This window comes from Afipia sp. GW822-FHT04G07, from assembly GCF_058800765.1.
This window is the reverse complement of record NZ_JBXAMP010000001.1, coordinates 3,208,796-3,660,471: the sequence shown is the minus strand read 5'-3', so window position 1 is coordinate 3,660,471 and position 451,676 is coordinate 3,208,796. Positions and strand designations below refer to the sequence as shown.

Sequence of the window (451,676 nt, the reverse complement as noted above, 5' to 3'; positions counted from 1 at the left end):
CCGTGGACACCGTCGGCCCCCCGTGACGAAACTCTCGCTGGCAACAGAGCAGGCGGCGCCATGGACGCTCTCGGCAATTCGATGTCGGATGGTAGCTTTGGAAATGTCGCCGGCACCGCTGGCGGGCCGGGCCTTTCACGTTTCCCGTCCGGCGTGCCTTCGGTCCGCACCCTCCCCGGGGCCGGGGGCGGCGGTATCGGCATGGTCAACGGTGCCAGCGGCAACGCGCCTGTCACCAAAGGGAAATCGCAAAATTCCGGCGGAAGCGGCGGCATCGGTATGGTCAACGGCGCCAGCGGCAATGCGCCTGTTACCAAGGGAAAATCGCAGAACAGCGGCAATGCGGCATCACGGTTCGACAACGAGCCCATCGACTATGGCGGCTGCGCCGGCTGCGGCAAACCGAAGAGACTTGACGTGCGCTGACAAAAACGCGGACGGGATGAGATGATCCTTCCCACCGGCCACGCCGGGCTGGTGAAAACATTGTATCCACCGAGGCGGATTCCGATGTTGTAAAGGCGGACAGGCTCATCCCGCTCGAAATCTGCTCAGTCGCGGTTGATGATCGGTTGAAGGTTCTTGAGCAGCGACACCAGATGACTCTGCCGCTTGGTGCCTGTCTTCTGAAATATGTTGTGCAAATAGAAGCGCGCGGTGCCGAGCGTAATGTTTTCGCGCGCCGCGATATCCTTCAATTGTAGGCCGCCGGCCAGCGCGGCTGCGATCGCCGCCTCTTTCGGCACCAGGGCAAACGCCTGCCTGATGTGATTCACGAAGCGTTGCGGCGGCTGCGCCGGCAGCAAGTCACGTACAAAGATGACGGCGCAGGGCGCCGCCGGCAGGCCATACGTTGAAGGATGCATGAAGGGTCCGATCGACAGAACGAGATCGTTGCCGCCTTCCGGCGCCTTGACGACAAGATCGCTCCCGAGACCCGGCAATATCCCGTCCGTCAGCGTGCAGACTTTCGCCACGGCCTGCTCCAGGATATGGGGACGCGCCACAACATGGGTCGAAAGCCGTCCGTTTTTTGCGGTCAAGGCGCAGCCGGAACGGGTCATGATAGCATCCGCTCTCGCATTCATGCTGAGAATGTTCATCGTGCCGTCAACGAACATCACTCCGAACGGCAGATAGGAGAACGCCGAGGCAAGAGCGTGCGTCGTCTGCAATTGCCGGCTCAGTTCACCGGCGCGCTTCAGATGGGGCACGATGTGTTGTAAATATTGCGCTTCGGCAGCATCGAAGCCGGGCTGGCGAGAACCGCGCTGAATGTCGAAAAAGCAGAAGACATCATCCGCCAGACGCAGTTTGCAGCCGATGCCGCCGTACATGTCTTGCGGCGCCATCCATTCGTTCCAGAGCCTGCTGGCACGGAAGCGCCCGTCTCCCATCAAGGCGTGGTCGCTGTACACGACGCTCGCCGGAATCTCCATGACACGCTTCGCGAGTTCGTTATCCGCAAACTGCTCAAGATAGAGCGTCGTCCAGCGCGGATCGGAATCAGGCGCGATGACGCCATCGACCGGCGGAAGATTCGGCCCCAGACGCCCAAGGCAGGCTTTCGAGCCATGGAAAGCATCGCGCAGCCGTGTCACGACAGTTGGCCATTGTGTGGGGTCGTAAGCTGCCTCGTATATGCAGCTCACAACATCCGATATCGCTTCCGGCGAAGGAAGAGAACTCATGTGGTGACCTCCACGCTGGGCTGCATTCCTCTACGGCAACGGGCGATCTGGGAGCGTGATGCGTTCAGGTTTACTTATCCCCGCCGTGATTGCAAGCTAGCGGATTAAGCTTGGCAGCGAGATGACAGGCTCCCCGGTACTCACCGTCAGTTCATATCCGGCACAAACTCCCGGTGAAATTAGCGCCCTATTGAATTCATTGGCTCGCCAGCAATGTCGTGGCCGAAGATCCTCATCAACACCATCATGCCATGGAGACAATCGTCCGGGATAAGGTTTCTCGCCATTCTGGCCAGCACTCAGTGCTATCGAACCCGTCTCTGGCCTACGTCCTCGGAAAACGGGAATATTTTGTGAGACGGCTGGAGAATACCGGCCGATTTCAGTCGGGTTAGCGGAAAACCGGTCACTGCAGAGAATGCTCTCGCGTAAAAAGCGCGCCGTTGGCGGGCCTTTTTCGCAACTAACAGAGAAATTCTCGAAATCACACACTGGATGGCTGGCGATACAGTGTTGATCGCGCTGGTCTCTTCGAGATTTCCCTGCCAACAGGGAATTTTACAGGGAAAATTGCAATCCCAAGGCCCCAAAGGGCGATTTCCTGGAGAGAAACCGCAGTGCCGCAGCGACTTATCGCGCCATTCCCTAAAAAAATTTGCAGGGAAATCCTTCCGAAGAACAGGGAGTTTATATGCGCAAGCAGTGAATTTTCTCCGCAAATATCGTCGGATAATGTTCTCGGTATGCACAACTATTTTATGCTCGAAAGCTGCGTGACCGGACGACGCGATGAAAAGCTTCCCGGGGAATGTTGGCTCAATGCAGCGAACAGAATCAATTCGGCCAGGATGGAGCCGTAAAGAACGATCGACTTGAATCTCTATCGTCTGGCAATTCGCTCTTCCTTGCCTCAGCGAAAAGCTCGCGACAACGTTTGCGCAATGGCGCTCAATACAGCCCCCTGCTTCGTGATCATTCAAGAAGGTGCCGGATCAGTTGCCCCCTGGACGGACAGGGAAGACGAATGTCATGTCATGAAATTCCTCCACCGGAAGGTTCTGCTGCGTTTGAGAGAAGAGCACGTTTCTTTTGGATCGCGAGTCTAGTTCGGTAGACGGGGTAGAGAAGGACGTCACCTTCAGACCGACCCCGAGCAAGATAAGGGTGGCCACAACAATGTGATGCGCGCGCATAACGACTCCCTTGATGAGAACTGTCCCCTCGCAAGGGGTGGCCGTTCGGCGTCACTCGAGCTTCGACCGAACGGCCACGAGGAGTGGGGACATAACAGTGTCTGAGGATAGCCAGCCGGGCGCCGTCGCCGCGTCATCGGAACCAATGATGTGGTAGACATTGCAAGTGATGTCGACATGTCTGCGGGTCGAGCATCGGCCTCAGTGCCATCAACGCGGCCGGACGATATTCGTCAGAAAACACCAAAATGCGCTTCCCGCGCTCCGTGCACACTTTGGCGCTAAACTCTTCATCTCACGGCTGCGCTTGCTGCGCGGCCGTGTCAGCTAATGCAACTGACCGATCAATGTTCGGCAGTGCAAGGCTGCGATTGTTCCGACTCTTTCGCATGAAGCTTATCGATTTGAGGCCATCGTCACTCAATGGTGAAAGGTCCTCTCTCGGCGATGCGCCGAATGCGTCTGTCGCGGGCAGCGCTTCGCGCGGCGCGCCATCTGGCGAAGAACCGAAGCACCCTTGGCTTCCAGCGACCTGAGATGCCGATCATTATCTTCCTCCCAACGCAGCGCCTGATTGAAGCGATCGATTCGTCTTACGACCTGCCGAACGTTTGTTGCCGGTGGTACGCGCCCCACGACGGAGATCGTCCGTTGCAGACGTGCTGGCATTCCACTTCTGCACCGCGACGACGGCGAGAAATTGAGCGACGACGATGCCGGTGAGTCCGAGAGCTCCAAGAACATTGTCCATCGCATTCTCCTTTAACTCGCGCGCGCAGCGCATTGCTTGGATGATTCAGTGCTTAGCGAAACGGAATTCCCGCCGCGCCGTCTGCCGGCGACGACGCAGCCAGCGCCGCAAGGCCTTGAAGTCCGGGCATAGATGCTGGGTGCGCGCGTTCCCGAGTACCGCTGCAAAATGGCGACGCGCGCAGATGTTCTTCCAGTCTGGCGGACGGTGATGCCATCGCTTGTACGTCGTGAACATGACGATGGCGGCACAGCCGATTGCGTTCACCCCGAACACCGCCGCCACGATGAGATCTCCGAGTGCTGCAAGGGCATAGATCACCGTCGCAACGTTGGCCGCGGTGAATACGATCCATGTCCATAGTGATACCGCGTTCGCGTATCCCGGATCGCGGTAAACGCTCACGATCCGGACCTGTTACGCACCGCACGGGCGACGTTCAAGACCACGAAGATCGAGCAGCGCGTGACCGACAAGGCCCTGGTCCTCAATTTGGGTCCGACCGTTCGGACACGTGAGGGTTTTGGCATATGCCAGACGCCGCCGCGTCATCGGAACCGATGATGCTCCTCACGAATAAAGAGCCGGCTATTGGGTCTGCCGGACCGGCGGCGGCGTATCCTGGAAGAGACGGAGCAGGTCGGACTGCCGCACGGTATCGGTCTTGCGATTATTGTACTGCAAATGGATGCGAATGGTTGGATCGCTAATGCGGAGATGTCGGCCGCTTCCTTTCCGCCACGCCTCTGCGCGAGCGCCGGCAGCACGCCAAGCCCGCAGACAGGCGCACCTACTTTACTTCTGCGCCGCGCAACAAAAGGCAGGCGAGAGATCCAACAATAGCTATCGGTGCCAGTACGAACGTCGCAGATAGCCACCCGAAATGCGCCGCGAGCGCGCCTACCATCATTGGCCCGGCGAATTGACCCAGATTGCTCGCTTGCTGAAGAAAGCCGATCGTCGTTGGGATGTCGTCAGCGGTCGGCGCTATCTGCGGCGCGCTCGCATAGAGCGCTCCGGGAGCGAGACCGCCTACGCCGAGCGAGATTGCAGCGAGAATGACCACGGCCGACGCGGGAAGAGCTTCGCTGTAAATGCATATGCTGAGGGCAGAGAATGTAAGCAACGCAACTGCGCCACAAACCCATATCCTAAGTCCCGCCCTCAACAGATAACCGGAGGCAATGTGCCCCACTACAGACACAGCGAGGATGAATCCACTGAGCAACCCCGCAGTTCCTATTGAGATCGCATATGTCGATGTCAAAAACTGCGGAAGCGCAAACGACATCGAGAACATCTGACAAGAAAATGCGAAAAAGGCGAACGCGGCGGCGAGACACCGTTCTTCGCCGAGTATATCAATGACGTGCTTCACCGAGGCACCGAGACGCTTATTTTTGCTCGCGTCTTCGGCCGTCAAACCCACCGCAACGCTCACACGCCAGAACACCACGAGGGCGACGGCCATGGCGCTGTTGGCGAGCCACAGATTTCGCCATCCGATGGCAGGCAAGGCCGGGCCAGAGAACAACATCAACATGATTCCGGCAGGCAGATAGGCGCTCCAGATCGCCATCATAAAATTGCGTTTGGCGCCTTGCAACAAGCCTGCCAGCAGGCTCGGCACCGACAAGATCACACCAAAGAATCCGATGCCTTCCATGACGCGCGCGACGAGCAGCGTCTCGGCATCCGGAGCATAAGAGCCGAGCAGGTTTCCGGCGGCGATCGCTGATAGGCCGCCGATAAGCGACCGGTGGAGACCGATGCGTGCAACGATGGCGCCGGCACCGACGCCGCCGATGGCTCCGAGCGTCGCAAATACGCCAACGATCAACCCTGCGACATCGAGGCCGAGTTGCATCTCCGCGCGAATAATCGGCATGCAGATGATGGCTTTGCCAACTTGCGTGGCGGCGAACATTCCCGTGAGAATGAGAGACGCGATCAGAACCGTGGATTGCTCCGGCTCTGGCGCGCGCGCAAAAGTGGCTTCGGGGGTTCTGTCCAGAAATTTCGTAATGATCGCCGGCGACTCCATGCGTAATGTTGGCGCGCCATCGCCGCAGGAGCGTCATCTGAATAGTTGATGCGGTTGATTTAATTGTGCCGGAGCGTTGTCGCGCGCCGCCGTGATCCCACCTTGCCGGCGGTTCGCACATGGGGTGTACCCGGCGAGAACTTGCGTCCGGCACCTATCGATCGCGCAGGTCAACCCGGGACAAACTCTGTGCTTCCAACGGGCGGGAGAGCTGTTGAACTGCATGCTGGATCGGGGCGGTCGCATTTTGCAACAAGCGCAGCACGTCCGCTTGCCTGGTTGTGTCCGTCTTTGAAAAAATGCGCTGCAGATGGGTCCGAGCCGTCGCTTCGCTGATGCCGAGCATGTTCGCCGACTCCTTTGCACTCATCCCTTGGGCAAGAGCCAGCAATACGCGCAGTTCCCCCCCTGTCAGTCCGTAAAGCCTGGCAAAGGCCTCACCCGGCATCAGAGGCGCCTCGATCGGGTTCTTCGTGAATAGGGCGACCGATGCCGCGAACGGGGCGACAATGTCGTGGCGCTTGCCGTGCGACACCGGAAGGAGCGTTGCGACATAACCGGGACCGCCATCGACATCAGGGATCGCCAGGGAATGTTCGCGCAAATTCTTGTCGATGTCGTCACGCGCCGCATCGTCAATGGCTTTCGACAACACAGCCCGCGTCGCGGGATCCGTGGGAGAAATCCGGTTGTTCACGATTCGAATGGACTTGCCGGTTTTGACCTGCCGCTCGGCAGCCGCGTTCATGTAGACGACGCGGCCATCGCGTGCTGTGAGGTAAACGCCCGAGACGAGCCCATCGAGCGTCCTTTCAAGCAACTCCGAATGGATCGCCTTGATATCGAGCACATCGGAGATGGCCAGAACGCGGCAGACATGCGGGGACAAAAACTTGAACAGGTTGATCTCGCGATCACGGTACTGCGGTGCCTTCTCGTCCCGGGAAGCGTGCATGGAGGCCATGCGTCCACCGGTCCGCAACGCCGGAAACCAAATGATGTCCTGCAGTCCGAACGGCTTCAGCACGTCGCGAAAGAACCGGCTTTCATGCAAGTCGGTATTCTCGATGGAGAGAGCTTTGACGTCGCCGACATTTGCAACAACATCTGATGCCGCCATCGGGCTTTCTGCGTAGTTTTTTCCAAGCTTTTCCAGAAGTTGCTGCCTGTATCCAAACACAAATAACTGGTCGTTTTGCGTGTGCCGCAAATCGTGAACGCAAATTCCACCCGCCGTACTTTCACACAGATTTGCGACTTTTCGGCAAGCGTCCGGCCACCGATTCGGATCGAGCGCGCAGTCATAGATCGCGCCGATCGTGTCGGCCAGCGTCTGGGCTGGGAATTCATTCAACCCGTTCACGTTCAGCCCTTTCCAATCCAAAGGGGCATATCTTGCCGGCCATAAAGCATTGGTTCGGCCCAGCAAACGCGGCACCGCAGATGTAAACGGACATTTTTTCCGAGATACAAGTGTAATTGACGCTGCCGGAAAAGATTGGCACGCTGGGTCAAAAAAATGATCTCCAGCGTCAAATCACTCGGGATACGCCATGCGTAGCAGGCCATGATGGACGCGTTCTGCGGGGTAGGACAGGGCTATGGCCAGGATCAGCGCCAATGATTTGCCACCGGATGCCGTTGCGCAGCCGCCGGTGACGGAGGAGAGATCGTCGCCCAAACTGCAAGGGTTGGATGACAATCCGCAAGGCGCATTTGGTCCGCAGTTCTGGCCGGTGTTTCGCGACGCAGTCGCACATATTTACGCGGTGTCGCTACCGGACTCGTCCGAGGAAGCACGTTTCACCGTCTCCACCCGCAGCTACCATACGCCCCGCGCGATCCTGATGCGCTCCCAGGGCACGGCTTTCATCATGACGCGGGGGCCCGCTCTGGTCACGCGCAGCCCCGACCAGTTGCTGATCTATCTCGAGCTCGAAGGCTCGTGTGAGAATGATTGGGCGGGACGGCGCGGCCGCGTCGAGGCGGGCGATGTGCAGATCGTCGATTATGCGCGGCCATTTCACAGTGTGACGACCGATTACGCGAGTCTGATGGTCATTGTCGCGCGAGAGAGTGCGCCTGCGGCGCTGCTGGCCGTGGAGCCGCACGGCCTGGTCTTTCGGCGCGGGAGCGGCGCGGCGCGTCTGATCGGCGCGGCGATGCAGGAGCTTTATGCCCAGGCCGGGGATCTGACGGTGAGCGAAGCCGATGCGGCGATCGAGGGCATTATAGCGCTGACGACGGCTTACGCGCGCGCAAGGCTGGCAAGCGATGAAGCGGATCACGTGAAGTCGAGGAGAAAGGCCGCGCTCGATTTCATCGACACACATCTTGCGAACGCGCAGCTCTCTCCCGACGAGATCGCCGATGCGGTCCACCTCTCGCGGGCGTCGCTCTACAGGCTCCTGGCGGCGGAAGGCGGCATTCGCGCCGTGTTGTTGCAGCGCCGGCTCGAGCAGGCCTTGCGGCTTCTGCTCGCCGATAACAAGGACGAGCACGCGCTGACGGACGTCGCCAAGCGCTGCGGCTTTGCCGGCACGAGCCAGTTCAGCCGGGCGTTCCGCGCCCGCTTCGGCTTGCCGCCGCGGCAGTACCGCGGGCTCGTCCGCCAGCAGGACCGCGACTGGCACGAAGCGCGGCTCAGGGCCGACGGCTTCGACGGGATTCCTTGTTTTGGCGGCACCGGGGATTGACCGGTTCGAAACAATCCAGTGCCCTCCCGACTATCGGTTTCGACCTGCTTTACGCTTTCATCATAGTGCGGCTGGATCGCAGAGAACTGGTCTGGATCAGCGTCACAGCACATCCGACCGCGGAGTGAGTTGCGCGCCAGATCACCGAAGCATTCCCGTGGAATGAAGTCCCGCGCTACATGATCCGCGACCGGGATCGCATCTTTGGCACCATCGTCACACGCCGATTGCGCGCGATGGGGATCCGGGACACGCCCACTGAACCAGCCTCACCCTGGCAGAACGGCTTCGCCGAACGGCTGATCGGATCGATCCGGCGTGAGTGTGTGGACCACATCATTGTCTTGGGCGAGGCGCATCTGCGCCGGATTCTGAAATCCTATGCTGATTATTACAACAGCGTCAGAACGCATCGATCGTTGAACAAAGATACGTCGATCTCTCCAAATTCAGCGGACCGGAACATCAAATCACACGCCATCCTTGGCGGACTTCAACATCACTACGTCCGGGTTTAGGTTTTCGGTACACACAACGGTCGGATCGTCGGTCAGCGCCGTGGGACGCAGCGATACACCACCATTGTCCGTGCTGATGAAGATGTGCTGACGAGCGATTCTCACGCCAGTGGGATCTCAGCCCCAGCAGTCGGGCACAGACGGATAGACAGACACGACGCCAATCCCTCGTAGAACTGAGACAGATTGCGACGCTAGGCAGGCAACCTACAATCGAGTTCCAGTTGCCTCGTCGAACAGGTGCACTTTGTCGAGCAAAGGTTGGAGGTAAAGAATATCTCCTGGTCTCGCCGAAACACGCTCCCGGCATACGACCGATATATCCACCCGATCCACGCGCACAATCACTTGAGTCTCGGATCCCGTTGGCTCGACGACAGCCACCTTTGCCCGGATTCCTTCATTGGCCAGCGTGATGTCTTCCGGTCGTATTCCATACACAACCCGGCGGCCGTTCCAGGCAGAATACTCCCCGCCAATATCCAGCGCGGGACCATTGTCAGCGACAAACTGCTTCCCGTTGATGCGACCCTTGATCTGGTTCATCGCGGGCGAGCCGATAAAGCCCGCAACAAACATATTCGCAGGCCGGTCGTACACCTCAAGCGGCGGGCCGTACTGTTCGACCACTCCCCCCTGCATCACAACGATCTTGTCCGCCATGGTCATCGCTTCAATCTGATCGTGGGTGACGTAGATGATCGTCGTTTTGAGCCGCTGATGAAGCTCCTTCAACTCGGTCCGCATTGCGACACGGAGCTTGGCATCAAGATTTGAGAGCGGTTCGTCAAAAAGGAATACCTTTGGATCCCGAACGATCGCTCGTCCCATCGCCACGCGCTGCCGCTGTCCGCCCGACAATTCGCGCGGGTAACGAGCGAGATAAGGCTCCAAGCCTAGAATGTTTGCGGCGCGCTTCACCCTCTGCTCAATTTCGTCAGGCGATGTGTTTCGAAGCTTCAGCGAAAACGCCATATTGGCGCGCACCGACATATGCGGATACAGAGCGTAATTCTGGAACACCATCGCGATGTCGCGGTCCTTGGGCGGAACGTCGTTGATCACCCGATCGCCAATCCGGATTTGGCCGCCCGTAATTCCTTCCAGGCCGGCCACCATCCGCAACAGTGTCGACTTTCCGCATCCCGACGGGCCGACGAGAACAACGAATTCACCTTCGTTGATGTCGATGGACGCTCCATGGATGACTTCCAGAGAGCCGTACGCCTTCCGCACGGCTTCGATTGCGACAGATGCCATAAACAAGTCTCCAGATGCCGCGCCGCCGCGGTGTTAGAATTGGTCCGATGGAAACAGAAAGAAACTGCTCGTCACATCAGGCTGACGAACTTTCGATTGAGATAGCCCTCAATCCCCTCAATGCCGCCCTCATAGCCTTGCCCGCTGTCCTTCACGCCCCCCATTGGCGTTTCAGTCAGCGTCATCGAGAGGCTGTTCACGGCAACCATCCCCGATTCAATCTCGTTGGATGCCGCGAGCGCGGTCTTTGTCGAGGATGTAAACACATACGCTGCCAGTCCGTAGGGCAGCGCATTGGCTTTCGACATCGCGTCATCGAAGTCACTGAAGGCACAAATTGGCGCGACTGGGCCGAAAGGTTCTTCACGCATCAATCTCGAATTTTCAGATAGATTGTGAACCACGGTCGGCTCAAAGAAATAGCCGCGATTTCCAATCCGCGAACCGCCAAGCAAGAGTTCGCCGCCGCGCGACGGATCGTTGATAAAGCTCTCCATAGCGTCAAGCCGCCGCGGATTGGCCATTGGCCCCATCGTACTCGACGGCTCGGTTCCGTCTCCGAGCTTCAGCTTCTTCGTCTCTGCGACAAAAGCTGAAACAAAGGCGTCTTCGATATTCTTCTGAACGTAGAATCGGCTCGGCGCGATACAGACCTGACCCGCATTACGATACTTGCCGCCGACCAGAACTTTCGCTGCCTGTACCGGATCAGCGTCGCCGAAAACAAGCGCAGGGGAATGCCCGCCGAGTTCCATTGTCACCCGCTTCATGCCATCGGCAGCGAGACGCGTGAGATGCTTGCCGACCGGCACGGAGCCGGTAAACGAGATCTTGCGGATCACCGGGCTGGCGATGAGCGTTTCCGACACATGGGCCGGCTTACCGAACACGAGGTTGAGTACGCCCGATGGTACACCCGCATCCTCGAATGCCCGCACGATCTCGACACATGTTCCGGGCGTTTCTTCCGCGGCTTTGATGATAATCGGACATCCCGCTGCAAGTGCGGTCGCAATCTTTCGCGCCGGAGTGGTTGCCGGGAAATTCCAGGGCGTAAAGGCAGCGGCTGGCCCGACCGGCTCCGGCACGATCAGCTGCCGAATGTCGGATGTCCGCCCGGCGACAACCCGGCCGTAAGTACGCCTGCCCTCGTCGGCGGCCCACTCGATGATATCGATCGCGGCATCGACCTCGCCACGCGATTCAGCAAGAATCTTTCCCTGCTCCAGAGTTAGCGTAAGAGCGATGTCGTCGCGTCGGCTGCGGAGAAGGTCGGCGGCCTTGCGCAAGATCCGCGCGCGTTCGTAAGGCGAGACTTTCCGCCATGAAGGGAACGATCGCTTCGCGGCAGCGAGCGCACGCGCCAGATCGTCGTCCGATGCATGCCATAGCTCAGCGATGGGTTGCTCCGTTGCAGGATTGATGACGGGTTCCGAAGCCCGGCCGCCTGCACGAAGCCACTCGCCGTCAATATAAAGTCCAAGTTTCGGATACATGATACGCTTTCCGCCTTCGCCTTCAGGCCGTTTTTGAATTAAGCAGGGACGCGGCGCGAAGCACGAGGTCCGCGCCCATTTCACCGATCATGATTGACGGCGCATTGGTGTTGCCCGAGATCAATGTCGGCATGATCGACGCATCGATCACGCGCAGGCCGACGAGGCCGTGAACCCTCAATTCGTCATCGACGACCGCGTTCTCGTCTTGCCCCATGCGACACGTGCCAATCGGGTGATATACGGACATCGCCTTCGCACGCAGGAACGCCAGCAACTCCTCATCAGTCCGGGCTACTGTGCCCGGTTCCTTCTCCGACTTGATCATCGCGGCCAGCGGCTGCGCAGACACGACCTTGCGGGCGGCATTCATTCCGGCCGCCAAGACCTTCGCGTCTCGAGGATCACTCAGGTAATTCGGTGAAATAGCGGGCGGCACGAGGGGATCGGCACTCTTGAGCCGAACAAACCCACGCGAATAGGGGCGCAACTGGCATACCGTCAATGTAAACGCAGAGAACGGGTGAAGAATCGGCCGATCCTTCCGATCAGTACTGAATGGATAGAGATGGAATTGAACGTCGGGCCGGTCGAGTTCCGGACGTGTCTTGATGAACGCGCCGGCAATTCCCGCCCACCAGCCAAGTGGACCACGGCGTCGGAGAATGTAGTTGATACCCATCCAGATCTGGCGAAGCGGATTTGCCATATCGTCGTTGAGGGTGATCTTCTTTTTTGTTTCCAGAACGAACCGCGCCTGAACGTGATCCTGCAAATTCTCTCCAACCCCGGGAAGCGCCTTCACAACCGGAATGCCATATTGACGCAGTAGCCCTTCAGGGCCGACTCCCGACAATTGCAGAATGTGCGGCGACTGGATCGCTCCCGCGGAAAGAATGATTTCGCGGCGAGCCGAAACCTGAACGGCGTTGCCCTTGTGCACGAACGCAACTCCGCTGGCGCGCACACCATCGAACAAGATGCGCGTGACCTGGGCATGGGTGACGAGATCAAGGTTGGGTCGCTTCAGCGCGCGACGCAGAAACGCCTTGGCCGCGCTGTAGCGCAGACCGCGCTTCGCCGTCGCCTGAAATAGGCCTATCCCTTCCTGCCGCTCTCCATTGAAGTCCTGATTTTGAGGAATCCCGACTTGTACGCCGGCGGCAATGAAGGCTTCAGCGATCGGGTGCTTCTCGGGAAGATCCGTGACCGGCAACGGACCGCCGGTCCCGTGCCATGGTCCGCTCCCACGTTGCTGATCTTCGCTGCGCTTGAACATCGGGAGCACATCATTGTAGCCCCAACCCTTGTTTCCGAGATCGCGCCACCCGTCGTAATCTTCCCGCTGACCGCGCACATAAAGCAAGCCGTTGATCGAACTCGATCCGCCGAGTCCCTTTCCGCGAGGCTGCGCGATGCGACGCCCGTCAAGTCCGGCCTGCGGCTCGGTCTCGAACATCCAGTTGACGGTCCGATTGAAGAACGTGCGCCCATAGCCAAGAGGAATGTGAATCCAGATGTTGCGGTCTGGCCCTCCCGCCTCGAGCAGAAGCACCGAGTGTTCGCCACTCGCCGACAGGCGGTCCGCCATCACGGAGCCAGCCGATCCTGCGCCGATGACAATATAATCGTAAGCAGTCTTTTGCATGATTTTGCAGACTCTCAGTTTGCAAGGCCACTGGTCTGGAAGCCGCGCACGAGATACTTGCGGCCGAACAGCACCAGCAACAGACCGGGCAACGCGAGAAGGAAGTTCGCAGCCTGGATAACAGCCCAGTTCAATTCCATCTGTTGCACGAACAGACTCATCGCGATGGGCAATGTGAATTTTTGGTCGTCGCGTATCAGCATCAGACCGAGCACGAAGTCATTCCACGATGCAGCGAATGCAAAGATGAACACCGCGGTCAGTGCCGGGATCGAAAGCGGGACCATGACGAGCAGAAACGTCTGGAACTTGCTTGCACCGTCCATTTCAGCGGCCTCTTCATACGACTTGGGCAGCGCCTGGTAAAACTGCCACATCAACCAGAGTCCGAACGGCAGGCTCAACGTGACGTGCGCGATCGCCAATCCCCAGATCGAGTTGAGCATTCCCAGCTTCTGAAACAGCGCGAAGAACGGGATTCCCAACAGAACTTCAGGAAACATGTACGAGAACAGCACGATCTGCGCGATCAGAGCTTTGCGCGGAATATCCGTTCTTGCCAGCGCGTAGCCGCCAAGGCCGCTGCAAACCACAACGATCGTGCTGCTGACCAGCGCGGCCTGCAAACTGTTCGAGGCTGTCACGAGAAAGTTAGTCGTACTCAGCAGCGTGCTGAAGTTCTCCATCGTGAAGCTGCCGAGCCAGAGGCGCGGCTTGTACACATCGGCTGGCGTCTCCAGCGCGGACTTGAGCATCCAGTAGAAGGGGAACAAAGTCGGAATCAGATAGATCCCGATCAGAACCTTCGGTAAAATCGATCTACGTTCAGCCACGGGCCACCTCCCGCTCCGGATGGAAGGTGCGAATGTAGATGACGCCGAAAACCAGCAGGATCATGAAGATCACGGTCGAAGCAGCACCACCGATGCCGTAGTCGTTGTTGCCGAACGCCTGGACGTAAGCATAGAGGGGCAGTGTCGTGGTGCCGCCTATCGGCCCTCCAGATGTGAGCAGCCAGATAATGTCAAACCGGTTGAACATCCATATCCCCCGCAACAGAATGACGAGGAGGATCGGCGCGCGCAGCATGGGTATCGTGATGTAAATCAGCTCCTGCCACCAGTTCACTCCGTCGACGCGCGCCGCCTCGTAGACGCTTGGCGAGATAGTGCCAAGATTGGCCAGTACGACGAGCACTACGAACGGCGTGAACTGCCAGACGCTCGCGGCCGTCACCAGCGACATCGCAAGCACACCGGAACTGGTGAACTCGACCGCTGAACTGATCAATCCGGACTGCACCATCAACTGGTTAAAGATGCCGTTGAGACTGTCCGTCATCCAGCGCCAGACCAGCGCCGTGGTGACGGTCGGAATCATGTAAGGCATCAAGACGAAGCTGGTGACGAACGGGCTGCCGTGACGAAATACGAGGATCGCGATCCCGACGCCCAGCACCACTTCAAGAATCGTGGATATCGTCGCGTAAATCAGGCCGATCACGAGCGCGCGCCAAAACGCTGGATCGCCGAAAATCTCGCGATAATTGTCTAGCCCGGCGAACGTCATGCCGGCCTGAAACGGGCCGCTTTTAGTAAAGCCGAGCACGATCGCCCACGTGACGGGAACAATCATCACCGCGATGAACAGAATCGCTACGAGCAGCAATGCTATGCCCGAGAAATCGAGTCTGCGAAGAATATTATTTCCCGTCACGACAGGCGTCCGTTCTATCAGGCGTTCTTGATGAGTGAACGCGCAGCCTTCGCAGCCAGGTCGATCGCGCTTGACGGATCCGCACCGCCCTGCACGACGCTTGCCAGCATCTTGTTGTAGACCGTGCTGGTGTAAATCCTCGCGCGCTGCCAGCTCGGCTTCTTCCCGTTCAGGTCATAAACCGGATTCCGCGCCTGATCCCAAACGGCATCGATTACCTTCGAGATGTCCTGATGGCTCTTCACGAAGTCGTTCTGCTGATAGCCCCCAAGGAAGTCCTCCTTGGTCGTCGGCAGGACGTGCAACGGGATCGACCAGAGATAGTCGAAGTAGCGCTGGCCTTCACGCAGGTAGGTAATGATCGACTTGGCGACTTCCTTGTTCTTCGAATCCTTGAAGACCATGAAACCCTCGGCCGACAGACGGTTGGCCGCGGCCTTTCCATAGGGCTGAACCATCGGCTTCGTCACGCTGGCCAGCTGCGGATTGTTCTGGGTCGTCACTGCATAAAGACGCGAGCCTATATAATCGGCCATGGCGACCTTGCCCGAGGCGAACGAGTTGATGATCTCGCCCCAGCCGAAGTTGGTGCCACTTGGCGAGAACTTCGACATCCGCGTGATAAACGCCAGCGTTTCGGCAAGGGCGACTTTGTTCTGGCCTTGATCGAACGTCACGTTTCCTTCGTCGTCGACGAAGTTCACGCCGTTGGAAAATGCATAGCTGAACAGCGAGGAAACCGGATTGTCACCGGTCTCATTGGAGCTGACGACGTAGCCGTACTGACCGTCACCAGTCAGCTTCTTCGCGGCAGCCTCGAATTCAGCCCACGTCTTCGGCGGCTGAAGATTCGCCTTTTCAAACAGATCCGAACGATACCAGCTGTAAGTAAACTTCACTCCCATCGGAACGAAGAAATCCTGACCATCGATGCGCGCACGCCAGCGATCCGGAAGATTCTTGATGCTGTTGACGATGTCGGACACCGGCTCAAGCAAGTTGGATTTCGAATAAAGCGTCGCATCTTCAATATCGAGATTGACGATATCCGGCGCCGTTCCGCTCTGAAGCATGGATGCAACCTGCTTGCGCACGGCTTCAGGTGACGTGAACAGCGGATTGATCTTCAGGCCAGGGTTGGCCGCTTCCAGCGCGGCTATCAGATCGCCGGTGACTTTCTTCGTGGTGGGCAACGACTCGTATGTGAGATAGCTGATGGTTCCGGTGAGACCGGCCGCGAATGCCTTGAGAGGAGCGCCGAGAGCTGCACCAGCTCCCGCACCGAGCGCCAGCTTCAGGAATTCAGCACGTGTCATACTCATAATCCACTCCCTTTTCTCTATTTGAATTAGACAGACGCCTTGAAGAGGCGGCTTCTTGCTCTTGATGATCGCAATGACGGGCTCAGGTCAGATCGCGTTCCTAGGCTTAAGTGTTCCGCCCTGCGTCAAAGGTTGAACGCGATCCTGATAAAGTGCGAGCCAGCCGGTCTTTTCGGCATTGACGAAGGGCGCGAGCGCCGCCCGACGGATCTCGAATTCATTGTCGGACAGTTCGAGATCGATACGACGCGCATCGACGTCGATCGATACCTCGTCACCATCGCGAACGAGCGCGATCGGGCCGCCGTCAGCGGCTTCCGGCATCACCTGCCCGATCGTGAAACCGCGATTGAGCCCCGATAATTGACCGTCCGTGATCACTGCAATCTCTTCGCCCAAACGCGCGCCGTTGACCGCCGCTACAAACCACGAAGCTGACGCAACGCCCGGGCCGCCACGTGCGCCGAGGCCACGAAGTACAATAACTTCGCCGCCCTTGATCTCACCGCGCGCGAGTGCCTCCATCGCTGCTTCCTGGGATTCAAAGACCCGGCACTTGCCGCGGAAACGTGACGCCTTGCCGGTGCCGAGTTTCATGATGGAGCCTTGCGGCGCAAGCGACCCCTGCAAGATCACGACCGACGGTCCGGGACCTACCGGCTGTTCGAGACTACCAATGACGTTGCCTTCAACTGCGATATCCCGCAGATTTTCGCCGAGCGTACGACCCGAAACCGTCATCACGCCGACATCGAGCAGCGGCTCAAGCTGCTTCATCACTCCGCGCGCGCCACCGGCCGCCTCGAGCTCCTCGATGCGCCCGCTGCCGTTTGGCTTGATGGCACAAAGCAAAGGCACCTTCCGGCCCAGCGTATGAATAAGTTCGTAGACATTCGCGTCGATCCCGCCCTCCGAGGCGACCGCCTGCAAATGACGAAGCATGTTAATTGAGCCGCTGACCGCCAATCCAACTGCCATTGCATTCGAAAAAGATGCAGGCGTCATGATATCGCGCGGCCGCAGATCTTCATTGACCAGTGAAACGATACGCTTGCCGGCCTCGCGCGCGAAGTCACGCATACGCTGGCCGGACGCGGCGACCGGCGCACTGCCCGGAAGCGTCATGCCGAGCGCTTCAGCCATGATGTGCATGGTGTTGGCAGTGCCCATGCCGGCGCAAACGCCGGGACTGAGCACGGCGATCTCGCACATCTCCTCGATTTCCTTCGTGGTGATGTGTCCCGTCGCCAGTTCGCCGACGGATTCGAACACGTCCTCGATATCGACCGGCTTGTTGTTAAGACGGCCGCATGCCTGATAGCCGCCGATCACAAGAATGCTGGGAATATTGAGTCGTGCGGCGGCCATGAGATGGGCCGGCGCGGTCTTGTCGCAGCTCGACAGACACACCATGCCATCCAGAACGGCGCCCTCGACCGCCACCTCGATATCATTCACCAGCAGATCGCGGGACGGCATCAAATAACGGCCGCCACGTCCCGCCCCAGTGATAAAATCGCTGGGTGCAGTCGTCTTGATTTCAAATGGCAATCCACCCGCTTCGCGGATGCCGTCTTTCACGATTTTCGCAACTTCATCGAGATGACTGAAGCAGATCGAGATTTCTGAAGACGAATTGATGACCGCGATCTTGGGCTTCTGCATGTCTTCGTCGGTCAACCCGAGCGCGCGCCATTGCGCACGGCGAATCGCCCACCGCGTCGTGCCGGGTTCAAAATTTGAGCGGTAATCGCGCTTGGTCATACGTGTGTCACTCGTTCGAATTTCTGTTGCTGTGAAGCATTTGGAAGCGGACCGACGATTGCGCCCTGCTTTTCGAGCTGCTTGCGAAGGCCACCCACGTCGAGCTTGCGGATGTCGCTGGAGCCGGCCTGCGCCGCGGCCACACCGGCAGCTTCACCGAGAGCCATACACACAGCGGCTATACGCATCGACGCATGGGCATCGTGAGAAGCAGAAGCACAGCGCCCGGCCACCAGCAGACCATCAAGACCTACTGGCAACAGCATGCGGAACGGAAGTTCGTAGAACGTACCCGGTTTCAGGAAGACCCACTTTGTCGCCCGCCCGGCGCCGTGCTCCTCAACAGGCCATGCGCCGCAAGCAATCGAGTCATCGAAGCGGGCCTCATTCAGCACGTCGTCGAGGGTCAGCCAGTAATCACCCTTGACCCGGCGGCTTTCGCGCACGCCGATCTCCGAGCCGATATCCCCAATGAAGGCATTTTCATAACCTGGAACGAAACGCCGGAAAGCCTCCAGATACAACTTCAGCTGCCGGCGCCCATCGATTTCGGCTGCCGATACTTCCTCAGTGTTCAGTGGATCTGGCGAACGCCCATCGCGCAGCACGCGCGTGATGTTCAAGTGCATCGCGCCTTCGCGAAAACTGAACATGCCACCGGCCGTGCGCGGCAACTGCAACCCCGATGCAACCGCCCGCTCGAGGTGATTGCGCACATCATCGCGCGTCATCGCCGTCGCGCGTTCCGTGTCCACGCCGCCAAAGCGAAACATCGTGGTGGGAGCCTGGATCACCGCCGTATCGTGCTCAAAAGCAGCGCCACCCAATGACGCAACGTTCGCGTCGCCAGTGCAGTCGATAACTGTGTTCGCCAGGCAGGCCCAGCGGCCATCGCGACCTTCAAAAATGACGCCCTTGATACGCGCACCATCCTTGATGACCGCGACGGCAAGATTGTGGAACGCGACGTGCACACCGGCTTCAGTGACCATGTCATCGGCGACCAGCTTGATCGCGGTCGGATCGTAGAGCAGCGATGCGGTTTCCAGCCATCGCATAGGGCCCTTGATGCCGCCGGCACGATCCATGCGATCGATGAGCTCGCCCGCGAATCCTTTGACCACCGGAATGACATCCGCCTCGGTGACGGTGTAAAGGCCGCAAATGCTGCCAAGCGTGACCATCGCAAGCGTGCCGCCCAAGTAGCCGTTTTTTTCCGCCAGCAACACATCTGCGCCAAGTCGTGCGGCAGACACTGCAGCCGCAAGCCCAGCGGAGCCGCCTCCGATGACAAGAACGTCAACTGTTCGTCGGACCGACGTCTGGCGGGTCTCTTCCGTGATGGTTTGCATAACTCCGGCTCCCATTTACTTCTCCATCCGATAGCCGCCTGAAGATCCACGAATTACCAATTCGTTCGGAAGGCAGATCGTCGTGTGCGGATCGCCAGTGCCAGCTATCCGGGCGCGCAAAAGCGCAACCGCCTCCTGCGCCATCTGCTTCAGAGGCTGACGAACGGTGGTGAGATCAAACGCAGGCCAAGCTGCCATCTCGATGTCGTCGTATCCGATAATCCATAGCTTGCCAGGAACATCGATACCCCGCGCGCGCGCGGCGTCGCGAGCGCCGAGTGCAATCACGTCGTTCACGCAAAACAGCACATCTGGCGGTTGCGCGAGATCCAGCAGGTAGGACGCCGCGTCGAAGCCTGTCTTATGAGAGAAGGAATCTACTCGTATTGACAGTGACTGATCGAGCGGACGCTTGAGTTCGTCCAGCCTTGTTCGAAATGCCGTCTGGCGAGCGCGAATGGTACTCGCGAGCGGCAATCCCTCGATCAATCCTATCCGCCTTCGATTACCCTGAACCACATAGTCAGCGACGGTTGCCGCACCCTTCGCGTTGTCACTCGTCACCTGATCACAGGGCCACCCATCGACCACGCGATGAATAAGCACCACCGGCGCATTGAGCATCACCGCCTCGTAAAGCGGCGTGGAAAGCGCGGTGGCCGTCGTCATAATCACACCGTCAACAAGACTTTCCCGCACCGCGGACGCTGCTGCACCCTCGTCTGTCTCGTCGGTATTCCAAACCATCATCCGCAAACCGGCTTCAGTCAGCCGCTGTCCGAGAATTTGCAACATCTCCGGGTAGAGCGGATTGCCGAGACGAGAAACAACGACGCCGATGTTTCCAGTCCGATTTGTACGCATGGCACGCGCCATGCCGTTCGGCCGATAATTCATCTGGCGCATGATCGCCAGGACGCGCTCGCGCTTCTCTGCCTGGACGTTGGGATTTCCCGACAGAACGCGGGACACCGTCGCCTGCGACACATTTGCCGCTCGCGCTATGTCCTTGCTCGTAATCGGAAAATTCTGTGAAATCGTATTCATAATCCAGAACATGCCAGAGAAATTCAAGCTTCCGCTGGCTCATAAATCATGAATACGAATTCATGGCAACTCAATATTGTCGCTGAAGCTCCTCGCTTGTGTCTGTCGCAAATCAAATCCGGACATATTTATGATGCAGCCCGCCGAGGGTGGGACGTCAAAGAATACGCCCTGCTCTCTCAACGGTCCGCGATAGCGGCACATCCTTATCCAAGGACAGGTGCGTGCGCGTCTCATTAGAGTAATTAATATACGACTGCAGCACATGACGAAGATGCCGCTCGCCGAACACAACAACGTAGTCAAGGCGTTCCCGTCAGATCGAACCGATCAGTCGTTCAGCATAGTCTGTCTGAACGGGAGGAGATCTCTCGTTGGCTCAGCATGCGCCGTTCCTTGCGGTCGATCGCGCGTCATTTGGGACGATCTGCTTCAGCCATCAGCCGTGAAGTCCAACGCAATGGTGGGGCGGATCGTTATCGGGCAACCCGGTCCGATCAGGCCGCTTGGGATCGATCGCGGCGACCCAAGCTCTGCAAGCTGGCTTGTCGTCCGTTCTTGAGGCGGACAGTATCGACCTTGTTGGAGAGACAATGGTCGCCGGAACAGATTGCCGGCTGGCTGAAGCGCACGCACCCGGCGGAGCCCGAAAAGCAGGTGTCACACGAGACGATCTATCGCAGTCTGTTCATCCAGGCGCGCGGCGTCCTGAAAAGGAACTTCTTGAGCATCTGAGAGCAAAGCGTACGGTTCGTCGCTCCAGGCATGCGAGCATGAAACGGAACGGACTCGGCCAGATCAGAACGCCGTATCCATCAGTGAACGACCGCCTTCCGTCGATGATCGTGCGGTCCCTGGCCATTGGGAAGGCGATCTGATCGGCGGATCGAGGAATAGCTATATCGCAACGCTTGTTGAACGGCATTCGCGTTATGTGATGCTGATCAAGGTCGCGAACAAGGACACCGAAAGCGTCGTCTCGGCGTTGATCAAGCAATCGCGGCGGTTGCCCAGCGAACTTTACAGGTCCCTGACCTGGGATAGAGGCAAGGAGCTCGCCAACCATCAGCGACTGGCATTGGCCACCGACATCGACATCTATTTTTGTGACCCTCGCTCCCCATGGCTGCGCGGATCAAACGAAAACACCAACAGATTGCTGCGCCAATATCTTCCGCGGGGCACCGATCTGTCCTTGCACAGCCAGGCCAAGCTCAGCGCCATTGCAAGGCAGCTCAATGAGCGTCCACGGAAAACATTACTTTATCAGACGCCGGCCGAGAGGTTTGCCGAATGTGCTGCAGCGATCGGTTGAACTCACCGCCATGAGCAGACATTGGCTTGCCTCATCGTGATCTGTGTTCGCTTGGCGTGCATCAGCTATGTATTAACATCAACGACCACCCGCCCCTTGACCCGACCGGCAAGAATGTCAGCTCCCAAAGCTGGCAGATCGCGCAAGGTCGCCGGCACCACCATCGCCTCAAGAAGGCTGGCCGGCAAAAGGTCTGCGATCCGCGACCAAGCCTTCACCCGTTGCTCGTAGGGCTTCATCACCGAGTCGATACCAAGCAGATTGACGCCGCGAAGGAGAAAGGGAACGACGGTATGGGTCAATTGCGCGCCGCCTGCGAGGCCCACTGCTGCAACGGAGCCGCCATACTTCATTTGCGCAAGGACACGGCCGAGCATCTCGCCACCAACGGCATCCACCGCACCGGCCCAGGTTTCGGATTCGAGCGGCCGTTTGCTTGGTGACGTCAGATCCGCGCGCGGCACGATACGCGACGCGCCGAGCGACTTGAGATAATCCGCAGCTTCCGGCCGTCCGGTCACTGCAGCGACCTGATAGCCAAGCCGGGACAGCACTGCCGTCGCGACCGAGCCGACGCCGCCGGCGGCACCGGTCACAAGCAGTTCGCCCTTGTCCGGCGTAAGGCCGTGCTCCTCCAGGGCATTGATCGCCAGCATCGCGGTCAGCCCGGCCGTACCGATCGCCATGGCGGAGCGCGCGCTCATGCCCTTCGGAAGCGAAACAAGCCAGTCGCCGGGCACCCGAGCCTTCTGTGCGTAACCACCCCAGCGCGTCTCACCGACGCGCCATCCCGTGAGAATGACGTCATCCCCGGGCGCGTAACGCGAATCTTGCGAGTTTTCGACCGTGCCCGCGAAGTCGATCCCAGGAACATGCGGATAGTTTCGGACGAGTCCGCCTCCACCCGTCAGGCACAGTCCATCCTTGTAGTTCAGCGTCGAAAAGGCGACGCGGACCGTGACGTCGCCTTCAGGGAGACGCGATTCGTCGAGGGTCGTGATCGTCTGCCGGATGCTGCCGTCTTCATTCTTGTCGACGACCAAAGCTGAGAACATCGTGAACTCCATCACCGATTTCAAAGGTGTAACCAGGTATCTGGGTGGTCGCGCCTAGCCGCGAGAATGTCTGCGCTTATGATGTGACGGCCACCGTATCCGCAGCCATCGCATCTACAGCCATGGCTTTCAATTTCAGCCGCTGTATCTTCTCACCATTCGGCCCTTGCGAGACCGGAAAGGTTGCCACCGAGATGAAGCGGACCGGCACCTTGAAGTCGGCCATGACAGCCTTCAGCCGTTCGCGCATTTTAGCTTCCTCAAGCGTGTGATCCGCGCGCAGTTTAACGAAAGCAACGGGCTTGTTACCGCGCGCCGTAGCCACTTCGACCACGACTGCGGTCTCGATTGCCGGCTCCTGCTGGAGAATCTGTTCGATCTCAAGCGGGTTGACCAGGAAGCCGCCAAGGCGAAGAAAGTCGCCCGCACGGCCGAGAAAACGGAATGTGCCGTCCTCGCGCGTAAAGCCCAGATCACCGGTGCGGAAAAAACCATCCGGCCCAAAGGCATCCCGCGTCGCTTCTGGATTGCGGAAATAGCTGCTGAAAAGCGTATCGGATCGAATCTCCAGTTCTCCGACTTCGCCGAATGGAAGCAGTTCGCCGGTCTCGCGGCTACGAGTCCGCAATTGTGCGTTCGGATTGACCGTAAGTCCGCCCGAAGCTGCACGAACGTCCAGTAGCGCATCAAACGGCTGAACCGAAAAAAACGAGAATATCTCCGTCATGCCGAAGGCACCAAGAAGGTGGAGGCCTCGCCGTTCAGCTTCCGCGGGAAAATCAGCCAACGTCGGATTGAAGGCCGCATAGACACAACTGCGCAGCGACGGATAAGGCCGCTCTTCGGCCGGATACACGTCGAGCAATCGTTTCAGGAGATCGTCGGGACCATTGACATGGTGGATGCCACGCTCCCGGATCAATCGGCCGGCCTCGAGGGGATCGAATACGTCGAGCAGCGTCATCGACGCGGCGGCAGCCACGGTTGCGATCATCTGGCTGAATCCGAATATCCCGCAGAACGGAATCGCCTGCATCAGGTGCGTGCCGGCCCGGTCATATCCACATGCAAAAGCAGTCTGTTCGGCGTGGCGTGCAACCGCGCCCTGGCGATGAATAGCAAACTTCGGCGCGCTGGTGGTCCCCGATGTCGAGAAGATCGCGCAATCGAGATGTGGCGTGGCGATGCTCGCCAGCAGCGCTTCAGAAGAAAAATTTTCGTAAGGCACGACAGTTTTCGCGATCGGAACATCCGGCGGCCAGCCGCCATGGCAGACAACGACGCTCTCCAGGGACTGCAACGAGGATTGATCCATCGCGGCGAGGAGCTGAGCGAAGGGAATGTCCTTGAACTGAGGCCAGACGACGAGCGCCTTCGCTTCGGTCCGCGACAGGATTGACTGAGCCTCCGCGCTTCGGAAACGCGTGTTCACCGCAATCGAGATCGCTCCGATATGCTGGCAGGCGAAAAAGAGTTCGAGATAGGCGTGGCAGTTCGGCAGCCAGAAGGCAACGCGATCCCCCTTGCCTATGCCGAGACGGGCGAGCCCGCTGGCGCAGCGCAGACTGCGTTCAAGCAGCTCCGCATAACCATAGCTCGCCTCGCCCCAGTGGAGACGGGCGTCGGGCGCCCGTTCCACCGCTCGCTTAAGCTGATCAACCGGTGTCATCATAGGCAGTAAACCCATCGACTTTCCGCGCACATCGATCGCCGAGATCAGCGATCGCTCCATTTCTTCAGCGGCACCGACACCATCTCGGCGCCGGCAACATCCTTCGGCCAGACGACTTGCAGCTTGCCGTTCTGCCACTGCATCAGCGTCGGAAGCGCACGTGTGTTCTGTCCCTGATCCGGATCGCCGAGCGGCTTCAGCTTGACGCCGGCACCGGTCAGCAGGCTCCCTGCGGGCAGGTCGAGGGCGTAAGCCGCCTTGCGCATAGCATCGAGATTGGTAGATCCGGCTTTTGGAATCACCTCGGTGAACAAGGTCCAGAAGCCGCCGAACGAAATCAAAGCCAGGGGGCCCGGATCGCGCTTGGTCTTGGCGCGAAATCGCTCAAGAAACTCCGCATAGGTCTTCTGGGTTGCAGGTGGCAAAGCAGCGACATTCGGCGTGCTCGGAGCATCGACATCGAAAATGCCTTCGGCGTTCTTGCCGGTCGCCGTCAAAAAATCCGGCAACGCATATCCGGTCCCAACGCCGATCATCGCGTCGACATTAAGATCGAGTTCACGGGCCTGACGCCAGAACAGGACCCCATCGTTCAGATACGACGTCGCGATCATCACGTCCGGCTCGGTCGACTTCAGCTTCAACACGAGCGAGGACAGATCGGTTACAGTGCGGCTGTAGCGCTCGTTGGCAACGAGATTCAGGCCGAGAGTCTTGACGCGCGCGGCTGCGGCATCACCGACCGACTGACCGAATTCGGAGTCCTCGGAAATGACGGCGATACGGAGCGCCTTTGGCTCCTTGCCGAGCTTGGCGGCCAATTCCTTGGCGAAGTCCGCTGCGGTCTCACCCATCATCGACGCATTGAATGTGGTGCGCACAATGTTCTGATAATTGCGCCGCGTGATCTTGTCGGCAACCGCGACGGTCTCCCAGTAAAGGACTCCTTCGCGTTCTGCGACCTCGCTGGCCGCGAGGCTCAGCGAGCTTGCATAGCTTCCCGCGATCAGCGGAACCTTCTCACGAATGATGAGACGGGTCGCTTCCGCATTGGCAGACTTCGGATCCGGCGCGTCAGCCACGGCGAATTCGACCTTGCGGCCAAGAACGCCGCCACGCTCGTTGATGATGTCGCGAGCGACCTCAGCCGCCTGATAAGCCTCGTTGCCAATCAGCGCCATCGGCCCGCTCAGGGGAAATAGAACGCCGATCTTCAATGGGTCGGCAGCCTGCGCGGAACCCGCCGCAAACAACGCGGAAAACACCGCGCCTGCAAATTTGTAACGCCACGTCATCATATTCCTCCGCCTTTCTGTTTTCTAACTTCGTATCCGGGCGCTTCACCCGCCGAGATAGGCTTCCTTGAGCCGCGCGTCCTGAAGCAGCTCGCTCGCGACGCCCTGGAGTACGACGCGACCGTTCTCCAACACGTAGCCGCGATCCGACAGCGCCAGCGCGTGCTTGGCATTCTGCTCGACGAGCAGGATCGTCACGCCGGTCTTCTTGATTTCGCGAACGAGCTTGAAAACGGTGTCAACCATGATCGGCGCGAGACCGAGAGTCGGTTCGTCGAACATGATCGCGCGCGGCATTGCCATCAGCGCCCGTCCGATCGCACACATTTGCTGTTCACCGCCGCTGAGCGAACCGGCCAGCTGGGTCGAGCGTTCGGCAAGCTTGGGCATCAGCGCATAGATTTTCTCGAGATTCTCGGCCGCGTGAGCACGGGCATGCGGCGCGAATGATCCGAGGTCAAGATTCTCCCGGACCGACATGAAGGGAAACAGCCTACGGCCCTCCGGGACCTGCACCAGCCGACGCCGCGAGATCTCGTGAGGCTCACAGCCGGTGATGTCCTCGCCGTCGAAGCGAATTACGCCGTCGCGTTCAATCACGCCGCTGATCGCGTTAATCAGGGTCGTCTTGCCCGCTGCATTGGCGCCGATCACGGCGACCACTTCGCCCTGCGCTACATTCAGCGAGACGCCGTGAAGAGCCTCGACTTCTCCGTACCAGGCATAAAGATCGACGACCTCAAGCACTATACTCTTCCCCCAAGTAAGCCTTGATGACCACCGGATTCTTGACGATGTCGTCGGGCAGCCCTTCGGCCAGCTTCTGACCGTGATGCATCACGACGATGCGGTCGGACACGGAAAGGATCACCCGCATCAGATGCTCGATCACCAGAAGGCTGATACCGCTGTCCCTGATGCGGCGGATCAGCATGATCGCCTGCTCGACCTCGGTCGGATTGAGCCCGGCCATGACTTCGTCCAGCAGCAGCACCTTCGGGCCGGTTGCAAGTGCGCGCGAAATCTCAAGACGCTTGCGCCCGGGAAGCGGAAGAGACGCCGCCTGGTCAAGCGCGCGATGCGCAAGGCCCGTAAGTTCGAGGGTCTCCTCGGCGATCTGGCGCGCCTTTTTCATGTCGCCGGTCTGATTGAGAGCGCCCACGATCACATTATCGAGGACGCTCAGCCCACCGAACGGCTTGACGATCTGGTGCGTGCGCGCAAGGCCCGCGCGACATACGCCGTGCGCGCTCAAGCCGGTCAGGTCATGATCGCGCAGCTCGATCTGACCTGACGACGGTGGAAATGCACCCGCGATACAGTTGAACAGCGTGGTTTTTCCGGCGCCGTTCGGCCCGATCAATCCGACGATCTCACCCTCTGCAATCGAGAGGCTGATGTTGTCGACGGCCTTGAGGCCACCGAAATTCTTGCTGATGCCCCGGATCTCAAGCATCGCCACGCTCCATGGCCGGACGCCTTGCACGACGGCGCCCCCCTATCACACCGCGCAGACGCTTCAGTGTCGCGCGCGGATTCTGGAACGCGCTCACGAAGCCGAGCGGCATGAAAATCACCATGACAATCAGCAACGCGCCGTAGACCAGGAGATAAAGCCCCTGAAGGCCGCCGGCGAACTCCGCGCGTAGATACTCGCTGAGCGGAACGATGAGGATGGCTCCGATCAGCGGCCCGAACGCGGTGCCCATGCCGCCGATGATGCAGATCAACGCGATTTCAACGGAAAGTCCGGTCGAGAGAATCGAATCCGGATCAATCAGCAAAATGTACTGCGCGTAGAACACGCCTGCGAGCGCGGTCAGGAAAGCGGACAACGCGATCGACTGCACTTTGAGACGTTTCGTATCGATGCCAAGCGACTCAGCGGCTTCTTCATCCTCACGCATGGCCGCGAGCCGATAGCCGAACGGTGATCGCTCGAGCGCAGATGTCAGAATGAAAACAACAGCGACAGCCGCGAGCACAATGAGGACCGAGGAAGCACGGCTTGTGAACATCATGTTCTCAAGCCCCGGCGTGAAGCGGATCGAGATTCCCTCCGAGCCACCGGTCAGCGAGCGCCAGTTGACAACCACGATACGGACGACTTCGGCAAAAGCAATGGAAGCGAGCGCAAAGAACGGCCCCTTCAGGCGCAACGTCAGCATTGCGAGCAGCGTCGCGAAGACCGCAGCGAGCAATCCGCCAACAATCATGCCGATCCACGGGGTCAGACCCAGGTGCTGATTAAGCAGCGTCGAGGTATAGGCGCCAATTCCGAAGAATGCGGCATGGCCGAGCGAAAATTGTCCGGCATAGCCGCCGCCGATGTTCCAGGCCGCGGCGACCAGCGCCCAGAACAGTATCTTCCAGAGGAAGTGCAGCGAATAGGCGTCACCGAGGTTCAGCGTCAGGATCAGGAGTGGACCAAATATGGCGACAAAGACCGCAATGCCGCGGGGTGTCGGCATGTAACCTGGGGATGCCGATTTTTGCAGCGTCATGATTCAGGCCCCCAGCTTTTCTGAGCCACGCTGGCCAAACAGGCCGGCCGGCCGCAGCAGCAGCACCAGCAGGAACACGATGAAATAGGCGATCTGTCGCATCTCCGAGCCGATGAAGAAGCCACTGAGCGTTTCGATCAGACCTATCGACAGGCCGCCGATCAGCGCGCCGCCAATACTGCCGAGGCCGCCGAGCACGACGACGACAAATGCAATGAGGACCAGGTTGACCCCGATGGTCGGGAATACCGGAAACATCGGAGCCAGCAGTGCACCGGCAAGTCCGGCGCAAGCGGTGCCAAGGCCGAAAGTCAGCATGTCGACGCGCCGAACATCGATGCCCATCAAGGAGGCGGACCGGCGATCCTGGGCAACGGCGCGAATCGCCTTGCCCATCATTGATGTCTGCAAGAAGAGAGCCAGACAGGCGATCACAGCCAGCGCAACGACGAATGCAACAGTGAGCGAGGCCGGCAGCGATATTCCCCAGAAGCGCAACACGGAGCCGGAGAAAACCGATGTGGTGGTGCGGAAGTCCGCACCGAAGATCGCCAAGGCGGCGTTCTGAAGGACGAGGCCGAGGCCGACAGTTGCGAAAATCTGGGCGAACTGCGGCGCCCCCTGAATCGAACGAATGATGACGACCGAGATCACGACACCGAGCCCGAACATCAATGGCACAGCCAACAGCATGGCGAGATATGCGTCGAGACCAAGCCACGCATTCAGAGCATAGGCGGCGTACATCCCAACCATGACGAGGTCGCCCTGAGCAAAATTCTTGATCCGCGACACGCCAAAGATGAGCGTGAGGCCAACAGAGATCAGGGCGTAAATGCCGCCGACAAGAAGGCCAGATATAAACAGCTGGACGATGATCGCGGTCATCGGCCCCTCTGCCCTGGAGCGTGATCGCTTACCCAACGAACCATGAGATCGGCTGTTGGTTTGCCGTTTTCATCGCGGCTCTGTGCCGCGACCAAACGCCCATCGCTATCGCGCGCGGACCATAAGCTGGCCGGAGAGTCCCAGAAGACAGGGCGCATGTAGCGGATGTCGACATCAAAACTCATCGGCATCGCGTCGCGATAGAGTGTCGACAGTAGCCAAGTGGCCGACATGACACCCTGAGCTAAGGGTGCCCGGAAACCGTGCTGACGAGCAAACTCTTCGTCGAAATGAATGATGTTTCCAACATCCTCGGAAAAATCTCTCACTTTCTGCGGCGTTAGGACCTTTTCCTGAACAGGTTGCCACACCGGAGCAGCGACAGCGTCACGCTTGACCAACCGCGCATCGACATCTCCCGCCGCGAGGCGAGCGGTCTCATCGACCAAAAAGCCCGTCAATTCGGATTCCCAGCACACCGCCCCGCTCGCATTGCTCACGCGAAAAACGTCAACAACGCATACTCCACCGCGCACAGGTCTGCATTCGCGTACATGCCCCGATAGAATAACGTCCTCACCCAGCCTGATGGGACAGATTTGCCTGCACGTCTGTCCGACGAACACATAGCCATCGATGTCGTGACCGGCGGCGACCATTGCCGAAAAGCAGTCAAGGCCGAACAGTCCTGGCTCGCACCAATCGCCAAAGAACTTGGGATCGACGTCGGCAGCGCCAAGTCGCAACGCCTGATAGGCGGCATCATGGACGATCTTCATCGGCTGATAGAGACTGCCTGCTGCGGACCATCGCGCAGCAACAGCGTCGAACGGCACGGCCTTGATTTCTTGCATTGCCTACCCTCAGGACGCGGAATTAGCCACCCGCAGCAAACTTAGATTCCATGGACATCATTCTGACTTTAAAGTCAATTAACAAACCATCAGGTCATATTTAGGGTGGACAAACACCGACCGCGAGTTGCAGAAATTGACTATGGCGGGGCAAGCGACCCAGCGAGCGTGGGATTCTAACGCTCGCAGCGGTACGATCGACAGTGGAGAAACCAAGGTGAGAACGAGCAAGACACACTTGTGCGGACAGCTGGCCATCCAGCGCGACCGATCATGTCTTCAATGACGAAGTGGAATAAAGCGGTCCCAAATGCTCAGCAGCAACGCGAGTTGAAGCGGGACAGCCTGTATCGTGAAGCGGCCGCAGCGTTTCGCCGCAACGGCTATCACGGCACATCGCTCACCGACGTGGCCGACCAGCTCGGCGTTTCGAAGGCCACCGTCTACAACTACGCCGAGAATAAACAGGAACTGTTTTTCCAGTGCCATCTGGCCGCGGCTCAGCAGGCGATTGATTCAGTATGTCGCGACCACAGCTTGCCAGGCATTGAGCGCCTGCGCCGAAGCATCAGCGATTACATCGCTTCCATCATCGGTGCAGACAGCCTCAGCGTCGTCATTCTCGAAGAGCGGTCGCTGAGTGAGGAACAACTGCAACGGGTGATCGAGAAGCGAGATGAGTTCGAACGCGACCTCAGGAATGTGGTCGCGAATGGTATTGCGGATGGAACAATCAACAACTGCGATCCAAAATTTGCGGTCTTCTGCATCACCGGCGCGGCCAACTGGGTCACCAAATGGTACAGATCCGATGGATCGTGGACTGTCGATCAAGTTGCACGTGGCACGGCCGATCTTCTGATCGGTGGCTTGGGCAAGAATGCGGCTCTGCCCGCGGGCGTAACGCCCCTCTTCCGGTGATCCGCGACTGCGGCGCGGAGATGACGGCCAAGGTGGTTCGCAACTGGCTTGAAAAACTCGGCGTGACGATCATGCGTCTGGCGGATTTCTTTATGCCAGGAAAAAGTCGGATGAATGAAGAATTCATCGTCCTCGTGTTCACTGATGATCACGAAACGGTCATCCATAGGCGTACCCATGGCTTCATGAAGAGCTAAATTTAATGCATCCGCCAAAGCCCTCTTCTCTTCGCTAGAGAACTTTTGAGCTGGAATGTGAGCGTGAAAGGTTGGCATGAGTGCTTCCTCGGATGTGTTGTTCAACCCAGGCAAGGCGATGAAGTTGGCTATTTTCCGGGCTTAACTAAAGAAGTCCTGCCCGAGTGCTCCTTCGAGTCGCTCGCCGGGCTATCAGCGGGCCCTCGAGGAATCGCGCAAGCGCTACCGGAAATCGTATAGCGAGCCCTATGTGGGCTCGCCCGGGGTTCACCCGCGCAAGAAGTGGCCGCATCGCGGCCGGCGTAACTGAAGTCTGGCGGCCTTATTGCTCCATTGGCGCAGAAATCCTTTCTTACCGCTTTGGACCAAGGCGGAATCGCCCATTTGCGATCAGTGCGGCATCCCAACGCCTGCGCCGATTGATCCGCCCACGCGGATGCAACTATCCGACCTCGGCATGCGCACAAAGCCCGCGCCGAATTCAGAACAGGACGTGGCGATGTGCGGACGTGCGACTGGTTGCGGCTTGGCCGTCTGCTGCAGAGGCGTGGTGTGTGAACGTTGCCGCTTCACTTTCGGATCGCTCTGTTGCGCGGAGGCGGCCGATATGAGCGAACCAGTGCCTGGTGCGTAGTTCGGCCGTCCAGGATGCGTCAGTTGACCTGACATCTAACCATCCGTCGTGTACAAGTGGACCTCGACCGACATGGCCGAACCGGGGCTCACAATCCCTGCGATGGAGACTTCCATGAACGCCAACAGCTCGCCTGATCCGGCGCTGCGCAATCTCGGCGCCCTACTTCCCGAACTGGCCAACCTGTACAAGGATGTGCACTCCCATCCCGAACTATCGATGCAGGAGACGCGTACCGCGAAGTTGGCGGCCGATCGGCTTACCTCGGCTGGCTTCGAAGTGACGTCCGGAGTCGGCAAGACGGGGGTGGTGGGGCTCCTTCGCAACGGCGAAGGGCCGACCGTCATGCTGCGCGCCGACATGGACGCGTTGCCCGTTCAGGAAGCGACCGGGCTCCCCTACGCGAGCAAGGCGACCGCAACCGATCGCGACGGCAATACAGTCCCCGTGTCGCACATGTGCGGCCACGACATGCACGTCACCTGGCTTGCGGGAGCCGCCAAGCTGATGGCGGACGCCAAGAGCTCATGGCGGGGCACGCTCATGGCGGTCTTTCAGCCGGCGGAAGAGACGGCCGAAGGCGCACAGGCGATGATCGATGACGGTCTGTTCAAGCGCTTTCCCAAACCCGACGTCATACTCGGTCAGCACGTCATGGTGGGACCAGCGGGAACCGTTGCAGGTCGCGCCGGCGCGATCACTTCGGCAGCGGACAGTCTGCAGATCCGTCTGTTCGGACGCGGTGCGCACGGTTCGATGCCGCAGGCCAGCATCGACCCCGTCGTCATGGCCGCTTCGACCGTGCTGCGGCTGCAGACCATCGTCTCACGCGAAGTGGCTGCCGCCGAAGCCGCCGTTCTGACCGTGGGAGTCCTACAGGCCGGTACGAAGGAAAATGTCATTCCGGATGAGGCGATCATCAAGCTGAACGTCCGGACCTTCGACGCCGGAGTGCGCACGCGCGTCCTGGCCGCGATCGAACGGATCGCCAACGCCGAAGCGGCCGCTTCGGGAGCGCCGCGACCGCCGGAGATCACGACCCTCGACCACTACCCTCTGAACGTGAACAATCAGGAGGCTACCAGCCGGGTCGTGGACGCGTTCCGAGGGCACTTCGGTGCCGAGCGTGTGCGGGCGACGGGGCCGGCTCCGGCCAGCGAGGACTTCGGATCGTTCGGGGCTGAATGGCACGTTCCTTCCGTTTTCTGGTTCGTCGGCGGCACCGATCCAGATATCTATGCGAAGGCCAAAGTGGCCAACAGGCTTAACGAGCTGCCGGTTAACCATAGCCCGAAGTTCGCGCCCGTTCTCCATCCGACACTGGAGACCGGGGTTGAAGCGCTGGTGGTGGCGGCCCGCGCCTGGTTGCCGGCCTAGGGGCAGGAAGCCGAGTTATGGACAAGCTGCCTATCGCACTCGATCTGGCCGGCACTTTCGTGTTCGCGCTCAGTGGGGCGCTGGCGGGAACCAAGCGCGGGCTGGACCTGTTCGGCGTCCTAGTCTTGTCCTTCGCGGCGGGCAATTCGGGAGGCATTACCCGCGATCTCCTGATCGGCTCGGTGCCGCCCGGGGCGGTCGGCGACTGGCGCTATCTCGGCGTTTCGCTGCTCGCCGGCCTCATCACCTTCTACTTCTCTCCCCTGATCGTGCGGGTATCGAATGCGGTGCTGGTGTTCGATGCGGCGGGACTCGCGCTCTTCGCCGTCGCAGGCTCGTCAAAGGCTCTGTCGTTCGGGCTCAATCCGGTGATGGCGACGGTGCTCGGGGTGGTCACCGGGATCGGCGGGGGCATGGCGCGCGACCTCCTGCTCGCCGAAATTCCCACCGTGCTCCGGGCCGACCTTTATGCGGTCGCGGCGCTGGTGGCGGCGGCCATCGTAGTGATCGGTCATGTGCTGTCGCTGCCCGTCGGTCCCGTGACGGCGGTGGCGCTGATTTCATGCTTCCTGCTTCGTGGCATGGCCATCATACGCGGTTGGCGCCTTCCGGTCGCGAAAGGAGCCGAACGACAGGATCCCGGCAAGGAGGACCCGAAGACCGGCGGGAGGCGCTAGGCTACACCGCCTCGGGATTCATGCTCAAGTCGGCTCGTCCGGCGAACGCGGTGCCCACCGCGAGCTTCACCACGCAGGAGGACACGGTTTCCACCTCGTCGACCACGACAGGCGTGCCCAGCTACGGCTCGACCTCTGTGTTCGCAATGATCCAGCCGCTAACTGGCCGCGAAATGCGCCGGCCTGAATTTGCAAATTGTCTTGCGACGATCGAGCCACGGCCGGATCAATGCGTCATTGGACGCTCATTTACCGTCAACAGAGTGGCTGACTCGCCACACCGTGTTCCCGACATCGTCAGCAACGACCAGAGCACCGGTCCGGTCAAGCGCCACGCCGACCGGCCGCCCGTGAACCGTTTTTTTATCCGGTGCAAGGAAGTTCGTCACCACCGGGGTGGGCATCCCGCTCGGCCGTCCATTCACGAAGGGAACGAAGATCACCTGGTAGCCGTTCAGCGGGTCGCGGTTCCAGCTGCCATGCTGGCCCACAAACGCGCCATCGGCGAATGCCGGTGACAGCGTTTCTCCTTGACTGAATGCGAGGCCGAGTGCCGCAACATGGGAGCTGAGGCCGTAGTCCGGCTTGATCGCCTTCGCCACCATCGCAGGATCCTGCGGATGGACGCGTTCGTCCAAGTGCTGTCCCCAATAGCTATAGGGCCAGCCGTAGAAACCGCCGTCCTTGATGGACGATAGATAATCCGGAACCAGATCCGGCCCGATCTCGTCCCGCTCGTTGACTACAGCGAACAATTGCCCCGTTCCAGGCTGGATGGCGAGGTTGGTCGGATTGCGTGTTCCGGTCGCGAAAAGGCGCTTGGCCCCCGTCAGGCGATCGACCTCGTAGATGGCCGCGCGCCCTTCTTCGATGTCTATCCCATTCTCGGTGATGTTGCTGTTAGAGCCGACCCCGACATAGAGCTTTGACCCATCGGGGCTGGCCACCATAGACTTGGTCCAGTGGTGGTTGATCGGGCCTGCGGGCAAATCGGCAAGCTTTGTGCCGGGCGCCGTAATCTCCGTCTGTCCCGGTGTAAACGGAAAGGCGATGATCGCGTCGGTGTTGGCGACATACAAGGTGTCCGCCACCCATGCGACGCCGTACGGCGAGTGCAGGTGGTCGACCAGAACAGTCTCCATCTCCGGAACGCCGTCGCCATTGGCGTCACGCAACAAAGTGATGCGATTGCCGCCCTTGTCGGACGCACCGGCGCGCGCCTTAACTTTTCCTGAGATGTAATCCTTGGGGCGGAATGGCTTGGTGCCGGGACCGTTAGCTTCAACGACGAGAATATCGCCGTTGGGCAATGGGTAAACGATGCGCGGATGCATCAGTCCGGTCGCCATCGCCTGGATGCGCATGCCAGCCGGGACAGTGGGCGTTTCCCCGTCCTTCCAGCCAACCGCCTGCGGTACGCTCATGGGCGGCACCAGATACTGGTGAGCTTCAGGAAGGTCGGGATTCGGTCCATATTGTTTTGATGGATCGCCACCTTGGTCACTACAGGCGGAGACCAGCGCGGAAAGCATCAGTCCCGAAACCGTTCGAACTCGATTCGCGATCATTTGCTTTCTCCTTAGCCCGCAGTCTTGACGGCGGTAACACGCCAGCCTCGAAGACCGGCGGCAAGCAACAGGATCGTAACGATGATTGATAGGGTAATGCCGGTCGGGACAACCGAGGTCCACGCATCTCGCGTATGAACGAAGACGTTGACCAGCGAAAGAATTGCGGCAGCCCCGACCAAACCAAAATCGAACCAACGGATCGGCCCGGCTCTCCCGAGCGCGAAGTCAATTACCAGGAAAATCGTGGCGATCAGCGCCAGCACGAGACCCCCAGTGATCAGCCAAACAGAAAAGTTGGCCCACTGCATCAGCGAGTTGCTCGTGTACATATAATCGGTGAACAGAGCGGCCATGAGCAACGCGCCACCCAGTCCAACGAAAAACGGGTGCAGCGGCTTATGCATGTGGCTCGTGCCAATTGGCTGCGCCATGTCTTCCTCCCGTTTACTTCGACCAATTAAGTGCGATTTTTGCACGGAAGCCGGGCGACGACAACCGTCTTCCGTTTTCGTGCGGAGCGGAGGTGTCTTTCGGCTCGCGCGATACGCGTCAGGGACCGCCAAAAAGGTAATGCTAGCTGGAGAAGGAAAGCTGCTCTTCACCGCTGCTCAAAGCCGTTGCCGAGGTGCAGGATGCTTGGAAGTCGAGCGACGCCTTTCTCATGATCGGCGAACTAATCGGTCGGATCCGGCGGAGGCTGCGCCGCCTTCATCCCGTGGCGGACAAATACGCCTTGTTGGCAAGTGAACGAGTTACGTCAAGCTGAAACGTGAAATACGCGAGTGCTACCGGTGAGGGAAGGCGCTCCACCGATTCATTTCATAACGCGTCATTACGCGAATGGTCGTTGTAGCAGCAAAGCTAAAATGTCAGCACTGAGCAAAGTTCAAATGTCAGCTTCCATCGATCGCACGCAGATCGGCGTCCCAGCACACGCCGACCCAATCCAGTTCCAGTCTGTGTGTACCGAAAACCTAAACTCGGATGTAGCGGTGATGAAGTCCGCCGAGGAGTGCAATTGATCTAATGCTTCCCGTGCGCTGAACCGAGTGAGAGACCGGCGTATCCTTATTGAGCGATCGATGGGTCCTCAGTTCGTTATAGTACGCAGCATATTTCTTCAGAATTCGGAGCAAATGCGCTTCATTCAAAACGATGATATGGTCGATGCACTCGCGTCGGATCGATCCAATCAACCGTTCGGCAAAGCCATTCTGGCAGGGCGAGGCTGGTGCGGTAGGCCTGTCCCGGATGCCCATGGCGCATAATCGCCGTGTGACAACAGCACCATAGACCCGGTCCCGATCGCGGATCATGTAGTGCGGAGCCTCATCCCAAACGAATCTCTCCTTGCTCAATAATTTCTGCAGCTCGTTTAGCGAAGACAGGAGCCAGACTTCCGACCGTTGCGGCATTGTCAGAGCTTGCATTTCCAGCCAGTGCGCGCGCCGCGATTCCTTCGAAGATCACCGCGTTTCGAAATAATGCCAACACAAGATGAAAAACGCACAGCCGCTCCGTGCTATCAGAGAGAGAATAGTACGTCCGACAGAATTCATTCATATCGGGCAGCCCCTTGGCAGCCAGATCGAGCCCAAGGACTCCGCCATACTCTTCCGGGCGTATGTACCAGCTATAGACGCACGTATGCGCAAGATCGATCATTGGATGCCCGAGAGTGGACATCTCCCAATCGAGCACACCTACAACGACGGGCTCACTCGGATGGAAGATGAGATTGCCGATACGGAAATCTCCATGAACAATAGTTGTTCGCGTATCGCGTGGACAATTCGTCCGAAGCCATTCGGCAAGGAATCCGATCTCCGATATCTCCCTTGTCTTGGATAGCGACCATTGTCGCGTCCACCGCGCAATCTGACGCGCAAAGAAATCGCCCTGTTTGCCAAACGTCGAAAGTCCGGCTGACTCATAGTCGACACTGTGAATGGCCGACAGAGTTCTGGCGGCAGAACCATACATTTCCTTGCGATGTGTCGGCGGAGCCGCAGCAAGTTCGCTGTCGCTGAATATACGGCCTTCAATACGCTCCATAACGTAGAATGGCGAACCGACCACGTCATCGTACTTATGAAACAGCAGGACTTGAGGAACAGGCAAGCCAACCCGAATGAGAGCATCGAGAACACGATACTCCCGGTCAATGGCATGCGCGGAGGGTAACACCACCCCATCGGGCTTTTTTCTGAGCACCAGCCTTCTGTTTCCATAAGTTACAAAGAAGGTGGGATTGGATTGTCCGCCTGAGACCGGCTCGCATGACATTTCGCCGGTCAAATCGGAAATTCGCGACCGGATAAACGCATCGAGTTTGGGGAAACGAGTCATCTACCGGCTATCTCCGTTCGTTGATCAGATTGTCGCCGGGTCTCATCCAATCGACGCATAGCCGTTGTCGACTACGACTTGATCGCCGACAAACGCCTGAAAGCTGATGCGGCTTTCATCCCTCCACAGCTTGATCGTCAGTTCATCGTCGGGCACGACGACAGAACTAAAACGGCAATCCATGCATGTCAGTCGCTTTTGACCGTTGGCTCCGTAAGCCATGTCGATCACGCGACCGATATGGCCGTATGTGGAAAGTCCGTGCAGAATCGGTCTGGCGAAGCCGGCTTTCTTCGCGAAATCCGGATCGATATGCAATGGATTGTAGTCGCCGCTCAGGCGATAGATTTGCGTAGCCCGGCGATCGATGCATGCCATAACAACACGGTCCGGCGACCGTCCGGGAATAAGATGCGGTGCTGGCGGCGGCAGCAGCGGCCCACCCATACCGCCATCTCCCCTGCAAAATGCCGTTTGGGTAACCGTTGCCAAGGGTACCCCGGACTCTTTTTCCTGAATTGTGCGCTCGCTGACGATCAGTGCGCCCCGCCCCGGCCCCTTGTCATAAATTGCGGTGATACGAGGCCGGGCCAGAACAGTCGCCGCAGGGGGCAAAGCGTGATGAATTTCAAACCGCTCCGACGCATGAACCGTCCTCACGAAATCGAGGCCAGGATTGAGATCGCGGTACCAGAAGCCGGGATATGCAAGCATCACCGCCATCGAGGGCAAGACCCGCAAACCTTCCTCATAGACGTACGGGAGCTCACTGGAATCCCGGCCCGCTCCCACACCGAGCGCATAAATAATTGTGTCGCGAACTTGATAGGTGTGTTCGACCTCCGGAAACTGGAAGCCCAGAAGATCATCGTAACGAGACATATGCCGGGTTTTTCATGTTATGAGCGTCGCTGCGATCTCGCCAACGTGACACTCTGAAACTTTCTTGCCTTTGAACATGTCTTATGGTTCATCCGGCCCAAACAGGTCTTGATCGTCGAACCCCAGATACAGTTTTCGGACGAGGTCGCTGTTGATGAGTTCTTCCGGTCGGTCGGCGGTAAGCGCGATCTCTCCGTGAACCATTACATATCCGCGGTTTGCGATGCGAATTGTCTGCTCGAAGTTTTGCTCAGCCATCAGGACCGTGAGACCCAGCCTTTCCTTGAGACCGCCAATCATCTCGATCGTCCGCATAACAAGCGCAGGTGAGAGTCCAACAGACGGCTCATCAACGATCAGGATCGTCGGGCAAGTCATCAACGCGCGGCCAATAGCCAGCATCTGCTGTTCGCCGCCGCTCATGCTGCCGGCGAGTTGCTGCCGCCGCTCAAGCAGCCTTGGAAACGTCTCATAGCAGAAGGCAAGGCTGTCCGGCTGTCGGCGTCTGGCTTCCGGCCGATAGGCTCCCAGCAGAAGGTTCTCCTCGACGGTCAGTTTTGGAAACAGCCTGCGCCCTTCCGGAACGAGTGCGATTCCAAGATCCACAACTTCCTCGGCGGCCAGGCCGCTGAGTTCGACTGATTGCGACCCGAATTGCGCCGTAACGGATCCCGACGTGGGTCGCAACTGCCCGGTGATGCACTTGATCAGCGTGCTCTTGCCATTTCCATTTGTGCCGAGCAGCGCCACGGTCTCTCCGTTTCTTACCTCCATCGAGACGTTCGACAGTATCTTCACGGAGCCATAGCCGGCCGACAGGTTTTTGACGCTGATGCTACTTCCCAAGATATGCTCCCACCACTTCGGGATGACGCATGACCAATCTAGGCTCACCATCCGCGATTTTCTTGCCCGCCACGAGCACTGCGATACGGTGGGAGAACTTGATCACCGCCCTCATGATGTGTTCGATCATCAGAACCGCTATCCCCGATGCGTTCAGGCGGACGAGCAATTCCAGAATTTCGTCGATCTCGGCGTCCGACAGGCCCGCCATCACCTCGTCAGCGATCAGAATACGCGGGCTGCAAGCCAGGGCGCGGGCAAGCTCCAGCTTGCGAAGTTCGACCTGGGTCAGTGATGTCGGCGAATGCCGGGATTTGGAGCCAAGACCAACACTGTCTAGCGCGGCTTGCGCATCCCACCCAGCGTCGTTCAGACCTTCCCTTTTTCGGGAGAACATCAGCGGGATTTCCACATTTTCCTGAACCGTCAATCCCCGAAACGGGCGCGGTATCTGAAAACTGCGCGCGATGCCGAGCCGGGCACGTTGCCAACTGGCCAGTTCGGATATTTCCTCATCCAGAAAACGGACCGACCCACTCGAAGCCGAAAATGTACCGGCAATGCAGTTCACGAACGTGCTCTTGCCGGATCCGTTCGGTCCGATAAGCGCAAGCCGTTCTCCGGCGCCGATTTTGAGATCGACGTTGTCTAATGCGACAAAACCGCCAAACTTTTTTGTAATGCCAGTTGCCTCAAGCACGAGATCCCCCTTTCCAGTGGCGGCGGACCAGACTCACAATTCCACCGGGAGCGACCGCGACAAAAATCACGAGAAGCAAGCCGACAACGAGAAGGTTCGCGGCAGATGAGATCGTGACCGTCAAGATCTGCTGCACGCTTCCGAGCAGTATTGCGCCTATCACCGGCCCCCACCAGGCGGCCATGCCTCCGATAAGAGGCATTGCGATCGTGTTGATGGCAATGACCAGACTGAACGCCGATGTCGGCTCGACGTATGTGACGAAGTATGGGTAGGGAGCACCCGCGATTCCCATCAAGGCTCCACTCAACGTCGTCGCGAGAAGCTTCATGCGAAGGCTTGGGACACCATTCGCTTCGGCCGCCAGTTCGTCATCACGGATCGCTGCGAGCCCCTTACCAATCCATGAATTTTCGATCATCCACGCCATCAGAATGCCGAACAGCGCCAACGACGCCATGATCACCAGCAGCGCCTGAGAATAGATGATGAATCCTGCGGGTGGTTCAGGGCGCAGGATAAACACACCTCTGGCTCCGCCAACCAGCGACCAATGAACGATCAGCGTCTGCAGGACAACTGCGAGAGCAAGGGTCGCGATGGAGAAAAACACGCCGCGCAAACGCAACGTCAGATATCCGGTTCCCAATCCAATCAGACCGCAGACAAACGCTGCGACCGGTATCGTGACATAGAGAGGCGCGTCGTACAGTTCATGCAGCGCCACGGTGGTATAGCATCCCAGCGCAAAGAAGCCTGCCGATCCGAAATTCACATAGCCCGCATAACCGCCGAGAATATTCCAGGCTGTCGCGAGCAGGATGTATTGCAGCACCGTGTATCCCGCGAGATAGGCGTACTCATGATGGGGTTGCCCCGTCGCTATTACGGATACGACAAGAACGACATAGATCACGCAGACAGCTATCAAGCCACGTGGCCATCTCATCCCGGCTTTTCGATCGGCGACCATGGTCATATTCATATCTCCGTCATCGGCCGAACAGCCCAGCGGGGCGAAATGCCAGAGTCAGCAGCAGGACACCGAAGGCCACCGCCGGCGACCACGATGGGCCGAAGTAAGTCGATGTGATGGCTTCGACCACGCCGAGGACGATCGCAGCTATCAGCGTTCCCCAAACACTGGTCATTCCACCAAGAACGCAGATTGCAAAACTGCGTCCGATGAACTCACGGCCAATTGACGGCTCAACCGGCTGAATCATGATCAGGAGAACGCCGGCGACCATCCCCGTCGCGATCGCCAGTCCGAATGCGATTTCCTTGATCCTCGTGGGATTGGCTCCCACGAGGCGAACCGCTTGCACGTCCTGAGATACCGCGAGAATGACGCGTCCAATGTATGTCCGTTTGAGAAACACCTGCATCGCAACGACCATCGCGACGCCGATGACAAACGGAATGATCATGCGCCAAGGAAGCGAGACGAACCCGAATTCCACCACCGGTCCGACGTAAGGCGCGCTCACCTGACGGTAATCCACGCCGAACATCAAAAGCAGGCTGACTTCAATGATAAACAGCGCGCCGAAGAAGAAAGCCAGGCCTTGCAGGGCTTCCTCACCGCGCCGTTCAAAACAATAGTAGTAGATACGGTAAAAAGCACAGCCGATGAGAAAGCCGATCGGGAGCAGCGCAACCGCCGAGACGAAGGGATCGATGCCGTATGTCGACCAGCCGAGATAGGCAAGGAACGCACCCAGGATAATAAATCCTGGGTGCGCGATATTGACGATGTCGAGCATGCCAAATGAAATGGTCACGCCGATCGCGAGCGCGGCATAAAAGCCGCCTAGCAGAATTCCCGCCAAGATGGCATTGACCAGCAGATCCATGCTCTTCTCTTTCTAGGTCAGCGACAGATTTTGCGTCGTGAGGTTAGGGATTTCCGGCCGTGAATGGCGAAACCGCATTTCCTGACTTGAATTTCGGCGGATAGAGAATGGCCTGCTTCCCCGCCTCCTTGAACTGGTCGACGTTGTTGCCGGTGACACCCTGGTACTGAACAAGCAAGGCTCGTGGCTCTGCCCATTCACCCATGCCGTCAAACTTGATTTCGCCTGCAATCGTTTGAAATGTCGTTTTCCGCACGTAGTCGATAAGTTTGGCGTCTTCGACGGATCCGACCGCCTTGATGGCCTGTTCCAGGATCTGAATCTCTGCATAGGCGAGCGGAACGATGTAGAATCCGAGAGGGTCGAGACCTTCGCTTTGCGCGCGTGCCTGATACTTGGCCAATACTTCCTTCAGGCCCGGGAAGTCCATCGTTGGCTCCGGAACATAAAGATCATAGGAGACAACGCCGTTGAGCAATGGACCGAGTTGGGTCTTGAGCGCAGCCGACCCCAGACCAATCATGCCGCCCCCGAACAGTCTTGCGGACAGGCCGACTTCATGAGCCGCCCGGATCAACCCCGCGCTATCCGGAGGATATGAGCCGACGTAAATCAGATCTGGTTTTGTTGCCTTGACCGAGCGAATGATCGAACTGAATTCGATCGCATTCGGCGGATAGGTCCGCTCGAAAACGATGTCGATTCCCAACTCCTTCGCGTTTTCGCGTGCGCCTTCGAATGCCGTTTTGACAAACTCGACGTCGGCTCCGACGAGAGCAAGGGTTTTCGGCTTCGGTGTCAGTGTCATCGCCGTTTGCAGGAAGCCACGGGAAAATTCGTACTTGGCCTTCGAACCATTCGGCTGCATCTGGAAAAAGCCGGGATACTTGAACCGTTCGTTTCCGTTCAAGGAGAAAAGCGCCATGAAGATTTTCTTGCGCTGAATGATCGTTGGCATCGCCGCGCCAATCTGCGTGGTTGCATAGCCGGAAATCACGAGATCGACTTTGTCGATATCAAGCAACTTGGCGTAGATCGCCGGCACGGTCGCGGGACTGCTTTGATCGTCATAGAAGACGAACTCGACCTTGCGGCCCAGGATGCCGCCCTTGCTGTTCACCTCTTCCGCCCAGATTTGCCAGGTCAGAAGTGCGATTTTGCCAAAAACTGCCAGACCGCCCGATAACGCAATACCGAATCCGATCCGGAGCGGCGGAAGAGACTGCGCCTCTGCGGGTCTTGCTGCGAGATAGAGCGCGCCAACGCCGGAGCCAAGTACACTGCGTCGCGTCAGATTGAGCTTATCAGCCATGAAACAACTCCCCATGATATTTTCTAAGTTCATCTGCGCTGTTTGCTGAGCGCGATGTTTCGCCTTCGCACACAAAAATGGACCGTCTTTGGCTATGCTTTTCCCGCTCTGGCTATTGCCCTTCCCGTCTAGTTTGAAACCAAAGACCTCAGCTCCGCCTTCATCACCTTCCCGTTCGCGTTTCGCGGCAACGGCTGCGCAAGAAACGTGATGATCTCAGGAACTTTGTAGTCAGAAAGTCTCTCGGCGCAGAACGCGCGCAGTTCGTCAGAACTGGGATGGGGATCGGAAGGAACGACCAGAGCCCTTACCCGCTCTCCGAGAACCGGATCGGGTACACCCACGATTGCGCATTCGATGACACCGGGGTGGTAGGCCAGGACGTTCTCGACCTCGATGCAATAGATCTTGAAGCCCGCCCTGTTGATCATGTCCTTCTTTCGATCGAAGATGCGCACATATCCCTTCGCATCAATCGAACCGATGTCACCCGACCGCCAGTAACCGCCGACGAATCCCGAACGGTTCCCCTCCGGATTGTCCCAATAGCCGGGCACGGTCATCGCCCCGGCGATCCAGAGTTCTCCGCTTTCACCCGGCGCAACCTCGCGGCCCTCGTTATCGACGACCACAATCTCCGCACAGTGAAGCACCTTGCCGACTGAATCGGCGCGTGTCGCCGCATCGCCGGCTGGAAGTATCGTCACAGGCGACGTGGTTTCGGTCGAGCCGTAGCAATTCATGAGTATGAGTTGCGGCAACCGCTCAGCCAGCGCCCCGATTGTTGCCTGCGGCATCGGAGCTCCTCCGAATCCGCCAACCCGCCAGTTCGAGAGATCAAAGCTGCCGAATTCAGAATCGAGCAGGCACAGGTTGTACATCGCTGGAACGATCAGACTGTGGGTCATTCCCTCCCGCGCGGCGATTTCCAGAAACAGCCGCGCCTTGAATGTTGGCATCAGAACGGTCGTGCCACCCACGCGGATCATCGTGAGAATATTCGCAACCAGCCCTGTGACATGCGAACCTGGAACGGCAAGCACTGATACTTCGGTGCCAAGCCGCAGGTTCATGCCGTACTGGAAGTGCAGCGCAGAGTGAACCATGCCGAAATGGGTCAGCATCGCGCCTTTTGGCTGCCCGGTCGTACCCGACGTATAGAGGAGGCAAAATATGTCCTCCTCTTCAATTGTGACGGCCGGCGCGATCCCTTCGCCATTGGCGGCCTCATCAAAATCGAGGTCGTTTGTCGCTCCGATCGAACACGCGACACGCAACGTCGGCGTCGATGCGCGTGCGGGCAAATTCACACCGAATTCGGCTTCATAGATGAGCCCTGCTGCGGCACACTGGTTCAAGACGAATTCAATCTCCGGCGCCCGCTGCCGTATATTCAGAGGAACAGAAATAATTCCGGCGCGCGACGCCGCGAGAACGGCCACAACGAATTCGGTTCGATTTCCGATAAGCAACGCAAGACGATCGCCCTTCACCAAACCGCGCTCCGTGAGGCCACCCGCAAGCGCTTCCACCCGCCGATCAAGGTCGACATAGCTCAAGCGCTCATCCTCAAGAACGAGTGCAGTCCTATCCGGAAACTTCGCCACGGCCTCGCGGAACATCGCATCGACGTTCGACGGACGCTCCGCGAAACAACGCACAACACGATCGCCGTAATGCAATTCGCGAATGACCTTGGGCGTTTCCATCGCGGACCTCAGCGCGAGACTCTGGGCGGGCGCCCGAGAAGAAAGCCTCCGTCCACGGTAATCAGCTGTCCGGTCACCAGCGCCGCGCCTTCGATCAGCCAGACAATGGCATCGGCGATATCCTCCGGCTTGCAGGTCTTCTCGAGGGCGGACGAGTTTGAGAAGCCTTCGCGAACCGTCTTGTAGACGTCCTGCCCCAGACCGTTTTGCAGCCAGCGGCTCTCTATCAATCCGGGCATGACGCAATTCACCCGAATGGAAGGAGATAACGCACGCGCAAGCGAAAGCGTTAGCGTGTTCAACGCAGCTTTGGACGTAACGTAGGCAAAGGAGCTTCCATTTCCGGTCAATGCGCTGATGGACGATACGTTGACGACCGCACCGCCGCCGCTTGCCTTCATCGATGCGGCCGCGGCTCTGGTCATCTGGTATGTACCGATGACATTCACCGCATAGACTTCCTGGAAATCCTCGGCATTCTGCCGATCGAGTTCGTCCATCGGCACGAACTTTGTCGTGCCGGCGCTATTCACCACCGCATCGATACGACCAAACGCCTTGACGGCTGCCGCCACCACCTGCTTGCAATCGTCGTCTTTTGCGACGTCCCCGCGCACGGCAATCGCCTTCGGACCGAGTTTTCTGCATCGCGCGGAGGTTTCTTCCGCTTCGGCTGAGCTTCGGCTGTAGTTGATCACGGTATGCCATCCCCGCTCGGCGAGCATCAGGGCAGTTGCTGCCCCGACACCCGTTGCTCCGCCGGTGATCACCGCAACGCGGTTCTTGTCCATGTTATTTCCTCGCCGCTGAACCAGGCTCTACTTGATGGCCTGAGGATTGATCGGCGAGCCGGTGCCCCCCGTAATCACGAGCGGTGGGCCGCAGAAGAAAAACTCATAGATTCCGTCGGCAGCGCAGTCTTCCGCCAGTTCCTTGAGATAAAACATCTCACCCATGGTGAGACCCATTGCCGGGATCACGACCCAATGCCAAGGTTGCGCTGCCTCGTCCGTTTCGTTCGGACGAACCTCCACACCCCACGTATCGGTGCAGATTGCCGCGATGCTTTTCTCGTGAGACCAATAGCAGTTCTCGAACTTGACGCCGGGTGCGCTGCCGCCGGCATATGTCCCCCAGTCGCCCTGCTTCAGGACTCGCTCCATATGGCCGGTGCGGATTATGACAAAGTCGCCCTTGCGGATTTCAACGCCCTGCTTTTTCGCGGTGGCTTCGAGGTCTTCGTTGGAAATTCCATAGCCATCATCGAGACTATCGACGCCCTTGGCGCGCGCGACGTCGAGTAACACTCCACGCCCGACCATCTTGTCGCGCGTGTGCTCAATCCCGTTCTTGTGGACGCCCTGAGAATCCACCAATGTCGCGGGGAAGCCGTTGTACATGGTGTCGTTGTAGAAGACGTGTCCCAGCGAATCCCAATGGGTCGCCGACTGAACAGGCATGTTGATCGCGTCATCCGCGTAGCGAATCTTGGGCTTTTCGTCGTAAAGTCCGGCGACGGCGTCTGTCCCAGTCGCCAACATGGTGTGAATGGGATTCCAGCGGGGCGGACCATCGAAGGCGCCGCGCTGCGGTCCATTTTTGTTCAGAGGGATGCCGAGACCGAAGGACTTCCCCTTTTTAACAAGCCTGGCCGCCGCGACGATATCTTGAGACGTCACATGATTGAGCGTTCCGATCTCGTCTTGCTTTCCCCAGCGGCCCCAGTTTGAAAGTTTCTGGGAAGCCTCATGGATTTTTGCCTTGTTAACTGGCCCGCTCATGTTGGTCTCCATTTGTTGTTCTTGGCGAATATCTGAATCGGTCTCGATGGCTTTCGAAGATCGCCGCTCCGGCGTTCGACGAACAAACTCGATCGGTTGCACGATGCCGATAAAGTTGCGCAACTCCTGTCGAGAGAGCGCACGAGTCCTACCTCGCACTCGATAGCCGAGCCCGAAGAATCGCTTTACCGGTTCGAAGTCTTTCGAAGCTACGTAACTGCGCTGATGGTGGTCATGGTCGGTCTGCTCCCTGTCGGCATCGCCTTTTGGCTTGTGCCGTTATTGTTTGCGTTTCTCGCAATAGTCAGGTCAAAACGCTTATTAACCAGATGATCAATAACTCAGAGAAGTGTCAAGAGGCCGTTTAGAAAAAGCAGGCAAGACAAGAACGGTGCTACGAATTATCGCATGGGTATGAAAATGACACGGACGACATCATGAGCAGGCCTACCAAGGTCGCGCGAACGCGCCTGAACCCCGATCAACGCAAGGAACTGATCTTGCGGGGGGCTGTCACCTTTTTCGCGGATTACGGATTCAATGCGCAAATGCGCGAGCTGGCGAAAGCGCTTGGCGTCTCGCCGGCGTTGATCTTTGCGTATTTCAAGAACAAGGAAATTCTGCTGGAAGCTGTGTACGATGAAGTGTTCGGCTCGCGTTGGAACGATGATTGGGCCGCCCTCATCAGCGATGCCAAGATTCCTCTTCCCGAGCGCCTGATCAAATTCTATCGCTCATATCTGGCGGTAGTCGACGACCGCAATTGGATCAGAATATCGATGCGCGCCAGCCTGGAGGGCGAGGACCTGGTTCACCGCTATCTATCGGAACACCTTGACGGCTTGCTTCGATTGATAGCGATACAGGTGAGAAAGTTTGCGGGAGAGAAAAACCTCCGGAGCGCACCTTCGCAGATCGAGATCGAAGGAGTCTGGCAACTTCACTCCGCCGCTGTCTATTATCTCGTCCGGAAGCACATTCACCACAGCGCCGTGCTCGAAGACCGCGACTTGTTTGTGAGCTTTATCGTCGATGGCTTTATTTTCGGACTCAAACGCACGCAAAAAGCCACGTAACATCGCGGCCTCGAGCAGGCACCCTCCCCTTCAGCCGGAAAAGCTGCCGTTGGCAGATTCCGGCGTGTCGGAGAGGGCTTATGCTCGCTTCTTCCTCAGATCATCTTGTGGCCGATGAGCGGCGCGATATCACGGGTTTCCGGCCTTGAACGGCGTTATCACATTGCCCGACTTGTATTTGGGAGGATAGAGGATGACCTGTTTCCCCGCCTCCTTGAATTGCTCGATATTGTTGCCGACGACACCTTGATACTGAATGAGCAATGCCCTTGGCTCAGCCCACTCGCCAATGCTGTCGAACTTGATCTCACCGCCGACGGTCTTGAAGGTGTTGCGATGAACGTAGTCAATCAGCTTGGCATCATCGACCGAGTTGGTGGCCTTGATGGCCTGCTCCAGAATCTGGATTTCGGCGTAAGCAAGCGGTGCGATGTAGAATCCAAGCGGATCGAGACCTTCGCTTTGGGCACGCGCCTGATATTTCGCTAGCATCTCCTTGAGACCGGGAAAGTCCATCGTCGGCTCCGGCACGTAGAGATCATAGGAGACGATGCCATTCAGCAGCGGCCCCAGTTGGGTCTTGAGGGTCGCCGACTGCAAGCCGATCATGCCGCCACCGAACAATCTCGCGGACAGGCCAACTTCATGGGCAGCCCGAACCAGCCCCGCGCTGTCCGGCGGATAAGATCCGACGTAGATCAGCTCCGGCTTGGCGGCCTTGACCGTTCGAATGATCGAGCTGAATTCGATTGTGTTCGGCGGATAGGTCCGCTCATACACGATGTCGATTCCAAGTTCCTTGGCATTTTCGTGCGCGCCTTCGAAAGCCGTCTTGACGAATTCGATATCCGCGCCGAGCAACGCCAGCGTTTTAGGCTTGGGATCAAGTGTCTTGGCTATCTGAAAAAAGCCGCGTGAGAATTCATACCTTGCTTTTGAGCCATTTGGCTGCATCTGAAAGAAACCGGGATACTTGAAGCGCTCATTCCCGTTCAACGAAAAAAGCGCCATCAGTATCTTCTTGCGTTGAATAACCGTAGGCATCGCGGCCCCGATCTGGGTGGTTCCATAGCCCGATAGAACCAGATCAACCTTATCGATATCCAGCAGTTTTGCGTAAATGCCGGGAACGGTCGCAGGGTTGCTTTGATCGTCGTAGAACACGAACTCAACTTTGCGGCCAAGAAGTCCGCCGCGCGCGTTCACCTCCTCAGCCCAGATTTGCCAGGTCAGAAGCGCGATCTTCCCAAGGGCTGCAAGCCCGCCCGAAAGGGCGAGGCCGAATCCAATTCGCAGCGGCGGCGCATTTTGCGCCATCGCTGGCATTGCTGCGAGAGAAAGTGCTCCTACGCCGGAGCCGAGTACACTGCGCCGTGTCAGACCAAATTTTTCATCCATGAAACGTCTCCCCGTTATTATTTTTTGAACTTCATCGCGCTCCGAGATATTGTCTCGAATTGCTCGCCAATCCGGCGAGTCCGCTCCAAACGCGGGCCGCCGGGCATCCGGTTCAGTTTTAGGAAGCCAGCCGACTGGCTAAACACCATCCTTTTCGCGGAAAGAGAATCCGATGGTTTCCAGCCGCTCCGCGACCTGGCCGCCAAACGCTTTCTTGAATTTTTCGGATTCGCTGGGAGCGAATCCGATGTCGTTGTAATCTCGCTCCTCTCCCCCCGTAATCATCACGAGAAGATAGGCGGTCTCGGACGTGATGTTGGTAAAGTCGCGATACACCGCCTTGGGAACGGCGATCATGTCGTACGGTTCTAGTATCGTTTCGTGCTGGCCTTCGTTGCCCCATCTAATCTTGAACCGACCCTTGAGGCAGAAGAGTAGTGGTGCGAATCCGGTCTCTGTAGAGACTCCGAAAGCCTGAAAAGCCCGCTGTTTGCGGGCCTTTCTGCCTCTAAAAAATAATATTCTCCAAAACCCGGACTGGATGGCTGGGGCGGGAGGATTCGAACCTCCGCATGGGGGAATCAAAATCCGGCCGGACCGTGAACAATATCAATGTTCATTCTGAATAGAGCGCAGAATCTGCCCCTAGATCTATCAATAGGTTAGCTGGGATTTCAGAACGACTCCCACGTGCAAGAGCCTGAGAATTTCTCTTGATACGATATGGATTGCTGGCTCGAATTACTTGGAATAAGGGCGATCCTAATCAGACGCTGGATGCGCACCCGAAACAGCTAGAACAAAAGCCCAGAGTTCTCGTGCGAGGATACTCTTGCGAGGGACCGTTTTTCGAGCCAGCGCATGAACAATGGCCTGCCGAAGGCCTCCCAGAATCATCGCTGCTGCAAGACCTGGATCGATGGAATCCGATATGTCACCATCGCGCTGTCCTTTAGCAATGTTCCTGGCGCCTTTGGCGACATGTGCTGAAAGCCATCGAGCCTCGACCTGGGCGACGACGGGATCGCGACTTAGCTGTGAAAGAATGATTGGCGCTAACGGATCACTGTAGTGATACTCAACGATCATACGCACACGCCTTTCTTCTCGATCGGCCCAGTGCTCCCCGTCGAGCTCCGCATTCATTACTGACGCGTCGTACCGTTCATAAAAATCATCAACGACCGCTGCTATCAATTCGCTCTTTGAGCCGAAGTGGTGATATGGCGTTCCAACGGAAACGCCAGCACGCTTTGTTACATCCCCAATCTCAAGCGTGCCCTTGTTTGCAACGAGCTCCTGCACTGCGCTGTTGAGGAGAAGCTCCCTCGTTTCGGCTTTGGCCGTTTTGCGCTTGGGAATGACACGGGGCGTTTTCATAAAGTGACTTCAATTCTTATGTTATTAGAGATATTGCGCTATTTTAGTGTCGGGATGTCGTAAAACACTAGCTCAAAACATCCGAAATATGGCGGTTGCTGTGAGCAATAGCGTTTCAGAAGATTTGGCTTCGGCATCAAGGAAGGCGAGCGTCTTCGAGAGTTTGCGAACTCGCACCCGCGCTTCGATCCACGAACCTGAAGCAATCGCTGTCACAAACTGGCTGTCGAGCGCAACGGTTGAGCATCGACGGCCCGTCGCAGTCAGCACGGTATGACCAAGTACGGTGTCAACGAAGGTGACGGTTGCCCCGCCATGCATAACGCCGTACGGGTTGTTGTGGCGTTCGTCGCTTTGAAAGCCATAAATATGACCGCCGTCAACATCCTTCGACCAGAAATAGGGGCCGCTAAATCCGGCATAGCCGTTCAATTCGGGGAGCATGCTGTAACCGGGTGGCACGGTTGAAACGATCCTCACGATGAAAATCCCAAAGAGTTATCCTGCGATTGCACCCGCCTGCACGAAAGCAGCTTCTTCTGTGCCTTCCAAATCCCAAGGTGGAGATTCCCAGCGGTATGTGTACCGCCGGGAATTGTCATTACTTCTTCAACAAGGGGCAAGTGCTCTTATCGATTGGTGTGAAGGCCTGATCCGCAGGAATGGTAGAGACCACTTTGTAATAGTCCCAAGGTTCCTTTGATTCAGATGCAGTCTTCACCTCGAAAAGATAGGCCGGATGGATCTTGCGGCCGTTAGGTTCGATTTTTCCCTTTCCGAAGAGCGGATCGTCAGTCGGCATCGCCTTCATTGCGCTGACGATCTTGGCGCCGTCGCGTGAATTCCCGCCCTCGTTCTCCAGAACCTTCAGGTAGTGGAGAGTCGACGAATAGACTCCCGCCTGAACCATGCTGGGCATCGCACGGTTCTTCATGCGCGCGGAAAAGCGCTTTGAAAAAGAGCGAGTGCCGTCATTGAGGTCCCAATAGAATGTCGCTGTCAGGTTGAGGCCGGCGGCCGCCTTTAAGCCCAGCGAGTGGACGTCCGTTATGAACAACAATAGCCCAGCAAGCTTTTGGCCACCGCTAATGATGCCGAACTCGGATGCCTGCTTGATGGCATTGATGGTGTCGCCGCCAGCGTTCCCCAGTCCGATAACCTTTGCCTTGGAGGATTGTGCCTGCAGCAGGAATGACGAGAAATCGGCCGTGTTGAGCGGGTGACGAACACTACCTACGACTTTTCCTCCAAGTGACGTGATTGCTTCGGTCGTGTCCCGTTCAAGCGCGGAGCCAAAGGCATAGTCAGCGATGAGAAAGAACCACGTATTGTCTCCGCCCTTGGTGAGCGCCGAGCCCGTCCCATGCGCGAGCATATAGGTGTCGTAGGACCAATGAACTGTATTTGGAGTGCACGCCTTGTTTGTCAGATCTGACGAGCCACCACCTGAGTTCAGGAGGACGATGTTTTTGTCTTTGACCAGATTGTTGACCGCCAGCGCAACCGACGATGTCGGTACGTCCGCGATCACGTCGACCTTCTCAACATCGATCCATTGACGCGCAATATTTGCACCAATGTCGGGCTTGTTGTGGTGGTCTCCAGCGATAACTTCAACCTTCCAGCCTCTGTTCGTCAATCCAGAGTCTTCAATGGCCATTTGTGCAGCGAGTACGGATCCCGCGCCGCTAATATCCGCATAAAGTCCAGACTGATCGGTCAACACTCCGATCTTCACGTTTTTATCCTGCGCAGTCGCCGCAGAAGACACGCCAAGCACAAGAGATGTGCCAAGCATCAGTGCCGAAATCATCTTAGTCATGTCATCTCCACTAGATTCTACTTGATCTCAGTTTTTCTTGTTGATGAAGCAATGCCCGACTTCAGCGCATGATCGATGATCACCTCGGATTCGAGCGCATGTTCCATTGCTTTCTTTCAGAGTCGGTTGGATCCACCCTCGACGACCGCGCTGTCCTCGGCCCGATTGCTTGACCCTGGCGCGCTGCGGCTTGGCATCCAACCAAGAACGCCGCCCGAGCTGACTACGCGACCCTTAATGCAATAAGGGGTTAGCCGGACTTGGCCATGGAGCCGATCGCTGCAGTCTGAGCTCTAACGCTTTCCGAACTAGCACTGCTTCATCCGCTCGATCATCGTATCGCGCATAACAAATTTCTGAATCTTGCCGGTAGCCGTCATCGGGAAGCTGTCTACAAAGACAACAAGCTTCGGAATTTTGTAATGCGCTATTTGCCCCTTACAAAAATCTCTCATTTCCTCTTCGGAAGACGTTTGTCCGGCCTTCAGGCTTATCCATGCGCAGAGTTCTTCTCCGTACTTTTGATCGGGTACACCAAAAACCTGCACGGTCTCGATCTTGGGATTCCTGTAAAGGAATCCTTCGATTTCAGCCGGATAAATGTTCTCACCGCCACGAATAACCATATCCTTGATGCGGCCTACGATCTGAAAGTATCCATCGTCATCCATGACGGCCAGATCACCGGTATGCATCCAGTCTGCAGCGTCGATTGCCATGCTTGTCTGAGCGTCATCATTCCAGTAGCCGCGCATAACATTGTATCCTCGAGCAAGAAGCTCTCCGGACTGCCCGGCCGGAACAACACGTCCCGCGTTATCCACGATCTTGATCTCCACATGGGGAGCAACGCGTCCGACTGTGCCAACCCGTCGCTCGATCGGATCGTCTTTATCCGTCTGAGTGACCGTTGGACTTGTTTCAGTCATGCCGAAACCAATGGTAATTTCCGTCAGCCCCATTTCGGTGGTTACGCGCTGCATCAGTTCGAGTGGGCAAGGGGCCCCAGCCATCATTCCCGTTCGAAGGCTGGACAGGTCGAATTCTCGAAATCTGGGATGCTCAAGCTCGGCGATAAACATCGTCGGGACACCGTGCAGTGCCGTGCATTTCTCCGACTCAACAACTCGAAGCACTTCGAGCGGATCAAACAGCTCTCCTGGGAGCACGACCGTCGCCCCGTGTGTTACACATGCGAGAACACCAAGGACCATTCCAAACGTATGAAACAGCGGAAGCGGGATGCAGAGCCGATCCCGCTCGGTGAATCCCATTCTTTCGCCTACAAAGAATCCGCTGTTCAGTATTCCATGATGTGTCAGCGTGGCGCCTTTCGGCAGGCCGGTTGTTCCACTCGTGAACTGAACATTTATCGGGTCATCAAACTGAAGATCGTCGCACTGCTTTCGTAAGGAAATCAGATCATCGTCATTGGCTGTTCGAGCGACATCGTGGAATGGGACTCCCGCTCTGTTGCATCGATCGCCACCAATGACAATTAAGAACTCCAACAGCGGTAATCGAGAAGCTTTTTCGTTTGAATCTTGATTGAACAGCTGGGGTGCAAGGCCCTCCAGCATCTCCATGAAATTTGTTGTCTTGAGTGACGGTGTCGCAATTATCGCTCGGCAGCCCGATTTACTCAGGACATGCTCCAGTTCGGAGAGGCGGTAGGAGGGGTTGACTGTGATGAGGATCAAGCCCGCTATCGCCGTGCCGAATTGGGCGATCACCCATTCTGCATTGTTCTGAGAGAGGATGGCAATGCGGTCCCCCGGTTGCAGTCCCATCTTCTTGAGACCAGCGGCGAACCGTTCGGCATCACGATATAGCTCGCGGTATGTTATGCGAACATTCTGGAACGGAACTATGAGCGCCTCGCGATCTCCGTGTTTTTGGCTGATAGTCGAAAGAAAGGATCCGATCGTCTGCCCGATCAAAGGTGCGGATGACGCGCCATGCCTATAGCTTTGCTTGAGATCCATGATAGCCACCAAGAAAATGAAAAGTCTGCGGAAAGCTCGGAAGCAACCTCTGACATCAGCCAGAGGTTGCTTCGAACCAGACGGTCGGGAAAGTTAGCTCAAATATCCGAAGTCACCGTGCCGTCCGGTGCCTCCCACAAATCGCGTCGCGCCTGCGATGCCCTCGCCTTGAAGAGGCTTCTCTCCGTTCACCCATTCGACAGCCAGCGCATCCCTCACCTGGAGACCGTATGTTTCATAGACCGATTTGCGGTCTGCTTTCACACACTCAGGCGGAAACCGCCCGATCTCGTGAGCAAGCGCTTCGGCCGCCTGCCGTACCGTTCCAGCCGGAGCGACTCTCTCGCAGAGTCCGATCCGAAGCGCTTCCTCGGCACGCACGGCGCGTCCGGTCATGATAATTTCGAGAGCCCGGCCCTGACCGACGAGTCTAGGTAGCCGCACAGTGCCTCCGTCCAACAGCGGCACGCCCCAACGCCTGCAATATACGCCGAAGTAGCCGCTTTCTGCATCGACAACCCGGAGGTCGCACCAAAGCGACAATTCCATTCCTCCAGCAACTGCGGGACCATCGACCGCAGCGATTGTCGGCTTGGTTGTCGAAAGCCGGGTCGGCCCAAGAGGACCTCTCGGCATTGGCTGCCCCGCAGGCACCGGCAACTTAAGGCTGGTCAATTCCAGATGAGCAGCTCCTGCACTTGCGTGCTTGAGATCCCAGCCGGCGCAGAACGCTCCGCCGCTGCCAAAAAGCACTGCAACCCTGGCGCTATCGTCATTCTCAAATTTCTGAATCTCCGCAACAAGCAAATCTGCTGTTTCTGGGTTCATTGCGTTACGTGCTTCCGGCCTGTCGATAATGATCGTGGTGACAAAGCCGCTTTTCTCGACGCGAACTGTCATTCTAGCTTCCTCTCAATTTCATCGCTGGCACCCGTGAAGCCCTCACGAGGTCGTCGGTATCAGGTCAAGGTAAAATGAATTGAAGTCAATTCAATTGTTGCTGTCAAGCTCGACATTTGCGAAAGTGTGACTATTCACTGCATTATGACCAACCGTTGGGCATCTTACGCGGGCAGCGAGACTGGCCTGCGCTCCCGCAGCTTGGCGCTGTAACAATACATGAAACGCGCGTGAAGCTGACCAAACCCGCCGTCACCCGTGAACAGGTCTACAAGTTCGCACACGGTTGCATCAAAGGCGGCGAACCGGAGTGCGGCGCTGCTGCCGTGATCTGCTTTGAATGGTTGCAGCGACCGGAGAATGTCATCGCGGGCCACATCAGATGGTCCGGTTATCGCACGGGGCCGGCGCCGACCATTCAGATTGAGCACCACAAGACCGGTGCCGTCATCGAACATCCGCTCGAGGAAAATCTCGACGATGGGACAATCGTCAGATTTTACGAAGACGCCGAAGCGGTGCTGTCGCATCTCAAGCGGCGCGGCACTCCCATGATTTTGCGCGAAGTCGAAAAGGGCAAATCGAAGCCGTACTCGTTCTCCGGAATGCAGAAGATCGTACAGCGGATGCGCAAGGACATCGGCCTGCCCGTCGAGTTCACCCTGGACGCATGTCGCCACGGCGGCATGACGGAATTGGAAGAGGCGGAGCTGACGGACGGTCAGGGCCGCGCCCTGTCTGCCCATAGGACCAAGGAGAGCTATGCCGGCTACGCCAAGCGGACAGCCCCGCGCGTGCTTTCTGCCACACGAAAACGGCACGCTCACTGGCTGGCGAACCAAACGGCAACATCTATTCAGAATGAGGCAGGTGAGCCCGTTCAGAATGAAAACCTGCAAAACGAGAAAAGTGCCTGAGCCGCAGGGCTTTTAGCTGGCTGGGGCGGGAGGATTCGAACCTCCGCATGGGGGAATCAAAATCCCCTGCCTTACCACTTGGCGACGCCCCAATAGCGCCGAACGGTTTTGCGGCGGGGTCGAACCCGGCCGCTGCGCGCCGCTCGTTGTCGAAAAAGGTGCGGCGGATTTGCGGCTGGAAGCCATGAACCGCGCCGATTCACCGTGGCAGCGCAGGTCTTAGAGCATTTTCCGGCAAAGTGGAAACCCGGTTTTCAGCGGTAAACAGGCTGCCAAACCATGGGAATTCATGCGGATTCCCGCCGCAACGGCAGCAGGCGGCGTCTGCGAAACAGGGTGCATGGCGCTCGCCGCGGTTGACGCCCCGAGGCCGAAGTTCCGCATGGCGAATGGGTCCCTTGCGGCCCCGAAATCGGCCTGCGCGGCAGTTGAGGGCGCGCCTTTTTCATGGGAAGACAAGAGACGCTCAAACGGCCGCGACAAGAGCCGGGGCGCGAGGAAAAACACCGCAGAACAACGACTTATTGCAACACAACGTGCGCGCGTATCTTGCCCGGCCAGCCGGCCGTCTTGTGAGACCAGCGCCACCGAGGCCCCGCCCGAACAGCGAGATCATGCTCATGACCTACCGCGCGCCGATCACCGACATGCTCCTATCCCTCAACCACGGCGCGGGCCTTTTGGCCGCCGTCGAGGCGGGACATTATAATGGCTACGAAGCGGAGTTCTCAGCTGCGGTCATCGAGGAAGCCGGCAAGTTCGCGACCGACGTTCTGGAGCCGCTCAACCAGGTGGGCGACCGCGAGGGCATCAAGCTCACCGACAAGGGCGTAATCACCGCGACAGGCTGGCCCGATGCCTACAAGCGCTGGTGCGACGGCGGTTGGAACGCGGTGTCGGGCTCCGAGGATTTCGGCGGACAGGGTTTGCCGCTCGCAGTGCATTCCGCCGTCAATGAAATCTGGAGCGCGTCGAACCTGGCGTTCGGCCTGTGTCCGCTGCTGACGCTGAGCGCGATTGATGCGCTCGATGCCCACGGCAGCGAGGACCTGAAAAAAATCTATCTCGAAAAACTCATCTCCGGCGTGTGGCCCGGCACCATGCAGCTCACCGAGCCGCAGGCCGGCACCGACGTCGGCGCGCTGCGCACGCGCGCGGAAAAGAAGGACGACGGCAGCTACCGGCTGTTCGGCACCAAGATCTTCATCACCTACGGCGACCACGACATGAGCGACAACATCGTTCATTTCATTCTGGCGCGCCTGCCCGGTTCGCCTCCCGGCACCAAGGGCATCACGCTGTTTCTTGCGCCGAAATATCTGGTCAACGCCGACGGCTCGCTCGGCGCGCGCAACGATATTTACGCCAGCGGCATCGAGCACAAGCTCGGCATTCATGCCTCGCCCACCTGCACCATGACCATGGGCGACAAGGGCGGCGCGGTCGCCTATGTCGTCGGCAAGGAAAACGGCGGCATGCAGGCGATGTTCACCATGATGAATCAGGCGCGGCTCGGCGTCGGCCTGCAGGGCGTCGGCATCGCCGACCGCGCCTATCAGCGCGCGCTGGCCTATGCGCAGGAGCGCAAGCAGGGCAAGGCGCTCGGCCACAAGGGCGACGGCTCCGATCCGATCATCATGTATCCCGACGTGAAGCGGAATTTGATGCTGATGCGCGGCCTGACTGCCGCGGCGCGGACCATCTGCTACGCCACGGCGGTCGCCATCGATGTGTCGCATCGCGCGACCGACCCGAAGGTGCGCGAGAAGGCTGCCGCGCGCGGAGCGCTGCTGACGCCGATGGCGAAGGCATTCTCCACCGACATCGGCAACGAGGTCGCGGCCATCGGCGTGCAGATCCACGGCGGCATGGGCTTCATGGAAGAAACCGGTGCTGCGCAATACGTCCGCGACGCGCGCATTCTCACCATCTATGAAGGCACCAACGGCATTCAGGCCAACGACCTGCTGATGCGCAAACTGCAAATGTCCGGCGGCGAAGCGGTGTGGGATCTGCTGGGCGAACTCTCCGCCATCGTCTCCAAGGTGGAGGCCTCGAACGATCCGGCCTTCGGCACCACGGGCGCAAAGCTGCGCGACGCCGTGGCGTCCGTGGAGCGCACCAGCAAGTGGCTCCTGGAAAAGATCGCGACATCGCCGGCTGAAGCACTGGCGGGCGCGTCACCTTACTTGCGGATGTTCTCGACCACGCTCGGCGGCTGCGCGCTGGCGAACGAGGCGCTCGCCGCGCGCAACGACGACAACATTCAGGGTGACACCAGCCGTTATGTCACGCTGGCGCGGTTTTTCGCGGAGAACATCACCGTGCAGTCCGGCGCGCTCGAGCGCGCGGTGATGGACAGCGCGACGTCGGTCACCGACTCGGACGCCGTGCTGGCGGAGTAAGCTTTCCCTTGCGGGAAACAGAAAACCCGCATCACGCCAGAAAAGCAGGTCCGCGCCGCAACAGGTTTTCCGCCTGCGCGACCATCCCGTTCAGGATGTCCGCGGCCGGTTGCTGCGCATGGACGAGATCCACCGCCTCCCCCGCAATGACGGCCGCGACGCTTACATCGCCGACGTCACGCGCGGCGGCGTAATGTGCTTTCTGCCGCTCCAGGTCATGCTGCAATCCGTCGCTGTCGGATTCCCAGCGGCGCGAAAAATCATTGACCAGTGTGCGGATGTTCCATGGCTTGGGCCAGTCGTATCCGCGGATCGTGTCGAAGACCTTGCCACGCGCCGTCGAGTCACCTGATGCAGAGACCACCGCGCCCTTGACGCTCGGATGGGCCAGGGCTTCATCGGCCGCCAGAAACGCGGTGCCGCACAGCACGCCGGACGCCCCGAGCATGAGCGCCGCAGCGAGCCCCCGGCCATCGGCAATTCCTCCCGCCGCAACCACGGGCACGTCGCCGACCGCGTCCACCACCGCCGGCACCAAAGGCAGAGTCGAACGCACGCTGCCATGGCCGCCGGCTTCCGTTCCTTGTGCAACGATAATGTCTGCGCCTTCTTCGACTGCAATACGGGCCTGCTCGACCGACTGGATCTGCGCGATCAACGGGAGACCAGCCTGCTTGACGAGCGCAACGAAACTCCCGAGTTGCCCGAATGACAGGAAAATCGCCTTCGGCCTTTGCTCGATTACGATATTCAGCAGATAGGGATTTCGCTCCAGCGCCCATGTAATGAATCCGACACCGACCTGGATATTACCCGCTTCCTTGATTTCCTTCCTGACCCATTCGCTGTCGCAGTAACCACCACCGATCATGCCTAACCCTCCGGCGCTGGTGACGGCAGCGGCAAGTTTGCCGCCGCTCACCATGCCCATCGGAGCCAGCAGGACGGGCGCGGAAATCCCGAGCTTCGCGGTCAGAGTTGTTTCGATGGCCATATACGCTCCCCGTTCTGCGCGGCTGATACTGGCGCAGCACCCCACGTCTTTCCAGCGCTCATTCGCGACTATCGCGATCACACCAGCGGCTTCAGCCCCGCCTCGATCTCCTTGCGGCGCGCTTCGAGAAACGGCGGCAGCGCAAGTTTTTCGCCGAGCGTCTCCATTGCTTCGTCGGTGGCAAAACCGGGGCCGTCGGTGGCGATTTCGAACAGGATGCCGTTCGGTTCGCGGAAGTAGAGACTGCGGAAATAGAAGCGATCGATCTCTCCGCTCGAGTGGACGGCGAATTCGGCAAGCCGCGCGGTCCACGCATGATACTGCGTCTCGTCCGGCGTGCGGAACGCGACGTGGTGCACACCGCCCGCGCCCTGACGCGCGTCCGGCAAATCCTTCTGTCCCAGCACATGCAGCTCCGCGGCGGGACCACCCTCGCCCATCGAAAACACATCGATGCGGTGTTCGCCGTCAGGCGATGCGTAATCGCGGACGCGCGTCATGTTCATCACGTCGGTCAATATCCGCGCGGTGCGCGAGAGGTCGGGCACGGTCAGCACGATCGGCCCGAGCCCGCGAATCTGATGTTCCGCCGGCACCGGGCTCTTCTCCCACGGATGCGCGTCACCCCGGCCGCCATCATCCACCAGCACAAGCCGTTGACCCTCGGGGTCCTCGAACGGAAGGGTCAGCCGGCTGTCGATCTCTGTCACCTTGCCGACATGCGCGCCGAGCTTGATCAGCCGGTCCTGCCAGAAGGCGAGCGTCTTCTCGCCATTGACCCGCAGGCCGGTGCGGGACACGCTGCGGGTGCCGCGCTGCTCCCGCGCCGCCGGCCAGTCGAAGAAGGTGAGATCGGTCCCCGGATTGGCCTTCCCGTCGGCATAAAACAGGTGATATGCGCTGACATCGTCCTGATTGACCGTCTTTTTGACCAGCCGCATGCCCAGCACGCCGGTATAAAATGCCAGATTTCCCTTGGCGTTCGCGGAAATCGCCGTCAGATGATGGATACCGGTGAGTTGCATGGCAGTTTCCCTTCACGAACGAGTGCGGAAATCGATTGGCCACTCTTGCCGTTCTGGCCAATGATGTAGGATGAACTCACAAACGGCGCCAGTCACCTCAATGTTCCAGCGCCCTCTCGCATTCAGAAAACACCCGGGAAACGCCTATGACCGACCACGTGATTGTCACCGATGAAGACGCGGCGCGCATCATCACCATGCGGCGGCCGGACAAGAAAAACGCGCTGACGCAGAGCATGTATCTCGCGATGGCCGAGGCCATCAAATCCGCGCAGTCCGATCCGGACATCCGCAGCATCGTGATTTCCGGCGGCTCAGGCGTCTTCACGGCCGGCAACGATCTTGAGGATTTCGCGAAGGCGAATACCGCGCACGACGACAGCGCCCGGCCGCTCGCGGCGACCCAGTTCCTCAAGGCGCTTGCCTATAACGAGAAGCCGCTGATCGGCGCGGTGGATGGCATCGCCGTCGGCGTCGGCACCACCATGCTGTTTCATTGCGACTACGTTCTCGCCAGCACCACGGCGACGTTCTCGACGCCGTTCATCCATCTGGGTCTGGTTCCGGAGGCCGCGTCCAGCCTGCTCGCGCCGCGCACCATGGGACATCACCGCGCCTTCTCGATGCTGGTCATGGGCCGCACTGTCAGCGCGGAGGAAGCGCGCGAGGCCGGTTTCGTCAACGTTGTGGTCGCGCCCGGACACACCGAGGTCGAGGCGCGCAAGGTCGCGCGCGAAATCGGCGCGCTGCCGAAGGACGCGGTCGCGCTGACCCGCAAGCTGCTCAAGCCGCCGCGCGAGGACGTGCTGCGCAGGATGGACGAGGAGTCGCATCATTTCGGCGAGCGGCTGAAATCCGACGAGGCGCGGAACGCATTCAGCGCATTTTTCGCGCGCAAAAAGAAAGCCTGATCTGATATATCCATATCAGACACAGGAAGATCGGGTTTGAAATGCCGACACTTTACTATCACACCTCTGCTGGCCTGAATCATGTAACCGCCCCCGGCCATCCCGAACGGCCGGATCGCCTGCGCGCCATCGCGGAAGGTCTCGCGAACGAGAAGTTCGATGCACTGGTCCGGCATGAAGCCCCCCTGGCCGACCTCGACACTGTCGCGCTGTGCCATAGCAACGAGTACATCGACGAACTGCGGCACATCTCGCCGAAAGAGGGAATGATCTATCTCGACGGCGATACCTCAATGTCGCCGGGCACGCTGGAAGCCGCGTTGCGCGCCACCGGCGGCGCTGTCGCCGCCGTCGATGCCGTGATGACCAACACCCGCACCAACGCCTTTGTCGGCACGCGCCCGCCGGGACACCATGCCGAAACATCGAAGCCGATGGGCTTCTGTTTCTTCGACAGCGCCGCGATCGCCGCGCGCTACGCGCAGCGCAAGTACGGCATCTCACGCGCGGCGGTGGTGGATTTCGACGTCCATCACGGCAACGGCAGCCAGGAAATCTTCTGGTCGGACCCGAGTGTCATGTATGCCTCGACGCATCAGATGCCGCTGTTTCCGGGCACCGGTGCCACACAGGAGCGCGGCGAGGACGACAATGTCGTCAACGCGCCGCTGCGCGCCGGCAACGGCGGGCGCGAATTCCGCGAAGCGTTCGATCTCGCGATCCTGCCGCGGCTGGAAGCCTTCGCGCCCGAACTGATCGTGATCTCCGCCGGCTTCGATGCGCACTGGCGCGATCCGCTCGGCAGCCTCGAACTGCGTGAGGAAGACTATGCGTGGGTGACGCGCAAACTAATGGAAATCGCCGACACATCGGCGCAGGGACGCATCGTCTCCGTGCTGGAAGGCGGCTACGATCTGCAAGGCTTGCGGGATTCGGTTGCGGTTCACGTCGCGGCGCTGATGAACAACTAACATTTCATTTCGTCATTGCGGGGAGCTCTTGCGACAAAGCAATCCAGCTTTTCCTTCCTCAGACTGGATTGCTTCGCTTCGCTCGCAATGACGGCAGAATCTCTTCCCCCACCGCAATAAATCGCGCTACATTGCCGCCACATTGCGCCCGCAAATCGTTTCTAGATTCCGCGGGCTCTGTCAATTTCAGGACTCGTAACTCGGAAACCGACCATGGCCGAAACCGCACACGCCGACGTCAAGAAGCTGAGTTTCGAACGCGCGATCGAGGAACTGGAATCGATCGTGAAGCGCCTCGAGGACGGCAAGGTGCCGCTCGAAGAGTCCGTCGCGATCTATGAGCGCGGCGAGAGCCTGAAGCGGCGCTGCGAGGAACTGCTGCGTCAGGCGGAATCCCGCGTCGACAAGATCACCACCGACGCATCCGGCCACGCCGCCGGCACCGAGCCGCTCGACGTCCAGTAAACCTGCGCAACCGGCAGCATCGCTTCGGACAATCTCACTTCAGCGGTTCCCGCGCAGATATGGCGGATGTGGAACCATCGGCCGCTCAATTTCGAGCCCTAACAGCCATTTTCCGGCCTCCAATGCCCAAAAGGTGAGGCTCATCGCCACCCCCTAACGGATTGGCATTGTTCTGGAATTGGTATAAGCCACGGGACCGCTTCGGACCTTTCATGGCGCTTTTTGTGCCGGCCGGGCGCTCCCAAACTCATTGCGGATCATTGACGTGTCAAATTCGAGCAAGACTCCTCTCCTCGACGCTGCGCCGACGCCGGACCTGCTCCGCAAGCTCAAACCCGAGCAGCTGCGCCAGTTCGCGGACGAATTGCGGATCGAGACCATCGACACGGTGTCGGTGACCGGCGGCCATTTCGGCGCGGGCCTTGGCGTTGTCGAACTGACCACCGCGCTTCACTACGTGTTCAATACGCCGGACGACCGTATCATCTGGGACGTCGGCCATCAGGCCTATCCGCACAAGATTCTCACCGGCCGCCGCGACCGCATCCGCACGCTGCGTACCGCCAACGGATTGTCCGGCTTCACCAAGCGCGCCGAGAGCGAATACGATCCGTTCGGCGCGGCGCATTCCTCGACATCGATCTCGGCAGGCCTCGGCATGGCCGTCGCACGCGACCTCACCGGCGGCAAGAACAACGTCATCGCCGTGATCGGCGACGGTTCGATGTCCGCCGGCATGGCCTATGAGGCGATGAACAACGCCGGCGCGATGCATTCGCGGCTGATCGTGATCCTCAACGACAACGACATGTCGATCGCGACGCCGGTCGGCGCAATGTCGGCCTATCTCGCGCGCCTGCTTTCCGGAAAGACCTATGGGTCGGCCCGCGAGGCGCTGAAGAACCTCGCACACAAGCTGCCGAAATTCTTCGAGGACCGTGCGCTGCGCGCCGAGGAATACGCGCGCGGCATGGTGACGGGCGGCACGCTGTTTGAAGAACTCGGCTTCTTCTATGTCGGCCCGATCGACGGTCACAACCTCGATCACCTGCTGCCGGTGCTCACGAACGTGCGCGACGCCGCGACCGGCCCGGTCCTGATTCATGTCGTGACGCAGAAGGGCAAGGGCTACGCGCCCGCCGAAGCGGCTGCCGACAAATATCACGCCGTTGCGAAATTCGATGTCGCCACCGGCGCGCAGGCCAAGGCGAAATCCAACGCGCCGTCCTATACGGCCGTGTTCGGCCAGAGCCTCGTCAAGGAAGCGCAGAAGGACGACAAGATCGTTGCCATCACCGCAGCGATGCCCGGCGGTACAGGCGTCGATATCTTCGCCAAGGCATTTCCGGCGCGCACCTTCGATGTCGGCATCGCCGAACAACACGCGGTGACGTTCGCAGCGGGCCTCGCCACCGAAGGCTTCAAGCCGTTCTGCGCGATCTATTCGACATTCCTGCAGCGCGGCTACGACCAGGTCGTGCATGACGTCGCGATCCAGCGCCTTCCGGTGCGCTTTGCCATCGACCGCGCCGGTCTCGTCGGCCAGGACGGCCCGACCCACGCCGGTTCGTTCGACAATGTCTATCTGGGCGTGCTTCCCGGCTTCGTCATCATGGCGGCGGCCGATGAGGCCGATCTCGTTCACATGGTCGCGACGCAGGTCGCCATCGACGACGCGCCGAGCGCATTGCGTTATCCGCGCGGCGAAGGCCGCGGCGTCGAAATGCCGGAAGTTGGCGTGCCGCTTCCGATCGGCAAGGGCCGCATCATGCGCGAAGCTGCCGGGAAAAAATCGAAGGTTGCGCTGCTGTCGTTCGGCGCGCGGCTCGGCGAATGCCTGAAGGCCGCCGACGAACTCGAAACGCTTGGCTTGCCCACCACCGTCGCCGACGCCCGCTTCATGAAGCCGCTCGATCTCAACATGGTTCTCAAACTTGCACGCGAGAACGATGTGCTGATCACCGTGGAGGAAGGCGCTATCGGCGGTTTCGGTACCCATGTGCTGCAGGCGCTGGCCGACAACGGCGCGCTCGACGGCCATGTCCGTGTGCGAAACATGGTGCTGCCGGACACGTTCATCGATCACGATTCACCGGCCGCGATGTACGCGCAGGCGGGTCTCGACGCCAAGGGCATCGTCGCCAAGGTGTACGAGGCGCTCGGCAAGGACATGAAGTCCGAGACGGTGAAGCTGGCCTGAGGGGCAAGGCATATGGCCGAACGCAAGCGCGCGGACCTTTTGCTGGTTGAGCGCGGCTTGTTCGAAAGCCGTGCCCGCGCGCAGGCGGCAATCGAAGCCGGCGGCGTCATCGCCAACGGCAAGCAGATCCTGAAGCCTTCGGAAACCGTTCCTGTGGATGCCGAGATCGCAGCCGAACCCGCGCATCCCTGGGTGTCGCGCGGCGGCGTCAAACTCAGCGGCGCGCTGGAGCAGTATCCCATCGACGTCGAAGATCATGTCTGCGTCGATGTCGGCGCATCGACCGGCGGGTTCACCGAAGTGCTGCTCGCCAACGGCGCGAGCCTTGTCTATGCCATCGATGTCGGGCGCGGCCAGTTGCATCCAAGCCTGCACGGCAATCCGAAAATCGTTTCGATGGAGGAGACCGACATTCGCTCGCTGGCCGGCAAGCGTCTGGAGATCCGGCCCGATGTCGTGGTGATCGATGTCAGCTTCATTTCACTGAAACTCGTGCTGCCGGCGGTGCTGCCGCTGGCGGCCGCGCCGACCCATCTGCTGGCGCTGATCAAGCCGCAGTTCGAGGCCGAGCGGAAGCATTCCAAAAAGGGCATCATCCGCGATGCAACCGTGCATCAGGCCGTGTGCGATGATATTGCCGCCTTCGCGGAGCAGTTGGGCTGCACAAACATCAAGATATTCCCCTCGTCCATCGCAGGCGGTGACGGCAACGCGGAATTCTTTCTCGGCGCACGGCGCGGCTGACGAAGATGACCGAACGCCTCACCATCGATCATGTCGGCCATTTCGGCGATGGCGTTGCCATCGCGAACGGCGCGAGCATCTACGTGCCCTATGCGCTCGGCGGCGAGACCGTCGATGTTCTCCCCTCGCCCGGACACCCGGACCGGCGCGCACTCGCGCATGTCGTGACTGCAAGCCCGGAACGGATCGATCCGTTCTGCCCGCATTTCGGCGCCTGCGGCGGCTGTGCCATCCAGCACTGGCAGCCGAACGCTTACCGGGCGTGGAAGCGGCAGCTTGTGGTCGAGACGCTCGATCACGCCGGCATCTCCTGCGAGGTCGAAGAGTTGATCGACGCGCATGGCACCGGCCGCCGCCGCATGACGCTGCACGCGCGGCAGAGCCAGCAGGATATTTTGCGCGTCGGATTCGCGGCCGCCGGGCGGCACGAAATCATCGCCATCGACCGCTGCCCGATCCTCGACCCGGCCATGAACGGCGCCATCGAGGCGGCGAACGAGATCGCGGAATTGCTGAAGCCCGTCAGCAAGCCGCTCGATATTCAGGTGACGGCGGCGGATAACGGCCTCGACGTCGATGTGCGCGGTTCGGGTCCGCTCAACACTGCAATGCTGTCGGCGCTGTCGAAACTCGCCGAGAGGCACAATCTCGCGCGGCTGACGCGGCACGGCGAGTTGGTCATCATGCGTGCGCCGCCGGTGGTGCGCGTGGGCAAGGCGCAGGTCACGTTGCCGCCGGGCTCGTTCATGCAGCCGACGGCGGCAGGCGAGGAAACGCTGGCCGCGCTGGCCTTCGCGCGAGCCAAGGGCGCCAAACATGTGGCGGATCTGTTTTGCGGATTCGGCCCGTTCGCGTTCCGGCTTGCGGAGAAGTTCAAGGTGTCGGCCTTCGACAGCGATGCGGTCGCGGTGACGGCGCTGCAAAACGCCGTGAAACTCACGCAAGGTCTCAAGCCGATCAGGGCCGAGGCGCGCGACCTGTTCCGCCGGCCGCTGATGCCGCAAGAGCTGCGCGACTACGATGCCGTGGTGTTCGATCCGCCGCGTCAGGGCGCACAGGCGCAATCGCAGCAACTCGCGGCCAGCAAGATCGCGCTGGTGGTCGCGGTGTCGTGCAATCCGGCGACCTTCGCGCGCGATGCGCGGATTCTGATCGACGGCGGCTTCAAGCTCGACAGCGTCGCGCCGGTGGACCAGTTCCGCCACACGCCGCATGTGGAGCTGGTGGCGCGGTTCCGGCGCTGACTACCTTCCCCACCGCTCCTGCCAGATTTTCTCGCCGACCAGACACGACACCCGCGGCTCGCGGGTCGCGGCTGGAACGACGGACAATTCGGGCACGCGATGCGCGACTTCCATCACCAGCTTGGTGCGGATCGCCTCCTTGAACTTTTCCCGCGTCTTGATCGGCACCACGAACGATCCCGCGCCGCCGATCACGCAGTCCTCGTAATAGATATCGAGATTTTCGATATCCATGGTGGCGTAATTGGTTTCCTTCGACATGATCGGCAGGCCGTTGATGGTGACGCCCTTGGCGAGCGCCGCGTCGCGCGCAATCGTGACCGGCTCGCCGTTGTTGTTCGGCCCGTCGCCCGAAATATCGATCACCCGGCGGATGCCGCGATAATCGTTGGCCTCGAACAGCGGCATGGCGAAATTGATCGCGCCGGATATCGAGGTGCGCGAGGCGCGGCGCAGCGGCGCCTTCAGGATTTCGTCGGCGACGGCTCCTGCCGATTCCGGACCGTCGATCACGCGCCACGGGATCACGATCTTCTGGTCGGTGGACGCGGCCCACTCGAAATAGGTCACCGCGACCTTGCCGGTCGGGCCGGTCTTCAGCGCCTGCAAAAATTCTTTCGAGGTGAGGGCGAGCGCGTAGCCTTCGCGCTGCAAGGCCAGTTCGTCCATATCCATGGAATAGGAGACGTCGACCGCGAGGATCAGTTCGACATCGACCCGCTTGGCCTCGTCGGCCTGCGTGGGCAAAGACGGTGTGGCCGGCGCAGCGAGGCCGGGGACATCCCCGCCGGCGATCACCCCTGCCGCAATCACGGCTCCGATCGAGACACACCAGCGCATGGCGAACCTCCCGTCGTCCAGATCAGGATGGTGACACGCCCCGCCCAGCCCCGAAAGCCGGAACCCGAGCCCGCATCGCTTCGTACACAGCAACCGGAATTCCGGTCCTTTTTCGGGCGGACTGCCTCATGGGGAGGCATTTACCAACATTTCACGGAATTTGTTTACGTTTAGCGGTGCGGACGTCCTCCCAACGCCGGGAATGACCCTCCGACTGGAAATTGCCACACAGTGCCAAGCCTTCCCGGGCGTCGAACTTGCGTTCGACCGTCAGGTCCTCCTGTCGCCCAAAGGCATCGTTGATCGCAGACCGGGGGTCAGAAGACCCTAAAGGACATTTCAATGCTCTCCAGGTTCTCCATTCGCACCAAACTCGTTGCCCTCGTTTCATTCCTGCTGATTTCCCTCACCGCCATGGGCGCCTTCGCGATCATCGAGATGCGCGCCATCAATGCGTCCGCGCAGGACATCAAGACAAGCTGGCTGCCAAGCGTTCGCCTGGTCGGCGAATTGCGCACCCAGTCGGCGCGCTACCGCGCCGTGCTGCGCGACTATCTGACCGAACCGGACGAGGCCTTCATGGCCGATATCCAGCGCAATCTCGATGCGCGCGCCAAGGACTACGACACCGCGAACAAGGCCTATGAGCCGCTGATCTCCTCCCCGCAGGAAGCGGCTCTTTACAAGGAACTGTCAGCGACCTGGAAAACCTTCCGCGAGGCCTCCGACGAGGTGATCGCCCACGCCCGCAAGCGCGAAACGGCGCAGGCCCGCGCCGTCAACGCCCAGCGCGCGACGGTGGCCGGCCGCAGCATGGACGCGGTGCTGACCAAGCTGGTCGATCTGAACGACAAGGGCGCAGCCGCATCCGGGCTGAAAGCCGAGAAAGACTACGAAACTGCATTCGCGATCGTCCTAGGCGCGCTGGCCGCGATGGCGCTGGCCGGGTTGACCGCGGCCATCCTCATCGTCCGCGACATCGCCCGCGGCATCGGTTCGGTACTGACCCCGATGCGCGCCCTCGCCGCCGGAAACCTCGACGCCCAGGTCCCGCATCAGGGCGAGAACACCGAGGTCGGCCAGATCGCCGATACGGTGCAGGTGTTCAAGGACGCCATGATCGCCAAGAAAGCCGCCGACGAAGCCGCTGCGGTCGAGGCCGGCGTCAAGATGCGCCGGGCGGAAACGCTGGACAAGGTCACGCGCGATTTCGAAGGCATGATCGGCGAACTGATCGGCTCACTGTCGTCGGCCTCCACCGAAATGGAAGCAACCGCCAGCACCCTGACCAACGCCGCCGACGTCACACGGCAGCTCTCCAGCGAAGCCGCCAATACCTCGCGCGACGTTTCGGAAAGCATCCAGTCCACCGCCACGGCGACCGAGGAGATCACCTCCTCGGTGAACGAGATCGGCCGTCAGGTGCTGGAGTCCAGCCGTGTCGCCCAGGTCGCGGTCAAGCAGGCTGAAAAAACCGATGCCAGCATCACCGAATTGTCGAAGGCCGCGGCCCGCATCGGCGACGTGGTGAAGCTCATTACCGCAATTGCCGAGCAGACCAACCTGCTGGCGCTGAACGCCACCATCGAGGCGGCCCGTGCCGGTGAGGCCGGACGCGGCTTCGCGGTGGTCGCGTCCGAGGTCAAGGCGCTGGCCTCGCAAACCGCGAAGGCCACCGACGAAATCACCACGCAGATCGCGGGAATGCAGGCGGCAACCGGCGACTCGGTCGCGACCATCAAGGAGATCAGCACCACCATCGACCTGATGTCCGAGATTTCCTCGACCATCGCGGCCGCCGTGGAAGAACAGGGTGCCGCGACCCAGGAAATCGCCCGCAACGTGCAGCAGGCGGCCGAACTCTCGGCGCGCGTGGCCGCGAACATCTCGGATGTCGACCGCGGCAACAGCGAAACCGGCGCCGCTTCGGCGCAGGTGCTCTCGGCGGCGCAATCGCTGTCGAAGGAAAGCAACCACCTGCAAACGGAAGTGCAGAACTTCCTCTCGACGATCCGCGCCGCATAACCCGATTCGCCTGGCGAACGATTCAAAACGGCAGCTCTCGGGCTGCCGTTTGTCTATGCATCGGATTGCAAAACCGATTCATGCGTTTGGCGCATTGGGCCTCAGCGCAAATGCCGCACGAAATGGAGTGCTTTCGTGGCTGGCGCGCCGATGCCTTTACGAACATTTCACCCAACATCGCGAAAGTCGAAATCGCGAATCTGGTCCTGAAAGCGGCCCGGATTCGGCCAATCATCTCATCTCCGCACTCTTCCGGCGATGCCAACGCCCACCAACGGGTCAGAAAGACCCAAGGACCCCATCATGCTGTCCAGGCTTTCCATTCGTACCAAGCTCACCGCCGTCATCGCCTTCCTGCTCATCGCCATGACCGCGATGGGACTTCTGGCCATCAGGCAGATGCAGGACATCAACACCAGCGCCTCCGAAATCCAGAAGAGCTGGCTGCCCAGCGTCCGGGTGCTCGGTGAATTGCGCGCCGGCGTCATCACCTACCGCAACGTGATCCGCGAACACATGCTGTCGGAGCTTCTCGATGAAAAGCTGGCCCAGGAAAAAACGCTGGATCTGGTCGTCGAAGGCAACACGAAAATCCGCCAGACCTACGAGACGCTGATTACGTCACCGGAAGAACGGGCGCTGTACAACGAATGGGCCGCGGTCTGGGAAGAGTACAAGAAGGGCGCTGCAGCGGTGATGAAGCTATCGCGTGAAAGCGCGGGCAAGAAACCAACCGAAGCGCATGACCTGAATACGATCACCGTCAACCTGATCGGGATCAAGGCCGACGGCATTCTGAAAAAGAGCATCGAACTCAACAACAAGGGCGCCGATGCGGCTGGCCTGGAAGCCAGCAACAGTTATGCGACGGCGTTCAAGATGGTCGTCGGGGCGCTCGCTTTCGCGATCATCTCGGGCATCGCGATCGGCTTCTACCTGATCCGCGACGTCTCGCGCGGCATCACCTCGATCGTGACGCCGATGAAGGCGCTTGGAAGCGGTGATCTCACGGCCATGGTGCCGCATCAGGGCGAAAAGACCGAAATCGGAACGATGGCGGACACCCTGCAGGTCTTCAAGCAGGCGCTGATCGACAAGAAGGCCGCCGACGAGACCGCGGCGATCGAGGCCGATGCCAAGATCCAGCGCGGCCAGCGGGTCGATGCCATCACGCGGGATTTCGAATCGCTGATCGGCGAACTGGTCGAGTCGCTGTCGTCGTCCTCGACCGAACTGGAAGCAGCGGCCAATACGCTGACCAGCACCGCCGAGACCACCGGCAAGACCTCGGGTGCTGCCGCCAGCGCCTCGCAGGAAGTGTCGAGCAACGTGCAATCCGTCGCGGTGGCGACCGAGGAAATCACCTCATCGGTCGGCGAGATCGGCCGCCAGGTGCAGGAATCCAGCCGCATTGCCAACGAGGCCGTGCGTCAGGCGCAGAAGACCGACACCAGCATCACCGAACTCTCGCAGGCTGCAAACCGCATCGGCGACGTGGTGAAACTGATCACGGCTGTCGCCGAACAGACCAACCTGCTCGCGCTCAACGCCACCATCGAGGCCGCCCGCGCCGGCGATGCCGGCCGCGGCTTCGCCGTGGTCGCCTCCGAGGTCAAGGCGCTCGCCGCGCAGACCGCCAAGGCGACCGATGAAATCAGCGCGCAGATCGCCAACATGCAGACGGCGACGCGGGAGTCGGTGACCACGATCAAGGAAATCGGCACGACCATCACCCTGATCTCCGAAATTTCCGCGGCGATTGCCGCGGCGGTGGAAGAACAGGGCGCCGCGACCCAGGAAATTTCCCGCAGCGTTCAGCAGGCGGCGGAATTGAGCGGCGAAGTCGCCAACAGCATCACCGATGTCAGCCGGGGTGCGGGCGAAACCGGTGCCGCATCCGGCCAGGTGTTGTCGTCGGCGCAGATGCTGTCGAGCGACAGCGCCCGCCTGAAGATGGAAGTGCAGAAATTCCTCACCACGGTTCGCGCGGCGTAAGCTTCGTCGCATCGCCCGAGAGCAAAACGGCGGCCTTAAAGGCCGCCGTTTTTATTTGGCCTGGTCCGCGTCTGTGGGGGGCATGTCGTCCGGCAAGCCGTAGACGCGCTGCGGGGCGGCAAATCCCGCCACCGAGAACAGGCCGAGATCGGTCCAGTCCGCATCAGCATGGCCTGCGAACTCGGTGGAGGCGAGGACCGTGCGGTTGAGCCGCCCGGTCATCTTCTCGATGCGCGCGGCGAGATTGACCGCCGGGCCGATGCAGGTGAAATCGAGCCGGTCGCCGCCGCCGATATTGCCGTAGAGCACCTTGCCGACATGCAGCGCCAGACCGAAGCGGAAGTTGGCGAGCGTCTCGCCGCCATCGTCATAGGTCATCGCCGCGACGCTGGCGCGACAGGCCCGGGCCGCGTCCAGAACGCGCTGACACACGGCCTTTTCGTCGCCCTCGGTTTCGCTGATCGGAAACACCGCCAGCAACCCGTCGCCCATGAATTTCAGGACTTCGCCGCCGTGATCGAGAATCGACGGCACCTGACAGTCGAAGTAACGGTTGAGAATATCGACCACCGCTTCGGACGACAGACGGTCCGACAGCGGCGTGAAACCGCGCAGATCGGACAGCCAGATCGCGGCATGCATGGATTCGGTGTGGCCGCGGCGGATTTGCCCCGCAAGGATTCTGGCGCCCGCGCGCCCGCCGACATAGTTGTTCAGCAGCCCGGCGGCGGTGCGCCGCAGCAGCCAAATCTCGATCATGCGCGTCAGGGACGGCATCAGCGCATTCAGGCCGTCGATCTGCGCGTCCGTGAAGCCGCCCGGCTCTTGCGTGATCCAACTCGAGGCGTGGACTTCGCCATCGGACATGACGAGAGGGAGCGCGAGATAGTCCGTCGCGCCCTCGGCGCGCATCTCGGCAAAGAACGGCGAGTTGCCGATGTTGCTGTCGGACAGCCGCCGCCGCACCTCCCGCCCCTGTTCGAACACCGTCGCCAGCGGACTTGAGAGATAGTCGTCCTGCAATTCCGAACCATAGGCCATGGTGCCCAGGGTCACGCCGGAGCCGCGCCGCCAGACAAAGCTGCGGCCGATCAGGCTCGGGTGAAGCATGCTGACGAAGATGCCGACGCGCCACAGCGGAAGACCGCCCGCGACCAGCCGCTCGCACGCTTCGGCTGCAAACAGTTCAACCTGCGGCGCCGACTGCGCGCCGTTCGCCAGCCAGTTCGCAACGCTCTCAAGGTTTACAGCCTGCATGGTTCCGTTTTGCGACGACAGGCGGCATCGGGTCAAGACCGGTGGCCGGGTGCGCTCACCACAGATCGCGATAGTTCGGGAATTTCTTCAGCATCGCGTCATAACGGACCGGCTGCAGCCACCTCAGGGCCACCTTCATGACCGGATTCAGCATCGGCGAGACGTGACGCACGTAGAGATCGATCGGGTCAAGGCGATGTCCGAGATGCAGCTTCGGTTCGTAATTGAGGCCGCTGCTGCGAATCCACTTGAATCCGCGCCCGATCGCCCAGGTCGTCATGTCCCGCACGATGTAGTGATAGAGGTGCAGATCGAGTGCGATGGCATAATCGAAGCCCACATATTCGAAGAACAACTCGTCGCCCTGAATCATGAACATGCCGAAGGCGGCCAGCCTGTTGCCCCTGTGCCAGAGCAGGAAAAAAACCTTGTCCTTCATTCGCACGCTTAACTGGCGGAAGTAGTCCTTGGTGAGTTTCTCAAAATGAAGCTTCGAGCGTTCGTAGACTTGCAGATAGAGCGGGTAGATTTCATCGATCAGACCGGTGATGTCACCGGTGGCGCTCATGCGAATGCGCTCGTCCGCCGTCGCCTTGAGATTCTTGCGGAAGTGCCTGCGCGCGTTGCCGCTCATCGCCCTGGAAATGTACGTGTCGAAGCTGTCATAATCGATGTTGAGCTTTGTCATCGGCATGCTCGGGACGCGGGAGAATCCGGCTTTCACAAAGCACGCGAGAGCGTCACGGTACCGCGCCGGAAATTCCTTCAGGACGATGAGATCCGCACCGAGCATTCGTGCATGTTTGACGATATCGCGCGACAGCAATTCCGCGATGGCGGTGGCCGGCAGATCGTCGGCGCAGGCCAGATGTCCTTCGCCTGCGGAACAGCCGACCATCAGGGTTCGCAACTTGAGAAAGCGCGGGTTCACGCGGCGCACGGACGCAACCCAGCGCACATAGGCAGGTTTGACGCCTTCGACGATATCCTGATCGAGCAGGAAGAACGGCTGGACCGCCCGGATACGGCCGGCATCGTCGCGGACCGCAAAATAGCGATACTCGAAATTGTCCGGAAGCGTATCTTCGATGATCTCGTAGTAGCGATAGTCCTTCCTCTCTCCGGCGAACATCGATCGCCAGGCCGCGCAGGAGTCCAGCTCGGCGCGAGTCACGACCTCAACCGAGAACGAAACTTGCGACGAGCCGGTTCTGCCCGCAGCGTGTCCGGATTCAGACCCGGTCACTGTCGGCGTCAGCCGCAGACATACACTTGCCGCCAGCGCCATCCGTAGCGGGTAGGAACCCGCATGGTCTGGTAGCAGTCGTCATACGGATAACCGGCGTAATAGTAGTCGTTGTAATAGTAGGGCACGCCGAATCCGATCGCGAACGGAGCGAAATTCCGGAAGTGCCGGTGATGACGGAAGTGCCCGCCGTGACCGAATCCCACGCCGCTCACGTTGGCAAAGCGGGCACCGCCTGACGGCACGGCAAAGCGGGATCCGCTGAATCCACCACCGTGCATGGCAAAACTGCCGCTCCGAAATCCGCCGCCGGATATCGCTGCGCCGCGGAATCCGCCGCCGCCACCACCGTGGAAGCCGCCGCCGCCGTGACCGCCTCCTCCGTGACCGCCGCGTGCGAACGCGTCAACTGGCGAGTACGCAGCGATTGCCGCAACCGTGGCAACGCCGATCATGAGTTTTCTGAACATGGCTCACCTCCAACCGAGATGTGGCCCCTAAATCATAACGCGGCGTGCGAGATTATATTTCCGCGCCTCGTCAAATTTAATTGAGATGAACGCTTCATAACAGCGATCAGCCGCCAGCCGGCTCTCGGTGGCCGCGCGCTGACACTGCGGAATTCATGTCCCGACCTGCCCGCGATGGCGCAGCAGATGATCCGCGATCACGCAGGCCATCATGGCTTCACCGACCGGAACGGCGCGAATGCCGACGCAAGGGTCATGGCGGCCCTTGGTCATGATGTCGGTGTCCGCGCCGGATTTGTCGATGGTGCGCCGTGGCGTCAGGATCGAGGACGTCGGCTTCACCGCAAAGCGCGCAACGACGGCCTGCCCGGTCGAGATGCCGCCGAGAATGCCGCCGGCGTGATTCGACAGGAACGTCGGGCCGTTATTGCCCATGCGCATTTCGTCGGCGTTTTCCTCGCCGTGCAGTTCGGCGGCGCCGAAGCCCGCGCCGATCTCGACGCCCTTCACCGCATTGATGCTCATCAGCGCGGCGGCAAGATCGCCGTCGAGCTTGCCGTAAATGGGCGCGCCCAATCCAGCGGGCACACCTTCGGCGACAACCTCGATCACGGCACCGATGGACGAACCCTTCTTGCGGATGTCATCGAGATATTCCGCGAAGAACGCGGCCTTGGCCTTGTCCGGGCAGAAGAACGGATTGCGGGCGACCTCGTCCCAGTCCCATGCCGCCCGGTCGATCTTGTGCGGACCCATCTGGACCAATGCGCCGCGCACGCGCACGTCCGGAATGATCTTGCGCGCGACAGCACCCGCAGCGACACGCGCGGCGGTTTCGCGCGCGCTTGAGCGCCCGCCGCCGCGGTAATCGCGCAGGCCGTATTTCGCCTCATAGGTGAAGTCGGCGTGACCGGGACGAAACTTGTCCTTGATCTCGGAATAGTCCTTCGAGCGCTGGTCGGTGTTCTCGATCATCAGCGCGATCGGCGTGCCGGTGGTGACCTGCCCCTTGTCCGTGTCCATCACGCCGGACAGGATTTTCACCTGATCGGCTTCCTGCCGCTGCGTCGTGAAACGCGATTGCCCCGGACGGCGGCGGTCGAGATCGAGCTGGATCTCCTCCACGGTCAGCGGGATTTGCGGCGGGCAGCCATCGACCACGCAGCCGAGCGCCGGCCCGTGGCTCTCGCCGAAGGTCGTGACGCGAAACATATGGCCGAAGGTGTTGAAGGACATGGTTCGTACCGGCGACTATGCAAAATGCGTACTTAGTTCGTAACGCCACGAGCCGTCAGGGTCAAATACGCGAGCGCATAAAGCGTCCGCCTTAACTATGTTTCGTGACCTGCCCGTCGGCAAAGACGTAAACCACGCCCTGCTCCACCGTGAGATCCGACGCGCCGACCGGCGTTTCGACATCCAGCGCCACCAGCAACGCGCGCATCGAGCCGCCATGCGACACCGCGACGGTGTCCTGCAGCAGCGAGTCGTACCAGTCGCGCATGCGGATGGTGACGGAGGCATAGCTCTCGCCGCCCGGCGGCGGCACGCCCCACTTGTCGATCTGACGTTCGGCGAAAATCTCGGGATGCGACAATTCCATCTGGGGCAAGGTCGATCCTTCCCAGTGACCGTAGCCGATCTCGCGCAGCCGGTCGTCGAGCTGATAGTCGTGCGGCGGCACGCCGAGCACTCCGCGCAGCAACTCCATGGTGTTGCGCGCGCGTCCGAGCGGCGACGACACGAACGGCAGCTTCGCGGGGTTGTGTTCGTCGCGCGCCAGAATATCGACCAGCAATTCGCCGGAGCGGATCGCCTGTTCCTTGCCGATGTCGTTCAGCGGAATGTCCTGCGTGCCCTGAAAGCGGCCCGCGGCATTCCATTCGGTCTGGCCGTGGCGGATGAAGTAAACGGTGGGAGATGGCATGGAATTACTCGGTTTTTCTCTTGGTCGTCATCCTGAGGTGCAAGCCGCTCTTGCGGCGAGCCTCGAAGGATGGCGTGACAAAGAAGACGGACATGCCATCCTTCGAGGCTCGCGACAAACGTCGCTTGCACCTCAGGATGACGCTGCGCGTCTTGAGTGACGCTTATTCTTTCCCGCCCAGCGAGATGTCCGGCGCGTGCGGATTCTTCATGCCGGTGACGTGATAACCGGAATCGACGTGATGCACTTCGCCGGTGACGCCGCGTGACAGGTCCGACAGCAGATACATCGCGCTGTCGCCGACCTCTTCCTGCGTGACGTTGCGGCGGAGCGGTGCATTCAGTTCGTTCCACCGGAGGATATAACGGAAATCGCCGATGCCGCTCGCCGCCAGCGTCTTGATCGGTCCCGCCGAGATCGCGTTGACACGGATGTTCTTCTCGCCCAGATCGGCCGCGAGATAGCGCACGCTGGCTTCAAGCGCCGCCTTCGCCACGCCCATCACGTTGTAATGCGGCATCCACTTTTCCGCGCCGTAATAGGTCAGCGTCAGGATCGAGCCGCCCTCGGTCATCAGATGTTCGGCGCGCTGGGTGATCGCGGTCAGCGAATAGCACGAGATCAGCATCGACTTGGTGAAGTTGTCCTGCGTGGTCTCGAGGTAGCGGCCGTCGAGTTCGTCCTTGTCGGAAAACGCGATGGCGTGCACGACAAAGTCGATCTTGCCCCACTGCTTCTTCAGTTCGGCGAACACCGCGTCGATGGTCGCCGGATCGGTGACATCGCAATGGCCGAGCGTGATCGCGCCGAGTTCCTTCGCCAGCGGCTCGACGCGCTTTTTCAGCGCATCGCCCTGCCAGGTGAACGCGAGTTCCGCGCCCTGGTCGCGGCACGATTTCGCGATCCCGTAGGCGATGGAGCGGTTGTTCGCCACGCCCAGGATCACGCCCCGCTTGCCGCGCATCAGGCCCACATTTTCAGCCATGAATTCACATCCAGATTGCCGGATAATAAGGACGCCCCTCATGACATAGGCGCCAAAGCGGTTCAAGCCGACAAGGGGCGCAGACCCCTAACCTTAATGGCCGAAACCGCCGGAATACGTGGCCATTGGCGGTGTTTTATCGATAGAACGGCAGATGTGCCGCCAGACCACGACGACCTTCGCGGGCCATTGATGAGCAACGACTTCCGCCACAACGTCGAGACCATGATCCCGGCCCTGCGGCGCTATGCGCGGGCGCTGGCTCGGGACTCTGACATCGCGGACGATCTGGTGCAGGACACGCTGGTGCGGGCGCTGCGTTCGGAGAAGCTGTTTCTCGGCGGCGACCTGCGCGCCTGGCTCTATACGATCTTGACCAACCTCAACCGCAACCGCCGACGCTCGCTGGCGCGGCAGCCGACGTTGATGGAACTGCACGACACCACGGCGGACGCCTCGGGCACCGAAGCCGAAGGCCGCGACATCTCCCGCGCGCTTGCCACGCTCGCGGACGACCAGCGCGCGGTGCTGTTGCTGGTGGTGCTGGAAGGCCTGAGCTACCGCGATGTCGCCGACATTCAGGGCGTGCCGATCGGCACGGTGATGTCACGCCTCGCCCGCGCGCGGGCGCATGTGAAGGCGACGCTTGAGGGGGAACGTCCCGCCCTGCGGCGGGTGAAGTGAGACACGACAAGGAACGATGCGAGATGGAATCGATGCGCGACAAATGGGGAGATCCGCTTTCTTCTCCCTCTCCTTCGTGGAGAGGGTGGCGCGCTGAAAGCCATGCGATTGGCGCGCGGGGTGGAGGTGTTTGTACCTTGCGTAACCTCCACCCCACCTGTGCGAGCGGCGGGGTGCCGCGATTGCGACGAAACGACACTGGATCTGAGAGACAATGCCGATGACCGACACCAACATTCCCGTCACCGAGGACGAACTCCACGCCTACGTGGACAACGAACTCCCCGCAGAGCGGCGGGCCGCGGTCGAGGCATGGCTCGCGACCCACGCCGACGACGCCGAGCGGGTAACGTCATGGCGCGCGATGAGCGACGCGCTCCATGCCAAATACGACACGGTGATGGACGAGCCGGTGCCGGCGCGGCTGTCGGTCGACCAGTTGTCGCGTGCGCCGCGCCGCTGGATGATGGGCGCTATCGCGGCCTCCCTGCTGGCGTTCGCGGCGGGCGGCGGCGCCGGATGGATGGCGCATGGCGCCAGCGCGAAGCCGTCGATGTTCGCGAATTTCACCGGCGACGCGCTCGACGCGCACAAGCTTTACGTGGTCGAGGTGCGCCATCCGGTCGAAGTCGCAGGCAATGAGAAGGCGCACCTTCAGCAGTGGCTGACCAAGCGCTGCGGTTGGCAGGTTCGTGCGCCCGAACTCGACGCCACCGGGTTGAAACTCGTCGGCGGCCGGTTGCTGCCCGGCCCCAACGGCCCTGCGTCGTTCCTGATGTACGAGACGACATCCGGCGAGCGCTTCACGATCTACGCGTCGCGCGCAACCACCGACACGACACAGATGCGCTACGCGGCGAGCGGCAGCAACGGCGCAATGTTCTGGGCCGACCGCGGCGTGGGCTATGTCGTGAGCGGCGGCGCGGACCGCGACCGCCTCACGCAAGTCGCGCGGCTGATCTACGACCAGAACGAGAAGGCCGGACTGTAAGCCCGGCTTTTCTCCTTACTCCTTGCTCGCCAGCACCTTGTCGATGCGGCGTCCGTCGAGGTCCATGATCTCGAACCGCCAGCCATCCGCGTTGATGACTTGCCCGACCGCGGGAATTGCACCGAACTTCTCGAGCAGAAAGCCGGCAAAGGTCTGGTAAGGGCGCGATGCAGGCAGTTCGATGCCGAGCAGTTGCGCGAACTCGATCGCGGGCATCCAGCCAGCGATGAGCAACGATCCGTCATCGCGCCTGACGAAGGCCGGCTCCGCCGGACCTTCCTCGGTGTGAAAACTGCCGACGATGGATTCCAGAATATCCGCGCTGGTGACGACGCCCTGAAACGTCCCGTATTCGTCGTGAACAAGCCCCATGTGAACCGGCGAGTCGCGCAGGATGGCGACCACGTCGCGCGCGTCGACGGTTTCGGGAATGACCGGCGCTTCGCGGATCAGGTCGCGGATGTTGGGCACCTTGCCCGAGAGATACGCATCCAGCATGTCCTTTGCCTGCACGATGCCGAGCGTTTCCTCGCCGTCGAACACCGGCAGGCGGGAATGCGAACTGTCCCTGAACGCGAAGCGGATCGCCTCCGGCGGCTCCGACAGATTGATCATGCTGACTTCATGACGCGGCGTCATGACCGCGCCCACCGGAAGATCGCCGAGCCGCATCACGCCGGCGATCATTTCCTTTTCGCCGGGCTCGAGCACGCCCGCGTTTTCCGCTTCCACGACAAGCGTGCGGATTTCGTCTTCGCTGATTTTTTCCTCGGCATCGCCGCGCTGGCCGAGCAGCCAGAGCAGGCCCTTGCCCGAGCGATCGAGCAGCCAGACCAGCGGCGATGAGACTTTCGCCAGCATCACCATCGCCGGTGCGACCTTTACCGCGACCGCTTCGGGATCGCGCAACGCGATCTGCTTCGGCACCAATTCACCGATGATCAGCGAGGCGTAGGTGATCACCGTAACCACAATGCCGACACCCGCCGCATCGGCGACGCCCGGCGACAATCCAACACTTCCCAGCCACGCGCCGAGGCGCGCGCCGAGCGTAGCGCCGGAAAACGCGCCCGACAGCACGCCGACCAGCGTAATGCCGATCTGCACGGTGGACAGAAATTTTCCGGGATCGGATGCCAGGGCGAGCGCGCGACGCGAACCGCTCACTCCCTTTTCAACAAGTCCCATCAGCCGCGCGGGCCTGCTTGAGACGATGGCAAGCTCCGACATGGCGAGCAAGCCGTTGATCACGATGAGAACCGTGACGATTCCAAGTTCGAGGGATAACAAGGTGTGCCTTTTATGACGAAACGCTCTGCCGTCGATCCCGAATACTATCGGCGTTTACAGGGTGAGGATAGGCGGCGCACCCGCGCACCTTACTCCGTGGAACCGGATCTGCGCCGACGGCGGGCGCGATTAAATCGCGCGTGATTTCAAATCTGAAATGCTGAAAAATTATCTCTCTGAAAGCGGCGGTATGCTCAGGCGCCGCTGCGAGGGCGCGGCATCACGCCTCGCCGACCGCCTCCGGTTCGGCAACTTCCACGAGCTTTTTCTTCGGCGCGGCCTTCTTCTTTTTCGGCTCGACCGGCGGCGGATTCAGTGCCTCTTCCGCTTCCTTCGCGAGACGCAGCGCGCGCAGGCGCTCCATGTTCTTGCGGACGTCGATCGACTGCTTGTCCACCTGGGCAAGCGCCGCCGCGCCCTCGATGCGGGCCACACGCTGCTTTTCGAGGCGGGCGAGTTGTTCGGGCGTCTGAATCTTGGGGGCTTTGCTTGTCATCATCAATATATGGGTATTGGAACCCCATTCCGCCACCGCTTGAGTGCAAATCGCAGCAGCGGCGGAACCGCAGGCGAGGCGTTGACAAAATCCGGATATATGATTATATTCCTATGATCTTGTTCGTGAGGGGCGCTTCTCGAGGGCGCTTTGAAGCGGAGCAGGATGTGGCGCCTGCACGTGTGTTTCGCAAACACACGCTCGGGAGGCTGGGGTCACCGTCCGGGCTCACTATGGGGCTCTGCCGTTCGCGGCTGGACGCGGACAGGATGAAGGCGGAGAAATCCCGCCGGATCAGAACGCGCCGCGTTCGTCCTGTCCCGGAAGTACGGTCCTCTCGCCCAAAATCGCCGCAGTGGAGCGCCGTGAGGCGATGCGCTTCCGGAGACACATCGCTTCGCACGCGGTGCCGGCAGCGAAACAAACACAAGGTGCGCCTCGCGGCGCTCCATGCCCCTCGCTGTTTTGAGCGGGCAGAACCAAAAGCCCAACTCGCGCATGGCGCGAGAATAATCACGCGTGGCTGTTTGAAAACTGGCTGTTTGAAAACTGAATCGGAAATGCGTGAGCGCGACGCAGCAACATATCCGATGTCGTCCCCGCGCAGGCGGGGACCCATGCTCACTGAACTTGCGGAGAGCGGATCGCCGTCATCAATAATGTTTCGAGGATTAATGGGTCCCCGCTTTCGCGGGGACGACGTGAAGAGAGATCAGGGACGGCGCGAAGAAAAATTGCGCGCGATGTTACACCACCCGCGATCGTCATCACCGGGCTTGACCCGGTGATCCACGCCTTGCGAACGTTAGGATAAGTCGTGGATGGCCGGGTCAAGCCCGGCCATGACGAACTTTAAGTCAGGCGAGTTCTGTGCCGCACTTGGGACGTCGCCTCGGGGACGGCGTGGAAAGATTACTCAAAATCCGTGCGCGGATTGGTCGGATGGTGGTCACGCCATTTCTCCATCAGCGCTTCCAGCTCCGCATCGTTGCCGTCGGGCAGCACGATCCGCGTGGTTGCAAACAGATCGCCAAAAGCGTCGGCCCCCTGCGCGCCCTTGATCGGCATCCCCTTGCCCTTCAGGCGAAACGTGCGCCCGCTCGACGTGTTCTTCGGGATCGAGAGCTGCACCGCACCGTCGAGCGTCGGCACGCGGACGCGCCCGCCGAGCACGGCTTCATACAGCGTGATCGGCAGGTCGAGGCGCAGGTCGTTGCCGTCGACCTTGAAGTAGGGATGCGGCGCGATGTTCACGGTGATCAGCACGTCGCCCGGGCGATGGCCGGGCGCAGTCTCCCCCTGCCCCTTGAGGCGGATCTGCTGACCCGCGGTGACGCCCGCCGGAATCTTGACGTTGAGTTCCTTGCCGGTCGGCAGCCGCACGCGGCGCGTCGCGCCGTTCACCGCTTCCTCGAGCGCGACGGTCATGGTGACGGAGACATCGAGATCGGTCGCGAACGGCGTGTCGTATTCGAACGTGCCTGCACCGCCGCGCGGACCGCCGCCGCCCATGGGACCGGCGCCGGCCTGACCGCCAAACATGCTCTTGAGAATGTCCTCGAACGCGCCGCCGCCGCCAGCGCCGGCAAATCCGCCCGCGCCCGGCGCACCGCCGGTGCGGAACGAATACTCGAAGCCGCCCGGCCCCGCGCGGCGCGCGCCGCCGCCGCCGGGAAAGCCAGCGCCTTCAAAATTCTGGAACTTCGGTTTGCCCTCGGCATCGATCTCGCCGCGATCGAACTGCTTGCGCTTGTCCTCGTCACCGAGGATTTCATTCGCAGAGTTCAATTCGGCAAAGCGATCGGCCGCTTTCGGGTCGCCCTTGTTGGCATCGGGGTGGTGCTTCTTGGCGAGCTTGCGAAAAGCGCTCTTGATCGCCGCCGCACTGGCACCCCGCTGCACCCCCAGGACCTCATAGGGGTCGCGCATCCGTCAGGTCTCCTTGGAATTCAGGTGAGGACCGAGTGGCCCTTTGCCCTGATGTGGGGTTTTCGTGACAATCCCGCAACGGGTTTACCCGCGAAACTGCGATGGCCGCGGCGGTTCTGGCCACGTGTTCGATTTGTTAACCGCGCCTCAACCCTAGCTTCTTTTCCAGGGCTTCAGATTGCGGATCTCCCAAGAGCCCTTGTCCTGCTGACAGGCGGCGCCCTGCAGCCACCCTTCATTACTGCCGCGCACATAGCTGGCAAGGAAATCCCGGCAGGTCCGGCCTTCCGCGGTGTAGGTCGAGGCCAATGGCGTGACCGAGCCGCGCGCGCCGGTCTCGGGATTCTCCCAGGGCTGGCTGACATCCTTCTGGCCGCGGCTCAGCACGTCGGAGGCGGCGTTGCGGGCGAGCGCGAGGTCGGCGTCGGTGAGATTGGTGTCGTCGTGGGAGCGGATCACCGGCGTGATCGAGCCGGTCACGTCGGACGCATCGTCCTTCCGGAGGTCCTTGCCGAACATGGTCCCCATGCTGCACCCGCCGGCGGAGCAACCCACCGCAACCAGCGCCACCGCCGTGACAAGCCGCCCGATCGGCGATAGGCCACGGCCCCCACGTACCCTATATAGGGAACGCTCGAGAACAGACTTGGCACTGAGCGCCGCCAGGATACGCAACCGGATACTCCAGACATGAACGGTCCAGGATCCATCAAAACCCCAAGTGAGTTAATTTCAGGTGATTTCACTGCCGCGGACGAGCCTTTTGGGCTTTTTGCGGTGTGGTTTGCCGAGGCCGTGAAGTCCGAGCCGAACGATCCAAACGCCATGGCCCTGGCGACCGTGGACGGCGACGGGCTGCCCGACGTGCGCATGGTGCTGCTCAAGGGCTTCGATGCCGACGGGTTCGTGTTTTACAGCCACATCGACAGCGCCAAGGGCCGCGAACTGGCCGCGACCCCCAAGGCCGCCCTGTTGTTTCACTGGAAGTCCCTGCGCCGGCAGGTCCGGATTCGCGGGGCCGTCAGCCGGGTCACCGACGCCGAGGCTGACGCTTATTTCGCCACCCGGCCGAAGCAGGCCCAGATCGGCGCGTGGGCCAGCAAGCAGTCGCAGCCGCTGGAAAGCCGCATGGCGTTCGAGAAAGCCATCGCGCTCAACGCCGCGAAATATGCCATCGGCGACGTCCCCCGCCCCCCCGGCTGGAGCGGCTGGCGCATCACGCCGCAGGCCATGGAATTCTGGCATGACCGCCCCTTCCGCCTGCACGACCGCATCGAATTCCGCCGCGCCGCGCCGGATGCGCCGTGGGCCAAGGTGCGACTCTATCCATGAACGTTATTTTTTGAATGCGAACGCCGAAGGCGAGACCTCAATCCATGCCGACTTCAACTCCTCCCGATTCCAACGCGCCAAAACGCACGCTGCTGCTGACCGGCGCAAGCCGCGGCATCGGCCACGCCACCGTGATCCGCTTTTCCAGCGCAGGCTGGCGCGTCATCACCTGCTCGCGGCACCCGTTTCCCGAACAGTGCCCATGGGACGCCGGACCGGAAGACCACATCCAGGTCGATCTCGCCGACCACAAGGACACGGCGCGCGCCATCGATGAAATCCGCGAACGACTCGACGGCGGCGCGCTTCATGCGCTGGTCAACAACGCGGCGATTTCACCCAAAGGAAAAGGCGGCGCGCGGATGGGCTCCATCGACACCGACGTCGATGTCTGGAGCCATGTGTTTCGCGTGAATTTCTTTGCGCCGGTGATGCTCGCGCGCGGACTGATCGAGGAACTGAAAGCCGCGAAGGGATCGGTGGTGAACGTGACGTCCATCGCGGGTTCGCGCGTGCACCCGTTTGCCGGCGCAGCTTACGCGACATCGAAGGCGGCACTCGCATCGCTGACGCGGGAAATGGCGGCAGATTTCGGCCGTGTCGGCGTGCGCGTCAATGCAATTGCACCGGGCGAAATCGATACGTCAATCCTGTCGCCGGGAACCGACAAGATCGTCCACGAGCAGATTCCCATGAACCGTCTCGGCACACCGGACGAAGTCGCAAAGATCATCTACGTGCTCTGCACGGAGACCAGTTCCTACGTGAACGGCGCGGAAATCCACATCAACGGCGGCCAGCACGTTTAACGCACTTCAAACGAAAAACGGCGAGGCCAAAGCCTCGCCGGTCGTTGGGAGTGAGCGTCAGCAATCAGACGACGGTGATCTTCACGTCGAGGTTGTTGCGCGTGGCATTGGAATACGGGCAGACCTGATGTGCAGTGGCGACCAGCTTCTCGGCGTCGGCGCGGTCGAGACCCGGCAGCGACACCTTCAGCGCGACATCGAGACCGAAACCACCTTCCGAGCGCGGTCCAATGCCCACGTCAGCGGTGACGGTCGCATCCGCCGGAACCTTGATCCCGACCGTACCGGAGACAGCCTTCATCGCGCCGATGAAGCAGGCCGAATAGCCAGCCGCGAAAAGCTGCTCGGGATTGTTGCCCGGCCCACCGCCACCGCCCAATTCCTTCGGGGTCGACAGATTGACCTGAAACGTGCCGTCCGTGGTGGAGGCTTTGCCGTCGCGGCCGCCGGTTGCAGTGGCCTGGGTGCGGTAGAGAACTTTCGTGGGCATGGCTTTCTCCTTGGGTTTGAAAACCTGGGCTTGGAGCAAACAGCCTTTGGGCCGGCCCCGCCAGTATGGCTGAACGAGTGCTTTATATCGTGCACGATCTAATCGTGCAACAAATATTTTGGATGACAGGCCTGCAAAAATGCGTTGTGCGATTCAATCGTGCGCGCCTTAAATAACCGGCACGGGCGCAATGAGCGCCGGAAGGACAAGCCGATGGCAACCCGACCAACATCCGACGACCTTTTGAAGGTCGACAATTTCATCTGCTTTGCACTGTATTCGGCGGGACATGCTTTCACGCGGCTGTACAAGCCTCTGCTCGATCCGCTCGGACTGACCTATCCGCAATACCTCGTCATGGCGGTGCTTTGGGAAAAGAACGGCCGGACGGTTGGCGAGATCGGCGAGAAGCTACTGCTGGAGTCGAGCACGCTCACACCATTGCTCAAGCGGCTCGAGACGGCGGGTCTGCTCAAGCGAACCCGCGATCGGGATGACGAGCGTGTTGTGCGTATCCAGCTCACGGCCGAGGGCGCAGCGCTGAAAGCGAAAGCGGTGGAAATTCCGGCGGCAATCGGTTGCGCCACCAACATCACTGTCCCCGAGGTGATGAAACTCACCGCCGAGATCAAGGCGCTACGCAAGAAGCTACTCGACGCGCAGGCCGCTTGAAGCTTTAGCTTCCGGGAGCCTAGCCGGCCTTGCGAGCCCGCGCGGTCGACCGAGCCGCTTTCTTGGCGGTTCGGGGTGCGGTACGTGACGCCCGCGCCGGGCGCTGCGCAGGCGCCTTGCCCTTCAGGCTCTGCTTCAGGGCATCCATCAGACTGATGACGTTGTCAGGCTTCGCGGGACGTTCCACGGACTTGATCGTTTTGCCCGCTGCCTTTTCCTGAACCAGCTTTTTCAGGGCGTTTTCGTATTCGTCCTCGAATTTCGAGGCGTCGAAATGAGCTGCCTTGGTATCGAGAATATGCGAGGCCAGTTCGATCATGTCCTTCGAGATTTTCGGCGTCTTGATGTCCTCGAAGAAATCCTTCTCGTCGCGCACCTCGTAAGCGTAGCGCAGCGTGGTGGCGAGCAACCCCTTGCCCAGCGGTTCGATGGCGACGATGCGTTCACGGTTCGACAGCACAATGCGGGCCAGCGCCACGCGATCCTGATCCTTCATCGCATCGCGTATCACAGCGAAGGCATCGGCGCCGGTCTTGCCGTCCGGCACGAGATAGTAAGGACTGTCGAGATAGCGGCGGTCGATCTCGTCACGCGGCACAAAATTATCGATGTCGATGGTGTGATTGCTTTCGATCTGAACGGATTCCAGCTCTTCCTTTTCGATCGGGACATACTCGCCCTTGGCGACTTCGTAACCGCGACCCTTCTGCTCTTTCTCGACCACTTCGCCGGTTTCCGAATCCACCATCTGCTGCTTCAGGCGGTTGCCCGTCTCGGTGTTGATCATGTGAAACCGGGTCCGCTCAGCGCTGGTGGAGGCGGGATAAAGCGCCACGGGACAGGTGACGAGCGACAGCTTCAGCGAACCCTTCCAATACGCACGCGGCAACATCGGTAAACCTCCACTCAACACTTACATGACGAAGGAACTTCAACGAGGGTTTCAGGTTTTTGTTCCTGCCGCCCTGCCCTATGGCGCATGATACAATTATTCCGGATTTATTGCACCGTTGGGGTTTCGCTCCGTGGCCCAAAAGAAACTTAAGGTTTACCGAACAAAACGTGATTTCACGAAGACGTCGGAGCCAAGCGGCAAGGTCGCCGTGGGAACGTCGAAGGTGCGGCGCTTCGTCATCCAGAAGCATGACGCCAGCCGGCTCCACTACGACCTCCGGCTTGAGTACGGGGGCGTGTTCAAATCCTGGGCGGTGACGCGGGGACCGTCCCTCGATCCCAAGGACAAACGGCTGGCGGTCGAGGTCGAGGATCATCCGCTCGACTATGGCGATTTTGAAGGCACCATCCCCAAAGGACAGTACGGCGGCGGCACCGTCATGGTCTGGGATCGCGGCTACTGGTTGTCCGACGATCCAGAGCGCGGCTTTAAGAAAGGCGATCTCAAATTCGCGCTGGAGGGTGACAAACTCCACGGCGAATGGGTGTTGGTTCGCATGAAGAACGACCGCAACGGCGGCAAGCGCACCAACTGGCTGCTGATCAAACATCGCGACGCGTACTCACGCGAAGGCAAAAAGAACGATGTCCTCGACGACGAAAAATCCGCTGCGTCCGGCCGATCGATGGCGCAGATCGCGGCGGGCAAGGGCCGCGCGCCGAAGCCGTTCATGCTGAAGACATCGACCAAGGCAAAAGCCGATCAGGTATGGGATTCGAGCAAGGGACTTGCCGCTGTCGAACGTGAAAAGAAAAGCACGCCGGGATCGGCCCCGGCCAAGGAAGCAACCGTCGCGCAGCTGAGAAGCAAGACCGCAGCCAAGAGCACCGTGGCGAAAGCCGCCAGCAGCCGGCGCGCAGCAGAGCTTCCGGACTTCATTGCGCCACAGCTTTGCACGTCGGTCGAACGGCCGCCGGCAGGTAACGGCTGGGCGCACGAAATCAAGTTCGACGGCTATCGCGTTCAAATGCGGATCGAGGATGGTGAAGTCACGCTCAGGACTCGCAAGGGACTCGACTGGACGGAGAAATTCCCCGCCCTCGCAAAAAAAGGAGGCAACCTTCCGGACGCGATCATCGACGGCGAGATCGTTGCGCTCGATCACGAAGGCCATCCCAGTTTTGCCTCGTTGCAGGCGGCGCTGTCCGACGAGAAGACGGATGACCTGATCTTCTTCGCGTTCGATCTCCTCTTTGCAGATGGAGAAGACCTGCGGCCGTTGCCGTTGTCCGAGCGCAAGGCGCGGCTCCGGGTGCTGCTCGACGGCAAGCGAAAGCGCGATGAGGGAACCATCCGCTACGTGGAGCATTTCGAGTCCAACGGCAACGCCATCATGGAATCCGCCCGCGCGTTGTCACTCGAGGGCATCGTGTCCAAAAAACTCACAGCCCCCTATCGTTCAGGACGCTCGGAAAGCTGGACCAAGGCAAAGGTCCGCGCCGGGCACGAGGTCGTTATCGGCGGCTGGAAAAGCAACGCAGGCAAATTCCGCTCGCTGATGGTCGGCGTGCCGCACGGCGATCATCTCGCCTATGTCGGCGTGGTCGGCACCGGATACGGTCAGGCCGTCGTCAAGCGCATCATGCCCGAGTTGAAGGCTAACGCCGCCGCCAAAAACCCCTTCGGTGGCGAGAACGCACCGAAGAAAACCGCGGAAGTGCACTGGCTGAAGCCGGAACTGGTCGCTGAAATCGAATTCGCAGGCTGGACCGGCGATAACATGGTCCGGCAGGCAGCCTTCAAGGGCCTGCGCAAGGACAAGTCGGCAAGCGACGTGACAGCCGATAAACCCGCCAAGACCCATGTTGCGGCGTTGTCCGCGAAGACGAACGGCAAGTCCCCGTCAACACGCGCAGCTTCCCACAATAGCAATGTTGTCATGGGCGTCACGATCTCCAATCCAGACAAGGCGCTGTGGCCCGACAGCGGAGACGGCGAGCCCGTCACCAAGCTCGATCTGGCGCACTACATGGAGCAGGTCGGCGACTGGCTGATCGCGCATATCAAGGGCCGGCCCTGCTCGATCATCCGTGCGCCGGACGGCATCGGTGGCGAAACCTTTTTCCAGCGTCATGCCATGGCCGGCGTGTCGAAGCTGTTCGACCTCGTAAAGGTTTCGGGCGACCGCAAACCGTATGTGCAGATCGATCGCGTCGAAGGTCTCGTCGCAGCAGCCCAGATCGGCGGGCTCGAACTGCATCCGTGGAATTGCGCACCGAATGAACCCGACGTGCCGGGACGGCTGGTGTTCGACCTCGATCCCTCACCTGACGTTGCATTCTCCGCAGTGGTCGACGCCGCCCGCGAGATGCGTGAACGGCTGACGGATTTGGGGCTGGAAAGTTTTTGCAAAACAACCGGCGGCAAGGGACTTCATGTCGTCACGCCGTTGAAGGACGCGAAGAAAGACAAGATCGACTGGAAAACCGCGAAGGCATTCGCGCAGGCCGTGTGCCAGCAGATGGCAGAGGACAGCCCCGAACACTATCTCCTCAACATGTCGAAGAAGCAGCGCGAGGGAAAAATCTTCCTCGACTATCTGCGCAACGATCGAACATCGACGGCCGTCGCGCCGCTATCGCCCCGTGCGCGCGACGGTGCGCCGGTATCCATGCCAATGACATGGGCGCAGGTCCGCAGCGATCTCGATCCGATGAAATATACGTTGCGATCGGTGCCCGCGCTGCTCGCAAAAACGAAGGCTTGGGCCGATTACGATGCTGCCGCGCGATCGATCAAGGCCGCAATCGCGAAGCTCGCGAAATAATTACAGCCACCGCTTCCACTTGAAAAACATGTACGGCCCCGCCGCCGCGAGCAGCATCGCGAGCAGCGCCAGCGGATAACCCCACGGATGCTCCAGCTCGGGCATCATCTTGAAGTTCATGCCGTAGATCGAGGCGATCAGCGTCGGCGGCATCAATACAACGGCCATCACCGAGAACAGCTTGATGATGTTGTTCTGCTCGAGGTTGACCACGCCGAGCATCGCGTCCAGCACGAAGGTGATTTTGTTCGACAGATAAGACGCGTGATCGGTCAGTGATGACACGTCGCGCTGCTGGGTCTTGAACTGCGCTTTCTGTTCCTTGCTCCAGCGTCCCGTATCGGTCTCGACGAGAACGAACGAGATCAGACGCCCGATCGAGACCAGACTCTCACGCACCTTCGAGGTCAGGTCGCCCTTCTTGCCGATGGTCAGCAGGATTTGGGAATAGGTCCGTGCGTGACCGCGTTCGGCGGACGGCTCGAAGATTTGCGACGACACGCTGTCGACGTCCGCGCCGGCTCGTTCGAGGATGTCGGCGCAGCGGTCGATCACGCCATCGAGCAGTTCGAGCAGAATGCCGTCGCCAGTGATGTTCGCTGGACAGGAGCGCGCGAGCTTCGCGGCAATCAATGTGAACGGCTTCGGTTCATCATAGCGGACTGTCACGAGGCGATGGTCGGTGAGGATGAATGTCACCGGAGTGGTGCGCGGCGCCTGCGAGTCCGCGGCGCACATCAGGGTCGCGGTCATGTAGCGCGCGCCATTTTCGACGTAGAGGCGGCTGGACGCCTCGATTTCCTGCATGTCTTCGCGGGTCGGAATTTCGATACCGACCAGCCTTTCGACGGCCTTGTCCTCGCCGGGCGACGGCGTCTTCAGATCAATCCAGATCGCATCCGGGGGCAACGATTCAACGTCAATGTCGTCGATTTTCTTAAGGACAGAGGCGCTGGGAACGAAGACCGACAACATGGAGAACTCCCGGAATTTCTTTCGCGGACAACCTGTGATCCATCCGCTCTCAAAGCGCAAATGTTCTCGATTCCCGCAAGCCTTTCACGGACCGCCGCACGACATTCAACTGTCATGAAGGACGCGCCGACCATCCCGAACGATGGCATGCCGCCCGCCCGATAAGCGGGAAGCGCCCTGCCGGTGCGACGCCAAAGCCACAGTTGCGGGACCATCGCACGGGATCACAAGGGTATGACCCGAATGGCGTCCGCCCCGGCGGTTATGGGCTGGCGCTAAACAGAAGCTCGACGTAAATACCATGTGACCGAGCGACGCGCACCACGCACTGATCGGAAACCGTCGATGCCCTCTCCTGCCTCGAATCTTGCCTCTAAACTGGTTGTGCTGGCCGCCGGATTGATGCTCGCCGGCTGCATGCAAACCACCACCTACGAGGCCGCCTCGGACACGACCCTGAAGCCCCGCGACCGGGAGCTTCTCGCCAAGGTCAGTTACGACAAGGTGCCCGTTTCGACCCCGTTCCGGCGGGCGATCGTGGATTACCACCGCAAGGAAACGCCGGGATCGATCATGGTCGATTCCGACAATCACTATCTTTATTACGTTCTCGAGGGCGGCAAGGCGATCCGCTACGGCATCACCGTCGGCGAGGAGGCGATGGCCTGGTCGGGCATCGCCAAGGTCGGTGCGATGACCGAATGGCCGGACTGGCATCCGACCAAAAGCGAGATTTCCCGGCTCGGCGTCCCGACGTTCGTGAAGGGCGGTCCGGACAATCCCATGGGGTCGCGGGCGATCTACCTCTACTCCGGCGGCAAGGATACGCTGTTCCGGATTCACGGCACCAACCAGCCGGAATATATCGGCGCGTCAATTTCCTCGGGCTGCATCCGCATGACCAACGAGGACGTGATCGATCTGTATAGCCGGGTCAAAATGGGAGCGGTGGTGGTCGTGCTCGATCCCAAGCAGGGGGATTCCCCGTTCAATTCCAAGATGGCGCTACAGGGCGGCAGCGGGTCATTTTAGCGCCCGAGACCCGGCATCCGCCGGTCATTTGGGCAGCCGGTGGCGTTGAGGACGAGTCCTGAGGCGCAAATGCCACAGGTAGGATGCTGCATGGCAAAATCAGCATCGAAATGCTGGAAATACGGCACGTTTCGGCGCAGATAGAAGGTAACGGAATCGGAAGCATCTTCCGGCTAGATTCGGCGTGGAGACACGCCCAGCGCCCATTGGAACTTCGGAATGTCCTCGTTCGGCTCAAAAATTATCTTGCTCTTCGCAGGTCTTGCGCTTGCGGGCTGTATGCAGACCTCCACCAGCTTTGAGAAGGCTCCGGAAGCGAGCCTCAAGCCGCGTGACAAGGAACTGCTGGCCAAGGCCAAGTACGAAAAGGTCGCCGTCGCCGAGCCGTTCCGGCGGGCGATCGTCAACTATCATCGCAAGGAAACGCCGGGCTCCATCGTGGTGGATTCCGACAATCACTATCTTTACTACGTCCTCGAGGGCGGCAAGGCGATCCGCTACGGCATCACCGTCGGCGAAGAAGCGCTGGCGTTCTCCGGCATCGCCCGCGTCGGCAACATGCAGGAATGGCCGAAATGGACCCCGACCGCGGACATCCACAAGCGCATCGAAGGCCTGCCGCAATCGGTGCCAGGCGGCCCGGACAATCCGCTCGGCGCGCGTGCGCTGTATCTCTATCAGGGCAATCGCGACACGCTGTTCCGCATTCACGGCACCAACCAGCCGGAATATATCGGCGCGTCGATTTCCTCGGGCTGCATCCGCATGACCAATGAGGACGTGATCGATCTTTACAGCCGCGCTAAGCAGGGCAGCGTCGTTGTGGTGCTCGATCCCAAGCAGGGTGACTCGCCTTACAATTCGAAAATGGCGCTGCAAGGCGGCGGCGGCGGAACAGCGCCGTTCTGAACGCTCGCCTCAATCGAGTTTGATTCCAAAAGCGCCGGTCGATCCGGCGCTTTTTATTTTGTGCCAGTCTGTCGAGACATCCTGCGGCGCGGCTTGGCAGGCGCTGCTGGTTTGTCACCCTCTTCCGTCGGGGTCGCCTGCGGTGCTTCCTCGCTGGATTTCGCCGGCGCAGCCTTTTCCTCTGCGGTCTGGCGTGGCGGCGCTTCCTCAGGGCGTTCCAACGGCATCAGCGGCGCAACGGCGGGCAGCGGGTCGTAGACGCCCCATTGGCACAGTTTGTAGTTGTTGCGGCGCTGGGCGAGGTCGAGATGGATATGGTCCTCATGATACCAGTCAGAGCCCGGACCCAGCACGGTGGTGAACCGCGTGCAGACGGAGGCCAGCACCTTCTCGCGGGTCTCACGCGACACCGTGCGGTCGGTGAGCGACAGCGTGTTGCCGTTCGCGAACTTCATGCCCCGGATGTCGAGCGCATTGGCGAGACCATGTTCGGATAGTTTCGCGTCCTTGACGCGGTTACGGCCACGGCATTCAAATGAATCGAAATTATCGAGTTCACTGATGGTCGTGCCAAGGCCCGCCGCCAGCGGCGCCATATCGGTACGAACCCATTCCGCCACGGCGGTTGCCATCGCGCAGCGCAAGATGGCGGCGGGTTTCAGCACCACACGCTGGGTCGGAGACAGCACGACTGCCTCCAGCCGCACGAGGTCTTCTCCGCCGCATCCGCCGGGGCCCTTGATCGACGGGATCGAGGGCGCGATCGCAATGCTCTCCGTCAACGCAAGGCGACATGCCGAAAGCTCGGGAGGCTTGGATTCCGAAGGTTTGGATTCCGGCGTCGGCTCCGCGGGCTGATCGGCTGCGCCGCCCTGCTCCGGCTGCGGACGGTAGGCAGCCGGCGCTTCTGCGGGCCGAGCCTGCGGCAGCGGCACTTTTGCGCTTGCCTCGATCGAAGCCGCACAGGTAAGGACCAGCCCGGCGGCCACAATGACGCGGGCCGGCAGCCCGCTCCTGGCATGCCAACCAGAAGGCCATTTGCTGGCCGCGTCGTCCGCGCTAGAGTTCATGCAGGTCCTTCGGGGCACACCAATCATAAAGACACAAAGTCACTTTCAGGAGGAAACAACGAATGCTCGGATTGATGCAAAATTGGCCCTTGTTGTGTCAGCGGATTATCGATCACGCAGCGGAGATTCACGGCAAGCAGGAAGTCGTGACGCGATCGGTCGAGGGACCCATTCATCGCACCAATTACGCCGAAATTCGTGCACGCGCGCTGAAAGTCGGCCAGCAACTCGACAAGCACGGTATCAAGATCGGCGACCGCGTCGCCACCATTGCCTGGAACACATGGCGTCATCTTGAAGCCTGGTACGGCATCATGGGCATCGGCGCCGTCTGCCATACCGTCAATCCCCGGCTGTTCCCCGATCAGATCGTCTGGATCGTCAATCATGCGCAGGACCGCATCATGATGACGGACCTCACCTTCGTGCCGCTGCTGGAAAAGATCGCGGACAAGATGCCTTCCGTGGAACGCTACGTCGTGTTCACGGATAAGGCGCATATGCCGCAGACCGCGCTGAAGAACGCGATCTCCTATGAAGAATGGATCGCGGAAGTCGACGGCGATTTCCAGTGGAAGGAATTCGACGAAAATACCGCAGCCGCGATGTGCTACACCTCGGGCACCACGGGCGATCCGAAGGGCGTGCTCTATTCCCACCGCTCCAATGTGCTCCATGCGCTGATGGCCAACAATACGGACGCGCTCGGCACCCGAGCCAGCGACACCATGTTGCCGGTGGTGCCGTTGTTCCACGCCAACAGCTGGGGCATCGCATTCTCGGCGCCCACCATGGGAACCAAGCTGGTGATGCCCGGCGCCAAACTTGACGGCGCATCGGTCTATGAATTGCTCTCGACCGAGAAGGTCACCTACACCGCCGGCGTGCCGACGGTGTGGCTGATGCTGCTGCAATACATGGCCGCCGAGAAGAAAACGCTGCCCGATCTGAAGGTCCTGATCTGCGGCGGCTCGGCGATGCCGCGCTCCATGATCAAGGCTTTCGTCGATCAGGGCGTCGAGGTTCGCCATGCCTGGGGCATGACGGAAATGAGCCCAATCGGCACCGTCGGCGCGCTGAAGCCTCCGTTCGCCAATCTCACCGGCGAGGCGCGGCTCGATATTCTGCAGACGCAGGGTTATCCGCCGTTCGGCGTCCAGATGAAGATCACCGATGACGCGGGCAAGAAGCTGCCGTGGGACGGCAAGACCTTCGGCCGCCTCAAGGTCAGCGGCCCCTCGGTGTCCAAAGGCTACTTCCGCATCGACACCAACATCCTCGACGACAACGGCTTCTTCGACACCGGCGATGTCGCGACCATCGATGCCGACGCCTACATGCGGATCACCGACCGCTCAAAGGACGTTATCAAGTCCGGCGGCGAATGGATTTCGTCGATCGATCTCGAGAACCTCGCCGTCGGTCACCCGAAGGTGCTGGAAGCCGCGGTCATCGGCGTCCATCATCCGAAGTGGGACGAGCGGCCGCTGCTGATCGTGCAGCTCAAGCCCGAGCAGAAGGCAAGCCGTGACGAAATCCTGCAATACATGGACGGCAAGATCGCAAAATGGTGGATGCCGGACGACGTGCAATTCGTGGACGCCATTCCGCACACCGCAACCGGCAAGATCCTGAAAACCGCGCTGCGGGATCAATTCAAGGATTACAAATTCCCGGTCGCGGCGGCCTGACGCCGCCCAGTTCATCATTCATCGAAATGCCCGGCTTGTACCGGGCATTTTTTTGCCCGTTCACCGGGTGATATTCCGCCTCGAACTGCTTCACAGCGGCCCCGGAAATGCGCTAGTTGACCGGCGCGCCCTTTCGCCCGGCGCCAGAACGGATTGACAAGGCATGGCCCGCCGGATCGCAGCCGCTTATCAGATGGAGCCCCTTTCGGCTCTTGCGTCGTGGACGCGCCGTCTTGCGGTGTTCTCACTGATCGCGACGATCGTTTCGGTCATTATCGTCCGTTTCGGATTTCTCGATTTCAAGCCCGCACTGGCGACATTCTTCGGCGCGCTCGCCTGCGCCGGACTGTCGATCCTCGTCGGCCTCGCTGCCTTTGCGGCGATCTGGCAAAACGGCTCGCGCGGCATGAGCCGCATCCTGCTGGCGTTCCTGATTGATGCCGCGATCCTCGCTTATCCGGCCTATCTCGCCTACCAGTACAACACACTGCCGGCCATTCACGATATCACCACCGATCCGATCGATCCGCCGCGCTTCGAAGCGCTGGCGCGGCTTCGAACAGGCGACGGCGCAAACCCCGCAGTCTATGCCGGTCTCTATTCGGCCGAGCAGCAGCGCACCGCTTATCCGGACATCGAGCCGATCAGCATCGACGTGCCGGTTCAAAAGGCCTACGAGTTGGCCCGGGCGCTGGTTGGACGGTACAAGTGGCTGGTCATCGACGAGCGTGCGCCACAACCGCCGCAGCGTATCGGCCGCATCGAGGCGGTGGCCCGAACGCCCATCATGGGTTTTCGAGAAGACATCGCGATCCGCATCATGCCGGATGGTGACGCCGCGCGCGTCGATCTTCGCTCGTCATCGCGTTACTTCGAGCACGATCTCGGCACCAACGCCGCGCGCATTGCCAAATTCGCCGAGCAGTTGAACGAGGCCGTGGACAACGCAAGGCCGGTGAAAAAGCTGATCACGCCGGCCAAGCCTCAGGCCAAGGGCACGACCAAACGATAATTGCCGTCGATGGTCGGATCGCCGTCGGTCGCCACGACATCGCGCGCGACGAGATCCTCGAGATGCGCGAGCACCGAATAGCCCGCTGCGCCCACCAGCCGGGGATCGATCCCGATATAACTTGCCCGCACGATGGTCGGAATGTCGGCCTCACCCTTGGCGAGACGATGCAGGATCGACGCTTCCCGCGCCTTGCGATGGCGAATGAGAAATTTCACGAACCGTACGGCGTCGGGAATCTCTGGACCGTGACCGGAGAAATAGAGCTGCTCGTCGCGCCGGGTCAGTCTTTCAAGCGATGCCATGTAATCGACCATCGATCCGTCGGGAGGCGCGACGATGGACGTCGACCAGCCCATGACGTGATCGCCGACAAACATCAGCTTGCGCTCCGGCCAGGCGAAAGCGATGTGGTTGGCCGTGTGTCCCGGCGTCGCGACGACTTCAAGCCGCCAGCCATCACCTTCCACGACATCGCCGTCCTTCAGCATCACGTCAGGACGGAAGTCCCAGTCGCCGCCGGACTCGGTGGCACGGGTCTCGCTGGCGTAAGCCGGACGCGACGCGCGATGCGGCCCTTCCGCATAGACCGTCGCGCCGGTCGCCGCCTTGATGCGAGCGACGCCGGGCGAGTGATCGTTGTGCGTGTGAGTGACAAGGATGTGTGAGACGGTTTCGCCGCGTACCGCGTCGAGCAGAGCCTGCGCATGGGCCTCGTTGACCGGGCCTGGATCGATGATGGCGACGTTGCCGCGGCCGACGATATAGCTCACCGTTCCGGTGAACGTGAACGGACTGGGGTTGTTGCACAACACCCGCCGCACGCCGGGGACAACTTCCTCCACGACACCGGGCGCGAGTGGAAAATCCCGGTTGAACGGAATGTCGTCGTTATCGCTCAAAGCCAGACCCTCAACCGGACAGATGCGCCTTACGAAAACGCCTGAATGCCGGTAATGGCGCGGCCGAGAATGAGTGCGTGGACGTCGTGCGTCCCTTCATAGGTGTTCACGGTCTCGAGGTTCTGCGCGTGGCGCATCACCTGATACTCGCTCGAAATGCCGTTGCCGCCGTGCATGTCGCGGGCGACGCGGGCGATGTCGAGCGCCTTGCCGCAATTGTTGCGCTTCATGATCGAGATCATCTCGGGCGCCATCTTGCCCTCGTCCATCAGGCGGCCGACGCGCAACGAACCTTGCAGGCCGAGCACGATTTCGGTCTCCATATCGGCGAGCTTTTTCTGCACAAGCTGGGTCGCGGCCAGCGGCCGGCCGAACTGCTTGCGGTCGAGCGTGTACTGCCGGGCGCGCTGGAAACAATCTTCCGCAGCCCCCATGACGCCCCATGAAATGCCGTAGCGGGCGCGGTTGAGACAGCCGAACGGACCGGCCAGACCGGACACGTTGGGCAGCAGCGCGCTCTCGGGCACCACGACGCCATCCATCACGATTTCACCGGTGATCGAGGCGCGCAGCGAGAGCTTGCCGCCGATCTTCGGCGCGCTCAGGCCCTTCATGCCCTTCTCGAGAATGAAACCGCGCACCTTGTTGTCGTGCGCGGCGGACTTCGCCCACACCACGAACACGTCGGCGATCGGCGCGTTGGAAATCCACATCTTGCTGCCGGTCAGGCGATAGCCGTCAGCGACCTTCTCCGCGCGGGTTTTCATGCCCTCGGGATCGGAACCGGCATCCGGTTCCGTCAGACCGAAACAGCCAACCCATTCGCCGGTGGCGAGCTTGGGCAGGTACTTCTTGCGCTGGGTCTCGTCGCCATAAGCGTAGATCGGATACATCACCAGCGACGACTGCACGCTGTTCATGGAGCGATAGCCGGAATCGACGCGCTCGATCTCGCGCGCGATCAGGCCATAGGCAACATAGCTCGCGTTGGCGCAGCCATATTCCTCAGGCAGCGTCACGCCGATCAATCCGAGTTCGCCCATCTCACGGAAAATCTCGCGATCGGTTTTCTCTTCGAGATAAGCCTGCGTCACGCGCGGCTGCAGCTTGTCCTGGGCATAGGCGCGCGCCGTGTCGCGGATCATGCGCTCGTCTTCGGTCAACTGATCGTCGAGCAGGAACGGATCGTCCCACTGGAACGTCACCTTGGCGGGCTTGTCCTTGGTCTGCGGGCGGGCGCTCATGACAAAATCCTTTCAGCTCAAGTCCGCTGTTGTGAAATCACGATAAATCGTCGGCGTCAGGTTGCAAGCGCAAAACCAGTTCCCGCTTGCGTGAAGCCTAGCCGTCAAACGGCTCGTTGGCGACAATTTCGATGCCAAATCCGGAGAGGCCTTTGTAATCGTGCGCCGACGAAGTGAGATGCCGGATCGACGTGACGCCGAGATCACGCAGGATCTGCGCGCCGACGCCGACTTCGCGCCATTGCCGATGACGGTCGGCCTCCGCCGAATGATCTTCAGCAATCGGCGCAACAGGCACACCTGCAGCGCCGTCGCGCAGATAAACCAGAACGCCGCTGCCGTTCTTCTTGAAGTGATCGAGCGCGGCAAGGACGCGGCCCGACCCGAAGAAAATATCCTTCACGATGTTGGGCTTGTGAAAGCGGGTCAGGACGTTCTGGCCGTTGCCGACGCCCTTGTAGACGAACGCGACGTGATAGATCGGATCGAACGGCGACCGATAGGCGTAGCCGTCGAGCTGCCCGATCGGGCTGTCGACGGTGAAGGTCGATACACGTTCGATCAGTTTCTCACGCGCCTGCCGGTACGAAATCATGTCGGCGATGGTGACGTGCTTGAGATTATGCTGGGCCGCAAATTTCACGACCTGCTCGCCCTTCATGACCGTGCCGTCATCATTCATCAGTTCGCTGATGACGCCGACCGGCGGCAGGTCGCACAGCTTGCAAAGATCGACCGCAGCTTCGGTGTGGCCCGAGCGCAGCAGGACGCCGCCGTCGCGGGCGATCAACGGAAAGATATGGCCGGGCCGCGCGAAGTCGCTGGCCCCCGCGTTCGGATTGGCCAGCGCCCGGCAGCACAACATGCGCTCCTCGGCGGAAATGCCGGTGGTCATGCCGGGCTTGTAGTCGATCGACACGGTGAAGGCGGTGGTGTGGTTGGAATCGTTGTGCGCGACCATCGGATCGAGCCGCAAGCGCCGGGCATTGTCGCTCGTGATCGGCGCGCAGACGATTCCCGAGGTATGTCGAATAATGAATGCCATCTTCTCCGCTGAGCAAAGCGTGGCGGCGACAATCAGATCGCCCTCGCCCTCACGGTCATCGTCATCGGTGACGACGACGATCTCGCCGGCAGCAAAGGCTTTCAGAACTTCAGGAATGGGATGGGCCATGACGCTTACATACTCTCCGTCATCGTACACTCAATGGGACGCTGATCGTATGGCTCAGGGCGGGTTTGGGCGCAACTGCCCTGTCCACATGGCCGATATCCGCCGCCCATTATCGGCCCGGCGGCAGCTTGTTTCAAACGTTCTCCAGGCGAAATGAGCCTCGGGTGGCTGCCTTAAGGCAGGACTTCCCTGCGTTCGCTGAGCAGTTGATCCATCTCGGCGCGCTTGTCTTCGATCAGGCCGTTGTCGACCGCCTCGATGACCTTATACAGCTCCTCCGCGTCGGTGATACGGGTCACCGTCACGTAGTTTGCTCCCGCGGCGTAGAGGTCCTGGACATCCCGCAGCATATCCGCCGTCGAAATGATCTTCGCGTCCGGATTCATCGAGCGCACGTGACGAACGAGCTTTTCGTTGTTCGCACCCTTCAGCAGCGAATCCGGCACGCTCAGGATGATAATCTCCGCGTTGCCGACGCCGGCATGCATCAGCGTATCGATGTTGCTGATATCGCCGTAGATGACATGAATGCCGCGCGAGGTGAGCGTGCGGAATACATTAGGATTGAAGTCCACCACGCTGATCTGGTCGAGCAGGGATTTGTTCTGCCGCTCGATCTCGCTCAGCAACGCGCTTGCCGCCCGGAAAAACCCGAGAATAACGATGCGCCGGGCCGCGCCGTGACCGCCCTCGTGATCGGCGTCCGCGGTCTGGGTCTGGTCGAGATCGCGAAAGCCGATCCGCTTCAGAGGGCCGATGGCCCATCGGGTGATCTGGTCGCTGCGGGCGATCGCAAACGTACTGAGCACCGCAAGGATCACGAAGGCGAACGACGCCGCGCTCGATGTCTCCGGCGTGATATGACCCGCGATGATGCCGGTCTGGATGACGACCAGCGAGAATTCGCTGATCTGCGCGAGATTGATCGCCGGCAGCAAACTGGCGCGAAGACCCTGCTTCATGAAATAGAGCGGCAGGAACGTGGTCAACACCCGGCTGACGACAGTGAAAGCCGCGATGACGAGCGCCAGCGAGATGGTCGCCGAATTCGGGATGGGTATCGTCATCCCGACCGCGACGAAGAACAGCGTGATGAAGAAATCCCGCAGCGTCGTGACCTTCGCGGTCACATCCAGCGCGTAGGGGAAGGTCGAGAGCGAGACGCCCGCGACCAGCGACCCCATCTCGCGCGACAGGTGAAGCCGCTCCGCCACTTCGCCGATCAGGAAGCACCACGCCAGCGCTCCGAGCATGACGAGTTCCGGGCTTCGCGCGATCTGGTGAAAAATCTTCGGCAGCACGAAACGACTGAGCACCATTGCGGTGACAACCAGCAACCCGACACGGCCGATCGACAGCAGGACCACGCTGATCTGGAGATCCGCGAGGCTGGGCTGAACCGCGAGAAACAGGATCGCAAAGATGTCCTGAAGCACCAGCACGCCGAGCGTGATGCGTCCCGGCAGCGTGTCGAGTTCGCGCTTCTCGTAGAGCACCTTGACGATGATGACCGTGCTCGACAGCGCGCAGGCGACGGTCAGGTAAAGCGCGTCGAACTTGTTCCCGCCCATCGACAGACCGATGGCGACAAAAAAGACGATGCCGAGCAGGCAGGCGCCGATCAACTGCCCGCCGGCTGCGAACAGGATCACGCGCCCAGCGCGGATAATCTTCTTGAGGTCGATTTCCAGCCCGATCATGAACAGCATGAAAATCAGGCCCAGCTCGGAAATCGTCTTGATCGATTCCTCCGATTTGACCCACTGCATGCCGTAGGGGCCGATGAAAAATCCGGCAATCAGATAGGCAAGGATCAGCGGCTGCCGGAAAAAATGCGCGGCAAGGCCGAGTACCCAGGCAAACAGGATTGAAAACGTAATGTCGCGAATAAGCTCGTGCATGCCCTCGACCGGTTCGGCAGCATCAAAAATGATTTGAATCAGGCCTGTGTATAAGGACCAAAGAATGCTGCGAAAGCAACATCCATGGCATGCTTTACGTCACCGAAACGCCTTCACCGAACCGCGATCTGTCGTCGGAAGCGACCACCAAATGGTACCGGGGCACGACAGCGCCCTCCGGCGCGAAATGAGATGCCAGCAACCCGCCGGCGACGCGCCCCCATCGGATGGTGTCCTCGAAGTAACATCGTCCGAAAACCGGCCGATCCAAACGGATGGTCGGCTTGAATAACAGATCGGCCTGTATAGGTTCGATTCGGCGGGCCTTCAGAGCTTCACAGGTTGATCATGACTTCGAAATTGAGCTTCATTTTAACAACGGTATTTTTGCTTGGAGGCCAGACTTTCGCTGACAAGGCCTTCGCGAATGATGGATCGGTGTTCGGCACATGGCTCACGGAAAAAGGTGACGCCAGGATTCAAGTGAGCCAGTGCGGACGGGCGATTTGCGGAAAAGTCGTTTGGCTGCGTGAGGCGATCGACCCGGCAACCGGAAGACCCCAGACCGACGACAAAAATCCGAATGCGTCGCTTGCCGCACGTCCAATGGTCGGCGTGCAGCTTTTCATCGGGATGAACCCCAGCGGCCCGGGCACATGGACGGGGCGGATTTATAACGGCGACGACGGCAAGGTGTACGACAGCAAAGTGTCTCTGCTGGGACCCCAAACGCTGCGCGTCGAAGGGTGCGTCGGCGCACTTTGCGGCGGTGAAAACTGGACCAGGGTCGGCGGCCGCTGAGCCTCCCGTCAGGCTGTCGCGGCGGCAAGCGGACGCGAACCGCCGCCGGCGGCGCCGAACTCGGAATAATATGATTTTTCAGTGGGTTATGGTCGGAGTAGCAGGATTTGAACCTGCGACCCCCTGCTCCCGAAGCAGGTGCGCTACCGGGCTGCGCTATACTCCGACTTGGGCGCCGGTATAGCGGCGGCTCTCGCGGACCGCAAGAAGCTGTATAAGAGACTCCATTCAGCAAATGCGCCCGCAGGATATGCACCACGCGATGAAACTCGACCTGAATACGGCCATTGTCCCTGCCGCCGGCGCGGCGGACGCCGCCGCGCGATGTCTGGAGGACGGCGGGCTGGTCGCGTTTCCGACCGAGACAGTTTACGGGCTCGGCGCGGACGCCACCAACGCCCGCGCCGTCGCCCGGCTTTACGAAGCGAAAGGCCGGCCGTCGTTCAATCCCCTCATCGCCCATGTTAGCGATCTGCAGGCCGCACAACGTATCGCGCGTTTTGACAACAGAAGTCTTCGGCTGGCGGAAACTTTCTGGCCGGGACCGCTGACGCTGGTGCTGCCCAAGGCATCCGGCTGCCCGGTGTCCGATCTGGCCACCGCCGGACTTGAGACGCTCGCCGTGCGCGTGCCGGCGCATCCGGCGGCGCGCGAGATCCTGCGCGCGTTCGGCAAACCTGTGGTCGCACCCTCGGCCAATATTTCGGGGCATGTCTCGCCAACCACGGCTGCACATGTTTTTGGCGATCTTGCCGGACGTATCGATCTGATCGTGGATGGCGGGCCGGTCTCGGTCGGCGTCGAATCCACCATCGTCGGCTGCTTCGAGACCCCGATGCTGCTGCGCCCCGGCGGGCTTCCCCGCGACGACATCGAGCGCGTGCTCGGCGAAAAACTCGCACGAATGCCGGAAGAAGATGGAACGGACGCGAGCCATCCTCTGGCGCCCGGCATGATGGCCTCGCATTACGCACCGCGAACGCCGGTTCGGCTCGACGCGCGTCGATTGGAAGCCGGCGAATCCCTGCTGGCCTTCGGGCCTCACATGATCCCGGGTGCCGAACGCGCCAGCGTCGTGAATTTGTCGAAAGCCGGCGATCTGGTGGAGGCTGCGGCCAATCTTTTCGGTTATCTTCGCGAGCTTGACGCTGCCGGCTCCCGCGCCATCGCCGTGATGACGGTTCCAAATGAGGGGCTGGGCGAAGCCATCAACGACCGCCTGCGCCGGGCAGCCGTGCCGCGAAACTGATCACACGCTGGAATTACAACAAGAAACAGAGCACATGAACATCGTTCAGCCGCCGCCGTCTTCCGTTCTGACACCCGAATTGCTGGCGCGCTTCGCCGCCATCGTCGGTGACAAGTACGCGGTCACCGACCCGCATGAGGCCGCTCCCTATCTCACCGAGGAGCGCGGGCTGTTTCAAGGGCATTCGCCGCTCGTGCTACGGCCGGGCTCGACTGCGGAAGTGGCCGCGATCTGCAAGCTCGCCACTGAAACGAAAACCGCGCTGGTCCCGCAAGGCGGCAATACCGGGCTGGTCGGCGGGCAAACGCCGCACAACGGCGAGATCGTGATTTCCACGCGGCGACTCGACAAGATTCGTGCGGTCGATACGCAATCCAACGCGATGACCGTCGAGGCCGGCGTGATCCTCGCCAAGGCCCAGCAGTGCGCATCCGATGCCGACCGGCTGTTTCCGCTGTCGCTCGGCGCAGAAGGAAGCTGCACCATCGGCGGCAATCTTTCCACCAACGCCGGCGGCATCGCGGCGCTGGCTTACGGCGTCGCGCGCGATCTGGTGCTCGGGCTTGAAGTCGTGCTCGCGGATGGCCGCATCATGCACGGCCTGTCGAGCCTGAAAAAGGACAACACCGGCTACGACCTGCGCGATCTGTTCATCGGCGCCGAAGGCACGCTCGGCATTATTACCGCAGCGACGCTGAAGATGTTTCCGAAACCGCGATCCGTCGAGACCGCGTTCGCAGCCATCGCCTCGCCCGCCGATGCGCTGACGCTGCTGGATCTGTCGCGGAGCATCGCCGCCGGAAGCCTCACGAGTTTCGAATTGATCCCGCAGATCGCCATCGACTTCGTGGTGCAACACGGCCCGTCGATCCGCGCGCCGATGGCGGATCGCCATCCGTGGTATGTGCTGATGGAGGTTTCATCATCGCGCGACGATGCGCGCGACACCATCGAGGCGATCCTGACCAGGGGCATGGAACAAGGCATCGTCCACGACGCAGTGATCGCGGCCAATCTCGATCAACGTAACGGGTTCTGGAAATTGCGCGAGGTGATTTCGCCGGCGCAGAAGCCCGAAGGCGGGTCCATCAAGCACGACATTTCGGTTCCGGTCGCCGCCGTTCCGGATTTTCTGACCGAAGCCGACGCCGCCGTGACCAAACTTATTCCCGGCGCGCGCCCCTTTGCGTTCGGCCATCTCGGCGACGGCAACATTCACTACAATGTCAGTCAACCGGTCGGCGCCGACACCGCAGCCTATCTGGCGCGCTGGCATGATGTGAACGATGTCGTTCATGCCGTGGTGCGACGGCACGGTGGATCGATCTCCGCCGAACACGGCATCGGCGTTCTGAAGCGCGATGAGCTGCCGCATGTGAAGGACCCGGTCGCGTTCGACATCATGCGGTCGATCAAGCATCTGCTCGATCCGCTCAACATCATGAATCCGGGCAAGGTGCTGTGACCGCAACACCGGCTCCAAAAAGCAATCTGGCCGTCGCGGCCGCAGAAGACGCCGACATCCCGGCGATCGTCGCGCTGTGGGAGCGTTGCGAACTGACGCGTCCGTGGAACGAGCCGCTGGCGGACATTGCAAGAGCGCGGGGTAAGGCCAATTCAGAGGTCCTTGTCGGTCGCGACGGAAACACCATCGTTGCAACGGTCATGGTCGGGCACGACGGGCATCGCGGATATGTCTATTACGTCGCGGTCGATCCCGATCATCGCAAGGCAGGGCATGGCCGTGTGATCATTGCGGCTTCCGAGGACTGGCTGCGCGAACGCGACATCGAGAAGCTTCAACTCCTGGTGCGGCCCGGCAACACCGAGGCCCAGGCGTTTTATGAAACGCTCGATTACGAAGAGCAGGAGCGCGTCATTTATGCCAAGTGGCTCGATGGCCGCCCAATGACGCCGTGAGATACAAAAATCCTCCGCACTAAAACAAACTGCCCTGCCCGTCGTCCGGCTTCGCGGGCGGAGTCTTCGGTCGCAAGACCTTTGCTACTTGCCTCTCGTCGTCGCGCTGTTTTTTCTCGAGCAAGGCCTCGGCTTCCGCGTCTTCCGCGCTGAACGGCAGCAGCAGTTCCGCGCTGTCATTGGCGACGCGATTGACCGCCGTCGAAATCTCATGCCAGACGAACGTTCCCGGCGGCGGCGCGATCATCATGTCCATCGCGCTCTCCGCATCGGTGAGATTGCCGTCGAGCCAGCGATCGAAATCTCGCGGATCGATCGTCACCGGAACGCGATCGTGCAGCAGAGCCATTTCCGGGGCCGCCGCGGCGGTGACGATGGCGACCGTATCGACCTCCTCGCCGTTCGGCCCCGTCCAGGTTTCCGCGACACCCGCAAAACCCATCGGCGCACCGTCGCGCCGGCGAATATAGTGCGGACGTTTGCGCCCCGGCCACGCTTGCCACTCGTAGTATCCATCCGCCGGCAGCACGCAGCGCCGCCGCCTGATGGCATTCCGGAATGACGGCTTTTCAAGCACGGTTTCGGAACGCGCGTTGATGACCAGCGCGAATTTGCCGGGATCTTTCACCCATGACGGTAGGAAACCCCAGCGCATCAGTTTGAACTGGCGAATGCCGTTTTCGAGGATCACCACCGGCACGGGCTGGGTCGGCGCAACGTTATGCCGGGGCGGAAAATTCGGCTGCTCGTTATAGTCGAACAGCCGGCGCAGCGCTTCGGGGGACGAGGTAATGACGTATCGACCGCACATGAAAAGACTCAAAAAGAGCTCAAAAAATAACGTTCGGCGGCAGAAAGTGACACATAAACGGGACTTCTTCAGCCACCTTTAACCCCCAATGCCCAAACATCGGCGGTAATGTCGCATTCAGCCCTCCAAGCCGAGTCCCCTGACGACGAGATCGGCCCGGACGATGCCGCTCTGGCGGCGGACATGCGCGCGCGCCGTCTGCTCGAGGCCAACATCAATCCCCGCACCGGCCTTGCCACCGATTACCTGAATCATTTCAACGAAGCGATCATGCTGCTTGAAATGATCCCCGACATCCCCGAATGCGCCGACGACTTCCTGGAGTGGCATCCGCTGAGCTATCGCGAGCATTTCGCGGCGTCCAATTTCAAGGCCCGCGAGCTTGCCATCAGCGCCTATGATTCGAGCGATCCGGCCGTCCGCACCGAATTCGACAATATCACCGCGACGATGACCTCGATCCTGACCACTGTCGGAACGGCCATGCGTCAGGCCCGGCACACTGAAACCCGCACCATCCTCGCCGAACAGGCGGCCGGCTGGGTCAAGCCGCTGGTGACGCTGGCGGGCTCCATGATCAATGGCGGCAGCAGCGACGACGACGTCGACCGCATCATGAGCCAGTGACATGACCGCGACTCCGCACACCGGCCCGCAACTGGCCGTCAGCGCCGGCATCTTCCGTGACGGCAAGATCCTGCTGGTCCGCCGCGCCCGCGAGCCTTCGAAGGGCATCTACACCTTTCCCGGCGGCCGGGTGGAATTCGGCGAAAGCCTGACCGAAGCGCTGGCCCGCGAGATCCGGGAGGAAACCGGCCTCACGATCGAAATCGTCGGCCTGATCGGCTACCGCGAGGCGCTGCCGGCGAAAACCGGCGGCCACGGCCATTTCGTCATCCTGCCGTTTGCCGCCCGCTGGGCCGCGGGGGACGTCGTGCTCAACGACGAACTCGATGACGCCCGCTGGCTGACCCCCGGCGATCTGGGCGGCCTTCCTATTACCCACGGGCTGCAGGACACCATCCGGTCGGCCCGCGCCCTGCTCGGATTATAACAGCAACCAGCGCCTGCCTTGCTTCCGGCCCGTTGAACGGGCATATGGCGGCCTTCATGCTGAAGCATATTTTCGCGGTTTTTCTGGTGGTCGCAGTGGCTGGTTCCGGCTCGGTCCGGGCCCAGGATGCGGCTGCGCCGTTCGACGGCGACCTGCAACGGCTGGCCGAAATCCTCGGCACGCTGCATTACCTGCGGGGAATCTGCGGCACCAATGAGGGCCAGAAATGGCGCGGCGAAATGCAGGCCCTCGTCGACGCCGAAACCCCGAGCGGCGACCGCCGCAGCCGGATGATCGCGAGCTTCAACCGCGGCTATAACGGGTTCCAGCAGACCTACCGCACCTGCACGCCCGCCGCGAATGTCGCCATCCGCCGCTACCTCGAAGAAGGCTCGAAAATCTCGCGAGACCTGACGGCGCGCTACGCCAACTGAATTATCCACCGAATTTCTTGGGACGGTTTTCCGCGCTCCGAAGCGAATGCCGGAAATAACAGGTTAAGTTGAAATCCCGGCGTTAACCTTTCCTAAAGAACCGTCTCGCGGCCCTTGCCCTGCATGCTATTGCTCTGTGCAGTTCCAACCGCGCAGGCCCAACCTGCTCGCGTTCACAGGTCATTTGATTTCATGTCGCATCCTTCCCATTGGGTTTCCGCTCGCGATCTCCTGCCCGACCAGGATCAGAAGCGCGCCGCTCTCAATTACCTCAACGAGGCATGGGCGGAAGCACGTCACGATGGCGTCGACGGCGATTGCCTGGCGCAGGCCAGCCTGTTCGCCGCGTTCGCGGAACTCGTGAGCACCTACGGCGAAGACGCCGTGGCGAAGTTCGTCGAAGGCCTCGCCGGCCGCATCCGCAGCGGCGAATTCTCGGTGGTGGAATTCCGGCAGTAAGCGACTCATCCCGCGCAATCTCTCTCCACGTCGTCCCCGCGAAGGCGGGGACCCATACTCCCTGAGTCATCGATCGTCGCGATAGCGGGCCAACTCTTTCCTTCGTCATCACCACGTTTGGTGCTTATGGGTCCCCGCCTTCGCGGGGACGACATCGTGGGTGTGGCGAACGTCTCGCACCACCTCGCATTCTCGATTCTGTTTTCAAACAGCCACGTCCATTCACGCACGCGCATTTGCTCTCGCGCCATGCGCGAGGTGAGCTTTTGGTTTCGCCCCCTCAAAACAACGAGGGGCATGGAGCGCCGTAAAGCGCACCTTTGTCTTGTTTCGCTCCCGGCATCGCTTGCGAGACGATGAACTCCGGAAGCGCATCGCCTCACGGCGCTCCACTGCAGCGATTTTGGGCGAGAGGACCGTACTTCCGGGACAGGACGGACGCGGTGCGTCTTTATCCGGCGGGATTTCCCCGCCTTCATCCTGTCCGCGTCCAGCCGCGAACGGCAGAGCCACGTAGTTGGCCCGGACGGTGACCCCGCAGACAAGCTTGCGCCGTCTGCGTTTATCGCGCCTCCCGAGCGTGTGTTTGCGAAACACACGTGCAGGCGCCGCATCCTGCTCCGCTTCAAAGCGCCCTCGAGAAGCGCCCCTCACGAACAGGACGTGCTGAACATAAGAGAGGTCCGGAGCGCGGGGATGTGTATCCCCATCACGAAATGTTTCGGGCACATTCAGAGTCTCTCCACGTCGTCCCCGCGAAAGCGGGGACCCATACTCCCTGAGTTCTCGATTGAGGGAGATGCTGGAGCGGTCGTCTTGCCATCACCACGGTGCTCGGTGGTTATGGGTCCCCGCTTTCGCGGGGACGACATCGAGTGTGTGGCACTGTCATTCCGGGTCTGCGCCAAGAGCGCATCCCGGAATGACGGAGAATGGAAATCCGTACCTATAGCGGCCCGGCCACCTACGCCTTCAGCGTCTCCAGAAACCGCACCGTCTCACCGGTCGATGGCGTCGTGAGTTCACCCTGCCACATCACGCGCTTGCCGCGCACGAAGGTGCCGACCGGCCAGCCCTTGACCTTCACGCCGTCATACGGCGTCCAGCCCGCGCGCGACGCGACCCACTCGTTGGTGATGGTTTCCTCACGCTTCATGTCGACGACGGTGAAGTCGGCGTCGTAGCCCGCCGCGATCCTGCCCTTGCGGGCAATGTTGAACAGCCGCGCCGGACCGGCGCTGCTGAGATCGACAAAGCGCGCCAGCGACAGTTTCCCCGCGTTCACATGATCCAGCATGATCGGCACCAGCGTCTGCACGCCGGTCATGCCGGACGGCGATGCGGGATAGATCTTGTCTTTTTCTTCCAGCGTATGTGGCGCGTGATCCGAGCCCAGCACGTCGATGATGCCCTGCTCGATGCCGCGCCAGATGCCGTCGCGGTGGGCGGCGTCGCGCACCGGCGGATTCATCTGCGCGCGGGTGCCGAGACGCTCATAGGCCTCGGGACCTGCAAGCGTGAGATGATGCGGCGTCGCTTCGCACGAGGCGACGTCCTTGTGGTCGCGCAGATATTCAATTTCCTGCCGGGTCGAGATGTGCAGCACGTGGATGCGCTTGCCGGTTTCGCGCGCGATGTTCACCAGCCGCTGGGTCGCGATCAGCGCCGCGTCCTCGTCGCGCCAGACCGGATGCGAGCGCGGATCGCCTTCGATGCGCAGATGCTTGCGGTCGTTGAGGCGATACTCGTCCTCGGCATGGAACGCGGCGCGGCGGCGGATCACCTTGAAGATGCGCCGCAAGCTGTCGTCGTCCTCCACCAGCAGCGAGCCGGTGGATGAGCCGATGAACACCTTCACCCCCGCGCAGCCCGGCGCGCGTTCGAGATCGGGCAGATGATTGACGTTGTCGCGGGTGCCGCCGATGAAGAAGGCGTAGTCGCAATGCATCCGGTGGTGCCCGGCCTTCACCTTCGCCGTGAAGGTTTCTTCCGTCACCGTTAAGGGATTCGTGTTCGGCATCTCGAACACGGCGGTGACGCCGCCCATCACCGCGCTGCGCGATCCGGTTTCCAGATCTTCCTTGTGCGTGAGACCCGGTTCGCGGAAATGCACCTGCGTATCGATCACGCCCGGCAGGATATGCAGCCCCTTGCAGTCGATGACCTCGCCGGCGCCGGCGCCGGCGAGCGAACCGATTTCCGCGATCCGGCCACTGGTAATGCCGATGTCCCGCACGCCCTCGCCATCCTGATTGACGACGGTGCCGGATTTTAGAATCACATCAAATGTCTGGGCCAATGCTCGAAACTCGTCTGGTGTTGGGACTGAATGCAGGCCGCGCAGGCCTTGTTGTCTGCACCTTAGCGCCTTACGTTGCGGTGTAACAATCGCGGGATTCATTTCCCCAAGAACTTCGAGAAATTCTGAGAAAACCTCATGAAAGCAGCGTTTCTGCCGGATCGCGGCATCGTCAAGGTCAGCGGCGAGGATGCCCGCAAATTCCTCGACGGGCTCGTGACCACGAATGTCGATCTGGTCAAACCCGGGCTCGGACGGTTCGGCGCGCTGCTGACGCCCCAGGGCAAGATCATCGCTGACTTTCTGGTGACCGAAGCGCCCGAGGCCCACGGCGGCGGCTTCGTGTTCGACGTGCCCCTGGCGCTGGCGCAAGCCTTCGCCACGAAACTCGGGTTCTACAAACTGCGCGCGAAAGTCACCGTCGAAAACCTGTCGTCGCAACTCGGCGTGCTGGCGGTGTGGGACGGCACGCCAGCGGTCAAGCCGGACCTCGCGTTTGAGGATCCCCGCGATTCGCAACTCGGCTGGCGCATTGTCGTGCCGGACGATCTCGTGGAGGAAACGGCGACCGCCATCGGCGCGGAGGTGAGCGACAGCGACGCTTATGAAGCGCATCGCATCGCCTGCGGCGTCCCGCGCGGCGGCATCGATTTCATCTATGGCGACGCCTTCCCGCACGAAACCAACATGGACCGGCTGCACGGCGTCGATTTCGACAAGGGCTGCTATGTCGGCCAGGAAGTCGTCTCACGCATGCAGCATCGCGGCACCGCGCGGACGCGAACCGTGCGCGTCCGTCTGGACGGGCCGGTTCCCGAAATCGGTCTCCCCGTGACCGCCGGCGACAAGTCCGTCGGCACCATGGGCTCGTCGGCCAACGGCCTTGGCCTCGCGCTGCTGCGGACCGACCGCGTCTCCGACGCGCTCGACGCCGGATTGCCACTGACCGCAGGCGGCCTTCCCGTCAGCATCGTGGCGCTCGACGACATCAAGCAGGCGCCCAAGAAAGCGTCCGCATGAAAAGCGCGCGGCTGCACGACGACGGATTGATCCGCTGCCCGTGGCCGGGCGAAGACCCGCTTTACATGGCCTATCACGACACCGAATGGGGCGTGCCGGAATACGACGACCGCGCGCTGTTCGAGAAGCTGATCCTCGACGGCTTTCAGGCGGGCCTGTCGTGGATCACGATTTTGCGCAAGCGCGACAATTTCCGAAAGGCGTTCGACGATTTCGAGCCTTTGAAAATCGCGCGCTACAGCGACAAGAAAGTCGCCGCGCTGATGGCCGACGCCGGCATCGTGCGCAACCGCGCCAAGATCGAGGGCACGATCAACAGCGCGAAGTCCTATCTGAAGATCATGGAAGACGGTCCGGGATTCTCAAAGTTCCTGTGGGATTTCGTCGACGGCAAGCCGAAGGTCAACCAGTTCAAGACGACCGCCTCGGTGCCTGCGTCGACGCCCGTCTCCATCAAGATGTCGAAGGCGTTGCTCGGGCACGGCTTCAAGTTCGTGGGACCCACGATCGTCTATGCGTTCATGCAGGCCACCGGCATGGTCAACGACCATCTCGTCTCGTGCCATTGCCATGAGACATGCAGCAAGTTGAAGAAGCCGAAGCGCAAGACAAGATGACCGCGAAGAAGTTCTCCCCGTCAAAGGTTGGACGCGCCTGGCAACGCATGCTGTCGGGCCGCCGCCTTGACCTGCTCGATCCCTCGCCGCTCGACATCGAGGTCGAGGACATCGCACATGGCCTGGCCCGTGTCGCGCGCTGGAACGGACAGACCCACGGCGCGCATATTTTTTCCGTCGCGCAGCACACGCTGCTGGTCGAGGCGGTGCTGCGCGCGCAGACCCCGCGTGTCGATCATCGCGTGCGGCTCGCGGCGATGCTGCACGACGCGCCGGAATACGTCATCGGCGACATGATCTCGCCGTTCAAGGCCGTGATCGGCGGCTCCTACAAGATCGTCGAGAAACGCCTCTTGTCCGCAATCCATATCCGCTTCGGGCTGCCGGCGGTCCTGCCTGCCGAGATCGAAGCGCAGATCAAGGCTGCGGACATGGGCGCGGCCTATCTCGAAGCGACCCACCTTGCGGGTTTCGGGGAGGCCGAAGCGAAGCGGCTGTTCGGCCGGGATCCGAAGCTGCCGGCCGCCACCGAGAAGGACTACGTGACGCCGTGGTCCGCCGGACGGGCCGAAAAGCAGTTTCTCGCGCGGTTCAAGGCGCTTTTGTCATAATCATCCACGGCATGTTTGCCGTGCAGCATGACGAGCGAAGTCAGCAAGCATATACTCGTGCGGAACATAAGGGACCGCCATGATTCATGTCTGCTCGCTTGCCGCCCTGCCCGCTACTGTCGAGGCTCTCGGCGCAAGCCACATCCTCACGGTGATGGCTAACGTCAATCAGGTCGTGCGTCCGGCCTCGGTTCTCGAAGCCAACCATCTGCGGATTTCGATGGACGACATCAACGAGCCTGCGGACGGGTTCACAGCACCGTCGCATGTACATGTCGAGCAGGCGCTGAACTTTATCCGCAAATGGGATCGCGCCGCGCCCATGGTGATCCACTGCTACGCCGGAATCAGCCGCTCCACCGCGAGCGCATTCATGGCGGCCTGCGCGCTCAATCCGCACCGCGACGAATCCTCCATCGCGCGGCAGATCCGCGCTGCATCGCCAACCGCGTATCCCAATCGCCTGATCGTGACGCTGGCGGATCAGGTGCTGGGCCGTGACGGGCGGATGGTCCGCGCGCTGGACGACATGGGTCCGGGCAACATGAGCATCGAGGGCCGTCCGTTCCGCGTGGAGATCGAATGAGATTGCTTCGTCGCTGCGCTCCTCGCGATGACGAGGCTCATGCGCGATGACCGATAAAGCCCTGACACCGATCCAGATCGGACTGACGGCGGCCATCGTCTCCATCGACGGCAACGAACCCTCGATCCTGACGGCCTCCGGCGGCGATGACGACAAACTTGCAGGCCTGCCGTTCGGCCCGTTCGATGCGGTCGCCCACCGCACGCTGGAGATCGGCCTGCGCGCATGGGTCGAGGAGCAGACCGGCCTGCGGCTCGGTTATGTCGAACAGCTCTACACATTCGGCGACCGCGGCCGTCATGCGCAGCGCGGCGACACCGACGCCCATGTCGCTTCGGTTGGCTATCTCGCGCTGACCCGCGCAGCCGACAACACATCGAAGCCGCAGGTTGCAGGCGCGACGTTCGAGCCCTGGTATCGCTATTTCCCGTGGGAGGACTGGCGCGAGGCGCGACCGGCCATCATCGAGAAACAGATCTTGCCCGCGCTCGAGGCCTGGGCGGCGCAATCCGAAAAACCGGATGCCGCGCGCGCGCTGGCCCGCGGTGACCGCGTCCGGCTTTATTTCGGCACCCAAGGTGCGCAGTGGGACGAGGAGCGCGTGCTCGACCGTTACGAACTGCTCTATGAGGCCGGGCTGATCGAGGAATCGCGGCGCGACGGCCGTCCGGCGGCGCTGGCGCGCAAGCCGCAGCCCGCCCTCGGCACGCCGATGCGTTTCGACCACCGGCGCATTCTGGCCACCGCCATTGCGCGGTTGCGCGCCAAACTGAAATATCGTCCCGTGGTGTTTGAACTTCTGCCGCCGGAGTTCACACTAACTGAATTGCAGCGGACCGTTGAGGCCATCTCGGGGCGTCATTTGCACAAACAGAATTTTCGCCGCCTGGTGGAAAATGGCGCGCTGGTCGAACCGACCGGCGAGATGTCCACCCAGACCGGCGGACGGCCGGCTGCGCTGTTTCGCTTCCGCCGTGAAGTCTTGCAGGAACGGCCTGCACCGGGATTGCGTGTGCGCGGCCGGCGTTAGGATGTTGTGACAGTTATTTCGCGCGATCCGATCCGCCGCCGAGGCGGCAATGGATCGCGCAAGGAGGATTTATGGAATTCATTTCACTCGTTCTTGCCATTGTCGCAATTGCCATAGCGCGCAAGGCATCCATGCGCCTGAAAGAAATTCAGGCGCGGCTGACGCTGCTTGAAACCTCGCTCGCAAGCGGTGTGCGTCCCGCAACCTTGCCAACAGATGCGCCCCTCGCGCCGCCGATTGTGCCCGAGACGGCCGTGGATACCGAACGGCCCGCGCCGGTGCCGCCGCCGCTTCCCGTCGATAGGCCGCGATATGAAGAAATTGCTGCCACGCCGGATGTTTCGGCTTCCGCTGCCGCACAGCAGGGTCCCGGCCTTGAAGAAAGACTTGGCACCCGCTGGGTGGTGTGGATCGGCGGATTGACGCTGGCGCTCGGCGGTCTGTTTCTCGTCAAATACTCCATCGAGGCGGGCCTGCTCGGCCCCGGCACACGTGTGCTGCTCGGCGGCCTGTTTGCGCTGGCGCTGCTCGCCACCGGCGAATATGCGCGGCGCAAGGAAAGTATCTTGCCGATTGCGGCGCTGCCAAAAGCCAACATTCCCGCAATTCTCACCGCAGCCGGCACCGCGGTGGCGTTCGCGACCGTCTATTCGGCATATGCGCTTTACGGTTTCCTCTCGCCGCCGGTCGCGTTCGTGCTGCTCGGCGCGGTTGCGCTCGGCACGCTTGCCGCCGCGCTGCTGCATGGACCCTCGCTCGCCGGCCTCGGCGTGGTCGGCGCATTCGTGACGCCGGTGCTGGTGTCGTCGGACAAGCCCGATTACTGGGCGCTCTACATCTATATCGCCATCGTCACCGCAGCCGCGTTCGGTCTGGCGCGGATTCGCCTGTGGCGCTGGCTGGCCGTCACCACGATCGCGTTCGGCGCGTTCTGGATGCTGTTTGACATTTTCCGTCCCAATACGCTCGGCCCTCAAGCATTCGATATCATCGCAAGCTTCGCACTTGCCGCGTTGCTGGTGGTCGCCGGATTCATGTTCGGTCCGCCGGCTGAACAGGGCCGTGTCGAGCCGGTGTCTTCGTTTTCGCTGGGCGTGTTCCTGTTCGGCGCAACGGCGCTGGTTCTCATCAACAATCATTCAGACCCCGCCATGGTCGTGTTTACGTTGCTGGTCGCGGCCACCTTCGCCATCGCATGGCGCGCGGAAAGCGCGACCGGCACAATTGCCGCCGCAGCATTGCTGGTGTTCGCGGTGTTCGCGGAATGGGCGATCCGCGCCAATCCCGATCTCGCGGTCGCGCCCGGCGGTCCAATGCCCGGCATCGGCCCGCGCGCGGATGACGGTTCGATCACCATGCATCTGGTCACGGCGGCAGGTTTCAGCGCCGCATTCGGCGCCGCGGGTTTCCTCGCGCAGGGCCGTTCGATCGGCGCGATCATTCCCGTGATCTGGGCCGCGGCGGGTGTGTTCACGCCGCTGGCGCTGCTGATCGCGCTCTATGCCCGCATCGCGCATCTCGACCGTTCGATCCCGTTCGCGATCATCGCCATTGCGCTCGCCGCCGCATTCGCCTGGGCGACCGAGCTTCTGACCAAACGTGATCCGCGGCCGGGACAGGCCATCGCGACTGCCCTGTTCGCCACGGGCACGCTGGCTGCGCTGGCGCTGGCGTTTACGTTCGCGCTGGAAAAGGGCTGGCTCACCATCGCGCTCGCCTTGATGTCGCTCGGCACTGCATGGATTTCGATGAAGCGGCCGATCCCGTTCCTGCGGGCGCTCGCGGCGATCCTTGCCGGCATCGTGGTCCTGCGCATCGGCTATGAGCCGCGCATCGCCGGCAACGACGTCGGCACCACGCCGATCTTCAACTGGCTGCTGCTCGGTTACGGTATTCCAGCAGCGTCCTTCTGGCTCGGCAGCATCTTCCTGCGCAGGCGCGGCGACGACGCCCCGCTGCGCAGCGTCGAAGCCGCCGCGATCCTGTTCACGGTGCTGCTCGCCTTCACGGAAATCCGCCACTACGTCAACAACGGCGACATCTACAGTAAATCGTCGAGCCTGATCGAGATCGGCCTGCAGGTCTGCGTCGCGCTTGCGATGGCCATCGGGCTTGAACGGCTTCGCATCCGGACGGGCAGCGTCATCCACAACATCGGCGCGCTGCTGCTGACGTGCTTCGCAGGTCTCGCGGTTGTCCTTGGATTGTTCGGCATCGCCAACCCGCTGATGCGGAGCATCGAGATCACCGGACCGTTCATCAACCAGTTGATCCTCGGCTATGCGATCCCGGCCGTGCTCGCGCTGCTGTTGTCCTATGCGGTGGCGGGACGCCGCGCGGCTGCCTATGCCAACACCATCGCGGCGGGTGCGCTGATCCTTGCGCTGGCCTGGATCACGCTGGAAATCCGCAGGCTCTATCACGGCCCGTTCCTGAACAGCTTCCGCACCTTCGACGCCGAGCAATACACCTACTCGGTGGCGTGGCTGGTGTTCGGCGTGGTCCTGCTCGGGATCGGATTGCTGCTGCCGTCGCAGCGCGCGCGGCTCGCCTCGGCGGTGATGATCGCCGTCACCATCCTCAAGGTGTTCCTGATCGACATGTCCAATCTGACCGGCGCCTACCGGGCGTTCTCGTTCATCGGTCTGGGACTGGTGCTGGTCGCGATCGGATGGCTGTATCAGCGCATCCTGTTCAGGCAGACGAAAGCGCCGCCGGCTCAAGGCAGCCCGGCGGCGTGATCGATAGTCCAAAGCGGCGATGGATTACTCGCTGGCGGAGCGGCGTAACTCAAGCGGCGCTTCGCTTTGAACCGAAGCCGGACGCACCTCGGCACGCGACGCAGCGGCGTCGGCGGATCGGGTCACACCCGGCGCGCGAAGCGAACGCGGCTTCGAGATCGAACGCGCAAGGAAGACGCGCGCATTGCCGTGCCGGCGGAAATCGCAATAGGCGAAGCCCATGCCCGACACCGAGCCGCGGAAGCTGACATTGTCGGTCTTGTTCAGGTTGAAGCACGGCTCGAACGGGATGCCCTTGATCGAGGCGCAAATCTGCTGGCCGCGGACCTGAAGCGTGTTGGACGGCAGCCGCATATGGCGAGGCTGGCCGGCGCCGCTGAACTGAACCGCGCCCGCAGCCGCGCCGTCGTCCGTGATCTTGCCGACGCCCTTGGTGCCGTCGAAGCAATTGAAGGAGAACATCTTGTTGGAAACGAACTTGCGCGCTTCGTCGGCATTCAGGTTTTCCGCCAGTGCCGGAACTGCGACTGAGCCGGCGAGAAGGGCTCCAAAAACGATGCGCACGAGCATGTTGCGACTCCAACTGACTGAACTTGCGGGTCTGGAAAACCGGCTCGGCTCCCGGCCGGGCGGTTTAGGCCTTAACCCGCTGATTACCATACCAACCATGGCAACATTGGCGCACCATGGTTTGTAAAGTCTGAACGTCCTCAGGAAATTCTCACCACCGTCCGGCCGCGCAACTGGCCGGCGAGAATCCTGGGGCCTGCGTCGATCACCTCGGCAAGACCGATTTCGGTAGTTATTTCAGCAAGTTTCCCATGGTCTAGATCGGTCGCGAGCCGGGCCCAGGCCGCCTTGCGCGGCCCGATCGGGCACATCACGGAATCGATGCCCAAAAGGCACACCCCGCGCAAAATGAAAGGCGCAACCGATGACGGCAGATCCATACCGGCGGCAAGCCCGCATGCGGCAATCGCACCGCCGTACTTCGTCATCGACAGCAGGTTGGCCAGCGTGGTGGAGCCGACGCTGTCGATGCCGCCCGCCCAGCGTTCCTTGCCGAGCGGTTTACCCGGTGCGGACAACTCGTTCCGGTCGATGATCTCGGCGGCGCCCAGACCGCGCAGATAATCCGCCTCGGCGGCGCGGCCGGTCGAGGCGATGACATGGAAGCCGAGCTTGGAGAGCAGCGCGACGGCAACCGAGCCGACGCCGCCCGCCGCGCCGGTGACCACCACCGGGCCGTCTTTCGGCGTGACGCCATGCTTCTCCAGCGCCAGCACCGACAGCATCGCTGTGAAGCCCGCGGTGCCGATCGCCATCGCCTGACGCGCGGTCATGCCGTCCGGCAGACGCACCAGCCAGTCACCCTTCACGCGCGCTTTTTCGGCATAGGCGCCGAGATGCGTTTCCCCGAGACCCCAGCCGGTGGAAATCACCTTGTCACCGGCCTTCCAGCCCGCATGCGACGACTCCAGCACCGTGCCCGCGAAATCGATACCGGCGATCATCGGGAAACGGCGCACCACCGGCGATTTCCCGGTGAGCGCGAGCCCGTCCTTGTAGTTCACCGTGGACCACTCGACCGCGACGGTGACATCGCCGTCCATCAGTTCAGCCTCGTCGAACTGCGTCAGCGCCGCCGTGGTGCCCTTTTCCGCCTTCTCGATCCTGATCGCCTTGAAAGTCGCCAAAGCCGTTCTCCGTGATGTCCGTATGCCGCAAGTCCGGCCCTGATTGGCTGGTCTGGTCCAATTTGCCAAGCGCATTTCCGCCATGCGGAAAATTCCGACGTCCCGTCTGGCAGAGACGCCAGCGACCTGTTATATTTGTTTTGCTCGATATGAGAATAAGCAAGAAGGGAATGCGGCTCGCCTGAGCCGTCGCCTCGAAAACGGAAACAGAGTTTGGACGCCGGCCCAAAAGGCCGGATTTCTCGAAGCCCAAATATGCTCAACTTGAGTATATTTGACGACCAAGGAGGCTGCGATGCCGATTTCAGGAATTTACGGTCCCGACGATTTCGGGAATCCGGTTCACCGCCCCCCGGCGGGTGCCGTCCGCGCCCGCATCACCGATGCGGAACGTGCGCGTGCGCTGCCGATGCCGTCGCTGGAATGGACGCCCGACGTCGAGCGCGCCACCGCGCATCTCTACGCCAAGGTGAAGAACGTCATTCCAGAAATCGAGTGGCCGTTCATGGCGCCTTACGTCAAGGCGATCAACGATCTCAAGGCGCAGCGCGACGCCGTGATCCTGGCGCACAACTACCAGACGCCGGAAATCTTTCACTGCGTCGCCGACATCGGCGGCGACTCGCTGCAGCTCGCGCGCGAGGCCACCAAGGTCAGGCAGAAGGTCATCGTCCAGTGCGGCGTGCACTTCATGGCCGAAACCTCGAAGATCCTGAACCCGGACAAGACCGTGCTGATCCCGGATTCACGCGCCGGCTGTTCGCTGGCCTCAAGCATCACCGGCGCGGATGTACGGCTGCTGCGCGAACGCTTCCCCGGCGTGCCGGTGGTCGCCTATGTCAACACATCTGCCGACGTGAAAGCGGAGGTTGATATCTGCTGCACCTCGTCGAACGCCGTGCAGGTGGTGGAAAGCCTGAACGCCGACACCGTGATTTTCCTGCCCGACCAGTATCTGGCGAAATATGTCGCCTCGAAAACCAGCGTGAAGATCATCGCGTGGAAGGGCGCGTGCGAGGTGCACGAGCGCTTCACGGGCGACGAGTTGCGCAGCTACCGCGAAGCCGATCCGGCCGTGCAGATCATCGCGCATCCGGAATGCCCGCCCGACGTGCTCGCGGAGGCGGATTTCACCGGCTCGACCGCGCACATGATCGACTGGGTCCGCAAGCACCAGCCCAAGCGCATCGTCATGGTCACCGAATGCTCGATGGCGGACAACGTGCAGGCCGAACTGCCGAACGTCGAGTTCGTCAAGCCGTGCAACCTGTGCCCGCACATGAAGCGCATCACGCTACCGAAGATTCTCGACAGCCTGATCCACATGCGTGAGGAAGTGACCATCGATCCCGCGATCATCGGCAACGCCCGGCAGTCGGTGGAACGCATGATCAATTTGAAGAATTGACGGCTCTCATGACCACCACCGCATTGATGCATTCTGACTCGGCCACCGACGTCATCATCGTCGGCGGCGGGCTCGCCGGTCTGTTCTGCGCGCTGAAACTCAGTCCCCGCCCCGTCACGGTGATTTCGGCAGCGCCACTCGGCGAAGGCGCGTCCAGCGCATGGGCCCAAGGTGGCATCGCAGCGGCTGTTGCAGACGGCGACAGCGCCGAAGCGCATGCGGCCGACACCATCGCGGTCGGCGGCGGCATTGTCGACGAACAGGTCGCGCTTAGGCTGGCTCGCGAGGCCGGCGCGCGGATTCACGATCTGCTGCAATACGGCGTGCCGTTCGACCGCGACCTCGAAGGCAAACTGGCGATGGGTCGCGAAGCCGCGCATTCGGCGCGGCGCATCGTTCACGTTCAGGGCGACAGGGCCGGCAAGGCGATCATCACCGCGCTGATCGAGGCGGTGCGCAACACACCCTCGATCCGCGTCATCGAGGGCTTCACCGCGGAAGCACTGCTGACGGAGGGCGACGCGGTCGCCGGACTACAATTGCGCAAGGCGGACGATGCGACGGCAAAGCCCGTCATGCTCGCAGCGCGCGCCATCGTGCTGGCAACCGGCGGCATCGGGCATCTCTATGCGGTCACGACGAACCCGGTGGAGGCCGGCGGGCTCGGCCTCGCCATCGCGGCGCGCGCCGGCGCAGTGATCGCCGATCCGGAATTCGTGCAGTTTCATCCCACCGCTCTCGATGTCGGACGCGACCCCGCGCCGCTGGCGACGGAAGCCTTGCGCGGCGAAGGCGCGACACTCGTCAACAGCAAGGGCGAGCGCTTCATGCTGGCGCTCGATCCATTGGGAGAACTTGCGCCGCGCGACATCGTCGCGCGCGGCGTGTTCGCGGAAATCGCCGCCGGGCGCGACGCGTTTCTCGACGCGACGAAAGCAATTGGCGCAAAGTTCCAGACAAAATTCCCGACGGTGTACGCAAGCTGCATGGCGGCGGGCATCGATCCGGCGACGCAGCCGATTCCAATCGCGCCCGCCGCGCATTATCACATGGGTGGAATCGCCGTGGACAAACACGGCCGCACGTCGCTGAAGGGGCTATGGGCCGGCGGCGAAGTATCCAGCACCGGCGCGCATGGCGCCAATCGCCTCGCCTCGAACTCGCTGCTCGAAGCCGTGGTCTATGCCGCGCGGATCGCGGACGATATCAACGGCGCCACGTTCGCAACACCCGCCGGGCGGATGGCGGAAACAACGCCGCGCAACTGCGCCATGCCGCCGCTGACGGAACGCAATCTCCGCGCGATGATGAGTTCGCATGTCGGCGTGGTCCGCAACGGCGGCTGGCTGATGGAAGCGGTGCAAGCGTTCGCAGCCATCGAGCGCGACACGGGCAATATCGCCTTGCGCAACATGGCGACCACCGCGTTGATTGTCGCGGCGTCCGCATGGTCGCGGCGCGAAAGCCGCGGCGCGCATAATCGATCCGACTACCCGGCGGAAGATCCGGCACAGCGGCATCGCACCATGACGACGCTCGCGGAAGCGCGTAAGATCGCGTCATCGATGACAGGCGATAAGCCTGTTGCAAAATTCGCATCGGGAGCCCGCGCATGAGCATCAGCGACGTCCTCAATCCTGCGGTTCTGATGTATCCGAACGCATTCCTGTCGCCGCTTGCGATCGAGGAAGCCGTGACCCGCGCGCTCGCGGAAGATCTCGGCCGCGCCGGCGACGTGACGTCGGCCGCAACGATACCCCCGGCGGTTCATGCCCACGCGGTTCTCGTCGCGCGGCAGGCCGGCGTGATCGCAGGGCTGCCGCTGGCCGTGGCCGTGTTTCAGCGGCTGTCGGCTGACATCAACATTCAGGCCCATGTCCACGACGGCAACGCCGTCGCCAGGGGCGTCCATGTGCTGACGATCTCCGGCCCGGCGCGCGCGGTGCTCGCGGGCGAACGGACCGCGTTGAATTTTGTCGGGCGCTTGTCCGGCATCGCCACGCTGACCTCGGATTATATCCGTCACGCCGGTGTGACGAAGATGCGGGTTTGCGACACCCGCAAGACCACGCCGGGACTGCGCGCGCTGGAAAAATACGCGGTGCGCTGTGGCGGCGGTTTCAATCACCGCTTCGGCCTCGACGACGCGATCCTGATCAAGGACAATCACATCGCGGTGGCCGGCGGTGTGAAAGCCGTGCTGGAGCGCGCCCGCGCCCATGCCGGGCATCTGGTCAAGATCGAGATCGAGGTCGATACGCTCGATCAGTTGCGCGAGGTTCTGGCCACAGGCCTTGCCGATGTGGTGATGCTCGACAACATGGATATCCCGACGCTGCGCGAAGCCGTGAAGATCGCCAATCGCCGCGTGGTGCTGGAAGTGTCCGGCGGCGTGACGCTGGCGTCGATCGGCGAGATCGGGACAACCGGAGTCGATTATGTGTCGGCCGGCGCGCTCACGCATTCCGCGCCGAACTTCGACGTGGCGCTGGATATCGATGCGTAGCAACTGACAATAAGCTATCAGTTGTCATGGCCGGGCTCGTCCCGGCCATCCACGTCCTAAATCTGGATGAAAAGAAAGACGTGGATGCCCGCGACGAGCGCGGGCATGACGATAGTATTGGGAGAGCGGGTAGCGCTTTAGCTCAGGGCTTCCCGGTCATCTCGGCCGAACTCTTGGCCGCTTCGGCGAGCTTGGCGGAAATCGCCGCCGTCTCCGCCGCCGTGCCCCAGGTCGGCGCATCCTTGCCGTCGCCCCACGCGCGCGGACGATAGAAGGTATGCACGCCATACTTGTACATCTTCTTCATCTCGTTGACCCACGACGGGCGAACCCAATAGGCGTGATAGTGCGTCGACTTGCCGACTTCCGGCAGCCACAGCCGGCCGTCGAGCGTCGCCTGCGCGATCTTCTTCGCGCGCTCCCACATCTCGGGCTCTTTGACCACGTCACGGATGCCGTCGCAGGCGAAGGTGAACTGGCACGACAGATGGCGATGCGAATTCTGGTACACGACGCCGCAGACCGTGGTGGGGTAATAGCCGGAGAACGCGCGGTTCACGACAACCTGCGCCACGGCCATCTGGCCGCGCACCGCCTCGCCTCGCGCTTCAAAGTAGATCGCTTCAGTCAGGCACTTCTCGGACTTCGCGCGCGACTTGGCGTCGAGACCGAGACGCTCCGCCGGCGTTCGCGGACGCTGGCTCTCGCCGGTGACTGCGCCCTTGCTGGCGACGCTTTCGCCACCGGCCGACGGCGCGGCGGGATCGGCCGGCAATGCGGCAGGCTGCTTCATGTCCGGATCGACGCCGGGGATCACAATGATCGGCTCTTCGCCCGGCTGCCAGCGCTCCAGCGATCCGCTCGACATTCCGAGCGAGGAGTTCCCGAAAAACAATGTCGCTGACTGGAACGAGAAACCGTCGCGGTTGAGCTCCGGCGTCACCGCGCTGGCTTCGCTGTTCGCATCCACCGGCGAAGCATTCAGGGGATGATCGGCGGGAAGGCCCTGAAGCGAGGTCGATTCGTATTGCGACAGACGTGGCGCGTTCAGTGCGGCTTCGAGTTCGGCGTCGAGCGGCGCGGCAGGATTCGTGACCGGGGCCGCGTCTGCGGTCTTCGCGCCGCGCACCGAAGCGTTTGAATTCGGCTGCTCCTGCGTCGCCTGCGGCGGTGCTTCAGGTGCTGTGGGCTCTGGCGCGCGAACCGGCAGGCGATCGCCCTTCGACGAACGCACGACCTTTGGAAAATCCGATTTTTGCAGCGGGCGCAAAACCTGCCCGAGCGGCTCGTTGCCGATCGAGCCGGTGACGTCGACGCCCTGGCTGTCGAGACTAGCCAGACGATAAGAGGCGGTTTCGGACGTGTGCGTGCCCATCGGGCGCGGCAGATTGAACGACGCGACCTGCAACATGCGGCGCGAGGAAGAGAACATGTGCTGCTGCCAGCGCTCGGCGACGCCGGGCTGGCGGGCCAGCAACGAAGCGATATCCTGATAGCCGATTTCGGTCGGGCTCACTGTCAGAAGACAGAGAACAAAGCCGAAGGGCGCGAACCGCGCGCCCTTCGACCCGTTACGCAACACAGACATCGATACGCTCACGCAACTGTACGCTTATGCACACGCGATCGAACCGCACGTTCAGTACAATCCGATCAATTTCGTTGGTATCGAATTAAAGTTGCCGGGGGGTTAATCGCAGCGGCACGCGCGCCACACGCAAGAGCGCGCTTGAAATCGCATCATCACTTCGCAAGCGTTGGTAAATGGCGCGTCCAGCAATGTGGTAAAGATAACGTCAACGAAAATAATGAACGAGCGGATGCCGCAAAAGCAAATGCCGCCTCCTTGCGGAGACGGCATCCTGTCGTCAAGTGACGGTGGAACTCACGCCTGGCTGGCGACGGCCTTGCCGAGAGCCGCCTGTGCCGCGGCAAGACGCGCGATCGGCACGCGATAAGGCGAACACGACACGTAGTCGAGACCGATTTCATGGCAGAACGCGACTGACGCGGGATCGCCGCCATGCTCGCCGCAAATGCCCATCTTGAGACCGGGGCGCACCTTGCGCCCGCGCTGCACGCCGATCTTCACCAGTTCGCCGACGCCGGCGCGATCCACCGAGATGAACGGATCGATCTCGAGGATGCCGCGCGCCACGTAGGTGCCGAGGAAACTCGCCGCGTCGTCGCGGCTGATGCCGTAGGTGGTCTGCGTCAGGTCGTTGGTGCCGAACGAGAAGAACTCGGCGGTCTCCGCGATTTCACCGGCCAGCAGACATGCACGCGGCAATTCGATCATCGTGCCGGTCTGATAGGCGATCTTCACACCGGTGTCCTTGGACACGGACAGCGCGGTGGCGTCGATGCGCGCCTTGGTGATGTCGAATTCGGCGCGGGTCGCGATCAGCGGCACCATCACCTCGAGACCGACCTGCTTGCCGGTGCGCTTGCCGGCTTCGACGGCGGCCTCGAAAATCGCGCGCGCCTGCATTTCCGCGATTTCCGGATAGGCAATCGCGAGACGGCAGCCGCGGAAGCCGAGCATCGGGTTGAACTCCGCGAGTTCGCGGACGCGGTCGGCGATCCTGCGCGGGTCGGTGTTCATCACGCGGGCGACTTCCTCGATTTCGCTCTGCGAATGTGGCAGGAACTCGTGCAACGGCGGGTCGAGCAGACGGATCGTGACCGGCAGGCCCTTCATGATCTCGAACAGGTCGACGAAGTCGGCGCGCTGCATCGGCAGCAGCTTCGCCAGCGCCGCGCGGCGCGCGCCTTCGTCCTCGGCAAGAATCATTTCACGCACGGTACGAATGCGCGTTTCCTCGAAGAACATGTGCTCGGTGCGGCAAAGCCCGATGCCCTCGGCGCCGAACTTCAGCGCGGTGCGCGCGTCCGCCGGTGTATCCGCGTTGGTGCGGACCTTGAGCTTGCGAACCTGATCGGCCCAGCCCATCAATGTGGTGAAGTCGCCGGACAGTTCCGGCTCGATCATCGGCATACGTCCGGCCAGCACCTGGCCGAGCGAGCCGTCGATGGTGATGACATCGCCGGCCTTGAAGCTGCGATTGCCGATGGTCATCATGCCACGTCCATAGTCGACGCGGATGGTGCCGCAACCGGACACGCAGGGCTTGCCCATGCCGCGCGCGACCACCGCCGCGTGAGACGTCATGCCGCCGCGCGTGGTGAGAATGCCTTCGGCAGCGTGCATGCCGTGGATGTCTTCCGGCGAGGTCTCGACACGAACCAGAATGACTTTGCGTCCATCGGCCTGGAGCTTGGCGGCTTCGTCCGACGAGAACACGATCTCGCCTGCAGCGGCGCCGGGCGAGGCCGGAAGACCCGTGGCGATAACGTCACGCTTGGCGACCGGATCGATGGTCGGGTGCAGCAACTGATCCAGTGAAGCCGGATCGATGCGCGCGATCGCGTCCTTCTTGGTGATCAGGCCTTCGTTCGCAAGTTCGACCGCGATGCGCAGCGCAGCCTTCGCGGTGCGCTTGCCGTTGCGGGTCTGCAGCATCCACAGCTTGCCCTGCTCGACCGTGAATTCCATGTCCTGCATGTCGCGGTAGTGCTTTTCGAGCTGCGTGTAGATGCGCGTCAGCTCCTTGAACGCATCCGGCATGGCGACTTCCATCGACGCCTTGTCGGAGCCTGAATCCTTGCGCGCGTATTCGGTGATGTCCTGCGGCGTGCGGATGCCCGCGACAACGTCCTCGCCCTGCGCGTTAATGAGGAATTCGCCGTAGAGGCGCTTCTCGCCGGTGGACGGGTTGCGCGTAAACGCAACGCCGGTCGCCGAGGTGTCGCCCATGTTGCCGAACACCATCGACTGAATGTTGACGGCTGTGCCCCATGACTCGGGGATATCGTGCAGGCGGCGATAGGTCACCGCGCGCGCATTCATCCATGACGAGAACACGGCGCCGACCGCGCCCCACAACTGCGCGTGCGGGTCCTGCGGAAAGTCATGGCCGGTTTCGCGAGCCACGGCGTCCTTGTATCGGCCGACCAGATCGACCCAGTCGTCCGCGGTCAGTTCGGTGTCGAGCGAATAGCCCTTGCTGTCCTTGTAGGTGTCGAGGATGTCCTCGAAGTGATGATGCTCGAAGCCGAGCACCACGTCCGAATACATCGTGATGAAACGGCGATAGCTGTCATAGGCGAAGCGGCGGTCGCCGGAGAGCGATGCCAGCGCCTCGACGGTCTTGTCGTTGAGGCCGAGGTTGAGCACGGTGTCCATCATGCCCGGCATCGACGCGCGGCCGCCGGAGCGCACCGACACCAGCAGCGGGTTCTTCGCATCGCCGAATGTCTTGCCGGCGATCTGGCCGACGGTGTCCAGCGCCTTCTCGACCTGCGCCTTCAGATCCTTCGGATAGGTTTTGTTGTTGGCGTAGAAGTACGTGCAGACCGACGTCGGGATCGTGAAGCCGGGAGGCACCGGCAATCCGAGATTGGCCATCTCGGCGAGGTTCGCGCCCTTGCCACCGAGCAGGTCGCGCATCCCGGCCTTGCCCTCGGCGCGGCCGTCACCGAATGTGTAAACCCACTTGCCGGCCTTGATGCCGGAAGCCTTGATGCCAGAAGCCTTGGACGCTGGCGCGGATGTCTTCGCGCTTGTCTTGCCAGCTTTGGCCGTTTTCGCTGCGGCTGGCTTCGCTTTCGAAGCCGGTCTGGATTTGGAAACTGATTTTGGAGAGGACTTCGCGGCGGATTTCTTCGATGAGGCTTTGGCCATGGCTTCCAGACGCTGCATGAGTGAAACGGCAGCGGCGTTACACCACGGTTGCCCGTTCGCGCGCAAGCGACTCCCGGCGGATATCCGCGTTTTCGGTCACGGACGGTTACAGATTGTTACAGATTCCGGGAAATTTCGGCTTTTGCCCCGAGAACTGTAACAATCTGTAATGTCCCGTTACTTAATTATCCCCAATCCGATGATGCCGACCAGAATGAGATAGATCGCGACGATGAAATTCAGCAGTCGCGGCATGATGAGAATCAACACGCCGGCAATCAGTGCGACGATCGGCTGAAGGTGGGTGCTGAGTGTCATCTGTTCTCTCCAGGGAGGTGGGTGGCAAGGACGATCTGAAAACGCGAATCGCAAGAAAGTTATCCTCACGCCGCGCGCAGCAACAGCTAATGGCGCAAATGACCTGTTGGTTCCCGTTGGCGCGCGCCTGCCGCTTCATCGCCTGCATTCCCATGAAAATGCCCCGGTGAAATCACATTCGCGCAGGAACGACGAGCGGCGGCATGGATTGTCAATCCGGTCGATCGGCCGTTGCCGGTTTCCAAGCGTGGCCGCATGAGCGCATCAATGCGCGCGGTTCATGCTCCTCGCATAAGGAGAACACCATGCGTACTCCCCTTCTCGCTGCAGCGCTGCTGACAGCCGCCACGGCACTGCCGCTCGCAGCGCACGCTCAGCAGCGCATTATCGTTGAGGAAGGCGTCACGACGGGCCTCGTGGGTCCGGGTGTCGGCATCATCACCGAAGACGAGCGTCCGCGCTTTCGTCAGTACATCGTTCAGGAGCGCGTGCCGTCTTACGCCATCGAGGCTCCGGTGAGGGTCGGCACCGTGCTGCCCGAAGCAGGCGTGACCTATTACGACGTGCCGCAGCAATACGGCGCGACCAGCTATCGATACACCGTTGTCAACGACCGTCCGGTTCTGGTCGAGCCGCGCACCCGCCGCGTGATGCAGGTGATCGACTAGTTGATCGACCAGGCAGTTTCGTTTGTGCGGAACAGGCTCCCCTCCCGTTTTGCACAAGCGGCATGACCCCGCTCCGGCACTCCCGGGCGGGGTTTCTTTGATCCGATGCTTACGATCCCTTCAGGATCGACAGAATGTTGCTGGTGGTCTTGTAGCTCTGGACCAGGTTATCACGGAACGCAGGGCTCCATCCCGATGCCTGACGTTCCTCATCGCTCATCGCCGAATAGCTTTGCAGAATGCCAAGGCTCAGCTGGCTGGGATCGCCGCTCTGCTGGCTCTGCTTTAGCGACGTGAGGATGCTGGCGCGCGTGCGCGAATCCAGTTCCTTCTTGGCCGCATAACTCTCAAGATTTGAGAATTTCTGATCCTGATTGAGCGCGATCGCCGACAGCGAGCGGTTGTCGATCGACGCGAAGTCCACAAGCTGGCCGGTCTTGCGCCCCGGATCGAAAACCAGTTCCTTGCCGGCGGCGGCGGCCACGGCCGCCTGCGCGTCGAGCGTGGCGCGCGCGCCGGTGGCGACATCCGCGAAACTTGCTGTCGATGTCGTGGGCGCCGAGCCGTCCGGATATTGCTTGAAGTAGGCGGCGACCGGATCGCCGGAAATGCCGGACGGCGCCATATCCGGTTTTTGCTTGGCGGCGTCGAAACCCTTCAGCACGGCGGCGCGCTGCGCAGCCCACGTCGCCGTGGCCTTTTCCTCATTGCTCGCGCCATCGAGATAATCCAGCGCGGCCTTGTAGACGACGGTGTAGTTCCTGGTCATCGACGTCGCCGCGGCAGCAGGCGCAAGCGCCGTGTCGAAGCGATTCTGCAACTCGCCGAAAGCGACTGTTTGCTCGTCGGGCGTGAACTTGCCGCCGCTGTTGGTGGCGATCGCAAACAGCGCGCGGCGATCCAGAGATGCCAGATCAATCGTGGTCTTGCCGTCGGCGCCGATCGGGCTGGTGACTTTTGCGTCGGCGTAAAGCTTGTCGAGCGTTACGCGCGCATCATTGGCGACGGTCGTGAAATCCGGAATCGCCGCATCGCTGGCGAGCCTGGCTTTCGCGGCATCCGACAGCGTGAGATTGGTTGCCGCGTTCGGATCGTATGAATTGCTGCTACTGCCTGCGTCCGCCGCGTTGAGCGCATCGGCCAACGACGGCTGCGCGGCGGCAGCCGCACGCGCATAGGCGGAGCCGTATTGGGCGTAAGGATTGGTGCCGGGATTGATCGACGTCATGGGTCGTCCGCCGTTAGCCGCTGTTAACGAAGGTTACCGGAACCTTTCAGAACATGGTTAACGGAAGGTAAACTTCTGCAAGCGTGCATCCAGCCCGCTGCTGTTTCACCTCGCCCCGCTTGCGGGGAGAGGTCGGAGCCGAAGTGCAACGAAGGCTCCGGGTGAGGGGCCAATCTGCGGTCGCGAGACGAAGTTCGCCCTCACCCCAACCCTCTCCCCGCACGCGGGGCGAGGGAGCGCATCGGAAACGCTCTCGCGCTTAATCCTGAATCTTCGAGAAATCCGCCACCGCGCGGGTTGCTTCTCGGATTTCGTTGAGCAGCTTCAGGCGGTTTTCGCGCACGGCCTTGTCGTCGTCGTTGACCTTCACCTTGTCGAAGAAGGCATCGACCGCCGGTCGCAGCTTGGCCATCGCGGTCATTGCCGATGCGAAGTCCTCCTTGGCGACGGCGGCACTGGCCTCGGTCTTCACCTGGGCGATCGCGCTGGCGAGCTTCTTCTCTTCATCGAGTTGATACAGCTTCGCATCGGGCGCGCCGTCGAACTTGCGCTTGTCCTTCTTCTCCTCGATGGCAAGGATGTTCGACGCGCGCTTGGTGCCTGCGAGCAGGTTCTTTCCGTCGTCGCTTTCCAAAAATTTGCCAAGCGCTTCGACACGGCGGACGACCATCAACAGATCATCCTGCCCGCCGAGCGCGAACACGGCGTCCACGAGATCATGGCGTGCGCCCTGTTCGCGTAACTGCGCTTTCAGGCGATCAGCGAAGAAGGTGAGCAGATCGTCGCCGTCATGCGGCTTTGCCGCTTTGGCGAAAGCAGCAAGCAATGGCACCCGGATTCCGTTATCGCTCACAAGGCGGATAACGCCGAGCGCCGCACGACGGAGTGCGAACGGGTCTTTCGATCCCGTCGGCTTCTCATCGATGGACCAGAAGCCAGTCAGAATGTCGAGTTTGTCCGCAAGCGCGACGGCAACCGAAACCGGATCGGTCGGCACGCGATCCGCAGGACCCTGCGGCTTGTAGTGATCTTCCGAGGCGCTCGCGACGGAGGCATCGGCGCCCTGCGCCAACGCGTAATACTTGCCCATCAGGCCCTGAAGTTCGGGGAACTCGCCGACAACTTCAGTCAGCAAGTCGGCCTTGGCGAGTTTCGCGGCGGCTTCCACCTTCTTCGGATCAGCCTTCACCAGCGGCGCGAGTTCGACCGCGAGCCGCGTGATGCGCGCGATGCGCTCGGCCTGCGTGCCGAGCTTTTCATGAAACACGATCTGGTCGAACTTCTTCAGCAAATCGTCCGGCGACTTGTCTTTCCAGCTCTTCAGATCGCTTTCATAGAAGAACTTGGCGTCGCTCAACCGCGCGCGGATAACGCGCTCGTTGCCCGCGACGATGGCCTTGCCGCCGTCGCTCGCTTCGATGTTCGCGGTCAGAATGAACTTGTTGGCGAGCTTGCCGGTCTTCGGATCGCGAACGACAAAGCACTTCTGGTTGTTGCGGATGGTGGCGCGGATCACCTCGCCGGGGATCGACAGAAATTCTTCGTCGAACGATCCCATCAGCACCACCGGCCATTCGACCAGGCCCGCCACTTCGTCGAGCAGCACCTGATCCTCGACAAGCTCAAACCCCTGCGCGAAGGCAAGGTTCTTCGCCTCGGTCAGGATGATGTTCTTGCGGCGCTCGGGATCGAGCACGACTTTCGCCGCTTCCAGCTTCGACACGTAATCGTCGAAGCGGCGCACGCTGAATTCGGCGGGCGCCATGAAGCGATGGCCGCGCGTGGTCTGTCCGGCTTCGATGCCGGCGATGTCGAACTTCACGACTTCGGGTTCTTCGGTCTCGATGCCGAAAGTGGCGATGATCGAATGCAGCGGCCGCACCCAGGTCAGCGCGCCGTTCTTCGCGGAGCGCTCGCCCCAGCGCATCTGCTTGGGCCAGGGGAACGTGCGGATGATCAGCGGAATCATCTCCGCGATCACATCGATGGCCGGACGGCCCGGCTTCTCGATCAGCGCGATATAGAAATCGCCCTTCGGGTCGCGCTGGATCTTCGCCTCATCCAGCGACTTGAGGCCGGTCGCCTTGAGAAAGCCCTGCACGGCCGCATCGGGCGCGCCCATCTTCGGGCCCTTGCGCTCCTGCTTGAGGTCGGGCTGGCGCACAGGAATGCCGTGCACGGTCAGCGCGAGGCGGCGCGGCGTCACGAACGCTTTCGCGCCCTCATAAACGAGACCTTCGGCGACCAGCTTGTCGGTCACCATGCGGCGCAGGTCTTCCGCCGCCTTCGCCTGCATGCGCGCGGGAATTTCTTCGGAGAACAGTTCGAGGAGAAGATCAGGCATCTTACGCCACCCTGCCCGCTTCGGTGTGCATCCATGCCTGGCCGCAGGCTTTCGCAAGCTCGCGCACGCGCAGGATGTAGCTCTGGCGCTCGGTGACCGAGATCACGCCGCGCGCATCGAGCAGATTGAACACGTGGCTCGCCTTGATGCACTGGTCGTAGGCCGGCAGCGCCATCAGGTGCGCCTCGCGCTTGCCATCCTGCCAGCCCGCCTCGAGATATTTCTTGCAAGCTTCTTCCGCCATCGAGAATTGCTTGAACAGCATGTCCGCGTCGGAGTGCTCGAAATTGTGCCGCGAGTATTCCTGCTCCGCTTGCAGGAACACGTCGCCATAGGTGACCTTCTCGTCACCGTCGCGGCCGTTGAAGTTGAGATCGTAAACGCGATCGACGCCCTGCACATACATCGCGAGGCGTTCGAGGCCGTAAGTGAGTTCGCCCGCCACCGGCGCGCATTCGACGCCCGCGACCTGCTGAAAGTAAGTGAACTGCGAGACTTCCATGCCGTCGCACCAGCATTCCCAGCCGAGGCCCCACGCGCCCAGCGTCGGGCTCTCCCAGTCGTCCTCGACGAAACGCACATCGTGCAGATGCAGATCGACACCGATGGCTTCGAGCGACTTGAGATAGAGACCCTGAATGTCCGGCGGCGACGGCTTCAGGATCACCTGAAACTGATAGTAGTGCTGCAGGCGGTTCGGGTTCTCGCCGTAACGGCCGTCCTTCGGGCGGCGCGACGGCTGCACGTAAGCCGCGTTCCAGCGCTTCGGGCCGAGCGCGCGCAGCGTCGTCGCCGGATGGAACGTGCCCGCGCCCACTTCCATGTCGTAGGGCTGCAGGATGACGCAGCCATGGTCGGCCCAGTAACGCTGCAGCGTCAGGATCAGGCCCTGAAACGAGCGTTCGGGACGCATGTGCGGAGGCAGGGAATCCATCGGACGTCTTTGATCTTTGGCAGGGGGTGATTTGCGCGCGGACCGTATCGGCGCGGGCTAACGGAATCAAGGCGATAGCCTCAATTCCTGCCGGAATCGGCGCAATTTTAGCGGTCCCCCGAACGCCGGTTTAACCGCGCGAATGAACAGGCGCCCGCGCGTTCGTCTTTATTAGCAACCTCCCCTTAGCAAGGTCGCCATTGCAACCAACGGCCGGGTTTAACCGGCGGTGCTTTTGACGGGGATGGCAATGATTGTGTTTCAGGTTCTGCTTGCGGCCGCCGTGATGGCTGCGCTCTGCATCATGACCATCAACGACGTGCGCAGGCACGGCTGATCGTCTCGTACCCCGCTTTCGCGATCATGGCCTGTAGGTCCCGGTCTCGGGATCGCGGCGGAGTTTTGGAAGGCTCTCCTGCTCGGCGGGTTTGGCCTTGCGCGCATCGTCGAGTTCGCGATTGATGCGCTTGCCCTCGCGCACCGCGAAACGCACCAATGCCGCGCCACCCAGAATTCCGGCGGCAATCAGGATCAGCGGCGGCATCGTCGGTCTCCCGTTCTACAAACCGTAACGCGCCCAGACCGCGCGTTCTTCCAGCGTCGAAATCAGATCCTGTGAAAATCCCGTGAAGTCCAGCACGGACGATCCCGCGCCGGGCTTGCGGCCTGCAAGGCCCGACAGCAGTCCTGTCGGCGGCGCGATCACCGGCATCTGAACTTTCTCGCCGTATCGCGCGCGCAGCACGGTGCGCAAGTCGCCGATGGCATCGGCCAGACCGAGTTTCACCGCGCGCTCGCCCGCCCAGTATTCGCCGGTGAAAAGATAATCGCCTTCACCCTTGAGCCGCGCGCCGCGGCTGTCCTTCACCAGCGTGATGAAGGTGTCGTGGATCTCGCGCTGGATCGCCTTCAGCCGCGCGACATCCTCGGGGTTCTCCGGCAGGAACGGATCGAGCGTCGCCTTGTGATCGCCCGACGTATAGAGCCTGCGCTCGATACCGACCTTCTTGATCAGTTCGGTAAAACCGAACGTGCCGCCGACCACGCCGATCGAGCCGACGATAGACGACGGATCGCAGAAAATCTCATCGCCCGCGCACGCGATCATGTAGCCGCCGGATGCCGCCACATCCTCGACGAACACCAGCACGCGCAGTTTCTTCTCGGCGGCGAGCTGGCGGATGCGCTGATAGATCTGCCGCGACTGAACCGGCGAGCCGCCGGGCGAATTGATCACCAGCGCGACCGCTTTTGCGCCCTTGGTTGCGAAGGCGCGCTCCAGCGTCCGGGACACGCCGGACAGCGACATACCCGGCCGCAGCGGCGTCACCGCGCCGATCACACCAGACAAACGCACCACGGGCACCACCGCCCCGCCGCGCCATCGCGCCGGCAGCAGATTTCTCAATCTCGCGCCAAAGTGATCTCTGCCGTCATTCTCGGCCATGGAAAGCCCTTCATGTTCACGGTTTATTATTCGGTAACTGGCATCAGGAGCCATCAGCACATTCGACAATCGTTAAGCACGTCGTTTGTGCCGAAATTCCGTCTAAATATCTGATCGGACGGGATTTCCTTGAATTCTCCGGTTATTCGCCGGAGCGCGGCAAAACTGGAACGCACTTTGCTTTGCAACAATCACAACGGTTGCAGCAGCGCAGCCCTAAAGGTGCAAAAATGAAGATTTACCTCCTGATCTTGCTGATTGGCGTTCTCCTGACGACCATCCACTTCACCCAGGTGCCCGAAAAGGGACCAAAATCGGTAACCCAATAAGCAGACTGCTGGCCCGCTGAGCATTCAGCGGTCGGCATTCAACAGTTTATGGCGCCTTCGCCAGCGGCAATGTGGCCTTTCCGCCCAGGATGGCCTGAGCTTCCGCTCCTGCTTCCCCATTCGCATCCAGAAGCACAAGGCCGGCGTGCAGCACCAGCGGCGCCCGTCCGCCTTTGACGGCGCTGACCAGCACACGGATCGCAGCCGCGCCGGGAGTGGGATGAACCGGCAGGATTTCGATGCTGCCGAATCCGCGTGCCAGCGCGGTCAACACCTCGGCCAGTCCATCCGCCCGCCAGATCAGCGTCAGCGTCCCGCCGGATTTCAGCACGCGCCGCGCGGCATGGGTCCATTTTTCCAGCGTGTCGGCAGCCGCCACATGCGCAACCGCCCGCGCGGGGTCCGGTGAGGGCCGATGCCGGCCCGCGTCGTGGAACGGCGGATTCATCAGCACCACATCGGCGCTGTCAGGACCAAGTCCAGACGCTGCGAAAGCATCGGCGCTCCCGGTGACATCGAGCATTGCGACATGCGCGTTGATGCCATTCACGTCAGCATTGGCGCGCGCCAGTGACGCAAGCGCCGCATCGATCTCAACGAGCACCAGATCGACATTGGCGACGCGGCGGGCCACGCTGAGCCCCGCGGCACCGACGCCAGCGCCGAATTCCACAACGCGATGTCCGGGCCGCGCGGGCGCGGCTGCCGCGAGCAAGATCGCGTCATGACCCGCGCGATGGCCGCGTACCGGCTGACGCAGCCGCAATTGCCCGCCGAGAAACAGATCGTCCGTGACGCCAGTTGCCGGGTTGGGGGCGGCGGGATCAGTCATTGTCTCGCAACTCATGGGCGAGGCCAGCATCGGAGAGCAGTTGCCGGGCTGCCATATTGTCGTCCTCGTGGACGAGGATGCGCCGGGGGAGAACGCCCAGCGATCCGTCCATGATGCTCATGTTATTATCGAGAACGAGATGATGGATATTGGCCCCGTCCAGCAATGCGCCGATCGCAGACACCAGCACCACATCGTTGGTCCGCACCAGTTCCTTCAAAGCAGCCGTCTCCCGCAGTTGGAAACGATCCGGGAGGCCCGTTCGTTGCTCTTGCCGCATCGCACGGCAGTTTCTATTGTGCCCCTAAATTCATCCGGAGACCGGACGTGGCGGTTATTGTACCCTTTGAGAGCCACTCGACGCCATCGATAGATCGGCTTGTCGAGCTTGTTGCGTCCGACATGGAGCGCGTCAACAGCACCATTTTGTCGCGAACCGGCTCGGAAGTCACGATGATCCCCGAGGTCGCCAATCACCTGATTTCGTCGGGCGGCAAGCGCCTGCGTCCGATGCTGACGCTGGCGATGGCCAACCTCACCGGCTACACGGGCGAAGGCCATATCAAGCTCGCCGCGGCGGTGGAGTTCATGCACACCGCGACGCTGCTGCATGACGACGTGGTGGACGAAAGCGAACTGCGGCGCGGCAAGCTCTCCGCGCGCATGCTGTGGGGCAACGAGGCCAGCGTGCTGGTCGGCGACTTCCTGCTCGGGCAGGCATTCCGGATGATGGTCGAAGTCGGCTCGCTGCGCGCGCTCGACATCCTGTCGTCGGCGGCCGCCACCATCGCCGAGGGCGAGGTAATGCAACTCGCGGCGGCGAAAAACACCGCCACCACCGAGGACGAATATCTCGCCGTGATCCGCGGCAAGACGGCTGAGCTGTTCGCCGCGGCCTGTGAAGTCGGCCCGGTGATCGCCAACCGCCCGAAGGCCGAACAGACCGCCTGCCGCTCGGTCGGCATGAATCTCGGCATCGCGTTCCAGCTCGTCGATGACGTGCTGGATTACGGCGGCAAGGCCGCCAAGCTCGGCAAGAACCTCGGCGACGATTTCCGCGAAGGCAAGATCACGCTGCCGGTGGTGCTCGCGTTCCGCCGCGGCAACGACGTCGAGCGCGCATTCTGGATCCGCACGCTGGAGAAGGGCGAGATCGCGGACGGTGACCTCGATCACGCCATCGGCCTCATGACCAAGCATCGCACGCTCGAAGACGCGATGAACCGCGCCCAGCATTATGGCGCCATGGCCGTCGATGCGCTGGCGCTGTTTCCGTCATCGCCGATGAAGACCGCGCTCGAGCAGGTCGTTGCGTTCTGCCTCGCGCGCTCGCACTAGCTTCTTTTCAGCTCAGCACGCCGGCATGAACCCACCAGCCGGGGTGGGCTTGCGAAATGGCTTTCGCTGCCTGGCCCGCATCGCCGATGGTCTGGAAGATCGCAAAGCACGTCGCGCCCGAACCGGACATGCGCGCGAGCCGCACGCCCTCCGTCGCACGCAGCGCTTCCAGCACATCACCAATGATCGGTTCGACTTTCAGCGCCGGCCGCTCCAGATCGTTGGTGCCTCTTCCAATCGCATCGAGCCACGCATCGAATGACGCACCGTCCGCCGGCCAGCCGGGCGACAGCATCACGTCGCCCGCGCCCGCAAGAAATTCGCCCTTGCCGAGCCCGAGAGCCGCGAACACATCCTTGGTCGCGACGCCGACGCGCGGATTGACCATCACGCATGGCATCGACGGCACGTCGAGCATCGACAGATTTTCGCCCACGCCGGTCATGGTGCAGGCCTTCGAAGCGAGACACACCGGAATGTCTGCGCCGGTTTCGCGCGCGACATCGACAATGCGCTGATCATCGCTTGCAATGCCGTTCGCCTGCGCCAGCAGCCGCAAGGCCGCCGCTGCGTCCGCCGAACCACCGCCGATGCCGGCCGCGACTGGCAGATGCTTGTCCAGCGTGAAGTGTCCAAGCGTCAGGCCGGGAATGCGCTCGCCGAGCAGCCGCGCCGCGCGAATGACCAGATTGTCGGCAGTATCTCCACAGGCCTCTGCTCCGGGACCGCCGGTCGAAAGATCGAGTTGCGGACCGGGCGTCAGCGTCAGCGTGTCCGCGCAGTCGGCGAACACCACGAGGCTTTCGATGTCATGATAACCGTCGGCGCGGCGGCCGAGAACGCGCAAAGTCAGGTTGACCTTGGCGCGGGCGGTTTCGGTCAGAAGGGTCATCGAGTTTCCGCCATTCCAGGCAACGACATATCGCGCACAGACCCAGCCTGCGCGCGCTCAGGAAGCTCAATGGTTATTGAGGAAGATGGATTGCCGGGTCAAGCCCGGCAATGACATGGAGGGACGCCGATCGTTGACGGCCGAAAGAACGGCCTGGATCAGCCGCCCCGGCCGTCTTCTTTCTTCTTCTCGGCGGCTGCCGCGTTGGACGTATCCTCCGGCAGGCCGTCACGCAGCTTGGCCTCGATCTTCGGCAGCTCTTCCGCCTCGGGCTTGAGATCGCGCGCATGAGCCCACTGGAATTTCGCCTCCAGCGTCCGCCCGACGCGCCAGTAGGCGTCGCCGAGATGGTCGTTGATCGTCGGATCTTCCGGCTTGAGATCGATCGCGCGCTCGAGATTCTTCACGGCGTTCTCGTAGTCGGCGATGCGATAGTAAGCCCAGCCAAGCGAATCCACGATGTAACCGTCGTCCGGCCGCTGCTCGACCGCGCGGCGGATCATCTTCATGGCTTCATCGAGATTGATGCCCTGATCGATCCACGAATAGCCGAGATAGTTGAGAACGTGCGGCTGCTCGGGCTGCATCTCGAGCGCCTTCTTGAGATCGGCCTCGGCCTTCGACCACTGCTTCGAGCGCTCGCCGCAAATGCCGCGGAAGTAATAGAACACCCAGTTCGGCTTCTCCGTTCCGGCCTGGACCTCGATGCCCTTGCCGTAGGTCTCGCTGCAATCCTCGAATTTCTTGCGCGCACGCTCGATGTTGCCGAGCGCCATGATCGCCTCAAGGTCCTTCGGATCGTCGGCAACGACGGCTTTCAGAATCTTGATGCCTTCATCGGTGCGATCGACGGCGTCAAGATCGGTCGCAAGCTGGATCTGTGCGTTGCGCTTGAGCGGCGACGTCGCGGGGACGCGCTCATACACCTTGATCGCCATCTGCGGCTTCTTCACGGATTCATAGAGATCCGCCAGCGAAAGCAGCGCAAGGGAATGGTTCGGGTTGAGGTAAAGCGCGAGCTGAAGATAGACCAGCGCGAGATCCTCACCGCCGCGGCGCGTAAGCGACGCGCCGATGCCGTAGAGCGCCTCGGCCGCGCCCTGCTGCGGCGTTTCCGCCAGCGGCGACAGTTTCTTGCCGGCCTTGGTTTCGCGGATGCCTTCCACCACCAGCGGATGGCGCGCGAGCTTCTTGTCGAAACCCTCATAGATGGCGGTCGCAGCCGCCGCGTCCTTGTTGCGCGACAGCCAGCGCGCATAGGCGTCCGACACCCGCAACGCAGAATCGTCAAGCTTGTAGGCGCGCTCGAAGCGAACGCCCGCGTCCTTCTGCTTGTTGGCAAGCTCAAGGATCATGCCGGTGTGGAGATCCTTGAAGATCGGATACCATTCCGGTCCCGCGAGCTTGTCGATATTGGCGACCGCCGCCTGCGTGTTGCCTGCGCCGTAGCTCGCCCATCCCGACAACAGCGTCGCAACCAGATCGGTGATCGGTCCGCGGATCGACTGATTGATGTTCTGCTGGGCGGCGGCGTACTGCTTCTGCCGCAGCGAGCGCACGCCCGCGACCAGTCGCGCGACGCGATTGTTCTTGTCGATGGTCAGAATGCGATCGGCGAGCTTCACGGCCTCGTCGATGTCGCCATCGGCGAGCGACGCGATGAAGGCGCGGTCGAGCAGTTCGTTGTTCTTCGGATCGGAGCGCAGCGCCGCGCGGTAGAATGCAGCGGCTGCGGTAGCGTCGCGGTCGACGCTGGCGTGACGCGCGGCGAGATAGCTGCCGGACACGGTCAGACCGATCAGATCACGCGAGGTCGGGAACGTTGCCTGCTTGGCGTCTTCGCTGGCGCTGGTGCGGGTTTGCGCGGCGAGCGGACCGGCATAGGCCAGCACCGACGTCAGAGCGAGTGTGGCAACGGCCACGCGACTGAAACGACCTTGGAACATCACGCTCGCCGGCTCCATGATTGGGGTGTGCGACCGGTCAGGCCAGCAGCATCGGGACAATGGCTCTTTTGGCTGTCATCCGCAAGGATTCGAGCCGTCAAACGACGAGCCCAGCCAGTGTGGCGCAATCGTGACGATCCGCCATCCTCGCGCAATCGTGCTTACATTGACTGATAATTAGGCCCGCCGCCGCCCTCGGGCGGAACCCATGTAATATTACCGTTCGGGTCTTTCACGTCGCAGGTTTTGCAGTGGACGCAGTTCTGGGCGTTGATCTGGAAACGCGGCCCGGACGATTCCTCGACCCATTCGTAAACGCCTGCGGGGCAGTAGCGGTTCGAAGGACCGGCGAAGACATCGTGTTCGGACGTCTTTTGCAGGTTCATGTCCGCCACCTTGAGATGGATCGGCTGATCCTCCTCATGGTTGGTGTTGGACAGGAAGACCGACGACAACTTGTCGAAGGTCAGCTTGCCGTCCGGCTTCGGGCCGGAAATCGGCGCATGCGCCTTGGCAGGATCCAGCGTCTTGCGGTCAGGCTTGGCGTGCGACAGCGTGCCGAACAGCGAGAAGCCGAACAGCGTGTTGGTCCACATGTCGATACCGCCAAGGCCGACGCCAACGATGGTGCCGAACTTCGACCACAGCGGCTTGACGTTACGGACCTTGAACAGGTCCTTGCCGACCGCCGAATCGCGCCAGCCGTTTTCGTATTCGACGATTTCATCGTTGGCGCGCCCAGCCGCGAGCGCCGCCGCGACATGTTCGGCCGCCTGCATCCCGGTGCCCATCGCGTTGTGGACGCCCTTGATGCGCGGCACGTTGACGAAACCGGCCGCGCAGCCGATCAGCGCGCCGCCCTTGAAGGTCAGGCGCGGCACCGACTGGTAGCCGCCTTCGGTGATCGCGCGCGCGCCATAGGCGATACGCTTGGCACCCTCGAAGACGCCGCTGATCTTCGGATGGGTCTTGAAGCGCTGGAATTCATCGAACGGCGAAAGGTAAGGATCGTCGTAGTTCAGATGCACGACGAAACCGACGGCGACGAGGTTCTCGTTGTAGTGATAAAGGAACGATCCGCCGCCGGTGGACATGTTCAGCGGCCAGCCGAAGGAATGCTGGATCAGCCCCTTCTTGTGTTTCGCCGGATCGATCTGCCAGACCTCCTTGAGGCCGATGCCGAACTTCGACGGCTCAGAATCCTTGTCGAGCGCGAACTTCGCGATCAGCTGCTTGGTGAGAGAACCGCGCGCACCTTCCGCGAACAGCGTGTACTTGCCGAGCAATTCCATGCCGCGCGTGTAGGACGCCTTGTGCGAACCGTCGCGCGCCACGCCCATGTCGCCGGTGGCGATGCCGCGCACCTCGCCATTTTCACCGTAGAGCACCTCGACCGCGGCGAAGCCGGGATAGATTTCAACGCCGAGCGCTTCCGCGCGCGGGCCGAGCCAGCGGCACACGTCGCCGAGCGAGCCGATGAAGCAATGATGGTTGTTCATCAGCGGCGGCATCATGAAGTTTGGCAGCTTGATCGCGGAGCTACCCGTCATCCAGAAGAACTGGTCGTCCTTCACCTGCGTCTTCAGCGGACAGTCGGCGTCCTCGCGCCAGTCCGGGATCAGCTTGTCGAGCGAGACCGGATCGATCACCGCGCCCGACAGAATATGCGCGCCGACTTCCGAACCCTTCTCGACCACGACAACCGTCAGTTCCGGGTTGATCTGCTTCAGCCGGATGGCGGCCGCCAGACCCGATGGCCCTGCTCCGACGATCACAACGTCGAATTCCATGGAATCGCGCGGCGGAAGCGGCTCGGTGCTCATGATGTCATCTCGAAATGGCGTTTCAGAATGTTTCTAAGCATGGTTCTTCCCGATTTTCAGCGCAAGAACAACCCCGTTTCGCTGCAGCGCGATCCGGCCTAGATTGACGCCGTGCCGATGTCAGAACCCACGCCCACAGCCCGCGAACTTCTCGCCTTCTATCTGGAGGCCGGGGTCGATTGCGCGTTGTCGGATACCCCTGTCGACCGCCTTTCGGAAGAGCCGGCGGCCGAGGAAAAGCCGGCAGCCAAGCCCGCACTGTTCCGCACTGCGAACCCTGTTCCTCCGCCGATTCCTGCCGGGCCTGTGCCCGCGCCGGACGCCGCGATCATGTCGGCGCGTGAGATTGCGCCCCAGGCTGCATCGCTTGCGGAACTGCGCGCGTTGCTCGAACGCTTCGACGGCTGCGCGCTGAAATCGACCGCGACGCGGCTGGTGTTCGCCGACGGCAACCCGGAAGCGAAAATCATGTTCGTCGGCGAAGCGCCAGGACGCGACGAGGATCTGGAAGGACTGCCGTTCGTCGGCCGCTCCGGCAAGCTGCTCGACCTGATGATGGCTGCCATCGGTCTCAACCGCAGCAACGCCTATATCGCCAACATCATCCCGTGGCGGCCGCCGGGCAATCGCGATCCATCGCCGCAGGAAACGCAGATCTGCCTGCCCTTCATTCGGCGGCAGATCGAACTCGTCGATCCCGATGTGCTGGTGTGTCTCGGCAAGCCGTCGTCACAGGCCGTGCTCGATCTCAAGGACGGCATCATGAAAACCCGCGGCCGATGGTTCGACTACGACACCGGCAAGCGAACGATCAAGGCGATGGCGACATTCCATCCGGCGTATCTGTTGCGGCAGCCGAGCTACAAGCGCCTGACATGGCAGGACCTGCGCGCGGTGCAAAAAGCGCTTCAGGGCTGACGGCGCTGACGCTCGTCTAACCTTCCTCATTCTTTCGATCGCGTCTTCTTTGGATCGCACCCGGGCTTTGCATGACGGCCATCACGGGATTGCACGTGGAAGAATCTCCTATTTCCATCCATAAGCATGAAAGAAATAACCAAGAAATAACCCCCGGGTGGAATGTGACGGCTAACACGGCAGAGACGACCAACGACACCCGCGCACGTGCAAACGTCAAACGGCTTGCGGCAGCGCAAGCTTTGACCGGCGCCAATGCGGCGGTCATTTTTGCGACCGGCTCGATCGTCGGCGCAACGCTCGCCCCCAGCATTTCGCTCGCAACCCTGCCGCTCTCGATCTACGTCCTCGGACTTGCCGCAGGCACTTTACCGACCGGCATGATCTCGCAAGCGTTTGGCCGGCGCGCCGCATTCATCGCAGGCACCGGGTGTGGAGCGCTGTGCGGTGTCGTCGCCGCTGTCGCCATTCTGCAAGGCTCATTCGTCCTGTTCTGCTTCGCGACATTTCTCGGCGGACTCTATGGCGCGGTGTCGCAGTCCTACCGTTTTGCTGCGACGGACGGCGCCAGCGCCGCGTATCGCCCGAAAGCGATTTCGTGGGTGATGGCCGGCGGCGTGTTTGCTGGCGTACTCGGTCCGCAACTTGTGCAGTGGACCATGGATATCTGGCCGCCGTACCTCTTCGCCGTAAGCTTTCTGGTTCAGGCGCTGGTCGCGCTGGTGGCGATGGCTGTGCTGTCGACTGTCGATGCGCCCAAACCTCCTCCCGCACATCTGGCGGGAGGACGGCCGTTGCTGGAGATCGTCCGGCAACCGCGATTCATCGCGGCGGCGGTGTGCGGCGCGGTTTCCTTTACGGGTATGAACCTGCTGATGACATCCGCGCCGCTGGCGATGAAGTTCTGCGGACTGAGCCTCAGCGATTCCAATTTCGGCATCCAATGGCACATTGTCGCGATGTTCGCGCCGAGTTTCTTCACCGGTTCGCTGATCTTGCGGTTCGGCGCGGCGAAGATCGCGGCACTCGGCCTTCTGCTGGAGGCGACCGCCGCGACCATTGGATTGTCTGGCATCACCGCGCCGCATTTCTGGGCCGCGCTGTTCATGGTCGGCATGGGCTGGAATTTTTCGTTCGTCGGCGCATCGGCACTGATTGTCGAGACGCACCGTCCGCAGGAAGGCAAGAAAGTTCAGGCCTTCAACGATTTCATCGTGTTCGGGCTGGTGGCGATCGGCTCGTTCTCATCGGGCCAGTTGCTCGCCAGCTACGGCTGGTCGATGGTCAACATCGTCGTGTTCCCGGCGGTGGCCATTGCGCTCGCAGGCCTCGCTCTTTCCGCGATGATGCAGCGGCGAGTATCCGTGTAACCCCGCTCTCGCCTATCGGGATGCCTGCGGTCGCACGATGCCCCAGCCGATCCGCAGCAGCGCCTGACGGCCCCGCACTTTATGCTCGAACGCGCGGGGCACTTCCGGCACAAGACCGGGAAACCGTTTCACGATGTCAGCGGGTGGCGTGCCAGCCGTATCCGCCGCGCGCCAGACCACCACGCCGCCGGTCTCGTTGAACGATGCCGGGGTGATCCACGGCGTCTGTTGCGGCGTCGCATCGAGCATCACATGCGGACGCGAGGGTGCTGCGAAACCGATCAAGGTCGCGATCTGCGGATCGCCCGCGACTGCCGCAAGCGGACGGCCGGTGCGCCGCTCGAAATTCTCGCCGAAGAAAACGCCGATGTCGCGCGCGGGAAGCGATGTTCCAACGTCAGCGCTGCCAATCCACGGCTGGATGAACGTGATGCCCAGAACGACGACGACCGGCGCCGCCATGATGACGAGCCAGACCGAGCGCAGCCACTGTTGCCGGCGCAGCGGAATGAGATCGCCCGCGGTGACCACCACCGCGAGCCCGGAAAGCAGCAGCGCAATGCCGTCGCCGCCGATGATCTGGTCCTTGCCGAACAACGCCGACATGAAACTGAGCGTGATCGCGGGGACCAGTGCGAAAACATAGACGAACAGCCGCGCGAAGGGATCGAGCGGCGGGCGATAGATGATCGGCGCATCTTCCGCCTTGCGTTCCAGATAGCGGGAGTTGGCGATCACCAGCAGCGCCACGCCAAACAGCGCGAACAGCAGACCGGACAGAAGCCCGATCCAGCCGAACAGCCTGTCCTGAAGTTCGGCCGTCGCGGGCAATGGCGGCAGCGCGGTCGTATCCGCGCGCAGCCACCACACCGCATAAGGCAATACCAGCACGATGACGACGACAGCCGCATAGAGCGGATCGGTCGATGCGAATGCGCGCCTGCCCCTCGCGGTCGCTGCCGCGAAGATGGCCAGCAAAACCAGCAGCGGAATTGCAGCCGGCGTGGTCAGCAGCAGCAGGCCAACCTCGACCGGCAACAGGAACCACGCGTTGCGCCGCCCCTGCCCGATGATCTGCCATGCATGAAGCAGCACCAGCGCCCACAACGGACGCGCCAGAATGAGTGGGCCGAATTCGATGCCGGGAAAGGAAAAGGCGGTGATCGTCGCCGTCAGCAATACGGCAAGCACCGCCTGCTGCGCGCCGACAATGGCGCGGCTGAGTTTGAACAGCGCCCAGAACGTCACAATGAAGCAAAGCTGCGACAGCAGGTAGACGCCGAAGATATGATTGCCGGACAGACGGAAAGCGATGTCCGCGAGCCAGAACGCGGCGGGCGGCCCAAGATGTGTGCCGACCTGATACTCCCGGCCGAAAGCCAGCACGGTCGCGACGTCACCCGGCGGGCTTCCGTACAACAGCCACGGCAGGACCAGCCACACCGCCGCCTGCGCCAGCACCACGATCCAGAAGATCAGGCGCGGCCGGGCGCGAACCAGTTCAACGATCAGGGAGGTAAAACGCATGAAACGTATGAACCGGTCTTCTGAGGGACTGCCTCACTGATAAGGCGCATCAAGCCATCCGGCAACCGAACCGCTCAGATGGCCGCAACGGCATCCTCAACCGCAACCGCCGCCTCCGCCGCACCGTCCTGATCCGCGCCGTGTTTCTGCCGCGCGGCGGCAACAGGCGCGAAAAAGCGGCGGTGATGAACCGTCGGCCCGAGCCGATCGAGCGCTTCGAGATGGGCCGGAACGCCGTAACCCATGTGGCGCTCGAAACCGTAGCCAGGGTGGTCGAGCGCCAGCCGGCACATCAGCCGGTCACGCGAGACCTTGGCGACGATCGAAGCCGCGGCGATCGAGATGACAATACCGTCGCCGCCAATCACGGCCTCGCTTTCGCACGACGTATCAAGCCGGTCGCGCCCGTCGACGAACACATGCTGCGGCATTTCCGGCAAGGCATGAACAGCCCGCGCCAGCGCCCATAGCGACGCGCGCAGGATGTTGTCGCGGTCGATCCGCGATGGCGGCGCTACGGCGACCGAGACCAGCGCGGTCGCGCAGATTTCCTCGAACAGCGCCTCGCGGCGCTCCCGCGTCAGGCGCTTGGAATCGTCGATGCCTTTTGGAATCCGTTTCGGATCGAGGATCACGGCAGCGGCGACCACCGGACCTGCCAGCGGACCGCGACCGGCCTCGTCGCAGCCCGCGACCGGCCAGACGCCGCGCTTGATCAGCGCGCGCTCGCGCCGAAAGCTCGGCGGCACCACGGCAATCACGCCGTTGCGCGGCGCGCGTTTCGCTGCCTGTGGAACCGCTGCGGATTTATCCCGAATCATGCGGCGATGCTGCGGGCGTGCGTGCCGCCCCGCAAGCCGGAATTTTCATTCTTGCCCGCTATTCAACCGAGCCGGCTTTAGAACAAATCAAGCTGCGCGTTGGCGCGCCTGGGCCGCGCGAAGTGGGCGGTCGTGAGTTTCGAGCGCCGCTTGTTGAGGCCGAGCTTCTCGCACGCGATCTCGAACCGCCGTCCGATCATCCACGCCATCGGGCCGGTGCCCTTCATGCGCGTTCCCCATTGCGAGTCGTAATCGCGGCCGTCACGCATGTCGCGGATCAGCGTGAAGACATGGCGGTATCTGTCCGGATAGTTCGCCATCAGCCATTCGCGAAACAGGTCGCGCACTTCAAGCGGCAGCCGCAGCAGCACGTAACTCGCTTCCTTCACGCCGGCGTGGGCGGCGGCATCGAGCATGCGCTCGATCTCGGAATCGTTCAGCGCCGGAATCACGGGCGCGACCATCACGGTCGTGGGAATGCCCGCATCGGCCAGCAGCCGCAGCGCCTCCAGCCGCTTCGGCGGCGTCGCCGCGCGCGGCTCCATGGTGCGCGCCAGCTTCGGGTCCAGCGTTGTCACCGAAATCGCGACCTTGGCGAGATTGCGCTTCGCCATCCGCGCCAGAATGTCGATGTCCCGTGTCACCAAGGCAGACTTCGTCACGATGCCGACCGGATGCCCGGTTCGCTCCAGAACCTCGAGAATGCCGCGCATGATTTTATGCTCGCGCTCGATCGGCTGATAGGGATCGGTGTTGGTGCCGATCGCGATCATGCGTGGCTCGTAACCCGGCGCGGCCAGTTCCTTCTCCAGCAATTCCGGCGCGTCCGGCTTGGCGAACAGTCGGGATTCGAAATCCAGCCCCGGCGAGAGCCCAAGATAGGCGTGGGTCGGGCGCGCGAAGCAATAAACACAGCCATGCTCGCACCCACGATAGGGATTGATCGAGCGGTCGAAGCCGATGTCGGGCGAGTCGTTGCGGGTGATGACCTTGCGCGCGGTGTCGAGCGCGACGGTGGTCTGGAACGGCGGCAATTCTTCGAGGCTTTGCCAGCCGTCGTCGAAAACAACCCTGGCTTCGGCCTCAAACCGCCCGCTGGCATTGGATTGCGCCCCGCGGCCCCTGCGCCGCTGGCGGTCGATGGCGACTTCGATCTCGGGAAAAGGAGAAGGAACACCCGCCGGCTCGGAGGGCGACGTGACCGGCGGGTGTTTGAGGGCATGGGATGCACGGCTCATGACGCGAACATAGCACCGAATGAGAACAAAACAAGAACTCTCGCGCGGCGCTCACAGGAAATTTTGGAGCTGATTTTTCAGCCTGATTTTTCAGCGCCGATTTTTCGGAGCTTTTGTTTGCCTGCCGCGTTGACCGCCCGACGGACCATTGAAGGGAGACGATTATGCGAGAATTGCTTTATTCGACCGCCGCAGCCGCCGCGATTGCCGGCTCGGCTCTCTTGGCGACGCCAGCCTCCGCAGGCGCATTCTGCGCGACGCAAGCTGATGGACAGAGTTTCCGCAGTTGCGGCTATCCGACCTATGCCTCGTGCGCACGCACCGTGAGCGGCGCCGGCGGCCAGTGCGTGTCCAATCCCGGATGGCGAGGCGGTTATGGCGGATATGAGGATTCCTACGCCTATGCGCCGGGCCCTGCTTACGGCGCCGGATATTATAATGATGGACCGGGTTATTACCGCCAGCCCGGCATCGGGATCACCATCGGCGCCTACTGACCGATAGTCTCGACATCAAAAAGCCCCGGCGAACTTTCGCCGGGGCTTTCGTTTGGACCGGGCGGGTCCGCCGTTAACAAATGCCGCAAAAAGCTGCACCTGACGGGCTGTCCTGAGTGTGACAAGATGATAACGGTTCCGCACTAGGCATTGACGGACGAGCATTCCAGCCCCGGCCCATGATCAGCGTTGTCATTCCCACCGAAGGCGTCGAGCAACCTGTCGTTGCCACCCTCGCTGCCCTCGTTCCGGGGGCGGCCGCCGGAATCGTGCAGAAGGTCGTGCTGGTCGACCGGCCGGGCTCCGACACGATCGAGCGCGTGGCCGACATCGCGGGATGCGACTTCCTGAAATTCGACGGCTCGCGCGCAGCGGCCCTCGCGGCAGGGGCGGAGCAAAGCCGGTCGCCGTGGCTGCTGTTCCTGCTTCCCGGCGCCGTACTGGAAGCCGGCTGGATCGATGAGGCCGCCCAGTTCATGCAGCGGGTGTCGCTGAGCGGACGTCAGCGCGCAGGCATCTTTCGTTATGCGCGCTCGCCTTATGAGGAGGCGACGGTGCGCGACGGGATGAAATCCCTCGCCCGGTTTATTTCCGGCCCATCCGCTGACCAAGGCCTGCTGATCTCCCGCGACCATTATGAGCGCGTCGGCGGCTATGCCCCGGCTACGCGCCGCGCCGAGGCTAAACTGATCTCGAAACTTGGCCGCACCGGCCGCGCGGTGCTCAGAACCAAGATTTTCGTGGCCGCCTGAAGTAGTTGACCGCGTCAACAATAATACTTGACCGCGTCAACAATTTCATGAGAATGCCCGTCTGGACAAGACGAGGCACGTTCGCCGATGCGCGCACCTTCCAAAGACGGTCAGGACACGCGGATCGCGGCCGTCCGGCAGTTCAACCGGTTCTACACGCGCAAGATCGGCGTGCTCGAGCAGCACCTGCTGGAAAGCCCCTTCACGCTGGCCGAAGCCCGCGTGCTGTTCGAACTGGCGCATGGTGATGGCGCTCTCGCCAAGGACATCGGCGCCGAGCTGGGCCTCGACGCCGGCTACCTCAGCCGGATCGTTCAAGCGTTCACCGAACAAGGGCTGATCACACGCAAGCCGGTTCCGTCGGATCGCCGTCAGTTCAAGCTGGCATTGACCGCCAAGGGCAAGCAGGCCTTCGAGCGCCTCGACCGCACATCGCATCGGGAAGTCGGCAAGATGATCGACGCGCTTCCCGGCGATGGCGGGCAACGTCTGGTCGAGGCGATGACCACCATCGAACGATTGCTTGGCGACGAGCCGGCGGCCCGTCCGGAGGCGACGCTGCGCACGCACAGGCCCGGCGACATGGGCTGGGTCGTGCAACAGCACGGGTTTCTCTACGCGCAGGAATTTGGCTGGGATATTTCATTTGAAGGCATGGTCGCCGAGATCGTCGCGCAGTTTCTGAAAGATTTCGATCCGGCCCGCGAACGCTGCTGGATCGCCGAGATCGACGGCAAACAGGTCGGCTCGGTGTTTCTGGTCAAGCATTCCGACGACATTGCAAAGATTCGTCTGCTGCTGGTTGATCCGGCGGGACGCGGCATCGGCCTCGGCAAGCGGCTGGTCGATGAGTGCGTCGCCTTCGCGCGCCAGTCCGGCTACCGCAAAATCACGCTGTGGACGCAAAGCATGCTGCTTGCCGCACGCGGAATCTACCAAAACGCGGGGTTCAGACACGTCGCAAGCAAACCGCATCACAGCTTCGGTCATGACCTGACCGGCGAGACCTGGGAGCGCGACTTGTGATGCACGGGCGTGACGAGCGCGAATATCGCGTCACGCCCGAAATCATCGCCCTCCACACCGCCAAGGCCCGGCGGTTGCGGCTGCGCGCCTATCGCAAGGCGATGCGGATGATCCTTGCCGGCCTCTCGAAGGCCGTCAGCAAGGTTCGCCGCTGATCGGCGTCAGCTTCGCGCCTTGCCGCGCTTCAGGTGCTCGTCCAGCCGGGGCATGATCTCGACGAAGTTGCACGGCCTGGTGCGGTAGTCGAGCTGGTGCGCGAGAATGCCGTCCCATCCATCGCGGCACGCGCCCGGCGAACCGGGCAGACAGAAGATGAAGGTCGCACCGGCGACGCCCGCCGTCGCACGGCTCTGGATCGTCGACATTCCGATTTTCGCGTGACTCATCATGTGAAACGCAATCGAGAAACCGTCCATCCGTTTCTCGAACAGCGGCTCGACGGCTTCGGGCGTCACGTCGCGGCCAGTGAAGCCGGTGCCGCCGGTTGTGACGACAACGTCCACGCCTTCGTCGGCGATCCATGTTCTTAGTTTTGCGCGGATTGCCTCGACGTCGTCGGTGACGATGTCACGCGCGGCAAGGACATGCCCTGCCGCCGTGATGCGATCCGCAAGCGTGGTGCCGGACTTGTCGTCGGCAAGCGCGCGCGTATCGGAAATCGTCAGCACCGCAATATTGAGCGGGATGAACGGCGACGCGTCGTTGCTTGCAGACATGGCGGTTAAAGCTGTACGCCGGGCGCGAACGTATTGCAGGCCTGCACGCTGCCCTGCTGATAGCCGGTCATGAACCAGCGCTTGCGCTGCGCGGCCGAGCCGTGCGTGAAGGAATCCGGCACCACGCGGCCCTGCGTCTGACGTTGCAGCGTATCGTCGCCGATGGCGGAGGCGGTTTGCAACGCCGCGTCGATGTCGCCGGCTTCGAGGAAGCCCGGACGCTTCTTCTCTTCGCGGTTGACCCAGACGCCGGACAGACAATCCGCCTGCAACTCGACGCGCACCTGAATGGCGTTGGCTTCCGCCTTGCTGCTCGCCTGCTGCTGCATCTGCGTCGCCTTCGACAGGATGCCGAGCTGATTCTGGATGTGATGACCCGCTTCATGCGCGATGATGTAGGCCGCGGTGAACTTGCAGGCATTGCCCGAGCAGCCGCGGAATTTGGTCTCGATCTCGCGGAAGAATCCCGTGTCGAGGAAAATCTGCCGGTCCGGCGGACAATAGAATGGTCCCATGGCCGACTGCGCCATGCCGCAACGTCCGCCGTTGGTGGCATTACGGAACAGCACGATGCGCGGCCCGCGATAGGTCTGCCCGCTGGCCTGGAAAATTTCGGTCCAGCGGTCGTCGATTTCGCCGAGCACGCCCGCGATCATGCTGCCCATCTCGTCGGAGGGCGCGCCGGCCTTTGCGGGGCCGGTCTTGCGGTCGGTCTGGTAAGACGGTGCCTGCTGCTGGCCCCCGGTGAGAATTTCCGCGCCGCCGATCAGGATGCGCGGATCGATGCCGACCGCCCAGCCGATCAGGCCGAGAACGATCACGGTTCCAATACCGAGCCCGCCGCCGCCGCCCATCGGAAAACCGAAGCCGCCGCCTCCGCCGAAGCCGCCACCGCTGTCGTCACGGCGATCGTCAATGTTATCGCTGCGGCGGAAATCATCGTAACGCATCGGAAATCTCCTCGACGGGCGCGTCGTGATCGTAGCACGAGCGGGCCGCAACATATCCTGTTAACGATTCATACAGCGCCCGGCAAAAATTGCCTAGTGCGGCGTTTCGATGTGTTTCGGCTGAATGACATGAACGCCAGCTGAATTTCCAAACGAAATGCGCGCTGCGACAGCGTTTCCCCACAACGAGTGGATTTTTCTCCGTGCCGCGCGTCTTTCATCCGCGATGCAAGTCGGTTTCGGAATCAGTTCGAATTAATGACAAACCTGTTTTCGATTAAGCCGATTTTTACCTTGGACGATCATGGTGATCAAAGTCGGATTTGTTAGTCCCGCGTCGCCGACTGCGTCGCCTGAGTCAGGTTTTGAGTCATGGTTGTGTCGCGTCGCGGGGCGTCTGCAAGGGCGCCCCGCACTCAATTTGAAGTGCCATCCAGTTCGCATATCGTCATTGGCGATTGCGTCGCCGAGATGTCGAAGTTGCCGGCCGGTTCGGTCGATCTGGTGTTCGCAGATCCGCCGTACAACCTGCAGCTCAAGGGCGATCTGAAACGCCCCGACGAATCTCATGTCGATGCCGTCAACAACGACTGGGACAAGTTCTCATCCTTCGCCGCCTATGACGACTTCACGCGCGCATGGCTGCTGGCCTGCCGCCGCATCATGAAGCCGTCGGCAACGTTGTGGGTGATCGGCTCCTATCACAACATTTTCCGCGTCGGCGCGATCATGCAGGACCTCGGCTTCTGGGTTCTCAACGATATCGTGTGGCGCAAGACCAATCCGATGCCGAATTTCCGTGGCCGCCGCTTCACCAACGCGCACGAGACCATGATCTGGGCGGCGCGTGACGAGAACGCCAAGGGCTACACCTTCAATTACGAAGCGCTGAAGGCCGCCAACGAGGACGTGCAGGCGCGTTCCGACTGGCTGATCCCGCTTTGCACCGGCGACGAACGCCTCAAGGGCGGCGACGGCAAGAAGGTTCACCCGACGCAGAAGCCGGAAGGCCTGCTGGCGCGCGTGATCCTGTCCTCGTCGAAGCCCGGCGATCTCATCATCGACCCCTTCAACGGCACCGGCACCACCGGCGCTGTCGCAAAACGCCTCGGCCGCCGCTACATCGGCTTCGAGCGCGACAAGACCTACGCAGCCGCAGCCGAAGCGCGCATCGCCGCCATCGAACCGCTGCCGGAAGCGACGCTCGCTCCGTTCATGACCGCGCGTGGCGCACCGCGCGTCGCATTCTCCGAACTGGTCGAGCGCGGCATGATCCTGCCCGGCACCAAGCTGGTGGATTCCAAGAAGAAGCACGGCGCGCTGGTACGTGCCGACGGCGCCATCATGCTCGGCGACAAGGTCGGCTCGATCCATCGGATGGGCGCGATCGCGCAAGGCGCGGAAGCCTGCAACGGCTGGACCTTCTGGCATGTCGAGACCAAGAAGGGTCTCAAGCTGATCGACGAGCTGCGCGCTGAAATCCGCAGCGAGATGGCGGCGGTCTAAGCCGCCGCTTTCTCGCCTTTCGCAATTGCCCCCTTTCCCATTCCTGTGTCATGACGTTTCCGAACTCGGGAGCGTTCATGACAGTTCTTATTGCAGGTGGCGGGATCGGCGGGCTCACGCTCGCGCTCAGCCTTCATCAGATCGGCATTCCGTGCCGCGTGTTCGAGAGCGTGCCGGAACTGAAGCCGCTCGGCGTCGGCATCAACGTACTGCCGCACGCGGTGCGCGAACTGATCGAGCTTGGACTGCTCGACAAGCTGGACGCGGCCGGCGTTCGCACCCGGGAGTTGTCGTATTTCTCCAAACACGGCAAACCGATCTGGAGCGAGCCGCGCGGCCTTGAAGCCGGGTACAAGTGGCCGCAGTTCTCAATTCACCGTGGCACCCTGCATCAGATCCTGCTCGATGCGGTGATTGAACGCCTCGGCGCCGACAGCCTGCTGAACAGCCACCATCTGTCCGATTTCACCGACACGCCTGACGGCGTTCGCGCGAGTTTCATCGACAGGGCTACGGCTAAGGACGCCGGCACCTATGACGGCACGCTGCTGATCGCGGCCGATGGAATCCATTCCGCCGTGCGCGCGAAGCTTTATCCCGATGAAGGCCCGCCGATCTGGAACGGCCGCATTCTCTGGCGCGGCATCACCGAAAGCGACGCGTTCCTGTCCGGCCGCACCATGATCATGGCCGGTCACGAGATTCTGAAATTCGTCTGCTATCCGATTTCCAACGCGCCGCTGCCGAACGGAAAATTCCGCATCAACTGGATTGCCGAGCGCTTCATGCCGCCGACCTATTCATGGCGGCGCGAGGACTATAACCGCACCGCGAATCTCGACGAATTCCTGCCCTGGTTCGAGGACTGGACATTCGACTGGCTCGACGTCCCCGGCCTGATCCGCAACTGCCCGCACGCCTACGAATATCCGCTGGTGGACCGCGATCCGATCGACCGCTGGACCTTCGGCAACGTCACGCTGATGGGCGACGCCGCGCATCCGATGTATCCGATCGGCTCCAACGGCGCATCGCAGGCCATCCTCGATGCGCGTGTCATCACGCGCGAAATTCTCAACCACGGCGAGACGGCGGCGGCGCTTCAAGCCTTTGAAGCCGAACGCCGCCCCGCCACCACTGAACTGGTGAAGCTCAACCGCCGCAACGGCCCCGAGCAGGTCATGCAGATCGTGGAAGAGCGCGCGCCGAACGGTTTCGGCGTCGTCACCGACGTGCTGTCGCGGCAGGAACTGGAAGACGTCGCCAACACCTACAAACGTGTCGCAGGCTTTCAGGTCGATGCGCTCAACGCCAAACCGCCGATCGTGCCGCGCCCCGAAACATCGGCGCTGTCGAGCGCGGGTTAATCGCCGAGCCCGTGCGCGATCACCTTGCGCATGACATTCGGCAGCGCCTCGTCTTTCAACGTCGCCACCGGCACCCAGCGCATGCCGTCCGGCGCGCGGGTGCGCGCAGTAACGTCTGCGGTGTAAATCACAAGCTCCAGCGGAAAATGCGTGAACACATGCGTCACCACGCCCGCCTTGCGATGCCAGCGTGAAACAGCTTTCAGGTCGGGCGCCTGACTGCGCGCCGCCTTGTCGTCATGTCCAGCCAGCCATTCGGATGTCGGCACCTCGGTCATGCCGCCGAGCAATCCTTTTTCGGCGCGCGTGCGGACCAGCAACTCGTTCCCGCGCGTGACCACGAACGCGGCGCCGCGCCGAAGCGCGCCGGTCTTCTTTGCGGCCTTGCGCGGGAATGTGTCCTGATCGCCGCGCGTCCGCGCCGCGCAATCGTCTTTAAGCGGGCACAGCACGCAGGCAGGCTTCTTCGGCGTGCAGATCGTGGCGCCGAGATCCATCAGCGCCTGCGCGCTGTCGCCTGCACGCACAGGCCCGAGCAATGTCGACGCAAGCGACTGGATCAGCGGCTTCGCTTTCGGCAGCGGATCTTCCACCGCGAACAAACGCGACACCACGCGCTCGATGTTGCCGTCCACCGGCATGGTCCGGCGGCCGAATGCGATCGCGGCGATCGCCGCCGCCGTATAGGGGCCGATCCCCGGCAACGCACGCAGACCGTCCTCGGTGTCGGGAAATACGCCGTCATGGTCGCGCAGCACCGTGGCAGCACACGCATGGAGATTGCGCGCGCGGGAATAGTAGCCGAGCCCGGCCCACATTCGCAGCACGTCATCCAGCGAGGCCGCACCAAGTGCTGCGACAGTCGGCCAGCGCGCGGTGAATTTCTCGAAATACGGCCCGACCGCTTTCACCGTGGTCTGCTGCAGCATGATTTCCGACAGCCACACGCGATAGGGATCGCTCGTCTGATCCGGCAGCGCACGCCAAGGCAACTGGCGGCGGTGGCGGTCGTACCAGGCGAGCAACAGCACCGGACGACCGGTTACACCGTCATCCTGAGATTTCTTTCGTCGCAGTGCTGCACCTGATAAGGTCATGGCACACTATGTACCGACGACAACCACCCATGAACAAGCCCGGTCGCATCCACGCAAAGCCGTTATCCGCGTTGCTCGGCGGCGCGATCAACGACGTCTTCGCCAAGCAGGGCTTTGCGTCGCGCGAACTCGTGACGCGCTGGGCGGATATCGCAGGGGCGGACGTCGCAGCGCATTCGGAACCGCTGAAAATCCAGTGGCCGCGGCCCGTCGAAGGTCAAGACCCGGAACCGGCCACGCTGGTGCTGCGCGTGGAGGGTCCGATGGCGCTGGAAATCCAGCACACCTCGGATGTCATTCTGGAGCGGGTCAACCGCTTCTTCGGCTGGAACGCGGTCGGGCGGATCGCGCTCCGTCAGGCCCCGCTGTCGCGCCGGCCGGCACCGAACGTCCGGAAAAAACCCGATGCCGCAGAGGTCGCCAGGATCGCGGACGGCCTTGGGACCATCGAGGACGAGGCCTTGCGCGGAGCGTTGGCGCGGCTTGGCGCATCGATCAAGCGAAGTTGAGGGTCCGGCAGCCCGCCCATGGACGGCCCGCCATTGCCACAATCATCGTTTCAAGTTAGCGAACGTGCCCGACAGGCGTTATCCGACGCCGTTCGCACGCCTTTCCGGAGCAGACCGTTGAACATCACGCGCCGCACCTTTAACGCCGCCCTTTCCCTGACCGCCGTTGCCGCAGCCATCGGCGTGTCGCCGTTGCGGCTGTTCGGAGAAGCCAGCGCCCAGTCGGCCGAGGACATCAACAAGGCAGGCGCGCTGGGCGACATGGCGCTCGGCTCCAAGGACGCCTCCGTCACCATCATCGAATACGCCTCGATGACCTGCCCGCACTGCGCGGCGTTCACCAAGGATGTCTTCCCGAAGCTGAAGACGGACTACATCGATACCGGCAAGGTGCGCTTCATCTTCCGCGAATTCCCGCTGGATCAGGTTGCGCTCGCCGGCTCCGCGCTGGCGCGCTGCGTGGCGAAGGATGATGCGCCGAAGTATTTCGCGGTCGTCGACATGCTGTTCAAGCAGCAGAACGATCTGGCGTCCGATGCGCTCGGCACCATCAACCGCGTCGGCAAGCAGGCCGGCTTCAGCGAGCAGATGATCAAGGATTGCGTACAGGGCGATCCGGCGATCCAGAAGGGCATCCTGGACGTGCGCGAGCACGCCTATACCAAGCTCAAGGTCAACTCGACGCCGTTCTTCTTCGTCAACGGCACGCCGGTGAAGGGCGAGACCTCGTTCGAGGGCTTCGAGAAGCTGATCAAGCCGCTGCTCAAGAGCTGAGAGTGGTTCGGGAACTCCGCGAATATCCGGGAACGCCCGCCCGAACGCTCTGAAATCCCTTATAAACGCCCGAAATCCCTTGGGAAAAGCCCCGAGGGCCGGTTGCCCTCGGCAGCCAGCATCGCCATTGTGCGGACAGTCCGAGGCGCATCCCGCGACTCAGCTATACTGGCACAGGGCTGCTATGACCTTGCCCCGGCTGAAGATTTCAGCCCGGCCAACAGAGCATCAGTTGCATGAAACTCACGCGTCTTCGCCTTCACGGCTTCAAGTCCTTCGTTGAGCCGACCGATTTCCTGATCGAGCCGGGTCTGACCGGCGTTGTCGGTCCGAATGGTTGCGGCAAATCGAACCTGGTCGAAGCACTGCGCTGGGCGATGGGTGAAACCTCACACAAGTCGCTGCGTGCCGCCGACATGGACGCCGTGATCTTTGCCGGCTCCGGCAACCGGCCCGCGCGCAACCACGCCGAAGTGGCGATGACCATCGACAATTCCGATCGCTCCGCGCCGTCCGCGATGAACGATCAGGAATTTCTTGAAATCTCGCGCCGGATCGAGCGCGAAGCGGGCTCGGTCTATCGCATCAACGGCCGCGACGTGCGCGCGCGCGACGTGCAGATCCTTTTCGCGGACGCCGCGACCGGTGCGCGTTCACCGGCTCTCGTCCACCAGGGCAAGATCGGCGAAATCATTCAGGCGCGGCCCGACCAGCGCCGCCGCGTGCTGGAAGACGCAGCCGGTGTCGCTGGACTTCACGCCCGCCGCCATGAAGCCGAACTGCGCCTCAAGGCAGCCGAAACCAATCTGACCCGTGTCGAAGACGTTATCGGCCAGCTGGCCGGTCAGATCGACGGCCTCAAGAAGCAGGCGCGTCAGGCGATCCGCTATCGCGAAGTCGCCGCCAAGGTCCGCAAGGCCGAGGCCATGTTGTTTCACCTGCGCTGGGTTCAGTCGCACGCCGATGTCGCGGAAGCGGGCCAGACCCATGACCTCAACGTTCGCGAACATGCAGAACGCGTCCAGCACCAGGCAGAATCCGCGCGCATTCAGGCGATCCGTGCGTCCGAACTGCCGGGCCTGCGCGAGAACGAAGCGCGTGCCGCCGCCGGATTGCAGCGGCTGACCAGCGCCCGCGAAATGCTCGATCGCGAGGAAGCGCGCGCCAAGGAGCGCGTGACCGAACTCGACCGCCGCCTCACCCAGTTCGCCGCCGATATCGAGCGCGAACAGCGTCAGTTGTCCGACGCCGATGTGGCGCTGGCGCGGCTCGAGTCCGAAGACACCGAGCTCAAGGACGAGATCAAGTCGCGCGTCGAGAAGCGCAGCGGCGCGGATGAGCGTGTGGCCGAGGCCGAGGCGACGCTTGCCGCCGCCGAACGCACCTTCTCCGAATTGACCACCGCGCTGGCCGACCTCACCGCCAAGCGTAACCAGTTCGAAGCCAATGTCCGCACCCATCGCGACCGTCTCGCACGGCTCGATCAGGACATCGCCAATGTCGAGAGCGAAGTCGCAAAGCTCGCCGCGGAAACCGGCGGTCTCGGCGATCTGAACGAACTCGCGGCGGCCATGGAAACCGCGCAAGAGACCCTGTTGGAATCCGAGGCAGCCACGCAGGCCAGCGAATCCGCTCATGTCGCCGCGCGCGCCACGCTGGAATCCTCGCGTGCTCCGCTCGCGGACGCCGAAAAGCGCGTGCAGCGGCTGGAAACCGAAGCCAAGACGATCTCCAAGCTCGTCAACGGCGAGACCAAGAATCTGTGGCCGCCGATCATCGATGGCGTGAGTGTCGCCAAGGGTTTCGAGAAGGCGCTTGGCGCCGCACTCGGCGACGATCTCGACGCACCGGTCGATCCGACCGCGCCGATGCGCTGGTCGAGCATTGGCGTCGTCGCGGGCGATCCGTCGCTGCCGCCAGGCGTCGAAGCGCTGGCCGAGCATGTCATGGCTCCGCCGGAACTGGCGCGGCGTCTGGCGCAGATCGGCGTCGTCAGCCGCGAGCGCGGCGCGCAGCTTGCCTCGCAGTTGAAGACCGGCCAGCGGCTGGTATCGCGCGAGGGTGATCTCTGGCGCTGGGACGGCTTCGTCGCGGCGGCCCATGCCCCGACCGGCGCCGCGCGACGGCTGGCGGAGCGCGCACGTCTCAAGGACATCGAAACCGAAATCGAACAGGCCCGCGCCGATGCCGCCGCAAAGCGTCAGGCGCTCGAAACGGCCGACGCCGAACTCAAGGCAGCTTCCGCCGCCGAGAGCACCGCGCGCGAAGCCGCGCGCAACGCCCAGCGCGAAGCCAACACCGCGCGCGAGCGTCATGCTGCCGCCGAGCGCGAGATCAACCGCCACGCGTCGCACCGTTCCGCTCTCGATGAACGCGGAACACGACTCGCTGCGGATCGCGCTGAAGCTCACAGCGCGCATGAAAGCGCCATCAGCACGCTCAGCGAATTGCCCGGCAGCGCGGAGAACGAAGAAAAGCTCGCCGCCGTGCGCGCCGACATGGACGGTCACCGCCGTCTTGCGGCTCAGGTGCGCGCCGAAGCGCAGGCCCTGGCCCGTGAAGCTGAACTGGCCGACCGTCGCGTGCAGGCGATTGTCGCCGAGCGCAACGAATGGCAAAGCCGCAAGGAAAACGCTGCATCGCAGATCGCGACCGTTGAAACCCGTATCGGTGAGGTCAAGACCGAGCGCGCCGAGCTTGAAAACGCGCCGGCCGTGTTCGCCGAAAAGCGCAGCGCGATCATCAGCGAAATCGAGTTCGCGGAAGGCGAACGCCGGACCGCCGCCGACGCGCTCGCAACCGCCGAAACCCTGATGGCGGAAACCGATCGTGCGGCGCGCGCCTCGCTCGACGCATTGTCCGCCGCACGCGAGGCCTGCGCCCGCTCCGAGGAGCGCATGGACGGCACGCGGCGTCGCCTCGAAGACATCGAACGCGAAATCCGCGACATGCTCGAAGTCGAGCCGCAGGGCGTCGCAGCACTGGCGGAGATTGCGCCCGACACCGAGCTTCCCGCCGTCGGCGACATCGAAACCGATCTGGAGAAACTGCGTCGCGACCGCGAGCGTCTCGGCGCCGTCAACCTGCGCGCCGAAGAAGAACTCCGCGAAGTCGAGGCCCAGCATCTCACGCTCACCACCGAGCGCGACGATCTGGTCGAAGCCATCAAGCGGCTGCGGCAGGGCATCCAGAGCCTCAACAAGGAAGCGCGCGAGCGCCTGCTGACTTCGTTCGAGGTGGTCAATGGCCACTTCAAGCGGATGTTCACCGAGCTGTTCGGCGGCGGCCAGGCAGAGCTGACCCTGATCGAGAGCGAAGACCCGCTCGAAGCAGGTCTCGAAATCATCGCCAAGCCACCCGGCAAGAAGCCGCAGACGCTATCGCTGCTTTCCGGCGGCGAGCAGGCGCTGACCGCGCTGGCGCTGATCTTTGCGGTGTTCCTGACCAATCCGTCGCCGATCTGCGTGCTGGACGAAGTCGACGCGCCGCTGGACGACCATAACGTCGAGCGGTTCTGCAACCTGCTGCATGAGATGACCTCGTCCACCGAGACGCGCTTCATCATCATCACCCACAATCCGATCACCATGGCGCGCATGAACCGGCTGTTCGGCGTCACCATGGCGGAGCGTGGCGTGTCCCAGCTCGTCTCCGTCGACCTCGACGGCGCGATGAAGGTTCTCGACCAGAACGTGGCATAATGCCCTCAGGCCGGACCGGCCTGAGGACTCCCATGACGCCTGATCTCCCCTCCGAGCTGAAAGCCGCGTTAGCCCGCAAGGCCGAAGGCCTGTCGCGCAACGATGCTGCGCAGCGCGCGGACACGATCTCGCGGACCTATCGCAGCGGCGGCGGATCAGCCCGCATCAGGACCGGTGAGGATGCGCTGGCCTATGCGCTGGCGCGGATGCCCGCGACCTATGCCGCCGTCACGGCAAGCCTCAATGCGCTGGTGGAGATCAATCCAAATTTTGCCCCGCAGAGCCTGCTCGACGTTGGCGCGGGACCCGGAACGGCGACATGGGCTGCGAGCGAAGCTTTCGCATCCATCGCAACCTTCACGCTGCTGGACGCCAACACGGCGCTGCGCCATCTCGCCCTTGATCTCGCGCAATCCGACGCGCGCCTTGCCGCCATGCGCTACGACACAGGCGACGCGCGCAAGCTGCTCGCCGCGGCGCCGGATGCCGATCTCGTCATCGCGAGCTATGTGATCAACGAACTCGGCGACGGCGAACGCGCGGCATTCGCCGATGCGCTATGGGGAAAGACGCGCGACGCGCTGCTGGTCGTGGAGCCCGGCACGCCGTCGGGATATGCGCGGATCATCGATCTGCGGGCCCGCCTGATCGCGGCGGGTGCGCATGTGATCGCACCCTGCCCGAACGACGCGGCATGTCCGCTGACCGCACGTGACTGGTGTCATTTTTCACAGCGACTGGCGCGGTCGCGCGCGCATAAACACCTCAAGGGCGCAGACCTTCCCTATGAAGATGAAAAATTCAGTTACGTCGCCTTGTCGCGCACGCCGCCCGTACGACGCCCTGACCGCGTGCTGGCACAGCCGCTCATCACCAAGATCGCCGTGACTGCAAAAATTTGCACGACCGATGGAATAGAAGCCGCAAGCGTCCCGCATCGGGACAAACCCGAATACAAGCGCGCGAAAAAATGGAGTTGGGGCGATGCTGTTTTTCGCGACGGGGGCGCGGAACCGGAATAATTCTCAGCTGCCGGAGTTTGTCCTGATGACGCGTTCGCGTCCGACACAAATTCATCAGGAGTAAACTGCAATGTCCAAAACATTCGCCGCGATTGCGGCTGTGACCTTCATGCTCGCATCATCCGCCGCCTTCGCGCAGGCCGCGAAGGTCGCAGACACGCCGAAGGGCAAGGTCTATGTCGATGCCAAGGGCATGACGCTCTATACGTTCGACAAGGATACGGGCGGCAAATCGGCCTGCAACGGTCCTTGCGCCACCAACTGGCCACCGCTGATGGCCGCCGCTGACGCCAAGGCGTCGGGCGACTGGACCATCGTCACCCGCGACGACGGCAGCAAGATGTGGGCTCTCAAGGGCAAGCCGCTCTATACGTTCGCGAAAGACACCAAGCCCGGCGACACCACGGGCGACGGCTTCCTCAACGGCGCATGGCATATGGCCAAGCCTTGATCGGCTGAACGGCTTCGATCAGAAATCCCGCTCCTGCGCTCAGGGGCGGGATTTTTCATGAATTGCATCAAATCATTGAACCATTTTACCTTGAGGACGATCTAACGGTGATCGGACCCGCCCCTGCCGTGCGGGCGGTTTTTCGTCTACGGTGCCTCTCTTCGTTGTCCTCAAGGAGTTTCCCCTCATGTCGTCCGGCTGGATTTTACTCGGTGTCCTCGTCGTCATCGCCCTGTTCGTGTTCGGCGCCTACAACCGCCTGGTCGCACTGGCGCAGCGCGTCAGCCAAGCCTTCGCCGACATCGACGTGCAGCTCAAGCAGCGTCACGATCTGATCCCGAACCTCGTCGAAACCGTCAAAGGCTACGCGACGCACGAGAAGGGCACGCTGGAAGACGTGGTGAAGGCGCGCAACGCCGCAATGTCCGCGCAGGGACCGGCGCAGGTATCCGCGGCCGAAGGGCAGCTCGGCGCAGCACTGGGCCGGTTGATCGCCCTGTCGGAGGCCTATCCGGACCTCAAGGCCAACGCCAACTTCCAGCAGTTGCAGTCCGAACTGTCCGACATCGAAAACAAGCTCGCGGCCAGCCGCCGCTTCTTCAACAACGCCGTGCAGGAATACAACACCGGCATCCAGCAATTGCCGGCCGCCCTGTTCGCGGGCGCGCTCGGGTTCACGAAGAAGGACTTCTTCGACCTCGGCGAAAGCCGCGGCCAGCTCGAGCAGGCGCCGTCGGTCAAATTCTGACCGTCTGACCGGGCCTCAGGAACGGGCAGCGCATCATGGCCGCGTATGGTCTTTACACGCATATCGCATCGAACAAGTTTCGTTCGGTGCTGCTGCTCGGCGGCCTGTTCGTGCTCGTCTATGTCATGGTGTTCGCCGGCGCGCTGCTGGCGGAAGTGGCGCTCAACAGCAACCGTCCGTTCGAGGTGTACATCAGCCTCGCGGCGCGCGACCTCATCAAGGCGTTTCCCCTCGCCACGATAGGCGCGGCGGTGTGGATCGTGATCGCCTACTTCTTCCACCAGAAGCTCATCGACGCCGTGACAGGCGGACACGACGTCACGCGGCAGGAACAGCCGCGGCTGTACAATCTGCTTGAAAATCTCTGCATCTCGCGCGGCATCCCGATGCCGAAGCTCAAGATCGTGGACAGCCCGGCGCTCAACGCCTTCGCGACCGGCCTGAACCGCAAGCAATACGCCATCAGTGTAACCACCGGACTGATGAACGCGCTCAACGACCGCGAGATGGAGGCGGTGCTCGGCCACGAGCTAACTCATATCCGCAACGGGGACGTGCAATTGCTCGTGGTCGCCGTCGTCATCGCGGGCGTGGTCGGCTTTTTCGCCGAACTGTTTTTCCGCATCTTCTTCAACTCCAACTGGAGTTTCGGGGGCGGTAGTAGCGGCGGACGGTCCTCATCGTCCTCGGACGGCGACAAGAAGGGTGGCGGCGCATTCGCTATCGTGCTTCTGGCAATCGCCCTGATCGGCCTCGCATGGGGCCTGTCGCTGGTGGTGCGCTTTGCCCTGTCGCGGTCGCGCGAATTGCTGGCAGACGCGGGCTCCGTCGAACTCACAAAAGACCCGGATGCCATGATCTCGGCGCTGCGCAAGATTGAGGGCCGCGGTGAACTGCCGGGCGCAACCTCCGCGGTGATGGAAATGTGCATCGACAATCCGCGCGAGGGCTTCGCCGACCTGTTCGCCACCCACCCGTCGGTCGATTCCCGCGTCAAGGCGCTGGTGAAGTATGCCGGCGGTCGCGACCCCGGCCCACTGCCACTGCCGGGCTCCAGCGGCGCCGAGCGGGAGAATGCGCCGGGTAGGTCAGAGGACGATCCCGCACCATCTCAATTGCCGCCAACCGGCGCGCAATCGGACCCACAATCCGGCCCCTGGGGCAGTTCCCCCCAACCGTCGCCCTCTTCCATCGGTCCGTGGAGCCGCAGGTATTAACAAAGCCGGTAGTTATTAAGCATAACCGCGAGGTCAAGAATTGAATTATCCCTCGTTTCTGCCATGTTCCGGCAGAAAGCAGGCTAAGCTTTCGTCGTCAGACGGATGTGTTTAGCGCGTAAAAGGGGTCTTATGGCGAAACCGGCAGTCATCGTGGTAGGCGCAGACAAGGGTGGGGTCGGCAAGACCACCGTTTCGCGCACCGTTCTCGACTATTTCAGCGCAAACAACATCCCGACCCGCGCCTTCGATACCGAATCGCCGCGCGGTACGCTGATGCGCTTTCATCCGGACATCACCGAGATCGTCGACGTGACCTCGACGTCCGATCAGATGAAAATCTTCGACACCCTGAACACATCCGGCACCAGCGTCACCGTCATCGACGTCCGCGCCGGACTGCTGTCCCCCACCCTCGCAGCGCTCCGCGACATCGGCTTTCTCGATGCCGCGCGCTCCGGCCAGATCACCTTCGCCGTGTTCCATATTCTCGGACCCTCGATCGCCTCGCTCGACGAGATCGCCGAGACCGCGAACTTCATGGACGGCGCGAAGTACTTCCTGGTGAAGAACTTCATCAACAACACCAGCTTCTTCGAGTGGGATCAGGCGACCTACAATTCGTATTTCCATCGCATCAAGAACGCGACCGAGATCACCATTCCGAAGCTGAACGAAATGGCCTACGAGCAGGTCGAAGTCGCCTCCGTGCCGTTCCTGAAGTTCGTCGCCAACAAGGGCACCAAGGATGAAGCCGCGAACTACTCGTTCGTGCTGCGCGGCTATGTCCGCCACTGGCTCGGCAACGTCTGGGGTGAATTCGACCGCATCAAGCTGACCGAAATCGTCGGCTCCAAGGACAAGCCGCGGACGCCCACAAGCGAGATCTGATCCGGTGGTCCGGTCCTGACATTCGGACATCGCACAGATGCGCCGCACGCCGCTCTATATCGTCTGCTCTCCCCGTCCCGCGGTCGGCAAGACGTTGATCGCGAGGTTGCTGACCGAGTTCTTGCTGCTCAAGCACGGGGCAGTGTCCGCCTTCGACATCAACCTGCGCGAGCCGTCGCTGCTCAACTATCTGCCCGGCGTCACCGAAACCGCTGTCATCAACGACACCTTCGGGCAGATGGCGCTGATGGATCGGCTGATCGTGAATGACGGCGTTCCGAAGGTCATCGACCTCGGCTTCCATGCATTCGACGATTTCTTCAAGATCATCGCCGAGATCGGCCTGATGAAGGAAGCGGAGCGCCGCGGCATCGATCCCGTCGTTCTTTTCATCCCGGATCGCGACCGCGCTTCGGCTGTCGCCTGGACCATGCTGCGTGAAACGTTTCCGAATGCCGCGCTGGTGCTGGTGGAAAACGAGCATGTGCTGTGGGGCGAACTGCCGAAGACATTCGGCCGCGTCCGGACGTTCAGGATCGCGGCGCTGCCGGGTTTCCTGAAATCGATCATCACGCGGCTGAATTTTTCGTTCACGCATTATCTGCGCAGCAACAGGGATCAGTCATCCGAACTGCATCAGTGGGTGCGCGACAACTACACGCGCTTCCGCGAGCTGGAGCTCACCCTGATCCTGCACAGGTCGTGACGGCTCAGTAGTAGATGCTGCCCGGAACGCCGCCACCCGCCGCGATGGCGTCGCCATTGATGGCGATGGACTTCGGCGACGCGAGAAACGCGACGATATGGCCGATCTCCTCCGCCGTCACGAGACGGCGGATTGTATTGAGATCGTTCATCGCCTTCTCGACCTCCTCTTTCGTCTTTTTCTGGGTGCTGGCGCGCCATTCGATGACGCCAGCCGTCTTCTCGGTGCGCGTGAGACCCGGATGAACGCAGGTCACGTTGATGCCGCCCGGCCCGAGTTCGTCGGCGAGGTTCTTGGTCAGCGCCGCGACACCAACATTGCGAATACTGCCGACGGTCACGCCGGTCTGCCGCGCGCCGAGCCCGCTGATATTGATGATGCGGCCCCAGCCCTGCTTCGTCATCAGAGGTGCCACTTCCCGCGCCATGCGCAGATAGCCCATCACCTTGACATTGACGTCGCTCCAGAAGATGTCGTCGGTAATCTCGCTCAGGGTCGGCGGCTTCGCCTGCCCGCTCGGCTGCGCGGCGCTGTTCACCAGTACGTCGATCCGGCCGAAATCCGAATGGATAGCGGCGACTGCGGCGCGAACCGCGTCATCCTTGCCGGTGTCGGCTGAATAGGCGCGTACGGTACGGCCCGTCTCGCCCGCAATCTCCGAAGCTGTGGCGGTCGCAGCGGACAGATCGCGCCCGACAATCGCAACATCCATGCCTTCGCCGGCGAGCGAGCGCGCGATGGCCTTGCCGATCCCACGTGTCCCGCCGGTGACGACCGCGATCTTTCCCCTGAGCTGAAGATCCATCTGTCAGTGTCCGTCGAATGTCATCAGCGTGCGCACCGGCACGTCCATCGCGCGCAGCTTGGCCGCTCCGCCGAGTTCCGGCAGGTCGATGATGAAACACGCCGCCACCACATCCGCACCGATCTGGCGCAGTAGTTTCACGGCGCCCTCCGCCGTACCACCCGTGGCGATCAGATCGTCGATCAGGATCACGCGCTCGCCGGGCTTGATGGCGTCGGCATGCATTTCCATTTCATCCAGACCGTATTCCAGCGAGTAAGCGATCCGGACGGTGGTGTGCGGCAGCTTGCCCTTCTTACGGATCGGCACGAAACCCGCCGACACCTGATGCGCCACCGCGCCGCCGAGAATGAAGCCGCGCGCTTCCATGCCCGCAACCTTGTCGATCTTGGAGCCGGCCCACGGCTGCACCAGTTCGTCCACCGCACGGCGGAACGCCCACGCGTTGCCGAGCAGCGTGGTGATATCCCGGAATATGATTCCGGGCTTCGGATAGTCCGGAATGGCGCGGACCGTCGCTTTCAAATCATCTTCAAGTGTCATATGGCGTCTTTCAATTACATCATCACACATCGTTCAGGCATTGGCCTGCCGGCCGAGCCTGAACGCGTTTTCCACGATCCTCAATCCGACATTGCCTTCGAGCGACATCAGCGATTCCGGGTGAAATTGCACGCCGCCGACGGGCAAAGTCTTGTGCTCGATCGCCATGGCAATGCCGTCCTCCGTGCTGGCGGTGATCTCCAACACATCCGGCATCCCGTCGCGCTCGACATAGAGCGAATGATAGCGGCCGATGACGACCTCATTGGGAAGATTGCCCATCAGCGTACCGCCGCGTACCTGAACCCGCGACGGACGGCCATGCGCCGGCATCGCAAGTTGTCCGAGCTTGCCGCCAAAGTATTCGCCAATGGCCTGCACGCCGAGGCAGACGCCGAACACCGGCAACTTCTTCTCCAGCGCTGCCCCGATAAATTTCGAGATCCCGAAATCTTCAGGACGACCGGGACCCGGTGACAGCACCAGCAGATCGTATGTTTCGGTCTTCAGCAGTTCGAGTGCGTGATTGTGCCGGGTGACGCTGACGGTCGCGCCGACCTGACGGAAATAATCCGCCAGCATGTGCACGAACGAGTCTTCATGGTCGATCAGCAACACCTTCTTGCCAGAGCCGGTCGCATCCGGCGCCAGCGCCGACAGAGGCTTTGGCGGATCGCCACGCAACGCCTGAAACAGCGCCGCGGCCTTGGTCTGGCATTCCTTCTCTTCCGCAACCGGATCGCTATCGAACAGCAGCGTCGCGCCGACGCGGACTTCCGCGAGGCCATCCTTCATGCGGATGGTACGGATGGTGAGGCCCGTGTTGATGCTGCCGTCGAACCCCAGAAAGCCCAGCGCGCCGGCATACCAGCGGCGCGACGAACGCTCGTTGTCTTCGACGAACTGCATCGCCCACAGCTTCGGCGCGCCGGTAACCGTCACAGCCCAGGCGTGGGTGAGGAAACCGTCGAGCGCGTCGAATCCCGGGCGCAACATGCCCTCAACATGATCGACGGTGTGAAACAGCTTGGAATAAGTCTCGATCTGCCGCCGCGCCAGAACCTTGATCGAGCCCGGCACGCAGACGCGCGCCTTGTCGTTGCGGTCGACGTCGGTGCACATGTTGAGTTCGAATTCGTCTTTTTGCGAATTCAGCAATTCCTGAATCTGTTTCGCGTCGCTGATGGCATCGACACCGCGCGCGATGGTGCCCGAAATCGGACACGTCTCGATCCGCCGCCCGTCGGAGCGCACGAACATTTCCGGCGACGCCGCCACCAGGAATTCACCGTCGCCGAGATTGATCAGTGCGCCGTAAGGCGACGGATTGATCTTGCACAGGCGCTGGAACACTTCGGCTGGCGTGCGTTCGCACGGCTCAGCGAACAACTGCCCCGGCACCGCCTCGAACAGATCGCCGCGCGCGAACGCCTTGCGTGCGGTTTCGACGGTGGCCTGATAGACGCCGGGCGCGTGATCGGCAAAGCCTTCGCGCTTTGTCCTGGCGTAGACGCTTTCCGGAGTTTCGCGCTCAAGACCCTTGGTCGATTGGCCGTTCCACGCGAACTCGTAACTCAGGATGACGCCGCGTCCGGTGGCGCGATCATAGGCCAGGATGCGATCGGGAATGAACAGTACGATATCGCGTTGATCTTTTTCTCGCGCGCGCTTCTGCTTGAGATCCTCGAACTGAAAGACGAGGTCGTAGGCGAACGCGCCGAACAGGCCGAGCAACCCGTCATTCGGAGAATTGAGCGCCGCGATAATGTCCCGCACCAGCGACACCACCGAGGCGCGCCGCGTGCGCTGGTCCTCGTCCACCGGTGCATCGCCGCGCACGATATGACCTACGAGGCGCGTCGCGCTCTTCTCCGTAATGACCGCGCAGGGCTCGTTCAGGGTCGCGCCGAGAAACGCCACCAGCACCTTGCCGCGCGCATTCAACGCCTCGATGACAAAATCCGTGCCCGTGGATTCCAGCCGCAGCGGCGGATCGGAAAAGCCGAGATCGAAGCTCTCATAGCGGCCCGGCACCGTGGTGCCCGACGACAGCACCACACCGCGGCGGGTATCGAGTTGCTCGATCAGCCGGTCGAGCGCCGTGCCCCCGGTGAAATGCGCCACCGAACGCGCCACATCGAGGCCCCGGGCGGTCCGGTATTCACTCTCGGCGGGAAGGGAAAAAAGCGTCCTGTTCATCTGGTCCTCTTACGAAACTTGCTGGAGGAACGCCACACAGGACAAACGAAAAGGCCGTCGCTCTGCGATGACGGCCTCGACGATTGTGATAAAAGAAATCGCACCGGCCACCTTCAGAAGGTGCGCCACCAAAGACGGTTCGGGAGGGCCAGGGTGCTCATGGCGGGCAAATCATCACCCGCGGGGGATGATGTCAAGGCCCGGCTTGCTTGACAAAAACCGTGACCTTCCGCTCCCCGACATTCTCCTCGATCGGGGCCCACCCCTGCCGGGTATAGAAGCGCCGTCTTTCCTTCTGGGCGCAAAGATAGACCCGCCGGACATTGAGCGCGAAAGCGTCCTCCGCCGCGCGCCCGACCAGCGCCGTTCCGATCTCCTGCATCCGGAATTTCGGGTCGACCCAGACCGCCGCCACCCATGGCGAATATTGCGGAAGATCCTCAAGGTCGGACGTGATGACCGACGCCGTGCCCAGAAACGTATCGCCCCGATGCGCCACCAGCGCGAACGGGATCGGCGACGGGGTCATGTTTTCCTTCAGGCGGCCGGTGATGTAATCCGCCGGAAATCCCCGCTCCTTCCACCATGCCCGCCAGATGCGATCGGCAACCGCGTCGAAGAACGCAGGCTGCCGGCGCAGGTCGGAGATGGTGAACATTTACCCCAGATGCTTCTTGAAAAAGTCCGTGGCGCGGCCCCAGGCGAGTTCGGCGGCTTGGCGGTCATGCACCGAGGCACGTTCCTCGTTCACGAAGGCATGATCGGCGTCATAACGAAACGCCTCGAACTCATGTCCGACGTTTCGCATCGCCTTCTCGAACGCGTCCACCGCCGCCGGCGTGCACCAGTCATCCTTGTTGGCGAAGTGGCCCTGGAGCGGAATCTTGATATCGGCAGGCTTCGCGGCCTGCTCCGGCGGAATGCCGTAGAACGCGACGCCTGCGCTCAGTTCAGGAATTTTCGCAGCACCGATGATGGTCACCGCGCCGCCCATGCAGAAGCCGGTGAGGCCGACCTTGGCCCCGTTGCGCTTCAGATACTGCACCGCGCCGCGCACGTTCTGCTCCGTCGCCTCGATGAAATTCAGCGAGTTCATCTCTTTGCCTGCCGCGTCCGCATCGTGATACGGCACGACGACGCCGTCATAGAGATCGGGCGCAAGGGCATCGAAACCGGCAACGGCGAAGCGGTCGACAAGTCCCTTGATGTTCTCGGACAGGCCCCACCACTCCTGGATGACGACAACGCCCGGCGCATTGCCGCGCGCGGCATTGGCGAGATAACCCTTGGCATCCTTGCCGTCGGGACGCTTGAAAGTGATGGTGGTGCCCATGATGTCCTCCGGAACGCTTTGATTGTCTTATACCGCGGGCGAAGCGACGCTCAAGCTCGCGATGGCCTTCTCGAGATCACGTTTGTATTGCAGGAAGTCGACAAAAATCCCGTGTTCCCCGCGGTTCTTGTTCGGCGGCCTTGCGTAAAATGCGGCGATCCTGTCGCGGAAATCCGCGGTTGTATCGGCGCTTTCCTTCTGCGCCTTGATATAGGCGGCAATCAGATCGGCCTGCAATGCGCGGCCCGGCCAGCCGACGCCCGCGCCTTCAAGCAATCCCGCGACGAAAAGCCCGTTCTCGCGTGACGGGAAGATGTTGAGATACAGGCGCGGCGCGTTGCTCTCCGGCTGCCAGTTCAGTTCGCTGAGGTCTTCCAGAAATGGAAACGTGATCTCGTAACCCGTCGCAAGCAGCACGAGATCGACCTGATCTTCCTGACCGTCACTGAAAACAACGGTATCGCCGCGAAACTCCCGGATCGGCTTGCGCAAGGCGACATCGCCCTGCCCGAGATGCTGGAGCACCAGCGAATTGACGATCGGCGTCTTGTCGTACAGCCGGTGTTCCGGCTTCGGCAGACCGAAGCGTTCCGGCGGTCCGACCATAAACCGCAGGATCGGCTCATGCAGCATCGAGCGCAAACGCTTCGGAATGATGAAACGTTTCGGCTTGTGGTTACCTTCGTCGGCGGGTTTTCCGGCGAGGAACTTCGGCACGAAATGATTGCCTCCGCGCACGCTCCACAGCACCTTCTTCGCCCGGTGAATGGCATCGACCACGATATCGCAGCCGGTGTTGCCCATGCCGACCACCAGCACGCGCTTGCCCTCGAAAATGTCGGCGGTCTTGTAGTCCTTCGCGTGTATCAGCGTGCCGCTGAACTCACCGGGAATTTTCGGCTTCAGCGGATCGCTGAGATGGCCGTTGGCGAAAATGACGCTTTCATAGTCGTCCGCAGTGCCGTCACTGAGTGTCGCGCGCCAGCTCCCGTCGCGCTGCTCAATCTTCTGCACATCCGTGTTGAGGCTGATCGAAGGGTAAAGATCGAAATGCCTGGCGAAGGATTTGAAATATTCCGACACCTGCGCATGTCCGGGATAGGCCGGCCAGTCCTCCGGCATCGGGAAATCCGCATAGGCCGTGGTGCGCTTCGAGGAAATCAGATGGGTCGAGGCATAAACCGCGCTAGGTGCTGCGCCGTAGAGCCACTGCCCGCCAACGTCCGCGTTCTTCTCGACGCACTTCACCGGCAGACCGGCTGCTTTAAGGCTTTTGACGGCGGCGAGGCCCGCCGGACCTGCGCCAATGACAAGCGTGGTCATTTCACATGCTCCGCGCGTCCGGCGCGATACCGCTCGAATACTTCGAGCGCGTTGTAGCGTGGCGCGAATCCGAACTCCGTCTTGAGCTTCTCGTTGGAGAGCACCGGACGGTACTGGATGAACTTGGCGTGCCCGGGACCGAGTTTCGTGACGCGAAGAAGATGCAGCAGCCACAGCGCCGCTTTCAGAACCACGGGCGGAATGGCAACATACGGCTTGTTGTTCAGTTTCGCGATGTCCCGCAGGCTCAGCGTGCCGTCCCCGGCAAGATTGTAGGTGCCTGGTCTCGGATGGCGCACGGCCTGCACCAGTGCTGCGACCACGTCCGCATCGGAAATCAGCGAGAACGGCGTCACGGTGCCGCCGACACCCACCACCACGGGACGCTCGAAGATCGCAGTGATCTGGTTGTTCGTCGTGGGACCCAGCACCGTGCAGGGCCGGAACACGGTCTGCTGGAGATGCGCATGCAGATCGTGCCATTCAATCAGCATTTCCTCCACTTCGAGCTTGTTGCGCGCGTAAGGGAAATCCGGATTGCCGCGCAGCGGATCGTCCTCGTGCAACGGCACCGGATTGTCGGCGTGATAGCCGTAGGCCGAGCCGCTCGACGTGACGATCAGATGCTCGACGCTGGCGTCGAGCGACGATTGCAGCACATTCTTGGTGCCGAGCACGTCGATTTCCCAGTCGCGTTGCTCGTCGCCGCCGACCGCAACCACCGAGGCCAGATGCACCACGGTTTGCGGACGATATTTCAGGAAAATCTCCCTGAGCGCCGGATCGCGAATGTCCGCGGTCACATAGGTGACATTCGGCAGCCGCTCATGGGCGACCACTTCGCGCATGTCCAGCGCAATGACTTCCGAGTTCGCGCCGCCCCGTGCCAGTTCGGCGATCAGCGATTTGCCGATGAAACCCGCCGCGCCGGTAACCAGCACGCCGCCTTTCATGGCTTCAAATCCCACATCCGCCTCGCTCATGCCACCGTGTCCGTGCGTTGACTCATGTACCCGGCCGGATGCGGATCGCGGCGCTTCCACCACGCCGCCAGCGCCCATCCGGAAATCAGATGCCAGACGCCCCACCCTGCCGCGACCAGCGCCGCGCCGCCGACACCCTCGAACTGGTTGAGGATCAGTGCGAGGCCGAGCCCCGAATTGTGCATGCTGACTTCAATGGTCATGGCGCGCGTGTCGTAGTTGCTCAGGCCGAGCACGCGCGCGGTGCCCCACCCGAGCGCAATCGCAATGGCGTTGTGAAGCACAACGAACGGCAGGATCGACGTCACGAAGGTTGTGAGATAGCGCGCGTTGGTGAAGATCGCGCCGCCGATGAACGCCACCAGAAACAGGAAGGACAAGATCTGCAACGGACGTCGCAGCAGATGGCCGAGGCGCGGCCAGTAGTGCACCGTCGCGAGACCGAGAGCCATCGGCAGCCCGAGGATCGCCATCGTCGAGCCCAGGAACGACAGCGGCTCGATGCTGACCTGCCGCAGCAGTGCTGCGGTATCCGGATTGAGCGCAGCCCAGAACAGGATGTTGAGCGGCGTGGTCACGATCGCCAGCAGGCTGGAGACGCCGGTCATGCTGATCGACAGCGCGGTGTTGCCGCGCGCCATGTGGGTGATGAGGTTGGAGATGTTTCCGCCGGGGCACGCGGCCACCACCATCATTCCAAGCGCGATGCTCGGCTGCGGTTTCAGCAGCATGGTGATCGCCCATGTCACCGCCGGAAGGATCGCAAGCTGAGCAAGAAGCCCGGCCAGCGGTGCGACCGGCTTGCGAAATACCTCGATGAAGTCGTCGATCCGCAGATCGAGCGCTACGCCGTAGATGATGAGCGCAAGCACACCGCCGAGCACAAGCTGGCCCGTCGGATTGATATTCAGCAGAATGTCGTCGATCGGTGCGCCCGTCATGTGCCCCCCAGCCCAGCCCCGGATTGCCAAGGTTAGTGGAGCGGATCGCGGGACGCCAGCCTTGCGGATTGCCCTGGAGTGTCATGCTGCATCGAAGCATTGGCGCAGCAAAAAGGCCCCTCGTGAGGGGCCTTTCGCAATTCAGATTTCAAGAAAGATCAGTGGGCGTCGGCCCAGACTTTCTTCTTGGTGAAGTAGAGCAGACCCGACAGCACGATCAGGAAGATCATGACCTGCAGTCCGAGGCGCTTGCGGGCCTCGAGATGCGGCTCGGCGGTCCACATCAGGAACGCGGAAACATCCTTGGCGTACTGCTGCACGGTCGCCGGCGATCCGTCATCGAACGTCACCTGACCATCATTGAGCGGCTTCGGCATCTTGATCGCGTGGCCGGGGAAATACTTGTTGTAGTACGACCCCTCCGGCAGCGCGAAGCCGGCCGGCGCCTTGTCCTCATAGCCCTGCATCAGAGCGTCGATGTAGTTCGGTCCCTTCTCCTGAAACTGGATGAAGGCGTCGAAAATGAACTGCGGAAATCCACGCTCATATCCACGGGCCTTGGCGATCAGCGACAGGTCCGGCGGATAGGCGCCGCCATTGGCTGCGCGGGCCGCCTGTTCGTTCGGGAACGGCGACGGGAAGTAGTCGGCCGGACGGCCGGGGCGCTCGAACATGTCGCCCGCATCGTTCGGACCGTCCTTGACCTTGTACTCGGAGGCGAAGGCAGCGGCCTGCGCCGGCGAATAGCCCGGACCGCCCGCGTCGCTCAGGTTGCGAAAGGCGACATAGGACAGGCCGTGGCAGGAGGCGCAGACTTCCTTGTAGATCTTCAGGCCGCGCTGCAACTGGCCCTGGTCGAACTTGCCGCGAGGACCGGCAAACGACCACTTCAGCGAGGGCGGCGTCAGTCCATGCGAATCGTCCGCTGCGCGCGCCGTGCCGGCAGCGCCCAGCAGCAGTGCGCCGCCGACCGCAATCGCGATCATGCTGGAGACCATCGGCGCTTTCGTCGAGCCGGTTTTCCGCAGCACGTCTTCGGCGATCGAATTCGGCAAGGGACGCGCCTTCTCGATGCGGCTGAGAACAGGCAGCACGATCAGGAAGTAGGCGAAATAGCAGAACGTCAGGACGCGGCCGGCAATGACGTAGATGCCTTCCGCGGGCTTGGCGCCGAGCCAGCCGAGCAGCAGGCAGACCAGCACGAAGATCCAGAAGAACTGCTTGGCGAGCGGGCGATACTTCGACGAGCGCGTCCGTGCGCTGTCGAGCCATGGCAGGAACGCCAGCACGAGGATCGCCGAGAACATCGCGATAACGCCGGCGAGCTTGTTCGGGATCGAGCGCAGGATCGCGTAGAACGGCAGGTAGTACCACTCAGGCACGATGTGCGCCGGGGTCACCGCAGGATTGGCGGGGATGTAGTTGTCCGGATCGCCGAGATAGTTCGGGATGTAGAAAATGAACCAGGCGAAGAACAGCAGGAAGCAGGACATGCCGAACGCGTCCTTGAGGGTCGCGTAAGGCGTGAACGGCACAACGTCCTTCTCGGTCTTCGGCTCGACGCCGGCCGGATTGTTCTGACCGGCAACGTGCAGCGCCCAGATGTGCAGCACCACAACGCCCGCGATCACGAACGGCAGCAGGTAATGCAGCGAGAAGAAGCGGTTCAGCGTGGGGTTGCCGACGGAGTAGCCGCCCCACAGCAGCGTCACGATGCTGTCGCCGACATAAGGGATGGCGCCGAACAGGTTGGTGATGACGGTGGCGCCCCAGAAGCTCATCTGGCCCCATGGCAGCACGTAACCCATGAAGCCCGTCGCCATCATCAGCAGGTAGATGATGACGCCGAGGATCCAGAGAACCTCGCGCGGCTCCTTGTACGACCCGTAATAAAGGCCGCGGAACATGTGGATGTAGACGGCGATGAAGAACATCGACGCGCCGTTGGAATGCAGATAGCGCAGCAGCCATCCGTAGTTGACGTCGCGGACCAGCAGCTCGACCGACTTGAAGGCCAGATCGACATGCGGCGTGTAATGCATCGCCAGGATGATGCCGGTGATGATCTGGACGCCCAGCATCATCGAAAGGATCGCGCCGAACGTCCACCAGTAGTTGAGATTGCGGGGAGTCGGATAGGCGACGAATGACGAGTGGATCAGTCCCCCGAGAGGGAGACGCCGCTCAACCCATTTCAAGACTGGATTTTGCGGCTGGTAGCTGGATGGTCCGCTCATGATGCGATCCTGACAAAGAAGAAGCGACGCAATCGGTTCAACGAAAGTTAGCCGATTTTGATTTTGGTATCGGAGACGAAGGCGTAAGGCGGCACCGGCAGGTTCGACGGCGCCGGACCCGAGCGGATGCGGCCGGAACTGTCGTACTGCGAGCCGTGGCACGGGCAGAAGAAGCCATCATAGTTGCCTTCATGCGCGATCGGGATACAGCCCAGATGCGTGCAGATGCCGATCACCACGAGCCACTGATCGTGGCCTTCCTTGACGCGCGACTGGTCGCTCTGCGGATCGGGAAGGCTCGCGGTGGGAACGGCGCGCGCCTCGTCGACCTGCTTCTTGGTGCGGTTCATGATGTAGATCGGCTTGCCGCGCCAGAACACCTTGATGTCCTGTCCGGAGGCGATCGGAGCCAGATCGACTTCGATCGGGGCGCCGGCGGCGATGGTCGAGGCGTCCGGATTCATCTGGGAGATCAGCGGCCAGGCCACTGCGGCGGCGCCGACGGCGGCCACGGATCCTGTCGCTACATATAGAAAATCACGGCGTGTCGGCTCGGCCGAGGATGAAGACGTCACGATTGCAAACCCTTTCCGAACTGCAACCGGTGGAACCATCCCTTCGACGCAATGCACTCGCCGGGAGAGGAAGCCGGTGCCCGCGGGCCCCCGCGGTGGCAGAATGACCACTTGTCCCACTCAACCGGGCGGAACATACGATCTAGAATCGATCTATTGGCACCCTTGCCGAGAGAGCGCAAGCCCGCTATCGGGCACATTTAGTGCGACGCACTAAAACCGCCCATCGCAGGGATTTTTCCTCACGTTGTCCACCGGGGCCAAGGGCCGTTTTCCGATGCGCGTCGTTCTTTTTCAACCTGACATCCCGCAAAACACCGGGACGATTCTGCGGCTCTGCGCCTGCCTCGGCGTGGAGGCACATATCATCGAGCCCGCCGGATTCCCCATTTCAGACCGGCATTTTCGCCGTGCCGGGATGGACTATCTGGACCAGGTCACCATCGTGCGGCACGACTCCTGGGCCGCCTTCGAGGTATGGCGGGCCAAATCGGGCAGCCGCCTGGTTCTTTTTTCGACAAAGGCGGCAACGCCCTATCTCGATCATATCTACCGGGACGACGACATCCTGCTGTTCGGCCGGGAATCCGCCGGCGTTCCGGACGACGTGGTAAACGCAGCGGACGAACGGCTGGTGATCCCGATTGCGCCGGGAATGCGCTCCCTGAATGTCGCCATGACGGTGGCGATGGCGCTTGGCGAGGCACTCAGACAAACGCGCAGCGTGTTTTCAAGCGAAGTGGGGACCGGTTCGCGTTAAGAAACACGCCAAACCAGAAGGAACGAAGGCTTGAGCTACGCGGTCAAAGAAATCTTTCTGACATTGCAGGGAGAAGGCGCCCACGCCGGGCGCACGGCCGTGTTCTGCCGATTCAGCGGGTGCAACCTCTGGACCGGCCGCGAGCAGGATCGCGCTACCGCCGTGTGCAAATTCTGCGACACCGATTTTGTCGGAACCGACGGCACGCTCGGCGGGCGGTATGCGGACGCTCAGGACCTCGCCGCGGCCATCGCCGCGCAGTGGATCGGTCCGCATGATCATCGCTATGCCGTTCTGACCGGCGGCGAGCCGCTGTTGCAGGTCGATACCGCGCTGATCGACGCCCTTCACGCGCACGGATTCACCATCGCGATCGAGACCAATGGCACCATCGAACCGCCGCCCGGGCTCGACTGGATCTGCGTCAGCCCCAAGGCCGGATCGGACCTTGTCGTCCGCAAGGGTCACGAGCTGAAACTGGTTTATCCGCAGCCAGAAAACACCCCCGAGGATTTCGCGGGTCTGGAATTCGAGCGGTTCTCGTTGCAGCCGATGGATGGACCTGACATAGCGCAAAGCACGCAGGCGGCAATTGATTATTGTTTGCGTCATCCGCAGTGGCGACTCAGCGTCCAGACGCACAAGACGCTTGGCATCAGATAAAACCGGATACGACCGATGTGGGAATTGACGAAATCGTTTCGTTTCGAGGCCGCGCACGCGCTGCCCGGTACGACGCTGGGCGAAGCCAGCGACGAAATTCACGGTCATTCGTTCCGCGCCGAGGTCTCAATTCGCGGCAGGCCGGACCCCACGACGGGAATGGTGATGGATCTCGGCGTACTTGAACAGCGGATGACCGAGGTGCAGAAAATGCTCGACCACAAGCTGCTCAACAAGGTCGAAGCGCTGGGACCGCCGACGCTGGAGAATCTGACGCGCTTTATCTGGGAGCGCGTTCAGCATACCGGGCACGTGACCCGCGTCAGCGTCCACCGCGACAGTTGCAACGAAAGCTGCACATATTTCGGCCCGCAGAGTTAGGCGCGCATAACGGAGGCATTCCCTTGGAAAAGCCCGTCACGATGCTTGAAGAGCGCAAGCAAACTTCCCGCGCGTGGTTTGAAAACCTGCGTGACGAGATTTGCGCGACACTGGAACAGCTTGAGGCCGATGCGCCGGCAGCACTTTATCCCGGCGATGCCGGACATTTCGTTCGCACGCCCTGGGATCGCACCGATCATTCGGGAAAGCCCGGCGGCGGCGGCGTGATGTCGGTCTTGCGCGGGCGGCTGTTCGAAAAAGCCGGCGTGCATTGCTCGACTGTGCACGGCGAATTCGCACCCGAATTCCGCGCGCAGATTCCGGGGGCTGCGGACGATCCACGGTTCTGGGCTTCGGGGATTTCGCTAATCGCGCATCCGCGCAACCCGAATGTGCCAGCGGTTCACATGAACACCCGCTTCGTGGTGACAACCAAGGCGTGGTTCGGCGGCGGCGCGGACCTGACGCCGGTGCTCGACCGGCGGCGAACCCAGGACGACCCCGACGCTGCGGCCTTCCACGCTGCCATGAAATCGGCCTGCGACGCTCACGCAGCGGTCGCGCCTTACGAGAAATACAAAACCTGGTGCGACGAGTATTTCTACCTGCCCCATCGCAAGGAAGCCCGCGGCATCGGCGGGATCTTCTACGACTGGCTCGATTCGGGCGACTGGAGTGCCGATCTAGCCTTCACCCAGGAGGTGGGCCGGACTTTTGCCAAGGCCTATCCGGAGCTTGTGCGGCGGAATTTCGGGGACGCCTGGACGGCCAAGGACCGCGAGGAACAGCTCGTGCGCCGGGGGCGCTATGTCGAGTTCAACCTGCTTTACGACCGGGGCACCATTTTCGGCCTCAAGACCGGCGGCAATGTCGACTCCATCCTGTCCTCCATGCCCCCCGAGGTGAAATGGCCGTAAAGCCGTCCCGCGGGCCGATAAAGTTCGGAAAGCTCAGGAAATAGGCAGGTTTTTGGCGAGTTCGACCTGTCACCGAGAGAACACACCCGCCAAATAACGGTTCCGGACACCGTCCAGCCAACTTAAATCCATTTGAGACTATCCCCGTCCCGACGTACTTTCCCTGCCATAGGTGTGGCGGAATCGTGCCGTCACCGATGTTTTTTAAGGGGCTACGATGCGCAAGATTGCTGTTCTCCTTCTCGCGGCCGCAGGCATCAGCCTGGCAGGCGCGGCTTCCGCGGCCGATCTCGGCACCGCCCCGATCTATCGCAAGGCTCCTCCCGTCGAAGTCTTCACCTGGACCGGATCCTACGTCGGTCTCTACATCGGTGGTGCTTCGGGCAACACGGTCAGAACGACGGACTCGTTCCTCGGCGCAACCACATCGTATGACCTCGGCTCGAGCGTCATCGGTGGTTACACCGGCGGCTACAACCTGCAGCTCTCACCCAGCTGGCTGATCGGTTACGAAAGTGAAACCGGTTACATGAAGCTGAAGGGTTCGGCCCTTTATCCTGGCACGGCCCTGAATGCGGCAACCGAAACCGGAAGCCTCTACAGCGTCTGGGCTGCCCGCCTCGGCTACGTCATGGACAAGTCGCTGCTGTACGTGAAGGGCGGCGCGGTTCTGACTCGCTTCGACAGCTCGTCGCGCAACGGCACGGTCAGCGATCACGAGTTTGAGTTCGGCTACGCCGTCGGCGGCGGCTGGGAATATGCTTTCGCTCCGAAGTGGAGCGTCAAGGCCGAGTATCTCTACCTCGGCTTCGACAAGGATCTGTCGTTTGGACCTCCGGGCCTGGTGGCGACCAGCCACTTCGGCGGCGTCCACACCGGCAAGGTCGGCGTGAACTACAAGTTCGACTGGTTCAGCCTGCTGCGCTGATCTCAGCGCACGGCGCGAAAAGTTCAAAACCCCGGACACAGTCCGGGGTTTTTCTTTTGCCGCAGATCTTTGTCAGCCTCGCTTTTGTCGGCATGTCATGTCGCGCGGCTAGGCTGCGGCTCCTCACCTTACCAAGGAGCCGATCATGGAACTGAAAGCAGGCGACGTCGTCATTCTCAAATCCGGCGGTCCGGCTTTGACCGTTGCCGAAGTCACCGACGAGTTGGTCGAATGCGTCTGGATCGGCGAAGAAGGCGATCTGTTCCGCGAAAAACTTCCCGCCTCCGTTCTCGAAGTCGCTCACATCGACACCTCCGACGATGAGGATGAGCAGGACGAAGACGAGGAGAGTGAAGACGAGGACGAAGACGAGGATCACCACGCGAAAAAAACGGCGGAACTCGCCTAAGTCGCGGCGGCAACCGTCACATCAAAGCCGATGATCCCGCGTGAATCGCCCGACGGTGTCATCGGCGATGGTTTTCAGCGCCGACTCGTCGAGCGGAAACTGCATCGCCAGCCAGGCGTCCTCGGCGAGTGTCAGAACATGACCGAGCGCCGGTCCCTCGGCGATACCGCGCGCGATGAAATCGGCCGCCTTCAGCGGGAACGCCGGGGCCATCCAGCGATCCGGCAGCGTCGCAAACTCACGCCATGACGGCGAAGCTGCGTCACGCCCCGCCCGCGCCCACGCCAGCATGATCCGGTCCCGATAGCGCGCGTCACCGAGGCGATACAACCGCCGCTGGGCGACGGTCTCATCCATGCCGACAAGCCGCCACCAGCGGTGGCCCATCGAATCCAGCCGCTTGGTCTCGATATTGGACAACCGCCAGCGCTGCGACAGGCGTTTCGCATCTTCGGTCACCGCAATCGTCAGCGCGCCGAGGCGACGCACCGGATCCGCCTCGAGACCGAGTTCGCGTTCCGCGGCGATCATCCCGGCGAACGCGCCGTGATAAACGACACCCGCCGTCAGCCGCAGCAGCAAACCGGCATCGTCCATCATCACCAGCGCCGATGCGGCCTCCTTCGCGACCACGAGCTTCAGCATTTCCATGCGGATGCGCTCGGCGGAAAGACCGGCAAGACCGTCGCGTCCGGCGATACAGGCCTCGTATCCGGCACGATCCGGCGCGCCCTCGCCGTAAGCCGCATGAATGCGGAAAAACCGCAGGATGCGCAGATAGTCCTCGGCGATACGCTGCGACGGCTCGCCGATGAAGCGCACGCGCCGCGCCTCGATGTCCGCCAACCCACCGACCTCGTCATGAACCGCACCGTCCTGCGTCACCGACAATCCGTTGATGGTGAAGTCGCGGCGCAGCGCGTCGCGTTTCCAGTCGCGCCCGAATGCGACCTTGGCCTTGCGCCCAAAGGTCTCGATATCTTCGCGCAGCGTCGTGACTTCAAAAGGCTGGCCATCGATCACCAGCGTGACCGTGCCATGCTCCACACCGGTCGGAACACTTTTGATATGCGCGAGCCTGGCGCGGCGGATCACTTCCTCGGGTAGCGCCGTGGTTGCAATGTCGATCTCGCCCACCGGCAGTCCAAACAGCGCATTACGAACCGCGCCGCCGACCACGCGGGCTTCCTCACCATCTGCGTTGAGAAGCGCGAGCACGCTCGCGGCCGGGCCGGACGTCAGCCACGCAGCGTCACGCAGCACGCGGGCGGCGCTCATTTCTCGGTCCCCGGAACAAGCTTGCCGTTCTCGATGCGTGCCGGAGTGTAGGTCGCGCCCGGAGGCGCGCCGGAGAAATGCGCCAGCAGCACCAGACTGACGATCACGAGCACGAACGCTCCGACCGCCAGCTTGCCGACGACATGCAGCGGCCATGACGACTTGACCCAGACGTTCGATCGGCTCGCGAAAAGAAACACCGCATAGACCGCGAATGGAATGAGGAAAATCGCGATCTCGGTGAGAACAGGACGGATCATGAAAGATAGATCCGTTCGTAAAGCGCGCGCAGCATGCCAGCGGTCGCGCCCCAGATGTAGCGCTCCTCGAACGGCATCTCGTAGAACGAGCGTTGCATCCCGCGGAATTCCTTGCTGCCGAGCTTGTGATTGACCGGGTCCATCAGAAACGCCAGCGGCACCTCGAACACATCGTCCACTTCATTCGGGCTGATGGTGAGATCGAATCCCGGCCGCACCCTCGCCAGCGTCGGCAATATCCGGAAGCCGAAACCGGTCGCGTAGACATCGAGATACCCGACAGGATCGATGAAGTCGCGCTTGAGTCCGATTTCCTCATCGGCCTCGCGCAACGCCGCGTCCATCGGCGAGGCGTCGGTTGCGTCGATCTTGCCGCCTGGAAACGATATCTGCCCGGCATGTTCGTTGAGATGTTCGGCGCGTTTGGTCAGCAGCACGGTCGGCACATCCCGCTCCACGATCGGTATCAGCACCGCCGCGGGACGCACCGGGCGCTCCTTCGCGATAATCTGCAGCATGGCGTCGGTGCCGAAATCGCCGGTCGGCGCGAGCACGTCGGCATCGGTCAGTCCCGGCGGCACATCGAAGTTCAGCCGGGCGCGGGCCCGGCGGAAGAATTCGCCGGAGCTCATATCGAGCGGAGCGATGCTGGCGGATGCAGCGTCCTTCAAAACACTTTTCGTCAACCCAAACCCTCGTTCGTCAAACCGGATCTCTTGCTTGCGCCGCGTCGGCCATCGAAAAGAACTCGCCGCCGGACATGACCCCGAACATCTCGTGGCCGTCCACGACTCGCACCTCACCCATCTCGACCAGATCATAATAGAGCGCGCGCGTGACCTTTGCCCACAAATCGGCGCGAACGTGAAGATAGGGCGTCAGTCCGCCACCGGCGGCTGCCTCGAATCGCAGGCGATGATCGCTGTCACATGACACCCAGTCCTCGACATTGGTGCGAAAGCGCAACGTCCGCGCCGCACCCTCGCCGTCCTTCTCCATTTCCACCGCGAGAAACGGCGCGTCATCGACGCGGATGCCGACCTTCTCAACCGGCGTCACCAGAAAATACTTGCCGTCCTCGCGCTTGAGAATTGTGGAAAACAGCTTCACCAGCGCCGGCCGGCCGATCGGCGTGCCGAGATAGAACCAGGTGCCGTCGGTTGCAATCCGCATGTCGAGATCGCCGCAGAACGGCGGATTCCACAGATGGACCGGCGGCAGACCTTTTGTCGCAGCACCACGCGCCGCCTGGGTCAGGCCGTCGAGGCGCTGAACCGGATTCGGTTCCTGTTTCTGCCCTTGGTTCGCCATTGTTTACCCTGACCGTTGACGCTTCTGTTTGGCACGTTTGCCGCTGTTTGGCACGGATGGTGGAAGTCCGAACCAGACGTGGAACGGTGAAAACAACGGGCAAATTCTCAACACTGCCCTGCGGGATTACTCGCCACATCGTGATGAGTTTCAAGTCCCCCGGCCGGTAAGGTGGGGACAGCCTGAATCCGGGAATACATAAGAGAATACATGGCCTTTGCATCGGTTTAGCATGGGTCAACACGAAGCAAGGAGCGACCAATATGTCTGGCGCAGACGGTGTCGAGAAACTGGAAGACGTGATCGTACGCTCGGCCGAGCAGATCGCGGGCAACATCAGGACGGCCCGCGAAGCGGTCTCGACCGTCATCTTCGGTCAGGAACGTGTCATCGAAAATGCGCTGGTCACGATCCTGTCAGGCGGACACGCCTTGCTGATCGGCGTCCCCGGTCTCGCAAAAACCAAGCTGGTCGAAACGCTGGGTATCACGCTCGGCCTCGACGCCAAGCGCGTGCAGTTCACGCCAGACCTGATGCCGTCAGATATTCTCGGCGCGGAAGTGCTGGACGAAAGCGCGACCGGCAAACGCTCGTTCCGCTTCATCGCGGGACCGGTGTTCGCACAACTCCTGATGGCGGACGAAATCAACCGTGCCAGCCCGCGCACGCAGTCCGCGTTGTTGCAGGCGATGCAGGAGCAGCACATCACGGTGGCCGGCGCGCGGCACGATCTGCCGAAACCATTCCATGTGCTCGCGACCCAGAACCCGCTGGAACAGGAAGGCACCTACCCGCTGCCGGAAGCCCAGCTCGATCGCTTCCTGATGGAAATCGACGTCGAATATCCCGACCGCGATGCCGAGCGCCGTATCCTGTTTGAAACGACAGGCGCCGAGCAGGCAGTGGCGAAAGCCGCAATGACGGCAGACACACTACTCACCGCGCAGCGGCTGGTGCGCCGTCTGCCGGTCGGCGACTCCGTGGTTGAAGCCATTCTGTCGCTCGTGCGGTCCGCGCGTCCGGGCGACGACAATGGCGACATCGGCAAATCGATCGCATGGGGACCCGGTCCCCGCGCCAGCCAGGCGCTGATGCTCGCCGTCCGTGCCCGCGCGCTGCTCGACGGCAGGCTCGCCCCGTCGATCGACGACGTGCTGGATCTGGCGGAACCCGTACTGAAGCACCGCATGGCGCTGACCTTCTCGGCGCGCGCCGAAGGCCGCACCATTCCCGAAGTCATCAAGCAGTTGAAGGCACGGATCGGCTGATGGCAGCACGGCCGCAACCAGCACTCCAGGAGATCGAAGCAGTCCGACGTGCCGATGGTGAAAGCCGTTCGCTCGCCGCGTCCCTGCCGCGTCTCGTGCTGGAAGCGCGCCGCATCTCGGCCAACGTCATCCACGGCCTGCATGGACGCCGCCGCGCCGGCACCGGCGAGAGTTTCTGGCAATACCGCCGCTTCGTCTCCGGCGAAGCCTCGCAGAACGTCGACTGGCGGCGTTCGGCACGCGACGATCACCTGTATGTTCGCGAGCAGGAATGGGAAGCCGCGCACACGGTGTGGCTGTGGCCGGATCGCTCGAAGTCGATGGCGTTCGCATCGAAGACCGCGCGCGACAGCAAACTCGAACGCGCGCTGGTGGTGACCTTCGCACTGGCGGACCTGCTGGTGGCCGGCGGCGAGCGCGTCGGCATTCCCGGCCTGATGAATCCGAGTTCGAGCAGCAACATCGTCGACAAGATGGCGCAGGCGATCCTGCACGACACCGTCACACGGTCGAGCCTGCCGCCCGCGTTCGTGCCGTCCGCGCTGTCGGAAGTCGTGGTGCTGTCGGACTTCTGGTCGCCGATTGGCGAGATCCGAACCATGCTCGGCGGGCTGTCATCGTCGGGCACGCATGGTACGCTGTTGCAGGTCGTCGATCCCGCTGAAGAAACATTTCCCTATTCGGGCCGCGTCGAATTCGTCGAACCCGAAGGCGGCGAGGTCATCACCGCGGGCCGCGCCGAAGCCTGGGCCAAGGATTATGTCGCGCGGGTCGATGCCCATCGCACCGCCATCCGCGAGGAAACCAACAAGCTCGGCTGGCTGTTCTCGACCCACACCACGGATCGCTCGGCTGCCGAACTGCTGCTCTATCTTCACAGCGGCATGATGGTCGCCAAAGGAAGTGGAGGCCGCGTTGCCACCACCGCGGGGCGCTCCGCATGATGGGCCTGCCGCTGTCCTTCGCCGAACCTTGGCTGCTGGCTGGCCTCCTGAGCCTTCCCGCTTTGTGGTGGCTGCTGCGCGTCATGCCGCCGCGCCCGCGCCGCATCGATTTTCCGCCGACGCGGCTGCTGTTCGACATCGCACCGAAGGAAGAAACCCCGTCCCGCACGCCGTGGTGGCTGACACTGCTACGCCTGCTTGCGGCCGCACTCGTGATCCTCGCCGCGGCGGGACCGATCTGGAATCCGAGCGAAGGCGTGACGCGCTCCAGCGCGCCGCTGGTGTTGCTGCTCGACGACGGATGGAGCGCCGCCGCCAGCTGGGAGGCGCGCATCAAGAGCGCCGACGAACTGATGTCCAACGCGGAGTCCGACCGGCGCGCCGTCGCCATCGTGCCGCTGTCGGAGAGCACCCGCGACATCACGCTGATGCCGGCCGGAACCGCGCGCGTCGCGCTGCGCCAGCTTGCGCCGAAGCCTTACGCCGTCGAGCGCGTGGAAACCCTGCCGGCGCTGGCGCGTTTTCTCGCCAAGACCGGCGACGGCGAGATCGTCTGGCTCAGCGACGGCATCGATACCGGACGCGGCAGCGAGTTCACCGAAGGATTGACCAAAACGATTCAGGATCGCGTCTTGACAATCGTCGAGGGCGGCACGCCGCCGGCGCATGCGCTGGTCGCAGCCGAGAACGCCGCAGCGAAGATGACGGTGAAGGTCTTGCGCGCCAACGGTAGTGGCGGCGACACGGGTCTGGTGCGCGCGCTCGACCAGAAAGGCTCGCCGATCGGCGAGGCGAAGTTCGCATTCGGCTCGCAGGATCGCGAGGTCGAGGCGAGCTTCGATCTGCCGGTCGAACTGCGCAACGACATCGCGCGGCTTGAAGTGAGCGGCGAGCGCTCGGCCGGTGCTGTTCAACTGCTTGACAAGCGCTGGCGGCGGCGCGCCATCGGCATCGTCTCCGGTGCGACCAGCGACACCGCGCAGCCGTTGCTCGCCTCGACATTCTATCTCACGCGCGCGCTGGCGCCGTTCGCCGATGTGCGACTCGGTGAGCGCGGCGCGCCCGCCGTGGCCATTGGACAATTCCTCGATCAGAAGCTGCCGATGATCGTGCTGGCCGATGTCGGCACACTATCGCCGGACATTCGCGACCGCCTCAACGCATGGATCGCGCAGGGCGGCGTGCTGGTGCGCTTCGCCGGGCCACGTCTCGCGGCGGGCGATGACGATCTGGTACCGGTCAAATTGCGCCGCGGCGGACGCAGCCTCGGCGGCAGCCTCACATGGGAGAAGCCGCAACCCCTCGCCTCCTTCGCTGCCGATGGGCCTTTCGCCGGCCTTGCCGTGCCGAAGGACATCACCGTGACCCGTCAGGTCCTGGCCGAACCGGACCCGGCGCTCGCATCGCGAAGCTGGGCTTCGCTGGCCGACGGCACGCCGCTGGTCACCGGCGAGCACCGCGACAAGGGCGTGGTCGCGCTGTTCCATATCAGCGCCGATATGCGCTGGTCGGATTTGCCGATGTCTGGCACCTTCGTCGAGATGCTGCGACGAATCGTCGATATGTCCGGCTATACGGCCAACGCAGGCGCAGGCGTCGCCACCGAGGGCAGTGCGGAGACTGTTGCGCCGATCCGCACCCTCGACGGCTTCGGCGCGTTCGGGCCGCCGCCGTCCACCGCGAAGCCGCTGCGCGCGGACTATCGCGACCGCGCCACCCTCGATCATCCGCCCGGCTTCTACGGACCCGCCGACGGTCCGCTCGCGGTGAATACGCTCGCAGCAGCAGACCGGCTCGCACCGCTCGACACGTCCGCATTGAAGGCGCAGCGCGCGACTTACACCAATGCCGAACCGCGCGACCTGCGCGGCATCCTGCTCTCGACCGCGCTGGCGCTGTTTCTGATCGATGCGATCATTGTCGCTATTCTCGGCGGCGGGCTCGCAGCGTTAATGAGACGCCGTGCCGCGACAGCGGCGCTCGCGCTCGCATTCGCGCTCGCCTCCGTCGCGGGCATGCCTGCACCGTCTCATGCGCAAGCGCCGAAAGCTCCGCCCGCAACTGCGCCGGCAAGCAAGTCCGCGCCTGCAAGCAATCCCGCTGCGGATGACTTCGCGATCAAGGCCGTGGCCCAGACCCGCCTCGCCTATGTCGTCACCGGCAACGCTGACGTTGATTCCATCGTCAAGGCGGGCCTCTCCGGACTGACGCTGTTCCTCGCGCAGCGCACCGCGCTGGAGGCCGGCGAGCCGGTCGGCGTCGATCCGGCGCGCGACGAACTCGCCTTCTTTCCGCTGATCTACTGGCCGGTGGTCACCGGCGCACCGAAGCCGTCGCAGGACGCCATCAACAAACTCGACGCCTATATGAAACAGGGCGGCACCGTGTTGTTCGACACCCGTGACGCGGTCGAAGCGCCGCCGGGTCCGGGCGGTGAATCGCAGACGCCGGGCATGTTGACACTGCGCGAAATTCTTTCCTCGCTCGATATTCCCGAACTCGAGCCGGTGCCGCGCGAGCACGTGCTGACCAAAACGTTCTATCTGCTGCGCGACTTCCCCGGCCGGTTCAACGCCGGGCAAACCTGGGTCGAGACCCTGCCGCGCGTCGAGGACGAGGATGCCGCCGACCGGCCCGCACGCGGCGGCGACGGCGTCTCCCCGATCATCATTACCTCCAACGATCTCGCCGGCGCATGGGCGATGCGGGCCGACGGCCAGCCGATGCTGCCGCTAACGCCAGGCGATCCGCGCCAGCGTGAGTTCGCGTTCCGCGCCGGCGTCAACATCGTGATGTACACGCTCACCGGCAACTACAAGGCCGATCAGGTGCACGCTCCGGCGCTGATCGAACGGCTCGGGCAGTAATATGCAGTACGGTATCGCTTTCGCTCCCCTCGTCCCGACGCTCGTGCTGTGGATCGGCCTTGGCGCGATCCTTGTCATCGCGGCCGTACTTCTGTTGGCGCGGGCGCGCGGGGCTGCGGTGCGCGTTGCAGCGCTGGCGCTCATCCTGCTGGCGCTGGCCAATCCGTCGTTCACGCGCGAGGAGCGCGAGCCGCTAACCTCGGTCGCGGCCGTCGTGGTCGACAAGAGCCCGAGCCAGAATTTTGGCGAACGCACCAAGGAGACCAACGAGGCACGCGAGGCGCTGGTCGCCCGGCTCAAAGACGTCAAGGGACTTGAGGTCCGCGTGGTCGAGGCAGGTCAGGCCGACGGCGAAACCGACGGCACGAAACTGTTTTCCGCCGTTCAATCTGCACTGTCCGACGTACCCACCGATCGCGTCGCCGGTGCGTTTCTCGTCACCGACGGCCGGGTGCATGACATTCCCGCCAATGCCGCGGCCATCGGCTTCAACGCGCCGGTCCATGCGCTGGTCACCGGCCGCAGCAACGAGCGCGACCGCCGCATCGCTATCGTCGCCGCACCTCGTTTCGGCATCGTCGGACAGACCCAGTCCATCACCTATCGCCTCGACGATCAGGGCGTGACCAACCAGAGCGCACGCGTTGTCGTGCGCCGCGACGGCGATGTGCTCAGCGAGCGCGCGGTGCGCAGCGGCGAGCAAGTCAGCGTCACCATCGACATTCCCCATGCCGGCCCGAACATCGTCGAGATCGAAGCCTCGAAACTCGAGGGTGAACTGACGCCGGTGAACAACCGCGCCGTGGTGTCCATCGACGGCGTGCGCGACAAGCTGCGCGTGCTGCTGGTGTCGGGCGAGCCACATTCCGGCGAGCGCACCTGGCGCAATCTTCTGAAGTCCGACGCCAGCGTCGATCTGGTGCATTTCACGATTTTGCGTCCGCCCGAAAAACAGGACGGCACGCCGATCAACGAACTGTCGCTGATCGCTTTCCCGACGCGCGAACTGTTCCAGCAGAAGATCAACGAGTTTCAGCTCATTATCTTCGACCGCTACGCGCGGCAGGGGGTGCTGCCGATCTCGTATTTCGACAACATCGCGCGCTATGTACGCGGCGGCGGCGCTGTGCTGGTCTCGGCTGGTCCTGACTATGCCAGCCCCACCAGCATCTGGCGCACGCCGCTGGATACAATCTTGCCAGCCGAGCCGGTTGGCGTCAGCGAAAAGGCCTTTACGGCGCGGCTCAGCGACATCGGCAAGCGTCACCCAGTGACACGCGGACTGGAAGGCGCCAACAGCGAGCCGCCGCACTGGAGCCGCTTCTTCCGCCTGATCGACACCCGCAATCCGACCAACCCGCCGATCATGGAAGGCGCCGACGGCAAGCCGCTGCTGCTGCTCTCGCGGCAAGGCGAAGGCCGCGTCGCGCTGCTCCTGTCCGATCACATCTGGCTGTGGGCGCGTGGTTATGAAGGCGGCGGCCCGCATCTCGACCTGTTGCGGCGGATGTCGCACTGGCTGATGAAACAGCCCGAACTCGATGAAGAAGCGCTGCGGCTGAAAGTCGAAGGCCACGATCTCGTCGTGGTGCGTCAGACCATGGCGGACACCGTGCAGCCCGTCACAGTCACCTCACCATCGGGCACCACGCGGCAAGTGACACTCGCGGCCGGCGACCCCGGCGAGTGGCGCGCGTCAGTCAATGCCGACGAACTCGGCCTGTGGCAGGCCACCGATGGCGCACTGAAGGCGCTGATCAACGTCGGTCCGGTGAACCCGAAGGAATTCGCCGAAGTGACGTCGACGACCGAAGCACTGCGTCCGCTGTTGCAGACCACGGGCGGCGATGTGCGCCGCGTGGCCGACAGCGGAAGCATTGATTTGCCGCGCGTGTTGCCGGTCCGCGCCTCGACGGTGTTTCGCGGCGAAGGCTGGCTTGGCGTCAAGATGCGCGACGCCAGTGTCGTGCGCGGCATCGGCGTGCTGCCGATTTTCGCCGGCCTGATCGGACTGCTGCTGCTGCTCGGCGCGTTCGCAAGCACGTGGTTGCGTGAGGGACGCTGAGCCGCTCGACATCAGCCATTGACCGACTGGGCCAATGGCCGGGCAGCGTGGATTGGTGACGGCAAAACCACACCCGCCGGTCGCTGAACGCCTTCCGCCCTTTGCCGTGTTGACACCCTCCCCCCGACCGGCGATGTTATATTGTAACATCTGGACCCGGCCTTCAGCGCTGAGCCCGGAGGTATGGGGCGCATTGCGCGATGAACTGGCTGAGATCAAAGGCAAAAAGGCTGTCGTTGCTGGCGCTGTTCGCGCTGGCGCTGCAGCTTGGCTTGTCGTTCGGCCATTTCCACCACGATACCGCCGTCGCCGGAATTGCGGCTTCGACAAACCAGTCGCAGGCATCCACGCCGGACACCGACCACGGTCAGGACGCCCATCGCGACCTGTGCGCCATCTGCGCCACCGTTGCGATGGCGAATACCCTCGTCACTACGGCGGCGCCGTCGCTGCCTGTGCCGCTGGCGATCACCGCGCTCCGGACCGGCTCTTATCCTGAAGCCGTCGCGGCCGATACCCGCCGCGCCGCATTCCGGTCCCGCGCGCCTCCCCGATCCCCGCTCGAATAGTTGTCCGTTCCCGACGTTCGCCGCGATGGCGTTCACGGGACATTCGAGGTTAGCCGCACGATTCCCCAAGACGGAAGCGGCGGTGTCAGGATCACAGCATCATCATGTCGCACAAAATCATTCGCGCCTCGCTGGCCGGCAGCTCAGCCGTCGCGATGGCGCTTCTCATCACGAGTGCAGCGCAATCCCAGCAGGCCGAACCGTCCGCGCCGTCCGCCGGTGAAACACTGCCGGAAATCGTTGTTCAGGCCCCGAGCCCGATCCAGCGGCCGCACCGGCATCGCGCCGAACCCGGCCGCACCACCGTTGCAGCCCCGGCGCCCGCAGCATCCGCGCCAAATCCGGAGACCTACGCGGGCACGCTGCCGATTGTCGCTGACCAGTTCGCCACCGTCACCGTCGTGCCGAACGAGGAAATCCGTCGCAGCGCCGCGTCCACGCTCGGCGATCTTCTGAACAACAAGCCGGGCATCACCGGCTCGTCCTTTGCGCCCGGTGCATCGAGCCGCCCGATCATTCGCGGGCTCGACGTCAATCGCGTAGGCATCGTGGAGAACGGCATCGGCAGCAATGGCGCGTCCGATCTCGGAGAAGATCATTTCGTGCCCATCGATCCGCTGTCGACCAACCAGATCGAGGTAATCCGCGGACCGGCGACGCTGCGCTACGGATCGCAATCGATCGGCGGCGTGGTCAGCGCCAGCAACAACCGCATTCCCGAAACGCTGCCGTGCAGCGCGGTGCCGTCGATTCAAACCTACGGATATTCGGTGAAGGCCCCGCAACTCTCGGCATCGAATCCTTGTGCAAGTTTCGAGACGCGAAGCTCACTGTCGAGCGTCGACTTGGGCCGCGAGGGCGCGGTGCTGCTCGATGCCGCCGGCAATAACGTGGCGATTCATGCCGACGCCTTTGCCCGCAAGACCGAAGACTACAGCGTTCCAAACTCGCCCTATCGCTTCGATCCGGCGCGGCCGTTCACCGGCAAACAACCGAATTCATCGACACAATCCGATGGCGCATCGATCGGCGGCTCCTATTTCTTCGACGGCGGCTTCATCGGCGCGGCCATCCAGCAGAACAACAGCATCTATCACATCCCCGGCATCGACGGCGAAGAGCACCGCACCCGCATCAGCGCGCGGCAAACCAAGCTGACGGTCAAGGGCGATTACCACCCGGATAGCAAGGCTATCGACGTGATCCGGTTCTGGGCCGGCGCCACCGATTACAGGCACAACGAAATCGGCCTTGCCGATCCCGCGATCTTTTCCAGCGACGGAGTGCGCCAGACCTTTACCAACAAGGAGCAGGAAGGCCGCATCGAGGTGCAGCTTGCGCCGTTCAATCTTCGCTTCGCGGCGCTGACCACCGCTGTCGGCGTGCAGGCGTCGCATCAGGAATTGACCGCGCCGAGCCCGGATGATCCGGGCAGCCCGCTCAATGGCCTGTGGGATCCGAACAAGAACACCAAGATCGCCGGATACGTTTTCAATGAGTTCAAGTTCAGCGACGTCACCAAGGCGCAGGTGGCCGGGCGTATCGAGCACGTCAATCTGAGCGGCACCACGCCGGGCTTCGTTCCGGAGTTGTTCGATCTCAATGTCGATCCCGCCGGCATCGGCGGCCCCACCGCGCGCAACCTCAACTTCACGCCGAAAAGCGGCAGCGTCGGCCTGATCCAGAATCTTCCCTGGAATCTGGCGGCCAGCATCACCGGTCAATACACCGAGCGCGCGCCGAAACCGGCGGAGCTGTTTTCGCGCGGCGGCCACGACGCCACGGTGACCTTCGATATCGGCAACCCGAATCTCGGCATTGAAACCGCGAAGTCGCTCGAGGTCGGGTTGCGGAAGGCGACGGGGCCGTTCCGCTTCGAACTCACCGGCTATGTCACGCGGTTCGACGGGTTCATCTATCGGCGGCTGACGGGCAACACCTGCAAAGATGTTGTGTGTCAGCTTGGCGCCGGGCTTGAACTCAACCAGGCAATTTATTCGCAGAAAGACGCGACCTTCCGCGGCGGCGAATTCCAGTTCCAGTACGACGTGCTGCCGGTCTGGGCCGGCCAGTTCGGTGTCGAGGGACAGTATGACATCGTGCGCGCCACCTTCACCGACGGCACCAACGTGCCGCGGATTCCACCGCAACGTCTCGGCGGTGGCATCTACTATCGCGACGCCAACTGGCTGGCCAAGGTCAACCTGCTGCACGCGTTTGCACAGAACGACATCGGCGGCATCGAGACATCGACGCCGGGCTACAACCGGCTCAGGGCCGAACTCAGCTACACGACGAAACTCGCCAAGGCCGATTGGTGGGGCGCGAAGGAATTCACCTTCGGTGTCGTCGGCGACAACCTGCTCAACGAGGACATCCGCAACTCCGTTTCGTACAGCAAGGATGAAGTCCTGCTGCCGGGCCTTGGCGTGCGGATGTTTGCGAATGTGAAGTATTGAGCGATCTCACCGCATGGTCGTCCCCGCGAAAGCGGGGATGACATGGGATGTGTGGCTCAGCGGGGAGCGGGAGCGAATGTCCAGTCCGGCCGGATCGCGCCGCTGACGCCGTCGAATGCGCCATCGGCAAGTTCGCACACCAGCAGCCGCGCGTGATCGACCGGGCCGGGCATCGTCACCTGCCCTTTCGGAATCCGCTTGAAGCCGACGCGGCTGTAATACGGCTCGTCGCCGACCAGCAACACGAGACGATGCCCCTTGGTCCTCGCGTCCTTCAGCGCACGGTCGAGCAACGCCCGGCCGACACCACGGTCGCGAAATGGCGGTTCGACCGTGAGCGGCCCGAGCAACAGCGCCGGTGTATTGCCGATGCAGACCGGCAGTTGCCGCACCGAGCCTACCATCAGCGTGCCGATCCGAGCCGTGAATGAGAATTCGAGCAGATGATCGACATGTTCGCGCAGCCGGTAGGCGCTGAGCGCGTAGCGGCCCGGCCCGAACGTGCGTTCGTGCAGGCGCTCGATGGCCTGCGCGTCGCCGGCGGTTTCGGCCAGTATGGTCAGGGAAAGATCGGACATGCTGGATCGCGAATTAGCATCTGACGCGGGCTGGGTCCACATCACTGAACGTCATGCGCGGGCTTGACCCGCGCATCCATCACAAACGCCCCATCAGAAAGATGGATTGCCGGGTCATAGGCGAGCGGAAGCGACGCCGTTCTTCGAACGGCCAAGCCCGGCAATGACACTCAAAACCCTAAATCCAGTCCTCGGTCAAAGGCCGGTTTTCCAGCACCTCGGCGATCCGCGCCCTCGTCCCCCGGGTGGTCTCGGGCGGCAGGTCCGCCGCGCTGAAAAACCCGCAAGCCACGATCTCATGATTGGGCTCCGGCATCCGGTCCTGCCGATACTGGCGCACGACGTAGACCGCGACATGGTCGCGCGGCGATATCCGGCGGTTGAAAAACAGGCCATGCAGGAGCGGCTCGCCGGTCATCTCGATTCGGCCCTCCTCGATCAGTTCGCGCCTGAGTGACTCCAGAAAGGTCTCGCCGGTCTCGACGCCGCCGCCGGGCAGGTGCCAGCCGGAGACGTAGCTGTGCTTGACCAGAAACACCCGGTTCTCGCCGTCGAGCACGACGGCGCGGACACCGAGCGTCATCCCCCTGGCAAACCGCGAATAGAAATGGAAGACGCGGCGCAAAACAGGCTCGAACCGCAGCCGGACATCGTGAATGGTCATCGTGCGAGATTCCGTCCGGCGATCATGCTATGCAGGCGCATCCAGACAGAAGTCGAAGGACGCGAGAGTGGTGGCGAACCCGGGCGTGATAGCATTTCAGTCCCTGACGGTCACGTTTCAATGACGGCTTTCGTGCTTGCCCATCTGTCCGATCCCCACCTCGGCCCGATGCCGCGGCCGCGCCTGCGCGAACTCGCCGGCAAGCGCGCGATCGGATATCTGAATTGGCAGCGCAAGCGCCATATGATCCATCGCCGCGACGTGCTGAGCGAAATCGTGGCCGACATGCACGCGCAGCAGCCCGACCACATCGCCGTCACCGGCGATCTCGTCAACATTGCGCTGCCGCTGGAATTCTCCGAGGCGCGCACGTGGCTGGAAAGCGTCGGCGCGCCGCAGAATGTCTCGCTGGTGCCGGGCAACCACGACGCCTATGTGCGCGGCCTGCACGAACATTTCCCGCATGTATGGGCGGACTATCTTCGCGGCGACGGCGCCGCATCGAACAGCGACGCGGTGTTTCCCTATCTGCGGCGCAGAGGCCCGCTGGCGCTGATCGGCGTTTCCACCGCCGTTCCGACCGCGCCGTTCATGGCGACGGGGCGGCTCGGTCGCGCGCAACGCGATGATCTCGACGTGTTGCTGCCGCGACTCGCGGAAGAAAATTTATTCCGCGTGCTGCTGATTCATCATCCGCCTGTGACAACACCCGGCCGCTGGGCTGCGCGATTGCGCGACTCGGATGAATTGCTGGACACGATCGCGCGTCATGGCGTCGAACTCGTGCTGCATGGCCACGATCACCGCCACGCCACGGTCTGGCTCGACGGGCCGCGCGGACATATCCCGGCGATCGGTGTGCCGTCGGCATCGGCCATGGCCCACGGGCACAATCACCCGGCGGCCTACAATTTGTTCTCGGTGCAACGGGACGGTAATGCGTGGCGCTGCGATCACCGCGTGCGCGGATTTGAGAATGGATCGCTCGGCACGATCAAAAACGAGAAGCTGATTTAAATTCCGCGCAACGCCATCACCAGCGCGAAGCCGAACAGCGCGGCAAGGCCTGCCGCGAATCCGAACGCGAAGGTCCACATTCCGCTGCGGCGCTTTGCCGGGAAGGCGGCAGCAGCGGCCACCGGCGCCGGAGCGGGCGTCACCACCATCGCGTGTTCCCGCTCGATCAGGCGGCGTGCGATATAGTCCGTCACGGCATCGACCATCACCGGCACATCATGCGATTCGGCGATGACGATGCGGCCAAAACGCGTGTCCTGCACGAACCGGTAGATGCGCTTGTCGCGACCCATGACGACGTGCGCGACGGCGTCGATCCACAGCCGTGGTGTATCGCCCTGGCTGATGCCGCGATCGAACAGATCGACGCCTGCCGGAATCTCCGAGAACAGCGAATCGAGCGCCTCATGCAGAATTTCAAGACGGGCGACCTCGGCATCGCGCAGATCGACCACCACGCCGGTCCGGTCGGCGGCCTCGATGCGCGCCTTCCGCAGGGCGTCCCGCAGCCGGACGGGGGCCGTTTTGACGGCCGAATCGTTGGGGGCGCTCTGTTCCGCCATGCCTGTGTACCTTGTGGCTTAAATACCTTTGTTCTGACCCCCTTAATCTATCAGTAACCCTATCCCCCGCAAGCGTCCCTGACCTTTGCCGTGACCCTGCTTTGGAAAAAAAGACGGCCCTGTCCGGAATCGGAACAGGGCCGCTGAATGGGGCGGGCGACGAACCCCGCCCGGGAGACGTTTAAGCCGTCGCGCGGCTCGGTTCTTCCACGATGGAGAAGCGAACGCCTGCACGGTGACGGTTTTGCTCCGACACTTCCTTCCAGGCGTCCTCAGCCTCCTTGCGGGTCTTGAACGGGCCCTGGACCTGGGCCGACCCTTCCACGAGTTTGTGGAAGTTCATCGAACCGAACTCGCCACCAATCACCCAGAAATTGCTGCCACTCATTTGAGCCTCCGTTAGTTAGCTTGAAGTGCAATAGTTCTGCCGAGATCCGATCGTCAGCCGAACTGGTTCATCGTGTTGTGAGCGCCGCCCGCCTTCAGGGCCGCCTCGCCGGCGAAGTATTCCTTGTGGTCGTCGCCGATGTCGGAGCCGGCCATGTTCTGGTGCTTCGCGCAGGCGATACCCTGGCGGATTTCCGCACGCTGAACGTTCTTCACGTATCCGAGCATGCCCTGTTCGCCGAAATACTCCTTCGAGAGGTTATCCGTCGACAGCGCCGCCGTGTGATAGGTCGGCAGCGTGATCAGGTGGTGGAAGATGCCAGCGCGCTTGGACGAATCCGCCTGGAAGGTGCGGATGCGCTCGTCGGCTTCAATCGCGAGTGGCGTCTCGTCGTATTCCACCTTCATCAGCTCGGCACGATTGTACTTGCTGACGTCCTTGCCGTTTTCCTTCCAGGCATCGTACACCTGCCAGCGGAAATTCAGCGTCCAGTTGAACGACGGCGAGTTGTTGTAGGCGAGCTTGGCATTCGGGATCACCTTGCGGATACGGTCGACCATTCCGGCAACCTGCTCGATATGCGGCTTCTCGGTTTCGATCCACAGCAGGTCGGCGCCGTTCTGCAGCGACGTGATGCTGTCGAGAACGCAGCGGTCCTCGCCCGTGCCGGCGCGGAACTGATAGAGGTTGCTCGGCAGGCGCTTCGGACGCAGCAGCTTGCCGTTACGGCTGATGATGACGTCACCGTTACCGATCTTGGACGCATCGACCTCTTCGCAATCGAGGAAGCTGTTGTACTGGTCACCGAGGTCACCCGGCTTGTGGCTGACAGCGATCTGCTGCGTGAGACCGGCGCCGAGCGAGTCGGTGCGGGTCACGATGATGCCGTCGTCAACGCCCATTTCGAGGAACGCGTGGCGGCAGGCACGAATCTTCGCGAGGAAAACCTCGTGCGGAACAGTCACCTTGCCGTCCTGATGGCCGCACTGCTTTTCGTCCGAAACCTGATTTTCGATCTGCAGGGCGCATGCGCCTGCCTCGATCATCTTCTTGGCGAGCAGATAGGTCGCTTCGGCATTGCCGAAGCCCGCGTCGATGTCGGCGATCACAGGCACGACGTGGGTCTGGAAGTTGTCGACCTTCGCGATCAGCGTCGCTTCCTTGGCCTTGTCGCCAGCCTTACGCGCGGCGTCGATCTCGCGGAAGATATCGTTGAGTTCGCGCGAGTCGGCCTGACGCAGGAAGGTATAAAGCTCTTCGATCAGCGCCGGCACCGAGGTCTTCTCATGCATCGACTGATCCGGCAGCGGACCGAACTCGGAACGCAGCGCGGCGATCATCCAGCCGGACAGATAGAGGTAACGGCGATCGGTCTTGCCGCCGAAATGCTTCTTGATCGAGATCAGCTTCTGCTGGGCGATGAACCCGTGCCAGCAACCCAGCGACTGGGTATACTTGGTGGGGTCGTTGTCATACGCCTCCATGTCCGCGCGCATCACGGACGCCGTATAGCGGGCGATGTCCAGACCGGTCCTGAAGCGGTTCTGCAGCCGCATACGGGCGACGGCCTCGGCGGTCACGCCGTTCCATGTGCCCTTGTCCTTGAGGAGGGCTTCGGCCGCAGCGATTTCGCTCTGATAGGAAGCCGGCCCCTGAAGTGCCTGGTCGGTGATATTGCGCGATTGATAATTCATGGTGGTGATCCCTTGTGGAGTTGCCACCGTTTCAACGCATCGCGCGGTCAATCGCTAGGGACTCCGAAGATAACTTGTCATACTTTACAAATATCCGTTGTTATGATGTAATTAGTTTACAATTTCGCTTATTAGCAAGGTGACCGCCGTGGCCACGTCGACAATCCGTTCGGTTTTTATGGGTCCGCGGCTGCGGCGGCTGCGGCGCGATCTGGGGCTGACGCAGTCCAACATGGCGGCCGATCTGGATATCTCGGCACCTTATGTCGCGCTTCTGGAGCGCAATCAGCGGCCGGTGACGGCTGACATGCTGCTGCGCCTCGCCCGCACCTACAAAATCGATCTGGCGGATCTCGCGGGCGACGGGGGCGCGGATCATACCGCGCGCATGCAGGCGGTTCTCAAGGAGCCGATGTTTGCAGACATCGATATTCCCTCTCTTGAAATCAGCGATATCGCAATCGGCTATCCGGGACTGGCGGAAGCATTCCTGCGGCTCTACACGGCCTACCGCGAAGAACAGCTTGCGCTGGCGGATCGCAAGGAGCCGGCGGCGGGGACCGCATCGCGTTCGCGCCGGGGCGGTCTGGACCTCAACGATCCGGTTGCGGAAGTCCGCCGGTTTCTGGCCGCGCGCAAAAACAACTTCGCGGATCTCGACGACGCCGCCGAGAAGATTTTGCATGGCCCCGCGGACACCAACTGGTTTATCGAGCGGCTGACCACGCGCCATAAACTTCGCGTTCGCCATTTGCCGCCGGACGTCATGATCGGCGCTGTCAGACGGCTGGATCGTCACCGCAAGGAAGTCCTGTTTGACGACTCGCTCGACACCGCGAGCTTCAACTTCCAGCTGGCCCAGCAACTCGCTTATCTCGAATTTGAAGACGAGATCGGCACAGCGCTGAAAGCCGGCCAATTCACCTCCAAGAGCGGCAAACTGCTGGCGCACCGGTCGCTCGCGAGTTATGCCGCCGCGGCGCTCATCATGCCGTATTCCGCATTCGCGAAAGCCGCGGAGACGCGCCGTTACGACATCGAAGCGCTGGCGCGGCAGTTCGGGACCAGCTTTGAACAGACGGCGCATCGCATCACGACATTGCAGAGACCGGGCTCGGAAAAAGTGCCGTTCTTTTTGATCCGCGTCGATCCGGCCGGCAATATTTCCAAACTGCTCGACGGCGCCGGATTCCCCTTTGCGAAGCACGGCGGAGCCTGTCCGCTATGGTCGGTGCACGGGGTCTTCAAAACACCGCGCCAAATCGTGACGCAATGGCTGGAGTTGCCGGACGGTCAGCGGTTCTTTTCCATCGCCCGTACAGTCACCGCCGGCGGAGGCTCGTTCGGGGCCGCGCGGGTGGAGCGCGCCATTGCGATTGGCTGCGCGGTTGAACACGCCAAAAAACTGATTTATTCCACCGATGAATCCGGACCGCGCGCGGATGCACCCACGCCGATCGGCGTCGCATGCCGTGTCTGCCATCGTCCGACATGCGCTGCGCGATCTGAACTTCCGATCGGCCGTGAACTGCTGCCCGACGATTACCGGCGGCTCAACGTTCCATTCGGATTCTCATCCGACTGATCGCTTGTGACGCGTGGCTATGTTTTCTATCCTGAGTTCGTTCCGCAGCTTGCTCATTGACTCGATTGCTCCCACGCCCTCTCAATCCTCACCATCAGGATGCAGCATCTTTTCATGACCAGATTCATTCCCGCTCTCGTGATCGCGATGAGCCTGCTTGCAACATCCGCCTCCGCCCAGCGGGGCGCGTCATGCCATGGGGGACAGAGCTTCGATCAATTTCTTGCGCAGTTGAAGCAGGACGCCGTCACCGCCGGCGTGTCGCAGCGCGCGATCGCTGCCGCCTCGCCTTATCTGGTCTACGATCAGAGCATCGTGAACCGCGACCGCGGCCAGCGGGTGTTCGGCCAGATCTTCACGGAGTTCGCGGGCCGCATGGCGTCGGAATCGCGGAGAGTGCGGGGCCAGCAACTGATCCAGACCCACGCGCAGGCTTTTGCGCGCGCCGAAAAGGAATACGGCGTTCCGCCGGCGGTGATCACCGCGTTCTGGGCGCTGGAAAGCGACTTCGGCGCAATCCAGGGCAAGCTTTCGACACTGCGCTCGCTGGTGTCGCTGGCCTACGATTGCCGCCGCGCGCAGATGTTTCACGACGAGACCATCGCAGCGCTGAAAATTATCGACCGTGGCGATCTTTCGCCCGCCGAGATGATCGGCTCGTGGGCCGGTGAACTCGGACAGACACAGTTCCTGCCACGCCATTACTTCGACTACGCCGTCGACTACGACGGAAACGGACATCGAGACCTGCTGCACAGCGCTCCCGACGTCATAGGCTCCACCGCGAACTACATCGCGACCGGATTGAAATGGCGGCGCGGCGAGCCGTGGTTGCAGGAAATCCGTGTACCCACGAATTTACCCTGGGATCAGGCCGATCTCACCATCAAGCACCCGCGCTCCAAGTGGGCGGCGTGGGGCGTAACTTTTGCTGACGGCCGTCCGCTGCCGAAGGACGATCTCCCCGCCTCGGTGTTGCTGCCGATGGGCCGCGATGGACCGGCGTTTCTCGCCTATGCGAATTTCGCCGCCTACACGGAGTGGAATAACTCGCTGATCTATTCGACCACCGCGGGTTATCTCGCGACCCGAATCGCGGGAGCAGCCCCGATGCGCAAACCAGCGACCCCGGTGGCACAATTGCCGTTCAACGAGATCAAGGAATTGCAGCAGTTGCTCGCGCGGCAGGGATTCAATGTCGGCAAGATCGACGGCATTCTCGGCCAGCAGAGCCGCATCGCGATCAAGACCGTGCAGACGAAATATGGACTTCCCGCCGATTCATGGCCGACCGCCGAGTTGCTGGCGCGGATGCGTGGCGGACCGCGCTGAAGTTCGCGCTCGCGGTCCCTTGTAAGCGCAGGGAGAACATCTAGATCGGGCAAGCCTGCTTCACGGCAAGAATTTTCCCCTGAAAGGTCACCCATGTCATTCTACGATGGTTCGGCTCCGGTCTTTATCCATACGCTGACAGCCCTGTCCGCCATTCTTACCAAAGCGGAAGCCCATGCCGCCGCCAACAAGATGGCGCCCGGCGAATTGCTAGAGGCCCGGCTGCATCCGTCGATGTATCCGCTGACCAGACAGGTCCAACTTGCGTGCGATTTTTCCGGCAAGGCCTGCGCGCGTTTCACGCAAACCGAACTGCCTGTGATGGCCGATACCGAAACCACGTTCGCGGAATTGCAGGCGCGGATTCAAAAGGTGATCGCCAATATCAGGGCGCTGCCTCCCGAAAAATATGAAGGCGCGGAAAAGCGCGAGATCACCTTCCCGGTCGGTCCCGGCAAAACCATGACCATTCCCGGTCAGCAGTTTCTCAATCACTCCGCGATGCCGCAGTTCTTTTTTCATGCCACGACCGCCTACGACATTTTGCGACACAAGGGCGTCGAGCTCGGCAAGCGCGATTTTCTCGGCGTGGCATAACGAGACGGCACCTTTCAACCAACCGAAGCCGAAGCGGCAGATCATTTCTGCCGCTTCGGCACCGGTTCCGGACAAATCGTTCTCCCGATCCTTGCGGACGCCGGTCCTGGCGGCAAAGACATGCCTGCCATCCAGCACGGTCGAATCTGAACTTTTCAATCAGCCGTGACTTGCCTTTTCGAGCGGGCGACACTTACATGCATCTGCATAGAAATCTCGTTTCAGGAAAGAGCCGCCATGTCCGCTTCCAAATTGTTTGAGCCCTTCAAGCTGGGCGCTGCAACGCTGACCAATCGATCTGTCATGGCCCCGCTGACGCGCAACCGCGCTGTCGCGGGCTTCGTGCCCAATCCGCTCGCCATCGAATACTACGGCCAGCGCGCGTCGGCCGGGTTGCTCGTCACCGAAGCGAGCCAGGTGTCGCAGCAAGGCCAAGGTTATCAGGACACGCCCGGCATCTATTCGAAAGAGCAAGTCGCAGGATGGCGGAAGGTGACGGATCGCGTGCACGAACGCGGCGGCCACATCTATATCCAGCTCTGGCATGTCGGACGCATCTCGCACACCTCCTTGCAGCAGAACGACGGCGCACCGGTTGGACCTTCCGCGGTTCGCGCCAAGGGCAAGACTTTCGTCGGCGGTACGTTCGCGGACGTATCCGAACCTCGCGCGCTGGAACTGAACGAAATTCCCGGCATCATCGAGAGCTTCAAGCGCGCCTCGGCCAATGCGCTGGAAGCCGGTTTCGACGGCGTCGAAATCCACGGTGCGAACGGCTATCTGCTCGACCAGTTCGCCAAGGATGGCGCCAACAAGCGTACTGACGCCTACGGCGGCTCGATCGAGAACCGCGCGCGGCTGATGCTGGAAGTCTCGAAAGCGGTAGCCGCCGAGGCTGGCGCAGACCGCACCGGTATCCGCATCTCGCCGGTGACGCCGGCCAATGACATTTCCGACAGCAACCCGCAGCCGCTGTTCGAGCACATCGTCGATCAGCTCAACGCCTTGAAGCTTGTCTATATTCACGTCATCGAGGGCGCGACCGGCGGTCCGCGCGATGTCGCGCCGTTCGACTACGACAGCCTGCGCAAGCGCTTCAGCGGCGCCTACATCGCCAACAACGGCTACAATTTCAAACTCGCGACCGAGGTGCTGGAGAAGAACAAGGCCGACCTGATCGCGTTCGGCAAGCTCTTCATTTCGAATCCAGATCTGGTCGAGCGCCTGAAACTCGGCGCGCCGCTGAACGACTTCGACAAGGCGACGTTCTATGGCGGCGGCGCCAAGGGTTACACCGATTATCCGGTGTTGGGGCGTCAGGCCGCAGCCGAGTGAGTACCGCAGGAATGCATCGCTGAAAAAGGCCGGGAGCAATCCCGGCCTTTTCTACAAACTGGATGTTCAAACCGCTGCCGGTTCCAGATCCAATCGTCCCGCAAGAAACCGCGTCGCGGCGCGCTCAGCGTCTCGCGCGTTCTTGAAAATCTTGCCGTCAAGCGGATTGAACTTGTGAACGGCAGCGAAAAAACGGAAACCCGCTTTCTCGCGCACGACAATGCCGGCGGCTTCCGAACTGACTTCGATGATGTAGGTATCTGACATAGCTATCCTGCCCGGAGAATCCGGTTCCTCTGTCGCACTAACGCTGAATGTTCGAAAAGGTTTCAGGGGCGACAGGACCGACACGCGCCCGTCGCCGCATGAACATGCCGGGCCGAGAAGCCCGTGCTGCACATCCATCCACCGATCAAGCCGTTTGGCGTCATGTCCAATCTCTCGGGCCAAGCCTATAGGTGCTTCGCGCGACAGTTTTATAACCTAAATGCCCAAGCGGCGGGAGACGGGAAGACGTCTTGTTGTAAAATAGCAATGCGACGCGCGCACGAGACGAGGAAACGGGACGAAAGAATTCGCCCAACGGTCAATGACGCGAAAAATTACCTAGCTCTTCCGGCTGATTTCGCCCGTCAGGCGCTGACAGCAGCCGGGTCGCGCCGGATCGCCTGCGGATGTCCCTGATCGTCGATCGCGACGTAAGTATAGTTCCCGTCAGTCACCAGAATCGATTTTGATTCGTTTCGCCGCTGCACCCAGGCGGCGACATGCACGGTGATCGATGTTCGCCCGAGACGAACCAGTGATCCGTAGACCGAGACGACGTCGCCAACATAGACCGGCTTGCGAAACGTCATGGCTTCAATCGCAACCGTGACGGCGCGGCTCTGCGTGACTTTTGAAGCGAAGATACCGCCTGCAATATCCATCTGACTCAGCAGCCAGCCGCCAAAGATGTCGCCATTCTGGTTGGTGTCGGCCGGCATCGCCATGGTGCGAATCGAAAGATCGCCCTGCGGCTCCGAAGGGGGCGCCGGGGCATGGATGGGCGTGTCTGTCATCTATGAAATCCGTCAAATGAACGAAGAGCCTAGCTGAACGTATCCCACCCGGCGTCAGGCTTAAAGCGCTCGCCGAATTTTGCTTCGAGCGCCTTCAGCGCCGCGGCGACATTCGCGCCACCCCGCACCCGGGCGTAATTCAGCGGCCCGCCGCGGAACGGCGCGTAGCCAGTGCCGAAGATCATCGCGCCATCCACCACATCGGCGTTATCGACAATGCCCTCGCGCAGGCAGGCGACGCAGACATTGGACATCGGCAGAACAAGACGATCGATCATTTCGTCGGTGGGCTGAACCGGCGAATGGGTTTTCACCGCCTTGCCGTCCTTCCATTCGTAGAAACCCTTGCCGGTCTTGCGGCCGAGATCACCGCGCTTGACCATGTCGCGCAGCCAGTCCGGCGCGGGCGGTAACGCTGCCTCGCCGAATTTCGAGCGCAGCATGTCACCGACCGCGAGACAAATATCGAGACCGACCTGATCGGCGAGTTCAATGGGTCCCATCGGCATACCGAACTTCTCGGCGGCGGCATCGATCACGGCCTTGTCGACCTTCTCGTCGAGCATCACCATCGCTTCCAGCATGTACGGCGTCAGCGCGCGGTTGACGAGGAAGCCCGGCGAACTCTTCACCGGCAGCGGCAGGCGGTCGATGGCCCCGACGAACTTCAGCGCGGTCGCCAGCGCCTGCGGATCGACGGTGTCGTGGCTCACGACCTCGACAAGTTGCAAACGCGACACCGGATTGAAGAAGTGCAGCCCGAGCAGCCGCTCGGGATTTTTCAGCGTGGTGCGCAGATCCTGCAACGGAATGCTGGATGTGTTGGTGGCAAGGATCGCGCCTGCCTTCATGATGGGCTCGAGCCCGGCATAGACCTTCTGCTTCAAGTCGAGTTTTTCGGGCACTGCCTCGATAATCAGATCGGCATTCCGCACACCCTCGCCGTTCATGTCCGGAATCAGCCGGTCGAGCGCGTCGCGCAGATCGGTCTTCTTGCGGATGATCTTGCCGAACAAATCCGCCGCGCGCTTGATCGCGCCGGCGATCGGCTCGGCCTTCATGTCAGCCAGTGTCACGCGCAGGCCTTGATTAGCGCACCATGCAGCGATGTCACCGCCCATGGCGCCCGCGCCGATGACGTGAACGTGCCTCACGGTATTGCGGCCGTCGGCAAGTTTCTTCATCTGCTCGCGCAGGAAGAACACCCGGATCAGGTTCTGCGCCGTCGGCGTTATCATCAGCCTGGCGAATGATGCTTTCTCGGCGTTGAGCATCGCGGCGCGGTCGCCGCCGTGCTTTTCCCACAGATCGACCAGCGCGTAAGGCGCGGGATAGTGTTCCTTCGGCGCAGTCTTCGCCGCCTCGCCACGCATGCGATTGGCCAGCAGGCCGCGCACCGGACCAAAGTTCATCGCCTTGGCGAGGAGCCCCTGCCTGTGTGGCCGCAAGCGACCGAAGATCGCGGCCTTCACCGCGCCGCGCACATGACGTTCCTGCGTCACGGCATCGGCCAGACCCAGCGACTTCGCCTTGCGCGCGTCGATGGTCTTGCCGGTGAGCATCAAGGTCATCGCCTCGAGCGGGCTGACGAGATGGGTGAAGCGCGCGGTGCCGCCGAGCCCCGGATGCAGGCCGAGCATGACTTCAGGGAAGCCGAAGCGCGCATTGTCAATGGCGATGCGCGTGTTGCAGGCCAGCGCGATCTCAAGCCCTCCACCCAGACAAAAGCCGTGGATCACCGCGACGCTCGGGATTTTCAACGCTTCCATGCGGTCCACGACCGCATGAGCCTTGTTCATTTCCGTCTCGACCTGACTAGCATCGGTCGCGCCGCGGAATTCGTTGACGTCCGCGCCTGCGATGAAGCCGGACTTCTTCGCGGAGCGAACCACAAGACCCGCCGGACGCTCGGCTTCCAATGTGGCGACGATCCGACCAAGTTCCTCGATCACGTCGCCTGACAACGTGTTGGCGCTGGCGCCTTCGCGATCGAACAGCAGCCATGCGATGCCGTCGCTGTCGCGCGTCAGCTTGAAATGCCTGTACGGCCCCGCCGCCGGCTCCGGCCCGAGCTCGAGCACACGATCCTTCAGAACGTCCATGATCCGTGAGTCCATGCTCGTTCCCTTACACTGTCTCGATCAGCATCGCGCCGCCGAGACCGCCGCCGATACATTCGGTGGCGATGCCGCGTTTGGTGCCGAGACGTTTCATCGCATTTACAAGATGCAGCACGATGCGGTTGCCGCTGGTGCCGACGGGATGTCCAAGGCTGATGGCGCCGCCATCGACATTGAGCTTCGCCTGATCGATCTGGCCCGCTGCGCCGTCAAGCCCCAGCACCTCGCGGCAGAACTTGTCGTCATTCCACGCAGCAAGACAGCCGAGCAACTGCGACGCGAACGCCTCATTGATTTCCCAGGTCTCGACGTCCTGCAATTTGAGCTTGTTGCGCTTCAAGAGTTCGGTCGATGACAGCACCGGCCCGAAGCCCATGACGCCCGGATCGAGCCCGGCCCATTGGCTGTCAACAATGATCGCCTTCGGCTTGAGGCCGTATTTGTTGACAGCGTCTTCCGACGCCAGAATCGTCCAGCATGCGCCATCGGTGATCTGCGACGAGTTGCCGGGCGTCACCTGCCCCCATGGCCGCTCGAACGCCGGCTTGAGTTTCGCGAGCTTGTCCATCGACGAATCCGGCCGCACGCCGTCGTCATGGTCGTAGAACTTTCCATCGCGCGCGAACGCCGTTTCGACTTCGCCCTTGAGAAAGCCCTGCTCCTGCGCACGCGCGAGCCGTCTGTGGCTCTCCACCGCATAGGCATCGGCCTGCTCGCGCGTCACGCCCATCAGGTGCGCGACGACCTCCGCGGTCTGGCCCATGTTCAGATCGGTGATCGGATCGGTGAGCCCGCGCTCGAGGCCAATGATCGGCTTGAAGTACTCCGGACGGGCCTTCAGAAACGCCGCGACCTTCGAAAGTGTATCTTTGGCGGTGGCGAGTTTTGCGAACCAGCGCACGCCGGATTGCGGAAACACCAGCGGCGCGTAGCTCAATGCTTCCGCGCCGCCCGCCAGAATCATGTCGGCTTTGCCTGCTTCGATGTAACGATACGCCGTGTCGATCGACTGCATCCCCGAGCCGCAGTTGATCTGCACGGTGAACGCCACCATGCGCTCGCCCATGCCGAGCCGCAACGCGGCGACGCGCGCCGGGTTCATTTCATCCGCGATGACATTGACGCAACCGAGAATGACCTGATCGAATGCGTTGGGAGCGAATGGCTGCCGCGCCAGCAATGGCCGCCCTGCCTGAACGGCAAGATCGACCGGGGTGAAAGGCCCCGGCCCGCCTTGCGCTTTCAGAAACGGCGTCCGCGCGCCGTCGATAATATAAACCGGTCGCGCCATCAGCTTGCAGCCCGATCCGGTGAGGTCTGCTTGAAGTCGGAATGCTTCCTGTAGATCGGCGAGAGCGCTTCCGGCGCGAAATCATCGACCTCGATCACCAGTGCGACCGCGTCATGCGCAGCTTTCAGCCTCGCCCCTTCGTCCGCCGTAATGACGCCCTTCTTCACGGCCTCATCCCGGTCCCGGACACGCGCGTCACGCATCTTCTTTTCGATCGGCTCATTGGCGGCGACGAGCAGGAACGCGCGCTCCAGCCGCGCCAGCGGGCCGTCGTCATTCGCGTGATAAAGCCCTTCCGTCAGGCGGTCGCGCGACGCCGACGGCTCAAGGATCAATTGCGCGCAGCGATGCACGACCTGATCCGACGGACCGAGCGGGTTTGCGCCAAGCGGCTGGATCAGAAATTTCAGGATCGCACCCACGAAGCGGTTCGGCAGGTTGGCCATCACCTCGGCCAACCGATTTTCGATGGTGCGGATGCCGTTCGCCATCACCCATTCGAGTGCAGCAAAATCGGCCTCCTGACGGCCTTCATCCTCCCAGCGCTTCAGCGCCGCCGAGAGCAGGTACAATTCGGAGAGAATGTCCCCGAACCGCGCCGACAGCATTTCCTTGCGCTTCAGCGCGCCGCCCAGAGTTAGCAGCGCCATGTCGGCGCACAGCGCAAAGGCTGCGGAGTAACGCGACAGCTGACGATAGTAGCCGGTCGCGGCACCCGCGTCCGGCGCAGGCGCGAACGCGCCACCGGTCCAGCTTCGTCCCCACGCGCGGAACGTGTTGGTGATGGCGTGACCGACGTGTTTCCAGAACGCGGTGTCGAAATCTGCGAGACCTTTCTTCTGATCGGCTTCGCCGATGGCGGTCATCTCGCTCAACAGATAAGAATGCGCGCGGACCGATCCCTGCCCGAACACGATCAGATTGCGCGTCAAAATGTTAGCGCCCTCCACCGTGATAGCGACGGGCACGGAGCGGTATAAGTTGCCCATGTAATTCTGCGGGCCGTCGATTACGGCCTTGCCGCCGTGAATGTCCATCGCATCATCGACCGTGATGCGCAGGCGTTCGGTGGCGTGCAGCTTCATGATGCCTGAAATCACCGCCGGATGAATATGCTGATTGAGCGCCGAACATGTCAGCCGCCGCGCGGCGTCGAGCTGATAGGCCGTGCCGGCGATCCGCGCCAGCGGCTCCTCGATGCCCTCGAATTTTCCGATCGGAACATGGAATTGTTCGCGGATGCGCGCGTAAGCGCCGGTCGCACGCGCGCAGTAAGCCGCGCCCGCGGCCGATTGCGACGGCAGCGAAATGCCGCGGCCTGCCGCCAGCGCGGTCATCAACATCTTCCAGCCTTGACCGATGCGCTCCTGCCCGCCGATGATGAAATCCATCGGAATGAAAACGTCCTTGCCCCAGTTCGGACCGTTCTGGAACACCTGCATCGCGGGCAGATGACGATGGCCGATGGTGACACCGGGCAGATCGGTCGGAATCAGCGCAACCGTGATGCCGAGTTCTTCCTCGCTGCCGATCAAGTGATCCGGATCGTAGGCCTTGAACGCGAGACCGAGCAGTGTCGCCACCGGGCCAAGCGTGATGTAGCGCTTGTGCCAGTTCAGCCGCAGGCCGAGCGTTTCCTTGCCGTTGAAGGTGCCCTTGCAGATGATGCCGGTGTCGATCATCGACGCGGCGTCGGAGCCGGCCTCCGGGCTGGTCAGGCCGAAGCACGGAATCTCGCGCCCTTCCGCCAGACCCGGCAGCCATTTGTTGCGCTGGTCATCGGTGCCGAACTGCATCAGCAATTCGCCCGGCCCAAGCGAGTTGGGGACCATCACCGTCACGGCGGCGGTCACCGAGCGCGACGAAATCTTTCGCACCACCTCGGAATGCGCGTAAGGCGAGAAGCCGAGCCCGCCAAACTCCTTCGGAATGATCATGCCGAAGAATTTGTTGCGCTTGATGAACCCCCACACCTCGGGCGGCAGATCGCGCCATTCCCAGTTGACCTTCCATTCGTCAACCATCGCGCAAAGCTGTTCGACCGGACCGTTGAGAAACGCGGTCTCTTCCTCGGTCAGCTTTGCCGGTGCGAACGCCAGCAGCTTCGACCAGTCCGGATTGCCGGTAAACAGGTCGGCGTCCCACCAGACGTCGCCGGCTTCAAGCGCCTCGCGCTCGGTATCGGACATCGGCGGCAGCGCCTTGTGCGCCCATGCGTAGATCGGACGGGTGATAAGGTCACGGCGGAGGGAAAAGCTCATGGGATGATCCTTTGCCGAATTCGCATTTGTTTGGGCATGATCTGATTTCGGCGATCATGCCCGGACAGCGTGCCACAGGCGTAAAATGTAACGGGTCAAGGCTGGAAAACAACTTCGGCGTTATGTCGCGTTTGAAGCGAAAGCCCCAGAAAACACTACCGGTTCAATAACCTGCACGTTAGCTCAACGTTCCCGCACGGCATCCTAAACAATCGACAAGATCACCAAGACTTGAGCCTGCCGCTTACCGCGGCCGGATCATCTCGAACATCACGTCGGGCCGGATTTGCGCATAGTCGCCCATCCGCCCCGCGCGCAGGATCGGATAGGCCTCAGCGGTCTGGTAGACGCCGTCCCGGATCAGACTCTTGTCGATATGGACCGCGACCACTTCGCCGAAGGTCACCCAGGCGTCGGCCTTCCTGCCGTCGGCGCCCTGAAGCTGGATCATCTGCGTCAGCTTGCACTCGAACGACACGAGGCTTTCACCGACGCGCGGCACATCGACCTTGCGCGAGGCTACCTTGGTCAGCCCGGAGATCGTGAATTCGTCCGTCTCGTGCGGCACGCTCGCCGATGTCATGTTCATCTGCTCGGCGATATGCTTGGTCACCAGATTCCAGGTGAATTCCTTGGTCTCCTGGATATTGGAAACGCTGTCTTTCCAGCCCGTCGAGGAAAACCCGATGATCGGCGGCACGTAACAGAAGGCATTGAAGAAGCTATAGGGCGCGAGATTGACGTGTCCCTTGCTGTCCTTCGATGAAATCCAGCCGATGGGCCGGGGACCGACAATGGCGTTGAACGGATCGTGCCTGAGGCCGTGGCCTTGAGAGGGCTCGTAATAGTGAAAATCGCCAGAGGGAAGACCCGAAGAACTATCCATGAGAAACTTTGCCCGCATCGCTGTTGCCCGGCATCGTTCCGGGTGCGCTCAAGGTAAGCGCTGCGAGGACAAAGTCTATCATTTGATCGAGGCTCGGCCCCGGCTTCTTGGCGCATTGCTCGATCATCTGGGGATGGAAGAACCGGATCATGCCGGTGCAGGTGCTCTTGGCGGCGAGCTCGATGTCGGTCACCTTGAACACCCCGGTCTGCGCGCCTTCGGCGATGACGGCGGCAATGGCCATGGTGATCCGCTCGATATGCGCTTCACAGACGTCCCAGCTTTCCTCCATCGCGATGGCGACCATCTCGTGGATCTTCGCATCGCCGACGAAGCGCTCGGCATTCATGCGGCTCACGGTCGCCAGCAACTCGCGCAGACGCACGGCCGGGTGCGTGGTCTTGGCCGCGATGGCTTCCGCCTCGGTCTCGACCTCGTTCATCAGCCGCCGCGCGACGCCTTCGTGAATCGACTTCTTGGAATCGAAGAAGCGATAGATGTTCGCCGGCGACATTTTCAATGACCGGGCGATATCGGCGACCGTGGTTTTGAGATAGCCGATGTCGCGAAACAGGCGCTCCGCCGTGGCGAGAATGCACGCCTTCTTTTCAGCATCGGTATCGTCGTGAAACGTCGTCATGTCTGTCTCGGTACCAGCAGTTCTTACTCGGCGGCTGCCGCAAGCGGCGGCGCGTGCTGAAGGTGGCCGGGCTTCGCGCCCGGCTGTTGAGCCTCGCCCGGGCCGCGTTCGTCCAGACTCTTCCTGAACCATAGCGCATAGAGGCCCGGCAGGAACAGCAGCGTCAGGAATGTTGCAACGAACAATCCACCCATGATGGTGATGGCCATTGGCCCCCAGAACGCCGACCGCGACAGCGGAATCATCGCCAAAATCGCGGCCAGCGCCGTGAGAACCACCGGCCGCGCCCGGCGAACCGTGGCCTCGACGATGGCTTCGCGCCGGGTCAGGCCGTGCTCGACGTCGGTTTCGATCTGATCGACCAGAATCACCGCATTACGCATAATCATGCCGGCCAGCGCGATCAGGCCGAGCAACGCCACGAAGCCGAACGGGCTATTGGCGACGTTCAGACCGAGCGAGGCGCCGACGATGCCAAGCGGCGCGGTGAGGAACACCAGAATAAGCCGCGAGAAGCTCTGCAACTGGATCATCAGCAACGTCAACATGCCGATCACCATCAAAGGAAACAGCTTGTTGATCGACGCATTGCCCTTTTCGGATTCCTCGATCGCGCCGCCTATTTCGATGCGATAGGCTGGCTGAAGGCTGTCGCGGATGCCTTGAAGTTTGGGCCAGATCGCGTTGGTCACGTCGGGCGCCTGCACGCCATCGACAATGTCGGCGCGCACAGTGATCGCCATGTCACGATTACGCCGCCACAGGATCGGCTCCTCGTGGGCGTATTCAATCTTGGCGACCTGAGAGAGCGGCACCGCGACGCCGTTACGCGAATAGATCGTGAGATCACCGACGCGGCCGAGATCGAGACGTTCCGACGGCACGGCGCGGGCGACCACGCCGACCTTCTCGATACCGTCACGCAGCGTCGTCACCTGCACGCCGGAAATCAGCATCGCCAGCGACTGCGAAATGTCCTGCGGGGTCAGGCCGAGCGCGCGGGCGCGATCCTGATCCACAGCGAGTTTGAGGTACGGCGTCTGCTCGTTCCAGTCGAGATGCGGATCGACGGCACGCTTTTCAGCGCGCACGACCTCACGCACCTTGTAGGCAATATCGCGCACGGTTTTGGTGTCGGGGCCCACGACCCGGAACTGAACCGGGAAGCCGACCGGCGGACCAAAGTTGAAACGGTCCACGCGCACGCGCGCTTCCGACAACGCGCCGTCGGCAACCGCCTTCTCGATCCGCGTCTTGATGCGCTCGCGCGCAGCGACGTCCTTCGACACAATGACCGTTTCTGAGAACGATTCATTCGGCAATTGCGGATTGAGACCGAGCCAGAAGCGCGGCGAGCCCTGCCCGATGTAGGTTGTGTAGGTTACGATGTCCTTGTCGTCCTTGAGCAGCGCTTCCGCCTTCTTCACGCTCTCCTTGGTGACGTTGAACGCGGAGCCTTCCGGCAGCCTCAACTGAAGGAACAGTTCCGGACGTTCCGACAGCGGGAAGAACTGCTGCTGCACATGGGTGAAGCCGACGATCGACAGTGCAAACACGCCGACGGTGGCGAGGACCACGGTGCCGCGCCGCTTCACGCACCATTCGATTACGCTGCGCAGGCCGCGATACATCCGCGTCTCGTAGATCGCGTGCGGATCGTGGCTGTGCTTTCCCTTGGCGAAGTTCGGCAGCAGCTTGACGCCGATATAAGGCGTGAAGATCACCGCGACGAACCATGAGGCCACTAGCGCAATCGCCACGACCCAGAAGATGCCGCCGGCATATTCGCCGACGGACGAATTGGCAAAGCCGATGGGGAGGAAGCCAACGGCCGTGACCAGCGTTCCCGTGAGCATCGGAAACGCGGTGGATTCCCAGGCGAAGGATGCCGCTTTCACGCGGTCCCAACCCTGCTCCATCTTCACCACCATCATTTCGACGGCGATGATGGCGTCATCGACCAGCAAGCCGAGCGCGATAATCAGCGCGCCGAGCGTGATGCGATGCAGGTCCATCCCCATCGCATTCATGACGATGAAAACGATGGCGAGAACCAGCGGCACCGACAGCGCGACGACAATGCCGGTGCGCCAGCCGAGCGCGAGAAAGCTCACGAACAGCACGATCGCCAGCGCCTCGATGAAGGAGTGAACGAATTCGCTGACCGCGGTCTCAACGACTTTCGGCTGATCGGCGATCTGCTCGATGTTGAAACCTTGCGGCACCGCGGCCATAAATTCCGCGGTCGCCTTCTTCACGGTCTCGCCGAGATCCAGAATGTTGGCGCCCTTCGCCATGACCAGGCCGACACCAATGGCGGGCTTGCCTTCCTGACGGATCTGGTAGTCGGGCGGATCGACAAACCCGTGGGTGACGGTTGCGATATCGCCGAGGCGAAACACACGGCCATTGCCTTCGACCGGCGTTTCCGCGACCGCCTTGACGCTGTCATAGGCGCCGGTGACGCGCAACGGCACGCGCTGCGACGAGGTCTCGACGGTGCCGGCGGGGACAACCGCATTCTGCTTGGCGAGCGAATCGAACAAAGCCTGCGTGGTGATGCCCAGTGTCGCGAGCTTGGCGTGGGAGAACTCCACGAACACGCGTTCGTCCTGCGTGCCGTACAGATTGACCTTGGTCACGTCCGGCGTCTTCAGCAGGCGCTGGCGCAAACCCTCAGCCACCTTCTTGAGCTGGGCGTAATCCGCGCCATCACCCGTCAGCATATAAAGGATCGAGTCCACATCGCCGAATTCGTCGTTGATGTTCGGCCCGATCAGGTTGGGCGGCAGATCGGCCTTGATGTCACTGAGCTTCTTGCGCAGCTGATAGAACAGTTGCGGCACGTCCTTTGCCGGTGTGTTGTCCTTGAAGGACATCGTCATCGCGGTGAACGACGGCTTGGTGTAGGTCTGCACCTTGTCGAAGTAAGGCAGCTCCTGCAGCTTCTTCTCGATACGGTCCGACACCTGCGACTGCATCTCCGCGGCAGTGGCGCCGGGCCAGATCGCATTGATGATAACGACCTTGATGGTGAAGGACGGGTCTTCCGCGCGGCCGAGCCGCTCATAGGAGAAGAAGCCCGCGATGCCGAGCATCACGATGAAGAATAGAATCAGAGTGGGGTGCGCGACAGCCCACGCGGAAAGATTGAATCGCTTCATCGGACCCTCGTGAGGTTTTTAGAACGACAGCGACGAAACGACCCGGACCTTCTGGGCCGGATCGAGCTTCTGCACGCCAAGCGCCACCACCGTGGCGCCTTCCTCGACGCCACCGGTGATCAGGACGTCCGCGGTCTCATAGGCTTTCACCGACACCGGCTTCAGCGACACCGCGCCGGTCTTTGCGTCAGCGACATAGAGCGACGGACCGTCGCCCTGACTGAACAGCGCCGAGAGCGGCAGCCGCGCAACCCGTTCGGTTACGGGGTCGGCCAGCGTCAGCGTCGCCGTCATGCCGAGCGACACCGCGTCGTCCGCGCCGGGCAACGAAAATTTCGCCAGATACGTGCGTGTCGCGACGTCGGCTGCGGGCGCGATCTCGCGCAGTTTCGCCGCGTATTTCTTGCCAGGCTCCGACCACAGCGTCACGCTGGCCTCGCCGGTCTTGGCGAAGTTCACCAGCGTTTCGGGGATTGCGACCACGGCTTCCTTTTCCGCGGAACGCGCCACGCGGATCGCGGTCTGCCCCGACGCGACCACCTGCCCCGGCTCGACCAGCGTCGCCGTGACCACGCCACGCGTGTCGGCCTCCAGGCTGGCATAGGACAAGCTGTTCCTGGTGAGTTCGACCGAGCGTTCGGCCCGGTTGAGACGTGCGCGGGCTTCGTCGCCGGCCGCCTTGACCTGATCGAGTTGCGCTTCGGTGGACCAGCCTTTCGCGCGCAATTCCTTGGCGCGGCCCTCGGCAGCGCTCGCCTGCGCCAGCACGCCGGTCGCGGCGCGAAATTCGGCTTCGGCCTGCTCGGCCTGCAATTTCAGATCGACCTCATCGAGCGTCGCCAGCGGCTGGCCGACATCGACCACCTGCCCGACCTCAACGAGCCGCTTGGCGACCTTGCCGGGAACGCGGAAACCCATGTCGGTTTCCACCCGCGGGCGGATCGTGCCGACAAAGCTGCGTTCCGGAGACTGGGACGAATAGTGGACTGTCGCGACCAGGACGGGGCGACCCTTCTCGCCCTCCGCTGCCTCTTGCTTGCTGCAAGCTCCCAGCGCCAGTGCGGGGATAATCAAGGCGAGAACAGCCAAGCTATTGCGCTGGCTAATGAATTTCTGGACTCGGTGCATCTGGGAGCTCCCTTGGGATACTCCAGCACCTTCTTACAATGATTGACGATTGTCAATAATCGTCAGTCATCAATTTGATGCACCGCAACCACTTGATCCGGAACCGCAATTCCGGACCGGACGGGCCGCCTCTGCATTTGCGCAAGGAAACGTGAACGACGCACCCTATGCCTTTTCGGCAGGGTCACGGTGAATGGGATCGACCCACAGCACCGTCTCCGGCTTTTCCACCGGCTCGATGTCGAGATTGATCGCCACCGCCTGTCCGTCGCTGCGCACCAGCACGCACTCCAGCGCCTCGTCCGGGCTCGCATTGATTTCCTGATGCGGCACATAAGGCGGAATGAAAATGAAATCTCCGGGATTGGCTTCCGCTGTAAACTGAAGATTCTCGCCCCACCGCATCCGCGCCTTGCCACGCACCACATAGATGATGCTTTCGAGATGGCCGTGATGGTGTGCGCCGGTTTTCGCATCGGGCTTGATGGTCACCGTGCCCGCCCAGAGCTTCTGCGCGCCGACGCGCGCGAAATTGATCGCGGCCTTGCGATCCATGCCTGCGGTGGAAGGAACATTCGGATCGAGCTGGTCGCCGGGGATGACGCGCACGCCGTCGTGTTTCCAGCGCTGATCGTCGTGCGCGTGATCATGATGGTGTGCGTGGTCATGCGGATGATCATGCGACATTCTCTGTTCCTTCTCGAATTGCAGCAACGCGTCACAAGCGCGTGTTCGAAAGCCAAATCATCAGATGAGGAACATCCCGTCAACTCGGCCGTTGTCGCAGCGAACTCACGTAAAGGAGATTGTGATGAGCAGCACCACCGACAAGATCAAGGGCGCAACGAACGAAGCCATCGGCAAGGCCAAGCAGGGTATTGGCGAGGCCACAGGCTCCGACAAGCTGAAAGGCGAAGGCGCGCTTCAGGAAGCCAAAGGCCACGGCCAGAAGGCGGTCGGCGATGCCAAGGAAGCAGTGAAGGACGCCGCCGACAAGGCCGCGGATTTCGTGAACAAAAAGCTCTGATGCGTTTTGGCGACGCGATAACTGGGAAAGGCCGGTCCTTCGGGGCCGGTCTTTTTCATGCGCGGTTTCGCAACCCACCGTATCCATGTGCGGCGTCTGGTCTTGCCGAATACCACAGCCGGGATATTGTTCGCATCATTACAACGGCAAGGCGCGCAAGGGAGGCAAGCTGATGGACATGAAAGTGACCGATCACGACACGCTGTTCGCGCTCAATCGCGATTACATCGACTCGGTGCAAACCTCCGACGTTCGCCGTTTCGACGAAATCCTCGCGCCCGAATTCTATTGCTCAAACCCCGACCGCTCGCTGGTGGATCGTGCGGGTTTCCTGATCCAGACCGCGAAGCCGGTCACGATCACAGATCTTAAAGCTGAGGACGTGATGATCCGCCTGATGGGCGATTTCGCCATCATCCACGCCCGCACCAGCTACACTATGCCGGACGGCAGCGCGGGCGGCGGCCGATACACAGACGTGTGGGCCAAACGCGGCGGCCAGTGGCTCGCTGTCTCGGCTCACGTTACGCGGTAGGTATCCAGCGGCGCCAGGTCCCACGCTCCACCGCGCTGAGAAAAATTTCCACCTGCGCATTGAACGCGGCAGGTTCTTCGAGATTGACGGCATGGCCGGTGTTCGGACACACCCACAGTCCCGCGCTCGGAATCGCCGCCTTCAACATCAGATTGGTCTCGATGCAGGGCGCATCTTCGTCGCCGACCGCCAGGAGTACCGGCGTCGTCAGCTTCGCGAACCGATCCTGGAAATCGTGCAGCGACGGCCGCAGCGCCTGATAGCGCGCCATCGTGTTCGACATTCCGCGAGGCGAATGCTGGCGCAGGTGATCGACGAATTCCTGCCAGGCGCGCGGATCCTTGTGCTTGAGCTGAATACGGGTCGGACTGTGCCCTATCTCGTCGGCCATCGCGTCCATGCCGCGCTCGATAAAGCCGCGCGAGGTGGCCGGCGCTTCCTTGAGCCACGCCTCGCGGGTGGACGGCGGCGATCCCGTCCCCGCTCCGGCCGCAACGATGGCCGAGGCTTTTCCGGGATGCCGCAAGCCGAACTGAAGCGCCGCATATCCTCCCATGCTGAGACCGACGATGTGGGCACGATCGACCCCGGCGCCCTGCATCACCGCTGCGATGTCATCGGCCGAAAATTCCCAGCCATACAAATTCAGGTCATCGGGAACATCGCTGGGCGGATAACCGCGCGCGTTGTAGGCAATGCAGCGGTAGGCGCGCGAAAAATAACGCACCTGGTTTTCCCACTCGCGGCAGTCCGCTCCGAACTCGTGAACGAAAATGATCGGATAGCCGCTGCCGGTTTCTTCATAATACAGCTTCGCTCCGGACGCTTCGATATACGGCATCAGCCATCTCTCCGATTTCGGAAAGCACTATAGCCATCGCTGCCGTCTTCTCGCCAGCGCGGTTCAAGCGTTGCGTATCACTGTTGCACGATACGCAACGCTTGCCGTGCAAGCATCACACAAACGGTTCAGCGTGCGTGGGCGAACTTCGTCTCCATGGCGCGGCGGAACACGACCGCATCGTCCTTTGTGTCGATCTCCACGTCCGACCAGCGAACCACGTCGCCGTGCGCGATGTCTTTCGTCAGTTTGACCCGGTGCGCCAGCCCGATCGGCAACGCGCCGACCCTGAGACTGTCCGCTGCCGGCATCAGCTTGCCCCAGACCGTATAGCCGCCCTCGCCGTCCAGCATTTCGCCAGCGCGCAAATTTTTCTTTGCAACGGCCGCGACGTCGCCGCGGAAATCCTGCGGCTGACCGGTCGGCTCATTGCGCAGCGCCGCCGACAGCACGGAGATGTTCAGTTCAAGCCCGATTAGGTGATACGGCTTGTACATCGCCGCATAACGCCCCGACGAATCCGTCTTCAGACCATACTGGCGGAAACAATCGGCCGCATAATCGTTCGGCGCTTCCAGCACGACATAGACGCCCCAGCGCAAATCGCGGAACACCGGGCGGCTGTCGCGCTCCAGCGACGAGACCACTTCCACCACGCCGGATTTTTCGAGCACGCCGCCCTTGTCGCGCGGACGCATGATATGCGGCAGATCGTCGACGCCGCACGGCGGAAACAGCAGGCCGCCTGACGGCACGTCGAGGCCGGTGGCGTTGGCGATCGCCGCCATTTCGATGGCGGACTTGGTGCCGTCCAGAAACGAGTTGAACATCTGCGGATTCATGCCGGCCGACTGGGCCTCGGCGGCGGTCAGGCCGTAGTGGCCCCAGACGCCGGCGGGTGTCACGTCGTGATAGATCGGCAGATACTTGGTGCCCTTGCCCGCCGCGACGACCTTGAAGCCGGTGGCGCGCGCCCAGTCCACCATCTCAGCGGTCAATGCAGGCTGATCGCCATAGGCGAGCGAATAGACGACACCGGCGCGGCGCGCTTCGTCCGCAAGCAACGGACCCGCCAGCACGTCGGCTTCGACATTGACCATGACGATATGCTTGCCCGCGGCAATCGCTGCGCGCGCATGACAAATGCCGACCGAGGGATTGCCGGTCGCTTCCACCACGACTTCGATGTTTCCACCGGTCGCGGCGCCGCCATCCTTGGTGAAGGTCGTGGCAGCGATCCGCGCTGCATCCCATCCCACCGTGCGGCAGGCTTCGCGCGCGCGGTCCGGATCGAGATCGACAATGACGGACACTTCAAGCCCCGGCGTATGCGGCACTTGTGAGAGAAACATCGAGCCGAACTTGCCGGCGCCAATCAGCGCGACACGCACGGGTTTCCCCGCCGCACGGCGCTTTTCGAGAAGGTGATGAAGGTTCATGGAGTGAAAACTCTGACGGAGGGACGATCAGTCTATACCGTCATTGCGAGCGAAGCGAAGCAATCCAGACTTGCTGGATTGCTTCGTCGCAAATGCTTTCGCAATGACCGAAAACTATTCAGCCGCCTGACGATGGCTGCGGGCGTAACGCACCAGCGCGTCGTCATCCACCGTCTGGATCGGCGTGAAATCACGGTGCGCGATGAATTCCGGACGGGTTGGCGTGCGGATGTAGTTGGAAACCGAATTCAGCGTGAGATAGACGATCTTGCGCGGATAGGGCGTGATGTTGCCGGACGAGCCGTGCACAAGATTGCCGTGGAACATCAGCATGCCGCCGGGTTTTCCGGTGGGCGCAACGATGCCGCCTTCCTGCACGAGGCGCGTGACCGTTTCCTCGTCGAGCGTCCATAGCGGATAGGACGTGGTCGCAAGGTCGTGCGACGCCTTGAGGTCGCCGGCGTTCTGGCTTCTCGGCACCAGCATCAACGGACCGTTGATCGGCAGCACTTCGTCGAGGAACACGGCGATGTTCATCGCGAGCGGCTGCGGCATGCCGTCGTCGCGCTTCCATGTGCCGTAATCCTGATGCCATTGCCAGACGTCGCCGGTGAAGGCAGATTTGGCGTTGATCTTGTACTGATGCATGTAGACCTTCTCGCCGAAGATCTGCTCGACCGGATCGATCATGCGCGGATGCGCGCCGAGGAGGCGAAACGCCTCATTATAAAGATGGGCTGCAAAGGCCGTGCGCGGCGCGCCGCTCTTTTCGCGCCACACTTCAGGGCGTTGCTCGTCATAGATCGACACGGCTTCGCGCCGCAGGACATCGACTTCCTCGGCGTTGAAAAGCTCCGGCAGAAACAGCCAGCCTTCGGTGCGAAACTGCTCGAGTTGCTCGGCGGATAACTTCATGACGCATCCTTCCTGATTTGATTTTTTGGTCTCGGACCGGTCTTGGCTCCGCACCCGTCACGATCGAGGTATTCAGTTCTTGCATTCTGAATTCAGTATTCTAAACTCAGATTGCTGCCGCCCGCGCCCGCTGTCAAGCGACAACGATATTGCTGCGCAGCGACGATGGAGGAACGGTGCTGGAAACCCTTACCCCGCCGAAAAGTCTGGTCGATCAGGCCTATGAGGTGATCCTCGATGCCCTGTGCGACGGCACGTTCAAGCCTGGCGAACGCCTCACCCAGGAAGACATCGCCGCGCGCCTCAATGTCTCGCGGCAACCGGTGACGCACGCTCTGGCAATCTTGAAGGCGCAGGGATTTCTCGCGCAGGGACGTCAAGGATTGACCGTCACGTCGGTCGAGCCGGAATTCTTCGAGGCGATTTATCAATTCCGCTCAGCAGTCGAGCCGCTCGCGGTGAAGCTGGCGACGCCGCGTCTCACCAAAGAGGCGATCGCGCGCGGGCGCGCACTGGTCGAGCATGGCCGCGATGTGGTCGCGACCGGCGATGCCGGCGCGGCCTTGAAGGCCGACATGGACTTCCACTCTTTTATCTATGACCTCTCCGGCAATCCCCTGATCGCCGAAACGATGCGGCTGCACTGGCAGCATCTGCGCCGCGCGATGGGGAAAGTTTTGCGTCATCCCGGCATGTCGACCAGCGTCTGGAAGGAACACGGCCGCATTCTCGAGGACATGATCCGCGGTGATGGCGAAGGCGCCGCCGACCTGATGCGCCGTCATCTCCTTGAGGCTTACGACCGCGTCGGAACGGCCGACGAGGCTGGGTCGAAATCAGCCCCGGGTCACGGATAACTTCTCGGCAGGTCGAGCACCTTCTCGGCGATAAAGCTCAGGATCAGTTGCTCCGTGATCGGGGCGAGCCGCGTGATGCAGACTTCGCGGAACAGCCGCTCAACATGATATTCCTTGGCGTACCCGAAACCGCCATGGGTCGCGATCGCCTGCCACGCGGCATCGTAGCCCGCGCGCGCGCCGAGGAATTTCGCGCTGTTGGCTTCCGCGCCGCACGGCGCGTCATGATCGTAAAGCCAGGCAGCGCGCATCGCCATTTGCCAGGCTGACTCGAGATACATCCATTTCTCGGCAAGCGGATGCTGAATGCCCTGATTTTGTCCGATGGGACGATCGAACACGACACGTTCGCGCGCATACTTCGCCGCACGGCGCAGCGCATCCTGTCCGATGCCAATCGCCTCGGCCGCGATCAGAATCCGCTCCGGATTGAGACTATGCAGGATGTATGAGAAGCCCTTGCCTTCCTCGCCGATGCGATCGGACTCCGGAATAAAGAGACCGTCGATGAAAATCGAATTCGAGTCCACGGCCTTGCGACCCATCTTCGGAATGCGATGGACATCGATCTTCGCGCGGTCGAGATCGGTGTAGAAGATCGTGATGCCGTCGGTCGGGCGCGCGCAGTCCTCATATTTCGTGGTCCGCGTCAGCAGCATGATCTTGTTCGCGACCTGCGCGGTCGAGGTCCAGACCTTTTGTCCGTGAACGACGTAGCCGCCCGGCACCTTCTGCGCGAATGTCTTGATGCGTGTCGTGTTCAGTCCGGCGTCCGGTTCTGTAAAGCCGAAGCAGCACTGATCGTCGCCGGAAACCAACCGAGGAACCCAGCGCGCTTTCTGCTCCGGCGTTCCCTTCACCACAATCGGATGCGGCCCGAACAGGTTGATATGAACCGCGGACGCTGAAGCCATGCCGCCGCCGTGGCTCGCGACCTCGTGCATCATGATCGCGGCTTCCGTCACACCGAGACCTGCGCCGCCATATTCCTCCGGCATGGTGATGCCGAGCCAGCCTGCATCCGCCATCGCGCGATGAAATTCGGACGGAAACACACCGTCCTCGTCGCGCGCCAGCCAGTAGTCGTCGCCGAAGCGCGTGACCACCGAGCGAACGCCTTCACGAATGACATCATGATCGTTCGACGGCTCGAATTCGTTGGTCTGCGATGAACTCATGGATTCTTTCCGAGAGGCAGGTGTCGGTGCGAGGCGATCAAACCGGTATGTCATACATTATACGGTGGATGCCAATGGTCCACGCGTGGCCGAACCAAACAGTCGGTCGTCATTGCAACGTCGCGATGGCGTCGAATGCTCAATGTGCTGGTCGCGCCAGGCATCCATTTCTCAGTTCGCAGTTGCGAGACAGGTGAGATGGTCTGCAGCGCGACAGTTTAGCGAGCAGATATCGCTTTTAACTCCGGAGCGAAGCTGATGTAATTTCGCGGTTCCGCTTGGTGGAATTCATTTTGGAAGAGGCGATATGAAACTGCATCGTCGTAAATTTCTGCAAGTGGCCACGGGAATTGCAGCACTGCCGGCATTCTCCAGAATCGCTCATGCGGAGGTCTATCCATCCCGGCCGGTTCGCATCCTCGTTGGATACACTCCCGGCGGCTCCGCAGACATCACAGCACGGTTGATAGGCCAATGGCTTTCGGAAAAGCTCGGCCAGCAATTCGTGATCGAGAATCGTCCCGGCGGTGGCACCAACATTGCGACCGAAGCTGTCGTGCGCGCGGATCCTGACGGCTACACCCTTCTGCTCGTGCCGCCCGCAGCCGCCATCAACGCGACGCTCTACAGCAAGCTCAGCTTCGATTTCATCAAGGACATCGAGCCCGTCGCTGGCCTTAATCGTTTTCCGAACGTTGTGGTGGTGAACCCTTCACTGCCGATAAAAACGATTCCCGAACTCATCGCCTACGCGAAAGAAAATCCCGGCAAGCTTAATATGGCGTCGTCCGGCAACGGCTCGACAATTCATATGTCGGGCGAACTCTTCAAGATGCTGACCGGCATCAATATGGTGCACGTGGCTTATCGGGGCTCGGCCCCGGCGCTCACGGATATGATCGGTGGTCAGGTGCAGGTGATGTTCGACAACATTCCGACCTCCTTAGAACATGTCAGGTCGGGCAAGTTGCGAGGCCTCGCCGTAACGAGCCTGACGCGCTCCGAGGTGCTGCCCGATCTGCCTCTCGTTGCCGACTATTTACCCGGCTATGAGGCAAGCGCCTGGTACGGCATCGGTGCGCCGAAGAACACGCCGCCCGAGATCATCGACAAGCTGAACAAGGAGATCAACTCGGTACTTGCCGACCCGAAATTGAAGTCCCGGTTCAGGGAACTTGGCGCAATGGAGTTGTCTGGATCGCCTGCGGATTTCAAAAAACTCATCGGGGATGAAACCGACAAGTGGGCCAAGGTGGTCAAATTCGCTGGCGCAAAGGTGGATTGATCTGAGGGAGTGTTTGTCCGCTGTTGTCAAATTTTCAGCGGCATCCGCTTTTCGTCGGTGAGCAAACCGGGATTTAAGTTCGATCATGGACTTCGCATGACCGAGCGAATGGCTAGCTATTTGATTTCAAGAGGTTATGCGGGTTGGTGGTAGCGAGAGAGGGACTCGAACCCCCGACCCCAGGATTATGATTCCCGTGCTCTAACCAGCTGAGCTACCTCGCCACACGTTCATGCCGCCTTCGCGGTCGCGAACGGCGGCATATAAGAAGTCACCCAAATGCCTGTCAAGCAATGACCGCCAAGGATACCATCTGATTGGCGTTGCAGGCACATTTGCCGGCATCCATGGGCCGAAAAGCCTCATTTCGGCCGCACCGACGGATCGCCGCCGGGGCTACCAGGCGGCGGAATCACAGGCATGGTGCCGCCCTGCGGTGTCGGCGCGTGCATTTCCGGATCGACACCAGGCGGTGGGCACAGCACACCGTCCGATTTCGCAAGCTTGTCCCCGAGGGACTCAGCCCGGCCGGTTGTGGTGCCGCGCGGGGCGACGGTGCCTCCCTCCGGTACAGTTTCGGTCGGCGCGCAGTTCGACGCTGCACGGTCGGGATTTGGCGGCGCGGTCTGCGCGGGCGGCGTCGCCGGTGCAGGAGGAGCCTGCGCAAACGCCACGACAGGCAGCAGCGCCAGCGCGCAGCCGGCAACGATCGGGAATTTCATTTTCATCAGAGAGAAACAGCCTCAGCGCGAGGATGTTCCGGGATTATCGCATCAATCAACGGGGCTCATGCCCCAACGGCGGAACCACGGCGCGCGTGGGTACTAGAGGGTTCGCCCACCGGCCGCTGAAGGCGTCAGCCGAAATGACATCACCAGTGCCTTGCAGCCCGCAACCAGTGGCTTCTCCACCGCGTGAAACACCGCAATTCCCGTCAGCACACTCGCAACACAACCGATCACCACGAAAGCCGCTGTCACCGCCGGGCTCGCGCCTGCTCCCTCGATCAGGACGATGGTCTTGAGCATCGCGAGTGCAGCGCCATGCGTGAGATAGATCGAATACGACGCATCGCCGAGCAGCATCGGCAAACGCCATTCCTTCAATACCGGTTCGAGCCCGAGCGCTCCGGTGACGATCAGGAACGCAGGCAGGCCCCAATGGAAAAACCGGACGGCGGTGAGGTTCGCCGCCGGCAGCATGTTTGAGGTCAGCAACAGACCGAATCCGATGACGATCAGAAACGCCGCCACGGCCGGACGGGGCAGTGCATTCCGCTCATACATGATGCCGAGCAGACACCCAATCATGAACTCGATCAGCAGCGGGCTGGTATAGGTCAGCGCAGCGGCGCCCGACGGCGTAACAACCAGCGGCAATGCGACAAGTCCGCCGAGGACCGCGCAGACGAACAGCGCGCGATGCTGCCGCACGAGCAGAAGCCCGCAGGCAAACACCGCATAGAAGAACATCTCGAAATTGAGGGTCCAGCCGGCGATCAGCAGCGGCTGAATGTCTCCGGTGCGCGGCGACACGAAGGGAATGAACAGCAGCGACCGGATGAGATTCCACACCGGCGGCAACGACGCGGCATCGCGGAACACCATCCAGCCCATATAGAGCAGCAGGGTCATCACCCAATACAGCGGCACCACGCGAATGATCCTGCTGACAACGAAGGAGGCCGGCGTGGTCCGCGCCGACGCGGTCGTGATCCACATGATGAAACCGCTGATAACAAAAAATATATCAACGCCCGCCGCACCGAACGACGGCCAGCCCGAATGGAAATACTCAAGCGCCATGCCGTCAGCATGGAAAAACACCACCATCAGGGCGGCGGCGGCGCGCAGGTACTGGATGGACAGGATTTTCGGCATGATCGGCTGAAGCTTTTTGAGACCGGCGATGGCGGCCAAACTTGATTCAAACTCCATTAAAGATGCGGCAAGCGGAAACCACGGCTGCGTGACCTCCGTCATTAAGGCTCGTTAAGGATAACTGTTAAGAATCGGGAACCGGGTTTTTGGTACACGTCCTGGGTGCATATCTACCGAACGCCCCGCAGAGGACGAAATGGCTGCCCTGGCAGAACTCCCGCAGACAACGAGACGTCTGCTGCTCGCATCGGACTGTGAGGACCAGAGCGGCGAACTCGCCCGCATTCTGGAGAACGCAGGCAGCGTGGAATCGATTTCGATCTACGACCTGCCAGATCATCCGGCCAGCGACTTCGCCGGCGTTATCATCGACATCGACCTCACATCCGCCGCCACCGTGCAGCGCGTCCGAAGCAAGCTGACCCGCGAGGCCTATCAGTCGTTGCCGCGGCTGTTCGTGCTGGCGGGTTCACTTCATCACGGGCCGACGCAAGCCTGGGCGCTGGGCGCGACCGATACGATCGAGCGCCCGTTCGACCCGGAAAGCATCCTGCATCGCATCCGCAATGTATTTCCGGAGACGCCCGAGGACGAGCGCACCACCGACGCGCGATTCCTGAGCAACGGCGTCACCGCGGCGCTGGTCGTGATGTCCAAGATTTTCCGGCGACTGCCCGCGGGCATTCCGCTGACGCTCGATGATGTCATGCAGGCGGAAACGCAGATCCTGCGCGCGCTGAAACGCTGCTCGCTGCGGCAGTGGCTCGTCGCCGTCAACAAGCATCACAACAGGAGCTATCGTCACACGCTGCATGTCACCGGCTACGCCGTCGCGTTCGCACAGCATCTGGGAATGCGCGAAGACGATCAGCGCCGCCTGACCCGCGCGGCCTTGCTCCATGACGTCGGCAAGGCATTCGTCCCGGTCCCCATCCTCGACAAGAAGGGGGCGCTGACGGACGAGGAAAACGCCATTCTCGCCCAGCATACGCGACTCGGTTACAACGCGCTGAGAGATCAGCGCGGATTTCCCGGCGAAGTGCTCGACGCCGTGCTGCATCATCACGAAATGCTTGACGGCACCGGCTATCCCGACGGCCTTCGCGGCTCGCGCATCAGCGATATCGTTCGCATCATCACGCTGGTGGACACTTATGCCACGCTGCTCGAACCCGACGCCGAAACGCACGGGATGATGCCGGAACAAGCCTTCGCAATTCTGGAATTGATGGACGGCAAGCTCGACGGCGCGCTGCGGCAGGCATTCCGGCCCGTGGCGCTCGGGATGTAGCCTAACCGCCAGATTGTCCTTGAAGGCCGCCGTCCCGGCTGTCGAAGGTTGTGCGTCTCCCGAAGATGTTGATTTTGCCGCCCTCCCGCGATTAGATGCACGTGCAACTAATTGAACGCGGCCGGCAACGCATCGGCTGCACCGGGAGAATCGCCATGCCGTTCGATCCATCGCTGACCCGCCGCTCATTCATGACCGCCGCTGCCGCGCTCGGCGCGGGTTTCACCGCCGCGGGCTCGGCTGCGCCGGCCTTCGCGCAGGCGGCCTATCCGGCGCGGCCGGTTCATCTCATCGTTCCTTACGCCGCGGGCGGCGGCACCGATTTCTTCGCGCGGCTGGCGGCGACATCGATGAGCGCGACCCTCGGTCAGCAGATCGTGGTGGAAAATCGCCCGGGTGCGGGCACACAGATCGGCGCCGAAGCTGCGGCAAAAGCCGATCCCGACGGCTACACTTTCCTGCTCGGCGACACCTCAACCTATGCCTCGAACAGAAGCCTCTATCAGAAGCTGAACTACGATCCACAAAAGGACTTTGCGCCGATTTCGCTGACCGGCCGTTTCGCGATCGTTCTGCTGGTCAATACCGACAAGCTCAATGTCGGCTCGGTCAAGGAGTTGATTGACGCCGCGAAGAAGACGCCGGGCGCCATCGACTATGCGAGCGCGGGCGTCGGCTCGCCATTTCATCTGGCTGCCGAACTGTTCGCACAATCGGCGGGCGTCAAGCTCAACCACGTTCCCTATAAGGGCGCGGGACCGGCACTGCAGGATCTTGCGGGCGGCCAGATCGGAATGATGTTCGTCGATTTCGCCAGTGCGCGCTCGCAACTCAGCCTGAAGTCGATCAAGGCCATCGCGGTTTGCTCGCCCGGCGAGTTCTACGGCCTGCCCGGCGTGCCTGCTGTCGCCGCCGACGTTCCCGGATTCGAAGCGTGGGCATGGCAGGGATTTTCAGCGCCCGCGAAAGTATCGCCCGACATCGTAACAAGGCTGCGTGAAGCGTATCTCAAGGCGGTCAACGATCCCGAGATCAAGCAGAAGCTGATCGCGGCCGGTATCGATCCGCTGCAAAGCACGCCGCAGGAGATGGCGGCCTATGTGGCCGCCGAAACCGCGAAGTGGGAGAAGGTCATCAAGACCGCCGGCATCAAGCTGGATTGATGCGGCGCGCACTTGCTCGCGCCGAACAAGGACGCTTGCTCGTTTGTGCTCACGTCTCCGCGACGGGGCCGATCTTCTTCTCCAGCGCGGCGATGCGCGTCTTCAGCGCCTCGTTCTCTTCGCGCGCGAGGCGGGCCATATCCTTGACCGCCTCGAATTCCTCGCGCTTGACGAGATCGAGATCACGCAGAATGCGTTCGGCCTGATTGCGCACGACGGTTTCCACCTCTCGCTTGACGCCCTGCGCGGCGCCCGTGGCGTCGTTCATCAGGCGCGCGATCTCGTCGAAAAAGCGGTTGCTGGTCTGGGTCATCGTGAAAACTCCGAAGGCCGAAATATCCTGTCTAGCTTGCCCAGACAATGGTGATGGCGCAGGCGGGACGCAAGATGTAAGACACGGCAAGATTAAGGGCTTTCGCCGGAAATCGTCCCGCCATGTTGACCATCGCATTCCCTGTTTTCGACCCCGTCGCCATCGCCCTCGGGCCGATCGTCATCCGCTGGTACGCGCTGGCCTATATCGGCGGCATCGTGCTGGGCTGGCTCTATGCGCGCAAGATCATCCGCAGCGAGCGGCTGTGGGGCGGCAAGGCCCCGTTCACGGTGCTGGATTTCGACGACTTCATTCTGTGGGTGACGCTGGGAATCATCCTCGGTGGCCGCACCGGCTACGTGCTGTTCTACAATCCCGGTTTCTTCGCGGAGCATCCCGCCGAAATCCTTAAACTGTGGACCGGCGGCATGTCGTTCCACGGCGGTTTCATGGGTTGCGTGGTCGCGGTGCTGCTGTTCGGCTGGAAGCGCAACATCCCGGTCCTGTCGCTCGGCGACGTCACCTGCGCGGTCGGTCCCATTGGCCTGCTGCTCGGACGCATTGCCAATTTCATCAACAGCGAGTTGTGGGGCCGTCACGCCGACGCCAGTGTTCCCTGGGCGATGGTATTTCCGAACGGCGGGCCGCTGCCGCGTCATCCGAGCCAGCTCTATGAGGCCGGACTCGAAGGCGTTGCACTGTTCATCATATTGGCACTGCTGATCCGTGCCGGCGCGCTGAAGCGGCCCGGCTTCATCATCGGCGCTTTCGCAATCTTTTACGGCGTGGCGCGCATCACCGGCGAATTTTTCCGCGAGCCAGATCCGCAACTCGGATTTCTGTGGGGCGGTCTCACGATGGGAATGTTACTATCGGTTCCGATGATCCTCGCAGGCCTTGTATTCATTGTCGCTGCATGGCGGCGCGGTCCGCGAACGCTCAATGAACAGTCTGCCAAAGCGTCATAATCACGTAAGATCATACTGCGCTCACGATTCCCGACTGCCTGAAAGATTGCCGTGTCCGACCATTCGCTCCTTGAAACCCTGATCCGAAAGCATATCGCCGCGAACGGGCCGATGCCGGTATCGCGCTACATGCAAATGTGCCTGACGCATCCGGATCACGGCTACTACCTGCGGCGCGATCCGCTCGGCCGCGACGGCGATTTCATCACCGCGCCCGAAGTCAGCCAGATGTTCGGCGAACTGATCGGACTGTGGGCGGCCTCGGTCTGGAACGCGATGGGTATGCCGCAGGAGGTCAAGTTCATTGAACTTGGACCGGGCCGCGGCACCATGATGGCGGATGCCCTGCGCGCCGTCCGGATTCTGCCGGCGTTCCACGACGCCATCAGCGTGCATCTGGTCGAGACCAGTCCGACGCTGCGCGACAGGCAGCGCGTAAAGCTGGCCGAGGCCGCGCATGTGGAATGGTATGACAGCATCGATGATGTTCCCGAAGGACCTGCGATCATCCTCGCCAACGAGTTCTTCGACGCATTGCCGGTCCATCAGGCGGTCAAGCAGGAGACCGGCTGGCACGAGCGCGTCGTCGAGATCGATGACGGTGTTCTCGCCTATGGCGTTGCCAGCGATCCGATCCCGCGCTTCGAGGTGCTACTGCCGCCGCTGGTGCGTGCCGCGCCAAACGGCGCGATCTTCGAGTGGCGGTCCGACACCGCGATCATGACCATCGCACGAAGACTGCGCGATCAGGGCGGCGCCGCGCTGATTATCGACTACGGTCATCTGCGCAGCGACGCCGGCGATACCTTCCAGGCCGTCGCCAAACACAACTTCACCAACCCGCTGCGGAACGCCGGCCATGCCGACGTCACCGCGCATGTGGATTTTCAGGCGCTCGCCCGCGCCGCCGAGGACGTCGGCGCGCGTGCTCACGGCCCGGTTGAGCAAGGCGCGTTCCTCAACAGGCTCGGCATCGAGACCCGCGCGCAGGCGCTGATGAAGAATGCCTCCGAAGACGGCAAGAAACTGATTACGGCTGGCCTCGCCCGCCTCACCGGCCCGAGCCCCGAAGGCATGGGCTCGCTGTTCAAGGTGCTCGGCATCTCGGATCCTTCGATCAAGGCGCTGGCAGCGCTGTCCGATCAGGGATCGATGAACGCTGCGTCTGGCGGAGCATCGAAATCATGACGTTCGGGTCGTCGCTGCTGTCGGCCGTCCCCGGCTTGCGCCATGCGTTCTTCACGCGCGAAGGCGGCGTTTCCACCGGGCTCTATGCAAGTCTCAATGGCGGCGTCGGCTCGAATGACGATCCAGCGCACGTCACCGAGAACCGGCGGCGCATGGCGGAGCATCTCGGCGTTCAGCCCGCGCAATTTCTCACCGTGTTCCAGATTCACTCTCCAGATGTGGCAGTCGCAACAGCGCCGTGGGACACCGCATCACGCCCACGCGCTGACGCCATGGTCACGAAAGTGCCGGGCCTCGCCATCGGCGTCACCGCGGCCGATTGCGGCCCGGTCCTGTTCGCCGATCCCGCGGCGCATGTGATCGGCGCGGCCCACGCCGGCTGGAAGGGCGCATTCGGCGGCGTGCTTGAGAACACGATCGCGGCGATGGAAAATCTCGGCGCGTCCCGCGCAACCATGATTGCGGCCATCGGCCCCCTGATCCGGCAGCAAAGCTACGAGGTCGGCGCGGAGTTCGTCACACGCTTCACGGAAACTGACCAGGACAACGCGCGATTCTTCCGGCCGTCGGCGCGCGCGGAGCATTCGATGTTCGATCTCGGAGGCTATATAAGGCTGCGGCTGGAGCGCGCCGGCATCCTGATGATCGACGACACCGGCGTCGACACCTACCCGGACGAACGCTTCTTCAGCTATCGCCGCTCGGTTCATCGCAAGGAGCCGGACTACGGCCGCAACATCCATGCGATCGTGCTGGACGGCTAGCGCGGTGCCTCGCTCCGGCGATGCATACGACGGCTAGCGCCGAAGTCCTCGATCTTCTCATCCTCCCGGATTGATGCTGGTTCGGAAGGTTGCCGTCTATGCGGTGGCACGATCATGACAGCGATTTTTGTCGTGACGCCCGGACGTCCCCAAAATGTCGCCTGCAAGCTAAATTCCGACCAGAGAACGGCGTCCGGAATTTCCGCGACCCGATGCATCCAGTCCGTGCAGACCCCATCGTCCGAAAAACACATCGCCGCCCAGCCCTTTTCCAGCGTCGATGAACGCGGCATTCCCCATGTGCCCTGAAACTGGAAAGGCCGGCGATAGACCGGGTGATCGGGTGCGTAGAACGCCGCTGCAAAAGCAAGGCTGTCATCTCCGCTGACCGCCGTGAACGGTTCGTTGGTCTCCTGATGCCAGCGGCGGTTCATCTCGAGCGCCGCTGCGCTCAGAAAATTACGGTTGAGATCATAAGGATGCGTATTGCGATAAAACGCATGAAATGGCGCAGCGACCACGCAGGCGAGGAGAAATGCCGAAACAGCCGCCGATAGATTGACTGAATCGAAACGGTCGATTGCGAACTTCGCTGCGGCAACAACGATCACCACGCCGAGAAACAGGGCCTGCAAATTCCAGATCGGCGGCAGATCGGTCTGCAGCAAAATGCTGATGATCGGCGGCAGCAGCGTGGTCGTGGCAAAAATCCAAGCCAGCAGGATCAGTCCCGAGTCTAGATTCCTCAGATTCGAAACCATGCTTTTAAAATTCGATCTGATCATGAGGGCCCAGGCCAGCGCCGGCAACGCCAGATAAGCAGCAATGCCCACCAGGAACATGCCGGCCTCCCGGATAGCGATCTCCCGAGACAGGACGCCATGAGCATTCACGGCATATCCGAACGGCGCATAGCCTGTGGTGAACAGCCACCAAAGATGCGGGCTGAGCACCAGGAGGCCGCTGAGCCCCGATATCCACGGCGTGAAGGACGTGAAATAGGCGCGCCGCTGGGGGTGGGCGATTGCCGCAACGGCGAACCCGGCAATTAGAATGATCGAATAGTATTTTCCGAGCATCGCCACCGCAGCAGCCGCGCCTGCCGCCGCAGCCCAGATGAAAGCACGGCTTTCGAACGAGCGAAGAAAGCAGTAAACCGCGATCGGCCAGGTCGCCAGCAGGACAGTGTTGGCATTGAAGCGTTGCGCGTGAAACTGATAGGCGGGCAGCAACAAAACCAACAACAGGATGATCGCCCGGCCATCGCCGCGCACAAAGCGACGGGCCGTTAGATCGACGGCCCATAAGGCGACCGCTGAGTTCACCATCGCCAGAAGATAGAAAGACCAGTCGGCCAGTGGAAAAAAATACGACCAGGCGTATGCCAACCATCCCATCAGTGGCGGATGCTTGGGATTACCCCAGGCGAGCTCGCGGCCGACTGACCAGGTTTCGAGAGTATCGGGATGCAGATTTCCGCCCTGATAGGCGATGATCAAAAACGCCATCCAGATCGCGACAAAGCCGATCAGCAGCGCCGGAATCGCCCAGCCTCGCTCGACGCCGTTCAGCCAACGCTCAAAAGGCCTCCGCCAGCCAGGCTTGGCTGCGGTGGCAGCCGCATCAATGAACATTTTTGAAAATCATCCGAAGAACTTCGCGTTTTCTATCGAATCCCGAACCCCAGTAAAAGCCAAATCCGACACGTTTTGAGGCATTCCGATTTTGCGGCTGCGGGGCACGCCCTAGACCTTAATGCGTTTTAACGGTATCGCTCGATCCGGCCCAGCGGCGCGACAGACGCCTGCGGGACAGGGATTTTCGGGATGGCGTTGCGTATGAATTCCGGAGCGTATCGGGCCTTGCTGCGCCACTTGCGGCTGCCGGCGCTGTTTGCCGCGCTGTGCATCACCTCCGGATGCGCGGCCGGCGGCCAGATCGCGGTGTCCACCGGCCAGTCGTTCGGCCCCACGGTCGCCTTCGAATCCGTGGATGGCCCGCCGCCACAGGTGTTCGACCGGATGGTGCGCGCGCTGGAGGCGGAATCAGCCGCCCGCAGTTTCACCATCGTTTCCCGCGAGGCACAGGCTTCATACCGGATCCGGAGCTATCTGTCGGCGCAGGTCCGGCGCGGCCGCACCACCATCAGCTGGGTCTGGGACGTCTACGACCGGGATCAGGAGCGCGCCATCCGCCTCAGCGGCGAGGAGGCCGGGGGCAAGGGTGGCCGCGACGCCTGGGCCATCGCCGACGATCAATTGATGCGCCGAATCGCGCTCGCCGGGCTGAACGGCCTCAACGGCCTGATCAGCGGGACCGTCCCGGCACAGGACTCCCCGGCCCCGGCGGCGCCCCGGTCATCCGGACCGGCCATCGCGCAAACGGACGAGAATCGGCCTGAATCGACGCCCGGACAAATGCAGACGCTGGCCTTCAGCGCCCATTAGGGATACGGGCCCGTCCGCACGCCGGTTTTTGCAGGAAAACACTAAGGGCTGTATTGCCAGCCTTGTTATGTCCTTGTTATCACGCGCCTGCAAAAGCGCAGGTAACGGGTTCCACGGGCGGCACAGATTATGTTGAAAAGCGTTTCCCCCACGTCGCGAGGAGAGGCTGCAATTTCAGCGAAGAATGGCTCCATCAAGCTGGTGGCCGGCAATTCGAACCCCGAATTGGCTGCCGAGATTTCGTCGGTGCTCGGCGTTCCGCTGACGAAGGCGAGCGTGCGCCGTTTCGCCGACATGGAAATCTTCGTCGAGATTCAGGAAAACGTCCGCGGCTCCGACGTCTTCATCATCCAGTCGACGTCGTTTCCGACCAACGACCATCTGATGGAATTGCTGATCATCACCGATGCGCTGCGCCGCGCCTCCGCGCGCCGCATCACCGCCGTGATCCCCTATTTCGGCTACGCGCGGCAAGACCGCAAAGCCGGCGGCCGCACCCCGATCTCGGCCAAGCTGGTGGCCAACATGATCACCCATGCCGGCGCCGACCGCGTCATGACGCTCGACCTGCATGCCGGCCAGATCCAGGGCTTCTTCGATATCCCGACCGACAACCTTTATGCCTCGCCGTTGATGGTGCGCGACATCAAGGACAAGTTTGACCTCGCCAAGGTGATGGTGGTGTCACCCGACGTTGGCGGTGTGGCCCGCGCACGCGGCCTCGCCAAGCGCATCAACGCGCCGTTGGCCATCGTCGACAAGCGCCGCGAACGTGCCGGCGAATCCGAAGTCATGAACGTGATCGGCGATGTCGCCGGCTACAACTGCATCCTGATCGACGACATCGTCGATTCCGGCGGCACGCTGGTGAATGCGGCCGACGCGCTGCTCAAGTACGGCGCCAAGGAAGTCTCGGCCTATCTTACCCATGGTGTTCTGTCGGGCGGCGCGGTCGCGCGCATCACCTCCTCGCGGCTCAAGGAGCTGGTCATCACCGACTCGATTCAACCGACCGATGCGATGCGCAAGGCGTCCAACATCCGCGTGCTCTCGGTCGCCTCCCTGATCGCCGAAGCGATCGGCCGCACCGCGTCCGAAGAGTCGGTGTCGAGCCTGTTCGACTGATCTTTCCGCGATTCATAAAAATTTTTTATTCAGCTTCCGCGCGTGATTGCGCGCGCACGACTCGTACTCCGCGAATCCGATTCCGTTTTGTTCTCGCGCGAATGATCTCCATGGCGCGAGTCATTGCGCCATAAGCACATGCGCTGACTCAGGAATTTGTCCGGCGGCATGCAAAACCTGAGTCAGATTTACCGGCTGCGCTTAATCTGTTGAAGAGTCTTGAAATTAACCCTTTGCCTGTGGACGGGATTCGCGCTGCCGTTGCGCGGATTCAGCAAATCACCGATCAATCTTGTCACAAGGTTGCCGTTGCGGCGCACGATCCGAAGCCGGGCCGTCATGATCGTAAACGGAGAACTTGCAGCGACAGTCATCGCTCGTTCTTTGCGTTTCGTTCAGCGTTTCACATCCCACACCAACTCAGGGTGAAGGCAGCATGTCCCAACTGGACATCATTACGGATTCGCGGAACAGCCCGCTTTCGGTGGTTGAAGAAATCGCCTCGTCCAACGACTGGTCGTTCGAACGCTCGGGCCAGGACGAGATTACCATCCTGACGCAAGGACAATGGACCGACTACCAGTTGTCGTTCACCTGGATGGGCGAGATCGACGCGCTGCATCTGGCCTGCACCTTCGATATGAAAATCCCCGAGGCGCGGCGCGGCGAAGTGCAGCGCCTGATCGCCGCGATCAACGAACAATTGTGGATCGGTCACTTCGACGTCTGGCTCGCCACCGGGTCGGTCATGTACCGGCAGGCGCTGATCCTGCCGGGCGGCATGGCCGCCACGCCGGCGCAATGCGAGCTCATGCTGGAGGGCGCCCTGCACGCCAGCGAGCGCTACTATCCGGCGCTGCAATTCGTGACCTGGGCCGGCAAGACCGCCGCGGAGGCCATGACGGCGGCGATGTTCGACACGGCGGGCGAAGCGTAGACCTTCTTCAAATATGCGATGTCGTCCCCGCGAAAGCGGGGACCCATTCTTACCGCCCGCAAGAGTTCGCAATAGCTTGTTGCACTCCTGCTCATTCAATAGAACTCTGTGGTTATGGGTCCCCGCTTTCGCGGGGACGACCCGGATAGATTGAATCATGGCAACAACCACGTCCTCCGACGCGCTGAAAAACTTCGAAGGCACTCTCGTGCTCGCGGGCGCGGGCAAGATGGGCAGCGCGATGCTGTCCGGCTGGCTGGCGCAGGGGCTCGATGCCGAACAGGTTGCCGTCATCGAACCGCATCCCTCCGACGAGACGCGCGGCTTCGTGGCGCGCGGCGTCAAGCTCAATCCGGATACGAAAAACGTCCGCGCCGACGTGCTGGTGCTCGCCGTCAAGCCGCAAATGTTTCGCGAAGCCGGACCGCAACTCAAATCCCTGGTCGGTCCAACCACACTCGTGACCTCGATCATGGCGGGCACCACCATCGCGGGCATTACCGGCATCTGCGGCGGCAAGGTGATCCGCGCCATGCCGAACACGCCGGCCGCCATCGGACGCGGCATCACGGTCGCGGTCGCGGCAAACGGCGTCTCGCCGGACCAGCGCGCCGTCGCGGACGCGCTGCTGCGCGCCACCGGGGCCGTCGAATGGGTCGAGGATGAAGCGCTGATGGATGCGGTCACCGCAGTTTCAGGATCGGGTCCGGCCTACGTGTTCCTGCTCGCGGAAGAACTCGCGCGCGCCGGCGTCGCTGCCGGTCTGCCGGAAGCTCTGGCGACAAAGCTTGCACGCGATACCGTGTCGGGTTCGGGCGAACTTCTGCATCGCTCGGATCTCGACAGCGCAACCTTGCGCCAGAATGTCACCTCGCCGGGCGGCACCACGGCGGCGGCGCTTGAAGTCCTGATGGGACCGGACGGCTTTCAGCCGCTGCTGACCCGCGCCATTGCGGCGGCAACGAAGCGATCGAAGGAACTGGCGAAGTAATTATACCGGCACGCGCACCGTCGCACGCAACCCGCCCATCGGGCTGTCGCCGAGCGTGATGTCGCCGCCATGCGAGCGCGCGATGTCGCGGGCAATCGCAAGTCCGAGCCCCGTGCCGCCCTCGTCCTGATTGCGCGCATCGTCGAGCCGCAGGAACGGCTTGAACACTTCCTCGCGCATATCGAGCGGAATGCCGGGACCATCGTCGTCGATGGTCACCGTCAGATAGCGATGATCGCGATGGCCGGTGATCGAGATCGCGTCGGCATGGCGCGCGGCATTTGAGACCAGATTGGCGAGACAGCGCTTGAACGCAGCGGGTTTCACCGTCACCAGCGGCTGGCCATGGAATACGACGGTGGCCGCATGACCGTGGCGTTCGGCGTCGCTGCGCAATTCCTCCAGCGCCAGCTCCATGTCGGTCGGCTGCGCCTGCTCGCCGCTGTCGCCGCGCGCGAAGGACAGATAGGCCTCCAGCATGCCGCTCATCTCATCGACATCCTTGCGCATGCCCTCGACTTCCGGACTATCGCCGATCAGCGCCATCTCGAGCTTGAAGCGTGTCAGGATGGTGCGCAGATCGTGCGAGACGCCGGCCAGCATCGCGGTGCGCTGCTCGATGCTGCGCTCGACACGCGATTTCATTTCCATGAAGGCGAGCGCCGCGCGGCGGACCTCGCGTGCGCCGCGCGGGCGAAAATCAGGCACTTCCCGGCCCTTGCCGAAACTTTCCGCGGCGTCCGCCAGCCGCAGGATCGGCTTGATCTGGTTGCGCAGGAACAGCACCGCAACAATCAGCAGGATCGACGAGGTACCCACCATCCAGAAAATGAAAATCTCGGAGTTGGACGCATAGGCGGCGCTGCGCTGCGCGAAAATGCGCATCACCGTATCGTCGAGCTTGATCCGGATTTCCACCAGCGACGAGCGGCCGACGGTGTCGATCCAGAACGGGCGTCCGATCTGGCGAGAGAGTTGCACGGACAATGTCTGGTCCAGCAGCGAGAAGAACGGCTTTGGCCCCGGCGCCGGCATGTCGTTGACCGGCAGGAAATCCACCACCAGCCCGAGACGCTGTTGCGCGATCCGCTTGATCTGTGTGCGGTCCTTGTCCTGCGGGTACACTTTGTAGGCATCGATCAGCGCGGCAATGTCCTGCACCACGGCGGCCGACAGACGCCGCGTCACCGTATTCCAGTGCCGCTCCATGAACACGAAGGCGACCACCGATTGCAGGATCACCATCGGCACGATGATGATGAGCAGCGCGCGGGCGTAAAGCCCCTTCGGCATCATCTCCTTGAACCAGCGGCCCAGCCATTCGCTGGCGCTGGAGACGCGACGGGACGCGGTGCGGATGAAAGTCAGGCCGGTGTCCAGCGTACTCATGACCACGCGTCCGGACGGTTCATGGCGACGCCACGAGGCGATAGCCGATTCCGCGCACCGCCTGGAGGAACAGCGGATTGGCAGGATCGCGTTCAATCTTGCGCCGCAGCCGGTTGATCTGCACGTCCACCGCGCGCTCATTGGCGGTGCCGTCGCCGCCGGTCAGCGCGGCGCGTGGCACGGTGTCGCCCGGCGTCGCGCTAAGGATGCGCAGCATGTCGCGCTCGCGGTCGGTAAGATGGACGATCTTCTCGCCGTCGCGTAATTCGCCGCGCTCCAGATGATAGACGTAAGGCCCGAACGCGACCGATTCCACCGGCGGCGCAACCACCGGCGCGGCGCGCTTCAGAATGTTGGCGATGCGCAGCACGAGCTCGCGCGGCTCGAACGGTTTGGCCACGTAGTCGTCGGCGCCGATCTGCAAGCCTTCGATGCGCGCTTCGGCCTCGTGCCGCGCAGTCAGCATGATGATCGGCACCGCCGACGACGTGCGGATCGAGCGCGCGAGATCGAAGCCGGTTTCGCCCGGCATCATCACGTCGAGGATCAGCAGATCGAAATGCAGGCCGGTAAGCTTGGCGCGGGCGTCGGCCGCGCTCTTGGCGGTCGTGACGCGGTAGCCTTCGCCTGCGAGAAAGCGGGACAGCAGATCGCGGATGCGGCGGTCATCGTCGACCAGCAGCAGATGCGGCGCATCGTCGGCGGGCTCGGCGCGCACTCGGTCCGGGGTTACGGTCTCTGTCACCTTGCGTCCTTTGCCTTGCGGCCGGTCCTCAGGATCACATCCAGCACCTTGTCGGGATCCTCGTGGTCGATCATGCCGAGCAGGAACTGGCGCGCGCCGTCCGCGGCCGCCGGACTCATGCCTTCGAGAGCACGGGTGATGCGCGCGGTCTGTAAACCGGCCAGCTTCGCCACCAGGGCCTCGCCCTTCGCCGTGGCAAAAAGAAGACGCTGCCGCCTGTCGTTGTCACCGGCCTTCTGAACAATATAGCCCTCGTCGAGAAGCTGTTTCAGCACCCGTCCGAGCGATTGCTTGGTGATCCGCAGCACGTCCAGCAGGTCGGCGACCTTGAGGCCCGGATAGCGGGTGACGAAGTGGACCACCCGGTGGTGGGCGCGGCCGAAACCGAACTCTTCCAGCACATGATCGGCGTCGCCGACGAAGTCGCGGTAGGCGAAAAACAGCAGCTCGATGATGTCCCAGCGCTGGTCGCCGGACAGCGCTGGCGCGCCGGTTCCCTCTCTGGCGGGAACCTGCCCTGCACCCTGTGCTTTGAAATTTACGTCAGGCATATTGACATATCTTGGGTTCAATATTACAAAAAGACCAAGCTTCACGAAATATTCGGATATTTCGCCGCTTCGGCCTCTCGGAGATACCTGAAAACCTCGGCCGGATACGAAGCGATTTTTTCGCCGTGCGATTGTCGGTCGACATTCCACGAAACATACTGGACTTAACCGCTCACGACAAACGAACGAGCACCTGCCGGCTCCCGCGAGTGAACCGGCCGATCTGGGAGAAATGCGATGGGAGTTTCGTTCGATAAAATCGACGGCGCGATGCTGCTGCCATTCGAAACGCAGCCTGCGGCGAACCCGACGTCCGAGAAGGACCGTGCGGCCAAGCTCGTCGATCCTGGCTTCGGCCGGATATTTACCGATCACATGGCCGTGGTCCGCTATAGCCAGAGCAAGGGCTGGCATGGTGCGCGTATCGAATCCCGCGCGAACTTCGCGCTCGATCCGGCGACAGCGGTCCTGCACTATGCTCAGGAAATTTTCGAAGGCCTCAAAGCCTACAAGCGCGACGACGGCGGCGTGAACCTGTTTCGTCCCGACGCCAATGCCCGGCGCTTCCGGAGTTCGGCCGAGCGAATGGCGATGGCGCCGCTGCCCGAGCCTGTGTTCATCGAAGCGATCGAGCAGCTCGTGCGCATCGACAGCGCATGGATACCGGGTGGCGAAGGCAGTCTCTATCTGCGGCCTTTCATGATCGCGAACGAGGTGTTCCTCGGCGTGAAGCCGTCCGCGGAATACATCTTCGCTGTCATCGCTTCGCCGGTCGGCTCCTATTTCAAGGGCGGCCCCGCTCCCGTGTCGATCTGGGTGTCGGAGAACTACACGCGCGCCGCGATCGGCGGCACCGGCGCGGTCAAATGCGGCGGCAACTACGCCGCGAGCCTGCGCGCGCAGGCCGAGGCTATCGATCACGGCTGCGATCAGGTGGTTTTCCTAGATGCGGTCGAGCGCCGCTACATCGAGGAACTCGGCGGCATGAACGTGTTCTTCGTGTTCGACGACGGTTCGCTGCTGACGCCGCCGCTCGGCACCATCCTGCCGGGCATCACCCGGGATTCGATCATCGCGCTCGCGAAGGAAACCGGCACGCGCGTGCGCGAGGAGACCTACACCATCGACCAGTGGCGCGCGGATGCTGCCAGCGGCAAGCTGAAAGAAGCCTTCGCGTGCGGGACGGCGGCCGTCATCTCTCCGATCGGCAAGGTTCGTTCCGTGAGTGGCGATTTCACCATCAACGGCGGCGCGGCAGGTCCCGTTGCGATGGGATTGCGCAAGAAGCTCGTCGACATCCAGTACGGCCGTGCAGCCGACACGCACAACTGGATCAAGAAGGTTTTGTGAGCGACATTGAGGCGCGCCGCTATCCAGCGGCTGCTTTCCACATCTTGTAGAGATCTTCTTCCCCGTCCGGACGGACGGGGAAATACTCCACCTTGAGCGCGATCTGCTTCGCAACCGGTCGCGCCATCTCGGCATAGATCGCCGCGGTCGATAGCCCGTAGGGCTCGCCGTCCTCGTTGGAGTACGCGTAGGTGACCTCGGTGATGCCGGTGAGATGCATCGCCGCCAGACACATCGGACACGGATGCCCGCTGGCATAGATCGCGCAACCATCAAGCCGCGGCGAGCCGAGCGCACGGCTTGCGGCGCGGATCGCCTGCAGTTCGGCATGTGTGGTGGGATCGCCGGTTACTGCAATTTCATTGACGCCGGTTGCGATCGTCTTGCCATCCTTGACCAGCACCGCGCCAAACGGCCGGCCACCGCGTCGGACATTGTCACGTGCAAGATCGATCGCCTCGCACAGAAAGCGTTCAGCAGACATGCCGCTCTCTCCTTACGCCAATGCCTCTGCAGGAATCCAGAACACCTCGCCGTCGGAGTCCTCGGTGTCGAGCCACAGCAGGGGCAGGTTCGGATAGGCATCCCCCAACACATCGCGGCCCCGGCCGATCTCGCAGAGCAGCCCGCCGTCCGGCGTGAGGTGATTTTTCGTCTCGTCTAGAATCTTGCGCACGAGGTCGAGACCGTCATCGCCACCGTCGAATGCGATCACGGGTTCATGCAGGCATTCGCGCGGCAGGCCCGCCATGCCCTCCGCATCGACGTAAGGCGGATTGGTGATGATGAGATCGTAACGCTCGTCGCCGACGGCCTCGAACAGGTTGCCCTGATACAGCGACACGCGATCCTCGAGACCGTAATCGGCGACATTGCGCGCGGCGACCGCCAGCGCATCCGGTGAAATGTCCACCGCATCGACGGTCGCATTGGGGAAACTCTGACACGCCAGAATCGCAAGACACCCGGAGCCGGTGCACAGATCGAGAACGCGCGTGATATTGCCCGGATCGTCGATCAGCGAACCGCCCTCCTCCTCGAGGTCGCCGCTGAAATGCGAATCCAGCAGTTCGCCGATGAACGAACGCGGCACGATCACCCGTTCGTCGACATAGAACGGCAGACCGCGCATGTAGATCTTGTTGACGAGATACGCCGCGGGTTTGCGCGTGGCGATGCGCCTGTCGATCAGCGAAAGGATTTTCGCCGCTTCATGCGAAGTGACCCGCGCATTCGCGAACATCTCGAACTGGTCGGGGTGCAGATGCAGTGCTTCGCAGACGATGAACGCGGCTTCCGCCACCGGATCGGTGGTGCCATGGGCGAACACCAGTTCAGCCTCGACAAAGCGGCTGACTCCGTAGCGCATCAGGTCGAGCAGCGTCTTGAGTTCGCCCGGCGCGACCTTGAGCGGCTTCGTGGCTCTGGCGAGCTTTTTCGTGGAGGCTCGCCCGCCTGCGCGCTTCGTTGCCGCTTTCGCTGCTGCCGGTTTCGATTTCTTTGCCATTACTTTTTCCAGCGCGCTGCCGCGTCGTCGTCATGGGCTTGCGCATCGACCCAGACCTGTTGCTTTTCGCTGCCGCCGGCGCGCTCTTCGGATTTCCAGAACGGCGCGTTGGCCTTGAGATAGTCCATCAGGAATTCCGCCGCCTGAAACGCAGCTTCGCGGTGAGCCGAGGCCGTCAGCACCAGCACGATATTGTCGCCCGGCACGACGCGGCCATAACGATGAATCACCGTAACGCCGGTCAGCGGCCAGCGCGATGTCGCTTCATCCACATGCCGGCCGATCTCGGCTTCCGCCATGCCGGGATAATGCTCGAGCGTCATCGCGACGATGGCATCCTTGCCTGTGCCGCCCCGACAGATCCCGGAAAAGGAAACCACCGCACCGATGTCGGTGTTGCCCTTGGTGAGCGCTGCAATCTCCGCCGCGATGTCGAAATCGGCGGACTGCAGGCGGATGGTGACCGGAATGGCCATGGAAATTTAACCGCCGGTCATCGGCGGGAAAAACGCGATCTCGCGTGCACCGGCAATCGCGGTATCGGACTTCACGTGGGTGTGGTCGATGGCGGCGCGGATCGTGCGCGGCGAGGCGAAGGCGTTGGCGTATTCCTCGCCGCGCGCCACCAGCCACTGCATCAGGTCGGCCACGGTGCGGACGCTCGCTGGCGGCTCAAGCATTTCCTCCGCCTTGCCGACGCGCTCGCGCACCCATGCGAAATAAAGAACCTTCACCGGTCTTCCTCGGTCAGATGATGGATCCCTGCACGGAGGTAATCCCATCCGGTGTAAATGGTGAGAATCGCCGAAATCCACAACAGCACGATGCCGATCAGGATGGTCGGCGGCAGAATGGCCTCGCCTGCTTCGCCCGCGATCAGAAATCCGATGGCGACAAGCTGAACCGTGGTCTTCCATTTAGCCAGTTGCGACACCGGCACGCTGATGCGAATGACAGCCAGATATTCGCGCAGGCCCGACACCAGAATCTCGCGGCACAGGATGACGATAGCGGCCCACAGCGACCAGCCGCGGATGGTCTCATCCGCCGCCAGCATCAGCAGGCACGACGCCACCAGCAGCTTGTCGGCGATCGGGTCGAGCATTTTCCCCAGTGACGATTGCTGGTCCCAGATTCGCGCATAATAACCATCGAGAAAATCGGTGACGGCAGCGGCGATGAAGACGAACAACGCCACCCAGCGCAGCCACAGCGGCGCGCCCATGATGGACTGTGCATACATGCAGCCGATCACCACCGGAATGGCGGCAATCCGGGAATAAGTGAGGATATTGGGCAAAGACAGCGAGCGCTTCGCCGGCTTGGGGGTGACGACACTGACCATAAGGTTACCAATACTGCGAAAACGCCCGCGTCAACAGCCTACGGCGCGCATTTCGGGCAAGTCTAAAACAAGGGCGGCGGGAACGCTGCTAACCGTTGCCCGGATGGAAGAAATCGAAGATTTTCCGCGCGCTTTCAGCGCTGACGCCCGGAACCTTGCCGAGATCCGCCACCGAGGCTCGCTCGATCTCCTTCAACGTCCCGAAGTGGTGCAGCAGCGCACGTTTACGTGACGGGCCGATACCCGGGATTTCCTGCAATCCGGCCTCACGGATATCCTTCTTACGCAACTTTCTGTGCGATCCGATGACAAAACGATGCGCTTCGTCGCGCAGCCGCTGAATGAAATACAGCACCGGGTCGCGCGGCTCGAGCTTGATGGATGGCCGGTCCGGCATGAACAGGGTTTCGCGGCCGGCGTCACGGTCCGGTCCCTTGGCGACCGCGATCAGCGACACCTCCGACAAATTCAGGGCCGTGAATATCTCGCGCGCCGCGTTGAGCTGGCCCTGACCGCCATCGATGATGACCAGATCGGGCCATTGCGGAACGCTGTCGTCGCTCGGCTTCTTCCCTTCGGCGGCATCGTTGATGAGGCGCTTGAAACGGCGTTCCAGCACTTCGCGCATCATGCCGTAGTCGTCGCCCGGCGCGAGACCTTCCGACTTGATGTTGAACTTGCGGTACTGGTTCTTGAGGAAGCCTTCCGGCCCGGCGACGATCATCGCGCCCACCGCGTTGGTGCCCTGGATGTGGCTGTTGTCGTAAACCTCAATTCGCTTCGGCACGCGGGGCAGGCCGAGCGCAGTCGATAGCCCCTGCAACAGCCGTGTCTGCGTCGCAGTATCGGCAAGCTTGCGGCCAAGCGCCTCGCGCGCATTGGTCAGCGCGTGCGCCACCAGTTCCTTCTTCTCGCCGCGCTGCGGTGCCGCGACTTCGACCTTGTGCCCTGCTTTCACGGACAGCGCCTCGCCGAGCAACTCCTGATCCTCGACGCGATGCGACAGCAGGATCAGCTTCGGCGGCGGCTTGTCGTCATAGAACTGCGCCAGGAACGAGCCCAGCACTTCATCGGGACCGAGCGATTTATCCGCACGCGGGAAATAGGCGCGGTTGCCCCAGTTCTGGCCGGTGCGGAAGAAGAAGACTTCGACGCAGGAATAGCCGCCTTCCTGATGGATCGCGAACACGTCCGCCTCCTCCACCGTGCGCGGATTGATGCCCTGCTGCGACTGGATCGCGGACAGCGCCGCGAGGCGATCGCGATAGAGCGCCGCGCGCTCGAATTCGAGATCGTGCGAGGCCTTCTCCATTTCGCCGGCGAGTTCCTGCTTCACCAGCCGCGAGCGGCCGGAAAGAAAGTCATTCGCTTCGCGGACCAGTTCGGTGTAGCCGGGAAAATCGATCTCGCCGGTGCAGGGACCCGAACAGCGCTTGATCTGGTACAGCAAACACGGCCGCGTCCGGCTCTCGAAAAAAGAATCGGTACACGAGCGCACCAGAAACGCGCGCTGCAACGCCGTGATGGTGCGGCCGACCGCGCCGGCCGACGCGAACGGGCCGAAGTAACGGCCAGGCCGCGATTGCGCGCCGCGGTGCTTGAGAATCTGCGGCGCCCAATGGTCGCCGGTAATGAGAATGTAGGGAAACGACTTGTCGTCACGCAGCTGTACATTGAAGCGCGGACGAAGCTGCTTGATGAGATTGGCTTCCAGCAGCAGCGCCTCGGTCTCGGTTGCCGTGGAAATCATTTCGACATTGACCGTGGCTGCGATCATCCGCGCGATGCGCGCCACTTGGCCGGTCGGACGCGCGTAGGACGCGAGCCGTTTTTTGACGCTCTTGGCCTTGCCGACATAAAGAACGTCGTTCGCGGCATTGAGCATCCGGTAGACGCCGGGCGAGGTCGGGGCGAGTTTCACCGCGCGCTCGATCGCCGCCCGGCCGACAGCGAGTGTGCCCTCAGTCGCAAACTCGGCGGAATCGTCCACCGGTTCCGGAAGGCTGGCTTCCACATCGTCCTCGGCCGCGATCGATGCCGGATCCAGATCTTGTCCTGAAACGTCCTGTCCGCGCAGGTTCCGCGTGGAAGTTTCCTGTGCAGGGGCGTCCGGCGCCGGCTGGTCCGGCGGCTGTGTCGGGTCGGAGGTGTCGTGATTCATGTCCAGAACTTAAGGGGTGTGCGCGGTTTCATCCAGCAGGTGCCGGGCCACGGAGATGCCTCAAACATCTCAAGGCGCGGCCATCGGTGGATCAGCGTTGTAACACTTTCTTAAGGACGTAAGTGGGGGCGCCGGCCGGCTTAACGACTGCTTAATGTAAAACTATCGATAAATTTTATGCAGAAAAGGTGGACTCCCGTAACCGTGCGGGGGCCGCCGCATTTGAGGAATTGACGCCCGCCGAAGTTGGCGCGTGTGAGGAGAGTTGAGATGAGGAAGATTGTTCTTGGCGCGATGGTCGCCGCCGCAACATGGGTGACGGCATCCGCGCAGGCCGCGGACATGTATAGTCGCCGTCCTTATTCGCAGCCCTACACAGTCAATCAGCCGCTCGCCAACAGCTGGATGGGCCCCTACATCGGCGGCAATCTCGGCTACGGCTGGGGCGACGTGAACAACAGCGGGACGCGGCCCTCCGGCGTGCTCGGCGGCCTTCAGGCCGGCTACAACTACCAGTCCGGCCAGTTGGTGGTGGGCATCGAGGGCGACCTGCAGCTCAATTCCGCGGACGATACCTTCGCGCCGTGGAAGTTCTCCAATCCCTGGTTCGGCACCCTGCGCGGCCGCCTCGGTTACGCCTTCAACAACATCCTGCTCTACGGCACCGGCGGCCTTGCGTTCGGCACGCTGAAGGTCGAGTCGGGCGGCTTCTCCGAGAGTCAGACATCCGCAGGCTGGACGGTAGGCGTCGGCGCTGAATATGCGATCAACCAGAACTGGTCGGCCAAGATCGAATATCTCTACGTCGACCTGAGCGAAAAGAATTTCCTGATGACCGGCTTGCCGCACGGCTATCAGTTCAGCACGGTTCGGCTGGGCGTCAATTATCGCTTCTGATCGAAGCCGACGCCTTTTCACAATCCATCGATCCCGGGCCTCGCGCCCGGGATTTTGTTTTTTGCACGACACAATCTGCGGCGGATATGCCGCCGCGTTTTGCTCAGGACGAAATCACGAGATCGACCGCCTTCGGTCCTTTGCCCTTCTTGTCAGGTTCGACTTCGAAGGTGATGTGCTGTCCTTCGGTCAGATCCTTCAGTCCCGCGCGCTCGACCGCGGTGATGTGCACGAACACATCGCGCCCGCCGTCATCCGGCTTGATAAAACCGTAACCGCGCTCTGCATTGAAGAACTTGACCGTACCCGTCATGGCCATCGGGAACCCCTCCCCGCATTGCTCCGCCGAAGCGCTAACGCGCATCAGCCTGGCCGGCATTCACTGCCGGAAAGCATTGGCCTTGGGAGCGGACCGGAAAAACCGGAGCAGCGCTCGGGGCCTCGTCATTCCGCCGCGACCATTCGCGGACGCGGGACGTAAAGCCAGCCTCACACCGCTGAGCATAATACGGTTCCCGGCAAATTGACTACGCCGATTTGAGTTTTCCGCCGGCACGCCTCAATTTCGGGCAACCCAACAGCGGCGCGCTCATACCGCAGTGCGTCAAGCCCTGACGGCTTCGATCCGGAAGCGGGCCGCCCCGCCCTGACCGAGCGGCTTTTCAAGCTCGCGCAGGATGGCCTTCAACTCCGCCGCCAAAGTCCAGGGCGGATTGACGATCAGCAGCCCCGCGGAGACAAGGCCTGCGTCCGGCGTCTGCGGCGCGACGCTGAATTCCACGCGCAGGCATTTGGCTTCACCGCCGCCGGCGTTCGCGACAGTGGCCACATGATCCGCGAGCGTGTCGGTGGCGCGGCGTTCTTTCACCGGATACCAGAGCATGTAGATGCCGGTCGGCCATTTGGCGTGAGCCGCCGCGAAGCCTTCCGCGAGCCGTGGAAATTCATCGCGCTTCTCGAACGGTGGATCGATCAGCACCAGTCCGCGCCGCTCCTTCGGCGGCACGAAAGCGGGAAGCGCCGTCCAGCCGTCGAGATCGACCACGCGGGCCTGTTCATCGCGGCGAAGCGCTGCGATCAGTTGCTTGCGCGCGCCGGGCTCCAGTTCGCACGCGACCAGACTGTCCTGCGGCCGCAGCAGCGCACGCGCGACCAGCGGCGATCCCGGATAGGTCGTGAGATCGCGCTGCGGATTGAACGCGCGCACGATGTCGAGATAGGGCGACACCAGCGCCATCACGGATTCGGACAACCGCGCCTGCATCAGCCGCGCGATGCCGGTGCGCCATTCGCCACCGCGCTCGGCTTCGCTGCTCGTGAGATCGTACAGCCCCGCGCCGGCATGGGTGTCGATCACGCGAAACGCGGCGGGCTTTTCATGGAGATAGGTGAGGATGCGCGCCAGCACGATGTGCTTGATGACATCGGCAAAGTTTCCGGCGTGAAACGCGTGACGGTAGTTCATGCCGCGACAGTTACGACATCGCGCAGCAAAAGTAACCTGCGCTTATCCCCCGCGCATCGGCGGCATGACGACCTTGTCGCGGCGGCAGGCGCGGCGGTCGATTTCCTCGCAGGCGCGGAACTGCAGATCCTTGCTCATGCAGATGCGCACCTCACTGAGGCGCTTGCTGTCGCAGGTCACGGCGATGGCCGAGCTGGACAGGCCGGGATTCGCCTTGATGAAGGCATCCTCGATCTCCGCGGGAGCCACGCTCTTCGGGTTGGCCAGTTCAAGATATTCGGCCGGAATCTTCACGGCCGCACGCGCCTTGCGGATGGTTTCGAAATAACCGCGCGCGCCGAGACCCGAACACGTGCCGTGCTTGTCCCATTCGTTGTAAATCAGCCCCGGCGCCGGCATCAGGTCCAGCATCGAGGTCATGATGTTGCGTGCGAGGCGCGGCGCGGGCCGCTGGCAATAATTCGGAAAGCCGCGATCGTATTGCGGCCACAGCCCGTGCACGACGAAAGAAAACGGCCGGCCGGCGCATTGGGTCTGGATGCCGCGGCTGGAGTTGCCGCGCTCGCTCGCAGCCTCACAGAACGATGGAGACCACGACAGTGACAGGACGTAGAAGTCGAATTCGCCGGGTGCGTTCTGGCGGTGGTCCTGCGCCGAGGCGGTCCCGGCCATGACGGCGAGGCCGATCAGCGCAAACATGAACCGGCGGGATAAGCGGCCAAAAGAAAAGCTGGCCCTGTCGAAAAAAGTCAGACCAAAAGAAGCTCTCTCAAACGAAACCATGGCGACGCCCCCGCACTCTCGAACATTTTCCGGACCGGCGACGCCGGAGCAATCAACTTCACACGATGCTTCAAGCCTATTCACGGCCCGAGAACATTTCAAGAACAAAATCGCCTCGTCCACCGTGGCGGGCGAGGCGTTGTCATCTCAAGAAAGGCTGCGTGCGAAGCTCAGGGCTTCGCTGCCTTGCAGGACGGATTGTAGGCCCAGTTGCGGTCGAGGCCGACCACGCACCATTCAACGCCGGAATTGAAACCGGCAAAGCCGCCGTCCTCGATGATCGAGTAGTGCACCTGACGCGCGCGGCCGTCGTTCAGCATGGCGCTGGCGGTGCAGAAGCGGCGTGGAATGCTGTCGTTCGCCCAGGCCCGGAAGGCCACCTCATGAACATTGGCATAGCCAGTGATCTCGAGGGCGGAATTCCAGAACTTGCTCTCTTTTTCGGCGAACTGGGAGGAAATGGCGGCGAGCGCCTCACCGCATTCGCCCATCTGTCCGTCGTAGCGCGGGCCGGACAGCCAGATGCCGCGCTCCAGCGCGTTGGCAGCCTCGGCCGCCGGGCTCAGGACCATGAGGCCAGCCACGGCGGCAAACGCCACGGCAAGAATCGTTTTTCGCAATGTCGGGAAAAGGTCGCGCATGAAAGCGGTCCACCGGAATCCGGGATGATATTGCGACGGAAGGTGCCGCGAAGCCGTCAGCCGGTCAAGTGCAGCGCGGCAACACTCGGCGGCCAACCCCCGCCAAAGCCACCGGCGTTCTTTCCATGACAGGCCGGGCGCTTTATGGTGCGTTTGCGATGACAATCAGGATTCTCTTGGAGAACACGATGCGGACCACGGGATTGGCGATTTTGGCTGCGGCGTGCGCGCTGGCTGTGTCCGCTCCGGCCGGGGCAACATGGGTCCCGCCGTTCAAGGGCAACGACACCGGCGGCATCATCGCCTATTCGCTCTACAAAGAAGGCGCGGACATCAAGGCCATGGCCGCCAGCCACTGCGCCGGCTACGGCAAGGGCGTGAAGCTGACCGGCGTGGACGCGCAATACGGCGGGTACATTTCCTTCGCCTGCGTCTGGGTCCATCCGGGCCATCTCGATCGCCCGCTGCGCGTCGGCTACTGACGCCCGTCAGGACTGCGCCGGACGCTCGGACCGGCGCTTAGCTTGCGATCCTCACTTCGCGATCTTCCAGGGATCGTACTTCTCTTTCGAATCCGGAACGTTCTTCATCGCGGCCTTGGCATCGGCCTCTTCCTTGGCCATGCGCTTCTGCCGGTCGACGTCCTTGGGATCCGCGGCGGCGCCCTGCTGTTTGCCCATTTGCGCATGGGCCTGCACCGACAGCAGAACGAGAGCCACGGCAAGCACAACAAACCTCATGGGATATCTCCATTCGAAGGCGAGGACGCCAGGATGGTACGCCATTCCGCGTTCCTTCACAGGCCCGGACCATCCGGAATCTGTCAAAAAATATGAGCGGCGAGCCTGACGTCAGGTCGCGCCGAGCCGACGCTCGAACGCCGCGATGTTGATAACGCCGCGCCGGTGGGTGCCGTCGCCGATCTTGCGGTCACCCTCCCAGGCTTCCACGTCGAACAGCACACTCCTGGCATCGACCTCGGTCACGCGCGAAACCGTGCGAACCGTCCGGCCAACCGGCGTCGCCGCGAGATGCCGGATGTTCACCTCCATGCCGACGCTGACATAGCCTTCCGGCAGCAGGTCGGCGATGGAGGCGGTGCAGGCCCTTTCCATGTTCAGGATCATGATCGGCGTCGCATAGACCGCCGGCATGGTGGACAGGAAATGCTTCACCGTCATTTCCTGCGTCACGGTGACAACGGTTTCGCCAGGTATGCCGACGGTGACTTTCTCAAGCACCTTCATCGCTAGCGTCCTGACTCCGAAGTTCGCTTCATTTTGCGGCACCTTCCGTAGCGAACTTCGGATTCAACAGGACGCCAGAAAGTATGATTCTAGTGTGGTTTTGGTTCGCAAGTCTGCAAATGAAAGTGCCGTAGACACAATGCGGACTTGCGAACCGCCACACTAGGTTACTTCGCAGGTTATTTCGCAGCCGCCTTGCGCTCGACGAACGTCTTGCCGCCCTTCATCTTGTGGGTCAGCGGCGCCTCGTTGATCTGGACGGTGACGGCTTCTGCATCGACGCCGAGGTTCTTGACCAGGGCCTGCGTGATGTCGAGCATCATGCCCTTCTTCTGTTCGTCGGTGCGTCCAGCGGCCATGTTGATGGTTACCTCGGGCATTGATCGTTTCCTCTTCTTGATGTGACGACGAGAATGTCAGGCGTGAAACTTCAACCCATCGACGATCTTGTCAACCACCTTGCGCTCGGCGCGGAACGCCAGCCCGACCAGATTGAGTTCGGCGCGGATGACCGCCTTCACCGCGGCGCGGTTGGCCTCGTCATGGGTGGTCTTGAACATGTCCTCGGTATAGACGGCGGGCTTCACGTCCCGCGCCAGCGCGCGTTCAAGTGCCCGCGAGAGGGCCGGACGGTCGGCGCCATAGATCAGGATCGGCTGGCCGATCAGCGCATGATAACGCGTGCCCGAACCGTCTTCGTAAGGCGCACCGATCGATTCCGGAAATGAGGCCGCGACGCCGCTGCTGAGAAACGCAGCAACGTTGAGCTTCTGCCAGGCTTCAAGATCGGAGCGGATGACGAGAGCAACCTTGGTGTCGAACTGCATGGCATTAACTCAAGACGTCATTCCGGGGCGCAAGCAAAGCGAGCGAACCCGGAATCCATCGCTACGCCGGGAGCATGGCTTCCGGGCCCACGCCAAAAAGGGCGCGTCCCGGAATGACAGGGTAAGTCATCTCCACGGCACGTTGTGCCGCGCCAAAACCTTGCGCACGGCCTCGACCAATTCGGTTTCTTTCACGGCGAACTGCGCCTCGGACTGTTTCTGGAGGTAGTCGTCGCGGTCACCGCTGGCGTCGGCGATCTGCGCGCCGATGATCAGATCCTTGATCTGGACTTCGCCGCGCGCCTTCTCGTCGCCGCCCTGAATGACGACGCACGGCGAATTGCGGCGGTCGGCGTATTTGAACTGCACGCCGAGATTGTTCTTCGGATTGCCGAGATAGAGTTCGGCGCGGATTCCCGCGTTGCGCAGCGTGGCGACGAACTTTTGATACTGCGCGATCTCGTTGCGATCCATCACCACGACCACCACCGGGCCGAACTCCGGCGCGGTGTCGATCTTGCCAAGCATCGTGAGCGCCGCTTGCAGACGCGAGACGCCGATGGAGAAGCCGGTCGCCGGCACCGGTTCGCCGCGAAAGCGCGACACGAGACCGTCATAACGTCCACCGCCGCCGACCGAACCGAACCGCACCGGACGGCCCTTCTCGTCCTTGGTCTGGAGCAGCAATTCAACTTCGTAGACCGGGCCGGTGTAGTATTCGAGACCGCGGACGACGGTTGGATCGATAAGAATACGTCGCGAGCCATACTTGGAACTTCGAGCCAAATTTGAAATTTGCTGAAGCTCGCTTAAACCCTCTTGATACTTTTCGTTGCCTGGAAAGCGCTTTGCCGCACTATCAATAGTCGCACTGTTGCTAACTGGAAGCTGACGTCCAGTTTTCTTATCGATAACATCAAAGAATGAAGCGTCTTCAAGCTCCCATCCATCTAGGGCTAAATGATCTTTTGGCTCAATGGCAGGAGGCATAAGCAGGTAACCTACATACGACATCTGATCAGGTGTCAGACCAGCACCTTTGGTGAAGTCTCCGCTTTCATCCTCACGGCCTTCGCCTAGTAGGGCCTCGACGCCCTTCCAACCCAAGCGATCAAATTTATCGATTGCCCGTAACACTGTGAGACGCTTGCCTGCATTGTCGCTCCCAGCGAGCCCCATCTCCTCCATCACGCCGTCGAGCACCTTGCGGTTGTTGACCTTCACTACGTAACTGCCGCGCGGGATGCCGAGCGCTTCCATGGTGTCCGCCGCCATCATGCACATCTCGGCGTCGGCAGCGGGCGATGCGGAGCCCACCGTGTCGGCATCGAACTGCATGAACTGGCGATAGCGGCCCGGACCCGGCTTCTCGTTGCGATAGACGTAACCGTGGCGATAGGAGCGATACGGCTTCGGCAGCGTGTCGAAATTCTCGGCGACATAGCGCGCGAGCGGCGCGGTCAGGTCGTAGCGCAGCGAAATCCACTGCTCGTCGTCATCCTGAAACGAGAATACGCCCTCGTTGGGCCGGTCCTGATCGGGCAGGAATTTTCCGAGCGCGTCGGTGTATTCCATCGCCGGGGTTTCCACCGGCTCGAATCCGTAGCGCTCATAGACCTCGCGGATTTTCTCCACCATGACGCGCGTCGCCGCGATCTCGGCGGGTGTGCGATCCACGAGCCCGCGCGGCAGGCGGGCTTTGAGTTTCTGCGGTTTTTTGGGTTTGTCGGCCATGCGCCGGTTGGTACCAGCGGAGGCCTGATGCGGCAAGTCTGGGGTGACCTGACGCGGTTCAGTTCACCAGCACCGCGCCGTCGCAACGCACGCCGGTGACCCAGACGTCCGCCTGCCCCAATCCGACGCCGAGGGTTTGCAGCACCGAGTTGAGCAGCGTGTCGATCGAGCCCGTCGCGCCCGAGATGATGCTCGTCACCAGTGCGCCGACGCCAGGGATCGGGAGGCCCAACGGACCGAGTTGCACGCCGAGTTGCAGGTCGCCGAGCAGGCTCGATGTCAGCGACGACGTGAACGACGTGGTGTTCACCGTCTTCCTGATCTGCGCCTGAATGTCGGCATAGCTGAACGTCACGCTGGTGGGCGAGTTGTTCGCCATGGTCGCATGCGCACGGCCCGTGACCTGAATCACGCCGAGATCGACGATGTTGACCGCCGGCGGATTGGGCTTGGTGGAGAAGTTCGTCATGTTCGCCGTCGTCACGTCGCCGATCCACGCATCGACGATGCCGGGCGAGACGCCGAGCGTCACCGTCGAGGTGTTGACGTTGGGGTAGCCGCACGAAATGGCATTGAGCGTCGCGGTGCCCGCCGCGATCTCGACATAGACCGGCAGATTGACCACCGACACGGCGCCGCTGCCCACGAGCTGGATCTTCAGGAGAATGCGCGTCTGCGCGGTATGCACGCTCGCGCCCAGCGCGCCGACCGTAATCCAGCTTGTCCCGACGGGACGTTCGCCGACCGTCGCCTGCAAGGTCACGCCCGCGATGCCGGACAGCGCAAGATTCACGCCCGCCGCGATCTGGTTGGTGCCGTTGGCGAGCCCCGCCGTCGCCGACACGAGATCGTAGACGGACACCGACGCGCCAACCTTCGGCTTCTGCCCGACGGTGAGATTGGAATAAGGCCCGACATTGAGCAGGGATTTCAGGGATATCTTGTCAGCCGATCCAGCCGCCGCCGACACAATGCTGGCCAGCGCAGCGGTAGCGGCATTGTTGCCGCTCGCTGCGGTCTGCGTGGCAAGAAGCGCTGCAAGGATGTCCGGCACTTTGACGTTGGCATTGAGCAGCGTGTCATAGCTCACGCCGGTCATGTTCAGGCGCGTCGCCAGCGCCGAGAGAAAATCGAATGCATCGATCTTCGCCCCGAGCAGCGCGTTATAATCCATCACCGACAGTGACAGCGTTGTGCCGAGCATCCTGCCGAGCAGCGCATTCAGCAATCCGCCGTTGAGCGACGCCAGCCGCGAGCCGATGGCGAAGGACGCCAGTTGCGTGGTGCTGGCGATCGCGCTGGCCTTGAGAGTCCACTGGCTGTCGCCGGTCAGCACCTTGCCGAAATAGAGCGGTGTCTTCGTCTGCATCGACACCCGAACCGCATTGGCGGGGGTTGCACCTGCCACGAAGCGCTGCTGCGGCGAGAGAGACGCGGTCGCCTTGTAGACGCCAGGCTCGACAGCCACGAGCGAGTCCGGCGGGTAGTTGTTCTTGGCGACGGTCGCCGCAGCAGCGCGGGATGCATTGGTCAGGTCGCTCGCGGCAACGATCGCCGCGAGATCGGTGGCGCTCTGGGTGCGGCGCTTGTCGGCGAAGATGGTGCCGACATCGACGCCAAGCGCGGTGCAGGCGATGACCAGCAGCAGCGCCGCCGCGCCCATGATCGCGATGTTGCCGCGCTCGTCGGTCTTGAAGCGGTGGATCAGGTGACGAAACGATGCCCACTTTTCCGGGATCATGCTCAGTATCCCCCACGCGGGATCGCCGCCGAGCGCACAATGGTCGCGGGCGGCGCCGGCACGAATGTCGGCAGCGAATATATGAACATGCCCGAGGCGTCGTAGTTGACCTTGACCACGAAGACATTGGCGTCGACCCCGGACGTCGCGGCGGTGACGGTCAGATGCGCCGGATCAATCAGCGGATAGGCCCCCGCGTTGCCAGTGACATAGGCGCTGGCCAGTGTGCTGCGCTCGCTCTCACTCAGGCCGGCGATCGACGAACGCGCGGCTTCGGCGGCGAGTTGCTGCACGCCGTGAACGACGGCGAGATACGAGCCGTAGACAATGATGCCGAACACGACCAGCAGGAACACCGGAAAGACCAGCGCGAACTCGACGGCGATAGCGCCGTCCTGCGCGGTCCGGAATGTCCTGACCCATGAGTTGCAGAGATTGTTGCGTGCCTGCTTCATGACAGGCATTTACGCACACAACCTTTAAGGGCAATATAATCTAAAGCTCAACTAATAAGGGTATTATCCTGATGCCGCGATCCGTGTTGTCACGTACCGGCGACCATGCGCCGCGATCCGTTCCGGATGGTCCCGGAAGCTGATAGGCTTGCGCCCAAGAAGAAACCTCCTTGCCGGAAGGAACGTCCCTTGAATATTCAGCAGCCCCGCCCGACTGTCGCGACGCCGAACGATCTTGCCGCCTACTGGATGCCGTTTACGTCCAACCGCGCGTTCAAGAGCAAGCCGCGTATGCTCGCTGGCGCCAAGGACATGCACTACATCACGACCGACGGCCGCAATATTCTCGACGGCGCGGCGGGCATGTGGTGCGCCAATGCCGGACACGGCCGCACGCCCATCACAGAGGCGATCCAGAAGCAGGCCGCGACGCTGGATTACGCGCCGCCATTCCAGTTCGGCCATCCCAAGGCGTTCGAGCTCGCCAGCCGCATCGCCGCGCTCGCCCCGAAGGGGCTCGAGCATGTGTTTTTCTGTAACTCCGGTTCGGAAGCGGTCGATACCGCGCTGAAAGTGGCGCTGGCCTATCACAACGGCCGCGGCGAAGCCGGCCGCACCCGGCTGATCGGCCGCGAGCGCGGCTATCACGGCGTCGGCTTCGGCGGCATCTCGGTCGGCGGCATGGTCAACAACCGCAGGATGTTCGGCACCCTGCTGACCGGCGTCGATCATCTGCCGACCACCTACGATCGCGAGAAGCAGGCCTTCACCAAGGGCGAGCCGGAATGGGGCGCGCATCTGGCCGACGACCTGGAACGCATCGTCGGCATCCACGGTCCCGGCACCGTCGCCGCCGTCATCGTCGAACCGATGGCGGGCTCCACCGGCGTGCTGCCGACGCCGAAGGGCTACCTGCAAAAGCTGCGCGCGATCTGCGACAAGCACGGCATTCTGCTGATCTTTGACGAGGTCATCACCGGCTACGGCCGTCTCGGCTATGCCTTCGCCGCCGAACGCTACGGCGTGCTGCCGGACATGATCACCTTCGCCAAGGGCATCACCAACGGCGCGGTGCCGATGGGCGGCGTGCTGGTCCGCGACACCGTCCACGACTCCTTCATGAAGGGGCCGGACCATGTCATCGAACTGTTCCACGGCTATACCTACTCGGCGCATCCGCTGGCCTGCGCCGCCGGTCTCGCCACCCTCGACGTCTATCGCGAGGAAGGCCTGTTCGAGCGCGCCAAGGCGATGGAACCGGCATGGGCCGACGCTGTGATGGGCCTGCGCAAGGAGCCGAACGTGGTGGACATCCGCACCGTCGGTATCACCGCAGGTATCGATCTCGCGCCGAACAAGGAAGGCCCCGGAAAGCGCGGCTTCGAGGCGCTGGATGCAGCATTCCACGACAACGACCTGATGATCCGCGTCGCCGCAGATACGCTCTGCCTGACCCCGCCCCTGATCGTCTCCGAAAGCCAAATCGGTGAAATCATGGACAAGATGGCCAAGGTGATCCGCGCGGTCGCGTAAGACAGAGCGCGCAAAATCTCTCTGCGTCATGCCCGGCCTTGTGCCGGGCATCCACGTCTTGAAGCTCACGACAAGGAAGGCGTGGATGGCCGGACAAAAGGGCGTTCACGCCCGTCTTCGACGGGCTATGCCCGGTCATGACGACGCACCCTCATGCCACGGACACAACAATTTCGCGCCGAATCAAACTTGGTGTTAAGCTGCCGCCGACCGGGGCTGGGCAGACTTCATGATCCGCATTTCGACGATTTTCATCGCCATCTGCATGGTGCTGATCGCAGCGTCGCTGGGCCTGTTGCTGTATTCGCTGGCGGGCCTGACCCGCTCCGAATCCGCCATCGTCGCGCTGACCGCGCTGACCTTCCTCATTCTCTACAACGCTGTGTCGATGCGCCTGCGCGACCGCACCGACGTGGGCGGCCAGATCGCCGACCTGTCGCGCGGCACGGCCGATCTCGCACGTCAGGTCGCCGAGTTCGGCCGCCGGATGAGCGCCATCGAGGCGCGCCTCTCCGCAACCGACGCAAACGGACAGGATCGCGTCCAGACCGTCGCCGGGGAAATCAGCGAGTTGGGATCGCTGGTCAAGCAACTGGCCGATTCCGTCGCCGCGCACGATGAGATTCTCGCTGCGGCGGCCAGCGGTCTCGCCATGCAGGCATCCGGCAAACCGGACGCACATCCCGACGTGCAGCCGTTGGCGCCTAACGGCCAGCAGCCCGCCGGGCCTACTTCCCGGCTGAGCGACGCGCCGCCGACGCCCGGCAACCTCAACAACGCCGAACTCCTCGTCGCGGTGAAGAACGCCGTCGAAGCCAACCGCATCGACCTCTTTCTGCAGCCGATGGTGACGCTGCCCCAGCGCAAGGTGCGGTTCTACGAAGCCGTGGCGCGGTTGCGCGACGACAAGGATCAGGTGCTGACCGCCGGTGATTTTGTCGGCACCGCGGAAGCCGCCGGCCTGATGGGCCAGATCGACCACATGGTGATGCTCCGCTGCGTGCAGGTGCTGCGGCGGCTGATGGTGCGCTCAAAGGACGTCGGCGTGTTCTGCAACGTCTCGGGCGCGACACTAAGCAATCAGTCCGTGTTCGGTCAGTGCCTCGATTTTCTCGAAGCCAATCGCGCGCTCGCGCCGGCGCTGGTGCTTGAATTCAAGCAAAGCGCGTTCCGCCATCTCGGCCCGGTGGAAAGCGAGCATCTCGCCGCGCTTCACCGGCTCGGCTACGGCTTCTCGATCGACAACGTGACCGACCTGCGGTTCGATCCGCGCGAACTCGCCGACCGCGGCGTCAAGTTCATCAAGGTGCCGGCGACGATGCTGCTCGACCAGAAGCAGTTGTCCGCTGCCGACATTCACGCCGCCGACCTGTCGGACCTGCTCGGACGTTTCGGGATCGACCTTGTGGCAGAGCGGATCGAGGGTGAACGCGCCGTGGTCGATCTTCTGGATTACGATGTCCGCTTCGGCCAGGGCTTCCTGTTCGCGCCGCCGCGCCCGCTGCGTCCGGAAGGCGCGGCCGGTTCGTCCGCGGAACCCGTGAGCGGACCGAAAGTGGCATCGGCGGCGGTTGACGCAGCCGCCCCGACAGACCAAAAAGCCGCGACGCCGGAGGCCCACCGTCTCACCGGCAATGCCGCGCTGGTCCGCCGCGCATCCGCACAGAAGTGATCTTTTTCCATGAAATTGCCTGACGCCGCCGCGCTGCGATTCGCCGACCGTTTGCGCGATCTCACAACCGGAGTGGATGTCATCCTCAGCGACGTCTGGGGCGTCATTCACGACGGCATTCACGGATTTCCGGACGCCTGCCAGGCGCTGCAATCGTTCCGCGCGCAGGGCGGCACCGTGATCATGATTACCAACGCGCCGCGTCCGGCGGATTCCGTGCAGCGCCAGTTGCGCCGGATGGACATTTCCGACGAGACCTATGACGCCATCGTGTCGTCGGGCGATCTCACCCGCAGCTACGTGGCGTCGCATCTCGACCAGAACCTGTTTGTGCTCGGACCTGCGCGCGATGGCCCGATCTTTCGCGGCCTCGACGTGAAGACCACAACGCTTGAGCAGGCCGACGCCATCGTCTGCACCGGGCCGTTCAACGACGAGAGCGAGACCGAGGAAGACTATCGCGGCATGATGGAAGAGGCGCGCAAGCGCAATCTCACCTTCATTTGCGCCAATCCGGACATGGTCGTGGAACGCGGCGACCGTCTCATTACGTGCGCCGGCGCCATCGCCGAACTCTATCGCAGCCTCGGCGGCGAGGTGATTTTCTATGGCAAGCCGCACCGGCCGATCTACGACCGCGCGCTGGAGCTGGCCGCTGAAAAGCGCGGCAAGGCCACGCCCGCCGATCGCGTTCTGGCCATCGGCGATTCCGTGCGCACCGATCTCACCGGCGCGAACCTGATGGGACTCGACTGCCTGTTCCTGACACGCGGCATTCATGCCGCGGATTTCGAAGGCATCGATACCCCCGACGAATTCACGGTGCGGCGGCTGTTCGGCGAGGCGAAGCCCCCGCACGCGCTGATGCGCGACCTGGTGTGGTGAGATCGTCACGAACAAGAACGCCGGGCAGCTCTTGAACTGAGGTGCAGCATGATGAAATTGGCTTTACCGATTTTCCTGACGGTCGCAGCCGGCGCGAGTATCGTGATCCAGCAGATCCTCAACACCAACCTGCGGACAGCACTGAACTCCGCGGCATGGTCGGGTTTCGCGAGCTATTTTGTCGGGCTCATTTGCATGGCGGTTCTCGCCATTGCGTTGCGTGACCCCGTGCCGCAAATCGCAACAGTCGCACGAATTCCCTGGTGGGCCTGGAGCGGCGGTCTGTTCGGCGCCATTTTCATCGGGCTCGCGATCGTGCTGATCCCAAGTCTGGGAGCCGCGACGTTCATCGCGCTCCTCATCACCGGGCAGATGCTGGCGTCGGTGACGTTCGATCATTTCGGCTGGCTGGGTCTCGCGCAGCGCTCGCTCGATCTGCCGCGCCTGATCGGCGCCGCGATGCTCATCGGAGGCGTGGTCCTCATCCGGCGCTGAACGACGGGGCGACGACCTTCCCCCCAAACAAAATGCCCGGCTTGCGCCGGGCATCAGGAACGCTGAAAGCGCGTTGAAAGACGTTACGCCGGCGCGTGGTCCGGGAACACCGCCTCGATCTTGGTCTTGAGGGTCGCGGCGTTGAACGGCTTGACGATATAGTTGTTCACGCCGGCCTTCTTGGCTGCGATGACGTTTTCGGTCTTCGATTCAGCCGTGATCATGATGAAGGGCGTGGTGGCGAGATTGGGGTCGCTGCGCACTTCCTTGAGCAGGTCGTAGCCGGTCATCGGCTCCATGTTCCAGTCGGAAATCACGAGCCCGTACTTCTTGCCGCGCATCTTATTGAGCGCCGCCGAGCCGTCACTGGCGTCGTCGATGTTTTCGAAACCGAGCTGTTTGAGAAGGTTACGGATGATGCGGATCATGGTGTTGTAGTCATCCACAACCAGAACCGACATCGACAAATCCAGAGCCATCGCTGTTTTTCTCCCTCGAACGCAGCAACCGGCATGCGTTAACAATATTTTGCGGATGGCTTCTGCCACCCGCAGTCGAGGCGAACCTAGCATCGGCGGCTTAAACAGCCCGTTAATCGGGCGGCCCTCGGATTAGCTCAACTTTGCATTGTCTTGACTTCGAGGGCGGACCGGGGCCACGGTCCCGGCCGATTTCTCCTGCAAATTCCGTCCGGCCATCATGACAAAAAGCTTCTCCGTCATCCGCGATTCCACGCCCGCCAGCGCCATTGCGCGGGGCGCCGTGGTGGCCCTGGGCAATTTCGACGGCGTCCATCTCGGCCATCGCATGGTGATTTCAGCCGCTATCGATATGGCGCGGAAGCACGGCAGGCCCGCTTTTGCCGTGACCTTCGAACCGCATCCCCGCAGTTTCTTCAGTCCGAACACGCCGCAGTTCAGGCTGACCGACGAGGCCGCGAAGCTGCGGCTGCTCGCGGGCACCGGCCTCGACGGCGCGGTGATCATGACCTTCGACGGCGCACGCGCCGGCACGACGGCGCAGGATTTCATTAACCACGACCTCATTGCCCGGCTCGGAATCAGCGGCATCGCCGTGGGCTACGACTTTCATTTCGGCAAAGGCCGCGGCGGTTCGCCCTCGCTGCTCGCCGCCGAAGCACCGCGGCTGGGCATCGAGGTCCACGTCCAGGCCCACGTCGATATCCTGGATCGTCCGGTGTCCTCGACCGCGATCCGGGAGGCGCTCGCGGAAGGTCATGTCATCGACGCCACCGAAATGCTGGGCGGCCCGTGGTTCATTTCGGGCGAGGTCATCCATGGCGAAAAGCGCGGCCGCGATCTCGGCTATCCCACCGCCAACATCCGCCTCGACAAACATTGCGGCCTCAAGCATGGCATCTATGCGGTGCGGGTCGGCATCGGCGGCAAGCGCATCGACGGCGTCGCCTCATTCGGCCGCCGCCCGACCTTCGACAACGGCGCGCCGCTGCTGGAAATCTTCCTGTTCGACTTCAAGGGCGATCTTTACGGCAAGCGGCTCGATGTCGCGTTCATCGGCTTCATCCGTGACGAATTGAAGTTCGAGGGCATCGACGCGCTGGTGCGCCAGATGGACGATGACAGCACAAAAGCCCGCGCTCTGCTCGCCGCAGCCCCGGATGCGTTTCCGAAACTCGGAATTGTCACGGATTGAGCGGTTTACGGGCCTTTCCGATACCTTCCATGCCTGCTATCTAGGCCCCATGTTGGCGCGGCGCACCATAATCGGCATTAGCGGCCCGGCTTCCGTCTGAGCAGCACGCTCGGCGCAAGACCGGGATCGATTTCATCGTCGCACGTTCCGTGCACGCCAAAGCCATTCGAGCCAAGCCAGAGCATCCATGTCCGACAAGCCCCAAAAGTCCGTTGCCCCGAAAGCCGACGGCAACGATTACTCTAGCACCCTGTACCTTCCGCAGACGGACTTCCCGATGCGCGCGGGCCTGCCTCAGCAGGAGCCCAAAATTCTGGCGCGCTGGAACGAGATCGGCCTCTACGACAAGCTGCGCGAGGCCGCCAAGGACCGCGCGAAATTCGTGCTGCACGATGGCCCGCCCTACGCCAACGGCAACATCCATATCGGCCACGCGCTGAATAAAATTCTGAAAGACGTGGTGACCAAGAGCCAGCAGATGCTCGGTCACGATTCCAATTACGTGCCGGGCTGGGACTGCCACGGCCTGCCGATCGAATGGAAGATCGAGGAAGAGTACCGCTCCAAGGGCAAGAACAAGGACGCGGTGCCGATCGTCGAATTCCGCCAGGAATGCCGGGCATTCGCGCAGAAGTGGGTCGACATCCAGCGCGAGGAATTCAAGCGCCTCGGCGTGATCGGCGACTGGTCGCATCCCTACATGACGATGACCTTCCCGGCCGAAGCGCAGATCGCGCGCGAGCTGATGAAGTTCGCGGCCAACGGCACGCTATATCGCGGCTCCAAGCCGGTGATGTGGTCAGTCGTGGAAAAGACCGCGCTCGCTGAGGCCGAAATCGAATACGAGGACTACACCTCGGACGCCGTGTGGGTGAAGTTCCCCGTGAATGCTGCGCATGGCCGCCTCGCCAAGGCGTCGGTCGTGATCTGGACCACGACGCCATGGACGCTTCCGGGCAACCGCGCCATCAGCTTCTCGCCAAAAATTTCCTATGGCCTCTACAAAATCACCGATGCACCCGCCGACAACTGGGCGAAGACCGGAGATCTTTTGATCCTTGCCGACAAGCTCGCGGACGACGTGTTCAAGCAGGCCCGCGTGACGTCCTACGAGAAGGCAGGCGACGTCTCCGCCGACATTCTTGATGCTATCGAATGCAGCCATCCGCTGAAGGGGCTGGCAGGCGGTTACGAGTTCGTCGTGCCGCTGCTCGCAGGCGATCACGTCACCGATGATACCGGCACCGGCTTTGTGCACACCGCACCGAGCCACGGACGCGAGGACTTCGATGTCTGGACCGCCAACGCACGCGAACTCGAAGCGCGCGGCATCTCATCCGTCATTCCCTACACCGTCGATGCCGACGGCGCGCTGACCGAGCACGCTCCGGGCTTCACCGGCAAGCGCGTGCTGACCGACAAGGGCGAGAAGGGCGACGCCAACGAGGCCGTCATCAAGGCTTTGGCCGAGCGCGGCATGCTGCTCGCCCGTTCGCGGCTGAAGCATCAGTATCCGCATTCGTGGCGCTCAAAGAAGCCGGTGATCTATCGCAACACGCCGCAGTGGTTCATCGCGATGGACAAGCCCATCGAGGATCACGGCAAGGCAACGGACGGCGACACGCTGCGCGCCCGCGCATTGCAGGCGATCAGCGTCACGCGCTGGGTGCCGGAGCAGGGCCAGAACCGCATCACCGGCATGATCGCAGGCCGCCCGGACTGGGTGATTTCGCGCCAGCGCGCGTGGGGCGTCCCCATCGCCGTGTTCGTCCGCGAGAAGGGCGACGGTTCGGCTGAAATCCTGCTGGACGAGGCGGTCAACAAGCGCATCGCCGACGCCTTCGAGAAGGAAGGCGCGGACGCCTGGTACAAAGACGGCGCGCGCGAGCGCTTCCTCGGATCGCATGCGAATGAAGACTGGAAGAAGGTCGACGACATCTGCGACGTCTGGTTCGATTCCGGCTCGACACATGCCTTCGTGCTGGAAGATCCCGTGCATTTCCCGGGACTCGCCGGCATCAAGCGCAAGGTCGACGGCGGCAAAGACACCGTGATGTATCTCGAAGGCAGCGACCAGCATCGCGGCTGGTTTCATTCTTCGCTGCTGGAGAGCTGCGGAACGCGCGGCCGTGCGCCATATGATGTGGTGCTGACCCACGGCTTCACGCTCGACGAAAACGGCCGCAAGATGTCGAAGTCGCTCGGCAACACCACCGAGCCGCAAAAGGTGATCGCGCAATCGGGCGCGGACATCCTGCGGCTGTGGGTCTGCGCCACCGACTATGCCGACGATCAGCGCATCGGTCCGGAAATCCTCAAGAACACCATCGAGACCTACCGCAAGCTGCGCAACACCATCCGCTGGATGCTCGGCAGCCTCGCGCATTTCCGCGACGAGGATCGCGTCAAGGCCGACGACATGCCCGAACTCGAGCGGCTGATGCTGCATCGGTTGGCGGAGATCGACGCGATCGTGCGTCCGGCCTATGAAAACTTCGATTACAAGACCGTCGTCGCGACGCTGGCAAATTTCATGAACACCGAACTGTCGGCGTTCTATTTCGACATCAGAAAAGACACCTTGTACTGCGACCCACCCTCGTCGGTGGCGCGCAAGGCATCCCTTACCGTGATCGACTATCTGTTCCGCGCCATCACGGCGTGGCTTGCGCCGATCCTCAGCTTCACCGCCGAAGAGGCATGGATGTCGCGCTACCGCGATGATGCCGTGTCGGTCCATCTCGAACTGTTCCAGAAGATGCTGCCTGCATGGCGCAACGACGATCTGGCGAGGAAGTGGGAAACCATCCGCGACGTCCGCCGCGTCGTCACCGGCGCGCTGGAAGTCGAACGCGCTGCCAAGCGCATCGGCTCGTCGCTGGAGGCTTCGCCGCTGGTCTACGTGTCCGACAAGGCCATCTTCGCGACGCTGTTCGACATCGATCTTGCGGAAGTCTGCATCACATCGAACGCGATGGCCACGAACGAGGATGCTCCCGCGGACGCTTTCACGCTGAACGACGTTCCGGGCGTCGCGGTCGTTGTCGAAAAGGCTGTCGGCACCAAATGCGCGCGGTCGTGGAAAATCCTGCCGACGGTCGGAGACGATCCCGAATACCCCGACGTGTCGCCGCGTGACGCGCAGGCATTGCGGGAATGGAAGGCGCTGGGGATCGGCGCGTGAGCCCCTTCCTCCGCTCCGGACTGATTGCCGCGGTCGTGGCGCTGGTGCTCGATCAGGCGTCGAAGCTGTGGCTGCTCAACGTGTACGAACTCGGCCCGCGCGGCACCGTTCGGGTGACGCCGTTTTTTGACCTCGTGCTCGCCTGGAATACCGGCATCAGCTACGGCTGGTTTCAGGACACCGGCCCGCTGGGGCAAGCCATCCTGCTGGCGATCAAGGCCGCGGCGGTGATCGCGCTGGCGGTCTGGATGGCGAAATCCGGCACCCGCCTTGCGGTAATTGGTCTCGGTCTGATCATCGGCGGTGCGATCGGCAACGCCATCGACCGGCTGGCCTACGGCGCGGTGGTCGATTTCGCCCTGTTTCACGTCCAGATCGGCGGGAAAACCTACAACTGGTACGTGTTTAACCTTGCGGACGTGGCCATCGTTGCCGGGGTTGCCGCCCTCCTGTATGACTCCTTTGTAACCCCCGGTGCCGCAAAAAGGCCCCGATAACCGGGGATATGCTTGATAACATGCAATCTGGCTGACGGCCCCGTGGCCGCGCCTTCGGACAACGGATCAGGATGAACGCAATGCGTGAGACCGGCATCGGTTCAGGTTTGCACCTTTCATCGCGCCTCGCGACGCGCGCGTTGCGGATGGCTGCGGTCGCGCTGGGTCTGGGGCTTGTCCTGTTCTCAGGTCCTCTTCACGCGCAGGACGCGGACGAAGAGGAAGACGACCGCACCTTTGAACGCAAGATCATCGACAACCTGATGAGCGGCCTCGGCGGCCGCCGTCTCGAAGACGGCAACATCAACTACCGCGAGCGCTCGCCGCTCGTGGTGCCTTCCAAGATCGCGCTTCCTCCCCCGCAGTCCGGCAGCAAGGCCAAGCTCGCGCCGAACTGGCCGAAGGATCCGGATGAGGCCGAACGCAAGGCAGCGCGCGAAGCAGCCAAGCAGAAGCCGAAGACCTACGAGGAAAGCTTGCGACCGCTGATGCCGAGCGAGCTTAACCAGCGCGCTCCGCGCGGCAGCACCACGAGCGACGTGAAGCCCGGCGGCAACAATTCGAATCAGCCGCCCATTCTGATGCCTTCAGAACTTGGATTTACCGGCGGGCTGTTCTCGAACCCGTTCTCCTCGAAGTCCGAAGCCGACACGTTCACCACCGAGCCGGAACGTACAGAACTCACGCAGCCTCCGAGCGGCTACCAGACACCATCGACGACTTACGCCTATGGTGTCGGCAACCAGAAGCTTGTGCCGAAAGAGAACTGCGACGCGGCGAGCGGCAAGTGCGAAAAGCGCTGGGTATTCCAGTAAACCTGCCGGTTGGTCCGTCCCGCCGTTCGTCCATGAATCATGATGACGATCGGGCCCCGGCGCGGTCGTCTCAGGTCCAGCAATGTCGCCTCTTGCGGATTTGAACCTCTCCCGGGCGATCATTCCACGGTCCGGTAGCACGACATGACAATTTCCCGCCAATTCGCCGCCGGCGCCTTCGCAGCGCTCGGCATTCTGCTCGCTCCCCCGGCCGCTCAAATGGCCATGGCACAGCAGGCAGCACCGCAACAGACCACATCGCAGCGGCCGGCCACCTTCACCCTCGGCAACGGCCTTCACGTGGTGGTCATCCCCGATCGCCGTACACCCGTTGTGACGCAGATGATCTGGTACAAGGTCGGCGCCGCCGACGAGACGCCAGGGAAATCGGGCCTCGCGCATTTCCTCGAGCACCTGATGTTCAAGGGCACCGAGAAGCATCCGGCGGGCGAATTCTCCCAGCTCATCGCGCGCATCGGCGGCAACGAGAACGCCTTCACCTCGACCGACTACACGGCGTATTACCAGCGCGTCCCCCGCGACCAGCTTGCCACCATGATGGCCTTCGAGGCCGACCGCATGACCGGCCTCGTTCTCAAGGACGAGAACGTGCTGCCCGAGCGCGACGTGGTGCTGGAAGAATACAACATGCGTGTCGGCAACAGCCCCGACGCGCGGCTCACCGAGCAGATCATGGCGGCGCTGTATCTCAATCATCCCTACGGACGGCCGACCATCGGCTGGCGGCAGGAGATCGAGAAGCTCAACCGCGAGGACGCGCTCGCCTTCTACAAGCGCTTTTATGCGCCGAACAACGCGACCCTGATCATCGCCGGCGACGTCAGCGCCGACGAAGTCCGCCCGATGGTGGAAGAAGCCTACGGCAAGATCCCGCCGCAGCCCGCGATTCCCGCGCAACGGATCAGGCCGCAGGAGCCTCAGCCGGCCGGACCGCGCACCGTGACGCTGGCCGATCCGCGCGTCGAACAACCGAGCGTGCGCCGCTATTATCTCGTACCGTCGTCCGTCACCGCGGCCCAGGCCGAAGGTTCGGCGCTCGAAGTGCTGGCGCAGCTGATGGGCTCGGGCAGCAACTCGTATCTCTACCGGGCGCTGGTGGTGGACAAGCCGCTCGCGGTCAGCGCGGGCGCCTGGTACCAGGGCACGGGCGTCGATCCGACCCAGTTCGGTATCTCGGCGTCGCCGAAGCCCGGCGTCGAATTTCCGCAGGTCGAGAAGGCCATCGATGAGGTCATCGCCAAGCTCGCGACCGACACCGTTCCGGCCGAAGACCTCGAACGCATCAAGACGCAGATGATCGCGGAATCGGTTTACGCGCAGGACAGCCAGACCACGCTGGCGCGCTGGTACGGCGCCGCCATCACCGTGGGCCTCAGCGTCGACGACGTCCGCGCATGGCCGGACCGCATCCGCGCGGTCACCGCCGAACAGGTGCGCGACGCCGCGCGCACATGGCTCGAGAAAAAGCGTTCGGTCACCGGCTATCTCATCAAGGACACCAGCGCGACAACCGCCAAACGCGAGGAGAAGCGCTCGTGATGCACATTCGTAACCTGCGCGCGCGCCTTGCGGCGGCGTGCCTCATCACTGTCGCCGCGACCTTCACGATGGCTCTGCCGGCGTCGGCAGCAGCGAAGGTCAAGCGCGTGGTCTCGCCCGGCGGCATCGAAGCCTGGTTCGTCCAGGACGCCACCGTGCCGCTGGTCGCGCTGGAATTTTCCTTCGCCGGCGGCTCGTCGCAGGACCCCGCCGACAAGCCGGGCGTCGGCAGCTTCACCGCCAACATGCTCGACGAGGGTGCTGCGGATCTCGATACCAAGGCGTTTCATGAACGGCTTGAGCGGCGCGCCATCGAGATGAACTTCACGGTGACCCGCGACAACCTGCGCGGCTCGATGCGGATGCTGAAGGAAACCCGCGACGAAGCCATCGATCTTCTGAAACTCGCACTGACCTCCGCACGTTTCGATTCCGAGCCGCTGGAGCGCGTTCGCGCGCAGATGCTGTCGAATGCGCGCCGCGAGACCACCAATCCGGTGTCGATCGCCGGCCGGAAGTTCTGGGAGCAGGCTTTCGGCACGCATCCCTATGCGCGGCCGCCGAACGGCACGCTGGAAAGCCTTCCCACCATCCAGGCGGCCGATCTGAAAGACTATGCCGGCCGCGTGCTGGCGAAAGACACGCTGAAAGTCGCCGTCGTCGGCGACATCGACGCCGACGCGCTCGGCAAGCTGCTCGATACCGCATTCGGCTCGCTGCCGGCGAAAGCGAACCTGACACCGGTGCCGGAGGTTGTAGCCGCCAAGGCGCCCAAACAATCCTTCACGATCCTGGACGTGCCGCAGACGTCGGTGAACTTTGGCGGGGCCGGCATTCCGCGCAACGATCCCGACTTCATGGCCGCCTATATCGTCAATCACATTCTCGGCGGTGGCACGCTGTCGACACGGCTTTACAAGGAAGTGCGCGAAAAGCGCGGCCTGGTCTATTCGGTGTCGGAATCCCTGATCTGGATGAAGAAGGCATCGGTGTTCGCCGGCGCCACCGCCACCCGCGCCGACAAGGCCACCGAGACGCTCGAGACCATCGCCGCCGAGATCGCGCGCATGGGCAATGAAGGTCCGACGCAGCAGGAACTGGATGAGGCCAAGTCGTACCTGAAGGGCTCGCAAATGCTGGCGCTCGACACGTCGCCGAAATTCGCCACCGCCCTGTTGCAATACCAGAACGACAATCTCGGCATCGACTACATCGAAAAGCGCAACGCCATTGTCGACGCGGTGACGCTCGACGACGCCAAACGCGTCGCCAAGCGGATTTGGGGCCAGGGTCTCTTGAGTGTCAGCGTCGGCCGCGCCGCGCAGGCCGAGGCGAAGCCCCTAGGCAAGTAATCACTTGAACAGCGGCGTGCCTGGCACGAAGGCATCGAACGCCGCCCAGAACTGTCCGCGATAGCGATCCTGCTCCTGCAAGATCTCGTGCCTTGAGCCCGCGATCACCAGATGCGATCCCGCGCGCAGGTGATAGGCGAACTCCTCGATCGCCGGCGTCGAGACGATGGTGTCATTGCTCGCGGCCATCATCAGGATCGGCAGGCGAATCTGCGACGGATAGTTCGCCGCACGGAAGCCGATCATCGCCTTGAAGGCGGTATCCGCCCACGCCACCGTCGGCGATGCGATGCCCAGCGTCGGGTCTTCCTCGTAGATCGCGGCATTGCGCGCGTAGCGCACCGGATCGGACGTCAGCGGATTGTTGACGAAGCTGGTGGTGCCGGTCAGCGCACTGCTGCCGCCGGGCACGTAGCTGCCGCCCATCCCGAGTAGCCGCAGTGTGCGCATCAGCACACGGGTCGGCAGCTTGGTGGCGTAGCCGGGCAGGTCGATCATCGGCGCGGACAGCACGATGCGGTCGAACCAGCGCTTGCCGGCATGGGCCACCCGCAGCAGCACCGCGCCGCCCATCGAATGCGCCAGCGCGTAATAGGGCGGCGGACAATCCGGCAGCACCACCTGCTGCACGAAGGTCTCAACATCGACCTCGAAATCGGAGAAGTTGCGCACATAGCCCTTGCGCAGATCGCGCAACTGCCGCGACGAGTGGCCCTGCCCGCGCCAATCGATCATCGCCACCGCGAAGCCGCGCTCGCGCAGTTCGCGCACCGTCTCGAAATATTTCTCGATGCTTTCGCCGCGTCCGGTGAAGACGCAGACCGTGCCTTTACGGTTGGCCGGCGGCTGCCACCGCGCAAAGCGCAATTCCGCTCCGTCCGGCGTCTTGATCGTTCCGCTAACGACATTGTCGGGGACGGGGTTGGCGGGAATGGAGACGAGCGTCATGGGCTGCCGATCGGAAAAGGAATCATGAAATCGAGGGGGATACTGAGGACAAAAAGAGGATCGGGAAACCCTCTTGAACCCCGGAAGGCCCCTCCCATATCAGTTTCGTGCAGGCCAGTTAAGGCTGCACGCAGAACGAAAACCTGGCCCAATGGCGGGTTGTCTGCTCTTTGCAAAAGAGTGGCGCGTTGTGCATGTGAGACGGTCTTCGGCCATCGCCTGAACAGGCGTGGTCAATGTGCCTGTCTCGCCTGAAAAACGCGCTGGTCGCTCAACTTTGGAGGACACCATGCGTACTTTCGATCTCACCCCCTTCTATCGTTCCACCGTCGGCTTCGACCGCCTGTTCTCGCTGCTCGATCAGAGCGCAAGCGAAAGCTCGCCGGGCTATCCGCCCTACAACATCGAACGCACCGGCGAGAACAATTTCCGGATTTCGGTCGCCGTCTCCGGCTTCTCCCAGAATGAAATCTCGATCGTCGCCAAGGAAAACACCCTGACGATCAAGGGCGAGAAAGCCGCCAACGAAAACGGCCAGACCGCCGACGTGCTTTATCGCGGCATCGCGTCGCGAGCTTTCGAGCGCCAGTTCCAGCTTGCCGACTTCGTGCAGGTGAAGAACGCCTCGCTTGAGAACGGCCTGCTCCACGTCGATCTGGTCCGCGAAATCCCCGAGGCCAAGAAGCCCCGCCAGATTCCGATTACCACGTCGGCGCCTGCGCTTCCGGAAGTCGGGAACAAAGCGGCGGCCTGAGCATTATCAGGCAACCTCTCCAATCTGATCTCTAAGCTTTGCGAAAACGCCCCGGTGCCCCGGGGCGTTTTTTTGTGTGCTCACTCCAGCGGCTGCACGTCGGGCATCGCCTGTGTCGGCCATAATTTCAGGGTGGGCGGCTCCTGTGCGGAGGCCGTCGCCGCCCCCACCGTCGCCGCCGCGGGTTTCTTTTCCACAATGGTCACGGCCGGAGGCTGCGCAGGAGCTGCGGCCTTCTGCTGGGCGGGTTCAGATGCAGGTGTCCGGCTTGCCGCCTTCGGCGTGGGCCGCTGCGCCGCCTTCGGCACCGCCACCAGCGGGCGCGGCGCATGTTGCAGGTCGAGCAGCGCGCCGCGCCGCATGTCATGAGGGACATACCGGCGGGCATCGGCGATCAGCGGAGGGCCCGGCGGGCCGTATACCGTCGTGAACCGGTCGTTCAGTTGGGCATCGGCGTCGAGCGCCGGAATGAAGCGCATGATGCGGCCCGTGCGGGCGTCGATGATCAGGCGTCCGTCATCGCCCCTCGGATCGAGCGCGGCCACGGTGTAGATCCAGCCACGCTGCGTGATCCGGCCAAGCGGCGAATAGCCGGTGGAGCGCAGGATGGTCATGACCTGCGTGGGCGGCAGCATCGGGCGGGCGTCGAGCGGGCGTTCCAGGCGCGCCGACGGTATCGCCACATACGAACCCGACCCATAGGGACCCGGCCGATACGGCCGCTCCGGATACGGCCGTTCATAGGGCCTTTCGCCATGACGCGGCGGCTGATCCCGATAATCCAGCGGCGGCGAAGGCATCTCGATGTCGTCAATCTGGATATCCACCACGGGCAGATCGTCGGCAGCCCGCAGCGGGGACGCCGTGACCGCGCCGGCGGCCAGAATTGCGCCCGCCGCGACGGCATGCCGGACCAATTGCTTTCTCGAAAACAGCGTCATCGATGGTTCCCCTGTCATTCCGGACGGCTGCTCTTCGGCCGCCTCAAATCCGGGTCGAAAGGTCGTTTCCGAATTCGGCAGAGCTAGGACCGGACGAGGGCGGCACTGCCTCAATCCTGCGGCGGAGCGCAGCTTCTGCATGGCGGCCCCGGCGCATGGCCCACGCATCCCAGCGGGGACTCTCACGCGCTTGTGTGATAGGAAAAAGTTTGGCAGTCTGGCGGTTAGGACAGGAACCCTGTCCCAATTTCCGGGTCAATCTCGGCATAGCGTTTGCAGCGCTGGTACTATCAGGCAGGCCGCTCGGACGCCGGAAACGGCCCGCGCGAGTTGCAACTTCTAAAGCGGGCTCGTGAAAGCGAGCGGTGGCCCCAAGAATTTCCTGAACCGGAAATTTCCGAAGGGTGCCGCAAGCGTCGAAGCTGCGGCCAAAACAGGCTAACCTAGAGTGCCTCTAAGGAGGCGTAAGGATGAGAATGAGCGGGTCAGAGATCTGGCGTGACGGAATCAAAGATGGTGCTCCGGCAGGGGAGCCCTGCTCGCCCATCCGCGAGCATAACTGGCGTCCAGCTGCTGAAGGATTATACGACCCGGCTCTCGAAAAAGACTCGTGCGGCGTCGGTTTCATCGCCAACATCAAGGGCAAGAAATCGCACCAGATCGTGTCCGACGCGATCAGCATTCTGTGCAATCTCGAACATCGCGGCGCGGTCGGCGCCGATCCCCGCGCAGGCGACGGCGCTGGCATCCTCGTGCAAATCCCGCACACCTTCTTCGCACGCAAGGCGAAGGAAGCAGGCTTCACCCTGCCCGCCCCCGGCGAATACGCCGTCGGCGCGCTGTTCATGCCGCGCGAAAAGCCGTGGCGCGAAGTCATCAAGAGCATCGTCAAGGACAAGATCAAGTCGGAAGGGCTGCTGCTGCTCGGCTGGCGCGATGTGCCTGTCGACAATTCCTCGCTCGGTGAAACCGTCAAGCCGACCGAACCGCACTGCATGCAGGTGTTCATCGGCTGCGGCGACTGCGCCGATCAGGACGATTTCGAGCGCCGGCTCTACGTCCTGCGCAAGGCGATCTCGAACGCGATCTATCAGCGCCGCGAGCGCGCGCTGGCCGGTTATTATCCCGTGTCGATCTCGTGCCGAACGGTTGTCTACAAGGGCATGTTCCTCGCCGATCAGCTCGGCAAGTACTATCCCGACCTGCACGAGCCGGATTTCGAATCCGCGCTGGCGCTGGTGCATCAACGCTTCTCGACCAACACCTTCCCGGCGTGGTCGCTGGCGCATCCCTACCGCATGGTCGCGCACAACGGCGAAATCAACACGCTGCGCGGCAACGTCAACTGGATGGCCGCGCGTCAGGCGTCGGTGAGTTCGAAACTGTACGGCGACGATATCGAGAAGCTGTGGCCGATTTCGTATGAAGGACAGTCGGACACCGCCTGCTTCGACAACGCGCTCGAATTCCTGGTGCAGGGCGGCTACTCGCTGTCGCACGCGATGATGATGCTCGTTCCCGAGGCGTGGGCCGGCAACCCGCTGATGAACGAAGAGCGCCGTGCGTTCTACGAGTATCACGCCGCGCTGATGGAGCCGTGGGACGGTCCCGCCGCGATCGCCTTCACCGACGGACGCCAGATCGGCGCCACGCTCGACCGCAACGGACTTCGTCCCGCACGCTATCTCGTTACCAAGGACGACCGCATCGTGATGGCGTCCGAAATGGGCGTGCTAACGATTCCCGAAGACCAGATCATCACCAAGTGGCGGCTTCAGCCCGGCAAGATGCTGCTGGTCGACCTCGAGGAAGGCCGGCTCATTCCCGACGACGAAATCAAGGCGGAACTGGCCAAGAGCCACCCTTACCGCGAGTGGCTCGACCACACCCAGATCGTTCTCGAAGACATGACCGAGGTGCCGGCAAAGGGCGCGCGCTCCAACCTCACTTTGCTGGATCGCCAGCAGACGTTCGGTTATTCGCAGGAAGACCTCGGCATCCTGATGGCGCCGATGGCCACCACCGGCGAGGAAGCCGCAGGGTCCATGGGCACCGACACGCCGCTGTCGGCGCTGTCGAGCAAGCCGAAGTCGCTGTTCACCTACTTCAAGCAGAACTTCGCGCAGGTGACCAATCCGCCGATCGATCCGATCCGCGAAGAACTGGTGATGAGCCTCGTCTCGATCATCGGCCCGCGCCCGAACCTGTTCGACCTCGAAGGCCTGTCCAAGACCAAGCGCCTCGAAGTGCGCCAGCCGATCCTGACCGACGCGGATCTGGAAAAGATCCGTTCGATCTCGGAAGTCGCCGATAACCATTTCAAGTCGCGCGCACTCGACACCACATTCCACGCCGGCCTCGGGGCCTCGGGCATGGATCAGGTGCTGGACGAACTTTGCGGGCGCGCGGAAGCCGCCGTGCGCGAAGGCGTCAACATCATCATCCTGTCGGACCGCGCCGCCGGAAGCGACCGGATTCCGATTCCGTCGCTGCTCGCGACTGCGGCCGTACATCATCACCTGATCCGCACCGGACTGCGCACGTCGGTCGGCCTTGTGGTCGAATCGGGCGAACCGCGTGAAGTTCATCACTTCGCCTGTCTCGCAGGCTACGGCGCGGAGGCGATCAATCCCTATCTCGCGTTCGAGACCATCGTCGCGATGAAGGACCAGTTGCCGGCCAAGCTCGACGACAAGGAAATCGTCAAGCGCTACATCAAGTCGATCGGCAAGGGCCTGCTCAAGGTCATGTCGAAGATGGGCATCTCGACCTATCAATCCTATTGCGGCGCGCAGATCTTCGATGCCGTCGGCCTCAAGGCCGATTTCGTCGCGAAGTATTTCGCCGGCACGCACACCCGCATCGAGGGCGTCGGCCTGGTCGAAATCGCCGAAGAGACCGTGCGCCGTCATACCGACGCGTTCGGGGATTCGCAGGTTTACAAGACCGCGCTCGATGTCGGCGGCGAATACGCTTTCCGCTCTCGCGGCGAAGACCATGCATGGAACGCCGAAACCGTGTCGCTGCTCCAGCACGCGGTGCGCGGCAACTCGCAGGATCGTTATCGCGCCTTCGCCAAGGTGCTCAACGAGCAATCCGAGAAGCTGCTGACCCTGCGCGGTCTGTTCCGCATCAAGTCCGCCGAGGAAGACAAGCGCAAGCCGGTGCCGCTCGATGAAGTCGAGCCGGCCAAGGACATCGTCAAGCGGTTTGCCACCGGCGCAATGTCGTTCGGTTCGATCTCGCGCGAAGCCCACACCACGCTGGCGATCGCGATGAACCGCATCGGCGGCAAGTCCAACACCGGCGAAGGCGGCGAGGAAGCGGATCGCTTCAAGCCGATGCCGAACGGCGATTCGATGCGCTCGGCCATCAAGCAGGTGGCGTCGGGACGTTTCGGCGTGACGACGGAATACCTCGTCAACTCCGATATGATGCAGATCAAGATGGCGCAGGGCGCGAAGCCCGGCGAAGGCGGCCAGTTGCCCGGCCACAAGGTCGACGCGACCATCGCCCGCGTGCGGCATTCCACGCCGGGCGTTGGCCTGATTTCACCGCCGCCGCATCACGATATTTATTCCATCGAGGATCTCGCGCAACTCATCTACGACCTGAAGAACGTCAATCCGGACGGTGCGGTCTCGGTCAAGCTCGTCTCCGAAATCGGCGTCGGCACTGTCGCTGCCGGTGTTGCGAAAGCGCGCGCGGATCACGTCACCATTTCCGGCTTCGAGGGCGGCACGGGCGCGTCGCCTCTCACCTCGATCAAGCACGCCGGCTCGCCGTGGGAACTCGGCATCGCCGAAACCCACCAGACTCTCGTTCGCGAGCGACTGCGCAGCCGCATCGTGGTGCAGGTCGACGGCGGCTTCCGCACCGGACGCGACGTCGTGATCGGCGCCCTCCTGGGCGCGGATGAAATGGGTTTCGCCACTGCGCCGCTGATCGCGGCCGGCTGCATCATGATGCGCAAGTGCCACCTCAACACCTGCCCGGTGGGTGTCGCCACGCAGGACCCGGTGCTGCGCAAGCGCTTCACCGGCCAGCCTGAGCACGTCATCAACTTCTTCTTCTTCGTCGCCGAGGAAGTGCGCGAGATCATGGCCTCGCTCGGCTACCGCACCTTCCAGGAGATGGTCGGCCAGAGCCAGATGCTCGACCAGTCGACGCTGGTGGCGCACTGGAAAGCCAAGGGCCTCGACTTCTCGAAGCTGTTCTTCAAGCAGAAGGCCCTGCCCGGCCAGAAGATCTATCACTCGGAAGCGCAGGACCATCACCTGGAGAACGTGCTCGACCGCACGCTCATCAAGGAAGCGCAGGCGGCGATCGACCGCGGCGCGCCGGTGAAGATCGAGGCGGAGATTCACAACACCGACCGCAGCGCAGGCGCGATGCTCTCGGGCGTCGTGGCCAAGACCTACGGCCATACCGGCCTGCCGCTCGACACCATCCATGTCAGCCTCAAGGGCACGGCGGGACAGGCGTTCGGCGCGTGGCTGGCGCGCGGCGTCACCTTCGATCTCGAAGGCGAAGCCAACGACTATGTCGGCAAGGGCCTATCCGGCGGACGCATCGTCGTGCGGCCTCCGAAGAACTCAGGGATCGTGCCTGAAGAATCCATCATTGTCGGCAACACCGTGATGTATGGCGCGATTGAAGGCGAGTGCTACTTCCAGGGCGTCGCCGGCGAACGCTTCGCGGTCCGCAACTCCGGCGCGGTCGCCGTGGTCGAGGGCGCAGGCGATCACTGCTGCGAATACATGACCGGCGGCATCGTCGTGGTGCTCGGCCGCACCGGACGCAACTTCGCGGCCGGCATGTCCGGCGGCGTCGCTTACGTGATCGACGAGGACGGCACGTTCGAGAAACGCTGCAACATGGCGATGGTCGAGCTCGAGCCGGTTCTGTCCGAGGAAATGATCAACGAGACCGCGTTCGGTCAGATGGGCGATCTCGAAGCCCATGGCCGCGTCGATGTGTTCTCGAACCTGCTCGGCGAAGACGTCGAACGGCTGCACGTCCTGATCTCGCGCCACGCCAAGCTCACCGGCTCGGCCCGGGCGCAGCACATCCTTGCGAACTGGAAGAAGTATCTGCCGATGTTCCGCAAGGTGATGCCGGTCGAATATCGCCGCGCGCTGAAAGAACTGAAATCGCGCGAGCCGGAAGAACCGAAAATCGCGATCGGCGCGTAAGGAACGAATTTCACGTCATTGCGAGCGCAGCGAAGCAATCCACTCTTGAAGCAAAAAGCTGGATTGCTTCGTCGCTACGCTCCTCGCAATGACAACGAAACTTTTAAGGGGCGTCAGGGTCACCATGGGTAAGGCTACAGGTTTTCTCGAGATCGAGCGTCACGACCGCAAGTATGCGCCGGTCGCCGAACGCGTGAAGGATTTCAAGGAATTCGTCATTCCGCTGTCGGAGAAAGACACGCGCGACCAGGCCGCGCGCTGCATGAATTGCGGCATTCCCTATTGCCACGGCACCGGCTCGGTTCAGCCCGGCACGCCCGGCTGCCCGGTCAACAACCAGATCCCGGACTTCAACGACCTCGTCTACAACGGCAACTGGGAAGAAGCCTCGCGCAACCTGCACTCGACCAACAACTTCCCCGAGTTCACCGGCCGCATTTGTCCGGCGCCGTGCGAAGCCTCCTGCACGCTGAACATCGACGACAACCCCGTCACCATCAAGACCATCGAATGCGCCATCGTCGACCGTGCATGGGACAACGGCTGGCTCAAGCCGGAAGTCGCAGCAACGAAGACCGGCAAGAAAGTCGCCGTGGTCGGCTCCGGCCCCGCGGGCCTCGCTTGCGCGCAGCAACTCGCGCGCGCCGGCCATGACGTTCATGTGTTCGAGAAGTTCGCCAAGGCCGGTGGACTGCTTCGTTACGGCATTCCCGACTTCAAGATGGAAAAAGGCATCATCGACCGCCGCGTAGCGCAGATGGAAGCCGAAGGCGTGACCTTCCACTACAACACGCCGGTCGGCGGCGACTACGCCGGCGCCGTCGAGCCGAAGGATCTGCTGAAGATCTACGACGCGGTAGCGCTGACCGGCGGCGCAGAAGCGTCGCGCGATCTGCCGATTCCCGGGCGCGATCTCGACGGCATTCACTTCGCGATGGATTTCCTTCCGCAGCAGAACCGCCGCGTCAGCAACGAGCCGCTCGGCGACGTCCGCAACATTCTCGCCGGCGGTAAGGACGTGGTGGTGATCGGCGGCGGCGACACCGGCTCCGACTGCATCGGCACGTCGATCCGCCAGGGTGCGAAATCCGTGACGCAGCTTGAAATCATGCCGGCCCCGCCCGAGCACGAGAACAAGGCGCTGACCTGGCCGAACTGGCCACTCAAGATGCGCACGTCATCGAGCCAGGCCGAAGGCGCGATCCGCGAATACGCCGTGCTGACGCAGAAGTTCTCCGGTCACGACGGCAAGGTCGCCAAGCTTCACTGTGTCCATGTCGACGACAAGTTCCAGCCGGTGCCGGGCAGCGAGTTCGAGCTGAAGGCCGAACTGGTGCTGCTGGCGATGGGCTTTGTGCATCCGGTGCACGAGGGCCTGCTGAAGAAACTCGGCGTCGAACTCGACCCGCGCGGCAACGTGCGCGCCTCGACCAACAACTATCAGACCTCGGTCGCGAAGGTGTTCTCGTCCGGCGACATGCGCCGCGGACAGTCCCTCGTTGTCTGGGCGATCCGCGAAGGCCGCCAGTGCGCCGCCGCCATCGATCAGCATCTGATGGGCGCGACCACCCTGCCCCGTTAACCGCAGATGACCTTTGCCGTCTACGTTGCAGCAGCCCTCGCCGAAATCGGGGGCTGTTTTGCTTTCTGGGCGTGGCTGCGACTCGGCAAATCCATCTGGTGGATTCTTCCGGGCACCGCCTCCCTCATTCTATTCGCTTACTTTCTGACGCTGGTGCCGAGCGATGCCGCCGGGCGCACCTATGCCGCCTATGGCGGCGTTTATATTATCGCGTCGCTGGCATGGCTGTGGGCCATGGAAGGCGTGCGGCCCGACCGATGGGACATGGCAGGTGCCGCGCTGTGTCTGATTGGCGCCGCCGTGATTCTGTTCGGACCGCGCTCAGTCTGATCACAGAAAAGCCCCGTCCGCGACGGGGCCTTTCCGTTCGCATCATCCGGTGCTGCTGCTCAGACACCGTGTTTACGCGATGACGCGAGCACTACTCGATCACGCGAATGACACGGCGGGTGCGCGGCTCGACGATGACGCGCCGATCGTTGACGATTGCGTAGCGATATTCGGTGTGGCTCGGCACCGGGCGCAGTTCGACATATTCAGGCAGCGGTTCGCCGACCACGACGCGCTCCTTCACCACCACCGACGGCCCCGGCAACCCGGTCACCGACGAGATTACCGCCGCCGGAATATCGACCGCGGTACCGACCGCAGCGCCCACGGTTCCGCCGACTGCGCCGCCGACCGGCCCGCCGATGGCGTTGCCCGCGGCCGCGCCATCGCGCGCGCCTTCCACCGTTGCGCTCTGCGCCAGCGCAATGCCCGGCGTCAGTGCGATTGCTGCAACTGCCATTGCCATACGAATTTTCATATCATCCTCCATCGTGAATTCAGAGGATGATCAACGGTCACGGACAGCGAGTGTTCCGGACTCAGTGTGAGGAACTCGTCCATCGCGTCGGAACTTTTGCGACATCAACGCTGCGGAACCAACAGAGGCAGCGGAGCGAAACGCACTACCAGCCTGAGAACCAGCCACGGGGCGCGAAGAAGGTTGGCCCCACGTTGGCCGGAGGCCGCAGGTCCCGCCCCGCGGTTCGCGAACGCGCGGGTGCGGCCTGGGCCTGCGGCTCGCCAGACAGTCCATGCGCGGTCTGCGGCGGCTTCTTCGGTTTCGGTTTCGGCGCGGCAGCGCCGTCAGCAGGAGCTGCGGCGACGGCGGGATCGCCAGCGGGCGCCGTGAGCGCACCGACTTCGCGGCGCGGCCAGGAGAAATCATCCGCGCGGCCGGCGGGCGGTGCAAGCGGTTCGCCCTTCACCAGCGTGCGCGCCGCGAGCGCATCGACCGAAGCCGGCCGGGTGCCAACGCCGCCGAGCAATTCATCAGTGCCGACAGACGAGGCGACCAGCGGCATCACCGGACCCATCAGCGGACGCGGACCGGCTTCGCCCGGACGGATATTGGAATCGGGCGCGAAGGATTCGCTCGGCAGCGCCACCATATCGGAGCGCGACGCGAGGACCCGGCGGATTTCACGCTCGGTGTAATGAGCGAGCTTGCGCGCGCCGGCCTTGGTGAAATAGACGCCGTCGTTGGACCGCAAGCGGCGGGTCTGGCCTTCGAAGTCCGGACCTTGCTGCGCGAAACGTCCGGCGTCATCGACGAAGCCGTCCCAGACATCGACGTAGGTGATGCCGGCCTTGCCGGCCCCGTCGCGATAGAGCGCGTCGAGGAACAGCATGTCCGACGTGGCCTTGGGGCCGCGCACCGCGGGCAATCCGACCCACAGCACCGGCACGCCCTTGGACTTCAGGACCGCGATGAACTCCTCGATCTTCTTCGCATAGAGTTCGACCCAGCGCTCCTCGCGGAAATCATAGACGCCGCCGGCCGACCGCGCCTTCTCGGGTGCAGCGATCTGCGGCTGATCGTCATCCTCGTCCGGAGCAACCTCGGCTTCGCCGGGCTTCTTGTCGGCGGTCTTGCTCTCGGCGTCGTCGCCCGCGAGCTTCTCGGCGGGCTTCGCGGCAGCATCGGGTTCATTCGGCTTGGCGGCGGCCCCTTTCTTCGCGGCCGCAGCCGCCCCCTTCGCCTTGTCGCCGGGTTTTTCGCCCGGCTTGGCGTCGGCCTTCTTTTCGGCGGCGGGTTCGCGAATGGGAACGCGGTCGTGGAGACCGAGCATCACCACGATGGCGTCCGGCTTCTCCGTGGCAAGAATGCCCTTCGCCGCCGCGATCCAGTCGGACGGCTCGCCCTTGGGCTGATACTTCAAAAGACCGGAGACCGTCTTGTGCTTGCGGATGACGCCGAGTTCGGGCGTTTCCGACAGCGCGTCCTCGAGGCCGTAAGCGAGCCAGTCGGCCATCGCGTCGCCCAGCACGAGCACGTTGCGTTCCGCCGGATTTTCCCGCTTGGCCGGCGCTGGCGCGCGCGAATAATCAACCCGCGGCGCGGGCTGCTGATCCTGAAAAAAACCACCTCCGCCTCCGCCGAACGGCGCGAAGAATCCGCCTCCACCGCCGCGCGGCGGGGGTGGCGCCGGACGCCGTCCGAATCCGAAATCGAAGAATTGCGCCGAGGCCGGTGCGACGATGCCGAACAGCATGGCGCCCGCGACCGCGAGAACGGTCAGCGATCCGCGTTCGGCAAACAGACGGAAAAATGAGGGCCGTTTTGACATGCGTCTCACAGGCGTGAAAAAGCGTAGCGTCAAAATAATAGCAGATTCAGGCCCGAAGTGGGCAGATCAAGCGCCATAAACAGGCCGCGCCTGCCTGCGTCAAGGGGCCGGAACCCGGCCCCAACAGCCGATTATCGCCTGCGCAGCCGGTCCAGTACGCCGGAAGAGGCAAAACCGTCGGCGGGCGCGCCGATCGAAGCCTGGAAGCTGCGCAGCGCCTTGCGGGTCTCGCCGCCGAGGTTACCGTCGGGCTCGCCTTTATAGAAGCCGCGCCGGGCCAGCAGGTCCTGCAATTCGAGGCGCTCGGCGCGGGACAGCACCCGCTCCTGCCGCGGCCATTCCTGCACGAACGGCGCGCCACCGCGCAGCCGGTCCGCGAAATGACCGATGGCAAGCGCGTAAGCCTCCGACGGATTGTAGCGCATGATCGCGCGGAAATTTCCGAGCATCAGGAATCCCGGTCCGTCGGCGCCTGCGGGCGCCAGCAGAAACGCCTTGTCGGTGTGACGCGGGAACGGCTTGCCGCCCGCGCGCTTGACGCCGAGATGCTCCCACTGCGCGATGGTGTAGGTCTTCGCGCGATCGGCATGAAGATAGTTGAAGCCCTGCGGCACCTCGACCTCGTAACCCCAGGTCTGTCCCGGCTGCCAGTTGTCCTTTTTGAACTTCGCCGCCGTGGACGCGATGATGTCCGGCACGTCGTCAACGGTGTTGCGCTTGCCGTCGCGGTCGAAATCCACCGCGAACCGCTTGAACGCGGTCGGCATGAACTGCGTCGCGCCGAATGCGCCGGCCCACGAGCCGCGCATCTGCTGCGGCGTCAGATCGCCGTGATGCAGGATTTCCAGCGCCGCCAGAAACTCGTCCTTGAAATAGCCCTGACGGCGGCCGATGCAGGCCAGCGTCGCGGTCGAATTCAGCACGCTGCGCTCGCCGCCCTGCGTGCCGTAGTTCGACTCGATGCCCCAGATCGCCGCGATGATGTAACGGTCGACGCCGTAGGCTTTCTCGACAGCCGCAAACGTCGCGGCGTTTTTCGCCAGCACCTCGCGCCCCTTCGCGATCCGCGCGTCGGTGACCAGAATGTCGAGATAATCCCACACCGCCTTGGTGAATTCCGGCTGCGAATCCATCAGGTCCATGATGCGCAGGTCGGGCGACAGATCGGCGGTGAAGCGGCGGAAGCTTGCTTCGGAAACGCCGCGCCGATGAGCCTCAGGCCAGAAACCGGCGACGCAGCGGTCGAAATTCGCGGCCGAGCGGCGGATGGCGTCCGCCGTCATTAAAGGATGACCGGACGCGCCGTCCTCGCCGCTCCATTCCTTCGGCGGGCTCGCCTGCGCCATGCGGCGCGGCGCGGGCTGGATCTGGCGCGGAGCCTGCGGCTGCTGCTGGATCGAGCCGGTGATGTCGCCACGCTGGGTCAAAGCGCCGCGCCCCGACGCGGTCTGGCCATGCGCCGGTCCGGCCATCATCATCGCAGCACCTGCGATCACGCTCACCGTCAGGACTGCGCCCGTCGCCATGCGCCACGCGCTTTCTTCACGCCCGATCCGTGTCATTTTACTCCACACCCGCTCAAGACTATCCCGGATACAGGAGGCCCGGACAGGGTTTCCACCCGATTAACAAAACCACATTTTCCAGCAGCGAAATGGCCGCAGGGCTCCTCGCTTGCGGGGTGAGTGGCAGCGCTCATCCTCCGTTCATCCGCTAACCTTTACGGAACTCGCCGCGGCCTTGCCGTTTTTTCGCCCGCCAAAACCTGTTACGACCTGTTGCCTTCCTCTCACCCTGCCAGATGAGCCTCATGAAAATCCGCAAAGCTGTGTTCCCGGTCGCCGGTCTCGGCACCCGTTTTCTCCCCGCCACCAAGGCCATGCCGAAGGAAATGCTGACCGTGGTCGACCGACCGCTAATCCAGCATGTGGTGGACGAGGCGCTGGAAGCCGGCATCGAGCATCTCGTGTTCGTCACCGGGCGCAACAAGGGCGTGATCGAGGACCACTTCGACCGGCCCTATGAACTCGAGGACACGCTGCGCGAACGCAACAAGCTCAAGGAAATGGACATCCTGGAGCGTGACCAGCCGGAAGCCGGCGCGACCTCGTTCACGCGGCAGCAGGCCCCGCTCGGCCTCGGCCATGCGGTGTGGTGCGCGCGCGACATCATCGGCAACGAGCCGTTCGCGGTGCTGCTGCCGGACGTGCTGGTGAAGAACAAACCCAGCGGCCTGAAGCAGATGATCGACGCGGCCAACGCCGCGGGCGCCGACAAGGCCAACATCATCGCGGTGGAAGAAGTGCCGATGGATCAGGTCCACATGTACGGCGTGGTCGGCGTCGGCAAGAGCAAGGGCGACCTGTTCGAGCTGAACGGCATGGTCGAGAAGCCGAAGAAGGAAGCCGCGCCCTCGAACCTCTCGATCACCGGGCGTTATATTTTGCAGCCGGAAATCTTCAATGTGCTGGAGACGCAGGAGCGCGGCGCAGGCGGCGAAATCCAGCTCACCGACGCGATGCTCGGGCTTGCCAAGTCACAGCCGTTTTATGGATTCAAGTTCAAGGGCAAGAGCTACGATTGCGGCTCGAAGTCGGGCTTCCTTGCCGCGAACATTGCTTACGCGATGGACCGCGAGGACCTGCGCAGCGATCTGCTGATGGAGATGAAGAAGTACGTTTGAGGCGCTTTAATCACCTCGCCGTCTTCTTAAACAAGAATATCCGATGTGCGGATTGGGCAAGATATCTAGAACCGCCTCGGACAGATGGCAAAGCCTTGTGCCTTTCCCGTCACGACAATCGGCCGGTTGATCAGGATCGGGTGCATGCCGGAGCCCAGATGTGCTTAGTGGTTTAGGTTCGAATAATATTGATTGTGCATTGGGGTACAGGAAGCATATTCTCGCATAAGTTGTAGCATTTTTCTTTATTTTGGGACTTTAGAAACAGATGGCTAAGGCAAAATCGAAGGCACCTGTCGTATCAATTTTAAACATGAAAGGAGGGGTCGGAAAAACCACTGTTGCCGCTCATATCTTTCGAGTTCTATATCACAGACACGAAGTCCCCACACTGCTTATCGATTTAGATCCTCAATTCAATTTAACCCAATGCGTGGTGAGTAAAAAAAAATACGAAGGAGTAGAGAAAACTCCGAATACAATTATGTCAGCGTTTGAACCTCAACCCTCGAATGATTTTTTTGAGATCAAAACAACAAGTAGCGCGCCACCATCTGCCTCAAGCATCGCAATGCGACTGAGATCGACAGCAAAGGTGCATCTTGACCTACTGCCCGGCCATTTTGATCTAATTAAATACTCGTTGATTGATGACCACGAACAACTGAAGGCATCTCTGGCGTACTTCAAAAGATTCATCGCCAAAGCACGGGAGGAGTACGGCCTCATTGTTATAGATTGCAACCCGAGCAGCTCATTCATTACCCGATGCGCGCTAGAGGTTTCATCGCATATAGTTTCGCCGGTTCGCTGCGATAAGTATTCGGTTTTGGGCGTCGAGCTGGTTGACAAGTTGCTAAACCACCTACCCTTGAATGAGAAGCCCACTCAATTAGCGCTGATTAATGGCGTAAAGCGAAATGCTCCGCCAGATACTGTAGAAGCCGCCCTGCGAAAACATCGAACTTTTGGAAAAAACGTACTGGTCGCCCGCGTTCCAAACTCCACTTTGCTTCGAGCAGACGAAACATATACTGGGTTCGCAACGGATAGACCCGTCGCTTGGCGTGATTTGCTGAGAAATGAGATCGGTGAACTCACCGATGAGATGATGGAAAGACTAGGATTACAGTAATGGCGAGCTTTCGACCCGAATTGGCGCGCGTCTTAAGCCAACTCTCGTTGCTTCGGCTAAACACCCGTGAGGTAATCGATCTATACGAGCTTTTGAACAGAGTTGGTCCGATCGAATTCTCGGAGATATTGAGACACCTCCACTTCCTAACAATGAATGCTACCAGTCAGATTGATCTTCCATTCAGATATCGAGGAACGGATGAAAGACATTCCCCCGCCGATTCAAGAAGATCAACAACACTGGATTCTTTGCATAAGAAAGTAGTGAGCATTCAAAAAAGCGCGGGCATCGACAATGAGACGCTATGTCGGGTTATCGCAAAAAATATTGGCGAAACATCAAAGCGTGCACCTCGTTTCGACAAGAAAAGAGGATTAAAATCTTGGCTTGGTGAGCTTTTAGGAATTGCAACAGCCAGCCAAATCTATCGTGCGGCGCTTCTTATAAAACCCGACACAGGTGATTTGGAAAAAATGTCGTGGCCACTAAGCAAAAAATAGAGCTTTATCGCCAGCTTCGGAAAAGAATTTCTGCCGACTTTGTTGGACGGACAGGCATTGCCGTTAATTGCGAAGCTGCTTTGAGGCTTTCTGTTGGATGGCTTGAACATTTTTACAAAACTCAACCATCAGATAACGCCTCCTTGTCACTTCTGGCAGCCACACATTCCACTGCGATCGAAGTAACCTCTTCAGTCGCGTGTGGCCTTATGCGACCAGCAATATTTTCACTTCGTAGTCACTATGAACTCTTTCTTATGTTTCTTTTCTATCGAGATCATCCGATCGAATGGAAATCTCTTCAACGCGGCGATGAGTGGGTCCGGCTTCCAAAGGAGCTTAAAACATATTTGCGAACCTACTATCCATGGTCCGAAGCCCGGATGAAGAAGCTACTCGAATGCAAAAAAAGATCTGAAGATGATCCATATTTTCTGCTCTCGGCATTTGTGCATGGTGGACGCGTTCAAACTCTACCAAAGGTAAGCAAGCCTGCTGATACTTGCGTTGACCAAAGCGTCATCAAACAGCTTTCACCTATTGCGGACGCAACTTCCGAGTTTCTTTCCGATGTAGCCACTTCCATCTATTCGGGAAATTTCCTTGGCCTTCCCTCTCAAGTCAAATCTGACCTCGTTTTCCGATTTGGAAAAGAGAGTGATGCCGCCAAGATTTTTGACTAAACACGTTGACATGGCTTCGTTGTAGGCTTATATTCCTATCGCTTCATTCATGAGGGGCGCTTCTAGAGGCGTTACTGGAGTGGAATGAAGCGCGGCGCCCGCGCGCATGGTTCGCAGCCATGCTCCCGGAGGCTGAGGGTCACCGTCCGGGCTCACTACGGAGCTCTGCCGTTCGCGGCTGGACGCGGACAGGATGAAGGCGGGGAAATCCCGCCGGATCAAGGCGCACCGCGCCCGTCCTGCCCCGGAAGTACGGTCCCGACGCCCAAAGACGCCGCAGCGGATGTTGCCGCAGCTTGCTGTGGCGAGGTCCGCGCGTTGCGTATCGCGCGCGGCTTCGGCCCGCGTTCACGCGCAGCGTTGGTGGAGCGCCGCAAGGCGATGCGCTGTCCGGGGAGCCGCCGTCGCAAGCGGCAAACCGGAGAGCGACGACAACCATGTTGCGCCTGGCGGCGCTCCATCTCCCCTCGAGATGATCGAGGGCGAACCAAAAGCCCACCTCGCGCTTTTTTGCGCGGGACCGCAGGCGCATGATTTTTCGCGCGCAAGAACAACCTCAAGGCGCGCGAGCTGTTTGAAAATCGAATCGGGAGATCAGCGTATACGCCGGGAACGGGTTAGACAAAACGCGTACCGATGCGTTGGTGTCGCAGCCAGAAACCGGCAAAATCAGCTGCGTCCATCATCCCCGTTGCGGCCGGTTGTCACCCGGCGCATGCAGGGATTAACGCGGCGGGGCGGAAGAAGTTCAGGGCCAGACGGACGATTGCGGCGTGACGAAAAATCACACCGCGTCGATCACCTCGCCGTCTTCCTTGACGAAGCGGCCGATATGCGGATTCGGCAAAATCTCCAGCACTGCTTCCGAAGGCCGGCACAGCTTCACGCCCTTGGGCGTGACCACAATCGGCCGATTGATCAGGATCGGATGCGCGAGCATGGCATCGATCAAGGCATCGTCGGAGAGCTTCGGATCGGCAAGACCCAGCTCGGCATAGGGCGTGCCTTTTTCGCGCAGCAGCGCACGCACCGAAATGCCCATCGCGGCGACAAGCTCCCTGATGCGCTCGCGCGACGGCGGGGTTTTCAGATATTCGACGACAGCGGGTTCGACGCCGCTTCGCCGGATCATCGCCAGCGTGTTGCGCGAGGTGCCGCATTGCGGGTTGTGATAGATGGTCACGCTCATGGTCAGGTTTCCGTTTGGAGATTGTGCTGCGGGCGCAGCAGCCAGTTCATCAGGACAAGTCCGGCGATGGCGCCGCAAATTTCCGCAACAATAAAGCCCGGAAGATCCAGCGGCCTTATGCCGGAAAATGTGTTGGTCAGCGAGCGCGCGATCGCCACCGCTGGATTGGCGAACGAGGTGGACGCGGTGAACCAGTAGGCCGCCGTGATGTAAAGGCCGACCAGCCACGGGATGGCGTCTTGCCGGAACCGGAGGCCGCCGAGAATGGTGGCGATCAGGCCGAACGCGGCGACGAATTCCGCGAACCATTGCGCGCCGCCCGTGCGCACTTTCAACGAGGCATCGAGCAGCGGCAGCGCGAACATCAGATGCGCCATGATGGTGCCGAGAACACCGCCGGCGATCTGCGCCGCGATGTAGAGCAAGGCGTCCCGCGCGGGCAGGTCTCGCTTGATCGCAAACACCAGCGATACCGCCGGATTGAAATGGGCGCCTGAGACAGGCCCGAGAATCGTGATCAGCACGACAAGAATTGCGCCGGTCGGCAGCGTGTTGCCGAGCAGCGCCAGCGCCGCGTCCTTCGTCATGTTCTCGGCCATGATGCCGGAGCCGACAACGGTCGCCACCAGCAGCGCCGTGCCAAGGGCTTCGGCGACCAGACGACGCGGCAGGTCATACGACATCAGCAGCAGGCCGATGCGGCGTGAACGACATGCAGACGCTTCATGCGTGGACTCCTTCAAGCGGACATCTTGGCGCGCTTGCGCACCGGCTTGCAGGCCACAGCCGGCGCGCAAATCTCGGCGTCGCCGCAGCAATTCTCGGTGAGATATCCGATCAGGCCGTTCATGGTGTCGAACTGCGCCGTGTAGATCATCGAGCGGCCGTCACGGCGGACGATCACGAGACCGGCTTCGCGCAGCCGGTCCAGATGGAATGTGAGCGCGGGCGGCGACAGGCCGAGTTCGGCAGCAACCTCCCCCGCCGGCATTCCCTCGGGGCCCACCTGCACTAGCAGCCGATAGGCATCCAGCCGGTTTTCCTGCGAGAGAGCGGCCAGCGCCGCAAGAATGTCAGGCTTTTTCATATTTCAATGATCATTAAAATATTGGCCAGGCGCAAGCATCATTTCAAGAAATATTGAAATATTTCAGAACCGCGTAAATTCCGGACTGGCTGGCTCATTTCGGATTGGGCTCGCGCAAATCGTCATCCGGCCGCTGATATTTGCCGGCGCGGGCGAGTTTGACGGCACTGGCCAGCGCGCGGGCGGCGTTGCGGGTTTCCTCCTGAAAATCCTCGTTGTCATCGAGCGCCTGATGCGACGTCGCGTAAGGCTCCATATAACCGATATAACCGTCATGTTCGGCGGTGCGGCTCGCGGACACCAGCGACATATCGGTGAGCCAGTCGCACAAGGACCGCCGCAACGTCTCCGCGCCGACGCTGTCGCCATGCACCACCACGCCGAAGTGGCGGCCGTCGAAATGCCTGGGATAATTCCAGCCTTTCATCTCGATGGCCTTCGCCTCGGCCGGCTTCTTGCCGTGCGTCGTCGTCGGATCGGGATTGCCGCCGTCGGCGCAAACCAGCCGGTCGATCATCGACTTGAGCCCGGTCGGCGCGTGATACCAGTTTACCGGTGTAATGATCATGATGCCGTGCGCCGCGACCCATAGCGGATAAATCTCGTTCATCCAGTCATCGGTCTGCCCCAGTGAATAGTTCGGATAGCAACTGCATGGCCAGTGGCACAGCGGCATCGCCGTCGAGACGCATGACTTGCAGGGATGAATGGTGCGGCCGAATTCGGAGGTCAGCCGCGACAGGTCGAGAATGTCCACGGCAAGCCCCTGCTCCTCAAACACCGGCTGCGCGAGCTTCAGCAAACGCCATGTCTTCGACATTTCGCCGGGACACGTGTTTTCGCTGCGCGACGAACCGTTGATGAGCAGGATGCGCGGGGTCTCATTGGGGTCGTCGTGGCGGCGCTGTGCGGCGTGGATCGCATCGCGCGCAGCGAGCCAGTCCAGCGAAAGATCGTAGTCAGGGTCGGCGAATTCCGGACCGGCCTTGCGGGTGCGCGGCGATTTACGGGAGTTGTCGTAGCCGTCCCATGCCGCGTCGACGATGACGGAGATTTCCCGCTCCAGAGGATCGAAGGCGGGATCGGCAAAGCGGGCGCGATAGCGCTTGGCGAACTCGTCCTTCGAGATTTGGGCCGACGGCATTCCCTTGCGGATCTCAATGTCGGCCATCGGCAAATCCTCAACAAAATTCGAGCGCGCTATGCTTCCTGCGGAGGTCCAACGCGGCTCAATCTGCGAGGTTCCTCCACGCCGGGACGCACGCCAGATCAGGCTCCGGGTTCACGTTTTTGTGTGGAATTTTCCCGTAACGGCGGGGTCTTATCCACGTATCTACCTCACAGGCGATACACGACGATTCCAGAGGATCTCATGCAACACACCAAATTTCGTCAGGCCGCCCTCGCCCTTGGCGCTGCCAGCATTCTGGCGCTGGGCTGGTTTACGATGCCGTCCCGGGCCGCCGAGGAAGCCTTCATCATTCCGCCACCGGCGTCGGACATCGCCCCCGCCGAAGGACTCAAGACCTTCGTCCTCGCGGGCGGCTGTTTCTGGGGCGTGCAAGGCGTCTATCAGCACACCAAAGGCGTGACCAAGGCGGTTTCCGGTTACGCCGGCGGAAAAGCATCGACCGCGAAATACGAGATGATCGGCAACGGCACCACGGGCCATGCCGAAGCCGTGCAGATCACCTACGATCCGAAGCAGGTTTCGCTCGGCAAGCTGCTGCAGATCTATTTCTCGGTGGTGCACGATCCGACCCAGATCAACCGTCAGGGACCGGACACAGGCACGCAGTACCGCTCCACGGTGTTCACGTCAGATCCGCAGGAGCGCAAGGTGGTGGAAAGCTATATCGCGCAGCTCAACGGCGCGAAGGTCTACAAGAAGACGATCGCCACCACCCTCGAGCCGTTGCAGGGCTTCTATCCGGCTGAAGATTATCATCAGGACTACCTGACGCTTCATCCGAACCAGCCCTATATAGTGTTCAACGATTTGCCGAAGATCGAGAACCTGAAGAAGATTTTCGCGGACAATTATCGCGACAAGCCGGTTCTCGTGCGTGAAGCCTCGAACTGACCGTGACCGCCTAAAGAGGAGCAACGATGAGCGACATCAAGACCAAGCCCGGCTCCGGCAAGGTTGAAAAGCCCGAGAGCGAGTGGCGCAAGGAGCTTACTCCGATGCAGTACGCCGTGCTGCGCGAGAAGGCGACCGAGCGGCCGTTCACCGGCGAGTACGACCACTCCTTCGATCCGGGCACCTATGTATGCGCCGGTTGCGGGAAGGCGTTGTTCGAATCGGACGCCAAGTTCGATTCGGGCTGCGGCTGGCCGGCCTTCTCGGCGCCCGCCGCAGACGGCGGCGTTGTCGAGGAGCGCGACGTGTCGCACGGCATGGTGCGTACGGAAGTTCTTTGCTCGACCTGCAACGGCCATCTCGGCCACGTGTTTCCGGACGGGCCCGGCCCGACGGGATTGCGCTACTGCATCAATTCCGCGGCATTGAAACTTTTGCCCAAGTAAACTCGCCTCTATTTCGCAAGAAAATTGAGTCCCGAGCGGCTTGCCAAAAGCCGCGCGGTGACTATTTCACGCTTCGCGCTCGAGCGCCCAACAACAAGAAACGCTCCAGACAACTTCCCTTTTCAGGAATGTGACGATGTCCACCAAGTCGCGCCAGACCGTTCTGGCACTCGGCCTTGCGGGTCTTCTCGTTGAGGCCATTGTTTCCCACCCCGCTTTCGCAGTCAGCAAGGTCATGCTGTTCAAGGTGGTCACCCCGCAAAACGAAATCGTCATCGGACTTTCCAAGGCCGAACTCGCGCAACTGGAATCCAAAACCCCCGACGCGGTGAGCAAGGCGCTGAAAGCCGCGGGCGCATTGCAGGTCTGGCAATATGCCGCCCGCCGCGGCGGCGGCGGCGAACTGGAAGAGGCGCCCGTTCGCAAGGTGACCGTCGCCGCCGATCCGGCGATCCACATCGAGTCCTATCCGACACCGCTCAAGATCATCCCGATCAGCGATGAAAGCATGATCGGTTCGGCAAGGTAGGCTTCCATTTAAGACTTCATCCGGAACCGAAGCGGCGCGAGGCGCTTGTCTTGCCGAAGGCGGCAGCGCTCACGCTGCCGGGCTGAGGAGAAGCACCATGTCGCTCGGACTGATACTCGTCATTATTCTCATTATTTTTCTGCTGGGAGGCTTCAGCGGCCGTTTCGGCGGTTACGGTTACGGTCTCGGCCACGGCGGAATGGGCATCGGCGGCACCATTCTCGTCATCCTGATCATTCTGCTTCTGCTCGGCAAAATCTGACAAAATCGGCGCCTGCGCCACGGCACGGCGGCCACGCAAATCCGCGATTGCGGAGGCGCCGGCCGCCGGAGCCGCTAGAGGCTTGAAATTCAAGCGCTTATTCGGCCCGGCCGCAGCGACCCATGTCATTCATCATGACACTTATGACGGGTCGCAATTGGCGAAAAAAGGCCTATATTAGAGTCTGTTCTGGAATGAATGACTTGAGGCCGCGCGGTTCTGCGCAAGCTTCGTGCGTTCCCGTCGAATCTCTTAGCGAAAAGGCCGAAATCATGGCTGCGTTCAACTACAACACCGAAGCCGAACTCTTTCCTGCGGCGATCCGCAAGAAGAAGCGCGCGGGCTTTGCGTACCGCCGGTTTCCGACCGCAGCCGAGGCCGTGCAATTCGCGATCGAGCAGCTTCCCGCCGACAGCCTGAACGGCGCCTACCTCCAGGTGGACGAGGCCCGCTTCGACCAGAGCGGCATCCGCACGCTGTACGAGAGCGAAGCGTTTCCGCTCGAGCGCAACCGGCCCGAGCCGGTCGTGGCTCCCGAGGACGAGAAGCAGACCGCTGCGGGCTGAATCCTGCGCTGATTCCCCGGCTCTCTCCACGTCGTCTCCCATCGCTGTTGTGAAGATCAAGCTGCGACAAGCTCCGCCGGTTACGCACGCGGCTGCTTGTCCATCCACTTCTTGAGGATGCGCATGTTGCGCACGTTGGCGCGGAACACGACGTCGAACGCGTCGCCTGCGAACGGCACCAGACCGACAACGCCGTCCAGCGCGACATTGCCCAGCATCCGCGCCACCACATGCTTCGGCGCGCCGAGCGCGCGCGCCTCGCGCACGATCCACAGTGATACCGCCGTGGTCAGAAGATCGCCGACCACCGGAACAAGGCCGATCAGGCCGTCGATGCCGTAACGGATATTGGTGCCGGGCAGCACGAACGCGACGTCGAGCAGTTTCGACAGCGCATCGATCCGCGCGAAACGCTGCTCGCGCGTGAGCGGCCCGAACGAAATGCCGCCAAGGCCGCCTGCGAGCGCACCCTGGAGGCCCTGAAAGTCGATGCCCGCGCCGGACGCGCCGAAACGTCCACCAAAATTCGGGCGCACCTCGTTGCCGTCCTGATCGATGATCGGCGGACGCCTCATACCGGGGCGGCGCGTGGTGCGGTCGAAGATGCTGTCGTCGGTCATATCCGCCTTTCCAGTCAGAACGCCACACATAGGAACGCATTCGTCCGGCGCAAGTTGCGTCAAACCGGCGCAACATCTCGTCAGAACACCCTCACACCCCATATGGAGCCCATGAGCAGAGCTTTTGTAAAGGAACAGGACGCGGACAGCGTCATCGATCTGCCGGAACGGCTGATCTCGGAACACCCGAACGACGTGACGGCCGAAGGCCTCGCGCTGATCGAGGCCGCGTTCGCGCGCGCGCAGAAGGCCCACGCCGAGGCGCTGGCGGCGGACGACCGCGACACCGTCGCGCGTGAATTGCGCGAGATGCGCTACTGGGACGCGCGCCGCGCGACCGCACATGTGGTCGCGCCCAACGAAGACACGTCGCAGGTCCGCTTCGGCCACACCGTCACGCTCGCGCGCGACGACGGCACCGAACAGACCTACCGCATTGTCGGCGAGGATGAGGCCGATCCGGCGAAAGGCACGCTGTCGCATGTCGCCCCGCTGGCGCGCGCGCTTTACGGCAAGAGCGTCGGCGACACCGTGCGCGTTGGCGCGCACGAGCTTGAGATCCTCAAGATCGCATAGCATCACGCCGCGATGCGCGCGCCGCGCGATGCCGCCCGTCCTCACAGCAATCCGAACCCTTCGAGATGCCACACGGCGGCGCGCCTCAGGCGCGCATTGGCGCGCGCGATCTCGGCGGGCGGCGCATCGAGGCGCGGAAAGCCGTCGAGCTGGCAGATCATATCCGGCCCCTGACAGCAACGCGCGCGGCGGCAGCGCTTGACAGGACAGTCCTGCCAGTTCTCGGACACGTCGGACACCAGGCGCATCGTGAACGCGATGCCCTCCTCCGACGCCAGTGTCTCCGGCGCTGCGCCGGATATCTTCAGATAGTCCGCGAGCGCGCCGTCGATCCTGTCCAGCGCTCTCCGCGTTGTCGCTTTCATCGTCTGCTTCATGCGCGCTTCCTTTCCCTTCAATGGTGTAAGGACCACGCGCGCGTCATCGCTTTCCCGCGCGACGCGCGGATGTCCGTTCACCGATGTTTTCAAACCGTGTGCCGCCTCTGGACAAAGAGAGGGGGAGGAGCGCCGAAAGACGCGCCTTGAGTTGAGTGCGCGGCCGGCATCGTGTCGCCACGAGAGGCCAGCCGCGAAACGCCTTTCAGCGCTCCGCCGCAGCGATTTCTGTCCTCGGGATCGTACTTCCGGGACAGGACGGACGCGGTGCGTCTTTATCCGGCGGGATTTCTCCGCCTTCATCCTGTCCGCGTCCAGCCGCGAACGGCAGAGCCCCATAGTGAGCCCGGACGATGACCCGAGGCCTCCCGAGTGCGGAGGAGGACGTCCCTCCCCGCGCGCGCAGGCGCCGCATCCCGCCCCGCGCTATCAAGCGTCCCTGGCAACGCCCCTCAAGTGAGGCGGGATGGCGTCAGGATGGATTAGGCGCCTAGGAATGTCAAGGATTATTTTCCTAAAAAAATACTTTGCGTATCTGGTGGTTGATTGTTGATCGCTAGGTCGACACGGAAGAAATCAGTCGATGTATCCGCTAGCACTCCTGCTAATGAAGCACCGATGACGCCGTGATCTAGTCCTTGCTCATATGGTGCCCGATACTGCCCTCGCAAACCGTGCATCCAGCCATATTGCTATCCTGCATATCGCCATTGCCAAACTCGCCGCACCACCCGCACGCATTTACTTCGTCGGAAACCGAGAGGCAGACCACACAGACGAATTTATCCTCGTATTCAGCAACCGAACGATAGCCATCGCACTCTGAGCAATTCGCGGGTATCGGAGCCTCAAAATAATTGTCGGGAGTAACTACAAACTGATTTATGCGATCAAAAATAGCCTCTTGATCATCTCCCGCCCCACATTTGCGACAAGCAAAATCCCCGCCCTCGCGCAGTGGACCAACTGTGCCGCAGTCGGAGCAATCATAGTCGAACCACTTGTCTCTATACCGGCAAACCAAACACTCCGATTCGAAAAGAGAACCCAAGACTGCGCTGGCGCGCGCAGCCTTAAACCTGCACGAGCCACAGCTGCGAAACTGTACGCCTTTTCTAATTTCCGTTTCTATCGAAGGCTTCAGATCGTCAAACCGAGCTTGCAAGAATTCTCGGTGTCCCGTCAGCCTTTTCTCAATCGATGAGAACTGCTTGCCGTGATTGGCAAAAATCGGGGCCCAATGTTCATTCAGCAACTTGTGAAGATCATACCACGCACGCAATTGCTCTCCGGCGATGGCTGCCATCTTTGGACCTGTAAGATCGTCGTCTTCGTGAAAAAAGTGGACCATCTTATTGCGGTGCTTGCGGATCGCATCAAAATTCTTGCGGGCTCCTTCAGGAACAGGGCTTTGAACAATATTTTGAAGTCTTGCGCAGGCGTCATCGAATGATACTGACTGAAAATCGCCTGTCTCGAATTTCTGACGGTCGGGTCCTTTGACGACAATCAAGGACCAGTGCTCGTGCAAAAGTCGCGCCTTTAAAAACAACTCTACAGCAGTATAAAAATTAACGATTGAATACTTTGGCCTTTCCTTGAAATCATCGATCGCACGATTCAAAAAATCTACTGCATTGTCCGTCAGACGAACCAGCCATTCCGCTTGTGTATTTGCCACGCTTTATTCCTTCGATCAACGAAGTCACAATCTCTAAAATTGTGTGCTTGAATTCTTCCCGTTTTCATCATCGTCAAACTCGCGAGCGGTTTGTCTTCTTCCGCCCATACCAACCCCGTCCAAGAATGTGCGCTCGCACTTCCTAGCCACACTCTGACCGAAAACATCGACGGCATAGTGCCAGACAATAGTCAGACTTACCCCTCACATCGCCACCTTAATCTCCATTCCCTCACCCACACCACTCGCCGCACCCTCGACCGCGTCCGGCTTTTGCCAGTCGCCTTCGTAAGAATAAATCTTTGGCCGCGCAGGGCTTTCCGGCTCCGCCTCGCGGATGCTGTAGCCCTGCTCAAGCACGCGCTCGGGCTTGCCGGTCGAATCCTGAATCAGCGCGTCCACCACAAGCCCGGCATCGTCGGCATAATGCCAGACGTCGTTCTGCGTCGGGAGCGAGCGGCTGATCTGTTCGTTTTCGACGAAAAGCGCATAGGGCATGGACCACTCCTGCGATCCGGTTTTCTGACATCGAACAACGCGGACGGAGCCTGCCGGTTCAACGGCTTAGCGGACGGAACTTTTCGCGGGCTGGCGGGTTGTCGTCCCGGTCATCGAAAGGATTTTTCTCATGAAACGCATTGCAATCGCTCTGGCGACAGTCGCCGCACTCGCGACAATCTCGGCCCCTGCGGAAGCACGCGGAGGCCGTAACGCTGCGATCGGTTTCGGCATTGCAGCCGGCGCACTCATTGCGGGTGCCGCCGCCGCCAACGCCAGTTCCTACAATTACTACGGCGGCCCCGCCTATTACGACGAACCGGCTTATGGCTATGCCGAGCCCAGCTACTACGGCGGCGGCTACTACCCCCAGCGCAGCTATCAGCGCAACCACAGCAACGACCAGAGCCCGGTGGATATGAATCCTTACAATCCCTGGTAACGGCCGATCGCTTTCATCAGGAAAACCCGGAGTTCGCTCCGGGTTTTTTTGCGTCTCGCATGTGATGCGCGGGCGCTTCGTTTCTCACGTGCGGCGCTGAGCCATCGCAAGCCGCGCGTGAGCGTCATTGATCGAGCGTCATGATGATGAGCGTGAGCAACGCACCGGGATGATTGTTCTGCTTGACTCCACAAGAACAAAACGCGAACATGCGCGTCACACTGAAATACGGATCATCGCCATGCTGAACAATCTCGCCTCCGGCCCGCAGCCGGAATCGGAGCGGCTCGACGCTGCTGCGGATCAAGCCATCGCGGCATGCGGCGGCGACCTGCGCAGCACCGTGCGCGCGCTGATCCTCGCCAATGAATTCCTGGAGTACGAGTTGTGCGAGATGTTCAAGGCCGTGACCAACACAGGCGCGCGCGGAAAAATCCCGGAAGATCGCGCCGACTGGTTCGATTGATGCGCTGCTGGCGAGTATGACGTTTGTCTTGTATCGTCATACTGCGCGATGTTAGTTTCCCCTGCCGGGTTCATTCGAGGTGCGGCGTGACCTGACACAACGGGTGACGCCACGTTTTCTGTCATGCGGGGGCATGTGTTGCGTTCTTTATCCGCTCGCCTTTCGGCGCCGGCGGCGGTTGCGTCACTGGCGTTGCTGCACGCGGCGGCGCATGCACAGACGGCCACCGCGCCTTTGTCTTCAAGTGCGCCCGAGGCGAATGCGCTTCCCGCCATTAATGTGATCTCTCCGCGCACGGCGCAGACACGGCGCGCGCGCCAGCCCCGCGTCGCGCAACGTGCGTTGTCTCAAGCCACGGCTGCGCCATCGTCCGACACCGGACGCGGCGATGTCTCTGCGTCCGCCTCGGCGCTTCCGGCGGCCACCACCGTCATCGACACGCGCCAGATCCAGCGGCTGCCTGTCGGCAGCTATGCCGATATTTTCCGCTCGCTGCCGGGCTTCAACGTGTCGAACTTCGGCCAGGGCGCGATCGGGCAAGGCATTTCGTTGCGCGGTTATACCGAGGCCGAGCACGGCCGCGACATCGCGTATTATATCGACGGCGTGCCGGTCAACGAGGTCTCGTCGCTGCATACGCCGAACTACGCCGACCTCAACATCCTGCTGCCGGAAACCGTGAAAAGCATCGAGGTGGTGCGCGGGCCGTTCTCGGTGGAATACGGCGATTCCAATCTCGGCGGCTCGGTCAACATCACCACGAAAGACTCCGAGCCGTTCGGCAGCGTCGGCCTGTCCGGCGGCACGCAGGGCACGGCGCGCGGTGTCGCCACCTTCAGCACCACGCAGGGCGCGTGGCTGCCGTATCTCGCGCTGGAAGGTTACCGCACCGACGGCTACCGCGATAACAGCTTCATCGAGCGCTATAATTCGTTCAACAAGATCACGACCACGCTCGACAACGGCGCGACGGTGTCGTTCCGCGCGCAGGCCTACGGCACGGACTTCGGCGCGCCGGGCTATGCCAGCCGCGACGACATTTTATCCGGCAAGCTGCCGGAGCGCGCGGCGACCAATGCGACCGACGGCGGCAACAAGCAGTTGCAGAACGTCGTGGTCAATTATGCGTCCGGCGCAAAAGATCAGGAACTCAAGGGCGCGCTGTTCGTCAGCCATGATTACTTCAACCGCTATGCCGACTTCGGCGGCGGCCAGCGCTGGCAGCACGACGACCGCACCATGGCCGGCGGCCGCATCAGCAAGGTCTGGAGCGGCGCGGTCGGCGACGGCATGCCGGTGCAGGTGCTGGTCGGCAGCAACTGGCGCACGGATATCATCAACGCCTTCCAGGCCGGGACGACAGCACGCGTTGTCACCGGCGCGCCGGTGATCGATGTCGGCGTGACCCAGCACAACATCGCGGCGTTCGGTCAGGTCCAGATCAAGCCGGTGTCGTGGCTGAAGCTGACCGCTGGCGGCCGCTTCGACCAGTTCATCTACGACATCAACGACCGGCTGACACCCGGCGGCACGCCGAACATTTCGCCCGGCATCGCCAGCCCCAAGCTCGGGATTGCGATCACGCCGGTGCGCTGGCTCGAGCTGTTCGCGAACTATGGACAAGGCTTCCGCAGCATCGACGTGCCGCTGGAGCTGATCGGCAATCCCGGCATCCAGCCGTTCAGGATCGTCAGCACGGAAGGCGGCGTGCAGTTCACGTTCGACCGGTTCAAATTTCTTGCCGATTACTGGACGACGGATTCGCAGAACGAATCCTTCCAGCCGGCGCCGGGGCTTCCGGTCACGTTCCTCGGCAAGGCGCGGCGCGACGGCTTCGATCTCGACGGGCGGTTCTTCGTGATCAAGGACCCGGCGAACAGCGTCGCGGTGTTCGCGAACTACAGCGGCGTGCGCGCGCAACTGCTCGATGCCGCGCCGTCCTACTTCGTGCCCAACGTGCCGGATTATATCGCCAATGTCGGCATCGATTTCGATGTCGCCCATCGCAACGCGGAGCGCTTCTCCGGCAGCGCCTATGTCACGTTCGTCGGCAAGAAAAACCTGACGCAAGACGGAGCGATCACCACGTCGCCGTATGCGCGCGTGACCGGCAAGCTCGCCTACACATGGAGCGACGGCTGGAGCGCGTTCACGCAGGCCACATGGTATCCCGGCAATCGCCTGAGCGAGATCGCGATCAATTTCGGCAATCCGACCGGGGCCACCTCCGCGGATATTTTCGTCAGCGCGCAGCCGGTATTGACCGTGCTCGGCGGCGTGACCTACCGCTTTCCGACCGCGGTGGCGTCGGCCGCCTCTTCAATGGTGACCAAATGAACCGTGGATTGTCTCGCGCGGCGTTCGCGCTTCTCATCGCGGCGACGCTCCCCTCTGCCGCACTCGCTCATGACATGTGGCTGAGCTTCGCGGGCGACGCGCAGCAGCGCCGGGTTGTGGTCAATTATGGGCATCCCGACGACCGGCCGCCCACTATGCCCGACAAGATTCTCGATCTCGATGCCGTCACCTCCGGCGGCAGGTCATCATTACTCGCCGGCATCACGGCCACGCAGGAGAGCGGCTTTGGCGTCGCCACCACGCGCCCGTTCGCGGACGACGGCCGTAGCCTGTTCGCAGCCCGCTACGACAACGGTCTCTGGGTGCGGCAGCAGGACGGCACAATCCGCAACGCCACGCGGCGTCTTGTGCCCGATGCAGTGGAAACGCTGTGGTCCGCGAAATTCGCCAAGGCCGTGAGCGGCCCCGGTTCGCCATGGCAGACCGTTCTGGGCCACGAACTTGAACTCGTGCCGCTGTCCGATCCCGCCGCGGCCAAAGCCGGCGACACACTCAGGCTGCGGGTCTATTTTCGCGGACAGCCGCTGCCCGGCGCGGCCGTTGAACGCGGCGACGGAGTCACCGCCATTCCAGAAAAAGATATTCCGCGTTTTATTGCCGACGCCGATGGCGTGGCGTCCGTTCCCATTGTGAAGACCGGGGCGCATCTGCTGGTGGCCGATCACAAGGTGACCCCCTCGGCGTCGCCGGATCAGGCCAATACCGATCTCTATAACGCAACGCTCTGGTTCTCGAACGCTGGATCGAGATAGGCCGTAACGGCACCGCGATCAGCCTGCCATCCAACAAAAATCGCCGGATCTTACGATCCGGCGATGGTCTCGTGTCTGAAGAAAAAGCGAGGTCCGCGCGCTACTTCTTGCCGCCCTTGCTCTGCTGATAGCTGGAGCCGGCGCCCTTCGGCGCGTTCTTGTCGGCCTTCGGTTTCTTGGCTTCCTTGCTGCCCTTGTCCTTGCCTTTTGCCATCGCGTCCCTCCTGTTGCCGGTGCGTATTACCTGCGCGACGCTAGCACTTCTGTTGGCCCGGCGGTGATCTATCTGGCGGATCAGCCCAATAAGCCGCGCCCCGGTCTGAACGCTTTGGCCATCCGCGCGTTAACGGGTGTCACGAAAGGAGACCCAGATGAGCGCAAACGCAATCAAAGAACACATGGAAGTCATCGGGGCGGACGGCGTGCATGTCGGCACCGTCGATCGCATGGAGGGCGGCCGGATCAAGCTGACCAAAGCGGACAGCGGAGTGGGCCGGCACAAGGGCCACCATCACTATATCGAGCAGGGACTGGTTGCCGGCGTGGAAGGCGACAAGGTCAGGCTGTCGGCCAATGCCGATGTCGCCGTGACATTCGAGGAAGAGAAATAATCCATATTCGAGGGAGGGACGGCGCACTGCCGTCCAGCTCTCAGGCCGTCTTGCGCATCACCGGCTCGGCTTCCAGCGGGGTCGCGTCGAACACCGCATAGCCGTTCTTGCCGTCCTTCTTGGCCATGTAGAGTGCCCGGTCGGCAGCGGCGATCAGCCGGTCCGAATTCAGGCCGATTTCGGATCGCCACTGCGCGACGCCAATCGAGGCGGTCAGCGCCAGCGGCGCGCCGTTCCACTGCACAGTCTCGCTCTGGCAGGCTTCCAGCACATGGCGCGCGACCATCGCACCTTCGCGCAACGTCGTCGACGGCAGCACCACGCAGAATTCGTCGCCGCCCATGCGAGCGAGCAGATCGCCGGTGCGCAGCCGGCTTCCGGCCGCGCGGGTGAACAGCCGCAGGCACTCGTCGCCCGCGGCATGGCCGTGGCCGTCGTTGACTTCCTTGAAGCCGTCGAGATCGATCATCAGCAGCGCGAATGCATCGCCGGTCCGGCCGGAGCGGGCGCATTCCTCGTCGAGCCGGGCCAGCAACTGGCGGCGATTGGCGACGCCGGTGAGATCGTCGAACATCGCGAGATCCGCGACCTCGGCGCGCAGCCGGTCGATGGTCATCAGCAGGAAGCCGAAATTCCACATCATGGACAGGAAAACCAGCATCAGGATCAACATGGCCTGAAACTGGTTGAAATCGACCAGAGAGACATTGCCGCCGACGTGCAGCAGGCCCGCGACGGAACGCAGGGCATAGATGGCGATCATCAGGATCGCGATCATGCCGGCCAGAAATGCGCCGGGGTGCTTGTGCCTGTTCTGGCGCGACAGCAGCAGGGGCAGCGTCATGACGATCGGCAGCGACTGGCACACCGAGTAGATCAGGATGCGCATCGGCATGCTGTCATGCCAGACGAAATACGAGAGGCCGACAAAATTGACGCCGGCGATGATCGCCGTGGAGCGCCATGACACCGGCTTGCCGTAAAACTGCCTGATGCCCATCGCCGCAAGGCAGATCGCGAGAACCAGGATCGAGCCGCCGATCACCAGCGGAATGAGCATGAGCACCCGCGCCTCGGGATCGATGGCGCTGCGCGACATCGCGACGGCGGCGCCAAGCGCCGCGACAAACGCGCCGCCGGTCCAGAAACGGGCTGCTTCGAGGTTCGGATAGCTACGCGCGACGTAGGTCCAGATGACACCGATCGCGGTGAAATTGACGACGAAGACGATCCAGAGGGTCGGAACGCTTAGCATGGGTGAGTCCAGGGTGCGCGGTTGCCCGCGTCTTGTGCCCTGTCCCTGATATCGATCATTGTGCGATCCATCACCCGCTCCCGATCCCGTATGTTTCGGAATCTGCCTCCCCCCGAAGCCGGATGCATCCTTGCAGGGTCGCGATTAACGGAGTCTGACCCGCACCGGATAAACCGCGCTGTGGTTGTGAATTGATGAACGCCGCGAACGCGCATGGCGAAACGAAAGCCATTCACGCATCAAGGCGCGTGTCACGTGCGATCGCGAAAGTGAAACGAAAGAGCTTTGCGAGCTGTTAACCCTGACTGCGCGGCCGTCATCCACAGGAAAAAGGGGCGACGCTGTCACGAAGCCTGCACAATGTTGAAAAACAGGCGACAAATTTCAGCGAATCGGCTCGGATTGGAGTCGAGGCTGCGCGCTGGCCTATCGCCGAGCATGCCTCGTGACGTTGACGTCAACTCAAACCCCATGAGGGATGTTATGGCGAAGAAAGCCAAGAAGGCGAAGAAGGCGAAGAAGACCGTAAAGAAGGCCAAGAAGGCGAAGGCCAAGAAGTAGTTCTAAAGTTTGAAGTGGCTCGGGCGGAGCTGCTTCGCCCGAGCTGCCGGTTGAGCTTGCTCCCGGCCCGCACATTCCAGGCTCGTAGCCTAAGCTCCGTATTCAAGCCTCGCATTATTCCAGGTCTGGCATTTCAGCCCTCGCTTCTGTTCTCCGCGCAGCGTGTACGAACCTCAAATCACATTTGTCTGACCTTAGTTTCGCGACACGGCCCCTGCGACCGCACGCCGCAACACTTAGGCATTGACCTAACTTTCCGCGCGAATATAGTTAGCCACATGACTAACCAACAAACCCGCCTTAGCGACACGTTTCGCGCCCTCTCCGATCCGACCCGGCGCGCGGTGCTCGCAACCCTCAGCTCCGGGCCGGCCACGGTCAGCGACCTCGCGCAGCCGTTCGACATGGCGCTGCCGACGTTTCTTCAGCATCTCAAGGTGCTGGAGGAATGCGGCCTCGTCCGCTCGAAAAAGGTCGGGCGGGTGCGCACCTGCCACCTCAAACCGAAGCCACTCGAGGACGCCGAAGGCTGGATCGGCGCGCAGCGCACGCTCTGGACCAGAAGACTCGACCAGCTCGACGATTACCTCAGACAACTCAACGCCATGGAGAAACGAAAGTGACCGCGTACAAAATCGATCCCAAACTCGATCTCGTTCTTGAACGGACCATTGATGTACCCGTCGAACTGGTCTGGAAGGCATGGACCGAGCCGAAGCACCTGATGCAGTGGTTCACGCCCGCGCCGTGGAAAACGGTGGACTGCGAGATCGACCTGCGACCCGGTGGCATCTTTCGCACCGTGATGCGCTCACCCGAAGGGCAGGACATGAACAATATCGGCTGCTGTCTCGAAGTCGTGGATCACCGCAAGCTTGTCTTCACCGACGCGCTTCTGCCCGGCTTCCGGCCGCGCGACGACGGGTTCTTCACCGGCGTTGTCCTCATGGAGCCGGTCACGGGCGGCACGAAGTATACCGCATGTGCAATTCACAAGGACGAGGCCGGGAAGAAAACCCATGAGGACATGGGGTTTCACAACGGCTGGGGCACGGCGCTCGACCAGCTCGTCGCCTATGCCAAGACGAAGATGTGAAGCGAGCCAATTCGTCTCATCAAAAAGGGCGGCATCACTGCCGCCCTTTTCATTCCATGTTGCCTAAAACCCTGGCGAGCGATCACCGCTCCGCAAGACGATCGGCGAAATAGCCGATGGTCTTGCGATAGATGGTCGCCCTGTTCCATTCGCGCATGGCCTCGAAGTTCGCGGTGCCTTCGCCATACGGCTGGCCGCCCTTGAACCCCGCGGTCTTGAGAAGATTGGCGGTGGAAGCAAGCACGTCCGGCACGCTGTGGCGCAGATCGACATGGCCGTTGCCGTCGAAATCGACGCCGTACTTGATATAGGACGACGGCAGGAATTGCGTCTGGCCGAGTTCACCGGCAAACGCGCCGACCAGATCGCGCTGCGGAAGATCGCCGCGCTGGAGAATCTTCAGCGCCGCCAGCAGTTCGCCCTGAAACAGTTCGGTGCGGCGGCAATCATGCGCCATGGTCGTGAGCGTGCGGATCACCGGCATCTTGCCGATATCGCCCTTGCCGAAATCCGATTCCAGACCCCAGATCGCAACCACGATTTCCTTCGGCACGCCGAAGCGCTGCTCGATCCGCCCCAGCAGCGCCGCATGACGCTGCATCATCGCCTTGCCGGTGTTGATGCGCCCGGCGCCGACGCGGGTGGAGACGTACTGCTCGAAGGTCTTGTTGAAGGTGCCGCGCTGGCGGCGGTCGAACGACAGCACCGCGGGGTCCGGCGTCACGCCCGCGAAGGCCTGGCTGATCACGCCCTGCGAAATCCCCGCCGCCGCCGCCTCCTGCGACATGGCAGACACGAAGGTCTGGAAATCGCCGCCGCAACGCGCGGCAAACGACGGCGTGGCGGTGGCGAGAAGGAGCGTGGAGAGGACGGCCGCGAACACGCGCATGAAATATGGCTCCATTTGCATAATATCCTGCGATGATGACACGGGATTTGCGTTCGAACAATGACGGCGGCCCGCCGTTCAAATCCCGAATGCGCGTGCAAACTCAACCGGTTCGGCAACCGCCCACGGCGCGTGACATATTCCCGCTCACAAGCGAAGCTAAATTGGGGCAGCGCTGTTTCATGCGGCCTGCGCTTCGACATCAACATCGTCCCGGAGAAGTCACGTGTCCCATCCCGCCCTCACCCCGAATGCCGTCGCGGTCATCACCGGCGGCGCCTCCGGCATCGGCCTCGCCGCCGCCAGTCATTTCGCCAGGCTCGGCCTGAAAGTCTGCATCGCGGACCACGACGACGAGAAGCTCGCCCGCGCAGCTGAACTGCTGACCTACGTGGCGCCCGGCGGCAGCGACAACATCATGTCGCTCGCGATCGACGTCAGCCATCGCGAACAGATCGAACGGCTGGAATCCGCCGTGCGCGCGCGGTTCGGCGGCACCGACGTGCTGATGAACAATGCCGGCATCCAGCCCGGCAGCCAGATGTTCGGCCCGGCGAATACGTGGCAGCACGTCCTCAACGTCAACCTGTGGGGCATCATCCACGGCGCACAGGTGTTCGCGCCGGGCATGATCGCGCGCGGCGAGCCGGGGCTGATCATCAACACCGGCTCCAAGCAGGGCATCACCACGCCGCCGGGCGACCCGGCCTACAACGTCGCCAAGGCCGGCGTGAAGGCGTTCACCGAGGCGCTGCAGCACGAACTGCGCAACACGCCCGATTGTCAGGTGAGCGCGCATCTGCTGATTCCGGGTTTTGTCTTTACGGGCCTTACCGCGCGCAACCGCACGGAAAAGCCTGCAGGCGCATGGACGGCGGACCAGACCATCGAGTTCATGATCGACAGTCTCGGCAAAGGCGATTTCTATATTCTCTGCCCGGACAACGACGTGCCGCGCGCGCTCGACGAGAAACGCATGACATGGGCGATGGGCGATATCGTGGAGAACCGCCCGCCGCTGTCACGCTGGCATCCGGATTACGCAGAGGCGTTTAAGAGGTTTGTAGAGGGCGGAAAGTAACGCCGCGCCCATCGGCAGTCAGTTCGGCGATCCGCCCATCGCGCGGTTGGTGACGATCTGCGCCGCGATGATGATCCACGGCAGCACCAGTTCAGGAACCAGATAGCCGATCCAGACCGCCGCCGGTTCGGGCAGGCCGACCTTGGTGATCGACAGCACGCGGCCGAGGCCGCCCAGCAGCACCGTGAGCGCGAGCAGGAAGACCAGCGTGTTGTGCTGACGGATGGTCGCCGCAACCCAGAGCCCGGTGACGCCCGACATCAGATAGATGCCGCCCATGAAGCGATGCACGTTGTCGAGCCGCGGCGATGTCTCCGGCTGGCCGAGATACATCTGCAGCGTGCCGCCGAAGATGGCGATGGCTCCCGCCAGAAAAAGACACACCTGCGCGACGCGCTGGCTGAGCAATATCGGTTCACTGGCGGTCATGGCAAAAATTCCCGTTTTCAAATCACTTGTTAAAATGCCGCCAGCCTACATGAAAGAGGCGGCGTATAGCTGCGGCGGAGAAAAGCGTCTCGCCCGACCGTCGCACTCTTGGTTCACATCAAAGATTAAGTGAGGCGCTCAAAAGGAAAGCGGGCATCGGTGATGACGCTTTGTTCCTCTTAAACAGCTACATGAGGCTCGGACAACCATTTCCGAAGCGGTGTTTCATCCCAAGTTCTGCCATCGAGAACTCTGCCCGTTTTCTTTTTGTTTACGCCACCCCATTGTTTGAAATGGAAGGCGACATTCGCCGCATTACACTGATCTCTGATCGATCTGACCCATTCCGGGTTCATAGCGCGAGCGCCCGGTCCACTTTCCCCTCCGGCAATAGCCCAATCGATATCCTTGAGATTTAAACTATCCAGCGGACCAAGGAGTGGCTCCAAGCTCAAAAACTTTATTTCAGCGCCAGTACGGCGCAAAGCATCAATACGCCAAGTGAATTCCTTGCTCTCGACACTGACGCCGAGCCAGACGTTCTTTGGCCAAGCCAGTTCAGAAGATAGAGACTCAACTCTCTCAGCCCTCTTTGTGAGCACCTGATAAGTGTGCTGTGGCGTGGAGACCATCGTGTTAAAAACGTCACGAATAAAATCAAAAGGAACATCCTCGTGAAAAAGGTCTGACATTGAATTCACGAAAATGACTTTTCCTTTTCTCCAAGTCCGCGGTAATTCCAGCGCCTTTCTATCGAGGACAATCTTGCCGTTCCATTTGGCTCGGCCGCCACTAATCCTTGTCGTACCAGCGTATTTTGTTTGGCCCATTCTCTCTAAGCGGCTTGCTAAGCGCATGGCATAACAATTGGTGCATCCGGGCGAGATGATTGTGCATCCACCAACGGGGTTCCAAGTTGCTTCAGTCCACTCAATTGATGAGTTTGTGGCCATCTATTCTTCCCTATGGAAACGTGACCATGACATGGTCGGCAAAGGTATCTTTTTTTCGCTTATCGGGGTTAGCCTTTATTCTGCCTTCAACTTCTAGAGCGAGAAGCGCGTCTTTATAATTCTTCTTGATGAACGGCGTATCGACGCTGTGTTGTTCGTAAATTCCTTTCATTGATAGCGTTTCACCCGCAAAGATTTTTGGAAGCTCATCTTTCAGTCCATCAAATGGCCTAGCCAAGGAAAAGAGAAGCGGTGTTGATGCATCTGCGGGTGAGTAAGTGAATGAAGGAACCCCCTGATCCGCCACAGAGCTTTCCTTTGCCATGATGTCCTTCATAATTTCGTATCCCTTAAAGTGTTTCGATACGAAAATTAAGCTGTGAGAGGTGCGTGTCCCCTTCGCGTTTTTAAAGCGAAATGGAAGGACATATTTTCCGCCCATCGCTTTAATGGCCTGCGCCAACTCCTCCAATATCACTTCCTCCCGTTTCTCGGGGCTCATGTCCGGAAGTATCGTTCGGAGCTTTTCGGCGACAGCCTCGCCGAAAAGTGCATCCATGTGCGATTTCACCGCCGGATTTGAAATGCCGGCATTGATCCTGTTGTAGTTAAAAAAGAAGACGCAATCGCATCCCCAATCTTTGATAAAGCCGTTTACAATCTTTAGAGAGAGACCCTTGTAGCCGAACGGGTCAACAAAAGAGAACGACGGAATAAGACGCGTCTCGTTGAAATAGCTTTCTGCATCCTTGTCTACTTCGCCGCACGAAATATGCGGCTTGAAGGCGAGCGTTTCGATCCCTTCGAGTTTTTCAATCTCCGTCTGCAAAGCATTTGTATGGTCTTTGTTAGCGTCATTGAAAAAGGTAACAAGCATTTGCTTTAGATCAGGATCTTCAATCGCACGCTCTAGGATCATAAGAGGCGTTGAAGCTGCACCATCTTTGTAACGCCCCGGCCCGGCGTACAAATCGATATATGCAACCTTCTTTTCTCGTTGTTTAGCGGTCGGAATAATTACTTTCGCCCAGACGTAAAAATACTTTTGTACGATGCGAGCCTTCACTTCAGATTGGTCGGATCGCTCGTCGAAAAATTTGACCTGCGCCATTGCCCCACTTTCTGATGATGGATTCGTGCAGGAGCATAACAACACCATAGACAATATTCCTAATAGGAACATATCATGAACATTATTGATGCGCAACTCTCTGCATACAAAAACGGCGGACCTTTCGGCCCGCCGTTTTGTTTCTGGGTCCCCGCTTCCGCGGGGACGACATCGCGAGAGTTGCTGGTCATCCTTCGAGGCTCGGGCTTCGCCCTCGCACCTCAGGATGACGCACTCAGTTATCCAAGAAACTCCGCAACTTCCTTGACCTCGACGGATGCTTCAGCTTGCGCAGCGCCTTCGCCTCGATCTGACGGATGCGTTCGCGGGTCACCGAGAACTGCTGGCCGACTTCTTCCAGCGTGTGGTCGGTGTTCATGCCGATGCCGAAGCGCATGCGCAGCACGCGCTCCTCGCGCGGCGTCAGCGACGCCAGCACGCGGGTCGTGGTCTCGCGCAGGTTGCTCTGGATCGCCGCATCGATCGGCAGGATCGCGTTCTTGTCCTCGATGAAATCGCCGAGATGCGAATCCTCCTCGTCGCCCACCGGGGTTTCGAGCGAGAGCGGCTCCTTGGCGATCTTGAGAACCTTGCGCACCTTCTCCAGCGGCATGCCGAGCTTCTCGGCCAGTTCTTCCGGGGTCGGCTCGCGGCCGATTTCGTTCAGCATCTGACGCGAGGTGCGCACGATCTTGTTGATCGTCTCGATCATGTGCACCGGAATACGGATGGTTCGCGCCTGATCGGCGATCGAGCGCGTGATGGCCTGACGAATCCACCACGTCGCATAGGTCGAGAACTTGTAGCCGCGGCGGTATTCGAACTTGTCGACCGCCTTCATGAGGCCGATGTTGCCTTCCTGAATGAGATCGAGGAACTGCAAGCCGCGGTTGGTATATTTCTTGGCGATGGAAATCACGAGACGGAGGTTCGCCTCGACCATTTCCTTCTTGGCCTGACGCGCTTCGCGCTCGCCCTTCTGCACGCCGTGCACGATCTTGCGGAATTCGCCGATCTCGAGCCCGGTCAATCCGGCCAGCTGCTGGATCTCGTGACGCAGTTCCTTGATGCGATCCTTCTCCACCGCGACGAAATTCTTCCAGCCCTTGGCGGCCAGTTTCGAGACGCGGTTGAGCCAGCGCGGATCAAGCTCCGAGCCGACATAATTTTTCAGGAAGTCGTCGCGGCCCACGCCGTGGCTGTCACCCAGACGGAAGAGACGGCCCTCAAACGACACCAGCTTCTTGTTGATGTCGTACAACTGCTCGACCAGCGAATCGATACGCGCCTGGTTGAGCCGCAGCGACTTCACCTCGACGACGATTTCGTCCTTCAGCTTCTTGTACTTGCGCTCCTGCGCGGGCGAGAGCGTTTCGTTCTGAAGCTGGTTCTGGATGTCCTGCTCCTGAAGACGGCGCAGCTTCTTGTACTCGCTTGCGATCTTGTCGAAGGTCTCGACGACCTTCGGCTTCAGCTCGGCCTCGATGGCCGCGAGCGACATCTGGTTCTCGAACTCGTCGTCCTCGTCGTCGTCCGCGGCGGGGCTTGCACCGGCGTCGCCTGCGGCGGGCGCGGGGCGGAACGGCGTCGCCGACGGAGGCGCTGCGGGCGCCGCGGCGGCCTGCGCGGGCATCACCTGCACGGTGCCGTCGGCGTTGATGATGGCATTGGTCTGCTGACCGTCCGGACCGACGGGGCCTGCGATCATCGCAGGATTCATGTTGTTCTTGGCGTCGGGACCGGCGTAGGTCGCTTCAAGATCGATGATGTCGCGAAGGAAGATCTTTCCTTCGTTGAGTTCGTCGCGCCAGATGATGATGGCCTGGAAGGTCAGCGGGCTTTCGCAGAGACCCGCGATCATCGCCTCGCGGCCAGCCTCGATGCGTTTGGCGATGGCGATTTCGCCTTCGCGCGACAACAGCTCGACGGTGCCCATTTCGCGCAGATACATGCGGACCGGATCGTCGGTGCGCTCGCCGGGCTCGGACTTCTTGGTTTCGGTGACGGCCTTGGAAGTGACCTCGACGAGTTCGTTGTCGGTCTCGTCGGCTTCCTCTTCCTGCTTCTCCTCGTCCTCGTCCGCGGCGTCGTCGGATTCCGACACGTTGATGCCCATGTCGGAGAGCATCGCCATGATGTCTTCGATCTGTTCGGGCGAGGTGGTGTCGGACGGAAGCACTTCGTTGAGCTGATCGAAGGTCACGAAGCCGCGCTTCTTGGCCTGCTTGATCATCTTCTTGACGGCGGCGTCGGACAGGTCGAGCAACGGCGACGGAGCATCCGCCCCATCCTTCTCAGGAGTCTCGGCGGCCTTCTGATCTTTTTCTTTATCCTTGACCGCTACCGTCTTTGCCTTGATGGCCATTCACTGCTCCTGAAACGCGCTCACGACGTGGGCGTCGCAGCCCGCGTGAAAAATGTTGGTCCGCTTTTATGCGGAAAGGGCGGCGCTTTTGAAGGCACCACCCGGGCCGAATGTGTAGGTATGGCCGAAGGCCGTTAAGCTTCGATTAACCCTGTTTTTGCGGGTAAAAACCCGGTTTGGCGAGTCTTTTTAAGGCCTTGGCGCCGGGTTTAAAGGCCTCCCGCAGCGATTTCGTCAGCTTGTGCGCTGGAACCGGCCCGAGGATTCACCGAAACCCTCGATCAGCGCCTCAAGTCCGTCCACTTCGGCCAGCCGGGCTTTCACATCGCGCAGCCAATTCAGGTTCTGATCGCTGCTGTCTTGCCCTAGCGCCAGTTCGGCGTCCTTGAGTTCTCTAAGTAAGGAGTGCCATTGGCGATGCAAGGCAACAAGCTGGTGCCAGGTGGAAAGAACATCCTCCTGCGCGGCCCCCGCCTGCGCGGCCCAGACATCCTTGGTTGTGAGCGAACGCTCAACACGTTGAATTTGCTCGGAATATCCGGATTTATCGAGACTGGCCCGCAGCCGCGCGCTTTCCGCCGCGGGATCGTCGGTGTGCGAATAATTCGAAAAGGCCCCGATAATGGCGGCGCGCAGCTTGTGCGCCTCGGGATGCGCCAGTTCGAGCGCGGCCGCATCCTCGAGATGATCGTGCAAAAGCCAGGGATGATTGATCAGCGACAGCAGGATCAGGGCCTCGCGCCGCGAGAGCGCGCTGCGCTGGCCGCGCATGATGGAAGACCCCGCGAACTGGGGGCTCGCGACCTGATAGGGCGACCGGTTGATGGTGCGCGGACCTGTGGATAGCCCGCCCCGGGCGTCGTTCCGCCCGGCCCCGCCGGGCACAAACGGCGCGCGCGGCTGAAAACGCCGCCCTGATTCGCTGCCGAAGCCGCCCTGATTGGGGCCACGAAAACCGCCGGCGTTGCCTCGATAGTTTCCCTGATAATTTCCCTGGGGCGCGAACGCATTGCGCAGCCGCTCCGAAAAATCCTGCCGGTAATAGCGCCGCACGACCTCATCGCGGATGCCGTTGGTGAGGTCGTTGATGCGGGCTTCCAGCGCCGCGCGGCGTTCCGGCGTGGCGAAACTGCCGCCTTCAATCTCGCGCGACCACATCACCTCGGCGAGCGGCTTTGCGACCGCGATGACTTCCTCGATCGCGCCGCGCCCGCCGGAGCGCGCGAGATCGTCCGGGTCCTGCCCTTCCGGCAGCAAGGCGAAGCGCAGACTCTTTCCGGGCTTCAAATGCGGCAGCGCCAGATCGGCGGCGCGGAACGCCGCGCGCTTGCCCGCGCCATCGCCGTCGAAACAGAGGATCGGCTCGTCGGCCATCTTCCACAGCAACGCCAGTTGATTTTCGGTGAGCGCCGTGCCGAGCGGCGCGACGGCTCCGGCAAAACCTGTGGTGACCAGCGCGATCACATCGACATAGCCTTCCGCGACAATCAGCGGCGCGCCGTCATGGGTCGCCTGCCGCGCGGTCGCGATGTTGTAGAGATTGTCGCCCTTGTGAAACAGCGGCGTTTCCGGCGAGTTCATGTACTTCGCGGGCACGTCCTTTTCGAGCGCACGTCCGCCGAAGGCGATGACGCGGTTGCGCGCGTCGGTGATGGGGAACATCACGCGATCCCGGAAACGATCATACGGCACGGGAATCTCGTCGCCCGCGACCAGCAATCCGGCCTCGATCATGTCGTCCACCGGAATGCCGAGGCCGCCCAAATGCTCCTTCAGCGCAAAACGTTCAGCGGGTGCGTAACCGAGGCGGAACTGCAACTGCGTTGCGGGCGAGATGGCGCGGTCGCCGAGATAGCCGCGCGCTTTCGCGCCGTTGCGCGAGGTCAATGTGTCGGCAAAGAATTTCGCGGCGAGGTCCATCACGTCGTAAAGCGTCTTGCGGCGCTGTTCGTGGCGCGCGGCATCCGGCGTCACCGCGGGCAGCGGCATCCCCGCCATCGATGCGAGGCGCTCGACGGCCTCGGGAAAGCCGACGCCTTCGGTTTCCATCACGAAGGAGATGATGTCGCCGTGCTTGTTGCTGGAGAAGTCGTGATAAAAACCCTTCTGGTCGTTGACCGTGAAGGACGGCGTCTTCTCCTGATGGAACGGCGACAGCCCCTTCCATTCCTTGCCCGCCCGCTTCAACTTCACGCGCTTGCCCACGACTTCCGAAACCGGAAGCCGGGCGCGCAGTTCGTCGAGGAATTGGGGCGTGAAGCGCATGAGAATCGGAGCCTTTTCAACCGACCACCAATATAGGCTCGCGGGACCGATCCCCCAACGGAAGCCGGATTGTCCCCGTTCATCACAGGCACTATTGTCCAGCTCCGCCGAAATAACTCAATGAAAGCAAGAAAAATGGCCCCTGCCCCGAAAACGCTGCTCCAGATCGCCGGCGCGCCGCTGCATCCGAGCGCGCTCGATAAATCCGCTCTCGTCATCATCGACGCCCAGCTCGAATACACCAAAGGGAGCCTGCCGCTGGACGGGGTCGACGCCGCCATCGTCGAAGCCGCCAAGCTGCTGAAACTGGCGCGGGAGCGCGGCGTTCCGGTGTTCCATATCGTCCAGCACGCGCCGTCGGGCCGTCCGCTGTTCGCGGAGGACGGACCCACCGCCGCGATTGTCTCGCTGCTGACGCCCGCCGCCGGCGAAGTCGTGGTGCGCAAGAACCTGCCGAATTCATTCGCCGGCACCGATCTCGATGCGCTGGTGAAAAGCACCGGCCGCAGCGAACTGATCCTGGCGGGCTTCATGACCCACATGTGCGTCAGCGCCACCGCCCGCGCCGCGCTCGATCTGAAATACCGCACCACCATTGTCGCCAACGCCACCGCGACGCGCGATCTGCCGGATCCGCTCGGCGGCACCATCCCGGCGAGCGTGGTCCATCGCGTGGCGCTGTCGGAACTCGCGGATCGTTTTGCCATCGTGGTGAAGGACACCGCGGCGTTGACGGCGCCGGCGCAGGCCGTGGCCTGAGCTACGGCTCCACCGCATCGAACCGGCCGGACACGATGCGCGTCAGCTTTTCGACGGGCCAGTTGTAGACATAGACCCAGGCCTCAATACTGGTCCCGTCGGACAGCATTACAGTTTGAAGACGCCGCAGATACTGGGTGGGCTCGGCGTCATTCGGGCCGCATCCCTCGTAGCGGTCCAGCGCCGTCAAAAGAACCGTGTCCGGCAACTCGTAGACGTCGCCGGCGACCCATTCATCGGGCACGCTGGACGCAACGACGCCCGGATAGTGCGTGATGCGATAAAGCCGGCCGTTGTAACGCGCCGCGCCCAGATAGCTCGCACGCGCTGCAAGCTCCTGCGCCATCGGATGCGACGAACCGCGCATCAGGGTGCCATAGACGAACAGACGCTCGGTCATCGCTGGTCAGCCGGCTTTCGTTTCGACGATCTCGTCGCTGATGATCAGAAATTTCTGCAGGACCATCTGCCCGAAAGTCGTCGAGATCGCAACATCGGCCGCATCGCGCCCGGTACCCATCACGATGCGGCCGATGCGCGGCTTGTTGTGGCGCGCGTCGAACGTGTACCACTTGCCGGACAGATAGACCTCGTACCAGCCCGACAGATCCATCGGCGCCGGATCGTAGGGAATGCCAATGTCTCCCATGTAGCCGGTGACATAGCGCGCCGGAATGTTCATGCAGCGGCACAGCGTCAGCGCCAGATGCGCGAAATCGCGGCAGACGCCCTGCTGCTCCTGAAACACATCGTAGGCGGATTTGGTCGGCCGCGCCTGCTGGTAGTCGAACCGCACGTGGTTGTGCACCCATGCATTGATCGCCTGCACACGCTCCCAGCCGGGCGGCGTGTTGCCGAACTGCGCCCACGCGAAATCGGTGAGCCGGTCGGTCTCACAATAGCGGCTCGCCATCAGGTAAAGCAGCACTTCGTCGGGCAGTTGCTCGATCGGCATCTGCTGGGCTTCGGGCACGATCGCGTCGGGCATTCCGGTGTCGCGCACCAGCGCCTCTAGCTTGAACGTGATGCCGCCCGGCGGCGCGGTGAGCCGTCCGCAAATGTTGCCGAAGCTATCATGATAATAGCGGATGCGCACGTTCGGATCGGTGACGATGGTCTCCTCGCCGACAATGTCGCGGGCGCGCGACGGATGTATCCGCATCATGACGACCATCGGCGTTTCCGCCACGGCGGAATAGGAAATCTCGAACCCGACCCGGATCAGCATGCGTGGTGTCCTGAATTCGAAGTTCGCCTCATTTTGCAGCATCCTCCATAGCGAACTTCGAATTCTAAAGGACACCAGAAAACTATAATTTTAGTGTGGCTTTGGTTCGCAAGTCCGCAAAAGAACGAGCCGTAGAAATGATGCGGACTTGCGAACCACCACACTATTCCTTCACATCTTCGCCCACGGAAAGCACATGGATCGTCACGTCCATCCCGAGATGGGCATCGGCCGGCCCCATGTAAGTGCCGTGAAGCGGAATCGCCTGTTGCGGATCGCGCGCCACCGCGACGCGGATGAGATCGCGATTGCCGACGATGCCGTTGGTCGGATCGAACTCGACCCAGCCCGCGCCCGGCAGATAGGCCCGCACCCAGGCATGGGTCGACCCGCCGCCGACATAGCCGTGCGCCTCGTCGCCGGGAATGAAAATGTAACCGCTGACAAAACGCGCGGCGATGCCGAGACGCCGCAGCGCCTCGATCATGAACAGCGCGAAATCGCGGCAGGTACCCGAGCCGATGCTGAGCGTATCGAGCGGATGCTGCGTGCCGTGCTCATGGCGCTTGCGATAACCGAACGACTGCCGCACGCCATGGGTCATGCCGATCAGCAGGTCCAGCGTCCGCGTTCGGTTGCCGTCGCTCAGGAATTGCCGCCCCCATGCCGCCAGCGCACCGTCCGGATCGCTGTATTGCGGCGTCATCGAAGGCGTGAGGTCCGCCAGTTCCTCATGATCGTAGACGAACGGATAGTAATAGGCGTTATCGTCCGGTGTGAGGACGACCTCGTCCAGCGGGTAATGCTCGACGGTCACGGTGGAGTCGAACACCAGCCGGTCCGATGCGGTGTCGAAGTCGGCGATGGCGACGCTGTTTCCGAAGACATCATGAATCCGGCGCAGCGAGGACGGCTGCGGCGAGATGTCGAGCCGCTCCGACAGCACCCGGAGATCGTGGCCGTCGCGCGGACGCAGCATGACCCGATGCTCGCCGAACGACACCGGGCGGTCGTAGCGATACTCGGTCTTGTGGTGAATCGTCAGCAGGGGCATCGTGGCATTTGCGTCGGAAATGTTCATATCTTCAGATCGTACACGCTATCCGGCTTTGATTCCGGCTCATTGTTGGGCTTGAATGCCGCAGCACTAGGCAAAAAACGAGGAATAACCCTGCCCGACGAACCCGACACCTTACGACTCCTTAGCGACGACGAAGTTCCGCCGGTGCTCGAGGAAAATGCCGCGAGCCGTTCGCCGTTCCTTTTCACCTGCGATCATTACGGACGCCTGATTCCCCGCGCGCTCGGCGAGCTCGGCGTGACAGCCGACGAACTGGAACGGCACATCGCCTGGGACATCGGCATCGCGGGTGTCGCGACATTGCTCGCGAAGGACATGGACGTCCATCTGATCGCGCAGCGCTATTCGCGGCTGGTGATCGACTGCAACCGGCCGTTCGACAGTCCGGGCTCGATCCCGCTGATCAGTGAAGCAACCGAGATTCCCGCCAATGGCGGACTCAACCACGAGCAGGTGACCGCGCGCAGGCAGGCGGTGTTCGCACCCTATCATGCGCGCATCGCGCAGGCGCTGGATCACCGCAAGGCGCAGGGGCTGCCCACGATTCTGGTGTCGCTGCATTCGTTCACGCCGGTCTACGCCGGCATCGCGCGGCCATGGCACATCGGCACGCTGTACAACCGCGACGCGCGGCTGCCGCATCTGCTGCGCGACATGCTGCGCAAGGAAGGCGACCTCGTGGTCGGCGACAACGAGCCTTATGCGGTCAGCGACGCGACCGACTACACCATCCCGGTGCATGGCGAACGGCGCAACCTCATGAACACCGGCATCGAGATCCGGCAGGACCTGATTGCGGACCAGAGCGGCCAGCACCAATGGGCGGAACGGCTCGCGCGGCTTTTACGCGAGATCGAAGAGACGCTGCACGCCCGAAAACTGATGCCGGCGGAGTGACGCGCTAACCCTTGATCGCCACGTAATACGCGATGCCCCAGATCGCGATGGCGGAGAGCCACATGATCCACACACCGCTCGCGCGCGGCTCCAGCACCGCCTCCGACGGATTTTGCGGATTGACGTAGACGTCGACGATTTTGCCGTCGGGATATTTTTTCGCGAGGCGCTCCATCATCCAGCGCGATGACGAGGTCACCTGCCCGCCGTAGTTCGCCTGCGTGCTGGAATAGTCGATGTTGTTGTAGCGATAGGCATACGACACCTTTGACTGGAACTGGGTCGTGCCGCGCGTGCGGCCTTGCTCGGGCGCGGCACGGAATTCTTCCAGACCGGACGTCCTGATTCTCCCCTGCACCACAGGCCATTTTCTCGCAAGCGAGGCCCGGCGATGGAACGCCAGCGCGAACAGCGCGATCGCAGCGCCGAACGCGCCAAGCGCCACCGTCATGCCCGACATTTCGGGCCGGGGCAGTTGGGTCGAAACAAAATCGGTCAGCTTGTGAAAACCGATTGCCGAGCCGAACACCAGCCCGACCGCGATCACCACCATCCAGCCGATGCAGCCCCACATGCCTTGCGGCATGTCGCGCTCAAGCACCGCCTCGCCGCGCTTGCTCGGGTTGTAATAGACCGTCACGGCCTTGCCGACGGGATAGCGCGCGATTGTTTCTGCGACCTCGAAATTTCCGCGGTCCTCACCGATGCTGACGCGGTTGTTGCGATAGGTCTGCCCGGCCACGGAATATTCGTAAGTGATATTCGCGAAATTGCGCTCCTCGAAGCGGTGACCGATCTCGCGATCGCTGTCGATCACCTTCACCTTCCGCACTTCGGATTTCGAGACGACAACCTTGCCGGGCGCACTCGGCCAGTCGCTCGCGGCGCGGACTTCGAGATATTTGTAGATCGCCGCGACCACGATGAGGCCGACGGGCGCCAGCAGCATCGCGTAAACGAACCACGGCAGATCCGGCAGCATGTTTACCTCGCACGCGAGAGCGCGAGCCAGATACCGCCGCCGATCATGAAGCCGCCGGAAATGCGCGACACCAGCCGCGCGCGTTGCGCCGAAAGGATCTTGCCTGCGCGTCCGGCGAGCACCGCATAGGCGCCGTCGGTCAACGCCGCAATGACGGTGAAGGTGACGCCGAGCAACACCACCTGCGGCAGGTGATCCTGCTTCATGTCCACGAACTGCGGAATGAACGCGCCGAAGAACACCAGTACTTTCGGATTGCTCAGCAGCACCAGAAAGCCCTGAAGAAAGAATCCGCCACGCGGCGGCGGTGGCGGCTGATCGGTGTTGTCCAGCATGGCCGGGGCCCGCACCAGCTTGACGCCGAGCCAGACCAGATAGGCCGCGCCCGCAAACCGCACCCATTCGAACCAGTAGCCCATGGTCGACATCAGTGTTGTCAGACCGACGGCGATGATTCCGATGATGATGACAAGGCCGAGCTGCGCGCCGGCGATGTTGGTCAATGCCGCGCGCGTGCCGTGACGAAGGCCGTTGGCGATGACCAGCGTCACGATCGGCCCCGGCAGGATTGCCAGCGCAATGCAGGCCGCGACATAGGCGAGATAGACTTCAAGCGACATGATGGTCCCCGATGCACACGGCGGCATCAAAGAGTGAGACGCGGCGCGAATGCAAGGGGTTCATCCCCGTGACAGACGATTTGAGGCGGCGCTTGACAGGCAACCATTTGGTTGCCTATTATCTCAACGATGGATGAAGTCTTCAAGGCGCTGGCGGATGCGTCACGGCGGTCGCTGCTGGATCGGCTTCATGCCCGCAACGGCCAGACGTTGCTCGAACTCTGCGACGGCCTCGCCATGACGCGGCAGGCCGTGACCAAACATCTGGCCATTCTGGAAGCGGCCAATCTCGTGACGTCGCTCAAGCACGGCCGCGAGAAGCTGCACTACCTCAATCCCGTTCCGATCCACGAGATCGGCGAACGATGGATCAGGAAATTCGAGCGCAGCAAGCTCGCCGCGCTCAGCGACCTAAAACGTCAACTGGAGAAGCGTGATGCGTAAGCCGGAATTCGTCTACACGACTTTCATCAAGACCACGCCGGAGAAACTCTGGCACGCCCTGACCGACCGGGAATTCACCGAAAGCTACTGGTTCGGTTGCCACCTGACGTCGGACTGGAAGATCGGCTCTCCGATGCAGATGCACAGGAGTGGCAAGGTGGTGAACGAATGCGTCATACTCGAATCCGATCCGCCGCGCAGACTATCCTACAGCTGGCATTCGGTGTTCGACGCGGAAATGATCAAGGAAAAGCCGTCGCGGGTGACGTTCGTCATCGAGCCGGACGGCACCGCGGTCAAGCTCACCGTGACCCACGAGGACTTTGCGGACGGCAGCAAGACGCTACCCAGCATTTCCGGCGGATGGCCTCTGGTGCTGTCCAGCCTCAAGAGCATCCTTGAAACCGGAAAGCCGCTCGATTTCGATTTGGCGCGCGATGCGGAGAACGCGTGATGGACATCAGCAAGTTCAAACCCTCGCTCGTCTACACAATCTATATTGCCTCGACGCCCGAGAAGGTGTGGGAAGCGCTGACGTCGGCCGAGTACAGCCGGCAGTATTTCTCCGGCTTCGGCGTGGAGGTCGAGGAGCGCGTCGGCGGCGCGTTTGTGCTGCGTGCGCCGGACGGCTCGGTCCACATCAGCGGCGAGGTCATCGCCTACGATCCGCCGCGCAAGCTGATCGTCACCTTCAACGTCAACTGGCCCGGTCTCATCGAGGCGCTCGGCGAGACACTGGTGACCTACGAAATCGAACAGGCGGGCGATGCCGTGCGCCTGACGATGTCCGAGGCCAACGACCGGCCGATCGACGAGGACATTCTCTCCGGCGGCCGCGCGGGTTGGCCCGCGATTCTCTCCAGCCTCAAGAGCGTGCTGGAAACCGGCAAGCCGCTGGCGATCAAGATGGAGCCGCCGCAGCGAATGCTGGCGGCGCTGAAGAAGATGGGGATCAGGATTCCGGGCTAGCCCAGCGCCCGCAAATCGCGGCGCAGCACCTTGCCGGTGGCGGTCATCGGCAGGCTGTCCGCGAACTGGATGTGGCGCGGATATTCGTGGGCGGCGAGTTGCACCTTGACGAAATCCTGAATCTCTTTCGCCAGCGCATCGCCTGCCGTGAAGCCCGGCCGCAACACGATCCAGGCCTTGATCGCTTCGGTGCGGATCGGATCGGGAATTCCGACCACGGCGGACATCGCCACCGCCGGATGTTTCATCAAGGTGTGTTCGATCTCCGCAGGACCGATGCGATAGCCCGCACTGGTGATCACGTCGTCCTCGCGGCTGACGTACCAGAAATAACCATCGTCATCCTGCACGCCGAGATCGCCGGTCAGCAGAAAGCCGCCGGCGTATTTCTTCGCGGTCGCATCGGGGTTCTTCCAGTACTCGATCATCGTGACCGGATTGGGCACGCGCACGCCGACGATGCCGCGCGCGTTGCGCGGTTGCTCCTCGCCGCGCTCGTCGACGATGCGCACATCGAAGCCTGGAGTCGGCTTGCCCATCGATCCCGGCTTGATCGGAAACAGTCTTGAATTGTTGCCGAGCACCAGATTGCATTCAGTCTGGCCGTAGATCTCGTGGACGTTAACGCCGAATGTGGCGTTCACCCACTCGATCAGTTCGGCGCCGAGCGACTCGCCACCGGAGAAGATGCTGCGGAGCTTCACGCCGTCATGTTTGACGCCGGCCTGACGCATCAGCTTCAGCGCGGTCGGCGGCAGGAACACGTTGCGCACGCCATGATCGGCCATCAGCTGCATCGCCGCCTGCGGTTCGAACTTCTTCGCGCGATGACCCAGCATCGGCACGCCGTGATACCACGCCGGAAACAGCGCATCGAACAGCCCGCCGATCCAGGCCCAGTCCGCCGGGGTCCACATCAGGTCGCCCGGCTTCGGGAAAAAATCGTGCGCCATCTCGACATTCGGCAGATGCCCGAGCAGCACGCGATGAGCGTGAAGCGCGCCCTTGGGATTTCCGGTGGTGCCGGAGGTGTAAATGATGATCGCGGGATCGTCCGCGCCGGTATCGACGGTCTCGAAATCCTCGGAGGCATCCTCGATGGATTGCCAGAACGACCGCGCGCCCGCATGGATCGCGCCGTCGGTGACGTAGATGTCTTGCAGATGCGGCAGCCGCTCGCGAATCTTCGACAGCTTCTCAAAGCCGCCCGCGTCCGTAATGACAGCCTTCGCGCCGCTGTTGGAGAGCCGGAATTCCAGCGCGTCCTCGCCGAACAGCGTGAACAGCGGCACCGACACGCAGCCGGAGCGGAACGCGGCCAGATGCGCGATCGGCAATTCCACCGATTGCGACAGAAACACCGCGACACGGTCGCCGCGCACGATGCCATCCGCCCTCAGCACATTGGCGAACCGCTTCGACAGCGCGCTCATCTCGTCGAACGACAGCCGCTGCGTGCCGCCGTCTTCATCGGCATAGATCAGCGCCAGCCTGTCGGAGCCATCGGCGTGACGGTCGCATGCGGCCGTCGCGATGTTGAATTGCGCCGGGATGTCCCAGCGGAAGTTTTTAGTGAGATCGTCGTAGCTGTCGGTTTCGGTGAGCATGGGCACGTCTCCCGATCGATCGCGACGCATTACCCCGCCAGCGCAGCCTTCACCAGTCCGCTGGCCTTGCCGAAATCCATCTGGCCCGCGTACTTCGCCTTCAGTGCGGCGATCACCTTGCCCATGTCCTTCATGCTGGCGGCGCCGGTCTCAGACACGGCCGCGGCGATCGCGGCTTTCACCTCGTCGTCCGACATCTGCTTCGGCAGATAGGCGGCGATGACCGCGATTTCCTCGCGCTCCTGCGCCGCGAGTTCCGGACGGCCGCCCTTGTCGTAAAGCTCGACGGATTCCTGACGCTGCTTAATCATCTTTTGCAGCACGCCGAGAATGTCCTCGTCGCTCAGCGGGGGCTTGCCCTGCCCGCGCGCCTCGATGTCCGAGTTCTTCAGCGTCGAGTTGACCATGCGCAGCGTCGAAAGCTTGCGCTCGTCCTTCGCCTTCATGGCATCCTTGACGGCGTTGTTGATGTCATCGCGCAGCATCGGTGTCTCCCTCGCGGCAAATCGGATTGCCGTTGATTTAGGGGGTTTTGCGCGCCCGCACAACCGACACGGCTACATCTCCAGCCAGTCGAGCAATGCTTCGGTCACCGCCTGCGGCTTCTCCAGCTGCGGGAGATGGCCGCAATCGGGGATCGTGACCAGCTTCGCGCCCGCGATGCCGTTGGCGATCTCGGTGGACATCTCGTTCGGCACCATGTTGTCGGTGTCGCTGGTCAGGACCAGCGTCGGACACTTGATCTGCGCCAGCGTCGGCCGGGAATCTGCCCGCGTCATGATCGCTTCGAGCTGCCAGACGAATGCATCGGGTCCGACGTCGTCAGCCATATCGAGCACGATCCTGTGCAGATGCGCGTCGCGCGCCAGCGCCGGATGCACGAACTTCTCGAACAGCCGGTCCATCACCGCGCGGTATCCGCCGGCCTTGACCTCGGCGATCCAGCCGCGGCGGCGCTCGGCGGCCTCCGGCGTTTCCGGCCGCGCCGACGTATTCAGCAAGGCCAGCCGCGCGATCCGTTCGGGCGCCTGGCGAAACATTTCGAGCACGATGTAACCGCCCATCGAGTGACCCGCGAGCGCAAAGCGCAACGGCGCTTCGGCGAGAATGCGCCGCGCGATCGCCGCCATGTCGCCGCCACGGGCCTGGTTGGCGTGCACCACCGAACTCACGCGCCACAGCTCAGGAACCTGCGGCGCGTAAATGCGCGGCGAGCAGGCGAGACCGGGGACGAGCACGACGGGAAGTGAATTCGGCATGTGACACTCCTGGACCTACGCCACGCCGCGCTTGCGGCCTTCCCAATAAGGCGCGCGCAGCGCCTTGCGGTCGATCTTGCCAAGTCCGGTCACGGGAATGACCTCGACGAAATCGATGGTCTTCGGCGACCACGGCGCACCGCGCTTGTCCTTGACGTGCGCCTGCAATTCCTTCGCGTCGTTGTTCGCGCCGGTCTTGAGCACCACGAAGGCTTTCACCGCCTCGCCCCACTTGTCGTCGGGAATGCCGATCACGGCGGCAGACGCCACCGCGTGATGCGACATCAGCGCGTCCTCGACCTCGCGCGGATAGATATTAAAGCCGCCGGAGATAATCATGTCCTTGGTGCGGTCGACGATATAGTAATAGCCCTCGGCATCCTTCACCGCGACGTCGCCGGTGTGCAGCCAGCCGCCTCTCAGCGTTTCAGCGTTGGCGTCCGGGCGCTTCCAGTAGCCGTCCATCACCAGCGGCCCGCGGACACAGATTTCGCCGGGCTCGCCGATGGGTGCTTCCTTCATGTCCGCGTCGAACAGTTTCACGTCCACAAAGGGGCTGGCGCGGCCGCAGGAGCCGAGCCGTCCGGGCTTGGTCTCGTCGTGATCGATCTTGCGCATGGAGGTGATGACCTGCGGCGCTTCGGTCTGGCCGTACAGCTGCACGAACACCTTGCCGAAGATTTTCATGCCTTCCATCAGGCGATCCGGCGACATCGGCGCCGCGCCATAGACGATCATCTCCAGCGACGACATGTCGTGACGCTTGCGCAAGTCCTCGTTGTCGATCAGCGCATAGATCAGCGTCGGCACGAGGAAGGTCGCGTTGATTTTTTCGGCAGCGACGACGCCGGCATAAACTTCTGGCTCGAAGCCCTGCACCAGCCGCATCAACCCGCCGCGCATCATCACCGGAAACAGCGTCACACCGGCGGCATGGCTGATCGGGGTCGCGGCCAGAAAGCGGATCTGCTCCGGCCAGTCCCAATCCGAATACAGCAGCAGCGTCATCGTCACCAATGAGCGGTGCGACAGCATCACGCCCTTGGAGCGGCCGGTGGTGCCGCCGGTATAGGCCAGAAACGCGATCTCGTGAGACGAGCTTTCGTCGACCAGCGGGGCGGGTTCGGCCTTGGCGAGATCCGGCAGCACGTCGCGCACGCCGTCCATCGGCCCCAGCGAATAGATATTTTTGAGCGAAGGCACGCGGCTTTTGATCGCAAGGCCGCGCGGGCCGAACTTCGCGCCTTCCACGATCAGGAGATCGATCTCGGCATCTTCAATAATAAAGGCGTGGTCGTCCTCCGCCGCCATCGGATGCAGCGGCGTGTAGCGCACGCCCATCACCAGTGCGGCGCAGATCGCGGCCCAGGATTCGGCGCGGTTGCTGGCCAGAATCGACAGCGCGCTGCCCTTCTTCAGGCCGAGCGAGCGGAACAGGCTGATGAAACGGCCGACCGTGTCACCGAATTCACGGTAGTTCCATCGCACCTTGCCGTCGGCCATGGCCGGTAAATCGCCGAACCGCGCCACCGCATTGACGATCAGATTACCGATCGTTCCGCCCGAATGGAGCGCGCGCGTATCCGGCACGCCGTGGATTGAACTCATGAATCCTGTCTCCTGCCTGATACGGCTCTTGGCACGACCGCTTCACGCAGATTAGGGGGCTCATGCGGTCTGTCAAATATGCGGAAACTGCATGTGAATCGGGGTTTTCTTCCTTTGACGCGCCGCGGCGCAGGGGTTATGTGATGCGCTTATGACGACATCAGACAATTCCTCAGCCTGGCCGGACCTCAAGTCGACCGCGCTCCTCGTGCTTGCCGACGGCACCGTGCTTGAGGGCTCCGGCCTCGGCGCGGAAGGCCATGCAGTCGGCGAAGTCTGCTTCAACACGGCGATGACCGGATATGAGGAAATCCTCACCGATCCGTCCTATGCCGGGCAGCTCATCACCTTCACATTTCCCCACATCGGAAATGTCGGCACCAACGACGAAGACATCGAGACGGTGAACATGGCGGCGACGCCGGGCGCACGCGGCGTGATCCTGCGCGCGGCGATCACCGACCCGTCGAACTACCGTTCCGTCAAGCATCTCGATGCGTGGCTGAAGGCGCGCGGCATCATCGGCATCTCGGGTATCGACACACGCGCGCTGACCGCGCTGATCCGCAGCAAGGGAATGCCCAACGCCGTGCTGGCGCACGCCAAGGACGGCAAGTTCGATCTGCACGGCCTCAAGGAAGAAGCCCGCGAATGGCCCGGCCTCGAGGGCATGGACCTCGTGCCGATGGTGACCAGCGCGCAGCGCTTCACCTGGGACGAAACGCCGTGGGAATGGGAAAAAGGTTTCGGCAAGCTCGACAAGCCTGAGTTCAATGTTGTCGCCATCGATTACGGCATCAAGCGCAACATCCTGCGCCTGCTCGCGGGCGAAGGCTGCAAGGTCACGGTCGTGACCGCGAAAACATCCGCCGAAGATATCCTGGCGATGAAGCCGGATGGCGTGTTCCTGTCGAACGGCCCCGGCGATCCGGCGGAAACCGGCAAATACGCCGTGCCCGTGATCCAGAAAGTCATCGCATCCGGCACGCCGACCTTCGGGATCTGCCTCGGCCACCAGATGCTCGGCCTCGCTCTCGGCGGCAAGACCGTGAAGATGCATCAGGGCCATCACGGCGCCAACCATCCGGTGAAAGACCTCACCACCGGCAAGGTCGAGATCACGTCGATGAACCACGGATTCGCGGTCGACAAGACCACGCTGCCGAAGAATGTCACGCAGACGCATATCTCGCTGTTCGACGACTCGAACTGCGGCATCGCGCTGGCCGACAAGCCGGTGTTCTCGGTGCAGTATCACCCGGAAGCATCACCTGGCCCGCGTGACTCGCACTATCTGTTCAAGCGGTTCGCGGACCTGATGCGCGAGAAAAAGCGGGCGTGATTTACGACTTGGCCGCGCTCAGTTCGGCCCAGTCGAATTCCTCTTCCAGCCGATGAAATGCGTCGTCGCCGATCTCGCCTGAGTCGCGCATCTCGAACAGCACCCGCCGTGCAGCCGTGATCGCCTGACGCCGCAGCGGATCCGCCGGAAGCTCGCTCGACGTCAGGCCGTCCGGATTGCTCTCCGATTGTTCGAGCATTTGCCGATATTCGAGCCGCAGCAGTTCCGCCTCGGCGGACGTGTTGCCGTCGAAGGACTCGAGCGCCGCATGGAACGCGGCGCGGCGCGCCCATCCCACCTCGTGACCCACCGGATCGCCATCATCGAGCGCAAGCCATGCCACCAGCGGGCGCAGCGTCAGGCCCTGAATCACAAGCGTGCCCAGCACCACTCCGAATGCCGTGAGCAGGATCAGATCGCGATAGGGAAATCCCTCCGGCAAGGCAAAGGCCGCGGCAAGCGTGACAATGCCGCGCATCCCGCACCATGAAACCAGCACACCACCCTTCATGCTCGGCGGACTGAGCGAGGCGCGATGGGGCTTGAGCCCGAACCGCGCGACGATGGCCCGCATCACCGTGTAGTAGCTCATCACCCAGACGATCCGGGTCAGGATCACGGCGGCCAGCACGCTGGCCGCAACGAGAACGTAGTTCTGCCGGACCGTGCTATCGAGATTTTCCCAGATCGGCCGCAACTGCATCCCGATCAGCACGAACGCCATGACGTTGAGCAGAAAGACCATCGTCTCCCACACGGCATAGGACGGCACGCGCAGCCGCGCGGGCGTATAGGCTGGAACGTTGCGGGCGAGCGTGACCGCATAGACAACGATGGTGAGAATGCCGGAGAGATCGAGTTTCTCGGCGGCAATCCACACGGTGAAGGTGCCGGCGAACTGCATGATGATGGTTGTCGGCACGTCCCTGATGCGTGCAGTGACCAGCATCGAGAGCCGCGCGAGGATGTATCCCGCGACAAGGCTGCCGATGATCGCGACAGCCAGCGAAGGCACGAGGTGGCTTGCGCTCAGCGACGAGGCGAGCGCCGCGCCGACTGCGACGCGATAGATCAGCAGCGCGCTGGCGTCGTTGAGCAGACTTTCGCCTTCGAGAATTTTCAGGGTGCGATACGGCAGCTTGACGCTGCGCAGGATCGCGGTGGCGGCGGCGGCATCCGGCGGCGCGACGATGGCGCCGAGCGCAATCGCCGCGGCCCATGGCATTGCCGGCATCAGCCAGTGCGCGACGAACGCGACTGTCGCCGTGGTGACCCCGACCGCCGCCAGCACCAGCATCGTGACCGGAAGCCAGTTGTCGCGCAGGTCGCGCATCGAGGTGTCGAACGCGGCGTCGAGCAGCACCGGCGCCACGAACAGCGCCAGCGCCAGGTCAGGCTCCAGCGTCCAGTTCGGCGAATTGGGCAGAAATGCAATGCCGATGCCGCCAAGCGCGAGAAACGTCGGATAGGGCACGCCAAGCCGTCGCGCCAGCGCCGACAGCAGCATGGCGCCGAGCATCAGGCCGATGAACCATTCAAAAGCGTGCAAGTCAGCGCCCCGTTGTGTCGTCCCCGCGAAAGCGGGGACCCATACTCACTCACCCATCGTCGGAAACTATTCTAACGCCAGCGGGCCGAAAGCAACACGGCGATTATGGGTCTCGCTATCGCTGGGCGGACGTGGACAGATGACAAACTCCACGCCGCCATGGACGGCAACCGCACTTGCGCGCGCGGGACGAAACTTCTAGGTTTAAATGATAATCATCATCTAATAGCCACGAGCACGATCCGATGACCTCCCCGCCGATTTCAGGCTTTGATTTCTTCAACGGCATCAAGAACGGCACGGTGTCGCCGCCGCCGATGGCGCAACTGTTCGGCATCGAGATCGTCGAGGTCGAGCCCGGCCATATCGTGCTGACCGCGACGCCGAAGGCCGAACACAATAATCCGATGGGGATCACGCATGGAGGCTACGCCGCCGTGCTGCTCGACACCTGCATGGGCGGCGCGATCCATTCCGCGCTGAAGCCGGGTCAGGGCGTGGTGACGCTCGAATACAAGATCAACTTCATGAGGCCGATGTCGCCGAAAACCGGGCTGGTGCGCGGCGAAGGCCGCGTCATCCACACCGGCCGTCAGGCGGGCATGTCGGAAGGACGTTTGTTCGATTCCGCGGGCAAATTGCTGGCGCACGGCACAACAACTTGCCATATCGTCGAGATGAAAGCGTAACTCTTACCCGGGTATGATCTGATCCGAAAACCGGTTTCCACTTTGCGCTAACGCGGCCCTTCGGGTCGGGATCGTGCCTTTACGCCTCGTTGCCGCCCTCCTGGCGGGTCGCCTCGAACAGGAACCAGGTCCGCCGCTCGGTCTCGTCGATGAAGTTCTCGAGGATGCTGGCGGACGCGACGTCGTCGGCATCGTCGCAAACCTTGTGCGCCTTGCGCATGGCCGCGGCGACCTTCTTGTTGTCTTCCATCAATTCGCGAAGCATCTCGCGCGGCGGCACGAACTTCTCGTCATTGTCCTTGATGGTCTGGAGCTTCGCGATCTGGCCGATGGAGCGGATGGTCGTGCCGCCGATCTTGCGGACCCGTTCAGCCAACTGGTCGGTGGTAGCGAAAATCTGGTCGGACTGCTCGTCGAGCAGAAGGTGGTAGTCGCGGAAATGGCGGCCACTGATATGCCAGTGGAAATTCTTGGTCTTCAGGTAGAGGGCAAAGGCATCCGCCAGAAGCGTGTTGAGCGCGGCCGAGACCTTGGTGACATCGGCGCTGTCGAGGTCGGTCGGTGTATCGAGATCAGCCTTTACGGAATTCTTGGTTTTACTCACGGCGAGCCTTCCTGTTACGAGGGTGACGAGAGAACTGGACCGGCGAGTGGACTTCGTTCGCCAGACCATCTAACGCATCCTACCCCCCGCCGGTTCCATGCGGGAACCCTGACCTGAAGGCACGATTTTCTCCCCGGAGTTAAGTTCACTTTCGGGACGTGCCCAATCCGGACAAGCCGATGGACGACTGGATCGACTACTACGATTCAACGCACACGATTTACGTCAACAAGCTGCATCGCGACGTGCATTTTCGCGTGATCGCGAACGACATTCTGGCATATGTCCCATCGCCGGACGCCGTGGTGCTCGACTATTCCTGCGGCGAGGCCTTGTCCGCAGCGCAGGTCGCAGCGTCCTGCCGCGAACTCATTCTCGCCGAGCCTGCGCCCGGCGTGCGCGGACGCCTGACCGCCCGCTTCGGCCCGAACCCGAAAATCGCCGTCCGCTCGCTCGATGACCTTGCGCAATTGCCGAACGCCTCGGTCGATCTCGCCGTGATGATTTCGGTCGCCCAGTACATGACACCGGCCGAACTGGACCGCGCCCTCGGCCTGATGCGGCGCGTGCTGAAGCCCGGCGGCCAGCTCGTGCTCGGCGATATCCTGCGGCCCGAGGTCGGCGCCGTGACCGACGTGATCGCGCTGCTCAGGCTCGCGGCCAAGAACGGCTTCCTGACCGACGCACTGTGGGGTCTGGCGCGCACTGCGCTGTCGGATTACTGGCAGTTGCGCCAGAGCATCGGGTTGCAGCGCTACAGCGAAGCCGACGCGATCGCGAAGCTGACGGCGGCAGGTTTTTCCGCGACGCGCGCCAAAACCAACGTCGGCTACAATCCCGCGCGCATGACCTTCGTAGCCAAACCCCGAACCTGACACCGCCTTTTTCAGGCAGATCCGCAAGCAAGTTTTAACTCTAAAAGCCGTTCACGATGGTGGACAGCAGCGTCGCACGGTAGATTCGTTCATGGTCCGGTGGCGGAAGTCGACGCGGGAGCTGTGCAAGGCTTTTTATCCTGGTTCAAATCCAGGCCGGACCTCCAATCTCCCTTCAATCTCCCCGGCATCGGGTTGCAGCCGATAACCTGCATGAAATTGCCGGTTGATCGCGGCTTTTAAGGTCTTTCACCGCTCAGGAATCTGGTCTAAAGACAGCCCGCGCGCATGGCTAACCCCAAGCGCTGGGTTCAAAGGACGCGCGGACGCGCGCCCTTTTTTTATGCCCAGTTTCCTGCCCGTGAGACTTAATGCCTAAAAGAACCGATATCTCGACGATCCTCATCATCGGCGCTGGCCCCATCGTGATCGGTCAGGCCTGTGAATTCGATTATTCCGGCACCCAGGCCGTGAAAACCCTCCGCGAGGAGGGCTATCGCATCGTTCTGGTCAATTCCAATCCGGCCACCATCATGACGGACCCGGAATTGGCGGATGCGACCTATATCGAGCCGATCACGCCGGAAATTGTCGCCAAGATCATCGAAAAGGAACGCCACGTCCTGCCCGGCGGCTTCGCGCTGCTGCCGACCATGGGCGGCCAGACCGCGCTGAACTGCGCGCTGTCGCTGCGCCGTATGGGTACGCTGGAGAAATTCGATGTCGAGATGATCGGCGCCACCGCCGACGCCATCGACAAGGCGGAAGACCGTCAGCTCTTCCGCGAGGCCATGACCAAGATTGGCCTCGAGACGCCGAAATCGCGGCTCGCCAACGCATCAGACCTGAAGAAGCAGTATCGCGACAAATATCTCGCAGAGAAGGAAAAGCTCTCCGGCGAGGCGCTGGCCGAGCACGAGCGCCAGTGGTTGCTCCATGAAGGCGACCGGCGCAAGCGCTATCAGGAACATGCGCTCGGCCAGGCGCTGATGGCGCTGTCCGAGATCGGCCTGCCTGCGATCATCCGTCCGTCCTTCACGATGGGCGGCACCGGCGGCGGCATCGCCTACAATCGCGAGGAATTTCTCGACATCATCGAGCGCGGCCTCGACGCCTCGCCGACCAACGAAGTGCTGATCGAAGAGTCGGTGCTCGGCTGGAAGGAATTCGAGATGGAGGTCGTCCGCGACAAGGCGGACAACTGCATCATCGTCTGCTCGATCGAGAATCTCGATCCGATGGGCGTGCATACCGGCGACTCCATTACCGTCGCCCCTGCCCTGACGCTGACCGACAAGGAATACCAGATCATGCGCGACGCCTCGCTGGCGGTGCTGCGCGAGATCGGCGTGGAAACCGGCGGCTCGAACGTGCAGTTCGGCGTCAACCCGGCCGACGGCCGCATGGTCGTCATCGAAATGAATCCGCGCGTGTCGCGCTCCTCGGCGCTGGCGTCGAAAGCCACCGGCTTTCCGATTGCCAAGGTCGCAGCCAAGCTCGCCGTCGGCTACACGCTGGATGAAATCGCCAACGACATCACCGGCGGTGCTACGCCTGCGTCGTTCGAGCCGACCATCGATTACGTGGTCACCAAGATCCCGCGTTTCGCGTTCGAGAAATTCCCCGGCGCATCCACCACGCTGACCACCTCGATGAAGTCGGTCGGCGAAGTGATGGCGATCGGCCGCACCTTCCAGGAATCTTTGCAGAAGGCGCTGCGCGGGCTGGAAACCGGCCTCACGGGTCTGGATGAAATCGAGATCGAAGGCCTCGGCCAGAGCGACGACAAGAACGCGGTACGCGCCGCTCTTGGTACGCCGACGCCCGACCGCCTGTTGCAAGTCGCGCAGGCCATGCGGCTCGGCTGGACCGACGAGGAAATCTTCACCTCGTGCAAGATCGATCCGTGGTTCCTCGCCGAGATGCGCGGCATCGTGGAGATGGAAGCCAAGATCAAGGCGCACGGCCTGCCGGGCAACGCGCACGGGATGCGCACCTTGAAGGCGATGGGTTTCTCCGACGCACGCCTCGCGGTGCTTGCCGGCCAGACCGAAGCCGAGGTGAAAGCCGCGCGCCGCGCGCTCAACGTGCGCCCGGTGTTCAAACGCATCGACACCTGCGCCGCCGAATTCGCCTCTCCCACCGCCTATATGTATTCGACCTACGAAGCGCCGTTCGCAGGCGCGATGGCCGACGAAAGCGCCCCGTCCGACAAGAACAAGGTCATCATCCTCGGCGGCGGTCCCAACCGCATCGGCCAGGGCATCGAGTTCGACTACTGCTGCTGCCATGCGTGCTTCGCGCTGCATGACGCCGGCTACGAGACCATCATGGTCAACTGCAATCCCGAAACGGTGTCGACCGACTACGACACCGCGGATCGCCTGTACTTCGAGCCGCTCACCGCCGAGGACGTGCTGGAGATCATCGATACCGAGCGTACCAACGGCAAGCTTCACGGCGTGATCGTGCAGTTCGGCGGCCAGACGCCGCTGAAGCTCGCGCGCGCGCTGGAAGATGCCGATGTGCCGATCCTCGGAACGTCGCCTGATGCCATCGACCTTTCGGAAGACCGCGACCGCTTCAAGCGCGTGCTGGACAAGCTGCGCCTGAAGCAGCCGAAGAACGGCATCGCCTATTCGGTGGAGCAGGCCCGTCTTGTCGCCGCCGACCTCGGTCTGCCGCTTGTCGTTCGGCCGTCCTACGTGCTCGGCGGCCGCGCCATGCAGATCATCCGCGAGGAGTCGCAGCTCGGCGATTACCTGCTCGACACGCTGCCGGGACTGGTGCCGGCCGACGTCAAGGCGCGCTATCCGAACGACAAGACCGGCCAGATCAACACGGTGCTCGGCAAGAACCCGCTGCTGTTCGACCGCTACCTGTCCGACGCGACCGAGGTCGACGTCGATTGCCTGTGCGACGGAAAAGATACGTTCGTCGTCGGCATCATGGAGCACATCGAAGAGGCCGGCATTCACTCCGGCGACTCGGCCTGTTCGCTGCCGCCGCATTCGCTCGAATCTTCGGTGATCGCCGAACTCGAGCGCCAGACCCGCGAACTCGCGCTCGGCCTCGACGTGGTCGGCCTGATGAACGTGCAGTACGCCATCAAGGACGGCGACATCTACGTGCTGGAAGTCAATCCGCGCGCCTCGCGCACGGTGCCGTTCGTCGCCAAGGTGGTCGGCATTCCGGTCGCGAAGATCGCCGCACGCATCATGGCGGGTGAGAAGCTCGCGGACTTCAAGCTGAAGCCGCGCAAGCTCGGCCATGTCGGTGTCAAGGAATCGGTGTTCCCGTTCGCACGTTTCCCCGGCGTCGATACCGTGCTCGGTCCGGAAATGAAATCGACCGGCGAGATCATGGGCATCGATCGCTCGTTCGCAGTCGCGTTCGCCAAGAGCCAGCTCGGCGGCGGCACGCGCGTTCCCCGCAAGGGAACCGTGTTCGTGTCGGTGCGTGAAAACGACAAGGCGCGCATTCTCGACGCCGTGAAACAACTCGCTGCGGTCGGCTTCAAGGTAATCGCCACGTCAGGCACCCAGCGCTTTCTCGTCGAAAGCGGCGTTCCCGCCGAAAAGATCAACAAGGTGCTGGAAGGCCGGCCGCATATCGTGGACGCCATCACCAATGGCGAGGTGCAACTGGTTTTCAATACCACCGAAGGCCCGCAGGCGCTCGCCGACAGCCGTTCGCTGCGGCGCGCTGCCCTCTTGCATAAAGTGCCATATTACACCACTCTTTCGGGTGCGCTGGCAGCCGCACAGGGCATCCGGGCCTATCTGGGCGGGGACCTCGAGGTTCGTACCCTGCAAGGTTATTTCTCCGATCTCTGAATTGTTAAGTCGGCCACCACGTCCGACATATTAAAGTGGGACTTGCGGCGGGAACCGTCCGGCCGCGATGATGTTCTCTTTCGTTCCCCGCGGCAGCCAGAAGCCGACGGGTTCAAACAAAACGTTTCGTACGGACAGTGTTCGCCGCACGGAATTCTAAGGACGACGATATGGTTGAAAAGGTACCCATGACCCAGGGGGGCTACGCCGCCCTGGAAGTTGAATTGAAGCAGCGCCAGTCGGTGGACCGTCCGCGCATCGTCGAGCAGATCGCCGAAGCGCGCGCGCATGGCGACCTGTCGGAGAACGCCGAGTATCACGCCGCGAAGGAAGCCCAGTCGCACAACGAGGGCCGTATCGCGGAGATCGAGGACAAGCTCGCGCGCGCGGACATCATCGACGTCTCGAAGCTTTCCGGCGACACCATCATGTTCGGCGCGACCGTCACGCTGATCGACGAAGACACCGAGAAGAAGGCTGTCTGGCAGATCGTCGGCGAGCCCGAGGCCGATGCCAAGAAGGGCCGCATCTCGATCACGTCGCCGCTTGCGCGCGCGCTGATCGGCAAGAAGAAGGGCGCGTCCGTTGAAGTCGTCGCTCCCGGCGGCGCCAAGGCTTATGAGATCACCAAGGTCGACTGGAAGTAAGCGGGCCACCTTCTCAAGAAAGTAATTCCATGAAATGGCCGGGATTTCCCGGCCATTTTCTTTTATGATGGATATGCGCCGGAGCCACCCTCCCGGCGGAGATGGTTTCGGTCATGCGGCGACCCTTTTTCACGGCAGCGATTGCAGCGGCCTTGCTCGCTGCCACCGGCGCGCGGGCCGCGGAAATTGCAATCCCGCCGCCCGTCAAACCAAGGGAGTTGTCGGTTCACGTCAACCAGCCGAACTGCTCACGCTGGACCGATGACTGCGTGAACTGCACGCGCGGCGCCAAGGGCGAAGCGCCGACCTGCTCGAACATCGGCTTTGCCTGTCAGCCCAAGGCGATCCGCTGCATCGCGGCCGATGTTCCGCAGAGCGAACCGCAGACCAAGTGACCCCCCGGTATCCGCCGGGAAACCGGCGCACAGCGGCAACAGTGCCTTCTCTGAATTATTCCAGCCGCGCCCACGAAATCGTCATTGATTCTCGCGTCCTGGAATCTTTCGCTTGGTCGGGCGGCGCGATAACAATGCATGTGGAATCAAACAAGGGGGCTTTCCATGGACTTCAGATTTCTCGCGCCGTACCAGCCGCAGCTTCTCAGCGTACTGCGCATCATCACCGGCCTGCTGCTGTTTCAGTTTGGCGTCGCCAAAATTCTAAAATTCCCGAGCGGCACAATGTTCGAGAAAGCCGAACTGATGTCGCTCACAGGCGCCGCGGGCACGCTCGAATTAATTTTGGGCGCTCTTCTAATTGTTGGATTGTTTAGTCGACTCGTAGCATTCGTGTTATCTGGCGAAATGGCCTTTGCATACTTTATTGGCCACATGTTCAAGACAGGAACGCCCGTATGGCATCCGCTTTTTAACGGCGGCACCGCTGCGGCACTATTCTGCTTCGTCTGTCTCTATCTGGCGAGTGCAGGCCCCGGCCCGTGGAGCATCGACGCCTCTCGCGGCAAGGCATGATATCTCAAGCCGTCAGGGCATGATTTCCGATCATGTCTTCAGGAAGAATACAATCGTTAAGCCCGCGCCGATGGTCACCACCGCGGCGCGGATTATTTTTTCCGGCACAATGCGCGCGAGGCTAACGCCGTAATATCCGCCGAAGGCGGAAGCTGCGATCGTCACCAGCGCGTGCGGCCAGTGCACCAGACCGCCGGCGATCAGCAATGCCGCCGACATGACCTGAATCAGAAACGCGACAACAATCTTGGTCGCGTTGGCCTTGTGAAAATTGCCGCTTTCGAGGATGGCCAGTGCCGCGAGCATCATGATGCCCGTGCCGGCTCCGAAGAACCCGCCATAGATCGCCACCAACATCATGAACCCGTAGGCGGCAATCCGCGCACCTGCATGCTGTCCGCGCGACCATGGTCCAACAAAGGCACGAATCTGGTTGCTGAACGCGAACAGCAAAGTGGCCAGCAGCAGCAGCCACGGCACCATCGGGCGGAAGCCGCCGTCGCCGAGCCAGATCAGCAGCAATGCGCCGGCGCCGCCGCCGACCAGTCCGATGATCGCGAACGGAAGCATCTCGCGGAAGTGCGTTCGCACCTCGGAGCGATAGGCCGCGACACTGGCGAGATTGGCGGGAGTCAGCGCCACGGCGCTGGTGGCGTTGGCGTCGAGCGTCGGCAGCCCGCTGACAACGAGCGCAGCGAACGTCACGAACGTGCCGCCGCCGGCAATGGCGTTCATTGTGCCCGCGACAAATCCCGCCACCGTCAGCACGACGACCTGAAACAGAGTCAACGTTAGCCCCCTTCACGCAAGTGGGCGCGAGGGAAGCGCCCGGCAAGCCGCTTGTAGAGGGTTGTATCGCAGAGGAAAACGCCTGTGTGCCGTTGGGGCACCATGCACAAACGCTATGTCCTCAGCCGTGCGGCACTTTCAGCTCAAGCGGCACGTCCGGCGCATCCTTGGAATTGTGCAGAACCAGCGAGGTGCGCACGTTGCGCACGTGGGGTGCTGCGGTGAGATGCGAGACGAAGGCTTGAAAGGTCGCCATGTCGGGCGCGACGCATTTGAGAATGAAATCGACGTCGCCCGACAGCATCCAGCATTCGCGCACCAGCGGCTCGTCACGGACGAATTCCTCGAACGCGCGCAGGTCGGCGTCGGCCTGGCTCGACAGGTGGACGGAGGCGAACACGGTCACGTCGAAGCCCAGCGACGGCGGATCGAGCAATCCGCGATAGCCGCGGATGTAGCCCTCCTCCTCCAGTGTCCGGACCCGGCGCAGGCACGGCGGCGGTGAGATACCGACCCGCTTGGCCAGTTCCACATTGGTGATCCGGCCGTCGGCCTGAATTTCACTGAGGATTTTCAGATCGATTTCGTCGAGGCTCTTTGACACGCGTGTTCCCAATTTCAGGGCGGCCGGACCCATCCCGGCCGATTCCGGCATAGTTCTAACCAGCAACATCGTTTCGCGCAATTTTATTTCGCGAGTTGCTATCTCGTGACGAGCTGGGGAAAATTTCAGGATATGGGTTGCATATCTTGCATGGCTCGCTGGATAGCCTACATTCAGAAGTGACACTTTTGACGCCGCAGCGATGTCTTTGCGGGCATTTACCGCCTCTTCGCTGACCATTCCATGCAACAAAGCTACTGAGGGTCGCGTTATGGCCGCTCCTATTCATGCCAAGGTCGTCATCATCGGGTCCGGACCCGCAGGCTACACCGCTGCCATCTACGCTGCGCGGGCCATGCTTGAGCCGGTCCTGATTCAGGGCATCCAGCCCGGCGGCCAGCTCACCATCACCACCGATGTCGAAAACTATCCGGGGTTCGCCGACGTCATCCAGGGTCCCTGGCTGATGGAGCAGATGGAGAAGCAGGCGGCGCATGTCGGCACCAAGATCGTCACCGACCACGTCAACAAGCTCGAACTGAACCAGCGCCCGTTCCGGATCACCACCGATAGCGGCGACGTCTATCTGGCTGACTCCGTGATCCTGTCCACCGGCGCGCAGGCGCGCTGGCTCGGCATTCCCTCGGAAGAAAAATTCAAGGGCTTCGGCGTTTCTGCCTGCGCCACGTGCGACGGCTTCTTTTATCGCGGCAAGGAAGTGTTCGTGATCGGCGGCGGCAACACCGCCGTGGAGGAAGCGCTGTTCCTGACCAACTTCGCCTCGAAGGTAACGCTGGTGCATCGCCGCGACAGCCTGCGCGCCGAGCGCATCCTGCAGGACCGCCTGTTCAAGCATCCCAAGATCGCCGTGATCTGGGACAGCGAGGTGGATGAGATCCGCGGTTCGGAAAATCCTTCCAAGGTCACGCATGTTCGCCTGAAAAATCTCAAGAGCGGCGCAGTCACCGAGCACGCCGCCGACGGCGTCTTCATCGCCATCGGTCACGCACCGGCGACCGAACTCGTGACAGGCCAGTTGAAACTCAAACCGTCCGGTTATGTCGAGATCGCACCGCATTCCACCGCGACCTCGGTGCCCGGCGTCTTCGCGGCAGGCGACGTTGCCGACGAAACCTACCGGCAGGCCGTCACGGCCGCCGGCCTCGGCTGTATGGCGGCGCTGGAAGCGGAACGCTTCCTTGCTCACCGCGCCACAGAACGCGCAGCGGCGGAGTAATCATGCCACGAACACGCGATGGATTGAGCGATATGGATTGGGACAAGCTGAAAGTCTTTCACGCTGCTGCGGAAGCGGGCAGCTTCACACATGCCGGCGAGCAGCTTGGGCTGTCGCAGTCGGCGGTGTCCCGTCAGGTCAGCGCGCTCGAGCAGGAGCTGTCGGTCTCGCTGTTTCATCGCCATGCGCGCGGACTGATCCTGACCGAACAAGGCGATCTGCTGTTTCGTACCGCGCACGATGTCTTCATGCAGTTGCAGGCGGCGCGCGCCAAGCTTACCGACAGCCGCGAACGGCCGAGCGGCGATCTCAAGGTCACCACGACGCCGGGCGTCGGCATCAACTGGCTGATCCCCCGGCTCGGCGAGTTCACTGCGCTTTATCCCGAGATCCGCATTGCGCTGATCGTCACCGACGAGGAACTCGACCTGTCGATGCGTGAAGCCGACGTGGCGATCCGCACCCGCAAGCCGACCCAGCCGGACCTGATCCAGCGCAAGCTGTTCTCGATGGGCTTTCACGCCTACTGCTCGCCGGAATACGTCAAGCGCCACGGCACGCCGCGCACGCTGGATGAACTGGACGCACATCGCATCATCGTGCTCAGCGACCAGAACGTGCCGCAGCATTTGCAGAACCGGAACTGGCTGGTCGAAGCCAACCGCAACGGCTCGGGCCCGCGCGAGGCGGTGTTCCGGGTCAACAACATCCTCGGTCTGGTGCGGGCGTGTCAGCAGGGCCTAGGGATCGCGGCACTCCCGGACTATCTGGTCGAGGACACCAACCGGCTCGTGCAACTCTTCCAGGAATCCGACTCGATTCAATTGGATACGTATTTTGTCTATCCCGAAGAATTGAAGTCGGTGGCGCGCGTGCAGGTATTCCGCGACTTCATCGTGAGCAAGGCGCAGCGCTGGCCTGGCTAGGAACAGTATCCGGCGTTTGCCCTAGAACCGGGTCATCACGACAGTTCAAACGAGCGTTTGAGCCCGCACTCTGAGCATGACTGACATGCCGGGATCGGAGTTGTCCGCATGGGAAGTCGGAGCCCATACTCTCCTCACACTGAATGAACGCGTTGCACACTGTCCCCCTCCTCCAGCGGCGCGTGCATTCGGTTATCCCTCTTGGAAGGTGATTGTGTCGGCCTCACGTGGCCAAAAACTAAACAAGCCGGGCTCTTGAGCCCGGCTTTTTTTCTGTGCAGTTTCATGGCGATCGCGCACCGCCTGATCGCGGTTACGAATGAAGTTTCGTCCGCGACAGCCGCAATGCATTGCCGATCACGCTGACCGACGACAGCGCCATCGCGGCCGCGCCCAGCATCGGCGACAGCAAAATTCCGAACACCGGATAGAGCACACCCGCCGCCACCGGAACGCCCGCCGCGTTATAGAGAAACGCGAACGCGAGATTTTGCCGGATGTTGCGCATCGTCGCCCGCGACAGCCGCCGCGCTTCCACCAGGCCCATCAGATCGCCGCGCAGCAGCGTGATCCCTGAGCTTTCGATCGCGACATCCGTGCCGCCCCCCATGGCGATGCCCACATCGGCGGCGGCCAGCGCCGGCGCATCGTTGATGCCATCGCCCGCCATCGCCACCACGCGCCCCTCGGCCCGCAGCCGCGTCACCACGTCGCTTTTCCGTTCGGGCAGGACGTCGGCTTCGACCTCGCCGATACCAAGCGTGTTCGCGACCGCCTGCGCGGTGGTGAGGTTGTCGCCGGTCAGCATGACGATACGGAGTCCATCGTCGCGCAATTGCTTCAGCGCGCCCTCGGCGCTCGGCTTGATCGGATCGGCAACGGCGATGACGCCGGCGGCGCGGCCGTCCACCGCCACATAGATCGCGGTCGCGCCGCGCTCGCGCTGCGCGCGTGCGTCACTTTCAAGCGCCGTTGTATCGATATTCGACTGCTGCATGATCGCGGCGTTGCCGAGCACAACATGACGACCATCGACCGTGCCGCTCGCGCCCTTGCCGGCGGGCGAGGCGAAATTCTGAACGTCGTGAAGCTCGGCGCCTTCCTCCTTCGCCGCGTTCAGGATCGCAAAGGCCAGCGGATGTTCGCTGCCACGCTCGACGCTCGCGGCCAGCCGCAGCAGTTGGTCGCGGCTAAATCCAGCGGCAACCATGATGGCGACGACTTTCGGTTTTCCTTCTGTCAGCGTCCCGGTCTTGTCGATCACCAGCGTGTCGACCTTCTCCATCCGCTCCAGCGCCTCGGCATCACGAATGAGGATGCCGGAACGCGCGCCGCGGCCGACGCCGACCATGATCGACATTGGCGTCGCAAGCCCGAGCGCGCAGGGACAGGCGATGATGAGCACCGTGACCGCCGCGACCAGCGCGTAGGTGAAGCGCGGCTCGGGGCCAAAGACAGCCCAGGCTGCGAAGGCCGCGAGCGCGACCGCGATCACCACCGGCACGAACCAGCCCGCGACCTGATCCGCCAGACGCTGCACCGGCGCGCGCGAGCGCTGCGCCCGCGCCACCAGATCGACAATGCGCGCCAGCATGGTGTCGCGGCCGATCTTTTCGGCGCGGATCACAAGCCCTCCGCTCTGGTTGACCGTGCCGCCGATCACCAGTGCGCCTTCGCTCTTTTTCACCGGCATCGCCTCGCCGGTCACAAGGGATTCATCGACCAGCGACGCCCCTTCGGTGACGGCTCCGTCGATTGGAATCTTTTCGCCGGGACGCACGCGCAGCAGATCGCCGACCGCGATGGCATCGATGGCGATGTCCTCGTCGCCGTTCGGCAAAATGCGCCGCGCGGTTGTCGGCGCGAGACCGAGCAGCGCACGGATAGCACCTGAAGTTTGCGCGCGGGCGCGCAATTCGAGCACCTGTCCCAGCAGCACCAGCACCGTGATGACGGCGGCGGCTTCGAAATAGACCGCAACGGCGCCGTGCATGTCGCGGAAGGCCTGCGGAAAGGCCTGCGGCGCCAGCGTCGCGACAACGCTGTAGACATAGGCGACGCCGGTGCCCATGGCGATCAGCGTGAACATGTTGAGGTTGCGCGTTTTGATGGATTGCCAGCCGCGCGCGAAGAACGGCCAGCCCGCCCACAGCACCACCGGCGTCGCCAGCGCGAACGACAGCCAGTTTGACGTTTGTCCGGGCAGCAGATGCACGCCGCCAAGATGCGCGGTCATGTCGAGGACAAACACCGGCAGCGTCAGGGCCAGCGCGATCCAGAACCGCCGCGTCATGTCGATCAGTTCAGGATCCGGCGCATCGTCCAGCGACACCGTTTCGGGCTCGAGCGCCATGCCGCAGATCGGGCAGCTTCCCGGTCCGACCTGACGCACTTCGGGATGCATCGGGCAGGTGTAGATCGTGCCTTCGGGCAATGTCTCTTCAGGCGCGGATGATTTCGGCGCCAGAAACTTCTCCGGCTCGGCCTCGAAGCGCGTGCGGCAGCGATCCGAACAGAAGAAATAGTCCTGTCCCTTGTGCGCGAAGCGATGTTTCGCCCTCGCAGGATCCACGGTCATGCCGCAGACGGGATCGAGGACGCGGACCGCGCCATGCGGTCCATGATCGTGCGCGCCATGCTGGGCGTGAGCATGATGACCATGCCCGCCGCAGCATTCTTTCCCGTGTTCGTGTCCGGCTGCCATCACTTACATCCTTCTTGATTTAGATACCCTAGGGGGGTATATAGATCTCCATGCGCCAGGAAATCAAGTCGTCGTGCCTGAAAAGGCTGAAACGGATCGAAGGCCAGGTTCGCGGGCTCGCGGGCATGGTGGAGGACGACCGCTACTGCATCGACATCGTCACGCAGATCGCGGCGGCGCGCGCGGCGCTGCGGCGGGTCGAGGAGGAAGTGCTGCGCGACCACGTCGCGCATTGCGTCGAACATGCGATCACGTCCGGTGACAAGGCCGATCAGCGCCGCAAGATCGCCGAACTGATGGATGTGGTCAGCCGCGCCGACCGTTAGAACGAGCGCTCCGGGGATCGCCACTTCGCGACATGGTTGATTGCGCATTAGCCTTGTGCAGCGAATGAGTCGCGCTTGAAGAAGTCGCTGCGGCACAGCGCTTTCGTGTCATGTTCGCCACGCGAACGGTCCATTTATCGATCGATCACATGCGCCGGCCGGCCCTTGCGTCGAATATGCACCGGCGAATTTACGTGTTCTTACGCAATTCCCCCTACGTCCCGGCAGTTGCGTTGTTCTCGCGTTGCAGGACGTTCGATGTTCAAGATCTATAATTGTATCGCCACCGCCCATGATTTGTGGCTCGTTGGATTGGCGGCGGTCATCTGCGCCCTGGCATCGTTTTCCGCAATCAATCTGCTTCGACATGCCCGCAGCGCGTCCGGCCAGATGCGCCACGTCTGGCTCGCCGTGTCCGCGATCTCGACCGGGTTCGGCATTTGGGCGACGCACTTCATTGCCATGCTGGCGTTCACGCCGGGAATTCCGAGCGCTTACAACATCGCACTGACCGCCCTGTCGCTGGCGGCGGCTATCCTGCTCACCGCGACCGGACTGGCGCTTTCAATGCCGGTGCGCTGGCGTGCCGGTCCCTGGATCGGCGGTGCGATCGTCGGCGGCGGCATCGCCGCGATGCATTATCTCGGCATGGCCGCGTTTGAGATCGCCGGAACGATCCTCTGGGATTCGACACTTGTCGCGGCGTCCATCCTGCTCGGCATGGCAATCGGCGCAGCCGCGTTGCCGGCGGGCCTGCACGGCACATCCGAACGCTGGAAAATTACCGGCGCGCTGCTCCTGACGCTTGCGATCTGTAGCCATCATTTCACCGCGATGGGCGCGGTATCGATCATCCCGGATTCCACGCGCATTGTTTCGGAATCGGCTGTGCCCGCGGAATGGCTTGCGGTAGCCGTGGCCGTGGCGAGTTTCACCATCATTCTGCTGGCGCTCGCAGCCATCGCGCTCGATATTCGCGATCAGCGGCGGTCCATGCTTGAGGCCGACCGGATGCGCGGCCTCGCCGACGCCGCGGTCGAAGGCCTGCTTGTTTGCGACGGCGATGTTGCCGTCACCGCGAACACCAGCTTTGCGAAGCTCGTTGGGTCGACGTCCGAAAAACTGATCGGCGCAAAGCTGGACATCTACATTCCGGATGCAAACGTGCGCGCACGACTGCTCGCCACACCGAACCAGCTCGTTGAAGCCGAACTGCGTCATGTCGACGGATCGATGATTCCGGTCGAATTGATCCTGCGCCCGATCGATTTTGCCGGGCACGCACATCACGTCATCGCCATCCGCAATCTGCAGGCCCGCAAGAAGGCCGAACAGCATATCCACTATCTCGCACATCATGACGCGCTGACGTCGTTGCCGAACCGCGGCACGTTCCATGCGCGGCTTGATCAGGAAATCGCAGCCTCGATGAATAACGGGAAGAAGTGCGCCGTGCTGTGCTTCGACCTCGACCGGTTCAAGGAAATCAACGACCTGTTCGGACATGCCGCCGGCGACAGGGTTCTTCAGACCGTCGCCTCGCGCATCACCGCGATTCTCGATAAGGACTGCATGGTCGCGCGCCTTGGCGGCGACGAATTCGCGGTTCTCATTCCGGAACTTGCCAGCCCCGCGGCGGCGGAGCGGCTGGCCGAAAAAATTCTCAATGCGTTGCGACCCGACGGTGACAAACCCGACAGCGATAAAGTGACCTCCTGCAGCATCGGCATCGCGATCTGCCCGGACGATGCCGACAATCGCGAGGCGCTGCTCACCCACGCCGACACCGCGCTCTATCGCGCCAAGATGGAAGGCCGGGCCACCTGCCGTTTCTTCGAGGCGAAGATGGGAGCGGAGGTGCACGACCGCAGGGTGCTGGAGCACGATCTGCGTCAGGCTGTGGGTCGTGGCGAACTCCATCTTGTCTATCAGCCGCAGGAAGACATCCGGACGAGGCGCGTCGTCGGTTTCGAAGCGCTGCTGCGCTGGAATCACAAGACGCGCGGTTCGATTTCTCCGGCCGTCTTCATTCCGATCGCCGAGGAAACCGGCGCCATTCTCGCCATCGGCGAATGGGTCTTGCGCGAGGCCTGCAAGCAAGCGGCGAGCTGGCCGCAGGCTCTGACGATTGCCGTCAACGTTTCCGCCGTGCAGATCTACAGCGAAAACTTCGTCCAGCTGGTGCATGAGGTGCTGCTGGAAACCGGTCTTCCGGCGGACCGGCTTGAACTCGAAATCACGGAGACTGCGCTGGTGCGCGATCTCAACCGCGCGCTCAACACACTGCGGCGTATCAAGGCGCTCGGCGTGCATATCGCGATGGACGATTTCGGTACCGGATACTCCTCGCTCTCGAACTTGCGCGCCTTTCCGTTCGACAAGATCAAGATCGACGGCTCGTTCATCAAATCGGTCAACACCAACGAACAGGCCGCAACCATCGTGCGCGCGGTGCTGGGACTGGGCCGCGGTCTCGGCTTGCCGGTGCTGGCGGAAGGCGTCGAAACGCCGGCGGAACTGGCCTTCCTGCAGGCCGAGCTCTGTAACGAGGTTCAGGGTTATCTGGTGGGACGCCCCGCCCCGATCGGGACTTTCGCGACGCTGACCCATGCGGGTGAGCCGCTCGCGACGGGCGACGATATTCCCGTCCTGCTGGCGCAGTCCGCCTGACGGCTTCAAAAGTTGGGGACGGGTAAGTGGTACAGTTGGGTGGGATCGAACCACCGACCTCCGGATCCACAATCCGGCGCTCTAACCAGCTGAGCTACAACTGCATTTTCAATCGACCGGCCGCGTTCAGGCGGCCCCGCCGGGGGCGGCGATTTCGCGGGAAACTAGGTGCAACGCTGCACTTTGGCAAGACGCTTTGGCTGGTCCGGACCTCGCCGTGAACAGCCCCGATAGTGGTGGCCTCCGGAGCGGGAAAGGTTCATTCGCCGCCTTCAGACGCCGGTTTTGAAGACCTTCGCAGCACCTGCCGAAATCGGCTCGACGGTGTCGGTCGCCACCTTCTGGCCCAGCGCGGCAAGATCCTTCGACTGTGCGGTCAGGACTTCGAACTGCTTGCGGGCATGGCTGTTCACCAGTTCGAAGGCCTCCGGCAACGACTTCACGCCGAGCAGGTTCTGGGCAAAATCGAAGGCCGACTCGGTGTTGGTCTTGGCGATGTCGATCACCTTCGCGGTGAAGTCGCCGGCGCCCCTGGTGGCCGATGCGTAGACAGCCTCCAAGGCTCCATTGTTGGTTTCCGCGGCTTCCTTGAGCTTCTGATAGCCGTCACGGGCCTGCGAAACGCCCTGCTCGGCGAACGCGCGAACCTGCTCCGGAACCTGGAACGGGGTGACATTCGAAAATGAAAACGGATCGTTCGCGCTCATCAGGCAACTTCCTTGTGCTGGAATTCGAAACCGCCGACCGGGGCGAACGGCGCAACTGCCGCCGGCTAAACCAGCGCGCGTCAGTTTCTATTCGGCACTATATGGAAGATATTGTGCATTGCAACACAAAATGCCGCAGGGCCCCGCTCGCGGCCAGCGATCGACCCGGCGGAGCGCGCCGGATCGTCTGGGCCGATGATCCCGGTTGTCCGGGAGTGTTCGTCAGGACTTCAGGATTTGGGCTTGGCGGCGTCCATCGCAGCGCGGGTCACGGTCTGGCCCATTTCGCTGGCCTGCTCCGCAAGTGCTCGCATCTGGCCCTGCACATATTCGGTGTGAAGGCGCATCACCTCGGTCAGATCCTTGGCGTGGATCAGCTGCTGCGCATAGGTCAGCGAGGACTGTACGTTCTTTTCGGCGAAGGCGATCGCCTTGGCGCTGATCTCCTTGGCGGCCTCACCCGGCCCGCCGAACGACCCGCCGCCGAATGCTGCCGCAGTCTGCTGCGCGCTGCTGATGAAGGATTCGAATGCCTTGCGCGCCTGATCAAGGCTGGCTTCCGCCATCGAGCGCATTTCTTTCGGAATTTCGAAACGATCGGCTGACATGTCGCACCCTCCTGTTTGTATCGATCGGAACCATTTGAGTCGGCCCGCCGTCCGCAAACTATCGCCAGGCGATATCGTGCATATGACGCAGCGCAACGACAGTTCCCGTCAGCCCATCGTGACCGTTTGAATATCTTTTGCAACACCCCACTAACGCTCGGGCGGCAGCGGGGGTCGACGCGCCAGTGCGGTGGTTCGCAAGTCCGCATCATTTTTCGGCACGCCCATTTGCGAGGGAATTAACGTTATCGCGGGTTTCGGCGGCTAGTGTCGCTCCGTAACCGTGGACCTTGCGGCAACAGCACCATACTAATCATTTGTTAAGCCTATCCGATCCCCAGGCGCCGCGATCAGGCGCCGTGAAAGCGAGAGACGCAGGCCCATTGCCGGTTTGTCCAACATGAGCGAAGCCGACTTCCAGCTCCATGGTATTCGCGATCCGCGGCTTGCGGTTCTTGCGACAGGCAGCGCGCCTGCGTGGGTCTGGTCGCTCGACGGCGCACGCATTCTCTGGGCCAATACGGCCGGCGCGCATCTGTTCGGCGCGCGCAACGCGGCGATGCTCGCGGAAAAAATCATCGGCCCCGCGGACCCACATCGCCGTCAGGCTGCGCAACTGGCGACGCGGCTGTCGCCGTCCGGCGCGCCACGGCTCGAACGGCTGCGCGGCTTCGGCGCGCCGCTCGGCCGCCTGCTGACATGTTCGTGCGCACGCCTGACCTTCGCGGACAGCACGGCCGGAATCCTGATCGCCGCGACCGAGATGGTCGGACGTCCGATGCCGCTCACCGAACGGCTCGCGCATCTCATCGACAGTGTCACCGTGCCTGCCCTCGCTTTTACCCCGGCGGGCTCGCTGGCCGGCGCGAACGAGCCCGCGAAAAGTTTCGCCGGTGTATTCAACGATCTCACCGGCCCCGGATTCGATGACGCGCGCGCCGCGGTGCTGCGCGACGGCCAGTCCACTCTGCAAATGGATATCGGCTGCGTCACCGTGCACCGGGTCGGACGCGGGCAGGACACCGCGCTGGTGGCCTTGATCGGCGCGGCAGTCCTGCCGAAGCAAGTCATGAAACCGGTGCCTGTGGTTATCGCTCCGGCTGTCGAAGCGGCTCCGGCCGTTGAGCCCATTCAGGCCGTATCGGCGGAACAACCCGCAGCGAACGTTTCACACGACGATGTTTCACGCGATGAGGCAGCGCGCGCGCCATCCGCCGACGCGACGCCTGCCGATGTTGTGCCTGCCGATGTTTTCGAATCCGTGTTCGACGAACCGGCCACGCAAGAAACGCCTTATGAAGCGCGTCAGGAAAAAACTTCGACTGACCACGTCACGCGAGTCTACATCGGCGACGAGCAGCAAAAACCCTTCACTAAAACCAGCGCCGCCGGTCACGCCTCGGGTACGCTGACCGAAACAGATAACCCATCATTGCCGGCGCGGCAGCAACCGCTGCGCTTCATGTGGCAGATGGACCCCGACGGCCGCTTCTCGCTCGGCTCCGATGAATTCAGCCGCCTGATCGGCACGCGCACCGCCGCCGCGTTTGGACGGCTGTGGAGCGACATCTCCACCGCACTCGGGCTCGACCCCGAAGGCCGCGTCGCCGCCGCGGTCGCGACCCGCGAAACCTGGAGCGGAATTGTCGTGGACTGGCCCGCCGACGGCGATGGCGCAAGGTTGCCGGTGGAATTGTCCGGATTGCCGATCCACGACGGCAGCGGGCTTTTCGCCGGCTATCGCGGTTTCGGTATCTGCCGCGACATCGAAGGCATGGCGCGGCTGGCCGCACAACGCCGCGATGACGTGCTGCATGAAACGATGCCGCTCGCAGCTCCGCCGTCCGAAGACGCGGCGGCACAGGACGATTTGCAAGACGATCTGCCGCAGGCCCACCGAAACGACCAGCAGGATAAGCCTGTTCCCTCTGACGACAGGTTTGTGGGCAGCACGCAGGACAACTTCCCGAAAGACAATTTTTCAAAAGACAATTCCCGGGACGACAATTTTCAGGACAACCATTTCCCCGAAACAGAATCGAAGCCAGCCGTGGATACTCCGCAGAACGTCGTGCCCTTCCCGGTCACCGAGCCGAAAGCGCCTGCGCTGACGCCGGTCGAGAGCAATGCTTTCGACGAATTGGCGCGGCGGCTGTCGGCGCGCCTCGACAACGGCGGCGACAGCGAAGCCTCCGTGACCGACCTGTTTGCCGATGCGGATCAAGAGCCGCCGAAGGTCGAACACGTTCCCGAAGCGCCCGCGTTCGAACATCCTCCCGCGTTTCTGCAACGCGAAGCTCCCCCGCCCCGCGCGCACTCCGCGCAGGACTCGCAACTGCTCGATCGGCTCCCCGTCGGCGTGCTGGTCTACCGGCTCGACCGGCTGATCTACGCCAACGCCGCGTTTTTGAGTTCGACCGGATACGACAGCCTGCATACGCTCGCCGAAGCCGGCGGCCTCGATGCGCTGACGGTAGAGGCCGGCGCTGGCTCCGCCAGCAGCACATCGGAAACCGGCACGCCTGTCGTGATCGCGGCGACCACCGAGAGCGGGCCCGACAAGGGCCAGCCCGCCGATGCGCGGCTGTTCGCAATCACCTGGGACGGCGAGCCCGCTCATGCGCTCATTTTCTCGGGCTCACGATCCGAACCGCGCGCCGAACCTGTGGTCCCTGCCGCAATTGCGCCGGTTGTGGCGACGAGCGACGACACCACGCAGGCCGAAGAACTCGCCACCATTCTCGACACCACGGCCGAAGGCATCGTGATCTTCGACGGCGAAGGCCGCTTGATGTCCTGCAACCGCAGCGCCGAAGCGTTGTTCGGCCGTACCGACACCGAGATCGCCGCACTCGGCCTGACCGATCTGTTCGCGCCGGAAAGCCAGCGCGCCGTGCTGGATTATTTCGAGAGCGTCAAGACCACCAGCGTCGCGAGCCTGCTCGAGCACGGCCGCGACATGCTGGGCCGCGTGCGCGACGGCGGCATCATTCCGCTGTCGATGACGCTGGGCCGGACGCGGCCGGACAGCACACGCTTCTTTGCGATCTTCCGCGACCTGTCGCAGGCGAAAAAGAACGAAAGCGAATTGATGCAGGCCCGGCGGCAGGCCGAGCGTGCATCGGGTGCAAAGGCGGATATTCTCGGGCGCATCAGCCACGAGGTCCGGATGCCGCTCAACGCCATTATCGGCTTCTCCGACGTGATGATCGAGGAGCGTTTCGGCGCGCTCGGCAACGAGCGCTATGTCGAATACATGAAGGACATCCGCGCCTCGGGCCAGCGCGTGATGGCGATCATCGACGATCTGCTCGACCTGTCGCGTATCGAATCCGGGAAGATGGAATTGTCGTTCGCGAGCCAGGACCTCAACAGCATGGTCGAGCAATGCGTCGCGGTGATGCAGCCGCAGGCCAACCGGGAGCGCATCATCATCCGCACGTCGCTTGCTCATGCGCTGCCGACGATCAAGGCCGACGCGCGCGCCCTGCGCCAGATCGCGCTGAACCTGATCGGCAATTCGATCCACCTTGCGAACGCCGGTGGACAGGTCATCGTCTCGACCGCCACCACCGACTTCGGCGATATCGTGCTGCGGGTCCGCGATACCGGCCCCGGCCTGAACGATAACGAGATCGCCGCCGCGATGGCGCCGTTCCGCACGCAGGGCGCTTCCGACCAGACCGCCGATGGCTCAGTGGTCAACCTGTCATTGACCAAGGCGCTGGTGGAAGCCAACCGCGCACAATTCCACATCAAGACCGCGCCGCATTCAGGCACGCTGATCGAGATCGTGTTCTCGCACGCCAGCGCGATTGCCTAGGTTCAATCTGGAATCTCTCTAAATCAGAGAACTCGCGACATAGCGACGCGTGAATGTAGCCGCCCCCTGCGCTACAGAAGCCGGCACCGACGCGCGTTGTGAACCAGCGCCGCGCCGCTCATCCACTCCGCCGGAGTTTCACTATGTCACGATCCTGCCTTCTCGCCGCTACCGCCCTCGCAGCAGCGATGATCTTGAATACTGCCGCATTCGCCCAGTCCGGCGAGGTCAACGTCTACACCTATCGCGAGACCAAGCTGGTGCAGCCGCTGTTCGACGCCTTCACCAAGGACACCGGCATCAAGGTCAACGTCGTCTCCGCGAGTTCCGGTCTCGAACAGCGCATGAAGGCCGAAGGCGCCAACAGCCCCGCCGACGTGCTGCTGACGGTGGACATCGGCCGCATCGACGAAGCCGTGCAGGCTGGCGTGACCCAGCCGATCAAGTCAGAGGCGCTCGACAAGATCGTGCCGGCGCAATATCGCGATCCGGACGGTCACTGGGCCGGCATCTCGATGCGCGCGCGCGTGATCTACGCCTCGAAGGATCGCGTGAAGCAGGATGCCATCACCTACGAAGAACTCGCCGATCCGAAATGGAAGGGCAAGATCTGCATCCGCTCCGGCCAGCACATCTACAATAACGCGCTGTTCGCGGCCTACGTCGCCCATCACGGCGAGGCCAAGGCCGAGGAATGGCTGCGCGGCGTGAAAGCCAATCTCGCGCAGAAGCCGTCGGGCGGCGACCGCGAAACCGCGCGCGACGTGGCCGCCGGCAAATGCGACCTCGGCATCGGCAACACCTATTACTGGGCGCTCATGATGGACAAGGACCCGGACAAGAAGCCTTGGGCCGAAGCGACCAAGGTGATCCTGCCGACATTCGCGGGCGGCGGCACCCACGTGAACCTGTCGGGCGTGCTGCTGGCGAAGAACGCGCCGAACCGCGCCAACGGCGTCAAGCTGATCGAGTGGCTTGCCGGTGAACAGGCCCAGAAGATCTATGCCGACGCCAACTACGAGTATCCAGTTCGCGCCGGCGTCGCGATCAATCCGACCATCGCCGGTTACGGCAAACTGAACGCCGACACCTTGCCGATTGCGAAGATCGCCGCCAGCCGCAAGGCCGCCTCGACGCTGGTCGACAAGGTGGGCTTTGACAATTGACGCGTAACGCGCGGCGATTGTTCTCAACGTGACCGCCGCGCGCGTCGCACAACCTGCCGTCTCGGCGCTCGCGGTCTTCACCGCGGCGCTGGTCGCGCTGCCGGTGATCGCCATTGTGGTGCTCGCAGCACAGCCGGCCCCCGGCCTCTGGCAACATCTGATCGACTACGTGCTGCCGCTGGCGCTGCGCGACACAGCCCTCCTGCTGTTCGGCGTCGGTCTGGTTGCATTGGCCGCGGGCGCTGGAACCGCATGGCTGATTTCGCTGCATGACTTTCCCGGTCGCGGATTGATGCTCTGGCTGCTGCCGCTGCCGCTTGCGATCCCGACCTACATCGCAGCGTATGTCTACGTCGACCTGTTCGAGCCCCTCGGCCTCGTACATCGCACGCTGACGCTGTGGCTTCCGCCGCGCGATGCGCTGACGCTGCTGCCAAATCTCCGCTCGCTGCCCGGCGCGATCATCATCATCGGCATCGTGCTTTATCCCTATGTTTATCTCTCCGCGCGCGCGACGTTCCAGTTGCAGAGCGCGGAATTCGCCGAAGCCGCACGAACGCTGGGCGCGAGCCGCTGGAATGTGTTCCGGCGCATCTCGCTGCCGATGGCGCGTCCGGCGCTGGCCATCGGTCTCGCTCTTGTCGCGCTGGAAACGCTGAACGACATCGGCGCCAGCGAATATCTCGGCGTGCGTACTCTCACCGTGTCGATCTTCACGACATGGCTCAACCGCGGCAGCCTGGCCGGCGCGGCGCAGTTGTCATGTCTCGTGCTGGTCATCGTCGCCGGACTGATCGCGCTGGAGCGCTATGGACGCCGCAACGCCGTCACCGAATTTTCCTCGGAAAGCCCGCGGCTGACGGCCCGCACGACACTGGGCGGAATCAAGGCCTGGCTGGCGTGCGCCGCCTGCGCCCTGCCGGTGCTGTTCGGCTTCGTCATCCCGCTGCTGTTTCTTCTGCATCAAAGCGTGCGCCGTTCGCTGCTGACCGTCGATGCCGCGATCTGGCGCGATGCGCTCAACTCGGTCACCTTCGCGGCGCTCGCCACGCTCGTCGCGCTGGCGCTCGGTTTCGCGACGATCCTTGCAACGCGCTGGCGTCCGAGTGCGTGGCGGTCGTTCGTCGCCAATATCGCGCACACGGGCTACGCGCTGCCCGGGCTGGTGCTGGCGCTCGGCCTGCTCACGCCGGTGCTGACCATCGACAACGCACTGAACACGCTTGCCGCCTGGCTCGGATTGGCATTGCCCGGTCTCGTCCTGATGGGCTCGGGTGCGGCGGTGGTGAGCGCCTATGTCATTCGCTTTCTCGCGGTGCCGACGGGCTTCATTCGTGCGGGCTTCGAGCGGATTCCCCGCGACTATGACGACAGCGCGCGCAGCGCCGGCGCGAGCGACATGACCGCAGTGAAACGCATCCACCTGCCGCTGCTGCGTCCGGCTTTGCTGGGTGCGGCGATCGTCGTGTTCGTCGATTGCCTGAAGGAATTGCCGGCGACGCTGCTGCTGCGCCCGCTCAATGTGGAGACGCTGGCGACCTCGATCTATCAGTATGCCAGCCGCGGCAGCTTCGAGGACGGCGCACTCGCCGCCCTGCTGATCGTCGCGGCCAGCATCGGGCCGGTGGCGTGGCTGACCCGGTTCTCCGATATTCCGCAGGGACCCGCGTAAGACCGCCAGAGACGATCAGATCGCATCGGCCTGATCGGTCTTTCGCGATGTCGAAAGAATATCCCACACCGCGATGAACATCGCGGCGATGACCGGGCCAATGACAAAGCCGTTGAGTCCGAAGGCTTCGATGCCGCCCAGCGTCGAGATCAGCACCACATAGTCCGGCAGCTTGGTGTCCTTGCCCACCAGCATCGGGCGCAGCAGGTTGTCGACGAGGCCGATGACCAGAAAGCCATAGGCGATCAGGATCGTGCCTTGTACGAACGAGCCCGTCGCCAGCAGATAGAGCGCGACCGGCATCCAGACCAGCCCTGCGCCGACGGCCGGCAGTAGCGACAGGAACGCCATCAGCACCGCCCATAGCAACGCCGCATGGATGCCGAGCAACCAGAAGATCACGCCGCCAAGCGCGCCCTGCGCCAGGGCAACCAGAAGACTGCCCTTCACCGTGGCGCGGATCACGACGGTGAATTTCTCCAGCAGCGCATCGCGTAGTTCGGCGCGCAACGGAATGGCGTCCTTGATCCGCCGCGACAGCGTGTTGCCGTCACGGAACAGGAAGAACAGCAGATAAAGCATGATGGTGGCGTTGAGGATGAAGTCGAATGTGCTCTGGCCGATGTTCAATGCCTGGGCTGCGATCTGCTGGCTGCCCTTGAGCAGACCGGCGGAGATTTTCTCCTGCATTCCGCCAAGGCTGGCGATGCCGAAACGGTCGAGCACGCCGGTCGCCCATTGCGGCAACGCGTCGAGGATCTGCTGAAACAGCTTGACGAAGTCGAGTTCACCGGACTGCACCTTCCCGAACACGACAGCCGCCTGCTGAGTCAGCGACGCCGCGATCAGCGTCAGCGGCAAGATCACGATCAGGATCACCAGCACGATCATCGCCAATGCGGCCAGGGTGGGTTGCTGCGGAATCTTCCGCAGCAGCCGCCGGTACAATGGCGCGAACATGATGGCGATGACCACGCCCCAAAGGATCGCTCCATAGAACGACGTGAGAATCCAGCCGAAGGCCAACGACACCACGACGATCAGAATCAGAAAGGCCTTGTCTTCAATACTGCCGCGCATGTTGTTGTCCTTGTTCGGGTCCGATACGGACCACGTTCGGGACAAAATGCAAGGGCCTCAATGTAACAGGCGGTTACACCGCTCAGTCCCCGAAAACGGATAGTCTCTGGAACCGTTTCCTTTTGGCTGTGCTTGGGCTCACCGCAACGCTATAATGCTGCGCGATGATGAATGCTCTGAAATATCGAGTCGCAGCCAAACGGGGGCTTGCCCTCGCTGCCGTGCTGTATCTGACGGCGACTGCCGCTCAGGCCCAGGTGGCGCCAATCCGGTACTGGATTCCTGGTGGACCTTTCGGACTCGGTGGCGAGACCACGACGCAATATTGGGGAAGTACGCCGGACGAGGACGGCTTCCGCAAGGGCTTTTCGTTCAGCAGTTACAGCATGCCGGCAAATTCATTCACCGGCGGCTTTGGCGCGAGCGCATTTGCCGGCGGCAGCGGGTTGTCGTCCGACGGCGCGCAATACGCCTACAGCTTCAAGAGCCTCGGCGACACGCCGGTCACACTCTTCGGAGGCGTCAGTTCGCTTCGAACGACGCCGGACGTATTTACATCGCTCGTCACGCCTGGCTTCGAGCGGAGCAGCACGCTTGCCACAAGCATCAACGCCGGAGTCGAATTCAAACCGACTTCGAACCTCAGCCTGTCGCTTTCAGCCGGTTACGTGCAGCCGTCTGCGACCTTCGGCAACGACATGCGTTCGTTATTGCCGTCCGCGCAAAATCCCGGCTTTCTCGGCCGGCGATAGCGTTAAATCACTCAGGCGTTCTTCAGCGCGACGCGGAAGCTGGCCTCGGTCTTGGACTTTACTTCGTCGAGCGTGACGCCATCGGCGAGTTCGATCAGCGCCATGCCGTCCTTGCCGTGCTTGTCGATGGTGAACACGGCAAGATCGGTGACGACCATGTCCACCACGCGCTCGCCGGTCAGCGGCAGGTTGCAGCGGTGCAGCAGCTTCGGGCCATCCTTGGCGGAATGTTCCATCACCACGACCACGCGCTTGACGCCGGCGACGAGATCCATTGCGCCGCCCATGCCCTTGACCATCTTGCCCGGGATCATCCAGTTGGCGAGATCGCCGTTCTCGGCCACCTGCATCGCGCCGAGGATCGACAGATCGATGTGACCGCCGCGCACCATCGCGAACGAGTCCGCGCTGGAGAAATAGCTGGTTTCGGGAAGTTCGGTGACCGTCTGCTTGCCGGCGTTGATGAGGTCGGGATCTTCCTCGCCCTCATACGGAAACGGACCCATGCCGAGCATGCCGTTCTCGCTCTGCAGCGCGACGTCGACGCCCTCGGGAATGAAGTTGGAAACCAGCGTCGGAATGCCAATGCCAAGATTGACGTAATAGCCGTCGCGCAATTCCTTCGCGGCACGGGCTGCCATCTGTTCACGGGTCCAGGCCATGGGACTCTCCTTTGAAGGGTCTGTTTACGCGCGCTTGCGCAGGGTGCGCTGTTCGATCCGCTTCAGCTTCGGATCGACCGCAATGATGCGCTTCACGAAAATGCCGGGGGTGTGGATGTGATCGGGATCGATCTCGCCCGCAGGCACCAGATGCTCGACTTCCGCGACGGTGACCTTCGCGGCGGTCGCCATCATCGGGTTAAAGTTGCGCGCGGTCTTGCGGTACACGAGGTTGCCCGCGGTATCGCCCTTCCAGGCGTGGACGATGGCGAGATCGGCGACAAGGCCGGTCTCCATGATGTACTTCTCGCCGTTGAACTCGCGCACTTCCTTGCCTTCCGCAATCAGCGTGCCGACACCGGTCTTGGTGAAGAACGCCGGAATGCCCGCGCCGCCGGCGCGAATGCGCTCAGCCAGCGTGCCCTGCGGATTGAATTCCAGTTCGAGTTCGCCCGCGAGATACTGCTGCGCGAACAGCTTGTTCTCGCCGACATAGGACGAGATCATTTTCTTGATCTGGCGGGTTTCCAGCAGGCGGCTGAGGCCAATGCCATCGACGCCGGCGTTGTTGGAGACAACCGTCAGGTTCTTCACCCCGGACTCGCGCAGCGCGTCCGACAGCACCTCTGCGATGCCACATAGGCCGAAGCCGCCCGACATGATCATCATGCCGTCTTTGAGAACGCCATCGAGCGCGGATTTCGCGTCGGGATAAACCTTGTTCATGGGGATGCAACCTGATGGAGGAAAAGTGGCGGCCCAAAGAAGCGAACTTCGGATCCGGGAGACCTGGAGGCGACTGCTTGGGGCGATTATTAGGCGAAATCTTCAAGAGACGTCAATCGCGGCGCCATTCCCGCTCTCCCGAAGGTGCGCAGATGCGTCAATAGGGCCGCAGATGGCCTTGAAAGCGTCAAGAAAAGCAATCAAGTTGCGGCCTGCGCTGCGGCGGGACACCCGCCAACATTTCCACCGCAACCTTACCGGATGAACTCATTGACGATGGCCCAAGGGATAAAGCGCCTGGGGATGCCCATTGCGGCATTGCTCGCCGCCGCGCTGATCGGCTTGATCGCCATTTCGTGGATGATCGACCAGAATGCCGTGCGGCTGTCCGTCGAACAGCAGATTCGCGCCGCCACCGGCCTCGATCTCAAGGTCAACGGCAATGTCAGTATCTCGGTATTCCCCGGCAGTTCCGTCACGCTGCGCGATGTCGGGCTGAAGGGCTCCGGTTCGCGCGGCAGCGTCGACGAGCCGTTGACCGTCGCTGAACTGACCGCCCACCTGCGCCTGCTGCCGCTGTTGATGCGGCGCTACGAGATCGCCGACGTGATGCTGCAGCATCCGCGCATCAATGTGAGGCGCACTGCCGAGGGCGGCAGCAATTGGACCGCCATCGTCGAGACACTCGCCCGCACCATGAAGCCCGGCATCGACAGCCCGGTGTCGTTCTCCGAAATCCGCATCAAGGACGGCGTCCTCAATTACGTGAACGAAGCGCGTGATTTGAACGAAACCGTCAGCGGCATCGACCTGTCGCTGGCGTGGCCGTCGATCTCGCGCTCCTTTGCCGCCACCGGCGAGTTCGACTGGCGCGGCGAACGCATAGACGGCAGCCTCAGCATCGCCGATTTCGGCGCAGCCTTGTCCGGCGATCGCTCCGGCATCAAGGTCCGGATCGCAGGCGCGCCGCTGAAATTCGCATTCGACGGTGCAATCGCCAACCGCACCAGCCTGCTGATGGAAGGCACTGTGACCGCCGACAGCCCGTCGCTGCGCAATGCGCTGCGCTGGGCCGGACAGGCCACACCCGGCACCGGCGGTCTGGGACGGTTTTCGCTCAAGGCCCGCACCAACGTCGTGGGTGAATCGATTGCACTGACCAACGTCAATCTCGAACTCGACGGCAACACCGCCGAGGGCGTCATCACCTACAGCAACAATGACCGGCAGACCGTGCAGGCCACGCTTGCCGCCGACGCGCTCGACTTTACACCTTACATCGACACCGTTCGCCTGCTTGCCAGCGGCGCGCGCGACTGGAACCGGCAGTTGTTCGACCTGCGCGGACTGTCCGCCACCGATCTCGACATGCGCCTGTCGGCTGCAAAGGTGACCATCGGACCTTCCAAACTCGGGCGCACCGCACTCGGTGCCAACCTGCGCAACGGCACGCTGGCGCTCAGCATCGGCGAAGCGCAGATCTACGGCGGTATCCTCAAGGGATCGCTCGGGATCGCAAGGATCGACACCGACGCCGACGTGAAGGCGCAATTCCAGTTTACCGATGTCGATCTTGCAAGCACCGCCAGCGAACTGTTCGGTATCGGCAGGCTGAGCGGACGCGGCAATCTCAATTTCGCGCTGGAAGCCACCGGCGCCAGTCCGTTCGCGCTGGCGCAGTCGCTCGACGGCACGGCAACATTGACGGGTCACGACGGCGCGATCGGCGGGCTCAATGTCGAACAACTGTTGAAGCGGCTGGAGCGCCGGCCCCTGTCCGGCGCAGGCAACTTCCGCAACGGTTCGACGCCATTCGATTCGCTCGACATCGCCATCCGCTTCAAGGACGGCGTCGCGACCGCCGAGGATGCGCAACTCGTGGGACAGACCACCCGCGTGATGCTCACGGGCACGGCGTCGGTGCCGTCGCGCGAGTACGATCTGAAAGGCGTTGCCAGCCTGATCGCTGCGAGCGATGCACCGCCGGCGTTTCAATTGCCGTTCGTGGTGCAGGGCCCGTGGGATGATCCGCTGATTTTCCCGGATTCGGATTCGCTGATCCGCCGTTCGCCCGCGTCCGCGCCGCTGCTTGACTCCTTGAAGGACCGCAAGACGCGCGACGCGGTGAAATCTGTGATCGACCGCTTCACCGGCGGCCGGAAAGCGCCCGCAGCACCTCCCGCGCAGCCGCAAGCGGCGATCCCGCAGCCCGTGCTGCCCGCGCCCGTTGCCCCGGCTGCTCCTGCGGCAACGCCGGTGCCGGTCGCAGAGACACCGACGCCCGCTCCTTCTTCGGCTGATACTGCGCCCAGCGCATCAGCACCACCTGCCGAAGCGCCTGCGGTTGCATCTCCCCCGGCCGCCGCGGATTCCGCGCCAGCAAGAGCAGACTAAAGCGGCGCTGCGCTTTCGCCCTGCTCGCTCGTGAGCTTGGACGCCAGCGACGCAGCAATAATCACCAGCGCGACCGCTCCGATCACAAGCGTGCAAATCGCGTTGATCTCCGGCTTCACGCCAAGGCGCACCTCCGAATAGATCCGGATCGGCAGCGTCGCCGAGCCCGGTCCGGTGGTGAAGCTCGCAATCACCAGGTCATCGAGCGACAGCGTGAAGGCCAGCATCCAGCCCGCCGCAATCGACGGCAGGATCAGCGGCAGCGTCACCGCGGTGAACGCCTGCACCGGCGAGCATCCGAGATCCATCGCGGCTTCTTCGAGGCTGCGGTCGAGCGCGCCCAGTCGCGACTGCACCACCACCGCGACGAAGCACATGGTCAGCGTGGTGTGCGCGATGGTCACGGTCCAGAAGCCTCGTCCGGCGTCGAGCGCGACGAACAGCAGCAGCAACGAAAGCCCTGTGATGACTTCCGGCATGACTAGCGGCGCATAGAGCATCCCGGAAAACAGCGTGCGGCCCCTGAAGCGTTCGCCGCGCGAGAGCGCCACCGCCGCCAGCGTGCCAAGCACGGTTGCCGCCGTCGCCGAACAGAACGCCACGCGCAGGCTCATCCAGGCTGCCGACAGCATCGCCTCGTCGTTGAAGAACTCGGTGTACCAGCGCAGCGACCAGCCGCCCCACACCGTCACCAGACGCGAGGCGTTGAACGAATAGATCACGAGGATCGCGATCGGCAGATACAGGAACGCCAGCCCCAGCGCGACCGACGCCATGTTGAAAGTCGACAGGCGTGCCTGACGAATGGCCATCACTGCGCCTCCAGATGGCGGCGCTGCAGTTTCTCGTAGATCAAGAGCGGCACCAGCAGGACCGCCAGCAGCACGATGGCGATGGCGGAGGCCACCGGCCAGTCCTTGTTGGTGAAGAACTCCAGCCACAGCGTCTGGCCGATCATCATGCGGTCGGACCCCGCCAGCAGATCCGGAATCACGAATTCGCCGACGATGGGAATGAAGCACAACAGCACGCCCGCGCCGATCCCCGGCAGCGACAGCGGAAGCGTCACCAGCCAGAACGCCTTGATGCGCGAGCAGCCGAGATCGGCGGCGGCTTCCAGCAGCGTGTCGTCCATCTTCGACAGCGTCGCGTAGAGCGGCAGGATCATGAACGGAAAGTATGAGTAGACCATGCCGAGATACATCGCGGTGTCGGTGGAGAGCCATACCAGCGGCTTGTCGATGACGCCCAGCGCAAGCAGCGCCTTGTTGAGCAGGCCGTCGTGCTGGAGCACGTTGATCCACGCATAGATACGAATGAGGAACGAGGTCCAGAACGGCACGATCACCAGCATCATCGCCACCGGCTGCCATCGTTGCGGCAGCCGCGACATGCCGTAGGCGACCGGATAGCCGATCAGCAGCAGAATGGCGGTCGAGGTGATCGCCACCACAAGACTGCGGACATAAGAGAAAATATAGAGATCGTCCGCCGCCAGCAGTTTGAAGTTTTCAAAAGACAGCCCGGACAGTCCGGCCTTGAACGTCTCCCAGCCGGCCGCAAGATCGAACACAGGCACGTAAGGCGGCTGCGCGATGGCGGTTTGCGACAGCGCGATCTTCAGCACGAAGCCGAACGGCACCAGAAAGAACAGCGCCATCCAGAAATATGGCGCAAGCGCCGCGAGCCGCGCCGGACGGGTGAAAATGCGGCGCGCGCTCATCGGTCCAGCACCACGACATCGTCGGGCGCGAACGACAGGCTCACCCGCTGTCCAGCCGCAAAGCCGTCGACCGCCGCCCGGGTTGCGTTGGCGCGTGAAACCTTGAGGGTCACGCCGCCATCAAGCCTGATGCGGTAGATCGAAATTCCCCCGATATAATTGACGTCGGTCAACACACCCGCGAACGAGTTTCCCGCGCCTGCACCTCCCCCATCGCCGCCTGTGAGCGCTATTTTTTCCGGGCGAATCGCAAGACACACCGCATCCCCCACGCTGACGGCCTGGGTGCGACCGACAACGATCGTTCCCGCCTCAGCGGTTGCGACAACCACGCGATCGAGCTCGCGGTGAATCGCACTCACGCGGCCTTCAATCAGATTGATGTCGCCGACGAAGCCCGCGATCCAGCGCGAATTCGGTGCTTCATAAAGCTGGCGCGGCGGCGCGACCTGCACAAGGCGGCCCTTGTCCATCACGCCGATGCGGTCAGCGACCGTCATCGCTTCTTCCTGATCGTGGGTGACGATGATGAAGGTCATACCAAGGCGGCGCTGCACCTCCATCAACTCGGCCTGAGTGCTCTCGCGCAGCTTTTTGTCGAGCGCGGCAAGCGGCTCGTCGAGCAGCAGCACCCGCGGACGCCGCGCCAGCGAGCGCGCCAGCGCCACCCGCTGGCGTTGCCCTCCGGACAGTTGATCGGGACGCCGCGCTTGCAAGCCTTCAAGGCGCACCAGCCCAACCATCTCCGTGACCCGCGCCGCGATTTCGTCCTTCGGCAGCCCTGCTCGCTTGAGACCGAACGCGATGTTGCCCTCGACGGTGAGGTGCGGAAACAGCGCGTAGCTCTGGAACATCATGTTGACGGGACGCTCGTGCGGCAGCACGTGCGCGATGTCCTCGCCATCGAGGTGGATCGCGCCGGCATCAGGCGTCTCGAACCCGGCCAGCATCCGCAGCAGCGTGGTCTTGCCGCAGCCTGATGGGCCCAGCAGCGCGAAGAATTCGCCGGCTGCGATGTCGAGGGACAGATCGTCCACCGCCGTGAAGCCGCCGAAGCGCTTCACCACCGACGCGATCCGCAGCAGGGGCTTTCGATCCACGCCGACAGTCATGCCGCAGCCATGAACGTTTCGAGCGCAGCGCGATCCTGCCGCGGCATCGTGAGACCGAGCTTCGAGCGCCGCCATAAAATGTCATCGGCGAAGCGGGCAAATTCCGTCGTCATGAGATAACGCACCTCCGAGCCGGTGAGGTCATCGCCGAACCGGGGACCAAGGTCATCCATGCTTTTTGCCGCACCCAGAATCCGGTCGGCCCGCGTGCCGTAGGCTTCCACCAGCCGTCGTGCATGACGCTCGCCAAGAAACGGCCAGCGCTTCCGGAGACTCTCGATCTGATCGTCCAGCGTATCGAATTCGAAATCGCCGCCCGGCAGCGGCGCGATTGCGGTCCAGGGCCGCATCGGCGATGGCTTGAACGCCGGTGTCAGCCGCGCCAGCGCAATTTCCGCGCGACGGCGCGCAAGGGTGGTGACGCCGCCGGTCACGGTCAACAGCGGCGCCTTGCCGGACTTGCGGTCGAGTTTCATGAAGCCATCGGGACTGCCGGTCACGTGACCGCAGGCCATCGCGTAGAGGGCATGGGCGGGCTCGACCGGTTCACGAAAATAGCGGCTGGCCGCCGTGCAGAGGTCGGCGATGTCGTCAGCGCCCGCCGACAGGGCCGCCGGATCTCCGGTGAGGCTCCGCTCGGATGTGCCGATCAAGGTGAAGTCACGGTGATACGGAACGGCGTAAATCATCTGGCGGCCGCCGTTCTGGAGAACGTAGACATCGTCACGATCGAACATCCGCTTCACGACGATTTGGCTGACTTTCGCGAAACTCGCTTGAACGGCAGGCAAATGCAAGACGGTTTCAGCCACGGCGCGCGTCCATGCACCGCTCGCATTCACCAGCGCCCGCGCGATAACGGTCTCACGCCGGCCGCGGTTGACGACAGTGAGTTTCCAGACGTCCGAGCGATCCGCCCACACGCAGCGCGCGCCGGTCAGGATCGCGGCGCCTCGGGCGGCGGCGTCGACGGCGTTCAGCATGACAAGCCGCGATTCATCCACGGTGCAATCGGACCAGGCCAGCGCCAGTCCGAGCGAGCGCTTGAGCGGATGACCGGCGGTATGAATCGTCAGGTCGAGCGCCTCGGATCGCGGCAGAGCGCTTCGCGGCGCGAGCCGATCGTAAACATGAAGGCCCGCGCGCAGTATGGCCGGCGGCCTCTCGTCAGCATGAACCGGCAGGACAAAGCAAACAGGGCGCACCAGATGAGGTGCTGCGCGCAGCGCGGTGTCCCGTTCGGCCAGCGCACGGCGAACCCGCAACGCATGTCCCCGCTCGAGATCGATGAAATTGCCGTGCATCAGGTGCGGAGCCGCCGCCGCCGCGCCACCGCCGAGATCGTTCTGCTCGAACAGCGCGACCCGCAGCCCGCGCCCGGCGGCATCGCGCGCGATACAGACGCCGTTGAGGCCGCCCCCGATAATCGCGATGTCGACATCAGCCATACCGCGATGATCTCCGACGGTCATCGTCGCGAGTCAAGCCTTGCAGGTTTGAAGGGCAATCGCGTCAGCCGACCATGCGCGGTATTTTTGTCACGAGCGACACGGTCTTTTCGCGACCGATCCATTCCGCGTAGTCCGCCATCGGCGCAGGCTTGCCGAGGAAATAACCCTGTACCTGATCGCAGGCCTCGTCCGCGAGGAAGGACAGTTGTTCCTGCGTCTCGACGCCTTCGGCGACGATGGAAATGTTGAGGCCGTGGCCAAGGCCGATCATGGCGCGGATGATGGCTGCGGACTGCGTGTTGCGCCCGAGATTCATCACGAAGGCGCGGTCGATCTTGATCTTGTCGAACGGGAACGACTGCAGATAGGTCAGCGATGAATAGCCGCTGCCGAAATCGTCCATCGCGATCCGCACGCCGAGCGCCTTCAGCCGCCGCAGCAGCGACAGCCCGCGGTCGAAGTCCTCGATCAGCACGCCTTCGGTGATTTCGAGTTCCAGCCGGCCGGGCGCGAGACCGGTCTCGAGCAGGATCGAATGGACCAGACCGACCAGATCGCCGTGCATGAATTGCGCGGGCGACAGATTGACCGCGATCTGCAGATCCTTCGGCCAGGACGCCGCCTCGCGGCAGGCCTCCCGCAAAATCCACTCACCCATTTCGACGATCAGGCCACTCTCTTCCGCCAGCGGGATGAATTCGCTGGGCGGCACGAAGCCGCGCACGGGATGAACCCATCGCGCCAGCGCTTCAAAGCCGAGAACATGATCGGTGACGATCTTGTGGCGCGCGCGCGCCTGCGGCTGATAGTGAAGCGACAATTCGCCGTTTCGGATCGCGGTCGACAGATCCTGATGTAGCGCGCGGCGGTCGCGCACCTGCTGGTCCATTTCCGCGGCATAGAAGCTGACGGAGCCGCGTGATTTCGCCTTGGCGCGGAACAGCGCAGCGTCGGCATTGGCGAGAAGTTCTTCGGCGGTGCCGCCGTTGCGAGGGAAAATGGAAATGCCGGTCGTCAGCCCCATGCGAAGCGAGCGGCCATCGATCACGATTTCCTCGCGCATCGTTTCCAACAGACGGTTCGCGAGGTTTAGCGCGGCTTCCGGCTGCGCACCGTCGATGATCAATCCGAATTCGTCGCCGCTCAGACGTGCAACAACTCCGCCCTGGACGGCCTTCTCGATCCGGCGCGATACCTCGATCAGCAGCTTGTCGCCGACCTCGTGGCCGAACACGTCGTTGATTTCCTTCAGCCGATCGAGGTCGATCGAGAGGACCGCGAATTCCTCGGTGGTGTCCTTGCAGGCCTCGATCATCTGCGACAGCGCCAGCAGGAAGGCCGCGCGGTTCGGCAGGTCCGTCAGTGAATCGTGATAGGCCATGTGGGCCATGCGCGATTCGGTTTCACGGCGATCGGTGATGTCTTCGTTGGTCTTGATGAGATATTGCGGCTCGCCGTTCTCGTCGAGAACCGTGACGCGCCGCGTCAGGAACAGCCGCAGTCCGTTTTCCGTCTGGATCGGATGCTCTTCAGTGACGATGCCCTTCTTGCGGACGGCGTCCTCGTCACGCTTGAGGATGAATTTCGCGTCGGTCGGATTGTAGATGTCCTCGAGCTTGCGGCCGATCACGTCTTCGCGGCGGACGCTCAGCGTCGCCTCGGCGCTGCGGTTGGCGAGAACATACTGGCCGTCGCTCAGCCGCTTGACGACGAGCGCGACCGGAACGTTGTCGACGACCAGTTCCAGGAATTGCTTGGCGCTCTGAATCTCGCGCGAGAGAGACCGCCGCTCGGTGACATCCTCGAACAATGAGACGAGGAACTCGGGCTCGTTCTTCTCATTGCGTGCGATCACGCGGTTACACGCCACAAGACGCTTGCCGCCGCGGTGCTGAATCGACAGTTCGGTGCGCGTTTGACTCGATAACGAGGCGACGGCTGCCTGATCGGCCTCGACAACGGCCTGGGCCGCTTCCGGGACATAAACGCTGGCCGCCGTATTGCCGATGATCTGGTCGCGGCTCATGCCGGCGAATTGCTCGAACGCCCGGTTGGCGAGAATATACCTGCCATCATCGATGGTTTTCGCCGCGACACAGACCGGAATGTTATCGATCACGGATTCGAGGAAGTTCTTGTTCTTTGCAAGTTCCTTGGCGAGCTTGCGCTGCGTCGTGCAATCCTCGTGCGTCGATACCGTTCCGCCATTGGCCAGTTTGCGATGCCTGACGACGATCGAGCGGCCATCCGAGAGTTCGCAGATGTGACCCTCTGGATGTTCGACGTTGCGATAATAAATGTCCAACAGACCGTCGAACGTCCCGCGCTGCTTTCGCAAATCCAGAAGATCGGGGCCGGTCATTCCGGGGAAAAGATCGAAGCGATCGAGGCCATAGATCTTCAGGTAATGGTCATTGCAAAACACGACGCGCTTGTGCGCATCAAGCATCACAATGCCTTGGGTCAGATTGTTCAGGGCGCTGGAGACAAAGGCGGCGCGGCGGATATTGGCGTGGCGCGCCCGTCGCAACGCGGTCGTCACCCACAGGATGACCGCGGCGAGGAACGCAACGATCACGAAGCCGCCGATCAGCACCTGCCATACGATGGCGGTGCGCGCGCTTTCCATCGACATGGCCGAAAATGAGCCGTCGGGATTGGCGACAATCTGCGCCCAAGCGTTCTCGCACGTCGAAATCAGGACGCACAGGCACACAGCGGCCCACGCCGGGCTCACTGCGGTCGCTCGTGCTTGCTTCTGCCAGCAGGTCATTACCATTCCGCGGAATTCTTCGCGGACACTCTCTGGTTGTACCCCTTTGAATCGGGTAAACGCGTACTCCCCGCCCCGCAGATTGTGACTTAAATGCGGGCAAATGGCCGTCTATGCTTAACCAAGTCCTAACGCAGCAAGTCCCTGGAGTGCTCGCGGTCCCGCGCGCTGTACATAAAGTGAGCATGAATCAGATTCATTGGGCAAAGCGGACCATCGATGGACAGGGTTGAGTGCATTGTCGTCGGCGCGGGCGTCGTTGGTCTTGCCGCTGCGCGCCGGCTGGCGCAGGCCGGCCTTGAGGTCGTCGTCGTCGAGGCCGCCGGAGACATCGGCACCGGGACGTCTTCGCGCAACAGCGAGGTGATCCACGCCGGAATCTACTATCCGGCGGGAAGTCTGATGGCGCGCATGTGCGTCGCCGGAAAGCATGCGCTCTACCGGTATTGCGAAGACCACGGCGTTCCGCATCGCCGTTGCGGCAAGCTGATCGTCGCCACCGTCGAGAATGAGAACGCCAAGCTGACCTCGATCAGGTCACATGCGGAAACCAACGGCGTCGACGATCTGCAAATGCTGTCCGGCGCTGACGCGCGCGCCCTCGAACCTGCCCTGAACTGCACCGGCGCACTGCTGTCGCCCTCCACCGGCATCGTCGACAGTCACGCCTTCATGCTCGCGCTGCGCGGCGAGATCGAAGACGCGGGCGGCGCGCTTGCGTTTCATGCGCCGCTCAAGCGCTCGAAGGCGGTGCCTGAAGGCTTCGAGGTCGAGATCGGCGGCGACAGCCCGATGACCCTGCAATGCCGCGTGCTGGTGAATTCGGCCGGGCTCGCAGCGCCCGCGATTGCCCGCGTCATCGACGGGATGCCGGCCGACCGGATTCCGACGGCGTACTATGCCAAGGGAAATTATTTCAGCTGCAGCGCGCGCGCGCCGTTCGAACGGCTGATCTATCCGGTGCCGGAACCCGGCGGGCTCGGTGTCCACCTGACCATCGATCTCGGCGGGCAGGCGAAATTCGGGCCCGACGTGGAATGGATCGACGAGATCGACTACGCGGTCGATCCCGCCCGGGCGGAGCGTTTTTATCCGGCGATCCGCCGTTACTGGCCGACGCTTCCCGATGGCGCGCTGACGCCGAGTTACTCCGGAATTCGCCCGAAGATCGTGCCTCCGGCGGTCGCCCGGCAGGATTTCGTAATCCAGGGACCGCAGGAACACGGCGTCGCCGGGCTGATCAACCTGTTCGGAATTGAATCGCCCGGCCTGACGTCATCGCTCGCCATCGCTGACGATGTGGCCCATCGCATCGAAATCCGGAAATAGCGGAACCCGCGGCGGCAACTGCGCAAGCGAACGATGCACCACAGGCGTAGCCGCTACGAATATCATGTTGATAATGGCGCGGATTTCCGGGGAAGCGTCTTTTCCGGGAGCCGTTAGTGGACGGTGGCGAACTTCAGTCGGTGGATCTCGTCCTTGAGCACCAGCTTACGGCGCTTTAACTCGATAATCTGGAGGTCGTCGGTGGAAAGATGCTGGAGAGCATCGTGCAATTCGTTTTCCAGAACTTCGTGTTTTCGTTCCAGTTCAACGAGATGCGCCTGAATCGCCATAAGAAGTCTCCTTCGTAAGTGGACCTCAGATCGGATCTGGACAAGTAAGTCTACATGAGTGAGGGCATCTGTCGACATCGGAATGAACGCGGCCGTCTGATATTTTTTATCAGAGGAAACGAATTGTGAGGGAACCCGCCGCGCGATACCGTCCGCTAGAACTGGTAAGGATTTTCTGCAATGACGATCCCGCAGGGAACATCCGGTAAGACTTGCTGAAAGTCTGACCCAATCGATTATCGAAAGTCTGATCACCTAAAGTCATGGCAGAGCAGGACAACAACGAATTCGCTCTGGAACTGGCGCGATTGCAGCAGGAGCACCGCGACCTCGATGCCGCCATCGAGGCGCTGCATCAATCGCCGGCGCCGGACCTGTTGCGGTTGCAGCGTTTGAAAAAACGCAAGCTGCAATTGCGCGATCGTATCGCGTTCGTCGAAGACCAGATCACGCCTGACATTATCGCCTGAGCTTGATCGGCGAACCGCCGCGCAAATCCGCGGCAAGAGAACCTGTTGCACGAGACCCTGCGACAAGACGGCGCGCCGCCTTCCGTGCGTACATCGCGCGGTCCGCCGTCTCCATGACACGCGCCGCATCATCCGCCGCACCGACCAGCGCTATGCCGGCCGACGCGCCCGCGACCACGGGACGTCCCCTGAAAACAAACGTCAGTCGGTCGATGGCGTCTTCCAGCGCCGCCGCCTTCGCCAGCGCATCGGCTTCCGTCAGATTCCAGAGCAGCAGCCCGAATTCGTCGCCGCCGAGCCGCCCCACCACGTCCGATGAACGGACATGCCGCATCAGCACCGCCACCACGCCCTTCAGCACCACGTCGCCCGCCGCGTGCCCGAACGTGTCGTTGATCGGTTTGAGGCGATCGACGTCGAGAACGATCAGCGCGCCCGTCGCCTTGTAGCGCCGGATGTAGGCGACCGAGCGGTCGAGTTCGCGCTCGAAGCCGCGTCGGTTGTAGATGTTCAGAAGGAAATCGGTATCGGCCCAGGCCTGAAGTTCGTCGATCCGGGCCTGGGCGGCCGCGAGTTCCGCTTTCAAAGCCGAGACTTGGCGTTTGGCCCTTGCAAGGGAAACAGCCGCCGGCTTGCGCTTGGGTTTTGCCGGGGCGGCTTTGGCGGCGGACGCGCTTCGGCCCGGGGCGGCGCGCCCGGACGGCGCCTTTGCCGCCGGACGCCGTGATGCCATTTTGCCGCGCGCTTTCTTCACGTTTCCGCCCCTAATCCGCTTGACCGGCACGGCCATTGACCATGAAAGGATAACGGATTCGCGTTAGCTTGCCACGCAGGGGCGTAACCCTATAATCCGCCCTCTTTTTCTGCTCTTTTTTGAAGATTCCGCATGACCGCCCCCGTCGCCATCATCATGGGAAGCCAGTCCGACTGGGCCACCATGCGCTATGCCGCAGAGACCCTGACCGCGCTCGGCATCTCGCACGAGGCACGGATCGTCTCTGCGCACCGCACTCCCGAGCGGCTCTACAGCTTCGCCAAGGGGGCCAAGGCGGCCGGTTTCAGGGTCATTATCGCGGGCGCCGGGGGTGCAGCCCATCTGCCCGGCATGGCGGCCTCGCTGACGGAACTTCCGGTGTTCGGCGTGCCGATAGAATCCAAGGCGTTGTCAGGCATCGATTCGCTTTATTCGATTGTGCAAATGCCTGCAGGAATTCCGGTCGGCACCTTGGCGATCGGAAAAGCCGGCGCTATCAATGCGGCTCTACTCGCTGCAAGCGTGCTGGCACTCAATGACGCCGGTCTTGCAAGCCGGCTTGCGACATGGCGCAAGCAACAGACCGAGGCGGTGAGCGAGCGCCCAGAGGACGAATCTAAGTGACATCTTCAAGTCGGGTGACGCTGAAACCAGGCGACACCATCGGAATTCTCGGCGGCGGGCAATTGGGCAGAATGCTTGCGCAGGCCGCCGCGCGTCTTGGCCTGCGGTCGCAGGTGTTTTCGCCCGATCCGGACTCACCCGCCTTCGACGTGGTGCAGAACGCGACCTGCGCGGAATACGCCGATGTCGAAGCGCTCGAACTGTTCGCCTCCGATGTCGATGTCATTACCTACGAGTTCGAGAACATTCCTTCCTCGACGGCGATGATCCTGTCGGCTCGCCGCCCGGTGCTGCCGGATCCGAAGGTGCTGGAAACCGTGCAGGACCGCTTCGCGGAAAAGAATTTCGTGAGCAAGCTCGGCATCGCCACCGCAGCCTATGCCGATGTCTCCTCCGCGCAGGGACTGAAAGCCGCCATCGCCCGGATCGGGCTGCCCGCCGTGCTCAAGACCCGGCGTTTCGGTTACGACGGCAAGGGTCAGGTCGTGGTCAGGGAGGGCGACGACCCGGAAACCGTGTGGGCCGATCTGGAGACCCGCTCAGCCATTCTCGAGGCCTTCGTGCCGTTCGAGCGCGAAATCTCCGTGGTCGCCGCACGCAGCGCCAGCGGCGAGGTCGTCTGCTACGACGTCACCGAAAACGAACATCGCGACCACATCCTGAAATTCTCCTACGCGCCGGCGCGCATCTCCGACGACGTCGCGGCACAGGCTCGCGCGATTGCCGAGAAGATCGCGACCGCGCTGGATTATGTCGGCGTGCTGGCGGTGGAGATGTTTGTGGTGCCCGGCAAGGATGGACCGGGCCTGATGGTCAACGAGATTGCGCCGCGCGTTCATAACTCCGGCCACTGGACGCTGGACGGGGCGTCGGTGTCGCAGTTCGAGCAGCACATCCGCGCCATTGCCGGCTGGCCGCTCGCTCATCCGGTCCGGCACGGCGACGTCACCATGACCAACCTGATCGGCGACGACATCCTCGACTACGGCAAATGGCTGCCGGTTCCCGGCGCCACCGTGCATCTGTACGGCAAGGGCGCTCCACGCCCGGGGCGCAAGATGGGTCATGTGACCGAGGTCAAGGCTCCGCAAAAGTAAAAGGCTGCCGCGATCACTCGCGACAGCCTTGCGTCGTTGCCTGAAAATCAGATGTCACTTGCCGGCGACGATGCCTTCCGGCTCATCGCTCAGCCAGCGATAGACCACCCCGCCGATGACGCCGCCGATCAGCGGCGCGACCCAGAACAGCCAGAGCTGCTGAATGGCCCAGCCGCCGACGAACAGGGCGGGACCGGTGCTGCGCGCCGGGTTCACCGACGTGTTGGTGACGGGAATGCTGACGAGATGGATCATCACCAGCGCAAGGCCGATCGCCAACGGCGCGAAGCCGGCCGGCGCCTTGCCGTGGGTCGCTCCCATGATGATGAACAGGAACATCGCCGTCATCGCCACTTCAGAGACGAAGCCCGCCAGCAGGCTGTATTTGCCCGGCGAATGGTCCGCGTAGCCATTGGAGGCGAAGCCGCCCGCGAGATCGAAACCGGCCTTGCCGCTGGCGATCATGTAAAGTACGCCGGCGCCCAGGATCGCGCCGATGACCTGCGCGATAATGTAGGGAATAACCTGACCCGCCGGAAAGCGCCCGCCGGCAGCGAGCCCGACCGTCACGGCCGGGTTAAGATGGCACCCCGAAATATGGCCGATGGCATACGCCATGGTGACGACGCTCAGGCCGAAGGCAAACGAGACCCCGAGCAGGCCGATGCCCACCTGCGGAAAAGCCGCGGCGAGGACCGCGCTGCCGCAACCCGCAAATGTGAGCCAGAAGGTGCCGATGACCTCGGCGGCGTATTTCTTCGTATTCATGTTACGTCTCCCCTGAATCGTGGTGTTGGATCACCTCAGTGCGGGAACCGTAGAAACCGGGGTCTTAAGCCTTCCTGAAATTCCCCCGAATCGCCAGCCCGACCGGTCTAATTTGCCCCGGATTCGTGACATTCAGGCCCCCGAAAATGACCATCCACAGGTGGACATTCCCGGTTTGATCTGGTACATCCGCGCCTTCGATGAGAAGGGCGTGGCCTTTAGTCGGCCCTTCGTCGTCTCCTGATTTTCCTGATTGAAACCAAAGAGGATGCCGCGTGCAGGTTCTCGTTCGCGATAACAATGTCGACCAGGCTCTCAAGGCGCTGAAGAAAAAGATGCAGCGCGAGGGCATTTTCCGCGAGATGAAGCTCCGCGGCCATTACGAAAAGCCATCCGAGAAGAAGGCCCGCGAAAAGGCTGAAGCCGTTCGTCGCGCCCGCAAGCTCGCGCGCAAGAAGTTGCAGCGTGAAGGCCTGCTGCCGATGAAGCCGAAGCCGGTGTTCGGCGCTGGTCCGGGCGCAGAGCGTGGCGCTGCCGGCGGCCGTGGTGGCGCTGGTGCAGGTCCGCGCGGACCGCGCTAAGCGATCTCAACAGTTTTGAATATGAAAACGCGGGCCTTGCGGCCCGCGTTTTTGTTTGAGCTTTCTCGGGAGGAGACGAGACTCAAACGTTGAGGTTCATCCACACCGCTTTCGGCTCGGTGAAGTTCGCCAGCGCCTCGGTGCCGTGTTCACGGCCGAAACCCGAATCACCCGCGCCGCCCCACGGCAGCCGCACGTCGGTATAGCCATAGGTGTTGATCCAGACCGTGCCGGCCCTCACCTTCTTGGCGAAGCGCTGCACGCGGCCGATGTCGCGGCTCCACACACCGGCGGCCAGGCTGAACGCGGTGCCGTTGGCGATCCGCACAGCGTCGGCCTCATCCTTGAACTTGATGACACTGACCACGGGTCCGAAGATTTCCTCCTGCGAAATCCGCATCTCGTGTTTGACGTTCGCGAACACCGCCGGGCTGATGTAGTAGCCGTGATCGCCGACATGCTGCCCGCCGGTCACGAGCGTCGCGCCCTCCTTCTGGCCGACATCGATATAGTCGAGGATCGACTTCATCTGCTTTTCGGAAATCACAGGGCCCAGCGCAGTCGCCTTGTCAGCGGTATCGCCGATGCGCAGCGCCCTGGCGCGCATGGCGAGCCGCTCGACCACTTCGTCGTAGACCTTCTCATGCGCAAGTACGCGCGAGCCCGCCGAGCACACCTGCCCGGCATTGAAGAAGATGCCCGCCGCCGCCGCCTTGGTCGCGGCATCGAGATCGGCGTCATCAAAAATGACATTGGCGGACTTGCCGCCGAGTTCCAGCGACACACGCTTGAAGTTGCCGGCGGCGCCACGAAGAATTCCACGGCCCACGCCGGGTGATCCGGTGAACGTCACCTTGTCCACGCCGGGATGATTGACCAGTGCGTCGCCGACCACGCGGCCGGGACCCGGCACGATGTTGAGCACACCCGGCGGCAGGCCCGCTTCGAGCGCGAGTTCGCCGATGCGCAGCGCGGACAACGAGGTCAGCTCAGCCGGCTTCATGACGATAGTGCAGCCGCAGGCCAGCGCAGGCGCCAGCTTCCACATGCCGATCATCAGCGGGAAATTCCACGGCACGATTACGGCAACCACGCCGACCGGTTCGCGCACCGTGTAGGTCAGCGCATCGCTGCGCGTCGAGACCACGTCGCCGTGAATCTTGTCCGCCCAACCGGCGTAATAGGTCAGTGTATCGATAGCGGCGGGAAGGTCCTGCCGCAGCACGGCCGAAATCGGCTTGCCGGCGTCGCGGCTTTCCAGTTCGGCCAGTTCATCGCTGTGCTGTTTGATCAGCTCGGCGAGCCTGAACAGGATGTGGCCGCGCTCGGCGGCGCGCATGGTGCTCCAGGGGCCCTCGAAGGCGCGGCGGGCGGCGGCGACGGCGCGCTCGACATCGGCCTCGTTGCCCTCCGCGATGGTTGCGATGACCTGCCCGGTTGCAGGATTGAGCGTGTCGAAGGTGCGCCCTGAGACCGATTCGACATGCTGACCGTCGATCAGAAGCTGCTTTCGGAGAACGACGGGGGCATCGTGCGATGTGTCGCGAGAATAGTCATATGCAATCGACATCATATATCTCCTATTGTTCTTCTTAATTTGTGCATTGAATATGCCTTAGTAAATATGACATGATGTGCTTATGAGATCCGATCATATGAAATCGGTTTCATAGATGAGTGGAACAGCGATGCATATTGAGATCGAGCCGATCTGGCGCTTCCACAAGGAAGGCAGCCGCCACAGCGTGATCGTCATGCTGACGATCCTCAATGAGATCCGTAAAACCGGAAAACTCGCCAGCGCCGCGGAACATGCCAATCTCTCTTATCGGCACGTCTGGAATCTCGTCGAGCAATGGTCCGACTTTTTTGGCGTTCCGGTGGTCGAGACCCACCGCGGCAAGGGCACGACGCTGACAGCGTTCGGCGAGAAACTGGTATGGGCCGGGCAGCGGATGCAAGCCCGTCTCGGCCCGCAACTCGAAAACCTCGCGCAGGAACTTGCCACCGAGATCAAGCCGTTCCTGCATCAACGCCCGAACGTGATCCGCGTTCATGCCAGCCACGGTTTCGCGGTTTCAAAGCTGCGCGAGTTGCTCGACCGCGAACCCGGCATCGGCGTCGATCTGCGTTACGTCAGCAATCAGAATTCGCTGGTCTCGCTGGCGCAGGGCGCGTGCGATCTCTCCGGCGTTCATGTTCCGCGCGGCGAACTGCGCGCGCAAAGCATCCAGGCTTGCAGGGAGTGGCTCGATCCGCGCGAGGATCGCGTCATCAGTTTCGTGACGCGCGAAATGGGGCTGATGGTGAAACCCGGCAATCCGCTCGGCATCGGATCGCTGGAGGATCTCGTCGCGCGCAAGGCGCGTTTCGTCAACCGCGACCATGATTCAGGAACGCGCACGCTGTTCGATCAGTTGCTGGCGCAGCACAAGATCGACGAAACGCAGATCAACGGCGCGCAGCAGATGGAATTCACCCACGCCGCCGTCGCGGCCTATGTTGCCAGCGGCATGGCCGATGCGGCATTCGGCGTCGAGGCGGCCGCGCGGCAGTTCGGGCTCGATTTCGTCCGGCTGCTGACGGAGGATTACTTCTTCGTGTGCCGCCGCGCGTTTCTCGAAACCGAACCGATGCGCCGGGTGCTGGACATCATGAACGGCAGCGCGTTTCACGATGCAATCGCCGAGCTTCCGGGCTATCTCGCGACCAGCCCGGGCGCGGTCAGCACAGTCAGGGAATTTCTGGATATTGTCGACGTGGAAGCCGCAAACACGGATAGCAAAGCCGCCAAGTCGAAGAGCGCGAAGCGCCTCAAAAAATCAGAAACTTAATTACGTTCCGGCAATACGGCCTGAAACACCGACCTCGCCGCCGAGACGACACCCTCGGCAACGGAGCGGCCGCGCTCGTGGATACGAATGTCGCGCGGCGGGATTTCGCCCGGCGGCATTGGACGTGACGGATCGTTGACGCTGACCTCGGATGAATCCGTGGGCGTCGGAAATGGCGCCGGTGGTGCGGTGATCGCGGCTTCGCTCGGCTGCGGCGCGACGCTCACCGCGGGCGGCAAGGGCTGGAGCGCCGGCGGCGGCGGCACGGCTGCGGGCGCGTAAACGACACTGTTGACCTTGGCGCGCTCAGACTCGCGCTTTGCCGGCTCTTCGGCGCTCGCGGCTTCGGACGCACGAGGCTCGGACGATGGCGGGGTCGCCTTGCGCAGCCGCTCGATCGCGGCCCGCGCCAGATCATTGGCATCGCGCTTGTCGTCGGGAGTGGCATTGGCTTCGGACGATGGCGGCACAACCGGTGCAGCCTTCGCGGTCGCCCGCTCCCGCTTCTCGGCAGCAGCCTTCTCGCTGGCGGCCTTCTCGGCCATGTTTCTTTCGGCGGCGGCTTTCTCAACGGCAGCCTTGTCAGCCGCAAGTTTCTCGGCGGCCTTCCTGGCGTTCTCCGCCCGATCAGCAGCAGCCCGCTCCGCCGCGGCCTTTTCGAGGGCCAGCTTTTCGGCTTTCAGCCTGGCGGCTTCGGCTTTTGCGCTTTCGGCTTTCGCGGCCTTGTCGCCGGAATCGTCGGCCTTCAGCGTCTGGGGGGCCGCAATCGCAGCCTTCGGCTTGTCCGCATCCGACTTGGCGTTGATGTAGTGCGTGACGATGTACGCACCAACCACCGTCGCCACGATCGACGGGACAACCTCTAAAAAGTACTTCGAGAACAGCTTCTTGATCATTGCAACTCCCCGCACGACGTTGCATGCGGGAACTTTAGGGCCGATTGAGGGATCAACTGCGACAGATCGGTGGCAACTGCTGGAAAAACGCCGGGTAACGGCTTTGTCAGGAGACTTCTAGCGTTACCCGGCCTCCCGGCGTTGCCGCTACTTGGCCTTCTCGATTCCGGTCAAAGTCATCTGCCCATTAACCTTGTCGACGTCGAACCTGACATTGTCGCCGACCTTGACCCGCTTCAGCATCTCCGGGGTTTTGGCTCGGAAAACCATGGTCATCCCCTCCATATCCATTTTCTCGATGGGGCCGTGCTTGATGGTCATTTTCCCCGCCGCCTCGTCGATCTTGGTGACGGTTCCTTTGACCGGCAGCGCCTGCGCATGCGCATGCGTCACGGGCAGAAGGGCCGACAACGCCATGACGCAGGACGTCGCAAGAATAAGTTTCCGCATGTTCCTTTCCTTTTCACTTTTGACTGAAGATCATTTCCAAAAAACGCGGTCCCGCCACGAGGCGAGCCTGAGGGCATCCGCGGGAACGGCTCATTTCACGATGATTGTGCCGGACATGCCGGCTTCCCGGTGACCGGGGATAAGGCAGGAGAAGTCGAACTCCCCGGCCTTGGTGAATTTCCAGAGGATGGAGCCGGTCTTGCTCGGCGCCAGGCGCTTGGCATTCGGATCGTCATGCTCCATGTCCGGATTCTTCATCATCTCGGCCATGTGTTTGAGATTTTCGTCGAGCGTGCCGACGACAAGTTCATGATCGAGTTCGCCGCTGTTGCGGATGGCGAACTTGATCTGTTCGCCCTTTCGAATCTCGATCCGGTTCGGGACGAACAACATTTTCCCGTCCGTTTCACGCATGTTGACCTGGATGGTACGTGCCGGCTTCTTGGGATCGCCGGGCACGCCATAGGCGCGGTCATCCCCGTGGGAATGACCAGGGTCCGCCAGCGCTGGCGTGGACAGAGAGAGAGTTGCAAGCGCAGCCGCAAGGAGGCGTAGTTGCATGTAGAAATCCTTCTCAATGATTGCGATGGGGGGATTTTTTGCCGGGTTTCACGACGTCGAACTCGACAGCGTTCTTCTTGTCCAACGCGGCGGGAGGCTCGCGTTCGACCTTCTTCGGTTCACCCTTCCACTCGAAGGCGACCGTCCCTTCCGGGTGCTTGAACCAGCCCGGATCCTTGTAGTCGCCGGATGCCAGCCCCTCGCGCACCTTGACGACCGAGAACATGCCGCCCATCTCGACCGCGCCGAATTGAGCGAAGCCGGTCATCATCGGTAGTGTGTTGTCCGGCAACGGCATCTCCATCTCCCCCATATCGGCCATGCCGGCGTTGCCCATCGGCATGTAATCCGGCACCAGCTTGCGCACGGACTTGACCAGATCGCTCTTTTTCATTCCGACGAAGTTGCGGAGGTCGTGACCCATGGCGTTCATGGTGTGATGCGACTTGTGGCAGTGAATCGCCCAGTCGCCGGGGTTGTCGGCGACGAAATCAAAGGCGCGCATCTGACCGACGGCGCAGTCGACCGTAACCTCTGGCCATGCCGCAGCCTCCGGCACCCAGCCGCCATCCGTGCAGGAGACCTTGAAGTCATAGCCATGCATGTGAATCGGATGGTTCGTCATTGTCAGATTGCCGAACCGGATGCGGACCTTGTCTCCCTTGCTCGCGACGATGTGATCGATGCCGGGAAAGACCCGGCTATTCCAAGTCCACATGTTGAAGTTGGTCATCTCCGCAACTTTCGGCAAATAGCTGCCGGGCTCGATGTCGTAGGCCGACATCAGAAACACGAAATCCCGGTCCACGCGCCGGAAGGCCGGATCCTTCGGATGCACCACGAAGAAACCCATCATGCCCATCGCCATCTGGACCATTTCGTCGGCATGCGGGTGGTACATGAAGGTGCCGCTTTTCGTCAGCACGAACTCGTAGACGAAGGTCTTTCCGACTCCGATCGCTGGTTGCGTGAGACCTGTCACACCATCCATGCCGCTCGGGAGCAGAATTCCATGCCAATGGATGGTGGTGTGTTCCGGCAGCTTGTTGGTGACGAAGATGCGGACCTTGTCGCCCTCGACGGCTTCAATCGTGGGGCCGGGCGACTGGCCGTTATAGCCCCACAAATGCGCGACCATGCCCGGTGCGAACTCGCGGACCACGGGTTCGGCGACGAGATGAAATTCCTTCCAGTCGCCGTTCATGCGCCAGGGCAGCGTCCAGCCGTTAAGTGTGACGACGGGCTGATAGTCCGGACCGGTCGTCGGAAACAGCGGGGGCTGCATAGTCGTCGCGGTTGAAGTTGCGGCTTCGGGAATACTTGCCGCCTGGACGCGGCCGCTGACGGCACTGGCACCGGCGAGCACCGCAGCAGATCCAAGAACTGCTCTGCGAGAAATCATTGGTCGTTCTCCATTCAATGAGGTGCGTCGGCGGATGCGCCGGACATAACGCGAGCAGATTCGCTGCGTCCGGGAGCACCTCCGCCCATCACCGCGGTGTTCAGATTTGTCGTGGCCAGCCAGAAATCCCGCTTCGCCTCGATCGCCGCAGTCGTTGCGGCGATACGCTGACGCGCTTCCGCCAGCAGCGAGAACACGTCGATCAGCATTCCGTTGTAGCGAAGCAGGGTTTCGTCGGAGATGATCTTGCGCAACGGCAAGATCTCACGCTGATAATGCGCGGCAATGTCATATGCCGATCTGTAGGTGCTATACGCGTCGCGGGCTTCGGACCGGACATTGACCGCGCGTTCCATCAGGCGGTTGACCGCGTGCATGTAGGTCGCTTCGGCTTCCCTGACGCGAACCTCGCCGAAATCGAAAATCGGAACCTGAAGTTCAACGTCAAACCCGCGCTCGCGGGCCTTCTCACCGGTTGCCTTGTCCCGGATGGTCTTTCCCGCAAACCCCGCATCCAGCACGTTAATGAAGCGGGTCGCCTGCGTCAGCCCGTAGGATTTTGCCAGCGCATCGAGTTCGATCCGCCCGATCTGGAGATCGACGTGACGGCGAACCGCCTCGGTCTCGATGCCCGGCAGCGATTGCGGCCGCGATGGCAACGGCGGCAGTGCAGTGCTCATCCGAAACGCCAGATCGTTGCCCCACAACCCCATGCCGCGGATCAGTGCTTCACGCTCACTGGCGGCGCGCTGACGTGTGGCAGCGAGTTGCGCCGTGAGGTCGGCGTAGAACACCTGCTCGCGCGCCTGATCCAGCTTGTTCATGCCGCCAGTCTCGCCGAGACGGGTAGCGAACTTCGCCGCCGTTTCAGCGCCGGTCTGGGCCTGTGCAAGAAAGCCCGCGAGTTCACGCGCCGCAACAGCACGGTAGTAGGCGCGGCGCGTATCTGCTGCGATCCGCAACGTTTCGCTCAGCGCGATGGTTTGTGCCTGCCGGAAGCGAGCCGCTGCGATTTCCGAACGAACCGGCAACGTTGCGAGCGCCAGCACGTTGGCGACGATCTTGCGCTCGACTTCGACTTCGACTGATCCCGCAATCCGCGACAGTGAAATTGCCGGATTCGGCGGAAGGCTTCCCTCCACCGCCTGCGCTTCCGCAATTGCGAGTTCGTTGTAAGCAGCTTGCAGCCCGCGATTGTTGAAGAGCGCGATCTGAACCGCGGCATCTGCCGACAATGGCTTCGAGAGCAGCCGCGCGGTTGTGCTGCGGGCAGCAGCAGCTTCGTCCGGCGTGCGCTGTGCGACAGCCTCCTTGCCGAGGTCGCGCGAGACTGTCGCCGTCACAACACCCATCCCGCCGTCCGGCGAGAACGATGCACAGCCCGACAAAAGAAGGGCGGCGCTTGCCATCATCCAACGGCCGACGCTGCGCGCAGTAAAAGTCCTGAAATCCTGAGCTGGCATGTTGCACCTACTCGCTGGATTTCGGAGCGGGCGCGACCTGCTCGTTCTGTTTCTTCCAGGCGGCAGGAGCCACCGGTCTTTGAGACCTGTAGCGCCCGAGCGTGGAGCTGTATTCAGCGCGCGATGTCCGCGCGCCCGGGTCGGACGGGTCAGGCCCTGCCGACGCGGAAGGCTTGGTGGCACAGCCCGCGAGAAACAGCAGGACAAGCGATAGGAATAATGTTTTGAAGGGCAGCGGCACGAGTGTCTTCGCCACCGGGTCAACGGCAGCGAGCCTCGCAAGATCTTGCGCGAGCATCATATCCTCGAATGTCAAACGGCTTCGAAGGCGCGCGACTATTCAGTCGCGACACCGGCGATCAGATCGACAGGAGGATGATTGGGGGGCGATAAAGGAGGTCGGGGGCTTCGCCGGAAATTCCGGCGTCAGAAGACGCGGCAACCGATGCGTGAGTCATCGTTCGAAGCGTCAACTCAAACATGCTGGCCGGAAGCGCGTTGAGGCACATCACACCGCAGCATGCGGGTGCAGTCGACTTGCCGCCGGAATCAGTCATTCCGGCATGATTGTTCATCGCATCTGCCGATTCGGCATTCGCTGATACCCGATGATCGTGATCCCCATGCGTCATGCCCTGATGAACATGAGCGGCTTCATCGTGCGCGTGTCCCACATGCTGGACCTGCGTTGGACTTGGCAGGCAGTGCGCCAAGGCGCTGTCTGCAAACGCGAATCCAACCGGCACCGCAAGGCAAAAGGCATAGAGCGCGACGAGAATGCGCGCAGCCCTTTCCCTCATAACCTTGGTCAATTGCGTTAGCATCCGGAACCGGCACTCCGTCATGGCGAGCAGCCACGATCACAGTCAGAATTACAGTCAGAGTTCCAAACAGGCAAGACGCATTGACGTCACAGCAACGCGAGAAAACCTCGGCTCGTGCCATAATTTCGCACAGCGGTTCAGCCGGCACGGATGCATAGCGGGGCCGATATGGACGAAAGCCCGGTAGCATCGTAGCAAGATGAGAGTTCCCGGGCGGCACGCGCCCCCCTTCTGGAGTTCACGATCGTGACCGAATATCAGCCGACCGCCTCCATCGACGCCGTCGAACAGGGTCTGGCCTCCGCAGGCTACATAGCCAATCGCCAGATCGCGACCGCGGTCTATCTGGCGGAGCGGATCGAAAAGCCCATTCTCGTGGAAGGCCCAGCCGGCGTCGGCAAGACCGAACTCGCCAAGGCCATCGCGGCGTGGCGCGGCCTCAAGCTGATCCGCCTGCAATGCTATGAAGGCCTCGACGAAGCCAAGGCGCTCTACGAGTGGAAATACGCCAAGCAGTTGCTCTACACGCAGATCCTGAAAGACAAGCTCGGCGAAGTGTTGGGCGACGCGGAAACACTTCCGGCCGCGCTGAACAAGCTGCATGACTTTGGCGACGTGTTCTTCTCGAAGGAATTCGTCGAGCCGCGGCCGCTGTTGCAGGCGCTCGAACAGCCGAAAGGCTGCGTCCTTCTGATCGACGAAATCGACAAATCCGATGCGGAGTTCGAGTCGCTGCTGCTCGAGATCCTGTCCGACTTTCAAGTGACGCTGCCCGAACTCGGCACCATCGCCGCGATTTCACCTCCGACGGTGATCCTGACCTCCAACAGCGAGCGCGATCTTGGCGACGCACTGAAACGGCGCTGCCTGCATCTGCATATCGGGTTTCCCGAACAGCGGCTTGAGGAACGCATCGTGGAAAGCCGTGTGCCCGGCATTTCGCAGTCGCTGCGGCGGCAGATTGTCAGCTTCATCAACGACGTCCGGACGCTGGACCTGAAGAAATTGCCGTCGGTTTCGGAAACCATCGACTGGGCGCGCGTTCTTGTTCTTCTGGAGGCCAGAGAACTGGATCACCAGATGGTCAAGGACACGCTCAACGTCCTGCTCAAGTATGAAGCCGACATCGAGACCACGATGCCCCAGGTCACCACCTTCATCGGCAAGACGCGCCGGGATAACGTCTTCGGTCAGGCGGGATGAGAGAGAACCTGCATCGCTTCTTCCGGGCGGCCCGCGGGGCCGGGGTGAGAATCTCGCCCTCCGAAAGCATCGATGCCATGAGAGCGGTCGCCGACATCGGCTTTGCCGACCGCGGGATTTTGCGCGACACGTTTCTGCTGACCCTCGCCAAGAGCCCGGAAGACAAGCAGTCGCTCAGCCAGTGTTTCGACCTGTTCTTTCAGCAACCCGAAATGGCGGGACCGGCGGCACAGGACGGCGAGAGCAGCGAACAGCCTGCCGGCCAGACGCCGCAAGACGGCGACGCGCAATCTCCGCCGTCGGGCCTCGGTCCTCTTGCCCAGATGCTGATGTCGCAGGACCGCAATGCCATGGCAGCCGCGATGGCCAATGCTTCGGCGGCGGCAGGATTATCGGACATCCGCTTCTTCACCCAGCGCGGCATCTATTCGAGCAAGATCCTCAACGAACTCGGCATCGAACGCTTGCGGGACGATCTCGACGGGCTGGCCGCAACCAGTCCGGCAGATGCGGAGTGGCTTGCCGCTGCCACCGAGGCATTGCGCGACACCGTGCGCGACACCGTCTCGCAGGCCCTGCTGCTGTACGGCCGCGAGGAAAGCGAGAACCTGCGCAATGAAATCCTGCGCAACGCGCCGATGTCGCGGATCGAGCCGCGCCAGATGGAGCAGATGCGGGCGCTGATCCGCCGGATCGCTCGCCGGCTGCGCGAGCGTTACAGCAAGCCGCGCAAACGCCAGCGCCGCGGCCATCTCGACGTGCGCCGCACGATCCGGCGCAATGCAGCGTGGGGCGGCGTGCCGTTTCTCACCACATGGAAACGCCGTCATCGCGACAAGCCGAAGATCATCGCCATCTGCGACGTCAGCGGCTCGGTCGCCAAGGTCTCGGATTTCTTCCTGCTGCTGATCTACAACCTGCACGAGGTTGTTTCTGACGTGCGCTCGTTCGCCTTCTCCAGCCACCTGATCGAGGTCAGCGATCTGCTTGAGCAGCATGAACCCGAACAGGCCATGAAGGAGATCATGTCCAAGGTCGGCTTCGGCTCGTCCGACTACGGCAAATCCCTCGCCGACTTCGAGAAGCTGTGTCTAAGCGCCGTGACGCCGCAAACCACCGTGATCGTGCTTGGCGACGCGCGCACCAACAATCTCGATCCCCGCGCCGACATCCTGCGCCGCATCTCCGAGCGATCCAAACGGCTGGTGTGGCTCAATCCCGAAGGCCGCATGGCGTGGGGCTGGGGCGATTCCGAAATGCCACGCTACGCCACCTATTGCGGCCTCGTGCGCCAGTGCTCGACCGCAAAGCAACTCGAGCGCGCCATCACCGACATCGTCGCAGCGTATCAGTAGCCGCCAGCCGAAATTAGGGTACGAGCACGAAGAAAAGGTAGACCGCGAAAATCAGGAGATGCACGAAGCCGAACAGCACGTTCGTCCGGCCCGTGGCAAAGGTCATCATGCTGACCAGCAGCGTCATCGCGAGCAGCACCATGTCGCGCGGCTCAAGCCCCAGAACCAGCGTTTCCTTGAGCACGTAAGCCGCCACGGCGACCACAGGCACCGTCAGGCCGATCGTCGCGAGCGAGGAGCCGAGCGCCAGATTGATGCTCTTTTGCAAGTCGTTGTTGCGGGCCGCGGACAACGCCGCGACGCTTTCCGGCAACAGGATGAGCAGCGCGACCACGACACCCGCGAAAGCCGGCGGCGCGCCGATGGCGGCCGCGCCAGCATCCACGACAAGCGAGAATTTCTTTGCCAGCAGGACCACCGCCACGAGCGAGAGCAGCAGCAGCCCCGTGCTGATCGTCATGACCCGGCCGGACGCCACGGCATGGTCACCACCGTCGTCGTCGCTTTGGACGATGAAATAATCGCGATGCAGGACGGTCTGGGTGTATACGAACACGCAATATAGCAGCAGCGTTGCGATACCGATGAAGATAAGCTGGCTTGAGGCGAACACCGGCCCCGGCGTGGTCGAGGTGTAGTTCGGCAGGACCAGCGTAATGGTCGAGATCACGATCAGGACACAGAGATAGACTTTCACGCCGGTAATCTGGAATTCCTGCTCCCGGAAACGCACGCCGCCAGCCAGGATCGCCCAGCCGATCAGGCCGTTGCAGACGATCATGACCACCGCGAACACCGTATCGCGGGCCAGCGTCGGCACCGCCTTTTCGCCGAGCATGATGCTGGCGATCATCGCGACTTCGATGATGGTCACCGCAAGCGTGAGAACCAGTGTGCCGTAAGGCTCCCCGATCCTGTGCGCGATCACCTCGGCATGATGAACCGCAGCGAACACGGTTCCGAACAGGATGACCAGCAGGCCGGCGGCAAAGAAATAGCCGGTCGCCGTATGGCTGAAGCCGATGCCGGGGATCGACGTCGATGCAAAAAGCAAAACGGCCAGCAGGGGAAAGAGCCATGCCGACCGTGGAATTTGTGTATGTGCGCTCATGACCCGGACACTAGCGGCACGATGGCAAAAGGCATAGGACCCGCACACAGAAGATTTGCACTCCAGAGCGGCATGCCCTAACCAAAAAAGACTATTTTGGGAAGGAAACGGAAAAATGTTCTCTCACATCATGATCGGGACGAACGATCTCGACAAAGCCAAGTCCTTTTACGACCAGTTGCTGGGCAAGCTCGGAATTCCACCGGGAGTTGTCGATCGGCACCGCATTTTTTATCGTACCAAAACCGGGACGTTTTCCGTGTCCAAACCGATCGACGGCAAACCCGCCACCCCGGCCAATGGCGGCACCATCGGCTTTGTGGCGGCCTCGCCGGAAGACGCCGATGCCTGGCATGCGACCGGTGTCGCGAACGGCGGCACGACATGCGAAGATCCACCGGGCATCCGGGGTATGGGTGACCTCAAAATGTATATCGCCTATCTGCGCGACCCGGATGGCAACAAGCTCTGCGCCATATACCGACTGCCGAGGGCCTGAAAAGACGAAGGCCGTGCAAAACGAATGCACGGCCTTACATCTTTGCAAATTTGACCGGGCCGCCTACATCGCCTTGACGATATTTTCCGTCATCTTCTTGGCGTCACCGAGCAGCATCATCGTGTTGTCACGATAGAACAGCGGGTTGTCGACGCCGGCATAGCCGGAGGCCAGCGAGCGCTTGATGAACATCACGGTCCCGGCCTTCCAGACCTGCAGCACCGGCATTCCGTAGATCGGCGATTTCGGATCTTCTTCCGCCGCCGGGTTGGTCACGTCGTTGGCGCCGATCACGAAGGCGACGTCGGCCTGCGCGAATTCCGAGTTGATGTCCTCAAGCTCGAATACCTCGTCGTAGGGCACGTTGGCTTCGGCCAGCAGCACGTTCATGTGGCCGGGCATACGGCCCGCGACCGGATGAATCGCGTACTTCACCTCGACGCCTTCCTTCTTCAGCGTGTCGGCCATTTCGCGAAGGGCGTGCTGCGCCTGCGCCACCGCCATGCCGTAGCCCGGCACGATGATGACCTTCTGCGCGTTCTTCATGATGAAGGCCGCGTCGTCGGCCGAACCGAGCTTGACCGGCTTCACTTCGCCGGAGCCTGCCGCAGCGGGACCGCCGCTGTCGCCGCCGAAGCCGCCGAGAATGACCGAGATGAAGGAGCGGTTCATCGCGTGGCACATGATGTAGGACAGGATCGCACCCGACGAGCCGACCAGCGCGCCGGTGATGATCAGCGCCGAGTTGCCCAGCGTGAAGCCGATGCCCGCCGCCGCCCAGCCCGAATACGAGTTCAGCATCGAGATCACGACCGGCATGTCCGCGCCGCCGATCGGAATGATCAGCAACGCGCCCAGAACCAGCGCGAGGATGGTGATCATCCAGAAGTCGAACGAACTCTGCGAAACCACGAGGCCGTAGATGAAGAACACCAGCGCCAGCGCCAGGACGATATTGATGATGTGGCGCGCGGGCAGGATGATCGGTGCGCCGCTCATGCGGCCGCTCAATTTCAGGAACGCGATCACCGAACCGGTGAACGTGAGCGCGCCGATGGCGACGCCGAGCGACATTTCGATCAGGCTCGAGGCATGGATGCTGCCGCGGGTGCCGATGTCGAACGCGGCAGGTGCATAGAACGCGCCGGCGGCAACCAGCACCGCGGCCATGCCGACCAGCGAGTGGAAGGCTGCGACCAGTTCCGGCATCGAGGTCATCGGCACACGGCGCGCGATCACAGCACCGATGCCGCCGCCGATGGCGATGCCGAGGACGATGAGGATCCAGCCGGTTGCGCTCGTCGGCGGATGCGCCGCGAGCGTGGTGACGATGGCGATGGCCATGCCGATCATGCCGAAGAAGTTGCCCTGGCGCGATGACGCCGGGCTCGACAGGCCGCGCAACGACATAATGAAAAGGACGCCAGCGACGAGGTAGAGAAGCGCTGCGAGATTCGCGTTCATGTGCCCTGCCCCGTCACTTCTGTTTCTTCTTGTACATCGCCAGCATGCGCTGCGTGACAAGGAAGCCGCCGAAAATATTGATGCACGCGAAGATCAGCGCGACGAAGCCGAACGCACGCGCCCACAACGGGCCGTCGTCGTTGCCGACCTGCGCGACGCCGGTCGCGAGCAGCGCACCGACCACGATCACCGACGAAATCGCGTTGGTGACCGACATCAGCGGGGTGTGCAGCGCGGGCGTCACCGACCACACAACGAAGTAGCCGACGAAAACGGCGAGAACGAAAATCGACAACCGGAACACAAACGGGTCGACAGCCTCAATTCCATGCATGTCGGCTCTCCTTATGCTTTCGGCTGAAAATTCGGATGAATGACTGCGCCGTCCCTGGTCAGCGCGGTCGCCTTCACAAGATCATCGTCCCACTTCACGGCGAGCGACTTGGTGGCCTTGTCGAACAGCGTCTCGATGAATGAAAAGAGATTGCGTGCATAGAGGCTCGACGCCGACGCCGGCACCTTGCCCGCGAGATTGGTGTAGCCGACGATCTTCACGCCATCGATGTCCGCCACTTCGTCGGCCTTCGCGCCCTCGACGTTGCCGCCGCGCTCGACAGCGAGATCGACCAGCACGGAGCCCGGCTTCATCGACTTCACCATTTCGGCGGTGACCAGCTTCGGCGCGGGACGACCGGGGATCAGCGCCGTGGTGATGACGATGTCCTGCTTCTTGATATGCTCGGCGGTAAGTGCGGCCTGTTTGGCCTGATACTCTTTCGACATCTCCTTGGCGTAGCCGCCGGCGGTCTGGGCGTTCTTGAACTCCTCGTCCTCAACCGCGAGGAACTTGGCGCCGAGCGATTCCACCTGCTCCTTGGTGGCCGGACGCACGTCGGTGGCGGTGACCACCGCGCCGAGACGGCGCGCGGTCGCGATTGCTTGCAAGCCGGCGACGCCGACGCCCATCACGAACACCTTGGCCGCGGGCACGGTGCCGGCAGCGGTCATCATCATCGGAAACGCGCGGCCGAAGGCCTCTGCCGATTCGATCACCGCGCGATAACCGGCGAGGTTCGCCTGCGAGGACAGCACGTCCATCACCTGCGCGCGGGTAATGCGCGGCATCAACTCCATCGCGAAAGCCGACACGCCGGCATCGGCCATCGCCTTCAGCGCGGCGTCGTTGCCGTAGGGGTCCATGATCGCGATGACCAGCGCGCCCTTCTTGTATTTGGCGACTTCCGAAACCTCGGGACGCTTCACCTTGATGACGATATCGGCGTCCTTCACCGCGTCGGCGCTGACGACAGCGCCTGCGGCTTCATAATCCGCATCCAGCAATCCGGACTTGATGCCCGCGCCCGGCTCGATGGCAATATCGACGCCCAGCGCCTTGAATTTCTTGACGGTGTCGGGCGTCGCCGCAACACGCGGCTCGGCCGCATCGATTTCCTTGGCAATCGCAATTTTCATGACGCCTCCCGCAGCCGTCGGCCGCGCATGACCTAATCACCGGCAGGCTGCCGGTGAGCACCAAATTCAATCAGGTGAGAAAAATCGCCATCAAGGCGACAACGGCGATCACGGAAATCGTGCCCCACTTCGTCATCGCGAGAAAAGCTTCATAGGTCTGCTCATGAGCCGGATAGTCCATGCCATCCGCCTGCGTGTAAGCGACTTCGCTATGGTCAGCCATCGATCCCCCTCCAAAATACCATTCACAACGTAGCGCGAATTAGCCCAATTGCGGTGCAAGGGCAACGTCCGCCGCTTTTCCCGGCGCTAATTAAACCGGTCTCATGCATGCCATGCAACGCCTGTGGACGGGATTTTCACGATGCGGAATGGGAAAGGACCCAAACGAGGCTTTTGATCCTACCCGTCGCCGCCCTACCCCATCGCCTCCAGTTCGGCGATCAGGCTTTCGATCACCGACAGGCCGCCATCCCAGAACTTCGGGTCCTTGGCATCCAGCCCGAACGGCATGAGCAATTCGGAATAATGCCTGGTTCCGCCAGCCGACAGCATGGCGAGATAGCGCTCGGCGAAGCCCTCGGACGCATTCTCGTAAACCGCGTAAAGCGAGTTCACCAGACAATCGCCGAATGCGTAGGCATAAACGTAGAATGGCGAATGGATGAAGTGCGGAATATACATCCAGTAGGTCTCGTAGCCCGGCTTGATCTCGATCGCCGGTCCGAGGCTTTCGCCCTGCACGCTGAGCCAGATTTCTCCGATACGCTGCGCGGTGAGTTCGCCGTTGCGCCGCTCGGTGTGGATCGCGCGCTCGAACGAGTAGAACGCGATCTGCCGCACCACGGTGTTGATCATGTCCTCGACCTTGCCCGCGAGCAGCGCCTGACGCTGTTTAGCATTCTTGGTCTGGGCCAGCAGCCGCTTGAAGGTCAGCATTTCCCCGAACACGCTTGCGGTTTCCGCCAGCGTCAGCGGCGTCGGCGCCATCAGCGCGCCGTTTTTCGCGGCGAGCACCTGATGCACGCCATGGCCGAGTTCATGCGCCAGCGTCATCACGTCGCGCGGCTTGCCCTGGTAGTTCATCAGCACGTAGGGATGCGCCGACGGCGTGGTGGGATGCGAGAACGCGCCCGGCGCCTTGCCGGCGCGCACCGGAGCGTCGATCCAGCGGTCGGTGAAGAAACGCTCGGCGATGTCCGCCATCCGCGGCGAGAAGTCGCCATAAGCCTTCAGAATGGTGCTCTTCGCGTCGCTCCAGCCGATCTGGCCGGTTGCCGCGAACGGCAGCGGCGCGTTGCGGTCCCAGAACGCCAGCGACTTCTTGCCGAACCAGCGCGCCTTCATCTTGTAATAGCGGTGAGAGAGCCGTGGATAGGCTGCGCGCACCGATGCGACCAGCGCATCGACCACTTCGCGCTCCACCCGGTTCGCGAGGTGACGCGAATCCGCGATGTCCTGAAATCCGCGCCAGCGGTCGGAGATTTCCTTGTCCTTGGCGAGCGTGTTGGTGATGAGCGCAAAGGTGCGCTCGTTCGCTTTGAAGGTTTTTGCCAACGCCTGCGCCGCAGCCTTGCGTTTGGCGGGCGCGCGATCCTGCAACAGCGTGAGCGTCGGCTCGATGGCAAGCTCCTTGCCGCCGACCTTGAAACGCAAGCCTGAGATGGTCTGGTCGAATTGCCTGTTCCAAGCCGCGTAGCCGCTGACGGACTTCTCGTGGAACAGCTGTTCGACGCGATCCTCAAGCTGGTACGGCTTGTCCTTGCGCAGATCCTCGATCCACGGCCGGTAGTAATTCAACGCGGGCACAGCCAGCGCCCGCTCGATCACGGTGTCATCGACGCGGTTGAGTTCGAGCGCGAAGAACAGAAGATGCGTCGAGGCCGCGGTAATGCGCTCAGACACGTCGCCGTAGAATTTCGAGATCGCGGGATCAACGGTGTTGCCTGCATGCGCAAGCTGCGCAAACGAAGCCAGTCGCGTGGCGAGATCGTCGATCGCCTCATAACTCTTGACCGCCTCGGCCAGCCACGCGCCGCCCTCGGGCTTTGCGGCTTCTTCCGCGATCTTGCCCTTGTAGGCGTTCTCGAATGCCGCGCAGTCCGCGTCCAGCTTATCGAGATCGCGGGTGACTTCGGGCGCATCGATCGCCGGATAAAGGTCGGCGAGATTCCATTCCGGCAATTTGCCCACAGCGCCTGACGCCGGCTTGCGAGACGATTTCGCCTTCGCAACGGGCTTCGATTTTGCGGGCTTGCGGAGAGCGGAGGAGGAACGCGAGGCCATGCTTTTCAATCCGTGATGATTTCTGGACCGGCTTTATCGACGCGACATTATCCACAGGACACCCGCAGAATCTCAACCCTTAAGAGGTCGTTAATCTGCGTCGGCGAGAGTGCCCCGATTCGAGACATGTTGTTGAGATAGTCCAGAGTTGCGGGGAATGCCATGGTTGCGACCATTCTGATTGCGGACGACGACGCCGTTCAGCGCCGTCTGGTCGAGAACATGGTGCAACGCTGCGGCTACGAAACTGTGACGGTCGAGAGCGGCGACGCCGCCCTCGCACATCTGATCGATCCCGACACCAAACCGATCGACGCCATGGTGCTCGATCTCGTCATGCCCGGGCTCGATGGCATGGGCGTGCTGGAAAAAATCAAGGATCTGGGTTTCGATCTGCCGGTGGTCGTGCAGACCGCCCATGGCGGCATCGACAACGTGGTCTCCGCGATGCGCGCCGGCGCGCATGACTTCGTGGTGAAACCCGTCGGCGTCGAGCGGTTGCAAGTGTCGCTGCGCAACGCCCTCAACGCCAGCGCGCTGAAAGGCGAACTGCAACGCATTCGTCACCGCCGCGAAGGCAAACTCACCTTCACCGACATCGTCACGCGCTCTGAGGCGATGAACCACGTGATCGCGATGGGCAAGAAAGCCGCGGCATCGGCGATTCCTGTCCTGATTGAAGGCGAATCCGGCGTCGGCAAGGAGCTGATCGCGCGCGCCATCCACGGCTCCAGCGAGCGCAGCGCCAAGCCCTTCATCACGGTAAACTGCGGCGCCATTCCGGATAATCTTGTCGAGTCCCTATTGTTCGGCCACGAGAAGGGTGCGTTTACCGGCGCAACCGAGCGGCATGCGGGCAAGTTCGTCGAAGCCAATGGCGGCACGCTGTTTCTCGACGAGATCAGCGAATTGCCGCTGGCCGCGCAGGTGAAACTGCTGCGCGCCCTGCAGCAGGGCGAGGTCGAAGCCGTCGGCGGCCGCAAGCCGGTCAAGGTCGATGTGCGGATCGTATCCGCGACCAACCGCAACCTGTTGAATCAAGTGAAGGCGGGCGCCTTCCGCGAGGATCTGTTTTACCGGCTGCACGTTCTGCCGCTGACCATCCCGCCGCTGCGCGCGCGCCGCGAGGACATTCCGCATCTGGTGCGGCATTTCATGGCGCGGTTCTGCGCCGAGGAAAATCGCCCCGCGACCGGCGTCAGCGGCGAAGCCATCGCGATGCTCGGGCAACTGAACTGGCCGGGCAACGTGCGCCAGCTTGAGAACGCGGTGTACCGGGCGGTGGTGATGAGCGAAGGCGGCCAACTCGGACTGCAGGATTTCCCGCAAACCGCGGGGATTGCGCCGGGCTCGTCCGGATTCGAGGCGGAGCCTGTAACGCTGGAAAGCCCGCCCTCCTCGACGCATCTTATCCCGGGTACCGAGATACCCATTGCGCCGAACGCCGCTCCCGCCCCAACGACCGGATTCATGCCGACCTATGGCGCTCTCGCCATGCTTGGCGAGGATGGCGAGGTCCGGCCGCTGGAGGAAATGGAAACCGAGACCATCCGCTTCGCCATTTCCCATTATCGCGGGCAGATGTCCGAGGTGGCGCGGCGGCTGAAGATCGGCCGCTCGACGCTCTACCGGAAACTGGACGAGGCAGCCGCCTCAGATGCGGAACCCGCCGGCCCCGCACGCTGAGCGAATCATGCGTGGGCATGGAACGAATACCCAGCTTTTTCGCTTCTCTCATTGAACCGTTGCGGTCCGGTGACAGACACAGGAAAAGCGCGCGGCAATGCGCGCAACCCGTTGCAACACGTGTGTATTTAAAGTCATTTCGCTGGAGATGACTTCGAGTTGATCCGGCGGCGGCTGGCCGCTTGGGGCTGGCGCGTGTACCGTCTCGCGATGTTTTGATGATGCGAGATTGCGTATCAATATCCGATCAAGCCGGCGCTTTTCCACAAGTGCAAATGGTTCTGACGGAAACCATCATGAACTGTTCCATGCCGGGGCAGTTTCACCCGACAAGGGTGCCAGAATTGGGGTGCGAGAATGCATGACGTTTCGAACGGCCACCGCAAGGGCCCAGTTGGCTTCGATCGGGTCCTCATGGCCGTGGCAGCCACCTTCCTCTCCGTTGCCGCGACTGCCGCTTTTGCCCAGGCCAGCCCTGCAAAAAGCCCCGCGGATCTCGCCATCGACGCAGCCGTGCCGCTTCCCGAACCCGCCAACGTTCCGCCGCCAACGGTGAACGACTTCAAACTCGACACCACGGCCACCGCACCAGCCACCGCGACGCCTCCGAAGAAGGAAGAAGCTGCGGCCCCAGCTGCCCCTGCCGCCGCACCGACCACCACGGCAACTGTTCCTCCGGCTGCAACGGCGCCGACGGCAACTCCACCGGCAGCAACGGCAGCGGCACCGGCGGTCGACCCCGCAAAGGCCGCTCCGGCTGTCGCTGCCGCCGATCAACCGGTGGCCGACAAGCTGCGCGATCTGATCGCCGCCAAGGGCGCCCGGTACTTCGATCGCAAGAACGAACGCGCCGCCGTCGAGAATTTCTACAAGGATCGCAACTACGCGCCGCTCTGGAGCGAGGCTGGTGCGGTGACCCCACGCGCCAAGGGCGTGATCGCGCGCCTCAAGGATGCCGGCGCGGAGGGCTTGAACCCGGGCGACTATCCGCTCCCCGATTTCGCCAACGCGACTTCTCCCGACACACTTGCCGAGGCCGAACTGCGGCTGACCGAAAGCATGTTCGACTATGCGCGTCACGCCCAGAGCGGCCGGATGCACTGGTCGCGCGTCAGCGCGGACATTTCCTATCCCGAGCATCCCGTCGATCCGGTCGAAGTCCTCATCAATGTCTCGACGGCGAAGGACGCTTCCGCTGCGCTTGAGAGCTACAATCCGGCGCACAAGGGCTACAAGGGCCTGAAAGCCAAGCTCGCAGCGCTGCGCGGTGTGACTGAGGATACTTCCAAACATATCGCTGAAGGCGACGTGCTGAAGTTCATCAAGCCGACCAAAAAGAACCCGAACCCGACCGTCGCGGAAGATCCCCGCGTGCCGGCGCTGCGCGCGAAACTCAACATCACCGAGAACGCCGCCGACACGCATTACGACGCGACCGTCGCAGGCGCGGTGCGCAAGTTCCAGGCTAGCAACGATCTGAAGGCAACCGGCATTCTCGACAATGCCACGGTGCGCGCGCTCAACGGTCCTCGCAGCGACCGCCAGATCGACATCGTCCGCGCCAACATGGAGCGCTGGCGCTGGCTGCCGCGTGAACTCGGCGCGGCGCAACTCGGCAATGCCTACGTGATCCTCAACATCCCGGATTACTCGCTCAAGCTGATGCAAGGCGACAAGCAGGTCTGGACCACGCGCGTCGTGGTCGGCAAGCCCGGCAAGCATGCGACGCCGGAACTGACGGAAACGATGAAGTTCATCACCGTCAATCCGACGTGGAACGTGCCGCCGTCGATCATCTACAACGAATATCTGCCCGCGCTGGCGCAGGATCCGACCGTACTCGACCGCATGGGCCTGAAGCTCGCGCGCGCCGCTGACGGCAGCGTGCGCATTTCGCAGCCGCCGGGTGAAGCCAACGCGCTCGGCCGCATTCGCTTCAACTTCCCAAACAAATTCCTCGTCTATCAGCACGACACGCCGGACAAGCATCTGTTCGCCAAGGAAGAGCGCGCCTTCAGCCACGGCTGCATGCGCGTGCAGAATCCCGACCAGTATGCGGCGAACCTGCTCAGCATCGCGTTGCCGAAGGAAAACTACACGCCGGAAAAAATCAAAGGCATGTACGGCCGCAGCGAGATCAACATCAATTTCCCGACGCCGATTCCGGTGAACATCACCTACCAGACGGCGTTCGTGGACGACGCGGGCAAGCTCGAATTCCGCAGGGACATCTACGGCCGCGATGCGAGGGTGATTTCGATGCTCAAGGGCAGCGAAGGCAAGGAAATGGAAATGGCCGTTTCCCACGCCCAGCCGAACTACGTCCGTCCGACCAATGTGCGGGTTCCCGGTGACAGCTACGCCAGCAACGGGCCCAGCTTCTTCGAGCGGCTGTTTGGACCGCCGACCCCGCCGCCCGCTCCGGCTCGGGGTCAGCGCCGGGTGGTTCGCTGAGCCAGCGATTTCGGCCCGTTCGATCGAAAAACGGCCGACTTTCCTCGATTTCCACAGCTTTAAAGGCTCCGCTGCTGCGGGGCCCTTTTTGTTAACCATTGCGCCGAAACCATTCCGGCCCGGATCGGCCTACCGGCCCTTTTTTGCCATACTCCGGGGGGCATACTTTAGCTTCACGAGCCCGTGACAGACTTGAGGCAGGTTAGGGCTCTTGGATAGGCTAAAGGCTTGGGTGAACTTAAGACTTGGGCAGACTGAAGACTTGGACGGACCGAGACTGGGCCGACTGAGACTGGGCAGACTGAGACTGGCAAACTAAGACTTGGGTCAACTGCTGAAACGAGACCTCTGAGACAGGAGTCGGGGACGGGTAAATATCGATTAACTGTCCTCGCTTAAGACTGCGTTCATTCTCTCCCGTTGCGTGGGGTAGCGGGAGAATACCAAAATCAACTGACGCAAGACCAACTGGCGTCGAACGGGATTCTGAGTGGCGGGCGGTTTTCCACGCAGCTATGGGGTTGAATGGCTTTCGCGCACCGGCGTGCGCGTCGGCCTCGCGTCATTGCTTTTGATCGCGACCAATGCCCGCTCCGTCCATAACGCGACCGCCGACGGCGACACCCGCACCCTCTCTTTCCACCACACCCATTCCGACGAAGACCTCACCGTCACCTTCAAGCGCAACGGCCGTTACGACGAAGCCGCGCTGAAAAAACTCAATCACTTCCTTCGCGACTGGCGCAGCCAGGACTCCACGACGATGGACCGCCGCCTGTTCGATATCGTGTGGGAAGTCTATCGCGACGTCGACGGCAAGCAGCCGATCCAGATCATCTCCGCCTACCGCTCGCCCGCAACCAACGCCATGCTTCGCCGCCGCTCTTCCGGGGTCGCGCGCCACAGCCAGCATATGCAGGGCCACGCGATGGATTTCTTCATCCCCGGCGTGCCGCTCGAACAGATTCGCTTCGCCGGACTTCGCCTGCAGCGCGGCGGCGTCGGCTTCTACCCCACCTCCGGATCGCCGTTCGTACATCTCGACGTCGGCAGTATCCGCCACTGGCCGCGCATGACCCACGATCAGCTCGCGCGCGTCTTCCCCGACGGCCGCACGGTGCATGTGCCGACCGATGGCAAGCCGCTGAAGAACTATGAGCTTGCGCTCGCCGATATTCAGAAGCGCGGCAACGGCGAGGACGTCTCGGCACCATCGAAGTCACGCAGCTTCCTCGCCTCGCTGTTCGGCCGCAACAAGTCAGCGGATGACGAGGAAGAGACCGGCAACGACGCCGTTGCCGGCGGCAAGGTCAAGCAGGTGGCGATGGCCGCAGCCGACAAGGCCAGGGACGCCGCGCAGGCGACGGTCGCAGCCGCAGAGAAAGTTCTCGACCGCGTGCCGCTGCCGCGCGCCAAGCCTGCGGGGGCTGCGGCCTATCAGGTCGCTTCGGCCGATACCAAGATCGTTCCGCCGCCCAGGCAGCAACCCGCGCTCAAACCTGTTCCAGCCGACGAATATACCCCGCAGTCTCCCGTCGATATCATCAACGCCCGCGGCTTCTGGGATAACGAGCCGGCGCCGAAGCCCGCCACCCAGGCGCAGATGGCAGCCCTCAAGGCACGTGGCGCCATTGTTGCAGCCGATCCGCAATCCACCGCCAGCCTGCCGCAGAATGTCTCGCAGGCGCTGGCTTATGCCCCGTCGGTCGCGCAGCCCGAGCGCGCGCCAATCGTGGCCGCCAGCGCGCCGGTCCCGCGCAACCCCCGTATGGCCTCCCTCGTGCCGAACCCCATGTCCGGCAAGGATCTCTACGGAAGCGATACACAGGTCGCCAAAAACCAGCAGGGCACCAGCGCGACCCTGGTCAGGACGAAACTCTCCACCCAGACCAACGACATCTGGCTGCGCGCAATGATCCTCGCGCCAAGCGCCAGCACGTCGCTGTCGGCCTCGATCCTCGGCGATCAGGACATGACCGTGATGCGCGTCCACTTCGCCAAGCCTAACGCGACGCTGGCGATGACGTTCTCAGAGGATCCGCATCTCGGCATGATTTGCGAGAAATTCACCGGCTCGGCGATCGCGACGCTGTCGACGACGTCGTTTGCGATGCGCACCGCCGCGCTGCGCTAAATCAAACCTCACCGTTAAAGGCGCGGCCGGTCGCGCCTCACAGCATCCCCAGCGCCTGCATGTAGGTTTCCAGGATGGTTTCCTGTTCCTGACGCTCGTCCGCGTCCTGCTTGCGCATGCGGATGATGGTGCGCAGCGCCTTGACGTCGAACCCGTTGCCCTTGGCTTCGCCGTAGACGTCCTTGATGTCGTCGCTGATGGTTTTCTTTTCTTCCTCAAGCCGCTCGATGCGCTCGATGATGGCCTTCAGCTGACCCTTCGCGAAGCTGTGCGCGGTATCGTCGTTTTCTTTCACGGCAGCCGAGGTGGCCATCGGGTACTCCTGAACTCTTATGAAGATGAAGCTGGCAGGCGTGCGGGGCACGTCATTGAAGCATCACACTCAAGAGTGATGCCTGCCGCGTCAAGGCGGAGTCACGGTCATCCACAGTGACCCACAGGAGAAAGAAAAGTCGGCGCCCGCGCGCCGATTTCACTTGCCAGTTTCAGTGACCGGCGTGGTTCTTCTTCATGGCGGCCTGCTGATCGGGCGTCGCCTCGGTCTGATGTGTCGCCTTCCAGGTTTCGTACGGCATGCCGTAGACCGCCTCGCGGCTCTCGTCCTTGGTCAGCGCCACGCCCTTTTCGTCGGCGGCATCCTTCAGCCAGTTCGACAGGCAATTGCGGCAAAAGCCCGCGAGATTCATCAGGTCGATATTCTGCACATCGGTCCGTGCGCGCAGATGCTCGACGAGACGGCGGAAAACCGCCGCTTCCAATTCGGTCTGGGTCTTGTCGTCGATCGCCATGGTCAATTTCCGTTGTTTCAGGAGCCCTACCGGCGGCTCCAATATCAGTCATCTAACATGGGGCCACGTGATGCCATTTTCCATATCGTGGAAAAAACCGGTTTCGCCCGTCACATATTCCCGCAACCCGGCTATTAACCAGCCGTGCGTGGTTTGGCGAAACCATCAAGCGCCTCTATACTGGCGGCAGGCCTGATCGGATGAACATAAGGTCTTCACTTTTGCCGATCATATTCAATGCGTTACGTGACACCCACCCGTTGATGCAACCTGATTAAATGACAGCCCGAAACTTCCGCCACGCCATGTCCCGCCGCACCGTCACCGCCGCCCTCTCAGGGCTTGTGGCGCTGATTACGCTGTGCGCATGGAGCGAACCGGCCGCCGCGGATTTTCGCCTGTGCAACAACACGTCGAGCCGGGTCGGCATCGCGCTGGGCTACAAGGACAATGAAGGCTGGGTCACCGAGGGCTGGTGGAACGTATCGTCCCGCGCCTGCGAAACCCTGCTGCGCGGAACGCTTGTCGCACGATTCTATTATATCTACGCCATCGACTATGACCGCGGCGGTGAATGGTCGGGGCAGGCTTTCATGTGTTCACGCGACAAGGAATTCACCATCAAGGGCACCGAAGACTGCCTCGCACGCGGGTTTGACCGCACCGGCTATTTCGAGGTGGACACCGGCGAACAGCGCGCCTGGACCGTCCAATTGACCGAATCCAATGAACAGAATCCACGCACGCCCGGGCTGCCCGGCATGCCGAATGCTCCGGGGGCCGCACAACCCGGCGCACTTCCCGGCGCCGCTCCGGGAAATCCAAAATGAGACGTCTGCGACGCATCAAGATTCTCGCCACGTTGGGACCGGCATCGTCGGACAGCGCCTCGATTCGCAAGCTGTTCGAGGCAGGCGCCGACGTGTTCCGCATCAACATGAGCCATACGCCGCATGACAAGATGCGCGAACTGGTATCGACGATCCGCAATGTCGAAAGCAGCTATGGCCGCCCGATCGGCATTCTGGTCGACCTCCAAGGACCGAAGCTGCGGCTTGGAAATTTCGAGAACGGCTTTGTCGAACTCAACAACGGCGCGATGTTCACGCTGGATTCCGACACCACACCCGGCGACAAGACCCGCGTCCATCTTCCCCATCCGGAAATTCTGAAAGCGCTCCGGCCGGGCCATGCGTTGCTGATCGACGACGGCAAACTGCGCCTGATTGCCGAAGAAACTTCGCCCGACCACGCCCTCGTGCGCGTGGTGACCGGCGGGAAAATGTCCGACCGCAAGGGCGTCAGCCTGCCCGATACCGATCTGCCGGTATCGGCGATGACGCCAAAAGATCGCCTCGATCTCGAAGCGGCGCTTGAGACGGGCATCGACTGGGTCGCGCTGTCGTTCGTGCAGCGCGCCGAGGACGTGATTGAGGCCAAGAAGCTGGTGCGCGGACGCGCATCGATCATGTCGAAGATCGAGAAGCCGCAGGCCATCGACCGCCTCGCTGAAATCATGGAAGCATCCGACGCGCTGATGGTCGCGCGCGGCGACCTCGGCGTCGAACTGCCTGCCGAGCGCGTGCCGGGACTTCAGAAGCAGATGACGCGCATGGCGCGGCGCGCCGGCAAGCCGGTCGTGATCGCGACCCAGATGCTGGAATCGATGATTTCGTCACCGGTGCCGACACGCGCCGAGGTTTCGGACGTCGCCAACGCCGTGTTCGAAGGCGCCGACGCGATCATGCTGTCGGCTGAATCCGCCGCGGGCAAGTTTCCGGTCGAGGCGGTGCTGACCATGAACCGCATCGGCGAGGAATGCGAACGCGATCCGACCTATCGCGGCGTCATCGCCGCGCAGCGGCCAGACCCCGAATCCACTGCAGGCGACGCCATCGCCGACGCCGCGCGCCAGATCGCGGAAACGCTGGACCTGTCGGCCATCATCTGCTGGACCAGTTCGGGATCGACCGCGCTGCGCGTCGCGCGCGAACGTCCGAAACCGCCGGTGGTCGCCATCACGCCGAACGTCAACACCGGACGCAAGCTGGCGCTGGTCTGGGGCGTACATTGCGTGATCGCGGAAGACGCCCACGATCAGGACGACATGATCGACCGCGCCGCGCGCATCGCGTTCCGCGACGGTTTCGCGAAGGCTGGCCAGCGCGTGATTATCGTCGCCGGCGTCCCGCTCGGAACGCCGGGAACAACCAACATGGTCCGCATTGCCTATGTCGGCCCCGACCGCGACGCCGACATCTGACACGCGGCAAGCGGCTCAACGACACCGCCCAACAAGTGAGCCTTACGCGGCCTTGTCGGTCGCCGTCATCGTCTCGCGAAGTTCCTGCGCCGCGTGCGTCGCATTGTCCACCGCGCCCTGCGTGATCCGCAGCATCCGCTGCGCCTCTTCGCCGTATTGCGTGAACGCGGTCTGCCAGAACTGGGCATAGGCCTGCTGCAAATCCTGCAACGAACGGCAATCGTGAATCGTCCGGAACAGCTGGACGTCTTCGCGCAGCCGCGCGCCGACGAATTCGGACCATTCCTTGCCGAGGTTCTGCAAGGTGGTGCTGATCTGCGCGTTGAACTTCGCAGTTTCGTTCAGCACCGTCCCGTTCAATTCGCTGACGCGTACGAGATCGGGAAACGGAATCGTTTCCGCAGATTTATTGAATACGCCGTCATCATTCGACGTGGTTGGGTTTGATGTAGTTGTCATTTCCGACCTTCATTCTGCTGGAGCGAGAAAAGGACGCGAGCAACGGCGTCAGTCCATCATCGTTCGATGGCAGCAGTGTGATGCTCAGCACATCGTGAAAGAAATTAAATTTTCGATCCCGATGCATGTGCATGTTGCGCATGCGTGACTGACGCCCGCTGCCGGCCGGCGCTCACACTGATGAGCCGATGAATCAATGTGTATCAGCGACCGATGCCGATGAAGCAGCCTGCACCCGCGCCGCCATCGCTTCGATCTCGGCCACCACCAGGTCAGCTGCGAAGACCTGCGGCATGTGGCCGCCGTTCGGCAGCACCACAAGCTTGGTCTGGGGCACCGCCTCCGCGAACGGCCGCGAGTGAATGTCGGTCGACACGGTCCTGTCGGCGTCACCGGTGACGATGGTCACGGGTATTTTGATCGACGGATAGTTCGGCGACTGTTTCACCATTTCCGCCTTCAGGGTCGTGAGATCCCGGGCGTTGTTGAGGAAGACGCGCGGCCGCAGCACCATCCGAACAGCTGTGGCGTCGACATAGCCCTCCGGCGCTGTCTGGGGCGAGAACACGTATTGTATTCCGCCATCCACCAGGAACATACCGAGCGGCAATGTGATGGTGTAGGCAAGCAGCGGGCCGACCACCGGAATGGCAGCGATCTGGTTGAAGGCGCCGACGCCCCCCGGCCACGGATAGGCCACCGGCGACAGCATCACGATGCCCGCGACACGCTTGGGATATTCCATCGCCATTTCCGGCATCAGCGATCCGGCCCACGAGTGACCGACAAGGATCGCCCGACCGACGCCGAGCTTGCCCAGCGCCTCATCGATCATGCGGGCCTGAATGGCGGGCGTCGAATCCTCGACACGGTCCCGCGTACTCCAGCCGAGACCGGGCCGATCGATCAGGATGACGCGGTGGTCCTTCGCCAGCCTGTCACCGAGCGGCTTGCGCATCGTTTCCAGGCTCGACGTCGCGCCATGAACGAGAACGATTGGCATACCGTTCGCGTGGGTCGGGCCGAGTTCCAAGACATGCAGGCGTGCGCCCTTGACGTCGATGAATTTGCCTTGCGGCGGATCGGCGCGCTCGAGCGCGGTGACGCCGACCTGCGTGATCAGCGCCATGACCGCCAGCGCAATCGCCGCAGCTAAAACCGTCATTGAAAGTATCCGGGGAAATCTGTGCACGCCGTAAACTACGAACGACCGGTGGATAGGTTTCGCTTGGACGAACGGACCGGTTCGGATGAACAATTTTCGGTTAAATCAAATATCGCGGCCTTCGACCTTCTCGGTCAGCGACTTCACAAGGTCAGGAACGCGCTCAAGATAAGGATTGATCGCAAGCGCCCTGCGGAAAGCTTCCAGCGCATGCTTCTCGTCGCCGGTTTCCTGCATGATCATTCCCAGACCCGCCAAAGCGCCGAAGTGGCGCGGCTCGCGAATCAGCACCTGCCTGATGTCTTCCATCGAGCGGCTGTAATCGTTTTGCAGGTAATGGATCGTCGCACGCCGGTTCCATGCCTCCACATAGTCGGGGCGCAGCTTGATGACGGCGTCGAGCAGCTTCAGCGCAACATCGGTTTCCTTGCTGTCCAGCGCGGTCTTTGCCCGCGACATCAGCAGCGCGGCGGTGTCGCTCGGCGTCGCGGTCCATAGCGCCCAGATCCGCGCCTCCACCGCCTTGGCGCTTTCCTGATCCGGTGCCGCCTTCAGCGCACCAAACAGGAAATCGAGATTCTTGGTCTTGTCGCCGGTGACGCGGGGCAACTTGGTCGGGGCTTCCGGCAGCTTCTTCGGCATGCCCGGCGGCGTGATCTGCGGCGCTTGGGCCGCAGCCGGCGTCGTGGCGACCGCGGCAAGCACGGCGGCACCCATCGCGAGTTTCAGAAAAGCCCGCGCCGAATCTGCCGTGTTTGCCGACCGCCATGCCATGGGCAAAGTCTAAACGCGGAAAGCACCGCGTGCAAAGCACTAGCGGCGCCAAACGCACGCAGCGTCAAACGAATGTGATGTGGAGAGAGTTTCGTGCAGCAAGCCGCGCGGCCGAAATCAACCCTGGCGCGCCTTAAAGCGGCGCTGGACCTTGTTGATGACGTAAACCCGGCCCTTGCGGCGAACCAGACGGTTGTTGCGGTGACGGCCGCGCAGGGACTTCAGCGAATTACGGACCTTCATGGGACAATGCTCTCTGGAAGGCCGCGTTGCAGGGCCGAGTGTGGAACCGGTTGGTTGATGGGCAATATCCCGCAGGCCGGGGCCCGCGCGAGACAGGCGGTTTCTATGCCATCGGAGCCATAAATGTCAATCCGGCCCGGCCTATTCAGACATCTTCCGCCGGGTCAAAATGCCCCGAACGGAACCCGTTTTTGGGCTTTCCGGTGCCAAAATGTCTCTCTAATCAACATTCAGGCTCGCCTGCGCCACGGTTCTTCTTCTTCGGCGGTGCATACGTTAAACACAGCGCCGGGGCGCTCAGAAGGCAGATTTGGACCGTTGACCGTCGAAATAACCACAAATCGTCCGCCAGCCGCGAAGACCGTCAGCATTGCTGCCGCCGGTTTTGCGAATGCCGGCATGTCCGGCCGCCTGCCGCTGCCCTCCGGGGTGATCCTGCGCCGGATCGACTGGCCGGTGGCAATCACCATTCTGGCCTATCATCTCGTCGCGCTGCTCGCTGTCATGCCCTGGTATTTCAGCTGGACCGGCCTGATCGTCGCGATCGTTACCGCGCGGCTGACGGGAATGCTCGGCATCAACATCTGCTACCACCGGCTGCTCACCCACCGCGGCTTCAAATGCCCGAAATGGTTCGAGCATGTGCTGGCCGTCATCGCCGTCTGCTGCGTGCAGGACACGCCGGCCCGCTGGGTCGCCGTGCATCGCCGGCATCATCAGCACGCCGACGAGCAGCCCGATCCGCACAGCCCGCTGGTGAATTTTCTCTGGGGCCATATCGGCTGGCTGGTGGTGAAAAACCCCGAGCTGAACCGGCTCGGGATCTACGACCGCTACGCAAAAGATATTCTTCGCGATCCCTTCTATGTCGCGCTCGAACGCAACTTCCTGCAGCTCAAGATCATCGTCGCGCAGTGGGTGGTGTTCTTCGGCCTCGGGTTTATCGCGGAACTCGTGCTGGGCGGCACGGTGATGCAGGCGGTGCAATTCGGGTTGAGCATCCTGATCTGGGGCGTGTTCGTGCGCACGGTGTTCGTGTGGCACCAGACCTGGGCGGTGAACTCCGTCACCCATCTGTGGGGCTACCGCAACTATCAGACCGACGAGGACAGCCGGAACAATGTCTTCATCGGCCTGCTGGCGCATGGCGAAGGCTGGCACAACAATCACCACGCCGACCCGCGCTCGGCGCGTCACGGCCACAAGTGGTGGGAGTTCGACACCACGTTCCTCACCATTCGCCTGTTCGAGAAGCTTGGACTGGCGACCGACGTGGTGGGGCCGAGCCCGCATATCATGGCCAAGGGAAACATGGTCACGCGCGGCGGCGCCAACACGCCGGACGATTAAGCGCGGCGACAACGCCACCCCGCATCAAATAAAAAGCCCGCACCCGGTTTGATCCGGGGCGGGCTTTTTAATGGATGAGCCTCGCTTTATTGCTGCGGCACGTTGGCTGTCTTCACGACCGCCGCCCACTTGTTCATTTCCGCATCGACGAACTTGGTGAACTCAGGACCGGCGAGCTTGCCGGGCTCGACGCCTTGCCCGGCGAATTTCTCGCGGGTGGCGGGTGCCGCGAGAACTTCCTTCATCGTAGCAACCAGCGTCTTGTAGGCGGCGTCGTCGTTCGCCGCAGGCATGTAGAGGCCGAACCAGGCCGTTGCCTCGAATCCCTTTACGCCGGCCTCATCGAGCGTCGGCACATCGGGAAGCGATGCGGCGCGCTCCTTGCTGGTGACTGCAAGTACACGGATGTTTCCGCCGGATGCGGCGGGCAACACTGTCGGCAGCGTGTCGAACATGATCGGAATATGGCCGCCGATCAGATCGTTCATCGCCGGTGCAGCGCCCTTGTAGGGAACATGCACGATGTCGACGCCGGCCATCTGCTTGAAGAGCTCGCCCGACAGATGATTGGCGCCGCCGATGCCGGCCGAGCCGAATGAATACTTGCCTGGCTCTTTCTTGGCCATCGCGATCAATTCTCCGACGGTCTTGGCGGGGAAGTTCGCGGTGACGACAAGAGCATTCGGTGCGCTTGCCACGAGGGCGACCGGAGAAAACTCCTTGCGCGGATCGAACGGCAGTTGCTTGTAGAGGCTCGGGTTGATGACGTGATGCGTGGCGGTCAACAGCAGCACGCTGCCGTCCGCCGGTGATTTCGCCACCATTTCCGAGCCGATAATTCCCGAGGCGCCGGCACGGTTCTCGACGATGGTCGTAACGCCGAGCTTATCGCCGAGATATTGCGCGACGAAGCGCGCGAGAATGTCCGTCGTGCCGCCCGCGGGGAACGGCACGATGATCTTCACATTGTTAACCGCAAGCTTCTCGGTGGCTGAAACATGACCAGCCGTCCCGGCAAGCAGGAATACGGAGCAGATGACAGCGAGCATTTTCTTCATGAGGTACCTGACTTGGTTTGTGTGGCGGCGATTTTACACGCCAGCAGAAAGTGTCCGTTGGTGAATCAGGGCTGACGCAGCAATTTCGCGCGCTCGACCAGCGAACGTTCGGAGCGATAGAACTCGCCGGCCCATTGCTGGTACTCGACGGGCGGCTTCTGCCACTGGGTCTGCCCCAGGGTCACCAGCAGCTTCTTGTATTCGTCGCTGTCGGCCGCCGCCTTGAACGCCTGATACAGTTTGTCGACAACCGCGGGCTGCATTCCCTTCGGTCCCACCAGTCCATATGGCGCCGGGTAAACGAGATCGTAGCCGAGGCTCTTGGCTGTCGGCGCACCGGGTAACGAGGCCACCGGCTGCGGATCGAACGACAACAGCACCCGCATCTTGCCCGACTCGACGTAGGGAAGAATGGTGCCGATGGCATCCACCGTCGCCATGGTGTGACCACCGAGAATAGCCGTGACGGCTTCGCTGCTGCCTTTGTATCCGACATGCGTGATCTTCACGTCGGCCATGCCAGCGAGCGCCTCGGCCAGAAGATGCATCGTGGTGCCGGCGCCTGCCGTGGCGACGGTCAGGCTGTCAGGATTTTTCTTGGCGTAGGCAACCAGATCAGCGGTGGTCTTGAACGGTGAGTCCGCATTCACCGCAAGAACGAACGTGTAGCCGCCCAGACCCGTGATCCAGGTAAAATCCCTGATCGGATCCCAGTCCACCTTCTGCATGTAAGGATAACGCAGCAGGCCCGCGGTCGCGGCAGCGATGGTGTAACCGTCCGGCGCTTCGGTCTTCGCCATTGTGGACGGCGCCAGCGTTGCGCCCGCGCCTGGCCTGTTCTCGATGATGATGGGCTGGCCGAGTTGCTTGGAGGCCAATTCGCCGAGCTTCCGGAACGTGGTGTCGGTCGCGCCACCCGCAGCGAAGCCGACAAGAAGCTTGATTGGCCGCGAAGGATACGTGTCCTGAGCCTTGGCCAATTGCGATGTCGCGACGATCAGCGCCGCCGCAACAGCTCCGTAACGCAATGCGGCTGTAAACCAGGTCATACTCGTCTCCCTTTAGATCTGATCCGGATGATGTGCTGTCGATGTCCGGTTGTTGTTAGCTCGTGTGTTGCAGGGCTCCCGATACGCTCCAGGATTTCCTGCTGTTCAAGGCTTCGACATCGAAGCCCGCAAGTTGCTTGTAGCGGCGCTCGACATCCTGCAACTCGGTCGCAGCATCGCCCACAGCGCCACTGCGCGCCATCGCACTGACCCGCGCCATGACGTCGCCGGCCTGCCGCCGGTTCGCCAGTTGCACTTCGCTGGCGACAGGCCGCCGGCTTGCCTCATAGGCGCGTAGCCCGTCATCAATGCTCGCAGCGTTCGCCAGTTCATAAGCCAGCACGCGCGCGTCGAGGATCGCCTGCGACGCGCCATTCGAGCCGAACGGATACATCGCGTGAGCAGCATCCCCGAGCAGCGCGCAACGCTCGAACACCCAGCGCGGCAGAGGATCGATGTCAGCCATCGGATACGCGTAAGCTTCCGAGGCCGACGCGACCAGCGCATGAACATCGAGCCAGTCGAACCGATAATCTTTCACGAACGCGGCAATGGCGCTGGTCGGCACCGGAACATTCCAGTTGCCGAGTTCGGCTTCGGCTTCCGGCAAGTCCTTCGGACGCACCAGCAGCCAGTTGAGCACACCATCCGCGATCGGATAGACCACGACCCGCTGGGTCTCGTCGCCGATGATGACCATCGAGCGCCCGCTCAGGAATGGCGCGGATTTGGTAACGCCGCGGTACATCACCCATCCGTTCGACGCGAGGGGCGTCGCAGAGCCATACAGGCTGTCGCGCACCGGCGAGCGAATGCCATCGGCGGCGATCACGGCGTCAGCGGTGTAGGAGACCGGTCGATCCGTGGTCTGATCGATGGCGGCGATCACGACCTTGTTGTCGGGGCCGGGATTCACACCGGTGACGCGCTGCGCAATCCGGATCGCCGATTGTCCCAGGCGCTGCTGCACGGCATCGACAAGCAGCCGCTGCAATGTGCCGCGATGGATGGAATATTGCGGCCACTTGTAACCCGCGTCGAGCCCGCGCGGCTCCGCCCAGATCAGTTGGCCCGTCGGATCGTAATACGCGAGCTCCTTGGTCGGAACGCCGGCTTTGTCCAGCGCATCGCCGAGGCCAAGCTCGCTCAATTCGCGAACCGCATGTGGCGGCAGGTTGATGCCGACGCCGACATCGCGAATCTCGCGCGCCGCCTCGAGCACAAGCACATCGTTGCGGCCGGCGGCATGAAGGCTCAATGCCGCCGTCAGTCCGCCAACCCCTGCGCCCACGATCGCGATGGTCACCGCGCGCTCCGCCGTTCTCAGGCCGCAGCCGACAGTGCGACCGGAAACTCGACCATGGCCTCGCCCACGGCGACCTTCTCGTCGTTCTGGTTACGCACCAGCACGTCGATCAGCACGAAGCGCGAATTCTTCGTGACCTGCTTGGCCTTGATGATGCCGACCGGCTGGATCACGTCGCCCGGCTTGACCGGCTTGACCCAGCGGGTTTCGAGGCGGCGATGCTCGGCGCCCGCGGGATAGGCCCAGTCCGTCAGCATCCGGGTGATCAGCCCGAAGTTGTTCATGCCGTGCATGATGATGCCGCCGAAGTTGGTCTTGCCGAAGTCACCCTTCATGTAGTTGTCGTCGAGATGCAACGGATTGTAATCCAGCGATGCGTCGCAGAAGAGACGGATCGATTCGCGCGAAACCGCGAACTTCGGACCGTCGATGGTGTCGCCGACGGTAAGATTTTCAAATGTCGTCGTCATGTCTGAATTCCTCGCGTTCGCGTTACATCGGCCGGATGGTCTGGCCGCGGCCAGAACAGATCACGTCGCCGTGCTGATTGAAGAAGACATTGTCGTGCACCACGAACAGCCGTTCGCGCTTGATGAACTTGTCCAGTGCGCGGGCCTGCAGCGTGATGGTGTCGCCGGGCCGGGCCGGCTTGTTGTAGCTCCACGACTGGCCGGCGTTGACCGTTCCGGGTGAGCGCATCCAGTCGTCTGCCGGCGTGCAGGAGAACATCAGCAGGATGTGAATCGACGGCGGGGCAATGATGCCGCCGTACCGCGTCGTCTTCGCATAGGCCTCGTCCAGATAGAGCGGGTTGGTTTCGCCGACCGCGCGGCACAGGAGCGCGATGGCTTCCTTGGTCACCGTGTAGGGAATCGTCTTGCGCGGCGCGCCGGGGACGATTTCGTCCCAGACTTTCCGCAGATTTTCATCTTTCCAGAAATCAGTCTCGAAAGCCTGTGCTTGCACTTGCGCCATCTGTTTCTCTCACATATTGTTCGTCTGACGAACTATATTATCATCACACGAACAATATGGCTCGGTTCTCCCGACCTGGCAAGCCGCGAAAGAGAGGAATTTGAATGTCGAAGGACAGCGACAGTTTTGTCCGTGCCATCGCACGCGGGTTTTCCATCGTTGAGGCGCTGGGTCGCCCGCCGGGACGGCACACGCTCTCTGAGGCCGCAGTGTCTGCCGGTCTGACCCGGGCAACCGCCCGGCGCATTCTGTCCACGCTGGTGGCGCTAAAATACTGCGAGGCCGACGGCCGCTATTTCAGCCTGCGTCCGCGCGCGCTTGGTCTCGGATTGTCGTACCTCAACGCGCTGCCCTATTGGGGCTATGCACAGCGCGCGCTCGAAGACCTGCGCAACGAGATCGGCGAGTCCTGCGCGCTGGCCGTACTGGATGAAACCGAGATCGTCTATGCGCTGCGGTTGCCGGCGCGGCGCATCCTCTCCGCCAATCTCGGCATCGGCAGCCGCCTGCCCGCGCATGTGATTTCGCTCGGCCGCGTGTTGCTCGCAGCTCTGCCGCCCGATCAGCGCGCAGAGGCCCTCGCCGCCATCGATTACAAGCAGATCACGCCGCGCACCGTGACAAGCCCGGTCAAGCTTGGCGAAGAACTCACGCGGGTGGCGGAGCAGGGTTATGCATGGATCGACGGCGAACTCGATCCCGCGATCTGCGGCATCGCCGTGCCGGTGCGCGATCAGGCTGGAGCGGTGGTGGCCGCCGTCAGCATCAACACGATTTCCGGCACCATCAGCGAAGCCGAGGCGAAAAAGAAGTTTCTGGTGGCGCTCAAGCGCACGGCTCAGGACATCCGCACGCAGACCGCGGCGAACGGATAGTCGCATTCTTCCCGCCCACAACACATTGCATCTGTCCCCGGTTTGCGCGGGGCCTGGGCCATGATACGTCCTTCGCGGACGTGAGAGCCGTGCAACTGCCCGGCACAGATTTCCGGATAGGCCACAGCATGAGCGTCGAATCGGTTCGCGCGTTTTTCGCGGAAAATGCGCCTGACATTTCCGTTATTGAATCTGAAAAGAGTTCCGCAACCGTGGTACTGGCGGCGGAAGCCTTTGATGTCACGCCAGCGGAAATCGCCAAGACCTTGTCCCTGCGCGTCGGCGACCGCGTGCTGCTGGTCGTGACTTGCGGCACCGCCAGACTCGACAACAAGAAGGCGCGCGCGGCGTTCGGCGGCAAGCCGCGGATGCTCAACGCCGAGGAGGCGCTCGACGCCACCGGCCATCCGGTCGGCGGCATCTGTCCGTTCGGATTGAAGACGCCGCTGCCGGTGTATTGCGACGTGTCGCTGAAAGCGTTCCGCGAGGTCGTGCCCGCCGCGGGCTCGATCAACAGCGCGGTCAGAATTTCACCCGCACGCATGGCCGAACTGACCCGCGCCGAATGGGTCGATGTGAGCGAACTTCCGGTAGATGCGGGTTGAGTTACTCCACCTTGCCGATTTTCTTCACCGCTGCGATGAGGCGCGTGCTGTCGGCCTCGACGAACTTCGCGAAGTCCGGCGCATCCAGGTAGGCGACCGGGCTGCCCGCGGTCTCGAAAGTTTTCATCACTTCTGGCGCACGCACCGCCTCGCCCATCGCCGCACGCAACCGCGTCATGATTGGCGCGGGCAGCGCCGTCTGCGCGAACAATCCGGCCCAGATATAGAACTCGACATCCTTGTAGCCGAGTTCCTGAAACGTCGGCACATCCGGGAAACTCGCGACGCGCTGCGCGCCCCATCCGGCGAGAACGCGCATCTTGCCGTCATCGACCTGCGCGCGCAGCGTGCCCGGAGCGGACGCCACGGCCTGTACGGTGCCGGTGAGCAAGCCGGTGAGCGCAGGGCCCGCGCCGCGAAACGGCACATGAAGCAATTTGATACCGGCGCTGGCTGCGAACATTTCCATCGCGATATGCAAGGTGCCGTAGGGCCCGGATGAGCCGTAAGGAATCTGGCCCGGGCGCGCCTTCGCGTCCTCGACAAAATCCTTCACGGTTTTCCATGGCGCGGACGCCGGCACCGCGAGCATGGTCGGATCGGCGAGCACTCGCGCAACCGGCGCGAACTGCGACATTTCATACGCGACCGGGCGATCGAACAGCCGGTCCGCCTCGGGCAATACCGCCAGAGACGACAACGTCATCAGGAGGGTATAGCCGTCAGGCTCCGCCCGCGCAGCCGCGGCGTTGCCCACCGAACCACCACCGCCACCTGCGCGATTGTCCACGATCACGGGCTTGCCGAGGATGCGCTCCAGCGCCAGCGCCACCGGACGCGCGGCAAGATCCGCCTGCCCGCCGGCGGGAAAAGGAACGATCATGGTGATGTTGCGCGACGGCCATGCCGCCTGCGCATTGGCGTTGCCGGGTAGCGTGTGCAATGCAACCTGTGACAACGGCAAGACCGCCGCCGCCTTCAGAATCTCGCGTCGATTCATGTTACCTCCCTGATGCTTTGTTTTTATTCTTTCTGGCCATCCCACCCTGAAGGAAGCGCAGATGACGATCAAGGCTGTTGTATTCGATGCTTACGGCACGCTCTACGACGTGCAATCGGTCGCTGCCGTCACCGATGAGGCGTTTCCCGGTTACGGCGAACTCATCAGCCAGATCTGGCGCCTGAAGCAGCTCGAGTACACCTGGCTTCGCTCGCTGATGGGACGCTACGAAGACTTCTCCGTGATCACGCGGGAGTCACTGGTCTTCACGCTGAAGGCCCTCGGGCTCGCATTCGATACAGCCGTGTTCGAGCGCATCATGGAGAAATACGTCCATCTCGACCTTTATCCCGATGCGAAGACCGCACTCGCAGGACTGAAAGATTGCAAGCTCGCTATTCTGTCGAACGGCAGCACCGAAATGCTGAATGCACTGGTGCGCAACACAGGCCTCGATACGATCCTCGACGCCACCATCAGCATCGACTCGACGAAGATCTTCAAGCCGTCGCCGCGAACCTACGAGCTCATCGAGCAGGCCCTCGGCGTGAAACCGCAAGACGTTCTGTTCGTGTCTTCCAATCCGTTCGACGCCTGCGGCGCCAAGGCCTTTGGCCTGAACGTGGCGTGGATTGAGCGGGTTACACCGCAGGCGATGGCCGCCGAATTCGACAGGACCGACCGCGTGCGCCCGCTGTCGATGTTCAAGGCGCTCCGCATGCAGATGGATGAGTTCGGCTGGGAACCCGACCATCACATTGCCGCGCTGGCGGATTTGCCGAAACTGGTGAACGGCGGGATGTGAGATCCGGCCCCGGACGCGTATTGCAAAACTGAGTCGTCACGCCGGACTTCGCAACGCAGACATGCCGCCCAGCGCGGAACACGGCGGAGTTTGGCACGATTGATGCTTCGCATTTCCTCAAGGAGGTGATGTGATGCGATCAGTCATTTTCTTGTTTCTGACAGCGGCTCTGTTGGCCAGCCGCGTCTGCTTCGCGCATGACGCGGACGGCAAGCCGAACTGGATAGCCGAAGGCTCCTACAAAGGCACCGACGGTGTCCACTGCTGCGGACCCAGCGATTGCGAACAACTCAGTTCCGACGAGGTTCAGGTCAGGCCCGACGGAATCTGGCTGACGCGATTCAAGGAGCTGGTTCCGTTCGAACAGGCAACGCCCAGCGAAGACGGCAGAACCTGGCGATGCCACAACCTTTCAGGCGAAAGGAGGTGCTTCTTCATGAAGTACGGCAGCACATGATCGCGGTCATCGCGCGCGGCTGACAGCCGCGCTCCGATTGATGTGTAACCGGAAGCCGCAACGCCTCCGGACGAGTCACTATATGCCTAGCGCGACGCCATCCTTGCGATGGTCGGTGGCGCCGAGCAGGACGCCGCGTTCGTGATCGATCCAGATGGCCTGACAGCCGCCGATCGCCACGTCGGCCCATTTGACGTCATGTCCGCGCGCGGAAAGTTCAGCGCCGATTTCTTTTCCAAACGTCGGCTCCAGCGAGAGCACGCCTTCGAACGCAAAGGAGCGCGGTGCTTCCGAAGCCGCCTGAATGTCCATGCCGAGATCGAACACGTTGGAGAGAAAGTTTCCGTGGCCGGTCGCCTGATAGTGCCCGCCCATCACGCCGAACGGCATCACGCAGCGCCCGTCCTTCATCACCATACCGGGAATGATGGTGTGCATCGGACGCTTGTTCGGCGCGAGCGCGTTGGGATGGCCCGGCTTGAGCCGGAAGCCCCAGCCGCGGTTGTGCAGCAGCACGCCAGATTTCGGCGCATAGATGCCGCTGCCAAACGGCTGAAACAGCGAATTGATGAACGATACCGCGTTGAGATCGCGGTCTACCACCGTGACATAGACCGTGTCTTTGTGCTCGATGTCGTCCCAGTCGACCTTCGCTGTCGCCCGCTTCATGTCGATCTTGCAGCGGATCGCGCCGATGTAGTCGTCCGACAGGAAGTGCGACGCATCGACCTTGCCATGCGCGGGATCGCAGAAGAAGGCATCGCGCGCGCGGTAAGCGGCCTTGGACGCTTCTGCCAGAACATGAACGCGATCGGCTTCCGAAAGCGACTTGATGTCGTAGCCCGCAAGCACGCGCAGGATCATCAACGCGGCTAGCCCCTGCCCGTTCGGCGGACATTCCAGAATATCATGGCCACCGTAATTCGTAGAAATCGGCGTCACATCTTCCGGCGCATTCGCGGCGAAATCCTGAACGGTGTGCGCGCCGCCGAGACCTTGCAGCACGCTCGCGAGTTCTTCCGCGACTTCGCCTTCGTAAAACGCCGCCCGGCCCTCGCGCGCGATCCGACGCAGCGTCTTGCCGAGCGCGGGCTGACTGCGACGATCACCGATCGAAGGCGCAATGCCGCCCGGAAGATAATGCGCCGTCGCGGCGGGATTGCTTTCAAGCTTCGCGCGGTTGCGGGTCCAGTCCGACGCCACGCGCGGCGTGATGCGGAAACCGTTCTCGGCGGCATCGATGGCGGGTTTGAAAATCTCCTCCAACGACTTGCTGCCGTGAGCCGCTGCAAGCCTGCACCATGCATCGATCGCGCCGGGAACCGTGACGCCCTCAATCGAGGTCGGCGTCAGATTCGCCGCGCCCTTGGCCATGGTTTTCTCAAGGTCTGTTTTGGCCGGCGTTCGCCCCGATCCGTTCAGCGATACCGGCGCGCCCGCTTTCGGCGAATAGATCACGAAGCAGTCGCCGCCGATGCCGGTCATCTGCGGTTCGACCACGCCCTGCAAGGCGACCGCCGCGATGGCGGCGTCCACCGCATTGCCCCCGGCTTTCAGAATGTCGAGCGCAGCAAGCGTCGCCTGCGGATGCGAGGTCGCGGCCATGCCGCGTTCCCCCACGGCGATGGAGCGGGACGGCGAGATAAAATTGCGCATTCGGGAAAACCTTTAACGAGGGAGGCCTAGTGGTCCGATTCTAACATTCGCGCCCGGTTTCAGCGAGCATTCTTGCGAATGTTAGAATCGACGGACCACTAGCAAATATAAATTGCTAGTGGAGTTTCAGATTTGACATCGCTTTGCGGACTCGATGCCAACGAGGAGCGATGTCAAATCTACTCCACTAGGTTATGCGGCCTTGCCGCGCCGATCCACCCCGTACGGGGAATGCGATATATGCTTATCTGGCCGCGCGCTTGGTCCGCCCGAGCTTTGCAGCGAGATAATCCGCCAGCACCTCGACGCGCGCAGGGCGCGGCCCGCCCGGCGGCATCACCAGATGCACCGCGCCCTCGGGCTGCTTCCAGTCCTTGAGGATGACTTCGAGTTTTCCCGACGCGATGGCCTCGCCGACAATGAAGTCCGGCAAGTCCGCGATGCCGAGCCCGGCGAGCAGCGCCGGCATGGTCGCTTCGCCGTTGTTGACCCGCAGCTGACCCGAAGGCCGCACCGTCGCCTGCTCACCCGCGGCGTTGACGTAGTGCCAGACCCCCGGTGTCGAAAGATAGGCGTAGCCGAAGCACCTGTGCTGGGCGAGATGCATCGGATGCGTCGGCCGGCCGTGCGCCTTGAGATAGGACGGCGCGGCCACTGTATAGCGGCGCATTCCGCACAGCCTGCGCGCGACCAGCGACGAATCCGGCAATCGCGCGATGCGCACGCCGGCGTCGAAGCCCTCGCCGATCAGATCGACCGTCGCGTCGCTGAGATGCAGGTCGATGGAAACCTCGGGATAGAGCGCCAGAAATTCCGGCAGCATCGGGCCGATCACCTTCACGCCGAACGTCATTGGCACTGCGAGGCGCACCAGTCCGCGCGGCGCCGAAGATTGCGCCAGCGCCTCGTTCTCCGCCGCCTCGCCGTCCATCAGCAATTGCGTCGCGCGCTCGGAGAGTTTCTGGCCCGCATCGGTCAATGCCAGTTGCCGGGAGGTGCGGTTGAACAGCCGCGCGCCAAGCCGCGTCTCGAGACGGCTGACCGCTTTCGATACCGTCGCCTTGGACAGCGCCAGTTCGGCCGCCGCCGCCGCAAACGACCGCATTTCCACGACTTTGGCGAAGATCGCCAGCGCCTCGAAGTCCGGCAGCTTGGACATAACGATGCTCCCTATGGCCTTTATTTGGAAACAATGAGTTTCAATAGTTTCTATTTATGCACCATCCGCGAACGCTTATCCATAGCCCATCGAAGAATTCACAAGCGAACTAACGGAGACATCCCATGGCCAAGTCACTCGCAGGCAAGGTTGCACTCGTCACCGGCGGCTCACGCGGCATCGGTGCCGCGACCGCTCGCGCACTGGCCGACGAAGGCGCAAACGTCGCCATCAGCTATTCGGCATCTGCCGACAAGGCGGAAGCTGTCGTCCGCGAACTCAGAAAGAAGGGCGTGCAGGCGCAAGCCTTCCAGGCCGACCAGGGCAAGACCGCGGAAGTCGATCAACTGGTGCGCGACGTTGCCAGGGAATTCGGTCATCTCGACATTCTGATCAACAACGCGGCTGTCGCAGTGAACGGCGCGGTCGACGATCCGAATGGCGACACCGTGGCGTTCGAACGCCAGAACGCGATCAACGTCGACGGCGTCGTGACCGCGATCCGCGCCGCATCGAAATTGATGGGCGAAGGCGGCCGCATCGTCACCATCGGTTCGGGTATCGCCACTCGTGCCACGTTCCCCGGCATGGCCGACTACGCAGCTACCAAGGCCGCGATCGTCGGTTACTCCAAGGGCGCGGCCCGCGACCTCGGCCCGCGCGGCATCACGGTCAACGTGTTGCAGCCCGGCTCGATCGACACCGACATGAACCCGAAGGACGGCGCATTCGCCGAAGCCCAGCGCACGCAGCACGCGCTGCAGCGTTACGGCACGGCGGAAGAGATCGCGGCGGGCGTGGTGTTTCTCGCAAGCCCTGCCGCATCGTTCGTCACCGGCACGGTGCTCAATGTCGACGGCGGCTTCGGCGCCTGATCGCGAACCAACAACGTCGAGCGCACGCTGCGCCCGACGGCAATTTCAAGCACATTCAACGAAGGAATAGTCCCATGATCGAACTTCGACCTTTCAACAAACTCGGCAGCGCGGATCACGGTTGGCTGAAGGCGAAACACCATTTCTCGTTCGGCAGCTACAACAACCCGGCAAACATCAGCCACGGCTCGTTGCGCGTCTGGAACGACGACGAGATCGCGCCGAACACCGGCTTCCCCGCGCATCCCCATGCCAACATGGAGATCATCACCTTCGTCCGCGAAGGCGCGATCACTCATCAGGATTCGCTCGGCAACAAGGGGCGTACCGAAGCGGGCGACGTGCAGGTGATGAGCGCGGGTTCGGGCATCCGCCACGCCGAATACAATCTTGAGCCGGTCACGACCAAGATCTTCCAGATCTGGATTGTGCCGACGCAAGAAGGCGGACAACCGACCTGGGGCGCGAAGCCGTTCCCCAAGGCCGATCGCTCGGGCAAGTTCGTCACCATCGCGAGCGGCTTCAATGCCGACAACGATGCGCTGCCGATCCGTGCTGATGCGCGGGTGCTCGCGACAACGCTGAAAGCCGGCGAGACCGCCGAATATGCCATCGGCGACAAGCGTTACGGCTACCTCGTGCCGGCCACCGGTTCGGTCGAGGTCAACGGCGTCCGTGCCAACGCCCGCGACGGCGTCGCCGTCCAAAAGGAAGCGTCGGTGAAGATCACCGCGCTGGAAGACACCGAACTCGTGCTGGTGGATGCGGCGTAAGCCGCATCCATTCACGATCCAACTCCACTCAATTCTGAAAACTGAAGGAGGCCATCATGGCCAAGGTTCTCGTTCTCTATTACTCGGCTTACGGACACATCGAAGCGATGGCGAACGCTGTCGCGGAAGGCGCGCGCGAAGCCGGCGCAACCGTCGACATCAAGCGCGTGCCTGAACTGGTCCCGCCCGAGGTGGCGAAAGCGTCTTATTACAAAGTCGATCAAGCTGCGCCGATCGCCAAGATCGAGGACCTGGCGAACTATGACGCCATCATCGTCGGCACCGGCACCCGCTTTGGCCGCATCACATCGCAGATGGCGAACTTTCTCGATCAGGCCGGCGGTCTGTGGGCGAAGGGCGCGCTGCACGGCAAGGTCGGCGGCGCATTCTCATCGAGCGCCACGCAGCACGGCGGCCAGGAGACAACGCTGTTCTCGATCATCACCAACCTGCTGCACTTCGGCATGGTCGTGGTCGGCCTCAATTACGGCTTCGCCGGGCAGATGGGCGTCAAGGACGTAACCGGCGGCTCGCCTTACGGTGCAACCACCATCACCGACGGCGACGGCAGCCGCCAGCCAAGTCAGAACGAACTGGACGGCGCGCGTTATCAGGGCCGCACCATCGCGCAAACCGCGAAGAAACTGCACGGCTGAAGCAACGGTGCGCGGGCTTCACCCGCGCACCGCTTCACGTACGAAGCAGAGTGAGTGAAACATCGGAAAGCAATAGCGCGGCTGATCGCAATTCGCGCAAATATCATCGAAACCCGCTAGGTTTCACACGCTGGATCTTCAATTCCTTTTCTCGAAAGCAGGAGAGTCCAGTCATGCCGACGATTAAGGTCAAAGACGGTACCGAGATTTTTTACAAGGATTGGGGCTCCGGCCAGCCGATCGTTTTCAGTCATGGCTGGCCGCTCTCGGCGGACGACTGGGATACACAGATGCTTTTCTTTCTGGGGAAAGGTTTCCGCGTCATCGCCCATGACCGGCGCGGACACGGCCGCTCCAGCCAGACCGCCGACGGTCATGACATGGACCACTACGCCGACGATCTGGCCGCACTGACGTCGCATCTCGATCTGAAGAACGCGGTGCATGTCGGCCACTCCACCGGAGGCGGCGAGGTCGTACATTATATAGCCCGCCACGGTGAAAGCCGGGTGGCAAAAGCGGCGATCATCAGCGCCGTGCCGCCGCTCATGGTCAAGACCGCAAGCAATCCCGGCGGTTTGCCGAAGGACGTCTTCGACGGGCTGCAGGCGCAGGTTGCAACCAACCGCGCGCAGTTTTACCGCGATCTGCCTGAAGGGCCGTTCTACGGCTACAACCGGCCCGGCGCGAAGATCTCGGAAGGCATCATCCAGAATTGGTGGCGACAGGGCATGATGGGCGGCGCCAAGGCGCACTATGACGGCATCGTCGCGTTCTCCCAGACCGACTTCACCGAAGACCTCAAGAAGATCACCGTGCCTGTTCTGGTGATGCATGGCGATGACGACCAGATCGTGCCCTATGCGGATTCGGGACCGCTGTCTGCAAAACTGCTCAAAAACGGAACGCTGAAAACCTACAAGGGCTTTCCCCACGGAATGCCCACAACGGAAGCCGAGACGATCAACGCCGACCTGCTGGCCTTCATCAAAGGCTAGGACGCGGTCACACGGCGCCACACCGAAAAGGCCCGCGACGAGCGGGCCTTTCACTTCTCTGTATTCATCTCTCAGTTCTGTGGCGAACTACGGCGTTGCGCGCCGGAGGTTTCGCATCCGGCATCCGGAACCCCGGAAACTCCCGATCCCTCGGAACCCTTGAGCTGTCCGCTCGTTGTTGGGGACGGCATCAAGCCTCGGAGAAGAAAGTCATGGACAAGGACAGGATTACAGGCGCCGCCAAGGATGCCGCAGGCAAGGTCGAGAGCGCATTCGGCCGCGCGACGGGCGACGCATCCACGGAAGCCTCGGGCCGCGCGCGCGAAGCGGCGGGAACGGTCGAGAATCTGTACGGCCAGGCAAAGGATGCGGCGCGTGACATCGGCGATGCCGCGAGCAAGTATACCAGCGACGCCATTGATGCAGGCAGCGACATTTATCGCGACGGCAGCAAGGCGATGGCCGCAACGGTGCGCGATCAGCCACTCGGTTCATTGCTGGTCGCAGGCGCGGTCGGCTTCGCTCTGGCTCTGATGCTGAACCGGCAGCCGCGCCGCCGCAACCTGCGTGACTACTACAGGTAAGCGCTTCAAGCGACGCGTCCCAACGTTGCAACTTCAGGCGTGCGTCCCGACGCGCGCCTGAAGGCGTTTGCGCTGATTGAGATAGTTAGCACTTTAGCGCTGAATCTTGCCGCTCACGTGCATGGCGCGCGTTCGCGTTGTGCCGACTCGGCTGACGGGATATAGAGGAACCCTTACTTTAAAAATCACTGGAATGGGGTCTCTCAATGTTCAGGTTTACTGGATTGACGGCGGTAATTCTTGTGGCCGGATTGACAATCAATGCTCCCGTCGCACAGGCGGGCAAATGGGAAGACGGGGTAAAGGCTTTTGCCCGCAAGGAATATGCCGCCGCAGCGAAGCTGTTTCGGCCTCTCGCGGAAAAGGGCAATGCAGTCGCGCAATACCGGATCGCGATGATGCACAAGATGGGTTTGGGCGTTTCCAAAGACCGCAAGCAGGCTCAGAAGTGGAGCCGGCTCGCCGCAAAGCAGGGTAATCCCGAAGCGCAGGTGCTGCTGGGAAGCCTGTACTACAAGGGCGAGGGCAAGGAGCCTGACGACATCGCACGTGCCTATATGTGGTACGACGTCGCCGCCACCCAGGGAAATGCCGAAGCGAAAAAGGAGCTCGCCGCTGTCTCCAGCGAGCTTACTCCGCAACAGATCGCGGAAGCGCGAGCGAAGGCGCAGACGTGCGCGGCCTCCCGCTACGAGCAGTGCGATTGATCGACAGCGGCCAGACCGGTTACCCGAATTGAATTTGTGAAATCAAGCCCGGCTTCACGCCGGGCTTTTTACGTCTGCATGCCACAGCGATGTTGCGGTGAATTTTGAGTTCGGCGGTGGATGTCCGTTACTTGCCGAGATGCCGGCGCACGGCGGCGACGGCAGGTCCGACTTCCTGGATCGCTGCGGCGAGATCGTCCGGCGACACGTTGAGGCGGGCGGCCCAGTAATTCGTGGTGGCGTCATCGGTCGTGTCGATGACAGGTGCGGGTCGCGCACCGGTATTCGACGACAGCACGGACGCGACTGTCACAAGGCGGAGCATCCCCTAAAATACCACGGACGCGCCCGGCCCGCATGCAGCGGCGCTATTCAGCGTTAATGAAAATGAAATTCTGCGGGCTCCTTGCACGGATTCGGTTGCAATCATCCGCATGCGCCACACATGATGGTTCTACCGCATCGTTCCGAGGCAGCGCATTGGCCCAACCGTTCATCGTCTCCATCCCCCACAAGCTCGGCAAGGACGAAGCCGCCCGGCGCCTGAAGAAAAGCCTCGGCAGCATCCGCTCGGAATACGGACAAATTCTTCAGGTGAACGAGGAAATCTGGAGCGGCGACCGCCTTGCGTTTCAGGTGACTGCCCTGAAGCAGCAGGTGGGCGGGACGATCGACGTGGCCGAAGATCACGTCAAGCTCGAGGTCATGCTGCCGTGGCTGCTCGCCGGACTCGCCCACGGCATCCAAGGGACGATCCGCGCCCGTGCGACACGGATGCTCGAGAAGAAAACAACGGACGTATAGCCCAACGAAAAAGCCCGGCATTAATGCCGGGCATTGTTCGTTGTCTGGTCAGAAACCGTCGCTCAGCCGTTGCTGGCTTTCAGTTTTAGCCACGTCGTGCGGACATTCTCCTTGACCTGTCCCCACTCGCTGGCCGCGACGTCCCAATTCACGATCTGGCGCGACGTACTGGCGGATGCACCGCTGGCGACGCTCGATGTCGCCATCGAGTCGTGCACATAGAGCACGCCGATGGTCAGCAGACAACCCAGCATCATTCCGATAAATGTTCGCATGTTATCCTCCGACAGATGCAACGCGGCGATGGCGCTAGAGTTCCATCGCACACGTGATCACCGGTAACTCGACGCCGTTCTTGAAACGCTTGCCGATCATCCGATCGTAACCGCCGGGTAGCCGCACGATCACTTGGCCGGCTGGCCGCGCGCACGATACGGACGCGATCGTCACGCGCGGAAATTTTCCCGACCGCGATGTTGTCACCGGCGCTGAAATTGTAGCGAACAAAATCCTGGAAGATCACGCCCATGTTTCCGCGCAGCGCGTCGAGATCGTAGTCGCGCAGGTCAGGTCGCCATGCGCGGCGGAACAAAAAGTTAAGAAGTTGCGGAGGGCCGGGATTTGTGCCGGAAAATGGTGGGCGCGACAGGGATCGAACCTGTGACCCCCTCGATGTCAACGAGGTGCTCTCCCGCTGAGCTACGCGCCCTTAAAGACCACTATTGCCGGGATGCGTCCCTATATCGGCTTGGACCGCCGCAGGCAAGGACGGGAAACCGTGTTTTGAGGGCTGATTGCCGCTTCAGGCCATCTTTTCGACGGCCTCTCAGGCCGCCAGCATCTTGTTCACTTCGCTGACCAATTCGCGCAGGTGCACGGGCTTGGAGAGAACCTTGGCGTTTTTCGGCGCTTCGGAGTCCGAATTGAGCGCCACGGCGGCGAATCCGGTGATGAACATGATCTTGATGTCGGGGTCGAGTTCCGAGGCCCGGCGCGCCAGTTCGATACCGTCCATCTCGGGCATCACGATGTCGGTTAGAAGCATTTCAAAGGGTTCTTCGCGCAGCCTCTGATAGGCTGACAGGCCGTTGTCGTAGGACGACACCTGAAAACCGGCATTCTCCAGTGCCTTGACCAGAAAGCGGCGCATGTCGTTATCGTCTTCGGCGAGGAGAATTTTGTGCTGCATGGCGCTGGTCGTTTATTCCGTGAAATGGAGAGGTCCCTGCCTTCTATTTGGCAGACGGGTAGTAAATTTCGGGTGAAGGCGAACTTCCTCTTGGCAGATCAGTTAGGTTTGCGGACAATGATGTTGCAGAAATTACCTGTTTTTCCGGCCAAAACAGATTGTCCGGTCGGGCCTGTCAGCAACGGCGAGCATAACGCCGTGATCGAGAATGGCGAGGAAAAGAGGCGGCAATGACGCGGTTCGAGGACGAGTTGTCGCCTCCGTTCGAAATCATGGAGCCGCCGGTCTGGCGCGCGCCGATCATCTTCAACTCCCCGCACTCCGGATCGGTGTATCCGCGCGAATTTCTGGCCGCATCCCGCATCGATGAAGCGGCCCTGCGCCGATCGGAAGATTCGTTCATGGATGAGATCATCGCGGACCTCACCGGCCGCGGATTTCCCATTGTCCGGGTGAATTTTCCGCGCTCCTATGTGGACGTCAATCGCGAGCCTTACGAACTCGATCCACGCATGTTCGCAGGCCGGCTTCCGAGTTTTGCGAACACCCGCTCGATGCGGGTCGCGGGGGGCTTGGGGACGATTCCCCGCGTCGTCGGCGACGGTCAGGAAATCTATTTCGAGCGGCTCGATGTCGAGGACGCGCTGAGCAGGATCGAGGCACTTTACAAGCCTTATCATCGGTCGCTGCGCCGTCTCATCAACAAGGCGCATCAAGCGTTCGGGACGGCGATTCTGGTGGATTGCCACTCAATGCCGTCGGTCGGCGTCTCGCGCGACGAGCCCAAGCGGCCCGACGTGGTGATCGGCGACCGTTACGGAACAAGTTGCTCCAGCTTGCTGCCTGACGCGGTGGAGGAAACCCTCACGACGCTGGGATATTCGGTCGGCCGCAACAAGCCCTACGCGGGCGGCTTTATCACCGAGCACTACGGTAACCCTGCAAGCGGATTGCATACGATCCAGCTCGAACTTAACCGCGCCATCTACATGGACGAGCGGCGGCGCGAACGCGGGCCGCGCTTCCGCAAAGTGGCCGACGATTTCGTGGTGCTGGCCGATGCGCTGGCCGCGATCCCGCTCGATAGCCTCGGACCTTTCCAGGCGGCGGCAGAATAACATTCTCGGTGTTGTTGCGCATGGTCTGGCCGAAAACCGACGCCAGCTATCGTGGGCCATATACCCAAGAAAAAAGGGCCACTCGCGAAAGCAAGTGGCCCAAGTCTAGGGAGGAAACGCCCAAGGAGGGCAGCAATAACGCGAGGCGTTATCGCACCGCAACAATATGCAGCCGCAACGCACTCAAGGCAAGTATTTTTAAAGAATTTGCTATGCTTTCCGAGCATGACAGACTTGCGGCATTACGAAACCAAGAAATAGAAAATCGTACGCATTAACAGATACTTACCGAAGTTTTGTCTCTCTGAGGACTGTCAAAAAAGCCCATAATTGCGCCCAAAGAATGAATCTTTGTTATTATCTTTAAGGAAGAGAGCTTTCGTTTATGCCTTCGCTTTGGAATCGCGGAGTAAGGAATGAACAGTAACCTGCACGACGGGTTCTTATCTTTCGGGCGAGTTGCTCCCCTGTCAGGACTCTTATAGGGCCGTGACCGGTTCGCATTTACACTCCGCAGGCATCTGTTTGCTGCAAAGGAATCTTCGTGACGGTCATCGATTTCACCGCTTTCATCGGACGACTGGCGACCGCCTCGGGCGAGACCATCCTTCCTTTCTTCCGTACTTCGCTCAGCGTCGAGAACAAGAACAAGGGCCGCGATCTCGACCCGGTCACTGAAGCCGACCGCGCGGCTGAAGCCGTGATGCGGCGGATGATCAAGGACAGCTTTCCGCTTCACGGCATTGTCGGTGAGGAATTCGGATCCGAACGCGCCGATGGGGAATACGTCTGGGTGCTCGATCCGATCGACGGCACGAAATCCTTCATCGCAGGCATGCCGATCTGGGGCACACTGATCGCGCTGATGCACAACGGCACGCCGGTGTTCGGCATGATGCACCAGCCCTATATCGGCGAACGTTTCAGCGGCGACGGCGGCTCCGCGCGCTACGAGGGCCCTTCGGGAAAACGAAAACTGTCGGTGCGGCGCTGCGCGTCGCTCGCGGAAGCCACGCTGTTTACCACCAGCCCGCGGCTGATGAACGATTCCGATCGCGCCCAGTTCGAGCGCGTCGAGAGCGAAGTGCGATTGTCGCGTTATGGCGGCGATTGCTACGCCTATTGCATGCTTGCGGCGGGCCACCTCGATCTCATCATCGAGACCGAGCTGAAATCCTACGACGTGGCCGCCCTGATTCCCATCGTCACCGGCGCGGGCGGCATCATCACCACCTGGGATGGCAAGCCGGCGCAATCCGGCGGCCGCATTGTCGCGGCCGGCGACAAGTACGTGCATGAGGCAGCGCTCAAGTTGCTCAACACATAACGCGCATCACAGCTTCGCAAACAGTTTCAGATGATCCGCCAGTTGCTGCACCGGCCGGGGCAGCAGCGACCGGCTTCGCATACAGATGGCAAGCCTGCGGCTGGTCCATGGATCGGTCATCCGGACCGTCCTGATTTTGGTGGACCTGCTGTAGCGACGCGCAGCCGCTTCCGGGATCACCGCCACGCCGACACCAGCCTCGACCATCTGGCAGATCGCATCGAAACTCTTGAGCCGTGCCCGCATTTTCGGACGCACGCCCAGTTCCGCCGCATGCGCGGCGATATGGTTCTGTAACGCACTGCCTTCGGTCAGGCCGACGAAATCGTGGGCCGCGACATCGCGAAAACCGATCTGGCGGCGTTGCGCGATCTCATCGTGAGGCGGCACCACCAGCACCAGCCGGTCGTCGCAGAACGGAAATCGTTCGAGACCTTCAGGCAATAGCGAAACAACTGCGATGCCGATATCGGCCGCGCCGGATGCCAGCGCCGTGGCGATCTCCGCGCTCTCGCGCTCCTCGACATCGACGCTGATGGCCGGATACTTCGCCAGAAACGCCGCCAGCGCCTTCGGCAGATGTTCGGTCGCGCCCGAGGTGTTGGCGAGCATGTGGATGCGGGCCTTCAGGCCGCGCGCATAGGTCGTGAGTTCGCCCTCCATCGTCGCCACCTGATGCAGCACGATGCGGGCGTGATCGAGGAGGCTTTCCCCGGCCGCCGTCAGCCTGACGCCGCGCCGCTGCCGCTCCAGCAGCTCCACGCCCAGCGCCGTTTCCATGCCCTTGATGCGCGCACTGGCCGAGGCCAGCGCCAGCGCCGAACGCTCGGCGCCGTGGGTGATGCTTCGCGTCTCGGCGACCGCCACGAACAGCCGCAGATCCACCAGATCGACATGCATGCTCCGACCTCCTGTCATGCCTTCGTTTAATCCGAAGGCTTACCACGTAAGCTCCAGATTGTGCAGTTTGTCGCTCTCGGTCAATGTGCGCGCATGTCCAGTTCAATGTCAGATCCGATTCTCATCGTTATCGCCGCCGTCTTTCTCCTTGCCGGTTTCGTCAAGGGCACCATCGGCCTTGGCCTGCCGACCGTGGCGATGGGCCTCCTGGCGACACGGATGCAGCCGGCGCACGCGCTGGCCATCGTGATCGTGCCGGCCATCGTCACCAACATCTGGCAAACCTTCGTCGGTCCGTATCTGCGTGACATCATGCACAGGCTGTGGCCCCTGATGATCGGAACGGTCGCCGGCATTCTCGCCGGTGCGGGCCTGATGACCGGGCCCTATGCGCGCTACGGCACCATCATTCTCGGTATTCTGCTGGTGATTTACGCCATCCTCGGTCTGTCGAAGGCTCGCTTCAGCGTCGCGCCTGCGAATGAGAAATGGGTCGGCGGCATCGTCGGCGTGCTGACCGGGATCGTTTCAGCGGCGACCGGCGTACAGGTCATTCCGTCGATGCCCTTCATGCAGGCCATCGGCATGGAGAAGGACGAACTGGTTCAGGCGCTCGGCGTTTTCTTCACCACCGCCACGGTCGCACAGGCCTTCAATCTGACAGGCGCGGGACTTCTGAACGCGACAATCGCCATTCCTGGCGCGGTCGCCATGGTGGCTGCTTTCGCCGGCATGTATCTCGGTCAGTTGCTGCGATCGCGGATGGACGCCGACACCTTCCGGCGCTGGTTCCTGGTCGCGATGCTGCTGCTCGGGATCTATCTGGCAGGCGAGATGCTGATGCGCATTTACGCCGAGACGGCAGCCTCCGGCGCGCGCTGACCGCGCATGGCGTGAAAATCGATGCCGGTTGCAACGGATCGTGCTACCCGTTCGACATGATCCGGGTGACGCGCGACATATCCATCGACGAGAAAGATCTCGACATCGTATTCGTCCGCGCCTCCGGACCGGGCGGGCAGAATGTCAACAAGCTCTCGACCGCCGCGCAATTGCGCTTCGACGTCCGTCGCGCGGCGCTCCAGCCCGACATGCTGATGCGGCTGAACACGCTGGCAGGCCAGCGCATGACCAAGGACGGCGTGATCGTCATTCATGCGCAACGCTTCCGCACCCAGGAGCGCAACCGCGCCGACGCCATCGACCGGCTGCTGGAATTACTGCGCGAGGCAGCCGTACGCCCGAAACCGCGCCGCGCCACCAGGCCGACCCTCGGCTCCAAAGTACGGCGTCTCGAAGGAAAAAAACGCCGCAGTGACGTCAAGGCAAAGCGTGGCAACAGCGGTTACGACGACTGAAAACCGTCCAACTGAAGAAACGGCAGCGCGAAAAACTCCGGCCGCGAAGCGACCGGAGTTCTGAAGGGAGGCGTTTTTCAAGAACGCTTAGCGCTTGAGGCCACCAGCGGCGGCACCGGCAGCTCCGTTGACGGCTCCTCCGCCGGCACCGGCTCCAACCGTACCCCTCGCACCCGTGTGGCTGCCGGCACCGACACTGGCGCCCGAACCTCCAGCGCTTGAATCAATACCGACACCGGTATTGGCCCCGCCAGACACGCCGGCAGGACCTGTGACCCCACCCTGTGCACCACCGCGAACCCGTGAGTCGGACGAAACACCCTGTGCCAGCACCGTGCCGGTCAGCATTGCCGAGGTTGCGAGTACAATCGCCGCTGTTTTTACAACCTTCATCCACTTCTCCTTGAATGACGACCCTCAATCCGGATTCTGCTCATGAGCCGTTCGCATTTGCCGGATCAGGCCGCCGGGAAACTCTCGCGAACGACGCAAGCGGATGCAATCTGCGTCGTGTGACCGTTGTTCAGAGATTTCGAGGTGATTTCGGGGAGTTTCCGCCATATCCAGACCGCATATACGGCAAGCTCACGGGGCCCGCTGCGATCTGGTGAAAGACGCGCAAATCATGTGGTCAAGGCTCCCTTTGCTCCATCCGACCAGATAAAATGCACCGGACATTGCCGCGAGTCGCGTCAGGAATCCCATGCCCGTCCGCCAGCTACCCATCCAGGTCGTCAACCGCATCGCTGCCGGCGAAGTGGTGGAGCGGCCCGCGAGCGCGGTGAAGGAACTGGTCGAGAACGCCATCGACGCCGGTGCGTCGCGCATCGATATTTTCACCGAGGGCGGCGGACGCAGGCGAATCGCCATCACCGACAACGGTGCGGGAATGACGCGCAGCGATCTCGCGCTGTCGGTGGATCGCCACGCAACCTCGAAGCTCGACGACGAAGACCTGCTGCGAATTCGCACGCTCGGGTTTCGCGGCGAAGCGCTGCCGTCGATTGGCGCGGTGGCGAAACTCGCCATCACCACGCGACACGCATCTGAGCCCCACGCGTGGTCGCTGAATGTCAATGCCGGAGAAAAGTCCGACGTGACGCCCGCCGCCTTGACAGGTGGCACGCGTGTCGAGGTCAGCGATCTGTTCTATGCGACACCCGCGCGATTGAAATTCCTCAAGACCGATCGCACCGAAGCCGAAGCCGTCCGCGAGGTGGTGCGGCGTCTGGCGATGGCGCGGCCCGATGTTGCATTCTCGCTCTCGGGCGAGGAACGCGCGCCGGTGACATGGGCTGCTGCATTGCCGGGCGCGGCGGGACGGCTGACACGGCTCGGCGATATTCTCGGCGCGGATTTTCGCGCCAGCGCCATCGAGGTCCGCTCCGAACGCGACGGCGTCAGCGTCGAAGGCTTCGCGGCAGCACCGTCACTGACCCGCGCCAATGCGCTCGGGCAATATCTGTTCGTCAATGGGCGGCCGGTGCGCGACAAACTTATTCTCGGCGCGGTGCGTGCAGCCTATTCGGACTACCTGCCGCGTGACCGGCATCCGGTGGTCGCGCTGTTCGTGACGCTCGACACGCAGGAGGTCGACGCCAACGTGCACCCAGCCAAGACCGAGGTGCGCTTCCGCAATGCCGGTCTGGTTCGCGCACTGATCGTGCACGCGCTGAAGGACGGGCTCGCGCGCGAAGGCAAGCGCACGGCGGCGAATTCCGACGGCGCGGCGATCATGGCATTCCGGCCGGGCAGCATTCCGCGCGGCGGCTGGGACTGGCGGCGTTCACCGAATTATCCGCCGGCCGCATTCGACAGCGAGACAGCCCCATCCTATGCACCATCTTTCGAAACAGGCGCGTTCGCGGAAGCCGCGCAGGCCGTGTTCGACACCGGCGCGCCGACTGCGGATCTGCGCGCCAATGCCATGCCCACGGGCGATCTGCTCGACCGTCCGCTTGGCGCCGCGCGCACGCAGATCCATGAAACCTATATCGTGTCGCAGACCCGCGACGGCCTTGTGGTGGTGGACCAGCATGCCGCCCACGAGCGCATCGTCTACGAACGCCTGAAGGCTTCGCTCGAACGTAACGGCGTGCAGCGGCAGATCCTGCTCATTCCCGAGATCGTCGAGATGGACGAAGCCTCCGTCGAGAAACTGGTGGCGCGCGCGGACGAGCTTGAAAAATTCGGACTCAGCATCGAGTCGTTCGGCCCCGGCGCGGTGGCTGTGCGCGAGACGCCGTCCTTATTGGGCAAGACCGATGCAGCCTCGTTGCTGCGCGATCTCGCCGAGCACATGGCGGAATGGGACGAGGCTCTGCCCCTCGAACGGCGGCTGATGCATGTCGCGGCAACCATGGCCTGTCACGGCTCGGTGCGCGCGGGGCGCATCCTCAAGCCGGAGGAAATGAATGCGCTATTGCGCGAGATGGAAGTGACGCCGAATTCCGGCCAGTGCAATCACGGCCGCCCGACTTACGTCGAACTCAAGCTTGCGGACATCGAGAAGCTGTTCGGGCGACGATAAAGCCGCTTACAATCACAAAGGCAAAACGGTGACGGTCTTCGCTGCAAAAGGCGAAACGGCAGACGAATTACGATGCCCCGGCGAATTCAGATTCAGCATCGAAGATGCGTCTAAATTCACTTGACTCGTTACATCTGAATGAAAATTCAAGCTATGCTGAAGCTGTTGCGCGCAGAAACGTGAACTCGGTCTCGTCATAGGCGCGGCGTTCGAGTTCCTCAAAGCCGTCACTTGCGACAAATGCCGCCTTTGATTCCTCCACCACCACCAGCGCCTCCGGCGTCAGCCATTTGCCGTCGCGCAATGACGCAAGCGCCTTGTCAGCAAGACCGCGCTTGTACGGCGGATCGATAAACACCAGAGAGAACGGCTCCATCGGATAGGCCGGACCGAGATTAGTGGCGTCGCGGCGATAGACTTTTGTCACGCCGCCAAGTCCCAGCGCTTCGACATTGTTGCGCAGAAGCGCCCGCGCCTCCGCGCCGTTGTCCACGAACAGCGTGAACGCCGCACCGCGCGAGACAGCCTCGATCCCGAGAGCGCCGGTGCCGGCGAACAGATCGAGCGCACGCGCGCCGTCGATGGGATTCTCGTAGGCGTGCATCAGGATGTTGAACAGCGCCTCGCGCAGGCGATCCTGCGTCGGGCGAATGTCATTCGACGAGGGCGAGGCGATGTTACGGCCTCTCAGACGTCCACCAACGACGCGCATGATAAGTTCAGTCTTCCGTGAAATCGGTTGGCGGCTTCATGTCGCGCTTGCCTTTGTAGCCGCGCGTCGGACGGCGCGGCGGACCGAATCCGCTGGCCTCTTCCTCGTTGCGCGCGCGCGCCTCGTCGCTGCCGGCGCGCGTCACCAGGATACGACGGCCCTTGCGGTCGGCAATCAATCCGCTTTTGGAGCCGGCGGGCTTGATGCGGCCCTTGATGCGCGGGGTATCGTCGCCTTCAGCAGCTTCCTTCACCGGCTTGTCGAACTGCGCGCCGGACATGGCGACGATCTTGTCGCCGAGCTGATCGCGCAGCACCCGCGACTTGATCTCCTCGACCTGGCCTTCCTCGATCTCGCCCAACTGGAACGGGCCGTAGGAAATCCGGATCAGACGGTTCACCTCAAGACCGAGATGCGCCATCACATTGCGGACTTCGCGGTTCTTGCCTTCACGGATCGCGAACACGATCCAGACGTTGGCGGCCTTGTCGCGCTCCAGTGTCGCATCGATGGAGCCGTATTTGACGCCATCGACCTCGACGCCCTTTTTCAGTTCGTCGAGTTGACCCTGGGTGACGTCGCCATGGGCGCGCACGCGATAGCGCCGCAGCCAGCCGGTGTCCGGCAGTTCCAGCGCACGGGCGAGCCCGCCGTCATTGGTCAGCAGCAGCAGGCCTTCGGTGTTGAAATCGAGACGCCCGATGCTGATAAGGCGCGGCAGGCCCTCGGGCAGATTGTCGAACACCGTGGGACGGCCCTCGGGATCGTCATGGGTCGTCATCAGGCCGCGCGGCTTGTGATACAGAAACAGCCGCGTGCGCTCGCGCTCCGGCAACGGCTTGCCGTCGATGGTGACGACGTCGTTGGTGGTGATGTCGAGCGCCGGCGAATTGATGACGCGGCCGTTCACGGCGACGCGGCCCTGCACGATCCAGTCCTCGGCGTCGCGACGCGAGCAAAGCCCCGCCCGCGCGACAATCTTGGCGATGCGCTCGCCGCTTTTCTTTTTCTCAGGAACGGCACGCGGCGGGCGCTTGTCGAAATCAGGCTTGCGCTCGCGATAGGCGCCACGGCCACCGAAGGCCGGGCGTTTTGCGAAGACCTTGCTGTCGTCCTCGTTCTCGCGGCGTGGCCGGTCACCGGTCTCGCTGCGCGGGTGTTCCTGCCAGTCGCTGCGGCCACGCGGCGCGCGATCATCGCGCGGCTTGTCGAAGCGGGGACGATCGAATTTCGCACGGTCATCTCTCGGACGATCGAACTTGCGCGGGCCGCGATCCCCACCGGCCGGACGCTCGTCGCGTGGACGCGAGAACCTCGGACGCTCGCTCGAACCACGATCGTCGCGCGGTTTGTCGAAACGCGGCTTGTCGAAGCGCTTTCCGCCATCGCGCGACGGTTCGCGCTTCTGCCAGGGTTTATCGCCGCCGCGATCCTCGCCACGGTTGAATTCCTTGCGCGGCCCGCGATCCGGCGCGCCACGCGAAGGCCGGTCATCACGATTGAAGCGCGGGCGTTCGTCGCGTTGCGGCCTGTCGTCCCGGTTGAAGCGGGCGGGACGTGCATCGCCGCCTTCGCCGCGCGGCGTGTAAGGCCGCTTCTCGCCAAACTTCTTGTCCTGGAAACGTCCGGCGCCTGCACTGCGCGGCGCGCGATCATCGCGGTCACGCGGCTTGAAGGAACGACCCTCGCCACGATCCTCGCGCGGCTTGAACGGACGACCTTCGCTGCGATCGCCACGCGGCTTGAACGAACGGGCTTCGCCGCGATCCTCACGCGGTTTGAACGAACGGGCTTCGGGTCGATCGCCACGTGGCTTGAACGGCGCACGGCCCTCGCCGCGATCCTCGCGCGGCTTGAATGAACGTGCTTCCCCGCGATCCCGCGAACCGAAATCCTTGCGCGGTCCACGATCCGCGCGATCATCGCGCTGCGGACGATCGTCGCGTTTACCGGCGTAAGGCTTGGCTGCGTAAGGTTTGGCGCCCGGGCTGCGGGCGGCATATGGCCGCTTGTCGCCAAATTTCTTGTCGCCACCGCGCGGGCCTGCGCCACTGCGTCCGCCCGGGCCTGCCGAACGGCCCTTGCCGCCGCCCTTGTAACCCGCACCGGCTCCGCCTTCACGGCGCGGCGGACGACCGTTGTTTTTATCGTTATCGCGGGGCATGAATGATCTCTCAGGACTTGTGGCAGACTATATCGCGGCTGCGCGCTTTCGTGAAACCGGATCGGCATCGGCAAGGCGCGCCCCTGTCGATCAGGGCGTCTCTCACGCAAAACCGGTCATCACGTTTGCTGAAGCGGACCTACTAACAGAGTTTTCCGGCGGATACGAGGCATGACAGCACGATCTTTCATGGATTTGGCGCTGAAACAGGCGAAAATTGCTGAAACTGCGGGTGAAGTGCCGATCGGCTGCGTGATCGTGCGGGACGGCGAGGTGATCGCACAGGCCGGCAACCGCACCCTCGCCGACCGCGATCCGACCGCCCACGCCGAGATTCTGGCGATCCGCGAAGCCGCGCGCGTGACCGGCAGCGAGCGCCTGACCGATTGCGATCTCTATGTCACGCTGGAGCCGTGCACCATGTGCGCGGGCGCGGTGTCCTTCGCGCGCATCCGCCGGCTCTATTATGGCGCAGCCGATCCGAAGGGCGGCGCGGTGGACTCAGGCGTCAGGTTCTTCGCGTCGCCCACCTGCCATCATGCGCCGGAGATTTATCCCTCGGTTGGCGAGCGCGAGGCCGCGGCGCTGCTGACAAATTTTTTCAAGGCGAGAAGGTAAGTTGAATTGCGTCATTCCGGGGCGCGAGTGAAACGAGCGAACCAGGAATCTCGATGAACTCTGCGAGATTCCGGATCAGCCCGCTTCGCGGCCTGTCCGGAATGACGGCGTGAAACTCACAAATCCAGCTTCATGCCCTCGTGGGACGCCTCGAAACCAAGCCGCTTGTAAAAGCGGTGCGCGTCGAGTCGCTGCTTGTTGGTCGTGAGCTGCAACTGCTTGCAGCCGCGCGTGCGGGATTTGGCGACAATCGCATCGATCATCTGTTCGCCGATTCCGAGACCGCGCAGCGAGCGATCCACCCGCACGCCCTCGACCTTCGCAATCCAGCTGCCGCCATAGGACATGCCGGGAATGAAGGTGAGTTGCAGACAGCCCATCACCGCACCATTCTCGTCCCAGACATAAAGCGTGTTGTTCGGGTCCGCCGCGATGACGTCGAACGCAGCATGATACGCCGCCATGTCGCCGGACAGATCCTCGCGGCCCCGCGCGACCTCATCGTCGGCCAGCATCTCGATAATGCGGCGAATGTCTTCCCGCCGTGCCTCGCGTAACGCCATCAGTCCTGCCCCGAAAAGAATTTCAGCAATGCCGCAGCCGTGGCTTGCGGGTTTTCCTCCGGCAGAAAATGCCCGGAATCAATCGGCTCACCCCGCACATCGGTCGCCCACCTGCGCCAAGACTCGATCGGGCTGCTTGCCGACGATGCGATCCCCGCGGCGCCCCACAGCGCCAGCAGCGGCACCGTGATCTTTTTCCCCGCATCGAGATCGGTCTTGTCATGTTCGAAATCGGCGTAAGCCCCTGCGCGATAATCCTCGCAGGCCGCGTGAATGCGCAGCGGGTCGCGAAAAGCGGTCAGGTAATGTTCGACCGCGCGCGGATCGAACGGATTCGGCCGATCCTTCTTGGCCCAGCTCTTGAACGTGCGGCCGAAATAGTCGTCGGGATTCGAAGCGATCAAATTCTCGGGCAATGGATGCGGCTGCGCCAGGAAGGCCCAATGATAGACGCGAAGGGCGAAGCTGCGATCCATCTTCGACCAGTAATCGTAGGTCGGAAGGATATCCAGTGTCGCCAATCGCGACAGCCGCCCCGGATGATCGAGCGCAAGCCGATAGGCCACGCGGCCGCCGCGATCATGCCCGGCGAGCACGAATTGCACATGTCCCAGTTTTTCCATCGCCTCGATCATCACCTGCGCCATGGCACGCTTGGTGAACGGCGTGTGGTCGGCATCGGTCTTCGGGACGTCCGACCAGCCGTAGCCGGGCAGATCGGGGATCACGAGGGTGAACTTGTCCGCAAGCGCCGGGGCCACGCGATGCCACATCACATGCGTTTGCGGATAGCCATGCAGCAACAGCAGCGGCGGGCCCTTTCCGCCGACGCGCGCAAAGATGCGCCCGCCGCGGGTGCTGATCCATTCGGATGCGAAGCCGGGAAACAGATCAGCGAGATCGGACATGCTCAGTTCTCCGTATTCGCGGGGACGACATCGTAAATGGGGGCCGCCCGTCTAGCTTTTCAACGCTTTCTCGCGCGCGACAGCCTGCCAGCCGATGTCGCGGCGGCAGAAGCCTTCCGGCCACCGGATGCGATCAATCGCTTCATAGGCGCGGCGCTGCGCCTCGCTGACGGTCGCGGCCGTCGCGGTCACGTTCAAGACACGTCCGCCATTGGCGAGAATATGTCCGCCCTCGGATTTCGTGCCGGCGTGAAATATCTCGACGCCCTCGACTTGCGCCGCAGCATCGAGGCCGTCGATCCGCGTGCCCTTGGCGTAGTCGCCGGGATAACCTTTCGCCGCCATCACCACGGTCAGCGCCGGCTCCGGATGCCAGCGCAGGTCGAAATGTTTCAACTCGCCGTCCACCGACGCCAGCAGCGCCGGCACGATGTCCGACGTCAGGCGCATCATCAGCACCTGCGTCTCGGGATCGCCGAACCGCGCATTATATTCGATCAGCTTCGGGCCATCCTTCGTGATCATCAGGCCCGCGAACAGCACACCCTTGTAGGGCATCCCCATCGCCTTCATCGCGCGCAGCGTCGGCAAAATGATTTCGCTCATGGTCCGCTCGCGCACGGCATCGGTGAACACGGGCGCGGGAGAATACGCGCCCATGCCGCCGGTGTTCGGACCCTTGTCGCCGTCATAGGCGCGCTTGTGATCTTGTGCCGCCACCAATGGCAGCGCGTTGTCGCCGTCGCACAGCACGAAGAACGAGGCTTCCTCGCCCTCCATGAATTCCTCGACCACGGCTTCCGCGCCGGCTGAAGTGAACAATGCATCGATCGCGGCTTCCGCCTCGGCCAGCGTCATCGCCACCACGACGCCCTTGCCCGCCGCGAGACCGTCGGCCTTCACGACAATCGGAGCGCCCTGCTTGCGGATGTAAGCCTTCGCCGCATCGGGATCGCGAAAGCGCTCATAGGCCGCGGTCGGAATGTTGTTGGCCTTGCAGATATCCTTGGTGAAGCCCTTGGAGCTTTCCAGTTGCGACGCCGCCTTGCTCGGGCCGAACGCCTTGATGCCAGCGTTTGCGAGATCATCCACGATGCCGGCGGCGAGCGGCGCTTCGGGGCCGACCACGACCAGATCGATTTTGTTCTGCTTGCAGAAATCGATCACGGCGGCATGGTTCGCCACATCGAGGGCGACGCATTCCGCTTCCTGCGCGATGCCGGCATTGCCCGGCGCGCACCACAATTTCGTCAGCAGCGGCGATGCCGCCATCTTCCATGCCAGCGCGTGTTCGCGCCCGCCGGAACCGATCAAGAGGATATTCATGGATAAGGGTCGAACCGGCGTTTATGGGATGATAGAACCGTTTAACATGATGCTTCGCCATCGCAACAGATTCGAATCCTGATGAAAGCCACTGCTGCCGAACCGCTGCTCAATTCACCGGAATTCACCGTGTCGGAGCTGTCCTCGGCCCTGAAGCGGACGGTGGAGGACGCCTATGGCCATGTCCGGGTGCGCGGCGAGATTTCGGGCTTTCGTGGGCCGCACTCCTCCGGCCACTGCTATTTCGCGCTGAAAGACGACAGCGCCAAGATCGAGGCGGTGATCTGGAAGGGCGTGCACGGCCGGATGCGGTTCAAGCCGCAGGAGGGGCTCGAGGTCATCGCCACCGGCAAGCTCACCACGTATCCCGGCTCGTCGAAATACCAGATCGTGATCGAGGCCATCGAGCCCGCCGGCGTCGGCGCGCTGATGGCGCTGATGGAAGAACGCAAAAGGAAGCTCGCCGCCGAAGGTCTGTTCGACGAGGCGCGCAAGCAGCTTCTGCCGTGGCTGCCCGAGGTGATCGGCGTCATCACCTCGCCGACGGGTGCTGTGATCCGGGACATCCTGCATCGTCTGGAGGATCGTTTTCCGCGCCACGTTCTGGTGTGGCCGGTGCGCGTGCAAGGCGAAGGCTCCGCCGAGCAGATTGCGGCGGCGATCCATGGCTTCAACGCGCTGGAGGAAGGCGGCAGGATTCCGCGTCCGGATCTGCTGATCGTCGCGCGCGGCGGCGGTTCACTGGAGGACCTCTGGTCGTTCAACGAGGAAATCGTGGTGCGCGCCGCGGCGGAGAGCATGATTCCGCTGATTTCGGCGGTCGGCCACGAGACCGACGTGACGCTGATCGATTTCGCCGCCGACAAGCGCGCGCCGACGCCGACCGCTGCCGCCGAAATGGCGGTGCCGGTGCGCGCCGAACTGTTCGTCGAGGTCACATCGCTGGAGCGGCGCGCGATGCTGTGCTGGCAGCGCGGCCAGGAAACCCGCCGCAGCGAGCTGCGCGCGGCGGTGCGCGCACTGCCGAAAGCCACCGAGCTGCTGGACATTCCGCGCCAGCGCCTCGATCGCGCCAGCGCGCAACTGCCCCGCGCCCTGCGCGCCAACGCGCATGTCTACGAACGGCGATTGTCCGCCATCGGCGGACGTCTGACGGTCACGGCGCTGCGCGCGCAGATCGATCGCAGCAAGGAGAAAGTGGAGCGGCTGGCGATCAGCGCGCGGCGCTGCGCGGATCTGCATATCCAGCAGCGCGACACCCGCTTGCGCTACGTGTCGCAGCTTCTGAATGCGCTGTCCTACAAGGGCGTGCTGGAACGCGGCTTCGCACTGGTCCGCGACGAACATGGCGCGCCGCTGCATGCGGCCACGGGCGTGAACGCCGGCCAGCGCCTCAGCATCGAATTCACCGACGGCCGCATCGGCGTGACGGCGGACGGTGACGGAACCGCCACCACATCCAAAACGACATCGACGCCGACGCCAGCAAAGCCTGCATCGAAACGAGCCACTGATTTCGGCGTCAAAAAGGTTCAGGGCGACCTGTTCTGAGCCGCAGACAGGGCATGATCCCGTCAAAAGCGGGTTTCCCCTTTTCCAGATAGTGCCTATATTTAAGCAATCTTTCCGGACGATCACTGCCGGACCCCACAAGGACAACACTCGTGCTCAATAAATTCGGGCCTTCCGGCCAGGGCGAAGCGCAGGTCGAGTATCTCGACGGCGATTTCCGCGTGACGTCTCCCGGCTCCTACGTCCGCTGCGCCGTCACCGGCGAACACATCCCGCTGGATGAACTGAAATACTGGAGTGTCGACCGGCAGGAAGCGTATGCGACGCCGGAAGCCGTCTTGAGCCGGCATTATCCTGCGCAGCTGAAAAAGGCCTGAGGCCTATCGCGCGCGTGCTTTCGCCAGCCGCGCCGCCACGAAATTCCGCAACGCCGCTTCATCACTGAATTCCAGCGTGACCGCAAGGACGCGGATATTGTCCGCATGACGCGCGAGCCGTGCGTCGCTGCGGATACGCGCCATGTCCTTTTCGGTCGTCACCAGCGTGAGCGATTGTTCCGCCGCCTCCGACACCAGGCGTTCGATCTCGCCCGGCGTAAACGGATGATGATCGTCGAACGCTCGTTCCTCGATCACGGTCGCGCCGCCCTTGCGCAGCGTGGCGAAGAACCGCTCCGGATCGCCGATCCCCGCGAAAGCCAGCACGCGCTGATTGCGCAGCCCTGAAATCGATTCCTCATCGGGTGCAAGACGCGCGTGCAGAACCGGCGCGCCCCGCGCGGTGACGGCATCGGCGACCGGAGTGGCAGCCTGTCCCTCCCCGATCACGACCAACGCATCAGTGCGCACGATCTGCGGCGGCAGAGGCGCGCGCAGCGGCCCGGCCGGAAACACGCAACCGTTGCCGACGCCGCGCGCCGCATCGATCACGATCAGGGACACATCCTTCACCAGCGCGGGGTTCTGGAATCCGTCGTCAAGCACGACCACGCTCGCCCCCTGTCCGCGCGCGAGGGCCGCTCCGGCGACGCGATCGCGCGAAACGATGACCGGCACGAATGCGGCCATCATCAGCGGTTCGTCGCCGACGTCCGCGGCGGTGTGCAGCGACAGATCGGCACGAACCGGACCCTGAATGGTGCCGCCGTAACCGCGGCTGACGACGAAGGGCTGTTCGCCCATTCCGCGCAGGGTTTGCACAAGCGCCAGTGTTGTGGGTGTCTTGCCCGCGCCGCCGACATGATAATTGCCGACACAAATGACGGGCAGTCCGGCCGATGCACCGGCGCGCGCCATGCGCCGCGCGCTGACGGCGCCGTAAATCGCGCCAAGCGGCGCAAGCAATCGCGACATCAACGATGGCGGCCGATACCAGAAGGCCGGCTCACGCATCGGAGCCCCCTCCCTCCAGCCGCAACTGCAACAAGTACGGCTCGAGCGCACTGAGCGTCTTGTCGAGCGCGCCGCCGAGCCGGCCCACCACCTGCTCGGCAACGCCGACCGATCGCTGCCGCGCGATCGGGTTGACCAGCAAGTGGCCGAGCGACCGCACGAAGTCCTCGTCGGTCTCGGCGCGGATGGCGCCGCCGGCCTGATCGAGCGCTTCATAAATGTCGCTGAAATTGAAGACATGCGGCCCGTGCAGGATCGAAGCACCAAGCTTGATGCCCTCGATCGGATTCTGTCCGCCGTGCGCCACCAGCGATCCGCCCATGAACACCACCGGCGCGATCCGATAGAACAGTCCGAGTTCGCCGAGCGTATCTGCGACATAGATATCCGTGCCGCCGCCGGGCAGTTCATCCTGCGAGCGCAAGGCCACCCGCATTCCGGCCGCCGTCAGCATTTTCGCGATGGCGACGCCGCGCTGCGGATGACGCGGCACGATCACGCTCAGCAGTTGGGGAAACCGCGGCGCGAGACGCCGGTGCGCGTCGAGAACCGCTTCCTCCTCGCCGGGATGGGTGGACGCCGCGACGAACACCTGCCGGCGCTGCACGGCCTCCTTGAGGCGCTCGAGTTTCTTCACATCCGCCGGCAGATTTTCGACGTCCAGCTTGAGATTCCCGGACGTCACGACATTCGGACAACCCAATGCCGCGAAACGCTCGGCGTCGCTGTCGGACTGCGCGAGGCAAAGATCGAAGCATTGCAGCAGCGCGGAGATCGTGCCGCGCAGTTTACTCCAGCGCGGAAACGAACGCGGCGACATGCGGCCGTTGATGATCACCATCGGAATGCGCCGCTCGGCGCTCGACATAATCAGATTGGGCCAGATATCCGACTCGATGAACAGTGCGAGGCCAGGTTTCCAGTGATCGAGAAACGCCGAAACGAAGCGCGGCGAATCGAACGGCACAAACTGGTGGATGACGTCGGGCGGAAACCGCCGTGCGACAATATCCGCCGACGTCACCGTTCCGGAGGTCAGCAGGATGCGGACGTTCAACGCCCGCAACCGCTCGATCAGGCCGGCCGCCGCCAGAACCTCGCCGACGCTCGCGCCGTGAATCCAGATCAGGGGTCCCGGTGGGCGGGCTGCGCTTGCGACACCCCGGCGTTCGCCGATCCGCGCTGGATCTTCCTTGCCTTGCTTCAGCCGCCGCGCGATCAGCGGAGACACCAGCGGCGCGGCCATCGCCGAAAGCCGCCGGTACGCCGCAAGCGTCGCGGGGAGCGCGCTAGGCATGGATGCCCTCATCCGGCCGGCCGACGATCTGATAGGCGCGACGCGTCACGTCGTTGAGCCGTGTTTCGAGTTGCGCGCGCAGCATCTGCATCGCCTCGTTGTCCGCGTCGGGCGGCACCCTGATAATCTCGCCGACCGAGATGACGCCGCGCCCGAATGGCAAATGAATGACCGAGCGGTCCCAGTTGTTGAGACGCTTGAAGCGGCTGGTGGCGATCGCCACCGGCAAGATCGGACGGCCCGATTCCCGCGCCAGCATGATGATGCCAAGTCCCGCCTTGCGCGACACCTTCGGCACGTCGGCGGTCAAGGCCATGTTGATCTTCTCGTCCAGCGTGCGCAGCATCGCCTTGAACGCGCTGACGCCGCCCTTGCGGTGAAACGACGTGCCATGATCGCCGGATCCGCGCACGGTTCCGACATCGAGCCGTTCCGCCGCGATGGCATTGATCTCACCATCACGATGGCGCGAAATCAAAACCTTGGCCGGATACTGCTTGCGCTTCAGGAACGGCATCATGAAATGCTGGCCGTGCCAGAACGCGATGATCAGCGGCATGTCCGGCTCGAGTCGCTCGTATGCGTCCGGCGGATCGATGCTGAAACGGTTGGTCCACCACACCAGCCGCAGGAACTCGGCGGCGGTGAAGCCGGCAGCACGATGCAGCCAGCTTGCGCGGCCTAGCTTTCGAAGTGCGGATTTCAACGGGCGGACTTCGCATCGTTGGCGGGGTCGAGCAGCCGGTGGAGATGGACGATGAAATAACGCATGTGCGCGTTATCGACGCTCTGCTGGGCCTTCGCCTTCCATGCCATATGGGCCGTGGCGTAGTTCGGAAACAGGCCGACGACCTCGACCTTGTCGAGATCCTTGAATGTCACGTGATCGAGGTCGAGCAGTTCGCCGCCGATAACGAGGTGAAGCAACTGCGGTTGCACAGTTTCGGACATGAGTCACATTCCCAAAGCGATGACCGGCACTTTGAATTCAAGCACCAAATAAGGACACAAGCATTACAAAATCGGGTTGTCCCGAAAGTGCTTGACGATATGCGCATGGCGCGCACGTCCCGCCGCCACCAGCAATCCATGACGAACGTCGGCCTGATTGTAAACCAGTCGTTCGCCAGCCAGTGTGGTCATTTCCCCGCCTGCTTCGTGCACGATTAAATCGGCCGCGGCAAGGTCCCAGTCGCGGCTATTCCCGCCTGCAAACGCGGCATCAAGCCGCCCTTCCGCCACCCTTACCAGCCGCAACGCCAGCGATCCGATCCGTGGATAAAGGCTTTCGCCGTCCTTCATGCCGCCGAGACGCTCGACCAGCGGCTTCGGTCCGGCAATTTTTGGAAAATCGATGGCGGCCCCCGGCGCTGCTGTGATCGGCAGACCGTTCAGCACGGTGCCGCGCCCGCGCGTTGCAAAAAAGAACTCATCGCTGGCCGGCGCAAACACCGCACCCAATACCGGCGAACCGTCCGCAACCAGCGCGATACTCACCGACCAGTCGTCCTGACGTGCGAGATAGGCGCGCGTGCCGTCGATCGGATCGACGATCCATGTCGGCGATTTGCCGAGCCGCGAGGAATCGTCCTCGCTCTCTTCCGACAGCCATCCGTAATCCGGTGTCGCGGCGCGCAGCCGGGTCTCGATCAGATCGTTGACCGCGATATCGGCCTCGGACACCGGCGACGACTTGCCCTTGATCCAGGTTTTCAATTCGGTGCGGAACAGACTGAGCGCGAGCGCGCCGGCCTCGCGCACCACGCCCTCAAGCAAGGCGGCATCGCGCGTCAGGGCAGCGCCTGCAAACTCGAGGTCAGCGCCCGGCAATCGTCAATCCTTCGATACGCACCGTCGGCGCGTTGACGCCGTACTTGAAAACGAGATCGTTGGCCGGAATCATCGACTTGAAAATCTCGAACAGATGGCCCGCGATGGTCACCTCGCTGACCGCATAGGTCAGTTCGCCGTTCTCGATCCAGAAACCCGCCGCGCCCCGGCTATAGTCGCCGGTGACACCGTTGACGCCCGAGCCGATCAGGTCGGTGACGTAGAAGCCTTCCTTGATATCCGACATCAACTCGGCAGGCGTGGCTTTGCCGGCTTCAAGATGAAGATTGTAGGGCCCGGGCGAAGGCGACGACGACACGCCGCGATGGGCATGACCCGTGGTGGCCATGCCGAGCTCCTTTGCGGTTGCTGAATCCAGCAGCCATGTCGTCAGCACTCCGCCATCGATGATCGCAAGTTTTTTTGTCGCCACGCCTTCGGCGTCGAACGATTGCGACCGCAGGCCGCGCACACGCAGCGGATCGTCGATGATGCGGATGCTGCTGTCGAACAATTGCTGGCCGAGACGGTCTTTCAGAAAACTCGTCTTGCGTGCGATCGATGCCCCGTTCACCGCGCCGACCAGATGGCCGACCAGCGATCCCGAAACGCGCGGATCGAACACCACCGGCACCTTGCAGGTCGCAACCTTGCGCGGATTGAGCCGCGCCACGGTGCGCTCGCCCGCCAGACGCCCGACGCTCGCCGGTGACGCCAGATCGCCGACATGAATCGCCGACGTGAAATCATAGTCACGTTCCATGCCGGTGCCTTCACCGGCAATCGCCGTCATCGAGATGCCCTGGCTCGACCGCAGATAGGATCCGTGGAAGCCGGTCGAAGTCACGAGCACCATGCCGCCGATACCGGCGGAGGCCGCCGCGCCTGAGGATTTCGACACACCCTTGACGGCAAGTCCCGCGGCTTCGGCTTCCTGCGCGCGCCGCTCCAGTTCCTCGACAGACGGCACCTGCGGATCGAGCAGATCGAGATCCGGAAACTGCTTCGCTAGCAAGGACGGATCGGCAAGGCCGACATAGTCGTCATCGGGTGCGACCTTCGCCATCGCCACCGCGCGCTCGGCAAGCTTCGCGGCGCCGTCGCCGCTGATGTCGTTGGTGGAGATGACGGCCTGACGCTTTCCGACGAACACGCGCAGTCCGACGTCATCTCCTTCGGAACGCTCCGATGCTTCAACCTTGCCGTCGCGAATCTCGACGCCTTGCGACACGCCGCGCACCGCGACCGCGTCGGCAGCATCCGCGCCCGCGCGTTTCGCTGCTTCAACGAGCCGCTGCGCCAATGCGCTTAATGCGCTCTGATCGAGAAGTTCGGATGTTGTTGATTTCGCCGACGACGGCTTCGAAGAAGACAACGAAGAGGAGACCCGCGCGTTTGGTGAAGAGTTCACGAACAAATTCCCGAAGCTTGATTCGAACGTCTGGATTGATGAGACTTAGCGGCGAATGCAATATATCATGAGATGTGCCTGTTTTATGCGGACTTCAAGCGTTTTCGCCGCCTTCCGGCAAAGATATTTGGCATAGCCTGGCAAGGTCTCGTCAATCATCTGCGCCAACCTCTCGTCAATCATGAGAAGTGAAGCAATGCCGGTGAGATAGGATTAACCAGCCTTCTTAAGCGGATTCCGACGCCGCTCTGGCATCGTCCACCCATCGACCGGGAACATAATTCCGGCGTGGGAGATAAAAGCCGTGAGGCGTCAATTCGGAGTCGGCGGGGCGCAACCCGTCGGGTCGAGCTGCATGTTGCAGCTCGACCCCCATTCTTTGCCGGTCAGCTTTGAGGCGCGCGATGGCCGCGCTGATGGCGGCGTCAGGCATATCGAAATCCACCGCGAGCGTGTCACCGTGCGCCGTGCCGTTGGCGGCATGCGCATGGCGATCAATGTCCGCGTCAGCGACTTTCTCGGCATCGCGTGCCGCGAGACGAATGACGGACACGCGCTGGTGCTGGTCCATCACGATCCGTCGCTGTCGGTGCCGCTGCTCGTGACGGCTGACGAATTGCAACTCGATCTGGCGTGGCAGATGTGGGGCGATCTGTTCGCATTGCCTCAGATCGAGAACGAAGACGACGCTGCGCGCCGACCGGCGCCTCGCCGCCGCCGCCGCAATGTCATCAAGGACCGCCGCCCGAAATTTCTGGTGCGCCGCAAGGCCGGTCGCGTAACGACAGAACAATCCATTCACCGCGGCGAGCGCGAGATCATCGCGCGGCACTGAAAATCAGGAACTGCGCAGCACCGCGTCCGCCAGCAATCCGGCGAACAGCAGCAGACCCGCGTCGCGGTTCGACTTGAACAGCCGCAGGCACAACGCCGAGTCGCCGATCCGGATCGTCCGGACCTGCCAGACCAGATGCGCCGCAAACGCCGCCAGTCCCACCCAGGCCAGCCATTGCGAGCCGGCGCGCCACAGCGCCATGCCGATCAGCAGCACGGCAAGGCCATAAAAAATCGTCAGCGCGGCCTGCGTCCGTTCGCCGAACAACAGCGCCGTCGACTTGATGCCGACCAGCACGTCATCCTCGGTGTCCTGATGGGCGTAAATTGTATCGTAGGCGATGACCCAGGCGATCGATCCTGCATAGAGGATGAGCGCCGTCGCATCGATGCGGCCAAGAATAACCGCAAAGCCCATCAGCGCTCCCCATGAGAACGCAAGACCAAGGGTCGCCTGAGGCCAGTAGGTAATGCGCTTCATGAAGGGATAGACCGCGACGATCACGAGCGAGGCGATGCCGGTCATGATCGCGAAGCGGTTGAACTGCAGCAGCACCGCAAGCCCGACCAGCGCCTGGATCACCAGAAAAATCGCGGCCTGTGCCACCGTCACCTGACCCGACGGGATCGGCCGCGACCGGGTGCGCTCGACCTGGTTATCGAGATCCCGGTCCGTGATGTCGTTCCAGGTGCAGCCCGCGCCGCGCATCACCATCGCGCCGATCAGAAACAACACGATGACAAGCGGCAGACCGCGCACGTCATGGGCGATGCCCGCGGCCAATGCCGCCGACCACCAGCACGGCATCAGCAACAGCCACCATCCGATCGGGCGGTCGAAACGCGAGAGGCGCAGATAGGGCCGCATCCAGAGCGGCGCATGGGTATCGACCCAATTCGCGGTGGAGTCGGCGACGGGGGCTGCGGCGTTGCTCATCCCAAGCCTTCTGCTCTAAGCCTTTTAGGTCTGTGCCTTTTAGCTCGGAGCGCGCTCCAGGCAAATCACCGGGTGAGGACGTTGCCGTTCAGCGTGTCGAAGGTGCTGCCGCCCTTCTTCATGGATTTGGCTTCCGGAAGCGAGGCGGAGCCGAGCGCTTCGCTCAGGCTCGGGCCCGCTGGACCGACTGGGCCCTGCGCTGCGGCGGCACAGACTTTCGCCAGCAACTGCTCGGTGCCGGCATGGCCCTTCTTCATCTGCTCGCCGACATTCGGAGGGATGCCGCACTTTTTCGCATTGCCTTCGACGAACTTGATCATCCTCACTTCGGCCTGCGCGAAACTGCCGATCAGCTTGCAGGCCTCCTGCGGAGGAGCCTTGCGCTTGCCGGCAGCCTTGATCGCGTTGGCCTTGGCTTCGGCATCCTTGCGCAGCGGCGCGAAGCCGGTCTGACACTCTTCCGCGCCGGGTGGAGGACCGGCTTGCTGCTGCGGCATTCCGAAGCCGCCGCCGCCGACCGGCGCCGCGCCGGTCGAGAATGCATTTGAGGAAGGGGCAGGTTGCGGGGGCGCAGCCGCTGCGCCGTTCACGGGCGGGAACGGCGACGCCGCAGGCGCACCGCCCACGGGAGGAAATGGCGAAGGGGCAGGCGCAGCCTGTCCCGGCAGCGGCGCCGGAAATGCGCCCTGCGCGCGGACGTCCGCGACATGCATGACGAGCGCGGCGGCAGCCAGCGATAGAATAAGACGGTGGGCGGTCACGGATTCTCCTCCGGCGGGTTCCAGTGTCCCTGGATGATGTTTTACGATTCCCGCCTGCCGTTAACAACCCGTCGAATTTGGCGACAGCGCGGCGGTTCGCCGCGTAAGTGGCTGCTAATCCGCATTCATTGGGCTAGAAGTCGGAACATGAACGGACCCGCATGATGCCCAAACTCGATTTTCGCAGCCCCCGCCTTTTCGTTGATGCTCCGCTCTTGGCGGGAATGGGCATCGCGCTCGATCGCGACCAGTCCAATTATCTCGGTAACGTGTTGCGGCTCGCGGCTGGCGACACCGTGCTGGTCTTCAACGGCCGTGATGGCGAATGGCAGGCCACGCTCGCGGGCCGCAAGCGGCCGGACCGCGCCGAAATCGTCAGCCAGACCCGCGCGCAGGATGGTCTGCCCGATCTGCATTACGTGTTCGCGCCGCTGAAGCACGCGCGGCTCGACTACATGGTTCAGAAAGCCGTTGAAATGGGGGTCGCAGCGCTCCGGCCGGTGACGACGCGATTCACACAGGCGAGCCGCGTCAACACCGAACGGATGCGCGCCAATGTCATCGAGGCTGCCGAGCAATGCGGCATCCTCAGCCTCGCCGAGGTCCGCGATCCCGAACCGCTTGAGCGCTATCTGAACGCACGCGACGGCCAGCGTCTGCTGGCGTTCTGCGACGAGGAAGCGCCGACCGCCGATCCTGTCGCCGCCCTTGCGCAGGCCCGCGCCGGCCATGCGGGCGGTACCGATGTGCTGATCGGCCCCGAAGGCGGATTTGCCGAGGACGAACGCGTGCTGCTGTCGAAGCAGCCGCGCATCGTGCGCCTCGCGCTGGGTCCGCGAATCCTGCGCGCCGACACTGCGGCGGTCGCGGCGCTCGCCGTCGTGCAGGCGGCAGTCGGCGATTGGGGACAATCGAATACACGCTGAGGTTGCATTCCGGAAGACCTCTCATTAAGCCCTTTTCCGGATCGTCGTCGAAACCCCGTCATTCCCGTGCTAAGGGACTGCCGATTCAAGCCTTTACCCCCGTTGGATACCGAATAATGAGCCAGACCAGTGCCGCAACCGCGACCGGGTCCGCCGCACAGGCGGACGCCCTGCTGCAGACATATGCGCGGGCTGGCTACACCCATGCGCGGCCGCCGATCCTGCAACCGGCCGAGCCGTTTCTCGATCTGTCCGGCGAAGACATCCGCAAGAGTCTCTATCTGACCTCCGACGCCACGGGCGAGGAGCTGTGCCTGCGCCCGGATCTCACCATTCCGGTGGCGCGGGAATATCTCGCATCGAAGCGCGTGGGAGCGCCCGCAGGATTTTATTATCTCGGTCCGGTGTTTCGCTTTCGCGGCGGCCAGGCCAGCGAATTCAATCAGGCCGGCGTCGAATCGTTCGGCCGCAAGGATCGCGCCGCCGCCGACGCCGAAATGCTGGCGCTCGGTCTTGAAGCCGCGTCCGCATTCGGCGTGACCGGCGTCGATATTCGCACCGGCGATGTCGCCTTGTTCTCGGCGCTGATCGACGCGCTCGATCTCTACCCGGTGTGGAAACGCCGGCTCATCAAGGATTTCAACCGCAAGATTAGTCTCGCCGAGGATTTGCAGCGCCTAACGCTGGAAACCGGCAAGACCCGCAACGAATATGAAGGCGTGCTTGCGGCGCTCGCCGGCTCCGACCGCAAGGCTGCGCTGGCGCTGGTCACCGACCTGATGTCGATCGCCGGCACCAGCAATGTCGGCGGCCGCACCGTGTCGGAAATCGCCGACCGCTTCCTCGAACAATCGACGCTCAAGGGCGGCGCACTGCCACGCGACGCACTGCAACTGATCGAACGCTTCCTCGGCATCGCCGGCGAGCCGGATGACGCCGCCGCACAACTGCGCGCGCTGGCGTCGGACGCCAAACTCGACCTCACCGCGGCCATTGACCTGTTTGAAAGCCGCACCGGGTTCATGGCCGCACGCGGCATCGACACCAAAGCCATTCGTTTCTCCACCGCCTTCGGACGCGGCCTCGATTACTACACGGGCTTCGAGTTTGAACTGCACGCCAGAGGCAGCGGCACGGAGCCGCTGGTCGGCGGCGGGCGCTATGACGGATTGCTGACGCGGCTCGGCGCGCGCGAGCCGATTCCGGCCGTGGGATTCTCGATCTGGATCGAAGCGCTTTCGCAAGGGAGCGCCGCATGAGCACGCCGTTCGTCGTCGCCGTCCCATCGAAGGGACGCTTGCAGGAAAACGCCGAAGCCTTCTTCGCACAGGCCAACCTGACGCTGGCGAAGCCGCGCGGCGCCCGCGACTATCGCGGCACCATCGCCTGCCTCGACAATGTCGAGATCGCCTATCTGTCCGCCAGCGAGATTGCCGCACAACTCGCGCGCGGCGCGGTGCATCTCGGCATCACCGGCGAGGATCTGATCCGCGAAAGCATTCACGATGCGGACAAGCGCGTCATGCTGATCGAAAGCCTTGGCTTCGGCAGCGCCAATGTCGTCGTGGCCGTGCCGCAGGCGTGGATCGACGTCCGCACCATGGCGGACCTTGACGACGTCGCGACCTCGTTCCGCGCGCGGCACAATCACCGGATGCGGGTGGCAACCAAATACATCAACCTGACACGCAACTTCTTCGCCACCCATGGCGTCGTCGATTACCGCATCGTGGAAAGCGCCGGCGCCACCGAAGGCGCGCCAGCCGCGGGAACGGCCGAGTTGATTGTCGACATCACCACCACCGGCGCCACGCTCGTCGCCAACGGGCTGAAGGTGCTCGACGACGGCGTGATGCTGCGCAGCCACGCCAATCTCGTGGCCTCGCGCGACGCCGACTGGTCGCCGGAGGCCCGCGAGACCGCGCGGATCATTCTCGACCACATCGCGGCCAGCGCCCGCGCCCGCAAATACAAGGAAGTCCGCACCCGTTTCGCGGCCTGCAACGATGCACTGCTCGCCGAGGCCCACAACAGGTTCGGCGTGGTGTCGCCGTTCGGCGGGCCGACCTCGTCGGGCATGGTGACCTTGCACTGTCCGCCGGCGCAGCTTTATGCGCTGGGCAGTTTCCTGCGCGATCACGGCGCGGAAACCGTCTCGATCGCTTCGCTGGAGTATGTGTTCGATCGCGAGAATCCGCTTTTCGCCAAACTTCAGGCTTTCCTGGGACAATGAGAGGCGGGGCCTTTGGCTCGCGGCGCTGCAACCGACACCGCAGACGTTCTGCGACCGTGGCGACAGCGCACGGCGATTACCATATGATGGTCGACAGGATATTTCTGGAAGCTGATCGATGACGCCGAGTAGCGATGTCTCAAATCTGTCGGGCACAGGCCGCGCGCAAGGCCTGTCGATTGTCGTGCCCGTCTTCAACGAGGCGGCGGGCCTTGCCCTGCTGCATGAGCGTCTTTGCGTGCTCGCCGGTTCGCTGAAGCGAAAGCACAATCTCGCATGTGAAGTCGTCTATGTGGACGACGGCTCGACCGACACGACGCTGAGCATTGCGCGCGGCCTGCCGCCCACGGCGATCGACGTGCAGGTGGTGTCGCTGTCGCGCAACTTCGGCAAGGAAGCGGCGCTGATGGCGGGGCTGGATCATGCCCGGCGCGGCGCGGTGCTGTTCATGGACGGCGACGGCCAGCACGCGCCTGAACTGGTGGAGCGGCTGGTCAGCCACTGGATCGTGGACGGCTACGACGTCGTCTATACGGCCAAGGCGCACCGCGATAACGAATCCATCCTGCGGCGCTTGAGCGTGCGCACATTTTACACGCTCATCAACTGGGGCGCACGGCAGAAAATTCCGGAAGACGCGGGCGACTTCCGCCTGCTGTCGCCCCGCGCCGCCGCAGCCCTGAAGCAGCTTCCCGAACGCAACCGCTTCTTCAAGGGGCTCGCAAGCTGGATCGGCTTCAAGCAATTGCGGGTCGACTACGAACCCGAGGCCCGCGCGCACGGCGTCACGACGTTCAGTCCGGGCCGGTTGCTCGGCCTTTCCATCGAAGGCCTGACCTCGTTCTCGGTGGCGCCGCTGCGGGTCGCGAGCCTGCTCGGGCTGCTGCTGGCCTTCGTCGCGTTCCTGTTCGGCCTGTCGATCCTGTGGGAGACCGTCGTCAGCGGCAAATCCGTCCCCGGTTATCCGTCGCTTGTGGTCGGCCTGATGACCATCGGCGGCGTGCAGCTCATCATGATCGGCGTGATGGGCGAGTACATCGGCAAGATCCTGTCCGAGATCAAGGCGCGGCCGATCTACTTCGTCGCGGAGCACAGCGTGAAAAGCGCCGAGGCCTCAACCGCCGCCGACAAGACGCCACAGACTGCGGCTGAATGACCGTGGAGACGCCGCCGCGCCGTATCTGGCTGTGCGCCGACGATTACGGAATGAGCCCCGGCGTCAATCGCGCGATCCGCGATCTCATCGTACAAAAAAGAATCAACGCGACGTCCGTCATGGTGGTCGGCGCAGCGGTGGACCGCGCCGAGATCGACGCACTGACGCAGGCGGTTGCGGCAAACACGGACTGCGCGATCGGGCTGCATGCCACGCTCACCGCGCCGTTCAGCCCGTTGACCATGCACTTCAGGCCGCTCGACGGCGGACAATTCTGGCCGCTTGGACGGCTGTTGCGCGCCAGTCTGTTCCGGCGGCTCGATGCCGAAATCATTCAGGCCGAACTGCTGGCGCAGATCGCGGCCTTCCGGCAGATGTTCAACCGCGCGCCGGATTACGTCGACGGCCACCAGCACGTGCAACTGTTTCCGCAAGTGCGCGACGCATTTCTTGCCGCAGTCAAAGATGCTGCACCCGGAGCATGGGTGCGGCAATGCGGGCGCAACCTGCCGCTGTCGCAACGGCTCGGCAACCCGAAGGCGCTGCTGCTCGATGTGCTGAGCGAGACGTTCCGCAGAAAGAGTGCGCGCGCGGGCATTTCGTTCAATCCGGGTTTCGCGGGCGCCTACGACATGGTGCGCGGTGGTGAGTTCGGCACGGCGATGCAGGGATTTCTCGACGGCCTGCCCGATGGCGGCCTTGTGATGTGCCATCCGGGATTTGTCGACGACACGCTCGTCAGTCTCGACAACGTCACCCATCAGCGGGAGCGCGAGTTTGCGTTTCTCGCAGGCGACGATTTCCCTCGCCTGCTCGCGGCAAGCAACGTCACGCTGCAGCGGGCATAAGGGTTCATTGCGCGCCTTAAGTCTTTTTGTCGCACCGCGATGAGCGGCTTTCCTAAATTTAATTCTGTCCGGGACTTAACCCGACACAATGCGGCCCTACATCATGACGCGCATCCGCGTGCCGGATGCTTCAGGAGGACGTCATGACGCCGCAGGAACGCCAACTGGTTGACGATCTGTTCGACCGTCTCGCCAAGCTCGAAAGCTCTCCGCGCGAGCCCGACGCCGACGCTGCGATCGCGCAGGGTTTGCGTCGTGCGCCCAATGCCGTCTATGCGCTGGTGCAAACCGCGCTCGTCCAGGACGAGGCCCTGAAGCGCGCCAGTGCCCGCATTCAGGAACTGGAAGGCGGCCAACAGGAACCGCGTCCATCCGGCGGCTTTCTGGATTCGATGCGCGACGCGATTCTCGGACCCGGTCAGGGCCGCGGTTCGGTACCGAGCATCCGCCCCGGTGAAGGCGCGCAACGCGGTCCGGTCTGGAACAGCGGTCAGGCGCTCGAGCAGGCGGACGCCCGCCTGGGCAACGATCCGCGCATGAACGATCCAAGGTCCGGCAATCCGGGCGGCGGACTTTTCGGCGGCGGAAATCCCGGTGGCGGTGGATCGTTCCTCGGTACGGCGGCGGCAACCGCAGCCGGCGTGATCGGGGGCTCGATGCTGATGAACAGCATCAAGGGCCTGATGGGTGGCGGTGGAAATCAGCAGAGTCTCGGCAACACCGCCGATGCCGGTGGCAGCAAGATGCCGTGGGACAACAGTTCGTCCTCGGGCAATCTCGCCCGCGATGCCGGCGTCAACGATGTCGGCAGAAGCGGCGACGCCGGCCAGCGCCAGAATTCCTACGATCAGGCGCAGGCCGATGCCGATCAGGATCAAGACCAGGATCAGGATGACGACGACGATTACGATTCCGGTGACTTCGACGACGGCGACAGCGATTTCGCCTGATCGATATCTCCGGCGACAAACGAAAACGGCCGCTGAATCCAGCGGCCGTTTTTTTTACAAGTTCAGTTTCGCTCAGATCACGACAACGCGCGTGCCGACAGGAACGCGGCCGTAGAGATCGATCACGTCCTCATTGCGCATCCGGATGCAGCCTGACGATACGTTGGTGCCGATGGTCCAGGGCTCGTTGGAGCCATGAATGCGATAGAGCGAGGTGCCGAGATACATCGCGCGGGCGCCGAGCGGATTTTCCGGGCCGCCTTCCATATGCCGCGGCAGATCCGGACGGCGCTTGAGCATTTCAGCTGGCGGCGTCCAGGCCGGCCATTCCTTCTTGGCCGAGATCGTCTTCACGCCTGACCAGGTGAAGCCCGGCTTGCCGACGCCGATGCCGTAGCGCAGCGCCTTGCCGCCACCCTGCACCAGATAGAGGAACTTGTTCGGCGTATCGATCACCAGCGTTCCGGGCGCGTGCCGGCCGCTATACTCGACCACCTGCTTCTCGAATTTCGGATCCATCCCCGGTCGGCCGGGCTCGATCGAAACGTCGCCCTGCCGCATGTCCTGACGATACTGCGGGTCCATCGGCGGCAGTCCGCCGCGTGACGGCATTTGCTCGTAGCGCGGATCCTGACGCGGCTGCGCGTAACCGGAATCGCCCGGCTGACCGCCGCTGAAAAGGAATTCGATGAAGCCGCCGCCCATATTGGATCGCTCGTTATAAGCGACCCGGATCGGCATCGGCGGTGTCTGTGCGTAAATCACGCGGGGCTCAGCTCCCGGCATGTCGTCTTCGAAAGCGAAGGCTTGAAATGAACCGGCGCCGAAACACACTGCGCCGGCGACAAGCGCGAGGGACATTTTTCTGAACATCGACGTACTCTGCACTGTTTCGTCGTTGACGCGCGGACTGCGCGCCTGAACAGGAACCATTTAAGTTTTAAATCGCCTCAGTTTGGTAAATGAAAACGGGTTTGGGATTCACCACGTCCGCAAATGAGCGGTGTTCTTCGCGGTAGCGTTTATTTTGGATGAACGCGGACGCTACATGGTTAATCGTTGGTATGCGCCGCTGCCCGCTTTCAGCGGCCCGCGGTTCCGTCTGAAACTTCGCGTTAAATGCCGCCGGGTTACAACGCCTCATCAGGGAGTGAGACCGATGGCTGTTCAGCGTAAACGATTTCGTATTGAGACGATCCAGTCCGGCGATATGCCGATGCTCGATCACGAAGCGGGCGACATCAACCCGCATCATCATCAGATCATGAGCGAGTTGCGCGCCATTCGCGCGCAGATGGCGTCTCACCGTAACGGCGTGGTCGCGGAGCAGGACGATACGCCGTCGTCGAAGGAACTGACGGCAGCCCAGCAGCTGCTCGGCAGCTATCGCGCCCAGATCGAACAGTGTGAAAAGCTGAAGGTCGAGCTTGATCTCATTCACGATGCCATCAACCGCACCAAGCAGGAAATCGCCGTGCTGCACGGCAAGAGCTTCAGCGGCGACGAGATGTCCAAGGTGACGGGCGAACTCGGCGCCGTCGTCGGCGGCACCGAACAGGCCACCCAGCAGATTCTCGAAGCCGCGGAAGCGATCGATCAGGCGGCGAGCGCGCTCGGCAAGCCGATGTCGCCGGATCAGCAGGCCATACTGAGCGAGGAAATTCAGGATCGCGTGGTCGGCATTTTTGAGGCCTGCAACTTCCAGGATCTCACCGGCCAGCGCATCAGCAAGGTGATGGCCACGATGAAATTCATCGAACAT

General features: G+C 62.0%; 432 protein-coding genes, 6 tRNA genes and 2 pseudogenes (2 of these 440 running past the window's edge). 195 read left to right on the top strand and 245 right to left on the bottom strand.

The genetic code is table 11. From position 1 onward, the window contains the following. A protein-coding gene (locus tag AC1RKJ_RS17900; protein ID WP_492792257.1) for a hypothetical protein crosses the window boundary here: on the top strand, positions 1-426 show its 3' portion. Its footprint begins 2,349 nt before the window's first position; the window shows 426 of its 2,775 coding nt (coding positions 2,350-2,775); its start codon lies beyond the left edge, outside the window; its stop codon occupies positions 424-426. Between the two features lie 125 nt (positions 427-551). On the opposite strand, the gene AC1RKJ_RS17895 is transcribed toward AC1RKJ_RS17900, so the two are convergent. The 5 genes from AC1RKJ_RS17895 to AC1RKJ_RS17875 all read right to left on the bottom strand — a co-directional run bounded on the left by AC1RKJ_RS17895 (position 552) and on the right by AC1RKJ_RS17875 (position 7,042). Further along, complete coding sequence (locus tag AC1RKJ_RS17895; protein WP_492792256.1) at positions 552-1,691, bottom strand: helix-turn-helix transcriptional regulator; 1,140 nt, start codon at positions 1,689-1,691, stop codon at positions 552-554. Positions 1,692-3,431: 1,740 nt separating this feature from the next. Next, a complete protein-coding gene (locus tag AC1RKJ_RS17890; protein ID WP_492792255.1) occupies positions 3,432-3,635 on the bottom strand; it encodes a hypothetical protein in 204 nt (67 codons plus the stop codon). A gap of 45 nt (positions 3,636-3,680) precedes the next feature. Next, positions 3,681-4,040, bottom strand: coding sequence for a hypothetical protein (locus AC1RKJ_RS17885; RefSeq protein ID WP_492792254.1), 360 nt, complete (start codon positions 4,038-4,040; stop codon positions 3,681-3,683). Between the two features lie 385 nt (positions 4,041-4,425). Continuing rightward, a complete protein-coding gene (locus AC1RKJ_RS17880; protein ID WP_492792253.1) occupies positions 4,426-5,679 on the bottom strand; it encodes an MFS transporter in 1,254 nt (417 codons plus the stop codon). Between the two features lie 154 nt (positions 5,680-5,833). Continuing rightward, positions 5,834-7,042 carry a helix-turn-helix transcriptional regulator gene (locus AC1RKJ_RS17875; protein WP_492792252.1) on the bottom strand — a complete coding sequence of 403 codons (1,209 nt, stop codon included), beginning with the start codon at positions 7,040-7,042 and terminating at the stop codon, positions 5,834-5,836. 238 nt (positions 7,043-7,280) lie between these two features. Here AC1RKJ_RS17875 and AC1RKJ_RS17870 point away from each other — a divergent pair, with 238 nt between their 5' ends. Beyond that, the gene (locus AC1RKJ_RS17870) at positions 7,281-8,375 is read left to right on the top strand and encodes a helix-turn-helix domain-containing protein (RefSeq protein ID WP_492792251.1); all 1,095 of its coding nucleotides are present in this window, start codon (positions 7,281-7,283) and stop codon (positions 8,373-8,375) included. A gap of 179 nt (positions 8,376-8,554) precedes the next feature. Beyond that, a complete protein-coding gene (locus tag AC1RKJ_RS17865) occupies positions 8,555-8,893 on the top strand; it encodes an integrase core domain-containing protein (RefSeq protein ID WP_492792250.1) in 339 nt (112 codons plus the stop codon). A gap of 207 nt (positions 8,894-9,100) precedes the next feature. Here AC1RKJ_RS17865 and AC1RKJ_RS17860 read toward each other — a convergent pair whose 3' ends face one another. The 9 genes from AC1RKJ_RS17860 to AC1RKJ_RS17820 form a co-directional block, all read right to left on the bottom strand. Next, the gene (locus AC1RKJ_RS17860; RefSeq protein WP_492792249.1) at positions 9,101-10,153 is read right to left on the bottom strand and encodes an ABC transporter ATP-binding protein; all 1,053 of its coding nucleotides are present in this window, start codon (positions 10,151-10,153) and stop codon (positions 9,101-9,103) included. Between the two features lie 71 nt (positions 10,154-10,224). Then, on the bottom strand, positions 10,225-11,649 hold the full coding sequence (locus AC1RKJ_RS17855) for an NAD-dependent succinate-semialdehyde dehydrogenase (protein ID WP_492792248.1): 1,425 nt from the start codon (positions 11,647-11,649) through the stop codon (positions 10,225-10,227). Between the two features lie 22 nt (positions 11,650-11,671). After that, positions 11,672-13,297: a GMC family oxidoreductase gene (locus tag AC1RKJ_RS17850; protein ID WP_492792247.1), complete on the bottom strand. Its 1,626-nt coding sequence runs from the start codon at positions 13,295-13,297 to the stop codon at positions 11,672-11,674. 14 nt (positions 13,298-13,311) lie between these two features. Further along, positions 13,312-14,130 (bottom strand): carbohydrate ABC transporter permease, encoded by an 819-nt coding sequence (locus AC1RKJ_RS17845; protein WP_492792246.1) that lies wholly within the window; start codon positions 14,128-14,130, stop codon positions 13,312-13,314. Then, positions 14,123-15,013 carry a carbohydrate ABC transporter permease gene (locus AC1RKJ_RS17840; RefSeq protein WP_492792245.1) on the bottom strand — a complete coding sequence of 297 codons (891 nt, stop codon included), beginning with the start codon at positions 15,011-15,013 and terminating at the stop codon, positions 14,123-14,125. The genes AC1RKJ_RS17845 and AC1RKJ_RS17840 overlap by 8 nt, the downstream gene beginning before the upstream one ends. 17 nt (positions 15,014-15,030) lie before the next feature. Then, positions 15,031-16,335, bottom strand: a complete 1,305-nt coding sequence (locus AC1RKJ_RS17835) for an ABC transporter substrate-binding protein (protein ID WP_492792244.1) — start codon at positions 16,333-16,335, stop codon at positions 15,031-15,033. Between the two features lie 87 nt (positions 16,336-16,422). Next, entirely contained in the window at positions 16,423-18,099 is a 1,677-nt protein-coding gene (ilvD, locus tag AC1RKJ_RS17830) for a dihydroxy-acid dehydratase (protein WP_492792243.1), read from the bottom strand. Next, positions 18,096-19,451: an FAD-dependent oxidoreductase gene (locus tag AC1RKJ_RS17825; RefSeq protein WP_492792242.1), complete on the bottom strand. Its 1,356-nt coding sequence runs from the start codon at positions 19,449-19,451 to the stop codon at positions 18,096-18,098. The genes ilvD and AC1RKJ_RS17825 overlap by 4 nt, the downstream gene beginning before the upstream one ends. A gap of 15 nt (positions 19,452-19,466) precedes the next feature. Next, positions 19,467-20,498 (bottom strand): LacI family DNA-binding transcriptional regulator, encoded by a 1,032-nt coding sequence (locus AC1RKJ_RS17820; RefSeq protein WP_492792241.1) that lies wholly within the window; start codon positions 20,496-20,498, stop codon positions 19,467-19,469. A gap of 312 nt (positions 20,499-20,810) precedes the next feature. Between AC1RKJ_RS17820 and AC1RKJ_RS17815 the strand changes: the two are divergent. Next, positions 20,811-21,813, top strand: a pseudogene (locus tag AC1RKJ_RS17815) (IS30 family transposase); the annotation flags it as partial. Positions 21,814-21,878: 65 nt separating this feature from the next. Here the strand turns inward: AC1RKJ_RS17815 and AC1RKJ_RS17810 are convergent. The 8 genes from AC1RKJ_RS17810 to AC1RKJ_RS17775 form a co-directional block, all read right to left on the bottom strand. Next, entirely contained in the window at positions 21,879-22,868 is a 990-nt protein-coding gene (locus AC1RKJ_RS17810; RefSeq protein ID WP_492792240.1) for an MDR family oxidoreductase, read from the bottom strand. 76 nt (positions 22,869-22,944) lie between these two features. Further along, complete coding sequence (locus AC1RKJ_RS17805; protein WP_492792239.1) at positions 22,945-24,555, bottom strand: AMP-binding protein; 1,611 nt, start codon at positions 24,553-24,555, stop codon at positions 22,945-22,947. A gap of 29 nt (positions 24,556-24,584) precedes the next feature. Then, complete coding sequence (locus tag AC1RKJ_RS17800) at positions 24,585-25,838, bottom strand: ABC transporter substrate-binding protein (RefSeq protein WP_492792238.1); 1,254 nt, start codon at positions 25,836-25,838, stop codon at positions 24,585-24,587. 42 nt (positions 25,839-25,880) lie between these two features. Further along, a complete protein-coding gene (locus AC1RKJ_RS17795; RefSeq protein WP_492792237.1) occupies positions 25,881-26,582 on the bottom strand; it encodes an ABC transporter ATP-binding protein in 702 nt (233 codons plus the stop codon). After that, a complete protein-coding gene (locus AC1RKJ_RS17790; RefSeq protein WP_492792236.1) occupies positions 26,575-27,291 on the bottom strand; it encodes an ABC transporter ATP-binding protein in 717 nt (238 codons plus the stop codon). Before AC1RKJ_RS17790 ends, AC1RKJ_RS17795 begins: the two co-directional genes overlap by 8 nt. Next, positions 27,284-28,339: a branched-chain amino acid ABC transporter permease gene (locus AC1RKJ_RS17785; RefSeq protein ID WP_492792235.1), complete on the bottom strand. Its 1,056-nt coding sequence runs from the start codon at positions 28,337-28,339 to the stop codon at positions 27,284-27,286. Before AC1RKJ_RS17785 ends, AC1RKJ_RS17790 begins: the two co-directional genes overlap by 8 nt. A gap of 3 nt (positions 28,340-28,342) precedes the next feature. Then, positions 28,343-29,227: a branched-chain amino acid ABC transporter permease gene (locus AC1RKJ_RS17780; RefSeq protein ID WP_492792234.1), complete on the bottom strand. Its 885-nt coding sequence runs from the start codon at positions 29,225-29,227 to the stop codon at positions 28,343-28,345. Beyond that, on the bottom strand, positions 29,224-30,081 hold the full coding sequence (locus AC1RKJ_RS17775) for a hypothetical protein (protein ID WP_492792233.1): 858 nt from the start codon (positions 30,079-30,081) through the stop codon (positions 29,224-29,226). Before AC1RKJ_RS17775 ends, AC1RKJ_RS17780 begins: the two co-directional genes overlap by 4 nt. A gap of 282 nt (positions 30,082-30,363) precedes the next feature. Between AC1RKJ_RS17775 and AC1RKJ_RS17770 the strand changes: the two genes are divergently transcribed. Beyond that, positions 30,364-31,002 (top strand): TetR/AcrR family transcriptional regulator, encoded by a 639-nt coding sequence (locus tag AC1RKJ_RS17770; protein WP_492792232.1) that lies wholly within the window; start codon positions 30,364-30,366, stop codon positions 31,000-31,002. Here the strand turns inward: AC1RKJ_RS17770 and AC1RKJ_RS17765 are convergent. After that, positions 30,912-31,181, bottom strand: a complete 270-nt coding sequence (locus tag AC1RKJ_RS17765) for a hypothetical protein (protein ID WP_492792789.1) — start codon at positions 31,179-31,181, stop codon at positions 30,912-30,914. The genes AC1RKJ_RS17770 and AC1RKJ_RS17765 overlap by 91 nt on opposite strands. 766 nt (positions 31,182-31,947) lie before the next feature. Here AC1RKJ_RS17765 and AC1RKJ_RS17760 point away from each other — a divergent pair. Both AC1RKJ_RS17760 and AC1RKJ_RS17755 read left to right on the top strand, forming a co-directional pair. Continuing rightward, complete coding sequence (locus AC1RKJ_RS17760; protein ID WP_492792231.1) at positions 31,948-33,210, top strand: M20 family metallopeptidase; 1,263 nt, start codon at positions 31,948-31,950, stop codon at positions 33,208-33,210. 17 nt (positions 33,211-33,227) lie between these two features. Next, the gene (locus AC1RKJ_RS17755; protein WP_492792230.1) at positions 33,228-33,887 is read left to right on the top strand and encodes a trimeric intracellular cation channel family protein; all 660 of its coding nucleotides are present in this window, start codon (positions 33,228-33,230) and stop codon (positions 33,885-33,887) included. A 245-nt stretch (positions 33,888-34,132) separates the two neighbouring features. Here AC1RKJ_RS17755 and AC1RKJ_RS17750 read toward each other — a convergent pair whose 3' ends face one another. From AC1RKJ_RS17750 to AC1RKJ_RS17690, 13 genes are all read right to left on the bottom strand, one after another. Further along, on the bottom strand, positions 34,133-35,455 hold the full coding sequence (locus AC1RKJ_RS17750) for a PQQ-dependent sugar dehydrogenase (RefSeq protein WP_492792229.1): 1,323 nt from the start codon (positions 35,453-35,455) through the stop codon (positions 34,133-34,135). An 11-nt stretch (positions 35,456-35,466) separates the two neighbouring features. Continuing rightward, a complete protein-coding gene (locus tag AC1RKJ_RS17745; RefSeq protein ID WP_492792228.1) occupies positions 35,467-35,889 on the bottom strand; it encodes a DUF2231 domain-containing protein in 423 nt (140 codons plus the stop codon). Between the two features lie 543 nt (positions 35,890-36,432). Beyond that, positions 36,433-36,717: an integrase core domain-containing protein gene (locus tag AC1RKJ_RS17740; RefSeq protein WP_492792788.1), complete on the bottom strand. Its 285-nt coding sequence runs from the start codon at positions 36,715-36,717 to the stop codon at positions 36,433-36,435. A gap of 70 nt (positions 36,718-36,787) precedes the next feature. Continuing rightward, on the bottom strand, positions 36,788-37,807 hold the full coding sequence (locus AC1RKJ_RS17735; protein WP_492792227.1) for a phosphotransferase family protein: 1,020 nt from the start codon (positions 37,805-37,807) through the stop codon (positions 36,788-36,790). A gap of 42 nt (positions 37,808-37,849) precedes the next feature. Next, on the bottom strand, positions 37,850-38,689 hold the full coding sequence (locus AC1RKJ_RS17730) for a MaoC/PaaZ C-terminal domain-containing protein (RefSeq protein ID WP_492792226.1): 840 nt from the start codon (positions 38,687-38,689) through the stop codon (positions 37,850-37,852). A gap of 81 nt (positions 38,690-38,770) precedes the next feature. Next, positions 38,771-39,586 carry an ABC transporter ATP-binding protein gene (locus tag AC1RKJ_RS17725; protein WP_492792225.1) on the bottom strand — a complete coding sequence of 272 codons (816 nt, stop codon included), beginning with the start codon at positions 39,584-39,586 and terminating at the stop codon, positions 38,771-38,773. Next, positions 39,525-40,235, bottom strand: a complete 711-nt coding sequence (locus AC1RKJ_RS17720) for an ABC transporter ATP-binding protein (protein WP_492792224.1) — start codon at positions 40,233-40,235, stop codon at positions 39,525-39,527. The genes AC1RKJ_RS17725 and AC1RKJ_RS17720 overlap by 62 nt, the downstream gene beginning before the upstream one ends. Beyond that, on the bottom strand, positions 40,228-41,184 hold the full coding sequence (locus AC1RKJ_RS17715) for a branched-chain amino acid ABC transporter permease (protein WP_492792223.1): 957 nt from the start codon (positions 41,182-41,184) through the stop codon (positions 40,228-40,230). Before AC1RKJ_RS17715 ends, AC1RKJ_RS17720 begins: the two co-directional genes overlap by 8 nt. Before the next feature lie 43 nt (positions 41,185-41,227). Further along, positions 41,228-42,091, bottom strand: a complete 864-nt coding sequence (locus tag AC1RKJ_RS17710) for a branched-chain amino acid ABC transporter permease (protein WP_492792222.1) — start codon at positions 42,089-42,091, stop codon at positions 41,228-41,230. A gap of 43 nt (positions 42,092-42,134) precedes the next feature. Beyond that, positions 42,135-43,403, bottom strand: coding sequence for an amino acid ABC transporter substrate-binding protein (locus AC1RKJ_RS17705; RefSeq protein ID WP_492792221.1), 1,269 nt, complete (start codon positions 43,401-43,403; stop codon positions 42,135-42,137). Positions 43,404-43,531: 128 nt separating this feature from the next. Further along, positions 43,532-45,112, bottom strand: coding sequence for a class I adenylate-forming enzyme family protein (locus AC1RKJ_RS17700; protein WP_492792220.1), 1,581 nt, complete (start codon positions 45,110-45,112; stop codon positions 43,532-43,534). An 8-nt stretch (positions 45,113-45,120) separates the two neighbouring features. Further along, positions 45,121-45,903, bottom strand: a complete 783-nt coding sequence (locus AC1RKJ_RS17695) for an SDR family NAD(P)-dependent oxidoreductase (RefSeq protein WP_492792219.1) — start codon at positions 45,901-45,903, stop codon at positions 45,121-45,123. Between the two features lie 27 nt (positions 45,904-45,930). Continuing rightward, positions 45,931-46,893 (bottom strand): cyclase family protein, encoded by a 963-nt coding sequence (locus AC1RKJ_RS17690; protein ID WP_492792218.1) that lies wholly within the window; start codon positions 46,891-46,893, stop codon positions 45,931-45,933. A gap of 437 nt (positions 46,894-47,330) precedes the next feature. On the opposite strand from AC1RKJ_RS17690, the gene AC1RKJ_RS17685 reads away from it, so the two are divergent. Continuing rightward, complete coding sequence (locus tag AC1RKJ_RS17685; RefSeq protein ID WP_492792217.1) at positions 47,331-47,969, top strand: TetR/AcrR family transcriptional regulator; 639 nt, start codon at positions 47,331-47,333, stop codon at positions 47,967-47,969. 129 nt (positions 47,970-48,098) lie between these two features. Here AC1RKJ_RS17685 and AC1RKJ_RS17680 read toward each other — a convergent pair whose 3' ends face one another. The 7 genes from AC1RKJ_RS17680 to AC1RKJ_RS17650 form a co-directional block, all read right to left on the bottom strand. Further along, a complete protein-coding gene (locus tag AC1RKJ_RS17680; protein WP_492792787.1) occupies positions 48,099-49,286 on the bottom strand; it encodes an amino acid ABC transporter substrate-binding protein in 1,188 nt (395 codons plus the stop codon). A gap of 219 nt (positions 49,287-49,505) precedes the next feature. Beyond that, a complete protein-coding gene (locus AC1RKJ_RS17675; protein WP_492792216.1) occupies positions 49,506-49,724 on the bottom strand; it encodes a hypothetical protein in 219 nt (72 codons plus the stop codon). A gap of 405 nt (positions 49,725-50,129) precedes the next feature. Beyond that, on the bottom strand, positions 50,130-50,747 hold the full coding sequence (locus AC1RKJ_RS17670) for a TetR/AcrR family transcriptional regulator (protein WP_492792215.1): 618 nt from the start codon (positions 50,745-50,747) through the stop codon (positions 50,130-50,132). 72 nt (positions 50,748-50,819) lie between these two features. Beyond that, positions 50,820-51,227: a PaaI family thioesterase gene (locus AC1RKJ_RS17665; RefSeq protein ID WP_492792214.1), complete on the bottom strand. Its 408-nt coding sequence runs from the start codon at positions 51,225-51,227 to the stop codon at positions 50,820-50,822. A gap of 121 nt (positions 51,228-51,348) precedes the next feature. Beyond that, positions 51,349-52,569: an ABC transporter substrate-binding protein gene (locus tag AC1RKJ_RS17660; RefSeq protein ID WP_492792213.1), complete on the bottom strand. Its 1,221-nt coding sequence runs from the start codon at positions 52,567-52,569 to the stop codon at positions 51,349-51,351. 308 nt (positions 52,570-52,877) lie between these two features. Beyond that, complete coding sequence (locus AC1RKJ_RS17655) at positions 52,878-54,554, bottom strand: AMP-binding protein (protein WP_492792212.1); 1,677 nt, start codon at positions 54,552-54,554, stop codon at positions 52,878-52,880. A 93-nt stretch (positions 54,555-54,647) separates the two neighbouring features. Continuing rightward, the gene (locus AC1RKJ_RS17650; RefSeq protein WP_492792211.1) at positions 54,648-55,454 is read right to left on the bottom strand and encodes a crotonase/enoyl-CoA hydratase family protein; all 807 of its coding nucleotides are present in this window, start codon (positions 55,452-55,454) and stop codon (positions 54,648-54,650) included. Positions 55,455-55,684: 230 nt separating this feature from the next. Here AC1RKJ_RS17650 and AC1RKJ_RS17645 point away from each other — a divergent pair, with 230 nt between their 5' ends. Next, on the top strand, positions 55,685-56,371 hold the full coding sequence (locus AC1RKJ_RS17645) for a hypothetical protein (protein ID WP_492792210.1): 687 nt from the start codon (positions 55,685-55,687) through the stop codon (positions 56,369-56,371). Between the two features lie 17 nt (positions 56,372-56,388). Here the strand turns inward: AC1RKJ_RS17645 and AC1RKJ_RS17640 are convergent. After that, a tRNA-Gln gene (locus AC1RKJ_RS17640) sits at positions 56,389-56,463 on the bottom strand. A gap of 528 nt (positions 56,464-56,991) precedes the next feature. On the opposite strand from AC1RKJ_RS17640, the gene AC1RKJ_RS17635 reads away from it, so the two are divergent. Next, complete coding sequence (locus AC1RKJ_RS17635; protein WP_492792209.1) at positions 56,992-58,776, top strand: acyl-CoA dehydrogenase family protein; 1,785 nt, start codon at positions 56,992-56,994, stop codon at positions 58,774-58,776. A 31-nt stretch (positions 58,777-58,807) separates the two neighbouring features. Here AC1RKJ_RS17635 and AC1RKJ_RS17630 read toward each other — a convergent pair whose 3' ends face one another. Beyond that, positions 58,808-59,770, bottom strand: a complete 963-nt coding sequence (locus AC1RKJ_RS17630) for an NAD(P)H-dependent flavin oxidoreductase (RefSeq protein WP_492792208.1) — start codon at positions 59,768-59,770, stop codon at positions 58,808-58,810. 77 nt (positions 59,771-59,847) lie between these two features. Next, positions 59,848-60,795, bottom strand: a complete 948-nt coding sequence (locus tag AC1RKJ_RS17625) for a ring-cleaving dioxygenase (RefSeq protein WP_492792207.1) — start codon at positions 60,793-60,795, stop codon at positions 59,848-59,850. Positions 60,796-60,941: 146 nt separating this feature from the next. Here AC1RKJ_RS17625 and AC1RKJ_RS17620 point away from each other — a divergent pair, with 146 nt between their 5' ends. The 6 genes from AC1RKJ_RS17620 to AC1RKJ_RS17595 all read left to right on the top strand — a co-directional run bounded on the left by AC1RKJ_RS17620 (position 60,942) and on the right by AC1RKJ_RS17595 (position 67,330). Further along, on the top strand, positions 60,942-61,706 hold the full coding sequence (locus AC1RKJ_RS17620) for a crotonase/enoyl-CoA hydratase family protein (protein ID WP_492792206.1): 765 nt from the start codon (positions 60,942-60,944) through the stop codon (positions 61,704-61,706). A gap of 41 nt (positions 61,707-61,747) precedes the next feature. Beyond that, positions 61,748-62,677 (top strand): histone deacetylase family protein, encoded by a 930-nt coding sequence (locus AC1RKJ_RS17615; protein WP_492792205.1) that lies wholly within the window; start codon positions 61,748-61,750, stop codon positions 62,675-62,677. A gap of 213 nt (positions 62,678-62,890) precedes the next feature. Next, a complete protein-coding gene (locus AC1RKJ_RS17610; RefSeq protein ID WP_492792204.1) occupies positions 62,891-63,142 on the top strand; it encodes an exodeoxyribonuclease VII small subunit in 252 nt (83 codons plus the stop codon). Positions 63,143-63,407: 265 nt separating this feature from the next. Next, a complete protein-coding gene (gene dxs / locus AC1RKJ_RS17605) occupies positions 63,408-65,342 on the top strand; it encodes a 1-deoxy-D-xylulose-5-phosphate synthase (protein ID WP_492792203.1) in 1,935 nt (644 codons plus the stop codon). Positions 65,343-65,354: 12 nt separating this feature from the next. Then, positions 65,355-66,086, top strand: coding sequence for a TlyA family RNA methyltransferase (locus AC1RKJ_RS17600; RefSeq protein ID WP_492792202.1), 732 nt, complete (start codon positions 65,355-65,357; stop codon positions 66,084-66,086). 5 nt (positions 66,087-66,091) lie between these two features. Next, positions 66,092-67,330: a class I SAM-dependent RNA methyltransferase gene (locus tag AC1RKJ_RS17595; RefSeq protein WP_492792201.1), complete on the top strand. Its 1,239-nt coding sequence runs from the start codon at positions 66,092-66,094 to the stop codon at positions 67,328-67,330. Here the strand turns inward: AC1RKJ_RS17595 and AC1RKJ_RS17590 are convergent, their stop codons facing one another. Beyond that, positions 67,331-68,170 carry a DUF1194 domain-containing protein gene (locus AC1RKJ_RS17590; RefSeq protein WP_492792200.1) on the bottom strand — a complete coding sequence of 280 codons (840 nt, stop codon included), beginning with the start codon at positions 68,168-68,170 and terminating at the stop codon, positions 67,331-67,333. A gap of 342 nt (positions 68,171-68,512) precedes the next feature. Here AC1RKJ_RS17590 and AC1RKJ_RS17585 point away from each other — a divergent pair, with 342 nt between their 5' ends. After that, complete coding sequence (locus AC1RKJ_RS17585) at positions 68,513-70,195, top strand: methyl-accepting chemotaxis protein (protein WP_492792199.1); 1,683 nt, start codon at positions 68,513-68,515, stop codon at positions 70,193-70,195. A gap of 303 nt (positions 70,196-70,498) precedes the next feature. After that, positions 70,499-72,190, top strand: a complete 1,692-nt coding sequence (locus tag AC1RKJ_RS17580) for a methyl-accepting chemotaxis protein (RefSeq protein WP_492792198.1) — start codon at positions 70,499-70,501, stop codon at positions 72,188-72,190. Between the two features lie 51 nt (positions 72,191-72,241). Here the strand turns inward: AC1RKJ_RS17580 and AC1RKJ_RS17575 are convergent, their stop codons facing one another. The 6 genes from AC1RKJ_RS17575 to fabI form a co-directional block, all read right to left on the bottom strand. Next, entirely contained in the window at positions 72,242-73,447 is a 1,206-nt protein-coding gene (locus AC1RKJ_RS17575; RefSeq protein WP_492792197.1) for an adenylate/guanylate cyclase domain-containing protein, read from the bottom strand. Between the two features lie 55 nt (positions 73,448-73,502). After that, positions 73,503-74,735 carry a GNAT family N-acetyltransferase gene (locus AC1RKJ_RS17570; RefSeq protein ID WP_492792196.1) on the bottom strand — a complete coding sequence of 411 codons (1,233 nt, stop codon included), beginning with the start codon at positions 74,733-74,735 and terminating at the stop codon, positions 73,503-73,505. Then, positions 74,702-75,163 carry a hypothetical protein gene (locus AC1RKJ_RS17565; RefSeq protein ID WP_492792195.1) on the bottom strand — a complete coding sequence of 154 codons (462 nt, stop codon included), beginning with the start codon at positions 75,161-75,163 and terminating at the stop codon, positions 74,702-74,704. Before AC1RKJ_RS17565 ends, AC1RKJ_RS17570 begins: the two co-directional genes overlap by 34 nt. A 153-nt stretch (positions 75,164-75,316) precedes the next feature. Continuing rightward, entirely contained in the window at positions 75,317-76,399 is a 1,083-nt protein-coding gene (gene aroC, locus AC1RKJ_RS17560) for a chorismate synthase (protein WP_492792194.1), read from the bottom strand. A 91-nt stretch (positions 76,400-76,490) separates the two neighbouring features. Beyond that, complete coding sequence (locus AC1RKJ_RS17555; protein ID WP_492792193.1) at positions 76,491-77,090, bottom strand: histidine phosphatase family protein; 600 nt, start codon at positions 77,088-77,090, stop codon at positions 76,491-76,493. Between the two features lie 163 nt (positions 77,091-77,253). Beyond that, positions 77,254-78,075 (bottom strand): enoyl-ACP reductase FabI, encoded by an 822-nt coding sequence (gene fabI, locus AC1RKJ_RS17550; RefSeq protein ID WP_492792192.1) that lies wholly within the window; start codon positions 78,073-78,075, stop codon positions 77,254-77,256. A 192-nt stretch (positions 78,076-78,267) separates the two neighbouring features. Between fabI and AC1RKJ_RS17545 the strand changes: the two genes are divergently transcribed. Beyond that, positions 78,268-78,759 (top strand): sigma-70 family RNA polymerase sigma factor, encoded by a 492-nt coding sequence (locus AC1RKJ_RS17545; RefSeq protein WP_492792191.1) that lies wholly within the window; start codon positions 78,268-78,270, stop codon positions 78,757-78,759. A 220-nt stretch (positions 78,760-78,979) separates the two neighbouring features. Continuing rightward, positions 78,980-79,750 carry an anti-sigma factor family protein gene (locus AC1RKJ_RS17540; RefSeq protein ID WP_492792190.1) on the top strand — a complete coding sequence of 257 codons (771 nt, stop codon included), beginning with the start codon at positions 78,980-78,982 and terminating at the stop codon, positions 79,748-79,750. A gap of 15 nt (positions 79,751-79,765) precedes the next feature. Here the strand turns inward: AC1RKJ_RS17540 and AC1RKJ_RS17535 are convergent, their stop codons facing one another. From AC1RKJ_RS17535 to AC1RKJ_RS17520, 4 genes are all read right to left on the bottom strand, one after another. Further along, the gene (locus AC1RKJ_RS17535) at positions 79,766-81,040 is read right to left on the bottom strand and encodes a hemolysin family protein (protein ID WP_492792189.1); all 1,275 of its coding nucleotides are present in this window, start codon (positions 81,038-81,040) and stop codon (positions 79,766-79,768) included. 220 nt (positions 81,041-81,260) lie between these two features. Then, on the bottom strand, positions 81,261-81,539 hold the full coding sequence (locus AC1RKJ_RS17530) for a hypothetical protein (protein WP_492792188.1): 279 nt from the start codon (positions 81,537-81,539) through the stop codon (positions 81,261-81,263). Between the two features lie 909 nt (positions 81,540-82,448). Then, positions 82,449-83,465: a DnaJ C-terminal domain-containing protein gene (locus AC1RKJ_RS17525; RefSeq protein ID WP_492792187.1), complete on the bottom strand. Its 1,017-nt coding sequence runs from the start codon at positions 83,463-83,465 to the stop codon at positions 82,449-82,451. A 153-nt stretch (positions 83,466-83,618) separates the two neighbouring features. After that, a complete protein-coding gene (locus AC1RKJ_RS17520) occupies positions 83,619-84,140 on the bottom strand; it encodes an RT0821/Lpp0805 family surface protein (RefSeq protein WP_492792186.1) in 522 nt (173 codons plus the stop codon). 15 nt (positions 84,141-84,155) lie between these two features. On the opposite strand from AC1RKJ_RS17520, the gene pdxH reads away from it, so the two are divergent. Together pdxH and AC1RKJ_RS17510 are read left to right on the top strand one after the other, a co-directional pair. Further along, on the top strand, positions 84,156-84,797 hold the full coding sequence (gene pdxH / locus AC1RKJ_RS17515) for a pyridoxamine 5'-phosphate oxidase (RefSeq protein WP_492792185.1): 642 nt from the start codon (positions 84,156-84,158) through the stop codon (positions 84,795-84,797). Between the two features lie 44 nt (positions 84,798-84,841). After that, complete coding sequence (locus tag AC1RKJ_RS17510; protein ID WP_492792184.1) at positions 84,842-85,606, top strand: SDR family NAD(P)-dependent oxidoreductase; 765 nt, start codon at positions 84,842-84,844, stop codon at positions 85,604-85,606. Between the two features lie 64 nt (positions 85,607-85,670). Here the strand turns inward: AC1RKJ_RS17510 and AC1RKJ_RS17505 are convergent, their stop codons facing one another. Beyond that, positions 85,671-86,096, bottom strand: coding sequence for an organic hydroperoxide resistance protein (locus AC1RKJ_RS17505; RefSeq protein WP_492792183.1), 426 nt, complete (start codon positions 86,094-86,096; stop codon positions 85,671-85,673). 213 nt (positions 86,097-86,309) lie between these two features. Here AC1RKJ_RS17505 and AC1RKJ_RS17500 point away from each other — a divergent pair, with 213 nt between their 5' ends. Then, positions 86,310-86,768 carry a MarR family winged helix-turn-helix transcriptional regulator gene (locus AC1RKJ_RS17500; protein WP_492792182.1) on the top strand — a complete coding sequence of 153 codons (459 nt, stop codon included), beginning with the start codon at positions 86,310-86,312 and terminating at the stop codon, positions 86,766-86,768. Positions 86,769-86,787: 19 nt separating this feature from the next. Here AC1RKJ_RS17500 and ku read toward each other — a convergent pair whose 3' ends face one another. Further along, positions 86,788-87,660, bottom strand: a complete 873-nt coding sequence (gene ku, locus AC1RKJ_RS17495) for a non-homologous end joining protein Ku (RefSeq protein WP_492792181.1) — start codon at positions 87,658-87,660, stop codon at positions 86,788-86,790. Positions 87,661-87,793: 133 nt separating this feature from the next. On the opposite strand from ku, the gene ligD reads away from it, so the two are divergent. Then, on the top strand, positions 87,794-90,490 hold the full coding sequence (ligD, locus tag AC1RKJ_RS17490) for a DNA ligase D (protein ID WP_492792180.1): 2,697 nt from the start codon (positions 87,794-87,796) through the stop codon (positions 90,488-90,490). Here the strand turns inward: ligD and AC1RKJ_RS17485 are convergent, their stop codons facing one another. Next, a complete protein-coding gene (locus AC1RKJ_RS17485; protein WP_492792179.1) occupies positions 90,491-91,465 on the bottom strand; it encodes a magnesium transporter CorA family protein in 975 nt (324 codons plus the stop codon). A gap of 345 nt (positions 91,466-91,810) precedes the next feature. On the opposite strand from AC1RKJ_RS17485, the gene AC1RKJ_RS17480 reads away from it, so the two are divergent. Together AC1RKJ_RS17480 and AC1RKJ_RS17475 are read left to right on the top strand one after the other, a co-directional pair. Next, the gene (locus tag AC1RKJ_RS17480; RefSeq protein ID WP_492792178.1) at positions 91,811-92,497 is read left to right on the top strand and encodes a L,D-transpeptidase; all 687 of its coding nucleotides are present in this window, start codon (positions 91,811-91,813) and stop codon (positions 92,495-92,497) included. A gap of 219 nt (positions 92,498-92,716) precedes the next feature. Further along, complete coding sequence (locus tag AC1RKJ_RS17475; RefSeq protein ID WP_492792177.1) at positions 92,717-93,406, top strand: L,D-transpeptidase; 690 nt, start codon at positions 92,717-92,719, stop codon at positions 93,404-93,406. A gap of 53 nt (positions 93,407-93,459) precedes the next feature. Here AC1RKJ_RS17475 and AC1RKJ_RS17470 read toward each other — a convergent pair whose 3' ends face one another. Then, complete coding sequence (locus AC1RKJ_RS17470) at positions 93,460-94,476, bottom strand: extensin family protein (protein WP_492792176.1); 1,017 nt, start codon at positions 94,474-94,476, stop codon at positions 93,460-93,462. Between the two features lie 62 nt (positions 94,477-94,538). Between AC1RKJ_RS17470 and AC1RKJ_RS17465 the strand changes: the two genes are divergently transcribed. Together AC1RKJ_RS17465 and AC1RKJ_RS17460 are read left to right on the top strand one after the other, a co-directional pair. After that, complete coding sequence (locus tag AC1RKJ_RS17465) at positions 94,539-96,167, top strand: fatty-acid--CoA ligase (protein WP_492792175.1); 1,629 nt, start codon at positions 94,539-94,541, stop codon at positions 96,165-96,167. 163 nt (positions 96,168-96,330) lie between these two features. Next, positions 96,331-97,179, top strand: a complete 849-nt coding sequence (locus tag AC1RKJ_RS17460) for a DUF1499 domain-containing protein (protein ID WP_492792174.1) — start codon at positions 96,331-96,333, stop codon at positions 97,177-97,179. Here AC1RKJ_RS17460 and AC1RKJ_RS17455 read toward each other — a convergent pair. From AC1RKJ_RS17455 to AC1RKJ_RS17440, 4 genes are all read right to left on the bottom strand, one after another. Then, positions 97,152-98,081: an MBL fold metallo-hydrolase gene (locus tag AC1RKJ_RS17455; protein ID WP_492792173.1), complete on the bottom strand. Its 930-nt coding sequence runs from the start codon at positions 98,079-98,081 to the stop codon at positions 97,152-97,154. The two genes, AC1RKJ_RS17460 and AC1RKJ_RS17455, sit on opposite strands and share 28 nt — an antisense overlap. 29 nt (positions 98,082-98,110) lie before the next feature. Then, entirely contained in the window at positions 98,111-99,325 is a 1,215-nt protein-coding gene (locus tag AC1RKJ_RS17450) for an acyl-CoA dehydrogenase (protein WP_492792172.1), read from the bottom strand. A 97-nt stretch (positions 99,326-99,422) separates the two neighbouring features. Next, positions 99,423-100,499: a 3,4-dihydroxy-2-butanone-4-phosphate synthase gene (gene ribB, locus AC1RKJ_RS17445; protein ID WP_492792171.1), complete on the bottom strand. Its 1,077-nt coding sequence runs from the start codon at positions 100,497-100,499 to the stop codon at positions 99,423-99,425. 173 nt (positions 100,500-100,672) lie between these two features. Next, positions 100,673-102,400: a cation:proton antiporter gene (locus AC1RKJ_RS17440; RefSeq protein ID WP_492792170.1), complete on the bottom strand. Its 1,728-nt coding sequence runs from the start codon at positions 102,398-102,400 to the stop codon at positions 100,673-100,675. A gap of 348 nt (positions 102,401-102,748) precedes the next feature. Here AC1RKJ_RS17440 and AC1RKJ_RS17435 point away from each other — a divergent pair, with 348 nt between their 5' ends. After that, positions 102,749-103,201 carry a DUF2147 domain-containing protein gene (locus AC1RKJ_RS17435; RefSeq protein ID WP_492792169.1) on the top strand — a complete coding sequence of 151 codons (453 nt, stop codon included), beginning with the start codon at positions 102,749-102,751 and terminating at the stop codon, positions 103,199-103,201. Positions 103,202-103,290: 89 nt separating this feature from the next. Here AC1RKJ_RS17435 and AC1RKJ_RS17430 read toward each other — a convergent pair. Further along, positions 103,291-103,367 (bottom strand) — tRNA-Pro (locus AC1RKJ_RS17430). Positions 103,368-103,463: 96 nt separating this feature from the next. Between AC1RKJ_RS17430 and AC1RKJ_RS17425 the strand changes: the two genes are divergently transcribed. The 3 genes from AC1RKJ_RS17425 to AC1RKJ_RS17415 are packed head-to-tail and all read left to right on the top strand — an operon-like array spanning position 103,464 to position 106,370. After that, the gene (locus tag AC1RKJ_RS17425; RefSeq protein WP_492792168.1) at positions 103,464-104,450 is read left to right on the top strand and encodes an L-threonylcarbamoyladenylate synthase; all 987 of its coding nucleotides are present in this window, start codon (positions 103,464-103,466) and stop codon (positions 104,448-104,450) included. Positions 104,451-104,484: 34 nt separating this feature from the next. Beyond that, the gene (locus tag AC1RKJ_RS17420) at positions 104,485-105,915 is read left to right on the top strand and encodes an FAD-binding oxidoreductase (RefSeq protein ID WP_492792167.1); all 1,431 of its coding nucleotides are present in this window, start codon (positions 104,485-104,487) and stop codon (positions 105,913-105,915) included. After that, a complete protein-coding gene (locus AC1RKJ_RS17415; RefSeq protein ID WP_492792166.1) occupies positions 105,912-106,370 on the top strand; it encodes a GNAT family acetyltransferase in 459 nt (152 codons plus the stop codon). Before AC1RKJ_RS17420 ends, AC1RKJ_RS17415 begins: the two co-directional genes overlap by 4 nt. A 19-nt stretch (positions 106,371-106,389) precedes the next feature. Here AC1RKJ_RS17415 and AC1RKJ_RS17410 read toward each other — a convergent pair whose 3' ends face one another. Next, the gene (locus AC1RKJ_RS17410) at positions 106,390-107,181 is read right to left on the bottom strand and encodes an SOS response-associated peptidase (RefSeq protein WP_492792165.1); all 792 of its coding nucleotides are present in this window, start codon (positions 107,179-107,181) and stop codon (positions 106,390-106,392) included. 108 nt (positions 107,182-107,289) lie between these two features. Between AC1RKJ_RS17410 and AC1RKJ_RS17405 the strand changes: the two genes are divergently transcribed. The 4 genes from AC1RKJ_RS17405 (at position 107,290) to AC1RKJ_RS17390 (ending at position 109,128) form a co-directional block, all read left to right on the top strand. After that, a complete protein-coding gene (locus tag AC1RKJ_RS17405; protein ID WP_492792164.1) occupies positions 107,290-107,808 on the top strand; it encodes a hypothetical protein in 519 nt (172 codons plus the stop codon). Between the two features lies 1 nt (position 107,809). Next, positions 107,810-108,235 carry an NUDIX hydrolase gene (locus AC1RKJ_RS17400; RefSeq protein WP_492792163.1) on the top strand — a complete coding sequence of 142 codons (426 nt, stop codon included), beginning with the start codon at positions 107,810-107,812 and terminating at the stop codon, positions 108,233-108,235. Positions 108,236-108,291: 56 nt separating this feature from the next. Next, positions 108,292-108,669: a TIGR02301 family protein gene (locus AC1RKJ_RS17395; protein WP_492792786.1), complete on the top strand. Its 378-nt coding sequence runs from the start codon at positions 108,292-108,294 to the stop codon at positions 108,667-108,669. Positions 108,670-108,861: 192 nt separating this feature from the next. Beyond that, positions 108,862-109,128 (top strand): hypothetical protein, encoded by a 267-nt coding sequence (locus tag AC1RKJ_RS17390; protein ID WP_492792162.1) that lies wholly within the window; start codon positions 108,862-108,864, stop codon positions 109,126-109,128. A 964-nt stretch (positions 109,129-110,092) separates the two neighbouring features. On the opposite strand, the gene AC1RKJ_RS17385 is transcribed toward AC1RKJ_RS17390, so the two are convergent. Next, positions 110,093-111,427, bottom strand: a complete 1,335-nt coding sequence (locus AC1RKJ_RS17385) for a dihydroorotase (protein WP_492792161.1) — start codon at positions 111,425-111,427, stop codon at positions 110,093-110,095. 138 nt (positions 111,428-111,565) lie between these two features. On the opposite strand from AC1RKJ_RS17385, the gene ygfZ reads away from it, so the two are divergent. From ygfZ to AC1RKJ_RS17355, 6 genes are all read left to right on the top strand, one after another. Next, complete coding sequence (gene ygfZ / locus AC1RKJ_RS17380) at positions 111,566-112,447, top strand: CAF17-like 4Fe-4S cluster assembly/insertion protein YgfZ (protein WP_492792160.1); 882 nt, start codon at positions 111,566-111,568, stop codon at positions 112,445-112,447. Further along, positions 112,444-113,064, top strand: coding sequence for a DNA-3-methyladenine glycosylase I (locus AC1RKJ_RS17375; protein WP_492792159.1), 621 nt, complete (start codon positions 112,444-112,446; stop codon positions 113,062-113,064). The genes ygfZ and AC1RKJ_RS17375 overlap by 4 nt, the downstream gene beginning before the upstream one ends. Beyond that, on the top strand, positions 113,061-113,675 hold the full coding sequence (locus tag AC1RKJ_RS17370; protein WP_492792785.1) for a YfbR-like 5'-deoxynucleotidase: 615 nt from the start codon (positions 113,061-113,063) through the stop codon (positions 113,673-113,675). The genes AC1RKJ_RS17375 and AC1RKJ_RS17370 overlap by 4 nt, the downstream gene beginning before the upstream one ends. 79 nt (positions 113,676-113,754) lie before the next feature. Beyond that, the gene (locus AC1RKJ_RS17365; RefSeq protein WP_492792158.1) at positions 113,755-114,261 is read left to right on the top strand and encodes a tyrosine phosphatase family protein; all 507 of its coding nucleotides are present in this window, start codon (positions 113,755-113,757) and stop codon (positions 114,259-114,261) included. 46 nt (positions 114,262-114,307) lie between these two features. Then, on the top strand, positions 114,308-115,291 hold the full coding sequence (locus tag AC1RKJ_RS17360; RefSeq protein WP_492792157.1) for an NUDIX hydrolase: 984 nt from the start codon (positions 114,308-114,310) through the stop codon (positions 115,289-115,291). A 71-nt stretch (positions 115,292-115,362) separates the two neighbouring features. Next, positions 115,363-118,032: a DUF2339 domain-containing protein gene (locus tag AC1RKJ_RS17355; RefSeq protein WP_492792156.1), complete on the top strand. Its 2,670-nt coding sequence runs from the start codon at positions 115,363-115,365 to the stop codon at positions 118,030-118,032. Positions 118,033-118,056: 24 nt separating this feature from the next. Here the strand turns inward: AC1RKJ_RS17355 and AC1RKJ_RS17350 are convergent, their stop codons facing one another. Both AC1RKJ_RS17350 and acuI read right to left on the bottom strand, forming a co-directional pair. After that, positions 118,057-118,602 carry a hypothetical protein gene (locus AC1RKJ_RS17350; RefSeq protein WP_492792155.1) on the bottom strand — a complete coding sequence of 182 codons (546 nt, stop codon included), beginning with the start codon at positions 118,600-118,602 and terminating at the stop codon, positions 118,057-118,059. A 140-nt stretch (positions 118,603-118,742) separates the two neighbouring features. Further along, complete coding sequence (gene acuI, locus AC1RKJ_RS17345) at positions 118,743-119,729, bottom strand: acrylyl-CoA reductase (NADPH) (protein WP_492792154.1); 987 nt, start codon at positions 119,727-119,729, stop codon at positions 118,743-118,745. A 295-nt stretch (positions 119,730-120,024) separates the two neighbouring features. On the opposite strand from acuI, the gene nadA reads away from it, so the two are divergent. Genes nadA through nadC form a run of 3 tightly spaced genes read left to right on the top strand, consistent with a single transcriptional unit; the run spans position 120,025 to position 123,643 of the window. Then, a complete protein-coding gene (nadA, locus tag AC1RKJ_RS17340) occupies positions 120,025-121,137 on the top strand; it encodes a quinolinate synthase NadA (RefSeq protein ID WP_492792153.1) in 1,113 nt (370 codons plus the stop codon). 8 nt (positions 121,138-121,145) lie between these two features. Beyond that, entirely contained in the window at positions 121,146-122,753 is a 1,608-nt protein-coding gene (locus tag AC1RKJ_RS17335) for an L-aspartate oxidase (protein WP_492792152.1), read from the top strand. After that, a complete protein-coding gene (gene nadC / locus AC1RKJ_RS17330) occupies positions 122,750-123,643 on the top strand; it encodes a carboxylating nicotinate-nucleotide diphosphorylase (RefSeq protein WP_492792151.1) in 894 nt (297 codons plus the stop codon). Before AC1RKJ_RS17335 ends, nadC begins: the two co-directional genes overlap by 4 nt. A gap of 142 nt (positions 123,644-123,785) precedes the next feature. On the opposite strand, the gene AC1RKJ_RS17325 is transcribed toward nadC, so the two are convergent. The 3 genes from AC1RKJ_RS17325 to AC1RKJ_RS17315 all read right to left on the bottom strand — a co-directional run bounded on the left by AC1RKJ_RS17325 (position 123,786) and on the right by AC1RKJ_RS17315 (position 128,705). Continuing rightward, a complete protein-coding gene (locus AC1RKJ_RS17325) occupies positions 123,786-125,231 on the bottom strand; it encodes a cell wall hydrolase (protein ID WP_492792150.1) in 1,446 nt (481 codons plus the stop codon). A 297-nt stretch (positions 125,232-125,528) separates the two neighbouring features. Further along, positions 125,529-128,405 carry a pyruvate, phosphate dikinase gene (gene ppdK / locus AC1RKJ_RS17320; RefSeq protein WP_492792149.1) on the bottom strand — a complete coding sequence of 959 codons (2,877 nt, stop codon included), beginning with the start codon at positions 128,403-128,405 and terminating at the stop codon, positions 125,529-125,531. Positions 128,406-128,564: 159 nt separating this feature from the next. Continuing rightward, positions 128,565-128,705 (bottom strand): DUF3096 domain-containing protein, encoded by a 141-nt coding sequence (locus AC1RKJ_RS17315; RefSeq protein ID WP_492792148.1) that lies wholly within the window; start codon positions 128,703-128,705, stop codon positions 128,565-128,567. A gap of 305 nt (positions 128,706-129,010) precedes the next feature. On the opposite strand from AC1RKJ_RS17315, the gene AC1RKJ_RS17310 reads away from it, so the two are divergent. Further along, on the top strand, positions 129,011-129,373 hold the full coding sequence (locus AC1RKJ_RS17310) for a DUF1236 domain-containing protein (RefSeq protein WP_492792147.1): 363 nt from the start codon (positions 129,011-129,013) through the stop codon (positions 129,371-129,373). 109 nt (positions 129,374-129,482) lie between these two features. Here the strand turns inward: AC1RKJ_RS17310 and AC1RKJ_RS17305 are convergent, their stop codons facing one another. The 7 genes from AC1RKJ_RS17305 to AC1RKJ_RS17275 all read right to left on the bottom strand — a co-directional run bounded on the left by AC1RKJ_RS17305 (position 129,483) and on the right by AC1RKJ_RS17275 (position 136,707). Beyond that, positions 129,483-130,601 carry a hypothetical protein gene (locus AC1RKJ_RS17305; RefSeq protein WP_492792146.1) on the bottom strand — a complete coding sequence of 373 codons (1,119 nt, stop codon included), beginning with the start codon at positions 130,599-130,601 and terminating at the stop codon, positions 129,483-129,485. A 259-nt stretch (positions 130,602-130,860) separates the two neighbouring features. Further along, a complete protein-coding gene (gene glyS / locus AC1RKJ_RS17300; protein WP_492792145.1) occupies positions 130,861-132,945 on the bottom strand; it encodes a glycine--tRNA ligase subunit beta in 2,085 nt (694 codons plus the stop codon). A gap of 1 nt (position 132,946) precedes the next feature. Further along, a complete protein-coding gene (locus tag AC1RKJ_RS17295) occupies positions 132,947-133,879 on the bottom strand; it encodes a glycine--tRNA ligase subunit alpha (RefSeq protein ID WP_492792144.1) in 933 nt (310 codons plus the stop codon). A 361-nt stretch (positions 133,880-134,240) separates the two neighbouring features. Then, the gene (locus AC1RKJ_RS17290) at positions 134,241-134,423 is read right to left on the bottom strand and encodes a hypothetical protein (protein ID WP_492792143.1); all 183 of its coding nucleotides are present in this window, start codon (positions 134,421-134,423) and stop codon (positions 134,241-134,243) included. Positions 134,424-134,438: 15 nt separating this feature from the next. Beyond that, a complete protein-coding gene (locus tag AC1RKJ_RS17285; RefSeq protein ID WP_492792142.1) occupies positions 134,439-135,326 on the bottom strand; it encodes a S49 family peptidase in 888 nt (295 codons plus the stop codon). A 375-nt stretch (positions 135,327-135,701) separates the two neighbouring features. Then, complete coding sequence (locus AC1RKJ_RS17280) at positions 135,702-136,487, bottom strand: tRNA1(Val) (adenine(37)-N6)-methyltransferase (protein ID WP_492792141.1); 786 nt, start codon at positions 136,485-136,487, stop codon at positions 135,702-135,704. Beyond that, the gene (locus tag AC1RKJ_RS17275; protein ID WP_492792140.1) at positions 136,480-136,707 is read right to left on the bottom strand and encodes a putative signal transducing protein; all 228 of its coding nucleotides are present in this window, start codon (positions 136,705-136,707) and stop codon (positions 136,480-136,482) included. Before AC1RKJ_RS17275 ends, AC1RKJ_RS17280 begins: the two co-directional genes overlap by 8 nt. Positions 136,708-136,814: 107 nt before the next feature. Here AC1RKJ_RS17275 and AC1RKJ_RS17270 point away from each other — a divergent pair, with 107 nt between their 5' ends. After that, positions 136,815-137,825, top strand: coding sequence for a polyprenyl synthetase family protein (locus tag AC1RKJ_RS17270; RefSeq protein WP_492792139.1), 1,011 nt, complete (start codon positions 136,815-136,817; stop codon positions 137,823-137,825). A 7-nt stretch (positions 137,826-137,832) separates the two neighbouring features. Here AC1RKJ_RS17270 and AC1RKJ_RS17265 read toward each other — a convergent pair whose 3' ends face one another. The 3 genes from AC1RKJ_RS17265 to AC1RKJ_RS17255 form a co-directional block, all read right to left on the bottom strand. Then, on the bottom strand, positions 137,833-138,717 hold the full coding sequence (locus AC1RKJ_RS17265) for a 4-(cytidine 5'-diphospho)-2-C-methyl-D-erythritol kinase (RefSeq protein ID WP_492792138.1): 885 nt from the start codon (positions 138,715-138,717) through the stop codon (positions 137,833-137,835). A 158-nt stretch (positions 138,718-138,875) separates the two neighbouring features. Beyond that, complete coding sequence (locus AC1RKJ_RS17260) at positions 138,876-140,663, bottom strand: tetratricopeptide repeat protein (protein WP_492792137.1); 1,788 nt, start codon at positions 140,661-140,663, stop codon at positions 138,876-138,878. A 161-nt stretch (positions 140,664-140,824) separates the two neighbouring features. After that, complete coding sequence (locus AC1RKJ_RS17255; RefSeq protein WP_492792136.1) at positions 140,825-142,486, bottom strand: electron transfer flavoprotein-ubiquinone oxidoreductase; 1,662 nt, start codon at positions 142,484-142,486, stop codon at positions 140,825-140,827. A 117-nt stretch (positions 142,487-142,603) separates the two neighbouring features. Here AC1RKJ_RS17255 and AC1RKJ_RS17250 point away from each other — a divergent pair, with 117 nt between their 5' ends. Both AC1RKJ_RS17250 and AC1RKJ_RS17245 read left to right on the top strand, forming a co-directional pair. Then, positions 142,604-143,404, top strand: coding sequence for a uracil-DNA glycosylase (locus AC1RKJ_RS17250; RefSeq protein WP_492792135.1), 801 nt, complete (start codon positions 142,604-142,606; stop codon positions 143,402-143,404). Positions 143,405-143,568: 164 nt separating this feature from the next. Then, on the top strand, positions 143,569-144,774 hold the full coding sequence (locus AC1RKJ_RS17245) for an MFS transporter (protein WP_492792134.1): 1,206 nt from the start codon (positions 143,569-143,571) through the stop codon (positions 144,772-144,774). A gap of 12 nt (positions 144,775-144,786) precedes the next feature. On the opposite strand, the gene AC1RKJ_RS17240 is transcribed toward AC1RKJ_RS17245, so the two are convergent. The 3 genes from AC1RKJ_RS17240 to AC1RKJ_RS17230 all read right to left on the bottom strand — a co-directional run bounded on the left by AC1RKJ_RS17240 (position 144,787) and on the right by AC1RKJ_RS17230 (position 148,360). Then, the gene (locus tag AC1RKJ_RS17240; protein ID WP_492792133.1) at positions 144,787-146,301 is read right to left on the bottom strand and encodes a glycosyltransferase family 39 protein; all 1,515 of its coding nucleotides are present in this window, start codon (positions 146,299-146,301) and stop codon (positions 144,787-144,789) included. 74 nt (positions 146,302-146,375) lie between these two features. Continuing rightward, positions 146,376-147,122: a ribonuclease HII gene (gene rnhB, locus AC1RKJ_RS17235; protein ID WP_492792132.1), complete on the bottom strand. Its 747-nt coding sequence runs from the start codon at positions 147,120-147,122 to the stop codon at positions 146,376-146,378. A 77-nt stretch (positions 147,123-147,199) separates the two neighbouring features. Beyond that, on the bottom strand, positions 147,200-148,360 hold the full coding sequence (locus AC1RKJ_RS17230) for a PA0069 family radical SAM protein (protein ID WP_492792131.1): 1,161 nt from the start codon (positions 148,358-148,360) through the stop codon (positions 147,200-147,202). 164 nt (positions 148,361-148,524) lie between these two features. On the opposite strand from AC1RKJ_RS17230, the gene AC1RKJ_RS17225 reads away from it, so the two are divergent. From AC1RKJ_RS17225 to AC1RKJ_RS17210, 4 genes are all read left to right on the top strand, one after another. After that, positions 148,525-148,857, top strand: a complete 333-nt coding sequence (locus tag AC1RKJ_RS17225; RefSeq protein ID WP_492792130.1) for a DUF3551 domain-containing protein — start codon at positions 148,525-148,527, stop codon at positions 148,855-148,857. 179 nt (positions 148,858-149,036) lie between these two features. Next, complete coding sequence (locus AC1RKJ_RS17220) at positions 149,037-149,609, top strand: glycosyltransferase family protein (protein ID WP_492792129.1); 573 nt, start codon at positions 149,037-149,039, stop codon at positions 149,607-149,609. An 87-nt stretch (positions 149,610-149,696) separates the two neighbouring features. Further along, positions 149,697-150,635 (top strand): bifunctional helix-turn-helix transcriptional regulator/GNAT family N-acetyltransferase, encoded by a 939-nt coding sequence (locus tag AC1RKJ_RS17215; protein WP_492792128.1) that lies wholly within the window; start codon positions 149,697-149,699, stop codon positions 150,633-150,635. Next, entirely contained in the window at positions 150,635-150,790 is a 156-nt protein-coding gene (locus AC1RKJ_RS17210) for a hypothetical protein (protein WP_492792127.1), read from the top strand. The genes AC1RKJ_RS17215 and AC1RKJ_RS17210 overlap by 1 nt, the downstream gene beginning before the upstream one ends. A gap of 6 nt (positions 150,791-150,796) precedes the next feature. Here AC1RKJ_RS17210 and moaB read toward each other — a convergent pair whose 3' ends face one another. Further along, positions 150,797-151,351: a molybdenum cofactor biosynthesis protein B gene (moaB, locus tag AC1RKJ_RS17205; protein ID WP_492792126.1), complete on the bottom strand. Its 555-nt coding sequence runs from the start codon at positions 151,349-151,351 to the stop codon at positions 150,797-150,799. A 5-nt stretch (positions 151,352-151,356) separates the two neighbouring features. After that, positions 151,357-152,301, bottom strand: a complete 945-nt coding sequence (ypfJ, locus tag AC1RKJ_RS17200) for a KPN_02809 family neutral zinc metallopeptidase (protein WP_492792125.1) — start codon at positions 152,299-152,301, stop codon at positions 151,357-151,359. Positions 152,302-152,673: 372 nt separating this feature from the next. Here ypfJ and AC1RKJ_RS17195 point away from each other — a divergent pair, with 372 nt between their 5' ends. Together AC1RKJ_RS17195 and AC1RKJ_RS17190 are read left to right on the top strand one after the other, a co-directional pair. Next, positions 152,674-153,807: a site-specific DNA-methyltransferase gene (locus AC1RKJ_RS17195; protein ID WP_492792124.1), complete on the top strand. Its 1,134-nt coding sequence runs from the start codon at positions 152,674-152,676 to the stop codon at positions 153,805-153,807. Between the two features lie 77 nt (positions 153,808-153,884). Then, on the top strand, positions 153,885-155,174 hold the full coding sequence (locus AC1RKJ_RS17190; protein ID WP_492792123.1) for a flavin-dependent oxidoreductase: 1,290 nt from the start codon (positions 153,885-153,887) through the stop codon (positions 155,172-155,174). Here AC1RKJ_RS17190 and mutY read toward each other — a convergent pair. Continuing rightward, positions 155,171-156,271 (bottom strand): A/G-specific adenine glycosylase, encoded by a 1,101-nt coding sequence (gene mutY, locus AC1RKJ_RS17185; protein ID WP_492792122.1) that lies wholly within the window; start codon positions 156,269-156,271, stop codon positions 155,171-155,173. The two genes, AC1RKJ_RS17190 and mutY, sit on opposite strands and share 4 nt — an antisense overlap. Positions 156,272-156,300: 29 nt before the next feature. Here mutY and AC1RKJ_RS17180 point away from each other — a divergent pair, with 29 nt between their 5' ends. The 9 genes from AC1RKJ_RS17180 (at position 156,301) to AC1RKJ_RS17140 (ending at position 166,290) form a co-directional block, all read left to right on the top strand. Beyond that, a complete protein-coding gene (locus AC1RKJ_RS17180; protein WP_492792121.1) occupies positions 156,301-156,780 on the top strand; it encodes a DUF721 domain-containing protein in 480 nt (159 codons plus the stop codon). Positions 156,781-156,897: 117 nt separating this feature from the next. Beyond that, on the top strand, positions 156,898-157,554 hold the full coding sequence (locus tag AC1RKJ_RS17175) for a DsbA family protein (protein WP_492792120.1): 657 nt from the start codon (positions 156,898-156,900) through the stop codon (positions 157,552-157,554). Between the two features lie 236 nt (positions 157,555-157,790). Then, positions 157,791-161,255 carry a chromosome segregation protein SMC gene (gene smc / locus AC1RKJ_RS17170; RefSeq protein WP_492792119.1) on the top strand — a complete coding sequence of 1,155 codons (3,465 nt, stop codon included), beginning with the start codon at positions 157,791-157,793 and terminating at the stop codon, positions 161,253-161,255. A gap of 32 nt (positions 161,256-161,287) precedes the next feature. Beyond that, complete coding sequence (locus AC1RKJ_RS17165) at positions 161,288-162,277, top strand: small ribosomal subunit Rsm22 family protein (RefSeq protein ID WP_492792118.1); 990 nt, start codon at positions 161,288-161,290, stop codon at positions 162,275-162,277. Positions 162,278-162,347: 70 nt separating this feature from the next. Then, positions 162,348-162,728, top strand: a complete 381-nt coding sequence (locus AC1RKJ_RS17160; RefSeq protein ID WP_492792117.1) for a COG4315 family predicted lipoprotein — start codon at positions 162,348-162,350, stop codon at positions 162,726-162,728. 187 nt (positions 162,729-162,915) lie between these two features. Beyond that, complete coding sequence (locus AC1RKJ_RS17155) at positions 162,916-163,476, top strand: LemA family protein (RefSeq protein ID WP_492792116.1); 561 nt, start codon at positions 162,916-162,918, stop codon at positions 163,474-163,476. 35 nt (positions 163,477-163,511) lie between these two features. Continuing rightward, on the top strand, positions 163,512-164,693 hold the full coding sequence (locus tag AC1RKJ_RS17150) for a M48 family metallopeptidase (RefSeq protein WP_492792115.1): 1,182 nt from the start codon (positions 163,512-163,514) through the stop codon (positions 164,691-164,693). A 132-nt stretch (positions 164,694-164,825) separates the two neighbouring features. Further along, positions 164,826-165,584, top strand: a complete 759-nt coding sequence (locus tag AC1RKJ_RS17145) for a P-loop NTPase family protein (RefSeq protein ID WP_492792114.1) — start codon at positions 164,826-164,828, stop codon at positions 165,582-165,584. A 37-nt stretch (positions 165,585-165,621) separates the two neighbouring features. After that, positions 165,622-166,290 carry a P-loop NTPase family protein gene (locus AC1RKJ_RS17140; protein ID WP_492792113.1) on the top strand — a complete coding sequence of 223 codons (669 nt, stop codon included), beginning with the start codon at positions 165,622-165,624 and terminating at the stop codon, positions 166,288-166,290. 4 nt (positions 166,291-166,294) lie between these two features. Here AC1RKJ_RS17140 and AC1RKJ_RS17135 read toward each other — a convergent pair whose 3' ends face one another. The 10 genes from AC1RKJ_RS17135 to petA all read right to left on the bottom strand — a co-directional run bounded on the left by AC1RKJ_RS17135 (position 166,295) and on the right by petA (position 177,232). Further along, positions 166,295-167,095: an SDR family NAD(P)-dependent oxidoreductase gene (locus AC1RKJ_RS17135; RefSeq protein WP_492792112.1), complete on the bottom strand. Its 801-nt coding sequence runs from the start codon at positions 167,093-167,095 to the stop codon at positions 166,295-166,297. Positions 167,096-167,098: 3 nt separating this feature from the next. Next, complete coding sequence (locus AC1RKJ_RS17130; RefSeq protein WP_492792111.1) at positions 167,099-167,638, bottom strand: adenine phosphoribosyltransferase; 540 nt, start codon at positions 167,636-167,638, stop codon at positions 167,099-167,101. A 33-nt stretch (positions 167,639-167,671) separates the two neighbouring features. Beyond that, the gene (locus AC1RKJ_RS17125; protein WP_492792110.1) at positions 167,672-169,837 is read right to left on the bottom strand and encodes an anthranilate synthase component I; all 2,166 of its coding nucleotides are present in this window, start codon (positions 169,835-169,837) and stop codon (positions 167,672-167,674) included. Positions 169,838-170,030: 193 nt separating this feature from the next. Next, positions 170,031-170,495: a GNAT family N-acetyltransferase gene (locus AC1RKJ_RS17120; protein WP_492792109.1), complete on the bottom strand. Its 465-nt coding sequence runs from the start codon at positions 170,493-170,495 to the stop codon at positions 170,031-170,033. Then, positions 170,496-171,170, bottom strand: coding sequence for a dienelactone hydrolase family protein (locus tag AC1RKJ_RS17115; RefSeq protein WP_492792108.1), 675 nt, complete (start codon positions 171,168-171,170; stop codon positions 170,496-170,498). A gap of 27 nt (positions 171,171-171,197) precedes the next feature. Further along, positions 171,198-172,493: a flavin-containing monooxygenase gene (locus AC1RKJ_RS17110; protein ID WP_492792107.1), complete on the bottom strand. Its 1,296-nt coding sequence runs from the start codon at positions 172,491-172,493 to the stop codon at positions 171,198-171,200. Beyond that, complete coding sequence (locus tag AC1RKJ_RS17105; RefSeq protein WP_492792106.1) at positions 172,490-173,476, bottom strand: NAD-dependent epimerase/dehydratase family protein; 987 nt, start codon at positions 173,474-173,476, stop codon at positions 172,490-172,492. The genes AC1RKJ_RS17110 and AC1RKJ_RS17105 overlap by 4 nt, the downstream gene beginning before the upstream one ends. Further along, a complete protein-coding gene (locus AC1RKJ_RS17100; protein ID WP_492792105.1) occupies positions 173,473-174,417 on the bottom strand; it encodes a bile acid:sodium symporter family protein in 945 nt (314 codons plus the stop codon). The genes AC1RKJ_RS17105 and AC1RKJ_RS17100 overlap by 4 nt, the downstream gene beginning before the upstream one ends. Before the next feature lie 158 nt (positions 174,418-174,575). Further along, positions 174,576-176,654 carry a cytochrome c1 gene (locus AC1RKJ_RS17095; RefSeq protein ID WP_492792104.1) on the bottom strand — a complete coding sequence of 693 codons (2,079 nt, stop codon included), beginning with the start codon at positions 176,652-176,654 and terminating at the stop codon, positions 174,576-174,578. 47 nt (positions 176,655-176,701) lie between these two features. Next, complete coding sequence (gene petA / locus AC1RKJ_RS17090; protein ID WP_492792784.1) at positions 176,702-177,232, bottom strand: ubiquinol-cytochrome c reductase iron-sulfur subunit; 531 nt, start codon at positions 177,230-177,232, stop codon at positions 176,702-176,704. 274 nt (positions 177,233-177,506) lie between these two features. Between petA and AC1RKJ_RS17085 the strand changes: the two genes are divergently transcribed. The 6 genes from AC1RKJ_RS17085 (at position 177,507) to AC1RKJ_RS17060 (ending at position 181,287) form a co-directional block, all read left to right on the top strand. Continuing rightward, positions 177,507-177,989, top strand: a complete 483-nt coding sequence (locus AC1RKJ_RS17085) for a tRNA (cytidine(34)-2'-O)-methyltransferase (RefSeq protein ID WP_492792783.1) — start codon at positions 177,507-177,509, stop codon at positions 177,987-177,989. Between the two features lie 30 nt (positions 177,990-178,019). After that, positions 178,020-178,652, top strand: coding sequence for a 7-carboxy-7-deazaguanine synthase (queE, locus tag AC1RKJ_RS17080; protein ID WP_492792103.1), 633 nt, complete (start codon positions 178,020-178,022; stop codon positions 178,650-178,652). Positions 178,653-178,667: 15 nt separating this feature from the next. Then, positions 178,668-179,033: a 6-pyruvoyl trahydropterin synthase family protein gene (locus AC1RKJ_RS17075; protein ID WP_492792102.1), complete on the top strand. Its 366-nt coding sequence runs from the start codon at positions 178,668-178,670 to the stop codon at positions 179,031-179,033. Positions 179,034-179,074: 41 nt separating this feature from the next. Then, complete coding sequence (gene hemF / locus AC1RKJ_RS17070; RefSeq protein ID WP_492792782.1) at positions 179,075-179,950, top strand: oxygen-dependent coproporphyrinogen oxidase; 876 nt, start codon at positions 179,075-179,077, stop codon at positions 179,948-179,950. 217 nt (positions 179,951-180,167) lie between these two features. Then, positions 180,168-180,878 carry an outer membrane protein gene (locus AC1RKJ_RS17065; protein ID WP_492792101.1) on the top strand — a complete coding sequence of 237 codons (711 nt, stop codon included), beginning with the start codon at positions 180,168-180,170 and terminating at the stop codon, positions 180,876-180,878. Positions 180,879-181,023: 145 nt separating this feature from the next. Beyond that, entirely contained in the window at positions 181,024-181,287 is a 264-nt protein-coding gene (locus tag AC1RKJ_RS17060; RefSeq protein WP_492792100.1) for a YodC family protein, read from the top strand. Between the two features lie 21 nt (positions 181,288-181,308). Here the strand turns inward: AC1RKJ_RS17060 and AC1RKJ_RS17055 are convergent, their stop codons facing one another. The 4 genes from AC1RKJ_RS17055 to AC1RKJ_RS17040 all read right to left on the bottom strand — a co-directional run bounded on the left by AC1RKJ_RS17055 (position 181,309) and on the right by AC1RKJ_RS17040 (position 184,136). Further along, a complete protein-coding gene (locus tag AC1RKJ_RS17055; RefSeq protein WP_492792099.1) occupies positions 181,309-182,565 on the bottom strand; it encodes a CCA tRNA nucleotidyltransferase in 1,257 nt (418 codons plus the stop codon). Beyond that, positions 182,562-182,825, bottom strand: a complete 264-nt coding sequence (locus AC1RKJ_RS17050) for a DUF6111 family protein (RefSeq protein ID WP_492792098.1) — start codon at positions 182,823-182,825, stop codon at positions 182,562-182,564. The genes AC1RKJ_RS17055 and AC1RKJ_RS17050 overlap by 4 nt, the downstream gene beginning before the upstream one ends. Then, positions 182,822-183,457 carry a CoA pyrophosphatase gene (locus AC1RKJ_RS17045; protein WP_492792781.1) on the bottom strand — a complete coding sequence of 212 codons (636 nt, stop codon included), beginning with the start codon at positions 183,455-183,457 and terminating at the stop codon, positions 182,822-182,824. The genes AC1RKJ_RS17050 and AC1RKJ_RS17045 overlap by 4 nt, the downstream gene beginning before the upstream one ends. Positions 183,458-183,527: 70 nt before the next feature. Continuing rightward, entirely contained in the window at positions 183,528-184,136 is a 609-nt protein-coding gene (locus tag AC1RKJ_RS17040) for a DUF1285 domain-containing protein (protein ID WP_492792097.1), read from the bottom strand. 263 nt (positions 184,137-184,399) lie between these two features. Between AC1RKJ_RS17040 and AC1RKJ_RS17035 the strand changes: the two genes are divergently transcribed. The 6 genes from AC1RKJ_RS17035 (at position 184,400) to AC1RKJ_RS17010 (ending at position 194,308) form a co-directional block, all read left to right on the top strand. Continuing rightward, positions 184,400-185,404, top strand: a complete 1,005-nt coding sequence (locus AC1RKJ_RS17035; protein ID WP_492792096.1) for an AAA family ATPase — start codon at positions 184,400-184,402, stop codon at positions 185,402-185,404. Beyond that, the gene (locus AC1RKJ_RS17030; protein ID WP_492792095.1) at positions 185,404-186,348 is read left to right on the top strand and encodes a DUF58 domain-containing protein; all 945 of its coding nucleotides are present in this window, start codon (positions 185,404-185,406) and stop codon (positions 186,346-186,348) included. Before AC1RKJ_RS17035 ends, AC1RKJ_RS17030 begins: the two co-directional genes overlap by 1 nt. Beyond that, entirely contained in the window at positions 186,345-189,215 is a 2,871-nt protein-coding gene (locus tag AC1RKJ_RS17025) for a DUF4159 domain-containing protein (protein WP_492792094.1), read from the top strand. Before AC1RKJ_RS17030 ends, AC1RKJ_RS17025 begins: the two co-directional genes overlap by 4 nt. Before the next feature lies 1 nt (position 189,216). Continuing rightward, positions 189,217-191,280 carry a hypothetical protein gene (locus AC1RKJ_RS17020; RefSeq protein WP_492792093.1) on the top strand — a complete coding sequence of 688 codons (2,064 nt, stop codon included), beginning with the start codon at positions 189,217-189,219 and terminating at the stop codon, positions 191,278-191,280. Positions 191,281-191,480: 200 nt separating this feature from the next. After that, on the top strand, positions 191,481-191,849 hold the full coding sequence (locus AC1RKJ_RS17015) for a DUF2946 family protein (protein WP_492792092.1): 369 nt from the start codon (positions 191,481-191,483) through the stop codon (positions 191,847-191,849). Positions 191,850-191,953: 104 nt separating this feature from the next. Further along, the gene (locus tag AC1RKJ_RS17010) at positions 191,954-194,308 is read left to right on the top strand and encodes a TonB-dependent receptor (RefSeq protein ID WP_492792091.1); all 2,355 of its coding nucleotides are present in this window, start codon (positions 191,954-191,956) and stop codon (positions 194,306-194,308) included. A gap of 56 nt (positions 194,309-194,364) precedes the next feature. On the opposite strand, the gene AC1RKJ_RS17005 is transcribed toward AC1RKJ_RS17010, so the two are convergent. After that, the gene (locus AC1RKJ_RS17005) at positions 194,365-194,886 is read right to left on the bottom strand and encodes a GNAT family N-acetyltransferase (protein WP_492792090.1); all 522 of its coding nucleotides are present in this window, start codon (positions 194,884-194,886) and stop codon (positions 194,365-194,367) included. Between the two features lie 178 nt (positions 194,887-195,064). Continuing rightward, positions 195,065-195,550, bottom strand: a complete 486-nt coding sequence (locus tag AC1RKJ_RS17000) for an NUDIX domain-containing protein (protein ID WP_492792089.1) — start codon at positions 195,548-195,550, stop codon at positions 195,065-195,067. Positions 195,551-195,670: 120 nt separating this feature from the next. On the opposite strand from AC1RKJ_RS17000, the gene AC1RKJ_RS16995 reads away from it, so the two are divergent. Then, positions 195,671-196,567 carry a metallophosphoesterase family protein gene (locus AC1RKJ_RS16995; protein ID WP_492792088.1) on the top strand — a complete coding sequence of 299 codons (897 nt, stop codon included), beginning with the start codon at positions 195,671-195,673 and terminating at the stop codon, positions 196,565-196,567. Here the strand turns inward: AC1RKJ_RS16995 and AC1RKJ_RS16990 are convergent. From AC1RKJ_RS16990 to AC1RKJ_RS16980, 3 genes are all read right to left on the bottom strand, one after another. After that, positions 196,564-197,130 (bottom strand): hypothetical protein, encoded by a 567-nt coding sequence (locus tag AC1RKJ_RS16990; RefSeq protein WP_492792087.1) that lies wholly within the window; start codon positions 197,128-197,130, stop codon positions 196,564-196,566. The genes AC1RKJ_RS16995 and AC1RKJ_RS16990 overlap by 4 nt on opposite strands. 181 nt (positions 197,131-197,311) lie before the next feature. Beyond that, complete coding sequence (locus AC1RKJ_RS16985; RefSeq protein WP_492792086.1) at positions 197,312-197,518, bottom strand: DUF4170 domain-containing protein; 207 nt, start codon at positions 197,516-197,518, stop codon at positions 197,312-197,314. A gap of 53 nt (positions 197,519-197,571) precedes the next feature. Further along, positions 197,572-199,212, bottom strand: a complete 1,641-nt coding sequence (locus tag AC1RKJ_RS16980) for an isocitrate lyase (RefSeq protein ID WP_492792085.1) — start codon at positions 199,210-199,212, stop codon at positions 197,572-197,574. Between the two features lie 148 nt (positions 199,213-199,360). Between AC1RKJ_RS16980 and AC1RKJ_RS16975 the strand changes: the two genes are divergently transcribed. From AC1RKJ_RS16975 to AC1RKJ_RS16960, 4 genes are all read left to right on the top strand, one after another. Further along, on the top strand, positions 199,361-200,797 hold the full coding sequence (locus AC1RKJ_RS16975) for a helix-turn-helix domain-containing protein (protein ID WP_492792084.1): 1,437 nt from the start codon (positions 199,361-199,363) through the stop codon (positions 200,795-200,797). Between the two features lie 114 nt (positions 200,798-200,911). Beyond that, positions 200,912-202,129: a lytic murein transglycosylase gene (locus AC1RKJ_RS16970; protein WP_492792083.1), complete on the top strand. Its 1,218-nt coding sequence runs from the start codon at positions 200,912-200,914 to the stop codon at positions 202,127-202,129. 93 nt (positions 202,130-202,222) lie between these two features. Beyond that, positions 202,223-202,726 carry a DUF1993 domain-containing protein gene (locus AC1RKJ_RS16965; protein WP_492792082.1) on the top strand — a complete coding sequence of 168 codons (504 nt, stop codon included), beginning with the start codon at positions 202,223-202,225 and terminating at the stop codon, positions 202,724-202,726. A gap of 237 nt (positions 202,727-202,963) precedes the next feature. Beyond that, positions 202,964-204,061, top strand: coding sequence for an alkene reductase (locus AC1RKJ_RS16960; RefSeq protein ID WP_492792081.1), 1,098 nt, complete (start codon positions 202,964-202,966; stop codon positions 204,059-204,061). 66 nt (positions 204,062-204,127) lie between these two features. Here the strand turns inward: AC1RKJ_RS16960 and AC1RKJ_RS16955 are convergent, their stop codons facing one another. The 10 genes from AC1RKJ_RS16955 to AC1RKJ_RS16910 form a co-directional block, all read right to left on the bottom strand. Beyond that, a complete protein-coding gene (locus AC1RKJ_RS16955; RefSeq protein WP_492792080.1) occupies positions 204,128-204,328 on the bottom strand; it encodes a hypothetical protein in 201 nt (66 codons plus the stop codon). Between the two features lie 365 nt (positions 204,329-204,693). After that, on the bottom strand, positions 204,694-205,122 hold the full coding sequence (locus AC1RKJ_RS16950; protein ID WP_492792079.1) for an acyl-CoA thioesterase: 429 nt from the start codon (positions 205,120-205,122) through the stop codon (positions 204,694-204,696). A gap of 29 nt (positions 205,123-205,151) precedes the next feature. Then, the gene (locus AC1RKJ_RS16945) at positions 205,152-207,239 is read right to left on the bottom strand and encodes a 3-hydroxyacyl-CoA dehydrogenase NAD-binding domain-containing protein (protein WP_492792078.1); all 2,088 of its coding nucleotides are present in this window, start codon (positions 207,237-207,239) and stop codon (positions 205,152-205,154) included. Positions 207,240-207,249: 10 nt separating this feature from the next. Next, the gene (locus AC1RKJ_RS16940; protein ID WP_492792077.1) at positions 207,250-208,533 is read right to left on the bottom strand and encodes an acetyl-CoA C-acetyltransferase; all 1,284 of its coding nucleotides are present in this window, start codon (positions 208,531-208,533) and stop codon (positions 207,250-207,252) included. Continuing rightward, positions 208,533-210,794 (bottom strand): acyl-CoA dehydrogenase, encoded by a 2,262-nt coding sequence (locus tag AC1RKJ_RS16935; RefSeq protein ID WP_492792076.1) that lies wholly within the window; start codon positions 210,792-210,794, stop codon positions 208,533-208,535. The genes AC1RKJ_RS16940 and AC1RKJ_RS16935 overlap by 1 nt, the downstream gene beginning before the upstream one ends. A 244-nt stretch (positions 210,795-211,038) precedes the next feature. Next, a complete protein-coding gene (locus AC1RKJ_RS16930; protein WP_492792075.1) occupies positions 211,039-211,680 on the bottom strand; it encodes a flavin reductase family protein in 642 nt (213 codons plus the stop codon). Further along, complete coding sequence (locus AC1RKJ_RS16925) at positions 211,673-212,320, bottom strand: TetR/AcrR family transcriptional regulator (RefSeq protein ID WP_492792074.1); 648 nt, start codon at positions 212,318-212,320, stop codon at positions 211,673-211,675. Before AC1RKJ_RS16925 ends, AC1RKJ_RS16930 begins: the two co-directional genes overlap by 8 nt. Positions 212,321-212,343: 23 nt before the next feature. Further along, positions 212,344-215,484: an efflux RND transporter permease subunit gene (locus AC1RKJ_RS16920; protein WP_492792073.1), complete on the bottom strand. Its 3,141-nt coding sequence runs from the start codon at positions 215,482-215,484 to the stop codon at positions 212,344-212,346. A gap of 18 nt (positions 215,485-215,502) precedes the next feature. Next, a complete protein-coding gene (locus tag AC1RKJ_RS16915) occupies positions 215,503-216,612 on the bottom strand; it encodes an efflux RND transporter periplasmic adaptor subunit (RefSeq protein ID WP_492792072.1) in 1,110 nt (369 codons plus the stop codon). A 165-nt stretch (positions 216,613-216,777) separates the two neighbouring features. After that, positions 216,778-217,299 (bottom strand): cupin domain-containing protein, encoded by a 522-nt coding sequence (locus AC1RKJ_RS16910; RefSeq protein ID WP_492792071.1) that lies wholly within the window; start codon positions 217,297-217,299, stop codon positions 216,778-216,780. A gap of 124 nt (positions 217,300-217,423) precedes the next feature. On the opposite strand from AC1RKJ_RS16910, the gene AC1RKJ_RS16905 reads away from it, so the two are divergent. Both AC1RKJ_RS16905 and AC1RKJ_RS16900 read left to right on the top strand, forming a co-directional pair. Next, positions 217,424-217,639 (top strand): CsbD family protein, encoded by a 216-nt coding sequence (locus tag AC1RKJ_RS16905; RefSeq protein ID WP_492792070.1) that lies wholly within the window; start codon positions 217,424-217,426, stop codon positions 217,637-217,639. Positions 217,640-217,811: 172 nt separating this feature from the next. After that, on the top strand, positions 217,812-218,174 hold the full coding sequence (locus AC1RKJ_RS16900; protein WP_492792069.1) for a nuclear transport factor 2 family protein: 363 nt from the start codon (positions 217,812-217,814) through the stop codon (positions 218,172-218,174). Here the strand turns inward: AC1RKJ_RS16900 and AC1RKJ_RS16895 are convergent. The 3 genes from AC1RKJ_RS16895 to AC1RKJ_RS16885 form a co-directional block, all read right to left on the bottom strand. Beyond that, positions 218,164-219,015: an alpha/beta fold hydrolase gene (locus tag AC1RKJ_RS16895; protein ID WP_492792068.1), complete on the bottom strand. Its 852-nt coding sequence runs from the start codon at positions 219,013-219,015 to the stop codon at positions 218,164-218,166. The two genes, AC1RKJ_RS16900 and AC1RKJ_RS16895, sit on opposite strands and share 11 nt — an antisense overlap. 128 nt (positions 219,016-219,143) lie before the next feature. Continuing rightward, positions 219,144-220,454: an NAD(P)H-dependent oxidoreductase gene (locus tag AC1RKJ_RS16890; protein WP_492792067.1), complete on the bottom strand. Its 1,311-nt coding sequence runs from the start codon at positions 220,452-220,454 to the stop codon at positions 219,144-219,146. A gap of 114 nt (positions 220,455-220,568) precedes the next feature. Next, positions 220,569-221,369: a phytanoyl-CoA dioxygenase family protein gene (locus AC1RKJ_RS16885; protein WP_492792066.1), complete on the bottom strand. Its 801-nt coding sequence runs from the start codon at positions 221,367-221,369 to the stop codon at positions 220,569-220,571. Positions 221,370-221,545: 176 nt separating this feature from the next. On the opposite strand from AC1RKJ_RS16885, the gene AC1RKJ_RS16880 reads away from it, so the two are divergent. Continuing rightward, a complete protein-coding gene (locus tag AC1RKJ_RS16880) occupies positions 221,546-222,226 on the top strand; it encodes a GntR family transcriptional regulator (RefSeq protein ID WP_492792065.1) in 681 nt (226 codons plus the stop codon). Here the strand turns inward: AC1RKJ_RS16880 and AC1RKJ_RS16875 are convergent. After that, entirely contained in the window at positions 222,217-223,404 is a 1,188-nt protein-coding gene (locus tag AC1RKJ_RS16875; RefSeq protein ID WP_492792064.1) for an acyl-CoA dehydrogenase family protein, read from the bottom strand. The genes AC1RKJ_RS16880 and AC1RKJ_RS16875 overlap by 10 nt on opposite strands. 307 nt (positions 223,405-223,711) lie before the next feature. On the opposite strand from AC1RKJ_RS16875, the gene AC1RKJ_RS16870 reads away from it, so the two are divergent. After that, positions 223,712-224,689 (top strand): Bug family tripartite tricarboxylate transporter substrate binding protein, encoded by a 978-nt coding sequence (locus AC1RKJ_RS16870; protein ID WP_492792063.1) that lies wholly within the window; start codon positions 223,712-223,714, stop codon positions 224,687-224,689. A 147-nt stretch (positions 224,690-224,836) separates the two neighbouring features. On the opposite strand, the gene AC1RKJ_RS16865 is transcribed toward AC1RKJ_RS16870, so the two are convergent. The 3 genes from AC1RKJ_RS16865 to AC1RKJ_RS16855 form a co-directional block, all read right to left on the bottom strand. Beyond that, positions 224,837-224,913, bottom strand: a tRNA-Met gene (locus AC1RKJ_RS16865). 138 nt (positions 224,914-225,051) lie between these two features. Further along, the gene (locus AC1RKJ_RS16860) at positions 225,052-225,417 is read right to left on the bottom strand and encodes a hypothetical protein (RefSeq protein WP_492792062.1); all 366 of its coding nucleotides are present in this window, start codon (positions 225,415-225,417) and stop codon (positions 225,052-225,054) included. A 96-nt stretch (positions 225,418-225,513) separates the two neighbouring features. Continuing rightward, the gene (locus AC1RKJ_RS16855; RefSeq protein WP_492792061.1) at positions 225,514-226,608 is read right to left on the bottom strand and encodes an acyltransferase family protein; all 1,095 of its coding nucleotides are present in this window, start codon (positions 226,606-226,608) and stop codon (positions 225,514-225,516) included. A 157-nt stretch (positions 226,609-226,765) separates the two neighbouring features. Between AC1RKJ_RS16855 and AC1RKJ_RS16850 the strand changes: the two genes are divergently transcribed. Then, entirely contained in the window at positions 226,766-227,860 is a 1,095-nt protein-coding gene (locus tag AC1RKJ_RS16850) for an HD-GYP domain-containing protein (protein ID WP_492792060.1), read from the top strand. Between the two features lie 155 nt (positions 227,861-228,015). Further along, positions 228,016-229,023: a Bug family tripartite tricarboxylate transporter substrate binding protein gene (locus tag AC1RKJ_RS16845; RefSeq protein WP_492792059.1), complete on the top strand. Its 1,008-nt coding sequence runs from the start codon at positions 228,016-228,018 to the stop codon at positions 229,021-229,023. Positions 229,024-229,072: 49 nt separating this feature from the next. On the opposite strand, the gene AC1RKJ_RS16840 is transcribed toward AC1RKJ_RS16845, so the two are convergent. Then, on the bottom strand, positions 229,073-229,336 hold the full coding sequence (locus tag AC1RKJ_RS16840; protein WP_492792058.1) for an accessory factor UbiK family protein: 264 nt from the start codon (positions 229,334-229,336) through the stop codon (positions 229,073-229,075). 122 nt (positions 229,337-229,458) lie between these two features. Between AC1RKJ_RS16840 and lgt the strand changes: the two genes are divergently transcribed. Genes lgt through pgeF form a run of 3 tightly spaced genes read left to right on the top strand, consistent with a single transcriptional unit; the run spans position 229,459 to position 232,256 of the window. After that, positions 229,459-230,304: a prolipoprotein diacylglyceryl transferase gene (lgt, locus tag AC1RKJ_RS16835; RefSeq protein WP_492792057.1), complete on the top strand. Its 846-nt coding sequence runs from the start codon at positions 229,459-229,461 to the stop codon at positions 230,302-230,304. 51 nt (positions 230,305-230,355) lie between these two features. Next, the gene (locus AC1RKJ_RS16830; RefSeq protein ID WP_492792056.1) at positions 230,356-231,492 is read left to right on the top strand and encodes a class I SAM-dependent methyltransferase; all 1,137 of its coding nucleotides are present in this window, start codon (positions 230,356-230,358) and stop codon (positions 231,490-231,492) included. After that, complete coding sequence (pgeF, locus tag AC1RKJ_RS16825; protein WP_492792055.1) at positions 231,489-232,256, top strand: peptidoglycan editing factor PgeF; 768 nt, start codon at positions 231,489-231,491, stop codon at positions 232,254-232,256. Before AC1RKJ_RS16830 ends, pgeF begins: the two co-directional genes overlap by 4 nt. On the opposite strand, the gene AC1RKJ_RS16820 is transcribed toward pgeF, so the two are convergent. Then, positions 232,253-233,890 (bottom strand): glycosyltransferase family 39 protein, encoded by a 1,638-nt coding sequence (locus AC1RKJ_RS16820; RefSeq protein ID WP_492792054.1) that lies wholly within the window; start codon positions 233,888-233,890, stop codon positions 232,253-232,255. The genes pgeF and AC1RKJ_RS16820 overlap by 4 nt on opposite strands. A 192-nt stretch (positions 233,891-234,082) precedes the next feature. Between AC1RKJ_RS16820 and AC1RKJ_RS16815 the strand changes: the two genes are divergently transcribed. The 4 genes from AC1RKJ_RS16815 (at position 234,083) to proC (ending at position 237,756) form a co-directional block, all read left to right on the top strand. Further along, positions 234,083-234,703: a hypothetical protein gene (locus AC1RKJ_RS16815; protein WP_492792053.1), complete on the top strand. Its 621-nt coding sequence runs from the start codon at positions 234,083-234,085 to the stop codon at positions 234,701-234,703. Between the two features lie 171 nt (positions 234,704-234,874). Beyond that, positions 234,875-235,828, top strand: a complete 954-nt coding sequence (locus AC1RKJ_RS16810) for a ribose-phosphate pyrophosphokinase (RefSeq protein ID WP_492792780.1) — start codon at positions 234,875-234,877, stop codon at positions 235,826-235,828. Positions 235,829-236,264: 436 nt separating this feature from the next. Next, entirely contained in the window at positions 236,265-236,765 is a 501-nt protein-coding gene (locus AC1RKJ_RS16805) for a type III secretion system chaperone family protein (protein WP_492792052.1), read from the top strand. A gap of 157 nt (positions 236,766-236,922) precedes the next feature. Beyond that, entirely contained in the window at positions 236,923-237,756 is an 834-nt protein-coding gene (gene proC / locus AC1RKJ_RS16800; protein ID WP_492792051.1) for a pyrroline-5-carboxylate reductase, read from the top strand. Here proC and AC1RKJ_RS16795 read toward each other — a convergent pair whose 3' ends face one another. Genes AC1RKJ_RS16795 through AC1RKJ_RS16785 form a run of 3 tightly spaced genes read right to left on the bottom strand, consistent with a single transcriptional unit; the run spans position 237,757 to position 240,441 of the window. Further along, a complete protein-coding gene (locus tag AC1RKJ_RS16795; protein ID WP_492792050.1) occupies positions 237,757-239,145 on the bottom strand; it encodes an ATP-binding protein in 1,389 nt (462 codons plus the stop codon). A gap of 19 nt (positions 239,146-239,164) precedes the next feature. Then, positions 239,165-239,890, bottom strand: a complete 726-nt coding sequence (locus AC1RKJ_RS16790) for a response regulator (protein ID WP_492792049.1) — start codon at positions 239,888-239,890, stop codon at positions 239,165-239,167. After that, positions 239,887-240,441: a MarR family winged helix-turn-helix transcriptional regulator gene (locus tag AC1RKJ_RS16785; RefSeq protein ID WP_492792048.1), complete on the bottom strand. Its 555-nt coding sequence runs from the start codon at positions 240,439-240,441 to the stop codon at positions 239,887-239,889. The genes AC1RKJ_RS16790 and AC1RKJ_RS16785 overlap by 4 nt, the downstream gene beginning before the upstream one ends. Positions 240,442-240,678: 237 nt before the next feature. On the opposite strand from AC1RKJ_RS16785, the gene AC1RKJ_RS16780 reads away from it, so the two are divergent. Further along, the gene (locus AC1RKJ_RS16780) at positions 240,679-241,791 is read left to right on the top strand and encodes a branched-chain amino acid aminotransferase (protein ID WP_492792047.1); all 1,113 of its coding nucleotides are present in this window, start codon (positions 240,679-240,681) and stop codon (positions 241,789-241,791) included. Between the two features lie 19 nt (positions 241,792-241,810). Here the strand turns inward: AC1RKJ_RS16780 and AC1RKJ_RS16775 are convergent, their stop codons facing one another. From AC1RKJ_RS16775 to uvrC, 6 genes are all read right to left on the bottom strand, one after another. Beyond that, positions 241,811-242,275: a nucleoside deaminase gene (locus AC1RKJ_RS16775; RefSeq protein WP_492792046.1), complete on the bottom strand. Its 465-nt coding sequence runs from the start codon at positions 242,273-242,275 to the stop codon at positions 241,811-241,813. A 12-nt stretch (positions 242,276-242,287) separates the two neighbouring features. Beyond that, on the bottom strand, positions 242,288-243,298 hold the full coding sequence (gene prmB / locus AC1RKJ_RS16770) for a 50S ribosomal protein L3 N(5)-glutamine methyltransferase (protein ID WP_492792045.1): 1,011 nt from the start codon (positions 243,296-243,298) through the stop codon (positions 242,288-242,290). After that, positions 243,298-243,774 (bottom strand): molybdenum cofactor biosynthesis protein MoaE, encoded by a 477-nt coding sequence (locus tag AC1RKJ_RS16765; protein WP_492792044.1) that lies wholly within the window; start codon positions 243,772-243,774, stop codon positions 243,298-243,300. The genes prmB and AC1RKJ_RS16765 overlap by 1 nt, the downstream gene beginning before the upstream one ends. A 6-nt stretch (positions 243,775-243,780) precedes the next feature. Then, complete coding sequence (gene moaD / locus AC1RKJ_RS16760) at positions 243,781-244,032, bottom strand: molybdopterin converting factor subunit 1 (RefSeq protein ID WP_492792043.1); 252 nt, start codon at positions 244,030-244,032, stop codon at positions 243,781-243,783. Then, positions 244,029-244,643 (bottom strand): CDP-diacylglycerol--glycerol-3-phosphate 3-phosphatidyltransferase, encoded by a 615-nt coding sequence (gene pgsA, locus AC1RKJ_RS16755; protein WP_492792042.1) that lies wholly within the window; start codon positions 244,641-244,643, stop codon positions 244,029-244,031. Before pgsA ends, moaD begins: the two co-directional genes overlap by 4 nt. 88 nt (positions 244,644-244,731) lie before the next feature. Further along, on the bottom strand, positions 244,732-246,804 hold the full coding sequence (uvrC, locus tag AC1RKJ_RS16750) for an excinuclease ABC subunit UvrC (protein WP_492792041.1): 2,073 nt from the start codon (positions 246,802-246,804) through the stop codon (positions 244,732-244,734). A 270-nt stretch (positions 246,805-247,074) separates the two neighbouring features. Here uvrC and AC1RKJ_RS16745 point away from each other — a divergent pair, with 270 nt between their 5' ends. Beyond that, positions 247,075-247,701, top strand: a complete 627-nt coding sequence (locus tag AC1RKJ_RS16745; RefSeq protein WP_492792040.1) for an outer membrane protein — start codon at positions 247,075-247,077, stop codon at positions 247,699-247,701. A 103-nt stretch (positions 247,702-247,804) separates the two neighbouring features. On the opposite strand, the gene AC1RKJ_RS16740 is transcribed toward AC1RKJ_RS16745, so the two are convergent. The 4 genes from AC1RKJ_RS16740 to AC1RKJ_RS16725 form a co-directional block, all read right to left on the bottom strand. Next, on the bottom strand, positions 247,805-248,020 hold the full coding sequence (locus AC1RKJ_RS16740; RefSeq protein WP_492792039.1) for a cold-shock protein: 216 nt from the start codon (positions 248,018-248,020) through the stop codon (positions 247,805-247,807). A gap of 285 nt (positions 248,021-248,305) precedes the next feature. Continuing rightward, on the bottom strand, positions 248,306-249,166 hold the full coding sequence (locus AC1RKJ_RS16735) for a 23S rRNA (adenine(2030)-N(6))-methyltransferase RlmJ (protein ID WP_492792038.1): 861 nt from the start codon (positions 249,164-249,166) through the stop codon (positions 248,306-248,308). Positions 249,167-249,208: 42 nt separating this feature from the next. Then, a complete protein-coding gene (locus tag AC1RKJ_RS16730; protein WP_492792037.1) occupies positions 249,209-249,865 on the bottom strand; it encodes a ribonuclease T2 family protein in 657 nt (218 codons plus the stop codon). 254 nt (positions 249,866-250,119) lie between these two features. After that, positions 250,120-250,590, bottom strand: coding sequence for a hypothetical protein (locus AC1RKJ_RS16725; protein WP_492792036.1), 471 nt, complete (start codon positions 250,588-250,590; stop codon positions 250,120-250,122). 188 nt (positions 250,591-250,778) lie between these two features. On the opposite strand from AC1RKJ_RS16725, the gene AC1RKJ_RS16720 reads away from it, so the two are divergent. Continuing rightward, positions 250,779-251,072: a hypothetical protein gene (locus AC1RKJ_RS16720; protein ID WP_492792779.1), complete on the top strand. Its 294-nt coding sequence runs from the start codon at positions 250,779-250,781 to the stop codon at positions 251,070-251,072. Between the two features lie 51 nt (positions 251,073-251,123). On the opposite strand, the gene AC1RKJ_RS16715 is transcribed toward AC1RKJ_RS16720, so the two are convergent. The 7 genes from AC1RKJ_RS16715 to AC1RKJ_RS16685 all read right to left on the bottom strand — a co-directional run bounded on the left by AC1RKJ_RS16715 (position 251,124) and on the right by AC1RKJ_RS16685 (position 256,603). Then, complete coding sequence (locus AC1RKJ_RS16715; RefSeq protein WP_492792035.1) at positions 251,124-251,330, bottom strand: hypothetical protein; 207 nt, start codon at positions 251,328-251,330, stop codon at positions 251,124-251,126. Positions 251,331-251,441: 111 nt separating this feature from the next. Beyond that, positions 251,442-251,837: a thioesterase family protein gene (locus AC1RKJ_RS16710; RefSeq protein WP_492792034.1), complete on the bottom strand. Its 396-nt coding sequence runs from the start codon at positions 251,835-251,837 to the stop codon at positions 251,442-251,444. 179 nt (positions 251,838-252,016) lie between these two features. Continuing rightward, on the bottom strand, positions 252,017-252,238 hold the full coding sequence (locus AC1RKJ_RS16705) for a tautomerase family protein (protein WP_492792778.1): 222 nt from the start codon (positions 252,236-252,238) through the stop codon (positions 252,017-252,019). Positions 252,239-252,253: 15 nt separating this feature from the next. Then, entirely contained in the window at positions 252,254-252,664 is a 411-nt protein-coding gene (locus AC1RKJ_RS16700) for a DUF2000 family protein (RefSeq protein WP_492792033.1), read from the bottom strand. 126 nt (positions 252,665-252,790) lie between these two features. Beyond that, positions 252,791-254,398 (bottom strand): histidine--tRNA ligase, encoded by a 1,608-nt coding sequence (hisS, locus tag AC1RKJ_RS16695; RefSeq protein ID WP_492792032.1) that lies wholly within the window; start codon positions 254,396-254,398, stop codon positions 252,791-252,793. Positions 254,399-254,456: 58 nt separating this feature from the next. Next, positions 254,457-256,139, bottom strand: coding sequence for a TadG family pilus assembly protein (locus AC1RKJ_RS16690; protein ID WP_492792031.1), 1,683 nt, complete (start codon positions 256,137-256,139; stop codon positions 254,457-254,459). A gap of 2 nt (positions 256,140-256,141) precedes the next feature. Further along, positions 256,142-256,603, bottom strand: a complete 462-nt coding sequence (locus AC1RKJ_RS16685; RefSeq protein WP_492792030.1) for a TadE/TadG family type IV pilus assembly protein — start codon at positions 256,601-256,603, stop codon at positions 256,142-256,144. Positions 256,604-256,783: 180 nt separating this feature from the next. Between AC1RKJ_RS16685 and aptA the strand changes: the two genes are divergently transcribed. From aptA to AC1RKJ_RS16665, 4 genes are all read left to right on the top strand, one after another. Then, the gene (gene aptA, locus AC1RKJ_RS16680; RefSeq protein WP_492792029.1) at positions 256,784-258,127 is read left to right on the top strand and encodes an omega-aminotransferase AptA; all 1,344 of its coding nucleotides are present in this window, start codon (positions 256,784-256,786) and stop codon (positions 258,125-258,127) included. 229 nt (positions 258,128-258,356) lie between these two features. Further along, on the top strand, positions 258,357-259,799 hold the full coding sequence (locus AC1RKJ_RS16675) for an EAL domain-containing protein (RefSeq protein WP_492792028.1): 1,443 nt from the start codon (positions 258,357-258,359) through the stop codon (positions 259,797-259,799). A 9-nt stretch (positions 259,800-259,808) separates the two neighbouring features. After that, positions 259,809-260,684, top strand: a complete 876-nt coding sequence (locus AC1RKJ_RS16670) for a TIGR01459 family HAD-type hydrolase (protein WP_492792027.1) — start codon at positions 259,809-259,811, stop codon at positions 260,682-260,684. Between the two features lie 48 nt (positions 260,685-260,732). Continuing rightward, entirely contained in the window at positions 260,733-261,179 is a 447-nt protein-coding gene (locus tag AC1RKJ_RS16665; RefSeq protein ID WP_492792026.1) for a DMT family transporter, read from the top strand. A gap of 83 nt (positions 261,180-261,262) precedes the next feature. Here the strand turns inward: AC1RKJ_RS16665 and AC1RKJ_RS16660 are convergent, their stop codons facing one another. Next, positions 261,263-261,658 (bottom strand): response regulator, encoded by a 396-nt coding sequence (locus tag AC1RKJ_RS16660; RefSeq protein ID WP_492792025.1) that lies wholly within the window; start codon positions 261,656-261,658, stop codon positions 261,263-261,265. Between the two features lie 220 nt (positions 261,659-261,878). Between AC1RKJ_RS16660 and AC1RKJ_RS16655 the strand changes: the two genes are divergently transcribed. The 6 genes from AC1RKJ_RS16655 (at position 261,879) to AC1RKJ_RS16630 (ending at position 270,261) form a co-directional block, all read left to right on the top strand. Then, on the top strand, positions 261,879-262,853 hold the full coding sequence (locus AC1RKJ_RS16655) for a bifunctional riboflavin kinase/FAD synthetase (RefSeq protein WP_492792024.1): 975 nt from the start codon (positions 261,879-261,881) through the stop codon (positions 262,851-262,853). A 187-nt stretch (positions 262,854-263,040) separates the two neighbouring features. Continuing rightward, positions 263,041-266,037 carry an isoleucine--tRNA ligase gene (gene ileS / locus AC1RKJ_RS16650; protein ID WP_492792023.1) on the top strand — a complete coding sequence of 999 codons (2,997 nt, stop codon included), beginning with the start codon at positions 263,041-263,043 and terminating at the stop codon, positions 266,035-266,037. After that, complete coding sequence (lspA, locus tag AC1RKJ_RS16645) at positions 266,034-266,534, top strand: signal peptidase II (protein WP_492792022.1); 501 nt, start codon at positions 266,034-266,036, stop codon at positions 266,532-266,534. Before ileS ends, lspA begins: the two co-directional genes overlap by 4 nt. A 71-nt stretch (positions 266,535-266,605) precedes the next feature. Continuing rightward, positions 266,606-267,349 (top strand): hypothetical protein, encoded by a 744-nt coding sequence (locus AC1RKJ_RS16640; protein ID WP_492792021.1) that lies wholly within the window; start codon positions 266,606-266,608, stop codon positions 267,347-267,349. Positions 267,350-267,568: 219 nt separating this feature from the next. Next, positions 267,569-268,909: a M16 family metallopeptidase gene (locus AC1RKJ_RS16635; RefSeq protein WP_492792777.1), complete on the top strand. Its 1,341-nt coding sequence runs from the start codon at positions 267,569-267,571 to the stop codon at positions 268,907-268,909. Further along, the gene (locus AC1RKJ_RS16630; protein WP_492792776.1) at positions 268,909-270,261 is read left to right on the top strand and encodes a M16 family metallopeptidase; all 1,353 of its coding nucleotides are present in this window, start codon (positions 268,909-268,911) and stop codon (positions 270,259-270,261) included. Before AC1RKJ_RS16635 ends, AC1RKJ_RS16630 begins: the two co-directional genes overlap by 1 nt. Here the strand turns inward: AC1RKJ_RS16630 and AC1RKJ_RS16625 are convergent, their stop codons facing one another. Continuing rightward, complete coding sequence (locus tag AC1RKJ_RS16625) at positions 270,262-271,209, bottom strand: alpha/beta fold hydrolase (protein WP_492792020.1); 948 nt, start codon at positions 271,207-271,209, stop codon at positions 270,262-270,264. Positions 271,210-271,498: 289 nt separating this feature from the next. Here AC1RKJ_RS16625 and AC1RKJ_RS16620 point away from each other — a divergent pair, with 289 nt between their 5' ends. Next, positions 271,499-271,963, top strand: a complete 465-nt coding sequence (locus AC1RKJ_RS16620) for an Hsp20 family protein (protein WP_492792019.1) — start codon at positions 271,499-271,501, stop codon at positions 271,961-271,963. An 80-nt stretch (positions 271,964-272,043) separates the two neighbouring features. On the opposite strand, the gene AC1RKJ_RS16615 is transcribed toward AC1RKJ_RS16620, so the two are convergent. Next, positions 272,044-272,904: a hypothetical protein gene (locus AC1RKJ_RS16615; protein ID WP_492792018.1), complete on the bottom strand. Its 861-nt coding sequence runs from the start codon at positions 272,902-272,904 to the stop codon at positions 272,044-272,046. Positions 272,905-273,380: 476 nt separating this feature from the next. Between AC1RKJ_RS16615 and gltB the strand changes: the two genes are divergently transcribed. The 3 genes from gltB (at position 273,381) to AC1RKJ_RS16600 (ending at position 280,011) form a co-directional block, all read left to right on the top strand. After that, positions 273,381-278,099 (top strand): glutamate synthase large subunit, encoded by a 4,719-nt coding sequence (gene gltB / locus AC1RKJ_RS16610; protein ID WP_492792017.1) that lies wholly within the window; start codon positions 273,381-273,383, stop codon positions 278,097-278,099. A 124-nt stretch (positions 278,100-278,223) separates the two neighbouring features. Further along, positions 278,224-279,681, top strand: a complete 1,458-nt coding sequence (locus tag AC1RKJ_RS16605) for a glutamate synthase subunit beta (protein ID WP_492792016.1) — start codon at positions 278,224-278,226, stop codon at positions 279,679-279,681. A gap of 6 nt (positions 279,682-279,687) precedes the next feature. Next, positions 279,688-280,011, top strand: coding sequence for a YnfA family protein (locus AC1RKJ_RS16600; RefSeq protein ID WP_492792015.1), 324 nt, complete (start codon positions 279,688-279,690; stop codon positions 280,009-280,011). 91 nt (positions 280,012-280,102) lie between these two features. Here AC1RKJ_RS16600 and AC1RKJ_RS16595 read toward each other — a convergent pair whose 3' ends face one another. The 3 genes from AC1RKJ_RS16595 to AC1RKJ_RS16585 form a co-directional block, all read right to left on the bottom strand. Next, the gene (locus AC1RKJ_RS16595) at positions 280,103-280,489 is read right to left on the bottom strand and encodes a DUF1236 domain-containing protein (RefSeq protein WP_492792014.1); all 387 of its coding nucleotides are present in this window, start codon (positions 280,487-280,489) and stop codon (positions 280,103-280,105) included. Positions 280,490-280,634: 145 nt separating this feature from the next. Further along, entirely contained in the window at positions 280,635-282,299 is a 1,665-nt protein-coding gene (locus AC1RKJ_RS16590; RefSeq protein ID WP_492792013.1) for an SGNH/GDSL hydrolase family protein, read from the bottom strand. 131 nt (positions 282,300-282,430) lie between these two features. Beyond that, positions 282,431-283,861: a lytic murein transglycosylase gene (locus tag AC1RKJ_RS16585; RefSeq protein ID WP_492792012.1), complete on the bottom strand. Its 1,431-nt coding sequence runs from the start codon at positions 283,859-283,861 to the stop codon at positions 282,431-282,433. A 248-nt stretch (positions 283,862-284,109) separates the two neighbouring features. Here AC1RKJ_RS16585 and galU point away from each other — a divergent pair, with 248 nt between their 5' ends. After that, positions 284,110-284,982, top strand: coding sequence for a UTP--glucose-1-phosphate uridylyltransferase GalU (gene galU, locus AC1RKJ_RS16580; RefSeq protein ID WP_492792011.1), 873 nt, complete (start codon positions 284,110-284,112; stop codon positions 284,980-284,982). Here galU and AC1RKJ_RS16575 read toward each other — a convergent pair. Then, a pseudogene (locus AC1RKJ_RS16575) lies at positions 284,919-285,125 on the bottom strand (hypothetical protein); the annotation flags it as partial. The gene galU and the pseudogene AC1RKJ_RS16575 overlap by 64 nt on opposite strands. A 125-nt stretch (positions 285,126-285,250) precedes the next feature. Between AC1RKJ_RS16575 and AC1RKJ_RS16570 the strand changes: the two are divergent. From AC1RKJ_RS16570 to AC1RKJ_RS16560, 3 genes are read left to right on the top strand one after another with little or no spacing between them, the layout of a single operon-like run. Further along, positions 285,251-286,117, top strand: coding sequence for a ParA family protein (locus AC1RKJ_RS16570; protein WP_492792010.1), 867 nt, complete (start codon positions 285,251-285,253; stop codon positions 286,115-286,117). Next, positions 286,117-286,620 (top strand): hypothetical protein, encoded by a 504-nt coding sequence (locus AC1RKJ_RS16565; RefSeq protein WP_492792009.1) that lies wholly within the window; start codon positions 286,117-286,119, stop codon positions 286,618-286,620. The genes AC1RKJ_RS16570 and AC1RKJ_RS16565 overlap by 1 nt, the downstream gene beginning before the upstream one ends. After that, the gene (locus tag AC1RKJ_RS16560; protein WP_492792008.1) at positions 286,599-287,303 is read left to right on the top strand and encodes a hypothetical protein; all 705 of its coding nucleotides are present in this window, start codon (positions 286,599-286,601) and stop codon (positions 287,301-287,303) included. Before AC1RKJ_RS16565 ends, AC1RKJ_RS16560 begins: the two co-directional genes overlap by 22 nt. Positions 287,304-288,087: 784 nt before the next feature. Here AC1RKJ_RS16560 and arsC read toward each other — a convergent pair. The 4 genes from arsC to AC1RKJ_RS16540 form a co-directional block, all read right to left on the bottom strand. Then, positions 288,088-288,492 carry an arsenate reductase (glutaredoxin) gene (gene arsC / locus AC1RKJ_RS16555; protein WP_492792007.1) on the bottom strand — a complete coding sequence of 135 codons (405 nt, stop codon included), beginning with the start codon at positions 288,490-288,492 and terminating at the stop codon, positions 288,088-288,090. 2 nt (positions 288,493-288,494) lie between these two features. Then, the gene (locus AC1RKJ_RS16550; RefSeq protein ID WP_492792775.1) at positions 288,495-289,178 is read right to left on the bottom strand and encodes an aquaporin; all 684 of its coding nucleotides are present in this window, start codon (positions 289,176-289,178) and stop codon (positions 288,495-288,497) included. 53 nt (positions 289,179-289,231) lie between these two features. Beyond that, a complete protein-coding gene (locus AC1RKJ_RS16545; RefSeq protein WP_492792006.1) occupies positions 289,232-289,579 on the bottom strand; it encodes an ArsR/SmtB family transcription factor in 348 nt (115 codons plus the stop codon). Positions 289,580-289,673: 94 nt separating this feature from the next. Then, the gene (locus AC1RKJ_RS16540) at positions 289,674-290,750 is read right to left on the bottom strand and encodes a flavodoxin family protein (RefSeq protein ID WP_492792005.1); all 1,077 of its coding nucleotides are present in this window, start codon (positions 290,748-290,750) and stop codon (positions 289,674-289,676) included. A gap of 201 nt (positions 290,751-290,951) precedes the next feature. Between AC1RKJ_RS16540 and msrA the strand changes: the two genes are divergently transcribed. From msrA to AC1RKJ_RS16515, 5 genes are all read left to right on the top strand, one after another. Next, on the top strand, positions 290,952-291,662 hold the full coding sequence (msrA, locus tag AC1RKJ_RS16535; protein ID WP_492792004.1) for a peptide-methionine (S)-S-oxide reductase MsrA: 711 nt from the start codon (positions 290,952-290,954) through the stop codon (positions 291,660-291,662). Positions 291,663-291,688: 26 nt separating this feature from the next. Then, positions 291,689-292,108: a peptide-methionine (R)-S-oxide reductase MsrB gene (gene msrB, locus AC1RKJ_RS16530; protein WP_492792003.1), complete on the top strand. Its 420-nt coding sequence runs from the start codon at positions 291,689-291,691 to the stop codon at positions 292,106-292,108. Between the two features lie 136 nt (positions 292,109-292,244). Then, on the top strand, positions 292,245-292,637 hold the full coding sequence (locus tag AC1RKJ_RS16525; RefSeq protein WP_492792002.1) for a hypothetical protein: 393 nt from the start codon (positions 292,245-292,247) through the stop codon (positions 292,635-292,637). Positions 292,638-292,734: 97 nt separating this feature from the next. Further along, positions 292,735-292,899 (top strand): DUF3309 family protein, encoded by a 165-nt coding sequence (locus AC1RKJ_RS16520; protein WP_492792001.1) that lies wholly within the window; start codon positions 292,735-292,737, stop codon positions 292,897-292,899. 272 nt (positions 292,900-293,171) lie between these two features. After that, the gene (locus AC1RKJ_RS16515) at positions 293,172-293,465 is read left to right on the top strand and encodes a hypothetical protein (RefSeq protein ID WP_492792000.1); all 294 of its coding nucleotides are present in this window, start codon (positions 293,172-293,174) and stop codon (positions 293,463-293,465) included. 80 nt (positions 293,466-293,545) lie between these two features. Here AC1RKJ_RS16515 and AC1RKJ_RS16510 read toward each other — a convergent pair whose 3' ends face one another. Beyond that, positions 293,546-294,085, bottom strand: coding sequence for a DUF4112 domain-containing protein (locus tag AC1RKJ_RS16510; RefSeq protein WP_492791999.1), 540 nt, complete (start codon positions 294,083-294,085; stop codon positions 293,546-293,548). A gap of 111 nt (positions 294,086-294,196) precedes the next feature. On the opposite strand from AC1RKJ_RS16510, the gene greA (AC1RKJ_RS16505) reads away from it, so the two are divergent. Then, the gene (gene greA, locus AC1RKJ_RS16505) at positions 294,197-294,661 is read left to right on the top strand and encodes a transcription elongation factor GreA (RefSeq protein WP_492791998.1); all 465 of its coding nucleotides are present in this window, start codon (positions 294,197-294,199) and stop codon (positions 294,659-294,661) included. A gap of 41 nt (positions 294,662-294,702) precedes the next feature. On the opposite strand, the gene AC1RKJ_RS16500 is transcribed toward greA (AC1RKJ_RS16505), so the two are convergent. The 3 genes from AC1RKJ_RS16500 to AC1RKJ_RS16490 form a co-directional block, all read right to left on the bottom strand. Continuing rightward, positions 294,703-295,038: a hypothetical protein gene (locus AC1RKJ_RS16500; RefSeq protein WP_492791997.1), complete on the bottom strand. Its 336-nt coding sequence runs from the start codon at positions 295,036-295,038 to the stop codon at positions 294,703-294,705. A gap of 631 nt (positions 295,039-295,669) precedes the next feature. Continuing rightward, positions 295,670-296,719: a DUF3644 domain-containing protein gene (locus AC1RKJ_RS16495; protein ID WP_492791996.1), complete on the bottom strand. Its 1,050-nt coding sequence runs from the start codon at positions 296,717-296,719 to the stop codon at positions 295,670-295,672. A gap of 204 nt (positions 296,720-296,923) precedes the next feature. Further along, positions 296,924-297,217, bottom strand: coding sequence for a hypothetical protein (locus AC1RKJ_RS16490; protein ID WP_492791995.1), 294 nt, complete (start codon positions 297,215-297,217; stop codon positions 296,924-296,926). Between the two features lie 130 nt (positions 297,218-297,347). On the opposite strand from AC1RKJ_RS16490, the gene AC1RKJ_RS16485 reads away from it, so the two are divergent. The 5 genes from AC1RKJ_RS16485 to AC1RKJ_RS16465 all read left to right on the top strand — a co-directional run bounded on the left by AC1RKJ_RS16485 (position 297,348) and on the right by AC1RKJ_RS16465 (position 301,846). Beyond that, a complete protein-coding gene (locus AC1RKJ_RS16485) occupies positions 297,348-297,659 on the top strand; it encodes a hypothetical protein (protein WP_492791994.1) in 312 nt (103 codons plus the stop codon). A 241-nt stretch (positions 297,660-297,900) separates the two neighbouring features. Continuing rightward, positions 297,901-298,125 carry a hypothetical protein gene (locus AC1RKJ_RS16480; RefSeq protein WP_492791993.1) on the top strand — a complete coding sequence of 75 codons (225 nt, stop codon included), beginning with the start codon at positions 297,901-297,903 and terminating at the stop codon, positions 298,123-298,125. A 138-nt stretch (positions 298,126-298,263) separates the two neighbouring features. Continuing rightward, positions 298,264-300,462, top strand: coding sequence for a TonB-dependent receptor (locus AC1RKJ_RS16475; protein WP_492791992.1), 2,199 nt, complete (start codon positions 298,264-298,266; stop codon positions 300,460-300,462). Next, entirely contained in the window at positions 300,459-301,235 is a 777-nt protein-coding gene (locus AC1RKJ_RS16470; RefSeq protein WP_492791991.1) for a DUF4198 domain-containing protein, read from the top strand. Before AC1RKJ_RS16475 ends, AC1RKJ_RS16470 begins: the two co-directional genes overlap by 4 nt. 371 nt (positions 301,236-301,606) lie before the next feature. After that, complete coding sequence (locus AC1RKJ_RS16465; RefSeq protein ID WP_492791990.1) at positions 301,607-301,846, top strand: DUF2171 domain-containing protein; 240 nt, start codon at positions 301,607-301,609, stop codon at positions 301,844-301,846. Between the two features lie 40 nt (positions 301,847-301,886). On the opposite strand, the gene AC1RKJ_RS16460 is transcribed toward AC1RKJ_RS16465, so the two are convergent. Further along, the gene (locus AC1RKJ_RS16460) at positions 301,887-303,101 is read right to left on the bottom strand and encodes a GGDEF domain-containing protein (protein ID WP_492791989.1); all 1,215 of its coding nucleotides are present in this window, start codon (positions 303,099-303,101) and stop codon (positions 301,887-301,889) included. Positions 303,102-303,940: 839 nt separating this feature from the next. On the opposite strand from AC1RKJ_RS16460, the gene AC1RKJ_RS16455 reads away from it, so the two are divergent. Both AC1RKJ_RS16455 and AC1RKJ_RS16450 read left to right on the top strand, forming a co-directional pair. Next, positions 303,941-304,285 carry an ArsR/SmtB family transcription factor gene (locus AC1RKJ_RS16455; RefSeq protein WP_492791988.1) on the top strand — a complete coding sequence of 115 codons (345 nt, stop codon included), beginning with the start codon at positions 303,941-303,943 and terminating at the stop codon, positions 304,283-304,285. Further along, complete coding sequence (locus AC1RKJ_RS16450; protein ID WP_492791987.1) at positions 304,282-304,758, top strand: SRPBCC family protein; 477 nt, start codon at positions 304,282-304,284, stop codon at positions 304,756-304,758. The genes AC1RKJ_RS16455 and AC1RKJ_RS16450 overlap by 4 nt, the downstream gene beginning before the upstream one ends. An 82-nt stretch (positions 304,759-304,840) precedes the next feature. Here the strand turns inward: AC1RKJ_RS16450 and AC1RKJ_RS16445 are convergent, their stop codons facing one another. Then, on the bottom strand, positions 304,841-305,647 hold the full coding sequence (locus AC1RKJ_RS16445) for a lytic murein transglycosylase (protein WP_492792774.1): 807 nt from the start codon (positions 305,645-305,647) through the stop codon (positions 304,841-304,843). A gap of 226 nt (positions 305,648-305,873) precedes the next feature. Here AC1RKJ_RS16445 and AC1RKJ_RS16440 point away from each other — a divergent pair, with 226 nt between their 5' ends. Further along, positions 305,874-306,728: an SDR family NAD(P)-dependent oxidoreductase gene (locus tag AC1RKJ_RS16440; protein WP_492791986.1), complete on the top strand. Its 855-nt coding sequence runs from the start codon at positions 305,874-305,876 to the stop codon at positions 306,726-306,728. An 18-nt stretch (positions 306,729-306,746) separates the two neighbouring features. On the opposite strand, the gene AC1RKJ_RS16435 is transcribed toward AC1RKJ_RS16440, so the two are convergent. The 5 genes from AC1RKJ_RS16435 to dnaG form a co-directional block, all read right to left on the bottom strand. Then, positions 306,747-307,157 (bottom strand): DUF4345 domain-containing protein, encoded by a 411-nt coding sequence (locus AC1RKJ_RS16435; RefSeq protein ID WP_492791985.1) that lies wholly within the window; start codon positions 307,155-307,157, stop codon positions 306,747-306,749. Between the two features lie 179 nt (positions 307,158-307,336). Continuing rightward, complete coding sequence (locus AC1RKJ_RS16430; RefSeq protein ID WP_492791984.1) at positions 307,337-308,110, bottom strand: DUF5131 family protein; 774 nt, start codon at positions 308,108-308,110, stop codon at positions 307,337-307,339. Positions 308,111-308,120: 10 nt separating this feature from the next. Then, positions 308,121-309,221 carry a three-Cys-motif partner protein TcmP gene (locus tag AC1RKJ_RS16425; RefSeq protein WP_492791983.1) on the bottom strand — a complete coding sequence of 367 codons (1,101 nt, stop codon included), beginning with the start codon at positions 309,219-309,221 and terminating at the stop codon, positions 308,121-308,123. A gap of 235 nt (positions 309,222-309,456) precedes the next feature. After that, positions 309,457-311,586 carry an RNA polymerase sigma factor RpoD gene (gene rpoD / locus AC1RKJ_RS16420; RefSeq protein ID WP_492791982.1) on the bottom strand — a complete coding sequence of 710 codons (2,130 nt, stop codon included), beginning with the start codon at positions 311,584-311,586 and terminating at the stop codon, positions 309,457-309,459. A gap of 234 nt (positions 311,587-311,820) precedes the next feature. Continuing rightward, positions 311,821-313,851, bottom strand: coding sequence for a DNA primase (gene dnaG, locus AC1RKJ_RS16415; protein ID WP_492791981.1), 2,031 nt, complete (start codon positions 313,849-313,851; stop codon positions 311,821-311,823). A gap of 135 nt (positions 313,852-313,986) precedes the next feature. Here dnaG and AC1RKJ_RS16410 point away from each other — a divergent pair, with 135 nt between their 5' ends. After that, positions 313,987-314,610, top strand: coding sequence for a cysteine hydrolase family protein (locus AC1RKJ_RS16410; protein ID WP_492792773.1), 624 nt, complete (start codon positions 313,987-313,989; stop codon positions 314,608-314,610). Between the two features lies 1 nt (position 314,611). Here the strand turns inward: AC1RKJ_RS16410 and AC1RKJ_RS16405 are convergent, their stop codons facing one another. The 3 genes from AC1RKJ_RS16405 to AC1RKJ_RS16395 all read right to left on the bottom strand — a co-directional run bounded on the left by AC1RKJ_RS16405 (position 314,612) and on the right by AC1RKJ_RS16395 (position 316,892). Continuing rightward, positions 314,612-315,010 (bottom strand): gamma-glutamylcyclotransferase family protein, encoded by a 399-nt coding sequence (locus AC1RKJ_RS16405; RefSeq protein ID WP_492791980.1) that lies wholly within the window; start codon positions 315,008-315,010, stop codon positions 314,612-314,614. A gap of 6 nt (positions 315,011-315,016) precedes the next feature. Next, on the bottom strand, positions 315,017-315,838 hold the full coding sequence (locus AC1RKJ_RS16400) for a transglutaminase-like domain-containing protein (protein ID WP_492791979.1): 822 nt from the start codon (positions 315,836-315,838) through the stop codon (positions 315,017-315,019). 163 nt (positions 315,839-316,001) lie between these two features. Beyond that, entirely contained in the window at positions 316,002-316,892 is an 891-nt protein-coding gene (locus AC1RKJ_RS16395; protein WP_492792772.1) for a transglutaminase family protein, read from the bottom strand. Positions 316,893-317,003: 111 nt separating this feature from the next. Between AC1RKJ_RS16395 and AC1RKJ_RS16390 the strand changes: the two genes are divergently transcribed. After that, positions 317,004-317,816 carry an N-formylglutamate amidohydrolase gene (locus tag AC1RKJ_RS16390; RefSeq protein WP_492792771.1) on the top strand — a complete coding sequence of 271 codons (813 nt, stop codon included), beginning with the start codon at positions 317,004-317,006 and terminating at the stop codon, positions 317,814-317,816. Positions 317,817-317,820: 4 nt separating this feature from the next. On the opposite strand, the gene AC1RKJ_RS16385 is transcribed toward AC1RKJ_RS16390, so the two are convergent. After that, positions 317,821-318,798, bottom strand: coding sequence for a DUF3592 domain-containing protein (locus tag AC1RKJ_RS16385; RefSeq protein ID WP_492791978.1), 978 nt, complete (start codon positions 318,796-318,798; stop codon positions 317,821-317,823). A 2-nt stretch (positions 318,799-318,800) separates the two neighbouring features. Next, positions 318,801-319,418 (bottom strand): LysE family translocator, encoded by a 618-nt coding sequence (locus tag AC1RKJ_RS16380; RefSeq protein ID WP_492791977.1) that lies wholly within the window; start codon positions 319,416-319,418, stop codon positions 318,801-318,803. A 129-nt stretch (positions 319,419-319,547) separates the two neighbouring features. Between AC1RKJ_RS16380 and AC1RKJ_RS16375 the strand changes: the two genes are divergently transcribed. From AC1RKJ_RS16375 to AC1RKJ_RS16365, 3 genes are read left to right on the top strand one after another with little or no spacing between them, the layout of a single operon-like run. Beyond that, a complete protein-coding gene (locus AC1RKJ_RS16375) occupies positions 319,548-319,862 on the top strand; it encodes an ArsR/SmtB family transcription factor (RefSeq protein WP_492792770.1) in 315 nt (104 codons plus the stop codon). Next, positions 319,855-320,316: an SRPBCC family protein gene (locus tag AC1RKJ_RS16370; RefSeq protein ID WP_492791976.1), complete on the top strand. Its 462-nt coding sequence runs from the start codon at positions 319,855-319,857 to the stop codon at positions 320,314-320,316. The genes AC1RKJ_RS16375 and AC1RKJ_RS16370 overlap by 8 nt, the downstream gene beginning before the upstream one ends. Then, the gene (locus AC1RKJ_RS16365) at positions 320,316-320,831 is read left to right on the top strand and encodes an SRPBCC family protein (RefSeq protein WP_492791975.1); all 516 of its coding nucleotides are present in this window, start codon (positions 320,316-320,318) and stop codon (positions 320,829-320,831) included. The genes AC1RKJ_RS16370 and AC1RKJ_RS16365 overlap by 1 nt, the downstream gene beginning before the upstream one ends. Here AC1RKJ_RS16365 and AC1RKJ_RS16360 read toward each other — a convergent pair. The 4 genes from AC1RKJ_RS16360 to AC1RKJ_RS16345 all read right to left on the bottom strand — a co-directional run bounded on the left by AC1RKJ_RS16360 (position 320,828) and on the right by AC1RKJ_RS16345 (position 325,305). Continuing rightward, a complete protein-coding gene (locus AC1RKJ_RS16360) occupies positions 320,828-322,438 on the bottom strand; it encodes an acyl-CoA synthetase (RefSeq protein WP_492791974.1) in 1,611 nt (536 codons plus the stop codon). The two genes, AC1RKJ_RS16365 and AC1RKJ_RS16360, sit on opposite strands and share 4 nt — an antisense overlap. A 29-nt stretch (positions 322,439-322,467) precedes the next feature. Continuing rightward, the gene (locus AC1RKJ_RS16355; protein ID WP_492791973.1) at positions 322,468-322,923 is read right to left on the bottom strand and encodes a GatB/YqeY domain-containing protein; all 456 of its coding nucleotides are present in this window, start codon (positions 322,921-322,923) and stop codon (positions 322,468-322,470) included. Between the two features lie 72 nt (positions 322,924-322,995). Beyond that, positions 322,996-323,697: an alpha/beta fold hydrolase gene (locus AC1RKJ_RS16350; RefSeq protein ID WP_492791972.1), complete on the bottom strand. Its 702-nt coding sequence runs from the start codon at positions 323,695-323,697 to the stop codon at positions 322,996-322,998. A gap of 15 nt (positions 323,698-323,712) precedes the next feature. Further along, positions 323,713-325,305, bottom strand: a complete 1,593-nt coding sequence (locus AC1RKJ_RS16345) for an AMP-binding protein (RefSeq protein ID WP_492791971.1) — start codon at positions 325,303-325,305, stop codon at positions 323,713-323,715. Between the two features lie 151 nt (positions 325,306-325,456). Between AC1RKJ_RS16345 and carA the strand changes: the two genes are divergently transcribed. Beyond that, positions 325,457-326,647, top strand: a complete 1,191-nt coding sequence (carA, locus tag AC1RKJ_RS16340) for a glutamine-hydrolyzing carbamoyl-phosphate synthase small subunit (protein WP_492791970.1) — start codon at positions 325,457-325,459, stop codon at positions 326,645-326,647. A 1-nt stretch (position 326,648) separates the two neighbouring features. Here carA and AC1RKJ_RS16335 read toward each other — a convergent pair whose 3' ends face one another. After that, positions 326,649-328,196: a cation:proton antiporter gene (locus AC1RKJ_RS16335; protein ID WP_492791969.1), complete on the bottom strand. Its 1,548-nt coding sequence runs from the start codon at positions 328,194-328,196 to the stop codon at positions 326,649-326,651. A 245-nt stretch (positions 328,197-328,441) separates the two neighbouring features. Here AC1RKJ_RS16335 and AC1RKJ_RS16330 point away from each other — a divergent pair, with 245 nt between their 5' ends. Beyond that, the gene (locus AC1RKJ_RS16330; RefSeq protein ID WP_492791968.1) at positions 328,442-328,885 is read left to right on the top strand and encodes a PaaI family thioesterase; all 444 of its coding nucleotides are present in this window, start codon (positions 328,442-328,444) and stop codon (positions 328,883-328,885) included. A gap of 79 nt (positions 328,886-328,964) precedes the next feature. Here the strand turns inward: AC1RKJ_RS16330 and AC1RKJ_RS16325 are convergent, their stop codons facing one another. Then, positions 328,965-329,489 carry a Dps family protein gene (locus tag AC1RKJ_RS16325; RefSeq protein ID WP_492791967.1) on the bottom strand — a complete coding sequence of 175 codons (525 nt, stop codon included), beginning with the start codon at positions 329,487-329,489 and terminating at the stop codon, positions 328,965-328,967. 179 nt (positions 329,490-329,668) lie between these two features. On the opposite strand from AC1RKJ_RS16325, the gene AC1RKJ_RS16320 reads away from it, so the two are divergent. The 6 genes from AC1RKJ_RS16320 (at position 329,669) to AC1RKJ_RS16295 (ending at position 335,818) form a co-directional block, all read left to right on the top strand. After that, the gene (locus AC1RKJ_RS16320) at positions 329,669-330,364 is read left to right on the top strand and encodes a class I SAM-dependent methyltransferase (RefSeq protein ID WP_492791966.1); all 696 of its coding nucleotides are present in this window, start codon (positions 329,669-329,671) and stop codon (positions 330,362-330,364) included. 93 nt (positions 330,365-330,457) lie between these two features. Then, a tRNA-Ala gene (locus tag AC1RKJ_RS16315) sits at positions 330,458-330,531 on the top strand. Between the two features lie 204 nt (positions 330,532-330,735). Then, a complete protein-coding gene (carB, locus tag AC1RKJ_RS16310; protein WP_492791965.1) occupies positions 330,736-334,200 on the top strand; it encodes a carbamoyl-phosphate synthase large subunit in 3,465 nt (1,154 codons plus the stop codon). Positions 334,201-334,370: 170 nt separating this feature from the next. After that, positions 334,371-334,847, top strand: coding sequence for a transcription elongation factor GreA (greA, locus tag AC1RKJ_RS16305; RefSeq protein ID WP_492791964.1), 477 nt, complete (start codon positions 334,371-334,373; stop codon positions 334,845-334,847). A 113-nt stretch (positions 334,848-334,960) separates the two neighbouring features. After that, a complete protein-coding gene (locus AC1RKJ_RS16300; protein WP_492791963.1) occupies positions 334,961-335,242 on the top strand; it encodes a hypothetical protein in 282 nt (93 codons plus the stop codon). A gap of 165 nt (positions 335,243-335,407) precedes the next feature. Continuing rightward, positions 335,408-335,818 (top strand): DoxX family protein, encoded by a 411-nt coding sequence (locus tag AC1RKJ_RS16295; RefSeq protein WP_492791962.1) that lies wholly within the window; start codon positions 335,408-335,410, stop codon positions 335,816-335,818. Between the two features lie 30 nt (positions 335,819-335,848). On the opposite strand, the gene AC1RKJ_RS16290 is transcribed toward AC1RKJ_RS16295, so the two are convergent. After that, the gene (locus tag AC1RKJ_RS16290) at positions 335,849-336,607 is read right to left on the bottom strand and encodes a sulfite exporter TauE/SafE family protein (RefSeq protein ID WP_492791961.1); all 759 of its coding nucleotides are present in this window, start codon (positions 336,605-336,607) and stop codon (positions 335,849-335,851) included. A gap of 121 nt (positions 336,608-336,728) precedes the next feature. Beyond that, positions 336,729-337,211: an Lrp/AsnC family transcriptional regulator gene (locus AC1RKJ_RS16285; protein WP_492791960.1), complete on the bottom strand. Its 483-nt coding sequence runs from the start codon at positions 337,209-337,211 to the stop codon at positions 336,729-336,731. A 271-nt stretch (positions 337,212-337,482) separates the two neighbouring features. On the opposite strand from AC1RKJ_RS16285, the gene trxB reads away from it, so the two are divergent. Further along, a complete protein-coding gene (gene trxB / locus AC1RKJ_RS16280) occupies positions 337,483-338,448 on the top strand; it encodes a thioredoxin-disulfide reductase (RefSeq protein WP_492791959.1) in 966 nt (321 codons plus the stop codon). A 2-nt stretch (positions 338,449-338,450) separates the two neighbouring features. Continuing rightward, entirely contained in the window at positions 338,451-339,374 is a 924-nt protein-coding gene (locus AC1RKJ_RS16275) for a LysR family transcriptional regulator (protein ID WP_492791958.1), read from the top strand. Between the two features lie 313 nt (positions 339,375-339,687). On the opposite strand, the gene AC1RKJ_RS16270 is transcribed toward AC1RKJ_RS16275, so the two are convergent. Beyond that, the gene (locus tag AC1RKJ_RS16270; RefSeq protein ID WP_492791957.1) at positions 339,688-342,078 is read right to left on the bottom strand and encodes a heavy metal translocating P-type ATPase; all 2,391 of its coding nucleotides are present in this window, start codon (positions 342,076-342,078) and stop codon (positions 339,688-339,690) included. Positions 342,079-342,128: 50 nt separating this feature from the next. Between AC1RKJ_RS16270 and AC1RKJ_RS16265 the strand changes: the two genes are divergently transcribed. After that, entirely contained in the window at positions 342,129-342,404 is a 276-nt protein-coding gene (locus AC1RKJ_RS16265) for a metal-sensitive transcriptional regulator (protein WP_492791956.1), read from the top strand. A gap of 258 nt (positions 342,405-342,662) precedes the next feature. Further along, the gene (locus tag AC1RKJ_RS16260; RefSeq protein ID WP_492791955.1) at positions 342,663-345,074 is read left to right on the top strand and encodes an EAL domain-containing protein; all 2,412 of its coding nucleotides are present in this window, start codon (positions 342,663-342,665) and stop codon (positions 345,072-345,074) included. A gap of 27 nt (positions 345,075-345,101) precedes the next feature. On the opposite strand, the gene AC1RKJ_RS16255 is transcribed toward AC1RKJ_RS16260, so the two are convergent. The 3 genes from AC1RKJ_RS16255 to AC1RKJ_RS16245 all read right to left on the bottom strand — a co-directional run bounded on the left by AC1RKJ_RS16255 (position 345,102) and on the right by AC1RKJ_RS16245 (position 346,389). Continuing rightward, positions 345,102-345,178 (bottom strand) — tRNA-His (locus tag AC1RKJ_RS16255). A gap of 168 nt (positions 345,179-345,346) precedes the next feature. Beyond that, positions 345,347-345,781: a phasin gene (locus tag AC1RKJ_RS16250; protein WP_492791954.1), complete on the bottom strand. Its 435-nt coding sequence runs from the start codon at positions 345,779-345,781 to the stop codon at positions 345,347-345,349. 230 nt (positions 345,782-346,011) lie between these two features. Further along, positions 346,012-346,389, bottom strand: a complete 378-nt coding sequence (locus AC1RKJ_RS16245) for a phasin family protein (protein WP_492791953.1) — start codon at positions 346,387-346,389, stop codon at positions 346,012-346,014. Between the two features lie 400 nt (positions 346,390-346,789). On the opposite strand from AC1RKJ_RS16245, the gene AC1RKJ_RS16240 reads away from it, so the two are divergent. The 3 genes from AC1RKJ_RS16240 (at position 346,790) to AC1RKJ_RS16230 (ending at position 353,050) form a co-directional block, all read left to right on the top strand. Next, a complete protein-coding gene (locus AC1RKJ_RS16240; RefSeq protein ID WP_492791952.1) occupies positions 346,790-350,212 on the top strand; it encodes a PAS domain-containing sensor histidine kinase in 3,423 nt (1,140 codons plus the stop codon). 143 nt (positions 350,213-350,355) lie between these two features. Next, positions 350,356-351,378 (top strand): Fe(3+) ABC transporter substrate-binding protein, encoded by a 1,023-nt coding sequence (locus AC1RKJ_RS16235; protein WP_492791951.1) that lies wholly within the window; start codon positions 350,356-350,358, stop codon positions 351,376-351,378. Positions 351,379-351,406: 28 nt separating this feature from the next. Further along, positions 351,407-353,050 carry an ABC transporter permease gene (locus AC1RKJ_RS16230; protein WP_492791950.1) on the top strand — a complete coding sequence of 548 codons (1,644 nt, stop codon included), beginning with the start codon at positions 351,407-351,409 and terminating at the stop codon, positions 353,048-353,050. A gap of 15 nt (positions 353,051-353,065) precedes the next feature. Here AC1RKJ_RS16230 and AC1RKJ_RS16225 read toward each other — a convergent pair whose 3' ends face one another. Next, positions 353,066-354,130 carry an AI-2E family transporter gene (locus AC1RKJ_RS16225; RefSeq protein WP_492791949.1) on the bottom strand — a complete coding sequence of 355 codons (1,065 nt, stop codon included), beginning with the start codon at positions 354,128-354,130 and terminating at the stop codon, positions 353,066-353,068. A gap of 164 nt (positions 354,131-354,294) precedes the next feature. On the opposite strand from AC1RKJ_RS16225, the gene AC1RKJ_RS16220 reads away from it, so the two are divergent. Beyond that, positions 354,295-354,882 carry a hypothetical protein gene (locus AC1RKJ_RS16220; protein WP_492791948.1) on the top strand — a complete coding sequence of 196 codons (588 nt, stop codon included), beginning with the start codon at positions 354,295-354,297 and terminating at the stop codon, positions 354,880-354,882. Positions 354,883-354,893: 11 nt separating this feature from the next. On the opposite strand, the gene AC1RKJ_RS16215 is transcribed toward AC1RKJ_RS16220, so the two are convergent. Beyond that, on the bottom strand, positions 354,894-355,544 hold the full coding sequence (locus AC1RKJ_RS16215; protein WP_492791947.1) for a 3-oxoacid CoA-transferase subunit B: 651 nt from the start codon (positions 355,542-355,544) through the stop codon (positions 354,894-354,896). A gap of 24 nt (positions 355,545-355,568) precedes the next feature. Then, on the bottom strand, positions 355,569-356,270 hold the full coding sequence (locus tag AC1RKJ_RS16210) for a CoA transferase subunit A (RefSeq protein ID WP_492791946.1): 702 nt from the start codon (positions 356,268-356,270) through the stop codon (positions 355,569-355,571). 276 nt (positions 356,271-356,546) lie between these two features. Between AC1RKJ_RS16210 and AC1RKJ_RS16205 the strand changes: the two genes are divergently transcribed. Continuing rightward, entirely contained in the window at positions 356,547-358,664 is a 2,118-nt protein-coding gene (locus AC1RKJ_RS16205; RefSeq protein ID WP_492791945.1) for an AsmA family protein, read from the top strand. On the opposite strand, the gene AC1RKJ_RS16200 is transcribed toward AC1RKJ_RS16205, so the two are convergent. From AC1RKJ_RS16200 to AC1RKJ_RS16180, 5 genes are all read right to left on the bottom strand, one after another. Next, entirely contained in the window at positions 358,661-359,476 is an 816-nt protein-coding gene (locus tag AC1RKJ_RS16200; RefSeq protein ID WP_492791944.1) for an ABC transporter permease, read from the bottom strand. The two genes, AC1RKJ_RS16205 and AC1RKJ_RS16200, sit on opposite strands and share 4 nt — an antisense overlap. Beyond that, a complete protein-coding gene (locus tag AC1RKJ_RS16195; protein WP_492791943.1) occupies positions 359,476-360,387 on the bottom strand; it encodes an ABC transporter permease in 912 nt (303 codons plus the stop codon). Before AC1RKJ_RS16195 ends, AC1RKJ_RS16200 begins: the two co-directional genes overlap by 1 nt. Then, positions 360,384-361,499: an ABC transporter ATP-binding protein gene (locus AC1RKJ_RS16190; RefSeq protein ID WP_492791942.1), complete on the bottom strand. Its 1,116-nt coding sequence runs from the start codon at positions 361,497-361,499 to the stop codon at positions 360,384-360,386. Before AC1RKJ_RS16190 ends, AC1RKJ_RS16195 begins: the two co-directional genes overlap by 4 nt. After that, positions 361,496-362,947 (bottom strand): glycerol-3-phosphate dehydrogenase, encoded by a 1,452-nt coding sequence (locus AC1RKJ_RS16185; protein WP_492791941.1) that lies wholly within the window; start codon positions 362,945-362,947, stop codon positions 361,496-361,498. The genes AC1RKJ_RS16190 and AC1RKJ_RS16185 overlap by 4 nt, the downstream gene beginning before the upstream one ends. A 64-nt stretch (positions 362,948-363,011) precedes the next feature. Next, positions 363,012-365,723 (bottom strand): sensor domain-containing protein, encoded by a 2,712-nt coding sequence (locus AC1RKJ_RS16180; RefSeq protein WP_492791940.1) that lies wholly within the window; start codon positions 365,721-365,723, stop codon positions 363,012-363,014. Between the two features lie 219 nt (positions 365,724-365,942). Between AC1RKJ_RS16180 and AC1RKJ_RS16175 the strand changes: the two genes are divergently transcribed. Next, positions 365,943-367,052, top strand: coding sequence for an NAD(P)/FAD-dependent oxidoreductase (locus tag AC1RKJ_RS16175; RefSeq protein WP_492791939.1), 1,110 nt, complete (start codon positions 365,943-365,945; stop codon positions 367,050-367,052). A 113-nt stretch (positions 367,053-367,165) separates the two neighbouring features. Here the strand turns inward: AC1RKJ_RS16175 and AC1RKJ_RS16170 are convergent, their stop codons facing one another. Continuing rightward, complete coding sequence (locus tag AC1RKJ_RS16170; protein WP_492791938.1) at positions 367,166-367,342, bottom strand: YdcH family protein; 177 nt, start codon at positions 367,340-367,342, stop codon at positions 367,166-367,168. 263 nt (positions 367,343-367,605) lie between these two features. Between AC1RKJ_RS16170 and AC1RKJ_RS16165 the strand changes: the two genes are divergently transcribed. Then, on the top strand, positions 367,606-367,812 hold the full coding sequence (locus AC1RKJ_RS16165) for a YdcH family protein (RefSeq protein WP_492791937.1): 207 nt from the start codon (positions 367,606-367,608) through the stop codon (positions 367,810-367,812). Here AC1RKJ_RS16165 and AC1RKJ_RS16160 read toward each other — a convergent pair. Continuing rightward, positions 367,802-368,602: a GGDEF domain-containing protein gene (locus AC1RKJ_RS16160; RefSeq protein ID WP_492791936.1), complete on the bottom strand. Its 801-nt coding sequence runs from the start codon at positions 368,600-368,602 to the stop codon at positions 367,802-367,804. The genes AC1RKJ_RS16165 and AC1RKJ_RS16160 overlap by 11 nt on opposite strands. Positions 368,603-368,698: 96 nt before the next feature. Between AC1RKJ_RS16160 and purE the strand changes: the two genes are divergently transcribed. Further along, on the top strand, positions 368,699-369,190 hold the full coding sequence (gene purE / locus AC1RKJ_RS16155) for a 5-(carboxyamino)imidazole ribonucleotide mutase (protein WP_492791935.1): 492 nt from the start codon (positions 368,699-368,701) through the stop codon (positions 369,188-369,190). After that, a complete protein-coding gene (locus AC1RKJ_RS16150; protein WP_492791934.1) occupies positions 369,187-370,287 on the top strand; it encodes a 5-(carboxyamino)imidazole ribonucleotide synthase in 1,101 nt (366 codons plus the stop codon). The genes purE and AC1RKJ_RS16150 overlap by 4 nt, the downstream gene beginning before the upstream one ends. Positions 370,288-370,341: 54 nt before the next feature. Here AC1RKJ_RS16150 and aqpZ read toward each other — a convergent pair whose 3' ends face one another. After that, complete coding sequence (gene aqpZ, locus AC1RKJ_RS16145; RefSeq protein WP_492791933.1) at positions 370,342-371,055, bottom strand: aquaporin Z; 714 nt, start codon at positions 371,053-371,055, stop codon at positions 370,342-370,344. A 275-nt stretch (positions 371,056-371,330) separates the two neighbouring features. On the opposite strand from aqpZ, the gene rpsU reads away from it, so the two are divergent. Beyond that, the gene (rpsU, locus tag AC1RKJ_RS16140) at positions 371,331-371,636 is read left to right on the top strand and encodes a 30S ribosomal protein S21 (RefSeq protein ID WP_492791932.1); all 306 of its coding nucleotides are present in this window, start codon (positions 371,331-371,333) and stop codon (positions 371,634-371,636) included. Between the two features lie 82 nt (positions 371,637-371,718). On the opposite strand, the gene AC1RKJ_RS16135 is transcribed toward rpsU, so the two are convergent. Beyond that, complete coding sequence (locus AC1RKJ_RS16135; protein ID WP_492792769.1) at positions 371,719-373,206, bottom strand: aldehyde dehydrogenase family protein; 1,488 nt, start codon at positions 373,204-373,206, stop codon at positions 371,719-371,721. A 118-nt stretch (positions 373,207-373,324) separates the two neighbouring features. Between AC1RKJ_RS16135 and AC1RKJ_RS16130 the strand changes: the two genes are divergently transcribed. Continuing rightward, positions 373,325-374,470, top strand: coding sequence for a substrate-binding domain-containing protein (locus tag AC1RKJ_RS16130; RefSeq protein WP_492791931.1), 1,146 nt, complete (start codon positions 373,325-373,327; stop codon positions 374,468-374,470). Here the strand turns inward: AC1RKJ_RS16130 and AC1RKJ_RS16125 are convergent. The 7 genes from AC1RKJ_RS16125 to AC1RKJ_RS16095 form a co-directional block, all read right to left on the bottom strand. Beyond that, on the bottom strand, positions 374,467-375,366 hold the full coding sequence (locus tag AC1RKJ_RS16125) for a cell envelope biogenesis protein TolA (RefSeq protein ID WP_492791930.1): 900 nt from the start codon (positions 375,364-375,366) through the stop codon (positions 374,467-374,469). The two genes, AC1RKJ_RS16130 and AC1RKJ_RS16125, sit on opposite strands and share 4 nt — an antisense overlap. Positions 375,367-375,513: 147 nt before the next feature. Next, on the bottom strand, positions 375,514-375,816 hold the full coding sequence (locus AC1RKJ_RS16120; RefSeq protein WP_492791929.1) for a copper-binding protein: 303 nt from the start codon (positions 375,814-375,816) through the stop codon (positions 375,514-375,516). 90 nt (positions 375,817-375,906) lie between these two features. Further along, positions 375,907-376,377, bottom strand: a complete 471-nt coding sequence (locus tag AC1RKJ_RS16115; protein WP_492791928.1) for a cupredoxin domain-containing protein — start codon at positions 376,375-376,377, stop codon at positions 375,907-375,909. A 13-nt stretch (positions 376,378-376,390) separates the two neighbouring features. Next, the gene (locus tag AC1RKJ_RS16110) at positions 376,391-377,779 is read right to left on the bottom strand and encodes a multicopper oxidase family protein (RefSeq protein WP_492791927.1); all 1,389 of its coding nucleotides are present in this window, start codon (positions 377,777-377,779) and stop codon (positions 376,391-376,393) included. Positions 377,780-377,793: 14 nt separating this feature from the next. Then, positions 377,794-379,191: a TolC family protein gene (locus AC1RKJ_RS16105; protein WP_492791926.1), complete on the bottom strand. Its 1,398-nt coding sequence runs from the start codon at positions 379,189-379,191 to the stop codon at positions 377,794-377,796. A gap of 58 nt (positions 379,192-379,249) precedes the next feature. Continuing rightward, entirely contained in the window at positions 379,250-379,543 is a 294-nt protein-coding gene (locus AC1RKJ_RS16100) for a hypothetical protein (protein ID WP_492791925.1), read from the bottom strand. A 58-nt stretch (positions 379,544-379,601) separates the two neighbouring features. Next, positions 379,602-379,817, bottom strand: coding sequence for a hypothetical protein (locus AC1RKJ_RS16095; protein WP_492791924.1), 216 nt, complete (start codon positions 379,815-379,817; stop codon positions 379,602-379,604). Between the two features lie 33 nt (positions 379,818-379,850). On the opposite strand from AC1RKJ_RS16095, the gene AC1RKJ_RS16090 reads away from it, so the two are divergent. The 3 genes from AC1RKJ_RS16090 (at position 379,851) to AC1RKJ_RS16080 (ending at position 382,624) form a co-directional block, all read left to right on the top strand. After that, on the top strand, positions 379,851-380,063 hold the full coding sequence (locus tag AC1RKJ_RS16090) for a hypothetical protein (RefSeq protein ID WP_492791923.1): 213 nt from the start codon (positions 379,851-379,853) through the stop codon (positions 380,061-380,063). Between the two features lie 249 nt (positions 380,064-380,312). Beyond that, complete coding sequence (locus tag AC1RKJ_RS16085) at positions 380,313-381,269, top strand: AAA family ATPase (protein WP_492791922.1); 957 nt, start codon at positions 380,313-380,315, stop codon at positions 381,267-381,269. Next, complete coding sequence (locus AC1RKJ_RS16080; RefSeq protein WP_492791921.1) at positions 381,266-382,624, top strand: VWA domain-containing protein; 1,359 nt, start codon at positions 381,266-381,268, stop codon at positions 382,622-382,624. Before AC1RKJ_RS16085 ends, AC1RKJ_RS16080 begins: the two co-directional genes overlap by 4 nt. 13 nt (positions 382,625-382,637) lie before the next feature. On the opposite strand, the gene AC1RKJ_RS16075 is transcribed toward AC1RKJ_RS16080, so the two are convergent. Beyond that, the gene (locus AC1RKJ_RS16075; protein WP_492791920.1) at positions 382,638-383,735 is read right to left on the bottom strand and encodes a calcium:cation antiporter; all 1,098 of its coding nucleotides are present in this window, start codon (positions 383,733-383,735) and stop codon (positions 382,638-382,640) included. Between the two features lie 115 nt (positions 383,736-383,850). Between AC1RKJ_RS16075 and AC1RKJ_RS16070 the strand changes: the two genes are divergently transcribed. Next, positions 383,851-384,234, top strand: a complete 384-nt coding sequence (locus tag AC1RKJ_RS16070) for a VOC family protein (RefSeq protein WP_492791919.1) — start codon at positions 383,851-383,853, stop codon at positions 384,232-384,234. 63 nt (positions 384,235-384,297) lie between these two features. Here the strand turns inward: AC1RKJ_RS16070 and AC1RKJ_RS16065 are convergent, their stop codons facing one another. From AC1RKJ_RS16065 to AC1RKJ_RS16045, 5 genes are all read right to left on the bottom strand, one after another. Then, positions 384,298-385,698, bottom strand: a complete 1,401-nt coding sequence (locus tag AC1RKJ_RS16065; RefSeq protein WP_492791918.1) for an NAD(P)(+) transhydrogenase (Re/Si-specific) subunit beta — start codon at positions 385,696-385,698, stop codon at positions 384,298-384,300. Between the two features lie 13 nt (positions 385,699-385,711). Then, the gene (locus AC1RKJ_RS16060) at positions 385,712-386,032 is read right to left on the bottom strand and encodes a proton-translocating transhydrogenase family protein (protein ID WP_492791917.1); all 321 of its coding nucleotides are present in this window, start codon (positions 386,030-386,032) and stop codon (positions 385,712-385,714) included. An 11-nt stretch (positions 386,033-386,043) separates the two neighbouring features. After that, positions 386,044-387,171 (bottom strand): Re/Si-specific NAD(P)(+) transhydrogenase subunit alpha, encoded by a 1,128-nt coding sequence (locus tag AC1RKJ_RS16055; RefSeq protein ID WP_492791916.1) that lies wholly within the window; start codon positions 387,169-387,171, stop codon positions 386,044-386,046. A gap of 70 nt (positions 387,172-387,241) precedes the next feature. Next, on the bottom strand, positions 387,242-387,394 hold the full coding sequence (locus AC1RKJ_RS16050) for an aa3-type cytochrome c oxidase subunit IV (protein ID WP_492791915.1): 153 nt from the start codon (positions 387,392-387,394) through the stop codon (positions 387,242-387,244). 194 nt (positions 387,395-387,588) lie between these two features. Beyond that, on the bottom strand, positions 387,589-389,457 hold the full coding sequence (locus AC1RKJ_RS16045; protein WP_492791914.1) for a M3 family oligoendopeptidase: 1,869 nt from the start codon (positions 389,455-389,457) through the stop codon (positions 387,589-387,591). Between the two features lie 162 nt (positions 389,458-389,619). On the opposite strand from AC1RKJ_RS16045, the gene AC1RKJ_RS16040 reads away from it, so the two are divergent. The 3 genes from AC1RKJ_RS16040 (at position 389,620) to AC1RKJ_RS16030 (ending at position 395,731) form a co-directional block, all read left to right on the top strand. Beyond that, entirely contained in the window at positions 389,620-391,143 is a 1,524-nt protein-coding gene (locus tag AC1RKJ_RS16040) for a sigma-54-dependent transcriptional regulator (protein WP_492791913.1), read from the top strand. A gap of 357 nt (positions 391,144-391,500) precedes the next feature. Beyond that, complete coding sequence (locus AC1RKJ_RS16035; RefSeq protein WP_492791912.1) at positions 391,501-393,597, top strand: L,D-transpeptidase family protein; 2,097 nt, start codon at positions 391,501-391,503, stop codon at positions 393,595-393,597. A gap of 490 nt (positions 393,598-394,087) precedes the next feature. After that, complete coding sequence (locus tag AC1RKJ_RS16030; protein ID WP_492791911.1) at positions 394,088-395,731, top strand: peptidoglycan L,D-endopeptidase MepK; 1,644 nt, start codon at positions 394,088-394,090, stop codon at positions 395,729-395,731. 37 nt (positions 395,732-395,768) lie between these two features. Here AC1RKJ_RS16030 and AC1RKJ_RS16025 read toward each other — a convergent pair whose 3' ends face one another. Both AC1RKJ_RS16025 and AC1RKJ_RS16020 read right to left on the bottom strand, forming a co-directional pair. Then, positions 395,769-396,044, bottom strand: a complete 276-nt coding sequence (locus tag AC1RKJ_RS16025; protein ID WP_492791910.1) for a DUF2312 domain-containing protein — start codon at positions 396,042-396,044, stop codon at positions 395,769-395,771. A gap of 172 nt (positions 396,045-396,216) precedes the next feature. Continuing rightward, positions 396,217-396,519: a DUF1244 domain-containing protein gene (locus AC1RKJ_RS16020; protein ID WP_492791909.1), complete on the bottom strand. Its 303-nt coding sequence runs from the start codon at positions 396,517-396,519 to the stop codon at positions 396,217-396,219. A 278-nt stretch (positions 396,520-396,797) separates the two neighbouring features. On the opposite strand from AC1RKJ_RS16020, the gene AC1RKJ_RS16015 reads away from it, so the two are divergent. Beyond that, positions 396,798-397,349: a DUF1036 domain-containing protein gene (locus AC1RKJ_RS16015; protein WP_492791908.1), complete on the top strand. Its 552-nt coding sequence runs from the start codon at positions 396,798-396,800 to the stop codon at positions 397,347-397,349. Beyond that, positions 397,346-398,782 carry a pyruvate kinase gene (pyk, locus tag AC1RKJ_RS16010; RefSeq protein ID WP_492791907.1) on the top strand — a complete coding sequence of 479 codons (1,437 nt, stop codon included), beginning with the start codon at positions 397,346-397,348 and terminating at the stop codon, positions 398,780-398,782. The genes AC1RKJ_RS16015 and pyk overlap by 4 nt, the downstream gene beginning before the upstream one ends. Positions 398,783-398,824: 42 nt before the next feature. On the opposite strand, the gene AC1RKJ_RS16005 is transcribed toward pyk, so the two are convergent. The 4 genes from AC1RKJ_RS16005 to ykgO form a co-directional block, all read right to left on the bottom strand. Beyond that, positions 398,825-399,241, bottom strand: coding sequence for a phasin family protein (locus tag AC1RKJ_RS16005; protein ID WP_492791906.1), 417 nt, complete (start codon positions 399,239-399,241; stop codon positions 398,825-398,827). Positions 399,242-399,434: 193 nt separating this feature from the next. After that, complete coding sequence (locus AC1RKJ_RS16000; protein WP_492791905.1) at positions 399,435-400,406, bottom strand: alpha/beta fold hydrolase; 972 nt, start codon at positions 400,404-400,406, stop codon at positions 399,435-399,437. Between the two features lie 105 nt (positions 400,407-400,511). Beyond that, positions 400,512-401,123: a tetratricopeptide repeat protein gene (locus AC1RKJ_RS15995; RefSeq protein WP_492791904.1), complete on the bottom strand. Its 612-nt coding sequence runs from the start codon at positions 401,121-401,123 to the stop codon at positions 400,512-400,514. Positions 401,124-401,297: 174 nt separating this feature from the next. Continuing rightward, positions 401,298-401,423, bottom strand: a complete 126-nt coding sequence (ykgO, locus tag AC1RKJ_RS15990) for a type B 50S ribosomal protein L36 (RefSeq protein ID WP_002718645.1) — start codon at positions 401,421-401,423, stop codon at positions 401,298-401,300. Between the two features lie 318 nt (positions 401,424-401,741). Here ykgO and AC1RKJ_RS15985 point away from each other — a divergent pair, with 318 nt between their 5' ends. Next, positions 401,742-402,773 carry an acyl-CoA desaturase gene (locus AC1RKJ_RS15985; RefSeq protein ID WP_492791903.1) on the top strand — a complete coding sequence of 344 codons (1,032 nt, stop codon included), beginning with the start codon at positions 401,742-401,744 and terminating at the stop codon, positions 402,771-402,773. A gap of 86 nt (positions 402,774-402,859) precedes the next feature. Here AC1RKJ_RS15985 and AC1RKJ_RS15980 read toward each other — a convergent pair whose 3' ends face one another. The 5 genes from AC1RKJ_RS15980 to AC1RKJ_RS15960 all read right to left on the bottom strand — a co-directional run bounded on the left by AC1RKJ_RS15980 (position 402,860) and on the right by AC1RKJ_RS15960 (position 407,161). Beyond that, positions 402,860-403,831 (bottom strand): tripartite tricarboxylate transporter substrate binding protein, encoded by a 972-nt coding sequence (locus AC1RKJ_RS15980; protein WP_492791902.1) that lies wholly within the window; start codon positions 403,829-403,831, stop codon positions 402,860-402,862. A gap of 65 nt (positions 403,832-403,896) precedes the next feature. Next, a complete protein-coding gene (locus AC1RKJ_RS15975) occupies positions 403,897-404,880 on the bottom strand; it encodes a Bug family tripartite tricarboxylate transporter substrate binding protein (protein ID WP_492791901.1) in 984 nt (327 codons plus the stop codon). A 55-nt stretch (positions 404,881-404,935) separates the two neighbouring features. After that, complete coding sequence (locus AC1RKJ_RS15970; RefSeq protein ID WP_492791900.1) at positions 404,936-406,186, bottom strand: FAD-dependent monooxygenase; 1,251 nt, start codon at positions 406,184-406,186, stop codon at positions 404,936-404,938. Between the two features lie 17 nt (positions 406,187-406,203). Next, a complete protein-coding gene (locus AC1RKJ_RS15965; RefSeq protein ID WP_492791899.1) occupies positions 406,204-406,656 on the bottom strand; it encodes a MaoC family dehydratase in 453 nt (150 codons plus the stop codon). A 22-nt stretch (positions 406,657-406,678) separates the two neighbouring features. Then, complete coding sequence (locus tag AC1RKJ_RS15960; RefSeq protein ID WP_492791898.1) at positions 406,679-407,161, bottom strand: MaoC family dehydratase; 483 nt, start codon at positions 407,159-407,161, stop codon at positions 406,679-406,681. 104 nt (positions 407,162-407,265) lie between these two features. Between AC1RKJ_RS15960 and AC1RKJ_RS15955 the strand changes: the two genes are divergently transcribed. Beyond that, the gene (locus AC1RKJ_RS15955; RefSeq protein WP_492791897.1) at positions 407,266-408,036 is read left to right on the top strand and encodes an IclR family transcriptional regulator domain-containing protein; all 771 of its coding nucleotides are present in this window, start codon (positions 407,266-407,268) and stop codon (positions 408,034-408,036) included. A gap of 128 nt (positions 408,037-408,164) precedes the next feature. Then, positions 408,165-408,641: a YbaK/EbsC family protein gene (locus AC1RKJ_RS15950; RefSeq protein WP_492791896.1), complete on the top strand. Its 477-nt coding sequence runs from the start codon at positions 408,165-408,167 to the stop codon at positions 408,639-408,641. 1 nt (position 408,642) lies between these two features. Here AC1RKJ_RS15950 and AC1RKJ_RS15945 read toward each other — a convergent pair whose 3' ends face one another. Further along, positions 408,643-409,641 carry a tripartite tricarboxylate transporter substrate binding protein gene (locus AC1RKJ_RS15945; RefSeq protein WP_492791895.1) on the bottom strand — a complete coding sequence of 333 codons (999 nt, stop codon included), beginning with the start codon at positions 409,639-409,641 and terminating at the stop codon, positions 408,643-408,645. A gap of 61 nt (positions 409,642-409,702) precedes the next feature. Here AC1RKJ_RS15945 and AC1RKJ_RS15940 point away from each other — a divergent pair, with 61 nt between their 5' ends. After that, a complete protein-coding gene (locus tag AC1RKJ_RS15940) occupies positions 409,703-410,446 on the top strand; it encodes a haloacid dehalogenase type II (protein WP_492791894.1) in 744 nt (247 codons plus the stop codon). 133 nt (positions 410,447-410,579) lie between these two features. Beyond that, positions 410,580-410,903: a hypothetical protein gene (locus AC1RKJ_RS15935; protein ID WP_492791893.1), complete on the top strand. Its 324-nt coding sequence runs from the start codon at positions 410,580-410,582 to the stop codon at positions 410,901-410,903. 78 nt (positions 410,904-410,981) lie between these two features. On the opposite strand, the gene AC1RKJ_RS15930 is transcribed toward AC1RKJ_RS15935, so the two are convergent. Further along, complete coding sequence (locus tag AC1RKJ_RS15930; RefSeq protein ID WP_492791892.1) at positions 410,982-412,559, bottom strand: gamma-glutamyltransferase family protein; 1,578 nt, start codon at positions 412,557-412,559, stop codon at positions 410,982-410,984. A 244-nt stretch (positions 412,560-412,803) separates the two neighbouring features. Further along, positions 412,804-413,718 carry a LysR family transcriptional regulator gene (locus AC1RKJ_RS15925; protein WP_492791891.1) on the bottom strand — a complete coding sequence of 305 codons (915 nt, stop codon included), beginning with the start codon at positions 413,716-413,718 and terminating at the stop codon, positions 412,804-412,806. Positions 413,719-413,843: 125 nt separating this feature from the next. Here AC1RKJ_RS15925 and AC1RKJ_RS15920 point away from each other — a divergent pair, with 125 nt between their 5' ends. From AC1RKJ_RS15920 to AC1RKJ_RS15895, 6 genes are all read left to right on the top strand, one after another. Continuing rightward, on the top strand, positions 413,844-414,593 hold the full coding sequence (locus AC1RKJ_RS15920; RefSeq protein WP_492791890.1) for an SDR family NAD(P)-dependent oxidoreductase: 750 nt from the start codon (positions 413,844-413,846) through the stop codon (positions 414,591-414,593). A 74-nt stretch (positions 414,594-414,667) separates the two neighbouring features. Beyond that, a complete protein-coding gene (locus AC1RKJ_RS15915) occupies positions 414,668-415,366 on the top strand; it encodes a pirin family protein (RefSeq protein WP_492791889.1) in 699 nt (232 codons plus the stop codon). A 56-nt stretch (positions 415,367-415,422) separates the two neighbouring features. Continuing rightward, positions 415,423-416,022, top strand: a complete 600-nt coding sequence (gene wrbA / locus AC1RKJ_RS15910) for an NAD(P)H:quinone oxidoreductase (RefSeq protein WP_492791888.1) — start codon at positions 415,423-415,425, stop codon at positions 416,020-416,022. A gap of 173 nt (positions 416,023-416,195) precedes the next feature. Continuing rightward, complete coding sequence (locus AC1RKJ_RS15905) at positions 416,196-417,020, top strand: alpha/beta fold hydrolase (RefSeq protein WP_492791887.1); 825 nt, start codon at positions 416,196-416,198, stop codon at positions 417,018-417,020. Between the two features lie 212 nt (positions 417,021-417,232). After that, positions 417,233-417,604 carry a CsbD family protein gene (locus AC1RKJ_RS15900; RefSeq protein ID WP_492791886.1) on the top strand — a complete coding sequence of 124 codons (372 nt, stop codon included), beginning with the start codon at positions 417,233-417,235 and terminating at the stop codon, positions 417,602-417,604. Between the two features lie 206 nt (positions 417,605-417,810). Further along, entirely contained in the window at positions 417,811-418,311 is a 501-nt protein-coding gene (locus AC1RKJ_RS15895) for a tetratricopeptide repeat protein (RefSeq protein ID WP_492791885.1), read from the top strand. Between the two features lie 127 nt (positions 418,312-418,438). Here the strand turns inward: AC1RKJ_RS15895 and AC1RKJ_RS15890 are convergent, their stop codons facing one another. Further along, the gene (locus AC1RKJ_RS15890; protein WP_492791884.1) at positions 418,439-418,636 is read right to left on the bottom strand and encodes a DUF3606 domain-containing protein; all 198 of its coding nucleotides are present in this window, start codon (positions 418,634-418,636) and stop codon (positions 418,439-418,441) included. Between the two features lie 155 nt (positions 418,637-418,791). Between AC1RKJ_RS15890 and AC1RKJ_RS15885 the strand changes: the two genes are divergently transcribed. Then, complete coding sequence (locus tag AC1RKJ_RS15885; protein ID WP_492791883.1) at positions 418,792-419,115, top strand: polyhydroxyalkanoic acid system family protein; 324 nt, start codon at positions 418,792-418,794, stop codon at positions 419,113-419,115. A 62-nt stretch (positions 419,116-419,177) separates the two neighbouring features. Here the strand turns inward: AC1RKJ_RS15885 and AC1RKJ_RS15880 are convergent, their stop codons facing one another. The 3 genes from AC1RKJ_RS15880 to cpdR form a co-directional block, all read right to left on the bottom strand. Then, positions 419,178-419,390 carry a hypothetical protein gene (locus AC1RKJ_RS15880; protein WP_492791882.1) on the bottom strand — a complete coding sequence of 71 codons (213 nt, stop codon included), beginning with the start codon at positions 419,388-419,390 and terminating at the stop codon, positions 419,178-419,180. 359 nt (positions 419,391-419,749) lie between these two features. Then, positions 419,750-419,824, bottom strand: a tRNA-Val gene (locus AC1RKJ_RS15875). A gap of 117 nt (positions 419,825-419,941) precedes the next feature. Beyond that, complete coding sequence (gene cpdR, locus AC1RKJ_RS15870) at positions 419,942-420,304, bottom strand: cell cycle two-component system response regulator CpdR (RefSeq protein WP_002713397.1); 363 nt, start codon at positions 420,302-420,304, stop codon at positions 419,942-419,944. On the opposite strand from cpdR, the gene AC1RKJ_RS15865 reads away from it, so the two are divergent. From AC1RKJ_RS15865 to hisN, 3 genes are all read left to right on the top strand, one after another. Then, positions 420,296-420,538, top strand: a complete 243-nt coding sequence (locus AC1RKJ_RS15865) for a hypothetical protein (RefSeq protein ID WP_492791881.1) — start codon at positions 420,296-420,298, stop codon at positions 420,536-420,538. The genes cpdR and AC1RKJ_RS15865 overlap by 9 nt on opposite strands. Further along, complete coding sequence (locus AC1RKJ_RS15860) at positions 420,535-421,422, top strand: N-formylglutamate amidohydrolase (RefSeq protein WP_492791880.1); 888 nt, start codon at positions 420,535-420,537, stop codon at positions 421,420-421,422. The genes AC1RKJ_RS15865 and AC1RKJ_RS15860 overlap by 4 nt, the downstream gene beginning before the upstream one ends. Before the next feature lie 544 nt (positions 421,423-421,966). Next, positions 421,967-422,749, top strand: coding sequence for a histidinol-phosphatase (gene hisN / locus AC1RKJ_RS15855; protein ID WP_492791879.1), 783 nt, complete (start codon positions 421,967-421,969; stop codon positions 422,747-422,749). A gap of 6 nt (positions 422,750-422,755) precedes the next feature. Here hisN and AC1RKJ_RS15850 read toward each other — a convergent pair whose 3' ends face one another. After that, positions 422,756-423,649, bottom strand: a complete 894-nt coding sequence (locus tag AC1RKJ_RS15850; protein WP_492791878.1) for a LysR family transcriptional regulator — start codon at positions 423,647-423,649, stop codon at positions 422,756-422,758. Positions 423,650-423,754: 105 nt separating this feature from the next. On the opposite strand from AC1RKJ_RS15850, the gene AC1RKJ_RS15845 reads away from it, so the two are divergent. Beyond that, positions 423,755-424,531, top strand: a complete 777-nt coding sequence (locus tag AC1RKJ_RS15845) for a sulfite exporter TauE/SafE family protein (RefSeq protein ID WP_492791877.1) — start codon at positions 423,755-423,757, stop codon at positions 424,529-424,531. Positions 424,532-424,587: 56 nt separating this feature from the next. After that, a complete protein-coding gene (gene arfB, locus AC1RKJ_RS15840) occupies positions 424,588-425,007 on the top strand; it encodes an alternative ribosome rescue aminoacyl-tRNA hydrolase ArfB (RefSeq protein WP_492792768.1) in 420 nt (139 codons plus the stop codon). Positions 425,008-425,094: 87 nt separating this feature from the next. On the opposite strand, the gene AC1RKJ_RS15835 is transcribed toward arfB, so the two are convergent. Then, entirely contained in the window at positions 425,095-425,400 is a 306-nt protein-coding gene (locus AC1RKJ_RS15835; protein WP_492791876.1) for a hypothetical protein, read from the bottom strand. 310 nt (positions 425,401-425,710) lie between these two features. Here AC1RKJ_RS15835 and mutL point away from each other — a divergent pair, with 310 nt between their 5' ends. Further along, complete coding sequence (gene mutL, locus AC1RKJ_RS15830) at positions 425,711-427,537, top strand: DNA mismatch repair endonuclease MutL (protein WP_492791875.1); 1,827 nt, start codon at positions 425,711-425,713, stop codon at positions 427,535-427,537. 151 nt (positions 427,538-427,688) lie between these two features. Here mutL and rsmD read toward each other — a convergent pair whose 3' ends face one another. Together rsmD and AC1RKJ_RS15820 are read right to left on the bottom strand one after the other, a co-directional pair. Further along, positions 427,689-428,249, bottom strand: coding sequence for a 16S rRNA (guanine(966)-N(2))-methyltransferase RsmD (gene rsmD / locus AC1RKJ_RS15825; protein WP_492791874.1), 561 nt, complete (start codon positions 428,247-428,249; stop codon positions 427,689-427,691). A gap of 7 nt (positions 428,250-428,256) precedes the next feature. Then, positions 428,257-430,413: a pseudouridine synthase gene (locus tag AC1RKJ_RS15820; protein ID WP_492791873.1), complete on the bottom strand. Its 2,157-nt coding sequence runs from the start codon at positions 430,411-430,413 to the stop codon at positions 428,257-428,259. A gap of 171 nt (positions 430,414-430,584) precedes the next feature. Between AC1RKJ_RS15820 and AC1RKJ_RS15815 the strand changes: the two genes are divergently transcribed. After that, the gene (locus tag AC1RKJ_RS15815; protein WP_492791872.1) at positions 430,585-431,031 is read left to right on the top strand and encodes a nucleoside deaminase; all 447 of its coding nucleotides are present in this window, start codon (positions 430,585-430,587) and stop codon (positions 431,029-431,031) included. A 116-nt stretch (positions 431,032-431,147) separates the two neighbouring features. Here AC1RKJ_RS15815 and AC1RKJ_RS15810 read toward each other — a convergent pair whose 3' ends face one another. The 3 genes from AC1RKJ_RS15810 to purD are packed head-to-tail and all read right to left on the bottom strand — an operon-like array spanning position 431,148 to position 433,828. Then, on the bottom strand, positions 431,148-431,594 hold the full coding sequence (locus tag AC1RKJ_RS15810) for a GNAT family N-acetyltransferase (RefSeq protein ID WP_492791871.1): 447 nt from the start codon (positions 431,592-431,594) through the stop codon (positions 431,148-431,150). Continuing rightward, positions 431,594-432,502: an alpha/beta fold hydrolase gene (locus AC1RKJ_RS15805; RefSeq protein ID WP_492791870.1), complete on the bottom strand. Its 909-nt coding sequence runs from the start codon at positions 432,500-432,502 to the stop codon at positions 431,594-431,596. The genes AC1RKJ_RS15810 and AC1RKJ_RS15805 overlap by 1 nt, the downstream gene beginning before the upstream one ends. Positions 432,503-432,553: 51 nt before the next feature. After that, the gene (gene purD / locus AC1RKJ_RS15800) at positions 432,554-433,828 is read right to left on the bottom strand and encodes a phosphoribosylamine--glycine ligase (RefSeq protein WP_492791869.1); all 1,275 of its coding nucleotides are present in this window, start codon (positions 433,826-433,828) and stop codon (positions 432,554-432,556) included. 81 nt (positions 433,829-433,909) lie between these two features. Between purD and xseA the strand changes: the two genes are divergently transcribed. Then, positions 433,910-435,379, top strand: coding sequence for an exodeoxyribonuclease VII large subunit (xseA, locus tag AC1RKJ_RS15795; RefSeq protein ID WP_492791868.1), 1,470 nt, complete (start codon positions 433,910-433,912; stop codon positions 435,377-435,379). Between the two features lie 113 nt (positions 435,380-435,492). After that, entirely contained in the window at positions 435,493-435,717 is a 225-nt protein-coding gene (locus AC1RKJ_RS15790; protein ID WP_492791867.1) for a DUF2093 domain-containing protein, read from the top strand. A gap of 3 nt (positions 435,718-435,720) precedes the next feature. Here the strand turns inward: AC1RKJ_RS15790 and lpxK are convergent, their stop codons facing one another. The 6 genes from lpxK to AC1RKJ_RS15760 form a co-directional block, all read right to left on the bottom strand. After that, positions 435,721-436,731 carry a tetraacyldisaccharide 4'-kinase gene (gene lpxK / locus AC1RKJ_RS15785; RefSeq protein ID WP_492791866.1) on the bottom strand — a complete coding sequence of 337 codons (1,011 nt, stop codon included), beginning with the start codon at positions 436,729-436,731 and terminating at the stop codon, positions 435,721-435,723. Then, complete coding sequence (locus AC1RKJ_RS15780) at positions 436,724-438,028, bottom strand: 3-deoxy-D-manno-octulosonic acid transferase (RefSeq protein ID WP_492791865.1); 1,305 nt, start codon at positions 438,026-438,028, stop codon at positions 436,724-436,726. The genes lpxK and AC1RKJ_RS15780 overlap by 8 nt, the downstream gene beginning before the upstream one ends. Beyond that, the gene (locus AC1RKJ_RS15775; protein ID WP_492791864.1) at positions 438,021-438,734 is read right to left on the bottom strand and encodes a lysophospholipid acyltransferase family protein; all 714 of its coding nucleotides are present in this window, start codon (positions 438,732-438,734) and stop codon (positions 438,021-438,023) included. The genes AC1RKJ_RS15780 and AC1RKJ_RS15775 overlap by 8 nt, the downstream gene beginning before the upstream one ends. After that, positions 438,731-438,979 carry a DUF4170 domain-containing protein gene (locus tag AC1RKJ_RS15770; RefSeq protein ID WP_492791863.1) on the bottom strand — a complete coding sequence of 83 codons (249 nt, stop codon included), beginning with the start codon at positions 438,977-438,979 and terminating at the stop codon, positions 438,731-438,733. Before AC1RKJ_RS15770 ends, AC1RKJ_RS15775 begins: the two co-directional genes overlap by 4 nt. Before the next feature lie 63 nt (positions 438,980-439,042). Next, positions 439,043-439,858: a 3'(2'),5'-bisphosphate nucleotidase CysQ gene (locus tag AC1RKJ_RS15765; RefSeq protein WP_492791862.1), complete on the bottom strand. Its 816-nt coding sequence runs from the start codon at positions 439,856-439,858 to the stop codon at positions 439,043-439,045. Beyond that, the gene (locus AC1RKJ_RS15760) at positions 439,845-441,269 is read right to left on the bottom strand and encodes a TldD/PmbA family protein (protein ID WP_492791861.1); all 1,425 of its coding nucleotides are present in this window, start codon (positions 441,267-441,269) and stop codon (positions 439,845-439,847) included. Before AC1RKJ_RS15760 ends, AC1RKJ_RS15765 begins: the two co-directional genes overlap by 14 nt. Before the next feature lie 304 nt (positions 441,270-441,573). On the opposite strand from AC1RKJ_RS15760, the gene AC1RKJ_RS15755 reads away from it, so the two are divergent. Then, the gene (locus AC1RKJ_RS15755; RefSeq protein ID WP_492791860.1) at positions 441,574-442,104 is read left to right on the top strand and encodes a DUF6101 family protein; all 531 of its coding nucleotides are present in this window, start codon (positions 441,574-441,576) and stop codon (positions 442,102-442,104) included. Between the two features lie 3 nt (positions 442,105-442,107). Here the strand turns inward: AC1RKJ_RS15755 and ubiA are convergent, their stop codons facing one another. Both ubiA and AC1RKJ_RS15745 read right to left on the bottom strand, forming a co-directional pair. Beyond that, positions 442,108-443,040, bottom strand: a complete 933-nt coding sequence (gene ubiA / locus AC1RKJ_RS15750; protein ID WP_492791859.1) for a 4-hydroxybenzoate octaprenyltransferase — start codon at positions 443,038-443,040, stop codon at positions 442,108-442,110. Between the two features lie 65 nt (positions 443,041-443,105). Beyond that, on the bottom strand, positions 443,106-443,801 hold the full coding sequence (locus tag AC1RKJ_RS15745) for a hypothetical protein (protein WP_492791858.1): 696 nt from the start codon (positions 443,799-443,801) through the stop codon (positions 443,106-443,108). Between the two features lie 164 nt (positions 443,802-443,965). Between AC1RKJ_RS15745 and AC1RKJ_RS15740 the strand changes: the two genes are divergently transcribed. The 6 genes from AC1RKJ_RS15740 (at position 443,966) to AC1RKJ_RS15715 (ending at position 449,914) form a co-directional block, all read left to right on the top strand. Beyond that, a complete protein-coding gene (locus tag AC1RKJ_RS15740; RefSeq protein ID WP_492792767.1) occupies positions 443,966-444,727 on the top strand; it encodes a 16S rRNA (uracil(1498)-N(3))-methyltransferase in 762 nt (253 codons plus the stop codon). Between the two features lie 116 nt (positions 444,728-444,843). Beyond that, positions 444,844-445,986: an ATP phosphoribosyltransferase regulatory subunit gene (locus AC1RKJ_RS15735; RefSeq protein ID WP_492791857.1), complete on the top strand. Its 1,143-nt coding sequence runs from the start codon at positions 444,844-444,846 to the stop codon at positions 445,984-445,986. After that, positions 445,983-446,960 carry an ATP phosphoribosyltransferase gene (gene hisG, locus AC1RKJ_RS15730; protein WP_492791856.1) on the top strand — a complete coding sequence of 326 codons (978 nt, stop codon included), beginning with the start codon at positions 445,983-445,985 and terminating at the stop codon, positions 446,958-446,960. The genes AC1RKJ_RS15735 and hisG overlap by 4 nt, the downstream gene beginning before the upstream one ends. 118 nt (positions 446,961-447,078) lie before the next feature. Beyond that, positions 447,079-448,116: a glycosyltransferase family 2 protein gene (locus AC1RKJ_RS15725; protein WP_492791855.1), complete on the top strand. Its 1,038-nt coding sequence runs from the start codon at positions 447,079-447,081 to the stop codon at positions 448,114-448,116. After that, a complete protein-coding gene (locus AC1RKJ_RS15720) occupies positions 448,113-448,964 on the top strand; it encodes a ChbG/HpnK family deacetylase (protein WP_492791854.1) in 852 nt (283 codons plus the stop codon). Before AC1RKJ_RS15725 ends, AC1RKJ_RS15720 begins: the two co-directional genes overlap by 4 nt. A 143-nt stretch (positions 448,965-449,107) precedes the next feature. Further along, complete coding sequence (locus tag AC1RKJ_RS15715; RefSeq protein WP_492791853.1) at positions 449,108-449,914, top strand: DUF2076 domain-containing protein; 807 nt, start codon at positions 449,108-449,110, stop codon at positions 449,912-449,914. Positions 449,915-449,986: 72 nt separating this feature from the next. Here AC1RKJ_RS15715 and AC1RKJ_RS15710 read toward each other — a convergent pair whose 3' ends face one another. Further along, entirely contained in the window at positions 449,987-450,787 is an 801-nt protein-coding gene (locus tag AC1RKJ_RS15710; protein WP_492791852.1) for a L,D-transpeptidase, read from the bottom strand. Positions 450,788-451,073: 286 nt separating this feature from the next. Here AC1RKJ_RS15710 and AC1RKJ_RS15705 point away from each other — a divergent pair, with 286 nt between their 5' ends. Beyond that, positions 451,074-451,676, top strand: the 5' portion of a protein-coding gene (locus AC1RKJ_RS15705) for a protein phosphatase CheZ (RefSeq protein ID WP_492791851.1). 171 nt of this gene lie beyond the right edge of the window; 603 of the gene's 774 nt are visible here — the first part of the coding sequence; it begins with the start codon at positions 451,074-451,076; its stop codon lies beyond the right edge, outside the window.

What these genes read in the sequence shown, in the direction of transcription:
- AC1RKJ_RS17895 (WP_492792256.1), bottom strand. Translation starts at nt 1,691, where the DNA reads ATGAGTTCTCTTCCTTCGCCGGAAGCGATATCGGATGTTGTGAGCTGC.
- AC1RKJ_RS17890 (WP_492792255.1), bottom strand. Translation starts at nt 3,635, where the DNA reads ATGGACAATGTTCTTGGAGCTCTCGGACTCACCGGCATCGTCGTCGCT.
- AC1RKJ_RS17880 (WP_492792253.1), bottom strand. Translation starts at nt 5,679, where the DNA reads ATGGAGTCGCCGGCGATCATTACGAAATTTCTGGACAGAACCCCCGAA.
- AC1RKJ_RS17870 (WP_492792251.1), top strand. Translation starts at nt 7,281, where the DNA reads ATGGCCAGGATCAGCGCCAATGATTTGCCACCGGATGCCGTTGCGCAG.
- AC1RKJ_RS17865 (WP_492792250.1), top strand. Translation starts at nt 8,555, where the DNA reads ATGATCCGCGACCGGGATCGCATCTTTGGCACCATCGTCACACGCCGA.
- AC1RKJ_RS17860 (WP_492792249.1), bottom strand. Translation starts at nt 10,153, where the DNA reads ATGGCATCTGTCGCAATCGAAGCCGTGCGGAAGGCGTACGGCTCTCTG.
- AC1RKJ_RS17855 (WP_492792248.1), bottom strand. Translation starts at nt 11,649, where the DNA reads ATGTATCCGAAACTTGGACTTTATATTGACGGCGAGTGGCTTCGTGCA.
- AC1RKJ_RS17850 (WP_492792247.1), bottom strand. Translation starts at nt 13,297, where the DNA reads ATGCAAAAGACTGCTTACGATTATATTGTCATCGGCGCAGGATCGGCT.
- AC1RKJ_RS17835 (WP_492792244.1), bottom strand. Translation starts at nt 16,335, where the DNA reads ATGAGTATGACACGTGCTGAATTCCTGAAGCTGGCGCTCGGTGCGGGA.
- ilvD (WP_492792243.1), bottom strand. Translation starts at nt 18,099, where the DNA reads ATGACCAAGCGCGATTACCGCTCAAATTTTGAACCCGGCACGACGCGG.
- AC1RKJ_RS17825 (WP_492792242.1), bottom strand. Translation starts at nt 19,451, where the DNA reads ATGCAAACCATCACGGAAGAGACCCGCCAGACGTCGGTCCGACGAACA.
- AC1RKJ_RS17820 (WP_492792241.1), bottom strand. Translation starts at nt 20,498, where the DNA reads ATGAATACGATTTCACAGAATTTTCCGATTACGAGCAAGGACATAGCG.
- AC1RKJ_RS17810 (WP_492792240.1), bottom strand. Translation starts at nt 22,868, where the DNA reads ATGTTCTCAGCTTTGGTCGTCGACAAGAATGAAGACGGCAGCATCCGG.
- AC1RKJ_RS17805 (WP_492792239.1), bottom strand. Translation starts at nt 24,555, where the DNA reads ATGGGTTTACTGCCTATGATGACACCGGTTGATCAGCTTAAGCGAGCG.
- AC1RKJ_RS17800 (WP_492792238.1), bottom strand. Translation starts at nt 25,838, where the DNA reads ATGATGACGTGGCGTTACAAATTTGCAGGCGCGGTGTTTTCCGCGTTG.
- AC1RKJ_RS17790 (WP_492792236.1), bottom strand. Translation starts at nt 27,291, where the DNA reads ATGCTTGAGATCCGGGGCATCAGCAAGAATTTCGGTGGCCTCAAGGCC.
- AC1RKJ_RS17785 (WP_492792235.1), bottom strand. Translation starts at nt 28,339, where the DNA reads ATGACGCTGCAAAAATCGGCATCCCCAGGTTACATGCCGACACCCCGC.
- AC1RKJ_RS17780 (WP_492792234.1), bottom strand. Translation starts at nt 29,227, where the DNA reads ATGACCGCGATCATCGTCCAGCTGTTTATATCTGGCCTTCTTGTCGGC.
- AC1RKJ_RS17775 (WP_492792233.1), bottom strand. Translation starts at nt 30,081, where the DNA reads ATGCAAGAAATCAAGGCCGTGCCGTTCGACGCTGTTGCTGCGCGATGG.
- AC1RKJ_RS17770 (WP_492792232.1), top strand. Translation starts at nt 30,364, where the DNA reads ATGACGAAGTGGAATAAAGCGGTCCCAAATGCTCAGCAGCAACGCGAG.
- AC1RKJ_RS17765 (WP_492792789.1), bottom strand. Translation starts at nt 31,181, where the DNA reads ATGGGTACGCCTATGGATGACCGTTTCGTGATCATCAGTGAACACGAG.
- AC1RKJ_RS17760 (WP_492792231.1), top strand. Translation starts at nt 31,948, where the DNA reads ATGAACGCCAACAGCTCGCCTGATCCGGCGCTGCGCAATCTCGGCGCC.
- AC1RKJ_RS17755 (WP_492792230.1), top strand. Translation starts at nt 33,228, where the DNA reads ATGGACAAGCTGCCTATCGCACTCGATCTGGCCGGCACTTTCGTGTTC.
- AC1RKJ_RS17750 (WP_492792229.1), bottom strand. Translation starts at nt 35,455, where the DNA reads ATGATCGCGAATCGAGTTCGAACGGTTTCGGGACTGATGCTTTCCGCG.
- AC1RKJ_RS17745 (WP_492792228.1), bottom strand. Translation starts at nt 35,889, where the DNA reads ATGGCGCAGCCAATTGGCACGAGCCACATGCATAAGCCGCTGCACCCG.
- AC1RKJ_RS17740 (WP_492792788.1), bottom strand. Translation starts at nt 36,717, where the DNA reads ATGGGCATCCGGGACAGGCCTACCGCACCAGCCTCGCCCTGCCAGAAT.
- AC1RKJ_RS17735 (WP_492792227.1), bottom strand. Translation starts at nt 37,807, where the DNA reads ATGACTCGTTTCCCCAAACTCGATGCGTTTATCCGGTCGCGAATTTCC.
- AC1RKJ_RS17730 (WP_492792226.1), bottom strand. Translation starts at nt 38,689, where the DNA reads ATGTCTCGTTACGATGATCTTCTGGGCTTCCAGTTTCCGGAGGTCGAA.
- AC1RKJ_RS17725 (WP_492792225.1), bottom strand. Translation starts at nt 39,586, where the DNA reads ATGGTGAGCCTAGATTGGTCATGCGTCATCCCGAAGTGGTGGGAGCAT.
- AC1RKJ_RS17715 (WP_492792223.1), bottom strand. Translation starts at nt 41,184, where the DNA reads ATGAGATGGCCACGTGGCTTGATAGCTGTCTGCGTGATCTATGTCGTT.
- AC1RKJ_RS17710 (WP_492792222.1), bottom strand. Translation starts at nt 42,091, where the DNA reads ATGGATCTGCTGGTCAATGCCATCTTGGCGGGAATTCTGCTAGGCGGC.
- AC1RKJ_RS17705 (WP_492792221.1), bottom strand. Translation starts at nt 43,403, where the DNA reads ATGGCTGATAAGCTCAATCTGACGCGACGCAGTGTACTTGGCTCCGGC.
- AC1RKJ_RS17700 (WP_492792220.1), bottom strand. Translation starts at nt 45,112, where the DNA reads ATGGAAACGCCCAAGGTCATTCGCGAATTGCATTACGGCGATCGTGTT.
- AC1RKJ_RS17695 (WP_492792219.1), bottom strand. Translation starts at nt 45,903, where the DNA reads ATGGACAAGAACCGCGTTGCGGTGATCACCGGCGGAGCAACGGGTGTC.
- AC1RKJ_RS17690 (WP_492792218.1), bottom strand. Translation starts at nt 46,893, where the DNA reads ATGAGCGGGCCAGTTAACAAGGCAAAAATCCATGAGGCTTCCCAGAAA.
- AC1RKJ_RS17685 (WP_492792217.1), top strand. Translation starts at nt 47,331, where the DNA reads ATGAGCAGGCCTACCAAGGTCGCGCGAACGCGCCTGAACCCCGATCAA.
- AC1RKJ_RS17680 (WP_492792787.1), bottom strand. Translation starts at nt 49,286, where the DNA reads ATGGCGCAAAATGCGCCGCCGCTGCGAATTGGATTCGGCCTCGCCCTT.
- AC1RKJ_RS17675 (WP_492792216.1), bottom strand. Translation starts at nt 49,724, where the DNA reads ATGATCGCCGTTCCCAAGGCGGTGTATCGCGACTTTACCAACATCACG.
- AC1RKJ_RS17670 (WP_492792215.1), bottom strand. Translation starts at nt 50,747, where the DNA reads ATGAAAACGCCCCGTGTCATTCCCAAGCGCAAAACGGCCAAAGCCGAA.
- AC1RKJ_RS17660 (WP_492792213.1), bottom strand. Translation starts at nt 52,569, where the DNA reads ATGACTAAGATGATTTCGGCACTGATGCTTGGCACATCTCTTGTGCTT.
- AC1RKJ_RS17655 (WP_492792212.1), bottom strand. Translation starts at nt 54,554, where the DNA reads ATGGATCTCAAGCAAAGCTATAGGCATGGCGCGTCATCCGCACCTTTG.
- AC1RKJ_RS17650 (WP_492792211.1), bottom strand. Translation starts at nt 55,454, where the DNA reads ATGACAGTTCGCGTCGAGAAAAGCGGCTTTGTCACCACGATCATTATC.
- AC1RKJ_RS17635 (WP_492792209.1), top strand. Translation starts at nt 56,992, where the DNA reads ATGACCTACCGCGCGCCGATCACCGACATGCTCCTATCCCTCAACCAC.
- AC1RKJ_RS17630 (WP_492792208.1), bottom strand. Translation starts at nt 59,770, where the DNA reads ATGGCCATCGAAACAACTCTGACCGCGAAGCTCGGGATTTCCGCGCCC.
- AC1RKJ_RS17625 (WP_492792207.1), bottom strand. Translation starts at nt 60,795, where the DNA reads ATGCAACTCACCGGTATCCATCATCTGACGGCGATTTCCGCGAACGCC.
- AC1RKJ_RS17620 (WP_492792206.1), top strand. Translation starts at nt 60,942, where the DNA reads ATGACCGACCACGTGATTGTCACCGATGAAGACGCGGCGCGCATCATC.
- AC1RKJ_RS17615 (WP_492792205.1), top strand. Translation starts at nt 61,748, where the DNA reads ATGCCGACACTTTACTATCACACCTCTGCTGGCCTGAATCATGTAACC.
- AC1RKJ_RS17610 (WP_492792204.1), top strand. Translation starts at nt 62,891, where the DNA reads ATGGCCGAAACCGCACACGCCGACGTCAAGAAGCTGAGTTTCGAACGC.
- AC1RKJ_RS17600 (WP_492792202.1), top strand. Translation starts at nt 65,355, where the DNA reads ATGGCCGAACGCAAGCGCGCGGACCTTTTGCTGGTTGAGCGCGGCTTG.
- AC1RKJ_RS17595 (WP_492792201.1), top strand. Translation starts at nt 66,092, where the DNA reads ATGACCGAACGCCTCACCATCGATCATGTCGGCCATTTCGGCGATGGC.
- AC1RKJ_RS17590 (WP_492792200.1), bottom strand. Translation starts at nt 68,170, where the DNA reads ATGCGCTGGTGTGTCTCGATCGGAGCCGTGATTGCGGCAGGGGTGATC.
- AC1RKJ_RS17585 (WP_492792199.1), top strand. Translation starts at nt 68,513, where the DNA reads ATGCTCTCCAGGTTCTCCATTCGCACCAAACTCGTTGCCCTCGTTTCA.
- AC1RKJ_RS17580 (WP_492792198.1), top strand. Translation starts at nt 70,499, where the DNA reads ATGCTGTCCAGGCTTTCCATTCGTACCAAGCTCACCGCCGTCATCGCC.
- AC1RKJ_RS17575 (WP_492792197.1), bottom strand. Translation starts at nt 73,447, where the DNA reads ATGCAGGCTGTAAACCTTGAGAGCGTTGCGAACTGGCTGGCGAACGGC.
- AC1RKJ_RS17570 (WP_492792196.1), bottom strand. Translation starts at nt 74,735, where the DNA reads ATGGCGCTGGCGGCAAGTGTATGTCTGCGGCTGACGCCGACAGTGACC.
- AC1RKJ_RS17565 (WP_492792195.1), bottom strand. Translation starts at nt 75,163, where the DNA reads ATGTTCAGAAAACTCATGATCGGCGTTGCCACGGTTGCGGCAATCGCT.
- aroC (WP_492792194.1), bottom strand. Translation starts at nt 76,399, where the DNA reads ATGTCCTTCAACACCTTCGGCCATATGTTTCGCGTCACGACCTTCGGC.
- AC1RKJ_RS17555 (WP_492792193.1), bottom strand. Translation starts at nt 77,090, where the DNA reads ATGCCATCTCCCACCGTTTACTTCATCCGCCACGGCCAGACCGAATGG.
- fabI (WP_492792192.1), bottom strand. Translation starts at nt 78,075, where the DNA reads ATGGCTGAAAATGTGGGCCTGATGCGCGGCAAGCGGGGCGTGATCCTG.
- AC1RKJ_RS17545 (WP_492792191.1), top strand. Translation starts at nt 78,268, where the DNA reads ATGAGCAACGACTTCCGCCACAACGTCGAGACCATGATCCCGGCCCTG.
- AC1RKJ_RS17540 (WP_492792190.1), top strand. Translation starts at nt 78,980, where the DNA reads ATGACCGACACCAACATTCCCGTCACCGAGGACGAACTCCACGCCTAC.
- AC1RKJ_RS17530 (WP_492792188.1), bottom strand. Translation starts at nt 81,539, where the DNA reads ATGATGACAAGCAAAGCCCCCAAGATTCAGACGCCCGAACAACTCGCC.
- AC1RKJ_RS17525 (WP_492792187.1), bottom strand. Translation starts at nt 83,465, where the DNA reads ATGCGCGACCCCTATGAGGTCCTGGGGGTGCAGCGGGGTGCCAGTGCG.
- pdxH (WP_492792185.1), top strand. Translation starts at nt 84,156, where the DNA reads ATGAACGGTCCAGGATCCATCAAAACCCCAAGTGAGTTAATTTCAGGT.
- AC1RKJ_RS17510 (WP_492792184.1), top strand. Translation starts at nt 84,842, where the DNA reads ATGCCGACTTCAACTCCTCCCGATTCCAACGCGCCAAAACGCACGCTG.
- AC1RKJ_RS17505 (WP_492792183.1), bottom strand. Translation starts at nt 86,096, where the DNA reads ATGCCCACGAAAGTTCTCTACCGCACCCAGGCCACTGCAACCGGCGGC.
- AC1RKJ_RS17500 (WP_492792182.1), top strand. Translation starts at nt 86,310, where the DNA reads ATGGCAACCCGACCAACATCCGACGACCTTTTGAAGGTCGACAATTTC.
- ku (WP_492792181.1), bottom strand. Translation starts at nt 87,660, where the DNA reads ATGTTGCCGCGTGCGTATTGGAAGGGTTCGCTGAAGCTGTCGCTCGTC.
- AC1RKJ_RS17485 (WP_492792179.1), bottom strand. Translation starts at nt 91,465, where the DNA reads ATGTTGTCGGTCTTCGTTCCCAGCGCCTCTGTCCTTAAGAAAATCGAC.
- AC1RKJ_RS17480 (WP_492792178.1), top strand. Translation starts at nt 91,811, where the DNA reads ATGCCCTCTCCTGCCTCGAATCTTGCCTCTAAACTGGTTGTGCTGGCC.
- AC1RKJ_RS17475 (WP_492792177.1), top strand. Translation starts at nt 92,717, where the DNA reads ATGTCCTCGTTCGGCTCAAAAATTATCTTGCTCTTCGCAGGTCTTGCG.
- AC1RKJ_RS17470 (WP_492792176.1), bottom strand. Translation starts at nt 94,476, where the DNA reads ATGAACTCTAGCGCGGACGACGCGGCCAGCAAATGGCCTTCTGGTTGG.
- AC1RKJ_RS17465 (WP_492792175.1), top strand. Translation starts at nt 94,539, where the DNA reads ATGCTCGGATTGATGCAAAATTGGCCCTTGTTGTGTCAGCGGATTATC.
- AC1RKJ_RS17460 (WP_492792174.1), top strand. Translation starts at nt 96,331, where the DNA reads ATGGCCCGCCGGATCGCAGCCGCTTATCAGATGGAGCCCCTTTCGGCT.
- AC1RKJ_RS17450 (WP_492792172.1), bottom strand. Translation starts at nt 99,325, where the DNA reads ATGAGCGCCCGCCCGCAGACCAAGGACAAGCCCGCCAAGGTGACGTTC.
- ribB (WP_492792171.1), bottom strand. Translation starts at nt 100,499, where the DNA reads ATGGCCCATCCCATTCCTGAAGTTCTGAAAGCCTTTGCTGCCGGCGAG.
- AC1RKJ_RS17440 (WP_492792170.1), bottom strand. Translation starts at nt 102,400, where the DNA reads ATGCACGAGCTTATTCGCGACATTACGTTTTCAATCCTGTTTGCCTGG.
- AC1RKJ_RS17435 (WP_492792169.1), top strand. Translation starts at nt 102,749, where the DNA reads ATGACTTCGAAATTGAGCTTCATTTTAACAACGGTATTTTTGCTTGGA.
- AC1RKJ_RS17425 (WP_492792168.1), top strand. Translation starts at nt 103,464, where the DNA reads ATGAAACTCGACCTGAATACGGCCATTGTCCCTGCCGCCGGCGCGGCG.
- AC1RKJ_RS17420 (WP_492792167.1), top strand. Translation starts at nt 104,485, where the DNA reads ATGAACATCGTTCAGCCGCCGCCGTCTTCCGTTCTGACACCCGAATTG.
- AC1RKJ_RS17410 (WP_492792165.1), bottom strand. Translation starts at nt 107,181, where the DNA reads ATGTGCGGTCGATACGTCATTACCTCGTCCCCCGAAGCGCTGCGCCGG.
- AC1RKJ_RS17405 (WP_492792164.1), top strand. Translation starts at nt 107,290, where the DNA reads ATGTCGCATTCAGCCCTCCAAGCCGAGTCCCCTGACGACGAGATCGGC.
- AC1RKJ_RS17400 (WP_492792163.1), top strand. Translation starts at nt 107,810, where the DNA reads ATGACCGCGACTCCGCACACCGGCCCGCAACTGGCCGTCAGCGCCGGC.
- AC1RKJ_RS17395 (WP_492792786.1), top strand. Translation starts at nt 108,292, where the DNA reads ATGCTGAAGCATATTTTCGCGGTTTTTCTGGTGGTCGCAGTGGCTGGT.
- AC1RKJ_RS17390 (WP_492792162.1), top strand. Translation starts at nt 108,862, where the DNA reads ATGTCGCATCCTTCCCATTGGGTTTCCGCTCGCGATCTCCTGCCCGAC.
- ygfZ (WP_492792160.1), top strand. Translation starts at nt 111,566, where the DNA reads ATGAAAGCAGCGTTTCTGCCGGATCGCGGCATCGTCAAGGTCAGCGGC.
- AC1RKJ_RS17375 (WP_492792159.1), top strand. Translation starts at nt 112,444, where the DNA reads ATGAAAAGCGCGCGGCTGCACGACGACGGATTGATCCGCTGCCCGTGG.
- AC1RKJ_RS17370 (WP_492792785.1), top strand. Translation starts at nt 113,061, where the DNA reads ATGACCGCGAAGAAGTTCTCCCCGTCAAAGGTTGGACGCGCCTGGCAA.
- AC1RKJ_RS17365 (WP_492792158.1), top strand. Translation starts at nt 113,755, where the DNA reads ATGATTCATGTCTGCTCGCTTGCCGCCCTGCCCGCTACTGTCGAGGCT.
- AC1RKJ_RS17360 (WP_492792157.1), top strand. Translation starts at nt 114,308, where the DNA reads ATGACCGATAAAGCCCTGACACCGATCCAGATCGGACTGACGGCGGCC.
- AC1RKJ_RS17355 (WP_492792156.1), top strand. Translation starts at nt 115,363, where the DNA reads ATGGAATTCATTTCACTCGTTCTTGCCATTGTCGCAATTGCCATAGCG.
- AC1RKJ_RS17350 (WP_492792155.1), bottom strand. Translation starts at nt 118,602, where the DNA reads ATGCTCGTGCGCATCGTTTTTGGAGCCCTTCTCGCCGGCTCAGTCGCA.
- nadA (WP_492792153.1), top strand. Translation starts at nt 120,025, where the DNA reads ATGCCGATTTCAGGAATTTACGGTCCCGACGATTTCGGGAATCCGGTT.
- AC1RKJ_RS17335 (WP_492792152.1), top strand. Translation starts at nt 121,146, where the DNA reads ATGACCACCACCGCATTGATGCATTCTGACTCGGCCACCGACGTCATC.
- nadC (WP_492792151.1), top strand. Translation starts at nt 122,750, where the DNA reads ATGAGCATCAGCGACGTCCTCAATCCTGCGGTTCTGATGTATCCGAAC.
- AC1RKJ_RS17325 (WP_492792150.1), bottom strand. Translation starts at nt 125,231, where the DNA reads ATGTCTGTGTTGCGTAACGGGTCGAAGGGCGCGCGGTTCGCGCCCTTC.
- ppdK (WP_492792149.1), bottom strand. Translation starts at nt 128,405, where the DNA reads ATGCAGCGTCTGGAAGCCATGGCCAAAGCCTCATCGAAGAAATCCGCC.
- AC1RKJ_RS17315 (WP_492792148.1), bottom strand. Translation starts at nt 128,705, where the DNA reads ATGACACTCAGCACCCACCTTCAGCCGATCGTCGCACTGATTGCCGGC.
- AC1RKJ_RS17310 (WP_492792147.1), top strand. Translation starts at nt 129,011, where the DNA reads ATGCGTACTCCCCTTCTCGCTGCAGCGCTGCTGACAGCCGCCACGGCA.
- AC1RKJ_RS17305 (WP_492792146.1), bottom strand. Translation starts at nt 130,601, where the DNA reads ATGACGTCGATCAATCCCGGCACCAATCCTTACGCCCAATACGGCTCC.
- glyS (WP_492792145.1), bottom strand. Translation starts at nt 132,945, where the DNA reads ATGCCTGATCTTCTCCTCGAACTGTTCTCCGAAGAAATTCCCGCGCGC.
- AC1RKJ_RS17295 (WP_492792144.1), bottom strand. Translation starts at nt 133,879, where the DNA reads ATGGATTCCCTGCCTCCGCACATGCGTCCCGAACGCTCGTTTCAGGGC.
- AC1RKJ_RS17290 (WP_492792143.1), bottom strand. Translation starts at nt 134,423, where the DNA reads ATGCCGCCGCTGATCCTGATTGCCGCCGGAATTCTGGGTGGCGCGGCA.
- AC1RKJ_RS17285 (WP_492792142.1), bottom strand. Translation starts at nt 135,326, where the DNA reads ATGGCCGAGAATGACGGCAGAGATCACTTTGGCGCGAGATTGAGAAAT.
- AC1RKJ_RS17280 (WP_492792141.1), bottom strand. Translation starts at nt 136,487, where the DNA reads ATGACTGATCCCGCCGCCCCCAACCCGGCAACTGGCGTCACGGACGAT.
- AC1RKJ_RS17265 (WP_492792138.1), bottom strand. Translation starts at nt 138,717, where the DNA reads ATGACCCTTCTGACCGAAACCGCCCGCGCCAAGGTCAACCTGACTTTG.
- AC1RKJ_RS17260 (WP_492792137.1), bottom strand. Translation starts at nt 140,663, where the DNA reads ATGTTCCAAGGTCGTTTCAGTCGCGTGGCCGTTGCCACACTCGCTCTG.
- AC1RKJ_RS17255 (WP_492792136.1), bottom strand. Translation starts at nt 142,486, where the DNA reads ATGAGCACCGAGCCGCTTCCGCCGCGCGATTCCATGGAATTCGACGTT.
- AC1RKJ_RS17250 (WP_492792135.1), top strand. Translation starts at nt 142,604, where the DNA reads ATGTCAGAACCCACGCCCACAGCCCGCGAACTTCTCGCCTTCTATCTG.
- AC1RKJ_RS17240 (WP_492792133.1), bottom strand. Translation starts at nt 146,301, where the DNA reads ATGCGTTTTACCTCCCTGATCGTTGAACTGGTTCGCGCCCGGCCGCGC.
- rnhB (WP_492792132.1), bottom strand. Translation starts at nt 147,122, where the DNA reads ATGATTCGGGATAAATCCGCAGCGGTTCCACAGGCAGCGAAACGCGCG.
- AC1RKJ_RS17230 (WP_492792131.1), bottom strand. Translation starts at nt 148,360, where the DNA reads ATGAGCCGTGCATCCCATGCCCTCAAACACCCGCCGGTCACGTCGCCC.
- AC1RKJ_RS17225 (WP_492792130.1), top strand. Translation starts at nt 148,525, where the DNA reads ATGCGAGAATTGCTTTATTCGACCGCCGCAGCCGCCGCGATTGCCGGC.
- AC1RKJ_RS17220 (WP_492792129.1), top strand. Translation starts at nt 149,037, where the DNA reads ATGATCAGCGTTGTCATTCCCACCGAAGGCGTCGAGCAACCTGTCGTT.
- AC1RKJ_RS17215 (WP_492792128.1), top strand. Translation starts at nt 149,697, where the DNA reads ATGCGCGCACCTTCCAAAGACGGTCAGGACACGCGGATCGCGGCCGTC.
- AC1RKJ_RS17210 (WP_492792127.1), top strand. Translation starts at nt 150,635, where the DNA reads ATGCACGGGCGTGACGAGCGCGAATATCGCGTCACGCCCGAAATCATC.
- moaB (WP_492792126.1), bottom strand. Translation starts at nt 151,351, where the DNA reads ATGTCTGCAAGCAACGACGCGTCGCCGTTCATCCCGCTCAATATTGCG.
- ypfJ (WP_492792125.1), bottom strand. Translation starts at nt 152,301, where the DNA reads ATGCGTTACGATGATTTCCGCCGCAGCGATAACATTGACGATCGCCGT.
- AC1RKJ_RS17195 (WP_492792124.1), top strand. Translation starts at nt 152,674, where the DNA reads ATGGTTGTGTCGCGTCGCGGGGCGTCTGCAAGGGCGCCCCGCACTCAA.
- AC1RKJ_RS17190 (WP_492792123.1), top strand. Translation starts at nt 153,885, where the DNA reads ATGACAGTTCTTATTGCAGGTGGCGGGATCGGCGGGCTCACGCTCGCG.
- mutY (WP_492792122.1), bottom strand. Translation starts at nt 156,271, where the DNA reads ATGACCTTATCAGGTGCAGCACTGCGACGAAAGAAATCTCAGGATGAC.
- AC1RKJ_RS17180 (WP_492792121.1), top strand. Translation starts at nt 156,301, where the DNA reads ATGAACAAGCCCGGTCGCATCCACGCAAAGCCGTTATCCGCGTTGCTC.
- smc (WP_492792119.1), top strand. Translation starts at nt 157,791, where the DNA reads ATGAAACTCACGCGTCTTCGCCTTCACGGCTTCAAGTCCTTCGTTGAG.
- AC1RKJ_RS17165 (WP_492792118.1), top strand. Translation starts at nt 161,288, where the DNA reads ATGACGCCTGATCTCCCCTCCGAGCTGAAAGCCGCGTTAGCCCGCAAG.
- AC1RKJ_RS17160 (WP_492792117.1), top strand. Translation starts at nt 162,348, where the DNA reads ATGTCCAAAACATTCGCCGCGATTGCGGCTGTGACCTTCATGCTCGCA.
- AC1RKJ_RS17155 (WP_492792116.1), top strand. Translation starts at nt 162,916, where the DNA reads ATGTCGTCCGGCTGGATTTTACTCGGTGTCCTCGTCGTCATCGCCCTG.
- AC1RKJ_RS17150 (WP_492792115.1), top strand. Translation starts at nt 163,512, where the DNA reads ATGGCCGCGTATGGTCTTTACACGCATATCGCATCGAACAAGTTTCGT.
- AC1RKJ_RS17145 (WP_492792114.1), top strand. Translation starts at nt 164,826, where the DNA reads ATGGCGAAACCGGCAGTCATCGTGGTAGGCGCAGACAAGGGTGGGGTC.
- AC1RKJ_RS17140 (WP_492792113.1), top strand. Translation starts at nt 165,622, where the DNA reads ATGCGCCGCACGCCGCTCTATATCGTCTGCTCTCCCCGTCCCGCGGTC.
- AC1RKJ_RS17135 (WP_492792112.1), bottom strand. Translation starts at nt 167,095, where the DNA reads ATGGATCTTCAGCTCAGGGGAAAGATCGCGGTCGTCACCGGCGGGACA.
- AC1RKJ_RS17130 (WP_492792111.1), bottom strand. Translation starts at nt 167,638, where the DNA reads ATGACACTTGAAGATGATTTGAAAGCGACGGTCCGCGCCATTCCGGAC.
- AC1RKJ_RS17125 (WP_492792110.1), bottom strand. Translation starts at nt 169,837, where the DNA reads ATGAACAGGACGCTTTTTTCCCTTCCCGCCGAGAGTGAATACCGGACC.
- AC1RKJ_RS17120 (WP_492792109.1), bottom strand. Translation starts at nt 170,495, where the DNA reads ATGTTCACCATCTCCGACCTGCGCCGGCAGCCTGCGTTCTTCGACGCG.
- AC1RKJ_RS17115 (WP_492792108.1), bottom strand. Translation starts at nt 171,170, where the DNA reads ATGGGCACCACCATCACTTTCAAGCGTCCCGACGGCAAGGATGCCAAG.
- AC1RKJ_RS17110 (WP_492792107.1), bottom strand. Translation starts at nt 172,493, where the DNA reads ATGACCACGCTTGTCATTGGCGCAGGTCCGGCGGGCCTCGCCGCCGTC.
- AC1RKJ_RS17105 (WP_492792106.1), bottom strand. Translation starts at nt 173,476, where the DNA reads ATGAGCGAGGCGGATGTGGGATTTGAAGCCATGAAAGGCGGCGTGCTG.
- AC1RKJ_RS17100 (WP_492792105.1), bottom strand. Translation starts at nt 174,417, where the DNA reads ATGACGGGCGCACCGATCGACGACATTCTGCTGAATATCAATCCGACG.
- AC1RKJ_RS17095 (WP_492792104.1), bottom strand. Translation starts at nt 176,654, where the DNA reads ATGAGCGGACCATCCAGCTACCAGCCGCAAAATCCAGTCTTGAAATGG.
- AC1RKJ_RS17085 (WP_492792783.1), top strand. Translation starts at nt 177,507, where the DNA reads ATGCGCGTCGTTCTTTTTCAACCTGACATCCCGCAAAACACCGGGACG.
- AC1RKJ_RS17075 (WP_492792102.1), top strand. Translation starts at nt 178,668, where the DNA reads ATGTGGGAATTGACGAAATCGTTTCGTTTCGAGGCCGCGCACGCGCTG.
- hemF (WP_492792782.1), top strand. Translation starts at nt 179,075, where the DNA reads ATGCTTGAAGAGCGCAAGCAAACTTCCCGCGCGTGGTTTGAAAACCTG.
- AC1RKJ_RS17065 (WP_492792101.1), top strand. Translation starts at nt 180,168, where the DNA reads ATGCGCAAGATTGCTGTTCTCCTTCTCGCGGCCGCAGGCATCAGCCTG.
- AC1RKJ_RS17060 (WP_492792100.1), top strand. Translation starts at nt 181,024, where the DNA reads ATGGAACTGAAAGCAGGCGACGTCGTCATTCTCAAATCCGGCGGTCCG.
- AC1RKJ_RS17055 (WP_492792099.1), bottom strand. Translation starts at nt 182,565, where the DNA reads ATGAGCGCCGCCCGCGTGCTGCGTGACGCTGCGTGGCTGACGTCCGGC.
- AC1RKJ_RS17050 (WP_492792098.1), bottom strand. Translation starts at nt 182,825, where the DNA reads ATGATCCGTCCTGTTCTCACCGAGATCGCGATTTTCCTCATTCCATTC.
- AC1RKJ_RS17045 (WP_492792781.1), bottom strand. Translation starts at nt 183,457, where the DNA reads ATGAGCTCCGGCGAATTCTTCCGCCGGGCCCGCGCCCGGCTGAACTTC.
- AC1RKJ_RS17040 (WP_492792097.1), bottom strand. Translation starts at nt 184,136, where the DNA reads ATGGCGAACCAAGGGCAGAAACAGGAACCGAATCCGGTTCAGCGCCTC.
- AC1RKJ_RS17035 (WP_492792096.1), top strand. Translation starts at nt 184,400, where the DNA reads ATGTCTGGCGCAGACGGTGTCGAGAAACTGGAAGACGTGATCGTACGC.
- AC1RKJ_RS17030 (WP_492792095.1), top strand. Translation starts at nt 185,404, where the DNA reads ATGGCAGCACGGCCGCAACCAGCACTCCAGGAGATCGAAGCAGTCCGA.
- AC1RKJ_RS17025 (WP_492792094.1), top strand. Translation starts at nt 186,345, where the DNA reads ATGATGGGCCTGCCGCTGTCCTTCGCCGAACCTTGGCTGCTGGCTGGC.
- AC1RKJ_RS17020 (WP_492792093.1), top strand. Translation starts at nt 189,217, where the DNA reads ATGCAGTACGGTATCGCTTTCGCTCCCCTCGTCCCGACGCTCGTGCTG.
- AC1RKJ_RS17015 (WP_492792092.1), top strand. Translation starts at nt 191,481, where the DNA reads ATGAACTGGCTGAGATCAAAGGCAAAAAGGCTGTCGTTGCTGGCGCTG.
- AC1RKJ_RS17010 (WP_492792091.1), top strand. Translation starts at nt 191,954, where the DNA reads ATGTCGCACAAAATCATTCGCGCCTCGCTGGCCGGCAGCTCAGCCGTC.
- AC1RKJ_RS17005 (WP_492792090.1), bottom strand. Translation starts at nt 194,886, where the DNA reads ATGTCCGATCTTTCCCTGACCATACTGGCCGAAACCGCCGGCGACGCG.
- AC1RKJ_RS17000 (WP_492792089.1), bottom strand. Translation starts at nt 195,550, where the DNA reads ATGACCATTCACGATGTCCGGCTGCGGTTCGAGCCTGTTTTGCGCCGC.
- AC1RKJ_RS16995 (WP_492792088.1), top strand. Translation starts at nt 195,671, where the DNA reads ATGACGGCTTTCGTGCTTGCCCATCTGTCCGATCCCCACCTCGGCCCG.
- AC1RKJ_RS16990 (WP_492792087.1), bottom strand. Translation starts at nt 197,130, where the DNA reads ATGGCGGAACAGAGCGCCCCCAACGATTCGGCCGTCAAAACGGCCCCC.
- AC1RKJ_RS16985 (WP_492792086.1), bottom strand. Translation starts at nt 197,518, where the DNA reads ATGAGTGGCAGCAATTTCTGGGTGATTGGTGGCGAGTTCGGTTCGATG.
- AC1RKJ_RS16980 (WP_492792085.1), bottom strand. Translation starts at nt 199,212, where the DNA reads ATGAATTATCAATCGCGCAATATCACCGACCAGGCACTTCAGGGGCCG.
- AC1RKJ_RS16970 (WP_492792083.1), top strand. Translation starts at nt 200,912, where the DNA reads ATGACCAGATTCATTCCCGCTCTCGTGATCGCGATGAGCCTGCTTGCA.
- AC1RKJ_RS16965 (WP_492792082.1), top strand. Translation starts at nt 202,223, where the DNA reads ATGTCATTCTACGATGGTTCGGCTCCGGTCTTTATCCATACGCTGACA.
- AC1RKJ_RS16960 (WP_492792081.1), top strand. Translation starts at nt 202,964, where the DNA reads ATGTCCGCTTCCAAATTGTTTGAGCCCTTCAAGCTGGGCGCTGCAACG.
- AC1RKJ_RS16955 (WP_492792080.1), bottom strand. Translation starts at nt 204,328, where the DNA reads ATGTCAGATACCTACATCATCGAAGTCAGTTCGGAAGCCGCCGGCATT.
- AC1RKJ_RS16950 (WP_492792079.1), bottom strand. Translation starts at nt 205,122, where the DNA reads ATGACAGACACGCCCATCCATGCCCCGGCGCCCCCTTCGGAGCCGCAG.
- AC1RKJ_RS16945 (WP_492792078.1), bottom strand. Translation starts at nt 207,239, where the DNA reads ATGGACTCACGGATCATGGACGTTCTGAAGGATCGTGTGCTCGAGCTC.
- AC1RKJ_RS16940 (WP_492792077.1), bottom strand. Translation starts at nt 208,533, where the DNA reads ATGGCGCGACCGGTTTATATTATCGACGGCGCGCGGACGCCGTTTCTG.
- AC1RKJ_RS16935 (WP_492792076.1), bottom strand. Translation starts at nt 210,794, where the DNA reads ATGAGCTTTTCCCTCCGCCGTGACCTTATCACCCGTCCGATCTACGCA.
- AC1RKJ_RS16930 (WP_492792075.1), bottom strand. Translation starts at nt 211,680, where the DNA reads ATGGATAGTTCTTCGGGTCTTCCCTCTGGCGATTTTCACTATTACGAG.
- AC1RKJ_RS16925 (WP_492792074.1), bottom strand. Translation starts at nt 212,320, where the DNA reads ATGACGACGTTTCACGACGATACCGATGCTGAAAAGAAGGCGTGCATT.
- AC1RKJ_RS16920 (WP_492792073.1), bottom strand. Translation starts at nt 215,484, where the DNA reads ATGAAGCGATTCAATCTTTCCGCGTGGGCTGTCGCGCACCCCACTCTG.
- AC1RKJ_RS16915 (WP_492792072.1), bottom strand. Translation starts at nt 216,612, where the DNA reads ATGCACCGAGTCCAGAAATTCATTAGCCAGCGCAATAGCTTGGCTGTT.
- AC1RKJ_RS16910 (WP_492792071.1), bottom strand. Translation starts at nt 217,299, where the DNA reads ATGTCGCATGATCATCCGCATGACCACGCACACCATCATGATCACGCG.
- AC1RKJ_RS16905 (WP_492792070.1), top strand. Translation starts at nt 217,424, where the DNA reads ATGAGCAGCACCACCGACAAGATCAAGGGCGCAACGAACGAAGCCATC.
- AC1RKJ_RS16900 (WP_492792069.1), top strand. Translation starts at nt 217,812, where the DNA reads ATGGACATGAAAGTGACCGATCACGACACGCTGTTCGCGCTCAATCGC.
- AC1RKJ_RS16895 (WP_492792068.1), bottom strand. Translation starts at nt 219,015, where the DNA reads ATGCCGTATATCGAAGCGTCCGGAGCGAAGCTGTATTATGAAGAAACC.
- AC1RKJ_RS16890 (WP_492792067.1), bottom strand. Translation starts at nt 220,454, where the DNA reads ATGAACCTTCATCACCTTCTCGAAAAGCGCCGTGCGGCGGGGAAACCC.
- AC1RKJ_RS16885 (WP_492792066.1), bottom strand. Translation starts at nt 221,369, where the DNA reads ATGAAGTTATCCGCCGAGCAACTCGAGCAGTTTCGCACCGAAGGCTGG.
- AC1RKJ_RS16875 (WP_492792064.1), bottom strand. Translation starts at nt 223,404, where the DNA reads ATGAGTTCATCGCAGACCAACGAATTCGAGCCGTCGAACGATCATGAT.
- AC1RKJ_RS16870 (WP_492792063.1), top strand. Translation starts at nt 223,712, where the DNA reads ATGAAACTGCATCGTCGTAAATTTCTGCAAGTGGCCACGGGAATTGCA.
- AC1RKJ_RS16860 (WP_492792062.1), bottom strand. Translation starts at nt 225,417, where the DNA reads ATGAAAATGAAATTCCCGATCGTTGCCGGCTGCGCGCTGGCGCTGCTG.
- AC1RKJ_RS16850 (WP_492792060.1), top strand. Translation starts at nt 226,766, where the DNA reads ATGGCTGCCCTGGCAGAACTCCCGCAGACAACGAGACGTCTGCTGCTC.
- AC1RKJ_RS16845 (WP_492792059.1), top strand. Translation starts at nt 228,016, where the DNA reads ATGCCGTTCGATCCATCGCTGACCCGCCGCTCATTCATGACCGCCGCT.
- AC1RKJ_RS16840 (WP_492792058.1), bottom strand. Translation starts at nt 229,336, where the DNA reads ATGACCCAGACCAGCAACCGCTTTTTCGACGAGATCGCGCGCCTGATG.
- lgt (WP_492792057.1), top strand. Translation starts at nt 229,459, where the DNA reads ATGTTGACCATCGCATTCCCTGTTTTCGACCCCGTCGCCATCGCCCTC.
- pgeF (WP_492792055.1), top strand. Translation starts at nt 231,489, where the DNA reads ATGACGTTCGGGTCGTCGCTGCTGTCGGCCGTCCCCGGCTTGCGCCAT.
- AC1RKJ_RS16820 (WP_492792054.1), bottom strand. Translation starts at nt 233,890, where the DNA reads ATGTTCATTGATGCGGCTGCCACCGCAGCCAAGCCTGGCTGGCGGAGG.
- AC1RKJ_RS16815 (WP_492792053.1), top strand. Translation starts at nt 234,083, where the DNA reads ATGGCGTTGCGTATGAATTCCGGAGCGTATCGGGCCTTGCTGCGCCAC.
- AC1RKJ_RS16805 (WP_492792052.1), top strand. Translation starts at nt 236,265, where the DNA reads ATGTCCCAACTGGACATCATTACGGATTCGCGGAACAGCCCGCTTTCG.
- proC (WP_492792051.1), top strand. Translation starts at nt 236,923, where the DNA reads ATGGCAACAACCACGTCCTCCGACGCGCTGAAAAACTTCGAAGGCACT.
- AC1RKJ_RS16795 (WP_492792050.1), bottom strand. Translation starts at nt 239,145, where the DNA reads ATGAGTACGCTGGACACCGGCCTGACTTTCATCCGCACCGCGTCCCGT.
- AC1RKJ_RS16785 (WP_492792048.1), bottom strand. Translation starts at nt 240,441, where the DNA reads ATGCCTGACGTAAATTTCAAAGCACAGGGTGCAGGGCAGGTTCCCGCC.
- AC1RKJ_RS16780 (WP_492792047.1), top strand. Translation starts at nt 240,679, where the DNA reads ATGGGAGTTTCGTTCGATAAAATCGACGGCGCGATGCTGCTGCCATTC.
- AC1RKJ_RS16775 (WP_492792046.1), bottom strand. Translation starts at nt 242,275, where the DNA reads ATGTCTGCTGAACGCTTTCTGTGCGAGGCGATCGATCTTGCACGTGAC.
- prmB (WP_492792045.1), bottom strand. Translation starts at nt 243,298, where the DNA reads ATGGCAAAGAAATCGAAACCGGCAGCAGCGAAAGCGGCAACGAAGCGC.
- AC1RKJ_RS16765 (WP_492792044.1), bottom strand. Translation starts at nt 243,774, where the DNA reads ATGGCCATTCCGGTCACCATCCGCCTGCAGTCCGCCGATTTCGACATC.
- pgsA (WP_492792042.1), bottom strand. Translation starts at nt 244,643, where the DNA reads ATGGTCAGTGTCGTCACCCCCAAGCCGGCGAAGCGCTCGCTGTCTTTG.
- uvrC (WP_492792041.1), bottom strand. Translation starts at nt 246,804, where the DNA reads ATGAATCACGACACCTCCGACCCGACACAGCCGCCGGACCAGCCGGCG.
- AC1RKJ_RS16745 (WP_492792040.1), top strand. Translation starts at nt 247,075, where the DNA reads ATGAGGAAGATTGTTCTTGGCGCGATGGTCGCCGCCGCAACATGGGTG.
- AC1RKJ_RS16740 (WP_492792039.1), bottom strand. Translation starts at nt 248,020, where the DNA reads ATGGCCATGACGGGTACGGTCAAGTTCTTCAATGCAGAGCGCGGTTAC.
- AC1RKJ_RS16735 (WP_492792038.1), bottom strand. Translation starts at nt 249,166, where the DNA reads ATGAACTACCGTCACGCGTTTCACGCCGGAAACTTTGCCGATGTCATC.
- AC1RKJ_RS16730 (WP_492792037.1), bottom strand. Translation starts at nt 249,865, where the DNA reads ATGTTTGCGCTGATCGGCCTCGCCGTCATGGCCGGGACCGCCTCGGCG.
- AC1RKJ_RS16725 (WP_492792036.1), bottom strand. Translation starts at nt 250,590, where the DNA reads ATGCGCGACCTTTTCCCGACATTGCGAAAAACGATTCTTGCCGTGGCG.
- AC1RKJ_RS16720 (WP_492792779.1), top strand. Translation starts at nt 250,779, where the DNA reads ATGCGGACCACGGGATTGGCGATTTTGGCTGCGGCGTGCGCGCTGGCT.
- AC1RKJ_RS16715 (WP_492792035.1), bottom strand. Translation starts at nt 251,330, where the DNA reads ATGAGGTTTGTTGTGCTTGCCGTGGCTCTCGTTCTGCTGTCGGTGCAG.
- AC1RKJ_RS16710 (WP_492792034.1), bottom strand. Translation starts at nt 251,837, where the DNA reads ATGAAGGTGCTTGAGAAAGTCACCGTCGGCATACCTGGCGAAACCGTT.
- AC1RKJ_RS16700 (WP_492792033.1), bottom strand. Translation starts at nt 252,664, where the DNA reads ATGCAGTTCGACACCAAGGTTGCTCTCGTCATCCGCTCCGATCTTGAA.
- hisS (WP_492792032.1), bottom strand. Translation starts at nt 254,398, where the DNA reads ATGGCCGACAAACCCAAAAAACCGCAGAAACTCAAAGCCCGCCTGCCG.
- AC1RKJ_RS16690 (WP_492792031.1), bottom strand. Translation starts at nt 256,139, where the DNA reads ATGATCCCGGAAAAGTGGGCATCGTTTCGTCACCTGATCCACCGCTTC.
- AC1RKJ_RS16685 (WP_492792030.1), bottom strand. Translation starts at nt 256,603, where the DNA reads ATGCCTGTCATGAAGCAGGCACGCAACAATCTCTGCAACTCATGGGTC.
- AC1RKJ_RS16675 (WP_492792028.1), top strand. Translation starts at nt 258,357, where the DNA reads ATGATCCGCATTTCGACGATTTTCATCGCCATCTGCATGGTGCTGATC.
- AC1RKJ_RS16670 (WP_492792027.1), top strand. Translation starts at nt 259,809, where the DNA reads ATGAAATTGCCTGACGCCGCCGCGCTGCGATTCGCCGACCGTTTGCGC.
- AC1RKJ_RS16665 (WP_492792026.1), top strand. Translation starts at nt 260,733, where the DNA reads ATGATGAAATTGGCTTTACCGATTTTCCTGACGGTCGCAGCCGGCGCG.
- AC1RKJ_RS16660 (WP_492792025.1), bottom strand. Translation starts at nt 261,658, where the DNA reads ATGGCTCTGGATTTGTCGATGTCGGTTCTGGTTGTGGATGACTACAAC.
- AC1RKJ_RS16655 (WP_492792024.1), top strand. Translation starts at nt 261,879, where the DNA reads ATGACAAAAAGCTTCTCCGTCATCCGCGATTCCACGCCCGCCAGCGCC.
- ileS (WP_492792023.1), top strand. Translation starts at nt 263,041, where the DNA reads ATGTCCGACAAGCCCCAAAAGTCCGTTGCCCCGAAAGCCGACGGCAAC.
- AC1RKJ_RS16640 (WP_492792021.1), top strand. Translation starts at nt 266,606, where the DNA reads ATGAACGCAATGCGTGAGACCGGCATCGGTTCAGGTTTGCACCTTTCA.
- AC1RKJ_RS16635 (WP_492792777.1), top strand. Translation starts at nt 267,569, where the DNA reads ATGGCCATGGCACAGCAGGCAGCACCGCAACAGACCACATCGCAGCGG.
- AC1RKJ_RS16630 (WP_492792776.1), top strand. Translation starts at nt 268,909, where the DNA reads ATGCACATTCGTAACCTGCGCGCGCGCCTTGCGGCGGCGTGCCTCATC.
- AC1RKJ_RS16625 (WP_492792020.1), bottom strand. Translation starts at nt 271,209, where the DNA reads ATGACGCTCGTCTCCATTCCCGCCAACCCCGTCCCCGACAATGTCGTT.
- AC1RKJ_RS16620 (WP_492792019.1), top strand. Translation starts at nt 271,499, where the DNA reads ATGCGTACTTTCGATCTCACCCCCTTCTATCGTTCCACCGTCGGCTTC.
- AC1RKJ_RS16615 (WP_492792018.1), bottom strand. Translation starts at nt 272,904, where the DNA reads ATGACGCTGTTTTCGAGAAAGCAATTGGTCCGGCATGCCGTCGCGGCG.
- gltB (WP_492792017.1), top strand. Translation starts at nt 273,381, where the DNA reads ATGAGCGGGTCAGAGATCTGGCGTGACGGAATCAAAGATGGTGCTCCG.
- AC1RKJ_RS16605 (WP_492792016.1), top strand. Translation starts at nt 278,224, where the DNA reads ATGGGTAAGGCTACAGGTTTTCTCGAGATCGAGCGTCACGACCGCAAG.
- AC1RKJ_RS16600 (WP_492792015.1), top strand. Translation starts at nt 279,688, where the DNA reads ATGACCTTTGCCGTCTACGTTGCAGCAGCCCTCGCCGAAATCGGGGGC.
- AC1RKJ_RS16595 (WP_492792014.1), bottom strand. Translation starts at nt 280,489, where the DNA reads ATGAAAATTCGTATGGCAATGGCAGTTGCAGCAATCGCACTGACGCCG.
- AC1RKJ_RS16590 (WP_492792013.1), bottom strand. Translation starts at nt 282,299, where the DNA reads ATGTCAAAACGGCCCTCATTTTTCCGTCTGTTTGCCGAACGCGGATCG.
- AC1RKJ_RS16585 (WP_492792012.1), bottom strand. Translation starts at nt 283,861, where the DNA reads ATGACACGGATCGGGCGTGAAGAAAGCGCGTGGCGCATGGCGACGGGC.
- galU (WP_492792011.1), top strand. Translation starts at nt 284,110, where the DNA reads ATGAAAATCCGCAAAGCTGTGTTCCCGGTCGCCGGTCTCGGCACCCGT.
- AC1RKJ_RS16570 (WP_492792010.1), top strand. Translation starts at nt 285,251, where the DNA reads ATGGCTAAGGCAAAATCGAAGGCACCTGTCGTATCAATTTTAAACATG.
- AC1RKJ_RS16565 (WP_492792009.1), top strand. Translation starts at nt 286,117, where the DNA reads ATGGCGAGCTTTCGACCCGAATTGGCGCGCGTCTTAAGCCAACTCTCG.
- arsC (WP_492792007.1), bottom strand. Translation starts at nt 288,492, where the DNA reads ATGAGCGTGACCATCTATCACAACCCGCAATGCGGCACCTCGCGCAAC.
- AC1RKJ_RS16545 (WP_492792006.1), bottom strand. Translation starts at nt 289,579, where the DNA reads ATGAAAAAGCCTGACATTCTTGCGGCGCTGGCCGCTCTCTCGCAGGAA.
- AC1RKJ_RS16540 (WP_492792005.1), bottom strand. Translation starts at nt 290,750, where the DNA reads ATGGCCGACATTGAGATCCGCAAGGGAATGCCGTCGGCCCAAATCTCG.
- msrA (WP_492792004.1), top strand. Translation starts at nt 290,952, where the DNA reads ATGCAACACACCAAATTTCGTCAGGCCGCCCTCGCCCTTGGCGCTGCC.
- msrB (WP_492792003.1), top strand. Translation starts at nt 291,689, where the DNA reads ATGAGCGACATCAAGACCAAGCCCGGCTCCGGCAAGGTTGAAAAGCCC.
- AC1RKJ_RS16525 (WP_492792002.1), top strand. Translation starts at nt 292,245, where the DNA reads ATGTCCACCAAGTCGCGCCAGACCGTTCTGGCACTCGGCCTTGCGGGT.
- AC1RKJ_RS16520 (WP_492792001.1), top strand. Translation starts at nt 292,735, where the DNA reads ATGTCGCTCGGACTGATACTCGTCATTATTCTCATTATTTTTCTGCTG.
- AC1RKJ_RS16515 (WP_492792000.1), top strand. Translation starts at nt 293,172, where the DNA reads ATGGCTGCGTTCAACTACAACACCGAAGCCGAACTCTTTCCTGCGGCG.
- AC1RKJ_RS16510 (WP_492791999.1), bottom strand. Translation starts at nt 294,085, where the DNA reads ATGACCGACGACAGCATCTTCGACCGCACCACGCGCCGCCCCGGTATG.
- greA (WP_492791998.1), top strand. Translation starts at nt 294,197, where the DNA reads ATGAGCAGAGCTTTTGTAAAGGAACAGGACGCGGACAGCGTCATCGAT.
- AC1RKJ_RS16500 (WP_492791997.1), bottom strand. Translation starts at nt 295,038, where the DNA reads ATGAAGCAGACGATGAAAGCGACAACGCGGAGAGCGCTGGACAGGATC.
- AC1RKJ_RS16490 (WP_492791995.1), bottom strand. Translation starts at nt 297,217, where the DNA reads ATGCCCTATGCGCTTTTCGTCGAAAACGAACAGATCAGCCGCTCGCTC.
- AC1RKJ_RS16485 (WP_492791994.1), top strand. Translation starts at nt 297,348, where the DNA reads ATGAAACGCATTGCAATCGCTCTGGCGACAGTCGCCGCACTCGCGACA.
- AC1RKJ_RS16480 (WP_492791993.1), top strand. Translation starts at nt 297,901, where the DNA reads ATGCTGAACAATCTCGCCTCCGGCCCGCAGCCGGAATCGGAGCGGCTC.
- AC1RKJ_RS16470 (WP_492791991.1), top strand. Translation starts at nt 300,459, where the DNA reads ATGAACCGTGGATTGTCTCGCGCGGCGTTCGCGCTTCTCATCGCGGCG.
- AC1RKJ_RS16465 (WP_492791990.1), top strand. Translation starts at nt 301,607, where the DNA reads ATGAGCGCAAACGCAATCAAAGAACACATGGAAGTCATCGGGGCGGAC.
- AC1RKJ_RS16460 (WP_492791989.1), bottom strand. Translation starts at nt 303,101, where the DNA reads ATGCTAAGCGTTCCGACCCTCTGGATCGTCTTCGTCGTCAATTTCACC.
- AC1RKJ_RS16455 (WP_492791988.1), top strand. Translation starts at nt 303,941, where the DNA reads ATGACTAACCAACAAACCCGCCTTAGCGACACGTTTCGCGCCCTCTCC.
- AC1RKJ_RS16445 (WP_492792774.1), bottom strand. Translation starts at nt 305,647, where the DNA reads ATGCGCGTGTTCGCGGCCGTCCTCTCCACGCTCCTTCTCGCCACCGCC.
- AC1RKJ_RS16435 (WP_492791985.1), bottom strand. Translation starts at nt 307,157, where the DNA reads ATGACCGCCAGTGAACCGATATTGCTCAGCCAGCGCGTCGCGCAGGTG.
- AC1RKJ_RS16430 (WP_492791984.1), bottom strand. Translation starts at nt 308,110, where the DNA reads ATGGCCACAAACTCATCAATTGAGTGGACTGAAGCAACTTGGAACCCC.
- AC1RKJ_RS16425 (WP_492791983.1), bottom strand. Translation starts at nt 309,221, where the DNA reads ATGGCGCAGGTCAAATTTTTCGACGAGCGATCCGACCAATCTGAAGTG.
- rpoD (WP_492791982.1), bottom strand. Translation starts at nt 311,586, where the DNA reads ATGGCCATCAAGGCAAAGACGGTAGCGGTCAAGGATAAAGAAAAAGAT.
- dnaG (WP_492791981.1), bottom strand. Translation starts at nt 313,851, where the DNA reads ATGCGCTTCACGCCCCAATTCCTCGACGAACTGCGCGCCCGGCTTCCG.
- AC1RKJ_RS16410 (WP_492792773.1), top strand. Translation starts at nt 313,987, where the DNA reads ATGGCCCCTGCCCCGAAAACGCTGCTCCAGATCGCCGGCGCGCCGCTG.
- AC1RKJ_RS16405 (WP_492791980.1), bottom strand. Translation starts at nt 315,010, where the DNA reads ATGACCGAGCGTCTGTTCGTCTATGGCACCCTGATGCGCGGTTCGTCG.
- AC1RKJ_RS16400 (WP_492791979.1), bottom strand. Translation starts at nt 315,838, where the DNA reads ATGCTGATCCGGGTCGGGTTCGAGATTTCCTATTCCGCCGTGGCGGAA.
- AC1RKJ_RS16395 (WP_492792772.1), bottom strand. Translation starts at nt 316,892, where the DNA reads ATGCCCCTGCTGACGATTCACCACAAGACCGAGTATCGCTACGACCGC.
- AC1RKJ_RS16385 (WP_492791978.1), bottom strand. Translation starts at nt 318,798, where the DNA reads ATGCTGCCGGATCTGCCGTGGTTCGTTTACGCGATGCTGCTGGCGCCC.
- AC1RKJ_RS16380 (WP_492791977.1), bottom strand. Translation starts at nt 319,418, where the DNA reads ATGTCGCTTGAAGTCTATCTCGCCTATGTCGCGGCCTGCATTGCGCTG.
- AC1RKJ_RS16375 (WP_492792770.1), top strand. Translation starts at nt 319,548, where the DNA reads ATGGATGAAGTCTTCAAGGCGCTGGCGGATGCGTCACGGCGGTCGCTG.
- AC1RKJ_RS16370 (WP_492791976.1), top strand. Translation starts at nt 319,855, where the DNA reads ATGCGTAAGCCGGAATTCGTCTACACGACTTTCATCAAGACCACGCCG.
- AC1RKJ_RS16365 (WP_492791975.1), top strand. Translation starts at nt 320,316, where the DNA reads ATGGACATCAGCAAGTTCAAACCCTCGCTCGTCTACACAATCTATATT.
- AC1RKJ_RS16360 (WP_492791974.1), bottom strand. Translation starts at nt 322,438, where the DNA reads ATGCTCACCGAAACCGACAGCTACGACGATCTCACTAAAAACTTCCGC.
- AC1RKJ_RS16355 (WP_492791973.1), bottom strand. Translation starts at nt 322,923, where the DNA reads ATGCTGCGCGATGACATCAACAACGCCGTCAAGGATGCCATGAAGGCG.
- AC1RKJ_RS16350 (WP_492791972.1), bottom strand. Translation starts at nt 323,697, where the DNA reads ATGCCGAATTCACTTCCCGTCGTGCTCGTCCCCGGTCTCGCCTGCTCG.
- AC1RKJ_RS16345 (WP_492791971.1), bottom strand. Translation starts at nt 325,305, where the DNA reads ATGAGTTCAATCCACGGCGTGCCGGATACGCGCGCGCTCCATTCGGGC.
- carA (WP_492791970.1), top strand. Translation starts at nt 325,457, where the DNA reads ATGACGACATCAGACAATTCCTCAGCCTGGCCGGACCTCAAGTCGACC.
- AC1RKJ_RS16330 (WP_492791968.1), top strand. Translation starts at nt 328,442, where the DNA reads ATGACCTCCCCGCCGATTTCAGGCTTTGATTTCTTCAACGGCATCAAG.
- AC1RKJ_RS16320 (WP_492791966.1), top strand. Translation starts at nt 329,669, where the DNA reads ATGGACGACTGGATCGACTACTACGATTCAACGCACACGATTTACGTC.
- carB (WP_492791965.1), top strand. Translation starts at nt 330,736, where the DNA reads ATGCCTAAAAGAACCGATATCTCGACGATCCTCATCATCGGCGCTGGC.
- greA (WP_492791964.1), top strand. Translation starts at nt 334,371, where the DNA reads ATGGTTGAAAAGGTACCCATGACCCAGGGGGGCTACGCCGCCCTGGAA.
- AC1RKJ_RS16300 (WP_492791963.1), top strand. Translation starts at nt 334,961, where the DNA reads ATGCGGCGACCCTTTTTCACGGCAGCGATTGCAGCGGCCTTGCTCGCT.
- AC1RKJ_RS16295 (WP_492791962.1), top strand. Translation starts at nt 335,408, where the DNA reads ATGGACTTCAGATTTCTCGCGCCGTACCAGCCGCAGCTTCTCAGCGTA.
- trxB (WP_492791959.1), top strand. Translation starts at nt 337,483, where the DNA reads ATGGCCGCTCCTATTCATGCCAAGGTCGTCATCATCGGGTCCGGACCC.
- AC1RKJ_RS16275 (WP_492791958.1), top strand. Translation starts at nt 338,451, where the DNA reads ATGCCACGAACACGCGATGGATTGAGCGATATGGATTGGGACAAGCTG.
- AC1RKJ_RS16270 (WP_492791957.1), bottom strand. Translation starts at nt 342,078, where the DNA reads ATGGCAGCCGGACACGAACACGGGAAAGAATGCTGCGGCGGGCATGGT.
- AC1RKJ_RS16265 (WP_492791956.1), top strand. Translation starts at nt 342,129, where the DNA reads ATGCGCCAGGAAATCAAGTCGTCGTGCCTGAAAAGGCTGAAACGGATC.
- AC1RKJ_RS16260 (WP_492791955.1), top strand. Translation starts at nt 342,663, where the DNA reads ATGTTCAAGATCTATAATTGTATCGCCACCGCCCATGATTTGTGGCTC.
- AC1RKJ_RS16250 (WP_492791954.1), bottom strand. Translation starts at nt 345,781, where the DNA reads ATGAGCGCGAACGATCCGTTTTCATTTTCGAATGTCACCCCGTTCCAG.
- AC1RKJ_RS16245 (WP_492791953.1), bottom strand. Translation starts at nt 346,389, where the DNA reads ATGTCAGCCGATCGTTTCGAAATTCCGAAAGAAATGCGCTCGATGGCG.
- AC1RKJ_RS16240 (WP_492791952.1), top strand. Translation starts at nt 346,790, where the DNA reads ATGAGCGAAGCCGACTTCCAGCTCCATGGTATTCGCGATCCGCGGCTT.
- AC1RKJ_RS16235 (WP_492791951.1), top strand. Translation starts at nt 350,356, where the DNA reads ATGTCACGATCCTGCCTTCTCGCCGCTACCGCCCTCGCAGCAGCGATG.
- AC1RKJ_RS16225 (WP_492791949.1), bottom strand. Translation starts at nt 354,130, where the DNA reads ATGCGCGGCAGTATTGAAGACAAGGCCTTTCTGATTCTGATCGTCGTG.
- AC1RKJ_RS16220 (WP_492791948.1), top strand. Translation starts at nt 354,295, where the DNA reads ATGATGAATGCTCTGAAATATCGAGTCGCAGCCAAACGGGGGCTTGCC.
- AC1RKJ_RS16215 (WP_492791947.1), bottom strand. Translation starts at nt 355,544, where the DNA reads ATGGCCTGGACCCGTGAACAGATGGCAGCCCGTGCCGCGAAGGAATTG.
- AC1RKJ_RS16210 (WP_492791946.1), bottom strand. Translation starts at nt 356,270, where the DNA reads ATGAACAAGGTTTATCCCGACGCGAAATCCGCGCTCGATGGCGTTCTC.
- AC1RKJ_RS16205 (WP_492791945.1), top strand. Translation starts at nt 356,547, where the DNA reads ATGGCCCAAGGGATAAAGCGCCTGGGGATGCCCATTGCGGCATTGCTC.
- AC1RKJ_RS16200 (WP_492791944.1), bottom strand. Translation starts at nt 359,476, where the DNA reads ATGGCCATTCGTCAGGCACGCCTGTCGACTTTCAACATGGCGTCGGTC.
- AC1RKJ_RS16195 (WP_492791943.1), bottom strand. Translation starts at nt 360,387, where the DNA reads ATGAGCGCGCGCCGCATTTTCACCCGTCCGGCGCGGCTCGCGGCGCTT.
- AC1RKJ_RS16190 (WP_492791942.1), bottom strand. Translation starts at nt 361,499, where the DNA reads ATGACTGTCGGCGTGGATCGAAAGCCCCTGCTGCGGATCGCGTCGGTG.
- AC1RKJ_RS16185 (WP_492791941.1), bottom strand. Translation starts at nt 362,947, where the DNA reads ATGGCTGATGTCGACATCGCGATTATCGGGGGCGGCCTCAACGGCGTC.
- AC1RKJ_RS16180 (WP_492791940.1), bottom strand. Translation starts at nt 365,723, where the DNA reads ATGACCTGCTGGCAGAAGCAAGCACGAGCGACCGCAGTGAGCCCGGCG.
- AC1RKJ_RS16175 (WP_492791939.1), top strand. Translation starts at nt 365,943, where the DNA reads ATGGACAGGGTTGAGTGCATTGTCGTCGGCGCGGGCGTCGTTGGTCTT.
- AC1RKJ_RS16170 (WP_492791938.1), bottom strand. Translation starts at nt 367,342, where the DNA reads ATGGCGATTCAGGCGCATCTCGTTGAACTGGAACGAAAACACGAAGTT.
- AC1RKJ_RS16165 (WP_492791937.1), top strand. Translation starts at nt 367,606, where the DNA reads ATGGCAGAGCAGGACAACAACGAATTCGCTCTGGAACTGGCGCGATTG.
- AC1RKJ_RS16160 (WP_492791936.1), bottom strand. Translation starts at nt 368,602, where the DNA reads ATGGCCGTGCCGGTCAAGCGGATTAGGGGCGGAAACGTGAAGAAAGCG.
- purE (WP_492791935.1), top strand. Translation starts at nt 368,699, where the DNA reads ATGACCGCCCCCGTCGCCATCATCATGGGAAGCCAGTCCGACTGGGCC.
- aqpZ (WP_492791933.1), bottom strand. Translation starts at nt 371,055, where the DNA reads ATGAATACGAAGAAATACGCCGCCGAGGTCATCGGCACCTTCTGGCTC.
- AC1RKJ_RS16135 (WP_492792769.1), bottom strand. Translation starts at nt 373,206, where the DNA reads ATGTCGATTGCATATGACTATTCTCGCGACACATCGCACGATGCCCCC.
- AC1RKJ_RS16130 (WP_492791931.1), top strand. Translation starts at nt 373,325, where the DNA reads ATGCATATTGAGATCGAGCCGATCTGGCGCTTCCACAAGGAAGGCAGC.
- AC1RKJ_RS16125 (WP_492791930.1), bottom strand. Translation starts at nt 375,366, where the DNA reads ATGATCAAGAAGCTGTTCTCGAAGTACTTTTTAGAGGTTGTCCCGTCG.
- AC1RKJ_RS16120 (WP_492791929.1), bottom strand. Translation starts at nt 375,816, where the DNA reads ATGCGGAAACTTATTCTTGCGACGTCCTGCGTCATGGCGTTGTCGGCC.
- AC1RKJ_RS16115 (WP_492791928.1), bottom strand. Translation starts at nt 376,377, where the DNA reads ATGCAACTACGCCTCCTTGCGGCTGCGCTTGCAACTCTCTCTCTGTCC.
- AC1RKJ_RS16110 (WP_492791927.1), bottom strand. Translation starts at nt 377,779, where the DNA reads ATGATTTCTCGCAGAGCAGTTCTTGGATCTGCTGCGGTGCTCGCCGGT.
- AC1RKJ_RS16105 (WP_492791926.1), bottom strand. Translation starts at nt 379,191, where the DNA reads ATGATGGCAAGCGCCGCCCTTCTTTTGTCGGGCTGTGCATCGTTCTCG.
- AC1RKJ_RS16100 (WP_492791925.1), bottom strand. Translation starts at nt 379,543, where the DNA reads ATGATGCTCGCGCAAGATCTTGCGAGGCTCGCTGCCGTTGACCCGGTG.
- AC1RKJ_RS16095 (WP_492791924.1), bottom strand. Translation starts at nt 379,817, where the DNA reads ATGAACAATCATGCCGGAATGACTGATTCCGGCGGCAAGTCGACTGCA.
- AC1RKJ_RS16090 (WP_492791923.1), top strand. Translation starts at nt 379,851, where the DNA reads ATGATCGTGATCCCCATGCGTCATGCCCTGATGAACATGAGCGGCTTC.
- AC1RKJ_RS16080 (WP_492791921.1), top strand. Translation starts at nt 381,266, where the DNA reads ATGAGAGAGAACCTGCATCGCTTCTTCCGGGCGGCCCGCGGGGCCGGG.
- AC1RKJ_RS16075 (WP_492791920.1), bottom strand. Translation starts at nt 383,735, where the DNA reads ATGAGCGCACATACACAAATTCCACGGTCGGCATGGCTCTTTCCCCTG.
- AC1RKJ_RS16070 (WP_492791919.1), top strand. Translation starts at nt 383,851, where the DNA reads ATGTTCTCTCACATCATGATCGGGACGAACGATCTCGACAAAGCCAAG.
- AC1RKJ_RS16065 (WP_492791918.1), bottom strand. Translation starts at nt 385,698, where the DNA reads ATGAACGCGAATCTCGCAGCGCTTCTCTACCTCGTCGCTGGCGTCCTT.
- AC1RKJ_RS16060 (WP_492791917.1), bottom strand. Translation starts at nt 386,032, where the DNA reads ATGCATGGAATTGAGGCTGTCGACCCGTTTGTGTTCCGGTTGTCGATT.
- AC1RKJ_RS16055 (WP_492791916.1), bottom strand. Translation starts at nt 387,171, where the DNA reads ATGAAAATTGCGATTGCCAAGGAAATCGATGCGGCCGAGCCGCGTGTT.
- AC1RKJ_RS16050 (WP_492791915.1), bottom strand. Translation starts at nt 387,394, where the DNA reads ATGGCTGACCATAGCGAAGTCGCTTACACGCAGGCGGATGGCATGGAC.
- AC1RKJ_RS16045 (WP_492791914.1), bottom strand. Translation starts at nt 389,457, where the DNA reads ATGGCCTCGCGTTCCTCCTCCGCTCTCCGCAAGCCCGCAAAATCGAAG.
- AC1RKJ_RS16040 (WP_492791913.1), top strand. Translation starts at nt 389,620, where the DNA reads ATGGTTGCGACCATTCTGATTGCGGACGACGACGCCGTTCAGCGCCGT.
- AC1RKJ_RS16035 (WP_492791912.1), top strand. Translation starts at nt 391,501, where the DNA reads ATGCATGACGTTTCGAACGGCCACCGCAAGGGCCCAGTTGGCTTCGAT.
- AC1RKJ_RS16025 (WP_492791910.1), bottom strand. Translation starts at nt 396,044, where the DNA reads ATGGCCACCTCGGCTGCCGTGAAAGAAAACGACGATACCGCGCACAGC.
- AC1RKJ_RS16020 (WP_492791909.1), bottom strand. Translation starts at nt 396,519, where the DNA reads ATGGCGATCGACGACAAGACCCAGACCGAATTGGAAGCGGCGGTTTTC.
- AC1RKJ_RS16015 (WP_492791908.1), top strand. Translation starts at nt 396,798, where the DNA reads ATGACAGCCCGAAACTTCCGCCACGCCATGTCCCGCCGCACCGTCACC.
- pyk (WP_492791907.1), top strand. Translation starts at nt 397,346, where the DNA reads ATGAGACGTCTGCGACGCATCAAGATTCTCGCCACGTTGGGACCGGCA.
- AC1RKJ_RS16005 (WP_492791906.1), bottom strand. Translation starts at nt 399,241, where the DNA reads ATGACAACTACATCAAACCCAACCACGTCGAATGATGACGGCGTATTC.
- AC1RKJ_RS16000 (WP_492791905.1), bottom strand. Translation starts at nt 400,406, where the DNA reads ATGACGGTTTTAGCTGCGGCGATTGCGCTGGCGGTCATGGCGCTGATC.
- AC1RKJ_RS15995 (WP_492791904.1), bottom strand. Translation starts at nt 401,123, where the DNA reads ATGGGTGCCGCCGTGCTTGCCGCGGTCGCCACGACGCCGGCTGCGGCC.
- ykgO (WP_002718645.1), bottom strand. Translation starts at nt 401,423, where the DNA reads ATGAAGGTCCGTAATTCGCTGAAGTCCCTGCGCGGCCGTCACCGCAAC.
- AC1RKJ_RS15980 (WP_492791902.1), bottom strand. Translation starts at nt 403,831, where the DNA reads ATGAAGAAAATGCTCGCTGTCATCTGCTCCGTATTCCTGCTTGCCGGG.
- AC1RKJ_RS15975 (WP_492791901.1), bottom strand. Translation starts at nt 404,880, where the DNA reads ATGACCTGGTTTACAGCCGCATTGCGTTACGGAGCTGTTGCGGCGGCG.
- AC1RKJ_RS15965 (WP_492791899.1), bottom strand. Translation starts at nt 406,656, where the DNA reads ATGACGACGACATTTGAAAATCTTACCGTCGGCGACACCATCGACGGT.
- AC1RKJ_RS15960 (WP_492791898.1), bottom strand. Translation starts at nt 407,161, where the DNA reads ATGGCGCAAGTGCAAGCACAGGCTTTCGAGACTGATTTCTGGAAAGAT.
- AC1RKJ_RS15955 (WP_492791897.1), top strand. Translation starts at nt 407,266, where the DNA reads ATGTCGAAGGACAGCGACAGTTTTGTCCGTGCCATCGCACGCGGGTTT.
- AC1RKJ_RS15950 (WP_492791896.1), top strand. Translation starts at nt 408,165, where the DNA reads ATGAGCGTCGAATCGGTTCGCGCGTTTTTCGCGGAAAATGCGCCTGAC.
- AC1RKJ_RS15945 (WP_492791895.1), bottom strand. Translation starts at nt 409,641, where the DNA reads ATGAATCGACGCGAGATTCTGAAGGCGGCGGCGGTCTTGCCGTTGTCA.
- AC1RKJ_RS15940 (WP_492791894.1), top strand. Translation starts at nt 409,703, where the DNA reads ATGACGATCAAGGCTGTTGTATTCGATGCTTACGGCACGCTCTACGAC.
- AC1RKJ_RS15935 (WP_492791893.1), top strand. Translation starts at nt 410,580, where the DNA reads ATGCGATCAGTCATTTTCTTGTTTCTGACAGCGGCTCTGTTGGCCAGC.
- AC1RKJ_RS15930 (WP_492791892.1), bottom strand. Translation starts at nt 412,559, where the DNA reads ATGCGCAATTTTATCTCGCCGTCCCGCTCCATCGCCGTGGGGGAACGC.
- AC1RKJ_RS15925 (WP_492791891.1), bottom strand. Translation starts at nt 413,718, where the DNA reads ATGTCCAAGCTGCCGGACTTCGAGGCGCTGGCGATCTTCGCCAAAGTC.
- AC1RKJ_RS15920 (WP_492791890.1), top strand. Translation starts at nt 413,844, where the DNA reads ATGGCCAAGTCACTCGCAGGCAAGGTTGCACTCGTCACCGGCGGCTCA.
- AC1RKJ_RS15915 (WP_492791889.1), top strand. Translation starts at nt 414,668, where the DNA reads ATGATCGAACTTCGACCTTTCAACAAACTCGGCAGCGCGGATCACGGT.
- wrbA (WP_492791888.1), top strand. Translation starts at nt 415,423, where the DNA reads ATGGCCAAGGTTCTCGTTCTCTATTACTCGGCTTACGGACACATCGAA.
- AC1RKJ_RS15905 (WP_492791887.1), top strand. Translation starts at nt 416,196, where the DNA reads ATGCCGACGATTAAGGTCAAAGACGGTACCGAGATTTTTTACAAGGAT.
- AC1RKJ_RS15900 (WP_492791886.1), top strand. Translation starts at nt 417,233, where the DNA reads ATGGACAAGGACAGGATTACAGGCGCCGCCAAGGATGCCGCAGGCAAG.
- AC1RKJ_RS15895 (WP_492791885.1), top strand. Translation starts at nt 417,811, where the DNA reads ATGTTCAGGTTTACTGGATTGACGGCGGTAATTCTTGTGGCCGGATTG.
- AC1RKJ_RS15890 (WP_492791884.1), bottom strand. Translation starts at nt 418,636, where the DNA reads ATGCTCCGCCTTGTGACAGTCGCGTCCGTGCTGTCGTCGAATACCGGT.
- AC1RKJ_RS15880 (WP_492791882.1), bottom strand. Translation starts at nt 419,390, where the DNA reads ATGCGAACATTTATCGGAATGATGCTGGGTTGTCTGCTGACCATCGGC.
- cpdR (WP_002713397.1), bottom strand. Translation starts at nt 420,304, where the DNA reads ATGCAGCACAAAATTCTCCTCGCCGAAGACGATAACGACATGCGCCGC.
- AC1RKJ_RS15860 (WP_492791880.1), top strand. Translation starts at nt 420,535, where the DNA reads ATGACGCGGTTCGAGGACGAGTTGTCGCCTCCGTTCGAAATCATGGAG.
- AC1RKJ_RS15850 (WP_492791878.1), bottom strand. Translation starts at nt 423,649, where the DNA reads ATGCATGTCGATCTGGTGGATCTGCGGCTGTTCGTGGCGGTCGCCGAG.
- AC1RKJ_RS15845 (WP_492791877.1), top strand. Translation starts at nt 423,755, where the DNA reads ATGTCAGATCCGATTCTCATCGTTATCGCCGCCGTCTTTCTCCTTGCC.
- arfB (WP_492792768.1), top strand. Translation starts at nt 424,588, where the DNA reads ATGATCCGGGTGACGCGCGACATATCCATCGACGAGAAAGATCTCGAC.
- AC1RKJ_RS15835 (WP_492791876.1), bottom strand. Translation starts at nt 425,400, where the DNA reads ATGAAGGTTGTAAAAACAGCGGCGATTGTACTCGCAACCTCGGCAATG.
- mutL (WP_492791875.1), top strand. Translation starts at nt 425,711, where the DNA reads ATGCCCGTCCGCCAGCTACCCATCCAGGTCGTCAACCGCATCGCTGCC.
- rsmD (WP_492791874.1), bottom strand. Translation starts at nt 428,249, where the DNA reads ATGCGCGTCGTTGGTGGACGTCTGAGAGGCCGTAACATCGCCTCGCCC.
- AC1RKJ_RS15820 (WP_492791873.1), bottom strand. Translation starts at nt 430,413, where the DNA reads ATGCCCCGCGATAACGATAAAAACAACGGTCGTCCGCCGCGCCGTGAA.
- AC1RKJ_RS15815 (WP_492791872.1), top strand. Translation starts at nt 430,585, where the DNA reads ATGACAGCACGATCTTTCATGGATTTGGCGCTGAAACAGGCGAAAATT.
- AC1RKJ_RS15810 (WP_492791871.1), bottom strand. Translation starts at nt 431,594, where the DNA reads ATGGCGTTACGCGAGGCACGGCGGGAAGACATTCGCCGCATTATCGAG.
- AC1RKJ_RS15805 (WP_492791870.1), bottom strand. Translation starts at nt 432,502, where the DNA reads ATGTCCGATCTCGCTGATCTGTTTCCCGGCTTCGCATCCGAATGGATC.
- purD (WP_492791869.1), bottom strand. Translation starts at nt 433,828, where the DNA reads ATGAATATCCTCTTGATCGGTTCCGGCGGGCGCGAACACGCGCTGGCA.
- xseA (WP_492791868.1), top strand. Translation starts at nt 433,910, where the DNA reads ATGAAAGCCACTGCTGCCGAACCGCTGCTCAATTCACCGGAATTCACC.
- lpxK (WP_492791866.1), bottom strand. Translation starts at nt 436,731, where the DNA reads ATGCGTGAGCCGGCCTTCTGGTATCGGCCGCCATCGTTGATGTCGCGA.
- AC1RKJ_RS15780 (WP_492791865.1), bottom strand. Translation starts at nt 438,028, where the DNA reads ATGCCTAGCGCGCTCCCCGCGACGCTTGCGGCGTACCGGCGGCTTTCG.
- AC1RKJ_RS15770 (WP_492791863.1), bottom strand. Translation starts at nt 438,979, where the DNA reads ATGTCCGAAACTGTGCAACCGCAGTTGCTTCACCTCGTTATCGGCGGC.
- ubiA (WP_492791859.1), bottom strand. Translation starts at nt 443,040, where the DNA reads ATGAGCAACGCCGCAGCCCCCGTCGCCGACTCCACCGCGAATTGGGTC.
- AC1RKJ_RS15740 (WP_492792767.1), top strand. Translation starts at nt 443,966, where the DNA reads ATGCCCAAACTCGATTTTCGCAGCCCCCGCCTTTTCGTTGATGCTCCG.
- AC1RKJ_RS15735 (WP_492791857.1), top strand. Translation starts at nt 444,844, where the DNA reads ATGAGCCAGACCAGTGCCGCAACCGCGACCGGGTCCGCCGCACAGGCG.
- hisG (WP_492791856.1), top strand. Translation starts at nt 445,983, where the DNA reads ATGAGCACGCCGTTCGTCGTCGCCGTCCCATCGAAGGGACGCTTGCAG.
- AC1RKJ_RS15725 (WP_492791855.1), top strand. Translation starts at nt 447,079, where the DNA reads ATGACGCCGAGTAGCGATGTCTCAAATCTGTCGGGCACAGGCCGCGCG.
- AC1RKJ_RS15720 (WP_492791854.1), top strand. Translation starts at nt 448,113, where the DNA reads ATGACCGTGGAGACGCCGCCGCGCCGTATCTGGCTGTGCGCCGACGAT.
- AC1RKJ_RS15715 (WP_492791853.1), top strand. Translation starts at nt 449,108, where the DNA reads ATGACGCCGCAGGAACGCCAACTGGTTGACGATCTGTTCGACCGTCTC.
- AC1RKJ_RS15710 (WP_492791852.1), bottom strand. Translation starts at nt 450,787, where the DNA reads ATGTTCAGAAAAATGTCCCTCGCGCTTGTCGCCGGCGCAGTGTGTTTC.